401 protein-coding genes, 4 tRNA genes, 5 pseudogenes and 1 riboswitch (1 of these 411 running past the window's edge) are annotated in these 461,373 nt (G+C 69.8%); of the genes and pseudogenes, 247 read left to right on the forward strand and 163 right to left on the reverse strand.

Annotated elements, in window-relative coordinates:
- From LX14_RS09630 to LX14_RS09655, 6 genes and pseudogenes are all read right to left on the reverse strand, one after another.
- A pseudogene (locus LX14_RS09630) lies at window positions 1–347 on the reverse strand (hypothetical protein); the annotation flags it as partial.
- Window positions 348–686: 339 nt separating this feature from the next.
- Entirely contained in the window at window positions 687–1,937 is a 1,251-nt protein-coding gene (locus tag LX14_RS09635) for a pyridoxal phosphate-dependent aminotransferase (RefSeq protein WP_253646995.1), read from the reverse strand.
- A gap of 33 nt (window positions 1,938–1,970) precedes the next feature.
- Window positions 1,971–3,203, reverse strand: a complete 1,233-nt coding sequence (locus LX14_RS09640) for an EAL domain-containing protein (RefSeq protein WP_253646996.1) — start codon at window positions 3,201–3,203, stop codon at window positions 1,971–1,973.
- Between the two features lie 157 nt (window positions 3,204–3,360).
- Window positions 3,361–6,804 (reverse strand): heterodisulfide reductase-related iron-sulfur binding cluster, encoded by a 3,444-nt coding sequence (locus tag LX14_RS09645; protein WP_253646997.1) that lies wholly within the window; start codon window positions 6,802–6,804, stop codon window positions 3,361–3,363.
- A gap of 116 nt (window positions 6,805–6,920) precedes the next feature.
- Window positions 6,921–8,132: an acyltransferase gene (locus LX14_RS09650; RefSeq protein ID WP_253646998.1), complete on the reverse strand. Its 1,212-nt coding sequence runs from the start codon at window positions 8,130–8,132 to the stop codon at window positions 6,921–6,923.
- Between the two features lie 205 nt (window positions 8,133–8,337).
- Window positions 8,338–9,387 (reverse strand): alpha/beta hydrolase family protein, encoded by a 1,050-nt coding sequence (locus LX14_RS09655; protein ID WP_253646999.1) that lies wholly within the window; start codon window positions 9,385–9,387, stop codon window positions 8,338–8,340.
- A gap of 244 nt (window positions 9,388–9,631) precedes the next feature.
- Here LX14_RS09655 and dnaK point away from each other — a divergent pair, with 244 nt between their 5' ends.
- The 5 genes from dnaK to LX14_RS09680 all read left to right on the forward strand — a co-directional run bounded on the left by dnaK (window position 9,632) and on the right by LX14_RS09680 (window position 15,271).
- Entirely contained in the window at window positions 9,632–11,482 is a 1,851-nt protein-coding gene (dnaK, locus tag LX14_RS09660) for a molecular chaperone DnaK (protein ID WP_253647000.1), read from the forward strand.
- Window positions 11,479–12,132: a nucleotide exchange factor GrpE gene (gene grpE / locus LX14_RS09665; RefSeq protein ID WP_253647001.1), complete on the forward strand. Its 654-nt coding sequence runs from the start codon at window positions 11,479–11,481 to the stop codon at window positions 12,130–12,132. The genes dnaK and grpE overlap by 4 nt, the downstream gene beginning before the upstream one ends.
- A gap of 137 nt (window positions 12,133–12,269) precedes the next feature.
- Window positions 12,270–13,460, forward strand: coding sequence for a molecular chaperone DnaJ (gene dnaJ / locus LX14_RS09670; protein ID WP_253647002.1), 1,191 nt, complete (start codon window positions 12,270–12,272; stop codon window positions 13,458–13,460).
- An 86-nt stretch (window positions 13,461–13,546) separates the two neighbouring features.
- Window positions 13,547–13,942: a heat shock protein transcriptional repressor HspR gene (locus LX14_RS09675; RefSeq protein ID WP_253647958.1), complete on the forward strand. Its 396-nt coding sequence runs from the start codon at window positions 13,547–13,549 to the stop codon at window positions 13,940–13,942.
- A gap of 126 nt (window positions 13,943–14,068) precedes the next feature.
- The gene (locus LX14_RS09680) at window positions 14,069–15,271 is read left to right on the forward strand and encodes a hypothetical protein (RefSeq protein WP_253647003.1); all 1,203 of its coding nucleotides are present in this window, start codon (window positions 14,069–14,071) and stop codon (window positions 15,269–15,271) included.
- A 1-nt stretch (window position 15,272) separates the two neighbouring features.
- Here LX14_RS09680 and LX14_RS20950 read toward each other — a convergent pair whose 3' ends face one another.
- Both LX14_RS20950 and LX14_RS09690 read right to left on the reverse strand, forming a co-directional pair.
- Window positions 15,273–17,747, reverse strand: a complete 2,475-nt coding sequence (locus tag LX14_RS20950; RefSeq protein WP_253647004.1) for a LuxR C-terminal-related transcriptional regulator — start codon at window positions 17,745–17,747, stop codon at window positions 15,273–15,275.
- Between the two features lie 31 nt (window positions 17,748–17,778).
- Window positions 17,779–19,590, reverse strand: coding sequence for an Hsp70 family protein (locus LX14_RS09690; protein WP_253647005.1), 1,812 nt, complete (start codon window positions 19,588–19,590; stop codon window positions 17,779–17,781).
- Between the two features lie 270 nt (window positions 19,591–19,860).
- Here LX14_RS09690 and LX14_RS20705 point away from each other — a divergent pair, with 270 nt between their 5' ends.
- The 3 genes from LX14_RS20705 to LX14_RS09700 all read left to right on the forward strand — a co-directional run bounded on the left by LX14_RS20705 (window position 19,861) and on the right by LX14_RS09700 (window position 27,970).
- Window positions 19,861–24,402: an IniB N-terminal domain-containing protein gene (locus tag LX14_RS20705; protein WP_301283190.1), complete on the forward strand. Its 4,542-nt coding sequence runs from the start codon at window positions 19,861–19,863 to the stop codon at window positions 24,400–24,402.
- Window positions 24,403–24,608: 206 nt separating this feature from the next.
- Complete coding sequence (locus LX14_RS09695) at window positions 24,609–26,510, forward strand: dynamin family protein (RefSeq protein ID WP_253647006.1); 1,902 nt, start codon at window positions 24,609–24,611, stop codon at window positions 26,508–26,510.
- Window positions 26,507–27,970 carry a dynamin family protein gene (locus LX14_RS09700; protein ID WP_253647007.1) on the forward strand — a complete coding sequence of 488 codons (1,464 nt, stop codon included), beginning with the start codon at window positions 26,507–26,509 and terminating at the stop codon, window positions 27,968–27,970. The genes LX14_RS09695 and LX14_RS09700 overlap by 4 nt, the downstream gene beginning before the upstream one ends.
- A 418-nt stretch (window positions 27,971–28,388) precedes the next feature.
- Here the strand turns inward: LX14_RS09700 and LX14_RS09705 are convergent, their stop codons facing one another.
- Window positions 28,389–28,844, reverse strand: a complete 456-nt coding sequence (locus LX14_RS09705) for an ester cyclase (protein ID WP_253647008.1) — start codon at window positions 28,842–28,844, stop codon at window positions 28,389–28,391.
- Window positions 28,845–28,900: 56 nt separating this feature from the next.
- Window positions 28,901–29,263, reverse strand: a complete 363-nt coding sequence (locus tag LX14_RS09710; protein ID WP_253647009.1) for a DUF4267 domain-containing protein — start codon at window positions 29,261–29,263, stop codon at window positions 28,901–28,903.
- 102 nt (window positions 29,264–29,365) lie between these two features.
- Here LX14_RS09710 and LX14_RS09715 point away from each other — a divergent pair, with 102 nt between their 5' ends.
- Window positions 29,366–29,911, forward strand: coding sequence for a TetR/AcrR family transcriptional regulator (locus LX14_RS09715; protein ID WP_253647010.1), 546 nt, complete (start codon window positions 29,366–29,368; stop codon window positions 29,909–29,911).
- Window positions 29,912–29,961: 50 nt separating this feature from the next.
- Here the strand turns inward: LX14_RS09715 and LX14_RS09720 are convergent, their stop codons facing one another.
- Window positions 29,962–30,510 carry a hypothetical protein gene (locus tag LX14_RS09720; RefSeq protein ID WP_253647011.1) on the reverse strand — a complete coding sequence of 183 codons (549 nt, stop codon included), beginning with the start codon at window positions 30,508–30,510 and terminating at the stop codon, window positions 29,962–29,964.
- A gap of 189 nt (window positions 30,511–30,699) precedes the next feature.
- On the opposite strand from LX14_RS09720, the gene LX14_RS09725 reads away from it, so the two are divergent.
- The gene (locus tag LX14_RS09725; protein ID WP_253647012.1) at window positions 30,700–31,806 is read left to right on the forward strand and encodes a DUF7159 family protein; all 1,107 of its coding nucleotides are present in this window, start codon (window positions 30,700–30,702) and stop codon (window positions 31,804–31,806) included.
- Window positions 31,807–31,813: 7 nt separating this feature from the next.
- Here LX14_RS09725 and LX14_RS09730 read toward each other — a convergent pair whose 3' ends face one another.
- Window positions 31,814–32,974 carry an FAD-binding oxidoreductase gene (locus LX14_RS09730; protein ID WP_253647013.1) on the reverse strand — a complete coding sequence of 387 codons (1,161 nt, stop codon included), beginning with the start codon at window positions 32,972–32,974 and terminating at the stop codon, window positions 31,814–31,816.
- Between the two features lie 132 nt (window positions 32,975–33,106).
- Here LX14_RS09730 and LX14_RS09735 point away from each other — a divergent pair, with 132 nt between their 5' ends.
- From LX14_RS09735 to LX14_RS09750, 4 genes are all read left to right on the forward strand, one after another.
- Window positions 33,107–34,525: an LLM class flavin-dependent oxidoreductase gene (locus tag LX14_RS09735; protein WP_253647014.1), complete on the forward strand. Its 1,419-nt coding sequence runs from the start codon at window positions 33,107–33,109 to the stop codon at window positions 34,523–34,525.
- Between the two features lie 29 nt (window positions 34,526–34,554).
- Window positions 34,555–36,789, forward strand: coding sequence for a glycoside hydrolase family 3 C-terminal domain-containing protein (locus LX14_RS09740; protein WP_253647015.1), 2,235 nt, complete (start codon window positions 34,555–34,557; stop codon window positions 36,787–36,789).
- 84 nt (window positions 36,790–36,873) lie between these two features.
- Window positions 36,874–37,758 (forward strand): SDR family oxidoreductase, encoded by an 885-nt coding sequence (locus LX14_RS09745; RefSeq protein ID WP_253647959.1) that lies wholly within the window; start codon window positions 36,874–36,876, stop codon window positions 37,756–37,758.
- The gene (locus tag LX14_RS09750) at window positions 37,755–38,591 is read left to right on the forward strand and encodes a PaaI family thioesterase (RefSeq protein WP_253647016.1); all 837 of its coding nucleotides are present in this window, start codon (window positions 37,755–37,757) and stop codon (window positions 38,589–38,591) included. The genes LX14_RS09745 and LX14_RS09750 overlap by 4 nt, the downstream gene beginning before the upstream one ends.
- A gap of 4 nt (window positions 38,592–38,595) precedes the next feature.
- On the opposite strand, the gene LX14_RS09755 is transcribed toward LX14_RS09750, so the two are convergent.
- On the reverse strand, window positions 38,596–39,354 hold the full coding sequence (locus LX14_RS09755; RefSeq protein ID WP_253647017.1) for a MerR family transcriptional regulator: 759 nt from the start codon (window positions 39,352–39,354) through the stop codon (window positions 38,596–38,598).
- A gap of 81 nt (window positions 39,355–39,435) precedes the next feature.
- Complete coding sequence (locus tag LX14_RS09760) at window positions 39,436–39,858, reverse strand: DUF732 domain-containing protein (protein ID WP_253647018.1); 423 nt, start codon at window positions 39,856–39,858, stop codon at window positions 39,436–39,438.
- A 211-nt stretch (window positions 39,859–40,069) separates the two neighbouring features.
- Here LX14_RS09760 and LX14_RS09765 point away from each other — a divergent pair, with 211 nt between their 5' ends.
- Window positions 40,070–40,477: a YciI family protein gene (locus tag LX14_RS09765; protein WP_253647019.1), complete on the forward strand. Its 408-nt coding sequence runs from the start codon at window positions 40,070–40,072 to the stop codon at window positions 40,475–40,477.
- A 9-nt stretch (window positions 40,478–40,486) separates the two neighbouring features.
- Window positions 40,487–41,641, forward strand: coding sequence for an RNA polymerase sigma factor (locus tag LX14_RS09770; RefSeq protein ID WP_253647020.1), 1,155 nt, complete (start codon window positions 40,487–40,489; stop codon window positions 41,639–41,641).
- A gap of 12 nt (window positions 41,642–41,653) precedes the next feature.
- Here the strand turns inward: LX14_RS09770 and LX14_RS09775 are convergent, their stop codons facing one another.
- On the reverse strand, window positions 41,654–42,484 hold the full coding sequence (locus LX14_RS09775; RefSeq protein ID WP_253647021.1) for a helix-turn-helix domain-containing protein: 831 nt from the start codon (window positions 42,482–42,484) through the stop codon (window positions 41,654–41,656).
- A gap of 82 nt (window positions 42,485–42,566) precedes the next feature.
- Between LX14_RS09775 and LX14_RS09780 the strand changes: the two genes are divergently transcribed.
- Window positions 42,567–43,247, forward strand: coding sequence for an SDR family NAD(P)-dependent oxidoreductase (locus tag LX14_RS09780; RefSeq protein ID WP_253647022.1), 681 nt, complete (start codon window positions 42,567–42,569; stop codon window positions 43,245–43,247).
- Between the two features lie 10 nt (window positions 43,248–43,257).
- On the opposite strand, the gene LX14_RS09785 is transcribed toward LX14_RS09780, so the two are convergent.
- A complete protein-coding gene (locus tag LX14_RS09785) occupies window positions 43,258–43,965 on the reverse strand; it encodes a DUF1345 domain-containing protein (RefSeq protein ID WP_253647023.1) in 708 nt (235 codons plus the stop codon).
- A gap of 108 nt (window positions 43,966–44,073) precedes the next feature.
- On the opposite strand from LX14_RS09785, the gene LX14_RS09790 reads away from it, so the two are divergent.
- On the forward strand, window positions 44,074–44,652 hold the full coding sequence (locus LX14_RS09790) for a DinB family protein (RefSeq protein WP_253647024.1): 579 nt from the start codon (window positions 44,074–44,076) through the stop codon (window positions 44,650–44,652).
- Window positions 44,653–44,740: 88 nt separating this feature from the next.
- Window positions 44,741–46,213 (forward strand): MFS transporter, encoded by a 1,473-nt coding sequence (locus LX14_RS09795; protein WP_253647025.1) that lies wholly within the window; start codon window positions 44,741–44,743, stop codon window positions 46,211–46,213.
- Between the two features lie 3 nt (window positions 46,214–46,216).
- Here LX14_RS09795 and LX14_RS09800 read toward each other — a convergent pair whose 3' ends face one another.
- On the reverse strand, window positions 46,217–46,810 hold the full coding sequence (locus LX14_RS09800; RefSeq protein WP_253647026.1) for a hypothetical protein: 594 nt from the start codon (window positions 46,808–46,810) through the stop codon (window positions 46,217–46,219).
- 182 nt (window positions 46,811–46,992) lie between these two features.
- Between LX14_RS09800 and LX14_RS09805 the strand changes: the two genes are divergently transcribed.
- The 3 genes from LX14_RS09805 to clpB all read left to right on the forward strand — a co-directional run bounded on the left by LX14_RS09805 (window position 46,993) and on the right by clpB (window position 51,376).
- Window positions 46,993–47,436, forward strand: coding sequence for a YfbM family protein (locus tag LX14_RS09805; RefSeq protein WP_253647027.1), 444 nt, complete (start codon window positions 46,993–46,995; stop codon window positions 47,434–47,436).
- A 17-nt stretch (window positions 47,437–47,453) separates the two neighbouring features.
- Window positions 47,454–48,653: a TerD family protein gene (locus LX14_RS20955; protein ID WP_308214088.1), complete on the forward strand. Its 1,200-nt coding sequence runs from the start codon at window positions 47,454–47,456 to the stop codon at window positions 48,651–48,653.
- A gap of 158 nt (window positions 48,654–48,811) precedes the next feature.
- The gene (clpB, locus tag LX14_RS09820) at window positions 48,812–51,376 is read left to right on the forward strand and encodes an ATP-dependent chaperone ClpB (protein WP_253647028.1); all 2,565 of its coding nucleotides are present in this window, start codon (window positions 48,812–48,814) and stop codon (window positions 51,374–51,376) included.
- Window positions 51,377–51,472: 96 nt separating this feature from the next.
- On the opposite strand, the gene LX14_RS09825 is transcribed toward clpB, so the two are convergent.
- Complete coding sequence (locus LX14_RS09825; protein ID WP_253647029.1) at window positions 51,473–53,002, reverse strand: MFS transporter; 1,530 nt, start codon at window positions 53,000–53,002, stop codon at window positions 51,473–51,475.
- Window positions 53,003–53,147: 145 nt separating this feature from the next.
- On the opposite strand from LX14_RS09825, the gene LX14_RS09830 reads away from it, so the two are divergent.
- Together LX14_RS09830 and LX14_RS09835 are read left to right on the forward strand one after the other, a co-directional pair.
- On the forward strand, window positions 53,148–53,795 hold the full coding sequence (locus tag LX14_RS09830; protein WP_253647030.1) for a TetR/AcrR family transcriptional regulator: 648 nt from the start codon (window positions 53,148–53,150) through the stop codon (window positions 53,793–53,795).
- Window positions 53,796–53,833: 38 nt separating this feature from the next.
- On the forward strand, window positions 53,834–54,637 hold the full coding sequence (locus tag LX14_RS09835) for a M15 family metallopeptidase (protein WP_253647031.1): 804 nt from the start codon (window positions 53,834–53,836) through the stop codon (window positions 54,635–54,637).
- A 19-nt stretch (window positions 54,638–54,656) separates the two neighbouring features.
- Here LX14_RS09835 and LX14_RS09840 read toward each other — a convergent pair whose 3' ends face one another.
- Window positions 54,657–55,337 (reverse strand): SDR family NAD(P)-dependent oxidoreductase, encoded by a 681-nt coding sequence (locus LX14_RS09840; protein ID WP_253647032.1) that lies wholly within the window; start codon window positions 55,335–55,337, stop codon window positions 54,657–54,659.
- Between the two features lie 120 nt (window positions 55,338–55,457).
- Between LX14_RS09840 and budC the strand changes: the two genes are divergently transcribed.
- Window positions 55,458–56,240: a meso-2,3-butanediol dehydrogenase gene (gene budC / locus LX14_RS09845; RefSeq protein ID WP_253647033.1), complete on the forward strand. Its 783-nt coding sequence runs from the start codon at window positions 55,458–55,460 to the stop codon at window positions 56,238–56,240.
- Here the strand turns inward: budC and LX14_RS09850 are convergent.
- The 3 genes and pseudogenes from LX14_RS09850 to LX14_RS09860 form a co-directional block, all read right to left on the reverse strand.
- Entirely contained in the window at window positions 56,222–56,842 is a 621-nt protein-coding gene (locus LX14_RS09850) for a DUF998 domain-containing protein (RefSeq protein WP_253647034.1), read from the reverse strand. The genes budC and LX14_RS09850 overlap by 19 nt on opposite strands.
- A pseudogene (locus LX14_RS09855) lies at window positions 56,839–58,463 on the reverse strand (dihydroxyacetone kinase family protein). The gene LX14_RS09850 and the pseudogene LX14_RS09855 overlap by 4 nt, the downstream one beginning before the upstream one ends.
- A 25-nt stretch (window positions 58,464–58,488) precedes the next feature.
- Window positions 58,489–59,886, reverse strand: coding sequence for an amino acid permease (locus LX14_RS09860; protein ID WP_253647035.1), 1,398 nt, complete (start codon window positions 59,884–59,886; stop codon window positions 58,489–58,491).
- Between the two features lie 74 nt (window positions 59,887–59,960).
- Here LX14_RS09860 and LX14_RS09865 point away from each other — a divergent pair, with 74 nt between their 5' ends.
- Window positions 59,961–60,854 (forward strand): SCO6745 family protein, encoded by an 894-nt coding sequence (locus LX14_RS09865; RefSeq protein ID WP_253647036.1) that lies wholly within the window; start codon window positions 59,961–59,963, stop codon window positions 60,852–60,854.
- A gap of 123 nt (window positions 60,855–60,977) precedes the next feature.
- On the opposite strand, the gene LX14_RS09870 is transcribed toward LX14_RS09865, so the two are convergent.
- Both LX14_RS09870 and LX14_RS09875 read right to left on the reverse strand, forming a co-directional pair.
- Window positions 60,978–61,808 (reverse strand): MerR family transcriptional regulator, encoded by an 831-nt coding sequence (locus LX14_RS09870; RefSeq protein WP_253647037.1) that lies wholly within the window; start codon window positions 61,806–61,808, stop codon window positions 60,978–60,980.
- Window positions 61,809–61,860: 52 nt separating this feature from the next.
- Window positions 61,861–63,303: an amidase gene (locus LX14_RS09875; protein ID WP_253647038.1), complete on the reverse strand. Its 1,443-nt coding sequence runs from the start codon at window positions 63,301–63,303 to the stop codon at window positions 61,861–61,863.
- A 170-nt stretch (window positions 63,304–63,473) separates the two neighbouring features.
- On the opposite strand from LX14_RS09875, the gene LX14_RS09880 reads away from it, so the two are divergent.
- Window positions 63,474–64,187, forward strand: a complete 714-nt coding sequence (locus tag LX14_RS09880) for a GntR family transcriptional regulator (protein ID WP_253647039.1) — start codon at window positions 63,474–63,476, stop codon at window positions 64,185–64,187.
- 118 nt (window positions 64,188–64,305) lie between these two features.
- Entirely contained in the window at window positions 64,306–65,688 is a 1,383-nt protein-coding gene (locus tag LX14_RS09885; protein WP_253647040.1) for an MFS transporter, read from the forward strand.
- Window positions 65,689–66,076: 388 nt separating this feature from the next.
- Here LX14_RS09885 and LX14_RS09890 read toward each other — a convergent pair whose 3' ends face one another.
- From LX14_RS09890 to LX14_RS09920, 7 genes are all read right to left on the reverse strand, one after another.
- Window positions 66,077–66,676, reverse strand: coding sequence for a flavin reductase family protein (locus LX14_RS09890; RefSeq protein WP_253647041.1), 600 nt, complete (start codon window positions 66,674–66,676; stop codon window positions 66,077–66,079).
- A gap of 100 nt (window positions 66,677–66,776) precedes the next feature.
- On the reverse strand, window positions 66,777–67,997 hold the full coding sequence (locus LX14_RS09895) for a M20 family metallopeptidase (RefSeq protein WP_372505300.1): 1,221 nt from the start codon (window positions 67,995–67,997) through the stop codon (window positions 66,777–66,779).
- Window positions 67,994–69,220, reverse strand: a complete 1,227-nt coding sequence (locus LX14_RS09900; RefSeq protein ID WP_253647042.1) for an aminotransferase-like domain-containing protein — start codon at window positions 69,218–69,220, stop codon at window positions 67,994–67,996. The genes LX14_RS09895 and LX14_RS09900 overlap by 4 nt, the downstream gene beginning before the upstream one ends.
- Window positions 69,221–69,254: 34 nt before the next feature.
- Window positions 69,255–70,448: a M24 family metallopeptidase gene (locus tag LX14_RS09905; protein WP_253647043.1), complete on the reverse strand. Its 1,194-nt coding sequence runs from the start codon at window positions 70,446–70,448 to the stop codon at window positions 69,255–69,257.
- A gap of 10 nt (window positions 70,449–70,458) precedes the next feature.
- Complete coding sequence (locus LX14_RS09910) at window positions 70,459–71,931, reverse strand: NAD-dependent succinate-semialdehyde dehydrogenase (RefSeq protein WP_253647044.1); 1,473 nt, start codon at window positions 71,929–71,931, stop codon at window positions 70,459–70,461.
- Window positions 71,928–74,960 carry an FAD-binding and (Fe-S)-binding domain-containing protein gene (locus LX14_RS09915; RefSeq protein ID WP_253647045.1) on the reverse strand — a complete coding sequence of 1,011 codons (3,033 nt, stop codon included), beginning with the start codon at window positions 74,958–74,960 and terminating at the stop codon, window positions 71,928–71,930. Before LX14_RS09915 ends, LX14_RS09910 begins: the two co-directional genes overlap by 4 nt.
- A 19-nt stretch (window positions 74,961–74,979) precedes the next feature.
- Window positions 74,980–76,341, reverse strand: a complete 1,362-nt coding sequence (locus tag LX14_RS09920; protein ID WP_253647046.1) for an aspartate aminotransferase family protein — start codon at window positions 76,339–76,341, stop codon at window positions 74,980–74,982.
- A gap of 105 nt (window positions 76,342–76,446) precedes the next feature.
- Here LX14_RS09920 and LX14_RS09925 point away from each other — a divergent pair, with 105 nt between their 5' ends.
- The 5 genes from LX14_RS09925 (at window position 76,447) to LX14_RS09945 (ending at window position 80,262) form a co-directional block, all read left to right on the forward strand.
- On the forward strand, window positions 76,447–77,418 hold the full coding sequence (locus tag LX14_RS09925; protein WP_253647047.1) for a D-2-hydroxyacid dehydrogenase: 972 nt from the start codon (window positions 76,447–76,449) through the stop codon (window positions 77,416–77,418).
- A 121-nt stretch (window positions 77,419–77,539) separates the two neighbouring features.
- On the forward strand, window positions 77,540–78,010 hold the full coding sequence (locus LX14_RS09930; RefSeq protein WP_253647048.1) for a hypothetical protein: 471 nt from the start codon (window positions 77,540–77,542) through the stop codon (window positions 78,008–78,010).
- A 62-nt stretch (window positions 78,011–78,072) separates the two neighbouring features.
- The gene (locus LX14_RS09935) at window positions 78,073–79,032 is read left to right on the forward strand and encodes a TtfA family protein (protein ID WP_253647049.1); all 960 of its coding nucleotides are present in this window, start codon (window positions 78,073–78,075) and stop codon (window positions 79,030–79,032) included.
- A 25-nt stretch (window positions 79,033–79,057) separates the two neighbouring features.
- Window positions 79,058–79,588 carry an orotate phosphoribosyltransferase gene (gene pyrE / locus LX14_RS09940; RefSeq protein ID WP_253647050.1) on the forward strand — a complete coding sequence of 177 codons (531 nt, stop codon included), beginning with the start codon at window positions 79,058–79,060 and terminating at the stop codon, window positions 79,586–79,588.
- The gene (locus LX14_RS09945; protein WP_253647962.1) at window positions 79,585–80,262 is read left to right on the forward strand and encodes a TrmH family RNA methyltransferase; all 678 of its coding nucleotides are present in this window, start codon (window positions 79,585–79,587) and stop codon (window positions 80,260–80,262) included. The genes pyrE and LX14_RS09945 overlap by 4 nt, the downstream gene beginning before the upstream one ends.
- A 70-nt stretch (window positions 80,263–80,332) precedes the next feature.
- On the opposite strand, the gene LX14_RS09950 is transcribed toward LX14_RS09945, so the two are convergent.
- Window positions 80,333–81,070, reverse strand: coding sequence for a DedA family protein (locus LX14_RS09950; protein WP_253647051.1), 738 nt, complete (start codon window positions 81,068–81,070; stop codon window positions 80,333–80,335).
- A 75-nt stretch (window positions 81,071–81,145) separates the two neighbouring features.
- Here LX14_RS09950 and pepN point away from each other — a divergent pair, with 75 nt between their 5' ends.
- Both pepN and fbaA read left to right on the forward strand, forming a co-directional pair.
- Complete coding sequence (gene pepN / locus LX14_RS09955; RefSeq protein ID WP_253647052.1) at window positions 81,146–83,677, forward strand: aminopeptidase N; 2,532 nt, start codon at window positions 81,146–81,148, stop codon at window positions 83,675–83,677.
- A 122-nt stretch (window positions 83,678–83,799) separates the two neighbouring features.
- A complete protein-coding gene (gene fbaA, locus LX14_RS09960; RefSeq protein WP_253647053.1) occupies window positions 83,800–84,837 on the forward strand; it encodes a class II fructose-bisphosphate aldolase in 1,038 nt (345 codons plus the stop codon).
- Window positions 84,838–84,985: 148 nt separating this feature from the next.
- Here the strand turns inward: fbaA and LX14_RS09965 are convergent, their stop codons facing one another.
- The gene (locus LX14_RS09965) at window positions 84,986–86,353 is read right to left on the reverse strand and encodes an Rv0361 family membrane protein (protein ID WP_253647054.1); all 1,368 of its coding nucleotides are present in this window, start codon (window positions 86,351–86,353) and stop codon (window positions 84,986–84,988) included.
- Between the two features lie 114 nt (window positions 86,354–86,467).
- Between LX14_RS09965 and LX14_RS09970 the strand changes: the two genes are divergently transcribed.
- The 8 genes from LX14_RS09970 to LX14_RS10005 all read left to right on the forward strand — a co-directional run bounded on the left by LX14_RS09970 (window position 86,468) and on the right by LX14_RS10005 (window position 93,401).
- Window positions 86,468–86,884: a DUF3151 domain-containing protein gene (locus LX14_RS09970; protein ID WP_253647055.1), complete on the forward strand. Its 417-nt coding sequence runs from the start codon at window positions 86,468–86,470 to the stop codon at window positions 86,882–86,884.
- Between the two features lie 40 nt (window positions 86,885–86,924).
- Window positions 86,925–88,037: an FUSC family protein gene (locus LX14_RS09975; RefSeq protein WP_253647056.1), complete on the forward strand. Its 1,113-nt coding sequence runs from the start codon at window positions 86,925–86,927 to the stop codon at window positions 88,035–88,037.
- A 119-nt stretch (window positions 88,038–88,156) separates the two neighbouring features.
- Window positions 88,157–88,801 (forward strand): ABC transporter permease, encoded by a 645-nt coding sequence (locus LX14_RS09980; RefSeq protein ID WP_253647057.1) that lies wholly within the window; start codon window positions 88,157–88,159, stop codon window positions 88,799–88,801.
- Window positions 88,798–90,045, forward strand: a complete 1,248-nt coding sequence (locus LX14_RS09985; RefSeq protein ID WP_253647058.1) for an ATP-binding cassette domain-containing protein — start codon at window positions 88,798–88,800, stop codon at window positions 90,043–90,045. The genes LX14_RS09980 and LX14_RS09985 overlap by 4 nt, the downstream gene beginning before the upstream one ends.
- The gene (locus LX14_RS09990; RefSeq protein WP_253647059.1) at window positions 90,042–90,779 is read left to right on the forward strand and encodes an ABC transporter permease; all 738 of its coding nucleotides are present in this window, start codon (window positions 90,042–90,044) and stop codon (window positions 90,777–90,779) included. The genes LX14_RS09985 and LX14_RS09990 overlap by 4 nt, the downstream gene beginning before the upstream one ends.
- Window positions 90,776–91,759: a glycine betaine ABC transporter substrate-binding protein gene (locus LX14_RS09995; protein ID WP_253647060.1), complete on the forward strand. Its 984-nt coding sequence runs from the start codon at window positions 90,776–90,778 to the stop codon at window positions 91,757–91,759. The genes LX14_RS09990 and LX14_RS09995 overlap by 4 nt, the downstream gene beginning before the upstream one ends.
- A gap of 59 nt (window positions 91,760–91,818) precedes the next feature.
- Window positions 91,819–92,733, forward strand: a complete 915-nt coding sequence (locus tag LX14_RS10000; protein ID WP_253647061.1) for a cation diffusion facilitator family transporter — start codon at window positions 91,819–91,821, stop codon at window positions 92,731–92,733.
- Between the two features lie 41 nt (window positions 92,734–92,774).
- Window positions 92,775–93,401 (forward strand): pyridoxamine 5'-phosphate oxidase family protein, encoded by a 627-nt coding sequence (locus tag LX14_RS10005; RefSeq protein WP_253647062.1) that lies wholly within the window; start codon window positions 92,775–92,777, stop codon window positions 93,399–93,401.
- Between the two features lie 30 nt (window positions 93,402–93,431).
- Here LX14_RS10005 and LX14_RS10010 read toward each other — a convergent pair whose 3' ends face one another.
- The 7 genes from LX14_RS10010 to LX14_RS10040 all read right to left on the reverse strand — a co-directional run bounded on the left by LX14_RS10010 (window position 93,432) and on the right by LX14_RS10040 (window position 102,493).
- Complete coding sequence (locus tag LX14_RS10010; protein WP_253647063.1) at window positions 93,432–94,883, reverse strand: multicopper oxidase family protein; 1,452 nt, start codon at window positions 94,881–94,883, stop codon at window positions 93,432–93,434.
- Window positions 94,876–95,265 carry a hypothetical protein gene (locus LX14_RS10015; protein ID WP_253647064.1) on the reverse strand — a complete coding sequence of 130 codons (390 nt, stop codon included), beginning with the start codon at window positions 95,263–95,265 and terminating at the stop codon, window positions 94,876–94,878. Before LX14_RS10015 ends, LX14_RS10010 begins: the two co-directional genes overlap by 8 nt.
- A gap of 223 nt (window positions 95,266–95,488) precedes the next feature.
- Window positions 95,489–96,103 carry a hypothetical protein gene (locus LX14_RS10020; RefSeq protein WP_253647065.1) on the reverse strand — a complete coding sequence of 205 codons (615 nt, stop codon included), beginning with the start codon at window positions 96,101–96,103 and terminating at the stop codon, window positions 95,489–95,491.
- A gap of 283 nt (window positions 96,104–96,386) precedes the next feature.
- Complete coding sequence (locus LX14_RS10025) at window positions 96,387–99,809, reverse strand: ATP-binding protein (RefSeq protein WP_253647066.1); 3,423 nt, start codon at window positions 99,807–99,809, stop codon at window positions 96,387–96,389.
- Between the two features lie 130 nt (window positions 99,810–99,939).
- The gene (locus tag LX14_RS10030; protein WP_253647067.1) at window positions 99,940–100,665 is read right to left on the reverse strand and encodes a hypothetical protein; all 726 of its coding nucleotides are present in this window, start codon (window positions 100,663–100,665) and stop codon (window positions 99,940–99,942) included.
- A 446-nt stretch (window positions 100,666–101,111) separates the two neighbouring features.
- A complete protein-coding gene (locus tag LX14_RS10035; RefSeq protein WP_253647068.1) occupies window positions 101,112–101,894 on the reverse strand; it encodes a site-2 protease family protein in 783 nt (260 codons plus the stop codon).
- Window positions 101,891–102,493, reverse strand: coding sequence for a hypothetical protein (locus tag LX14_RS10040; RefSeq protein WP_253647069.1), 603 nt, complete (start codon window positions 102,491–102,493; stop codon window positions 101,891–101,893). The genes LX14_RS10035 and LX14_RS10040 overlap by 4 nt, the downstream gene beginning before the upstream one ends.
- Before the next feature lie 201 nt (window positions 102,494–102,694).
- Here LX14_RS10040 and LX14_RS10045 point away from each other — a divergent pair, with 201 nt between their 5' ends.
- The 5 genes from LX14_RS10045 to LX14_RS10065 all read left to right on the forward strand — a co-directional run bounded on the left by LX14_RS10045 (window position 102,695) and on the right by LX14_RS10065 (window position 111,047).
- Window positions 102,695–103,981: an adenylosuccinate synthase gene (locus LX14_RS10045; RefSeq protein ID WP_253647070.1), complete on the forward strand. Its 1,287-nt coding sequence runs from the start codon at window positions 102,695–102,697 to the stop codon at window positions 103,979–103,981.
- Between the two features lie 223 nt (window positions 103,982–104,204).
- Window positions 104,205–107,366, forward strand: coding sequence for a formate dehydrogenase subunit alpha (gene fdhF / locus LX14_RS10050; RefSeq protein WP_253647071.1), 3,162 nt, complete (start codon window positions 104,205–104,207; stop codon window positions 107,364–107,366).
- A gap of 34 nt (window positions 107,367–107,400) precedes the next feature.
- Window positions 107,401–107,814 (forward strand): helical membrane plugin domain-containing protein, encoded by a 414-nt coding sequence (locus LX14_RS10055; RefSeq protein WP_253647072.1) that lies wholly within the window; start codon window positions 107,401–107,403, stop codon window positions 107,812–107,814.
- A gap of 69 nt (window positions 107,815–107,883) precedes the next feature.
- Window positions 107,884–109,434, forward strand: a complete 1,551-nt coding sequence (locus LX14_RS10060; RefSeq protein WP_253647073.1) for an alkaline phosphatase D family protein — start codon at window positions 107,884–107,886, stop codon at window positions 109,432–109,434.
- A gap of 107 nt (window positions 109,435–109,541) precedes the next feature.
- The gene (locus LX14_RS10065; RefSeq protein ID WP_253647963.1) at window positions 109,542–111,047 is read left to right on the forward strand and encodes an adenylate/guanylate cyclase domain-containing protein; all 1,506 of its coding nucleotides are present in this window, start codon (window positions 109,542–109,544) and stop codon (window positions 111,045–111,047) included.
- 21 nt (window positions 111,048–111,068) lie between these two features.
- Here the strand turns inward: LX14_RS10065 and LX14_RS10070 are convergent, their stop codons facing one another.
- Window positions 111,069–112,676, reverse strand: coding sequence for a Na+/H+ antiporter (locus LX14_RS10070; protein WP_253647074.1), 1,608 nt, complete (start codon window positions 112,674–112,676; stop codon window positions 111,069–111,071).
- Between the two features lie 74 nt (window positions 112,677–112,750).
- Window positions 112,751–113,236 (reverse strand): MarR family winged helix-turn-helix transcriptional regulator, encoded by a 486-nt coding sequence (locus LX14_RS10075; protein WP_253647075.1) that lies wholly within the window; start codon window positions 113,234–113,236, stop codon window positions 112,751–112,753.
- Window positions 113,237–113,488: 252 nt separating this feature from the next.
- On the opposite strand from LX14_RS10075, the gene LX14_RS10080 reads away from it, so the two are divergent.
- The 3 genes from LX14_RS10080 (at window position 113,489) to LX14_RS10090 (ending at window position 116,167) form a co-directional block, all read left to right on the forward strand.
- Window positions 113,489–113,749, forward strand: a complete 261-nt coding sequence (locus LX14_RS10080) for a UBP-type zinc finger domain-containing protein (RefSeq protein WP_253647964.1) — start codon at window positions 113,489–113,491, stop codon at window positions 113,747–113,749.
- A 315-nt stretch (window positions 113,750–114,064) separates the two neighbouring features.
- Window positions 114,065–115,687: a formate-dependent phosphoribosylglycinamide formyltransferase gene (purT, locus tag LX14_RS10085; protein WP_372505302.1), complete on the forward strand. Its 1,623-nt coding sequence runs from the start codon at window positions 114,065–114,067 to the stop codon at window positions 115,685–115,687.
- A complete protein-coding gene (locus LX14_RS10090) occupies window positions 115,688–116,167 on the forward strand; it encodes a DUF456 family protein (protein ID WP_253647076.1) in 480 nt (159 codons plus the stop codon).
- A gap of 24 nt (window positions 116,168–116,191) precedes the next feature.
- On the opposite strand, the gene LX14_RS10095 is transcribed toward LX14_RS10090, so the two are convergent.
- The 3 genes from LX14_RS10095 to LX14_RS10105 are packed head-to-tail and all read right to left on the reverse strand — an operon-like array spanning window position 116,192 to window position 119,123.
- The gene (locus tag LX14_RS10095) at window positions 116,192–116,971 is read right to left on the reverse strand and encodes an ABC transporter ATP-binding protein (RefSeq protein WP_253647077.1); all 780 of its coding nucleotides are present in this window, start codon (window positions 116,969–116,971) and stop codon (window positions 116,192–116,194) included.
- Window positions 116,968–117,999, reverse strand: a complete 1,032-nt coding sequence (locus tag LX14_RS10100; RefSeq protein ID WP_253647966.1) for a FecCD family ABC transporter permease — start codon at window positions 117,997–117,999, stop codon at window positions 116,968–116,970. Before LX14_RS10100 ends, LX14_RS10095 begins: the two co-directional genes overlap by 4 nt.
- Window positions 118,000–118,058: 59 nt before the next feature.
- Window positions 118,059–119,123: a FecCD family ABC transporter permease gene (locus LX14_RS10105; protein ID WP_253647078.1), complete on the reverse strand. Its 1,065-nt coding sequence runs from the start codon at window positions 119,121–119,123 to the stop codon at window positions 118,059–118,061.
- Window positions 119,124–119,258: 135 nt separating this feature from the next.
- Between LX14_RS10105 and LX14_RS10110 the strand changes: the two genes are divergently transcribed.
- Entirely contained in the window at window positions 119,259–119,660 is a 402-nt protein-coding gene (locus LX14_RS10110; RefSeq protein ID WP_253647079.1) for a hypothetical protein, read from the forward strand.
- A gap of 122 nt (window positions 119,661–119,782) precedes the next feature.
- Here the strand turns inward: LX14_RS10110 and LX14_RS10115 are convergent, their stop codons facing one another.
- Complete coding sequence (locus LX14_RS10115; RefSeq protein ID WP_253647080.1) at window positions 119,783–121,168, reverse strand: FAD-dependent oxidoreductase; 1,386 nt, start codon at window positions 121,166–121,168, stop codon at window positions 119,783–119,785.
- A gap of 108 nt (window positions 121,169–121,276) precedes the next feature.
- Window positions 121,277–122,278, reverse strand: a complete 1,002-nt coding sequence (locus LX14_RS10120; RefSeq protein ID WP_253647081.1) for an ABC transporter substrate-binding protein — start codon at window positions 122,276–122,278, stop codon at window positions 121,277–121,279.
- 134 nt (window positions 122,279–122,412) lie between these two features.
- Between LX14_RS10120 and LX14_RS10125 the strand changes: the two genes are divergently transcribed.
- From LX14_RS10125 to LX14_RS10140, 4 genes are all read left to right on the forward strand, one after another.
- Complete coding sequence (locus LX14_RS10125) at window positions 122,413–122,901, forward strand: Rv0361 family membrane protein (protein WP_253647082.1); 489 nt, start codon at window positions 122,413–122,415, stop codon at window positions 122,899–122,901.
- Window positions 122,902–122,971: 70 nt separating this feature from the next.
- Entirely contained in the window at window positions 122,972–123,385 is a 414-nt protein-coding gene (locus LX14_RS10130; protein WP_253647083.1) for a rhodanese-like domain-containing protein, read from the forward strand.
- Window positions 123,382–124,587, forward strand: coding sequence for an O-succinylhomoserine sulfhydrylase (locus LX14_RS10135; protein WP_372505304.1), 1,206 nt, complete (start codon window positions 123,382–123,384; stop codon window positions 124,585–124,587). The genes LX14_RS10130 and LX14_RS10135 overlap by 4 nt, the downstream gene beginning before the upstream one ends.
- A gap of 71 nt (window positions 124,588–124,658) precedes the next feature.
- A complete protein-coding gene (locus tag LX14_RS10140; RefSeq protein ID WP_253647084.1) occupies window positions 124,659–125,282 on the forward strand; it encodes a DedA family protein in 624 nt (207 codons plus the stop codon).
- A gap of 12 nt (window positions 125,283–125,294) precedes the next feature.
- Here LX14_RS10140 and LX14_RS10145 read toward each other — a convergent pair whose 3' ends face one another.
- The gene (locus tag LX14_RS10145) at window positions 125,295–126,410 is read right to left on the reverse strand and encodes an isochorismate synthase (RefSeq protein WP_253647085.1); all 1,116 of its coding nucleotides are present in this window, start codon (window positions 126,408–126,410) and stop codon (window positions 125,295–125,297) included.
- A 95-nt stretch (window positions 126,411–126,505) separates the two neighbouring features.
- Window positions 126,506–126,624: riboswitch (SAM riboswitch) on the forward strand.
- A gap of 30 nt (window positions 126,625–126,654) precedes the next feature.
- On the opposite strand from LX14_RS10145, the gene LX14_RS10150 reads away from it, so the two are divergent.
- The 3 genes from LX14_RS10150 (at window position 126,655) to LX14_RS10160 (ending at window position 130,557) form a co-directional block, all read left to right on the forward strand.
- Window positions 126,655–127,869 (forward strand): aminotransferase class V-fold PLP-dependent enzyme, encoded by a 1,215-nt coding sequence (locus LX14_RS10150; RefSeq protein ID WP_253647086.1) that lies wholly within the window; start codon window positions 126,655–126,657, stop codon window positions 127,867–127,869.
- Between the two features lie 139 nt (window positions 127,870–128,008).
- Window positions 128,009–128,629 carry a MarR family winged helix-turn-helix transcriptional regulator gene (locus LX14_RS10155; RefSeq protein WP_308214089.1) on the forward strand — a complete coding sequence of 207 codons (621 nt, stop codon included), beginning with the start codon at window positions 128,009–128,011 and terminating at the stop codon, window positions 128,627–128,629.
- Window positions 128,626–130,557, forward strand: coding sequence for an MDR family MFS transporter (locus tag LX14_RS10160; RefSeq protein WP_253647087.1), 1,932 nt, complete (start codon window positions 128,626–128,628; stop codon window positions 130,555–130,557). The genes LX14_RS10155 and LX14_RS10160 overlap by 4 nt, the downstream gene beginning before the upstream one ends.
- A 71-nt stretch (window positions 130,558–130,628) precedes the next feature.
- Here the strand turns inward: LX14_RS10160 and LX14_RS10165 are convergent, their stop codons facing one another.
- Complete coding sequence (locus LX14_RS10165; RefSeq protein ID WP_253647088.1) at window positions 130,629–131,141, reverse strand: inorganic diphosphatase; 513 nt, start codon at window positions 131,139–131,141, stop codon at window positions 130,629–130,631.
- A gap of 117 nt (window positions 131,142–131,258) precedes the next feature.
- On the opposite strand from LX14_RS10165, the gene dacB reads away from it, so the two are divergent.
- The 3 genes from dacB to tilS are packed head-to-tail and all read left to right on the forward strand — an operon-like array spanning window position 131,259 to window position 134,641.
- On the forward strand, window positions 131,259–132,641 hold the full coding sequence (gene dacB / locus LX14_RS10170) for a D-alanyl-D-alanine carboxypeptidase/D-alanyl-D-alanine endopeptidase (protein WP_253647089.1): 1,383 nt from the start codon (window positions 131,259–131,261) through the stop codon (window positions 132,639–132,641).
- On the forward strand, window positions 132,632–133,678 hold the full coding sequence (locus LX14_RS10175; protein ID WP_372505306.1) for an Rv3626c family coenzyme F420 biosynthesis-associated protein: 1,047 nt from the start codon (window positions 132,632–132,634) through the stop codon (window positions 133,676–133,678). Before dacB ends, LX14_RS10175 begins: the two co-directional genes overlap by 10 nt.
- Before the next feature lie 36 nt (window positions 133,679–133,714).
- Complete coding sequence (gene tilS, locus LX14_RS10180; protein WP_253647968.1) at window positions 133,715–134,641, forward strand: tRNA lysidine(34) synthetase TilS; 927 nt, start codon at window positions 133,715–133,717, stop codon at window positions 134,639–134,641.
- A gap of 16 nt (window positions 134,642–134,657) precedes the next feature.
- Here tilS and LX14_RS10185 read toward each other — a convergent pair whose 3' ends face one another.
- Window positions 134,658–135,272: a DUF8020 domain-containing protein gene (locus LX14_RS10185; RefSeq protein WP_253647091.1), complete on the reverse strand. Its 615-nt coding sequence runs from the start codon at window positions 135,270–135,272 to the stop codon at window positions 134,658–134,660.
- A gap of 326 nt (window positions 135,273–135,598) precedes the next feature.
- On the opposite strand from LX14_RS10185, the gene hpt reads away from it, so the two are divergent.
- Genes hpt through bluB form a run of 3 tightly spaced genes read left to right on the forward strand, consistent with a single transcriptional unit; the run spans window position 135,599 to window position 138,176 of the window.
- On the forward strand, window positions 135,599–136,165 hold the full coding sequence (gene hpt / locus LX14_RS10190) for a hypoxanthine phosphoribosyltransferase (protein ID WP_253647092.1): 567 nt from the start codon (window positions 135,599–135,601) through the stop codon (window positions 136,163–136,165).
- Window positions 136,162–137,529 (forward strand): amidase, encoded by a 1,368-nt coding sequence (locus LX14_RS10195; protein WP_253647093.1) that lies wholly within the window; start codon window positions 136,162–136,164, stop codon window positions 137,527–137,529. Before hpt ends, LX14_RS10195 begins: the two co-directional genes overlap by 4 nt.
- Window positions 137,526–138,176 (forward strand): 5,6-dimethylbenzimidazole synthase, encoded by a 651-nt coding sequence (bluB, locus tag LX14_RS10200; protein ID WP_253647094.1) that lies wholly within the window; start codon window positions 137,526–137,528, stop codon window positions 138,174–138,176. Before LX14_RS10195 ends, bluB begins: the two co-directional genes overlap by 4 nt.
- 82 nt (window positions 138,177–138,258) lie before the next feature.
- Here the strand turns inward: bluB and LX14_RS10205 are convergent, their stop codons facing one another.
- Both LX14_RS10205 and LX14_RS10210 read right to left on the reverse strand, forming a co-directional pair.
- Complete coding sequence (locus LX14_RS10205) at window positions 138,259–139,074, reverse strand: MBL fold metallo-hydrolase (RefSeq protein ID WP_253647095.1); 816 nt, start codon at window positions 139,072–139,074, stop codon at window positions 138,259–138,261.
- A 107-nt stretch (window positions 139,075–139,181) separates the two neighbouring features.
- A complete protein-coding gene (locus LX14_RS10210) occupies window positions 139,182–139,667 on the reverse strand; it encodes a PPOX class F420-dependent oxidoreductase (RefSeq protein WP_253647096.1) in 486 nt (161 codons plus the stop codon).
- 137 nt (window positions 139,668–139,804) lie between these two features.
- Here LX14_RS10210 and ftsH point away from each other — a divergent pair, with 137 nt between their 5' ends.
- The 14 genes from ftsH to LX14_RS10280 all read left to right on the forward strand — a co-directional run bounded on the left by ftsH (window position 139,805) and on the right by LX14_RS10280 (window position 152,466).
- Window positions 139,805–142,249: an ATP-dependent zinc metalloprotease FtsH gene (ftsH, locus tag LX14_RS10215; protein ID WP_253647097.1), complete on the forward strand. Its 2,445-nt coding sequence runs from the start codon at window positions 139,805–139,807 to the stop codon at window positions 142,247–142,249.
- Between the two features lie 92 nt (window positions 142,250–142,341).
- A complete protein-coding gene (folE, locus tag LX14_RS10220; RefSeq protein ID WP_253647969.1) occupies window positions 142,342–142,968 on the forward strand; it encodes a GTP cyclohydrolase I FolE in 627 nt (208 codons plus the stop codon).
- 38 nt (window positions 142,969–143,006) lie between these two features.
- Window positions 143,007–143,894: a dihydropteroate synthase gene (gene folP / locus LX14_RS10225; protein WP_253647098.1), complete on the forward strand. Its 888-nt coding sequence runs from the start codon at window positions 143,007–143,009 to the stop codon at window positions 143,892–143,894.
- Window positions 143,887–144,267 (forward strand): dihydroneopterin aldolase, encoded by a 381-nt coding sequence (gene folB / locus LX14_RS10230; RefSeq protein ID WP_253647099.1) that lies wholly within the window; start codon window positions 143,887–143,889, stop codon window positions 144,265–144,267. The genes folP and folB overlap by 8 nt, the downstream gene beginning before the upstream one ends.
- Window positions 144,264–144,800: a 2-amino-4-hydroxy-6-hydroxymethyldihydropteridine diphosphokinase gene (gene folK / locus LX14_RS10235; RefSeq protein WP_253647100.1), complete on the forward strand. Its 537-nt coding sequence runs from the start codon at window positions 144,264–144,266 to the stop codon at window positions 144,798–144,800. Before folB ends, folK begins: the two co-directional genes overlap by 4 nt.
- On the forward strand, window positions 144,797–145,333 hold the full coding sequence (locus LX14_RS10240; RefSeq protein WP_253647101.1) for a DUF3180 domain-containing protein: 537 nt from the start codon (window positions 144,797–144,799) through the stop codon (window positions 145,331–145,333). Before folK ends, LX14_RS10240 begins: the two co-directional genes overlap by 4 nt.
- Before the next feature lie 88 nt (window positions 145,334–145,421).
- Complete coding sequence (locus LX14_RS10245) at window positions 145,422–146,513, forward strand: DUF6779 domain-containing protein (RefSeq protein WP_253647102.1); 1,092 nt, start codon at window positions 145,422–145,424, stop codon at window positions 146,511–146,513.
- Window positions 146,514–146,660: 147 nt separating this feature from the next.
- The gene (locus LX14_RS10250; RefSeq protein WP_253647103.1) at window positions 146,661–147,605 is read left to right on the forward strand and encodes a Rossmann-like and DUF2520 domain-containing protein; all 945 of its coding nucleotides are present in this window, start codon (window positions 146,661–146,663) and stop codon (window positions 147,603–147,605) included.
- Window positions 147,602–148,513: a pantoate--beta-alanine ligase gene (gene panC / locus LX14_RS10255; RefSeq protein WP_253647104.1), complete on the forward strand. Its 912-nt coding sequence runs from the start codon at window positions 147,602–147,604 to the stop codon at window positions 148,511–148,513. Before LX14_RS10250 ends, panC begins: the two co-directional genes overlap by 4 nt.
- 16 nt (window positions 148,514–148,529) lie before the next feature.
- Complete coding sequence (gene panD, locus LX14_RS10260; RefSeq protein WP_253647105.1) at window positions 148,530–148,997, forward strand: aspartate 1-decarboxylase; 468 nt, start codon at window positions 148,530–148,532, stop codon at window positions 148,995–148,997.
- An 18-nt stretch (window positions 148,998–149,015) separates the two neighbouring features.
- Window positions 149,016–149,873, forward strand: coding sequence for a type III pantothenate kinase (locus tag LX14_RS10265; protein WP_253647106.1), 858 nt, complete (start codon window positions 149,016–149,018; stop codon window positions 149,871–149,873).
- A gap of 88 nt (window positions 149,874–149,961) precedes the next feature.
- The gene (locus LX14_RS10270; RefSeq protein WP_253647107.1) at window positions 149,962–150,414 is read left to right on the forward strand and encodes a rhodanese-like domain-containing protein; all 453 of its coding nucleotides are present in this window, start codon (window positions 149,962–149,964) and stop codon (window positions 150,412–150,414) included.
- 43 nt (window positions 150,415–150,457) lie between these two features.
- Entirely contained in the window at window positions 150,458–151,975 is a 1,518-nt protein-coding gene (gene lysS / locus LX14_RS10275) for a lysine--tRNA ligase (RefSeq protein WP_253647108.1), read from the forward strand.
- Between the two features lie 161 nt (window positions 151,976–152,136).
- Window positions 152,137–152,466 carry a histone-like nucleoid-structuring protein Lsr2 gene (locus LX14_RS10280; protein ID WP_253647109.1) on the forward strand — a complete coding sequence of 110 codons (330 nt, stop codon included), beginning with the start codon at window positions 152,137–152,139 and terminating at the stop codon, window positions 152,464–152,466.
- Window positions 152,467–152,492: 26 nt separating this feature from the next.
- Here LX14_RS10280 and LX14_RS10285 read toward each other — a convergent pair whose 3' ends face one another.
- Complete coding sequence (locus tag LX14_RS10285) at window positions 152,493–154,097, reverse strand: FadD3 family acyl-CoA ligase (RefSeq protein WP_253647110.1); 1,605 nt, start codon at window positions 154,095–154,097, stop codon at window positions 152,493–152,495.
- A gap of 56 nt (window positions 154,098–154,153) precedes the next feature.
- Between LX14_RS10285 and LX14_RS10290 the strand changes: the two genes are divergently transcribed.
- The 3 genes from LX14_RS10290 to LX14_RS10300 are packed head-to-tail and all read left to right on the forward strand — an operon-like array spanning window position 154,154 to window position 157,391.
- The gene (locus tag LX14_RS10290) at window positions 154,154–155,407 is read left to right on the forward strand and encodes an acyl-CoA dehydrogenase family protein (RefSeq protein WP_253647111.1); all 1,254 of its coding nucleotides are present in this window, start codon (window positions 154,154–154,156) and stop codon (window positions 155,405–155,407) included.
- Window positions 155,404–156,204, forward strand: coding sequence for an SDR family oxidoreductase (locus LX14_RS10295; RefSeq protein WP_253647112.1), 801 nt, complete (start codon window positions 155,404–155,406; stop codon window positions 156,202–156,204). The genes LX14_RS10290 and LX14_RS10295 overlap by 4 nt, the downstream gene beginning before the upstream one ends.
- Window positions 156,205–156,233: 29 nt before the next feature.
- Entirely contained in the window at window positions 156,234–157,391 is a 1,158-nt protein-coding gene (locus LX14_RS10300; RefSeq protein WP_253647113.1) for an acetyl-CoA C-acetyltransferase, read from the forward strand.
- Window positions 157,392–157,608: 217 nt separating this feature from the next.
- On the opposite strand, the gene LX14_RS10305 is transcribed toward LX14_RS10300, so the two are convergent.
- A complete protein-coding gene (locus LX14_RS10305; protein ID WP_253647114.1) occupies window positions 157,609–157,995 on the reverse strand; it encodes a hypothetical protein in 387 nt (128 codons plus the stop codon).
- Between the two features lie 108 nt (window positions 157,996–158,103).
- Between LX14_RS10305 and LX14_RS10310 the strand changes: the two genes are divergently transcribed.
- Together LX14_RS10310 and LX14_RS10315 are read left to right on the forward strand one after the other, a co-directional pair.
- Window positions 158,104–159,651 carry an aldehyde dehydrogenase family protein gene (locus LX14_RS10310; RefSeq protein ID WP_253647115.1) on the forward strand — a complete coding sequence of 516 codons (1,548 nt, stop codon included), beginning with the start codon at window positions 158,104–158,106 and terminating at the stop codon, window positions 159,649–159,651.
- Window positions 159,652–159,704: 53 nt separating this feature from the next.
- A complete protein-coding gene (locus tag LX14_RS10315) occupies window positions 159,705–160,301 on the forward strand; it encodes a TetR/AcrR family transcriptional regulator (protein ID WP_308214090.1) in 597 nt (198 codons plus the stop codon).
- Between the two features lie 50 nt (window positions 160,302–160,351).
- Here the strand turns inward: LX14_RS10315 and LX14_RS10320 are convergent, their stop codons facing one another.
- Both LX14_RS10320 and LX14_RS10325 read right to left on the reverse strand, forming a co-directional pair.
- The gene (locus tag LX14_RS10320; RefSeq protein WP_253647116.1) at window positions 160,352–160,639 is read right to left on the reverse strand and encodes a putative quinol monooxygenase; all 288 of its coding nucleotides are present in this window, start codon (window positions 160,637–160,639) and stop codon (window positions 160,352–160,354) included.
- A 56-nt stretch (window positions 160,640–160,695) separates the two neighbouring features.
- Window positions 160,696–161,319 carry a TetR/AcrR family transcriptional regulator gene (locus LX14_RS10325; RefSeq protein WP_253647117.1) on the reverse strand — a complete coding sequence of 208 codons (624 nt, stop codon included), beginning with the start codon at window positions 161,317–161,319 and terminating at the stop codon, window positions 160,696–160,698.
- Window positions 161,320–161,497: 178 nt separating this feature from the next.
- Between LX14_RS10325 and LX14_RS10330 the strand changes: the two genes are divergently transcribed.
- The 5 genes and pseudogenes from LX14_RS10330 (at window position 161,498) to atzF (ending at window position 168,308) form a co-directional block, all read left to right on the forward strand.
- A complete protein-coding gene (locus tag LX14_RS10330) occupies window positions 161,498–163,063 on the forward strand; it encodes an amino acid permease (protein ID WP_253647118.1) in 1,566 nt (521 codons plus the stop codon).
- On the forward strand, window positions 163,060–163,911 hold the full coding sequence (locus LX14_RS10335; protein ID WP_253647119.1) for an urea amidolyase associated protein UAAP1: 852 nt from the start codon (window positions 163,060–163,062) through the stop codon (window positions 163,909–163,911). The genes LX14_RS10330 and LX14_RS10335 overlap by 4 nt, the downstream gene beginning before the upstream one ends.
- A 41-nt stretch (window positions 163,912–163,952) precedes the next feature.
- A complete protein-coding gene (locus tag LX14_RS10340; protein ID WP_253647120.1) occupies window positions 163,953–164,591 on the forward strand; it encodes an urea amidolyase associated protein UAAP2 in 639 nt (212 codons plus the stop codon).
- 2 nt (window positions 164,592–164,593) lie between these two features.
- A complete protein-coding gene (locus LX14_RS10345) occupies window positions 164,594–166,609 on the forward strand; it encodes a 5-oxoprolinase/urea amidolyase family protein (protein WP_253647971.1) in 2,016 nt (671 codons plus the stop codon).
- Window positions 166,610–166,617: 8 nt separating this feature from the next.
- Window positions 166,618–168,308 (forward strand): annotated as a pseudogene (atzF, locus tag LX14_RS10350) (allophanate hydrolase).
- Window positions 168,309–168,388: 80 nt separating this feature from the next.
- Here atzF and LX14_RS10355 read toward each other — a convergent pair.
- From LX14_RS10355 to LX14_RS10385, 7 genes are read right to left on the reverse strand one after another with little or no spacing between them, the layout of a single operon-like run.
- Window positions 168,389–169,132: a class I SAM-dependent methyltransferase gene (locus LX14_RS10355; protein ID WP_253647121.1), complete on the reverse strand. Its 744-nt coding sequence runs from the start codon at window positions 169,130–169,132 to the stop codon at window positions 168,389–168,391.
- A complete protein-coding gene (locus LX14_RS10360; protein WP_253647122.1) occupies window positions 169,129–169,875 on the reverse strand; it encodes a class I SAM-dependent methyltransferase in 747 nt (248 codons plus the stop codon). The genes LX14_RS10355 and LX14_RS10360 overlap by 4 nt, the downstream gene beginning before the upstream one ends.
- Complete coding sequence (locus LX14_RS10365) at window positions 169,872–170,906, reverse strand: TIGR03617 family F420-dependent LLM class oxidoreductase (protein ID WP_253647123.1); 1,035 nt, start codon at window positions 170,904–170,906, stop codon at window positions 169,872–169,874. The genes LX14_RS10360 and LX14_RS10365 overlap by 4 nt, the downstream gene beginning before the upstream one ends.
- Window positions 170,907–170,925: 19 nt before the next feature.
- Entirely contained in the window at window positions 170,926–171,999 is a 1,074-nt protein-coding gene (locus tag LX14_RS10370; protein WP_253647124.1) for an NAD(P)H-dependent flavin oxidoreductase, read from the reverse strand.
- The gene (gene ipdB / locus LX14_RS10375; RefSeq protein ID WP_253647125.1) at window positions 171,996–172,760 is read right to left on the reverse strand and encodes a cholesterol ring-cleaving hydrolase subunit IpdB; all 765 of its coding nucleotides are present in this window, start codon (window positions 172,758–172,760) and stop codon (window positions 171,996–171,998) included. The genes LX14_RS10370 and ipdB overlap by 4 nt, the downstream gene beginning before the upstream one ends.
- A complete protein-coding gene (locus LX14_RS10380; protein WP_253647126.1) occupies window positions 172,757–173,683 on the reverse strand; it encodes a CoA transferase subunit A in 927 nt (308 codons plus the stop codon). The genes ipdB and LX14_RS10380 overlap by 4 nt, the downstream gene beginning before the upstream one ends.
- Entirely contained in the window at window positions 173,680–174,438 is a 759-nt protein-coding gene (locus LX14_RS10385) for an enoyl-CoA hydratase family protein (protein WP_253647127.1), read from the reverse strand. The genes LX14_RS10380 and LX14_RS10385 overlap by 4 nt, the downstream gene beginning before the upstream one ends.
- 83 nt (window positions 174,439–174,521) lie before the next feature.
- Here LX14_RS10385 and LX14_RS10390 point away from each other — a divergent pair, with 83 nt between their 5' ends.
- The 3 genes from LX14_RS10390 to LX14_RS10400 are packed head-to-tail and all read left to right on the forward strand — an operon-like array spanning window position 174,522 to window position 176,611.
- Window positions 174,522–175,310 (forward strand): SDR family oxidoreductase, encoded by a 789-nt coding sequence (locus tag LX14_RS10390; protein WP_253647128.1) that lies wholly within the window; start codon window positions 174,522–174,524, stop codon window positions 175,308–175,310.
- On the forward strand, window positions 175,307–176,227 hold the full coding sequence (locus LX14_RS10395; RefSeq protein WP_253647129.1) for an SDR family oxidoreductase: 921 nt from the start codon (window positions 175,307–175,309) through the stop codon (window positions 176,225–176,227). The genes LX14_RS10390 and LX14_RS10395 overlap by 4 nt, the downstream gene beginning before the upstream one ends.
- 27 nt (window positions 176,228–176,254) lie before the next feature.
- Complete coding sequence (locus LX14_RS10400) at window positions 176,255–176,611, forward strand: DUF8021 domain-containing protein (RefSeq protein WP_253647130.1); 357 nt, start codon at window positions 176,255–176,257, stop codon at window positions 176,609–176,611.
- A gap of 4 nt (window positions 176,612–176,615) precedes the next feature.
- Here LX14_RS10400 and LX14_RS10405 read toward each other — a convergent pair whose 3' ends face one another.
- On the reverse strand, window positions 176,616–177,203 hold the full coding sequence (locus LX14_RS10405) for a TetR/AcrR family transcriptional regulator (protein WP_253647131.1): 588 nt from the start codon (window positions 177,201–177,203) through the stop codon (window positions 176,616–176,618).
- Between the two features lie 96 nt (window positions 177,204–177,299).
- Between LX14_RS10405 and LX14_RS10410 the strand changes: the two genes are divergently transcribed.
- Window positions 177,300–178,373 (forward strand): NAD(P)-dependent alcohol dehydrogenase, encoded by a 1,074-nt coding sequence (locus LX14_RS10410; protein WP_253647132.1) that lies wholly within the window; start codon window positions 177,300–177,302, stop codon window positions 178,371–178,373.
- A 159-nt stretch (window positions 178,374–178,532) separates the two neighbouring features.
- Window positions 178,533–180,803 carry a catalase/peroxidase HPI gene (gene katG, locus LX14_RS10415; RefSeq protein WP_253647133.1) on the forward strand — a complete coding sequence of 757 codons (2,271 nt, stop codon included), beginning with the start codon at window positions 178,533–178,535 and terminating at the stop codon, window positions 180,801–180,803.
- Window positions 180,804–180,810: 7 nt separating this feature from the next.
- Here the strand turns inward: katG and LX14_RS10420 are convergent.
- The 5 genes and pseudogenes from LX14_RS10420 to LX14_RS10440 all read right to left on the reverse strand — a co-directional run bounded on the left by LX14_RS10420 (window position 180,811) and on the right by LX14_RS10440 (window position 185,074).
- Window positions 180,811–181,166: pseudogene (locus LX14_RS10420) on the reverse strand (DUF1304 family protein).
- A gap of 7 nt (window positions 181,167–181,173) precedes the next feature.
- Complete coding sequence (locus LX14_RS10425) at window positions 181,174–181,848, reverse strand: GNAT family N-acetyltransferase (protein WP_253647134.1); 675 nt, start codon at window positions 181,846–181,848, stop codon at window positions 181,174–181,176.
- Between the two features lie 65 nt (window positions 181,849–181,913).
- A complete protein-coding gene (locus LX14_RS10430; RefSeq protein ID WP_253647972.1) occupies window positions 181,914–183,287 on the reverse strand; it encodes a WS/DGAT/MGAT family O-acyltransferase in 1,374 nt (457 codons plus the stop codon).
- 113 nt (window positions 183,288–183,400) lie between these two features.
- Complete coding sequence (locus LX14_RS10435; protein WP_253647135.1) at window positions 183,401–183,895, reverse strand: nitroreductase family deazaflavin-dependent oxidoreductase; 495 nt, start codon at window positions 183,893–183,895, stop codon at window positions 183,401–183,403.
- A 12-nt stretch (window positions 183,896–183,907) separates the two neighbouring features.
- A complete protein-coding gene (locus tag LX14_RS10440) occupies window positions 183,908–185,074 on the reverse strand; it encodes a steroid 3-ketoacyl-CoA thiolase (protein ID WP_253647136.1) in 1,167 nt (388 codons plus the stop codon).
- A gap of 122 nt (window positions 185,075–185,196) precedes the next feature.
- On the opposite strand from LX14_RS10440, the gene LX14_RS10445 reads away from it, so the two are divergent.
- Window positions 185,197–186,477, forward strand: coding sequence for a cytochrome P450 (locus tag LX14_RS10445; protein WP_253647137.1), 1,281 nt, complete (start codon window positions 185,197–185,199; stop codon window positions 186,475–186,477).
- A gap of 92 nt (window positions 186,478–186,569) precedes the next feature.
- On the forward strand, window positions 186,570–187,472 hold the full coding sequence (bla, locus tag LX14_RS10450) for a class A beta-lactamase (RefSeq protein WP_253647138.1): 903 nt from the start codon (window positions 186,570–186,572) through the stop codon (window positions 187,470–187,472).
- Between the two features lie 52 nt (window positions 187,473–187,524).
- Here bla and LX14_RS10455 read toward each other — a convergent pair whose 3' ends face one another.
- From LX14_RS10455 to LX14_RS10470, 4 genes are read right to left on the reverse strand one after another with little or no spacing between them, the layout of a single operon-like run.
- A complete protein-coding gene (locus tag LX14_RS10455; protein WP_253647139.1) occupies window positions 187,525–187,965 on the reverse strand; it encodes a nuclear transport factor 2 family protein in 441 nt (146 codons plus the stop codon).
- Window positions 187,962–189,131: a thiolase family protein gene (locus tag LX14_RS10460; RefSeq protein ID WP_253647140.1), complete on the reverse strand. Its 1,170-nt coding sequence runs from the start codon at window positions 189,129–189,131 to the stop codon at window positions 187,962–187,964. Before LX14_RS10460 ends, LX14_RS10455 begins: the two co-directional genes overlap by 4 nt.
- A 5-nt stretch (window positions 189,132–189,136) precedes the next feature.
- On the reverse strand, window positions 189,137–190,177 hold the full coding sequence (locus tag LX14_RS10465; protein ID WP_253647141.1) for a thiolase family protein: 1,041 nt from the start codon (window positions 190,175–190,177) through the stop codon (window positions 189,137–189,139).
- Window positions 190,174–191,187, reverse strand: a complete 1,014-nt coding sequence (locus tag LX14_RS10470; protein WP_372505375.1) for a Zn-ribbon domain-containing OB-fold protein — start codon at window positions 191,185–191,187, stop codon at window positions 190,174–190,176. The genes LX14_RS10465 and LX14_RS10470 overlap by 4 nt, the downstream gene beginning before the upstream one ends.
- Window positions 191,188–191,251: 64 nt before the next feature.
- Here LX14_RS10470 and LX14_RS10475 point away from each other — a divergent pair, with 64 nt between their 5' ends.
- On the forward strand, window positions 191,252–192,289 hold the full coding sequence (locus LX14_RS10475; protein ID WP_253647143.1) for an LLM class F420-dependent oxidoreductase: 1,038 nt from the start codon (window positions 191,252–191,254) through the stop codon (window positions 192,287–192,289).
- A gap of 64 nt (window positions 192,290–192,353) precedes the next feature.
- Window positions 192,354–193,916 carry an acyl-CoA synthetase gene (locus LX14_RS10480; RefSeq protein WP_253647144.1) on the forward strand — a complete coding sequence of 521 codons (1,563 nt, stop codon included), beginning with the start codon at window positions 192,354–192,356 and terminating at the stop codon, window positions 193,914–193,916.
- A 258-nt stretch (window positions 193,917–194,174) separates the two neighbouring features.
- Here the strand turns inward: LX14_RS10480 and LX14_RS10485 are convergent, their stop codons facing one another.
- The gene (locus LX14_RS10485) at window positions 194,175–195,590 is read right to left on the reverse strand and encodes a cytochrome P450 (protein ID WP_253647145.1); all 1,416 of its coding nucleotides are present in this window, start codon (window positions 195,588–195,590) and stop codon (window positions 194,175–194,177) included.
- Window positions 195,591–195,648: 58 nt separating this feature from the next.
- Between LX14_RS10485 and LX14_RS10490 the strand changes: the two genes are divergently transcribed.
- Window positions 195,649–196,290 (forward strand): TetR/AcrR family transcriptional regulator, encoded by a 642-nt coding sequence (locus tag LX14_RS10490; protein ID WP_253647146.1) that lies wholly within the window; start codon window positions 195,649–195,651, stop codon window positions 196,288–196,290.
- On the opposite strand, the gene LX14_RS10495 is transcribed toward LX14_RS10490, so the two are convergent.
- The gene (locus tag LX14_RS10495) at window positions 196,277–197,074 is read right to left on the reverse strand and encodes a crotonase/enoyl-CoA hydratase family protein (RefSeq protein WP_253647147.1); all 798 of its coding nucleotides are present in this window, start codon (window positions 197,072–197,074) and stop codon (window positions 196,277–196,279) included. The two genes, LX14_RS10490 and LX14_RS10495, sit on opposite strands and share 14 nt — an antisense overlap.
- Window positions 197,075–197,152: 78 nt before the next feature.
- Between LX14_RS10495 and LX14_RS10500 the strand changes: the two genes are divergently transcribed.
- A complete protein-coding gene (locus tag LX14_RS10500; RefSeq protein WP_253647148.1) occupies window positions 197,153–198,811 on the forward strand; it encodes an acyl-CoA synthetase in 1,659 nt (552 codons plus the stop codon).
- Window positions 198,812–198,837: 26 nt separating this feature from the next.
- The gene (locus tag LX14_RS10505) at window positions 198,838–199,983 is read left to right on the forward strand and encodes an NAD(P)H-dependent flavin oxidoreductase (protein ID WP_253647149.1); all 1,146 of its coding nucleotides are present in this window, start codon (window positions 198,838–198,840) and stop codon (window positions 199,981–199,983) included.
- A 170-nt stretch (window positions 199,984–200,153) separates the two neighbouring features.
- Here LX14_RS10505 and LX14_RS10510 read toward each other — a convergent pair whose 3' ends face one another.
- The 3 genes from LX14_RS10510 to LX14_RS10520 are packed head-to-tail and all read right to left on the reverse strand — an operon-like array spanning window position 200,154 to window position 204,033.
- Complete coding sequence (locus LX14_RS10510; RefSeq protein WP_253647150.1) at window positions 200,154–201,713, reverse strand: long-chain-fatty-acid--CoA ligase; 1,560 nt, start codon at window positions 201,711–201,713, stop codon at window positions 200,154–200,156.
- Window positions 201,710–202,819 (reverse strand): acyl-CoA dehydrogenase family protein, encoded by a 1,110-nt coding sequence (locus LX14_RS10515; RefSeq protein WP_253647151.1) that lies wholly within the window; start codon window positions 202,817–202,819, stop codon window positions 201,710–201,712. The genes LX14_RS10510 and LX14_RS10515 overlap by 4 nt, the downstream gene beginning before the upstream one ends.
- Before the next feature lie 11 nt (window positions 202,820–202,830).
- Entirely contained in the window at window positions 202,831–204,033 is a 1,203-nt protein-coding gene (locus LX14_RS10520) for an acyl-CoA dehydrogenase family protein (RefSeq protein WP_253647152.1), read from the reverse strand.
- Window positions 204,034–204,172: 139 nt separating this feature from the next.
- Here LX14_RS10520 and LX14_RS10525 point away from each other — a divergent pair, with 139 nt between their 5' ends.
- The 12 genes from LX14_RS10525 to LX14_RS10580 all read left to right on the forward strand — a co-directional run bounded on the left by LX14_RS10525 (window position 204,173) and on the right by LX14_RS10580 (window position 216,136).
- Window positions 204,173–204,361, forward strand: a complete 189-nt coding sequence (locus LX14_RS10525) for a ferredoxin (protein ID WP_253647153.1) — start codon at window positions 204,173–204,175, stop codon at window positions 204,359–204,361.
- A 79-nt stretch (window positions 204,362–204,440) separates the two neighbouring features.
- Window positions 204,441–205,331, forward strand: coding sequence for a 3-oxoacyl-ACP reductase (locus tag LX14_RS10530; protein WP_253647154.1), 891 nt, complete (start codon window positions 204,441–204,443; stop codon window positions 205,329–205,331).
- A gap of 221 nt (window positions 205,332–205,552) precedes the next feature.
- The gene (locus tag LX14_RS10535) at window positions 205,553–206,317 is read left to right on the forward strand and encodes an MlaE family ABC transporter permease (RefSeq protein ID WP_253647155.1); all 765 of its coding nucleotides are present in this window, start codon (window positions 205,553–205,555) and stop codon (window positions 206,315–206,317) included.
- A 4-nt stretch (window positions 206,318–206,321) separates the two neighbouring features.
- Complete coding sequence (locus tag LX14_RS10540) at window positions 206,322–207,170, forward strand: MlaE family ABC transporter permease (RefSeq protein ID WP_253647156.1); 849 nt, start codon at window positions 206,322–206,324, stop codon at window positions 207,168–207,170.
- 4 nt (window positions 207,171–207,174) lie between these two features.
- On the forward strand, window positions 207,175–208,347 hold the full coding sequence (locus LX14_RS10545; RefSeq protein ID WP_253647157.1) for an MCE family protein: 1,173 nt from the start codon (window positions 207,175–207,177) through the stop codon (window positions 208,345–208,347).
- Window positions 208,340–209,413 (forward strand): MCE family protein, encoded by a 1,074-nt coding sequence (locus LX14_RS10550; protein ID WP_253647158.1) that lies wholly within the window; start codon window positions 208,340–208,342, stop codon window positions 209,411–209,413. The genes LX14_RS10545 and LX14_RS10550 overlap by 8 nt, the downstream gene beginning before the upstream one ends.
- Entirely contained in the window at window positions 209,410–210,573 is a 1,164-nt protein-coding gene (locus LX14_RS10555; protein WP_253647159.1) for an MCE family protein, read from the forward strand. Before LX14_RS10550 ends, LX14_RS10555 begins: the two co-directional genes overlap by 4 nt.
- Window positions 210,570–211,862 (forward strand): MCE family protein, encoded by a 1,293-nt coding sequence (locus tag LX14_RS10560; RefSeq protein WP_253647160.1) that lies wholly within the window; start codon window positions 210,570–210,572, stop codon window positions 211,860–211,862. Before LX14_RS10555 ends, LX14_RS10560 begins: the two co-directional genes overlap by 4 nt.
- A complete protein-coding gene (locus LX14_RS10565; RefSeq protein ID WP_253647161.1) occupies window positions 211,859–213,148 on the forward strand; it encodes an MCE family protein in 1,290 nt (429 codons plus the stop codon). Before LX14_RS10560 ends, LX14_RS10565 begins: the two co-directional genes overlap by 4 nt.
- Window positions 213,145–214,581 carry an MCE family protein gene (locus LX14_RS10570; protein WP_253647162.1) on the forward strand — a complete coding sequence of 479 codons (1,437 nt, stop codon included), beginning with the start codon at window positions 213,145–213,147 and terminating at the stop codon, window positions 214,579–214,581. The genes LX14_RS10565 and LX14_RS10570 overlap by 4 nt, the downstream gene beginning before the upstream one ends.
- Complete coding sequence (locus tag LX14_RS10575) at window positions 214,578–215,447, forward strand: Rv1363c family protein (protein ID WP_253647163.1); 870 nt, start codon at window positions 214,578–214,580, stop codon at window positions 215,445–215,447. The genes LX14_RS10570 and LX14_RS10575 overlap by 4 nt, the downstream gene beginning before the upstream one ends.
- Window positions 215,444–216,136, forward strand: coding sequence for a hypothetical protein (locus LX14_RS10580; RefSeq protein WP_253647164.1), 693 nt, complete (start codon window positions 215,444–215,446; stop codon window positions 216,134–216,136). Before LX14_RS10575 ends, LX14_RS10580 begins: the two co-directional genes overlap by 4 nt.
- A 111-nt stretch (window positions 216,137–216,247) precedes the next feature.
- On the opposite strand, the gene LX14_RS10585 is transcribed toward LX14_RS10580, so the two are convergent.
- The 4 genes from LX14_RS10585 to LX14_RS10600 all read right to left on the reverse strand — a co-directional run bounded on the left by LX14_RS10585 (window position 216,248) and on the right by LX14_RS10600 (window position 219,482).
- A complete protein-coding gene (locus tag LX14_RS10585) occupies window positions 216,248–216,850 on the reverse strand; it encodes an FKBP-type peptidyl-prolyl cis-trans isomerase (RefSeq protein ID WP_253647165.1) in 603 nt (200 codons plus the stop codon).
- A 48-nt stretch (window positions 216,851–216,898) separates the two neighbouring features.
- Window positions 216,899–218,380: an aldehyde dehydrogenase gene (locus LX14_RS10590; protein ID WP_253647166.1), complete on the reverse strand. Its 1,482-nt coding sequence runs from the start codon at window positions 218,378–218,380 to the stop codon at window positions 216,899–216,901.
- A gap of 94 nt (window positions 218,381–218,474) precedes the next feature.
- Entirely contained in the window at window positions 218,475–219,128 is a 654-nt protein-coding gene (locus tag LX14_RS10595; RefSeq protein ID WP_253647167.1) for an LON peptidase substrate-binding domain-containing protein, read from the reverse strand.
- Between the two features lie 45 nt (window positions 219,129–219,173).
- A complete protein-coding gene (locus LX14_RS10600; RefSeq protein ID WP_253647168.1) occupies window positions 219,174–219,482 on the reverse strand; it encodes an antibiotic biosynthesis monooxygenase family protein in 309 nt (102 codons plus the stop codon).
- Between LX14_RS10600 and LX14_RS10605 the strand changes: the two genes are divergently transcribed.
- Window positions 219,481–220,308, forward strand: coding sequence for an alpha/beta fold hydrolase (locus LX14_RS10605; RefSeq protein WP_372505316.1), 828 nt, complete (start codon window positions 219,481–219,483; stop codon window positions 220,306–220,308). The genes LX14_RS10600 and LX14_RS10605 overlap by 2 nt on opposite strands.
- Here LX14_RS10605 and LX14_RS10610 read toward each other — a convergent pair.
- On the reverse strand, window positions 220,263–221,219 hold the full coding sequence (locus tag LX14_RS10610; RefSeq protein ID WP_253647169.1) for an iron-sulfur binding domain-containing protein: 957 nt from the start codon (window positions 221,217–221,219) through the stop codon (window positions 220,263–220,265). The genes LX14_RS10605 and LX14_RS10610 overlap by 46 nt on opposite strands.
- Between LX14_RS10610 and LX14_RS10615 the strand changes: the two genes are divergently transcribed.
- Window positions 221,218–221,871, forward strand: coding sequence for a carbonic anhydrase (locus LX14_RS10615; RefSeq protein ID WP_253647170.1), 654 nt, complete (start codon window positions 221,218–221,220; stop codon window positions 221,869–221,871). The two genes, LX14_RS10610 and LX14_RS10615, sit on opposite strands and share 2 nt — an antisense overlap.
- 104 nt (window positions 221,872–221,975) lie before the next feature.
- Window positions 221,976–222,725, forward strand: coding sequence for a hypothetical protein (locus tag LX14_RS10620; RefSeq protein ID WP_253647171.1), 750 nt, complete (start codon window positions 221,976–221,978; stop codon window positions 222,723–222,725).
- Between the two features lie 21 nt (window positions 222,726–222,746).
- Here LX14_RS10620 and disA read toward each other — a convergent pair whose 3' ends face one another.
- Window positions 222,747–223,829 (reverse strand): DNA integrity scanning diadenylate cyclase DisA, encoded by a 1,083-nt coding sequence (disA, locus tag LX14_RS10625; protein ID WP_253647172.1) that lies wholly within the window; start codon window positions 223,827–223,829, stop codon window positions 222,747–222,749.
- An 83-nt stretch (window positions 223,830–223,912) separates the two neighbouring features.
- Here disA and LX14_RS10630 point away from each other — a divergent pair, with 83 nt between their 5' ends.
- Window positions 223,913–224,425 carry a PaaI family thioesterase gene (locus LX14_RS10630; protein ID WP_253647173.1) on the forward strand — a complete coding sequence of 171 codons (513 nt, stop codon included), beginning with the start codon at window positions 223,913–223,915 and terminating at the stop codon, window positions 224,423–224,425.
- A 27-nt stretch (window positions 224,426–224,452) separates the two neighbouring features.
- Here the strand turns inward: LX14_RS10630 and radA are convergent, their stop codons facing one another.
- Together radA and LX14_RS10640 are read right to left on the reverse strand one after the other, a co-directional pair.
- The gene (gene radA / locus LX14_RS10635; RefSeq protein ID WP_253647174.1) at window positions 224,453–225,832 is read right to left on the reverse strand and encodes a DNA repair protein RadA; all 1,380 of its coding nucleotides are present in this window, start codon (window positions 225,830–225,832) and stop codon (window positions 224,453–224,455) included.
- A 41-nt stretch (window positions 225,833–225,873) separates the two neighbouring features.
- A complete protein-coding gene (locus LX14_RS10640) occupies window positions 225,874–226,695 on the reverse strand; it encodes a copper chaperone PCu(A)C domain-containing protein (protein WP_253647175.1) in 822 nt (273 codons plus the stop codon).
- 279 nt (window positions 226,696–226,974) lie between these two features.
- On the opposite strand from LX14_RS10640, the gene LX14_RS10645 reads away from it, so the two are divergent.
- The 6 genes from LX14_RS10645 to LX14_RS10670 all read left to right on the forward strand — a co-directional run bounded on the left by LX14_RS10645 (window position 226,975) and on the right by LX14_RS10670 (window position 233,104).
- Window positions 226,975–227,463, forward strand: a complete 489-nt coding sequence (locus LX14_RS10645) for a CarD family transcriptional regulator (RefSeq protein WP_253647176.1) — start codon at window positions 226,975–226,977, stop codon at window positions 227,461–227,463.
- A gap of 14 nt (window positions 227,464–227,477) precedes the next feature.
- Window positions 227,478–228,170 carry a 2-C-methyl-D-erythritol 4-phosphate cytidylyltransferase gene (ispD, locus tag LX14_RS10650; protein WP_253647177.1) on the forward strand — a complete coding sequence of 231 codons (693 nt, stop codon included), beginning with the start codon at window positions 227,478–227,480 and terminating at the stop codon, window positions 228,168–228,170.
- A gap of 5 nt (window positions 228,171–228,175) precedes the next feature.
- Window positions 228,176–228,646, forward strand: coding sequence for a 2-C-methyl-D-erythritol 2,4-cyclodiphosphate synthase (gene ispF, locus LX14_RS10655; protein ID WP_253647974.1), 471 nt, complete (start codon window positions 228,176–228,178; stop codon window positions 228,644–228,646).
- 46 nt (window positions 228,647–228,692) lie between these two features.
- On the forward strand, window positions 228,693–230,084 hold the full coding sequence (cysS, locus tag LX14_RS10660; RefSeq protein ID WP_253647178.1) for a cysteine--tRNA ligase: 1,392 nt from the start codon (window positions 228,693–228,695) through the stop codon (window positions 230,082–230,084).
- Complete coding sequence (rlmB, locus tag LX14_RS10665; protein WP_253647179.1) at window positions 230,085–231,056, forward strand: 23S rRNA (guanosine(2251)-2'-O)-methyltransferase RlmB; 972 nt, start codon at window positions 230,085–230,087, stop codon at window positions 231,054–231,056.
- Window positions 231,057–231,175: 119 nt separating this feature from the next.
- On the forward strand, window positions 231,176–233,104 hold the full coding sequence (locus tag LX14_RS10670) for an SNIPE associated domain-containing protein (RefSeq protein WP_253647180.1): 1,929 nt from the start codon (window positions 231,176–231,178) through the stop codon (window positions 233,102–233,104).
- A gap of 101 nt (window positions 233,105–233,205) precedes the next feature.
- Here LX14_RS10670 and LX14_RS10675 read toward each other — a convergent pair whose 3' ends face one another.
- Window positions 233,206–233,829, reverse strand: a complete 624-nt coding sequence (locus LX14_RS10675) for a TetR/AcrR family transcriptional regulator (protein WP_253647181.1) — start codon at window positions 233,827–233,829, stop codon at window positions 233,206–233,208.
- Between the two features lie 105 nt (window positions 233,830–233,934).
- Between LX14_RS10675 and LX14_RS10680 the strand changes: the two genes are divergently transcribed.
- Together LX14_RS10680 and LX14_RS10685 are read left to right on the forward strand one after the other, a co-directional pair.
- Complete coding sequence (locus LX14_RS10680) at window positions 233,935–234,951, forward strand: aromatic ring-hydroxylating dioxygenase subunit alpha (RefSeq protein WP_253647182.1); 1,017 nt, start codon at window positions 233,935–233,937, stop codon at window positions 234,949–234,951.
- Window positions 234,952–234,980: 29 nt separating this feature from the next.
- Entirely contained in the window at window positions 234,981–236,069 is a 1,089-nt protein-coding gene (locus tag LX14_RS10685) for an NAD(P)H-dependent amine dehydrogenase family protein (protein WP_253647183.1), read from the forward strand.
- A gap of 13 nt (window positions 236,070–236,082) precedes the next feature.
- On the opposite strand, the gene LX14_RS10690 is transcribed toward LX14_RS10685, so the two are convergent.
- Window positions 236,083–236,850, reverse strand: a complete 768-nt coding sequence (locus LX14_RS10690) for a LamB/YcsF family protein (RefSeq protein WP_253647184.1) — start codon at window positions 236,848–236,850, stop codon at window positions 236,083–236,085.
- Between the two features lie 22 nt (window positions 236,851–236,872).
- Here LX14_RS10690 and LX14_RS10695 point away from each other — a divergent pair, with 22 nt between their 5' ends.
- Complete coding sequence (locus LX14_RS10695; protein ID WP_253647185.1) at window positions 236,873–238,438, forward strand: carboxylesterase/lipase family protein; 1,566 nt, start codon at window positions 236,873–236,875, stop codon at window positions 238,436–238,438.
- 51 nt (window positions 238,439–238,489) lie between these two features.
- Here LX14_RS10695 and LX14_RS10700 read toward each other — a convergent pair whose 3' ends face one another.
- Window positions 238,490–239,365 carry an SDR family NAD(P)-dependent oxidoreductase gene (locus tag LX14_RS10700; RefSeq protein WP_253647186.1) on the reverse strand — a complete coding sequence of 292 codons (876 nt, stop codon included), beginning with the start codon at window positions 239,363–239,365 and terminating at the stop codon, window positions 238,490–238,492.
- A gap of 61 nt (window positions 239,366–239,426) precedes the next feature.
- Between LX14_RS10700 and LX14_RS10705 the strand changes: the two genes are divergently transcribed.
- Window positions 239,427–240,008, forward strand: a complete 582-nt coding sequence (locus tag LX14_RS10705; protein WP_253647187.1) for a TetR/AcrR family transcriptional regulator — start codon at window positions 239,427–239,429, stop codon at window positions 240,006–240,008.
- A 45-nt stretch (window positions 240,009–240,053) separates the two neighbouring features.
- Here LX14_RS10705 and LX14_RS10710 read toward each other — a convergent pair whose 3' ends face one another.
- Window positions 240,054–240,914 (reverse strand): alpha/beta fold hydrolase, encoded by an 861-nt coding sequence (locus tag LX14_RS10710; RefSeq protein ID WP_253647188.1) that lies wholly within the window; start codon window positions 240,912–240,914, stop codon window positions 240,054–240,056.
- Between the two features lie 78 nt (window positions 240,915–240,992).
- On the opposite strand from LX14_RS10710, the gene LX14_RS10715 reads away from it, so the two are divergent.
- The 3 genes from LX14_RS10715 to LX14_RS10725 are packed head-to-tail and all read left to right on the forward strand — an operon-like array spanning window position 240,993 to window position 242,912.
- Window positions 240,993–241,445, forward strand: coding sequence for a DUF2599 domain-containing protein (locus LX14_RS10715; protein ID WP_253647189.1), 453 nt, complete (start codon window positions 240,993–240,995; stop codon window positions 241,443–241,445).
- 49 nt (window positions 241,446–241,494) lie between these two features.
- Window positions 241,495–241,902 (forward strand): ArsR/SmtB family transcription factor, encoded by a 408-nt coding sequence (locus tag LX14_RS10720; RefSeq protein WP_253647190.1) that lies wholly within the window; start codon window positions 241,495–241,497, stop codon window positions 241,900–241,902.
- On the forward strand, window positions 241,899–242,912 hold the full coding sequence (locus tag LX14_RS10725; RefSeq protein ID WP_253647191.1) for a cation diffusion facilitator family transporter: 1,014 nt from the start codon (window positions 241,899–241,901) through the stop codon (window positions 242,910–242,912). Before LX14_RS10720 ends, LX14_RS10725 begins: the two co-directional genes overlap by 4 nt.
- A 300-nt stretch (window positions 242,913–243,212) precedes the next feature.
- On the opposite strand, the gene LX14_RS10730 is transcribed toward LX14_RS10725, so the two are convergent.
- The 4 genes from LX14_RS10730 to LX14_RS10745 all read right to left on the reverse strand — a co-directional run bounded on the left by LX14_RS10730 (window position 243,213) and on the right by LX14_RS10745 (window position 247,233).
- On the reverse strand, window positions 243,213–244,109 hold the full coding sequence (locus tag LX14_RS10730; protein WP_253647192.1) for a metal ABC transporter permease: 897 nt from the start codon (window positions 244,107–244,109) through the stop codon (window positions 243,213–243,215).
- Window positions 244,106–244,864 carry a metal ABC transporter ATP-binding protein gene (locus LX14_RS10735; RefSeq protein WP_253647975.1) on the reverse strand — a complete coding sequence of 253 codons (759 nt, stop codon included), beginning with the start codon at window positions 244,862–244,864 and terminating at the stop codon, window positions 244,106–244,108. The genes LX14_RS10730 and LX14_RS10735 overlap by 4 nt, the downstream gene beginning before the upstream one ends.
- Window positions 244,865–244,920: 56 nt before the next feature.
- Window positions 244,921–245,859, reverse strand: a complete 939-nt coding sequence (locus LX14_RS10740; protein ID WP_253647193.1) for a metal ABC transporter solute-binding protein, Zn/Mn family — start codon at window positions 245,857–245,859, stop codon at window positions 244,921–244,923.
- Window positions 245,860–246,258: 399 nt separating this feature from the next.
- Complete coding sequence (locus LX14_RS10745; protein WP_253647194.1) at window positions 246,259–247,233, reverse strand: pirin family protein; 975 nt, start codon at window positions 247,231–247,233, stop codon at window positions 246,259–246,261.
- 173 nt (window positions 247,234–247,406) lie between these two features.
- Here LX14_RS10745 and LX14_RS10750 point away from each other — a divergent pair, with 173 nt between their 5' ends.
- From LX14_RS10750 to LX14_RS10765, 4 genes are read left to right on the forward strand one after another with little or no spacing between them, the layout of a single operon-like run.
- Window positions 247,407–248,396, forward strand: coding sequence for an alpha/beta fold hydrolase (locus LX14_RS10750; protein WP_253647195.1), 990 nt, complete (start codon window positions 247,407–247,409; stop codon window positions 248,394–248,396).
- Window positions 248,393–249,748: a D-inositol-3-phosphate glycosyltransferase gene (gene mshA / locus LX14_RS10755; protein WP_253647196.1), complete on the forward strand. Its 1,356-nt coding sequence runs from the start codon at window positions 248,393–248,395 to the stop codon at window positions 249,746–249,748. The genes LX14_RS10750 and mshA overlap by 4 nt, the downstream gene beginning before the upstream one ends.
- 27 nt (window positions 249,749–249,775) lie before the next feature.
- The gene (locus tag LX14_RS10760; protein WP_253647197.1) at window positions 249,776–250,441 is read left to right on the forward strand and encodes a type III secretion system chaperone family protein; all 666 of its coding nucleotides are present in this window, start codon (window positions 249,776–249,778) and stop codon (window positions 250,439–250,441) included.
- Between the two features lie 53 nt (window positions 250,442–250,494).
- Window positions 250,495–252,108 (forward strand): 4-coumarate--CoA ligase family protein, encoded by a 1,614-nt coding sequence (locus LX14_RS10765; protein WP_253647198.1) that lies wholly within the window; start codon window positions 250,495–250,497, stop codon window positions 252,106–252,108.
- A 73-nt stretch (window positions 252,109–252,181) separates the two neighbouring features.
- Here the strand turns inward: LX14_RS10765 and LX14_RS10770 are convergent, their stop codons facing one another.
- Window positions 252,182–253,738 carry an MFS transporter gene (locus LX14_RS10770; RefSeq protein ID WP_253647199.1) on the reverse strand — a complete coding sequence of 519 codons (1,557 nt, stop codon included), beginning with the start codon at window positions 253,736–253,738 and terminating at the stop codon, window positions 252,182–252,184.
- A 72-nt stretch (window positions 253,739–253,810) separates the two neighbouring features.
- Here LX14_RS10770 and LX14_RS10775 point away from each other — a divergent pair, with 72 nt between their 5' ends.
- From LX14_RS10775 to LX14_RS10790, 4 genes are all read left to right on the forward strand, one after another.
- A complete protein-coding gene (locus tag LX14_RS10775) occupies window positions 253,811–254,554 on the forward strand; it encodes a phosphoglyceromutase (RefSeq protein ID WP_253647200.1) in 744 nt (247 codons plus the stop codon).
- Between the two features lie 47 nt (window positions 254,555–254,601).
- Window positions 254,602–254,901, forward strand: coding sequence for a GNAT family N-acetyltransferase (locus LX14_RS10780; protein ID WP_253647201.1), 300 nt, complete (start codon window positions 254,602–254,604; stop codon window positions 254,899–254,901).
- Window positions 254,902–255,047: 146 nt separating this feature from the next.
- Entirely contained in the window at window positions 255,048–256,523 is a 1,476-nt protein-coding gene (locus LX14_RS10785) for a sensor histidine kinase (RefSeq protein WP_253647202.1), read from the forward strand.
- Between the two features lie 4 nt (window positions 256,524–256,527).
- Window positions 256,528–257,217, forward strand: a complete 690-nt coding sequence (locus LX14_RS10790) for a winged helix-turn-helix domain-containing protein (RefSeq protein WP_253647203.1) — start codon at window positions 256,528–256,530, stop codon at window positions 257,215–257,217.
- A gap of 54 nt (window positions 257,218–257,271) precedes the next feature.
- Here the strand turns inward: LX14_RS10790 and LX14_RS10795 are convergent, their stop codons facing one another.
- The gene (locus LX14_RS10795) at window positions 257,272–258,117 is read right to left on the reverse strand and encodes a DUF3109 family protein (protein ID WP_253647204.1); all 846 of its coding nucleotides are present in this window, start codon (window positions 258,115–258,117) and stop codon (window positions 257,272–257,274) included.
- A gap of 79 nt (window positions 258,118–258,196) precedes the next feature.
- Between LX14_RS10795 and LX14_RS10800 the strand changes: the two genes are divergently transcribed.
- From LX14_RS10800 to LX14_RS10840, 9 genes are all read left to right on the forward strand, one after another.
- Window positions 258,197–259,171, forward strand: coding sequence for a Ppx/GppA family phosphatase (locus LX14_RS10800; protein ID WP_253647205.1), 975 nt, complete (start codon window positions 258,197–258,199; stop codon window positions 259,169–259,171).
- Between the two features lie 49 nt (window positions 259,172–259,220).
- Window positions 259,221–260,732 carry an Rv0497 family membrane protein gene (locus LX14_RS10805; protein ID WP_253647206.1) on the forward strand — a complete coding sequence of 504 codons (1,512 nt, stop codon included), beginning with the start codon at window positions 259,221–259,223 and terminating at the stop codon, window positions 260,730–260,732.
- A 3-nt stretch (window positions 260,733–260,735) separates the two neighbouring features.
- Window positions 260,736–261,632 (forward strand): sugar phosphate isomerase/epimerase family protein, encoded by an 897-nt coding sequence (locus LX14_RS10810; RefSeq protein WP_253647207.1) that lies wholly within the window; start codon window positions 260,736–260,738, stop codon window positions 261,630–261,632.
- Window positions 261,629–262,480 (forward strand): thioesterase family protein, encoded by an 852-nt coding sequence (locus LX14_RS10815; RefSeq protein WP_253647208.1) that lies wholly within the window; start codon window positions 261,629–261,631, stop codon window positions 262,478–262,480. The genes LX14_RS10810 and LX14_RS10815 overlap by 4 nt, the downstream gene beginning before the upstream one ends.
- Window positions 262,477–263,313 carry a pyrroline-5-carboxylate reductase gene (proC, locus tag LX14_RS10820; protein ID WP_253647209.1) on the forward strand — a complete coding sequence of 279 codons (837 nt, stop codon included), beginning with the start codon at window positions 262,477–262,479 and terminating at the stop codon, window positions 263,311–263,313. Before LX14_RS10815 ends, proC begins: the two co-directional genes overlap by 4 nt.
- 196 nt (window positions 263,314–263,509) lie before the next feature.
- Entirely contained in the window at window positions 263,510–263,755 is a 246-nt protein-coding gene (locus tag LX14_RS10825; protein ID WP_253647210.1) for a helix-turn-helix domain-containing protein, read from the forward strand.
- Between the two features lie 209 nt (window positions 263,756–263,964).
- Window positions 263,965–264,066 carry a 30S ribosomal protein bS22 gene (locus LX14_RS10830; RefSeq protein WP_003402602.1) on the forward strand — a complete coding sequence of 34 codons (102 nt, stop codon included), beginning with the start codon at window positions 263,965–263,967 and terminating at the stop codon, window positions 264,064–264,066.
- 99 nt (window positions 264,067–264,165) lie between these two features.
- On the forward strand, window positions 264,166–265,215 hold the full coding sequence (locus LX14_RS10835; RefSeq protein ID WP_253647211.1) for an NAD-dependent epimerase/dehydratase family protein: 1,050 nt from the start codon (window positions 264,166–264,168) through the stop codon (window positions 265,213–265,215).
- A gap of 122 nt (window positions 265,216–265,337) precedes the next feature.
- The gene (locus LX14_RS10840) at window positions 265,338–266,510 is read left to right on the forward strand and encodes a lysophospholipid acyltransferase family protein (RefSeq protein WP_253647212.1); all 1,173 of its coding nucleotides are present in this window, start codon (window positions 265,338–265,340) and stop codon (window positions 266,508–266,510) included.
- A gap of 58 nt (window positions 266,511–266,568) precedes the next feature.
- On the opposite strand, the gene LX14_RS10845 is transcribed toward LX14_RS10840, so the two are convergent.
- Both LX14_RS10845 and LX14_RS10850 read right to left on the reverse strand, forming a co-directional pair.
- Window positions 266,569–267,393, reverse strand: a complete 825-nt coding sequence (locus tag LX14_RS10845) for a putative endonuclease domain-containing protein (RefSeq protein ID WP_253647213.1) — start codon at window positions 267,391–267,393, stop codon at window positions 266,569–266,571.
- A gap of 146 nt (window positions 267,394–267,539) precedes the next feature.
- Complete coding sequence (locus tag LX14_RS10850) at window positions 267,540–268,751, reverse strand: HAD family hydrolase (RefSeq protein WP_372505376.1); 1,212 nt, start codon at window positions 268,749–268,751, stop codon at window positions 267,540–267,542.
- Here LX14_RS10850 and LX14_RS10855 point away from each other — a divergent pair.
- The 10 genes from LX14_RS10855 (at window position 268,698) to LX14_RS10900 (ending at window position 276,958) form a co-directional block, all read left to right on the forward strand.
- Complete coding sequence (locus LX14_RS10855) at window positions 268,698–268,943, forward strand: glutaredoxin family protein (protein WP_253647215.1); 246 nt, start codon at window positions 268,698–268,700, stop codon at window positions 268,941–268,943. The two genes, LX14_RS10850 and LX14_RS10855, sit on opposite strands and share 54 nt — an antisense overlap.
- A 106-nt stretch (window positions 268,944–269,049) precedes the next feature.
- Complete coding sequence (locus LX14_RS10860; RefSeq protein ID WP_253647216.1) at window positions 269,050–269,787, forward strand: redox-sensing transcriptional repressor Rex; 738 nt, start codon at window positions 269,050–269,052, stop codon at window positions 269,785–269,787.
- Window positions 269,784–271,160, forward strand: a complete 1,377-nt coding sequence (locus LX14_RS10865; RefSeq protein ID WP_253647217.1) for a glutamyl-tRNA reductase — start codon at window positions 269,784–269,786, stop codon at window positions 271,158–271,160. Before LX14_RS10860 ends, LX14_RS10865 begins: the two co-directional genes overlap by 4 nt.
- The gene (gene hemC / locus LX14_RS10870; protein ID WP_253647218.1) at window positions 271,157–272,092 is read left to right on the forward strand and encodes a hydroxymethylbilane synthase; all 936 of its coding nucleotides are present in this window, start codon (window positions 271,157–271,159) and stop codon (window positions 272,090–272,092) included. Before LX14_RS10865 ends, hemC begins: the two co-directional genes overlap by 4 nt.
- 42 nt (window positions 272,093–272,134) lie before the next feature.
- On the forward strand, window positions 272,135–273,742 hold the full coding sequence (locus LX14_RS10875) for a bifunctional uroporphyrinogen-III C-methyltransferase/uroporphyrinogen-III synthase (RefSeq protein ID WP_253647219.1): 1,608 nt from the start codon (window positions 272,135–272,137) through the stop codon (window positions 273,740–273,742).
- Window positions 273,743–273,746: 4 nt separating this feature from the next.
- A complete protein-coding gene (hemB, locus tag LX14_RS10880; RefSeq protein WP_308214091.1) occupies window positions 273,747–274,739 on the forward strand; it encodes a porphobilinogen synthase in 993 nt (330 codons plus the stop codon).
- A gap of 61 nt (window positions 274,740–274,800) precedes the next feature.
- On the forward strand, window positions 274,801–275,667 hold the full coding sequence (locus tag LX14_RS10885; protein WP_253647220.1) for a hypothetical protein: 867 nt from the start codon (window positions 274,801–274,803) through the stop codon (window positions 275,665–275,667).
- A 34-nt stretch (window positions 275,668–275,701) separates the two neighbouring features.
- Entirely contained in the window at window positions 275,702–276,085 is a 384-nt protein-coding gene (locus LX14_RS10890; protein WP_253647221.1) for a hypothetical protein, read from the forward strand.
- Window positions 276,078–276,704 (forward strand): transport-regulating membrane protein Mce1N, encoded by a 627-nt coding sequence (mce1N, locus tag LX14_RS10895; RefSeq protein ID WP_253647222.1) that lies wholly within the window; start codon window positions 276,078–276,080, stop codon window positions 276,702–276,704. The genes LX14_RS10890 and mce1N overlap by 8 nt, the downstream gene beginning before the upstream one ends.
- A complete protein-coding gene (locus LX14_RS10900; RefSeq protein ID WP_253647223.1) occupies window positions 276,701–276,958 on the forward strand; it encodes a hypothetical protein in 258 nt (85 codons plus the stop codon). Before mce1N ends, LX14_RS10900 begins: the two co-directional genes overlap by 4 nt.
- On the opposite strand, the gene LX14_RS10905 is transcribed toward LX14_RS10900, so the two are convergent.
- Window positions 276,936–278,951, reverse strand: coding sequence for an acyl-CoA dehydrogenase family protein (locus LX14_RS10905; protein ID WP_253647224.1), 2,016 nt, complete (start codon window positions 278,949–278,951; stop codon window positions 276,936–276,938). The two genes, LX14_RS10900 and LX14_RS10905, sit on opposite strands and share 23 nt — an antisense overlap.
- A 290-nt stretch (window positions 278,952–279,241) precedes the next feature.
- On the opposite strand from LX14_RS10905, the gene LX14_RS10910 reads away from it, so the two are divergent.
- The 7 genes from LX14_RS10910 to LX14_RS10940 all read left to right on the forward strand — a co-directional run bounded on the left by LX14_RS10910 (window position 279,242) and on the right by LX14_RS10940 (window position 286,915).
- Complete coding sequence (locus tag LX14_RS10910) at window positions 279,242–279,685, forward strand: Hsp20/alpha crystallin family protein (protein WP_253647977.1); 444 nt, start codon at window positions 279,242–279,244, stop codon at window positions 279,683–279,685.
- Between the two features lie 193 nt (window positions 279,686–279,878).
- Entirely contained in the window at window positions 279,879–280,853 is a 975-nt protein-coding gene (locus tag LX14_RS10915) for an ABC transporter permease (protein WP_253647225.1), read from the forward strand.
- Window positions 280,854–280,881: 28 nt separating this feature from the next.
- A complete protein-coding gene (locus LX14_RS10920; RefSeq protein ID WP_253647226.1) occupies window positions 280,882–281,832 on the forward strand; it encodes an ABC transporter permease in 951 nt (316 codons plus the stop codon).
- Window positions 281,825–283,711 (forward strand): ABC transporter ATP-binding protein, encoded by a 1,887-nt coding sequence (locus LX14_RS10925; RefSeq protein ID WP_253647227.1) that lies wholly within the window; start codon window positions 281,825–281,827, stop codon window positions 283,709–283,711. The genes LX14_RS10920 and LX14_RS10925 overlap by 8 nt, the downstream gene beginning before the upstream one ends.
- A 38-nt stretch (window positions 283,712–283,749) precedes the next feature.
- The gene (locus LX14_RS10930; protein WP_253647228.1) at window positions 283,750–285,441 is read left to right on the forward strand and encodes an ABC transporter family substrate-binding protein; all 1,692 of its coding nucleotides are present in this window, start codon (window positions 283,750–283,752) and stop codon (window positions 285,439–285,441) included.
- Window positions 285,442–285,479: 38 nt separating this feature from the next.
- Entirely contained in the window at window positions 285,480–286,091 is a 612-nt protein-coding gene (locus LX14_RS10935) for a hypothetical protein (protein WP_253647229.1), read from the forward strand.
- Between the two features lie 26 nt (window positions 286,092–286,117).
- Window positions 286,118–286,915, forward strand: coding sequence for an SDR family NAD(P)-dependent oxidoreductase (locus LX14_RS10940; protein ID WP_253647230.1), 798 nt, complete (start codon window positions 286,118–286,120; stop codon window positions 286,913–286,915).
- Here LX14_RS10940 and LX14_RS10945 read toward each other — a convergent pair.
- The gene (locus tag LX14_RS10945; protein ID WP_253647231.1) at window positions 286,841–288,190 is read right to left on the reverse strand and encodes an EAL domain-containing protein; all 1,350 of its coding nucleotides are present in this window, start codon (window positions 288,188–288,190) and stop codon (window positions 286,841–286,843) included. The genes LX14_RS10940 and LX14_RS10945 overlap by 75 nt on opposite strands.
- A gap of 187 nt (window positions 288,191–288,377) precedes the next feature.
- Here LX14_RS10945 and hemL point away from each other — a divergent pair, with 187 nt between their 5' ends.
- From hemL to ccsB, 6 genes are read left to right on the forward strand one after another with little or no spacing between them, the layout of a single operon-like run.
- Window positions 288,378–289,697 (forward strand): glutamate-1-semialdehyde 2,1-aminomutase, encoded by a 1,320-nt coding sequence (gene hemL, locus LX14_RS10950; protein WP_253647232.1) that lies wholly within the window; start codon window positions 288,378–288,380, stop codon window positions 289,695–289,697.
- A gap of 43 nt (window positions 289,698–289,740) precedes the next feature.
- Window positions 289,741–290,370, forward strand: coding sequence for a histidine phosphatase family protein (locus LX14_RS10955; RefSeq protein ID WP_253647233.1), 630 nt, complete (start codon window positions 289,741–289,743; stop codon window positions 290,368–290,370).
- 18 nt (window positions 290,371–290,388) lie between these two features.
- A complete protein-coding gene (locus tag LX14_RS10960) occupies window positions 290,389–291,030 on the forward strand; it encodes a TlpA disulfide reductase family protein (RefSeq protein WP_253647234.1) in 642 nt (213 codons plus the stop codon).
- An 11-nt stretch (window positions 291,031–291,041) separates the two neighbouring features.
- The gene (locus LX14_RS10965; protein ID WP_253647235.1) at window positions 291,042–291,821 is read left to right on the forward strand and encodes a cytochrome c biogenesis CcdA family protein; all 780 of its coding nucleotides are present in this window, start codon (window positions 291,042–291,044) and stop codon (window positions 291,819–291,821) included.
- On the forward strand, window positions 291,818–293,512 hold the full coding sequence (resB, locus tag LX14_RS10970) for a cytochrome c biogenesis protein ResB (RefSeq protein WP_253647236.1): 1,695 nt from the start codon (window positions 291,818–291,820) through the stop codon (window positions 293,510–293,512). Before LX14_RS10965 ends, resB begins: the two co-directional genes overlap by 4 nt.
- A 5-nt stretch (window positions 293,513–293,517) precedes the next feature.
- The gene (gene ccsB / locus LX14_RS10975; protein WP_372505377.1) at window positions 293,518–294,513 is read left to right on the forward strand and encodes a c-type cytochrome biogenesis protein CcsB; all 996 of its coding nucleotides are present in this window, start codon (window positions 293,518–293,520) and stop codon (window positions 294,511–294,513) included.
- Window positions 294,514–294,543: 30 nt separating this feature from the next.
- Here ccsB and LX14_RS10980 read toward each other — a convergent pair whose 3' ends face one another.
- From LX14_RS10980 to LX14_RS10990, 3 genes are all read right to left on the reverse strand, one after another.
- On the reverse strand, window positions 294,544–294,969 hold the full coding sequence (locus LX14_RS10980; protein ID WP_253647238.1) for a helix-turn-helix domain-containing protein: 426 nt from the start codon (window positions 294,967–294,969) through the stop codon (window positions 294,544–294,546).
- 257 nt (window positions 294,970–295,226) lie between these two features.
- Window positions 295,227–295,442, reverse strand: coding sequence for a hypothetical protein (locus LX14_RS10985; RefSeq protein WP_253647239.1), 216 nt, complete (start codon window positions 295,440–295,442; stop codon window positions 295,227–295,229).
- A 131-nt stretch (window positions 295,443–295,573) separates the two neighbouring features.
- Window positions 295,574–295,804 (reverse strand): BldC family transcriptional regulator, encoded by a 231-nt coding sequence (locus LX14_RS10990; RefSeq protein WP_301283193.1) that lies wholly within the window; start codon window positions 295,802–295,804, stop codon window positions 295,574–295,576.
- Window positions 295,805–295,958: 154 nt separating this feature from the next.
- On the opposite strand from LX14_RS10990, the gene LX14_RS10995 reads away from it, so the two are divergent.
- From LX14_RS10995 to LX14_RS11020, 6 genes are all read left to right on the forward strand, one after another.
- Window positions 295,959–296,312, forward strand: a complete 354-nt coding sequence (locus LX14_RS10995) for a DUF4229 domain-containing protein (protein ID WP_372505320.1) — start codon at window positions 295,959–295,961, stop codon at window positions 296,310–296,312.
- Entirely contained in the window at window positions 296,309–297,460 is a 1,152-nt protein-coding gene (gene cds1 / locus LX14_RS11000) for an L-cysteine desulfhydrase Cds1 (protein WP_253647240.1), read from the forward strand. Before LX14_RS10995 ends, cds1 begins: the two co-directional genes overlap by 4 nt.
- Window positions 297,461–297,513: 53 nt before the next feature.
- Window positions 297,514–298,146, forward strand: coding sequence for an ABC transporter ATP-binding protein (locus LX14_RS11005; RefSeq protein ID WP_253647980.1), 633 nt, complete (start codon window positions 297,514–297,516; stop codon window positions 298,144–298,146).
- The gene (locus LX14_RS11010) at window positions 298,143–300,719 is read left to right on the forward strand and encodes an FtsX-like permease family protein (RefSeq protein ID WP_253647241.1); all 2,577 of its coding nucleotides are present in this window, start codon (window positions 298,143–298,145) and stop codon (window positions 300,717–300,719) included. Before LX14_RS11005 ends, LX14_RS11010 begins: the two co-directional genes overlap by 4 nt.
- 233 nt (window positions 300,720–300,952) lie before the next feature.
- Window positions 300,953–301,174 (forward strand): helix-turn-helix domain-containing protein, encoded by a 222-nt coding sequence (locus tag LX14_RS11015; RefSeq protein ID WP_253647242.1) that lies wholly within the window; start codon window positions 300,953–300,955, stop codon window positions 301,172–301,174.
- Window position 301,175: 1 nt separating this feature from the next.
- Window positions 301,176–301,979: a Clp protease N-terminal domain-containing protein gene (locus LX14_RS11020; protein WP_253647243.1), complete on the forward strand. Its 804-nt coding sequence runs from the start codon at window positions 301,176–301,178 to the stop codon at window positions 301,977–301,979.
- Between the two features lie 46 nt (window positions 301,980–302,025).
- Here LX14_RS11020 and LX14_RS11025 read toward each other — a convergent pair whose 3' ends face one another.
- Window positions 302,026–302,901: a 1,4-dihydroxy-2-naphthoate polyprenyltransferase gene (locus LX14_RS11025; RefSeq protein ID WP_253647244.1), complete on the reverse strand. Its 876-nt coding sequence runs from the start codon at window positions 302,899–302,901 to the stop codon at window positions 302,026–302,028.
- A gap of 77 nt (window positions 302,902–302,978) precedes the next feature.
- On the opposite strand from LX14_RS11025, the gene LX14_RS11030 reads away from it, so the two are divergent.
- Window positions 302,979–306,266 carry an AfsR/SARP family transcriptional regulator gene (locus LX14_RS11030; RefSeq protein ID WP_253647245.1) on the forward strand — a complete coding sequence of 1,096 codons (3,288 nt, stop codon included), beginning with the start codon at window positions 302,979–302,981 and terminating at the stop codon, window positions 306,264–306,266.
- A gap of 37 nt (window positions 306,267–306,303) precedes the next feature.
- Here the strand turns inward: LX14_RS11030 and LX14_RS11035 are convergent, their stop codons facing one another.
- Both LX14_RS11035 and LX14_RS11040 read right to left on the reverse strand, forming a co-directional pair.
- Complete coding sequence (locus LX14_RS11035) at window positions 306,304–307,125, reverse strand: ABC transporter permease (protein ID WP_253647246.1); 822 nt, start codon at window positions 307,123–307,125, stop codon at window positions 306,304–306,306.
- Window positions 307,122–308,123 (reverse strand): ATP-binding cassette domain-containing protein, encoded by a 1,002-nt coding sequence (locus tag LX14_RS11040; protein WP_253647247.1) that lies wholly within the window; start codon window positions 308,121–308,123, stop codon window positions 307,122–307,124. The genes LX14_RS11035 and LX14_RS11040 overlap by 4 nt, the downstream gene beginning before the upstream one ends.
- A gap of 227 nt (window positions 308,124–308,350) precedes the next feature.
- On the opposite strand from LX14_RS11040, the gene LX14_RS11045 reads away from it, so the two are divergent.
- A complete protein-coding gene (locus LX14_RS11045) occupies window positions 308,351–309,808 on the forward strand; it encodes an LCP family protein (protein ID WP_253647248.1) in 1,458 nt (485 codons plus the stop codon).
- A 16-nt stretch (window positions 309,809–309,824) separates the two neighbouring features.
- On the opposite strand, the gene LX14_RS11050 is transcribed toward LX14_RS11045, so the two are convergent.
- The 4 genes from LX14_RS11050 to LX14_RS11065 all read right to left on the reverse strand — a co-directional run bounded on the left by LX14_RS11050 (window position 309,825) and on the right by LX14_RS11065 (window position 313,174).
- Window positions 309,825–310,088, reverse strand: a complete 264-nt coding sequence (locus tag LX14_RS11050; protein ID WP_253647249.1) for a helix-turn-helix domain-containing protein — start codon at window positions 310,086–310,088, stop codon at window positions 309,825–309,827.
- Window positions 310,089–310,232: 144 nt separating this feature from the next.
- Complete coding sequence (locus LX14_RS11055) at window positions 310,233–311,279, reverse strand: DUF8320 family protein (RefSeq protein ID WP_253647250.1); 1,047 nt, start codon at window positions 311,277–311,279, stop codon at window positions 310,233–310,235.
- A 4-nt stretch (window positions 311,280–311,283) separates the two neighbouring features.
- Complete coding sequence (locus LX14_RS11060) at window positions 311,284–312,507, reverse strand: sensor histidine kinase (protein ID WP_253647251.1); 1,224 nt, start codon at window positions 312,505–312,507, stop codon at window positions 311,284–311,286.
- A 1-nt stretch (window position 312,508) separates the two neighbouring features.
- A complete protein-coding gene (locus LX14_RS11065) occupies window positions 312,509–313,174 on the reverse strand; it encodes a response regulator transcription factor (protein WP_372505322.1) in 666 nt (221 codons plus the stop codon).
- 166 nt (window positions 313,175–313,340) lie between these two features.
- On the opposite strand from LX14_RS11065, the gene LX14_RS11070 reads away from it, so the two are divergent.
- A complete protein-coding gene (locus LX14_RS11070; protein ID WP_253647253.1) occupies window positions 313,341–313,991 on the forward strand; it encodes a nitroreductase family protein in 651 nt (216 codons plus the stop codon).
- Window positions 313,992–314,132: 141 nt separating this feature from the next.
- Here the strand turns inward: LX14_RS11070 and LX14_RS11075 are convergent, their stop codons facing one another.
- From LX14_RS11075 to LX14_RS11125, 11 genes are all read right to left on the reverse strand, one after another.
- Complete coding sequence (locus tag LX14_RS11075; RefSeq protein WP_253647254.1) at window positions 314,133–314,330, reverse strand: hypothetical protein; 198 nt, start codon at window positions 314,328–314,330, stop codon at window positions 314,133–314,135.
- A gap of 4 nt (window positions 314,331–314,334) precedes the next feature.
- A complete protein-coding gene (locus LX14_RS11080) occupies window positions 314,335–314,931 on the reverse strand; it encodes a DUF3618 domain-containing protein (protein ID WP_253647255.1) in 597 nt (198 codons plus the stop codon).
- On the reverse strand, window positions 314,928–315,395 hold the full coding sequence (locus LX14_RS11085) for a phage holin family protein (protein WP_253647256.1): 468 nt from the start codon (window positions 315,393–315,395) through the stop codon (window positions 314,928–314,930). The genes LX14_RS11080 and LX14_RS11085 overlap by 4 nt, the downstream gene beginning before the upstream one ends.
- Window positions 315,392–316,138 (reverse strand): hypothetical protein, encoded by a 747-nt coding sequence (locus tag LX14_RS11090; protein ID WP_253647257.1) that lies wholly within the window; start codon window positions 316,136–316,138, stop codon window positions 315,392–315,394. The genes LX14_RS11085 and LX14_RS11090 overlap by 4 nt, the downstream gene beginning before the upstream one ends.
- 170 nt (window positions 316,139–316,308) lie before the next feature.
- Complete coding sequence (menE, locus tag LX14_RS11095; RefSeq protein WP_253647981.1) at window positions 316,309–317,418, reverse strand: o-succinylbenzoate--CoA ligase; 1,110 nt, start codon at window positions 317,416–317,418, stop codon at window positions 316,309–316,311.
- Between the two features lie 38 nt (window positions 317,419–317,456).
- Complete coding sequence (locus LX14_RS11100) at window positions 317,457–317,786, reverse strand: DUF3349 domain-containing protein (protein ID WP_253647258.1); 330 nt, start codon at window positions 317,784–317,786, stop codon at window positions 317,457–317,459.
- A gap of 117 nt (window positions 317,787–317,903) precedes the next feature.
- Window positions 317,904–318,209, reverse strand: coding sequence for a DUF3349 domain-containing protein (locus tag LX14_RS11105; RefSeq protein WP_253647259.1), 306 nt, complete (start codon window positions 318,207–318,209; stop codon window positions 317,904–317,906).
- Complete coding sequence (locus tag LX14_RS11110; RefSeq protein ID WP_253647260.1) at window positions 318,209–318,493, reverse strand: hypothetical protein; 285 nt, start codon at window positions 318,491–318,493, stop codon at window positions 318,209–318,211. Before LX14_RS11110 ends, LX14_RS11105 begins: the two co-directional genes overlap by 1 nt.
- Window positions 318,494–318,532: 39 nt before the next feature.
- Window positions 318,533–319,765, reverse strand: a complete 1,233-nt coding sequence (locus tag LX14_RS11115) for an inorganic phosphate transporter (protein ID WP_253647261.1) — start codon at window positions 319,763–319,765, stop codon at window positions 318,533–318,535.
- 135 nt (window positions 319,766–319,900) lie between these two features.
- Window positions 319,901–320,290: a VOC family protein gene (locus tag LX14_RS11120; RefSeq protein ID WP_253647262.1), complete on the reverse strand. Its 390-nt coding sequence runs from the start codon at window positions 320,288–320,290 to the stop codon at window positions 319,901–319,903.
- Window positions 320,291–320,307: 17 nt separating this feature from the next.
- Entirely contained in the window at window positions 320,308–321,108 is an 801-nt protein-coding gene (locus LX14_RS11125) for an RsiV family protein (protein ID WP_253647263.1), read from the reverse strand.
- A 187-nt stretch (window positions 321,109–321,295) separates the two neighbouring features.
- Here LX14_RS11125 and LX14_RS11130 point away from each other — a divergent pair, with 187 nt between their 5' ends.
- Window positions 321,296–322,336 (forward strand): LLM class F420-dependent oxidoreductase, encoded by a 1,041-nt coding sequence (locus LX14_RS11130; RefSeq protein ID WP_253647982.1) that lies wholly within the window; start codon window positions 321,296–321,298, stop codon window positions 322,334–322,336.
- Between the two features lie 21 nt (window positions 322,337–322,357).
- Here LX14_RS11130 and LX14_RS11135 read toward each other — a convergent pair whose 3' ends face one another.
- Complete coding sequence (locus LX14_RS11135; protein ID WP_253647264.1) at window positions 322,358–322,732, reverse strand: histone-like nucleoid-structuring protein Lsr2; 375 nt, start codon at window positions 322,730–322,732, stop codon at window positions 322,358–322,360.
- Between the two features lie 183 nt (window positions 322,733–322,915).
- Here LX14_RS11135 and LX14_RS11140 point away from each other — a divergent pair, with 183 nt between their 5' ends.
- Both LX14_RS11140 and LX14_RS11145 read left to right on the forward strand, forming a co-directional pair.
- A complete protein-coding gene (locus LX14_RS11140) occupies window positions 322,916–324,013 on the forward strand; it encodes a GGDEF domain-containing protein (RefSeq protein ID WP_253647265.1) in 1,098 nt (365 codons plus the stop codon).
- Between the two features lie 101 nt (window positions 324,014–324,114).
- Window positions 324,115–325,020 (forward strand): sialate O-acetylesterase, encoded by a 906-nt coding sequence (locus LX14_RS11145; protein WP_253647266.1) that lies wholly within the window; start codon window positions 324,115–324,117, stop codon window positions 325,018–325,020.
- Here LX14_RS11145 and LX14_RS11150 read toward each other — a convergent pair.
- A complete protein-coding gene (locus LX14_RS11150; protein WP_253647267.1) occupies window positions 324,971–326,218 on the reverse strand; it encodes an HNH endonuclease signature motif containing protein in 1,248 nt (415 codons plus the stop codon). The two genes, LX14_RS11145 and LX14_RS11150, sit on opposite strands and share 50 nt — an antisense overlap.
- Before the next feature lie 421 nt (window positions 326,219–326,639).
- On the opposite strand from LX14_RS11150, the gene LX14_RS11155 reads away from it, so the two are divergent.
- Window positions 326,640–326,951 carry a hypothetical protein gene (locus LX14_RS11155; protein ID WP_253647268.1) on the forward strand — a complete coding sequence of 104 codons (312 nt, stop codon included), beginning with the start codon at window positions 326,640–326,642 and terminating at the stop codon, window positions 326,949–326,951.
- Here LX14_RS11155 and LX14_RS11160 read toward each other — a convergent pair.
- Window positions 326,939–329,443, reverse strand: a complete 2,505-nt coding sequence (locus tag LX14_RS11160) for an AMP-binding protein (RefSeq protein WP_253647269.1) — start codon at window positions 329,441–329,443, stop codon at window positions 326,939–326,941. The two genes, LX14_RS11155 and LX14_RS11160, sit on opposite strands and share 13 nt — an antisense overlap.
- A gap of 187 nt (window positions 329,444–329,630) precedes the next feature.
- Between LX14_RS11160 and LX14_RS11165 the strand changes: the two genes are divergently transcribed.
- Complete coding sequence (locus LX14_RS11165) at window positions 329,631–330,500, forward strand: cutinase family protein (protein ID WP_253647270.1); 870 nt, start codon at window positions 329,631–329,633, stop codon at window positions 330,498–330,500.
- A gap of 72 nt (window positions 330,501–330,572) precedes the next feature.
- Here LX14_RS11165 and LX14_RS11170 read toward each other — a convergent pair whose 3' ends face one another.
- Window positions 330,573–331,214 (reverse strand): hypothetical protein, encoded by a 642-nt coding sequence (locus LX14_RS11170; RefSeq protein ID WP_253647271.1) that lies wholly within the window; start codon window positions 331,212–331,214, stop codon window positions 330,573–330,575.
- 113 nt (window positions 331,215–331,327) lie between these two features.
- On the opposite strand from LX14_RS11170, the gene LX14_RS11175 reads away from it, so the two are divergent.
- Window positions 331,328–332,125 (forward strand): nitroreductase, encoded by a 798-nt coding sequence (locus LX14_RS11175; RefSeq protein ID WP_253647272.1) that lies wholly within the window; start codon window positions 331,328–331,330, stop codon window positions 332,123–332,125.
- A 68-nt stretch (window positions 332,126–332,193) separates the two neighbouring features.
- Entirely contained in the window at window positions 332,194–333,297 is a 1,104-nt protein-coding gene (locus LX14_RS11180) for a beta-mannosidase (protein ID WP_372505323.1), read from the forward strand.
- Here LX14_RS11180 and LX14_RS11185 read toward each other — a convergent pair.
- From LX14_RS11185 to LX14_RS20960, 7 genes are all read right to left on the reverse strand, one after another.
- Window positions 333,287–334,927 carry a glycosyltransferase family 39 protein gene (locus LX14_RS11185; protein ID WP_253647273.1) on the reverse strand — a complete coding sequence of 547 codons (1,641 nt, stop codon included), beginning with the start codon at window positions 334,925–334,927 and terminating at the stop codon, window positions 333,287–333,289. The two genes, LX14_RS11180 and LX14_RS11185, sit on opposite strands and share 11 nt — an antisense overlap.
- Window positions 334,928–334,968: 41 nt before the next feature.
- Window positions 334,969–336,447, reverse strand: coding sequence for a glycosyltransferase (locus LX14_RS11190; protein WP_253647984.1), 1,479 nt, complete (start codon window positions 336,445–336,447; stop codon window positions 334,969–334,971).
- Window positions 336,448–336,467: 20 nt separating this feature from the next.
- Window positions 336,468–338,018 carry a hypothetical protein gene (locus LX14_RS11195; RefSeq protein WP_253647274.1) on the reverse strand — a complete coding sequence of 517 codons (1,551 nt, stop codon included), beginning with the start codon at window positions 338,016–338,018 and terminating at the stop codon, window positions 336,468–336,470.
- The gene (locus LX14_RS11200) at window positions 338,015–339,928 is read right to left on the reverse strand and encodes a hypothetical protein (protein ID WP_253647275.1); all 1,914 of its coding nucleotides are present in this window, start codon (window positions 339,926–339,928) and stop codon (window positions 338,015–338,017) included. Before LX14_RS11200 ends, LX14_RS11195 begins: the two co-directional genes overlap by 4 nt.
- Window positions 339,929–340,472: 544 nt before the next feature.
- Window positions 340,473–341,216: an O-methyltransferase gene (locus LX14_RS11205; RefSeq protein ID WP_253647276.1), complete on the reverse strand. Its 744-nt coding sequence runs from the start codon at window positions 341,214–341,216 to the stop codon at window positions 340,473–340,475.
- A gap of 45 nt (window positions 341,217–341,261) precedes the next feature.
- A complete protein-coding gene (locus tag LX14_RS11210; protein WP_253647277.1) occupies window positions 341,262–342,101 on the reverse strand; it encodes a class I SAM-dependent methyltransferase in 840 nt (279 codons plus the stop codon).
- An 11-nt stretch (window positions 342,102–342,112) separates the two neighbouring features.
- A complete protein-coding gene (locus tag LX14_RS20960; RefSeq protein ID WP_308214093.1) occupies window positions 342,113–343,924 on the reverse strand; it encodes a DUF4012 domain-containing protein in 1,812 nt (603 codons plus the stop codon).
- A 567-nt stretch (window positions 343,925–344,491) separates the two neighbouring features.
- Between LX14_RS20960 and LX14_RS11220 the strand changes: the two genes are divergently transcribed.
- The 3 genes and pseudogenes from LX14_RS11220 to LX14_RS11230 all read left to right on the forward strand — a co-directional run.
- On the forward strand, window positions 344,492–345,154 hold the full coding sequence (locus LX14_RS11220) for a class F sortase (protein WP_253647279.1): 663 nt from the start codon (window positions 344,492–344,494) through the stop codon (window positions 345,152–345,154).
- A complete protein-coding gene (locus tag LX14_RS11225; RefSeq protein ID WP_253647280.1) occupies window positions 345,151–346,146 on the forward strand; it encodes a GDP-L-fucose synthase family protein in 996 nt (331 codons plus the stop codon). The genes LX14_RS11220 and LX14_RS11225 overlap by 4 nt, the downstream gene beginning before the upstream one ends.
- 43 nt (window positions 346,147–346,189) lie before the next feature.
- Window positions 346,190–346,783: pseudogene (locus LX14_RS11230) on the forward strand (GDP-mannose 4,6-dehydratase); the annotation flags it as partial.
- Here LX14_RS11230 and LX14_RS11235 read toward each other — a convergent pair.
- Window positions 346,773–347,132, reverse strand: coding sequence for an LbetaH domain-containing protein (locus LX14_RS11235; RefSeq protein ID WP_308214120.1), 360 nt, complete (start codon window positions 347,130–347,132; stop codon window positions 346,773–346,775). The pseudogene LX14_RS11230 and the gene LX14_RS11235 sit on opposite strands and share 11 nt — an antisense overlap.
- A gap of 123 nt (window positions 347,133–347,255) precedes the next feature.
- On the opposite strand from LX14_RS11235, the gene LX14_RS11240 reads away from it, so the two are divergent.
- The 5 genes from LX14_RS11240 to LX14_RS11260 all read left to right on the forward strand — a co-directional run bounded on the left by LX14_RS11240 (window position 347,256) and on the right by LX14_RS11260 (window position 353,535).
- Entirely contained in the window at window positions 347,256–347,807 is a 552-nt protein-coding gene (locus LX14_RS11240; RefSeq protein WP_253647281.1) for an acyltransferase, read from the forward strand.
- 1,346 nt (window positions 347,808–349,153) lie between these two features.
- Complete coding sequence (locus LX14_RS11245) at window positions 349,154–350,014, forward strand: glycosyltransferase family 2 protein (protein WP_253647282.1); 861 nt, start codon at window positions 349,154–349,156, stop codon at window positions 350,012–350,014.
- A gap of 31 nt (window positions 350,015–350,045) precedes the next feature.
- Window positions 350,046–350,810: a glycosyltransferase gene (locus LX14_RS11250; protein ID WP_253647283.1), complete on the forward strand. Its 765-nt coding sequence runs from the start codon at window positions 350,046–350,048 to the stop codon at window positions 350,808–350,810.
- A 197-nt stretch (window positions 350,811–351,007) separates the two neighbouring features.
- Window positions 351,008–352,303, forward strand: coding sequence for a lipopolysaccharide biosynthesis protein (locus LX14_RS11255; protein ID WP_253647985.1), 1,296 nt, complete (start codon window positions 351,008–351,010; stop codon window positions 352,301–352,303).
- Entirely contained in the window at window positions 352,300–353,535 is a 1,236-nt protein-coding gene (locus LX14_RS11260) for a glycosyltransferase (protein ID WP_253647284.1), read from the forward strand. The genes LX14_RS11255 and LX14_RS11260 overlap by 4 nt, the downstream gene beginning before the upstream one ends.
- On the opposite strand, the gene LX14_RS11265 is transcribed toward LX14_RS11260, so the two are convergent.
- Complete coding sequence (locus LX14_RS11265) at window positions 353,523–354,650, reverse strand: cellulase family glycosylhydrolase (protein WP_253647285.1); 1,128 nt, start codon at window positions 354,648–354,650, stop codon at window positions 353,523–353,525. The two genes, LX14_RS11260 and LX14_RS11265, sit on opposite strands and share 13 nt — an antisense overlap.
- A gap of 6 nt (window positions 354,651–354,656) precedes the next feature.
- On the opposite strand from LX14_RS11265, the gene LX14_RS11270 reads away from it, so the two are divergent.
- The 3 genes from LX14_RS11270 (at window position 354,657) to LX14_RS11280 (ending at window position 357,761) form a co-directional block, all read left to right on the forward strand.
- On the forward strand, window positions 354,657–355,277 hold the full coding sequence (locus tag LX14_RS11270; protein WP_253647286.1) for an LbetaH domain-containing protein: 621 nt from the start codon (window positions 354,657–354,659) through the stop codon (window positions 355,275–355,277).
- Between the two features lie 105 nt (window positions 355,278–355,382).
- On the forward strand, window positions 355,383–356,813 hold the full coding sequence (locus LX14_RS11275; protein ID WP_253647287.1) for a tyrosine-protein kinase domain-containing protein: 1,431 nt from the start codon (window positions 355,383–355,385) through the stop codon (window positions 356,811–356,813).
- Window positions 356,814–357,155: 342 nt separating this feature from the next.
- On the forward strand, window positions 357,156–357,761 hold the full coding sequence (locus LX14_RS11280) for a DUF3558 family protein (RefSeq protein WP_253647288.1): 606 nt from the start codon (window positions 357,156–357,158) through the stop codon (window positions 357,759–357,761).
- A 566-nt stretch (window positions 357,762–358,327) separates the two neighbouring features.
- On the opposite strand, the gene LX14_RS11285 is transcribed toward LX14_RS11280, so the two are convergent.
- Complete coding sequence (locus tag LX14_RS11285) at window positions 358,328–358,741, reverse strand: hypothetical protein (protein ID WP_253647289.1); 414 nt, start codon at window positions 358,739–358,741, stop codon at window positions 358,328–358,330.
- On the reverse strand, window positions 358,738–360,042 hold the full coding sequence (locus tag LX14_RS11290) for a hypothetical protein (protein ID WP_253647290.1): 1,305 nt from the start codon (window positions 360,040–360,042) through the stop codon (window positions 358,738–358,740). The genes LX14_RS11285 and LX14_RS11290 overlap by 4 nt, the downstream gene beginning before the upstream one ends.
- Window positions 360,043–360,493: 451 nt before the next feature.
- Here LX14_RS11290 and LX14_RS11295 point away from each other — a divergent pair, with 451 nt between their 5' ends.
- Window positions 360,494–361,138 carry an O-methyltransferase gene (locus LX14_RS11295; RefSeq protein WP_253647291.1) on the forward strand — a complete coding sequence of 215 codons (645 nt, stop codon included), beginning with the start codon at window positions 360,494–360,496 and terminating at the stop codon, window positions 361,136–361,138.
- Window positions 361,139–361,172: 34 nt separating this feature from the next.
- Here LX14_RS11295 and LX14_RS11300 read toward each other — a convergent pair whose 3' ends face one another.
- From LX14_RS11300 to LX14_RS11325, 6 genes are all read right to left on the reverse strand, one after another.
- Entirely contained in the window at window positions 361,173–362,441 is a 1,269-nt protein-coding gene (locus LX14_RS11300) for a hypothetical protein (protein ID WP_253647292.1), read from the reverse strand.
- On the reverse strand, window positions 362,438–363,355 hold the full coding sequence (locus tag LX14_RS11305; protein ID WP_253647293.1) for a glycosyltransferase family 2 protein: 918 nt from the start codon (window positions 363,353–363,355) through the stop codon (window positions 362,438–362,440). Before LX14_RS11305 ends, LX14_RS11300 begins: the two co-directional genes overlap by 4 nt.
- Before the next feature lie 127 nt (window positions 363,356–363,482).
- Complete coding sequence (locus LX14_RS11310) at window positions 363,483–364,178, reverse strand: glycosyltransferase (protein WP_253647294.1); 696 nt, start codon at window positions 364,176–364,178, stop codon at window positions 363,483–363,485.
- A 595-nt stretch (window positions 364,179–364,773) separates the two neighbouring features.
- On the reverse strand, window positions 364,774–365,880 hold the full coding sequence (locus tag LX14_RS11315; protein ID WP_253647295.1) for a glycosyltransferase: 1,107 nt from the start codon (window positions 365,878–365,880) through the stop codon (window positions 364,774–364,776).
- Between the two features lie 17 nt (window positions 365,881–365,897).
- A complete protein-coding gene (locus LX14_RS11320) occupies window positions 365,898–366,959 on the reverse strand; it encodes a glycosyltransferase (RefSeq protein ID WP_253647296.1) in 1,062 nt (353 codons plus the stop codon).
- Window positions 366,868–368,697, reverse strand: coding sequence for a glycosyltransferase (locus LX14_RS11325; RefSeq protein WP_253647297.1), 1,830 nt, complete (start codon window positions 368,695–368,697; stop codon window positions 366,868–366,870). The genes LX14_RS11320 and LX14_RS11325 overlap by 92 nt, the downstream gene beginning before the upstream one ends.
- Window positions 368,698–369,091: 394 nt before the next feature.
- Here LX14_RS11325 and LX14_RS11330 point away from each other — a divergent pair, with 394 nt between their 5' ends.
- The 4 genes from LX14_RS11330 (at window position 369,092) to LX14_RS11345 (ending at window position 391,362) form a co-directional block, all read left to right on the forward strand.
- Entirely contained in the window at window positions 369,092–370,240 is a 1,149-nt protein-coding gene (locus tag LX14_RS11330) for a glycosyltransferase (RefSeq protein ID WP_253647298.1), read from the forward strand.
- Window positions 370,241–370,352: 112 nt separating this feature from the next.
- Window positions 370,353–371,813 (forward strand): tyrosine-protein kinase domain-containing protein, encoded by a 1,461-nt coding sequence (locus tag LX14_RS11335; RefSeq protein WP_253647299.1) that lies wholly within the window; start codon window positions 370,353–370,355, stop codon window positions 371,811–371,813.
- A gap of 20 nt (window positions 371,814–371,833) precedes the next feature.
- Window positions 371,834–389,587 (forward strand): non-ribosomal peptide synthetase, encoded by a 17,754-nt coding sequence (locus LX14_RS11340; RefSeq protein ID WP_253647300.1) that lies wholly within the window; start codon window positions 371,834–371,836, stop codon window positions 389,585–389,587.
- On the forward strand, window positions 389,584–391,362 hold the full coding sequence (locus LX14_RS11345; RefSeq protein WP_253647301.1) for a DUF4012 domain-containing protein: 1,779 nt from the start codon (window positions 389,584–389,586) through the stop codon (window positions 391,360–391,362). Before LX14_RS11340 ends, LX14_RS11345 begins: the two co-directional genes overlap by 4 nt.
- Before the next feature lie 13 nt (window positions 391,363–391,375).
- Here LX14_RS11345 and LX14_RS11350 read toward each other — a convergent pair whose 3' ends face one another.
- Window positions 391,376–391,918: a YdcF family protein gene (locus LX14_RS11350; RefSeq protein WP_253647302.1), complete on the reverse strand. Its 543-nt coding sequence runs from the start codon at window positions 391,916–391,918 to the stop codon at window positions 391,376–391,378.
- A 65-nt stretch (window positions 391,919–391,983) separates the two neighbouring features.
- Between LX14_RS11350 and LX14_RS11355 the strand changes: the two genes are divergently transcribed.
- On the forward strand, window positions 391,984–392,916 hold the full coding sequence (locus tag LX14_RS11355) for an ABC transporter ATP-binding protein (RefSeq protein WP_253647303.1): 933 nt from the start codon (window positions 391,984–391,986) through the stop codon (window positions 392,914–392,916).
- Entirely contained in the window at window positions 392,913–393,740 is an 828-nt protein-coding gene (locus LX14_RS11360; protein WP_253647304.1) for an ABC transporter permease, read from the forward strand. Before LX14_RS11355 ends, LX14_RS11360 begins: the two co-directional genes overlap by 4 nt.
- 52 nt (window positions 393,741–393,792) lie before the next feature.
- On the opposite strand, the gene LX14_RS11365 is transcribed toward LX14_RS11360, so the two are convergent.
- Window positions 393,793–394,596: a hypothetical protein gene (locus tag LX14_RS11365; protein ID WP_253647305.1), complete on the reverse strand. Its 804-nt coding sequence runs from the start codon at window positions 394,594–394,596 to the stop codon at window positions 393,793–393,795.
- Between the two features lie 133 nt (window positions 394,597–394,729).
- The gene (locus LX14_RS11370; RefSeq protein ID WP_253647306.1) at window positions 394,730–395,668 is read right to left on the reverse strand and encodes a 1,4-dihydroxy-2-naphthoyl-CoA synthase; all 939 of its coding nucleotides are present in this window, start codon (window positions 395,666–395,668) and stop codon (window positions 394,730–394,732) included.
- Window positions 395,669–395,728: 60 nt separating this feature from the next.
- Between LX14_RS11370 and LX14_RS11375 the strand changes: the two genes are divergently transcribed.
- A complete protein-coding gene (locus tag LX14_RS11375; RefSeq protein WP_253647307.1) occupies window positions 395,729–396,367 on the forward strand; it encodes a PaaI family thioesterase in 639 nt (212 codons plus the stop codon).
- A 296-nt stretch (window positions 396,368–396,663) separates the two neighbouring features.
- Window positions 396,664–398,169, forward strand: coding sequence for a sugar transferase (locus LX14_RS11380; protein ID WP_253647308.1), 1,506 nt, complete (start codon window positions 396,664–396,666; stop codon window positions 398,167–398,169).
- A gap of 31 nt (window positions 398,170–398,200) precedes the next feature.
- Here LX14_RS11380 and LX14_RS11385 read toward each other — a convergent pair whose 3' ends face one another.
- The 3 genes from LX14_RS11385 to LX14_RS11395 form a co-directional block, all read right to left on the reverse strand.
- Window positions 398,201–398,719 carry an arsenate reductase/protein-tyrosine-phosphatase family protein gene (locus tag LX14_RS11385; protein ID WP_308214094.1) on the reverse strand — a complete coding sequence of 173 codons (519 nt, stop codon included), beginning with the start codon at window positions 398,717–398,719 and terminating at the stop codon, window positions 398,201–398,203.
- A gap of 5 nt (window positions 398,720–398,724) precedes the next feature.
- Complete coding sequence (locus tag LX14_RS11390) at window positions 398,725–399,993, reverse strand: saccharopine dehydrogenase family protein (protein ID WP_253647309.1); 1,269 nt, start codon at window positions 399,991–399,993, stop codon at window positions 398,725–398,727.
- A gap of 62 nt (window positions 399,994–400,055) precedes the next feature.
- Complete coding sequence (locus tag LX14_RS11395; RefSeq protein ID WP_253647310.1) at window positions 400,056–401,156, reverse strand: AbrB family transcriptional regulator; 1,101 nt, start codon at window positions 401,154–401,156, stop codon at window positions 400,056–400,058.
- A gap of 85 nt (window positions 401,157–401,241) precedes the next feature.
- On the opposite strand from LX14_RS11395, the gene LX14_RS11400 reads away from it, so the two are divergent.
- The 5 genes from LX14_RS11400 to LX14_RS11420 all read left to right on the forward strand — a co-directional run bounded on the left by LX14_RS11400 (window position 401,242) and on the right by LX14_RS11420 (window position 406,142).
- Window positions 401,242–401,742 carry a MarR family winged helix-turn-helix transcriptional regulator gene (locus LX14_RS11400; protein ID WP_253647311.1) on the forward strand — a complete coding sequence of 167 codons (501 nt, stop codon included), beginning with the start codon at window positions 401,242–401,244 and terminating at the stop codon, window positions 401,740–401,742.
- A complete protein-coding gene (gene menD / locus LX14_RS11405) occupies window positions 401,739–403,385 on the forward strand; it encodes a 2-succinyl-5-enolpyruvyl-6-hydroxy-3-cyclohexene-1-carboxylic-acid synthase (protein ID WP_253647312.1) in 1,647 nt (548 codons plus the stop codon). Before LX14_RS11400 ends, menD begins: the two co-directional genes overlap by 4 nt.
- A 199-nt stretch (window positions 403,386–403,584) precedes the next feature.
- A complete protein-coding gene (locus tag LX14_RS11410; RefSeq protein ID WP_253647313.1) occupies window positions 403,585–404,139 on the forward strand; it encodes a DUF3592 domain-containing protein in 555 nt (184 codons plus the stop codon).
- A gap of 4 nt (window positions 404,140–404,143) precedes the next feature.
- Window positions 404,144–405,292: a glycosyltransferase family 4 protein gene (locus LX14_RS11415; RefSeq protein ID WP_253647314.1), complete on the forward strand. Its 1,149-nt coding sequence runs from the start codon at window positions 404,144–404,146 to the stop codon at window positions 405,290–405,292.
- Window positions 405,293–405,446: 154 nt separating this feature from the next.
- On the forward strand, window positions 405,447–406,142 hold the full coding sequence (locus tag LX14_RS11420; RefSeq protein WP_253647315.1) for a demethylmenaquinone methyltransferase: 696 nt from the start codon (window positions 405,447–405,449) through the stop codon (window positions 406,140–406,142).
- A gap of 8 nt (window positions 406,143–406,150) precedes the next feature.
- On the opposite strand, the gene LX14_RS11425 is transcribed toward LX14_RS11420, so the two are convergent.
- Window positions 406,151–407,425 (reverse strand): geranylgeranyl reductase family protein, encoded by a 1,275-nt coding sequence (locus LX14_RS11425; RefSeq protein WP_253647316.1) that lies wholly within the window; start codon window positions 407,423–407,425, stop codon window positions 406,151–406,153.
- Between the two features lie 134 nt (window positions 407,426–407,559).
- On the opposite strand from LX14_RS11425, the gene LX14_RS11430 reads away from it, so the two are divergent.
- Window positions 407,560–408,576: a polyprenyl synthetase family protein gene (locus tag LX14_RS11430; RefSeq protein WP_308214095.1), complete on the forward strand. Its 1,017-nt coding sequence runs from the start codon at window positions 407,560–407,562 to the stop codon at window positions 408,574–408,576.
- Between the two features lie 88 nt (window positions 408,577–408,664).
- Window positions 408,665–409,531: a zinc metalloprotease HtpX gene (gene htpX / locus LX14_RS11435; RefSeq protein WP_253647317.1), complete on the forward strand. Its 867-nt coding sequence runs from the start codon at window positions 408,665–408,667 to the stop codon at window positions 409,529–409,531.
- 10 nt (window positions 409,532–409,541) lie between these two features.
- Here htpX and LX14_RS11440 read toward each other — a convergent pair whose 3' ends face one another.
- The gene (locus LX14_RS11440; protein WP_253647318.1) at window positions 409,542–410,033 is read right to left on the reverse strand and encodes a YajQ family cyclic di-GMP-binding protein; all 492 of its coding nucleotides are present in this window, start codon (window positions 410,031–410,033) and stop codon (window positions 409,542–409,544) included.
- A gap of 219 nt (window positions 410,034–410,252) precedes the next feature.
- Between LX14_RS11440 and LX14_RS11445 the strand changes: the two genes are divergently transcribed.
- The 13 genes from LX14_RS11445 (at window position 410,253) to LX14_RS11505 (ending at window position 421,164) form a co-directional block, all read left to right on the forward strand.
- The gene (locus LX14_RS11445) at window positions 410,253–411,200 is read left to right on the forward strand and encodes a putative endonuclease domain-containing protein (RefSeq protein ID WP_253647319.1); all 948 of its coding nucleotides are present in this window, start codon (window positions 410,253–410,255) and stop codon (window positions 411,198–411,200) included.
- 196 nt (window positions 411,201–411,396) lie between these two features.
- Window positions 411,397–411,480, forward strand: a tRNA-Tyr gene (locus LX14_RS11450).
- Window positions 411,481–411,565: 85 nt separating this feature from the next.
- Window positions 411,566–411,638: transfer RNA gene (locus LX14_RS11455), tRNA-Thr, on the forward strand.
- A gap of 34 nt (window positions 411,639–411,672) precedes the next feature.
- Window positions 411,673–411,746 (forward strand) — tRNA-Met (locus LX14_RS11460).
- 33 nt (window positions 411,747–411,779) lie between these two features.
- Window positions 411,780–411,947 carry a 50S ribosomal protein L33 gene (gene rpmG / locus LX14_RS11465; protein WP_045823858.1) on the forward strand — a complete coding sequence of 56 codons (168 nt, stop codon included), beginning with the start codon at window positions 411,780–411,782 and terminating at the stop codon, window positions 411,945–411,947.
- 132 nt (window positions 411,948–412,079) lie between these two features.
- Complete coding sequence (locus LX14_RS11470; protein WP_253647988.1) at window positions 412,080–413,120, forward strand: fused (3R)-hydroxyacyl-ACP dehydratase subunits HadA/HadB; 1,041 nt, start codon at window positions 412,080–412,082, stop codon at window positions 413,118–413,120.
- Between the two features lie 146 nt (window positions 413,121–413,266).
- Window positions 413,267–413,339: transfer RNA gene (locus tag LX14_RS11475), tRNA-Trp, on the forward strand.
- Window positions 413,340–413,436: 97 nt separating this feature from the next.
- Window positions 413,437–413,883, forward strand: coding sequence for a preprotein translocase subunit SecE (secE, locus tag LX14_RS20965; protein ID WP_253647320.1), 447 nt, complete (start codon window positions 413,437–413,439; stop codon window positions 413,881–413,883).
- 91 nt (window positions 413,884–413,974) lie between these two features.
- Window positions 413,975–414,835, forward strand: a complete 861-nt coding sequence (gene nusG / locus LX14_RS11485; protein ID WP_253647321.1) for a transcription termination/antitermination protein NusG — start codon at window positions 413,975–413,977, stop codon at window positions 414,833–414,835.
- Between the two features lie 114 nt (window positions 414,836–414,949).
- Window positions 414,950–415,384: a 50S ribosomal protein L11 gene (rplK, locus tag LX14_RS11490; RefSeq protein WP_253647322.1), complete on the forward strand. Its 435-nt coding sequence runs from the start codon at window positions 414,950–414,952 to the stop codon at window positions 415,382–415,384.
- A 134-nt stretch (window positions 415,385–415,518) separates the two neighbouring features.
- A complete protein-coding gene (gene rplA / locus LX14_RS11495) occupies window positions 415,519–416,235 on the forward strand; it encodes a 50S ribosomal protein L1 (protein ID WP_253647323.1) in 717 nt (238 codons plus the stop codon).
- Window positions 416,236–416,424: 189 nt separating this feature from the next.
- A complete protein-coding gene (locus tag LX14_RS11500) occupies window positions 416,425–417,246 on the forward strand; it encodes a DUF2786 domain-containing protein (protein WP_253647989.1) in 822 nt (273 codons plus the stop codon).
- A 57-nt stretch (window positions 417,247–417,303) separates the two neighbouring features.
- Window positions 417,304–421,164 (forward strand): WD40 repeat domain-containing protein, encoded by a 3,861-nt coding sequence (locus LX14_RS11505; protein ID WP_253647324.1) that lies wholly within the window; start codon window positions 417,304–417,306, stop codon window positions 421,162–421,164.
- On the opposite strand, the gene LX14_RS11510 is transcribed toward LX14_RS11505, so the two are convergent.
- The 6 genes from LX14_RS11510 to LX14_RS11535 form a co-directional block, all read right to left on the reverse strand.
- Window positions 421,143–421,670, reverse strand: coding sequence for a hypothetical protein (locus LX14_RS11510; protein WP_253647325.1), 528 nt, complete (start codon window positions 421,668–421,670; stop codon window positions 421,143–421,145). The two genes, LX14_RS11505 and LX14_RS11510, sit on opposite strands and share 22 nt — an antisense overlap.
- A gap of 22 nt (window positions 421,671–421,692) precedes the next feature.
- Window positions 421,693–421,872, reverse strand: a complete 180-nt coding sequence (locus LX14_RS11515; RefSeq protein WP_253647326.1) for a hypothetical protein — start codon at window positions 421,870–421,872, stop codon at window positions 421,693–421,695.
- Between the two features lie 75 nt (window positions 421,873–421,947).
- A complete protein-coding gene (locus LX14_RS11520) occupies window positions 421,948–422,511 on the reverse strand; it encodes a hypothetical protein (protein ID WP_253647327.1) in 564 nt (187 codons plus the stop codon).
- Window positions 422,508–423,476, reverse strand: coding sequence for an alpha/beta fold hydrolase (locus tag LX14_RS11525; protein ID WP_253647328.1), 969 nt, complete (start codon window positions 423,474–423,476; stop codon window positions 422,508–422,510). Before LX14_RS11525 ends, LX14_RS11520 begins: the two co-directional genes overlap by 4 nt.
- Window positions 423,473–424,348: an HTTM domain-containing protein gene (locus LX14_RS11530; protein ID WP_253647329.1), complete on the reverse strand. Its 876-nt coding sequence runs from the start codon at window positions 424,346–424,348 to the stop codon at window positions 423,473–423,475. Before LX14_RS11530 ends, LX14_RS11525 begins: the two co-directional genes overlap by 4 nt.
- Window positions 424,349–424,448: 100 nt before the next feature.
- Entirely contained in the window at window positions 424,449–424,655 is a 207-nt protein-coding gene (locus LX14_RS11535; RefSeq protein WP_253647330.1) for a hypothetical protein, read from the reverse strand.
- A 213-nt stretch (window positions 424,656–424,868) separates the two neighbouring features.
- Here LX14_RS11535 and LX14_RS11540 point away from each other — a divergent pair, with 213 nt between their 5' ends.
- Complete coding sequence (locus tag LX14_RS11540; RefSeq protein WP_253647331.1) at window positions 424,869–425,360, forward strand: TIGR04338 family metallohydrolase; 492 nt, start codon at window positions 424,869–424,871, stop codon at window positions 425,358–425,360.
- 64 nt (window positions 425,361–425,424) lie between these two features.
- Here LX14_RS11540 and LX14_RS11545 read toward each other — a convergent pair whose 3' ends face one another.
- Window positions 425,425–427,497 (reverse strand): CocE/NonD family hydrolase, encoded by a 2,073-nt coding sequence (locus tag LX14_RS11545; protein WP_253647332.1) that lies wholly within the window; start codon window positions 427,495–427,497, stop codon window positions 425,425–425,427.
- Between the two features lie 591 nt (window positions 427,498–428,088).
- On the opposite strand from LX14_RS11545, the gene rplJ reads away from it, so the two are divergent.
- The 15 genes from rplJ to LX14_RS11620 all read left to right on the forward strand — a co-directional run bounded on the left by rplJ (window position 428,089) and on the right by LX14_RS11620 (window position 449,371).
- Window positions 428,089–428,661, forward strand: a complete 573-nt coding sequence (gene rplJ, locus LX14_RS11550) for a 50S ribosomal protein L10 (protein WP_253647333.1) — start codon at window positions 428,089–428,091, stop codon at window positions 428,659–428,661.
- 69 nt (window positions 428,662–428,730) lie between these two features.
- Window positions 428,731–429,120 (forward strand): 50S ribosomal protein L7/L12, encoded by a 390-nt coding sequence (gene rplL, locus LX14_RS11555; protein WP_253647334.1) that lies wholly within the window; start codon window positions 428,731–428,733, stop codon window positions 429,118–429,120.
- Between the two features lie 253 nt (window positions 429,121–429,373).
- A complete protein-coding gene (locus tag LX14_RS11560; protein WP_253647335.1) occupies window positions 429,374–430,537 on the forward strand; it encodes an ABC transporter ATP-binding protein in 1,164 nt (387 codons plus the stop codon).
- 44 nt (window positions 430,538–430,581) lie between these two features.
- On the forward strand, window positions 430,582–431,388 hold the full coding sequence (locus LX14_RS11565) for an MlaE family ABC transporter permease (protein WP_253647336.1): 807 nt from the start codon (window positions 430,582–430,584) through the stop codon (window positions 431,386–431,388).
- A gap of 12 nt (window positions 431,389–431,400) precedes the next feature.
- Complete coding sequence (locus LX14_RS11570) at window positions 431,401–432,261, forward strand: MlaE family ABC transporter permease (protein ID WP_253647337.1); 861 nt, start codon at window positions 431,401–431,403, stop codon at window positions 432,259–432,261.
- A 1-nt stretch (window position 432,262) separates the two neighbouring features.
- The gene (locus tag LX14_RS11575; protein ID WP_253647338.1) at window positions 432,263–433,594 is read left to right on the forward strand and encodes an MCE family protein; all 1,332 of its coding nucleotides are present in this window, start codon (window positions 432,263–432,265) and stop codon (window positions 433,592–433,594) included.
- Complete coding sequence (locus tag LX14_RS11580; RefSeq protein ID WP_253647339.1) at window positions 433,591–434,664, forward strand: MCE family protein; 1,074 nt, start codon at window positions 433,591–433,593, stop codon at window positions 434,662–434,664. The genes LX14_RS11575 and LX14_RS11580 overlap by 4 nt, the downstream gene beginning before the upstream one ends.
- Before the next feature lie 14 nt (window positions 434,665–434,678).
- Complete coding sequence (locus LX14_RS11585) at window positions 434,679–435,731, forward strand: MCE family protein (protein WP_253647340.1); 1,053 nt, start codon at window positions 434,679–434,681, stop codon at window positions 435,729–435,731.
- Window positions 435,728–437,008 carry an MCE family protein gene (locus LX14_RS11590; protein ID WP_253647341.1) on the forward strand — a complete coding sequence of 427 codons (1,281 nt, stop codon included), beginning with the start codon at window positions 435,728–435,730 and terminating at the stop codon, window positions 437,006–437,008. The genes LX14_RS11585 and LX14_RS11590 overlap by 4 nt, the downstream gene beginning before the upstream one ends.
- Window positions 437,009–437,019: 11 nt before the next feature.
- Window positions 437,020–438,306: an MCE family protein gene (locus tag LX14_RS11595; RefSeq protein WP_253647342.1), complete on the forward strand. Its 1,287-nt coding sequence runs from the start codon at window positions 437,020–437,022 to the stop codon at window positions 438,304–438,306.
- A complete protein-coding gene (locus LX14_RS11600; RefSeq protein ID WP_253647343.1) occupies window positions 438,303–439,544 on the forward strand; it encodes an MCE family protein in 1,242 nt (413 codons plus the stop codon). Before LX14_RS11595 ends, LX14_RS11600 begins: the two co-directional genes overlap by 4 nt.
- Before the next feature lie 118 nt (window positions 439,545–439,662).
- A complete protein-coding gene (locus LX14_RS11605) occupies window positions 439,663–440,559 on the forward strand; it encodes a hypothetical protein (protein WP_253647344.1) in 897 nt (298 codons plus the stop codon).
- Window positions 440,559–441,491: a hypothetical protein gene (locus LX14_RS11610; RefSeq protein ID WP_253647345.1), complete on the forward strand. Its 933-nt coding sequence runs from the start codon at window positions 440,559–440,561 to the stop codon at window positions 441,489–441,491. Before LX14_RS11605 ends, LX14_RS11610 begins: the two co-directional genes overlap by 1 nt.
- 362 nt (window positions 441,492–441,853) lie before the next feature.
- Window positions 441,854–445,384 (forward strand): DNA-directed RNA polymerase subunit beta, encoded by a 3,531-nt coding sequence (gene rpoB / locus LX14_RS11615; protein WP_253647346.1) that lies wholly within the window; start codon window positions 441,854–441,856, stop codon window positions 445,382–445,384.
- Window positions 445,385–445,414: 30 nt separating this feature from the next.
- Window positions 445,415–449,371, forward strand: coding sequence for a DNA-directed RNA polymerase subunit beta' (locus tag LX14_RS11620; protein ID WP_253647347.1), 3,957 nt, complete (start codon window positions 445,415–445,417; stop codon window positions 449,369–449,371).
- A 152-nt stretch (window positions 449,372–449,523) separates the two neighbouring features.
- Here the strand turns inward: LX14_RS11620 and LX14_RS11625 are convergent, their stop codons facing one another.
- Window positions 449,524–450,405, reverse strand: coding sequence for a type IV toxin-antitoxin system AbiEi family antitoxin (locus tag LX14_RS11625; protein WP_253647348.1), 882 nt, complete (start codon window positions 450,403–450,405; stop codon window positions 449,524–449,526).
- Window positions 450,406–450,621: 216 nt separating this feature from the next.
- Here LX14_RS11625 and LX14_RS11630 point away from each other — a divergent pair, with 216 nt between their 5' ends.
- The gene (locus tag LX14_RS11630; RefSeq protein ID WP_253647349.1) at window positions 450,622–451,806 is read left to right on the forward strand and encodes an NAD(P)/FAD-dependent oxidoreductase; all 1,185 of its coding nucleotides are present in this window, start codon (window positions 450,622–450,624) and stop codon (window positions 451,804–451,806) included.
- A gap of 55 nt (window positions 451,807–451,861) precedes the next feature.
- Here LX14_RS11630 and LX14_RS11635 read toward each other — a convergent pair whose 3' ends face one another.
- From LX14_RS11635 to LX14_RS11650, 4 genes are all read right to left on the reverse strand, one after another.
- Window positions 451,862–452,977, reverse strand: a complete 1,116-nt coding sequence (locus tag LX14_RS11635; protein WP_253647350.1) for an amidohydrolase family protein — start codon at window positions 452,975–452,977, stop codon at window positions 451,862–451,864.
- Entirely contained in the window at window positions 452,974–454,320 is a 1,347-nt protein-coding gene (locus LX14_RS11640) for a type I glutamate--ammonia ligase (RefSeq protein WP_253647351.1), read from the reverse strand. Before LX14_RS11640 ends, LX14_RS11635 begins: the two co-directional genes overlap by 4 nt.
- Window positions 454,321–454,347: 27 nt before the next feature.
- Complete coding sequence (locus LX14_RS11645; RefSeq protein WP_253647352.1) at window positions 454,348–454,791, reverse strand: VOC family protein; 444 nt, start codon at window positions 454,789–454,791, stop codon at window positions 454,348–454,350.
- 79 nt (window positions 454,792–454,870) lie between these two features.
- A complete protein-coding gene (locus tag LX14_RS11650) occupies window positions 454,871–455,848 on the reverse strand; it encodes an alpha/beta hydrolase (RefSeq protein ID WP_253647353.1) in 978 nt (325 codons plus the stop codon).
- A gap of 152 nt (window positions 455,849–456,000) precedes the next feature.
- On the opposite strand from LX14_RS11650, the gene LX14_RS11655 reads away from it, so the two are divergent.
- Both LX14_RS11655 and LX14_RS11660 read left to right on the forward strand, forming a co-directional pair.
- On the forward strand, window positions 456,001–457,143 hold the full coding sequence (locus tag LX14_RS11655) for a DNA polymerase IV (RefSeq protein ID WP_253647354.1): 1,143 nt from the start codon (window positions 456,001–456,003) through the stop codon (window positions 457,141–457,143).
- A 22-nt stretch (window positions 457,144–457,165) separates the two neighbouring features.
- Entirely contained in the window at window positions 457,166–458,059 is an 894-nt protein-coding gene (locus LX14_RS11660; protein ID WP_253647355.1) for an undecaprenyl-diphosphate phosphatase, read from the forward strand.
- Window positions 458,060–458,087: 28 nt separating this feature from the next.
- On the opposite strand, the gene LX14_RS11665 is transcribed toward LX14_RS11660, so the two are convergent.
- A complete protein-coding gene (locus LX14_RS11665) occupies window positions 458,088–458,798 on the reverse strand; it encodes a type 1 glutamine amidotransferase (RefSeq protein ID WP_253647356.1) in 711 nt (236 codons plus the stop codon).
- A 77-nt stretch (window positions 458,799–458,875) separates the two neighbouring features.
- Here LX14_RS11665 and LX14_RS11670 point away from each other — a divergent pair, with 77 nt between their 5' ends.
- Both LX14_RS11670 and LX14_RS11675 read left to right on the forward strand, forming a co-directional pair.
- Entirely contained in the window at window positions 458,876–460,501 is a 1,626-nt protein-coding gene (locus tag LX14_RS11670) for an acyl-CoA dehydrogenase family protein (protein ID WP_253647357.1), read from the forward strand.
- 153 nt (window positions 460,502–460,654) lie between these two features.
- A protein-coding gene (locus tag LX14_RS11675; protein ID WP_253647358.1) for an NAD(P)/FAD-dependent oxidoreductase crosses the window boundary here: on the forward strand, window positions 460,655–461,373 show its 5' portion. The gene runs 196 nt beyond the window's last position; 719 of the gene's 915 nt are visible here — the first part of the coding sequence; it begins with the start codon at window positions 460,655–460,657; its stop codon lies off the right edge, out of view.

Consider the following 461,373-nt stretch of genomic DNA (forward strand, 5'->3'; position numbering starts at 1 on the left):
GACGCCGGCACGTTCAGGACGGCACCGACCTCAGCGGTCGCACGCTCCAACCCATCTGGCCCGTATTCGGCTCGGGGGTCGCGTCCGGCGAGATGATCCATCCCCGCAGCCAGCAGTTCGTCGAGCGACTTCCGTTGTCCGGACTCGTGTTCGGCGACCTCGACCAGATAGTCCTCGCACCGTTCGTCGTGGATCAGCGAGGCGGCGCACAACATCCGATAGTCGGCCGACGAGGTAATCGCCCGACAGTGCGACAGGATCTCCACCAGCTCGTGGGCGGGGAGCGCCGAGTCGGCAGCCAACGACGCCACCACACCCGAGGTGTCGAACATCCCCGTCCCGCTCATGTGTTCGATTGTACGGTCGCCCACCGACAAGTTTCTGGTGTCCCGGAATCGGTGGCAGCGGTCGCCTTCCGCGAGACGGTGCTCGACGCGGAACGTGCAGACCGCGCCGCGGAGCGCGTTCATCGGGCGCTGACGAAATCGGGAGGCGGAGACGACCACGGATGGGTTCTTCGACAGCCACCGCCCGCCAACCGGGACGGAGTCGTCACGACCACACCACCCAGAGCTGTCACCGACGCGCTGCCAGATAACCGGTACCGATGCCTCGACAGATGCCCACCGACAACACCGCCGGGCTGCGACGTGCCTGTGGACAGCCCGTTCAGGGAGCGGTGGCGGTCACTGGCGGTAGGCGGAGAGGAAGTTGCCCAGACGCTCGATGGCGTCGACGATGTCGCGCGTCCACGGCAGCGTCACGATGCGCAGGTGGTCCGGGGTCGGCCAGTTGAAGCCGGTGCCCTGGACGACCAAAATCTTCTCGCGCAGCAACAGGTCCTGGACGAACTGCTCGTCGTCGTGGATGTCGTGGTACTCCAGGTCGATCTTGGGGAACGCGTAGAGGGCGCCCATCGGCTTCACGCAGCTGACGCCGGGGATCTCGTTCAGCTTCTCCCACGCCGCGTTGCGCTGCTCGAGGAGCCGGCCACCGGGGAGGACGAGGTCGTCGATGCTCTGGTACCCGCCGAGCGCGACCTGGATCGCATGCTGGCCGGGGACGTTCGAGCAGAGGCGTGTCGACGCCAGCAGCGACATCCCCTCGATGAACCCGCGCGCGTGGTCCTTCGGTCCGGTGATGGCGACCCACCCGGCGCGGTAGCCGCACACCCGGTACGCCTTCGACAGGCCGTTGAACGTGAGACACAGCAGATCGGGGGCCAGCGACGCGATCGAGATGTGCTTGGCGTCGTCGTAGAGGATCTTGTCGTAGATCTCGTCGGCCATGATCAGCAGCGAGTGCTTCCGCGCGAGATCGGTGATCTGGGTCAGCACCTCCCGCGAGTAGACCGCCCCCGTGGGGTTGTTCGGGTTGATGACCACGATCGCCTTGGTGCGGGGCGTGATCTTCGATTCGATGTCGGCGATCGACGGGTTCCAGTCGTTGTCCTCGTCGCAGAGGTAGTGCACCGGCTTGCCGCCGGACAGCGCCGTCATCGCCGTCCACAGGGGATAGTCCGGCGCGGGGATCAGGACCTCGTCGCCGTCGTCGAGGAGGGCCTGCATCGTCATCGTGATGAGCTCGGAGACGCCGTTGCCGAGGATGACGTCGTCGACGTCGAAGAACGGGAAGTCGATCGTCTCGTACCGGGTGACGACCGCACGCCGCGCGGACAGCACCCCCGCCGACTCGGAGTAGCCCTGCGAATAGGGCAGCGCACGGATCATGTCGCGCATGATCACGTCGGGTGCCTCGAACCCGAACAGCGCCGGGTTACCGATGTTCAGCTTGAGGATGCGATGGCCCTCGGCCTCGAGTCGTGCAGCATGTGCGTGCACCGGCCCGCGGATCTCGTAGCACACGTCGCGCAGCTTGGCCGACTGCTCGAGGGGCTTGAGGGGGGTCGATGTATGAAACACGTGCGGTCTGCTCACCCGTTCATGATCGCACCGGCGCGCAACGCGATTTCAGCCGCCGGGCGGGGTCGTCTGCGACGCGGGTGCGGGACGTCCGAAGAGGTACCCCTGGGCGTGGGTGAAACCGATCTCGCGGAGCACCCCGACCTGCGCGTCGTTCTCGACCCCCTCGGCCACCGACCGGATCCCGAGCTCGTCCGCGAGGCGGCAGACGGTCTCCACGATGCTGCGTCTCGTCGCGCCCGTGTCGATGCCCTCGATGAGTGATCGGTCGATCTTGGCGACGCTCACCGGCTGGTCGACCATGTAGCGGAGCGCGGCGTACCCCGTCCCGAGGTCGTCGACGGCGATGACGCACCCGAGCTCTGCCAGCTCGCGGATCGTCTGTGCGGCAGGGGAGTCCGCGGTGATGAGGTCACGCTCGGTCACCTCGATCCACAGCGACGCCGCCGCGACACCCTCCCTGGCCAGGGCGTCGGCGACATGCGCGGTGAGCGCGTGGTCGACGAGTTGTTGGGACGAGAAGTTCACCGAGACGAACAGGTCGGCGCGACCGGAGCGGCGATGCCAGACAGCGAGTTGGCGGATCGCCTCGACGACACCCCACCTGCCGATCGGCACGATCAGCGACGTCTCCTCGGCCGCGTCGAGGAACTCGCCGGGGAGCCGGACGCGATCGTCGACGGTCCACCGCAGCAGCGACTCGTAGCCGACCACGTCGAGTGTGTCCATCGTCACGATGGGCTGGTAGTGCAGGGTGAACGCCTCGCCGACCGCGTTGGCGAGCTCTGCGGCCAGCTGGATCTCCTCGCGCAGGTCCGCGATCGAGATGTCCGCCGCGTAGGCGAGGTGCACCCCGGTGGTCGTGGCGTGGTGGACCGCTGCGATGGCGCCCTGCAACACCTCTCGCACGTCGGTGCCCGACACGTCACCGGGCAGCGCGACACCGATGTGCGTCTGGACGAAGTAGTCCACGCCGTCGAGGGTGACGGTCGACGAGAGACGCCGGGACACGTCCGCGAGGAGTCGGTCGGGGTCGGTCAGGTCGACGTCGAGGATGACGACGACGAGGTCGGCCGCACCCGCGAACACCACACCCTGATCGCCCACGAGATCGGAGACGGCGACCAGGGTGGCCTGGCGGATGTCGAGACCCGTGGTGCGACCGAACGCGGCCGCGATGCGGTCCGACGACTCCATCTTCACCGCGATCGCGGCGAGGCTGCCCGGACGGATGTCGGCCACCACCTCGGACATGTCCGAGTCGGAGAGTGCGGAGAGCATCGATCCCGGTGCGTCGGGCCGTCTGACCACCCCGCGCCTCCCGTCGCTGTCGGGTGCCGGAGTGACACCGTCGTGTTCGCGGAAAGGATAGCTGCCGGTTTCCCGGGTGTGGGGGCGACGTCCGCGCGGAGCGAATGTCCCCTGTTCGGACTACACGTCAGCGACCGCCGGGACGCTTCTTCCCGGCCGCGATCCCGAAGCCCGCCGACTTCGCCGGACCGGTCTCCTCGACGACACGATCCGAGGCGCCCGAACCGTTCTCGCCCGAACCGTTCTGGACCGAGCTGTTCTCGCTCGCGCTGTCCGATTCCGCCGATGCGGACTCGGTGGACGTGGACCCGGTGGACGTGGACCCCGCATCGGACTCGACCGGTGCGGTCGCCTCCGCCGCGCCGTTGGACTCCGCGGACCCATTCGACTCCGCAGACCCATTCGACTCGGCAGTGCCGTTCGAGCTCGCCCCGTTGGACGACGCACGCTGGCCCGGTCGCTTCCCGGCCGCCATGCCGAAGCCTGCCGACTTGGCTGCGGGAGCGGCCTTCTCGGGCTCGGAACTCGTGGGCTCGGACTTCTCGGGCTCGGACTTCGTGGGCTCGGCCGCCGGGGCCGATGCCTTTTCGCCTCCGCCGGCGGTGGCCTTCTGGCCGGGTCGCTTGCCGCCACTCATGCCGAAGCCCTTGGCCTTCGGCTCGGGAGCCGGTGTGGCCTCGGCGTTCTCGGACGTGGACGCCTGCGCGGTCGACGTCTCGGCCGCGGCGGGTGCAGCGGTCTCGGCCTTCTCTTCGCCGCCGGAGGTGGCCTTCTGACCCGGTCGCTTGCCGCCACTCATGCCGAAGCCCTTGGCCTTGGGCTCGGCAGCCGGTGCGGCCTCGGTGGTCGACGCCCCGGCCGCAGCGGTCTCGGCCTTCGGGCTGTCGCCGGACGTGGCCTGCTGACCGCCACCGGAGGTGGCCTTCTGGCCCGGCCGCTTGGCGCCACCCATGCCGAAGCCTGCGGCCTTGGGCTTCGCCGGTGCCGCCGCGCTCGCGGTGGTGTCGGCGGTGTCGCCGTGCTCCGTCTTCGCCGGCGTGCCACCGGTTCCGGCCGGCTGCTCGCTCGCGGGCTTGAGACCCTCGGCCTTCTGCCCGTCGCCGGAGGCGGCCTTCTGCCCGGGCCGCTTCATGCCCTTGCCCATACCGAGTCCGACGGTCGGCTTCGGGGCCGCGGGTGCGGTTCCCGTCGCCTCGGCGGCCGCCTGGGCCGGCTCGGCCTCGGTGGTCGTCGCGGTGACCGCGTGCGCGGCCTCGTCCTTCTGGCTCTCGTCGGCGATCTCGCCACCGGCGGTGATCACCGGACCGAGATAGCGCCCGCCACGGCGGATCTCGGGCGCGCCACGGGTGACGGACTCGAGCAACAGCTGCGACACGTCGACGACCTCGACGGTGTCCTCACGGTCGGTCCCGCTGGTCTGGGCGGTGGCACCGTCGCTGAGCATGACACGGCAGAACGGGCAGCCGGTCGCGATCTTCTGCTTGTTGTCCTTGTCGCCGCCCGCACCGAGGGTGGAGAGGGCTTCGTCGACGCGGTCGATGTTGATGCGCTTGCCGATGGACTCCTCCATCCACATGCGCGCACCGCCGGCGCCGCAGCACATCGAGCGCTCGCCGTGGCGCGGCATCTCGCGCACGGCCGAGCCCGACGCGGCCATGAGGGCACGCGGCTCGCTGTAGACCTTGTTGTGGCGGCCGAGGAAGCAGGGGTCGTGGTAGGTGACGTCCTGCGACACCGGCGCCACGGGGATGAGCCGCTTGTCGCGGACGAGGCGGTTCAGCAGCTGCGTGTGGTGGACGACCTCGTACTTCGCCCCGAGCTGCGGGTACTCGTTGCCGAGCGCGTTGAAGCAATGGGCACAGGTGACGACGATCTTGCGCTTCTGCTCGGGCGCGGTCGCGAAGACCTCGCCGAGGGTCTCGATGTTCTGCTGCGCCAGCATCTGGAACAGGAACTCGTTGCCCGCGCGGCGAGCCGAGTCACCGGTACAGGTCTCGCCCTGTCCGAGGACGAGGAAGTTCACGGCAGCGATGTCGAGCAGTTCGGCGACGGCCTTGGTGGTCTTCTTCGCACGGTCCTCGAACGCGCCGGCGCAGCCGACCCAGAAGAGGTACTCGAAGCCCTCGAAGGTGTCGACGGTCTCACCGAAGACCGGGATCTCGATGTCCATCTCGTCGATCCAGTTGTTGCGGGTCGACGCGTTCTGACCCCAGGGGTTGCCCTTGTTCTCGAGGTTCTTGAACAGGCCGGCGAGCTCGCTGGGGAAGTCCGACTCGATGAGCACCTGGTAGCGGCGCATGTCGATGATGTGGTCGACGTGTTCGATGTCGACGGGGCACTGTTCCACGCACGCACCGCAGTTGGTGCAGCTCCACAGCGTGTCCGGGTCGATGACACCGCCCGCGGAGATGCCCTCGCTCGGGCCGACCAGAGGCCGCTCCGCCTCGGCGCGGGCCTTCTCGGGGATCTTCGCGATCCGCGCCTCGTCGGGGTTGCCGTCGGCGTCGACGAGACCGATCTCGTCGCCACCCATGTCGGTCTTGCCGCCCGCGAGCAGGTACGGGGCCTTGGCGTTGGCGTGATCGCGCAGCGAGGTGATGAGCAGCTTCGGCGACAGCGGCTTGCCGGTGTTCCAGGCGGGGCACTGGCTCTGGCAGCGACCGCACTCGGTGCAGGTCGAGAAGTCGAGCCAGCCCTTCCAGGTGAAGTCCTCGATCTTGCCGGCACCGAACAGGTCGACGTCGGGGTCGGCCTCTTCCATGTCGAGCACCTTGCCGCGCGACGTCATCTGCTTGGCGGCGCCGAGAGCGACGGACCCGTCGGCCTCACGCTTGAAGTAGATGTTGAAGAAGGCCGAGAAACGGTGCCAGGCAACGCCCCAGGTGATGTTGCGACCGACGACGGCGAGCCACACCATGCCCGACATGAGCTTGATGACGGCGGCGATGCAGACCCAGAACGGGTCGATGCCCTCGAACGCCATCGCGAAGTAGTGCGTGAAGAACGACGTCCAGATCGGCGGGTCCTCGACACCGGAGGCGATCTTGAAGGTCTTGACGAAGATCATGCCGAGGCCCTCGAGCAGGACGACGGCCTCGACGAAGTACGCGGCGGCGAACCCGGAGCCGGAGAAGCGGGACAGACGCTCTGCGCGACGGGGGTGGTTGCGCTGGCGGATGACGATCAGCACGAGGATGCCGATGACGGTGCCCAGGCCGAGCACCTCGTCGGCGAAGATGTAGATGTCCCAGGCACCGACGACCGGCCAGTGGAATTCGGGGTCGAACGACTGCCCGTAGGCCTCGAACCACAGCACCGAGCCGAGCAGGAAGCCGACCATCACCAGCCAGTGCGCCCAGCCGACGGTGCGGAACTTGACCATCCGCGTGTGGCCGGCGAACTCCTTGACCATGGTGAGGAAGCGGGGGACCACCGGGGTGAACCGGTTCGGCGCCTTCTGTCCGATCAGGATCTGACGCACGGTGTGCGTCACGCCCTGTACGAAGAACGCCCAGCACACGATGCTGAGCGCGGCGGCGACGGTCCCGATGGTGATTGTCGTGGCGTTCACGGCGCGTGGGCCTCTCTGTCAGGGCTCGCTGTCCGGGGCCCTTCTCGAGAGAATGCCCGGGTTACCTGTCAGTAAACGGTACGACCCGGACGTGTCGCCACGCAGTGAAGGTCAACCTAAGTTGCCTGGGCAGAGCGCCGAAACGGCACTCTGGGGCGCCCTGTGAGATACAGCGCACCGGGCGCGCGACGCAGACATTCGGCCACCGCGAGGGTGACGGCGACCGTCAGCACGTAGACGACGGCCGTCGCCCAGGGCGAACCGAGATGCTGTTCGAACCAGCCGACCTGTGGTCCACCGGCGAATCGCGGCAGGATCAGCACCTGGAGGACGAGCACGTGCGACAGGAAGATCGCGAAGGAGCGATTGGACGCGTAGGCGACCACACCGTTGAACCGCGGGGTGCCCTCCCGCCGATCGGACCACCACACCGCGGCGGCATACAGCGCGGTGATGGCGCAGAGGATGAACGGCTGCAAGGTCGGCTGCAGGGCGAAGCTCGCGTCCGTCGGGATCTGTCCGTCGTCGAGACGCATGCGGTAGGTGAGCACCGCGAACACCGCGGACGCGACCAGCGCCCCGACGATCCACCATCCGCGACCGCGCAGGAACGCGTCGACCCGCTCGCGGTGGACCGCGCACACCGCGCCGAGGAACACGAAGAACTGGTACGGCAGGAACGTCGAGTAGGCGTGCCACCAGTTCTCCGCGATCCAGGTCCCCGGTGTGAGCACCGGCGGGAGATGCGCGAGCGCCAGCAGGAGCCCGATCTGCACCGCGCCGCTGACGGCCAGCAGTGCGAGGTGGTGACCCCGGGTGGCGCGCACCGCCCACAGGATCAGCGGGAACAGCAGATAGAACTGCATGATCACGAAGATGAAGTACAGGTGGAAACCTGAAGTGCCCCATGCGAGGCCGCTGCCCAGCGACGACAGCGAGAAGGGCAGCTGCGACCATCCCGACGTCTGCACCACCGCGAACGCCCAGTAGACGACCGACCAGATCAGGTAGGGGATGGCGACCAGCTTGAGTCGACGCGACCAGAACTGCCAGGTCGAGAAGTCCTGCTTGGCGTAGTTGCCGTACATGAGGACGAAGCCGGTGAGGAAGAAGAAGGAGTTGCGGGTGAAGTGACCCGCCATGCCGAGACCGTTGGTGACGACGCCCTGGTCGGCGTTGGTGTTCGTCAGCACGTGCACGAAGATCACCAGCAGGAACGTGCTGCCGCGGACGAGGTCGAGCTGATGCAGGTGGCTGCGCCGCACGCGCGTCGACGGGACCGGCGCGGTGGTCGCGGTCGGTGCGGTCGTGCGCAGGGACGTGGTCATCGTGCTGCTCGCGTCGTCGGGGGCGGTGTGCGGACGAAGCTACCAACGCTGGACGCATGGACCCATTCCCGTGACCCGGGCCACAGGCGTCCGCGACGGGGCACCGTCGGCAGGCGTTCGGCGGGAACGGACATGGCCCCACCCTGGTCGGCGGACCTGTGAGGACCCTGGCCGTCGGCTGGCAGACGCCGGGACGTCGTGGGCGTCAGGACACCGATCGCGCGGACTCCACGATGAGGTCGACGACAGTCGGGAACGCGGGCGACCCGCGCGTGACCAGTGCGGAATGGGTCTGGCCGGGGAGCAGTCGAAGCGTCGCCCGCCCGTCGGCGCGGTCCACCGCGGCGACATACGTCTGTGACTGGACGGGCGGGACCACGGTGTCCCGCGTGCCGTGGACCGCCAGCACCGGCACTGTCGGGTCGATGTTCTCGATCGGGTCGACGGTGCGGTAGCGGTCGGGAACGGTCGCGGGAGTGCCCCCGAGGATGCGCACCACGCGCGAGTCACCCCGCTCCGCCGCCAGTCGCATGTTGAGCGGGCCGGCCAGAGAGATGATCCGGGTGGGCTGCCAGAGCGGTTCCGATCCGACCTGGCGGGCCTGCAGGCGGCCGCGGGTGCCCACCCACACCGCGAGCTGGGCGCCGGCGGAGTGGCCGACGATGACCGACGACGACGCGTCGATCTCGGGGTTCTCCCGGTCGAGCGTGGGGACGAAGTCGGTGGCCGCGGCGACGTCGGTGAACGTCGTCGGCCAACCGCCGCCGGACCCCAGACGCCGGTACTCGATGTTGTAGACGGCGATCCCGTGGGACGCGACGGCGCGGGCGAGCGGATCGAAGGTGGCCGCCCCGAAGCGCGAGGCCCAGCCGCCGCCGTGCACCAGGACCACCAACGGCAGGGAGTCACGCGGGTGCTCACCCGGGGGGAGATAGAGGTCGCCGTAGTTCTGGCGGGGATCCGGGGGTGCCGGACGATCGGCCGGTGCCCGGTCGACGGCGGGACCGGCGCCGTCGGCGGGCTGCGAGAGATAGAAGTACCGGTGCACCGTCACCGCGGACGGTGACGCGACCGGTGCGCCGACGGTCGCCTGGGAGGGCTGCGCGGTGTCTGCGGTGTCGTGACGGGCGTCGTGACGCGAGACCACCGCGGCGACGCCGACGACCAGTGCCACACACACGATGACCAGGGCGAAACCGACTGTGGCGGACCTGCGCCGGGGCAGTGATCGGAGCGTGCGGAACGCGCGGGACATCGGCGGAGACGATACGCCGCGCGGGGGTGCCGCGCCGCCCGGCGTCATGCCGGGCGGCGGTCGGGAACATTTCGGCCACCGGTTCGTTGAACCTCTCGAAACCTGAGTGTGATCGACTCAATCCGGTTGACGCCGGTTCGGCTGACGGGTAGTACTTGAGTCGTCCACGCTGAGGTTCTCGAGACATCGTTCACGACGTCGCCGAGCTTGACCCGGCGACGCGCAACACAGGAGGCAACAAGACATGGCACGTGCTGTCGGAATCGACCTCGGCACCACGAACTCGGTGGTGGCCGTGCTCGAGGGCGGCGACCCCACGGTGATCGCCAACGCCGAGGGTTCGCGCACCACCCCGTCGGTGGTGGCGTTCGCCCGCAACGGCGAGGTTCTCGTCGGGCAGCCGGCGAAGAACCAGGCGGTCACGAACGTCGACCGCACCATCCGGTCCGTCAAGCGCCACATGGGCGAGGGCGACTGGACCACCTCGATCGACGACAAGAAGTACACCCCGCAGGAGATCAGTGCGCGCACGCTCATGAAGCTGAAGCGCGACGCGGAGGCGTACCTGGGTGACGAGGTGACCGAGGCGGTCATCACGGTCCCCGCGTACTTCAACGACTCGCAGCGTCAGGCCACCAAGGAGGCCGGCCAGATCGCGGGCCTCGAGGTGCTGCGCATCGTCAACGAGCCGACCGCGGCGGCGCTCGCCTACGGCCTCGACAAGGGCGAGAAGGAACAGACCATCCTCGTCTTCGACCTCGGTGGCGGCACGTTCGACGTCTCGCTGCTCGAGATCGGCGACGGTGTCGTGGAGGTCCGTGCGACCTCCGGCGACAACAACCTCGGCGGTGACGACTGGGACCAGCGCATCGTCGACTGGCTCGTCGAGAAGTTCAAGGCGCAGAACGGCATCGACCTGACCAAGGACAAGATGGCCCTGCAGCGTCTGCGTGAGGCGGCGGAGAAGGCGAAGATCGAGCTGTCCAGCGGACAGAGCACCTCGATCAACCTGCCCTACATCACCGTCGACGCCGAGAAGAACCCGCTCTTCCTGGACGAGCAGCTCTCGCGCAGCGAGTTCCAGAAGATCACCTCGGACCTGCTCGAGCGCACCCGTGCGCCGTTCCAGGCCGTCATCAAGGACGCCGGCATCGCCGTCGGCGACATCGATCACGTGGTGCTCGTGGGTGGTTCGACCCGTATGCCCGCCGTCACCGACCTGGTGAAGGAGCTCACGGGTGGCCGCGAGCCGAACAAGGGTGTCAACCCCGACGAGGTCGTCGCGGTCGGCGCCGCACTGCAGGCCGGTGTCCTGCGTGGCGAGGTCAAGGACGTGCTCCTGCTCGACGTGACCCCGCTGAGCCTGGGCATCGAGACCAAGGGCGGCGTGATGCACAAGCTCATCGAGCGCAACACGACGATCCCGACCAAGCGCAGCGAGACCTACACCACGGCCGAGGACAACCAGCCCTCGGTGCAGATCCAGGTGTATCAGGGTGAGCGCGAGATCGCCTCGCACAACAAGCTGCTCGGATCGTTCGAGCTGGCCGGTATCGCCCCTGCGCCGCAGGGTGTCCCGCAGATCGAGGTGACCTTCGACATCGACGCCAACGGCATCGTGCACGTCACCGCGAAGGACAAGGGGACCGGCAAGGAGAACACCATCCGCATCCAGGACGGTTCCGGCCTGAGCAAGGACGAGATCGACCGGATGGTCAAGGACGCCGAGGCCCACGCCGACGAGGACCGCAAGCGCCGCGAGGAGGCCGAGACCCGCAACCAGGCGGAGTCGCTGGTCAACCAGACGCAGAAGTTCCTCAAGGAGAACGAGGACAAGGTCCCCGCTGACGCCAAGGAGAAGGTGGAGTCGGCGATCACCGAGGCGAACGAGGCGCTCCAGGGCACCGATCTCGCCGCCATCAAGTCGGCGGTCGAGAAGCTGTCGACCGAGTCGCAGGCTCTCGGCCAGGCGATCTACGCGAACGCCGCGGCGGATGCCGGTACGGCCGAGGGTGGTCCGAGCGCCGGCGGTGCCGACGACGTCGTCGACGCGGAGGTCGTCGACGAGACCGACGACCGTGGTGAGACCAAGTGACCGCTCAGCAACCGGGCACGCCCGAGGAGCCGGTGACCGTGACCGATCGGCGCCGCATCGACCCCGAGACGGGGGAGGTGCGGGCCGAGTCGGCCGCCACCGACACCGCGTCGGACGTGGGCCCGGGACAGGCCGCGGACTCCGCGGACGGTGACGTGACCGTCGACCCCGACGAGTCGGTCGCCGACGAGTCGGGGGCCGGCACGGACGCTGGTGCGTCCGATCCTGGTGCGGCACAGTCGGAGAAGGAGGCCGAGTTGCTGGCCGACCTGCAGCGTCTGCAGGCCGAGTACGCCAACTACCGGCGTCGCGCCGATCGCGAGCGCTCCGGCGCGGTGGAGTCCGGCAAGGCGAATCTGATGAACGCCCTGCTCCCGGTCATCGACGACCTCGACCGGGCCCGCGCCCACGGGGATCTCGAGTCCGGTCCGCTGAAGGGCGTGGCCGACAAGATCGTCGACACGCTCACCGCGCAGGGACTCGTTGCGTTCGGTGCCCCGGGCGACGCGTTCGACCCGGCACTGCACGAGGCCGTCCAGCACGACGGCGACGGTGCGGAACCGGTGGTGGGCCAGGTGTACCGCCAGGGCTTCCGCCTCGGCGACCGGCTGCTCCGGACCGCGATGGTCACCGTCACCGACGGGTCCTGACACCGATGGAGCGACGACCCCGCAGTGGCGCCCTGCCTGCGACAATGGCGGACACCGCTGCGGGGTCGACCCCGTCGTCCCCACAGACACGCACACTCACACAGACACACGACACTCATGACAGGAGGTGACGCCTGATGGCTCCCCAACGGGAATGGTTGGAACAGGACTACTACAAGGACCTGGGCGTCGCTTCGGACGCCTCGGCCGACGAGATCAAGAAGGCCTACCGCAAACTCGCGCGTGAACTGCACCCCGACGCCAATCCGGGGGACGCGGACGCCGAAGCACGGTTCAAGCGCGTCTCCGAGGCGCACAGCGTCCTGGCCGACCCGGCCAAGCGCAAGGAGTACGACGAGACCCGTCGCATGTTCGCCGGCGGCGCGTTCCGCGGCAACGGGGGAGCGAGCGGCTTCCCCGGCGGGTACACGCGCACCAGCGATTTCGGTGGCGGCGGGTTCGACGTCAGCGACCTGTTCGGTGGCGGAGGCGCGTCCGCCGGTGGTGGCGACGCCGCGTTCGGCGACCTCTTCGGCGGGTTGTTCAACCGGACGCCCCGCACGTCGTCGCGGCCCAAGCGGGGGAACGACCTCGAGGCCGAGACGACCCTCGCCTTCCGGGACGCGGCACGGGGGACGACGGTGGCACTGTCGCTGACGTCCCCGTCGCCGTGCACCACCTGCCACGGCAGCGGCGCGAAGCCCGGAACCAGCCCACGGGTCTGCCCGACCTGCAACGGCGCGGGCGTCGTCAGCCGCAACCAGGGTCACTTCGGCTTCAGCGAACCGTGTTCGGACTGCCAGGGCACCGGGTCGAAGATCGACGAGGCCTGCCCCGACTGCGCCGGCAACGGCGTCACCGTGCGGACCCGCACGATCAACGTACGGATCCCCGTCGGCGTCGAGGACGGTCAGCGGATCCGGTTGGCGGGCCAGGGTGAGGCCGGTCTGCGCGGGGCGCCGTCCGGCGATCTCTACGTCACGGTGCACGTCGGCTCCGACCCCGTGTTCACGCGGTCGGGCAACGATCTCAAGGTCGAGCTGCCCGTCAGCTTCGGCGAGATCATGCTCGGCGCCACCGTCTCCGTCCCGACGCTCGACGGCACGGTGGGGCTGAAGATCCCGCCGAACACCGCCGACGGCCGCACACTGCGCGTCCGTGGACGGGGTGTCCCCAAGCGGTCCGGTGGAGCGGGCGACCTGCTCGTCACCGTGAAGGTCGCCGTGCCCGGGTCACTCGGCCCCGAGGCGCTGGCGAAGCTGCGCGAATACGCCGACGCCGAACGCGCAGACGGGTTCCGTCCGCGCGACGGATGGGGTGATCAGTGATGCCCGGCGGGCCGCGGGACGACCGCTCCGGTCCCCGCTCGCAGTCCGAGGGTGTCACCGGGGGGCGTTCCGACACGGCCACGTTCATGATCTCGGTCGCCGCCGAACTCGCCGGCATGCACGCACAGACGCTGCGCACCTATGACCGGCTCGGTCTGGTGCGTCCGCAGCGCGCGGCGGGCGGCGGGCGGCGCTACTCCCAGCGGGACGTCGACCTGCTCCGCGAGGTGCAGCGTCTGTCGCAGGACGAGGGCGTCAACCTCGAGGGCATCAAGCGCATCATCGACCTGACCAACCACGTGGACGCGCTGTCGCAGCGGGTCCGCGAGCTGGAGGCGGAACTCGCCGCCGCACGGTCGGACCCCCGGCGACGCACCCACGGCGGCGAGCTGGTCCCGGTACCGCGGACCAGTGCGCTGGTCGTGTGGCAGCCACGGCGGCGCCGTGGTGAGGGCGACTCCGCCCAACGCGACCGCAACTGACACCTCGACGCGATCTGCGATCGTGAATCGTGGACGCGCGCCGACGTTTTCCTGTTCGGCGCGCCGCACACCTGATAGGTTCGCGCCGCGCGGTCACGGGGGCCGCCGGCGGGGTCGGGGGAACACATGGCGGTCAGCGGGCGGGTTGTGGGCGGCACGGTTCTGGCCGCGGTGACATCGGCGGCACTCGCCACGGCGATCCCCGCGGTGCCCGCGACCGCGGGGTCGTTCACCGCCCTGGACACCTGCGCCGCCGGGAGCGGAACCGTCACAGCGTCCGTCGACTGTCGTGACGCCGACAAGCCCCTCGTCGCCGCAGCACTCGCTGCGGCCGCGCCGGAGATCGTCAACCTCCTCGGTGGGATCGGGGCGCCGCCGACCAGCACCGCCGCCGTCATCCTCGGCGACGGCACCGCCCGCATCCACGGCACCGGCCTCGCGGTCGGTGTGCAGACGAGTTCGATTGCCGCCCTGGGTGTCCCCGGCGGTTCGGCCGACGCTGACGCGGTGACGCCGCTGTCCGGTGCGATCGCCGGTGCCTTCGCCCGCGGATCCGCCCGTGCGACCGCCGTGTCGGGGGTGTCGGTGGCGCTGAGCGGATCGGGCACGGCACAGGCCCTTGCGGTGGGCGGATCGGCGACAGCACTGAACGCCCTCGGCGCACGCGCCGTGCGATGCGTCGCCCTCTACGCCACCGCCTCCGCGGACGGGGTCGGGTCGTGCACGTCGATCCTGGTCGTCTTCACCGCGGAGAACACCGCGGGATCACCGGTGTGGACCTACGCGGTGGTGGACCCGACGTCGTTCCGCGTCACCATGATCGGGCTCGTCCCGGTGCCGGAGTTCAGCCGCGACCTCGTGCGCGTCTCGGTCGGTGGGCCGACCGGCGTCACCGTGGCCTCCGACGTGTTCCCCGGCGTGGCGCCCACCTCCGCGGCGGTCTCCCCGCCGCCGGCGGTGACGCTCACCGCCCGATCCGCGCTCGGACGCAGCGCCGCCGCGCACACGACCCCTGTCACGACCGCGTCGGCGCCGACGGAACCGACGGAACCGACCGAGACCGTGACGCCGCACGCGTCGACGACAGCCTCGGTGACCGTGCCGACCCAGACCGAGACGACCCCGTCGACGACGGCCTCCGAGGACAGTGGCGGTGCCCACCGCAAGGACGACGACGACACCACACCGGGATTCACCGTGCGACCGACCACGTCGTCGACCCCGAGCGCGTCAACGACCCCGACCACCCCGTCGACGTCGAGCTCCTCGCCGTCCGCATCCACCACCTCGGGTGGATCGGCGACGCCGTCGGAGGCCGCCGCGGGGTGACCTATTCGGTCTGCCCGTGGCCGGCCGCCCGCAACATCGACAGCAGCTCCGACCGTGACTGCGCGCCCAGACGGCGGCGGATGCGGGCCACGTGGTGTTCGACCGTCTTCGCCGAGATGTACAGCGCCGCACCGATCTCGCGATAGGTCTCGCCGAGGACGAGACGGTCGGCGACCTCGGCCTCGCGGTCGGAGAGCGCGGTCGTGCCGGGCGCGCCGTCGGCGGACGGCGTGGCGGTGCCGATCGATCGTGCGGTCTGCAGCAGTGCTGTGGCCGCGCGGGTGTCGCCGATGCGCATCGCCCCCTCGGCCGCGAGCCGGGCGCCGTCGAAGGCATGTCCCCAGGTCTGCAGTTCGGTCGCGGCGGTGTGGATCTCACCCTCGGTCACCGGGCCCCCGTCGGCGGCAACACCCTGGAGCACCCGCAGCCACACCCGCCCGGCGCGGGCGAGGACCGCCGCGTACGGGGTGGAGTCGGCGGCGATGCCCAGCGCCCGGCCGTGCGGTGCGAGTGCTGCGGGTTGGTCGGCGAGAATGGCCGCCTGCACGCCGTACCACTGCCATGCGGCCGACCACACCGGCGGTTCACCGAGTGCGGCGAGCAGACGCCCGGCGTCGTCGGCGAGGTGACGGATCCTGCCGGCGTCACCGACACGCACGGCCGCGAGCCACAACTCACCCAGGGGCAGCAGGGAGAACAGGTCGACCTCGGCCTCGGCCACCGTCGTCTGCGCGGCGCGCCACGCGACACCGAGGGTGCCCGCGTCGCCCCGACGGCGGGCGAGTGCCGCGGTGAGTGCGTGGGCGGTCAGCCTGTCGCGGTGGTGCACCGGGGTGAGGGCCGCGAGGGCGTCGGCCGACTCGGAGAGTTCCCCCGAGAGCATCGAGATCCAGGCGTCGAGCAGTCGCAACCGCACCGACGGTGTCGACTGGTCGAGTTCGACGCGCTCGACGACGGCACGTGCTCCGGCGAGGTCGCCGCTGTGCAGGTGGAGCAGGACGGCGAGGTCCGCGGCGTCCTCGACCCCGATCCCGAGGTCGCCGCGCAGCGACAGCGAGCGCAGGAGCGCGCCGACGGCGGGTGCCGCGGACGGTCCGAGGGACTCGACGACGCCGTCGGCGAGCAGGGCTTCGGCGGCGTTGTCGGTGGTGGGCGGGGCGGCTCGCGCCACCGTGAGGAACTCGGCGGCGTTCGTGCGGTCACCCGCACCGAGCAGCGCCACCACCCCCGCGGCCGCGTGGGGTCCGGCGCGGTCGGCGCCGAGCCAGCGGAACAGCTGTGCCGCGCGCGAATACGTTCCGCGACGTGCGGCGACAGCGGCGCCGACGCGGACACCCAACGCGACGACGGCGGTATCGGCGGACGCCAGGGACTCGTCGGCGACCCGGGCTGCGACCGCGAGGTCATCGGCGTCGATCGCCGCGCGGGCCAGCTCGGCGTCGGTGACGGAATGGTCGGCGCCGGCGGCCCGCGCGGCCGACCACAGCGTCATCCGCCGATGTCCCGCGGCGGCACGTGCGGCGTCGACGAGCACGGCGGCCAACCCCGGGTCACTGATACCCGCCTGCGCCGCGGACACCGCACCGTCGACGGTGAGACTGTTGTGCGACAGGCGGATCCGCACCACCGCCTCGCGCACCGCGGTGATCTGATGTGCCCCGACGACCGCACCCAGCGGGGCGAGCGCCGCGGCGAGGAACCCGTCGGATCCGCCGAGGAAACCGGAGGACCGTGCCTCGTCGATCAGTGCCTGCGCGCGGGCGTCGTCGACGTCGCAGATCGCCCCGACGGTGTCGGGGTCGAGCGTGGAACCGGCGCCCGCGATCGCGAGGGTCCGCAGCACGAGTCGGTCGAGTCGACGCAGCGTCTGGTGGTGCCAGGCTCCGATGGCCGCGATGGCGAGGTCGGCGAGGACCTGCTGATCGGCCTCGTCCGGATGGGCCGACACCGCGGTGAGGCCCGCGTCCACCGCGGCGCGGTTGCCGCCCGAGGCGCGGACGACCGCGGCGGCCGCTCCGGTGAGGAGTCGTCGACGGGACCGTTCGACGACCCCTGCGACGGTCAGCGGCGCCAGGAACACCACCCGGCCGCGCGACGACACGGTGGTGAGCACGTCGTGCAGCGAACGACGGTGGTCGTGGTGTCGCCCGGCGAGGAACACCGAGATGTCCTCGCGTGCGAGCAACGTCGACAGGTGCGTGAGCGCGGCGTCGTCGAGGAGATGGATGTCGTCGGCGACGACGATCGCACCGGGATCGGGATCGACGGGCAGTCCTCGGACGACCCTGGCCGGGTTCTGTGCGCCCGCCGCCGCGGTGATCGCGGACAGCACCGCCGAGGTACCGGAGCCGGCGACGCCGACGACGCCGTACACCGACGGGTGGCCGGCCGAGGCGGTCGCGTCGACCACGAGCGACCGGGCGTCCGGCATGCCGGACAGGTCCGGACCGGAGAACCGGAGATCGGGGGCGGTCACGAGCGGCGGGAGGTCGTTCCGGCCACGGCGGTCACTGGCCGGTCAGGGTGTTGCCGAGGGAGCTCAGGCCGTCGCGGGTGCCGCCGAGGACTCCACCGAGGGTCGGTCCCTGGTACTTGGGCACTGTCGGGAATGTGGGGAAGTCCGGGCGACCGTCGTTCTCCGGCGGCGTGTATCCGCCCGACCCGGAGCCGGATCCACCCGACGAGGTGCCGCCACCGGACGAGGTGCCGCCGCCGGTGGAGCCGCCCGATCCGCCGGACGAGGTCCCGCCGCCCGAGGAGGTGCCGCCGCCGGTCGAGCCGCCGGAGGAGGTGCCACCCGACCCGGAGCCGCCCGAGGAGGTGCCCCCGCCGGTCGAGCCGCCGGAGGAGGTGCCGCCCGAACCACCGGACGACGTGCCGCCGCCGGACCCGGTGGAGCCCGAACGCTGTTGGGCGCCGGTGCCGCCGGTCTGGCCGCGGTTCGCCCCGGGGGTCGCAGCCGAGGTGGCGGCGGCCGAGGACGCGCCCGCCGACGACGGTGCAGCGGACGACGGCGCCGAGGTGGTGGGCGTCGTGGTGGAGCGGGCCGGCTCGTCGCTCAGGGCCGTGCCCAACGACAGGCCGCCCGCGGTGAGCAGGGCGATCGCGACCGCCGCGCCACCGATGATCGCGAGCCGCTTGTTGCGGCCCATCGTCGTCTTCTCCACGACCGTGGTCCGCGGCGCGGCGGACACCCGCGCGGTCCGGGCTGCGGCGAGGTCGGCCGTGGCGGCGGCGGCGCTGCCGGGCATGGCGTCGAGCGATGCCGACGCGGAGGCGATCTCGGACGCGAGTACCGCCGCGCCGAACGCCGAGGTGGTGACCGGGTCGGCGTCGGCGACGACAGGGATGCGCAGAGCGCCGGAGAGGACCTCGGTGACCAGCGGAATGGCTGCGCCGCCACCGGTGAGGATCACCGACGACAGGTCGCGGAGGCTGTGTCCGCCGGCGGCCACCGTCTCGCGCAGCAACGACAGTGACGTCAGGATGGGCTCGCGCAGCAGGTCCTCGACCTCGTCACGGACCAGACGCATGTCGGTGTGGACACCGGGCAGGTCGACGCTGACCACGGTGTCGGTGTCGGAGGACAGCGCCTCCTTTGCCCGGGAGCACCGGCCGCGGAGCTCGGCGAGCGCCGCGACGGTGGCCGGGTCGAAGGGGTCCATCGTGTCGGTCGCGTCGACGGTGTCGATGACGTGGGCGAGCAGCAGCTGGTCGAACGCGGCACCGCTGATGTCCTCGGTGTGCTGCGGCCGACCGAGGATCTGGGACGCCTCACCCGTGCGCACGAGGGTGATGTCGAGCGAGGACCCGCCGAGGTCGTAGACGGCCACCAGTCCGGTGTCGGCGCCGTCGGACCCGGTGCCGGTCACGGACCCGCCCTGCATGGCCTGTGCGGCGGCGACCGCGGCGATCGCCTCCGGGACGACGGTGATGTCGGAGAGACCGTGGGCGTCGGCCGCGGTGCGCAGCGCGTCGACTGTGTAGGCCTGCCAGCTGTTGGGGCAGGCGACGACGACCGCGTCGGGCTGCACACCCGTCTCCTCGACGATGCCGGCGAGGGCGATCGCGTAGAGGTCCTCGCCGCTGAACTGACGGCCGTCGTCGGCCACCAGGGCGACGGGGTCGCCGACGCGTGCGGTGAAGTCGGTGAGAGCTCCCGACGCGGCGTCCGCACCCCGGGTGGCGAGCGCGGGCTCGCGGCCGGGTTCCACCTCGAGGGCGGTGCGTCGGACGAGGGCGTCGTACGTGCCCGACGGAGTCGTGCTGACGGCGACCGACGTTGTGGTCCCGACGGTGATCCCCAGAGCTGTGGGCATGGGTGCAACTCCTCGTGCAGTGTGGCGTCGCTGGCGTTGTCGTCATCAAACACCCGTTCGTTACCCCACGTCAGCGATGTGGTGCGAATGGTGGGGCCTTCCCCCCGACCCCCTAGTGGCCCCCGTCGATCCCCTAATGGCCCCATCGGGAGGGAAGGGGGATCGTCCCCGTTCCCCGGGCGGGTCGGCGACACCTAGCGTCGGAACTCGACACACCACGAGCGCTTCCCCCGGCGTCCGGTGTCACCCGAAGACCACCGAGGAGTCCCGATGCCCACGAACGCAGTTCTCGATTTCATCCTGAACCTTCTGCGCGACGACAAGGCCGCCGCCGCATACATGTCGGATCCGCAGTGCGCGCTGGACAACGCCGGCCTGAGCAACCTGTGCCACGCGGACATCGCCGCCGCGGCACCGCTCGTCGCCGAGTCGGGTCTCTTCCCGGGTGGCTCGAGCCTCCCGTCCATCGTCAACGCCGGCGGGATCTCCGCGGCGGCCCCGATCGGTGTCGGTGGCGGCGCCGGCGGAGTCGGTGGCGTCGGTGTCGGTGGTCTCGGCGGCGTGAACGTCGGACTCGGTGGCGTCAGTGTCGGGGGCCTGAACCTCGGCGGCCTCGGGGGCATCAACGTCGGCGGTCTCGGGGGCGTCAATCTGGGTGGCCTCGGTGGCATCAACCTGGGTGGCATCGGTGGCCTCGGCGGCATCAACCTGTCAGGCATCGCGTTCCCGTCGCTGGCCCTGGGTGGCATCGGCCTGGGCATCGGCGGTCTGACGCTCGGCGGGATCGACCTGGGCAACCTGGTCGACCTCAACCTCTCCAACCTCATCGGCCTCGGCCTGGGCGACGTCGGCGTCGGCCTGGGCGACCTGGCCCTGGGTGCGCAGCTCTCCGCCGTCCTCGCAGCGGCCCTGGCCGGCGCGGTACAGCTCGGCGGCGACATCGCCCTCGGGCTCGGTGCCGCGTTCGGCGCCTTCGTCGACGCGGTCCTCGCCCTCGGTGGTGACATCGCCGCAGTGCTCGGCATCGACGGACTGCTCGACCTCGGCGCGACCGTCGCCGGCGTGTTCACCGGTGGACTCGGCCTCGCAGCGGGCCTCGGCGCACAGCTCGCCGGCACCATCAACGCGGCGGTCGACGCCGCCGGCGGCATCGGTGCGGTCATCGCCGCGAGCGGCGCGACCACGGTCGGTGCTGCACTCGGCGGCGCTCTCGGTCTCGGCGGCGCTCTCGCCGCCAACGCCGGTGCGGCCCTCGGCGTGGCGCTCGGTGGCGTGCTCGGTGCCGGTGGCGCACTCACCGCCGACCTCGCCGCAGCTCTCGCCGGCGGCGTCGGCATCGCCGGCTCGATCTCCTCGGTGCTCGGTGGCGCGCTCGGCCTCGGTGCCGATCTCGGCGCCGGCATCGTCGCCAACCTCTCGGGCGCCCTCGGCGCCGCACTCGGTGTCACCGGCGGTCTCGCCGGAACCCTCGGTGCACTGCTCGACGCCTCCGTCGTCGCCGGACTCGTCGGTGACCTCACCGCGACCCTGCAGGGCGCCCTCGGCGGCGTGCTCACGGCCGGCGGCGCACTCGCCGGTGACCTCGGACTCGCGCTCGGCGCGACGCTAGGTGCGGTCGCCGGACTCGGCGGCATCGTCGACCTGGCCGGGGCGCTCGGCGTCGGCGGCGCCCTCTCCACCGCTCTGACCGGGGCGCTCGGCCTCGGTGGCGGCGTCACCGCAGCCCTCGCCGGTGCCCTGGACGCCGCACTGTCCGCGGCCGGCGGTCTGGACCTCGCGGCGATCATCGCCGGCGGCGGCGACCTCGGGCTCGCCCTGGGCACCGCGCTCTCCGGTGTGCTGGCGGCCGGTGGTGGCGTCGCCGCGAACCTCGGTGTCGCCCTCGGCGGCGTGCTGGGTGTCGCGCTCGGTGGTGCCGCAGGTCTCGGCGGTGCGCTCGGTGCGCAGCTGTCGGGTCTGCTCGCCGGCGGTGTCGGCCTCGGTGCCGCGCTCACCTCCGTCCTCGGCGGCGCGTTGGACCTGGGCGCCGGCGCAGCCCTCCTCGGTGGTGTCACCGGTGACCTCTCGGCGCTGCTCGGCGGCTCCCTCGCCGCGGTCCTCTCCGCGGGCGGCGTCATCCCGGCGACCCTCTCGGCTGTCCTCGACTCGACCCTCTCCGCCCAGCTGGCGACCGCCCTCGGTGGCGTGCTCGCAGCCGGTGGCGTCATCGGTGCCGACCTCGGTGCCGCCCTCGGTGCGACCCTGACCGCCCTCGTCGGTGCGGGCGGGGCCCTGGGCGCGGGACTCGCGGGTGGCCTCGGCCTCGGCGGGACCCTCGCGACCGCCCTCGGTGGTGCCCTCGGGCTCGACGGTGCGCTCGTCGGGCAGCTCGGCGCCGCACTGCAGGCCGCCATCGGCGGCGGCCTCGACCTGGGAGCCGTCCTCGCCGGTTCGGCGAACCTCTCCACCATCCTGGCCGGTGCCCTCGGTGCCGGTGGCACCGTCGCCGCCGGTCTCGGGGCAACGCTCGGGACGGCATTGGGGGCCGCCCTGAACGGTGCACTCGGTGCCCAGCTCGCCGGCCTGCTGGCCGGTGGACTGGACCTGCAGGGCGCGCTCGCGACGGTGCTCGGCGGCGCGCTGGACCTCGGCGCGGCCACCGGCCTCGCCGCGGACCTGTCCGGTGCGCTGACCGCCGCGTTCGGCGCGGGCGGCGTGCTCGGTGCCGACCTGGGAGCCCTGCTGAACGGTGGCCTCGCCGGTCAGATCTCGACCGCCCTCGGCGCGGCCCTGGCAGGCGGCGGGACGCTCGCCGCCGGCCTCGGCGCCTCGCTGGCCCCGGTGCTCGCCGTCGCGGCGGGACTGGGCGGCGGACTGGTCATCGCCCCCTCCATCACCGCGAACCTCGGTGGCACCCTCGCCACCGGCCTCGGCGCCGTCCTCGGCGTCGACGGGACCGCGATCGGCGCCCTGGGCGCCTCCCTCAACTCGCTGCTCGCCGGCAGTCTGGACCCCACGACCCTGCTGTCGGCGAGCAGCGCACTCACCACCGCCCTCTCGGGGGCACTGGCCGCGGGTGGTCCGCTGGCCGCCGGTCTCGGCGCCTCCCTGGGCACCGTCCTCGGCACCGCGCTGTCCGGCTCGCTGGGCGCGCAGCTCGGCGGCCTGCTGGCCGGCGGCGCCGACCTGTCGGGTGCGCTCACCAGCGTCCTCGGCGCCGCTGCCGGTCTCGGCGGCGGACTCGGACTGGCCGGCGGTCTCGGACTGGGCGGGGGGCTGGGCGTCGACGCCGGCCTGGGTGCCGTCGCCGACCTGGGCACCTCCCTCACCACAGCTCTGGCGGCCGGTGGCCTCGGTGCCGCCGACTTCGGAGCGGCTCTGGGCGGCGCACTCGCCGGCGCGGCCGGCCTGCAGACCACCCTGGCCGCGGCCCTCGGATCGTCGCTGGCGGCCGGTGGCGACGTCGCCGGTCAGCTCGGTGCAGCCCTCGGTGGGCTCGCCACCGGCGGCCTGGACCTCGGCGGGGCCCTCGGCCTCGGCGGTGCGGTCGACCCGCTCGCCCTGGGCGGCGCGATCGCCGGCGGCCTCTCCGGTGCGCTCGGCATCGATCCCGCCCTCACCGCACAGCTCGGCGCTGCCCTCGGTGGTGCCCTGGCCCTCGACCCCGGCGCGATCGGCGGCGCCGCGGGCCTGTCCGGTGCCCTCTCCGCGGCGCTGGCGGGTGGCGGCTCCGTCGCCGGTGCCGTCGGTGCCGGCCTCGGCGCGGCGCTCGGTGGCGCCATCACCGCGAACGGTGCGACCGGCCTGATCACGCAGTTGGCCGGCGGTGCCGATCTCGGCACCGCGATCGCCGGATCGGTGACCGGTGCACTGGGTCTGAACGGTGCCCTCGGCGCTCAGATCGGGGGCGCGCTCACCGGTGCCCTCGCCGGGGCCCCGGTGCTGGGGCTGCCCGACCTGGGCGGTCTGCCGGGCGTGGGCCTGCCGAACGTGGGTCTGCCGGATCTCGGCGGGCTCCCGGGTCTGCCCGGCCTGGGTCTGCCCGACCTGCCGGCCCCGGGTCTCCCGACCGCACCCGACCTGGGTGGCGCGCTCGGCGGGCTCATCGGTGGCCTCACCCCGCCGGCGCTGCCCACGGGTCCCGACATCCTCGGCCCGATCGTCAACGGCCCGAACATCATCGGCCCGGTCCTGTCCGGCCCGGACATCATCGGCCCCGTGTTCTCGGGCCCCGACATCGTCGGCCCGGTGTTCACCGGCCCCGACATCGTCGGTCCCGTGTTCACCGGCCCCGACGTCATCGGTCCCGTGTTCACCGGTCCCGACGTCGTCGGCCCGGTCTTCAACGGCCCGAATGTGGTCGGTCCGATCTTCGACGGTCCCAACGTCGTCGGCCCGGCCGGCTCCGGCCCCGACTTCGTCGGTCCGTCCGGATCGGGCCCGCACCTGATCGGCCCGTCGGCGTCCGGCCCGCACCTGGTCGGCCCCTCCGGTTCGGGCCCCGACCTCGGTGGCTTCACCGGTTCGGGACCGCACCTCGTCGGCCCGTCGGCGACGTCGGCCGACCCGGGTGTCGCCGCGCAGAACAGCGCCCCGCTGTCCTCGCCCGACGCGACGGGCACCCACGCCGGCACGGGCTGGTCGGGGCTCAACCCCGACAGCACGTTCGGCGGCACCGGGACCGGCACCTCGGACCTGTCCGGCGGACTGCACAACGGGTTGAGCAGCGGCCTCACGGGCGGTCTGGGCGACGTCACGGGCGGGGTCTCCGGACTCGGCCACACCGACCCGACCGTGGAGACCCACCACAACACGGACATCGGCCACGGCTGATCTCCCGCGGACGCCACCGACGGCCCTCAACGGCCGCGGTCGGCGCCCGCCCCCACAAGCCGGTCACGACCGACAGGCGGTTGCCCCGAACTGCCGTCTCGAGGTCCTGTGACGGCATCGGCCCCGTACGCTCAGCGTGCGGGGCCGGTGTGGTCTCGGCCCCCGTCGGACGTCCCCGAACCGAGAAGGATCCCCCCCCGCCCACCATGCAGCCCACGCCAGTCACACCCGGTACCCCGGCCCAGCCGTCCGCGGAAGCGCAGCTCGAGGAGCTCCTCCGCCAGATGTCGCAGGTGGCGGCCGGGCTCGACCGTGAGGACCTCGTCGCCCGGCTCGAGGGCGCACGCACGCGCATCGTCGACCCCCGGCTGCGGATCGTCGTGGTGGGACAGCTGAAACAGGGCAAGAGCCAGTTCGTGAACTCCCTGCTCGACATGGAGGTGTGTTCCGTCGGCGACGACGAGACGACCGCCGTGCCCACGCTTGTGCAGAACGCCACGACCGCCGCGGCTCATCTGGTCCTCGACGAGCCGGGTGCGGAACCCACGACCGTGGAGATCCCCGTCGCCGACATCCGCGGGATCACCCCGGACACGCCGCACGCGCAGGGTCGCCCGGTGATCCGACTCGAGGTGTCGGCCCCCAATCCGCTCCTCGCCGACGGACTCGTCCTCGTCGACACCCCCGGCGTCGGGGGTCACGGCAACCCGCATGCCGCGTCGACGCTGGGACTCATCCCCTCGGCCGACGCGGTCCTCATGGTGTCCGACGCGAGCCAGGAGTTCACCGAGCCCGAGGTGGCGTTCCTCAAGCAGGTCACCGCGTTGTGCCCCACCGTGGCGTGCCTGGTGTCCAAGACCGACCTGTACCCGCACTGGCGACGGATCGTCGAGGCCGACGGTGCCCATCTCGCGCGCGAGGGCATCGACGTCCCCCTCCTGCCGATCAGCTCCCTCCTGCGCAGCCACGCACTTCGCCGCAACGACGCCGGGCTCATGGCCGAGTCGGGGTTCACGGAGCTGTACGCGTTTCTACGCGACAGGGTCGTCGCCCACGCCGAACAGACCACCCGCGCGTCCGTCGCCCTCGACCTCCGGTCTGTGTCGGAGCATCTCGCGCTGACCCTCGGCAGTGAGCTCGCGGCCCTGCGCGATCCCGAGACCGCGGCCGCCGCCCTCGACGGGCTGCGACGGGCGCAGACCGCCGCGGAGGAGATGCAGCAGCGGACGTCGCGGTGGCAGCAGACCCTCGCCGACGGCATCGCCGACCTCGCCGGCGACGTCGACCACGACCTGCGTGATCGTCTGCGCGCGGTCACCCGCGAGGCGGAGAAGGCCGTCGACGAGGGCGATCCCGGCAAGGACTGGCCGCAGCTCTCGGAATGGTTGGCCGACCAGATCGCCTCCGCCGTCGGCGACAACTTCGTGTGGGCGCACGAGCAGGCGGCCTGGCTCGCAGGACGCGTGGCGGACCATTTCGCCGAGACCGCCAAGACACAACTGCCCGATCTCGACATCGCCGACATCGACGGTGTCTTCGCGCCGGTCACCGAGTTGGCCGACCTCGAGTCCGGGCGCCTGGGGATCGGCCAGAAGGCGCTCATCGGGCTCCGCGGTTCCTACGGCGGCGTCCTCATGTTCGGTCTCATCACCACGCTGATGGGCCTCGCGCTCATCAACCCCATCTCCGTCGGCGCGGGCGTGCTCCTCGGATCGAAGGCCTATCGGGATGACAAGGGTGCCCGCGTCGACCAGCGACGCATGAAGGCCAAGCAGGCCATCCACGCCTTCACCGACGACGTCAGCTTCCAGGTCGGCAAGGAGTCGCGGGACCGCCTGCGACATGTCCAGCGCGAACTGCGTGACCACTTCGTCGACGTCGCCGATCAGGCCGCCCGGTCGGTGAGCGAGTCCCTGCGCGCGGCGCAGGAGGCGGCGCAGTCGCAGACGTCGCTGCGTGCGTCACGGACGGCCGAGCTCGAGCAGCAGTTGCGCGCCGTCGCCGCGTTGCGGACCGTGTCCGACCGCCTCGAGGTGGCCGCGGGACCCACCCGTCCCGCGGTCCAGTCGGGACGCCACTCCTCCGATCAGTCACGATTGCAGGCGTGAGGACGCTCGACCGCGCCCGCGCCCTGATCGACGCGGCACTGCAGGCGCACGCCCGTGACCCCGACACCTACGGTCGGCTGCACGAGTGCGCGCAACGCCTCGACGAGCCGCTGCGGATCGCGCTCGCCGGGTCGCTGAAGGCGGGCAAGTCGACGCTGCTGAACGCGCTCGTCGGCCAGGACATCGCCCCGACCGACGCGACCGAGTGCACGCGGGTGGTCACCTGGTACCGCCAGGGGCCGACGCCCACCGTCACCGCCACCTACGACGAGAACCGCACCACGTCCATCCCGGTGCTGCGACCCGGAGGCCGTCTGACCTTCGACTTCGGGACGCTCACGTCGGATCGCGTGTCCCGCCTCGACGTCACCTGGCCAGCGGCGGCACTGCGGTCCACGACGATCATCGACACCCCCGGCACCGCGTCGCTGTCCCGGGAGGTCTCGGCGCAGACCGTCGACATGCTCACCCCCGACGACGCCGAGTCCGGTGCCGACGCCGTCGTCTATCTGCTGCGCACGCTGTCCGCCACCGACACCGCGATGCTCGGACGCATCAACGAGTCGATCGGCCGGGACACCGGTCCGCTGGGCGTCGTCGGCGTGGTGTCCAGGGCCGACGAGATCGGGTCCGGTCGGATGGACGCGATGATGTCGGCGAGGGACGTCGCGGCCCGGTTCGCCGGCGAGCTCGAGCGCACCGGACTGTGTCAGGCCGTCGTCCCCGTCGCCGGTCTGGTCGCGCTGGCGGCGCGCACGATGCGGGAGGTCGAGTACCGCGCGCTGGTCGCCCTGGCGGGTGTCGCCCCCGACGACCTCGACCTGGCCCTGCTCTCCGCCGATCGGTTCGCCTCTGCGGCCACCGTTCTGCCGGTTCCGCCGGCCGATCGCGCGGCGCTGCTCGACCGGTTCGGGATGTTCGGGATCCGGTTGGCCGTCACGCTGATCCGCCTGGGCACCCCGGATTCTCCGACGTTGGCGGCGGAACTGATTGACCGCAGCGGTCTCGACGAGCTGCGCTCGGTGGTGGACGTGCAGTTCGGGCAACGTGCCGAGCAGCTCAAGTGCCACTCGGCGCTCGTCGCCGTCGGACGCATCCTCGCCGGGAGCCGTGCGGCCGGCGCCGACGATCTCCGCCACGACGCCGCCCGGATGCTCGCCGACGTGCACGGGTTCGCCGAACTCCGGCTGCTGGGGCGTCTTCGTTCGGGGAGGATCCGCCTGCCCGAGGAGCATCTCACCGACCTGACGCGCGTCGTCGGTGGGATGGGGACCGACCCGGCGATCCGACTGGGTCTCCCGGCGGACGCCGACACCGAGATGATCCGCGCGGCCGCGCTGGATGCCGTCCGCACGTGGCGCGCACGCGCGAAACACCCGCTGCTGGAACGCCCGACGGCGCTCGCGTGCGAGGCGGCGGCGCGCAGCGCGGAGGGTGTGCTCGCGAACCTGTCGCGTTAGCCGTTTCGCAACCGTGCGCGGGGTTCGCCCGCGGAATCCCGGGTGCGATGTCGGGTTCGGGTTGCGAGGTCGCGACCACGCGGGCGAGTCGGGTCGCCTTCGCATGATCTGCCGTCGTTCGCATGCTCCCGCGCCGTTCGCATGCCCACGGCGGCATGCGAACGGCGCGACGGCGTGCGAACACCGTGCCGGCATGCGATCGCGATGACGGGTGTCAGTCGAAGTCGCGCATGCTCGCTCCGAACGGGACGACCACGACGACGGCGAAGAACACGAAAACGGCTGCGCCTGTGCAGAACCCGATCGCGGCGATGAGCCATTTCGGACGGCGGTGGCGTGTTGCTGCTCGGCTGGACCTACTCCGTCCTGCGGTTCCTTAGGGTCCTCCGGCGGCTGCGCAACCCTTGTGGCTCCGTCATCATCCCCAGGCCGGACGGGTCGGGGCATCGGCCGGAGCCGTGAGCTGTCCCATCAGGCCGGCGAAATCCTCGAGATGCCAGGTGACGACGATCTGACCGTCGCGGACCTGGTGGACGTCCATCGTGCGCATCTCGATGCGCCTGCCGGTGGCCTCGATCCCCATGAAGGCTCCCTGGTGGGTGCCGCTGACGGTGTTGCGGACCGCGACCCGATCGCCCTGGGCGATGAGGTCCTCGTGCACGACGCTGTAGTCGGGCATCGCGCGACGGAACAGCCCGATCTGGGCGGCCATGCCGGAGGGGCCCTGCTCCTGGCCGGGCGCGAGCGGGATGTCCACCCAGTCCGCAGCGAGGACGTCGTCGTAGACCGAGGTGTCACCTGTTCGGAACGGCTCGTAGAAGGCGCGGACGACGGAGACGATGTCCGGCTCGGTGGCCGGGGAGGGGACGCTCATGGGGGTGGTCCTTTCGTGGGAGATCACGGGATCGCAGTGGGTCACAAGTGCGCGGGTCAGAGAAGTGCGAGGAGGAGGCCGGCGGCGAGGAGTGTGAGCGCGGTGGCGCCGTGGACGCTCAGTGCCTGTCGCGCCGAGCCGCCGTTGGTGCCGACGACGACGGCGTCACCGATCGGGGTGATCGCGGCGGCGACCAACGCCCAGCCGAAGACGTGCGTCCCGCCGACCGCGAGAACGACCAGCGGGACGATCCCCGACGAGATGTCGCGAACACCCTTGATGCTCGTCAGCGCCCGGGGGCGATCCCCGGACACCCCGAATCCCGCCAGCGCCACCCGGGGTGCGAGGAGGAACCGTGCGCCGATGGCCATGATGGCCACGCATCCTGCAAGTGCGACCACAAGTGCGGTAGGTGTCATCGGATCGACCTCTCGTTGTTGTCTAACGGCGTTCTGTAACGACGTTAGCACTATCTGTCTCGGTCGTCTATCGCTGTTAGGTAACTCTGTTAAAGTCGGTCCATGTCGCCGCGCCCCGCACCTGATCTCGATGTCCGACGCGGCAAGATCATGCGAGCCGCTCGCGCGATCGCAGCGTCGGAAGGGTGGCCGGCAGTCACCATGCGGCGGGTCGCCGCCGAGATCGGCGTGACACAGCCCGTGCTGTACTCCGCGTTCCCCGATGGGCGGCAAGCACTCGTCGACGCCGTCGCACTCGACGGGTTCGTCGCGATCGCGGAGGCTCTGGAGGCGGTGGAGCCGGAGCCCCTGACCCGGATGCAGGCCTATCTCGACTTCGCGACCGCGCACCCGCACATCTACGAGGCGATGTTCACGCTGCCCTCCGGGCTCGAGTTCGGGACGGGGAGCGGGCCCGAGCCGCTCCGTCGGGCGTTCCGGGCGATCGAGGCCGCATTCCCCGGCGCCGAGGCGGCGAGCGCAGAAGTGGCGTGGGCGACCGCCCACGGACTGGCGTCGCTGCAGATCAGCGGCCGACTACCCGCTGAGCGCATCCAGCAGCGACTACGGGTCGCCCGCGACGGCCTGTCGCGACATCGCCCGGTGTGACCGGGGTGCACCGCATGTCGTGACGCCCGTGCGGGCCACACGGTGCGAGGTCACCTCTTCGGCGCGGCCGCCAGCCACTGCGACACCGGGCGGAGGAACAACAGTCCTGTCGCGACGGCCGCGAGCGCGGCCACCACGAACGGCAGGACCACCATCACCGGTCCGAGGTCGTCGCGAGCGGGTGCGACAGCCACCCAGAACGCGATGGTGACCACCACGGTGAGGACGCCCGTCGTGGTCAGGGTGGCGCGGGATCCCGCGAGGCGCTCCCGGATCCGCACCGATCCGTAGATCACCAGCAGGAGGATCACCACCACCAGCGCGCCGGCACCGATGACCGTGATGTCGACCGCGGCGCGGATGTCACCGGGTGCGGTGGTCGGGCGGTCGTCGGAGACCGAGGTCCGCAGGGCGGCACGCACACGGTCCTGCCGCAACGCGACCAGGGCGGCGGAGATCACCAGGCCCACCAGGGTCAGCGCCCAGACACCCAGAGCGGCGTCGACGGCGCGGGGCCGCGTGGGGTCGACGGGGTCGCGCATCGGAGTCACGGACACCGGCGGACGGGACGGGCGGCCGGACGGCTGGTCGGGGGTCATCGGGATCCGAGCCTAGACGGCACCACCCCCACCGCCGGGGTGAACGCGAGCAGGCCGGTGGACCGATTCCGGCGAGCCGGACTCCTGCCGGGGCCGCGGCGCCCGATAGTGTCGGGTCCGGTCGGATCGGGCGACGACGGCAGGGCAGTGCGACCGCACGCTCACGACGGCGCGAGGAGGTGGGCGGTCATGGGTCAGGTGCTCGGTGTCTCGGTGACCGACCTGCAGGTCGCGTCGGTGATCATGGAGGCCGAGACCGGCAACGTCCTGGCCCGCAACACCGCCGATCTCGCCGACGCCACCCCGGAGTCCGTCCTCGACGCGATCACGCAGCTGGTGGAGACGGTCCCGTTCGAGGTCGAGTCGATCACGGTCGCGTGCGCCCAGCGCAGCACGCAGGTGGCGCTGCACAACACCATCACCGCGGGCGCGTCGGGTGACCCGGCCTGGTACCGGACCACCATCGTCACCGACACGCCGTTCGCGTTCGCGAACGTGGCCGCCGCACAGTCGGATCAGCGCGGTCAGGTCGTCGTCATCGACCTCGCCGACGACGCCGTGCCGTTCAACGAGCTGTCCATCGCCGCCGTCGACACCGAGACCGCCACCGTCGTCGGGGCGATCCAGCTGCCCGGCGGCGGACGACGCGAGCCCGTCACCGAGCCGTCCGGTGCCGTGACCGTCTCCGAGGCGTTCCGACTGTTGCCCGCCACCGAGGCGGGGCGCACCGGTGTCTTCGTCGTCGGCCCCGGGGCGTCGGTGCCCGGTGTCGCCGCCGCGCTCGAGTACGAGACGCAGCTGCCCGTGCAGATCGCCGAGGCGCCCATCTACTCGGCTGCGCACGGCGCGGCGCTGCACGGTCGCACCCGCCTGCGGTCCGGAGCCGCCCGCAACCGCTGGTTCATCCTCGTCGGCGCCGCGCTCGCGGCCCTGATCCTCGCCGTGGTCGTCGTCATCGTGGTGCTCGTCGCCGACGACGAGAAGTCGTCGCCGACGCCTGCGTCCCCGTCGTCGAGCACGACCACGACCACCACCCCGACGACGACCTCGTCGCGACCGGCGTCGACACCACGCTCGACGACCCCCACCACCCAGACGCAGGACGAGGCGCCCGAGACCACGCAGGACGCCCCGCCGGTTCCCCAGCAGACGGTCACGGTGACCCCGCCTCGGCAGACCGTCACGCGCACGGCGACACCGCCGCCCACCAGCTCGTCTGCCCCGGTCGACAGTGGTTCACAGGCACCCCCGCCGGACAATGGCTCGTCCGCCGCAGCAGCTCCGGCGAGTCCCTAGAGAGCCCTCAGACCGGGTCGTGGTCGATGTCGCGGTCCGGGACGCCGGCGACGACGAGAGCGCGTCGGGTCGCCTCGATCATCGACGACGACCCCGCCACCAGCACCTGACGTCCCGACCAGTCGCCGGAGTCGACGACGACGTCGGCCACCCGTCCGATCCGGTGGTCGACACCCGGCACCGACAGGTCCACGGTGCTCGTCAGCCACCACGGGTCGGTCTCGGTCTCCGACACCACCGTCACCGACAGCCACGGGTTCACCCCGGCCAGGCCGGTGAGGCTGAGCGCGTCGTACAACTCGCCCGGGTACCGGGTACCCCAGAACAGGTGGGTGGGGCAGGTGTCGGCCCGCTGGGCCATCTGCACCAGCAGCGCGCGCAGCGGCGCGATCCCCGTCCCGCCCGCGACCATCAGCGTCTCGCGGCCCGGCATGGGCGCGAGGGTCCCGTGGCCCTGCGCGAGTGTCCACACGTCACCGACCGCGGTCTCGCCGACGATCGACGCGCTGACGCTCCCGCCGGGCACGGATCGGACGTGGAACTCGAGGTGGCCGTTGGGGTTCGGGGGGAGCGCGGGGGACAGGTGTCGCCACACGCGCGGCCACTGCGGCACCGACACCTCGACGTACTGGCCCGCGGCGAAGGCGTCGAGGAAGTGCTCGCGATCGTCGGCGACGAGGCGGACGACGGCCAGATCCCGCGTGAGTCGGTGTTTCTTCACCACCCGCGCCTGCCACGTCGCCGGGCCGGGGGCGGTCTGCGCCGCACCCCGCATGACGCCGGTGACGAGCGACATCGACTGCGTCGTGACCGCGGCGATGTCGTCGTCGAGATCGGGGCCGGTGGTGGCGGCCAGATGGTCCACGAGGGTGCGGCAGAAGACGTCGTAGTGCGCGCCGGTGACACCGAACTTGCGGTGATCGCGCCCGAGCTGGGACAGCGTGTCGATGAGCTGGGTGTGGGTCGCGGTGTCCGGCAACGACGTCAGCACGTGGTCGAGGACGCCGACGAGCGCCTCGCGCTGGTGGGCCATCGAGAGGGGGAACAGGTCGCGCAGATCGGGGTCGGCCGCGAACAGTCGTGTGTAGAAGTCGTGGGCGAACCGGTCGGGGTCGGCGCGGACGGCGTCGCGGACCGTCAACAACCCATGGCGCGCATGACTACCCATCGATGACCAGACCTCCTCGGGGCACCACGGTAGGCGACCACGGTCACGGGCCCGCACACGCGGGCCGCACGGTTTGCCTCAGCGTGGGCGCAACCGTCGTCGCCGACGATGTCGTCGGGTTCGGTGGGCAGCATGGCCCGACCCATCCGCTTCAACGCCTTCGACATGAACTGTGTCGCCCACCAGTCGCCGGGGCTCTGGCGTCACCCCGACGACAGGTCGGCCGACTACACCACCATCGACTACTGGGTGGAGCTCGCCCGGCTGCTGGAGACGGGCGGGTTCGACGGCCTCTTCATCGCCGACGTGCTCGGCACCTATGACGTCTACGCCGGTGACGACACCGCGGCGATCCGCCAGGGCGCGCAGACGCCGGTGAACGATCCGCTGCTGCTGGTCTCGGCCATGGCGTACGCGACCGAGCATCTCGGTTTCGGCATCACCACCGGCACCGGGTTCGAGCATCCGGTCCCGTTCGCGCGACGGATGTCGACGCTCGACCACCTCACGAAGGGGCGGATCGGCTGGAACGTCGTCACCGGGTATCTGCCGTCGGCGGCGCGGAACCTGGGCGAGACCGACCAACTCGCGCACGACGCCCGCTACGACCACGCTGACGAGTACCTCGAGGTCCTCTACAAGCTGTGGGAGGGATCGTGGGAGGACGACGCGGTCCGTCGCGACCGTGAGGCGGGCGTCTACGCCGACCCGGCGAAGGTCCACCACATCGGCCACCGGGGTGAGCACTACTCGGTGCCCGGCATCCACGTGTCGGAGCCGTCGCCGCAGCGCTCGCCGGTCATCTACCAGGCCGGTGCCTCGCCGCGCGGAATGGCGTTCGCGGCGGGCAACGCCGAGGCGATCTTCGTCGCCGCACCGACCAAGGAGATCCTGCGATCGGTCGTCGGGAAGATCCGCGCCGAGCTCGTCGCGGCCGGCCGCGGTGCACACGACGCGCGGATCTACACGTTGCTGACGATCATCACCGACGCGACCGAGGAGGCCGCCCAGGCCAAGGCGGCGCAGTACCGCGAGTACGCCAGCGCCGAGGGGTCGCTGGTGTTCATGTCGGGGTGGATGGGCATCGACCTGTCCGCCTACGACCTCGACGAGCCGATCGGGAACGTGGAGTCCAACGCCATCCAGTCGGCGGTCGCGGCGTTCTCCCAGGCCGACCCGGACGGCAAGGAGTGGACCGTCCGCGACATCGCCGCCTGGGGCGGGATCGGTGGGATGGGCCCGGTCCTCGTCGGGTCGGGCGAGTCGATCGCGCGACAGCTCGAGGAATGGGTCGCCGAGACCGACGTCGACGGGTTCAACCTCGCCTACGCCGTCACGCCCGGCACGTTCGCCGACGTCGTCGAGCACGTGATCCCCGAGCTCGAGAAGCGCGGCAGCTACGAGCGCGAGTACACGCCGGGCACGCTGCGCCACAAGCTGTTCGGACGGGGTGATCGACTGCCCGACAACCATCGCGGCGCCGACTACCGGGTCGGTGGGGCGAAGTCGACGATCGACGACTCCATCCGCGAGGGCGTCACCACCGCCTGAGGCGTCGGCCGCGTCCGTAGCCTCGTGCCATGGCCGAGAAGGGGCGCGAACCGGAGGACGGACTGTCGATCGCGGAGAGGACGACGCTCACGCGCGGCGCCGACTTCTGGTCCACCGAGGCTGTCGGTGGCGTGCCGTCGCTGGTGCTCACCGACGGCCCGCACGGCGTCCGCAAGCAGACCGGTGCGAGCGATCATCTCGGGTTGGCCGACTCCGAACCCGCGACCTGCTTCCCGCCGGCCGTCGGGCTCGCACAGAGCTGGGACCGCGATCTCGTCGAGAGGGTCGGGGTCGCGCTGGGTCGGGAGGCACGCGCCCTCGGCGTCGACGTACTCCTGGGTCCCGGCATCAACATCAAGCGTGATCCCCGCGGCGGCCGATCGTTCGAGTACTACTCCGAGGACCCGCTGCTCAGCGGGGTCCTCGGTGCCGCCTGGGTGACCGGGGTGCAGTCGGTGGGCGTGGGCACGTCGCTGAAGCACTTCGCGCTGAACAACGCCGAGACCGACCGCATGCGGTCCAGCTCCGATGTCGACGCGCGACCGATGCGGGAGATCTATCTCCGCGCGTTCGACCACGTCGTGCGGGTCGCCCGACCGTGGACGGTCATGTGTTCCTACAACCGCATCAACGGCGTCCACGCCGCCGAGAACAGATGGCTGCTCACCGAACTGCTGCGCGACGAATGGGGTTTCGACGGCCTCGTCGTCAGCGACTGGGGTGCCGTCCGGGATCGCGTCGCCGCCGTGCGTGCGGGTCTGGACCTGACCATGCCGGGTGACGGCGGAACGGGAGACGCCGCGGTGATCGCGGCGCTCGAGTCCGGCGTTCTCGACGAGTCGTCTCTCGACCGGGCCGCATCGGCCATGGCGACACTCGCTGACCGCACGCGGGCCGGGCACGACGAGGCGATCACGGTCGACCACGACACCCACCACCGACTGGCCCGCGAGGTCGCCGGCCGCTGCGTCGTGCTGCTCAAGAACGACCGACACGTCGACGAGAAGCCGCTGCTGCCGTTGACACCTGGCACCCGGATCGCTGTCATCGGCGAGTTCGCGCAGGCCCCGCGGTACCAGGGCGGCGGGAGCTCGCACGTGAACGCCACCCGCGTCGACATCCCCATCGACGAGATCCGGGCCTTCGCCGGGGACGGGATCGTCACCAGCGCCAGGGGTTTCACCACCGACGGATCCGACGACGCCGCGGCACTGCGGGCGACCGCCGTCGCTGCGGCCGCCGACGCGGACGTCGCCGTCCTGTTCCTCGGACTGGGTGAGCGTCAGGAGTCCGAGGGCTTCGATCGCACCGACATCGAGCTCCCCGCCGACCAGCTCGAACTCGCCGCGGCCGTCGTCGACGCCCAACCGCGGACGGTCGTGGTGCTCTCGCACGGCGGCGTCGTGCGGTTGGCGCCGATCGTCGACGCGGTGCCCGCCATCGTCGACGGCGGCCTGCTGGGACAGGCGGGCGGCGGTGCGCTCGCCGATGTGCTGTTCGGTGTCGTGAACCCGTCCGGGCGTCTGGCGGAGACGGTGCCGGTGCGGCTCGCCGACTGCCCGTCGTTCCTCGACTTCCCCGGCGAGCACTCGCACGTCCGGTACGGGGAGGGCATCTTCGTCGGGTACCGCGGATTCGACGCCCGGGGTCTACCCGTGACGTTCCCGTTCGGACACGGGTTGTCCTACACCGATTTCGCGTACTCGGACCTGTCGGTGGACGTCGACGACGGCGGTCTGCGTGTCGCGGTGACCGTGACCAACACCGGTGCCGTGACCGGCCGCGAGGTCGTGCAGGTCTACACGGCGCGCACCGGCTCGGCCGTCGTCCGGCCCCCGCGGGAGCTCGCCGCGTTCGCCGTCACCGACGACCTGGTCCCGGACGCGACGCAGCGCGTGTCGGTGACCGTCCCGCGATCGCAGTTGGCCCACTGGGACGTCCGGATCGACGCGTGGGTGGTCGAGGGCGGACCCCGGGACGTCGAGGTCGGCGCCTCGAGTCGCGACATCCGCCTCGAGGCGTCGGTGGAGATCGCCGGCGACGAGGTCGACCTCCCGCTCACCTGGCAGTCCACGCTCGCCGAGGCGATCGCCGACCCCGCCGTCGCCGAGGCACTCGCGTCGTCGATGCCCGAGGGCGCGGGAGACATGGCCGGATCCGACCTGCTCACCCTCGTGGGGTCGATGCCGCTCGACCGGCTGCGGAACTTCGGGCTCGCATCCCCCGCTCTCGTCGACCTCCTGGGAGACCCCGACGACGTCTGAGGCCGCCGACGCCGCGGTACCGTGAGCCCGACCAAGCGCTCGGTCAACCGGTGGCCGCGCATGTCGAGCAGATCGGAGACCCGGATGGGGACGTTCGCGGTGACCGGCAGTGCGTCGGGCATGGGTGCGGCGGTCACGGCGCGACTGACCGCGGACGGCCATCGCGTGGTCGGTGTCGACCGGAAGGCGGCCGACGTGGTCGCGGATCTGTCGACGGCGGCGGGTCGGGCCGATGCGACACGGGAGGTGCTCGACCGTGTCGACGGTCACCTCGACGGCGCCGTCATGGCGGCGGGGCTGGGACCCACGCCGGGTGGGGAACGCCTGGTCGCGACGGTGAACGTCCTCGGTGTCATCGAGCTGTTGACGGGTTGGCGACCGGCGCTCGAGGCCGCGGGCGGCAAGGCCGTCGTCCTCGGCTCCAACTCGTCGACCACCACGCCACTCGTCCCGAGAGTCGCGGTGCGGCGACTCATCGCCGGTGACGTCGACGGCGCGGTGCGCGTGCTGCGCAGGTTCGGGCCGGCGTCCCCGGCGTTCACCTACGCGGCGTCGAAGATCGCCGTCACGCGCTGGGCCCGCCGGACCGCGGTCACCCCCTCCTGGGCGGGCGCCGGCGTCAACCTCAACATCCTGGCGCCGGGGGCCGTGATGACCCCACTCCTGCGATCGCAACTGGAGGGCCGCAACGCCGGCCAGGTACGGCAGTTCCCGATCCCGACCCGGCACTACGGCACCCCGGAGACCATGGCCGCCTGGATCGCGATGATGCTCGGCCCGGCCGCGGTCGACATGGCAGGGAGCATGGTCGTCGTCGACGGCGGGACCGACGCGCACTTCCGGTCCGAGCACTGGCCCGCGCCCGTCCCGCTGCGAGCGCTGGCGCGATACGGGGTGCGGTTCCTGCGTCACGATGCGCACGTGCGGCCGGAGGAGGACCCCCGCGAGGTCGATACCATCACGCGATGACGACCGTCCCCACCTGGGTGAGCATCGCCGAGCAGTTCCACGATCCTGCGGAGACCCGCTTCGAGCTGTCGCCGGCACCCGATGCCTCCTCGTCGGAGAAGCTGGTCATGCAGATGCCGATCGGTCGGTGGCGTAACCCGGCGACCGGCGCGGTCAGCGCCGGACTGTTGGCGATGCTCGTCGACTCGGCCGGCGGGACCGCCGACTTCCTGGCGTTCGGCGGCGATCGCGCGACCGTGACCAGCGAGCTGTCCGTCGACCTCGTCGCGCCGCTGCCGTCGACGGCCGATGTCGCCACGTCGAGCGGACGCACCGTGGCCGTGGACGCGGCGACGGCGATGGCCTCCAGCACGATCGCGGTCGACGGAGCCGTCGTCGGGTACGGGACGGTTCGGACCATGCCCGTCCCCGGTGCCGCGACGCCCCTGGGCGCGATGCCCGCCGACGGCCTGTCGGGAGGGGAGCGCGACGACCTCTCGCTGATGCTGGGGCTCGGTGCATCCATCGATGACGTGACCGATGGCGAGTCGGTCGTGGCGCTCCCGGATCCGTGCCTGCAGAACGGCATCGGGATCGTCCACGGCGGGATCATCGTCGCCGCAGCGGAGACCGTGGCGTCGGTGACCATGAACCGCGGTCGCACGGCACCGCTGTCGACCGGTGCGATCCGTGCGAACTATCTGCGGCCCATGGCCACCGGGGGCGACGCCCGCTATGAGGCTCGGATCGTGCGTGCCGGTCGGGGGACGGCCGTCGTCGACGTGACCGCCGTCAGCGCCGACGGCAAGACCGCCGCCGTCGTCCGCGTCACGGGGTACGCCGTCGGGGCCTGACCGGTCAGGACCGGTGCTCGTAGGCGGCGCCGATGAACTCCATCTGCTCCTTCGACGGGCCGGCGAACATCGGTTCGGCCGACGGGTCGGCCTGCAGTTCGGCGTTGTCGTGCGCCACCGTGTACAGCGACTCCCTGAGCCCTGGGTCGTTGCCGTGGAACTCCTCCAGCAGCCCCATCCACTCGACGGCGAGCGCCACCGCCCGGGGTGACGCCGGGTCGACACCCTCCGCGATCGCGGCATCGACCTCCGCGATCAGACCCGGCCACCGGCTCTCCACCTGCGCGATCCGCTCGTCGCCGACCGTCTCGCGTCGCCTGTGCAGCGCACCGAGCTGGTCGGCGTCGAAGTAGCGGCTCATCGTCTCGTCCATCGTCATCACCTCTCTGATCACGTCGAGGAGATCCGACGACGACCCGCGGGCGTCCCGCACCGACGCGAGACCGATCGCGATGCGTGACCGCACGGCCTGCAGCGCAGCGATCTGCTCTGCGACCGCGCGGTCGTGCTCGGCGAGCGTCGACGCCACCGACGACGCGTCGTCCAGGACGTCGGCGATCCGATCGAGCGGCAGCCCGAGCGACCGCAGTGCGATCACCCGGTAGAGCCGCTGCACGTCGGACTCGTCGTACAGCCGGTACCCGGCCGACGTCCGACCCGACGGACGCACCAGTCCGAGCTCGTCGTAGTGGTGCAGCGCCCGCACCGTGAGACCGGTCAGCTCGGCCAGGCAGCCCACCCGATATGTCTCACCCGCGGTCATCTCGGTATCTCCTCACCCGGCGCACCGTGCGCCGGTGACACCGATCGTGGAGTCGCACGCAGCGTGAGGGTCAAGCGGAGATCAGTAGATGAGTTTGCCGACCTCGGTGGGGCAGTAGGCGGTGACCGCGGCGCGGACGAAGCCCTTCGCCTTCGAGTCGTCGCCGTTGTACTTGTCCTTGACGTCGTTGCCGGCGTCGGCCGCACTCTTGCCGTCGCCGAGGCTCGAGCAGACGTCGCGAGCCTCGGACTTCATGTCGTCGTCGCTGCCGAACTTGAGGTTGCCGACACCGAGCGCACCGATGAAGGCGGCGTCCCGCGCGCCCGATGCGGCGCCACCCACGGCGTCCGCGGCGCTCGAGGCCGCGCTGCCGATCGAGTCCGCGCCGCGCGACGCGGACTCGGCACCGCCCCCGGAGGCGTTCGGGGTGTTCGAGTCGGAGTCGGAGCATCCGGCCAGGACCAGTGCCCCCGCTGCGATCGCCGCAAATACCAGCTTCTTCATGCCGCCCTCTTCCTGCACCGCCGACGCCGGTCGTCGAGCGTGTCCAGTATGGCCGGTGCGCAGGGGCTGCCGGACCGACATCGCACATCGCTCGTCGACGCGAAGGATCGTCGAGAAAGAATGTCGTCGACGATGTCGAGAACCGTGCGACGGTGACGTCCCAGGGGTGCGAGCGACGCATCGGCGTCGCGACGAACGCGAGGAGAGAACCGTGAAGTACCTGATACTGAAGCACTACCGCGGCGGCCCCACCCCGGCGACCGGCTGTGAGCCGATGGACCGGTGGACGCCCGACGAGGTCGACGCCCACATGCAGTACATGAACGATTTCGCCGACAAGCTGAAGGGCACCGGGGAGTTCGTCGACGCCCAGGCGCTCTCGCCCGAGGGGACGTTCGTCCGCTACGACGGGCCGGGCCGTCCGCCCGTCACCGACGGGCCGTTCGCCGAGACCAAGGACCTCATCGCGGGGTGGATGGCGATCGACGTCGACTCCCACGAGCGCGCGCTGGAGCTCGCGGCGGAGCTGTCCGCGGCCCCCGGCGCCGGGGGCGAACCGATCCACGAGTGGCTCGAACTCCGGCCGTTCCTGGAGAACCCGTCGCGCATCGAGGACTGACGCGATCCGATGTCCTGGGGTGACACCGTCGGGGACGACGAGCTGCGGGCGCTGGTCCCTGCGGTGATCGGCGTCCTCGTCCGACGCGGAGCAGATTTCGCGTCGGCCGAGGACGCCGTGCAGGAGGCGTTGGTGTCGGCGATCGCGACCTGGCCGCACGACCCGCCACGGGATCCGCGGGCATGGCTGACGACGGTCGCGTGGCGCGCCTTCCTCGACCTCGTCCGATCGGAGTCGGCCCGTCGTCGTCGCGAGGACGTGGTGGCCGCCGAACCGGAGCCGGGCCCCGCCGCCGACTCCGACGACTCGCTGCAGATGTTCCTGCTCTGCGCGCACCCCGACCTCGCGCCGGCGTCGGCGGTCGCGCTCACGCTGCGCGCCGTCGGCGGGCTCACCACCCGTCAGATCGCGGAGGCGTACATGGTGCCGGAATCGACCATGGCGCAACGCATCAGTCGGGCGAAGAAGACGATCGCCGGGATCCGTCTCGACGGCCGGTCGAACCTCGCGACCGTGCTGCGGGTGCTCTACCTCGTCTTCAACGAGGGGTACGGCGGTGACGTCGACCTGGCCGCGGAGTCCATCCGACTCACGCGGTCGCTGGCGACGATGTCCGACGACCCCGAGGTGGCGGGCCTGCTCGCCCTGATGCTCCTGCACCACGCACGTCGTGCCTCTCGGACGGGGCCATCGGGCCGATTGATCCCGTTGGCGCAGCAGGATCGGTCGCGGTGGGACACCGTGCTCATCGCCGAGGGTGTCACCGTCCTGCAGGCCGCGCTGGCACAGGATCGGTTGGGGGAGTACCAGGTCCAGGCCGCCATCGCCGCGTTGCACGCCGACGCCCCCAGCACCGACGAGACCGACTGGGTGCAGATCGTCGAGTGGTACGACGAACTCGTCGCACTCACCGACAGTCCGGTGGCCCGGCTGAACAGGGCGGTCGCCGTCGGTGAGGCCGACGGTCCCCGGGCGGGCCTCGCCGCCCTCGCCGGGCTCGACCCCGAGTTGCCCAGGTACACAGCCGCGCTCGCGCACCTCACCGAGCGGTCGGGTGATCTCGTCGGTGCCGGCGACCTGTACGCGGCCGCCGCGGAGAAGGCCACGTCGACGGCCGAACGCGACCACCTCGTCCGCGAGGCCGCCCGGGTGCGTTCTCGCTGACGGGCTCGGCGGTCAGGCGAGCGTCTGCAGGCCGACCACCCGCAGCAGGTCGACCTTGCGGGAGTCCTCGCTGTCCGGTGCCGTCGTGTACACCACGATGCGCAGGTCGGTGCCGGGTGCGGTGAGGACGTCGCAGTCGACGAGGATCGGTCCCGCCGGGGTGATGGCCGTCTTCCGGCTCGACTTGTGCTCGGCCACATGTACCTGCCCCCATCGCCGGTCGAAGTCGTCACTGGCCGAACGCAACCGGCGGATGAGGTCGTCGAGTCGGGCGTCGGCGGGGTAGCGCATGCGCGCGGTCCGCAGATCGGCCGCGAGGTCGTCGCTGAACTCCTCGCGGTGGTCGTCGTCGTACCGGATGGCCGCGTACTCACCGACGAAGTGTTGCCAGGCGACATTGCGTTCGAGGCTCTTGCGTGCCGACGGGTCCCCGGTCATCGCCGCCCACAGGGGATTCCACAGCAGGATGTCCCAGGCCGCGGTGAAGACGGCCAGCGGTACATCGCCCAGGCGGTCGACGATGCGCGCGACGCCCGGCGTGATGTGCGTCGAGATGGTCTGTGCTGTGGGAACGGCGAGACCCGCGGCGCGGTACAGCGCGTCGCGTTCGGTCTCCCTGAGGCGGAGGGCGCGGGCCAGGGCCGCAACCATCTGTCCGGACGGGTGCGTGGACCGACCCTGCTCGAGACGGACGATGTAGTCGACGCTGACATCGGCCAGGGCGGCCAGCTCCTCCCGCCGGAGGCCGGGTGCACGCCGGTTCAGTCCTGCGGGGAGACCCACGTGCTCGGGCCGGACACGATCCCGCCACGCCCTCAACATCACCGACAGTTCGTCCACCATCCCATGGTGCACCGCGGGCGACGCACGACGGTGGTAACGCCAGTACCTGGTCCGTCCGCGGATCCCGGTGCACCGTGGACCCATGACAACGACATTGATCACGGGGGCCGGCAAGGGACTCGGCCTCGAGACCGCCCGGCGCCTCATCGAGCTGGGCCACACCGTCGTCGCGGGTGTCCGTGACACATCCCGGGCGGACGCCGTCCGTTCCCTGGGCGCCCAGGTCGTCCGACTCGACGTCACCGACGACGCCTCGGTGCAGGCCGCGATGGGCGAACTCCCCCAGCTCGACGTCCTGATCAACAACGCGGGCATCATCGGTACCGCGTTCGGCGTCGACGATCTGGACGTCGCTGCTCTCGCGACGACCTTCGAGACGAACGTCCACGGCGTCGTCCGCATCACGCAGGCGGCCTTGCCCCTGCTGCGCGCGTCGGCCTCGCCGGTGATCGTCAACGTGGCGTCCGGGGTCGGGTGGCCGCGGTTCCTCCTCGACCCCGATCGCGTCGAGTTCCCGGTGCAGGCGGTGCCGTACGCGGCGTCGAAAGCCGCCGTCATCACCCTGACCGTGCAGTACGCGAAGGGTCTGCCGGACATGCGCGTCAACGCCGCCGATCCCGGCTACACCGCCACCGACCTGAACGGGAACTCGGGACACCAGACCGTCACCGAGGGCACCGACGCCATCGTCGCGCTCGCGACCATCGGTCCCGACGGCCCGACCGGGGAGTTCCACGACCGCACGGGTCGCATCGCCTACTGACGGGCCGCGCTCAACTGAGGATGTTGATCGCCCGCGCCAACACCATCGAGACGGTCGCCAACGCGATCACCGACTGCGCCATCATCGCGAGCTTCGCCCACCGGGTCATCGGCATCGTGTCGGTGGGGCTGAACGCGGTCGCGTTCGTGAAGGACACGTAGAGGTAGTCGGCGAAGCGCGGCTCCCAGTCGGGTGGCGACATGTCGGGCGCGGTCATCTGGGGGAACAGGAAATCGGGGTGCTCCCGGATCCCCGCGGCGCGGGCGGCGGGTCCGCCGCGGTCGAGGTCCCAGTACCAGAGGCCGAACACGATGATGTTCGTCAGATAGATCGCCGCCCCGGTGGCCAAGAGCTCCGGCGCCTTGGCGTGGTGCGACGACGAGACGATGTCCACGACCAGGCGCACCGCGGAGTACGCGTTGGCCAGGCTCGCCACGGCGATCAACGTCAGGCTTGCCGCCCGGATCGGTCGCGACCGTCGCTCGAATCTCAGTGGGTTGGAGATGACCAGCGTGACGAAAAGGGCGGCCTCGATCGCCGGGAGCAGCCACCGCGACGAGAGGTTCAACCGCTCCGGCAGGGCCAGCTGGAGGGCGATGACCGCGACGACCGCGACCGCGGCGGCCCATCGCGGTTCGCCCGCGGTGATCCGCCGCCACGCGGGCAGCGCGTCGTTCTCCAGTCGGTGGGGCAGCGAGGCGTCCTGATGGTCGTGCACGAGGCGATTGTGCCCGGGAATCCTCACCGGGCCCGGCGATCGCGGACCGATCCTGTCCGGAATGCCCGAGAGGATCGGTATGTCACCGACACCCACCCAGGAGGACACATGACCACCGCCAACGCCACCACCGCCACCGTCGACGACGAGCGTGGTGAGCTGCTCGCCGAGCTGGCCCTCGTCCGCGAGTTCCTCATCGGGACCACCGACGGTCTCACCGACGAACAGCTCGGGACGCGTCCCACCGCCAGCGCCCTGTGTCTGGGTGGGCTGATCAAGCACGTCGCGTCGACGGAGGCCGCGTGGGGACGCTTCATCACCGACGGGACGTCGGCGATGGCGACGGAGCTGCCCGAGGGGGTCACCTGGCAGGACATCTTCGCCGGCACGGCGCACACCTGGCCGCAGTGGGCGATCGACCGTCAGAACGAGTTCCAGATGCTGCCCGGGGACACGCGGGAGTCGATCGTCGAGCAGTACCGGACCGTGGCGTCGCGGACCGAGGAGATCATCCACGGGGTCACCGACCTCACCCGCACGACGCCGCTGCCCGAGGCCCCATGGAACACGCCGGGCGCCGCACACAGCGTGCGTCGCGTGCTGATCCACCTCGTCGCCGAGACGGCGCAGCACACCGGTCACGCCGAGATCATCCGCGAGAGCATCGACGGCCGCACCACCATGTGAGCGGGCGGTCGGCGGACGAGGCGGGGCCGACTGGACGACCCGGCCAGTTCCGGGAAGCCCGGACCGGACATCGGTGTTGCACCCCTCCGTGACCACTCACCCCGCCGCCCCCGCCACGGACGTGTTCGAACCCGACCCGAAGCGGTGGACGGCGTTGGCGGTGTGTCTCGTCGTCGGTTTCATGACCCTGCTCGACGTGTCCATCGTCAACGTCGCGCTGCCGTCCATCGAGAAGGGCATCGGCGCGTCGTCGGCCGACCTGTCGTGGGTGGTGTCGGGGTATGCGCTGGCGTTCGGACTGTTCCTCGTCCCGGCGGGGCGGATCGGCGACGCCCGCGGGCGCAAGGTGACGTTCATCGTCGGGCTCGTGCTGTTCGTCGTCGCATCCGCCGCGTGTGGTCTGGCGACCGGACCGCTGACGCTGGTCGTCGCCCGACTCATCCAGGGTGTGGCGGGCGGGATCCTCAGCCCGCAGGTGTCCGGGCTCATCCAGCAGCTGTTCCGCGGCGCCGAGCGCGCGAAGGCGTTCGGGCTGTTCGCCGCGACGATCGGCATCTCGACAGCGGTGGGTCCCCTCCTCGGGGGAGTGCTCATCGAACTCGGCGGCGAGCAGCACGGATGGCGCTACGTGTTCATGGTCAACGTGCCGATCGGCATCATCGCGTTCGTCGCGGCGATCAAGCTGCTGCCGTCCGAGCCGCGCGAGGCCCGACAGCCGTTGCAGTGGTCGTCGTTCGATCCGCTGGGCGTGGTGCTGCTCGGCTTCGGCGTCGTCGCGGTCATGCTGCCGCTGGTGCAGGAGCAGCAGTGGAAGGGCTCGGCGAAGTGGTTGCTGCTCATCGTCGCCGCGGTGTTCCTCGCCGCGTTCGTGCTGTGGGAGCGGCGCCTGGGTCAGCGGGACGAGCAGCAGCTGGTGGACCTGAGCCTCTTCCGGCTGCGGTCCTACTCGCTCGGCTGCGTCATCGGCATGGTCTACTTCGCCGGCTTCACGACGATCTTCTTCATCTACACGCTGTATGTGCAGCAGGGACTGGGGTATTCGGCCCTCGCCGCCGGTCTGGCGGTGACGCCGTTCGCGATCGGGTCGGCGGTGTCGGCACGGATCGGCGGTGCGCTCGTCGGTCGCTTCGGACGCGGGCTCGTCGCCGTCGGTCTTCTGATGGTCGTCGCCGGGATGGTCGGTGCGGTGATCGCGTCGATCGTCGTGCCCGGGAACGGTGTCGGCTGGGCCGCCGCCTTCCCGCTCCTGATCGCCGGTCTGGGTTCGGGTTTCGTCATCTCGCCGAACATCACCCTCACCCTCGACGAGGTCCCGGTGAAGCGCGCGGGGATCGCCGGTGGTGTACTGCAGACCGGTCAGCGCATCGGATCCGCGGCCGGGATCGCCCTCGTCGGCGCGGTGTTCTTCGCCCGTGTCGCCGACAACCCCCGCGACTGGGCGCCGGCGTTCCAGATCGGCATGACGGTCGCCGCGGTCCTCGTCGCCGTCGGACTGATCATCGCGATCGTCGACGCCTCCACCGCGCGCAGTCGCGAGGCGAAGGAGCCCGTCCCGGCGTGATGCTCAGGCGCCGCACTCGGGCGACGGCCCGCCGATGCCGCACCAGATCTGGTCACTGATCTGCGGGCCGATCGGTCCCGTCTGCAGTACCCGGTTCCCGGTCCCGCCCGTCGCATAGCGCGCCGAGAACGACTGTCCCGGCTCGAGTCCCGCTGCCAGTCCCGCGCCGCTCAGGTCCGTGCGTCGGACGAGCGTGACCGTGATCCCGGGCGACGCGGGATCCCACGACACCGCCCAGCGCTCGCCGTCGAGGGCATTCGCACCCATCAGGAGTGACCCGGTGCCGTCTGCGCTGAGGTCCAGCGTGGACTCGTGCCGCTGGAAGTGCCCGACGTACGTCGGCTGCGACGAACGTGTCGCCGTCGCCTGGGCGGTGGTGGTCTCGGTGGTCTGCTCGTCCGTCGTCGTGCCGGGGTCAGTGGTCGTGGTGTCGGCCGTAGGGGTGTCGGTCGTCGACGGGGTCGTCGTGATGGTGACGACGGTCGTGACGGGCGACTGACCACCGGCGGCCTCCGCGCCATCGTCGGAGGACCCGCAGGCGGTGAGTGACGCTGCCGCGACCACCGCGATCGCAGCGGCACTGAGACGGACTTTCATGACGGCTCGTCGGGACTCGGCGACATCCGTACGACTGTTCTGTCGGCGCGAGCGTGGAGCTCGTTACCTGATGTCACGAGTTCATCCACAGATTCGTGCGATCGCTCGACAGGAGGCGGGTTGTGCACAGGCGGCGTCGATCCGGGAGCGGTGATGACGGTCCTGCTCACGACGCTGCGTACATGGGAATCCGCTACTACGCCTATCCGGTGCCTGCCGAGCTCGTCGAGCAGGCCCACGACGACCCCCGCCTGTTCCTCTCGCACGATCCCCTGATGGATGCGTGGGGGCCCCGCGAGGAACGACCGCCGATGCTCTACCTCGACAAGGCGTGGGGGCCGTTGCAGCAGCTCTTCGCCGGACGCCGTGCCCTCGACCTCGTCGCGGGACATGTCCGGTGGATCGGCTACGAGTACGAGCCGTACATCGCCGTCCTCGATCCCGACGAGGTCGCCGCCGTCGCCGACGACCTGCTCCTGGTCGAGGACATCGACGACGACACCGCCGCGTCCCTCGGTCCCCTCGACTGGTCGGCCGACTCGATCAACCACCATCTGACGGAGGCGCGGGCGTTCACGCGCACCCTCGCCGACGCCGATCGTGGCCTCGTCTACCTCATCGGGTGAGGGATACGGTCGGGGCCATGAGCACCCTGCGCCGCGGCGAGAACGCCCCACTCACCGAGCGGCGCTTCACCGCGTCGGTCACCGGCCCGTCCGCGGGGAGTTGCGACCTCATGGTGTTCCAGGTGACCGAGGCGGGACGGGTCCGCTCCGACGACGACTTCGTGTTCTTCAACAACCCGGTCGCGCCGGGTGGTGCCGTCCGGCTCACCGGAGCGGACGGCGTCGACGTCGATCTCGGTTCCGTGCCGCCGGACGTCCACACCCTGCGGCTCGCCGTCGTCCTCGACGACGCGGCGCGGGGCACGCTGGCCGACGTGCGCGGGCTCGCGGTGACCATCGGTGACGTGGCGATGCCGGCGACGGGACTCACCACGGAGCGGGCAGCTGTCCTCGCCGAGATCTATCGGCGCGGCGACGCGTGGAAAGTCCGCAACGTGTCGGCGGGGTGGGACGCCGGCTTCACCGCGTTGGTGACCGAACACGGTGTCTCCGTCGACGACGCGCCCGCACCGACGACCGCTCCGCAGTCGCCATCGCCGCCCGCCGCACCGAACCCGCCGCCCGCCGCACCGACCGCGCCGCCCGCTGCCGCACCGACCCCGCCGGTGAACCTCGGCAAGATCACGCTGACGAAGTCGGCGCCCACCATCTCGCTGGCGAAGGTGCGGGACAAGCCGAGCGGCACCATGCGCGTGAACCTCAACTGGAGTCGCGGCGCAGGAGCCGGTGGCGGTGTGTTCCGCAAGCGGTCGTCGGGCATCGATCTCGACCTCGGGTGTCTCTACGAACTCTCCGACGGCAGCAAGGGCGTGGTGCAGGCGCTCGGCAACACCTTCGGCAGCCTGACCGCGCCGCCGTGGATCCTGCTCGACGGGGACGACCGGAGCGGGACCGTGTCGGACGGTGAGAACCTCCTCATCGACCTCGCCCACCTCGGCGACTTCCGCCGCATCCTGGTGTTCGCGTTCATCTACGAGGGCACACCGAACTGGTCGGCCGCCGACGGCGTGGTGACCCTGTTCCCGCCGGGTGGGACCGAGGTCGAGGTCCGCCTCGACAGCGCGGACACCAGCGCGATCACCTGTGCGATCGCGCTGCTGGAGGTCCGCGACGGCGAACTCAGCGTGACGCGCGAGGTCCGCTACATCAACGGGGGCCAACGCCTGCTCGACGAGGCATACGGGTGGGGCATGAAGTGGTCGCGCGGCTCGAAGTGAGCTGACCGTCTGCGGAGGGGCTGGTTGCGCGGTCGGTGGGAAATGCTCATACTTGAGCGGAACAGACTCAAGAGATGATGCGTTGAGTCTCGTGACGGGCCGATCTCGGCCCGACGGACCACAGACTTGCACTACCCTCACTCAAGAAAGGTGAGCCCATGTCCCACCCGAACGCCGGCGGGTTCAACCCGACCACCAAGACGCAGGCCGCGCTGTCTGCCGCGGTGCAGTCGGCGACCGCGGCCGGCAACCCGGACGTGCGCCCCGCGCACGTCCTCGTCGAACTCCTCCAACAGCCCGACGGCATCGCGTCGCCGCTGCTCAAGGCGGTCGGCGTCGACCCGCAGGCGGTGCTGACCCAGGCGCAGGCGATGGTGAAGCGGATGCCGTCGGCATCCGGTGGCACCGCGGCGCCGCAGTTGACGCGCGAGACGATCTCCGCCATCACCGCCGCCCAGCAACTGGCCGGTGAACTCGACGACGAGTACGTCTCGACCGAACATCTCGTCGTCGGCCTCGCCACCGGCGATTCCGAGGTCGCGAAACTCCTGCACGACGTCGGCGCGACACCGCAGGCCCTGCGGGAGGCGTTCGTCGCCGTCCGCGGCAGCGCCCGCGTCACCTCGCCCGACCCCGAGTCGACCTACCAGGCGCTGGAGAAGTACTCCACGGACCTCACCGCCCAGGCCCGCGACGGCAAGCTCGATCCCGTCATCGGACGTGACACCGAGATCCGCCGTGTGGTGCAGGTCCTGAGCCGTCGGACGAAGAACAACCCCGTCCTGATCGGTGAGCCCGGCGTCGGCAAGACCGCCATCGTCGAGGGCCTCGCCCAGCGGATCATCGCCGGCGACGTCCCGGAGTCGTTGCGCGGCAAGACGGTCGTCAGCCTCGACCTGTCGTCGATGGTGGCCGGCGCCAAGTACCGCGGCGAGTTCGAGGAGCGGCTGAAGGCCGTCCTCGAGGACATCAAGAACTCGGCGGGACAGGTCATCACCTTCATCGACGAGCTGCACACCATCGTCGGCGCCGGCGCCACCGGCGACTCGGCGATGGACGCCGGCAACATGATCAAGCCGATGCTCGCCCGCGGCGAGCTGCGGCTGGTCGGCGCGACGACGCTCGAGGAGTACCGGCAGTACATCGAGAAGGACGCCGCGCTCGAACGTCGGTTCCAACAGGTCTACGTGGGCGAGCCGTCGGTGGAGGACACCGTCGGGATCCTGCGTGGGCTCAAGGACCGGTACGAGGTGCACCACGGTGTGCGCATCACCGACTCCGCCCTCGTCGCCGCCGCGTCGCTGTCGGACCGGTACATCACCTCGCGCTTCCTGCCGGACAAGGCCATCGACCTCGTCGACGAGGCCGCGTCCCGGCTGCGCATGGAGATCGACTCGCGTCCCGTCGAGATCGACGAGGTGGAGCGCATCGTGCGCCGCCTCGAGATCGAGGAGGTCGCGCTCGAGTCCGAGACCGACGAGGCGTCCAAGCTCCGGCTCGACAAGCTGCGCGGTGAGCTCGCCGACCACAAGGAGAAGCTGGCCGAGCTGACCGCTCGGTGGCAGGGCGAGAAGCAGGCCATCGACTCGGTCCGTGATCTCAAGGAGCAGCTCGAGACGCTGCGCGGTGAGTCGGACCGCGCCGAGCGCGACGGTGACCTCGGCCGGGCGGCGGAACTGCGCTACGGCCAGATCCCCGCTCTGGAGAAGCAACTCGAGGCCGCCGCGGACAAGGGCGCCATCGTGAACGAGGACGTCATGCTCAAGGAGGAGGTCGGCCCCGACGACGTCGCCGAGGTCGTCTCCGCGTGGACCGGTGTCCCCGCCGGCCGGATGCTGGAGGGGGAGACCGCCAAGCTGCTGCGCATGGAGGACGAGCTGGGCCATCGCGTGATCGGCCAGAAGAAGGCCGTGGCCGCGGTGTCCGACGCGGTGCGCCGCGCCCGCGCGGGTGTCGCGGATCCGAACCGCCCGCTGGGTTCGTTCATGTTCCTCGGGCCGACGGGTGTCGGCAAGACCGAGCTGGCGAAGGCGTTGGCGGAGTTCCTCTTCGACGACGACCGCGCGATGGTCCGCATCGACATGAGTGAGTACGGCGAGAAGCACAGCGTCGCACGGCTCGTCGGTGCACCTCCCGGCTACGTCGGCTACGAGTCCGGCGGTCAGCTGACCGAGGCCGTCCGTCGTCGCCCGTACACGGTGGTCCTCTTCGACGAGATCGAGAAGGCCCACCCGGATGTGTTCGACGTGCTGCTGCAGGTGCTCGACGAGGGCCGTCTCACCGACGGTCAGGGACGGACGGTGGACTTCCGCAACACCATCCTCATCCTGACGTCGAATCTCGGTGCCGGCGGCACGGAGGAGCAGGTGATGACGGCGGTGCGCTCGGCGTTCAAGCCCGAGTTCATCAACCGCCTCGACGACGTCCTCATCTTCGACGGGCTCAACCCGGAGGAGCTGACACGGATCGTCGACATCCAGCTCGGGCAGCTCAAGACGCGGCTCGCGCAGCGCCGGCTCGACCTCGAGGTGAGCGACAACGCCAAGAGGTGGCTCGCCGCGCGGGGTTTCGACCCGCTCTACGGCGCCCGTCCGCTGCGTCGGCTCGTGCAGCAGGCCATCGGTGACCAGTTGGCCCGGCAGTTGCTCGCGGGCACCGTCACCGACGGTGACGTCGTGCCGGTGAACGTCAGCGCCGACGGCGAGAGTCTCGTCCTGGGCTGATCCGTCGCCGGCCTCGGCACCGCGAAGGGCCGCCTCGATGTCTCGAGGCGGCCCTTCGTCGTCACCGGACGTGGGGTTCGGCGACCGACCGGATGATCAGGCGACGAGCAGGGAATCCGGTGACTCGTCGGCGAGATCCTGCTTGCGCATCCGGATGAACACGAGCGCCACCACCAGCGCCGCAGCCATGAAGCCGGCCCCGGAGTAGAAGGCGACGTCGTAGCTGTAGATGTTCGCCGCCTTGAGCCCGTCCGGGGTGTTCAGGTTCGGACGGTCGGCGAAGACCTGCGCGACGATCGTGCTGAGCAGCGCCAGCCCGATCGAACCGCCGATCTGCTGCGTGGTGTTGACCAGTGCGCTGGCCACGCCGGAGTCGTCGGCGTCGACACGGTGCAGCGCGACGGTCTGCATCGAGACGAACACCAGTCCCATGCCCGCGGCGATCAGGATCATCGACGGCAGCACGTCGACCAACCAGGTCGAGTCCACGTCGAGCTGGGCGAGGTAGAGCAACCCGGCGGTCGCCGAGGTGGAACCGGCGACCAGCAGAGCCCGCGGACCGAACCTCGGCAGCAGCGAGCTGGCCAGGCCCGCACCGACCACGATGAAGATCGGGAAGGGCAGGAACAGCACACCGGTCCGCAGCGGGGTTTCGCCGAGGGTGTTCTGGAAGTAGTAACTCAGGAACAGGAACATCGCGAACATGGGGACCGGCACGATGAACGAGATGAGGAACGCGCCACCACGGTTGATCTCACCCGGGATGCGCAGCGGCAGCAGCGGGTTCGCCACACGCATCTCGATCGCCACGAACGCGGCGAGGAGCACGACGCCGGCGATCAGCAGCGACACCGTCGACGCTGCGCCCCAACCGGATTCGGCCGCCTTCGTGAAACCGTAGACCAAGCTGACCAGTGCGGTGGTCACGGTGATCGCGCCGGGCAGGTCGTACCCACCCGTGCGGGCGCTGGGCTTGTCCTTGATGACGAGGATCAGACCGCCGATGGCGGCGACCAACGCGATCGGCGTGTTGATGAGCAGGGTCCACCGCCACGAGAAGTACTCGGTCAGGGCGCCACCGGCGATGAGACCGATCGCGGCACCGCCGCCGGAGACACCGGCGTACACGGCGAGTGCGCGCGCTCGGTCCTTCTGCTCGGTGAACGTGACGGTGATCAGCGACAGGGCAGCGGGGGCGAGCATGGCGGCGAAGACGCCCTGCAGTGCGCGCCCGGCGAAGAACGATGCCCCGTTCCACGCGAGACCCGCTGCGGCGGAGGACAAGGCGAAACCGGCGAGGCCGATGAGGAACATCTTGCGTCGACCGAGGTAGTCGGCCATGCGACCGCCGAGGAGCAGCAGGCCACCGAACAGCAGGGTGTAGGCCGTCAGCGCCCACTGACGGTTGGCGTCGGTGATCTGGAGATCGGTCTGGGCGAAGGGGAGGGCGATGGTGATGATCGTCGCGTCGAGCACGACCATCAGCTGCGCGAGGGCGATGATGCCCAGGGCCCACCACTTGCGATTGCTCGCCCGCTCGGAGGGCGGGGTGTCCGCCGACCGGGTGTCGGCGAGCGCTGTGACGGTGAGTGTGTCGTCGAGTTCTGGGGGATTGGTGGTTGCCACGATTCCTCGAATCTGGGGAGGGAGTGCCAGGCGGCGCCCGGCAATAGTGGCAGCGTCAGACACTTGGCGTCAAGCGCCAGAAGTCGGCGAGTGACATATGGCAGTTTTCGGCGCTTGTCGGGCTACGACGAGTACGATGGCGCTCGTGACAGTGGCGGACACCGAGAATCCGCAGGCCAGAGCCGGTCTGCGCGAGCGCAAGAAGGTGCAGACGCGGGCTCGGTTGATCGACGTCGCGCTCGAGCTGTGCGACTCGCAGGGGTTCGACGCGACCACGGTCGAGCAGATCTCCGACGCCGCCGACATCTCGCCGCGCACGTTCAACCGCTATTTCGCGACCAAAGAGGACGTCATCCTCGCCCCCATCGACGACATGGTGGCCGCGGTCGCGGCCGCGATGGACGTCCAACCGCGCACCGGCAACGAGTTCCAGGCCCTGCTCGACGCGCATCTGTCGGTCCTGTGCGGCGGGTGTCCCGACATCTCGAGCCACGACCTCGACCGCTTCGAGGTGATGAACCGCATCGCGCAGTCGTCACCGTCGGTGAGCGGTCGCAGTGCCGAGCTGGGCGAGACCAAGTTCCGCCGCCTCAGCGAGAAGATCGCCGAGCGCACCGGCGCCGACAGCGAGGACATGCAGGTGCGCGTCATCGCCACCGTGTGGTTGTCGCTCATGCACCTGGCCATGGACAAGTTGTGTGGCCCGGGGTCACAGTTCGGCAGCCAGGCCGCGCGCGCCGATGCGCTGCGATCGACCTACGACGCGTTCCGCGTCGCGGTCAAGGATCTCTGACCCTCGACGTCGTCGGTGGGGTGCGATAATCCCCAGGCATGACCACCAGACTGTCCGGTATCTGCGCCGCAGTTCTCGTCGTGCTCGCGCTGGCGGTCCCGACCGCCTCGGCAGCGCCCGCCCGGCCTGCTCCGGACCCGAGAGCTCCCGGTGACTTCGTCGCGCTGAGCGACGTGGATCCGACGATCCTGCAGGACATCCGATACGTCACCCCGCACAACTTCACCGGCGATCCCGTCGACGGCTACCGCGCGCCCATGTGCATCCTCACCCGGCAGGCCGCCGACGGGCTGCACCGGGCGCAGCTGCAGTTCCTCCTGCAGGGCTACTCGCTCAAGGTCTACGACTGCTATCGCCCGCAGCGTGCGGTGAACGACTTCGTCGCGTGGGCGACGAGGCTCGACGACCAGCGGATGAAGGCCGAGTTCTACACCGGCGTGGACAAGGCGAACCTGTTCCGTGACGGGTACATCGCCGAGCAGTCCGGACACAGCCGCGGCAGCACGATGGACCTCACCCTCGTCCGTCTGCCGGCCAGGCAGACCCGGCCTTATGTCCGCGGACAACGACTCGTCGACTGCACCGCGCCGCAGGCGCAACGGTTCCCGGACAACTCGATCGACATGGGCACCGGTTTCGACTGCTTCAACACCCTGGCGTGGCCGCTCGATCCGCGCGTCCAGGGACAGCAGTTGCGCAACCGCGTGATGCTGCTGAACGGTCTGGTGCAGCAGGGGTTCGTGCCCTACTCCTTCGAGTGGTGGCACTTCACCTACAAGCCGGAACCGTTCCCGGACACCTACTTCGACTTCCCCGTCGCGCGGTCGTCGCTGCGCCGGTAGCGGCGGTAGCCGCCCGGAATCAGCTGAACTCGCTGCTCGCGAGGTCCTTGTCGTCGCCGAGGAGAGCGTCGACGATGCGGTTCGCGACGGCGTCGGGATCGGCGCCGGACGGCATCTTCGGCGGATCGCCGGCGATGGCACGGTCGACGAGACCGGTCTCGGTGTGGGGTGGGCGGATGTCGAGAACGCGCACCTTGCTCTTGCGCGCCTCTTTCGCGACCGCCGAGAACAGTGCCGCCGACGCGGCCTTCACCGCGGAGTAGGTGGCCATGAAGGCGACCGGCTGTTCGGCCAGCACCGCGCTGATGCCGGCGATCACGCCGCCCTGCTCGACGACGGGCAGTGCCGCGCGCGTGATGCGCAACGGGCCGAGGAAGTCGATGAGCACCAGGTCGTCGACGGTGTCGTCGTCGATGTCGGCGAGAGGACCGAACGCCGCGACACCCGCGGCGATGACGACCCCGTCGATGCGTCCGTGGTGGTCGCGCGCGGCGTCGATGATCTTCTGCCCGGCGTCGGGCTGACGGAGATCTGCGGCGACGGTGTGTGCGCCGTCGATGTCGAGTCTCCCCACCGACTCCTCCGACGACCCGGTCACCGTCAGGGCCGCGCCCTTCTCGGCGAGTCCCTTCGCGATCCGCGACCCGAGTTCGCCGGTCGCACCGACGACGACGAACACCTTGTCCTGTGCATCAGCCATGTCCCCATGGTGCCCGCTGAGGCCGGGTCCGAACCGCGCGGCGGAGATCGAACAACGATCGTGACCGCTCAGCCGGCGCCGTGACCACACTGTTACCCCGTTCGAGGGCACTCTGGGGGCATGAACACCGCGAACACCTATGCAGTCAAAGAGAAGATCGTCGTCGTCACCGGCGCGGGGTCCGGCATCGGGCGGGCGATCGCCCGGGCCTTCCTGGCCAACGGCGCGACGGTCGTCGTCACGGGCCGTCGCCGCGAGCCGTTGGAGGAGACCGTGGCCGGTGCCGACGAGCAGCGGACGCTGGTGGTGCCCGGCGACGTGTCCGTCCGCCAGGACGTCGAGGCACTCGTCGCCGCGACCCGCGAGAAGTTCGGCCGCATCGACATCGTCGTCTCCAACGCCGGAGTGCACGACGGTGGCGGCGACATCACCGACCTGTCGGACGACGACTGGGCGCTGATGCGCGGGGTCAACATCGACGGCTTCCTGCACATCGCGCAGGCGACGCTGCCCGAACTGGTCGCGACCGGCGGCAACCTCGTCGCGGTCTCGTCGGTGTCAGGGATCGCCGGGGACTGGGGGCAGGCGGCCTACAACGCCTCCAAGCACGCCATGACCGGCTTCGTCCGTTCCCTCGCACTGGATTACGGCGACCGAGGGGTCCGGGTCAACGCCGTCCTCCCGGCGTTCACCCTCACCGACATGACGTCGGGGATGGCCGACGACGAGAAGGCGTTGGCGCCGTTCGTCAATCGCATCGCGCTCGGGCGACCTGGTGAACCCGACGACATCGCGCCGGCGGTGCTCTTCCTCGCCTCCGACGACGCCCGCTACGTCACCGGTGCCCTCCTCGCCGTCGACGGAGGGACGAGTGCGTCCACGGGTCAGCCCCACACCGAGTGAGGTGACCGGCGCGCCCGGGTGACGAGCAGGAGGCCGACCGCCACATCCCACGCGATGATCGGGTAGACGGCCCCGCGTTCGACCGCGCCCTCGACTCCGGTGTCCGCGCCGGCGACGGCCAGCAGCGTGACGAAAGCGGCGACACCGATCGCGCCCGCGACCCGACTCACGATGCAGAACCAACGCGGGACGCCCAGGGTGCCGAGCATGCCGCCGGCCACGATCATCGCGGCGTTGCCGCCGACGATCGCGAGGAGCGCACCGAACCCGTGCAGCGGCGACGCGCCGGCGTGGAACAGCCCGACGAGCACGTTGCCGATGCCGTTGGCCAGTGCCAGCCCGGTGATCACGGTGCGGCGCCGACGCGAGACACCGGTCGTACGTGCGAGCGTCACGCCCGCTGTCGCGAAGAGGATCCCGTGCAGGACGAACGCGCCCGCGTTCATCAGCGCCGCCGACGGGGACGCACTCGGGACCCCGAGCGCGCTGATGTAGTCGCGTGCGTAGCTGTAGTCGGGATACTGCTGCGCTGCAACGGTTTCGCACAGGACGTAGGCCACACCGGCGAGCAACCACGCCCACCCGGCGGCGCGTGTCGTCACGCCGCGTGGTCGGCGGCCGCGGCGAAGAACCACGCCACCACCAGCGCACCGGGGTCGACGACTCCGCGGGCGCGGTCGCCGACGTAGCTGGCGCGGCCCCGCGACGCGACGAGCTCCCGGGTCGACTCGGCGCCGTCCGCCGCGGCCGTGGCCACATCGGTGAGTGACGCCTCTGCGCCGAGGGCGTCGACCGCAGGCGAGAGCGCGTCGACGAGGGTGTCGTCACCGACCCGGGCGCCGCCGAGATCCTGGATGCGTCGCAGGGCCTCCGCGGTCCCGGCGCGCAGTGCCGCCGCCCGGTCGTCGGTCTCGCCGAAGGCCCGGGCGAGTTCGGCGAAGAACACCCCGAAGAGCGCGCCGGAGGTACCTCCGGCCCGGACGAGGAACGACGTGCTGATCGCGGTCAGCACCTCGGCGTCCCGGCCGCGCAAGGGGAGCGGGAAATGACGCAGTGCCGCAGCCATGTTCGTGCCGAAGTCGCCGTCACCGGCCTGCCTGTCGAGGTCGGTCAGGTCGTCGACGGACTCCTGCACCCGTCCCACGAACGCGGTCAACCAGGGCGATTCGTCACCGGAGTCCGCGGCGTCGTCGGGGTCGGCGAAGTGCACGTCGACCGGTCGGGCACCGCCGGTGGAGGTCACCGAGGGCCACCCCGGTGCCCCGGTGGGGGCGTCGAACAGTTCGACGATCTCGTCGTCGCAGCGCACCACGGTGATGGAGAACCCGGCCATGTCGAGTGCGGTGACGAGCGAGGCGACGAGGATGCGGCGCACCGCGAACCCGCGGTCGGTGACCTGCCGGACCACCTGGTCGGCGACGACGTTCAGCTCCAGCGGATGTGCGGACCCGAGTCCGTTGACGAGGGCCAGCAGGTCCTCACCGTCGTCGGGCCGCGACGACGCCAGGATCCGCTCGAGCATCCCGTGGACGAGTTCGTCGGCGGGCTGCTGCGGGATCCGGTCGACGCCGGCCTCGCCGTGGATGCCCACGCCGAACTCCATCTCGCCGACCGGCAGGTCGAAGCTGGGCTGTCGGGCGCCGGGGACGGTGCACGGGGCGAACGCCACGGAGAAGCTGCGTGCCGCCGCAGCCACGCGGCGACCGATGTCGGCCACCGCGGCCAGGTCGTCACCCCGCGCCGCCGCTGCGCCGCAGACCTTCTCGACGATGACGGTCGCTCCGGTACCGCGCCGCCCGGGACGCCGTCGTCGTCGCCGGGATCGGTGGCCACGTCGTCGTCGACGAGGACATGCTCGGTCTCGACCTCGTCGCGCACCATCGTCCGCGCGACACGGAAGTTCATGACGTCGCCGGTGTAGTTCTTCACGATGTGCAGGACGCCGGCGCCGCGGTCGGCCCGACGGGTGGCCGCGGCGACCTGCAGTGCGTTGGGCGAGGTGAACACCAGACCCGGGCACGCGGCGTCGAGCATCCCGGCGCCGACGAGGCCGGAATGCATCGGCTCATGCCCCGACCCACCGCCGGACACCAGCGCGACGCCGTCGTCGGTGCGATCGGTGCGATACAGGAATCCCGGGTCGGGTTCCCAGGCGAGGTGGTCGTTGGTGGCGACCAGTCCGGCGATCGCGTCGGTGAGGAAGCGATCGGGATCGACGGCGATCCAGGTGTGCGGCGGACGGGTGCCGTCAGACACGCGAGTCCTTCCTCGCCTCGACGGGCGGATCCGTGGCGGTCCGCTGCCGCCAGACACCCAGGGCGACGATCACCACCGCAGAGATCACAGAGAAGCCGATCGCCTGCTGCTGGCTCGCGTCGAAGGCCATGAGGATGAGGACGGCGACGATGAACACGATGACCGTCGAGGTCAGGTAGGGGAACAGCCACATGCGCACCGGCGGCCGCTCGCCCGTCGCACGCAGCGTCCGCCCGAGGACCAGCTGGCTGCACGCGATGGCCAGGTAGACGAACAGGGCGATGGCACCGCTGGTCGCGAGGAGGTACGCGAAGATCTTGTCGGGCAGGACGTAGTTGCCGACCACGGCGAGGAACCCCACCACCATCGACAACAGGACCGCCACCCACGGCACGCCCCGACTCGTCAGCGACCGCACCGCGCGGGGTGCGTCGCCACGATCGCCGAGTGAGAACAGCATCCGCGAGGCGGTGTACAGCGCGGAGTTCAGGCACGACGCGACGGCGGTGAGGATGACGACGTCCATGATCCGGCCGGAGTGGGGGATCCCGATCGCCTCGAGCACCGACTGATACGACCCGTCCTCGAGACGGTTGTAGGGCAGCAGTGCGACGACCACGAAGATCGAGCCGATGTAGAAGATCGAGATCCGCCAGATCACCGAGTTCACCGCTCGGGTGATCCCGGCCTTCGGATCCGGCGACTCCGCGGCCGCGATGGTGACGATCTCGGTGCCCATGAACGAGAACATGGTGACCAGCAGACCGGTGATGACGGCGCCGAAACCGTTGGGCATGAACCCGTCCGGCTCCCACAGGCCCTTCACGCCGCTGACCTCCGAGCCGGGGAACACACCCAGGATCGCCAGGACGCCGATGACGATGAACGCGACGATCGACACCACCTTGACGAGCGCGAACCAGAACTCGAACTCGCCGTAGTTGCCGACACTGACCAGGTTCGTCACCGTCAGCAGGACGGTGACCGTCAACGCCCACACCCACTGGGGACCGCCGACGAGGTCGGCCAGGATCGACGCGGCCGCCGTCGCCTCGACGGGGATCACGAGGACCCAGAACCACCAGTAGAGCCAGCCGACGGAGAACCCGGCCCACCGTCCCAGCGCGCGCGTCGAGTACACCGAGAACGACCCGGTGTCGGGGTTGGCGGTGGCCATCTCGCCGAGCATCCGCATCACCAGGATGACCAGCGACCCGGCGAGCAGGTACGAGATGAGAACGGCGGGGCCGGCCTTCTCGATCGCGTTCGCGGATCCGACGAACAGGCCCGCGCCGATGACACCGGCGATCGAGATCATGGTGATGTGGCGGGGTTTGAGGCCGGCGCCGAGGGATGTGCCGGCGGTCTCCGTGTCCGGGGCGGTGCTCATCCGACCGATCCTCGCGCATCCGTGGCGAGTGCGGGGCGCGAGCGGGCAAGACGGTGCGAACTAGTGTCGTCCGCATGACGCCGACGAGGTACGACGACGCGCAGCGCGGACGTGCGCGGACCGCCTACGAGACACTCGAGCCGCTCAACGTGCTCGCGTACTTCCACCCCGGGATCGGCAAGGCACAGTCGGACACCGGACTCGACCCCTACGCCTGGTACGTCGGGGCGCGGGGTGCACCGCTCGGTGACTGCGTCGGCTCGGTCGTCTCGGCCGCGTTCTTCAACTTCAACCCGGCCATCGTCGAGCCAGGGTGGGCGGCCGCGAGGAAGGTCGGGCTCGACATCGTGCACGCGCGACGCGAGCAGATGCTCACCGAGGCGCTCGACGAGATCTGGGGCGACCGCGCGTCGTCGGAGGAGACCGCCCGTCTCGCCGACCGGCTCCTCGCCATCGGCGCGGCCGCGCCCATGGCCGGTCGGACGCTCGCCTCGGCGTGGGCGGAGTGCCCTGCACCCGAGCATCCCGGTCTCCGGCTCTGGCATGCGGTGTCGGTGCTGCGGGAATGGCGCGGCGACGGACATGTCGCTGCGCTGACGGCCGCCGGGTTCGACCGCGTCGAAGCCGTCGTGTTCCACGAGGCCAGTCATCCCGATCCCGCCGTCCGCAAGCGTGGGCTCGGCAAGAAGATCTCGCAGCTCACCCGCGGCTGGTCCGACGACGACTGGTCGCAGGCCCGCGCGGCGCTCATCGCACGCGGCCTCGTCGCCGACACCGATCCCGCCGAGCGCGACGCGTTGAGCGACGAGGGTGGGCGCGTCTACGACGAGCTGGAGCTCGTCACCGACGACGCAGCCGCAGCCGCCTGGGTGGGCGTCGACGATTTCGACGACCTGATGGGCCGGGTCCGCCCGTACATCAAGTCGATCATCGACGCCGGTGTGCTCCCGGGGACGAAGAAGAAGTAGCCCGTCTCCCGGCGACGACGTTCGAAACGTCCGCTCCACGCGAGCAGGGGGCAATGCTCCCTCTGCTCACGCCGAGCGGACGTTTCAGACGGTGGCACGACTGATCCCGTCGTGGCCTCGGCCTCAGCTGCGGGTGAACCCGACGAGGACCTCGGTGACCCAGTCCGCGGGGTCGTCGCCCATCTCGAGGTAGATCTCGCGGCCGCGGCCGTCGAGTGTCCATTCCTGCTCGGTCACCCACCGACGCAACAGCTGGTAGGTCTCGTCGACCGTGTCCATCCCACCGCGGTGGACGAGGGAGGCGAAGTCCCCGGCCGCGACGTCCACCACCTCGAGACCGGCGACGGCGTCGGGGTGTCCGACGAGCGCGTCGGTCGGGAAGCACGCGCACACACGCAATGCGTCCTCCGATGTGTCAGGCGCTGACTCGTAGTGCGCCACAGCGGGTCCGGCGGGCGGGTGGCCCGCAGCGATCAGGGCGTCGACGACCTGCGGGTAGAGGGTCTGGATCAGCGGCCCGATCTCGTCGGAGACCGCCGCGACGGCGACGGCCGTTCGTCCGAGGAGACGGACGGCGGGGAGGCTGACCGTGGTGGCGGTGACGGACATCGTGTTCTCCTGCTCGATGAGTCGGAGTCGCGCCTGCACCCGCGCGAGCCGGTGTTCGTCGGCCCGGATCGATTCGGCGAGCTCCGCCTGCCGCAGACGCAGCATGGCGCGGAGCTCGTCACCGGTGAGGTCGTCGTCGAGGACGCGGCGCACGGTGTCGAGCCCGAGACCGAGCTCCTTCAGCGCGACGATGCGGTTGAGACGACGGAGTTGGTCCAGGTCGTAGTGGCGGTAGCCGGTGTGCGGGTCGACGAACGCCGGGGCGAGCAGCCCGATGGCGTCGTAGTGCCGCAACATCCGCACCGACACCCGGCCGAGTGAGGCGAAATCTCCGATGGTGATCATGGCGCTCACGACGATCCGGTCTCACACCGTGTCAGGGTCAAGCCCCCGGGTGTCAGGCGTCCTGGATCCGGGTGAAGGGCCGATCGGCCTCGAGTTCATAGGCCAGGGCGAGAAGCGTCGCCTCGTCGCCGTGGTCGGCGGAGAGCTGGACGCCGAGCGGCATGCCGTCGGTCGACATCTCGACGGGCAGCGAGATCGCCGGACCGCCGGTCGCGTTGTTCAGCGGGGTGAACGCCACCCACGAGACGAGGCGGGGGAACAACACGTCGAAACCGTTCGCCGGCGAGAGGTGCCCGAGCGGGGGAGTGGTGTGCGCGACGGTGGGCGAGAGCATCACGTCGATGTCGCCGGCGAACGCGGCGCGGTACTTGCCCTCCGATGCCCGCAGCCGCCACAGCGCGGCGGGGGTGCGCAGGAAGTTGCGTTGGAATCGCTTCGACAGTCCCGTCGTGAGGGACTCGAGATCGGACGCCTCGAAGTCCGGGCTCATGACGCGCCGGCCGAACCTGGTCAGGGCGAAGCCCAACATCGACCAGTAGTGCACGAAGTCGTCCTTGAACGCGACGAGATCCTTCTCCGGCAGCGGGAGCCCGATGGGCACCAGGTCGTGACCGAGTGCGGCGAGGCGGTCGGCGGTCGCGGAGACCGCGGCCTGCGTCTCGCGGTCGACGGGGAGTTCGGCGATGGAGCGGTCGACGATCCCGATCCGCAGACGTCGCTGCGCCGGTCCCTCGACCAGACCGATGGGCGTCATCGAGCGCGCCGGACGGTAGCGCTCCACCTGGGCGGCGAACCGGGCCGTGTCGCGGACGGTGCGGGTCAGGGCGCCGTTGCTCACGAGGTTCACGGGCATCTGGGCGGCGTGGTCGTCGGGGAGTTCGCGACCGCGCGTGAACTTCAGGCCGACCAGCCCGCATGCCGCCGCGGGGATGCGGATCGATCCGCCGCCGTCGTTGGCGTGCGCGATGGGCACGACCCCCGACGCGACCAGCACCGCCGAGCCGCCCGACGACGCCCCGGCCGAGTACCCGGTGTTCCACGGGTTGGGTGTGGCGGGGCCGTCCTCGAACTCGGTGCTCGCGTTCAGCCCGAACTCCGGCATCCGTGACTTCCCCAGGCTGATCAGCCCGGTGGAGAGGAACTGGTCGGTGATGGGGGCGTTGCGTCGTGCGGGCCGTGCGTGCACAGCCCGCGACCCCTGGTTCGACGGGAGGCCCGCGACGTCGGTGTTGTCCTTCACGACGGTCGGCACGCCCGCGAAGACACCCTTGCCGGGACTGCGCGCGAACGACCGCGCCCGGTCGAAGTCGGCGAGTTCGATCCCGTGCAGGCGGTCGACGGCCGCGGCACGCGCGATGGCGGCCTCGACGACCTCGGTGGCCGAGACCTCCCCGGACGCGATCCGCGCCGCGACACCGGTCGCGTCGTCGTCGCCCAGGGCGTCGTCGGTGAAGGCGTGGACCCTGACGTCGGTGTCGGGGGAGGAGTCCGTCATCGGACGACCATATCCGGGGCGGACCGTGCCGATTCGGACATGTCTGGTTGGATTGTTGACAATCTACCGAGGGGGCCGCACCATCGGTGCACCCGAACGTTCTGCACATCATGGGGGTGCGCTCTGTCGTCCAACGAACATCGACCCGACGCGGGCCGTCGGTGACCGAGATGGCCGCCGGGTCGCGCCGACGCGTGTTGGCCCCGCTCGTCCAGGAGTCGACGCCGGCGATCATCGCGCGACAGCTCCGTGTCGCCATCGCCGACGGCGGCTTCCCGCCCGGGTCGCAGCTGACGGAGGCGGGTCTGGCCGCCGACCTCGGGGTGAGCCGCGGACCCCTGCGGGAGGCGATGCAGCGCCTCACCCAGGAGGGGTTGCTCGTCAGCCACCGCAACCGGGGCCTGTTCGTCATCTCCATGGACGACGACGACATCAACGACATGTACGTCGCGCGCACGGCGATCGAGCGCGCCGCACTCGCGCAGGTCGTCGCGCACCACGACGACGACGATCTCGCCGAGCTCCGGGCGGCGATCGACCACATGCAGTCGTTCGCGGACGACCCCAACGGACGCGAGATCGCCGACGCGGACATGGCTTTTCACGCCCAGCTCGTGGAATGCGCACGCAGTCCACGGTTGTCGCGGATCCACGAGACGATCCTCGTCGAGACACGGATGTGTCTAGGAGCCATGCGGGGGACATACGCCTCGGCACAGGCGCGCATCGATGAGCACACCGATCTGCTCAGGGCGGTCGAGGTCCGAGACGCCGAGGCCGCCGACCGCCTCATGATCGCCCACATGCGTGACGGGTTGATGCGCCTGCTGCCCGAGGAATCCACCGAGACCGCCCGGGCAGTACCCCCCGAACACCCCAGTTGACCTGCGGCCCTGTCGGAGAATGCCGCGCCGTACCGATGAAAGGGCTACGGTCGGACGGTCGGTCTGACGACCACGGGACACGACGCATGCGGTGCAACGACATGGCGGAGGAGCCACGATGACCACCAATCTGTCGAAGGGCGATGCGGTGCCGGCCCTGCCCGACCCGGAGTCCGTCGAGGGACGGAAGCTGTTGCGCAAGGCGATCGGCGCATCCGCGATGGGCAACGCGACCGAGTGGTACGACTACGGCGTCTACGCCGCGACGGCGACCTACCTGACGCAGGCGTTCTTCCCGGGCGACCTCGGCACGATCGGCACGATGCTCGGGTTCGCCGTCTCGTTCGCGCTGCGCCCGCTCGGCGGCATGGTCTGGGGCCCGATCGGCGACCGGATCGGCCGCAAAGCCGTTCTCGCCATGACCATCCTGCTCATCTCGATCGCGACCGCCCTCATCGGTGTCCTGCCGACCCACGCGGTCGCGGGCGTGTGGGCGCCGATCCTCCTCATCGTCCTGCGCGTCGTGCAGGGCTTCTCCACCGGTGGTGAATACGGCGGCGCCGCAACGTTCATGGCCGAGTACGCACCGGATGCCAAGCGCGGCAAGTACGGCTCGTTCCTGGAATTCGGCACGCTCGCCGGATTCGTCCTCGGTACCGCCTTCGTGCTCGTCCTGGAGCTTAACCTCACCGACGACCAGATGCAGACCTGGGGCTGGCGCATCCCGTTCTTCTTCGCCCTGCCCCTGGGTCTCGTGGGTCTGTACCTGCGCAGCCAGATGGAGGACACACCCGTCTTCCGTGAGCTGGCGCAGAAGGGCGAGATCGAGGGGACGGCGTGGAGCCGCTTCGTCGATCTGCTGCGTGACTACCGTCGTCCGATCATCATCATGTTCGGCATGGTGATCGCGCTCAATGTCGCGAACTACACCCTGCTCGCCTATCTCCCGACGTACCTCAAGAACACGATCGGACTCGAGGGCAACGACAGCACCGTCACGATGCTCATCGGCCAGCTCGTGATGATGGCGTTGATCCCGGTGGTGGGGCGTCTGTCGGACCGCACGGGCCGTAAACCCATGTGGTGGGGCTCGCTGGTCGGGCTCTTCGTCTTCGCGCTGCCCATGTTCTGGCTGATGGGTCAGGGATTCGTCTGGGCCATCATCGGGTTCGTCGTCCTGGGCATTCTCTACATCCCGCAGCTCGCGACCATCTCGGCGACGTTCCCCGCCATGTTCCCGACCCAGGTGCGGTACGCCGGGTTCGCCATCTCCTACAACGTGGCGACCGCCGCGTTCGGCGGTACGGCGCCCCTCGTCAACGACGCGGTGGTCGAGAACAACAGCGGGTGGGACCTGTTCCCGGCCGGCTACATGATGATCGCGTGTGCCATCGGCATGGTGTCGATGGTGTTCCTGCGCGAGACCGTCGGCTGCTCACTGCGCGGCACCGAGATCCCCGGCCAGGCGACCGAGGCAGAGAAGGCATTGGCCTCCAGCTGATCTGGGCGCGTCCGTCCGAGAACCGCATCGGGAGCGATCGTCGTGGACACACCCTCCGCGAAGGTCGCTCCCCGTGCGTTTCTGAGCCGCTCAGCGCACCAGACGCTGCATCTTCGCCACGCGGCGGAGCGTCGGGTGGTAGCGGTCGATCATCGCCGGATGATCGCTGCGACCTCCCCTGGTACCTGGTGCCGATCACCATGGCTGTCGAGGACGCCGAGCCCGTCCGCATCATGGACCAGACCGCCCTGCGAGTACCACCCGGGACCCGGCACAGGGCCGTCGGAGGCCAACCACCGCCAGAATCGGCGTGACAATGCACGAGGAGGTCGGTCCATGTCCGCCTCCGACCGCACGGGACGGATCACCTGCCGTGTCGTCATGGAACCTACCGTGGCCGGTCGAGATCGACTGTCGGGCTGGGCAGTCCCCATTCCATGCGTCCGAGGCGGCTGACGGCGGCGAGCTTCGCGTAGTCGGGCATGCCGTCGTCGGCGAGGATCGCGGGATCGATCGTGAGCGCGACGACCCGACCCATGACGACGACGCTGTTGCCGACCTCGATGCTGCGTTCCAGGCGGCACTCGATCGCGACGGGTGAGTCGCGCACCCGCAGACAGTCGACGGCGGTCGCGGGTGCCGAGGCGATGTCCGCCTCGACGAATTCGTCGATGTGCGAATCGAATCCGGCCGAACTCGCGTTCGCCTTCTCCATCAGGTCCTGTGTGGCGATGTTGATGACGAACTGTCCGGTCTCGATCGCGTTGCGTGCGCTGTCCTTCGCGCCACCCACCGACGTGAACTGCACGACCGGCGGCGCCGTCGACGACACCGAGAAGAAGCTGTACGGGGAGAGGTTGTCGACCCCGTCGGCGCTGCGGCTCGACACCCAGGCGATCGGGCGCGGGACGATGCTCGACGTCAGCAGTTGGTAGAAGCGGCCGGGGTCGACCCCGGCGGGATCGTGCACGATGCGGTCGGTGCTCATGCCACCAGTGTGCCGTCGTCCGGTTCCCGCGACCAGAACCGCCTCCCGCGACCGTCGCGACGGTCGCGGACGGGGGGAACGGTCGCGGGAGGGCGTCGGGTCAGCCGAGGAGGCGCAGTGCGAGGACCGCGTAGGCCTTCGCCGCGGTGACGAGGTCGGCGACGGCGACCGATTCGTCGGGTTGGTGTGCCTGACCGTTGATGTCGCCGGGACCGAGGACGATGCAGTCGACGCCGAGGTCACGGTTGACGAACCCACCGTCGCAGGCCGCCGTCCATCCGCCGATCGACGTCTCACCGCCGGCGGCGGTCACCGCGTCGACGGCTGCGCGCACGAACGGGTGGTCGGGGGAGGTACGGAACCCGGGCATCGACATCGTCACGGCGATGTCCACCTCGATGCCGTCGGTGTCGATCGCCCGCCGCTCCACCTCGGCCCGCAGCGACGCGGCGATGGCCTCGGCATCCTCGTCGGGCATGAGGCGCCGGTCGATGCCGATCGCGCAGTTCGGTGCGACGGCCGAGATGCCCTGGCCGCCGGTGATGGTGCCGACGTTCCACGTACCCGCCCCCAGCAGCGGGTCGAGGTAGGCCTGCATCCCGTCGTGGTCGGACCGGATGATGTCGATGACCTTCGCGGCGGCGTCGATGGCGTTGCGGCCGTCCGCCGGTCGGCCGGAATGCGCAGCGCGCCCGCGGATCTCGATCTCGATGTACGACGCACCGCGGCAGGCGATCACGGTCTCCATGTCGGTGGGCTCGGCCACCACGCACCCCACGTGGCCGCCGGGATGCAGGGGATAGGACGCAGGGTCGCCGACGAGGTCGCGGACGCCGACGCCGTGTTCCTCCTCGTCGACGGTGCACACCAGCTGGACCGGCCCCGAGAGCCGTTCGCCCTGCAGCGCGGACATCGCGGCGACGATCGCCGCCAATCCGCCCTTCATGTCGGTGCTGCCGCGACCGACGATCCGTTCCTCGTCCACCCGCGCGACGAACGGGTCGCCGGTCCACCCGGGACCGGGCGGGACGACGTCGGAGTGGCCCAGGAACATCAGGCCGGGGCCGTCCCCGCCGGGCAGGGTGGCGACGAGGTTCGGCCGCCCGGCCGCCACCTCGCGGATCTCGACGGTCGCACCGGCGCGGTCGGCTGCCGCCCGCAGGACAGCGACCGCGTCGGCCTCGGTCCCTCCGGGGTTGACGCTCGGGGCCTCGATCAACGCCGACGTCAGGGACACGATCGTCGCGGCGTCGACGCGATCGCACACCGACTGCTCGCGGGACGGGTCGGCGACGGGCGTGCTGGTCCGGGCGTGGGTCACGCGATCATCTTCTCAAGGCTCGTGGTGAGCCGCTTGATCCCTTCCTCGATGCGGTCGGGTGTGCTGGACGCGAAGCAGAGCCGCAGCGCGTTGCGGAAGCGTCCACCGGGCGACAGCGCCGGCCCGGGGATGAACGCGACGCCGTCGGCCAGCGCGACCTCGAACAGCTCGCGGGTGTCGATCTCGCCGAACTCCCCGGTCAACGTGAGCCAGAGGAAGAATCCGCCGTCGGGGTTCGTCGTGGTGACCCGGTCGCCGAGGTGGCGGGCGATCGAGTCGAGCATGGCGTCCTTGCGCTCGCGGTAGAGCCCGCGGATCCGCTCGAGGTGGTCCTCGAGCCCACCGCGCGCGATGTACTCGGCGACGATGTGCTGGTTGGGCACGTTGGTGCACGTGTCCATCGCCTGCTTGCCGTTGATGAGCAGCTGTCGCAGCGACGGGTCGGCGTCGACCCATCCCACGCGCCACCCGGGGGCGAGGATCTTGGAGAACGTGCGCACCGAGAACAGCAGCGGGTCGTCGGGGCTCAGCGTGCGGAAGGTCGGGATGTCGGTTCCGTTGAAGCGCAGCAGACCGTAGGGGTCGTCGTCGATGATGACCGATCCCCACCGGTGTGCCAGCTCCAGCAACGCCTTACGCCGTTCCAGCGAGAGCGTGACGCCGGACGGGTTCTGGAAGGTGGGGATGGTGTAGATCGCCTTCGGGGGCCGATGGTGATGCGCCACCAGGTCTTCCATCATGTCGACGCGCATACCGTCGTCGTCGACGGGGATCTCGAGCAGCTGCGCACCGTAGGAGAGGGCGGTGGCGCTGCCGTTGGTGTACGTCGGCGACTCGACCACCACCAGGTCGCCGGGGTCGACGAAGAGCTTGCATGCCAGGTCCAGTCCCTGCATGCCGCCGGTGGTGATGACCAAGCGGTCCTCGCTGGACGGATCAGGGGTCCCCGCCAGGTATTTGACCAACAGCTCCAGGAGCCGCGGCTCGCCCTCGGTGGCGCCGTAGGTGAACGACGAGCTGTCCAGGACGGACCCGGCGATCTCACGGAATTCCTCCGACGGCACGGCCTCGTCGGCCGGGGAGCCCATCGCGAACCGCACGATGTCGTGCTTCTGCGCCGCGAGCAGGGACGTCGACGAGTCGATCATCGACCCCACGAGGTCCTTCGCCCGGCCGGCGAGCGGGAGGGTCGGACTGCTGTGCGCCAGTTCGGTGGCGGTCATGGTCGCTCCTTCGTGGTCGCGTGCATCGGTGTGGTCACTTGCGGATCAGTTCGCGCGGCACGGAGGTGAACGTCTCGACGCCGGAGGCGGTGACGCGCACCGACTCCGACACCTCGAAGCCGTACCCGTCCATCCACATGCCGCCGATGACGTGGAAGCACATGTTCTCCTCGAGCACCGCCTCGTCCTCGGTGCGGATGCTGATGGTGCGCTCGCCCCAGTCCGGTGGGTACGCGATCCCGATGGAATAGCCCAGGCGCGAGGGCTTCTCGAGCCCGTACTTGGCCAGGGTCCAGTTCCAGGTCGACGCCAGCTCGCGGGTCGCGACGCCGGGTCGGATGGTGTCCAGGACGTTGTTGAGGCCTTCGATCGCCGCGCCGGCCACGTAGTCGACATCGGGGTTCGGCTTGCCGATCGCGACGGTGCGCGCCAACGGGCAGTGGTACCGGTTGTGGGCACCGGAGAGTTCCACGACGACCGCCTCGTCGTTCTCGAACGTGCCCTGGTTCCACGTGAGGTGTGGCGTGTCGGCGGCGGCGCCGGTCGGCATCATCGGGACGATGGCCGGATAGTCGCCGCCGAACTGCTCGGTGCCGGTGATCTGCGCCTGGGAGATCACCGCCGCCGCATCACACTGCCGCACACCGGCGTCGATGATGTCGATGGCGGCGCGCATGGCCTCCGAACACACCATCCCGGCCTGACGCATCAGCTGGATCTCGGCGTCGGACTTGACCGACCGCACCCAGTTGACGACCTCGAAGCAGTCGACGAGTTTCCACTCCGGGATGGCGTTGAACAGTGCGCGGTAGGCCTTCGGCGGGAAGAAGTGCGAGTCCATCTCCAGGCCGACGGACCCCTGCCTCGACGCCGGTGCGATCAGATGTCGCTGCCGCAGTGCCCATGCCACCCAGTCGAACGGGTGGACGTGTGGACGGTGCACGTAGCTCTCGGGGTACCCGACGATCTGGTCCTCGGGCAGCCAGGTGGTGCGATGGGCACCCTTGGCGTCCATGTCCCGCAGGAAGAACACCATCTCGCCCTCGATGGGGACGAACAGCATCTGCGGGGTGTAGAACGACCACGCGTTGTAGCCGATGAGATAGAAGATGTTCGCGGGGTCGGTGACGATGACCGCCGAGAGTCCCTGCTGCTCCATGAGAGCGCGGACGCGCGAGAGCCGCAGCGCGTACTCGTCGTCGGTGAAGAGCTGTGAGCCCAGGTACACAGGTCGCCTCTCAGGTCCGCGGGATGGCCAGGTACTTGACCTCGAGGAACTCCTCGATGCCGACGCGCCCGCCCTCACGGCCGAGGCCGGACTCCTTCACGCCGCCGAACGGCGCGGCGGGGTTCGAGACCAGCCCGGTGTTCAGGCCGACCATCCCCACCTCGAGCTTCGCCGACAGCCGCATGGCGCGGTCGATGTCCTGGGTGAAGATGTAGCCGACGAGCCCCCACGGCGTGCCGTTGGCCAGGCGCAGCATCGCGTCCTCGTCGTCGAACGGGACGAGAGCGGCGACCGGGCCGAAGATCTCGGTCGCCATCAGGTCCGAGTCGGCGCTGACATCGGTGAGGACGGTGGGCGGATAGAAGTATCCCGGTCCGTCCGGCACGGTGCCACCGCACATGACGGTCGCACCCCGCGCGACCGCGTCGTCGACCAGTTCGCGCACCTTCGTCTGCGCCTTCTGCTCGACCAGCGGGCCGACCTGCGTCCCGTCGGCGGCACCGTCACCGACGACGAGCGCGCTCATCCGTGACGTCAGCTTCGCCGCGAACTCGTCGACGACATCGCGGTGCACGAAGATCCGGTTCGCCGCGGTGCAGGCCTCGCCCATGTTGCGCATCTTGGCGACCATGGCGCCCTCGACCGCGCGGTCGACGTCGGCGTCGGCGCACACCACGAACGGCGCGTTGCCCCCGAGCTCCATCGACGTGCGCATCACGGTCCCGGACGCCTGCTGCAGCAGCAGTTTCCCGACCTGGGTGGACCCGGTGAAGCTGATCTTGCGGGCGAGCCCGCTCTCCATCCACTCCGTCACCACCGGCCCGGGGTCGTTGGTGGGGACGATGTTCAGCACACCGGCGGGGAGGCCGGCCTCGACGAGGATGTCGGCGAGAGCCAACGACGTGAGCGGGGTCAGCTCGGCCGGCTTGAACACCATGGTGCAGCCGGCGGCGATCGCGGGCCCGATCTTGCGGGTCCCCATCGCGAGGGGGAAGTTCCACGGTGTGATGAGCACGCACGGCCCCACCGGCTCCTTGGTCACGATGATGCGGTTCGCGCCGTCGCCGGTGGTGGTGTGGTCGCCGCCGATGCGGACGGCCTCCTCGGCGAACCAGCGGAAGAACTCGGCCCCGTAGGCGACCTCGCCCTTGGCCTCGGCGAAGGGCTTGCCCATCTCCGTGGTCATGATGAGGGCGAGTTCGTCCGTGCGCTCGAGGATGAGGCGGTGTGCGCGGTAGAGGATCTCGCTGCGCGAGCGGGGGGAGGTGGCGGCCCACGACTCCTGGGTGGCCGCGGCCGTCTCGATCGCGCGACGCGCATCGGCCGCGCCCCCGTCGGCGACGGTCGCGATCTGCTCACCGGTGGCGGGGTTGACGACGGGGAACGTCGCCCCGGATTCCGCCGGTGTCCATTTGCCGTCGATGAACAGTCCGGTCTCGAGCGCGCGGATGAGGTCGGCTGCGGATCGGCCGGTGTCGCTCACGGTGTCTCCCTGTCGGTGCGGGTGGGAACGGGTGCCGACACTGCGGTGTGTCGTGGTCGTGCGGGGTCGATCAGTTCGGCGAGGTGGGTGCCGGTGACGGCGTCGATGGCCGCGTCGACCCCGGCGAGATGGTCGACCGCCATGGCACAGCTGAAACCGTCGGTCAGGACGGGTTCGTCGGGACCGCGGTCACGGAGCGCGGGGGCGAGTGCCTGCTCACCGACGGCCATCCCGACCTCGTAGTGTCCGCGTTCGAAACCGAAGTTGCCTGCGACGCCGCAGCATCCGTCGGCGGACCGGACATCGGCCACGCCGAGTCGGCGCAGGACCGACGCCTGGGTTGACGGACCGAACACCGCGTACTCGTGGCAGTGGGTCTGCACGGTGACCGCGGACGGGACCGGCGGCGGCGTCCATCCGTCGTCGAGCATGGTGTCGACATGGGTCGCGAAGCTGCGTACGCGGTCGGCGACGCGGCGTGCGGCGTCGGTGTGGACGAGCTCGGGCAGGTCCTTGTGCAGCGCCGCGGCACAACTCGGCTCCGGCACGACGATGGGCCGGTCGGTGCCGTCGTCGAGTGCTGCGGCGGTGCGCGTCAGCACCTTCCGCGCGCGATCGAGCTGACCGGTCGAGATCCAGGTGAGGGCGCAGCAGTTGTCCTTCTCGCAGCTGACCGCCTCCGCGCCGCCCATCACCCGTGCAGCCGATTCCGCGACCTCCGGGCGGAACGCCCGGGTGAACGAGTCGACGAACAGCACGACGGGGGCGCTGTCGCGGCGGGTCAGCGTGGCGAGCGCCGCGCGGACACGCTTGCGGCGTGCGAACCGGGGCATCGACCGCCGGGCGTCGAGACCGGCGACGCGCGCCGCGGGTGCGGCGAGACGGGTCCCGAGCACCGCGTTGATCATCGGCGCCGCGGCGGTCGCCATGCCCAGCCACGCCGGCATCCACCCCAGTGAGTAGTGCGACATGGGGCGCTTGCGGCCCTTGTAGTGGTGGTGGAAGAACTCCGCCTTGTAGGTGGCCATGTCGACGCCCGTCGGGCAGTCGGTGGAACACGCCTTGCAGGACAGGCACAGCTCGAGTGACTCGCGGACGTCGTCGGAGCGCCAGCCGGTCTCGACGTCCGGGGCCGATCGCAGCATCTCCTGCAGCACGCGGGCGCGGGCACGGGTCGAGTCCTTCTCGTCGCGGGTCGCGCGGTAGCTGGGACACATCACCCCGCCGCTGTGCGAGCGGCACCGCCCGACACCGATGCACGCCTGCGTGGCGTGGACGAACGGGTCGAGGTCGCTGCCCGCGGGCACGTCGGTGTCCGGGCTGTGGGCGGGTCCCGGGACCCCGAGGTCGAACGCGGTGGTCCAGGTCCGCCGGGGGATGCCCGCCAGCGCGAGGTCGTCGCCGATCGGGGAGGGGTCGACGATGCTGCCGGGGTTGAGCAGACCGGTGGGGTCCCAGATGCGCTTGAACCGTTCGAACAGCCGGATCATCTCCGGCGAGTACATGATCGGCAGCAGCTCGGAGCGGGCCCGGCCGTCGCCGTGTTCGCCCGACAGTGACCCGCCGTGGTCGACGACGAGCTGCGCGGCGTCGCGGACGAACGCGAGCATGGTGGCGCGTCCGGACTCCGTCCGCTGGTCGAACGTCACGCGCACATGCATGCACCCGGCGCCGAAATGGCCGTACATGACGCCGGTGAGGCCGTGGTGGTCCAGCAGGGCGCGGAACCCCTCGAGGTATTCGGGCAGACGTTCCGGCGCGACGGCGGAATCCTCCCAGCCGGGCCAGGACTCGTACCCGGAACCGGCGTCCGGGTCGTCGAGGTCGACCAATCGCGACGACAGGCCGGCGCCGTCCTCCCGGACCCGCCACAGCATCGACCGCGCCGCGGGATCGGTGACGGTGCGGGTGTCGACGAGCCGACCGTTCGCGCGGAGTTTGTCGGCGAGATCGGCCACAGCACGGGGGATGTCGGCCACGTCGCCGCCGACGCTGTGCTCGTCGAGTTCGATGTACAACCACGCGTTGCCGTCGGGGAGTCCGTCGACCGAGGCGCGCCCGCGCCGGGCCCGCATGGTGGCGACGATGCGTTCGTCGATGCCCTCGATGGCCGACGGCGCGAAGTCGAGCATGGTGGGCACGTCGCGCGCGGCGTCGACGACGTCGCGATAGCCGACGCACAGCAGATGGGGATGCACCGACACCGGCACCAGCGAGACGGTCGCGGCGACGACGATCGCGCAGGTGCCCTCGCTGCCGACCAGCGCACGGGCGACATGGAATCCATGCTCGGGCAGCAGCTGGGCGAGGTGGTACCCGGAGACCTGGCGGGGGATGCGTTCGAGCTCGACGCGCAGCGGCGCGAGGTTCTCGCCGGCCAGTGCCCGCAGATCGCGGTCGATCTCCTCGGCGCGGCGGACCGCGGCGGCGTCGGAGGTGTCGACGGCGCGGATCCCGGATGCGGTGGCGAGCAGCAGGTGTCCGTCCGCGGTGGCGACGGTGACGTCGACGACGTGGTCGGTGGTACGTCCGTACCGGACCGAGTGGTTGCCACATGCGTCGTTGCCGATCGCGCCGCCGAGACAGGCGCGCGACTGGCTCGACGGATCGGGCGCGAACGTCAGGGTGCCGTCGCTGGCCGACCGGACCTGCGCCTGCAGCGACGTCAGGACGACTCCCGCCTCGGCGGTGGCCGTGGCCGTCGCGACGTCGACGGCGGTCACGCGCGTCATGTGCCGGGAGAGGTCGAGCACCACACCGGCGCCGATCGCGTTGCCGCCCATGCCGGTTCCGCCGCCGCGCGGGATGACGGGGACACCGGTGCGATGGCACCACGCCACCGCTGTCGCGACCTCGTGGGCGTCGCGTGGGAACACGACGCACAGCGGACGCAGCCGGTAGTTGGACGCGTCATACGAGTACTCGGCGCGGCGGCGCGTCGAGTCGTCGGCGAGCAGCCCGAGGTCACGCAGCGCGCGTCCGGCCGCTGCGGCGTCGACGGTCGACGCCGCGGAGGTGGTGGAGGTCATGGGTGTCGACGCCCCGGCGTCAGGCCAGGGCGTCGTCGACAGCGGCGGCGAACCGCTGCAGACCGGCGGTGATCTCGTCCTCGGTGACCACGAGGGCGGGGATGAGACGGACGACGTTGCCGAGCGGACCGCAGGTGAGGGTGAGCAGGTCGTGGCCGATGCACGCCTGCTGGACGGCAGCGGCGGCCGCCGCGTCCGGCACGGGCACCGCACCGGCGGCGGACGGGTCGACGAACTCGATCCCGGCCATCAACCCGCGTCCCCGGACGTCCCCGATGCGGGGGTTGCGGGCCTTGATCTCCTCGAGCCCCGCGAGCAGCTGATCCCCGCGGATGCGGGCGTTCTCGACGAGGTTCTCGTCGCGGATCACGGCGAGCGTCTCGACACCCGCGGCGGCGGCCACGGCGTTGCCACCGTAGGTGCCGCCCTGCGAACCGGGCCACGCCTTGCTCATCAGCTCGGTCGACGCCGCGATGGCCGAGATCGGGAAGCCCGAGGCGATGCCCTTGGCCGTGATGAGGATGTCGGGGACGACGCCCTCGGCGAACTGATGGCCCCAGAAGCGGCCCGTGCGGCCGACACCGGCCTGCACCTCGTCGACGATGAGCACGATCCCGAGGCGGTCCGCGCGCTCGCGCAGACCCTGGAGGAAGGCGGGCGGGGTGGGCAGGTAGCCGCCGTCGCCGAGCACCGGCTCGATGAGCATGGCGGCGGTGTCGTTCGGTGCGACCCGCGAGGCGAAGAGGTAGTCGAGCTCACGGAGTGCGAACTCGACCGCTGCGGTCTCGTCCATGCCGTAGCGGTAGGAGTAGGGGAACGGTGCCATGTGCACACCGCTCATGAGGGGGGAGAAGCCCGCCGAGAACTTCGTGCCGGCGGTGGTGAGGCTGGCCGCGGCGACGGTGCGGCCGTGGAACCCGCCCTGGAACACGACGATGTTCGGTTTCCCGGTGGCCATGCGCGCCAGTCGGATCGACGCCTCGACGGCCTCGGACCCGGAGTTCGCGTAGAACACGGAGTCGAGCCCGTCGGGGAGGACCTCGCCCAGCGCGTCGGTCAGTGCGAGGAGCGGCTGGTGCATCACCGTCGTGTACTGCGCGTGGATGATCTTCCCGCACTGTTCCTGCGCCGCGGCGACGACGCGGGGGTGGCAGTGGCCGGTGCTCGTGACGCCGATGCCGGTCGTGAAGTCGAGGTAGTCGCGTCCGTCGGTGCCGTGGATCCACGACCCCTGCGCGTGGTCGACGATGACCGGTGTGGCCTGTTTCAGCGCCGGGCTGAGCGTCGCGCGCGGTGCCCGGGCACCGGGGGCCGCAGCCGTCGTCTGTTGCGTGCCGGCGGCACTCGCCGCGGGGGAGCCTGAGGCCAGGGTGGACGTCATGCAGCACAGGGTGACCGCCGGATGGTCGGATTGTCAACAATTGGACCATCCGGCTCGAGCCGCGTCGGATCGTGCCGTCGCCGACCTCGCTCTACGGTGGGCTCCGTGACTGTCCAGCCGGTGCGCCTGACCGTTCTCACCCGCGACGACCTCGCCCCGCCACACAACCTCGACGCGATCCGTGAACTGGCCGACGTACGCCTCACCACCGCCGCGGATCTGTCCCGTGACCTGCAGGGGAGCGATGCCCTCCTGCTGTGGGACTACTTCTCGTCGGCCCTGCGGGACGCCTGGGACGGCGCGGACGCGCTGCGCTGGGTCCACGTCTGCGCCGCCGGGGTGGACGCCATGCTGTTCGACGGGCTGCGTGCCTCCGACGTCACCGTCACCAACGCCCGCGGCGTGTTCGACGGGCCGATCGCCGAGTTCGTCCTCGCCTCGATCCTTGCCCGCGACAAGCAGCTGCACCGCAGCCGCGCCCTCCAACGCGACCACGTCTGGGAGTGGCGTGAGACGCGACGGACCACCGGGTCGACCGCGCTGGTGGTCGGCACCGGCGGCATCGGGCGCGCCGTCGCCCGCCTCCTGCGGGCTGTGGGGATCGCGGTGACCGGCGCCGGACGCACCGCCCGGGACGAGGACCCCGACTTCGGCACGGTCGTGTCCACCGACGACCTCGTCGACCACGTCGCCGACGCCGACACCGTCGTGCTCATCGCGCCGCTCACCGAGCAGACCGCCGGCCTCGTCGACGCCCGCGTCCTGGCCGCGATGAAGCCGGACGCACACCTGATCAACGTCGGACGCGGTGCGCTCGTCGTCGAGAGCGATCTCGTCGACGCCCTGCGCGACGGGACCATCGGTGCGGCGTCACTCGATGTCGTCGACACCGAACCCCTCCCCGGCGACAGTCCGCTCTGGGACATGGACCAGGTGGCCATCTCGCCCCACATGAGCGGCGACGTGGTCGGCTGGCGTGACGAGCTGGCCGACCAGTTCCTCGTCCGGCTGCGCGCCTACGCCGCAGGCGACGAACTGCAGGGAGCGGTCGACAAGGACAGGGGATACGTCCACTGACATCGGGCCGGGCGACACGCCACCGGGTTCGTCGACGGGTTCACAGACGCATCTCAGGGTCGGCTCCTAGCCTCGGCGACGACATGTGGGAGACCGCACGGCAGGTGAGGAGGTCGATCGGATGCGCGCACGACTCCGCCTGAAGACGTCGACCCTGCTCTGCCTCGCCGGACTGGTGGTCGCCGGACTCGGCCTGGCCTACTGCGTCCACCTGGGCGCCCAGCGCGACGACTCCGAGGACAGCGACACGTCCGCCGCCGCACTCGAGTACCTGGCCTCGTCGAGCCCGACCGCCACCGTGACGCCCGCTCCCGGTGTCGCCGTCACCTCGGCGCCCATCGCCGTGTCGCGCTCGAAGATGCTGTTCGGGACCGTCGGTGCCGTCGACGGCTCGCGGATGACGCTGCAGATGAACGACGGCCGCGTGCACACCATCGGCCTCACCGCCGACACGCACTACGAGTCGCCGCATTCCCATTCGCCGGTCCCCGTGAGAGTGGGCGATCTCGTGGTGGTCCACGTGCAGGTCGCCGGCGAGACCATGACCGCCGACCTCGTCGTCGACGGCCGTGTCACCTCTCCCACGCCGTAGCTCCGTCGTGTCGACCGCGCTCACCGCTGTTCGTCGAGGCCCGCCGGATAGTCTGTAGCGCGATGACTGCCCTCTACTTCGTGATCGCCGCGCTGGCCGCGATCGGTGCCGCGGTACTGCTGTGGCTGGACCGTCGCCGCATCGCGGTGATCCGGCGTGAACGCGCCGTGTGGGGAGACTGCCACGGGTTCCGCTACGTGGCCTCCGAGGCCGACGCCGGTGACGACGTCCCGCACGTCCGGGAACTGGCGCACCGCGCGACGATGGACACCCCTGCCGACGTCGAGATCCGCGACATCACCCACGGTCGGTACTACGGCGAGGTCGCCGTCGTCTTCGACCTCGTCGACGTCGCCACCATCGTGATGGTCCGCAGGTCGTCGGAATCGCCCGTCGTGATCGACCTGCGCCAGGAGAAGGTGCTCGCGCCCGCCGAGGAGGACGTCGAGCTGCTCGGCGCCATGGGTCGACGGGTGATGTTCTCCACCCACCTCGACATCGCCCGCCGGGTCTGCGATCGCCGCATGGTCGCGCTCGCCACCAACGCCCCCGACTACATCGAGGTGATGTGGAACGAGGGCCACTGGTCGGTCGCGTCGATGCCGCTCACCAACGACCCCGAACGGCTCGACACCGCGCTGGAGACGGTGCGCCGTTTCACCGACCTGCTCCGGGTCCTCCCGCCGGCCTCCGAGCCCGGGCCGCGACCGGACCCGCGGGACCCGTCCGCGCCGAGCGGCCGCGGTCGCCGCGGCTTCGCCGAGCCCAAGACGGAATCCATCACCCGCGACGAGCTCGCCGCCTCCCGCGAGAACGCCCCGCGGCCCACCCCGCGACCGGCCGGCCCCGACAGCGGCCCCCGCCGGATGGACCAGGACGGCGCTCCGCGCCGCGCCGACCTTGATGGCGCTCCGCGCCGTGTCGACCCCGACGGCGCTCCGCGCCGGGGCGTGCAACCCATGCCCGTCCGCCGCCGCGTCGAACGCCTCCCCGACGACGTCGACCGCCCGCGCGGCGAGTGACCGCAGCAGAAGGAGACCGCGCACGATGAGTCGAGAACGACTGGCGCAGTTGATCACCGAGCTCGCCGTGGTGCACGGCAGGGTGACCCTGTCGTCCGGCAAGGAAGCCGACTACTACGTCGACCTGCGCCGCGCGACGCTGCACCACGAGGCATCCCGGCTCATCGGCCCCCTGCTCCGCGAGCTCACCGCGGACTGGGACTACGACGCGGTCGGCGGGCTCACGCTCGGCGCCGACCCCGTCGCGACCGCGATCATGCACGCCCCCGGCCGTGAGATCGACGCGTTCGTCGTCCGCAAGGCGGCCAAAGCCCATGGCATGCAACGGCAGATCGAGGGCCCCGACATCGTCGGCAGGCGCGTCCTCATCGTCGAGGACACCACCACGACCGGCAACTCCCCGCTCACCGCCGTCCGGGCCGCACGGGACATCGGCGCCGAGGTCGTCGGGGTCGCCACCATCGTCGACCGCGCCACCGGCGCCGACGAGGTGATCGCCGCCGAGGGCATCGAGTACCGGTCGCTGTTCGGTCTCGCCGACCTGGGTCTCGGCTGACCGGCCCCGACGACCCCGTCGGCCCGACCGAATGGGTCACCGGGACATCGGAACCCGTGGGCGTCGGACCCTGGTCGGACACACACGACGAGCCCCCGCCGGCCGACGACAGGCTCGACCCCGAACTCCTCGCGGAGGGTGACCGCCGCAACGTGGTCGACGCCTACCGGTACTGGCGTCGCGAGGCGATCGTCGCCGACCTCGACACCCGGCGCCACGGCTTCCACGTGGCCATCGAGAACTTCGCCCACGACGCCAACATCGGCACCGTGGTCCGCACGGCCAACGCGTTCGGGGCGGCGGCGGTGCACATCGTCGGACGTCGACGCTGGAACCGCCGGGGCGCCATGGTCACCGACCGCTACCAACACCTCGAGCACCACGCGGACATCGCGGCGTTGCTCGCCTGGGCGCGTGACCGGGATCTGAGGGTCGTCGCCGTGGACAACACCCCCGGCGCCGTGCGTCTGGAGACCGCCGACCTGCCACACGACTGCGTGCTGCTGTTCGGTCAGGAGGGTCCCGGGGTCAGCGACGAGGCGCACACCGCCGCGGACCTGACGGTGTCGATCGCGCAGTTCGGGTCCACGCGCAGCATCAACGCGGGCGTGGCCGCCGGGATCGCGATGCACGCCTGGATCCGGCAGCACGCCGACCTCGGCCGGTCGTGGTGAACCCGCGCCGACCCTGCGAACCCGCGCGGTGCTCGGCGCGGATCGGCGAGGACAGAGCGGCTACGGCGGATCAGTCGCGGGGGAGTTCGGGCTCGGCGGCCTCGGGGACGCCGGCCGCGGCAGCGCGGGCCTTCTCGGCGCGACGGCGCTTGTAGTACTCCCAGAAGATCGGGATGACCGACACCAGGACGATCACGATGAAGATCGGCTCGATCAACTTCTGGATGACCTCGAACTGGCCCAGCCAGTACCCGAGCAGCGTGATGCCGCAGCCCCAGATGATCGCGCCGATCACGTTGTAGGCGGTGAACAGCAGGAAGTTCATGCGCGCCGCGCCGGCGACGATCGGTGCGAGCGTCCGGACGATCGGGACGAACCGCGCCAGGAAGATGGTCACGGGCCCGCGGCGCTCGAAGAACTCGTGGGCCTCGGCGAGATAGCGCTCCTTGAGGAAGCGGTTGTCGGGCTTGAACATCGTCGTGCCCGCGTAGCGCCCGATCCAGTAACCGATCTGACCGCCGATGATCGCCGCGACCGGGATGAAGATCAACAGCTGCCACAGCGAGGCGAACTTGGCCACCTCGGCCGACTCGCCCGCGGCGACCAGGCCCGCGACGAACAGCAGCGAGTCGCCGGGGAGCACCGGGAACAGCACGCCGGACTCGATGAGGATGACCAGGAGCAGGCCGACGAGCGCCCACGTGCCGAAGTAACCGAGCAACGTGATCGGGTCGAGGAAGCCGGGCAGCAGGGCCTGGTTCACGGTGGTCGTCGTGTGGGCTGCGTCGGCCAGGGCGCTGGAAGTCACGGGTCCTCACCCTAGACGGTCCGACCTGAAGAAACCCTGTGCGCGCGACGGGTGCCGTCGTGCCAGCATGGGGCCATGCCCGGCACCAATCTGACCCGTGATGAAGCCCGCGAGCGCGCCGCCGTCGTCTCCGACCCCGTCTACCGCGTCGAGCTCGACCTCACCCTCGACGCCCCCGTATCCGGCCCGCACCGCTTCGGCTCGGTCACGACGCTGACCTTCCACGCCGAGCCCGGGGCGTCGACGTTCGTCGACCTCGTCGACGCCGAGATCGACAGCATCGTCCTCAACGGCACCGACATCCCCGCCGACGCCTACGCCGACAACCGCATCGCGCTGAGCGACCTCGACGCCGACAACGAGCTCGTCGTCGCCGCCCGGTGCGCCTACTCCCACTCCGGGGAGGGCCTGCACCGTTTCGTCGACCCCGCCGACGACCGCGTGTACCTCTACACCCAGTTCGAGGTGCCCGACGCCCGCCGCGTCTACGCGACGTTCGAACAGCCCGACCTGAAGTCGACGTTCACGTTCACCGTCACGGCGCCGTCGCACTGGCAGGTGGTGAGCAACTCGGCGTCCCCCGACCCCGACGTGGTCGGTGACGGTGCCGCGGTGTGGCGGTTCGACGAGACGAAACGCATGTCGACGTACATCACCGCGCTGATCGCCGGTGAGTACCACGTGGTCCGCGACGTCTACTCCGGCGAGTACGCGGACATCCCGCTCGGTGTGTTCTGCCGACAGTCGCTGGTGGAGCACCTCGACGCCGACGAGATCCTGACCGTCACCAAGCAGGGCTTCGCGTTCTTCGAGGACGCCTTCGCCATGGGGTACCCGTTCGGCAAGTACGACCAGCTGTTCGTCCCCGAGTACAACATGGGCGCGATGGAGAACGCCGGTGCGGTGACCTTCCGCGACGAGATGATCTACCGCAGCCGACAGACCCGCGCCGCCTACGAGCAGCGCGCGAACACGATCCTGCACGAGATGGCGCACATGTGGTTCGGCGACCTGGTCACCATGAAGTGGTGGGATGACCTGTGGCTCAACGAGTCCTTCGCCGAGTGGGCCGCGCACCACGCCTCGGTGGAGGCGACCGAGTTCACCGACGCGTGGACCGGGTTCACGAACAACCGCAAGAACTGGGCCTACCGCCAGGACCAGCTGCCCTCGACCCACCCCATCGCCGCGGACAACTTCGACCTGCACGCGGTGGAGGCCAACTTCGACGGCATCACCTACGCCAAGGGCGCGTCGTCGCTGAAGCAACTCGTCGCCTGGGTCGGTATCGAGGACTTCCTCACCGGGCTGCGCGCGTACTTCACCCGTCACGCCTACGGCAACACCGAACTGTCGGACCTGCTGCGGGAGTTGACGACTGCGTCGGGCCGCGAACTCGACGGCTGGGCCGCCGAATGGCTGCAGACCACCGGCGTCAACACGCTGCGCGCGCGCTTCGAGGTCGACGCCGACGGCGTGTTCACCGCGTTCGCCGTCGACCAGTCGGCGCATCCCGACCACCCGACGCTGCGCCGCCATCGCATCGCGATCGGCCTCTACGACATCGTCGACGGCGCCGTCGTCCGCACCGACCGCATCGAGACCGACGTCGAGGGGGAGAGCACCGACATCGCCGAGCTCGTCGGCCGGAGGCAACCGGATCTGGTGCTGCTCAACGACGACGACCTGACCTACGCCAAGATCCGTCTCGACGAGCGGTCGCTGTCCACGCTCCTCGATCACATCCACCACATCACCGAGTCGCTGCCGCGCGCTCTGTGCTGGGGCGCCGCGTGGGACATGACGCGCGACGCGCAGCTCCCCGCGGCGCGGTTCGTCGACCTGGTGCTGGCCGGTGTGGGCTCCGAGTCGGACCTGACCGCCGTCGCGTCCCTGCTGCGTCAGGCGCAGAGCGCCGTCAGCCTGTTCACCCCCGAGGGCGACATCGACGCGCTGCAGGCCCGGTGGGCACAGGGCGTCCACGACCTGCTCGTCGCGGCCGAGCCGGGCAGCGATCACCAGCTCGCGCTGGCGCGGGGATTCGCGGCGGCAGCGACCGAGGCGTCGGCGGTGCGGTCGCTGCTCGACGGTGCGCTCGACGGGCTCACCATCGATCCCGACCTGCGGTGGACGTTCGTCGGGGCGCTCGCGCGTCTCGGCGACCTGACCGACGAGGAGATCGACGCCGAGCGCGAGAAGGACCCGACCAACTCCGGCGCCGAGCGTGCCGCCGGTGTCCGGGCGATGCGGCCGACCGCGGCGGCGAAGGCCCAGGCGTGGGAGAAGGCGGCGCTCGACGCGTCGACGCCGAACGAGACACGCCGCGCGTACGCGAGCGGGTTCCAGGTGTCCGGGCAGGCCGACGTCCTCGAGCCGTACGTCGAGAAGTACCTGGAGCTGGCGTCGACCGTGGTGCCCACGATGGGGGTGTGGATCGGACGGATCGTGCTGATCAGCATGTTCCCGCTGGCCAACCCGAGCCAGGCGACGCTCGACCGTGTCGACGCGTGGTTGGCGGACTCCACCGCCGACGCCACCGCGCGGCGCTACGTCTCCGAGGGTCGCGACGACCTCGCCCGGGCACTCGCCGCCCGCGCGGCCGGATAGGGGCGCGCGGACTGCCGTGACCGCGGCCACCGTCAGTTGACATACTGACTGCGACGAGCCGGGGGAACGGCGACACCGATCCTCCGCTCGCGGACATCACCGACCGGTTGGAGGACCGTCACATGCCCATCGCCACCCCGGAGCAGTACGCGCAGATGCTCGACAGCGCCAAGAAGGGCGGCTACGCCTTCCCCGCGATCAACTGCACGTCGTCGGAGACGATCAACGCGGCGATCAAGGGCTTCGCGGACGCGGGCAGTGACGGCATCATCCAGTTCTCCACCGGTGGTGCGGAATTCGGTTCGGGCCTCGGCATCAAGGACATGGTCACCGGCGCCGTCGCGCTGGCGGAGTTCGCCCATGTCGTCGCCGAGAAGTACGACGTCCTCGTCGCGCTCCACACCGACCACTGCCCCAAGGACAAGCTCGACACCTACGTCCGCCCGCTGATCGCGATCAGCCAGGAGCGTGTCGACGCCGGCAAGAACCCGCTGTTCCAGTCGCACATGTGGGACGGCAGCGCCGTGCCGCTCGACGAGAACCTGGAGATCGCCAAGGACCTGCTGGCCAAGGCCGCCGCGGCGAACATCATCCTGGAGATCGAGATCGGCGTGGTCGGCGGTGAGGAGGACGGCGTCGAGAACGAGATCAACGAGAAGCTGTTCACCACCGCGGAGGACTTCGAGAAGACCGTCGACGCCCTCGGCGCCGGCGACGCGGGCAGCCGCTACCTGCTGGCCGCCACCTTCGGCAACGTCCACGGCGTCTACAAGCCGGGCAACGTCAAGCTCAAGCCCGAGGTGCTCAAGACCGGCCAGGAGGTCGCCGTCCGCAAGCTCGGCGACGGCGCCGGCGACAAGCCGTTCGACTTCGTCTTCCACGGTGGCTCGGGTTCGCTGAAGAGCGAGATCGACGAGGCGCTGGGCTACGGCGTCATCAAGATGAACGTCGACACCGACACCCAGTACGCCTTCACCCGGCCGATCGCGGGACACATGCTCGGCAACTACGACGGTGTGCTGAAGATCGACGGCGAGGTCGGCAACAAGAAGGTCTACGACCCGCGCAGCTACCTCAAGAAGGCCGAGGCGAACATGAGCGAGCGCGTCGTCGAGGCCTGCAACGACCTGAAGTCGGCCGGGAAGTCCATCACCCGCTGAGTCCACGCCGGGCCGGTCGGTGACCCGACGGGGCCCGGTGCGAGACGTCCGCTCCGCACGAGCAGAGGGCAATGCTCCCTCTGCGCGCGTGGAGCGGACGTTTCTGTCGGTGCGGACGGTGCCCGTCTCCGACGGTCTGGGCGACCCGTCAGCCCTGCGGCTGACCACCGGCGGTCGATGTGCAGACCTTCCAGTCGCCGTTGTCCTGGCGCAGACGCAGCACCACGTTCGACACCTTGTCCGGTGACGCGGTGAGGTAGGCGCTGACCTCGACGATCGCGTTCTGCGGATCGACGACGCGGGCGGCCTGGACGTCCTTCACGTCGACGAGTCGGCCCGCCTGCTTCTGCGCCGCGTACTGCGCCGCGAACGCGTCCGGAGTCACCGAGTCGAAGAACTGTTTGCGGTCGCCGCAGGTCACCGACCGCAACGTCGTCAGATCCCCCTTGGCCAGGGCCGTCGTGTACTGCTGTGCGACGTCCGCCGCACGGTCCGCCTCCGGCACCGCCGGCTCGCCCCGGCTGGCGAGCACCGCGATGACCACCACCACGATCGCGACGATGATCGCCCCCACCGAACTCGCCCACAGCACGAGTCGCTTCCGCCCGGGACCGCGATCGGTCGTCGGTGCACCGGCGGTGACGGGCGGGATGTACTGCGGCGTCGCCTTCTCGGGCTCGATCTTCTGCGGCTCGATTTTCTGCGGCTCGGCCTTCGGGGGCTCGACCTCCTGCGGCTCGGCCTTCGGGGGCTCGACCTCCTGGGGCTCGGCCTTCGGGGGCTCGACCTCCTGGGGCTCGGGCTCGGCGGCTTCAGGCTTCTCGGGCTCGGGCTCGGGCGGCGCGGGCTCGGTCTCCGGCACCTCGTCCGTCTCTGCCTCGTCGTTCACCGACTCTGGCGTGGCGGCCTCGTCCGTCTCTGCGTCGTCGTCGGACTCGGGCTCGGTGTGGGGCTCGGGCTCAGGCTCGGGGTCCGGCTCGACTGCCGTCGGCTCCGGGTCCCGGGTGTCCGGCTCGTCGGCCTCGGGCGACACCTCAGCGGTCGCGGGCTCGTCGCTGTCGGGCTCGTCGGACTCAGGTTCCGCGGGCTCGGCGGTCTCTGCGGGCTCGTCCTCGCCGGCCTCGTCCTCGACCGTTTCGTCGTCGTCGGCCACCTCGTCGTCGGCCACCTCGTCCTCGGGCGCCTCGGTCTCTGCCGGTTCGTCGTCGACCGTCTCGTCGGTCGCGGAGGCGTCCGATTCCACCGGCTGCTCCGCCTCCGGTGCCTCGTCGGCGTCGGTCTCGTCGACGTCGGGCGTCTCGACAGGCTCGGGCTGTTCGGTCTCGTCGGCGACGGGCTCGTCGGACGCGGTCGGCTCAGCGGGATCCGCAGGGGCCGTCGGTTCCGCGTCGGGCTCGGCCGGCGGCGTCGGCGCCGACGCACCCTCCCTGGGCGGGGTCGGTGTCGTCCGACGGCGGCGCAGCGACCGCGCGATGCGCCCGATCGCCGAATCGCCAGTGTCGTCGGGATGCGACATCGTGCCTCGCCTTCGTTCGGTGGTGACCCCCGGTGCGCCCGCCCCAGCGCCCCGCCAGACTAACGAACGGTGCGCCCGGTCCGACGCGACCACCGCCCCGTGCACAATGATGCGGTGACGTCTTTCGGAGATCTGCTCGGACCGCAACCGACCCTGCTCACCGGCGACGACGAGGCGGAATCGGCCCTGCTCGACGGCACCCCCGCCGAGCAGGTGGCCGCATCGCACCCGACCGCCTCCATCGCGTGGGCCCAGCTGGCCGAGGACGCGTTGTCGTCCGGGGCGACCATCACCGCCTACGCCTACGCCCGCACCGGCTACCACCGTGGCCTCGACCAGCTCCGCCGCCACGGGTGGAAGGGGTTCGGTCCGGTGCCGTGGAGCCACGAGCCCAACCGCGGTTTCCTGCGGTGCGTCGGGGCCCTGGCCCGTGCCGCGCAGACCATCGGGGAGCAGGACGAGTACGTGCGGTGCCTCGACCTCCTCAACGACAGTGACCCAGCCGCAGCCGGGGAGCTCGGACTCGCCTGAGCCCGCCGCGGCGCCGTCGGCGTCGCGGTCGGCTCGCCGCGTGGACTCCGCCCTCGACTCCGTCCGCCGCCGCCAGCATGCGCTGCCCGGTCCGATCCGCACCCGGACGCGACGGGTCTGGTACTCGCTGATCCCGGTCGCCCAGTGCTCGATCGCCGCGGGTGCGGCGTGGGCTGTCGCCACCCAGCTGTTCGGGCACCCTCAGCCCTTCTTCGCACCGATCGCCGCGGTCATCTCCCTCGGTCTGTCCCTCGGGCAACGATGGCGCCGCGCGGTGGAGATGGTCGTCGGCGTGACCGTCGGCATCGGCGTCGGCGACCTGATCGTCAGTCTCATCGGCTCGGGAGCCTGGCAGATCTCGGTGGTGGTGGCGCTGGCGATGACGGTGGCCGTCGCCGTGGACCGCGGGCCGCTCGTGCCGCTGCAGGCGGGCAGCTCGGCGGTGCTCGTCGCGACGCTCCTGCCCCCGGGCGGCGCTGCCGGGGTGAACCGAATGGTCGACGCGCTGATCGGTGGCGTCATCGGCGTCGTGATCGTCGCGCTCATCCCGACGCACCCCGTCCTGCGAGCCCGTCGCGACGCGGCGGCCGTGTTGCACACGATGGGCCGGGTGGTCGACGCGATCGTCGACGGGCTCGGCACGCGCGACGTCGAGATCGTCTCCGACGCCCTGCGCCGCGCCCGCTCGACGCAGGGCGCCATCGACACCATGCGGTCGGACATGAGCGGCGGGCGGGAGATCAGCCGGATCTCGCCGCTGTACTGGAACTCCCGACGTCGCCTGACGCGCCTGGCCGCCACCGCCGATCCCATCGACAACGCCGTGCGCAACCTCCGGGTGCTCGCACGGCGCGCCGTGTCGGCGATCCAGGCCGACGAGCCCGTCCGCGACGAGGTCGTCGACGTGGTGGCCGACCTCGTCGGAGCGCTCGACATCCTCCGGCAGGTGGTGCTGGCCGACCCCGGCGAGTCACCGGACGGTGCTGACGCCGCACGCGTGCTCCGCACCATCGCGCGAAAAGCCAAGCCGGAGTTGGTCATCGGCGGCGGACTGTCGGAGACGGTCATCCTCGCGCAGGTGCGGTCCATCATCGTCGACCTGCTGATGGTGGCCGGGCTGAAACGGGAGTCGGCGCTCGCCACACTGCGGTGAGCGCCGACGGGGCGGGTGACGAAAGCACGCCTCGCGCATGATGTCTCGCCATGCCCGATTTCCGATCACGGTGATTCTTTGTCTGGACCGGCTCTCCCGGTGCACGGCTACGGTGACGCGTGCACCTGTGGAGTTATCTGAACGGCCGGATCGGTGATCTGGCGTTCCTCACCTATCAGCACGCGTCGCTGGCCTTCCAGTCCGTGCTCGTCGGGACCCTCGTCGCGGTCGTCGTCGCCGTCGCCGTGTATCGACTCCCCGTCTTCGCCGCGCTGACCTCCACGACGAGCCGTGTCGCGCTGACCATCCCGTCACTGGCCCTGCTCGCCCTCCTCATCGTCCCGCTCGGTCTGGGTGTCGCGCCGTCGTTCGTCATGCTGGCGTTCTTCGCGACCATGCCGATCCTCGGCAACGCGATCGTCGGACTCCGATCGGTGCCGGAGACGGTGGTCGAGTCGGCCCGGGGCATCGGGTTGTCGCGCTGGCGTGTGTTGCTCACCGTCGAACTCCCGCTGGCCTGGCCCGTGATCCTCACCGGGATCCGCGTGTCGACCCAGATGGTCGTCGGCGTCGCCGCGATCGTCGCCTACGTCCTCGGACCCGGACTGGGGTCGCTGATCTTCAACGGGCTGTCGCGTCTCGGCGGCACCAACGCACTCGAGATGGCCTTCACCGGAACCGTTCTCATCGTCGCCATCGCCCTCGTCTTCGACGGCCTGCTCGTCGTCCTCGGACGCTTCACCACGACCAAGGGATTGTCATGACCACGCACCCCACCGACACCGCCGTGACGGCCGGCAGGACCGTCACCGGTGCCACCATCACCCTCGACGGCGTGGTGAAGCGGTACCGCGGCACGGAGACCCCGGCCGTGCAGAAGTTGGACCTCACCATCGACGCCGGCGACATCGTCGCGTTCGTCGGGCCCTCGGGCTGTGGCAAGACGACGACCCTGAAGATGATCAACCGTCTGATCGAGCCGACGGAGGGTCGCATCCTGATCGGTGACCGCGACGTCACCAAGGAGAACCCGGACTCGCTGCGCCAGTCGATCGGCTACGTGATCCAGTCGGGCGGGCTGTTCCCGCACTGGTCGGTCCGCAAGAACATCGGCGCCATCCCGCGGGTGCTGGGCTGGGACAAGGCGAAGATCGCCGAACGCACCGACTACCTGCTCGACCTCGTCGGCCTCGACGCCGCCACCTACGCCGACCGCCTGCCCAAGGACATGTCCGGTGGCCAGCAGCAGCGCGTCGGTGTCGCCCGTGCGCTCGCCGCGGACCCGCCCGTGTTGCTCATGGACGAGCCGTTCGGTGCCGTCGACCCGATCACCCGTGTCCGCCTGCAGGACAGCCTGATCCGCATCCAGCACGAGGTCGGCAAGACGATCGTGATCGTCACCCACGACTTCGAGGAGGCGACGAAGCTCGGCGACAAGGTCCTCATCCTCTCCGAGGGCGGCAAGATCGAGCAGTACGCGACGCCCGCGGAGATCCTGGCCAACCCGGCGAGCGCCTTCGTCGAGGAGTTCGTCGGATCAGGCGCCACCCTGGCGCAGTTGACGCTGTCGCGGGTCCGCGACGTCCAGCACGACCCGGTCACCACGGCCCGGGTCGGCGAGGACGCGCAGGCGGTGATCGGGCGGGCGCGCGAGGCCGGGCACACCTGGGTCGTCGTCGTCGACGAGTCCGGAGTGCCGAGGTCGTGGCCGTCTCTCGACGAGCTGGCGACCAAGCCGACCGTCACCGACTACGTCGACCGCCGTCTCCCCACCGTCGCCGTCTCGTCGACGCTGAACGACGCGCTCGACGCCATGCTCGCCGCGAGCCAGGGCGGCGTCCTGGTCACCAGTGGCCGTGGCGTCGTGCAGGGTTCGCTGTCCATCGGGTCCGTCATGGAGATCATCCAGGGGCAGCTCGCGGCCAGTCGCGACACCGCCGGCGACTCGTCTTACACGGCCCACCGGGACGGCACGGGCGACGCAGACCCGGCGGGCGGACAGTCGTGAGACGTTTCCGTTCCCTCCCCGTCGACGTCTGGTTCGAACCGTTGGTCGTCGTGATCGTCGCCGTCGGCTACGTGATCTGGTACACGACAACCGAGTTCACGCCGACCGAACAGGCCGCCCTGGAGTGGGCGACGCTGCGGTCGACCATCCTCGACCACATCGAGCTGACCGTGGTGGCCGCGGCGATCGTCGTGGTCATCGCGATCCCGCTGGGGATCCTCCTCACGCGCGAGTCCGCGAAGTGGTTGAGTCCCATCGCGGTGAACATCGCCAACATCGGACAGGCGGCGCCCGCTGCCGGTCTGCTGGTGCTGTTCACGTTCTGGCTCGGCACCGGCTTCAAGACCGCGGTGGTCGGGCTCGTCGTCTACGCCGTCCTGCCGATCCTGCAGAACACCATCGTCGGTCTGCGACAGGTCGACCGACGCGTCATCGAGGCGTCCCGCGGCATCGGGTACTCGGCCACCCGGACGCTGCTCCGCGTCGAGCTGCCCCTCGCCATCCCGGTCATCCTCAACGGCGTCCGCATCGCGCTCGTCATCCTGGTCGGCACCGCGACGCTGAGCACCTTCATCGGCGCGACGAGCCTGGGCACCCTCATCACCACCGGCGTCACGCTGTTCCTCCCCAAGCTGCTGGTGTCGGGGGCACTGCTGGTCGCACTTCTCGCGCTCGTCATCGACTGGCTCGGCCGGCTGGTCGAGTACTTCGCCACCCCGAGGGGTATCGCATGATCACCGTCAGCAGGACACTCCGCGCGATCGGTGTCCTCGTCGCCGTGATCGCGACGGTCGCAGGATGCGGGCTGGTCAGCTCGTCGGGGACCTTCCGCACGGCGAGCCTGCCCGACGGCAAGAAGCCGTTGACGGGAACCGATCTCGTCGTCACCTCGAAGAGCTTCACCGAGGGGGTGCTCCTGGGGAAGATCACCGCGACCTACCTGTCGTCGGCAGGCGCCAAGGTCACGGACCTCACGGGTGCGCCGGGATCGGCGTCGTCGCGCCAGGCCCAGCTCAACGGTGACGCCGACATCCTCTGGGAGTACACCGGGACCGGCTGGGTCACGTACCACGGTGAATCCGAGGTCATCGCGGACCCGCAGAGGCTGTGGGAGCGTGTGCGCGACGTCGAGAAGCGTGACCACGACCTCGACTGGCTGACGCCGGCCAACTTCAACGACACCTACGCGTTCGCGGCGTCGGCGGCGACGGCGAAGCGGCTCGGCGTGACCACGCTGTCGGAGGTGGCGAAGCTGCCGGTCGGCGACCGCACGTTCTGCGTCGACGACGAGTTCTTCAGCCGTTCCGACGGATTCCTGCCGATGCTGCAGAAGTACGGGATCCCCTATGGCACCCCGAACGGTGTGCCCGCCGGCAACGTGACCCGCATGGACGCCGGTGTCATCTACACCTCGACGAACCGCTCGTCGCCCTGCAACTTCGGTGAGGTGTACACGACCGACGGTCGCGTGAAGAACCTGAACCTGACGGTGCTGACCGACGACCGGAAGTTCTTCCTGCCCTACAGCGGGACCGCTGTGGTCCGCGGGTCGGTCCTGCAGGCCCACCCCGAGTTGCGGCCGCTGCTGGGCCAGGTCTCCAGCCGGTTGACCGACAGCATCATGCAGGACCTGAACGGACTGGTCGACATCAAGGGCGAGGACCCGTCGGTGGTCGCCTACAACTGGCTCAAGAGCGAGAAGCTCATCACCTGAGGTCGGTCCCTCCGACGGGGGTGTTGCCATACATGCGCGATCGCGCATATGTTGGCGGCATGGGACTCGGACACGACCACGGCCACGGGCCGTCGACGGCCGATGCCTCCACCCGTCGTCTGTGGCCGATGGCCGTGGGCATGGCGGTGATCGGCGTGTTCTTCGTCGTCGAGCTGACCGTCGGTGTGGTGGTGAACTCGCTGGCTCTGATCGCCGACGCCGGCCACATGCTCACCGACGTCGTCGCGATGGCCATGGGGTTGACGGCACTCCTGCTGGCCCGCCACGGCGGCACAGCGGGGGAGAAGACCTTCGGCTGGCATCGCGCCGAGGTGTTCACCGCGGTGGCCAACGCAGTCCTGCTGATCGGTGTCGCGGTGTTCGTCCTGTACGAGGCGGTCGAACGGATGGGAACCGACCCCCAGGTGCCGGGGCTGACGCTGATCGTCGTCGCCTTGATCGGTCTCGCGGCGAACGTCGCGGTGATGCTGCTGCTCCGCTCGGACGCCGAGGGCAGCATCGCTGTGCGCGGCGCCTACATGGAGGTGCTCGCCGACGCGGTCGGGAGCATCGGGGTGCTGATCGCCGGTGTCGTGGCGATGACCACCGGCTGGGGTTACGCCGACATCGTCGTCGCCGTCCTGATCGCACTGTGGGTGGCGCCGCGCGCCGTCAAGCTCGCCGCCGACGCCCTCCGCATCCTCAGCCAACGCGCACCGGCACACGTCGACGTCGATGCGGTCCGTGCGGATCTCGCCGCACTGCCCGGGGTCCACGATGTCCATGACCTCCACATCTGGACCCTGACCACCGGGATGGACGTCGTCACCGTCCACCTCGGCAGCGACGCCGACAACGCCGACGTGCTCCCCGCCGCCCGCGAGGTCCTGGCCCACCACGGACTCGACCACGCGACCGTGCAGGTCGACCCCGTGGAGATGCAGAAGCGCTGCCACCGCGACCTGACCTGGTGACCCGGGAAACCCGGTGGCATCGCCCACCGGGAGGCGTCAGGATGTCCGCTGTGACCGCCGAACTGGACCGCCTGCACCGCAAACCCGACCGTGCCGGGGACCGCGCGCTGCTCGACGAACTGCTCGACGAGGTGGCCGTGGGGACACTGAGCACGGTCGTCGACGGACTGCCGTGGTCGGTACCGATGCTGTTCGCCCGCGACGGCGACCGCATCCTGCTGCACGGCTCCACCGGGGCCGGCGCGCTCCGCCACGTGGCCGAGGGTGCGCCGGCCACCTTCACGGTGTTCGCGCTCGACGGCATCGTCGTGGCGGACACCCTGTTCGACCACTCTGCCAACTACCGGTCGGCGGTCGTCCGCGGGACGCTCGCGACGCTGCGTGAGGACGTATCGACCGTGTTGGACACCCTGAGCGACAAGCTGATCCCTGGTCGCGTCGCGGAGGTCCGCGACCACACCCGCAAGGAGATCGCCGCGACGAGCGTGGTGGCGCTGGAGATCGCCGACGGGCAGTGGATCGCCAAGGCGCGCAACGGGCCTCCCGGTGATCCGGACGACCCGTCGGCCTGGACCGGTGTGGTCCCGGTGCGGACCGTCTACGACCCGCCGATCACCACCACCGGCGACGAGCCGCCGGAATCGGTGCTCCGCCTCGCCGACCGCTGAGTGCCAGGAACCCGTGCATCCTGACCAGGGTCAGGTGGGTCTGTCGATGACCTCGAGCAGCTGCATCATCCCGTGGTCCTCGTGGAAGAGGATGTGGCAGTGCATGACGAATTTGCCGGTGAAGTCGGCGAATCGTGTTCGCATCGTCAGGTTTCCGAACGGGGGCAACATGACGGTGTCCCGGTAGTGGTGTTCGTCGACGGGCTTGTCGTTGATCGCGGTGACGAGAAAGTCGTTGACGTGGATGTGGATCGGGTGCGGCTCGTAGGTCTTGTTGACGAAGTGCCACTCCTCGGTGTCACCCAGGTACATCGTCTCGTTGACCACGTGATGGTCGAACTGCTTGCCGTTGATGTAGTAGTTGAACATGTGCAGGTCGCTGGTACCGCGGGGCTCGATCTCCTCGAACACGAACTGCCGACGGCGCGCGATCGGGGAGTTCCTGAGATCGTCGAGCGGCAGCAGTGTGGTGGGCATCGGCGTGGATGTCACCGCCGTGCCTGTCGATGTGAGATTCAGGAGGGGTTGCGGCGCCGGGATCATGCTCGAGTAGTACGGCCCGAACTCGGCCCAGCTCAACGAGCGCAGTTGATAGTCACCGTGGGTGGCGCCCTGGATGAGGACGTCGGCGCGTCCGCCGGGCACGACCTCCACGACGTCCTTGACCTCGGTCGCGGTGAGCGCGTCGCCGTCGACGGCGATCAGGTGCATGGGGTGACCGTCGAGCTGCAGCCGCAGGAACAGTGAGCTGGCGTTGAGGATCCGCCAGCGTTGTACCTCGCCGGGCGCGATCGTGGTGGTCGGCTGGTACACCCCGTTGACGAGGGTGACCTGCAGACTGTTCGAGCTCGCATCACCGGGAACCATCTTCCCGTCCTTGAGCTCGGTCTGGCTGATGATGACCATCCGCTCGGGACGTCCCTTGATCCCGGGGATCTCGTCGAGGGCGCCCCGCACGATCAGCGCTCCGAACAGTCCGGCGAACACCTGGGTGTCACTCAGGGTGTGTTGATGTGCGTGATACCAGTAGGTTCCGCCCGGATGATCCTCGGGAAGGTGGTAGCGGTAGCCGAACTCCTGACCCGGTTCGACCGCCATCAACACGTCGTCGCTGGGGGCCTTCGGCGACACATGCAAGCCGTGGGTGTGCAGATTGGTGGGTTCGTCGATGCGATTGTCGAAATCGACCGCGATGCGGTCACCGGGGCGGATCTCCCATGTCGGGCCCGGGTAGGTGCCCTCATAGGTCACCGTCTTCACCCGTGTCCCGCCCAGGCTCACGTCGCGGTCGACGACCTGCAGCCGGGTGTCGAGCCGGCCGCCGTCACTGCTGCGTACCGTCGGTTCGAACCACGTGTCGGTCGCGGGTGAGTCGTCGGTGCAGGCGGCGAACAGTGGGGCGCCGAGCAGGGAGACGCCGGCGAGACCGGCGGCGCCACCGAGGAATCGGCGTCGGGAGACGCCGCTGTTGTGCTCAACCATTGTCGGCCTCCCTCGTGATCGTGACCGTGCGGGTCGCGGGGTTCAGCGTGTCGGCGGTCCAGTCGATCGTGATGGTGTGTTGCGGTGGTCCGTCGCACGCGAACGCCACCGTTGCGCCGATGCCGGTCGGGCCGCCCGCGGGAACCTGGTAGGGCAACGGGTTGCTCAGTCCGGACGCCAGTCGCCGACCGTCGAGGGACACGGTGACGCCGGTCGCCGATGGCGCAGTCCACCCGACCGTGACGATCGCCCGCCGGGGCGATCCGTCGAGGCACGTGTAGGTCGGTTGCACAACGAAGTCGCGCACGCCGACCACTCCGCCGGGATCGACGACCGGCGTCTGAGACGGCGTGGACGTCGTCGTCCTCGTCGGAACCGGCACGAGATCACCTGGCGCGCTGGACGAGGCGCACCCCGACACCACGAAACCCGACACAGCCACGGTGGTTGCGGCCACTGCAACACGACAACTGATACGACGCATTTCCCGTCTCATCCTTCGGTCACGGCGCCGACAGGCCCCGCGATGTGTGGCCCCGTACACAGCAGGTGCCCAGAGCGCCGCCCGACCTCATCCGAGGCCGGGCGGCGTGATCGATCAGGGACTAGCTGCTGCCGAACAGGCCGGCGAACGGATTACCCGCGCCGCCGCCCACGGCGGACGTCTCGACCTGCACGTTGCCGGTCAGGTAGAAGTCCTGCCACGCATCACCGGTCAACCCGGGCCCCTCCGTCTCGACCCTCAGGCTGAGCTTGTTGCTGACCACCTTGCCGAATCCGCCCGGCACGTTGATCGACTCGATGGTGTAGTCGCCCGACCCGCGGCCCGGCACCGTACCCTTCACGAAGTACTTGTCGTCCCGTGACGCGAAGTACAGGTAGGTCCCGCCCTTGCCGTCAGGACCGTAGGAGATGCTGGCGAGCTGCCCGGCGAAACCGGCATCGGGCCCGGCATGCCCACCATCGAACACGCCCGCGGCCTTGATGTAGCACGAGCTGTCCGACCACGACCAGCGGTGAGACCGGTAGCAGTTGAGCGAACCGGGATATGCAGGGCCGGCATCGTGCAGGCGCAAGTGCATTCCGAAGTACTTGGTCTGCGCGGCCACGTGGTGAGCACCGGCCGGCGCCGCGGAGGCGGCGGGTGCCGCAGCGAGCCCCATCGAGGCGACCGCGGCGGCGGCCAACGCCAGGCCGGTGAGACGAGAACGAATGGACATACCTGGAGAACTCCTCTGTGGACGTGACTCGGCCGCAGCGCCCGATGCACGCGATGACCGATGAGCGGCCCCGTCTGGGAACCGTGATGCGACCATAAAAATGCAGTGCAATCAATCTGCAAATATTAGTTGCGGAATAGATTGCAGATCAGCGGCCGTTAATTACGCCTTAGCGCATCTTTCTTGCTGTCCGTCGTGCGTGGCAGAGGTGGACGGGCCGGTCCGACTGCGCGCCTGACGCCCCACAGCCACGGGAGGGAAGACCCGGGCCCGGCGCAGCCTCTCAGCTCCCGATCGCACCGATGCGCCGGAGGACGGCGGTGGCCCCGACCTCCTCCGCGGCGCGGCGGGCGCGCAGGAGGGACTCCGCGCTCGGCTGTCCGTCGCGACGGTGCTCGAGCAGCGCGACGAGGTATTGCGTCTCGGCGTACCAGCCGTCGAAGCCCTGGTCACGATGTGCGGCGAGCGCATCTTCGAGATGCGCTGTGGCGCGGGCATATTCGCCGACCGTGATCGACAGCTGGCCGAGGTGGTGGTGCACCGTGCCGTACACCGACGCCCACGTGATGGTGTTCTCGTCGCGGTAGGGCTCGATCCGCTCGTAGACGAGCGCACACACCTCGGCGTTGCCGACCTGCGCGGCGACGCGGCCGATGGCGGCGAGGGTGATGAGCCACAGTGTGTTGACGGGGATCTTGTCGATCCGGCTCCGGTCGTACCAGTCGACGTACCTTCTCGCGGCGTCGATCTCGCCGACGTCGACGAGCGCGGCCGCGAGGGATGCGCGATAGATGTCGACGACATCGAGGTGTTCGATGAGCGCCGCGCGTTCGTCCGCCACCTCGCGCATGTCGCCCCGGAGCGCCCGCAGCGCCATCACGTGACCGAGAACCCGGCCGAAGGAGAACGACTCGATCGGCGAGGAGGGGATGTCCTGCAGCCCCTCCAGCCGCTCCTCGGCACGGACGAGCCGTCCCGCGGCCAGGTCGATCGCGAACTCTATGCTGCGCGACAGCCAGGCCATCTCGGGATCGCGGTCCGCCTGTGCCGCAGTCAGATACGACGTCGTCCGCTGTGCGGCCCGGAGGTCTCCGTACTCGACCTGCTGGCGCGCGATCCACACGGCCATCAGGGGGTCGACACGACGCTCGGTGGACGTCGAGAGCAGCCCCGTCAACTCGTCGTAGGACGCCCGTCGCAGGTCCGCGCACTGGGGAACCCGCAGTGCGACCAGCAGAGCGGACAGGGCGGCGATCAATGCGCCGCGGTCTCCGACCCCCCTGGCCGCGTCGATCGCGCGGACGAGCAGATCACGCCGGGTGGAGTGATCGGACACCCAGATCAGTTCGATCGCCAACTGCGACAGCAGGTGTGCGGTCGTGGCACCGTCGTCGCGTCCGGCGGCCTCCAGAGCGTCGAGGGCGTCGTACAGATCGGCGATGCGGTCGGCGTCGGAGTGGAAGTGGACGTAGAGGATGCCCTGCAGATCGTTGGCGAGCGTGGCGCGCACCTGCAGGTCCACGTCACCGAGCCGTCGGGCCATGTCCGCCGCTCCGAGCAGCGTCGGCCGGAAGTCCGGATCACGCGCCTTGCGCAGTGCTCGACCGAGATCCACCTGGAGCCGGCAGCGGTCCGCGGAGTCACCGCGGGGGAGAAGGCGTTCCGCGGCACTCCGATAGAAGGCCACCCCGTCCTCGTATGCACCGAGTGAGGTCGCGCCGTCACCCGCACGCCACCAGAGGTCGGCGGCGCGTCGGCGGTCGCCGTCGAAGCCCCTGCTGAGGTGATACGCGAGGCGGGCGCAGTCGTCGGGTGCGCCCAGATCGTCGAGTTCCTCGAGGACCTGCGCGACGCGCGAGTGCAGGGCGGACCGCCGGCCGCCGGTGATCCCGGCGTAGACGGCCTCCTGCACGAGGGGATGTCGCAACTCCACCTCGGACCCGCTGTCGCTCTCCCGGACCAGTCGGTGGCGTTCGAGCTCGTCGAGCGCGTCGGCGAAAGCCGGATCGTCGAGACCGGGGGTCGCGGCGCGCAGCACGTCACGACGGGTGGACATACCGACGACCGCACAGATCTGCAGGAGGTCGACGGCGGCCGGACCGAGCAGCCGTTCACGCTGCGACACCGACTCGGCGATCGAGGTGGGCAGGGCCGCGCCCAGTCCGGACCGCTGCGACGCGATGAGGGAATCGACGAACAGGGGCAGCCCATGGGTCCTCTCGTGCAGGACCGAAGGGTCGAGACGGCTCCCCGACGCCTCGACGATCGCGCCGACCTCCGCCGGGGTCAGGCCGCCGAGCACGATCCGGTGGACGGAGTCACGGTGCCCGGACGAGCCGGTCATCGCGCGGATCCCCGGGCTGTCGAGGTACTCGTCCCGGATGGTCGCGAGGACACACAGTCGACGACGCTCGGACGCGCGGATGATCCACCGCAGCACCGCGAGTGTGGCGGGGGTCGCCCAGTGCAGATCGTCGATCACCAGCATCGTCGCACCGGACCGACCGGGCCCCACCAGCCAGTCGAACACCGCCGTCATCGCGACGGATCGGTCGTCGTCGGGTCGATCGCCGGGGAGGTCGAGACCGAGCCGGCGCACCGACAGTGGGATCAGGTGGGCGAGACCGGGGACCTCGGACACGCGGGCACGGGCGTCCGTCACGTCCATCCCGCCGAGTTCGTCCGAGATCGCCTCCACCAGCGGCTCGAACGGGACGACCGCCTCCTCGCTGCAGCGGCCGTGCAGGACGTGGATGCCCCGCTCGCGGGCGCGGTGCATCGCCTCCGCCGCGATGGTGCTCTTGCCCGACCCCGCCTCACCGGTGACGACGATGGTCTGACCGGTACCGCGCCCCGCCCGGTCGACGATGTCGGCGATCGTCGCGAGTTCCGGCGCCCGCCCGATCAGTTCGACGCGCTCGACCGGTCGGGTGACGGGTGCCTCCCCGTCGCCGGAGCGCAGGATGGTGAGGAACAGCTCCTCGGTCTCGACCGAGGGTGTGACACCGAGCTCGTCGGCGAGGACCGCGCGGCACCGGGCCGCGACCTCCAGCGCGCGTCCCCGCTCACCCATCGCGACGTGCGCGCTCATCGCGACCCGATACGCGTTCTCCCGCAGAGGATCTGCGGCGATGAGTCGTTCGGCGGCCGCGACCGCGTGCTCGTGGTCGGCGACCTGCAGCGACATCTCCGCGTCGATCTCGAGTGCTCTCTGCCGAAGTCCCGCGACGGTCGTCCGGACCTCGTCGGTCCACGCGCCGGTCACATCCGGCAACACGGGGCCGTCGAGGAGCCCCAGAACAGTGCGCACGTCGCGCACCACGTCGACCGGATCGGCCCCGACGGGGACGATGAGATCCGTTGCGAACTCGAGGTCGGTCACCATGCCGGGCGGCAGGGTCATGCGGACGAAGCCGCCCCGTGAGCGCACGTTCTCCGGCGCCACGCCCGCGATCTCGAGGCTGTCGCGCACACGGGAGAGCACCCCCCGGACGGCCGCGTTCCACGAGCGGGGCCGAACGCCCGGCCACAGCACGTCGGCGAGATCCTCGAGGGCGACGTCCCGGTCCCGGCGCACCGCGAGATAGGCGAGCACCTCGGCACAGCGGGGACCACCGACGACGCGAGGGTGCACCACGACGCCGCCGTGGACGATCCGCACGCCGCCGACGAGGCGGATCGCGACCGCTGCGGTGTCGGAAAGCACATCGTGAGGATAGTCATCGATGGTCCGACGCCTCGGTGTGTCGCCGTAGACGCGCACCGGCGGTGGGAACGGCAGGAGCCGACACCCCGTCGGGATGCCGGCTCCTGGTCGTGCTCGAGCGGTCGGGGTGTCAGTCGCCCTGCAGCGCGATACCCGTGGTGCCTGCCGCGTAGGGGCCGAACTGCTGCACCTTGCCCGGCTTGGATGCGGTGCCGCCGCACCCGAGGTTCGCGGTGAAGTCCGCGGTCGAGTACACCGATGCGGTGAACGCCGAAGTGGTCGAGGCGTTCGCGGTGTCGCGGGGCGCGGTGCTCAGGCGTGCCTTGACCGTCGTGTTGCCGCTGCTGAAGATCAGCGACGTCGGCTTGGCGAACTTCGCCTTGTCCTGCAGGTAGCAGCGGGCCGTACCGGACAGGACGTTGGCGGGCTTGTTCTGGATGGTGACGAGGTCTTCGGCGTTCGCGCTCGAGGTGCCGGACTTGTCCTCGCATCGGGTGACCACGTAGTAGGTGGCCGGCTTCAGGGTGACCGTCTTCGTCCCCGCGGAGATCGGCGTGTTGGGGACGGCCCGAAGCGGGATGGTCGTCTTCACGACCGGCTTCTCGTCGTTGCCGTTGGCGTAGACGGTGAGCGAGCAGGTCTGACGTGCCTCCGTGGGCGGGAGCGCGAATTCGATCTTCAGCTTGTTGCCGAACGGTGAGTCCAGTGACTGCGACGCGCCGGTCGGGTCGACGATGGACGCCTCGTAACCGAGGAAGCCGCTGCTGCTCGCCGAGGCGATCGCGGGGGTCAGTGCGACGGCCGCGCCGGCGATCGCGAGGCTCGCGGCGAACGAGCCGATGAGTGTCTTACGCATGGATGGTCCTTCTGTTGTTCTCAGCCCGATCGGGCTGAGTGGGGAAACGGTGGTCTGAGGCGACCAACAACGGTCCACGAAGGGACCGGTGACAGCGGAATGCACTGGGGTGACAAGGCCCCGGAGAATGCCGGCGGGTGGTGGCTTTCGGTCGTTCGAGTCGGTTTAACGCTCGTTATGAAGTAGAGCACACCGCTACATCACAAACAAGAAAAGTCAGCATTGCGAACAGATCAAGGGAACGCGGTGATGATCACAAAACGATATCTCCGAGCGGATCGATGCAGCTCAGAGACTTGCGTTCAGCCGAACGATCGACACTGTCGAACAGTTCGTCTGTACGAAAAGGTCATCTCGGACAGTTCGACAAGGTGCGGAGAATGCATTTACAAAACAATTGCACCCGTTTCCTAGAATGCGCGCGGAGACGGACTGCCCATTGTTCGTCATCGCCAGAACATGACGAGGTCGTATCCGATGGACGCGAGCGACGACGGCACGCCGGACCTCTCGAAGAGCCAGTAGATCGCGTCGAAGAAGGCGCGATTGACCGGCGGGAGCAGAAGCAGGACGAACACGATGAGGAACCCGTACTGGCCCACCTGGACCATCGACCGCCGCGTCTGGGGCGAGAGGTACGGCTCCACCGCGCCGTACCCGTCGAGACCGGGGACCGGCAGGAGGTTCAGCACCGCGGCGGTGATCTGCAGGAACGCGAGCATCGCGAGCGCCGACCACAGGTTGATGGTCGAGAAGTCGATGGAGTCGAGCCGTGCCCGAAGCGCGGCGAGCAGTGCGACGGCCAGGATGATGTTGGCCGCGGGTCCGGCGAGGGACACGATGGTGCGCTGTCCCCGGCTCATCGCCGCGATGTTCACGTACACGGCTCCGCCCGGGAAACCGATGCCGCCCAACAGGATGATGACCAGCGGCAGCGTGATCGACAGTCCGGGATGGGCGTACTTCCGCGGGTCGAGTGTGAGGTACCCGCGCAGCTCGGCGTTGGCGTCACCGAAGGCGAATGCGGTCACCGCGTGACCGAACTCGTGCAGGCACAGCGACACCACCCAGCCGCCCACGACGAGCATCAGCGCGCCGACGATCGACGTCGTGTTGCGACCGGGGTCGGAGTTCGCGAGCACGACGCCACCGGCGACGGTCACCGCGACCACGCCGAGGAACACCGGTCCCGGACGGACGGATCGGGCGATCTGCGTCGCTGTGCTCACGGACGCACCAGTTTCCAGTCGTCGGCGTGGCGGTAGACGGTCGAGCGGGGGACAGGGCGCGGCGCCCGGACGCCGTCCCGCTCGACGACGACGTCGATGCCGCCGGTCTGTACCGCCCTCCCGGGGACCCATCGCGTCCGGAACCGCCGTGCGACGGCCCCCTCGACGCCCGGCTCGTGGGCGGTGGGGCGGATGCGCACCTCACGGGTCTCCCCGGAGAACAGCAGGGTGCTGTCGACGTAGGTCTCGCCGGTGAACGTGCTCCCGACGCCGCGGTGGGACGCCTCGCCGACCACCACCACGGCCGCGTCGTCCCGGATCAGTGGGACCGACCGCGCCTCGCCGGCCACGGCCAGCGTTGCCGCCGCGTCACCGTGGGGGAGCCCGTAGACCGTGGTCGCCGGGGTCGCGAACGGGGCCACATAGGCCACCTCGAGGTCGAGTCGCTCGGCGACCAGCAGTCGCGACAGGACGCCGGCGAGCAGGGCGTCGTGGGCATCCGGTCCGCCGACGACGACGAGGCGGACCACGTCGAGGGGAGCCGCGGCCTTGGCCACCCCGGCCCGGAGGTCGTCGCGTGACAACGTCGTCCTGATCACCGGGTCATCGTCGAAAACCGCAGGCAGATGGGCGTCGGCCGCCGCGAGTACGGCGGGTCGGGCAGGCGTCGGCGCAGTCATCGCCCGATCTCCGGTCTCGTTCGTCTGCGCGATCGTCGCGAGTCAGTGTGACCCGTGACGCACAGAGCCAGTAGCGTTGTCCCACGGTTCGGGTGATCCCCGTGCCGGAAGGAGCACGATGTGCCTGCGATCGTACTGATCGGCGCGCAATGGGGTGACGAGGGCAAGGGCAAGGCCACCGACCTCCTCGGCGAGAAACTGCAGTGGGTGGTGCGCTACCAGGGTGGCAACAACGCCGGCCACACCGTGGTCCTGCCGAACGGTGAGCAGTTCGCGCTGCACCTGATCCCCTCCGGCATCCTCACGCCCGGAGTGAAGAACGTGATCGGCAACGGAGTCGTCGTCGACCCCGGGGTGCTGCTGACCGAACTCGGTGGTCTCGAGGACCGAGGCGTCGACACGACCGGTCTGCTGCTCTCCGCCGACGCCCACCTGCTGATGCCGTACCACGTCGCCATCGACAAGGTCACCGAGCGATTCCTGGGCAACAACAGGATCGGCACCACCGGTCGCGGCATCGGACCCTGCTACCAGGACAAGATCGCGCGGGTCGGTGTCCGCGTCGCGGACGTGCTCGACGAGAAGATCCTCAGCCAGAAGGTCGAGGCGGCCCTGGAGTTCAAGAACCAGATCCTCACGAAGATCTACAACCGTCGTGCCCTCGAGCCCGATCGCGTCGTCGAGGAGGTCCTCGGCCAGGCGGAGGGCTTCAAGCACCGCATCTCCGACACCCGCCTGCTGCTGAACCAGGCCCTCGAGCGCGGGGAGACCGTGCTCCTCGAGGGCTCGCAGGGCACTCTGCTCGACGTCGACCACGGCACGTATCCCTATGTGACGTCGTCCAACCCGACGTCCGGTGGTGCCGCCGTCGGGTCGGGTATCGGACCGACCCGGATCACCACCGTGCTCGGCATCCTCAAGGCCTACACCACGCGTGTCGGGTCGGGGCCGTTCCCGACGGAGCTCTTCGACGAGTGGGGCGCCTACCTGGCGAAGACCGGCGGCGAGGTCGGTGTGACCACCGGACGTGCCCGTCGCTGCGGGTGGTTCGACGCGGTCATCGCCCGCTACGCCACACGCGTCAACGGGATCACCGACTACTTCCTGACCAAGCTCGACGTGCTCTCCAGCCTCGACACGGTGCCGATCTGCGTGGCGTACGAGGTCGACGGCGAACGTGTCGACGACATGCCGATGACGCAGACCGGCTTCCACCACGCCACGCCGATCTACGAGGAGATGCCGGGGTGGTGGGAGGACATCTCCGGATGCCGCACCTTCGACGACCTCCCGCAGACCGCGCAGGACTACGTCCTGCGTCTCGAGGAGTTGTCGGGCGCGCACATCTCGTGCATCGGGGTCGGCCCGGGCCGCGACCAGACCATCGTCCGGCGCGACATCCTCTGACCGGCTGCGCACCGCACCCCGCCTGAGCGCGTCAGACGCCTGCGGTGGGACGCCCGCCGTGACACAGTGAGGTAGGTCGTCCTCGCCCCAGCCCGGCGTGGCCGCGACCCGACAGCACCGTGTGGCGAGCAGAGTCCGCGCGGATCCCCACCGCAGCAGGCGTTCTCGCGCGTGGCCCATCGTGTGTGATCGTCCGTCGGCGGTGCCAGCGCAGGGAGCCCCCGTGCCCGACTCCAGAGTGCCCGATGCCACCCCGTCCCGCGACGTCCCCGACGCGTCCGATCCGCCCGTCCGGGCCGAATCGCCCGTCCCGCGGCCCGATTTCCGACCGCTGTCCCAGGACGCCTCCGCCGATCCGCCGCGCGACGTCGAGATCGTCCTCGACGGGCGGGTGATACCGGCCGTCGCCGACCGGCCGGTCATCGAGGCGCTGATCGCCGACGCCGGACAGAAGTGGCCACGCGTCTGCTATCACCCGGCGCTGGGTGCCCTGCAGACCTGCGACACCTGCATCGTGGAGGTCGACGGTGAGATGGTCCGCGCGTGCGCGGTGCCCACCACCGCGGGCCTCGAGATCGGGACCGACGGCGAGTCCGCCGCCGCGCGCGAGGAGGCCGCGCAGCGGTTGATCCGCAAGCACGTCCTGTACTGCACCATCTGCGATCACAACGACGGCGCCTGCGAGCTGAAGAAGGGTGTCGAGGCGGCCGGACTGACACACGAGCGCAACCCGTTCCAGCCCAAGCCCTTCGAGATCGACGACAGTCACCCCTTCTACCGGTACGACCCCGACCAGTGCATCCTGTGCGGGCGGTGCGTCGAGGCGTGCCAGGACGTGCAGGTGACCGAGACGCTGTCGATCGACTGGGAGGCCGACAACCCCCGCGTCCTGTGGGACGGGGGTTCGCCCGCGGGTGAGTCGTCCTGTGTGTCCTGCGGACACTGCGTCACGGTCTGCCCGTGCAACGCCCTGATGGAGAAGTCGATGCTCGGGCGGCACGGCCTGTTCACCAGCTGGCCGGAGGAGACGCGCGCGCCGGCGATCGACATCGTCAAGGGTGTCGAACCGACCACGGGCTACCTGCCGCTGTACGCGCTGTCGGACGCGGAGGCGCTGGCACGACAGGCCGTCACGTCGGTGACCAAGACCGTGTGCACCTACTGCGGCGTCGGGTGCAGTTTCGACGTCGAGACCCGAGGGCGCGAGATCCTGCGCATCCAGCCGCAGCACGAAGGGCCGGCGAACTCGATCTCGACCTGCGTGAAGGGCAAGTTCGGGTGGGACCACATCAACGCCCCCGACCGTCTCACGCGGCCCCTGGTCCGGCGTGGATCGCGGTTCGTCGAGGTGTCCTGGGCGGAGGCGATGGACACGATCGCCGAGCGGATGAGCGCGATCATCGAGCGCGACGGATCGGACGCGGTGGCCGTCATCGGATCGTCGAAGGCGACGAACGAGGAGTCGTACCTGACGCAGAAACTGGCACGACAGGTGTTCGGGACGCACAACACCGACAACTGCTCCCGATACTGTCAGGCGCCCGCCACGCAGGGGCTCTGGCGCACAGTCGGTTACGGCGGTGACGCCGGATCGATCAGCGACATGGAGCGGGCGTCGCTGGTGCTCGTCGTCGGGTCGAACACCTCCGACTCCCATCCGGTCATCGCCGCCCGCCTGCGCCGCGCACACAAGCTGAACGCGCAGCAACACATCGTCGCCGATCTGCGGGAACACGGCCTGGCGAAGCGCGCGGACGTCTTCATCCGGCCCAACCCGGGTACCGACCTGATCTGGCTGTCGGCGGTGGCTCGCCACATCCTCGACGAGGGCTGGGCCGACGAGGACTTCCTCGACGACAAGGTCAACGGACTCGCCGAGTACCGGGAGTCGTTGGCGCCGTTCACCCTCGAGTACGCGCAGGAGCGCACGGGGATCTCCGTCGAGGAGTTGACGGACGTCGCCCGGCGGGTGGCGACCGCCGAGTCCGTCGTCGCGCTGTGGGCGATGGGGGTCACCCAACACCACATGGGGTCCGACACCTCCACGGCCATCTCCAACCTGCTGTTGGTGACGGGCAACTACGGCCGGCCCGGGACAGGCGGCTACCCCCTGCGCGGTCACAACAACGTGCAGGGCTGCAGCGACTTCGGGACCATCAACACGTTCTTCACCGGGTATCAGTCCATCGAGGACGACGAGGCGCGCGCCAAGTTCGAGCGTGCCTACGGGCGCGAGTTCTCCACCGAACCCGGTATGGACAACCACGAGATGGTCGACGCCGCCCACGAGGGTCGCCTCAAGGCGCTCATCGTGATCGGTGAGGAACTGGCCCTCGTCGACGCGAACATCCACTACGTGCAGGAGGCGATGGAGAACCTCGAGTTCTGTGTCGTGTCCGAGCTGTACTTCTCCCGCACCTGCGAGTTCGCCGACGTGGTCCTGCCGGCCGCCGCGTCGCTGGAGAAGGACGGCACGTTCACCAGCACCGAACGTCGGATCCAACGCCTCTACAAGGCGATGGAGCCGATCGGCGAGGCCAAGCCGGACTGGCAGATCCTGCAGGACATCGCCTCGCACATGGGCTACGAGTGGGGGTACACCCACCCGAGCGAGATCATGGACGAGATCGCCGATCTGACACCGTTGTTCGCCGGTGTCCGCTACGACCGGCTCGAGGGGTACGCCTCGCAGCAGTGGCCCGTCGCCGCGGACGGGACCGACACCCCGCTGCTCTACACCGACGGGTTCCACTTCGACGACGGCCGGGCGCGCCTGTACCCGCTCGGCTTCCGCGAGCCCGTGGAGAAGCCCGACGAGGAGTACCCGCTGCACGTCAACAACGGCCGCGTCCTGGAGCACTTCCACGAGGGCAACCTGACGCTGCGGTCGGCGGGACTGACCCACATCGTGGGCGACACCTACATCGAGATGACCCGGCGCACCGCCGAGGACCACGGGGGCCTCGCCACCGGCGACTGGGTCCGTCTGGTGTCGCGCCACGGCGAGTTGACGGCGCGGGTCCTGCTCTCGGAGGAGGTGGCCGACGGCCAGCTGTGGGTGCCCATGCAGGCGGCCGAGATCAACTCCCTGACGTCGAACGAGGTCGATCCCGACTCGCACACCCCGGCGTACAAGGAGATCGCGGTGTACCTCGAACGTGCGGACGGCCCGCAGGAGGTCCGCGGTGGCGGGCGACGCGGCGCCGACCGCGGCCGCAAGGGTGCCCGGGACGTCGAAGAACGTCCGTCGGGGCCTCCGTTGCCCCGCACCCATCACCGCTACGGGCATCCCACGCCCCAACACGGTGTCGAGACCCACCGCAAGTGGGATCGTCCCGACTACGTGCAGCCGCCGGAGCCCGAACCGGACGGGGCCCGCGCATGACCACCCCCGGTACGACGACGAGGAGGAACCGCTGATGGCCCGGTCGCTCGGCTACACGCCACCCACCCCACCGGACACCGGTGCGCGCGACGAACTCGACGACCTCGTCGAGGCGCTGCACGACACCGGTCTGCTGCGTGCCCTCGCCGGTGGTGCCCGTGCCTACCCGACCCTGTTGCGGACTCTTCTCGACGCGGTCGACGCCGACACCCTGCGGGCGGGCATCGCCCTGGCGGGGGGCTTGCGGGACCTCGACCCGACGGAGGCCGAACGTCTCGCCGGCGGGATCCGCCGCGCCCGCAGCGAGGCCACCGCCGCCGCGACGGGGAAGCCCGAGGGTCCGGTGGCGCTGCTGCGGCGCCTTCGTGATCCGGACACGCGACGGGGCTTGTCGGCGGCGCTGGCGGCACTGTCCGCGATCGGGGGAGCCCTGCGCGAGAAGGGGTGACCGGCGGGTCGCAGCCCGGGGTCACCGCGAGTTCACCCGCTGTTCGGTTCCGTGGGCGACGATCGCGCGATGTCCCTGTCCCGCCGCAGCTTCCTCACCGCCTCGGCCACCGCGGGCCTGCTCGTCCCCGCAGTGGGGCTCGCCGGTTCCCGTGCGTCCGCCTCACCGGGTCTGCTGCGCGCACGTCCGACGCTGACCCACGGCATCGCCTCCGGCGACCCGCGCACCGACGGCGCCCTGGTGTGGGCCCGCTCGGACACCCCGGCGCGGATGATCGTCGAGGCGTCACCGCTCGAGAACTTCGCCCTGGCGCGACGATTCGTCGGACCGGTGCTCACGCCGGCCACCGACGGCACCGGTCGCGTCCGGGTCACTGGCATGCCGCCGGGAGCCACCGTCCACTACCGGGTGACCCTCGAATCCGACCGCGGGACACGGTCGGCACCCCTGACGGGGACGTTCCGCACCGCACCGGTCCTCCCCGGCACGATCCGCATGACGTGGTCCGGGGACGTCGCGGGACAGGGATGGGGCATCGATCCGGCGCGGGGCGGCATGCGCGGGTTCGGGGCCGTCGCCGACCGCCACAGCGACCTGTTCCTGCACTCCGGCGACACGATCTACGCCGACAACCCCCTCACCGAGACCGTCGACCTCGGGGGCGGACAGGTCTGGCGCAACCGCATGAGCACTGCGAAATCAGCTGTCGCGCAGACGCTCGACGAATTCCGCGGCAATCATTCCTACAACCTCACCGACGCCAACTACCGGCGTCTGGCGGCATCGACGACGCAGCTGGTGCAGTGGGACGACCACGAGACGTTCAACAACTGGTTCCCCGGTGAGATCGTCGCGAACCCGGCCTACACGCAGGAGAAGCGCGCAGACGTGCTCGCCGCCCGGGCACTGCGCGCCTTCCACGAGTGGCAGCCGGTGTCCCCGGTCGACGCTGTCGACGGACGCGTCTACCGCAAGGTGTCCTACGGGCCCCTGCTCGACATCTTCGTGCTCGACATGCGGTCCTACAAGGACTCCAACTCTGACTCGCGGGCTTCGGCCGGGGGACACATCCTCGGGGACCGACAGGCCCGATGGCTCGTCGACGGGCTGAACTCGTCGCGCGCGGTGTGGAAGATCGTCGCGAACGACCTCCCGCTGGGCATCGTCGTCCCCGACAGCACCTATGGCGACCCCGGCGCCGACGAGGCGGTTGCCCAGGGCGACAACGGGTCCCCGCTCGGTCGCGAGGTCGAACTCGCAGGGATCCTGCGCCGCACCCGAGGCGTCCGCAACGTCGTGTGGCTCACGGCCGACGTGCACTACACAGCGGCGAACCACTACCACCCCGACCGCGGCGCCGTCGGCGACTTCCGCCCCTTCTGGGAGTTCGTGTCCGGCCCGCTGCACGCCGGTGCGTTCCCGGCCGGGAAGCTCGACCGCACCTTCGGTGTCGAGCAGGTGTTCGTCCACGCCCCCACCACCCCGAACGTCGGCCCGGCCGTCCCCGAGTTCCAGCACTTCGGCGAGGTCGAGATCGACGGACTCGGCGGACGCATGGCGGTCTCGCTCTTCGACGCCACCGGCGCGAGGCTGCACCGGACGGATATCACCCGGGAGTGAACCCCCCACCGGGTAGGTTCACTCCCATGCCCGGGACACGCCCGGGGCCCCGAGACCGGAGTGGGTGACGCGTGCGGCTGATCCGTCGCGACTACGACTACGGCTCGATGCTCCTGGGGTCGGTGAACGAGGGGCGCCGCCGGCAACGCGTCCGTATCCAGGTCCTGCTCACGCTGTCCATCGTGTTGTCGAACGCGATCGGGGCCATCATCGCGATCGTCCTGTCGAGCGTCGGCATCCCCGAGCCCAGCGTCTTCCACACGAAGTTCTGGTGGGTCAACTTCATCGCGCTGCCCGTGTACGTCGGGGGTGCGCTGGTGCTCGGCGCCCTGAGCGGGACGACGATCATCGTCCGCCAGTTGCGGTGGGCGATCCGCGACCAGGAGCCGACGCGCAAGGAGGCCCGCAGGGCCCGGTGGATCCCGTGGAAGCTGACCGCGCTGCAGGCCGCGTTCTGGATCGTCGCGGTCATCATGTTCACCATCTGCTACGGCGTTCTCGAGCCGATCCTCATCCCGAAGATCTTCTTCGTCGTCGGGCTCTCGGGCACGGTCGTCTGCGCCATCTCCTACCTCCTCAGCGAGTTCTCGCTGCGACCGATCGCGGCGCAGATCATCGCCGCCGACCCGCGCTCGGCCCGGCGCCGACGGGGAGCGCTGCGCACACGCGCGCTCATCTCCTGGTCCGTGGGGTCGGGCATACCGATCGTCGGCATGTTCCTCGTCGCCGGCTTCGGTCTGTTCCGGGACCAGACCAGCAAGACCGACGTGTTCGTCGGCATCACCGTCCTCGTCGGCATCGCGTTGTTCACCGGTCTTCTGCTCACCGTCCTGAACACCACGCACGTCATCGCGCCGGTGCGCAACGTCGCGTCGGGGATGACGAAGGTCAGCAAGGGCGACAACGACGTCTCCGTCGTCATCTTCGACGACACCGAACTGGGTGAGCTGCAGGCCGGGTTCAACTCGATGGTCGAGGGCCTGCGCGAGCGGGAACGACTGCAGGACCTGTTCGGTCGCCACGTCGGACGCGACGTGGCCGAGGCCGCCCTCTCCAGCGACCCCGAGCTCGGCGGCACCGAACGCACCGTCGCGGTGTTGTTCGTCGACGTGATCGGGTCGACCACGTTGGCGGCCGAGCGCGAACCGTCGGAGGTCGTCTCGATCCTCAACCGGTTCTTCGCCGTCATCGTGACCGAGGTGGAAGAGCGTCAGGGGCTCGTCAACAAGTTCGAGGGTGACGCGGTGCTCGCCGTGTTCGGTGCGCCGATCGATCTCGACGACGCGGCGGGGGCGGCGCTCGCCTCCGCGCGGGCGATCTCGACCCGGCTCGCCGAGGAGGTGCCCGAGCTGTCCGCGGGGATCGGCGTCGGATACGGCACCGTCGTCGCCGGCAACGTCGGTGCGATCCAGCGGTTCGAGTACACCGTCATCGGTGACGCGGTCAACGAGTCCGCGCGCCTGTCCGAGCTGGCCAAACGCGACCCCGCACACCCGCTGGCCAGCGGCGCGGCGGTGGAGGCGGCCCACGACGAGACCCATCACTGGGAACAGCTCGAGACGGTCACCCTGCGCGGGCGCACCAAGGAGACCGTGGTGCACGTCGCGCGCTGAGCGCCCCGGGACGCACCGAGCTCAGGACTGCGCGCGCCGCGCACCCCGATCGGACAGGCCCTCGGCCAGGTCGAGTTGGCGCAGGACGCGACGCAACACCTCGTCGTCGATGCGCCCGGCGTCGCGCTCGCCGATGAACACCTCCCGCTGGGTCTGCAGCAGCTCGGTGCGCAGACGGCTGAACACCATCGACGGGCTCTCGCCGATCTCCTCCTCGCCGCGACCGAGTTCCTCCCAGGCGAGGTTCTTGCGGGACTTCAGCCACCGCCGTAGGACGTGGACCTGGTCATCGATCGCCTCGGTCCTGGGGAGGTCGGCCGCGAGCTCGTCGAGACGGGCGCCCGCGGCGCGCCCCGCGCGATCCTGCGCGGCGGCCAGCGCGAGCAGGTCCGAGCGGCGCTCGTCGCCGGTGACGCCGAGCACCCGGATCAACCACGGCAACGACAGGCCCTGCAGCAACAGCGTGCCGACCACGACGACGAACGTGAGGAAGACGATCTCGTCACGGGCGGGGAACGGGTCCCCCGCGTCCGTGGTGAGCGGGATACCGAACGCCGCGGCGAGGCTCACCACGCCGCGCATCCCCGACCACGAGACGATGAACACCGCCGCCGGGGTCGGGGCCGATTCCTTCGCGCGTACCCGTCTCGACAGGATGCGTGGGAGGTACGTCGCCGGGTACATCCACAGGATGCGTACGACGATGACGGTGGTGAGGACGGCGACCGCGGTCCACACGATCGCGCCGAGCGAGTGGCCCCGCAGGCCCCGGATCACCTCCGGCAGCTGCAGACCGATGAGCAGGAACACGAACGACTCGAGCATCACGTCGATCGACTTCCACACCGCGTTGTCCTGCAGGCGCGTCGCGTACCCGTCCCGGGCCGAGCGCTGGCCGAGGTAGAGACCGACCACGACGACGGCGATCACACCGGAGGCGTGGACCTCCTCGGCGACGAAGTAGGCGGCGAACGGGATGACGATCCCGACCGCGGTCTCCATCGGGGGATCGGTGAGCCACAGGCGGATCCGGGAGACGACCACGCCGAAGACGAGTCCGACGACCACCCCGCCGATCGCGGCCACCAGGAACAGGACGATCCCGCCCCACGCGGTGGTGGTGGCACCGGCGGCGGCGCCGAGCGCCAGACGGTACGCGGTCAGGGCGGTCGCGTCGTTGAGGAGACTCTCCCCGCCGAGCAGCGTCGTGATCCGTCGCGGCAGGCCGAGACGACGGCCGATCGCCGTGGCGGACACGGCATCCGGCGGCGCGACGATCGCCCCGAGGACCAGGGCGGCGGCGAGCGGCAGCTGCGGCAGGGTCCAGTAGGCGACGAATCCCACCGCCGCGGCACTGGCGAGCGGCAGGGCGACGGCGAGCAGTCCGATGGCGCGGGCGTTGCGCCGCAACGCCACATACGAACTGTCCTGCGCGGCCGAGTACAGCAGCGGCGGGAGGATCACGAACAGGACGACGTCGGGGTCGAGCGCCAGCGTCGGGACCCGCGGGATGAAGCTGACGCCGAGCCCGATGACCACCAGGATCAGCGGCGAGGGCAACTGGTACCGACGTGCCAACGCCGCGACGCCGAGCGCGATGACGGCGACGACGATCAGGGAGGCATCCACGGTGACCTCTCGACACGGAGCGGGACGGCGGGACGAGAATACGTCGTCGCGCGTGCGGCGGGAGGTGTGAGTGTCTAGACCCCGGTGCCGTTGAGCGGAGCGGGCTCGGCGCCGGGGAGCGGCGAGTCGTCGTGCATGGCGTTCGTCAGCTGCTGGATGCTGCTGCGCAGCTCGGTGATCGCGTCCGTCGACAGGCGGGTGCGGCAGGCGACCGCGCCGGCGATGCGACTGCCGTCGAACTCCAGGTCGCGACCGGCCGCGGTGAGGCGCATGCGGTGCACCCGGCGGTCGGACGGGTCACGGTGACGCTCGACGAGTCCGGCCTTCACCAGACGGTCGAGGACGGGGGCCAGACCGTTCGCGGGGAGGTCGAGCCGTTCGGCCAGGGTGCCGACCGAGATGTCGTCGTCCTCCCAGAGCACGACCATGACCAGGAACTGCGGGTAGGTCAGCCCGATCTTCTCGAGCATGGGGCGGTACGCGCGGACTATGGTCGCGGACGCCGAGTAGAGCGCGAAGCACAGTTGATCGTCGAGCCGCAGGCTGGTGGTCTCACTCATGTCAATCTCCAGGTCTGCATCGGTGGCGGAGTCGTACGAGATCGCCTTGTTCTGGGATCGACCACGCCTGATATGTCTCACCCTACGGGCTTGTATGCAGAACGCACATGTGACCGGCCCCGCCCCGTGTCGTCCGGTGGGCCCGTGGCGTCGCGGATACGGGAGAATGACGACGTGCGTTCCATCAGGAGATCTGTGCGGCATCGACTCATCGGTGACCGCGACATCGAGCCACGACCCGACGACGACGGGCTGTGCACCCATCTGCGGGATGCCCCGGTGTCCTCCGGCGACGTCGACGCCGAACGGCTGTGCCAGGGGTGCGCCGAGGAGGGCGAGCAACACTGGGCCCATCTCCGGCAGTGCCTGAGCTGCGGCTACGTCGGTTGCTGTGATTCCAGCCCCCGTCGCCACGCCACCGCACATCACAAGTCGTCGCAGCATCCGGTGATGCGCTCCGCCGAACCCGGTGAGACGTGGCGCTGGTGCTACGTCGACGCCCAGATCGGTTGAGCGCCGATGACCCCTCCCGAGGAGCGCCCCGTGACCCCTGAGAGTTCCTCGAGCCCCGAGCGTCCCGGTCCCGCGCCGGTCGGCGAGCCGCGCCCCCAGCAGGGTGTCCCACCGCAGGGTGTCCCGCCGCGTCCCCGGCCGCCGGTGGGGCGTCCGATCCCGCCCGGACCGCCCGGAGCCCCCGGTCGTCCTGTGCCCCCGCCGCGCCCCGGCACCCCGGTTCCGCCCGGCCCGCCGGTCGGTGCCCGCCCCGGGCCGGGCCATCCCGTGCCACCCCGTCCGGGGCCCCGCCCACCCGCTCCGGCGCGACCGCCGGTGGGCCGCACCGTTGCGGGTCCGGCGCGGATCGGGACGCCGCTGTCGCCGTCGGCGACGCGCGTGATGCTCCTGGGCGCGGGTGAGCTCGGCAAGGAGGTGGTGATCGCGTTCCAGCGCCTCGGGGTCGAGGTCATCGCGGTCGACCGCTATCACAACGCACCGGGACACCAGGTCGCCCATCACGGCTTCGTCATGGACATGACCGACCCCGACGCGCTGCTCGCGCTCATCGTCGACCAGCGCCCGCATTACGTCGTCCCCGAGATCGAGGCCATCGCGACGAGCGCCCTCGAGGAGGCGGAGCGGCGGGGGATCACCGAGGTGATCCCGACCGCGCGGGCGACGGCGCTGACGATGAACCGTGAGGGCATCCGGCGTCTCGCCGACGAGCAGCTCGGACTGCCGACGTCGGCCTACGCCTTCGCCGACTCCGTCGAGCAACTCACCGAGGCGACCCGCCGCGTCGGGTTCCCCTGCCTGGTCAAGCCGGTGATGTCGTCGTCGGGGAAGGGGCAGTCCACGCTTCGCGGACCCGAGGACATCCAGACCGCCTGGGACACCGCCGTCTCCGGCGCCCGGGTGGCGGGCGGACGGGTCATCGTCGAGGGATTCGTCGACTTCGACTACGAGATCACCCTGCTCACCGTGCGTGCCGTCGATCCCTCGACCGGCCGGCTGACGACCCACTTCTGTGCGCCCATCGGGCACCGGCAGGAGCGCGGCGACTACGTCGAGAGCTGGCAGCCGCAGGCGATGAGCCCGGTCGCGCACGGAGCGGCGATGTCGATCGCCGCCCGCATCGCGACGGCCCTGGGCGACGGTGGTCTCGGTGGCCGCGGGGTGTTCGGCGTGGAGATGTTCGTCAAGGGTGAGGACGTCTATTTCAGCGAGGTCAGCCCTCGGCCCCACGACACCGGCCTGGTGACCCTGGGGACGCAACGACTCTCGGAGTTCGAGATGCACGCACGGGCGATCCTCGGGTTGCCCGTCGACGTCACGCTGGCGAGCCCGGGTGCGTCCGCGGTCATCTACGGCGGACTCGACGAGCCCGCCATCGCGTTCGAGAACGTCGCCGCGGCACTCGCGGTGCCGGAGACCGACATCCGCCTGTTCGGCAAGCCCGAGAGCTACACGCGTCGCCGGATGGGTGTGGTGGTGGCGACCGCCGACGACGTCGTCGAGGCGCGTCGGCGTGCACGTGACGCCGCGGCCGCGGTACGGCCGGTCAGCACAGCACCCGACCGCGGACCGCTGGGCGGTCCGATCCGACCGCAGGCCCCGGCGGCGAGCCCCGCCGAGCCCTCCGGGCCCACCACCGACCGCTTCCGGGAACGCAGCGTCCGCCCCGAACCCGCGGGCGACGACCGGTCTGCTGTCCCGGTCACCGGTGAGGAACCGGCCATCACCCCGGACGCGGACGCCGTGTCACCGTCGACGGCGATCTTCGACACCGCGGCGGCCGCCCGCGACGACGAGGCCGACACCGATCCCGTCGAGACCGACAGGGACGACGTCGGACGGGCCGGCACAGCCGAACCGACCGGCGCGGACGGCCCCGGCGGCGATCGGCCCGCCGGGGACCGCGCGGACACCGGGCGCGGCATCGGGCTGGAGAAGTAGATGCCGCTGTGGGGTGATCTCCTCGTCGCGCTGGTGATCGCCGTCGGTCTGGTCGGCACGGTGGTGCCGTTGCTGCCCGGTCCGTCGCTGGTGCTCGGTGCGATCGTCGTGTGGGCCGTCGTCGTCGGGGGATGGGCGTGGGCCGTCGTCGCGGTCGCGGCCGTGCTGATCGTCGGTGCGATGGGCCTGAAGTACGTCGTCGCCGGGTCGAGCTTGCGGCGATCCGGCATCGCCGACCGCACCATCGTCATCGGTGGTCTCGTCGGCATCGTGGGGTTCTTCGTCGTCCCGGTGATCGGGCTGCCGCTCGGGTTCCTGCTCGGTGCAGCTGCGTCGGAGTGGACCATCCGACGGGATCCGCGCGCGGCGGGTCGCGGGGCGATGGCGGCTGCGCGGGCCGCGCTCGTCGCGATCGGGATCGAACTCACCGCGTCGCTGTTCGCCTCGGGATCGTGGCTGATCGGGGCGGTCGCGCTCTGACCCGTCCCCGCCGACCGCAGTCGGTCAGCGGCCGAGGGGGACCACCAGGGGGCCGTCGGTGACGGGGTCGCGCACCACCATCGACCGCAGTCCGAACGCGCTCTCGAGCAGGTCCGGGGTGATGACGTCGTCGGGCGGTCCCTGGGCGAGCACGGCGCCGTCGCACATGACGACGATGTGATCGCTGTACCGCACAGCGAGATTCAGGTCGTGCAGGACCGTCACGACGGTCTTCCCGTGCTCGGAGCTCAGCGTCCGCACGAGGTCGAGGACGTCGATCGCATGGGCGAGGTCGAGGAAGGTGGTCGGCTCGTCGAGCAGGAGGACCTCGGTCTCCTGGGCGAGGACGAGCGCGATCCACACCCGCCGACGCTGCCCGCCCGACAGGGCGTCGACCGGACGATCTGCGAGGTCGGTGATGCCGGTGAGTTCCATCGCCCGGTCCACCGCGGCGTCGTCCTCGGGAGATGCCTGTCGGAACCACCGCTGGTGCGGGTGGCGCCCCCGTTCGATCAGCTCGACGACGGACAGCCCCGACGGGGCGACGGGGTCCTGCGGCAGCATCCCCATCACCTGGGCGAGGTCGCGGGGGCGACGGTCGGCGATGTCGGTCCCGTCGAGCCGCACCACCCCGGCGCGCGGCCGCAGCAGCCGCGACATCGAGCGGAGCAGCGTCGACTTGCCGCACCCGTTGGGTCCCACGATGGTGGTGACGACGTCGTCGGGGATGTCGAGCGACAGCCCGTCGAGGACGACGCGGTCGTCGTAGCCGACGGTGAGGTCGTGGACGGTCAGGCGGCTCATGCGGATGCCTTCCGGGACACGGCGATCATCAGGTAGATCAGGAACGGTCCACCGATGGCGGCGGTCACCACACCGACGGCCAGTCCGCCGGGCAGCACGCTGCGGCACAGCAGATCCGCGCCGGACACGAGCACCGCGCCGAACAGCCCGGACAGCACGGGCGGCGGGGACGGTGTGCCGCCGAGTCGCTGCGCGATCTGTGGGGCGAGCAGCGCGACGAAGGCGACCGGTCCCGCTGCGGCGACGGTGAGTGCCGAGACGACGACGGCGACGAGGAGCGCGATCACCCCGACAGCGTCGGCGCGGACCCCGAGCCCGCGGGCGAGATCGTCGCCGAGCGACAGCAACGACAGGCCGCGGGCGATCGAGGCGACCACCACCAGCCCGACGACGAGGGCGCCGGCGAGGCCGGCCACCGAGGTCCACGTGGCGGCGGAGACGGATCCGACGAGCCAGCGCTGGGCGCGCGCGACGTCGTTGATCTGGGCACGGGTCAGCCCGAAGGACACGATGGCCTGGAAGACCCAGGTGAGCGCGACGCCGACCAGCACGAGACGGAACGGGTCGATGCCGCCCCGCCATGCGAGCGCGTACATGAGGACCGCCCCGAGGAGACCGCCGAGCAGCGCGGCGACCGGGAGGCCGACGCCGGACAGCCATGCGCCCCAGGTGGATCCGAACGCGATGGTGACGACCGCGGCGGCACTCGCGCCGGCGGTGATGCCGAGGATGTCGGGGGTGGCCAGCGGGTTGCGGGCGACGGTCTGCGTGAGAGCGCCCGACAGTCCCAGGCCGAGCCCGACGAGGATCGCGAGGACCACCCGGGGAAGCCCGACGTCGAACACGACGACGTTCTCCACCCGGGTGCCCCCGCCCAGCAGGATGTGGATGACGTCGGCGGGTCCCAGCGGGAAGTCGCCGACACCGAGCCCCACCACGAGGACGGTCAGGGTGAGGACCACCGACGCGGCCGACGCGATGAGCAGACGCGGCCGGACGACGACGGCGACCGGCCCCACCCGCACCACGCGGCGGCGTCGGACCGGCGGGGTCGACGTGGGGCGGACGTCGGCGACCGCGGTGGCGGTCACACCGACGCCAGACGACGCGAGCGGACCAGGTGGATGAGCATTGGGGCGCCGACGACGGCCAGGACGATGCCGACCTGGATCTCGCCGGGGCGGGCGACGAGCCGACCGAGGACGTCGGACACGAGCAGCAGGATGGCGCCGACGAGGGCTGAGGCCGGGACGACCCACCGGTAGTCGGACCCGACGACCGCCCGCGCGAGATGCGGCGCCACGAGGCCCAGGAAGACGATCGGCCCGCACGCCGCCGTGGCCGCCCCGGACAGGACGGTGATCGCGAGGATGCCGACCACCCGCACCGTCGCGACGCGGGACCCGAGCGCGCGACTCATGTCCTCGCCGAGCGCCAGGACGTTGACGAAGAAGCCGCTGCCGACGGCCAGGACCAGGCCGACGACGATGAACGGCGCCGACGCTCCGATGACGTCGGCGCCGCGGCCGACGATCGATCCGACGTTCCAGAAACGCCAGGCGTCCAGTGATGCGGTGTCGACGAGGACGATGCCCGAGGTGATGGCGAGCAGCAGGGCCGACAGTCCGGTTCCCGCCAGCACCAACGTGATCGGGGAGGCGCCGCGTGTGGCGGCGGACGCCCCGAACACCGCGGTGGCCGCGAGCAGTGCGCCGACGAGCCCGAAGCCCATGTACTCGATCGGGGTCCCGATCCCCAGGGTGTAGACGCCGATCACGACCGCGCACGCGGCGCCGGCGTTCACCCCGAGCAGTCCCGGGTCGGCGAGGGGGTTGCGGGTGTGGGCCTGGGTCAGGGCGCCGGCGGCGCCCATCGCCAGGCCGACCATGATCCCGAGAACGGTCCGGGGCACCCGGAGATCGCGGACAATGCCGACGACGTCGCTCGAGCCCGTCCCCGACACCAGGGCGTCCCACACCTCACCGAGACCCAGCGCCCGCGACCCGAGAGCGACCGACGCCGCGGCGGCCACCAGGAGCAGTACGAGGCCCGCGGCCACCCACAGCAACGGACGGCGTCGTCGCGGCGGGACGGCCTCGGTTCGGCTCCGCGCTCGCGCGACCCCGGGCGAGGAGACGGTGGACGAGGACATCAGAGGGAAGGATACCCTTACTTCACGATTCGGTGACATTCGGTAACGAACCGCGGGCAAATGCGATGAAGTGGTCAGTGCGGTGTGACCCCCGACACCGCCCCCACCGATCGATCACGAGGAAGTGAGTTCGAGATGTCGAGTCGTGTACTCCGCCGCGCCGCCGCCGGAACCCTGGCCGCTGCCGCCATCGCCGCCACCGCTGGTGTCGCCGCCGCTCCCGCCAACGCCGCCACACCGCCGAACCTGCGCGTCACCGGCGTCGTGTTCTGCGACAAGACCAACTTCATCCCGACGTTGGTCCGGCAGATGACCGTGACGAACACCAGCGACACCTTCACGATGCGCAACGTCACGCTGCAGGAGATCCAGGGCCAGAAGCGCTTCGCCTCGACCCTCGGGCCCGGCAAGACGCTGCAGATCCGGACCACGCAGCCGGGATGCTTCCCGTCGTCCATCAGCGGCTACGCGATCTCCGACAACCGCGAGGACCTTCTGGACAACTACGGCTACTACTTCACCCTCGACAGGCTCTGACGGGTTCAGGCCTCCAGCCGCTCCACATACCGAAGGACGCTCCGGATACATCCGGAGCGTCCTTTCGTATGTGGAGCGAGAACCCTGCAGGTGGAGCGGAACCCTGGAGGTGGAGCGTCAGCTCAGCGCTGGACCTTGTCCGGCTCGGCGGCGGCCAGCATGTCCTCGCGCTCGACGACCTTCACGCGCTCGCGGCCCTCGGCCTCGCCCAGCTTCCGCTCGTGCTCGTCGAGGCGGTACCAGCCGTCCCACGTGGTGAACGGGACGCTGCGGCTCTCCAGCAGGGCGACGGCGTCGTCCTCACCGGGGGAGGTGGGCTCGTTGAGGAGCCCGTCCTTCATGTCGTTCAGGATGCACTCGACGGTCTCGTTCGCGTCGCCCTTGGTGTGGCCGATGAGACCGATCGGACCGCGCTTGACCCAGCCGGTCGTGTACAGACCGGTCAGGTGCCGGCCCTCGTCGAAGATGCGACCCGCCTCGTTGGGGATCACGCCGGCCTGCTCGTCGAACGGGATGGCGGGCAGGTTGTCCGACAGGTAGCCCACCGCGCGGTAGACCGCGCCGACCTCCCAGTCGGTGAACTTCCCGGTCGGCTTGACGTTGCCGGTGCCGTCGAGCTGGGTGCGCTCGGTGCGCAGTCCGACGACCTTGCCGTCCTCGCCGAGGATCTCCACCGGCGACTCGAAGAAGTGCAGGAACAGCTTATGCGGGCGGTCCCCCGCGTCGCGGATGGCGTAGTTCTCGATGATCGTCGCGACCTGGTCGGTGATCTTCGAACCGCGACGGGCCACGGCGGAGCCCTCGTCGTAGTCGATGTCCTCGGGGTCGACGACGACCTCGATGGTCGGCGAGTGGTCGAGCTCCTTGAGCTCCAGCGGCGTGAACTTCGCCTGCGCCGGTCCGCGACGACCGAACACGTGCACCTCGACGGCCTTGTTCGCCTTGAGGCCCTCGTAGACGTTCGGCGGGATCTCGGTGGGCAGCAGCTCGTCGCCGGTCTTGGCCAGGACGCGGGCCACGTCGAGGGCGACGTTGCCGACGCCGATGACCGCGACCTTCTCGGCCTCCAGCGGCCAGGTGCGGGAGAAGTCGGGGTGGCCGTCGTACCAGGCGACGAACTGCGCGGCGCCGTAGGAGCCGTCGAGGTCGACACCGGGGACGTCCATCAGACGGTCGTCGGTGGCGCCGGTGGAGAAGATGACCGCGTCGTAGAGCGACCGCAGGTCCTCGAGGGTGATGTCGGTGCCGTAGTCGACGTTGCCGAGCAGGCGGACCTGCGGCTTGTCGAGCACCTTGTGCAGCGCGGTGATGATGCCCTTGATGCGCGGGTGGTCCGGCGCGACGCCGTAGCGGATGAGGCCGAACGGTGCGGGCATCCGCTCGTACAGGTCGATGCTCACGCCACGCTCGGAGGCGGTGTCGGACTTCATCAGTGCATCGGCGGCGTAGATGCCGGCCGGTCCGGCGCCCACGATGGCGACCCGCAACGGGCGGTCCTGCGTACTCATGACTGGTACACCTTCTTCTCGGCCGGCAGAGGCGTCAACACGATCGACCCTCCACGGTAGGCGTCCCGCGTGGACAAGTGCCAATTCCGTGAGCGGGGTAACCCGAGGTCAGCGGGCGAGCTGCGGGACGAGCCTGTCCAGCACGTAGGGGATCGTCAGCACGGTCGGCACCGACATCGCGCTGCCGAGGCCCTGGTCGACGTAGACGACGTCCCCGCGCTTGACGATGTCGAGGGCGGCGAACGCCGGGTTGGCCTTCAGCTTGTCCGTGGCGCCCGCGTAGTCCACGACCACCAGCTTGTCGAGACCGTTGAGCAGGGTCAGGTTCTCGTCGGAGATGGAGCCGTAGAAGCCGTCGGTGATGGCCGACTGCAGCGACGCCGGGAACTCCATGCCCAGGTTGGTCAGCATCTGTCCGCGGCCGTCCCCGGGTCCGTAGATGTAGACCCCGCCCGCCTCGGACCCGATCACGACGGCACTTGTGCGGCCGACGATCTGCGGGTTCGCCGCCTTGGCGTCGGTGAAGCGCTTCTCGGTCTCGGCGACTATGCGCGCGGTCTCGGCGGGCTTGCCGACGGCTTTGCCGACCTCGGTGGTCGCCGCCTGCCACGGCACCTGCCAGTCGTCGTACTGCTTCTCGCGCACGATCGTCCCGGCGACCTTGGCGAGGTTGTCGTACACGGGGCGGGTCACGGCGTTGTTCACCGCGACGATCAGCTGCGGGTTCGACGCGAGCACCTTGGTCACCTCGCCCGCGAGGTCGGAGGTGGCGTTGGTGAGGACCGTCGGGTTCGCGCCCTCGAGCAGGTCGGAGTTCCACGGTGTGGTCACCGAGCGGTTCGTGGGGTCGTAGAACGGCGCCATCGTCGTCGGCACGATCCCGAGCTTCAACAGGATGTCGCTGTCACCCGGACCGAGCGTCGCGATCCGCGACGGCGTCGTGTCGATGGTGGTCGACCCGTAGTTGTGCTCGATGGTGACCGGCAGTGCGCCCTGTTCGGCGGCGGCCGAGCTCGACCCGGCGGGGGAGTCCTCGGCGGGCGCCGAGCAGGCCACGAGGCCCGTGACGAGAACGGCAGCGGCGGCTGCCGTGGCCAGGCGACGATGCATCGGGATCCTCCGTGGTCGGGTGGCGGTGCGAAGTGAGGTTAGGCTCCACTCACTTTCCAGGGTGGCATCGAGCAGCCCGGACGGGCAAATCCGGCATCGGGGACCGTGGTGGGCGTCGACCTACAATCGCGGCCATGACGACGACCGACGGCTCGAGGCCGGAGCCCGCCCCCGACAGCGACCCCGGATGGCGTGCGGCCTGGCCGTTCGTGATCGCTGTGGTGATCGTCGCGGTCGTCATCGGCGCGATCGTCGCGTCGCAGCTGCTCCGCCCGGCCGACGACCGCCTGCCCGACAACGCGGCCGTCCAGCACGCGATCAACGACTACTACACGGCCAAGAACGCGCTGAACTACACCGCGTTCCGCGATGCGACGTGCAGCCGCGTGGTCGACGGTGGGTCGTTCCCCACCGACGAGGCCTTCCGCTCGAGCGCGCAGACCTCGCGGGACCGCAACGGCAAGATCATGGTCACGACGATCGCCGACATCGCCGTCAGCGGGACCACCGCGACCGCGTCGATGACCTGGCGGTACGAGAAGACCCCGCAGCTGACGACGCAGTCGGTGCCGTTGGTCAAGGACGCCGACTCCTGGAAGGTGTGCGGGGTCGGCGCTCCCTGATGCCCGTCGCGGCGCCGGCGACCGGCGCCCGATCCGCCGGTCGTCCGCGCGGTGTGGGATTCTGGGAAACGTGACCTACGCAGGTGATCTGTCCGTCCAGCAGGCCTGGGATCTTCTCTCCGAGGACCCCGACGCGGTCCTCGTCGACGTGCGTACGCAGGCCGAGTGGAACTACGTCGGCATCCCCGACCTCTCCTCGCTCGGCAAGCGCACCGTCCTCGTCGAGTGGGTCGGCTTCCCCGGCGGCAGCCGCAACCCGCGGTTCGTCGAGCAGCTCCGGGAGGCCGGCGTCACCGACGACACCACCGTGCTGTTCCTCTGCCGGTCCGGCCAGCGCTCCATCGGTGCGGCCGAGTCGGCGACCTCCGACGGTGTGGGCCGCGCCTACAACATCGCCGAGGGGTTCGAGGGCGGCCTCGACGCCGACGGCCACCGCGGAGCGGCGGGCTGGAAGGCCCAGGGGCTGCCCTGGCGCCAGTCGTGATCCCGACCTGGCGCGAGCTCCCCGAGGGCGTCGCCCCCGACACCATCGGCGTCCGTGGAGGACTCATGCGGTCGGGGTTCGACGAGACCTCCGAGGCGATGTTCCTCAACTCGGGGTACGTCTACGACAGTGCCGCCGCCGCCGAACGCGCGTTCACCGGTGAGGACGAGCGGTTCGTCTACTCGCGGTACGGCAACCCGACGGTCGCGATGTTCCAGGAGCGGCTGCGGCTGCTCGAGGGCGCCGAAGCGTGCTTCGCCACCGCCAGTGGGATGGCGGCCGTGTTCGTCTCCCTCGGTGCGTTGCTCGGCGCGGGCGACCGACTCGTCGCATCGCGCAGCCTGTTCGGGTCGTGCTTCGTGGTGTGCAACGAGATCCTGCCGCGGTGGGGGGTCGAGACCGTCTTCGTCGACGGTGAGGACCTCGAGCAGTGGGAACAGGCGCTGTCGGTGCCGACCACGGCGGTGTTCTTCGAGACCCCGTCGAACCCGATGCAGTCCCTCGTCGACGTCCGCCGGGTTTCCGAACTCGCGCACGCCGCGGGTGCGAAGGTCGTGCTGGACAACGTCTTCGCGACGCCGCTGTTGCAACGCAGCCTGGACCTCGGTGCCGACGTCGTCGTCTACTCCGGCACCAAGCACATCGACGGCCAGGGCCGCGTGATGGGCGGTGCGGTGCTCGGGCCGAAGGAGTACATCGAGGAACCGGTGCAGAAGCTGATGCGGCACACCGGTCCCGCGATGAGCCCGTTCTCGGCCTGGACGCTGCTCAAGGGCCTGGAGACCCTGCGGTTGCGGGTGGAGGCGTCCGTGGCGTCGGCGCTGCGCGTAGCGCAGTTCCTGGAGGACGACCCCCGGGTGAAGTGGGTGAAGTACCCGTTCCTGCAGTCACATCCGCAGTACGAGCTGGCCACCTCACAGATGTCGGGAGGTGGCACCGTGGTCACCTTCGAACTGAACGACCGCGACGACGTGTCCGGCAAGCTGCGGGCCTTCGAGGTGCTCGACGCCCTGCGCGTCATCGACATCTCCAACAACCTCGGCGACGCGAAGTCGCTGATCACCCACCCCGCGACCACCACGCACCGCGCGATGGGACCCGACGGGCGTGCCGCGATCGGCCTGTCCGACAGCGTCGTCCGGTTGTCCGTCGGACTCGAGAGTGTCAACGACCTCCTCGGCGACCTCGACCAGGCGCTCTGAGTCGTCGTGCGTGACCCCGGCGCGCCCGAGTCCGGGAACGGTTCGTCCCGACCGCGCCCGCGGGTGCGCTGATGCAGTCGGTGATCGACTGGCTGGTCGACGTCATCGCGACCACCCCGCCGTGGGTGGTGTACCTCGTCGTGTGGGCGCTGGTCTACTGCGAGTCAGCGGCACTGCTCGGCCTCATCCTGCCCGGCGAGACGGCACTGCTGGCCGGGGGAGTGGCGGCGGCGGTCGGTGAGACCTCGGTCGGGTGGCTGATCGTCGGTGCGTGCGTGGCCGCGATCGCGGGGGACGCGACCGGCTTCTCCCTCGGCAGGTGGTCGGGTCCGCGGATGATGCGGTCCCGCCTCGGCCGGCGCATCGGAGAAGAGCGGTGGGACAAGGTGACCCATGCGATCCAGCACAACGGTGTCCCGACGGTGCTGGGGGCACGGTGGATCGGGTACGTCCGCACGCTGACGCCGTTCGTGGCCGGCATGTCCCGGATGCCCGTGCGGCTGTACCTGACCGCGAACGTCCTCGGCGGCGTCGTGTGGGTGACGGCGGTCGGGATGGTCGGGTATCTCGTGGGCGCGACCGTCGGTGCCCGACTGCTGCTCTACGGCGGCGTCGTCGTCGGTGTCGCGGCGGTGATCTTCTTCGCGGTCAGCTGGTGGCGATCACGCCACGACGCCCGGGATCCGGCCGCCTGATCGGTCCGGCCATCAGCTCTCCGCGAGCAGGAGGTCCGGACACCCCAACGCGCGCAACACGGTTCCGAACTTCGCGGTGGTCTCGGCCAGCTCGTCGGCCGGGTCGGAGTCGGCGACGATGCCGCCGCCGGACCAGGCCCGCAACGATCGACGGTCCGCCGACACCTGAACGCCGCGGATGCTGACCATCCACTCGCCGTCGCCGGCGGTGTCACACCACCCCAATGCTCCGGCGTAGAAGCCGCGGGGTTCCTCGACCGCGCCGATGACGGCCGCAGCCGCGTCCGTGGGGGTCCCGCAGATCGCGGGGGTGGGATGCAGGTGCACGGCGAGATGCAGTGCGCTGAGGTCGGTGTCGATCAGGGTGCCCTCGATGGGGGACGCCAGGTGCCACATCTCGCCGGTCCCGATCAGCACCGGTTCGTCGGGGACACGCAGGTCGCGGGTGAGCGGGCCGAGCGCCGTGGCGATGTGCTCCACCACGAACCGGTGCTCGCGGTGGTCCTTCCCCGATTCCAGCAGGGCGGCCGCGTTCCGGCGATCCGTCTCGGGGTCACTCGACCGGGGTGCGGATCCGGCGTACGGGTGGCAGGTCACCTGCCGACCGTGCTTGCGCACCAACGACTCCGGACTCGATCCGACGATCACGGTGTCGCGGTGGTCGACGCCTGCCGCGGAGAGGTCGACGGCGAAGGCGTTACGTTCCGGGCTCCCCGCGGCGAACGCCGCGACGGTGGCGTCGACGTCGACGGGGATGTCCGCCGTCAGCTGGATCGACCGCGCCAGCACCACCTTTCGTGCCTCGCCGGCCCGGATGCGGTCGACGACCGCGCCCACGCGCGCGCGGTGCTCCGACGGCGACGGCACCGAGCGCACCAGCACCATGCCGGGTGGTGCAGCGACGGGGCCCGGTGCCTCCGGCGGCGTCCGGTCCACGGTGAGGTCTGCCGGAACGTAGAGGGCGTCGGGGCTGTCCGCGGCGAAGGAGATGGCGCCGACCACCGGAACCGGGTCGCCGTCGGTGCGGCCGGAATCGACTGCGCCGAGCGCCTCCGACACCGACGAGAACGACCGCGTCGCGCGGGTCGCCCGCACCGTCGCCGACGGTCGGGAGAGGTGGAACAGCACGCCATCACGCTACCCGCGGCGCGGTTGCGATCACCGTGAGCGCAACCCGGCGGCGGTTTTGACAGCCGACGGCCGGGTCGGCGACCATCGCTGCAGGTCATGAGTGTCAGCGTCGTGAGCCCCGGCTCGCTGACCGGCAACCCTCCTCCTGCGGTGGGGTGCTTCCGGGTGACGACCCGGCCCGCGTCCGAACGGATGCGGGCAAGCGCGGGGCCCTCGGCGGTCCCCTGATCAGAGGAGACACATGTCTTTGCTCGCCCACAGCCGTCCCGAGGTCTGCGCACCGCGCGGCGACGAGTACCTCGCCGACGTCCTCGCCGGCCCCGCCCACGCTGGCTACGCCAACCTCGATCACGCGGCGAGTGCGCCTGCCCTCGACGCCGTGGTGGCCGAGCTCGCCGTCGCGCTGCCGGAGTACGCGAGCGTCCATCGCGGCGCCGGCCGACTGTCGCAGATCACGACCGCCCGGTACGAGGACGCGCGGGCCACCGTCGCCGACTTCGTCCGGGCACGGCACGACGACTCGGTGGTGTTCACGCGCAACACCACGGACTCGCTGAACCTGCTGGCCTCGGTCGTCCCCGGGGACACGGTGGTCCTCGACGTCGAGCACCACGCGAACCTGTTGCCCTGGACCCGCTCGGGCCGTCGCGTCGTCCGCTGCCGGGACACGCTCGCGGAGACTCTCGCGGCGCTCGAGGCGGAACTGCACCGCGCGCCCGCGGCCCTGCTCGCCGTGACGGGTGCCTCCAACGTCACCGGCGAGGTGCTGCCGGTGCGCGAACTGGCCGACATCGCCCATGCGGCGGGCGCGCGGATCCTCGTCGACGCCGCGCAACTCGCACCGCACCGCGCGATCTCGATGGCCGGTCTCGGCATCGACCACCTCGTGTTCTCCGGGCACAAGCTCTATGCCCCGTTCGGCTGCGGGGTCCTCGTCGGTCGCAGCGACTGGCTCGACGCCGCCGAGCCCTATCTCCTCGGCGGTGGCGCCAGCCTCGACGTCGCACCCGACGAGTCGGTCCGCTGGCAGACCGGACCGAGCCGCCACGAGGGTGGATCACCCAACGTGCTCGGTGCCGTCGCCATCGCCGCCGCGTGCCGGGCGATCACGGAGTTCGGGTTCGACCGCCTCGGCGTGCACGATCACGACCTGCGGACCCACCTCGACGCCGGACTCGACGCGATCCCCGGTGTGCGGCGACTGACCTTGTTCGCCGACGACGACCTCGACCGCGTGGGCATCGCCGCGTTCACCGTCGACGGGCACTCCCCGCGGGAGGTCGCCGAGCATCTCGCCGACCGCGGCATCGGGGTCCGCGACGGCCGGTTCTGCGCGCACCCGCTGATGCACCGTGTCGGCGCCCCCGACGGTGCGGTGCGGGCGTCCTTCGGCATCGGCACCCACATCGAGGAGATCGACCGACTGCTCGCGGCTCTCGTCGAGCTCACCGCCTGACCCCTCCGGTCGCCAGTCGGCGATCGCAGCAGCCCCGGTCGTCGTCGACGGCCGGGGCTGTTTGCGTGCCCATCCGGGCTTCGGCATACTTGCACTCGTCAATCAGTTGCACGATGAAACTCATTTGAGGTGAAAATCAGTGACGAGGCTGCATCACGTCGACGATCTCCTCTCGGTCCTGTCCCGCTACGGGCGCATCCGCGAGCGGCTCGCGGTGACGAAGTTCAAGACACCGGAGGGCATCGTCGAGACGGCTGCCTTCTCGTGCCTGTTCACGCTGGCCGAGAAGCCGATGCGGTCCGGGGAGCTCGCCGAGCACCTCTACGCCGATCCGTCCACCGTCAGCCGCCACATCGCGTCGCTGGTCCGCCTGGGCTACGTGCGGCGTGAGGCCGACCCGCGCGACGGGCGCGCCACGATCCTGGTGCTCACCGAGTCGGGGAGGACCCAGGTCGAGGCCGTTCGCCGGCACCGGATGAACGCCGTCGACGTGATGCTCGAGGACTTCACCACCGAGGAGATCGCCCAGCTCTCCGGCCTGATGGGCCGCGTGGTCGACGCCGCCGACAAGCTCGCGGCCAGTGCGTACTCGCCCGTGAAGACACTCGGCGGCCCGGACGACGCCGTCGCGGGAATCGACGGCGACGCCTCGGGGGTTGGTTCTCGAGACGACGACCTCGCCGACGCGACATCAGACGACCTCACCGCCGACACGTCGGCACACACCACAGCCCACACACGCGAGAAAGCATCACGATGACCGACACCGCAGTCCCCGGCGCAGCGTCCGCCGGATCGTCCGCGTCCGCCGACCCGGCGGCCGGGTCGATGACGCTCTCGCACCGCCAGATCCTGACGATCATGGGCGGACTCATGATCGGCATGTTCCTCGCCGCCCTCGACCAGACCATCGTGTCGACGTCGATCCGCACCATCGCCGACGACCTGAACGGCTACTCGCTGCAGGCGTGGGTGACGACGGCGTACCTCATCACCTCGACGCTGGCGACGCCGATCTACGGCAAGTTGTCCGACATGTACGGGCGCAAGCCCTTCTTCATGGCGGCGATCACGATCTTCGTCATCGGGTCGCTGCTGTGTTCCACGTCGACGTCGATGTACGAGCTCGCAGGGTTCCGTGCGCTGCAGGGCATCGGTGCCGGTGGTCTGTTCTCTCTGGCGCTGACGATCATCGGCGACATCGTCGCGCCGCGGGAACGCGCCAAGTACCAGGGCTACTTCCTCGCGGTGTTCGGCACGTCCAGCGTGCTCGGCCCCGTGCTCGGTGGTCTGTTCGCCGGCCAGGACTCGATCCTGTGGGTGTCGGGTTGGCGCTGGGTGTTCCTCGTCAACGTCCCCGTCGGGCTCGTCGCGCTCGTCGTGGTGTTCCGCGTCCTCAACTACGACCGGATCCCGGGTGTGAAGCGCAAGATCGACTGGTGGGGTGCGTTCGCCCTCGCCGTCGGCGTCGTGCCGATCCTCGTCGTCGCCGAACAGGGCCGCGAATGGGGTTGGGGCTCCACACGATCGATCATCTGTTACGTCATCGGTGTGGTCGGCGTCGCGGCGTTCGTCGCGGTGGAGAGGGCCATGGGCGAGGCCGCGATCATCCCGCTGCGCGTCTTCAGGAACAGGGTGTTCGCGCAGGGCATCGTGATCTCGATCGTCATCGGTTCGGTGATGTTCGGCGCGATCTCCGTGCTGCCGCAGTACTACCAGGTGCTCCGCGGGTCCAGCCCGACCATCGCCGGCCTGCAGTTGCTGCCGATGGTGCTGGGTCTGATGAGCGCGTCGATCATCTCCGGCCAGATGATCTCGCGGACCGGTCGCTACAAGATCTTCACGATGATCGGCGTCGTCCTGATCAGCGTGATGACCTTTCTCCTGCACTACGTCAGCCCGAGCACCCCGCTCTACGTCGTGATGCTGATGACCTTCGGGCTCGGCTTCGGACTGGGCAACCTGATGCAGCCGCTGACGCTGGCCATGCAGAACGTGTTGCCCGCCAAGGACATGGGCATCTCGACCAGCTCGGCCACGTTCTTCCGGCAGATCGGCGGAACCCTGGGTGTCGCCGTGTTCTTCTCGGTGCTGTTCTCGCTCATGGGTCCGAACATCGCCGACGAGTTCCGTCAGGCCGCGCCGACGCAGTCGTTCCAGGCTGGTGTCCGTGAGGCCGCGCAGAGCACCGACCCGACCGTCGCCGGGTTCGGCAAGAGCCTGATCGAGGCCGCCCAGGGCGGAGGCGGTGGAGCCACCGGTTCGGTCATGAACGACACGTCGGTCATCCCCAAGCTGCCCGACGCCGTCGCCGCGCCCGTCAAGCAGGGCTTCTCGGACGCGATGGACTCGGTCTTCCTGACGGTCTCGATCGTGTCGCTCATCGCCCTCGTCGCCGTCTTCACGTGGAAGGAGATGCCGCTGCGGAAGTCCTCGGGGACGCAGGCCGCCGCGGACGACGCGATGGGTGTCGGCCCCGATCCCGACGCACTGCCCGGCGGGGAGCGGTCACCGGAGCCCGTGTCCGTCGGCGGCGGTCACAACGACATCGTCGACCCCGCCGATGTGCACGGTCGCCACACCGCGGTCTCCGACGAGGGTGGCCCCGTGATCGCCGCGGACCCCGGTGGACGCCACGAGGCGTCGTCGGACACCGGTGACACCCACCCGGGTCGCCACGAGGCCTGACCCACACCGACGCAGGACGCAGAACGGCCCCGAGCACTCCGCTCGGGGCCGTTCTGTCGTGTGGGGGTGGGTCAGCCGCGGGAGGGGTCGTTGGCCTCGTGGGGCTGCTGGGCGAGCCGGTCGATCGCCTCCTGGGCGACCTTCTCGGCGGCCTCGCGGCCGACCCAGCCGCCGGGCTGGACCTCCTTGCCCGGCTCGAGGTCCTTGTAGTGCTCGAAGAAGTGCGAGATCGCGTCCAGCTCGAACTTGTCCACGTCGCCGACGTCCTGGATGTGGTCCCAGCGGACGTCGCCCGCGGGCACGGCGAGCAGCTTGTCGTCGCCGCCGGCCTCGTCGGTCATGGTGTACATCGCGACGATGCGCGCCTTGACGACGACGCCCGGGTAGACCGACTCGGGGAGCAGGACCATCGCGTCGAGCGGGTCGCCGTCCTCACCGAGGGTGTTGTCGATGTAGCCGTAGTCGGCCGGGTAGCCCATCGAGGTGTAGAGGTAACGGTCGAGGTGGACCCTGCCCGTCTCGTGGTCGACCTCGTACTTGTTGCGCTGTCCCTTGGGGATCTCGATGGTGACGTCGAACTCCACGACTCACATCCTCGCTCTCTGTGACGGTTCGTGCGGGCAGGCCGTTGCGTCGGCCGAGCCGCGATCGGGTCGAGGATACTGTTGGACGCCAGGACCACGGTGGGCGGAGGAGCATCAGTGAACGCACGGGCACGCCGGCGCGTCAGTGTGTGGTGGACCGTCATCCCGGTCCTCGTCCTCCTCGTCGTCGCGGCCGTGGTTGCGGTCGTCGCCGTCACCGTCGACTCCGGTGGCACCCAGCCGGCCGCGAACGCACCCGCCCGCCCGGCCGCGGCCTCCGCGGACCCGGCCGTCGTGCCGGTCGCCTCGGCCGCCCCCGAACCCACCTCGGCGGGGGTCTCCGCGCAGCTGGCGTCGGTCGCGCGCGACCCCCGGTTGGGCACGCTCACCGGCGAGATCTCCGACGCGCTCACCGGACAGGTCCTCTGGTCGCAGAACCCGACCAGGCCCATGACGCCTGCGTCGACGACGAAGATCCTCACCGCGGCCGCGGTGCTGCTGTCGGTCCCGCTCGACGCCACCCTCACCACGAGCGTCGTCGACGCGGGCAACGGTCGGATCGTCGTGGTCGGTGCCGGTGACCCGACGCTCTCGGTCCAGCCGGACGGGACCGACACGTTCTTCACCGACGCGCCCCGCATCGCCGACCTGGCCGCGCAGATCCGTCGGTCGGGGGTGCAGGTGTCGTCGGTGGCCGTCGACACCGGACGGTTCACCGGGCCGTCGTTCGCCTCCGGCTGGGAGACCGCCGACATCGCGGGCGGCAGCATCGCACCGATCGAGGCGCTCATGGCCGATTCCGCCCGGACCGATCCCACCGCGCTGTACTCACCGCGCACCGCCACCCCGGCCGTCACCGCCGCCACCGACCTCGCCCGCGATCTGGGGGTGTCGGCCGACGCCGTGTCGTCGGGGACCGCGCCCCAGGGCGCGCGCGTGATCGCGTCGGTCACCTCCGCGCCGATGCAGACGCGCCTGCGCGACATGCTCGTCGACTCCGACGACGTCCTCGCCGAGACCATGGCCATCGAGGTGGCCCGCGCACGTGGACTCCCGGCGAGCCTGTCGGGTGCCACCGACGCGGTGGCCGCGGTGCTGCGTGAGGCGGGCGTCGACATGTCACAGGTGACACTGCAGGACACGAACGGGCTCTCGACCGGCGACCGCATCCCGGCGGGTGTGCTCGACGCGATCCTGCGCGCCGCGTCGGGCACCCAGGACACCAAGCTCCGGCCTCTGCTCGACATGCTGCCGATCGCCGGGGCCACCGGGACCCTGTCCGACCGGTTCTCGTCGGTGTCCGGCGTCGCGAACGCCGCGGGCTGGGTGAAGGCGAAGACGGGGACCCTCACCGGCGTGAGCGGACTGGCGGGGATCGTCCAGACCCGGCAGAACCGGGTGCTCACCTTCGCGCTGCTGTCGAACGGGACCAACCCGGCAGACGCCCGTCCGGCCCTCGACGCGATCGCGGTGCGACTGCGGGGATGTGGATGCCGATGAGCACCGATCGCGATCTGCCCGGCGCCAGGATCGACTGGTCGCTGGCCGCCGGGGTCGGCCGTCGACTCACCCGACCCGGTCCCAGCACCACCGAGTACACGCGTTCGGCCGCCCGCGAGCAACTGTCGGTGCTGGCCGCGCGCGCCGAGGGACCGGTCCGGGAGACGACGGGTCTCGCGGACGGGCTGCCCGTCCCCGCGGCGTCCGTGCTGGACCGTCGCGGATGGGTCGACGCCGCCGCGCAGTCGATGTCGGCGATGCTCGGCGGCGGTTCCACGGCGGCACCGGGCATCTCCGGCCGCATCGGCGGCATGCAGGCGGGCGGGCTCCTCGCGCTGCTCTCGGGGGCGATCCTCGGCCAGTACGACCCGTTCTCGCCCGACCCGTCCACCGGCGCCGACGGCGTGCTGATGCTGGTGGCCCCCAACATCATCGCTGTCGAACGGTCGCTGAAGGTCGTCCCGGCCGACTTCCGCTACTGGGTCTGTCTGCACGAGGTGACCCACCGCGTGCAGTTCTCGGCCACCCCGTGGCTGCGCGACTACATGCTCGACAACATCGCGACCATCAGCACCGACAACGACGAGTCGGGCAGTGAGATGGCGGCGCGCGTCGTCGGCGCCCTCCGCTCGGACAAGCCCCGCGAGAAGGGCGTCCTCGGTGCGATGCAGCTGCTGCAGGCGCCGGAGCAGTACGAGGCGTTCACCCGGCTGATGATGCTGGGAACCCTGCTGGAGGGCCACGCCGATCACGTCATGGACGCGGTGGGACCGGCGCATGTGCCGACCGTGGAACGCATCCGCACCGCCTTCGACCACCGCCGCACGAGCAAGCAGAACCCGATGCAGCGCATCCTGCGCGCCCTCGTCGGGATGGACGCCAAACTGGCGCAGTACATCCGGGGCAAGGCGTTCGTCGACGAGGTCGTCGGCACCGTCGGGATGGCCCGGTTCAACGCGATCTGGTCCGCCCCGGACGCGCTGCCGCGACCCGAGGAGATCGACACCCCGCGACTCTGGGTCGACCGTGTGCTCTGAGATGCGGTGGCCGCGGGTGTGACCGCGCTCGACGAGATCGCCCGCGCGGTGGCCGATCTCGTCGACCGCCTCGACCTCGGGCGCGACGTGTGCGTCGGCCTGTCGGGTGGACCGGACTCCCTCGCACTCACCCTCGGCGCGCTCCGGGCGGGGCTGACGACGACGGCTCTCGTCGTCGACCACGGTCTGCAGCAGGGTTCGGCCGACGTCGCGCGGCGCGCTGCATCGGCTGCGGAGTCCGCCGGTGCGCGCGCGAGGGTCCTGACGGTGACGGTCGACGGACGCGGTGGCCCCGAGGCGGCGGCCCGCCGCGCCCGGCGTGCCGCACTCGACGACGCCCGTGACGGCCTCCCCGTGATGCTCGGCCACACCCTCGACGACCAGGCCGAGACGGTGCTGCTGGGACTCGCCCGCGGATCGGGGCCGCGGTCGGTGGCGGGGATGGTGGCCTGGGCCGACCCCTGGGCGCGACCCCTGCTGGGTGTGCGCCGGGCGACGACCGTCGCCGCGTGTGCGGAGTCGGGCCTGACGCCCTGGTCGGACCCCCACAACGACGACCCCCGGTTCGTCCGGTCGAGGCTGCGGGCCGAGGTGATGCCGACGATGGAGGACGTCCTGGGCGGCGGTGTCGCCGAGGCGCTGTCGCGCACCGCCGACCTGCTGCGCGACGACGTCGACCTGCTCGACGCGATGGCCGCCGACGCGATGGCGACGGTGGTCGAGGGGGATGCGCTGCGGCGGGTGGGGGTGGCCGCACTGCCGCGCCCGCTGCGTCGTCGGGTGATCCGCCTCTGGCTGCTCGCCGCAGGTGCCACCGAGCCCACCGCACGTCTCGTCGCCGCGGTGGACGCGCTGACAGACGACACCGCCCACGGCACGGTGGCCGTGGGCGGTGACGTCGGCGTCCGCGTGAACGCGGTGGCCGACGGGGAACTGCTGCGACTGCGCCGGGACCGTCGCTGACGATCCCGGCGTCAGATCACTTCTTCGGCGGGACGAAGGGTGAGTTGATCGTGTTGAAGTACTGGATCACGTTGCCGATCAGAGTCGGGCCGCCGGCGATGATGGTGCCGCCGAGGGCACCGATGCTGCCGCCCGTGACACACCCGGTGAGGATCGGCACCGGGGGCAGGGTCGAGAGCAGGATGCAACCGACAGCCGCGCCGATGATGGTGCCGACCAGGCCGCCGATGGCGGTCGCCGTGCTGATGTTGCTGCCCAGCTTGTTCAGCGCCTGCTGATCGCGTTCCTGCCGGGTCGCTGGCGCGTCGACGAGCACCTTGCCGGGCAGCTGCGGGGTCAGCGTGGCCGTGCGCCCGTTGGCTGAGGCCTTGATCGGCAGTGCGACGTTGTTGAACTTGTAGGTCAACGGGAAGGCGACGGCGACGCGGCCGGCCGAGTCGACGATCTGCAGTTGGTCGTTCGCGGTCCGCAGGGATCCGGCGGTCGTGGAGAACAGGATCGACTGCCCTTGGACCTGGGCGGAGTAGTTGATCTTCTCTGCCGGGGCGGCATTGGCCGGGGCGCCGGTGACGACGCCCGCCACGCAGGCGAGCGAGACGCCCGCCGAGACGAGTGCGGTTCTGAGCTTCATCGGTCGATCCATTTCCTGTGGTTGGTGCTGTCCCGGAGACCAGCGCCCGCCCCCCACTGTCGGCTGTTCAGCCGACCCTGAATCCCGTGGACTCGCCTGTCGGGCAGCCTCGTTCACGTCGATTCCGTGCATGCGTCCGGGTGAGGACAAGTCGATGTTAACGTCACCAAATCCGGAAAAGGAAACGAACGGTGAAAAGCGTCCGTGATCTGAACGAAATGGCCACGTGACCGACCCTCCACCCGCTATGGAGGTCCGTACGCGGCCGTGACAAGGTTGTGCCGAGCAGCGTTGGGCGACGCGGTGGTGGGCGAAAGGCGTGACAGGTGGCCGTTCCGGGCGATCCATATGGCGACGACATCGAGGCCGTCGTCATCTCCGAGGAGCAGATCAAGGCGCGGACGACCGAACTCGCCGAGGCGATCGCGGCGCGGTACACCGACATCCCCGACGACCTCGTCCTGATCGGCGTCCTCAAGGGCGCGATCATGTTCATGACCGACTTCGCGCGTGCTCTGCCGATCCCGTCGCAGATGGAGTTCATGGCCGTCAGCTCGTACGGGTCCTCGACGTCGTCGTCGGGTGTGGTGCGGATCCTCAAGGACCTCGACCGGGACATCGCCGGTCGTGACGTCCTGATCGTCGAGGACATCATCGACTCGGGTCTCACGCTCTCCTGGCTGCTGAAGAACCTCCGCTCGCGCCAGCCGCGGTCGCTGGCGGTCTGCACGCTGCTGCGCAAGCCCGACGCGGTGCGTCGCGACGTCGACATCGCCGAGGTCGGCTTCGACATCCCCAACGAGTTCGTCGTCGGCTACGGCCTCGACTACGCCGAGCGCTACCGCGACCTGCCCTACATCGGTCGGCTGCACCCGCAGGTCTACTCGCAGTGACCGAGACCGCCGTCGGCATCGCCGAAGCGGTCGCTTCGGGTCGTCGCAGCCCGCGCGAGGTGGTGGACGCGGCCCTCGCGCGCATCGCCGAGCGTGACGGCGCCCTCAACGCCTTCGTGTCCGTCGAGGCCGACGCGGCGCGGGCGGAGGCCGACGCGCTCGCCGGCCGCGACCTGGCCGGACTACCCCTGGCCGGGGTCCCCGTCGCGATCAAGGACAACGTGCCCGTCGCCGGGGTGCCGCAGCGCGTCGGCTCGGCGGCCACGTCGTCGCGACCGTCGGCGGAGGACCACCCGCTCGTGACCCGCCTGCGTGCGGCGGGCGCCGTCGTCGTCGGCGTGACCGCGGTGCCCGAGCTGTGTCTGTGGGGTGCCACCGACACTCCGGGTCGGATCACCCGGAACCCGTGGAACCCCGAGCTGACCCCCGGTGGGTCGTCGGGAGGTGCGGCGGCCGCGGTCGCGAGCGGGCAGGTGCCCATCGCGCACGGCAACGACGGCCTGGGCTCCATCCGCATCCCCTCGGCCGACTGTGGACTGTTCGGCATCAAGCCCGGACGGGGTGTCGTGCCGCCGCAGACCAGCGGGAACGGCTGGTACGGCATGTCGGAGAACGGGCCGCTGGCCACGACCGTCGCCGACGCCGCACTGATGCTCGGCGTCATGGCCGACGACCCGTCGCTCGGTGCCGCCGGCCGCGACACCGGGCGTGCGCCCGTCGGGGTCGTCGTCGCCGAGAACTTCCCCCTGGCCGTCGGGTCCACCGATCGCCACTGGGCCGGCGCGCTGTCGGACGCGGCCGCGGCGCTGACCGAGATCGGACACCGGGTGACATCGTCGCCGCTGCCGTACCCCACCAACCCGGCGCCACTCCTGCTGCGCTGGGTCGGTGGCGCAGCTGCGGACGCCGACGAGATCGGCTCGCACGGCGGCGATCTGAGCCGACTGCAACCGCGGACGCGTCGTCACACCGCACTCGGCCGACTGGTGAACCGCCGGGGCCTGGTCCGCGATGAACAGCGGACCGCGATCGTCACGAGCGTGGAGCAGTACCTCGAGCGAACCGGGTCGGACCTCGTCATGACACCGATGCTGGCCCGTCCGCCGTTGCCGGCGCGGCAGTGGAGTGGGCGCGGGTGGCTCGCGAACATGTACGCCAACATCGGGTACGCGCCGTTCGCCGGTCTGGTGAACGTCCTGCAGTGGCCGGGGATGTCGGTGCCGATGGGCGTGCACCCGGAGTCGCGGACACCGATGGCGGTGCACCTGTTCGGCAGGCCGGGGTCGGAGACCCTGCTGCTCGCCGTCGCCGCTCAGCTCGAGCAGGCGCGGCCCTGGCCGCTCGTCGCCCCCGGGTTCGCATGACCGGCCCGTGTGACCCGTTCCCCGACAGCGACCGCGCCGCGGTCTACCGCGTCATCGGGAGTCGCCGCGACACAAGGCATTTCGCCGGGGGAGAGGTGCCCGAGGACGTCCTGGCGCGGCTGCTCGGTGCTGCCCATCACGCACCCAGCGTCGGACTGATGCAGCCGTGGCGGTTCGTGCGCGTCGTCGATCCCGCTGTGCGCGAGTCGATCCGCGAGATCGTCGAGGCCGAACGCGTGCGGACCGCCGAGGCCCTCGGTGACCGTGGCGAGGAGTTCGCGCGTCTCAAGGTCGAGGGCATCTCCGAGTGCGCCGAGGTCATCGTGGTGGCGCTCGGCACGGGGCGTGACGCGCATGTGTTCGGCCGTCGCACCATGCCGCAGATGGACCTGGCGTCGGTCGCGTGCGCCATCCAGAACATGTGGCTCGCCGCGCGCGCCGAGGGCTACGGCATGGGGTGGGTGTCGATGTTCGACCCGGCGGAACTGGGTCGACTGCTGGGCATCCCCGACGGCGCCGAGCCGATCGCGGTGCTGTGCCTGGGGCCGGTGGACGCGTTCTACGAACGGCCGATGCTCGTCGAGACCGGTTGGGCGGTCGAGCGTCCGCTCGGCGAACTCTGCAGCGTCGACACCTGGCGCCTCTGACCCCGAGCGTGCAGTAGATTCCGCTGAGCGTGCGGAAAATGCCCGCCGAGTGTGCAGAAAATGCCCGCCGAGTGGGTAGTTCCTACTCCGGAACCGCCTGCAGCGCGGCGATGTAGCGATCGGCCGATCGTTGGACCGCGTTCCATGCGTCGTCGACCTGCTGGTCCCAGAACGCACTGTGCAGGACGTCGAACTCGAGGTCGGCGAGGACGTCGGCGATGCGCCGGACCTCCGCGGCGGGCAGCGGCACCATGTTCGGGTAGCTCCACATGAAGGACACCCACCGACGATCGGCCGCCGCGAGGGGGAGGTCGCCGCTGAGCAATGCGGCAGAACGGCCCCCGGTCGCCGCGACGTGGAGCGCCGACGCCCCGGGGAAATGACCGCCGAGACGGTGCACCGTCAGCCCGTCGCCGAGGTCCAGCTCGTCGCCGTCCCACAGCTCGATCGCTGCGTCCGGGCGCATGATCCACCGCTCGTCGACGCGGGGGAGGTGGATCGGGCAGTCGAAGCGATGCGCCCACTCGACCATCGTCGACCAGTAGTGCGGATGCGAGATCGCGATGCCCGACAGGCCGCCGCGGGACTCGATCTCCTCGGCGAGGGCGTCGTCGAGCAGGGCGACGCAGTCCCAGAGCAGATTGCTCTCGCCGTGGGGGACGAGGAGCGCACGCTGTCCGATGCCGACCTTGGGCTCCGCGCCGACGCCGAGGAAGTCGCCCTGCATCCTCGTCACGGATCGGTGGTCACGCCGGAGTTCGTCGAGCGAGGTCCACTGCTGACCGCCCTCGCCGACGTACTGGCGTGGGTCGGCACAGATCGGGCACACGTGCGGCGGGTCGTCGACGGGGACGTCGAACTGGACCGCGCACGTCGTGCAGATCGCGAGACCCGTCATCTGCCGCCCACTCGCCGTCTCCAACCGCCCACTCGACGTCTCCAACCGCCCACTGGACGTCTCCTGCCGCCCACTCGACGTCTCCAACCGCCCACTCGACGGGTGGGTCAGGAGTCCTGGGCGTCGAGACGGTCGGCGACGTCCTGGGGGAACCCGCCGGTGGCGATCGGACCCCAGCGGGTCGGGGTGATGCGGATGAGGGACTTGTTCTGCGTGGCCATCGCCGCGCGGTACTCGTCCCAGTCGGGGTGCTCGCCGGAGATCGAGCGGAAGTACTCGACGAGGCCCTCGGTCGACTCCGGCTGATGGAGCACCTCGGCGGTGCCGTCGACCTGCACCCACGCGCCGTTGAACTCGTCGGACAGCACGCACACCGACACCTCGGGCCGGGACTCGGCGTTGCGGGTCTTCGCCCGTGCGGGGTAGGTCGAGATGACGATGCGGCCCTCGTCGTCGACGCCGCCGGACACCGGTGAGACCTGCGGCGACCCGTCGGACCGCGTGGTCACCAGGATCAGGTTGTGCCGGTTTCGGACGAATTCGAGCAGCTCGTCGAGCTCGACGTGGTCGGTGGTCGCGATGTTCCTGGCCATGTCCCCAGCGTATGCGGTGTCACACGGTCAGCCGAGGCGCTCGGGAACGCCCGGCCGCCTGTGGGCGTTGACAGGTAGCCTGACCTCCTAGGTGTACCTCCAGCGAAGGGACGCGCCGGCGCCGACCGGGACGTGTGATGAATCGAAAGACTGTTTTCCGCAACCTCGCCATCGTGGCTGTCATCGTGCTCGCCATCTGGGGATGGTCCGTCCTGCGCGACGGCAACCGTGAGTACAAGAGTGTGGACACGTCCGTCGCGCTGACGCAGCTGAACACGAAGAACGTGAACAGCGTCCAGATCGACGACCGCGAGCAGCAGCTCCGCCTCGAACTGAAGGACGAGGTCGACGGGTCCACCAAGATCACGGCCAAGTACCCGGCGCGCGCCTCGGAGTTCGTGTTCACCTCGGTCCGCGACTCGGGGGCGAAGTACCAGACGAACGTCACCCAGGAGTCCGTCCTCTGGCAGATCCTCATCTTCGTCCTCCCGATGATCCTGCTGTTCGGCCTCTTCTTCTTCGTGATGAGCCGGATGCAGGGTGGCGGCAAGGGCGGCGTCATGGGCTTCGGCAAGTCCAAGGCCAAGCAGCTGTCGAAGGACCACCCGAAGACCACCTTCGCCGACGTCGCCGGTTCCGACGAGGCCGTCGAAGAGCTCTACGAGATCAAGGACTTCCTGCAGAACCCGGCGCGCTACCAGGCGCTCGGCGCCAAGATCCCCAGGGGCGTGCTGCTCTACGGCCCTCCCGGTACCGGCAAGACGTTGCTCGCCCGCGCGGTCGCCGGCGAGGCCGGCGTCCCGTTCTTCACCATCTCCGGGTCGGACTTCGTCGAGATGTTCGTCGGTGTCGGCGCGTCCCGCGTGCGCGACCTCTTCGAGCAGGCCAAGAACAACAGCCCCTGCATCATCTTCGTCGACGAGATCGACGCCGTCGGTCGTCAGCGCGGCGCCGGCCTCGGCGGCGGTCACGACGAGCGTGAGCAGACCCTCAACCAGCTGCTCGTCGAGATGGACGGGTTCGGTGAGCGTTCCGGCGTGATCCTGATCGCCGCGACCAACCGTCCCGACATCCTCGACCCCGCGCTGCTGCGCCCCGGTCGCTTCGACCGGCAGATCCCCGTCGGCAACCCCGACATCGCCGGCCGCAGGGCGATCCTCAAGGTGCACGCCGCGGGCAAGCCGATCGACTCCGACGCCGATCTCGACGGTCTCGCCAAGCGCACCCCGGGCATGTCCGGCGCCGACCTGGCCAACGTCATCAACGAGTCGGCCCTGCTCGCCGCCCGCGAGAACCGCACGACGATCACCGCCGAGCTGCTCGAGGAATCGGTGGACCGCGTCGTCGGTGGACCGCGCCGCAAGAGCCGCATCATCAGCGAGCAGGAGAAGAAGATCGTGGCCTACCACGAGGGCGGACACACCCTCGCCGCGTGGGCGATGCCCGATCTCGACCCGATCTACAAGGTCACCATCCTCGCCCGCGGTCGCACCGGCGGTCACGCGCTGGCCGTGCCCGAGCAGGACAAGGACCTGATGACGCGCTCGGAGATGATCGCGCGCCTCGTCATGGCCATGGGTGGTCGTGCCGCCGAGGAGCTCGTCTTCCACGAGCCCACGACCGGTGCGTCGTCCGACATCGACCAGGCGACGAAGATCGCCCGCGCGATGGTCACCGAGTACGGCATGAGCGCCAAGCTCGGCGCGGTCCGCTACGGCCAGGAACAGGGCGACCCGTTCCTCGGACGATCGATGGGTGCCCAGAGCGACTACTCCTCGGAGGTGGCCGCCGAGATCGACGACGAGGTCCGTCGTCTGATCGAGGCCGCGCACACCGAGGCGTGGGCCATCCTCTCGGAGTACCGCGACACCCTCGACGATCTCGCGACCCAGCTGCTCGAGCGCGAGACGCTGACCCGCAAGGACCTCGAGGTCATCTTCTCCAACGTGCAGAAGCGTCCGCGCATCACCACGTTCGACGAGTTCGGCGACCGCACCCCCAGCGACAAGCCGCCGGTGAAGACGCCGGGTGAGCTCGCGATCGAACGCGGCGAGCCGTGGCCTCCGGAGCCCGCACCGGATCTGCGCAAGGAGCCGGTCGGCGCGAACCCCGGTCACGGGCAGGGCGGATACGGCCCCGCCGGTCAGAACGGGTACGGCCCGAACGGCTACGGCCAGAACGGCCATGGCCAGAACGGCTACGGCCAGAACGGGTACGGCCCGAACGGCCATGGCGGCCAGAACCCCTACGGCCAGAACGGCCAGGGCCAGAACGGCTACGGCGGCCAGAACGGCTGGGGCCAGGGCGCCCCGGGATACGGACAGCCCGGGCCGACCGGCCGCGGGGACGACGTCCCCGGCTACCCGCAGGGCTATCCGGCTCCCGGATACGGCGGGCCCGGGTACGGCAATCCCGGCCACCAGCCGCACCCGCAACCGGTGCCCCGTGACCAGGATCCGCAGGCGAACCGTCCGGGCGGCACCCGGCCCGACTACGGCGCACCCGACGGATGGTCCGCCCCGGGGTGGCCTCCGCGTGACCCCGACCGTCGCGACGACGGCACACCGCCCACGCGCTTCTAGATCACCACCGCCGCCCCCGCCCGGGGGCGGCGTCCGTTCACCGCCGCTCTCGAGAAAATGGGTAGGCACCTGCGATGACCGATTCCCCTGCGATGACCGATCACACCGACGTGGCCACCTCGGACCTCGAACGCCCGGGGGTCGCCTCCGGTTTCGACCAGCCGCGGGCCGAGGCCGCCGTCCGCGAACTGCTGCTGGCCATGGGCGAGGACCCGGAACGGGATGGTCTGCAGGACACCCCCGCCCGGGTGGCGCGGGCGTACAAGGAGATGTTCGCCGGCCTGTGGGTGAACCCCGACGACGTGCTGGCCACGACCTTCGACGTCGGCCACGACGAGTTGGTGCTGGTCAAGGACATCCCGATGTACTCCACGTGCGAGCACCACCTGGTGTCGTTCCACGGCGTCGCCCACGTCGGGTACATCCCGGGGGCGACCGGTCAGGTGACGGGCCTGTCGAAGCTGGCGCGGGTCGTCGACCTGTACGCGAAGCGCCCCCAGGTGCAGGAGCGGCTGACGACGCAGATCGCCGACGCGCTGGTCCGCAAGCTCGATCCGCGCGGGGTGATCGTGGTCATCGAGGCCGAACACCTGTGCATGGCGATGCGGGGCATCCGCAAGCCCGGGGCGAGCACCACCACCTCCGCGGTCCGCGGCATCTTCAAGACCAACGCGATCAGCCGCGGTGAGGCGCTCGAGCTCATCGCGCGACGGACCTGACGTCCGTTCTCACGCCGCCCACGCCTACCGTGGACGGCGTGTCCCCCGTCGTCGACCTGACACCCGACACCCGCACGCGGGTCGTCGGTGTCCTCAACGTCACGGCCGACTCGTTCTCCGACGGCGGCCGCTATCTGGACCCGGACCGGGCTGTCGCCCACGGCCTGTCGTTGCGGGCCGACGGCGCGGACCTGGTGGACGTCGGCGGGGAGTCGACGCGACCCGGCGCGACCAGGGTCGACCCCGACACCGAGCGCGATCGTGTGGTCCCGGTGATCGCCACGCTCGCTGCCGAGGGTGTCGCGGTGTCCGTGGACACGATGCGGGCGACCGTGGCGGCCGCCGCTGTCGAGGCCGGAGCCGCCGTCATCAACGACGTCTCGGGGGGCCGCGCCGACCCGGACATGGCCCGCGTGGCCGCCGAGACCGGCGTGCCCTGGATCCTCATGCACTGGCGGCCCACCGTCGACGCATCGGGCGTGACCCGCTTCGCCCACCGTGTCGACGACGTCGGCGGCTATCGCGACGTCGTCGCGCAGGTCAGCTCCGAACTCCTCGCCCAGGTCGACGCGGCCGTGCGCGCCGGCGTCGACCCGGGACGCATCGTCCTCGACCCGGGACTCGGTTTCGCCAAGGCCCCCGAGCACAACTGGGCACTGCTGCACGCGCTGCCCACGTTGGTGGGGCTCGGCTACCCGGTGCTCGTCGGGGCATCGCGCAAACGCTTCCTCGGCGCCCTGCTCGGCGGACCCGACGACCCCCGACCGCCCGCGGGGCGCGAGGTCGCGACAGCCGCCGTCACCGCGCTGGCCGCCGCCCACGGCGCGTGGGGTGTCCGGGTGCACGACGTGGTCGCCGGACGCGATGCTGTGGCGGTCGCCGACGCGTGGTCGACCGGAGGACGACGGGGGCTGGTGGATGGCTGACCGCATCGAGCTGCGCGGGCTGGTGGTCCGCGGCAACCACGGGGTCTTCGACCACGAGAAGCGCGACGGACAGGACTTCGTCCTCGACATCGTCCTGTGGCTGGACCTGCGTCCGGCCGCCGAGAGCGACGACCTCGCCGACACCGTCGACTACGGCGGGCTCGCCCAGCGCGCCCACGACATCGTGGCCGGTCCCGCGCGCGATCTCATCGAGACCGTCGCCGCTGAGATCGCCGACGACATCATGACCGACGAGCGGGTCGCGGCCTGCGAGGTCACCGTCCACAAGCCGTCGGCACCCATCCCGCTGACCTTCGCCGACGTGGCCGTCGTGACCCGTCGGTCGCGCGCGCCGCGGGGTCGGACATCGTGAGCAGAGCGGTCCTCTCGATCGGTGCCAACATGGGCGACACCGTCGCCGCGCTCACGGGGGTGCGCGAGCATTTCGGCGACGTGGTCGTCGCGGCGTCGGCGATCCACGCGACCCCGCCGTGGGGACCCGTCGGCCAGGACGACTTCGACAACGCCGTGCTGATCGTCGACGACCCCGCCCGCGACGCCCACGACTGGCTCGAGGAGGGCTTCGCCTGCGAGCGCGCCGCGGACCGTCGTCGCGAGGTGCGCTGGGGACCTCGCACCCTCGACGTCGACGTGGTGTCCGTGACGGTCGAGGGGACCACGGTCGTCGACGACGACCCGCACCTCACGCTGCCGCACCCCCGCGCGAGCATCCGGGCGTTCGTGCTCGTGCCCTGGCTCGACGCCGACCCCGAGGCCCGCCTGTGGACCCCCGACGGTGAGCGCGCCGTCGTCGATCTCGTCGCGGACCTCCCGACCGACGACGTCACCGGCGTCCGTCGCCGTGACGTCCCCGGATGGGACCGCCTCCCGGTGGTGGCCCGATGACGACACGACCGGATCCCCGGCGGCGCGGCGGCCGCGACCCCGAGGACGGCGGGCTGGCACCCACCCGGGTCCGCGATCTCCTCGGCGTCGCGGCGGTGACGGGCGTCGTGGTGTGGCTGCTGGTCCGCGTCGACTACGGGCAGCTGCCGCCCCTGCCGTTGCTGGCCGGGATCGTCCTGTACGCCCTGGCGCTGCTCGAGGCGGTCATCGCCGTCATCGTGCGGACGCGGGTCGCGGGGAGGCAGGTCGGTCCCGCGAACGGCCAACTGCACCCGCTGACCGTGGCGCGCGTGCTCGCCCTCGCCAAGGCCTCCGCGCTGCTCGGTGCACTGGCCGTCGGTGTGTGGGCCGGACTGCTGGTGTACCTGCTCTCGCTGTCGGACTCGTCTGCGGCAGACCATGACCGGCCCGCCGCGATCGTCGGGCTCATCGGCGGGGTGGTGCTCGCCGCCGCGGCGGTGTGGCTCGAATACTGTTGTCGCACACCGGACGATCCGGAGGATGTTCCCGGGGCGTCGCCGTCGGGGTCGTGACCGTGCTCGCGACACCGCGGATCTCGCGTCGCCGACACCCTCGGCGGGCTGGCGCGTGCGGACCACGGACGCAAGTAGGGTGACGCGCATGACGGTGACGGGCGGACGATCCGCCGAGTCCCGCCGGTCGCGGCGTGGACCGGCTCAGTGGCTTCTCGGGTTGCTGCTGATCCTTGCCATCGGCGCGTCCGTCGCCATGATCTTCAGCCGCGACCGCAGCATCGTCGCGAGCCTCGCGGTCATCGCCGCCCTCTGGGCCGCCGTGATCGGCGCCATCCTGGTCACCAAGTTCCGGCGACAGGCCGATTCCGCGGAGGCCAAGACCCGCGACCTGCGCGTCGTCTACGAACTCCAGCTGGAACGCGAGATCACCGCGCGCAAGCAGTACGAACTGGGCGTCGAGGCGCAGATCCGCCGCGAGGTGCTCGCCGAGTCCTCGGAGGAGCTGCGCGCCCTGCAGGAGCAGGTCGCGTCGCTGCGTGCCAGCGTCGAGGCACTGGTGGGCGAACTGCCCGACCCCCGTGCCGCGATCGAGGCGGAGAGGCTGCGGGAACTGGCGCGCCCGACGGCGGTCGACGAGAGCGCACTGTCCGACGGCGCCGCCGCAGAACGCGACTTCGCCCGCACGGCACCGGAGCCGACCTCGGTGCCGGCATCGCCGCCGAACGCCCCGACCGAGGTGATCGCGGTCGTCGACGACTCCGCGAACCGGCCGCGCTTCGTCGACGAGACGCCCACCGACGAGTGGGCCACCACCGCCGCGCCGGCGCAGACCGCGGAGCCCGCTCCCGCGTCGCCCACCCCGCCACCTGCCGCAGCACCCGCCGCGGCCGCCCACCACCGTCAGCCCGACGAGGAGTCGACTGCGTCGGGTGGTCGCCACGGACGGTCGTCGGGCAGTCACGCCACACCGACGCCTGACGACCCCGGACCCGTCGACACGCCGTCCCCGGCCGATCCGTCACCGGCTGCCGCGCGCGACGACGAGCCGGCCCCGGACGAGGCGATCGCCGACGCGACACCGGCATGGACCACCTCTGCGGAACGCCCGTCCGGCCGTGACCGCCACCGCGCGCGCGAGGTCGACGCGGGGGCGCACAGCAACGGCCGGTCGGTGTCGGAGCTGATGGACTCCCTGCGGACCGCCGGTGGCGGTCGCCGCCGTCGTCGCGAGGACTGACCCCACTGACGTCGGCCGGGACACGCCTGCCGCGGTGAGCCCGGTCACTCCGCGTTCCGTGTCGTCGCGCGCTGCGCCTATCCTCGACGGCAGACCACGTCCGGTACCCGCCACGCGGGACCGGAACGCTGCATCAGGAGGACATCGGTGACCTCATCGGGCATCTCGAACTGGCCTGCGCCCGCCCGTCTCACGGTCGGGGTCATCTCGGCCGGTCGGGTCGGGACCGCGCTGGGATCGGCGCTCGAGGCCGCCGGACACGTCGTCGGCGGTGTCCTCGCCCGCTCGGAGCGCTCACAGGCCCGTGCGGCCCGCCTCCTGCCGGACTCCGAACTGCTCACCCTCGCCGCGGTCGTCGCGCGCAGTGAACTCCTGCTCGTCGCGGTCCCCGACGACGCGCTCGATGCGGTCGTGGCCGAGATCGCCGCCTGCGGTGCGCTGCGTGCCGGCACGATCGTCGCCCACACCGCCGGCGCCCGGGGCATCGCGGTCCTCGCGCCGCTGGCGGACCTCGGCGCCACCTGCCTCGCACTGCATCCCGCGATGACCTTCGTCGACTCCGACGAGGACGTGCGGCGGCTGCACACCGCCTGCTTCGGTGTCACCGCCGCCGACGAGATCGGCTACGCGGTGGGGTCGGCGCTCGTCCTCGAGATGGGTGGCGAGCCGGTGCGCGTCCGCGAGGAGGCCCGCCCGCTCTACCACGCGTCCCTCGCCCACGGCGCCAACCACCTCGTCGCACTGATCTCCGATGCCCTCGACGGCCTGCGTATCGCCCTGGCGGGACAGGAACTGCCCGGCCAGGACCCCGTCGACGACGGTCCCGGTGGACTCCCCGCCCGCGTGCTGGGCCCGCTGGTGACCGCCGCGTTGGAGAACACCCTCGAACTAGGTCCGCGCGCCCTGACCGGGCCGGTCGCCCGGGGTGACGCACACGCGATCGCCCGTCACCTCGCCGCGCTCGACGAGGCCGACCCCGACCTCGCCGGTGCCTATCGCGCGATGGCGTTGCGCGCCGCGCATCACGCCGGAGCGTCGGACGCCGTGCGCGGCGTGCTGCGCGGCACCGACCCCGAAGGCCTCGACCGATGACCGCCACGCGCCCGTATGTGCCCGGCGCGTTGACGGTGCACCGCGATCCGGCGGCGATCGCCCAGGTGTCCCGCGCGCTGCGGTCCACGGGCAAGCGCGTCGTGCTGGTCCCCACGATGGGCGCGCTGCACGCCGGTCACCGGGAACTGATCCGTGCGGCCCGTGCGCAGGGACCCGCCGTGGTCATCGTCTCGATCTTCGTCAACCCGCTGCAGTTCGGTGCGAACGAGGATCTCGACGCCTACCCACGGACCTTCGACGCCGACCGCGCGCTGTGCGAGGCCGCCGGGGTGGAGCTGCTCTTCGCCCCCACCGCGGCCGCGATGTACCCGGCCGGACCGCGCACCACGGTCCACCCGGGGCCGATCGGTGACGACCTCGAGGGTGCCTCGCGCCCAGGCCATTTCGCCGGGATGCTGACCGTCGTCGCCAAACTGCTCACCATCGCGGCACCGCACGCGGCGTTCTTCGGCGAGAAGGACTACCAGCAGCTCGTGCTGGTCCGCCAGATGGTCACCGACCTCAACCTCGACGTCTCCATCGTCGGTGTGCCGACGGTGCGCGAGTCCGACGGCCTCGCCCTGTCCAGCCGGAACACCTACCTGACCCCCGCGCAGCGGGAATCGGCGACCGCACTGTCGGCGGCGCTGGTGGCCGGCGCGCACGCCGCCGCCGGCGGCGTCGAGGCCATCGTCGACACGGCCAGCCAGGTGCTGCGCACCCACCCGGAGATCGAGGTCGACTACCTCGAGGTCCGTGGCACCGACCTCGGCCCCCCGCCGGAACAGGGCGACGGCCGACTGCTCGTCGCCGCCCGGGTCGGCAGCACCCGCCTCATCGACAACGTCGGCGTCGCGGTCGGCACCGGATTCCTCGCCCGCGGCACCACCCCCGATCCCGTCTCCTGACAGCAGAGGACCCCCGATGCTCCGCACCATGATGACCTCGAAGATCCACCGGGCCACGGTGACCCAGGCCGATCTGCACTACGTCGGGTCCGTCACCATCGACGCCGACCTCCTCGACGCGGCCGGACTGCTGGAGGGGGAGCAGGTGACCATCGTCGACATCGACAACGGTGCCCGGCTCGTGACCTACGCGATCGCCGGCGCGCGCGGTTCCGGTGTCATCGGGATCAACGGTGCGGCAGCGCATCTCGTGCATCCGGGTGACCTGGTCATCATCATCGCCTACGGGGTGCTCAGCCCGGAGGAACTCGAGTCCTACGCCCCCCGTGTGGTCTTCGTCGACGGCGAGAACCGCATCGTCGACCTCGGGGCGGACGCCGCGCACGTGCCGGACGGGTCGGGTCTGCTCGATCCCCGTGTGCCCGAGGACACCCGCGTCCCCGACGACACCGCCGAGCTCCTCGCCCCGACCGCCGCGCGCTGAGCCGGAGCGGGCGTCCCCATGCTGCTCGTCCTCGACATCGGCAACACCAACATCCATCTCGGGGTGTTCGCCGGACGCGGTGAGCACTCGACGCTGGTGCGCGACTGGCGGATCCGTACCGAGCCCCGCATGACCGCCGACGAGTTGGCGTTGACGCTCGACGGCCTCCTCGGTGAGGACACCGACCGCGTCGTGTCCGTGGCGGCGCTGTCCACCGTGCCGTCGTTGCTGCGTGAGCTGCGGGTGATGATCCCGAAGTACTTCGGCTCCGGCCCGCACGTCCTGTTCGAACCCGGCCTGCGCGCGGGTGTGCCGCTGCTCGTGGACAACCCGAAAGAGGTCGGCACCGACCGCGTCGCCAACGCCCTCGCGGCACGGGAGACGTACGGGACCGCCTGCATCGTGGTCGATCTCGGGACGACGACGCTCGTCGACGTGGTGTCGGCGAAAGGGGAGTTCCTCGGCGGCGCCATCGCACCCGGCATCGACATCGCCGTCGACGCCCTCGCCGAGCGCACCGTCACCCTGCGCACGGTCGAACTGCTCCCGCCCCGCAGCGTCGTGGGGAAGAACACCGTGGAGGCCCTGCAGTCCGGGATCCTCTACGGGTTCGCCGGTCAGGTCGACGGCCTGGTGTCCCGGGTGCGCCGCGAGGTCCCCGGCTTCGGTGACGACGACGCTGTGACCGTGGTCGCGACGGGGTATCTGGCGCCGCTCGTGTTCGACGAGTGCCGCACCCTCGACGTGGCGCACCCGTATCTCACCCTCGAGGGACTGCGACTGGTGTTCGAGCGGCAGCAGGACATCCGGCGCCGGCACGAGGCCCGGTCGCAGGCCGACCCCGATGGCGCCCGACGGTCCCCTGTGTCAGACTGACGCCGTGATGAAGCGCTGTCGCGAGTGTTGTCGGGCCTGACGGCCCCGCCTCACCCTGCCCGCTTCCACACCCTCCAGGACTTCTCTCATGCCCGTCGTGGCCTCGCTCTCGCGTTCTGTCCCCCTGTTCCCGGCGCATCCGGTGACCTCGGTCCGTCGTGCTCCGCTCGGTCTCCCGGTCGCCGACCTGCCCGCCGCCGTCGCCGCCGGCCACCGTCTGGTCGACGTGCGCTCCCAACTCGACCGCGACCTCGACGGGGTCGTCGGAGGCGCGATCGCGGTGTCCCCGGACGTCGTCGTCGAGCGTCTGACCCCCGGTGGTGCGGCGTCGCTGCGCAGCGCCCAGGAGTGGTCCCGGTGGGTGCTCGTCGCCACCGACGGCGACGACGCGGAATGGCTCACGTGGCATCTGCACGCGGCCGGTGTGACCGGCGCGCGGTTCCTGCTCGGCGGCGTGCGCGCCCTCCGCGCTGCGCGGACCGCGTCGTTGCCGGTCACGGAGTCGCAGCGTCGGGATCTGGCGGCCATCGCCGCCCACTGACGCACGACGGGCCGTCGTCGGTGGTGACGATAGGGTCGTCCGGGTGAGCGAGACCGAGCAGACCCCCGGATCCGAGACGGATCAACTCCCCGAGCAGCTGCGCATCCGCCGGGAGAAGCGTGCCCGCATCCTCGCCGAGGGCGGCCAGGCGTATCCGGTGGAGGTCGCACGGACACACACGCTCTCGGCGATCCGCGCGCAGTACGCGGATCTGGAGACCGACACCGCGACCGGGGACACGGCCGGCGTGGCGGGCCGCATCATCTTCCTGCGCAACAAGGGCAAGCTCTGTTTCGCGACGCTGCAGGAGGGCGACGGGACGCAGCTGCAGGTGATGGTGAGCCTCAACGGTGTCGGTGAGCAGCGGCTGGCCGCGTGGAAGGCGGACGTCGACCTCGGGGACTTCGTGTTCGTCCACGGCGAGGTGATCACCTCCCGCACCGGCGAGCTCAGCGTCATGGCCGACGACTGGGCGATGGCGTCGAAGTCGTTGCGCCCGCTGCCCGTCGCGCACAAGGACCTCAGCGAGGAGACCCGGGTCCGGCAGCGCTACGTCGACCTCGTGCTCAACCCGGCGGCGCGGGAGACGGCCCGCACACGCATCGCGGTGGTGCGTGCCGTGCGCGACATCCTCACCGAGCAAGACTTCGTCGAGGTGGAGACCCCGATGTTGCAGACGCAGCACGGTGGTGCCGCCGCGCGCCCGTTCGTCACCCACTCCAACGCGCTCGACATCGACCTGTACCTGCGCATCGCGCCGGAGCTGTTCCTCAAGCGCGCGGTCGTCGGCGGGATCGACCGGGTCTTCGAGATCAACCGCAACTTCCGCAACGAGGGCATCGACTCGACGCACTCCCCGGAGTTCGCGATGCTCGAGACCTACCAGGCCTACGGCACCTACGACGACTCCGCGCGCATGACGCGGGAACTGGTGCAGGAGGTCGCACTCCGCGCCCTGGGGACCCTCACGCCGACCCTCGCGGACGGCACCGTCTACGACCTGTCGGGGGAGTGGCGGACCATCTCGATGTACCCCTCGCTGGCGGAGGCGGCCGGCGAGGACGTCACCCCGGACAGCACCGTCGCCGACCTCACCCGGCTGGCCGAGCGTGTGGGCCTGCGCATCCCGGCGGACAAGGGGTACGGCCACGGGAAGCTGGTCGAGGAACTCTGGGAGCACCTCGTCGGGTCGGGGATCAAGGAACCCTTCTTCGTCCGTGATTTCCCCGTCGAGACGTCACCGTTGACCCGCGATCACCGATCCATTCCCGGTGTCGTCGAGAAATGGGACCTCTATGTCCGTGGATTCGAGCTGGCGACCGGTTATTCGGAATTGATCGACCCGATCATCCAAAGGGAGCGATTCGTCGATCAGGCGCGTCTCGCCCGCGCCGGTGACGACGAGGCCATGGTCCTCGACGAGGAATTCCTCACGGCCATGGAACACGGCATGCCGCCCACCACGGGCACCGGCATGGGCATCGACCGCCTGCTCATGGCACTGACCGGGCTGGGAATCCGCGACACGATCCTGTTTCCGTTCGTGAAACCCGCGGAATGACCATCGGCGCACGAATGAACGATCACGAATAGTCGGACATGAATTGTCGGCCGGGCTTTCGGCCGTTATCATCGGTTTCTGAATCGGGGGAAGTCGCGGGGGGATCCGCAATGGGAACACCCGATGTCGACGATGTGGTGAGACGACATGGGGAATCGAACATGGCAAAACGGGTGACGGTCACACTCGTCGACGATGTCGACGACAGCAGCTCCGCGGACGAGACGGTCGAGTTCGCGATCGACGGCGTCGCGTACGAGATCGACCTCTCGCGGTCCAACGCCGAGCGTCTGCGCTCCGAGCTGCACACCTGGGTGCGGCACGCCCGCCCGGTGAACGGGTCCGCGCGCCCGGCGGCGGCCACCGGGAACGGCGTCGGACAGGGCACCACCGCCGCGATCCGCGAGTGGGCCCGCCGCAACGGCATCGGGGTCTCCAGCCGCGGTCGTGTCGCGAGCGACGTCGTCGAGCTCTACAACGCAGCGCACTGACGCGGCCGCGCCTGCGCTGAGCGGGTTCAGCGCAGTTCGCGCTTGAGGATCTTCCCCGACGCGTTGCGCGGGAAGGCGTCGACCGCGACGACGGTCCGCGGCACCTTGAAGGCGGCCAGGCGGGTCCGGCAGAACGCGATCACGGCGTCGGCGTCGAGCTCGGTTCCCGGTCGCAGGGTGACGAAGGCGGCGCCCACCTCGCCGAGGCGGTCGTCGGGTACGCCGATCACCGCGGCCTCGGTCACCTCGGGAAGACGAGCGAGGGTCTGCTCCACCTCCGCGGGGTACACGTTGAATCCGCCGCTGATGTACATGTCCTTGAGGCGGTCGGTGATGCGCAGGTTGCCGGCGTCGTCGATGGTCCCGATGTCCCCGGTGTGCAGCCACCCGTCGGCGTCGACGGTCTCGGCGGTGGCGGCGGGGTCGTCGAGATAGCCCCGCATCACCATCGCCCCGCGCGCCAGCACCTCACCCGCCTCCGAGAGCGCGATCTCCATCCCCGCGAACGCCCGACCGCACGTCCCGGCCACGGTGACGTCGTCGTCGTCCGGGGTGCAGGTGGAGACGAACCCGCTGCACTCGGTGAGGCCGTAGGCGGTGATGACGGTGTCGACGCCGAGGTCGCGCTGGATGCGCTCGACGAGGACCACCGGCACGATCGCCGCGCCGGTCACGACCAGCCGCAGCGAGGTGAGGTCGCGACCGGTCCGCCCGGGATCGTCGAGGATCGTCTGGAAGATCGTCGGTGCCCCGGGGAACACCGTGAGGCGGTGGGTCTCGACGAGGTCCATCGCCGCGGTGGTGTCGTACACGGCGAGCGGGTACATGGCGGTGCCGAACAGGACGCAGGGCAGGATCCCGGCCTTGTAACCGAAGGTGTGGAAGTACGGGTTGACCATGAGGTAGCGGTCGTCGGTGCGCAGACGTCCGTTCGCGCCCCAGGCCCGCGCACCCGCGAGGGTCTGTCGGTGCTCGGCCATGACGCCCTTGCTGCGACCGGTGGTCCCCGACGTGAACAGGATGTCCGACAGGTCGTCGGGTGCGACGGCGTCCGCGCGGCGGTCGGCCTCGGCGCGGGCGTCGTCGGTGGCATCGGTGAGCAGGTCGTCCCAGTCGAGCGCACTCTGCTGTGACCGGTCGGTGCCCGCGCGGACGTCGGGGTCGAGGCGGACGCGGACGGGGGTCGGGGGAGCCGTCAGCGCGGCCCACTCGTCGAGCGCCAGGAGGTCGGCGAGGCGGTCGGTGCCGAGGAAGGTCCCGGACACCACGAGCACCCGCGCATCGATCCGCGCGAGGACGTCGACGACCTCGATCGCCGTGTAGCGGGTGTTGAGCGGCACCAGGACGGCCCCGGCCCAGTGGACGGCGAGTGCGGCGACGGGCCACTGCGCACAGTTCGGTGCCCACACGGCGACGCGATCACCGGCACCGACGCCGAGGGTGACGAGCACTCCGGCGGCCGTCCGGACGGCGTCGAGCAGTTGCGACCACGTCAGACGCGTCGGCTCACCCCACTGCTCGTCGACGACGGCGACCGCGTCGGGCCAGAGAGCAGCTGCCCGCCGGAGGGCCGCGGGCGTCGTCTCGATCGTGTCCACGTCGGCGCTTCCCACCTGTGCATCATCGGTCATGACGGGCTCCTCACCACGGAAACCTAGCAAACGCTTGGTAGGTTATCCTGGGCGCCATGACCGTGACCGACCTCGCCGATCGTGCCGTCGACCTGGGTCGACTGAGCGTCTCGGACGATGAGTTCGCGCAGCGCGTCCGGTCGTGGCTCGAGGAGAACCTCACCGGCGAGTTCGCGCACCTGCGTGGTCGCGGTGGCCCGGGCAGCGAGCACGAGTTCTTCACCGAGCGACTCGCCTGGGACCGCCACCTCGCCGCCGCGGGCTGGACCTGCCTGGGATGGCCCACGGAGTTCGGTGGGCGCAACGCCACCATCGCCCAACGCATCGTCTTCCACACCGAGTACGCCCGCGCGCAGGCGCCGGCGCGGGTGAACCACCTCGGTGAGGAGCTCCTCGGCCCGACGCTCATCGCGTTCGGCACCGACGCGCAGCGGGAGCGGTTCCTGCCGGGGATCGCCGACGTGACGCAGCTGTGGTCGCAGGGGTACTCCGAACCCGGTGCCGGCTCGGACCTGGCCAACGTCGCGACGACGGCCCGCCTCGAGGACGGCCGGTGGGTCATCAACGGCCAGAAGATCTGGACCTCGCTGGCGCATGTCGCGCAGTGGGTGTTCGTGCTGTGCCGCGTGGAGCGCGGATCGAGCCGACACAAGGGCCTCGGCTTCCTGCTCGTCCCGCTCGACCAGCCCGGCGTCACCGTCCGGCCGATCCAACAGCTCACCGGCACATCGGAGTTCAACGAGGTCTTCTTCGACGACGCCGTGACCGACGCCGACCTCATCGTCGGGGAGCCCGGTGACGGGTGGCGGGTGGCGATGGGGCTGCTCGAGTTCGAGCGGGGTGTGTCGACGCTCGGCCAGCAGGTCGGCTTCGCGCGGGAACTGGATCGGGTGGTGGCGATGGCCCGCGAGAACGGGACCGCCGACGATCCCCGCATCCGGGAACGGATCGTCCGCTCGAGGATCGGTCTGCGGGCGATGCGCGCGCACGCCCGCAGGACACTCGCCGAGGTCGACACCGGCGGCGCGGGTGGCCAGGCGTCGGTCTCGAAGCTGTTGTGGGCGAACTGGCATCGCGACCTCGGCGAGTTGGCCATGGCCGTGCAGGGCGCGCCGGGGCTGGTCGCACCCGACGCGACCACCGAGGGTGTCGCCAACGACATCACCACACCCGAGCGCGTCGAGTTGGGTGAGTGGCAACGCCTGTTCCTCTTCTCCCGCGCCGACACGATCTACGGAGGGTCGAACGAGGTGCAGCGCACCATCATCGCCGAGCGCGTGCTCGGCCTGCCGCGAGAGGCGCGCCCATGACCGAGTTCTCGTTGGCCACACCGCCCGCCGAGATCCCCGGGCACGGACTGCTGGCGGGCCGCAAGGTCGTCGTCACCGCGGCCGCCGGTACCGGCATCGGTTTCGCCACCGCGCGTCGGGCGTTGCTGGAGGGCGCCGACGTCGTCGTCAGCGACTTCCACGAACGCCGGCTCGGCGAGACCGTGGAGAAGCTGACCGGGGAGTTCCCGGATCAACAGGTCGCCTCGGTGGTGTGCGATGTGTCGAGCACCGCCGCCGTCGACGCATTGATCGCAGGCTCCGCGGACGCCCTCGGTCGCATCGACGTCGTCGTCAACAACGCGGGCCTCGGCGGGGAGACGCCCGTCGTCGACATGACCGACGAGCAGTGGGACCGCGTCCTCGACATCACCCTGACCAGCACCTTCCGCTCCACTCGCGCTGCGCTGCGGTATTTCTCGGGTGTCGAGCACGGCGGTGTCATCGTCAACAACGCGTCCGTCCTCGGCTGGCGCGCCCAGCACGGGCAGGCGCACTACGCGGCGGCCAAGGCGGGTGTCATGGCGCTGACACGCTGTTCGGCGATCGAGGCCGCCGAGCACGGTGTGCGGATCAACGCCGTAGCACCGTCGATCGCCAAGCACCCCTTCCTGGCCAAGGTCACCAGCGACGAACTCCTCGACGAACTCGCCTCGCGTGAGGCGTACGGCCGCGCCGCCGAGGTGTGGGAGATCGCCGCCACCATCGCGATGCTCGCCAGCGACTACACCACCTATCTCACCGGGGAGATCGTGTCGGTCTCCAGCCAACGGGCCTGAGCCCGACCGCGATCGCAGAGGAACACGCCATGAGCACACCCCAGGCCTACATCGTCGACGCGGTACGGACGCCCGTCGGCAGACGCAACGGGTCGTTGGCGAAGGTCAACCCCATCGACCTCGGTGCGCACGTCATCACCGCCGTCCTCGAACGCACGGGCATCGACCCGAACGCCATCGACGACGTGGTGTTCGGCTGCGTCGACACCATCGGCCCGCAGGCCGGCAACGTCGCACGATCGGCCTGGCTCGCCGCGGGCGGACCGCTCGCCGTCCCCGGCACCACCGTGGACCGTCAGTGCGGGTCGTCGCAGCAGGCGATCCACTTCGCCGCGCAGGCGGTGATGAGTGGGACGCAGGACGTGGTGCTCGCCGGCGGCCTGCAGAACATGAGCGCCATCCCGATCTCCGCGGCGATGATCGCCGGCGCGCAGTACGGCTTCGACAATCCCTTCCAGGGCTCCGTCGGATGGCAGGAACGCTTCGGCGACGCCGAGATCTCCCAGTTCCACGGCGCCGACATGATGGCGCGGAAGTGGGACATCAGCCGCGAGGACATGGAGCGATGGGCGCTGCAGAGCCACGAGCGTGCCCGCGCCGCGATCGCCGAGGGGCGCTTCGACCGCGAGAACGTCCCGCTGGGCGACTGCGTCGTCGACGAGTGCCCACGCGAGACGTCGCTGGAGAAGATGGCCGGACTACCCGTGCTCGCGGAAGGATCGTCGTTGACAGCGGCAGTCGCATCGCAGATCTGCGACGGGTCGTCGGCGGCGCTCGTCGTCTCCGAGGCCGCGCTGAAGGACCACGGCCTCACCCCGCGCGCCCGCATCCACCACATGACGGTGCGCGGCGACGACCCGATCATGATGCTGTCGGCGCCGATCCCCGCCACGAAGCACGCTCTGGCGAAGACGGGGCTCTCGATCGACGACATCGACGTCGTCGAGATCAACGAGGCGTTCGCGCCCGTCGTGCTGGCGTGGCTCAAGGAGATCGGGGCCGACCCGTCCCGGGTGAACCCGAACGGCGGCGGCATCGCGCTCGGCCACCCGCTCGGCGCGACCGGCGCGAAGCTCTTCGCCACACTGCTGAACGAACTCGAGCGCACCGGCGGCCGCTACGGGCTGCAGACAATGTGCGAAGGCGGCGGGACCGCCAACGTCACCATCATCGAACGCCTCGGCTGACCTCCCAGCCCGTCACCCCACCCGTCGAGTGGGCGTTTACACACGTCGAGTGGGCGTTTGACGACGTCGAGTGGGCAGTTGGAGACATCGAGTGGGCGGCCGAGCAGTCCGCGCGTCGTCAACCGCCCAGTCGACGTTCGTAACCGCCCAGTCGACGTCGTCAACCGCCCACTCGACGGGGTGGGGGTGGGGGTCGGGGTGGTGCCGGCGTGAGCGGTCAGTGGGCCGCGGTCTGGGCGACGGCGACGACCACCAACCCCAGCGACAACGCCACGAACGACAGGCCTGAGACTGCCTTGTAGAGCAGGTTCTGCTGGATCTCGGCACGGAACGCGAGTGGCGCGAACAGCACCGGGTTGATGATCCCGCCGATCGCCACGAGCACCAGCGACCAGGCGGGGGAGTCGTGCCCGACCGCCCCGACGGCGACCATGAGCACGCCCATGATCACCCAGTCGAGATGCAGCTGGAGCACCCGCCGCGGGTGCTGGACCCCGACCTTGGCCAGCGCATCGGGCTTCTCGACCATGAGCGTCACGGCGAATCCGGACACCGCACCGATCGCGGTCGACCACAGACCGATGAGCACCAGGATGTCCGCCACACGGCCGAGCGTAGAGGCCCCCTGGCGCGACGGGTGTGACGTGGCGCATACTGTCAAAGCGACACATCGCAGAATTTGTTTCATTGCACGGTCGAAGGAGATCGACACATGACCGAACCGGCCACCCGCCCGTACACCTCGCCGCGACAGGCAGGTGCCGACCGGTCCGCGACGGTCGCCCCGATCCGCCCCCGGTCCGCCGCCGGCATGTCGCTCCAGGAGATCCTCGACACGCAGCGTGCCGCTTTCCTGCGCGACGGCATCCCGGATGCGCGCACCCGCATCGACCGCATCAACCGGCTCGCGTCGCTCCTGCTCGACAACGCCGACGAGATCGCCGAGGCCCTGCGCGTCGACTTCGGGTCGCGTCCGCGGGAGCTCTCCATCTCCACCGACGTCGCCGGCTGCATGATCGACCTGGCCGATCAGCGGCGTCACGTGCGCAAGTGGATGGCGACCGAGAAGGTGGCCAAGGCCGCGTCGATCGCCGGGTTCGCCCAGCGCATCCGCCACGACCCGCTCGGGGTCGTCGGCATCATCGGCCCCTGGAACTTCCCGCTCCAGCTCACGATCGTCCCCGCGGGTGCGGCACTGGCCGCGGGCAACCGCGTCATGATGCGGCCGTCGTCGGTCACCGCCCGGACCACCGCGGTGCTCGCCGCCCATGCGCCCGACTACTTCTCGGTCGAGGAGCTCGCGGTGCTCACACCGGAGCACGGTGGTGGCGCCGACTTCGCCAAGCTCCAGCTCGACCACCTCTTCTTCACGGGCTCGCCCGAGGTCGGTCGCTCCGTCGCGGCGGACGCCGGCAAGAACCTGGTGCCCGTCACCCTCGAGCTCGGCGGCAAGAACCCCGTCGTGGTCGACGTCGACGCCGACATCCCCGCCGCCGCAGCACGTCTCGCCGACGCGAAGCTCGTCAACTCGGGTCAGGTGTGCCTCTGCCCCGACTACGCCTTCGTCCCCGCGCACCGTCTCGAGGAGTTCGTCGACGCGGTCGTCGCCCGGTGGCGCACCGCGAACCCGAGCATCGCCGACAACCCGCAGTACACGGCGACCATCAACGAGAAGAACTACACCCGGATCGTGGGTCTCATCGACGACGCCGTGGCGCGGGGCGCCGACCGGCGTCAGGTGATCCCGCCGGGCGAGTCCCTCCCCGACGCGACGACCCGCAAGATCCCGCCGACGGTGCTCACGAACGTCGCACCGGGCAGCGACATCGAGGACGACGAGGTCTTCGGCCCGGTCCTCACGGTCTACCCGTACCAGGACCTGTCCGAGGCGGTCGACCACATCACCGCCCACCCGCACCCGCTCACCATGTACTGGTACGGGCCGGACAACGCGCGCTACCAGCAGCTGCAGGACACGACACGGTCGGGATCGGTGAACGGCAACGACTTCGCGCTCAACCTGCTCAGCGGATCACTCCCGTTCGGCGGCGTCGGCAACAGCGGCATGGGCAGCTATCACGGGCATTTCGGGTTCGCCACGTTCTCCCACGCCCGCGCGGTGACCCACTCGCGGATGCCCATCAGCTTCGGCCGACTCATGTCCGCGCCGTTCACCGGCTCCGACCGGCGCTCGGCCGACGGGCAGCTCGCCATGTGGCGGGCGATCACCAAGCGGGCCACCAAGCGCAACAAGCGCTGAGGGCACCCGCACGACCCGGCCCGGCCCACCCAAGCGGTTGCTAGGGTGGGCCGGTGCCGTCCGACGCCCCGACCCGATCGACGCGGCGTGACGAGTTGCTGGCGCTGGCCGGGCGGATGTTCGCCGAGCAGGGCCTGAGGTCCACGACCGTCCGCGACATCGCCGACTCCGCCGGCATCCTCTCGGGCAGCCTGTACCACCACTTCGACTCCAAGGAGTCGATGGTCGACGAGATCCTGCGGGGGTTCCTGGACCCACTGTTCGCCCGGTACCACGAGATCGTCGACGCCGGTCGTCCCGCGGACGTCACCCTCACCGATCTCGTCGTCGCCTCGTTCGAGTGCATCGACCGCTACCACCACGCCGTCGCGATCTACCAGGACGAGGCCAAGCGCCTGTCGACGCAGGAGCGGTTCGGCTACATCGGCGACCGCAACCGGGAGTTCCGCGGTCTGTGGGAGACGGTGTTGCGCAACGGGGTCGAGGACGGGACGTTCCGGTCCGACCTGGACGTCGAGCTCGTCTACCGGTTCCTCCGCGACACCGTCTGGGTCGCCGTGCGCTGGTACCGGCCGGGCGGTGTGCTCGACGCCGACCGCGTCGCCGACGAGTACCTCGGCGTGGTCCTGCGCGGCCTCACGCCCCGCTGAACCACGCCGAGATCTCCTGCCCGCAACGGCGCGCGTCGAGAGGTGCTGCGTCAGTAGGACTTCAGCGGGTGGATCGCGACGTTCTCGAGTGCGTCTCCCAGGGTCGAGAACGCCTCGGCGACATGCGGTGCGGCCATGTGGGCGTCCAACGACTCCTGGCTCTCCCACTTCTCGACGGTGACGAACGTCCCCGGCGTGCTCGCGGATTCGTACGCCTCGTACGCGATGCAGCCGGCGTCACCGCGCGATGCCTCGGCGAGCGTCCTCAGTGCGGCGCCGACGCGATCCGCGGTGCCCTCCTTGGCCGAGATCGTCGCCACCACGTTCAGTTCCGCCATCGGATCCTCCATCGCATCCCGCGGTCGACGGGTCGTCGAGCGCTCTGGAAGCCAACCTACCGGCGAGTGTCGTCGACGAGGATGCGTTCGACGGCGGCGACGACGGACGCCGCGAGTGCATCGGCATCCGACGCCGTGATCTCGCCGTCCGAGCGCAGTCCGATGACCGACTCCACGAGGCGGAACGGCAACGCGGTGCGGGTGTCGGCGGTGTCGGTTCCGAGGACCTCGGCGGACAGCGCCCGATAGAGGTCGCGCAGCGCCAGACGCTCGGCGCGGAACGCGTCGAAGGTGGCCGTGCGGATCTCGGGGAGGAGATAGAGCACCCCGAGATTCCATCGCGAGGTGACGAGCTGGGTCACGTCGAACCGGACCACGTGGGCCAACTGGTCCCGGGCGGGGAGCGTCGCATCCAGTCCTCGCGCGAACTCGAGGGTCGGGACCACCGTGTCGCGCAGCAGCGCGACGAGGATGTCCTCCTTGGTGGAGAAGTGGTGATAGAGCGACGCCTGCCGCAGTCCGACGGCCTCGGCGATGGCCCGTGTCGACGTCCCCGCGTATCCGTTGTCGGTGAAGAGTTCGCCCGCGGCGTCGAGGATCTCGTCCTGCGGTGTCCCACCGACCCGGCGCCGGGGCACCAGACGTGGACGGCCCCGTGCGGGCGTCTGAGGGGAGCTCACGGGCGCCCACGCTACCGAGCACCGTCGGCCCGGCGCCGGGTGAGCACTCGTTGACACGACGTTCACAAAGGGGAAACCGCAGGACACGTCGGAGTCACTACCTTTTCGATCACTCGACAGAAAACCGCCTCGAGGCCGCGGCGGACATCCACATCCCGTGCTCGTCAGGAGTAGTCCCATGACCGCAGTCGATTCCCGGGGAGGGTCCCCGACCCCCGACGGTCCGCCGCCACCCATCTCGTCCAGCGCCGACTCCGACGCGCTCGCCGAACTCGGGTACACCCAGCAGCTGCACCGCGGGATCGGCTCCTACGCCGCCTTCGCGGCCGGGTTCTCGTTCGTCTCCATCCTGACGACGGTGTTCGCGCTGTTCGCCCTGGGCTTCGGGCTCGGTGGTCCGGCGTTCTTCTTCACCTGGCCGATCGTGTTCGTCTGCCAGTTCTGTGTCTGCCTGGTGTTCGCCGAGCTGTCGGGCAAGTTCCCGGTCGCCGGCGCGGTCTACCAGTGGTCGCGACGACTGGCCGGTGAGACGGTCGGATGGTTCGCCGGCTGGTTCATGCTCGTCGGGTACATCGTGTCCGTCGCCGCACTCGCGATCGCCATGCAGAGCGTCCTACCGTCCATCTGGTCCGGTTTCCAGCTGGTCGGCACCGACACCGGGCTCGCCACCGTCTCGGGCGCGACCAACGCGATCATCCTGGGCACCATCACCATCGCGCTGTGCACGCTGATCAGCGCCATCGGTGTCTCGTTCATGGGCAAGGTCACCGTCATCGGCGTCAGCATCGAGATCGTCGGCGTGATCGTGCTCGTCGGACTGATGTTCGCCCACGCCGAGCGCAGTCCCGTCGCCGCCATCACCGACACCGGCGGGCACGGGTCGGGTCTCGGCTACGTCCCGGCGTTCCTGGCGTCGATGCTGATGGCCGCCTACGTGATGTACGGATTCGACTCCGCCGCAGAGCTGTCCGAGGAGACGACCGATCCGCGCCGCACCGCTCCCAAGGCCATCATCGCCGCGCTGCTCGTCTCCGCGGTGGGTGGCGGACTGATGATCCTCGCGACTCTGATGGCGGCGCCGTCACTCGGTGCGCCGGAGTTGTCGGCCGACGGGATCGCCTACGTCATCACCAGCCAGCTCGACACCTGGATGGGTCGGACGCTGCTGACCATCGTCGCGATCGCGATCTTCTCGGCCACCCTCGCCATCCAGGCGTCGGCGTCGCGGGTGATGTTCTCGATGGCCCGTGACGGCCGACTCCCGTTCTCCGACTTCCTCGCCCGGGTCCACCCCCGCACCGGGACTCCCATCAACACCGGCATGGTGGTCAGCGCTCTCGCGATCGTGGTGCTCCTGGTCAACCTCGGTCAGGCCGGTGTCTTCGCCGCCATCACCAGCGTCTCGGTGGTCATCGTCTACATCGCCTATCTCATGGTGACGGTGCCCGCCCTGGTGCACCGGATCCGCGGTCGCCGTCTCGATTTCGGTCCGGGTGTCTTCTCGCTGGGTCGCTGGGGGATCGTCGTCAACGCGGTCGCCGTCGTGATGGGTGCCGCGCTCATGGTCAACATCGCCTGGCCCCGCCAGGAGGTCTACGACCCCGACGGCCAGTCGTGGTTCCTGCACTACTTCGCGATCATCTTCGTCGCGGCGACGCTGGTGGTCGGTGCGCTGGCCTACCTCCGCATCCGCGCGAAGTCCGCACCCGTCGCGACGGCACCCACCGCGGCGGTGGCCCGATGACCGTCACCCACGACGACCAGACGGCCTCCACGGCCGGTGCCCGGGCACACGCCCGCGCGCAGGCGGCAGCCGCAGACGGGCCGATGCCCGTGGTCCCGGCGTCGGCGTGGCCGCACCCACCCGAGGGTGTCGATGCCGGGCGGATGACCTGGGCGGAGACCGTGCCCGGGGGCCGGTACACCGTCAAGGTGCTCGGCCGGGGGACGCGACTGCGCCTCACCGACGTCGACGGGACGGCCTGCGCGCACACCCTCCTGTGGCGTGCCGACGCACCGTGGGAGCGTCTCAGCGTCGCCGACACCGTAAAGGTGCCCTGGCAGGCGTATCTCGGCGCAGGGCACCCGTTGCTGAGCGACCAGGGGCGCGTGCTCGCCACGATCGTCGAGGACACCTCCGGGCGGCACGACGCACTGTGCGGGACGACGACGCTGGTGACGAACACCGAGCGCTACGGGGACGGGACGCCGCAGTCGTCGTCGCCCGCGGGCCGGGAGTTGTTCGTGCTGGCCGCGGCCAAGCACGGGATGGGCCCCGCGGACGTCCCGCCGAGTCTGTCGTTCTTCCACGGCGTCCGTGTCGACGACGCCGGCGCCCTCGTCGACGAGGGCTCGGCGGGGCCGGGACGTCACGTCGACCTCGTGCTGCATCTGCCCTGCGTCGTGGCGATCGTCGACACGGCCCACCCGCTGGACCCGTCGCCGACGTTCGACGTCGGGCCGGTGGAGGTCCTCGCATGGTCCGCCCACGACGACCTCGCCGGGCTCGTCGCCGGCACCGGTGACACCGATCCCGAATACGCCCGCGCTGTGGCGAACTCGGAAGACGTCCACTCCGCTGCCCATCCCTGAGCCGCCGCGCACCCCGTGACCCGGACCTCCGAGGAGACACCATGACCACAGCTCTCGCACCCGACGTCCTGCTCGACACCGAGATCGGCCCACGCGCGGCGTGGTCCGGGACCGTGCCCGCCGGCGCGACGATCGAACTCATCGACCTGCACGGCAACCAGGCCGTCGACACACTGTTCTACGGTGCGCACGACCACTCGGTCCGCTACTCCGCCCAGGCGACGATCACCGCGCAGCGATCGATCTTCCTCACCACGGGCACGGTGATCCGTGACCAGGAGTCCCGGCCGCTGATGACGATCGTCGCCGACGAGGTGGGCAACCACGACACACTCGGCGGTGCCTGCTCGCAGGAGTCGAACACCCTGCGCTACGGCCACCACACCAAGCACCAGCACGCCTGCGTCGAGAACTTCCTCGCCGAGGGCGCGCGACACGGGTTGGGCAAGAACGACATCGTCGGCAACGTCAACTTCTTCATGAACGTCCCGGTCGACCCCGACGGGACGCTCGGCATCGTCGACGGCCTGTCGGCGCCGGGGAAGTCGGTGACACTGCGGGCCGATGTGGACACCCTGGTCCTCATCTCGAACTGCCCGCAGATCAACAACCCCTGCAACGGCTTCGACCCCACGGCGGTGCGCGTCGTCGTCCGCGCCCCGCAGGAGGCGGACGCGTGAGCATGGTCGAGGTGGTGCGGGCGGGCCCGATGACCACGATCCAGGACTGGCCGGGGCGTGTGGGGTACTGGAGTGTGGGTGTCCCGCCGTCGGGGCCGATGGACGACCTGTCGTTCCGGCTGGCGAACGTCGCGGTCGGCAACCCGGAGGGCGCAGCAGGGTTGGAGGCGACGCTCGTCGGCCCGCGCCTGCGGTTCTCCGCGCCGACCGTGGTGGCCGTGACCGGGGCGCCCGTCACCGTCACGGCGATCGGATCCGACGGGTCCACCCGGGCTGTCGCGCAGGGGGTCCCGCTGACCGTCGGTGACGGCGACGCCCTCGACGTCGGTCCCGTGGGGGCCGTCGGGATGCGGGTGTACATCGCCGTCGCGGGAGGCCTGGACGCGCAGGAGTACCTCGGGAGCGTCGCGACGTTCGGGCTCGGGCGGTTCGGCGGCCTCGACGGCCGATCGCTGACCGACGGCGACACCCTCGCGATCGGTGACGCCGTCGTCGGTACGCCCCGCCGGGTGCAGTTCGACGAGCACCCGGCCATCGGCAACGCCTGGGACCTCGCCGTCACCATGGGACCCCACGGGGCGCCGGAGTTCTTCACCGACGCCGACATCACGACTGTCCTCGACACGGCCTACGAGGTGCACTTCAACTCCGACCGCACCGGTGTGCGGCTCATCGGTCCGAAACCGACGTGGGCCCGACCCGACGGCGGCGAGGCGGGCCTGCACCCGTCGAACATCCACGACACGGCGTACTCCGTCGGCGCCCTGGACTTCACCGGGGACACCCCGATCCTCCTCGGCCCCGACGGGCCGAGCCTGGGGGGATTCGTCTGTCCGGTCACGGTCACCACCGCCGACCGCTGGAAGCTCGGACAGCTCAAGGCCGGTGACACCGTGCGCTTCGTCCCCGTCCGGACACAGGACGCCGCCAGCCCGGCGGCCCTCGGCGCCGAGCGTCGCGCGCGGTTCGCGACCGTGGTGTCCGCGGGACACGACGAGGACAACGGGGTGCTGGCGGTCGACGCCACCGCCGACGGCGAGAGCAGTGTCACCTACCGACGCAGCGGCGACGACAACATCCTCGTCGAGTACGGCGACATGTCCCTCGACCTCGAACTGCGGGCACGCGTCCATGCGCTCGCCGCCCACATCGAGGCGCACCGGCCGCCCGGCCTGACCGACCTGACCCCCGGGATCCGGTCGCTGCAGGTGAAGGTGGATGCGGCCGTGTGGTCGCAGCCGCGCCTGCTCGCCTGGCTCCGCGAGGTGGAGGCGGCGCTCCCCGCGGCCGACGACCTCGTCGTGGACAGCCGGTCGGTGGCGTTGCCGCTGTCCTGGGACGACCCGTCGACGCGGGAGGCCATCCAGCGCTACATGTTCGGCGTCCGGTCCGACGCGCCGTGGTGCCCGTGGAACATCGAGTTCATCCGCAGGATGAACGGGCTCGACTCCGTCGACGACGTGCACCGCATCGTCTTCGACGCGGAGTACCTGGTGCTCGGCCTGGGCGACGTCTACCTCGGTGCACCGGTCGCCACGCCGCTCGACCCCCGCCACCGACTGGTGACCACGAAGTACAACCCGGCCCGCACCTGGACGCCGGAGAACGCGGTCGGCATCGGCGGCGCCTACCTGTGCGTCTACGGGATGGAGGGCCCCGGCGGCTACCAGTTCGTCGGACGCACGACCCAGGTGTGGAACCATCGACATCCCCTGCGGGCAGCGGGTTTCGACCCCGAGCACCCCTGGTTGCTCCGACACTTCGACCGCATCCGGTGGTATCCGGTGGGTGCCGACGAACTGCTCGACCTCCGCGCCGACGTCGCGGCCGGCCGCGGTGACGTCACCATCGAACAGGGGTCGTTCTCGCTCGCCGAGCACCGGGCGTTCCTCGCCCGCGAGCACGACGACATCGTCGCCGTCCGGACCGGCATGGAGGAGTCACGGGCGCAGGAGAGGCGCCGGTGGTCCGACAGCGGGGAGTTCGCCTCCGCGCCGACCGCCGGGGTGCCGGCGTGACCGACCTCCTGCACAGCGAGACCGCGGCGCACGTCGTCGACGATCTCTTCGACCGCATCGACGCCCTCGACCGCCCCGAGATCTTCGTCGACCTGCGGCCCCGTGAGGACGTCCGTCGCGACCACGCGGCGTCCATCGCCGCCGGCGGGCCGCTCGCCGGGCGGATCCTGGTGGTCAAGAACAACGTCGACGTCGCCGGGCTGCCCACGACCGCCGCGTGTCCGGGATTCGGCCGCATCGCGGCGACCGACGCGCCGGCGGTCGCGGCCCTGACGTCGGCGGGCGCCGTTGTCCTCGGCACCACGAACCTCGACCAGTTCGCGACCGGCCTGGTCGGCACCCGCAGCCCGCACGGCGCGGTCCGCGACAGCCGCCGGCCGGAGTTCATCTCCGGTGGGTCGAGTTCGGGCTCCGCCGTCGCGGTCGCCCTCGGTGTCGCCGACATCGCCATCGGCACCGACACCGCCGGGTCGGGACGGATACCCGCGGCGCTGCAGGGGATCGTCGGGATCAAGCCGACCATCGGGGTCGTCTCCACCGAGGGTGTCGTGCCGGCATGTGCGAGCTACGACTGCGTGACGATCCTCGCCCGCGACGTCGCCACCGCCGACGCCGCGATGGCCGCCATGGCCGCGGCGGGAGGACCACGCCCGTTCCCCGCGGACCTCCCGCTCGCCGCACCCGCGGTGCCGGTGGTCGCCGTCCCGGCTGACCTGCCGGCGATGGACGGGGCGTGGCGGGACGCCTTCCAGGACGCGATCGCGCGGTGCCGCGACCTCGGCTGGACAGTGCGCGAGATCCCCATCGATCACTTCCTCGCCGCCGCGGCGCTTTTGTACGACGGTGCGCTCGTCGCCGAAAGGTACGACGCGGTGGGGGAGTACGTCGACGAGGCGCTGTCCGACCACCGCGTCGGGGCACTCGATTCCACGGTCGCGACGATCATCAGCGCGGCGGGCCGGTTCTCCGCGGTCGACCTCCTCGCCGACCGCCGCCGTGTCACCGAACTGCGGACCGCGGCGATGGCGCATGTCGAGGGATGCGACGCGATGGTCGTGCCGACCGCGCCCTTCCACCCGTCGATCGCCGAGGTGGCCGCCGATCCCGTCGCGACCAACGCGCGCATGGGGACGTACACGAACTTCTGCAACCTCTTCGACCTCGCGGCGATCGCCGTGCCGGCGGATCCGTCGACGACGGTGACCGTGGCACAGCGCAGTTCGGCATCACCCTGCTGGCCCCGGCACACCACGACGCGGTCGTCGTCGACCTCGCCCGGCGGTTCGTCGGCGACGACCCGGAGACCGCCGGCTGGCCCGAGGCGGTGGCCCCGACGGTCGATCTCGCCGTCTTCGGCGCACACCTGCGCGGCCAGCCGTTGGACCACCAGCTGACCTCACGGGGCGCACGATGGTCCGGGCATCTCACGACCGCGCCGCGCTACCGGCTGGTCGAGTTGGCGACGCAGCCACCGAAACCGGGGCTCGTCGCCGACGCCGTCGAGGGGAGGCGCATCCGCGGTGAGCGATGGTCGATGTCGACCGCTGCGCTGGGCGCGTTCCTCGCCGAACTGCCCGAGCCGATGGGGCTGGGTGCGATCACCCTCGACGACGGTTCATCGATCATCGGGTTCACCTGTGCCCACGACGCCGCCGAGGCGGGACACCCCCTCGACGTGGACCACTGGCTCGACCGCTGACCCGCCGAGTGGGCCAAAACCCGTCGCCGAACGTGCCGAAACCCCACACCGAGCGGGCCAAAACCCCGCCGAGCCTGCCGTCAGCGCGTACGGTGGGTGATCACCGCGCGCGGGGTGCCCTCGACGGTGACCGGGCCGGCACCGATGGCCTCGGCGAGGTCGCGGCGGAGCTCGACCTTCTGCTCGGGGGAGAGCACCAGGAAGCGGGAGTAGGTGAACATCGCGTCGAGCCACTCGTCGACGGGGACCACCGTGGTCGTCGGGAACTCCTCGACGCGGACGTCGAAGCCGGCGTCGGTGAACAGCGCGACGGTGCGCTCGTCGGTGGGCCGTCTCCGAGGCGTGTCGTCGGGGCGGACGTAGCGCTCGACGACCGACTTCACCGGTTCGTGCGCGAACAGTGACCAGCTCGCCTCGTGGGTCATCAGCGCGACATGACCACCGGGCACGACGATCCGGGTGAGTGTGTCGACGGCGGTCCGCGGGTCGACCCAGTGCCACGACCGCGCGAACGTGACGAGGTCGAAGACACGCCCGCGCGGGTCCCACTCCTCGAACGTGCCCTCCTCGACCACGACGTGTTTGCGTCGGGCGATGGTCGCCATGTGCACGTCGGGTTCGACCGCGAGGACCGAGCAACCGCGGTCGAGCAGGGCGCGCGCCGCTTTCCCCGTGCCGGATCCGACGTCGAGCACCCGATGGCCCAGGGCTGCGACGACATCCATCATCTCGGGTGGGAAATCGGGTCGGTGCTGCTCGTAGGACTCCGCCTCCGAGCCGAAGCTCAGCGCCAGCGTGCGGTCGGCGTGCAGTGGATCGCTCATGCCGGGTGTGCCTCGATCCAGTAGGTGAACGCGGTGACGGTGATCCCGTCGGGGCCGATGGCATCGGCGAGCCGGGACCGCAGCCGCTGTGCCGCACCGGCGTCGAGCACGATGTGGTTCGAGTACGTGAAGGCGGTGTCGAGCCAGTCGTCGGCCCGCTGCAGCGATTCGCCGGTGAACGTGTGGTCGGTGACCTCCCACCCCGCCGACGTCAGCTGGTCAGTGATCGACGGGGTCGCCGACGGACCGACAACACCCTGCATGCCGGAGTCCGCGTACGCGGCGTCGATGCGGTCCTTCGACGGACCGGTGGGAGCTGTTGCGTGCCAGAGCAGAACGAGGTGGCCGCCGTCGACGAGCACGTCGCGCAGGATCGGGAGGACCACGTCGACGTCCACCCAGTGCCAGGAGTTGGCGAACGTGACGAGCGAGAACCGTCGGCCCGCGGGTTCCCATGTCTCGGCCGTCGCCTCCTCCACGACGATCCCCTTGGCGCGCGCGATCTCCGCCATCTCCGGATCCGGTTCGACGGCGAGCACGTCGACGCCCCGTCGAAGGAGTGGCTCCGCGAGCAATCCGGTCCCCGCGCCGACGTCGAGGACAGGTCCGCCCGCGGCCAGTGCGGCGATCTCGTCGACGACGGCGTCGGGATAGCGCGGGCGATACCGGTCGTAGGCGGCCGCCACGGATCCGAAGGAGTCCGCGCGGTCACGCTGAGCATGCAGGGGGGCGTCTGCGGTCACCGGGCCGATGGTACGACCGGTTCCTGGAGGTGCCGGACGAGAGCGGACAGATCGGACGAGACCGGCTCGTAGTGCGGGAAATAGCAGCAGACGTCCGCGGCGAACTCCCCGAATCGGTCGAGGATCTCGGCTGCGCATTCGGCGGGTGAGCCGACGACGGCGAACGTGGCGACGTCGTCGTCGGTGACGAGGGCCCGCATCTCGGCGAAGCGTCCCTGCTTCGACAGCGCGTTGAGCTCTGGCTGCAGATCACCCCGCCCGCTCGCCTCCAGCACCGGTCGATACGCCGGTGTCGACCCGTAGAACGCGATGAGCATCGCCACACCGTCGACCGCCGCGCGCAGCGACGTCTCGTCGGACCCGACCGCCACCATCGCCTGACCCACGACCGCGAAGTCGCCCTTCCGGGAGCGGCTGCCGAGTCCCGCGTCGACCGCAGGCAGGGTGCGGTCGACGAGATGGCGACGACTGTGGAACGGCATCACGAGCAGCCCGTCCGCCACCTCCGCGGCGGTGCGGGTCATCACCGGCCCGAGAGCGCCCATGAGCACGGCGGGCCGGCCGAAGCCGGTCGGGGCTGGGACGAAGTTCGGCGGCATCAGGGTGTGGGTGGTGAACTCGCCCCGGAAGTCCAGGGGCACACCGTTCTCCCACGTGTCGAAGATCGCCCCGATCGCCCGGACCGTCTCGCCGAGCCGTGCCGCGGGCCGTCCCCAGGTGGCGCCGTACCGCTTCTCGATGTGCGGTCGGATCTGCGACCCCAGGCCCAACCGGAAACGACCGCCGCTGTAGGACTGCAGATCCCACGCCAGGTGCGCGAGGTGCAGGGGACTTCGGGGACCGGCGATGGCGACGTTGGTCATCAGGTCGAGCCCAGCAGCCTGCGGTACCGCGCTCGCCCGCACCAACGGTGCGAACACGTCGTGGGGACCCTCGAAGGTGAAGACGCCGTCCACGCCGAGACCGCTGAGCGCCACCACGTCGTCGTCGACAGCCCCGGGTGTCCCCGTCAGCTGCAGATGGACCCGCACCGTCGGGACCTGCTGTTCCTCAGCCGAGGTCGCCGAGGGCGCGGATCCGTGCCCGCGCGTCGCCGACGATGGTCTGGACGAGATCGGCGCAGCTGGGGAGGTCGTCGATCATCCCGACGACCTGGCCCGACGCCAGGACCCCGGCGTCGGTGTTGCCGTCGACGAGCCCCGCCTTGAGGAGCATCGGCGTGTTGCCGGCCATGATGATCTGCTGCCACGTCCGGTCACCCGAACGACGCATCGCCCGCCCGTCCCGCAGCATGGTGGTCCACTTCATGCCGGTCATCTGCTTGAAGTCGTTGGCGTTCTTCGCCGCCGCCGCGAGCGCGGTCGCGGGGTTCCCGCCCTCCAGCTTCTCGACGAGCGACGTCTTCAGCACCCGGTGCGGCATCCCGTCGACCTTGGTGGAGACCACGGTGTCGGCCAGTGTCCGGCCCAGGTACTCCTGCTTCACCGAGTCCGGGACGGTCGAGTCCGAGGTGAGCAGGAAGCGTGTCCCCATCGCGACGCCCGCTGCGCCGTAGGCGAGTGCCGCGGCCAGGCCCCGTCCGTCGAAGAAGCCGCCCGCCGCGACGACGGGGATCCCGTCGGTGCCGAGGGCGTCCAGCACGGACGGCAGGAGCAGCGTCGTCGCGACCGGTCCGGTGTGTCCGCCGCCCTCGCCGCCCTGGACGATGACCGCGTCCGCACCCCACGACGCCACCTTCACCGCGTGCTTCGCCGCCCCGATGGACGGGATGACGACGACACCGTGGTCCTTGAGCTTGGCGATGAGGTCCTTCTTCGGCGCCAGGGCGAACGACGCGACCTTGACGCCCTCACGGATCAGCAGGTCGATGCGTTCCTCGGCGTCGGTGGCGTCGGCGCGGATGTTCACGCCGAACGGCTTGTCGGTCAGCGACTTCGTCCGTGCGACGGCCTTCTCGAGTTCCTCGAAGGTCATGGTCGCCGACGCCAGGATGCCCAGCCCACCGGCGTTGGACGTGGCCGAGGTCAGGGAGGCGCCGGACACCCATCCCATCCCGGTCTGCACCACCGGGTAGTCGACACCGACGAGCTCGGTGAACGCGGTCCGCAGCGGCGCCTGCGTCATCGTGCCGCTCCTGCCGGGGCGACCTCTTTGTCCCGCAGTCCCTTCGGGTCGAGGGTGTCGCGGATCAGCGACAGTTCCTCGTCGGTGGGCGCCCGGGTCTCGCCGACGTCGTCGAGGCCCGCGACCTCGAAACCGGTGTTCTCGACGACCTCGTCGGCGGTCACGCCCGGGTGCAGCGACAGCGCGCGGAACGTGTGGTCCGGTCCGCGGAAGTCGAAGACGCCCAGGTTGGTGACGACGCGATGGATGTGGTGGAACCGGTAGGCGGGGTTGGCCGGATCGATCTGGTCGTATCCGACGCCGGAGATGATGTCGACGGTCTCGGTGAACACCCGCGAGGAGTGGCGGGCCACCCAGTAGCTCGTCGGGTGGTTGATCGTGTTGCCGGGCGCGCCGCGGACGCCGAACATCTGCCGCTTCGGGTGCTGCAGCGGCCCGAACGCCGACAGGTTCTGGTTGCCGTGGCGGTCGATCTGGTTGGCGCCCATGACCACATGTCGCCGGCCCGAGGCGACGACGTCGAAGACCTTGCGGAACGGCATCCACCCCTCGATGGGCGCCGACGTCCCCACGGCCGGGGTGTCGGCGAAGATCAGCGCCTCACCGTCGGTGATCAGCAGGTCGGGTTCGGTGGTGAGGCGGGCCAGGCGGGCGCCGATCAACGGGGTCGTCGCCATGGGGGAGGCCATGATCTCGCCCGCGCCGGAGAAGATCTCGGCGCAGGCGATCACACAGGTCTCGGCGCAGGTCACGTCGCTCATGCGGGTGCGCCCTCCTTCTGTTCGGTACGCTCCCGCGTCCACTCGACGACGCGCTCCTGGTAGGTCTCCTCGTCGACGTCGAGGAAGTGGTCGCGGAACGTCGCCCACGACTCGGGGTCGGCGGCGGACTGCGCGTAGTGACGCTGGAACGCCTCGTCGCGGCGGTAGTCACCCGCGAAGGTGAAGTGCGCGCCGTTGGGGGCGTGGATGACACGGTCGACGTTCATCCGGTTGAGCAGCATGCGTTGCGGTGACACGGATTCGACCAGCTCGGTGGTCTCGACGACGCGGTCGGCCTCGAGGAACCGCCGCTGTGCCGCGCCGCAGAACAGGTCGTCGAAGTACGGGTCGACGCCGGTGTAGGCGGCATTGCCGTGGACGTCGGCGATGTCGAGGTGGACCAGGGCGACGTCGAGCTCGAGGGCGGGCATCGCGACGAGGGTCTCGGTGCGGCCGTCGGCCGACGGGTACGGGGAGTCGACGGTGCGCAGCTCGTCCCCCCAGAAGTCGAGGACGGCCGAGCCGAGGCCGGCGCGGATGGGCAGGAACGGTAGGCGCGCCGCGGCCGCCTCCAGTCCGCACTTCACCATGCCCTCGTCCATCTCCCGGACCTCGATGGCCCCGGAGGTGCGGGCGTGGGCGAACCAGGGGTCGTAGAACGGTGGCGAGTCGAGGGAGACGAAGCCGTAGTACGCCTTGCGGACCTTGCCTGCCGCGCAGAGCAATCCGAGGTCGGGGCCCCCGTAGGTGACCACCGTCAGGTCGCGGACGTCGGACCGCGCGAGGGCGCGGACGAGTGCCAACGGCTTGCGGCGTGACCCCCAGCCACCGATGCCGATGGTCATCCCGTCGCGGATCTCCCCGATCGCCTCGTCGAGGGTCGAGGTCTTGTCGGTCTGTGTCCTGCGCGTCCCCGTGGTCATCGTCCGCCCGCCTTGCTGGTGCCTGCGAAGGCATCCCGGTGTTCGTCGGCGACGCCCGCGAGGTTCAGCTCGAAGGTGTAGCCCTGCTCGAGGCGGTAGCTCGTCTTGACGTCGACGGGGTCGATGCCGTTGATGGCCTCCTTCGCGGCACGGATCACCCGGGTGTCCTTGGCCGCGATCATGCGGGCGACCTCGAGGGCGGCCTCGAGCAGATCATCGCGCGCGACGACGCGGTACACCGAGCCGAAGTGGTGCAGCTGCTGGGCGGTCACGTTCTGCGCGGTGAAGTACAGGGTGCGCATCATGTGCTGGGGGACCAGGCGCGCGAGATGCGTTGCCGCACCGAGCGCGCCGCGGTCGACCTCGGGGAGCCCGAACACCGCGTCGTCGGAGGCGACGACGACGTCGGCGTTGCCGACCAGCCCGATGCCGCCGCCCACGCAGAACCCGTTGACGGCGACGATGACCGGCACCTTGCAGTCGTAGACCGCGGCGAATGCGTGCGCGCAGCCCCGGTTCGCGCCGATCAGTGCGCCGAACCCCTCGGTGTTCTGCATCTCCTTGATGTCGACGCCGGCGTTGAAGCCGCGGCCCTCCGCGCGCAGTACGACGACCGACGTCGTCGGATCCGCCCCGGCGGCCAGGATCGCGTCGCCGAGGTCGAACCATGCGGCCGACGGCAACGCGTTGACCGGCGGGAAGTCGACGGTGACCGCCACGATCCCCGGTTCGATCGTCGATGTGGTGATGGGCACGCGCGCCCCTCTCGCTATGGTTACCAACCAAACACTTGCTTGGTAGCGTAGCAGGCACGTCAGCGGTGGAAATGGGGCAACAGATGGCCAACCTGGGCTTGTCGGGGCACGTCGTGCTCGTCACCGGGGGAGCGCGGGGCGTGGGTGCCGGGATCTGCACGGTCCTCGCCGACCTCGGGGCGGTCCCGGTGGCGTGCGCACGTCGCCCACCCGAACCGGGTGGTGCCCTGCCGGACGCGCTCGACTTCGTCGCCTGCGATGTCCGCGACGCCGATGCCGTCGCGGCGATGGTCTCGCAGGTGACCGACCGTCACGGCCGCCTCGACGGGCTGGTGAACAACGCCGGGGGCGCACCCTTCTCCCTGGCGTCCGACGCCTCCGACCGGTTCCACCGCAAGATCGTCGAGCTCAACCTCCTGGCGCCGCTGCTGGTCGCGCAGGCGGCACGGGCGTCGCTGGCACGGTCCGGCGGTGGCTCGATCGTCAACGTCTCCAGCGTCAGCGGACACCGCCCGTCGCCCGGGACCGCCGGATACGGCGCCGCGAAGGCCGGGCTCGACAGCCTCACCGGGTCGCTCGCCGTCGAGTGGGCGCCGACGGTCCGGGTCAACAGCGTGGTGGCGGGGCCGGTCGAGACCGAGCTGTCCGCGATGCACTACGGCGACGCCGACGGTGTGGCCGCGGTGGGGCGGACGATCCCGATGGGACGGATGGCCCGCCCGACCGACGTCGGGCACGCCGTCGCGTTCCTGCTGTCGCCCCTGGCCTCCTACATCACCGGCTCCGTGCTCACCGTGCACGGAGGCGGCGAACGGCCGGCGTTCCTCGACGCCGGCACAACCGACAACCGATTGGAGCACCAGGCGCCGTGAGCGGGATCAACGAGGGACGGGTCGTCGTCGTCACCGGCGCCGCCCGGGGGATCGGCCGGGAGCACGCGCTCGCGTTCGCGGCGTCGGGGGCGAAGGTCGTCGTGAACGACATCGGCGCCGGACTGGACGGCAGCGCGACCGGCGAGTCCCCGGGTGAGCAGGTCGTCGCCGAGATCGTCGCGTCAGGCGGGGAGGCCGTGGTCAACGGGGCCGACGTCGCCGACTGGGAGGGTGCGAGGAGCCTCGTCACCACCGCCGTCGAAGAGTTCGGTGCGCTCGACGTCCTGGTCAACAACGCCGGGTTCCTCCGGGACAAGATGCTGGTGTCGATGAGCGAGTCGGACTGGGACGACGTCGTCCGCGTCCACCTCAAGGGTCACTTCGCGACGCTGCGGCACGCCGCCGAGTATTGGCGGGCGCAGTCGAAGGCGGGGTCACCCCGACAGGCACGCGTCGTCAACACCTCCTCCGGGGCCGGCCTGTACGGCTCGGTCGGGCAGGGCAACTACGCGGCGGCGAAGGCGGCGATCGCCGAGTTGACGATCCAGGCCGCCGCCGAGATGAAGGGATACGGCATCACGGTGAACGCGATCGCGCCGTCGGCCCGGACCCGGATGACGACCAGTGCCGGCGACGCGATGGCCGCGCAGATGGCGGCGCCCGACGACGGGTCCTTCGACACCATGGACCCGGCGAACGTGTCACCCCTCGTGGTGTGGCTCGGATCGCCGGGCTCGGGCGACGTGACCGGGCGGGTGTTCGAGGTCGAGGGCGGGAGGATCTCCGTCACCGACGGCTGGCAGCGCAGCGCGGCGCGGGACAAGGGGGCGCGGTGGGACCCTGCCGAACTCGGGCCGGTCGTCGCCGACATCCTCGGCGAGGCCCCGGCACCGTTCCCCGTCTACGGCGCACGCTGAGGCGCCCGCCGGTGCGATCATGACCCGGTGACCACACCGGACCCGATCGCCGACGCCCGCGCCTACATCGAGGCGCTGGCGAGTCATGACGTCTCGGCGGTGCGTCTCGCCGACGGGTGTCGCCGCGTGGAGAACGGCATCCGGACCGGATCGAGCGGGCCGGCGATCATCCACGACCTCGACGTCGGCCGGAAGTACCGCGTGATCCGTCGCGTCGAGATCATCGGCATCGAGCAGGTCGAGGGTGGGTCGGTGCAGGCCGAGTTCCTCGTCCACGTGGTGTTCGGCCTGTCGGCGCGGGTGCGCGAGCGCTTCGACGTCGACCTCGACGGGCGCATCGACCGCATCACCGCCCGGATCGGGTTCCCACCTCGACGACGCTGACGTGTCAGGGGGTGACCACCCGGATCACGCTCTCGCGCAGGAGTTCACGCCGGGCGTCGTGCGTCGGCGTCGGTTCGTCGGCGGTCGCGGCGTAGACGTTGCTGACCGGGGACCACGCCATGGACATGGCGATGACCATGGCCATGATGTCGAACGGGTCCCCCGCGCGGACGAGCCCGCGGCGCTGGGCGTCGGCGATGGCCGCCAGCTTGGGTGCGTCGACGCGGTCCTGCTCCGCGACCAGGGTCCCGGCCGGACGGCGTTCGAGACGCGCCCAGGTGGCCAGACGGATGAGATCGGGGCGGCGCAGGTACTCGTCGTAGAGGCGCACGGCCCAGTCGGCGAGGTCGTCGGCGTCGATCGCCACGACGGACATGATGCGCTCCATCGAACCGAAGAAGATCGCGTCGAACAGGCCGTCCTTGCTGCCGAAGTACTGGTACAGCTGCGCCTTGTTCGTGCGTGCCGTGGCGACGATCCGCTCGACCCGCGCCCCGGCGATGCCGTGGCGGGCGAACTCGTCGGTCGCCGCGTCGAGGATCCGCTGCCGGGTCGCGGCGCCTTTCGCGGTCAGTGTCTGCTCCTCGGTCACGCACCGCAGTCTAGAACAGACCGGTTGGTTTGCCGGAGGGCCGGGAGAGGGCTACGGTGTCCAAAGCAAACCGACCGTTCTGTTTTAGGAGAGATCATGCGGGAGACGACGGCATGGATGTTCGACGACACCGGGCGCGGGGGTCGACGCACCACCGTCGCCCGACGAGACCTCCGCGACGACGACGTCGCGGTGCGCATCGACTTCTGCGGGGTGTGCCACACCGACGTCCACAGCATCGACGGCCTCGCGGCCGGTGGATCGGTGGTACCGGGCCACGAGTTCACGGGGACCGTCGTCGCCGTGGGTGATGCCGTGTCGACGTTCCGGACCGGCGACACGGTGGCCGTGGGCAACATCGTCGACTCGTGCGGGATCTGCGCACACTGTCGCGCCGGGCAGGAGAACTGGTGTCACGAGTTCCCGACGCTCACCTACGGCGGCACGGATCGGCGGGACGGGTCGACCACGGCCGGCGCCTATGCGCGGGAGTACGTGGTGCGTGAGGGCTTCTGCCATCCGCTCCCCGACGGCCTCGACCCGGCGGCGGCAGCACCCCTGCTGTGCGCCGGGGTCACCGTCTGGGAACCGCTGCGTGCCGCCGGCGTCGACTCAACCTCGCGTGTGGCCGTCGCCGGGCTCGGCGGTCTCGGACATCTCGCCGTGAAGTTCGCGGTCGCGCTCGGCGCGCGGACCACCGTCATCAGCCGCTCGGCGGACAAGGCCGAGGACGCCCGCGCCCTCGGCGCCGACGACCTCCTCGTGTCGACGGACGAGGAGCGGATGGCAGCCGCCCGGGACACCTTCGACGTCGTGATCGACACCATCTCGGCCGAGCACCAGATCGAGCCGTACCTGCGGGTCACCGCGGTCGACGGTGTGCTGGTCCAGCTCGGCCACCTCGGTCCGATGAGCGTGGACACCCTGGCGCTGCTCGTCGGCCGGAAGCGGTTGAGCAGCAGTGGCAGCGGGGGTCTGCGGTCGACGCGGGAGATGCTCGCGTTCTGCGGCGAGCACGGCGTGCTCGCCGACGTCGACGTCGTGCCCTCCGCGGAGGTGGACGCGGCACTGTCGCGCGTCCGACACAACGACGTCCGGTACCGCATGGTGCTCGACATGTCCGATCTCGACATGCCCGGTGTCCACGGCGAGGTGGAAGCCGCCCGCTGAGGTCGGTCGCCCGGATCGTGTCCGGATCGAGATGTGGGGCACAGGGTCACAACTTTCGTCGCCCGACGCCGAACGCGTGCGTATGAATGACAGCAGTGGCCCAGAACCGGTCGGTGTGGGCTCGTCCGCGTCACCCACGCCCCGATGAGAGGCCCCGTCATGACGACGTATTCCGAGTACTCCGAGGTCCTCGAGGGGAAGTGTCCCTTCGGTGGCAACACGATCGGCGGGGCGGAGACGTCGAAGCCCACTCTGTCCGACTGGTACCCCGATCGGCTGCGCGTCGAGCAGCTGCACACCGATGGTCCCGCCGCGAACCCGTTGCGCGACTTCGACTACGAGGCCGCGTTCTCGGCCATCGACCTCGATGCCCTGAAGAACGAGATCAAGGAGTTCCTCACCACCTCGGTCGACTGGTGGCCGTCGGACTACGGCAACTACGGCCCGCAGATGATCCGCATGGCCTGGCACTCCGCGGGCACCTACCGCATCGCCGACGGTCGCGGCGGAGCAGGTCAGGCCCTGCAGCGCTTCGCACCGATCAGCAGTTGGTGGGACAACGGCAACACCGACAAGTCACGTCGCCTGCTGTGGCCGATCAAGAAGAAGTACGGCAACGCGCTCTCGTGGGCAGACCTGATGATCCTCGCGGGCAACTGCTCGCTGGAGATCATGGGCTTCCCGACGTACGGGTTCGGCGGCGGTCGCCGCGACGCGTGGGAGGCCGACGACGCCACCTACTGGGGCGCGGAGTGGATCGACAACACGAGCCCGGAGTCCTACGACGCGATGGTCGACCGCAGCAAGCGCTGGACCGGTCAGCCCGGTGACGCCGACTACGAACTCGAGCAGCCGCTGGCCGCGTCGCATCAGTCGCTGATCTACGTCAACCCGGAGGGCCCCAACCAGGAGGGTGACCCGGCGGCATCCGCGGTCGACATCCGGATCACGTTCGGCCGCATGGCGATGAACGACGAGGAGACCGTCGCGCTGATCGCCGGCGGCCACGCGTTCGGCAAGAGTCACGGCAAGGTGCCGTCGGAGGAGATCGGTGCGCCGCCGGAGATCGCGCCGATGGAGGCGATGGGCCTCGGCTGGCACAACCCTCGGGGCGACGGCAACGCCGAGAACACGATGACCAACGGCATCGAGGGCTCGTGGACCCAGAACCCCACGCAGTGGGACAACTCGTACTTGGAGAACCTCTTCGGCCACGAGTGGGAGAAGACCCAGAGCCCGGCCGGCGCGCTGCAGTGGACCCCGACCGACCCCGACGCGCCGCGCACCCCCGACGCGCACATCGCCGGCAGGGACGAGCCGCTGATGATGATGACGAGCGACATCGCGCTGAAGGTCGACCCGGTCTACCGTGAGATCTGCGAGCGGTTCCTCGCCGACTTCGACCACTTCACCGAGCAGTTCTCCAAGGCGTGGTTCAAGCTGACCCACCGCGACATGGGACCCAAGTCGCGCTACCTCGGTCCTGAGGTCCCGGCCGAGGACTTCTCCTGGCAGGACCCGCTGCCGGCCGCCGACGGCCCGGTGATCGGTGACGCCGACATCACCGCGCTCAAGCAGGCGATCGCGGACTCGGGGATCTCGGTCTCGGACCTCGCCTACACGGCGTTCTCGTCGGCCGTGACGTTCCGCATCTCCGACAAGCGCGGCGGCGCGAACGGAGCACGCCTGGCGCTGGCGCCGCAGAAGGACTGGTCGGTCAACGCCCGCACCGTCGACGTGGTCGCGAAGCTGCGGGACATCAAGGAGGCGAGCGGAACCTCGGTGAGCCTCGCCGACGTCCTCGTCCTCGGCGGCGTCGTCGCCGTCGAGAAGGCCGCCGCCGACGCCGGCGTCACCGTCACGGTCCCCTTCACGCCGGGGCGCGTCGACGCATCCCAGGACCAGACCGACCCCGAGCAGTTCGCCTGGCTCGCACCGGTCGTCGACGGTTTCCGCAACTACGTCCTGCCCGAGTACCACTCGGTGTCGTCGGTGGCGCCCGAGCGGATGTTCCTCGATCGCGCCGCGCTCCTGGGGCTGTCGGCGCCGCAGTGGGTCGCGCTCACCGGTGGCCTGCGTGTGTTGGGCTGCAACCACGACGGTTCCGACACGGGCGTGTTCACCGACCGTGTCGGTGTGCTCACGACGGACTTCTTCGACACCGTGACGAGCATGGACTACGTGTGGACCCCGGCCGACGGCTCCGAGGGGGCCGCGGGGCCGACGGCGTTCACCGTCGACGACAGGACGACCGGCGAGACCCGGTTCCACGCATCGCGCAACGACCTGCTGTTCGGCTCGAACGACCAGCTGCGCGCGGTCGCCGAGGTGTACGCGGGCAGCGACGGTCACGAGCGGTTCGTCCGCGACTTCGTCGACGTCTGGGACACGGTGATGATGGCCGACCGCTACGACGTCGTGAAGGGCTGAGCCCGGTCTAGAGGACCGCGAACAGCACCAGCGCGATCACGGCGAACAGTGCCTGCGTCGTCGCTGCCCGCAGATACGACAGTCCTGTGGTGAGCAGGACCGCTGCGGCGGCGACGATGCAGGCACAGCAGAACACGACGAGCGTCGTACCTGCGGTGCCGCCGATCGCGATCCCGACGATGATCCCGACGGCCAGGAAGAGGTTGTAGAACCCATCGACCGGGTCGCGACCGCCTCGTCGGCCGAGGCGAGACCGAACCGTCGATGGACGGCGGGCCGCGTCCACAGGACCGACTCCATCACGAAGATCGCGACGTGCAGCACGGCCGCGAGGGCCGCGAACACCGCTGCGAGAACGGGCATCGACCGGTCAGGCCGAGGCGCCGGGGGCGCGGACGACCATCGGCACGCCGGGGAACGCCGACGCCATCTCCGATCGCGACTTGCGCAGTGCGGCTGTGCCGTAGCCCTTCTTGCGGTGATCGGGGTGGATCCAGATGCGGACGTTGACCTCGCCGCCGACGAGTTCACCGAACACCAGGCCGACCTTGGTGGCGCCGTCGGAGGTGAGCTCCTCGGCGACATACCAGGCGGCCTCCTCGACGCGGACGCGCTCGGTGGCCAGCGCGATCTCCTCGTCGAGACCGCCCGCCGGGTTGCCCGAACCGTCTCCCGCGGAACCGATCTCCTCGGTGCGGGCGCCGAAGATGTCGCTGTCGACGGTGCCCTGGAACGCGCGCAGGCTCAGCGTGTCGCCGGAGCTGCCCGGGCGCTCGGTGAGGGTGAAGGTCAGCTGACGGTCGAGGTCCTCGAGTTCGGCCTGGTTCGCACGACGCTCGTCGACGGTCAGCTGCTGCAGGGACATCCCCATGACGGCCTCGGCGCCGAGGGTGGAGGAGTCGAGCAGTTGCGTCAGCGATCGCACGGCGCTGTCGCGGTCGGGGGCGTCGACGATGGCGTCGAGCACTTCGTGGCGCTTGTCGAACGCCGTCGAGAGGGCGTTCGTGATCTCCCTGCGCGCTGCTGCACGGTCATGATCGGTCATGGCGTCATCGTAGGACAGCCGCGCGCGCTGCGATCGGGGTTGGGCGCGACGGGGTGTCGCGGGTGTCAGGCGACGGCGGCCTTCTCCAGTTCGGCCAGCGCGTCCTCGAGGTGGTGGATCATCCGCTGCAGGCTCGGCAGGGTCTGCCGGCACCCGACGATGCCGAAGTCGAGGGCGTCGTCGTTGCTGGTGAACGTGATGTTCATGGCCTGGCCGTCCAGCGCGATGGACGCGGGATAGATGCCGTCGAGACGAGATCCGTTCCAGTACAACGGCTTGTCGGGGCCGGGCACGTTGGAGATGATGATGTTGAACGGCGGACGCGCGAGGGAGACGTAGCCGGGCAGCGGCGAGAGTGCCAGCGCCGACATGTTCACCGCGCTGAGCAGCAGGATCTGCAGCGGCGTCAGTTCCTTCATCAACTGCTTCGACGCCTGTGCGGACTCGCGGATGGTCTGCAGACGTGCCAGCGGGTCCTCGATGTCGGTCGCGAGGGAACAGATGACGGCACCCACCGAGTTCCCGCCGGCGCTGTCGGAGTCGGATCGGAGCGAGACGGGGACCATCGCCGTGAGCGACTTGTCGGGCAGGGCGTTGTTCTCCTGCAGGTAGCGGCGCAACGCACCACTGCACATCGCGAGCACCACGTCGTTCAGGGTCGCGCCGACGGAATCGCCGACGGCACGCACCCTCTCGATCTCCCAGGACTGCGCGACGAATCGACGAGCGCCGCCGATCGGGCCGTTGAGCATGGTGCGCGGGGCCTCGAACGGCGTGGTGAAGTTGTGGTCGCGGACGGCCTGGGTGAGCACCTTGAGCGACGCGGGCACCAGGCCGGCGGCCGTGGTCCCCAGGGAGACACCCTTGCCGATCACCGACAGCGGCAGGGCGAGCGGCCCGCCACCCGAGGACTGGACCTCCTTGGACCGGGGCGGCTGCGGATCCCAGGGGACACGGATCGTGGTGTCGTTCGGGTCGTCGGTCAGCGCACGCTGGGTGACCCGCAGGGCGGAGACGCCGTCGAGCAGGGAGTGGTGCACCTTGCTGTAGACCGCGATCCGACCGCCCTCGATGCCCTCGACGAGGTGCGTCTCCCACAGGGGGCGGTGACGGTCGAGCAGGGTGCCGTGCCACCGCGAGGTGAGCTGGAAGAGCTCACGGATGCGTCCCGGCCGGGGGACCGCCGAGTGCCGGATGTGGTAGTCGAGGTCGACGTGCGGTTCCTCTGTCCACCAGGTGTTCCCGACCGAACTGACGGGGTCGGCGGGACGCCGACGGAAGCGGCTGCTGACGTCGGTGTGCGAGCGGAGTTCGTCGACCATGTCGCGGGCGTAGTCGGGACCGGCGTCCTCGGGCGGGGTGAAGAGTTGCAGGCCGCCGACGTGCATCGGATGCTCGCGCGATTCGGCGAGCAGGAACATCGCGTCGGTCGGAGGCATGTATGTCACCGGACCAGTGTTGTCCCCTCGCCCCTGATCGGAGAGGGTTTTCACCCGACCGGACCGTAGACCGTGACCCGGGTCACGGAAAGGTCACCGCATGGGGGTTGTACTCAGTCCGACGGCACGCAGACGACGAGCGGGATCGTCCGGTCGGCCCACTCCTGGTACTGGTCCACGTCGGCGTACAGATCGGCCATCAGAGGCCACAGACGAGTCCGTTCGGCGTCGTCGGCGGGATGTGCCCGATACGCACGGGTGCGCTTGCCGATCTGGATGCGGACGTCCGGGTCGGCGACGAGGTTGAGGTACCAGAGCGGATGGTTCTTGCGACCACCCTGTGAGGCGACGAGCACGACGTTCTCGCCGTCGCGGAGGCAGAGCAGCGGGACGGTGCGCGGCTCGCCGGTCTTGCGCCCGGTGGTGGTGAGCAGGCAGACGGGTACGGGCTTCTTGAAGCCCGCTCCGATCCGCCAGTTGCCGCCGATGCGTCCGCCGGTGGCCTTGTACAGCGCGGTGTTGGCCTTCGACCCCCACTTGAGGATGGCTCCGACCGCGGGCGAGTCGAGTGCGCCCGGCTTCTCGCGGGTCTTCCTGTCCGATGTCATTGGAACATCTTCTCAGATTCGTTCCAAGATGGATGCCGTCGAGAGCGCGCCTCCCGCGCACATCGTGATCAACGCCGTCGACGAGTCGCTGCGCTCCAGTTCGTGCAAGGCCGTGGTGATGAGGCGGGCGCCCGTGCTGCCCACCGGGTGGCCGAGGGCGATGGCGCCGCCGTTGACGTTGACCCGGTCCATGTCGGGCTGATGGACCGACGCCCAGCTGAGCAGCACCGACGCGAACGCCTCGTTGACCTCGAAGCGGTCGATGTCGGACATCGACATCCCCGCCTTCGAGAGCGCCCGCTCGGTCGCCTGCACCGGACCGTCGAGGTGGTAGTACGGCTCGGCGCCGACGAGGGCCTGGGCGCGGAACCGGGCGCGCGGTGTCAGGCCGAGGGACCGCGCCTTGTCCTCGTCCATCAGCAGCACGGCGGCGGCGCCGTCGGACACCTGCGACGACGTGCCGGCCGTGTGGATCCCGCCCTCGATCACGGGCTTGAGGTTCCCGAGCGACTCGAGGGTCGTGTCCCGCAGCCCCTGGTCGCGGGTGACGTCGAGGATGTCCCCGGTCAGTTCGCCGTCCTTCGTGCGCTCGGGCGCCTTCATCGACAGCACCTCGCGGTCGAAACGGCCCTCGTCCCACGCCTGCCGGGCGAGACGCTGGCTGCGCTCGCCGAGGGCGTCGGTGTCGGCGCGGGTGATGCCCCGTCGCTGCGCGATCCGCTCGGCGGCCTCGAACTGATTGGGCATGTCGATGTCCCACGACTCGGGTCGACGCGGACCCGCTCCTTCGAGCATCACGTTGGCCCCGAGCGGCACCATGCTCATCGCCTCGACCCCGCAGGCGATGCCGACGTCGATGGTGCCGGTCGCGATGAGTCCGGCGATGAGGTGGTTGGCCTGCTGGGCTGAACCGCACTGGCAGTCGACCGTGGTGGCGCCGGTCTGCCACGGCAGCCCCTCGTTCAGCCACGCCGTCCGGGTGACGTTGTTGCCCTGCGCACCCACCTGCATGACGCACCCGCCGACGACCTGCTCGACGAGGAGGGGGTCGATGCCGGCGCGCTCGATGACGCCGCGCTGCACCGCTCCCAGGATCTCGGCGGGATGCAGACCGGACAACCACCCGGCCCGCTTCCCGATCGGCGAACGCACTGCTTCCACGATGACCGGCTTGCCCATACCTGCAAACTAGAACACGTTCTCACTTCAGTCCACATCGGGCGCCGGAAATGCTTCCCGATCGGCGCCGTCGGGTGTTCACTGAGAACTGGAACAGGTTCACCACGTGAGGAAGCTCGATCATGACCGGAGCCGACGCCCTGCCCACGCCCACCTCGGGATGTCCGGTCTTCACCGACCCCGTGTTGCGGGACGGTGTGGATCTGACCAGCCCGTCGTTGTTGCAGGGCGGGATCCCGCACGCGACGTTCGCCGAGTTGCGGCAGACCGCGCCCGTTCACTGGGTCGACCAACCCGCCGGCAGCGGCGGCGGTTTCCGGGACGGCGGCTACTGGGCGGTGACGCGGCACGAGGACATCCGGGCGATCTCGAAGAACAACGACCTGTGGTCGGCGAACGCGAACGGTGTCATCGTGCGCTTCGACGACGCTATGGAGCCCGAGGCACTCGAGGTGACCAAGGCGCTCGTCATCAACCACGACCCACCGGACCACACGCGCCTGCGCAAGTTGGTGTCGAAGACGTTCACGCCGCGGTCGGTGCATGCCCTGGAGGAGGGGCTGGCCGAGCGGGCGCGGCAGATCGTCGAGAAGGCCGCGGCGAACGACGGGACGGGGGACTTCGTCCACGACGTCGCCGTCGAGTTGCCGCTGCAGGCCATCGCCGACCTCCTCGGTGTGCCGCAGGAGGATCGGCAGAAGTTGTTCGCGTGGTCGAACGCGATGATGAACTACGACGACCCCGACTTCACCGACGACCCGCAGATGGCGTCGGCGCAGATGCTCGGTTACGCCTACGAGATGGCCGAGGACCGCAAGAAGTGCCCTGTCGGTGACATCGTCACCGAACTCGTCCACGCCGACATCGACGGGCACGCGCTCGACGAACTCGAGTTCGGCTACTTCTTCATCATGTTGAGCGTCGCCGGCAACGAGACGACGCGCAACGCGATCAGCCGCGGCATGAACGCGTTCCTCGACAACCCCGAGCAGTGGGAGCTCTTCCGGCGCGAGCGCCCGGCGACCGCGGCCGACGAGATCGTGCGATGGGCGACGCCGGTGAACTGTTTCCAGAGGACGGCGAAGGCCGACGTGCAGCTCGGTGGGGCGCAGATCCGCGAGGGTCAGCGCGTCGGCATGTTCTACGGGTCGGCGAACTACGACACCGACGTCTTCACCGACCCGTTCACCTTCGACATCACACGAGACCCCAACCCGCACGTCGGTTTCGGCGGGCACGGCGCCCACTACTGCGTGGGCGCGAATCTCGCGCGCATGGAGATCGACCTGATCTTCGGGGCCATCGCCGACCACATGCCCGACATCACCAAGGTCGCCGAACCCCGGTATCTCCGCCACGGGTGGATCAACGGGATCAAGGAGTTGTCGGTCCGCTACCGCTGAGGTTCTCCTCGCCGTCCACAACCGACACCCATGTCGACCACCGCGTGCACGATGCACTCGGCGACGCGCATCGGTGTCAGTGGTGTACCCGCATGCCCGAGCCGGGCACACTGTTCGCCATGCGTACCTTCCGGCCGTTCGCGGCGCTGCTCCCGGTTCTCGTCGCCGTCGGTCTGACGACGGCTCCGGCGCAGGCGGCACCGTCCGTCGACATGCAGATCCGGTCGCTCGCGGCCGCAGCCCACGTCGACGTCGGGGTGTGGGCACGGGATCTGACGACCGGACGGGTGATCGCGTCGGTCGACGCCGACCGGCGGTTCCCGGTGCTGTCGATGTCGAAGGTGTACCTCGCGGCAGCAGTGCTCGATGCCGCCCGCCACGGTCGGCTGCGTCTGGACACCCCGGTGCCGGTCCGCGCGCGGGACATCGTCGCCAACTCGCCGGTCACGCAGACGTTCGTCGGACGCACCATGACCTACCCCGAGATCGCGACCGCGGCGCTGCAGCGCAGCGACAACACCGCGGCGAACCTCATGTTCGCCGCGATCGGTGGCCCCGCCGCGGTGACGGCGTTCGCCCGATCTGTCCGCGACCCGGCGACGGTGATGGTGCGACAGGAGACGGCGCTGAACACCGCGATCCCCGGGGACCTGCGCGACACGACCGTCCCCCAGGCGTGGGCGGCGGGGCTGCGCGCGGTGATGGTCGGCGACCGGCTCGATCCCCGCGACCGGGCGACGCTCGTCGGGTGGATGCGCGGGACGAGGACGTCGGACAAGCGTTTCCGCGCGAACCTGCGCGCCGGATGGACGTCGGCGGACAAGACCGGCTCCGGCGACTTCGGCACGGCGAACGACGGCGGCCTGCTCATCGGGCCGCGGGGACAACGGATCCTGCTGGTCGTGCAGACCCGCAACAGCCGTGTCGACCCCGACGCCACGCCTAACCAGGACATCATCGGGCGGGTGGCTGCGCTGGTGGCGCGCGCGGTCTGACGGGTCAGGCCTTTGTCCGCCTGACGGGTCAGGCCTTTGTCCGCCTGACGGGTCAGGCCTTTGTCATCGACTCCATCGTCTTCTGGACCTCCCAGAAGGCGCGGAGGGCGACGAGCTTGCCGGCGTCGTCGGCGCGGTAGGTGAACACGCCTCGCGAGGTGGTGACGTGTCCGCCGATGTGGGTCACGATGCGGCCGATGTAGGCGACCTCGTTCCCGCAGATGATCTCTTCGTCGAACTCGAAGTCGAGGCGCTCGGTGGTCGCGATCGTCATGTCCCAGAACGCCGAGATGGCGTCCCGCCCGCGGTGACCGGTCCCGTGTTCGTCGAACATCGACGGTCCGACGGGGTCCTCGACGACGGCGTCGTCGGCGAAGTTGTCGAGCCATCCCTGCTTGTCGCGGGCGGCCACCATCTCGCGGGAGACGCGTCCGGCGACGACGGCGGGGTTGTTCTCCCGGTCGATGTAGAGGTAGGCGGGCTTGGCGCTCATGGCTTGTCCGCGCCGAGCAACCACATCGAGAAGTACTGCGACCCACCGCCGTAGGCGTGTCCCAGCGCGGTGCGGGCGCCGTCGACCTGGTGGTCACCGGCCTTGCCCTGGACCTGGCGGGCGGCCTCGGCGCACCGGATCATGCCCGACGCACCGATCGGGTTCGACGAGAGGACGCCGCCCGAGGGGTTGACCGGCATCCGTCCGCCGAAATCGGTCTCGCCGGCCTCGGTGAGCTTCCAGCCCTCGTTGATCGCGGCGAACCCGAGGTTCTCGAGCCACATCGGTTCGAACCACGAGAAGGGGACGTAGATCTCGGCGACGTCCACCTCGTCGAGCGGGTCGGTGACCCCGGCGTCGCGCCACAGGGCGGCGGACGCGTCCCGGCCGGCCTGCGGGCTCACCACGTTGCGGTGGGCGTAGGCGAGGGGCTCGGTCCGCATGGCGGTCGCGCGGATCCACGCGACCGGGGTCCCGTCGGCGACGGCGTCGTCGGCGGACTTCTCGTCACCGATGACCACGGCACACGCGCCGTCCGACGACGGACAGGTCTCGTCGTACCGGATGGGGTCCCAGAGCATCTGGGATGCCATGACGCTCTCGACGGTGATGTCGGGCTGGTGCAGGTGGGCCAGCGGGTTCTTCGCGCCGTTGCGGCGGTCCTTGGCGGCGACGATGGCGCCGATGTGCTCGGGGGCACCGGCCTGCCGGATGTAGGCGCGGACGTGGGGGGCGAAGAACCCACCCGCACCGGCACCGACCGGCATGGTGAACGGGACGGGGATCGACAACGCCCACATGGCGTTCGACTCCGACTGTTTCTCCCACGCGACGGCCAGCACCCGTTTGTGGATGCCGGACTTGACCAGCGACGACGCCACCACCGCGGTCGACGCCCCGACCGACCCCGCGGTGTGCACGCGGATCAGTCGCTTCCCGACGGCGCCGAGCGACGCTGCCATCGACAGCTCCGGCATCATCGACCCCTCGAACAGGTCGGGGGCCTTGCCGATCACGACGGCGTCGATGTCGTCCATCGTGTAGCCGGAGTCGGCCAGTGCGGCGTCGATGGCCTCACGGCACATCCCGGCCATCGTCACGTCGTGCCGCTTGGCGACGTACTTGGTCTGCCCGGTCCCGATGACCGCGGCGCGGTTGCCACCCATCTGTGTCACTCCCCGCTTCCGGCGGCGCCGGACAGGGCGACCACCATGTTCTGTTGCAGCAACGGTCCGCTCGTGGCGTGCGCGAGCGCCGTGCCCGCCTCCCCGGCGAGGATGGCGGTGGCGGCGAAGCCGATGCGCTCGAGACCCGCCGCGAACATCGGGTTGGCCGCCAGCGCTCCTCCGGAGGGGTTGATCCGCACCGAGCCGGGCAGTCGCAGTTCGTTTCTCAGGATGAGTTCCTGATGGGTGAACGGCGCGTACAGCTCGGCGATGTCGAACGCGCGGTCGTCGCCCAGCGCGCTGTCGCCGGCGAGGCGGGTCGACGGTGACGTGGTGAGGTCGCGGGCACCGAAGTTCGGGGTGTCGATGCGGTGGTCCCAGCCGGTGACCCATGCAGGGTTCGCGACGAGCTCCTTCGCGCGGTCCTCGCTCGCCAGGATGAGTGCCGCGGCACCGTCGGTGTAGCGCGATGCGTCGTGGGCCCGCAGCGGAGCGGCGGTGAGCGGCTCGGCGAGCAGGTCGTCGACGTCGCGGCCGAGGGTGCGCGCCGCGACCTCGGCCATCTGCCGTTCGGTCCATGCCCCCGACTCGAGACCCAGGCGCGCCTGCAGGCCGGCCAGCGACGACGCGTCCGGCCACAGCGGTGACACCGTGTACGGATCGGTCTGCAGGGCGAGCGTGAGATCCATGGTCCCGGCGGACGGTTTGCCGAACCCGTAGGCCAGGGCGAGGTCGACCTCCCCGGTCGAGATCTTCACGTACGCCTCGTAGGCCGCCCACGCTGCGTCCATCTCCACGTGGGACTCGTTGATCGGCGGTACGGCGCCGATGGAGTCGATCGCGGAGATGAACGAGAACGCCCGCCCCGCCAGGTAATCCGACGAGCCGCTGCACCAGAAGTCGATGTCGGTGCGGCTGATGCCCAGCTCGGCGTAGAGCTTGGCGAAGCAGGGCATGAGCATCTCGACACCGTTGGTGGTGCCGAAGGTGCGGTCGACATGCGGGCTGTGGGCGAACCCGACGACCGCCACGCGTGGTGCGTTCACAGGTGACTCCGGTAGGTCTCGTAGTCGGCGTCGGGCTCACCCGACGGCTTGAAATGGCTGATGTTGCGCAACGTGTGGTCCCACTCGGACTCGTCGCGCCACACCGCCTTGACCCGCATCCCCATCCGGACCTCGTGGGCCTCGCACTCCAGGATGAGGTGCAGGAAGCCGATGTCCGACCCGTCGAGGACGACGTACGCCGCGACGTAGGGCGGCTTGATCTGCTGTCCGAGGAACGGGACGTTGACGATGCAGAAGGTCGTCACGATGCCGGTGTCGGGCAGTTCCACCTTCTCGGTGGTGGGGTCGCCGTTGGCGGGGCTGGACACGCGGGGCGGGAAGTAGACACCGTCGCTGGTGCGGCCGCCGATCAACTTCCCCTGTTTGAGGCCTTCGAGGTACCAGGTCTCGACCACCGTTGCGGCGTGGTCGATCTCGAGCCCGATGGGGTAGCTGACGACGCCGGGGATCTCCTGCTCCGTCGTCGACGGCACCGCGTCCGTGGCGGTGTCGCCCGGGACGAAGTGGGTGATGTCGGTGATGCGACCGGTGCGTTCCTCGGCCCACACGGGGACCACGCGGGCGCCGGTGCTCAGCGCGTCGGGGGAGTCGACGGCGACGGCGTGCAACAGGTCGGTGTCGGCTCCGTCGAGCCGGATGAGCGCCCACGCGAACGGGGTCTCCGACGGCTGACCCGGCAACGGGGTCGGCTGCCACGACCAGCTCGTGACCGTGCCGACCGGGCCGACGTCGACGAACTCCGTGGTGGGTGCCCCCGTCTCGGGGTCGAACTCGCTCGGCGGCACCATCACCGTGCCCGCGGCCGTGCGTCCGCCCACGATCCGGCCCGCCCGGATGCCGTCGGCGAAGCGGCCCAGCACCGGTCCGAGGGAGCGGGTGTAGTCGAAGCTGTTGCGCAGTGGCGCGGTGAGCACCGCCGTCTCGGGTTCGGGGACGTCGGCGACCGCGGACGCCAGCGCAGAGGCCGGCCCGGGTCCTGTCTCGCTGATGGTCACCCAGCGAGTAGAACAGGTTCTAGTATTGGTGCGCAAGAACCGTCTCCGGGAGGCTCACGTGAAGCTGGGACTGCAGTTGGGCTACTGGGGCGCGGGCCCCATCGAGAACGCCCCGGAGCTGATCGCCGCGGCCGAGGAATCCGGGTTCGACGCCGTGTTCACCGCCGAGTCGTGGGGCTCGGACGCCTTCACCCCGTTGGCGTGGTGGGGGAGTGCGACCTCAAGGGTCCGCCTGGGCACCGCGGTCGCGCAGATCTCCGCGCGGCCACCCACCTCGCTGGCGATGCATGCGCTGACGGTCGACCACCTCTCCGGCGGCCGCCACATCCTCGGGATCGGTGTGTCCGGGCCGCAGGTCGTCGAGGGGTGGTACGGGCAGCCGTTCGCCAAGCCGTTGGCGCGCACACGTGAATACGTGCAGGTCATCCGCGACGTCCTCGACCGGCAGGGCCCCGTGATCAACGCCGGTCCGCACTACCCCCTGCCCTATCCCTCCGACGCGCCGGGGGCGACCGGACTCGGCAAGTCGCTCAAACCGATCACCCACCCGCTGCGGTCCGATCTGCCGATCTGGCTGGGCGCAGAGGGACCGAAGAACATCGCGCTGGCCGGCGAGATCGCCGACGGGTGGCTCGCGATCTACTACACGCCGCGACTGGCCGACCGGTACGAGGAGTGGCTGGCCGAGGGGATGAGTCGCCCCGGTGCGCGTCGGACGCGCGAGGAGTTCGAGGTGGCTGCGACCGTGCAGGTGGAGATCACCGACGACGTCGCCGCCACCGTCGACTCCTACAAGCCCATCACCGCCTTCTACCTGGGCGGGATGGGTGCCAAGGACCTCAACTTCCACGCCGAGGTCTATCGCCGGATGGGGTACGCCGAGGCGGTCGACGAGATCAGCGCGTTGTTCGCCGAGGGCCGTCGCGACGAGGCCATCGCTGCCGTCCCCGACGAGCTGGTCCGCGAGACCATGATCGTCGGCGACACGGAGACCGTCCGGACGGAGATCAAGCGGTGGGAGGCGGCCGGTGTGTCGATGCTGATGGTGACCGCGCGCTCGGCCGACCTTGTCCGCCGGTTGGGGGAGCTGGTCTAATGGCCGCGCAGGACTAGAACACGTTCTAGAAATCGCGGCCCACCCGCCGCTCGAGGAGGCAACAGTGTCCAGCCCCGACGCGCCGATCGGATTGTGGAACATCGCCCGGGAGACCCCCGAGCGCATCGCTCTCGTCGACCCCGACGGGGTCGAGCACTCCTACGGTGAGATCGCCTCGCGTGCCAACCGGGTGTCGAACGGTCTGCGCCGCCACGGGTTCGTCACCGGCGACACCCTCGTCATCGCGACGCCCAACTGCGTCGAGACGGTGGTGTTGCAGTTCGCCGCGCTGCAGATCGGGCTGTACCTCGCGCCCGTCAACTGGCACCTCACCGGACCCGAGATCGCCTACATCCTCGGCGACAGCGAGGCCAAGATCTTCGTCGCCCACGAATGGTTCGCCGAGACCGCCCAGATCGCGGCCCGGGAGGCGGGGTTCTCCGCCGACAACTTGTTCGCGGTGGGGTCGGTCGACGGGTTCCGTCCCCTCGACGACCTCGTCGCCGGCGTGGACGACGGTCTCCCGGACGACCGCACCACCGGCGCTCCGATGCTCTACACGTCGGGCACCACCGGCAAGCCGAAGGGTGTGCGACGCCCGCTCACCGGCGCGGCTCCTGAGCAGGCCGCCCTCGGCGGCATCGGGTTCTTCGGCGTGATGGGCCTCGTCCCGCACGACGACCACGTCCACATCTGCGGGTCGCCGCTCTACCACACGGCCGTCGTCAACTTCGTGATGATCTCGATGCAGCTGGGCCACAAGGTCGTCCTGATGGACAAGTGGGATCCCGAACAGATGCTCGCGCTCATCGAGAAGCACAGGGTGACCCAGAGTCACATGGTGCCGACGCAGTTCCACCGCCTGCTCGCGTTGCCGGAGGAGGTCCGCGCGAAGTACGACGTCTCGTCGCTGCGGAACATGATCCACGGCGCCGCACCGTGTCCGCGGGAGATCAAGCAGCAGATGCTCGAGTGGTGGGGGCCGGTCGTGACCGAGTACTACGCCGCCACCGAGGGCGGCGGCACCACGATCTTCGGCGACGAGTGGTTGACCCACCCCGGATCGGTGGGCAAGGCGTGGTCGTACTCCGTCGTGAAGATCCTCGACGACAACGGCGACGAGGTGCCCCGCGGTGAGAGCGGCCAGGTCTACATGGAGATGAAGGGCTCCTCCTTCGAGTACTACAAGGACAAGGAGAAGACCCAGAAGGCCCGCGTCGGGAACATGTTCACCACCGGCGACATCGGGTACATGGACGACGACGGCTACCTGTATCTCCTCGACCGCAAGAACGACATGATCATCTCCGGTGGCGTCAACATCTATCCCGCCGAGATCGAGGGTGAGCTGGCGGTGCATCCGAAGGTCGCCGATGTCGCGGTCTTCGGTGTGCCGCACGCCGATTGGGGCGAGGAGATCAAGGCCGTCGTGCAGCCCGCGCCGGGTGTCGTCGGCGACGACGCGCTCACCGACGAGCTCATGTCGTACGCGCGGGAGCGGCTGGCGAAGTTCAAGCTGCCGCGGTCCATCGACTACATCGACGAGATGCCCCGCGCCGACAACGGCAAGCTCTACAAGCGTCGACTCCGGGATCCGTACTGGGAGAACGCCGAACGCGCGATCTGACCTCGAGCCCGTCTGTCGGCCCCCACCCCGTCTGTTGGGCGGCAGGAACCGTCCGTTGGGCGGCAGGAACCATCTGGTGGGCGCTCGGAGCCCGTCTCGCCGTCCCGTTGGACGCGGTCACGCCGTCGCTGCGGCGGCATCCCCGCACCTGAGCAGCGATCTGATCGCGAATGCCGCCCAACGAACGGCTCCTACCGCCCAATCGACGGTTCCTGCCGCCCAACGAACGGTCCCTACCGCCCGACAGACGGGTGTGCGTCAGGCGTTGGGGACCGCCGCGCGGGTCCGGGGACGCAGGGTGAGCTCGAAACCCTCGGGCAACATCGTCAACCGCTCGGTGACGCGGAGGTCGTAGTCGGGATCGGCCTCGAGGTCGAAGCGGTGCAGCATGGTCGCCAGCACCAGCACCGCCTCGTGGATCGCGAACTGGCGCCCGATGCACGACCGCAGCCCCGCCCCGAACGGCCTGTAGCTGTGCGGCGGGCGCTTCTTGACGTTCTCGGGGAGGAAGCGGTCCGGGTCGAAGCGGTCCGGCTCGTCCCAGACCGCCGGATCCTTGTGCACCGCACCGAGGCTCACGACGGCGTAGTCGTCTGTGTCCATGGCGTACTCGCCGCCGAGTGTCGTCGACCCCCGCGGGCCGCGACCGAACCCGGGCACCGTCGGCCAGATCCGCAGCGACTCGTCGAGCACCCGACGGATGTAGCGGAACTTGGCCACCTGCTCGAACTCCGGCATCGCGGTGGGGTCGTCGCCGAGCATCTCGTCGGCCTCGGCACGGGCGCGGGCGAGGCATTCCGGGTTGCGGGCGAGGTAGTGCAGTGCGAACGACAGTGCCCCGGAGGTCGTCTCGTGGCCGGCGACCAGGAACGTCAGGATCTGATACCGGATGTTGATCGGTGACAGCTTCTCGCCGGTCTCCGGGTGTGCGACGTTGAGCATGATGCCGAGCAGGTCGTGCTGGTCGTCGGTTCCCGTCCGTGCGGTGATGAGCTCGTCGAGCATGGTGTCGACGTAGTCCTGGTGACGCGCGAAGCGGCGGTCCAGCAGCCACGCCAGGGCGCTGCCGCCGGGGATGGTCCGCACCGTCCCCTTCCGGCGACCGGTCTCGAGCGCCGTGACCATCGCGGCGACGAAGGGGTGCGGCTCGGCGGACCGGAACGACCCGAAGTCCTGGCTGAAGGCCGTGCGCGTCAGCGTCTCCATGGTCAGCTTGGTCATGTCGCGGGAGACGTCGACGGGGCCGTCGGCCAGTCGCTGCTGCCAGTAGTCGAACAGCTCGGTCGCCGTCTCGATCATCAGCGGGTGATAGGAGCGCATCGCCGACTTGGTGAACGCCGGCGCGAGGAGCTCGTGGGCCAGTTGCCAGTTCGGCTCCTCGTTGTACGCGGTGAACAGACCGTCGCCGGCGTAGTCGCGCAAGGCGTCCACCGCGGGCGGCAACGCCTTGCAGAAGCGCGTTTCGTCGCACAGTTCGGCGGTGAGTGCGGCGGTGCCGACGAACACCAGTCGCTGGCGCAGCACCTTGAGTTCCCAGATCGGGCCCAGCTCCCTCGAGGCCTCCAGCATGCTCTGGATCGGTCGGTGTCGGTCGATGGTCGCCAGATCGCCGACGACCGGGCGGCGGCCGTCGGGGTGGGGGAACTGTCGGCCGTTCCAGTCGTTGCGTGCCACGACTCGACTGTCCCGCGCTGTTGAACCGGTGTCAAGTAGCGGCGGCTATCCTGTCCGGGTGACGACCACGCGGACGCGGATGAGCCCGGCGAGGAGGCGGGACCAACTCCTCGACCTCGGCGTCGAACTCTTCGCGACCCATCCCTACGACGAGGTGCACATCGAGCGCGTCGCCGAGCTCGCCGGCGTCTCGCGGGGACTGCTCTACCACTACTTCCCGGGCAAGCGGGAGTTCTTCGTCGCGATGCTGGGTCGCGAGAACGAGCGACTGATGCACGAGACCGCGCCGGACCCGACGCAGCCGCCGATCACGCAGCTGGAGAACGGGATCCGCGCCTTCGTCGACCACTGCCTGCACCACGAGTACGGGGTGCGCGCGGTCTTCCGAGGGGGTGTCAGCTCGGACCCGGACATCGTCGCGCTGGTGTCGGGGTCCATCGACATCCAGGTCGAACGGATCCTCGCGGCGGCCGGAGCGACCGAGGACCCCGCGCCGATCCTCGTCCTCACGCTGCGCAGCTGGATCGGCATGTTGCGGGCTGCCGCCTACGAGATGCTCACCGACAAGCGCGTCGCACCCGACGACGTCGTGGCGATGTGCCGTGCGGCGTTCTTCGGCGCGCTGTCGGGGTTGCCGCCGACCGTGCTCACCCCGGTGATGACCCAGCTCCTCGACGGGGAGGCCGTCACCTCCCGGTGAAGACCGGCTTCTCCTTGCTCGCGAACGCCTTCGGGCCGATCTTGGCGTCGTCGCTCGCGAACACCTTCTTGCCCAGTGCCGTCTCGACCGGGAACGCGTCCATCTCGTGAAGGCCCTCGGTGTCGCGGATCGTGCGCAGGATGTTCTGCACGGCAACGGGTCCGTTCGCAGCGATACGGTCGGCGATCTCGAGCGCCTTCTCCAGCGCGGTGCCGTCGGGGACGACGTAGCCGATCAGTCCGTAGGACAGCGCCTCCGGTGCAGTGACCTGCCGGCCGGTCAGCAGCATGTCCGCGGCGATCGTGTACGGGATCTGCCGGACGAGGCGAACGGCGCTGCCGCCCATCGGGAACAGCCCCCAGCGGGCCTCGGCGACGCCGAAGCGCGCACTCTCACCGGCGACGCGGATGTCGGTGCCCTGCAGGATCTCGGTCCCGCCGGCGATGGCGGGCCCCTCGACCGCGGCGATCAGCGGCTTGGTGAGCCGTCGTCCCTTCAGCAGGGCCGGCAGATGGGTCGGGTCGAACGCGCCGGAGTCGAAACTGTCACCCGGGGCCTGCTTGCTCATGGCCTTGAGGTCGGCACCCGCGCAGAAGTACCCACCCGCGCCGGTGAGGACGGCGACGCGGATGTCGTCGTCGGAGTCGACCCGATCCCACGCCTCGACCATGATCCGCATCATCTCGGTCGACAGTGCGTTGCGGGCGTGCGGCCGGTTGAGGGTGATGATCAGCGTGTGTCCGCGCTTCTCGACGAGGCATTCGGGCTCAGGGGTGTCCGGCACGGTGCGACTCCCTCTCGATCAGGCAGGTGTTCTGCGGATTCCTTGCCCAAAACGGTAACACGTTCTAGTTTTGTCACCATGGCCTTCACCATCGCCGACCTCGTCGAACACGCCGTCGACCTCATGCCCGAGCGCGTGGCCCTGGAGACCGACGGCGCCTCACGCACCTACGCCGAACTCGAGGCACGCAGCAACGCTCTCGCACACCAGTTGCGGGCACTCGGCGTGCAGCCCGGCGACACCGTCGGGCTCTACAGCCGCAACACGCTGGAGAGCGTGGAGGCCATGGTGGCGATCTTCAAGGCGCGCGCGGTGATGGTCAACGTCAACTTCCGCTACGTCGAGGCCGAGCTCGAGCACATCTTCACCGACTCGCAGATGACGGTGCTGATCTACGAGCGGCAGTACACCCAGAAGGTCGCGAAGGTGCTGCCGAAGGCCCCCGATCTGAAGCACCTCGTCGTCATCGAGGACGGCACCGGCAAGGACATCGCGGACGCCCTGAACCACGGGCACCTCACCGCCGACGCGATCGAGTTCGACGACGCCGTCGCGAACAACCCGAGCGAGCGTGACTTCGAGGACCGCTCCGACGACGACCTCTACATCCTCTACACCGGCGGGACCACGGGGAAGCCGAAGGGCGTCGTGTGGCGTCAGTACGACGTCTTCCGCGTGCTCGGTGGCGGCACCGACTGGTACACCGGCGAAGCGGTCACCGACGAGTGGAAGCTCGCGAACGACGGTGCCGCGGGCGGTCAGCTCGTCCGCTTCCCCATCCCGCCGTTCATCCACGGCGGATCGCAGTGGGCGGTGTTCCAGGCCCTGTTCGGCGGCCAGAAGGCCATCATCTACCCCGAGTTCGGCGCTCATCAGACGTGGCAGATCGTCGAGCGTCACAAGGCGAACGTCGTCTTCATCACCGGGGATGCCATGGGGCGCCCCATGATCGAGGCGCTGTTGGAGAAGGACTACGACACCTCGTCGGTGCTGTCGATCGCGTCGTCGGCGGCGATCTTCTCCCAGAGCGTCAAGGACCAGTACGTGGACCGCTTCCCGAACGCGGTGATCGTCGACGCCATCGGCTCGTCGGAGACCGGATTCGGCGGCATGACCGCGGTCGAGAAGGGGCAGGCCCACGCGGGCGGCCCACGGGTGAAGGCAGACCCGAACACCGTGCTGCTGCGCGAGGACGGCACCGTCATCCCGGTCGGCTCGGACGAGGTCGGACTGATGGCGCGCACCGGCAACATCCCGCTGCGCTACCACAACGATCCGGAGAAGTCGGAGAAGACGTTCAAGACCTATGACGGTGTGCGGTATTCGATCCCGGGTGACTTCGCCCGGTACGAGAGCGACGGCACCATCACGATGCTCGGCCGTGGGTCGGTGTCCATCAACTCCGGTGGCGAGAAGATCTTCCCCGAGGAGGTCGAACAGGCACTCAAGGCCCATCCCGACGTCTTCGACACCGTCGTCGTCGGCGTCCCCGACGAGCGGTACGGCAACAGGGTCGCCGCGGTGATCGCCGCCCGCGACGGTCATCGTCCCGCCCTCGCCGACATCAACACCGTCGCGCGCGAACAGATCGCCGGCTACAAGTGCCCGCGCAGCGTGTGGTTCGTCGACGAGATCAAACGGTCGCCCGCGGGGAAGCCGAACTACCGATGGGGACAGGAGATCACGGGGTCTCGTCCCGCCGACGAGACCCTCGAGGTCACCTCCACCCGGGCCTGACGGCCACCCACACAGACAGGCACAGCATGCGCACCGCACTGACCGAGAGCTTCGGCATCGAGTACCCGATCTTCGGCTTCACCCCCTCCGAGCACGTCGCCGCGGCCATCAGCCGCGCGGGCGGTCTCGGGGTGCTCGGGTGTGTCCGGTTCAACGAGGCCGACGAACTCGACCGGGTGCTCACGTGGATGCACGAGAACACCGACGGCAAGCCGTTCGGCGTCGACATCGTCATGCCGGCCACGGTCCCCACCGAGGGGTCGAAGATCGACCTCGACTCGATGATCCCGGCCGAACACCGCGCCTTCGTCGAACGCACCCTCGACGAGCTCGGCGTGCCCGCGATCGAGGGGGAGGAGCGCGTCAACGCAGGCGTTCTCGGCTGGTTGCACTCGGTCGCGCGGTCCCACGTCGACGTCGCGATGGAACACGCGGACCGCCACGGCCAGATCAAGCTCATCGCCAACGCGCTGGGGTCGCCGCCGGAGGACGTCATCTCCACGTCGCATGCCCACGGGGTGCAGGTGGCGGCGTTGGCCGGAGCCCGGTCGCATGCGCTGCACCACCTGGAGGCCGGTGTCGACATCGTGATCGCCCAGGGCTACGAGGCGGGCGGCCACACCGGTGAGATCGCGTCGGTGGTGCTGTGGCCGGAGGTCGTCGACGCGGTCGCCGGCCAGGCGTCGGTCCTGGCCGCGGGCGGGGTGGGCAGCGGCCGACAGATCGCCGCCGCGCTGGCCTCGGGGGCGGACGGCGTGTGGATGGGCTCGTACTGGCTGACCGCTGCGGAGTATCGCCTCGGTGCGACCGGCGACGGTCCGACGACGATCCAGCAGGCGCTGCTGGCCGCGACATCCCACGACACCGTGCGTCGTCGCATCTACTCCGGCAAGCCTGCCCGGTTGCTCAAGACGAAGTGGACCGATGCGTGGGACGCGCCGGATGCGCCTGCCCCGCTGCCGATGCCGTTGCAGAACCTGCTCGTCGCCGATGCCCACTCCCGCATCTCGGCCGCCGCCGATCCGCAGGTCGTCGCCATGCCCGCGGGGCAGATCGTCGGCCGGATGAACGCGATCACTCCGGTGGCGGATCTCATCGAGGATCTCGTCGAGGAGTACACGCGCACCGTCGAGCGTCTCGCCGCGACGCTGCCGCACACCGCGCCTGCCTGACCCGCTCGGGCGCTCCACTTCCAGGGTGGCCGCCTGCAGACGCTCCACATCCAGGGCGCCTCGCCGTAGACGCTCCGCCTGTTCGAGGACGCTCCGCCTGCAGGCGGAGCGTCCTTCGAAAAGTGGAGCGCGAACGCTGGAACTGGAGCGCGAGACCTGGGTGTGGGACGTCAGCGGTAGGTGCGGGTGGCCGGATCCAGGGTCCACGTGGGTGTCGGGGTCGACGCGGCGAGGTCGCGCCGCAGGACCTTGAACGTGGCGGTGGTCGGCAGCTCGTCGACGACACAGATGTGGCGCGGCCACTGTTTGGGGCCCAGGTCCGACTGTGCGGCGAGGAACTCCGACAGGCCGGCCGCGGTCAGGTCGCCCACGACGATCGACGCGACGATCTCGTCCCCGATGTCGGTCCCGATCCCGTACACGCTCGCGAGTCGGATGGCGCCGTGTCGCAGGAGGATGCGCTCGATCGGCCCGGTCCCGACGTTCTCGCCGTCGACGCGGACCCAGTCGCCGATCCGGCCGGCGAAGTGGACGTACCCGTCGCGGTCGACGTACGCGAGATCCCCCGAGTGGTAAACGCCGCCGCGCATCCGCTCGGCGTCGGCGTCCGCGTCACCGTAGTACCCCGTGAACGCACCGGCGCCGGCGGTGTTGACGATCTCACCCACCGCGACGTCGGCGTTGAGCAGGCGACCGTGGGAGTCGAACTCGGCTGCGGGGCAGCGCAGTCCGGTCTTGATGTCAACCACTTCGACGGGAGGCGTGAGCGGTCCGAGAGCCTCGGCGGGGGTGTCGGGGGTGCGGCCGATCGCCACCCCGCCCTCCGTGGAGCCGAAGCCGTCGACGACACGCACCCCGAACCGCTCGGAGAAGGCGACGATGTCCGACGGTGAGGCCTCGTTGCCGTAGACGACCCGCAGGGGGTTGTCCGCGTCGTCGGGGCGCGCCGGTGTCGCCAGGACGTAGCTCAGCGGCTTACCGACGTAGTTGGCGTAGGTGACGCCGAAGCGACGGACGTCGGGCAGGAACCCCGACGCCGAGAAGCGTTCGCGCAGTGCGATCGACGCCCCGGCCGCCACCGCGACGCCCCAGCCGGCGATGACGGCGTTGGAGTGGAACATCGGCATCGCGAGGTAGACGACGTCGTCGTGTCCGAGGCGGAACCGGCCGGCGAGCATCCTCCCGGCACCGGAGACCTTCGCGTGGTCGCAGCGCACGGCCTTCGGGTGCCCGCTGGTGCCCGAGGTGAAGATGAGCATGAACAGATCGCGCGGACACGGGCGGTGGACGGGGTCGAGAGGCCCGTCGGACTGCGCCTGCACCCGCGCCGCCCACGCGTCGGTGCTCACGTCGACGTGCCGCGCGTCGCCGAGGGGCACGCCGTCGAGGAGAGGCTCAGTCGTCGGCGTGGTGAGCACCAGTTGACAGTCGGACAGGGCGATGTCGCGGGCGAGTGCTGCTCCGCGGCGGGTGGTGTTCAGGCCGACGACGACGAGACCGTCGAGGGCCGCGGCGGACAGCACGACGGCGAAATCCGGGGTGTTGTCGAGGAGGACGGCGACATGCGGGGGCCGGGCGGGGTCGAGGTCCGCCCGCAGTGCGCGCGCCCACCGTCGCGCGGTCGCGACGTGGTCACGCCAGGACGTCTCACCGCCGGCACATCGGACCCCGCGGTCGTCGACGTCGTCGAGCCGTTCGAGCAGATCCGCGAGCGAGAACTCCTCGGTCACACCGGTTCGGCGGCGAGGGCAGCGCCGATCCGCCGCAGCGCGGTGGTCGCCGATCCCGATGCGAACTCGTTCTGCTTGGCCCGCAGGAAATAACGGTGCAGCGGGTGGTCGGTGTCGATGCCGACACCGCCGTGTACGTGCACCGCGGTGTGGGCGACGCGGTGGCCGGCGTCGGCCGCCCAGAACTTGGCGGTGGCGAGCTCGGTGTCGGCGGGTTCGCCGGCGCCGACGAGATACGCCGCCTGCAGCGTGGTCAGGGTCGCGGCCCGCACGTCGATGTAGCCGTCGGCGAGTCGCTGGGCGACGGCCTGGAACGACCCGATCGGACGGGAGAACTGCTCGCGCTCCCGGGCGTAGTCCGCGGTGCGGTCGAGTGCGCCGGTCACGACACCGACCTGCTCGGCGCACTGCGCCAACGTCACCCGCGCGACCACCGCGGCGACCACGTCGGAACGTCCGAGCACGGCGGTCGCGTCGACCCGGACGCCTGCGAGGTCGAGGTGCGCCGCCGGGACGAGGCCGGTGGTGAGGGCGTCCTCGATGGTCAGGCCGTCGGCGGTCGTCTCGACGAGGACCGCGATCACGCCGTCGGGTGCGGTCGCGGTGACGATGACGGCGGCCGCGGATCGCCCGAACGGCACCGACAGGACCGTGCCGTCGAGGACGACGCCGTCGCCGTCGGGTCGCGCGGTGACCGTCGGTGCCAGCGGGTCCTCGGACAGTTCGCCGTCGATCCCGACCGAGATGATCGACGAACCGTCGGTGATGCGCGGGAGCCAGGTCGCCCGCAGTGTCGCCGCGGCATGCGTGGCGATAACGGGCACGGCGACCATGGCGTGCGGACCGAAGGGGACCCGCGCCAGGGTCGCGCCGAGTTCCTGGGCGACCGCAGCGCTCTCGACGACGCCGAGTCCGGCCCCGCCGTCGGCCTCGTCGGCCTCCAGGGCGAGCAGGCCCGCGTCGGCGAGCGCCGACCACAGTCGGGCGTCGATCGGGTCCCCGGCGGCCTCGGCCGCGGCGATCGCCTCCGGCGTCGAGATCTTCGTCGCGATGTCGCGGGCGAGACCGGCGACGTCCGTGGTCTCGTCGGTGGGGCGGAAGTCCATGTCCTGGCCTCTCAGCGCTTCTGGGCGGGCTGTCGCAGGGCGAGCATCGCGATGATGTCGCGCTGGATCTCGTTGGTGCCGCCGCCGAATGTGAGGATCAGCGACGAGCGGTGGAAGCGCTCGATGCGTCCGGCCAGCTGGGCACCCGGCGACGTGCGCCGCAGCGTCGCGGCCGGCCCGAGCACCTCCATGAGCAGCCGGTAGGCCTCGGTCGCGAACTCCGTGCCGAACACCTTGGTGGCCGACGCGTCCGCCGGCGACGGTGAACCGCCCTGGGTGGCCGTCGACGCGATGTTCCAGTTGATCAGCTTGAGGAACTCCACCTTGGCGTGCACGCGCGCCAGGTTCAGCTGCACCCACTCGGCGTCGATGACGCGGTTGCCGTCGGCCCGCTTCGTGTTCTGCGCCCACTCGACGGTCTCGCGCAGGGCCTGCTGGATCGGGGCCGCCGAGCAGAGGGCGACGCGTTCGTGGTTCAGCTGGTTGGTCACCAGCGGCCACCCGCCACCGAGCTCGCCCACCAGTGCCGACCGGGGGACACGGACGTCGGAGTAGTAGGTCGCACTGGTGTCGACGCCCGCCATCGTGTGGACCGGGGTGTAGCTGAACCCCTCCGCGGTCGTCGGCACGATGATCATCGAGATGCCCTTGTGCTTCTTGCCCCCGGGCTCCATCGACGCCGGGTCGGTGCGGCAGGCCAGCCAGATGTAGTCGGCGTACTGGATGAGGCTGGTCCACATCTTCTGCCCGTTGATGACGAAGTCGTCGCCGTCGAGCCGTGCTGTGGTGCGCAGGGCTGCGAGGTCGGTGCCCGCGCCGGGTTCGGAGTAGCCGATGGAGAAGTGCAGTTCGCCCGCGGCGATCTTCGGGAGGAAGAACGCCTTCTGCTCGTCGGTGCCGTAGTGCATGATCGTCGGCGCCACCGAGTTGATCGTCAGGAACGGCACCGGGACGCCGGCGATGGCGGCCTCGTCGGTGAAGATCAGCTGGTCCATCATCGGACGGTTCTGGCCGCCGTACTCGGTGGGCCACCCGAGGGCGAGCCACCCGTCGGCACCCATCTGCGCGACGACCTCGCGGTAGACGTTGCCCGCCCCGACCTCGCCGGAGTCCGACGCCAACGCCGCCCGTCGCTCGGGGGTCATCAACCGCCCGAAGTAGCCGCGGAGCTCCCGACGGAGCTGCTCCTGGGACTCGGTGTAGGCGATACGCATTCGGGGCTCCATGAGACGATCGTTGTCAGAACTGTCCACCACCCCCATGCGCAGGTCGCATGGTCGAGTTCTGTAACACGTTCTAACGTGGATCGGTGGAGTGCGTCAACCGACGCGCCCCGGCTAGGAAGGCAGCGACATGCGTATCAAGGCTGATTTCGACCTCTGCGAGTCCAACGCCGTGTGCGTCGGGATGGCTCCGGACGTGTTCGACCTCGACGACAACGACTACCTGGTGATCCTGCAGGAGGAGGTCCCCGACGACCGCCTCGAGGAGATGCGTCAGGTGGTCGCGAACTGCCCGAAGGCCGCGCTGTCCATCGAGTGATCCCGCGCCCGGCGACCAGGGCACCCGTGAGGGGTTCGAGCCCCTTGACATCGACGCGGAATTAGAACAGGTTCTACCCGTGCAATCTCTCGAGGGACGCGTTGCTGTCGTCACCGGTGCCGCCGCCGGTCTGGGCCGCGCCGAGGCCGTCGGACTGGCGGCGCTCGGTGCCACCGTCGTCGTGAACGATCTCGCCGGCGCGCTCGACGACAGCGACGTCGTCGACGCGATCACCGCCGCCGGCGGGAAAGCCGTCGTCGTCGCGGGTGACATCGGCGAGTCCTCCACCGCGACCGAGATCGTGCGGACCGCGGTCGAGGACCACGGCTCGCTCGACGTCCTCCTGTGCAACGCGGGCGTCGTGCGGGACCGGATGCTGTTCAACATGAGCGACGACGAGTGGGACCTCGTCGTCCGCGTGCACCTGCGCGGCCACTTCCTCCTCAACCGCAACGCCGCCGCGAACTGGCGGGCGGCGTCGAAGGCGTCCGGCGGTCCCGTCTACGGGCGGATCATCAACACCTCGTCGGAGGCGGGTCTGCTGGGCCCCGAGGGTCAGGCGAACTACGGCGCCGCCAAGGCCGGGATCACGGCCCTGACGTTGTCGGCCTCGCGCGTCCTCAGCCGCCACGGGGTCACCGCGAACGCCATCTGTCCGCGGGCACGCACGGCGATGACCGCAGCGGTCTTCGGCGAGGCCCCCGCCGACGGCGTCGACCCGCTCTCGACCGACCACGTCGTCAGCCTGGTGCAGTACCTCGCCGGGCCCGACTCCGCGTCGGTGTCCGGACAGGTGTTCGTCGTCTACGGACCCAAGGTGATGCTCATGGCGGCGCCGACGGTCGAGGAGACCTTCGCCGCCGACGGCGACGCATGGGATCCGGCGGCTCTGTCCGACCGTCTGACCGGCTATTTCGCCGATCGTGACCCCGCGCAGACCTTCTCCGCCGCACGCGCGCTGGCGCAGTGAGGCGGGCGGCCCTGTGTATTCCACCAACATCCACGGCAACCAATTGGACGCATGCTAAGTTCCCTTCGACCGAGCGCCTCGGGCGGCCCGAAAGCCGTTGTCGCAGCACGTCAGCGTGGGCGGCAGGCATCGGACAGCAGGATCGGACGTCGTGGGTTCGCCTCCCGGAACGGGGCCGAACGGGTCGGGCCCCACGACGCGGCAGTGTGTGAGGAGAGTCGGTGAGAACACGACTGGCGGCCCCGTTCAACGGCGTCGGCGACTTCGTCGGCATGGCCGTCGCCGCCGCGCGCGAACTCCCACGCCGCCCGTTCCAGGCCCGTGAGACGGTCGAGCAGTCGTGGGCCATCGCGCGTGTGTCGATGGTGCCCACCCTGCTGGTCGCGATCCCGTTCACGGTCCTCGTGAGCTTCACCCTGAACATCCTGCTGCGCGAGATCGGTGCGCAGGACCTCTCGGGAGCCGGTGCGGCCCTGGGCACGATCACCCAGATCGGCCCCATCGTGACCGTGCTCATCGTCGCGGGTGCCGGCGCCACGGCCATCTGCGCCGACCTCGGCGCGCGCACCATCCGCGAGGAGATCGACGCGCTGCGCGTCCTGGGCATCGACCCCATCCACCGACTCGTCGTCCCCCGCGTCATCGCGTCGACGATCGTGGCGCTGCTGCTGAACAGCCTGGTGTGCACCATCGGCCTCGGTGGCGGCTTCGTGTTCTCGGTGTACCTGCAGGACGTGAACCCGGGGGCGTTCATCGCCAACCTCACCCTGCTGACGGGGCTGGGGGAGCTGATCATCTCGATGGTCAAGGCCGCGCTGTTCGGACTGTTCGCCGGCCTCGTCGGCTGCTACCGCGGGCTCACGGTGAAGGGCGGCGCCAAGGGCGTCGGCGACGCGGTCAACGAGACCGTCGTCTACTCCTTCATGGCGCTGTTCGTCGTGAACGTCGTCGTCACCGCGGTCGGTCTCAAGGCGACGGGGGGCTGATCACATGGTCCTTCCGCACAGCATCAGCTTCCGCGGGTCCCGCATCGCGCAGCGGTCGACCGGTGAGTGGGACGCCCTCGGCGACCAGGCGATGTTCTACATCGACAGCATCGTGGCGATCCCGCGTGCGCTGCGTCAGTACAAGAAGGAGACCCTGCGACTGATCGCCGAGATCAGCATGGGCTCGGGCGCGCTCGCGCTCATCGGCGGCACCGTCGTCGTGGTCGGGTTCCTCACCCTGTTCACCGGCGGCACCATCGCCGTCCAGGGCTACAGCTCGCTGTCGAACATCGGTGTCGAGGTCCTCACCGGCTTCTTCTCGGCGTTCATCAACGTGCGCATCGCGGTCCCGGTGATCGCCGGTATCGCGCTCGCCGCGACGATCGGGGCCGGTGCGACAGCGCAGCTCGGGGCCATGCGCGTCAGCGAGGAGATCGACGCCCTGGAGTCGATGGCCATCTCGTCGATCCCGTACCTGGTGAGCACCCGCATCATCGCCGGCCTCATCGCGATCATCCCGCTCTACGCGCTCGCCTCGGTCGCGTCGTTCCTCGCCGCCCGGTTCGCGACCGTCCTGTTCTACGGCCAGTCCTCGGGTGTGTACGACCACTACTTCTCGACGTTCCTCATACCGTCGAACATCCTGTGGTCGTTCGTGCAGGCCATCGCGATGGCGGTGGCGGTCATGATGATCCACACCTACTACGGCTACAACGCCTCCGGTGGGCCCGTCGGCGTCGGCATCGCGGTCGGCAATGCGGTGCGCGCGTCGCTCATCGTCGTCGTCGTCATCACCCTGCTCCTGTCGCTCGCCATCTACGGCGCCGACGGCGACTTCAACCTGGCCGGCTGACGCGATGGCGACCGAACACTCCCTGACGGCACGCCGCCTGGCCGCGGTGGTGCTCGTCGCCGCGATCGTCGCGGCGGTGACGCTGTCGGTGATGCAGTTCTTCGACGCCTTCCGCTCGACGGTCCCGGTCACCCTCACCGCCGACCGTGCGGGGCTGGTGATGAACCCCAACGCGAAGGTGCGACTGCGCGGGGTGACGATCGGGAAGGTCGCGACGATCAGCTCGGACGGCGACCACGTCGTGCTCCACCTCGACGTCGACAGCGACCAACTGTCGCGTGTCCCGGCCGACGTGACCGCGCAGATCCGGTCCAACACCATCTTCGGGGCGAAGTCGGTGGACTTCTCGGTGCCCGCGAACTCCTCCGGGCCGAACCTGCGGTCCGGCTCCACCATCAGCGCCGACCGGGTGCAGGTCGAGCTGAACAGCGTGTTCGGCCGGCTCGTCGGCGTGCTGGCCGCCCTGCAACCGGAGAAGTTGAACGCGACGCTCGGTGCGGTCGACACCGCACTGCACGGTCGGGGACAGCAGATCGGGCAGGGACTCGCCGACCTGTCGACGACGGTCGGCGCGCTGAACCCGGCGCTGGACTCGCTGAATGCGGACTTCCGGGACACCGCCACGGTGGCCGACGTCTACGCCGACACCTTCGGTGACATCGCCCGAGCGCTCGACAACACGACGACCGTGGGGAACACGCTGCTGGACAACGCGTCCGGCCTCGACGCCCTCCTGGTGAACACCACCGGACTGGCGAACACCGTGAACTCCATCGTCGCGCCGAAGAAGCAGACGCTCATCGGTGCGTTGACGAACCTCGACCCGGTCTCGCAGCTGCTGGGGTACCAGTCGCCGGGGCTCGCGTGCTTCCTCAAGACCGCCGCCGGCGTCCTCCCCAAGGCGCTGCCCATCTTCGGCGACAAGACGGGCTACATCTCGCTCAACGCGGGACTGCTGCCGGGCAAGGAGCCGTACCGGTACCCCGAGGACCTGCCGCGGGTGAACGCGAACGGCGCGCCGACATGCGGGTACGGGCTGTCGGACTTCAACGACCCCCGGCACCCGCCGTTCTACGTCACCGACAACGCGCCGCAGCCCTACCAGCCCCGCTTCACCGCCAAGTACAACCCGGAGAAGCTGTTCCAGCTCATGTTCGGACCGGCCGCCCGTGGCTGACGTCCTCAAGCAGCGGCACATCGAGTTCCGCCGCACCGCCATCAAGCTCGGCGCGTTCGGGGTGTCGATGGTGCTCGTCTTCGTCGGCCTCGTCGTCGTCTTCAGCCAGTTCCGCAGCGGGTCGACGAGCGACTACTCGGCGACGTTCACCAACGCCTCGCAGCTCAAGTCCGGCACCAAGGTGCGCATCGCCGGCGTCGAGGTGGGCAAGGTGAGCGGGGTGTCACTCGACCGGGACAACACCGCGACCGTCGACTTCTCCGTCGACGAGCAGTACCGGCTCCCGCGGTCGGTGCACGCCAACGTCCGGTACGAGAACCTCACCGGTGACCGCTATCTCGAGCTCACCGAGGGATCGGGTGACCCCTCGGCGCTGCTCTCGTCCGGCGGCCACATCCCCGTCGGCCAGACCTCGCCCGCCCTCGACCTCGACAAGCTCCTCGGCGGGTTCAAGCCGCTCTTCAACACCCTCGCGCCGGACGAGGTGAACAAGCTCTCGAACTCGCTCATCCAGGTGTTCCAGGGCCAGGGCGCCGGACTGACCCAGCTGCTGCGCACCACCGCGTCGTTCACCGACTCCATCGCCGACCGGGATCGCCTGATCGGCAGTGTGATCACCAACCTGAACCAGGCGCTCGGTACGCTCGACGCCGACAAGTCGGGTCTCGACACGTCCCTGGATCGCCTGCAACAGTTGGTGTCCGGTCTGGCCTCGGACAGGTCCACCATCGGGCAGGCGGTCACCGACATCTCGCAGGCGACGAACGGCCTCGCGGACCTGCTCGACACCAACCGTCCGAACCTGAAGCAGGTGGTGAGCAGCACCGGGGCGGTCGCAGGAGCGATCGACGCCGACGCGCCGTACCTGCGGGGGCTGCTCGGGCGTCTGCCCGAGGACTTCAAGAAGCTGACCAACCTCGGCAGCTACGGTGCGTGGCTGCAGATCTGGCTGTGCCGCGTCGACCTCTTCGTCACCGGACCCAACCACGAGGAGATCGTGTACCGGTCGATCAACAACTCGGGCTCGACCACCAATCCCGGGGGACGATGCGCGGTGCCGAAATGACCTTCTCCACGCCCACACGCGGGACCAGCCGCGCACGCATCGGGATCATCGGCGTCGTCGTCACGGCCCTCGTCGTGATCACCGCCCTGCAGATGGACAAGCTGCCGTTCCTGTCGACGGGCAGCGTCTACACGGCCTACTTCTCCGACGCCGGCGGACTCCGCCCGGGGGACGTCGTCGTCGTGTCGGGAGTGCAGGTCGGCACCGTCAACGGGATCGCGCTGGCGCACACCGACGACGGCTCCGCGCGCGGCCGCACCGCGGCGAAGGTGTCGTTCACGATGGCCGACGGGACGATCGTCGGCACCGACAGCCAGGCGTCGATCAAGACCGAGACGGTGCTCGGTCGGCGCAACCTGACCGTCGAACCGCACGGCAGCGGTCGGCTGCGACCGGGACAGGAGATCCCGTTCCGCAACACGCTGTCGCCGTACTCGCTGACCGACGCGCTCGACGACACCACGTCGACGCTCGAGCAGACGGACACCGGGACCCTCAACCGGGCGCTGAACACCCTGTCCGACACCTTCAGCGACACCCCGCCGCAGGTCCGGGGCGCCGTCGACGGTGTCGCGCGACTGTCGAAGTCGATCGCCGACCGCGACGACGCGCTGCGGTCCCTGCTCGGGCGGGCGAAGTCGGTGACCGACGTCGTCGCGCAACGCGGCAAGCAGATCAACACGCTCCTCGTCGACGCCAACTCCCTGCTGGGGGAGCTGCAGGCGCGGCGGATGGCGCTGGGGCAGCTCATCGTCGGCGTCAAGGACGTCGCCGCGCAGGTCAGCGGTTTCATCGCCGACAACAACGCGCAGCTGAACCCCGTGCTCACCAACCTGAACAAGGCGTTGACGGTGTTCGAGGACAACCGGGCGAACCTGAACGCCACCCTCGACCGCCTCGGGCCGTACGCGAACGTGGTCGGTGAGGCCGTGTCCAGCGGACCGTACTTCTCGTCCTACGTGGGCATCCCGACGTTCGGCGACTACACCAACACCTTCCTGTTGCTCCTGCGGCAGAAGTACCCGGAGGCGTACAAGGCGTTCACCTACAGCGGCAACCCGCTGTTCCTGTCGAACTTCTTCCCCCGCCTGGACCAGGAGAGCGACCCCGACCGGTCCGTCCCCGTGCCCGACACCCCGCGTGACAGGGGGCAGCGATGACCTTCAGCGTGCAGAACCTCAGCCCCGCGAACCTCGGTCGGCGTTTCTGGATCGGACTGGTCGCGACGCTCGTGATCATCGTCGTGGTGATCGCGGCCTACATGGCCTACCAGCGGGTCACCTACAAGACCTTCACCGCGTACTTCACCGAGGTGAACGGCCTCTACGCCGGTGACCCGGTCAAGGTCATCGGGGTCGACGTCGGGTCGGTCGCGTCGATCACGCCGCGGTCGGACGACGTCAAGGTCACGTTCCACGTCGACCGGGACGTGCGGGTACCGGCGAACGCGTCGGCCGTGATCGTCGCGCAGAGCCTGGTGTCCGGACGGTTCATCCAGCTCAACCCCGTCTTCGACAGCGGCCCCGAGATGGCGGCCGGTGCGACGATCCCGATGGCCCGCACGGCGGTGCCCGTCGAGTGGGATCAGATCAAGGCGCAGTTGACGAAGCTGTCGGAGGCCGTCGGACCGGACGGCGCGGACCCGGGGTCGGTCGCGCGTCTCGTCGACACCGCCGACAAGAACCTCGACGGCAACGGCGCCGCGATCGGACGCTCGGTGCGCGAACTCTCGGCGCTGACCAAGACCCTGTCGGACAACCGAGGTGACCTGTTCTCCACCATCCGGAACCTGCAGTCGCTCACCGACGCCCTCTCGCAGAGCCACGAGGAGATCGTCCAGTTCAACGGCCGCATCGCCTCGGTCAGTCAGGTTCTCGCCGACAACACCCGCAATCTCGACGGCGCCCTGACCAACCTCGACGGCGCACTGGGTGACCTCAAGACCTTCATCGACACCAACGGACGTCGTCTCACCGAATCGGTTGCGCGACTGGCGGACACCACCGACATCCTCGCCCGCAAGGACGAGCAGATCCGGGGACTGCTGCACTCGGCGCCGACGCAGCTGTCGAACTTCTACAACATCTACAACCCGATGACGGCGTCGCTGAGCGGAATCTTCGGCCTCGGGCAGTTCGGCAACCTGATCAACCTGCTGTGCGGCACCATCGCCGGCACCGATCGGCCCGGCAGTTCGCCCCAGGACGCCGAGAAGTGCGTCGACGTCCTCGGACCACTGTTGTCGACGATCTCGGTCAACTACCCACCGGCACTGGTCAACCCGGTCACCGGCCGCAACGCACTCCCCGGCCAGGTCACCTACCAGAACGACTCGGTGGAGGCGCGGGCCAAGCAAGGCATCGTGCAGCAGGACGCCCAGACCCGACGGGCCTACGGCGGCAACGTCGGACTGGCCAACCTGCTGGTGCCGTTCGGGGGTCAGGGATGAGCGCCCGCGGGTTCCGCGCCGCAGCGATCGGCGCGACGTGCGCCGCGGTGCTCGCGACCTCGGCCTGCTCGTTCCAGGGACTGAACTCGCTGCCGGTCCCGGGTGCGCAGGGCACCGGCGACGGGTCCTACGAGCTGTCCGCCGTGCTGCCCAACGCGGCCAACCTCGTCGAGAACGCGCCGGTCCTCATGAACGACGCGACCGTCGGCAGCGTGGGGCGCACCACGGTGGAGAACTGGAAGGCCCGGATCACGCTGCGCCTGAACAAGGGCACCCGCGTCCCCGCCGGTTCCTATGCGATCGTCGGCCTCACCAGTGTCCTGGGATCGTTGAACCTGCAGATCGTGCAGCCGCAGAACCCGAGCGGCGGGGTGCTCCCGCCGGGTGGTCGGTTGTCGTCGACCAACTGCCCCGATCAGGCCGAGGTGCCGACACCGGAGAACCGGCCCGCGGTGGCCGACCTCACCGAGGCGCAACAGGTCTCGCAGTGCACCTACCCGACCGTCGAACAGGTGCTCAGTTCGCTGTCGGTGGTGCTCAACGGTGGCGGCCTGGCGCAGGTCGGTGACGTGGTGCACGAGTTGTCGAGCGCGCTCGGCGGTCGCGAGGACACCATCCGCGCCCTGATCCCGCGGCTCACGACGCTCGTCGGCGACCTGAACGAGCAGCGCGACAGCATCATCGACGCCATCTCCGGCATCGACCGGCTCGCGGCGAGCATCAACGACCAGAAGCCCGCCGTCGACCGCGCACTGACCCAGCTCCCGGCGTCGCTGAAACTCCTCGTCGACCAGCGGACGAACCTCACGGACACGCTCGGCTCGACGGGTCGCCTCAGCCGGACCGTCGACGACATCCTCGACGCGAACAGCCAGGACATCACGACGATCGTCAGCAACCTGCGGCCCGTGCTGGCGCAGCTGCAGGAGAGCGGACAGTCGCTCACGCGGTCGCTCGGCGTGCTGGTCACGTTCCCGTTCGCCGAGTCGGTGATCCCGAAGATCGTCAAGGGCGACTTCGTCAACGGCGCCATCCAGCTGGACCTGACCGACGGACGACTGACCCGCGGTGCGTTCGCCAGTCTCGGTGCAACGACGCCCGCCCTCGTCTACGGCCCGGAGGCGACGCTCGGGGCGCCGGCGGGCGCGGCCAAGCGCAACGTCAACCCGTTCGTCGCCCCGCTGCAGGACGACCCGCTGCAGAAGACCGCACCGTCCACCCCGGCGTCCCCGACCCGCCCGGCGGCCCCGACCGGCCCGGCGGCCCCGTCGGGAGGCCGCCCGTGACCATCTCCCGGTTCGTCCGCATCCAGCTGGCGATCTTCTCGCTCGTGGCGGTCGTGTCGCTCGTCGTCGTCGGCGTGTTCTACATCCAGGTGCCGTCGATGCTCGGGATAGGCCGGTACACGGTGCATCTCGACCTGCCCAGTACCGGCGGCATCTACCCGAACGCCAACGTGACCTACCGCGGTGTCACGGTCGGTCGCGTCGACGCGGTCCGGCTCACCTCCACGGGCGTCCAGGCGGACCTGTCCATCCAGAGCGACCGCAAGATCCCCGCGTCGTCGGCCGCATCGGTGCAGAGCGTCTCGGCGGTGGGTGAGCAGTTCGTCCAGTTCACCCCCGGAGAGGACGCCGGCGGCGCCACGCTCCGCGACGGATCGGTGATCCGCAACGGTGCCGTGCCCACGGAGATCTCCGACCTCGTCGACCGCACCGACGCGCTGCTGAAGTCGGTGCAGAGCACCAAGCTGCGTCGGGTCCTCGACGAGACCTTCGACGCGTTCGACGGCAACGCCGAGCAGTTGCAGCGACTCCTCGACTCGCTGACGCTGTTCGCCGGTGAGGCGAACCGCAACTCCGCGGTGACCCGCACCTTGATCGAGCAGGCCGAACCGCTGCTCGCCACACAGACCGCGACCGTCGGGGACATCCGGCAGTGGACGGCCAACGTCGCCGCGGTCACCGATCAGCTCCGTGCCAACGACCCCGAGCTACGAGGCATCCTGGCGAAGGGGCCCGGGACGGTGTCGCAGGCGCGAGATCTGTTCGCCTCGTTCAACCAGACGCTCCCGCTGCTCATCGACAACATTGCCACCGCGGGCAAGACGCTCGCGGTCTACCTCCCCAACCTCCAGCAGGTGCTCGTGCTCTACCCGCGTGTCCTGCAGGCCCTGGTCTCGGCGGTCAACAACGAGGACCCACGCAAGGGTGCCAACGTCGACTTCGCGCTCGGCTTCCAGGACCCGGGCACGTGCACGGTCGGATTCCTGCCCGCCTCGGCCCGACGATCACCGGCAGTCCAGACGCCCCAGGAGATCCCACCCGGACTCCTCTGCCGGGTGCCGCAGGACTCGAACGTCGCGGTTCGCGGCACGCGCAACTTCCCGTGCGTCGAGTTCCCCGGCCGGCGCGCCTCGACCCCGGAGGAGTGCCGCACGGGATACAAGCCACTGGCCGAGAACGTGCCCTTCCCGCAGGGCATCCCGGGCATCAGCGGCCTGCCCGACGGCAAGCTGACACCGGCCACACCGTCGTCCTATGACGGGAAGCCGTCGGTCTACGCCGGCGCGTACGATCCGGGGTCGGGCACCGCGATCGGACCCGACGGCAAGACCTATGCCGTCGCCGCGGGGGACCCGACCACCGCCGGGCAGGGCGGTGCCCGAGGAGGAAGCACCACATGGCAGGGCCTGATCACCGGGACGGTGGCGGGATGAGCGCGGTCGGGACGAGCGCAGGGGCCGACGACCGCCTCGATCGCGACGGCCGGCGTTCCCGTCGGCGGGTCCGACGACCCGCGGGACCGCCCGGGGCCGACACGACCCCCTCGACGCCTGCATCGGGGAGCACGTCCCCGAGTGCCCCGTCCGCGCCCGCGCGGCCCGTCCGGCGCTCGGCACCCATCAGTGGCCTGCGTCGGACATCGACACCCACCCCCGCCGAGACCGCCCCTGCCGAGACCGCTCCCGACGACGCGGTATCCGAGGCCGTCGACGCCGCCGAGACGTCGGCCGAGGCCTCACCCAGCCGCTCCGGGGCGACGCTGAGCTACCGCGAACGACGTCGCGGCGCAACGGCCGTCGCGCGGCGCGCCCCGCTGCGACGATCGCGCCTCGGGCTGTACCTCGCAGGGACGGTCGCCGTCCTCCTCGTCGCCGCGCTCGCCGCGGTGTCGGTCTTCTTCGCCGTCGGGACCGCGCGCGTCGACGACCGCGCCGCGCAGAGGGCGGAGTACGTCGCCTTCGCGCGTCAGATGGTCGTCAACCTGACGTCGCTGAGCCCAGCGACCGTCGACGCCACCCTCGACGAGTTCCGACGTGACGCGAGCGGCAAGGCCCTGGAGGACACCCAGCAGACGCTGCAGCAGACCGTCGACCTCATCAAGTCGCAGAACGTCACCACCAAGGGCACGATCCTGGCCGACGCCGTCGTCTCCAGCGACGCCGAGCAGGCCACCGTGTTGATCGTCTCGGGATGGACGATGAACAACCCGCAGCCGGTGGTGCAGACGTTCCGCTGGAAGGTGACCGTCAGCAGGATCGACGGCGCGATGAAGCTGACCGGATACGAGTGGGTGACATGACGACCGACACCCCGGTACGCGAGGCCGACGCCGCGCCCCCGGTCCCACCGAGCCCGTGGAGATCGACGCGGGTCCGAGTGATCGCGGCGGTCGTCGTGGTGCTCGTCATCGCCGGTGCCGTCGCGGCGACCGTGCTCGGCCTCCGGTGGTCGTCGGCGAACGACCGCGAGGACGCGCGCGGGGCCGCCCTCGACGCCGGGAAGCGCTACGCCTCCGTCATGTTCGGCTTCGACCCGAAGACCGTGGACGGCAACGTGACCCAGGCCAAGGCGGCCCTCGTGGGCAAGGCGAAGACCACCTACGACGACATCATGCGGTCCAGCAACCTGTCCGCACAGGTCAAGGAACAGAAGGTCACCTCGACGGTGACCATCCAGGAGGCCGGCGTCTCGTCGGCGAGCGCCGATCGTGCGACGGTGCTCATCTTCATGAACCAGTCGGTGTCCAAGGGTGACAACCAGCTGGTGCGCGTCGAACCCAGTCGCGTCGAGTACTCGATGGTGCGCTCGGGGAGCCGCTGGCTGATCGACGACATCACCGTCATCACCGACGACTCACTGCGACAGAAGCTGAACCTGGCACCGTCGGATGCTCCGTCGGCCAGTGGCGCTGTCGCGCCGCCGGGATCGTCGACACCTGCGCCGCCCGCAGCGTCGTCCCCGGTCCCCGCCCCCGCCCCCGCGGGCTGACGCTCCACCTCCAGGGCAGACGCTCCACTTGTTCGAGGACGCTCCGCCTACCGGCGGAGCGTCCTCGAACAAGTGGAGCGGGAACCCTGGAACCGGAGCGACCGCGTGGGGTCAGCTGATCCCGACGAGGTCGACGACGAAGACGAGCGTGGACCCGGCGGGCAGACCCGGCTGCGACTGGTCGCCGTACCCCAGTGCGGGCGGGATCACGATCTCGCGGCGTCCACCGACCTTCATGCCCTCGATGCCCTGGGCGAAGCCGGGCACGACACCCGACAGCGGGAAGTCGACGGGGGTGTCGCCCTGCTTCCAGCTCGCGTCGAAGACGGAACCGTCGGAGTACAGCGCGCCGACATAGCGGACGGAGACGGTGTCCGCGGCGGTCGCGACACGGCCGTCACCGGTCTTCAGGTCGGCGATGCGCAGATCGGTCGGCGGGGTGCCTGTGCCGGCGGCGATCGTCGGCTCCTTGCCGGTGTCGGTCGCGTTCGCCGTGATCGTCGGGATGCCGTCGGATCCGGGCGTCCCCGACTGCACCGGAGCCGCGCTGGTGGGGGCTGCGGTGTCGGCGGCGGTCGCAGCCGTCGTCTCGGTCGCGGTGGTGCTCGACGCCGACGAACTCCCGGAGTCGGAGTCACCGCATGCCGCACCCACCAGGGCGACGGCGACGGCGAGCGAGACGGCAGCGGTGGCGTTTCTCAGTTCACGGCGCATCCGTCGACCGTAGCGTGCAGTGCGTCGGCCGCTGTCCGCGTCGCGGGGTCAGACCGCCGGCTCGTACCCCATCGGCAGGATGATCGACTTGGTCTCGAGGTAGCTCTCGACACCCTCGCGGCCGTTCTCGCGGCCGACGCCGGAGTTCTTGTAACCGCCGAACGGGGAGCCGGGATCGATGGCGTACCAGTTGATCCCGAGCGTGCCGGTACGGATGCGACCGGCGATCGCGATGGCCCGCTCGACGTCGGCGGAGTAGATCGCACCGGCCAGTCCGTACTCGGAGTCGTTGGCGATGTCGACGGCCTCGTCGACCGAGTCGTAGTCGATGATCGCCAGCACTGGCCCGAAGATCTCCTCCTGGGCGATCCGCATGTCGTTGGTGACGTCGGCGAAGACCGTCGGCGCGAGGTAGTAGCCGGCGTCGAGGCCCTCCGGCCGGCCGCCGTCGACCACAGCCGTCGCCCCGGCCTCCTTGCCGAGCCGGATGTAGTCCTCGACCTTGTCGCGCTGCTTCTCGGTGATGATCGGTCCGAGCACGGGGCCCGGCGCCATGGCCTCGGCCGCGGCGGCGACCGCGGAGACGATCTCGTCGTGGCGGCTGCGGGGGATCAGGATGCGGGTCTGGGCGACGCACGCCTGACCGGTGTTGAACAGGCCGTAGAAGGCCAGCATCCCGGCGATCTCGTCGATGTTCGCGTCCTCGAGCACGATCGCCGCGGACTTGCCGCCGAGCTCCAGCTGGCAGCTCTTGAGCTGCTCGCCGCACGCCGCACCGATCTGCTTGCCGGCGCGGGTGGACCCGGTGAAGGTGATCTTGTCGACGTCAGGGTGGTCGACGAGGGCCTTGCCGGTCTCGACGCCCCCGCTCACCACCGACAGCACGCCCTCCGGCAGTCCGGCCTCGGCGAAGATCTCCGCGACGATGTAGGCACTGAGCGGCGTCTCCGGGGCCGGCTTGAGGACCACCGAACAGCCCGCCGCCAGCGACGGGCCGAGCTTGTTGCAGGCGAGGTAGAGCGGCACGTTCCACGCCGTGATCGCGCCGACCACGCCGATCGGCTCACGCTCGACACGGGTCGTGCCGAAGAGTCCGGTGCGGTGCTCGACCCAGGCGATCTCGTTCTCGATCGCGTCGGCGTAGGCCCGCAGCACGCCGGTGCCCGGGAGCTGTTGCAGCGTCGCGATGTCGCCCTCGCCCGCGCCCATCTCGCCGGACACGACGGCGGCGATCGACGAGATGCGCTCCTCGATGATGTCGGCGACACGACGCAACACACCTGCCCGCTCTGCCGGGGTCGTACGGCTCCACACCCCGGACTCGTAGGCGGCGCGCGCCGCACGGACCGCGGCGTCGATGTCCTCGGCGTCACCGTCGGGCGCGCTGCCGATCCGTTCGCCGGTGGCGGGGGAGTGGACCTCGAGCCGGGCGGTGGAATGCGGTACCACCCAGCGACCACCGATGTAGAGCTCGTCGCGATCGTTCGACGCCGTGCTCGCCGTCGTCGGGGTGTCGATGGTGTCGGTCATGGGGATGCGCGCTCCAGTCCGGATGGGGTGTGATGCTCGACACCCGATACTAGAACACGTTCCAGTTCTGCGGAAACGCGGTGATGGTGGCCGGTCAGTCCATCAGCTGGAAACGGATGGCCGCGGTCACCGAATCGACGGCCTCCCCGAGGGCCTCGATGCGCTCCAGCGGTGACGGAGCCGCGAGGATCGCGAACCGGTCCGCCTGGCCGATCGGGAGCTGACCGGCCCACCGGAACGCGCGGTCGATGTCGTCGAGGTCGTCGGTGTCCGAGGAGTCGTCGAATCGGGCCTCCGTCCGACCCGCGGACCGCACGAGCTCGAACAGCTCGCGGATGCTCTCGGCCACCGCCGAGTACTGCTGGTCCAGCGACTCGGACCCGAACGAGACGATCGGCTCGTCCGGGTACTCCTCGACCAGGGCCCGGGGATACGGGTCGTCGGGCAGCCAGTCGACCACGCGGATCCGCTCGGTGCCGACGCAGCGCACGAGCGCCCGCCCGTCGTCGGCGACATGGTGTTCGACGATGCGCGCGACGGTGGCGATCATGTGGCGCTCGTCGAGGCCACCGACCTCGGCGCCGCGCGCTATGAGGACGACGCCGAACTGCGGTTCGTCGCTCTCGAGGCAGTGCGCCAGCATCTCCCGATACCGGGGCTCGAAGATCTGCAACGGCAACAGTTCTCCCGGGAGCAGGGCCATCCCCAGCGGGAACATCGCCATCTGCTGCACCGGGGGTTCGGCCATGCCCCCACGGTAACCGTGCCGCGCGACACGCCGGACGAAACGCGACTACGAGGAGGGGCGTGCGTCCAGGACGACCTCGAACTCGAGCAACTCGGCGCCACTCGAGACGGGGTTGGCCCGCTCGCCGGCGTGCGCCTCGCGTGCCGGTCCACCCGACCAGGCAGCGAACGCCTCGTCGGACTCCCACTGCGTGACGACGAAGTAGCGGTCCTCGCCCTTGGTCGGACGGAGCAACTGGAACCCGAGAAAACCCGGCGTCCCGTCGACCGAGTGGGCGCGGTTCGCGAACCGCTTCTCGAGTTCGGGGCCTGCACCCTCGGGGACCGAGATCGCGTTGATCTTGACGACTGCCATGCCCGCTATCGTATCGACCGTGACAGCCGAGATCGGGCTGAGAGACCACGGGAGCGCCGTTCTCGGCCCCGACGGCTCCGACAGCGACGACGCCCGGCCCATCCTCCTGCTGCACGGCCTCATGGGTCGCGGGCGCACCTGGCGGCGACAGGTCCCGTGGTTGCGTCGCTACGGCCAGGTGTTCACCGTCGACGCCGCGTTCCACACCGGCGCGGGAGACGTCGACATCGACGAGCTCGCGGCCGAGGAGATCACCACCGAACGCTTCGTCGCCGACATCGCCGAGACGCTGACCTGGATCGACCGGGGGCCCGCGGTGCTCGTCGGCCACTCGATGGGCGGTCTGCACGCCTTCTGCACCGCCGCCGCACACCCCGAGCTGGTGTCGGCGCTCGTCGTCGAGGACATGGCGCCGGACTTCCGGGGCCGTACCACCGCGGAGTGGTCGGAGGTGTTCGCGCACTGGCCCCGGACCCTGGACTCGCCGGCGCACGCGGAGGAGGTGTTCGGTCCGGTCGCGGGTCGGTACTTCTACGACGCGTTCGACGACGGGCGGATGCACGGCAGCCTCGACGTGTGGCAGGCGATCGCGGACGAGTGGGGGCGACGGTCGTTCTGGGACGAGTGGTCGTCGGTCTCGGTCCCGTCGTTGCTCGTCGAGGCGGGCGCCGGGGTCACCCCGCCCGGTCAGATGGCGCGCATGGCCGAGATGAACCGACTGGCAACGCATCTCGTGATCGAGGGTGCTGGCCATCTGGTCCACGACGACCGCCCGGAGACCTACCGAGGCGCTGTCGAGGCGTTCCTGTCGGCGATGCTGCCCTGAGCCTCGCCACCCTCCCCGGCCAACCAGAACAGCGTGCCGTCGGTGGTCTCGACGAGACCGTCGGCCAGCAGCGAGTCCAGCGCGCGTTCCCGTTGCCCGGGATCGGTGGTCCACACCGTGTCGATCCGACCGCGTTCGACGGGCCCTGTCGCGGAACGGAACTCGTCGAGGATGAGTCCGCGCACCTGCCGATCGGTGCCCGCGAAGCGCTGCACCTTCTTCGGGGTGGTCACCGCCGGTCGCCCGGCCTCGACCCAGGCGCACGACGGCAGCGGACACGCGTCGCACGACGGGCTGCGCGCCGTGCACACCAGGGCGCCGAGCTCCATCAGCGCGGCGGAGAACCGCGGCGCGCGGTCCACGCGCGTCGGCAGCAGTGCGGAGGCGTCCGCGAGATCCGTGCGGGCGGGTGATCCGGCGTCACCGCGACCGTGGATCGCGCGGGCGATCACGCGTCGCACGTTGATGTCGACGACGGGAACCGGTGCGTCGTAGGCAAAGCACGCGACGGCGCGGGCGGTGTAGTCGCCGACGCCCGGCAGTGTCAGGAGGGTCTCGACGTCACGGGGCACCTCGTCGTCGAACTGTCGCGCGAGCACGCAGGCGCACTCGTGCAGACGCATGGCGCGACGCGGGTAGCCGAGCTTCCCCCAGGCCCGGACGACCTCGCCGACACCGTCGGCGGCCATCGCCGACGGGACGGGCCAGCGCTCGATCCACTCCAGCCACTTCGGGATCACGCGTGCGACAGGGGTCTGTTGCAACATGATCTCGCTGATCAGGATCTGCCATGCCGTGACGTCGTCGGCACGCCAGGGGAGGTCGCGTTCGTGGTCGTCGAACCACGACAGCAGGCTGTCGGAAAAAGTCACACCTGCGGTGTGTCCGTTTGTCGGCACAATGTCAGTCATGGCAAACATCTCTCCCGCACAGGCGTGGCGTGAGCTGCGCGACGGCAACGACCGATTCGTCTCGGGGACACCCGCACATCCGAGTCAGGGTATCGACGACAGGACGCGGCTCACCGAGGGCCAGCATCCCAAGGCGATCCTCTTCGGGTGCTCGGACTCGCGCGTGGCCGCCGAGATCATCTTCGACCAGGGTCTCGGGGACCTGTTCGTGGTCCGCACCGCGGGCCAGGCGATCGACTCCGCGGTCCTCGGATCCATCGACTTCGCGGTCGCGGTGCTGAACGTGCCCCTGATCGTCGTGCTCGGCCACGACAGCTGCGGCGCGGTCGGCGCCACGATCAAGGCGCTCGACACCAACGAGCTGCCCGGCGGGCACATCCGCGACGTCGTCGAGAAGGTGACCCCGAGCATCCTGCTCGGACGCAGCCAGGGGCTGAGCAGCACGGCCGACTTCGAGGCCAAGCACGTCTCGGAGACCGCCGCCCGCCTCCTCGAGCGCAGCTCGATCGTCAGCGACAGGGTCGAGTCGGGCGAGCTCGGGATCGTGGGCCTCACCTACAGCCTCGCCGAGGGCAAGACCTACCTGCGACAGGCGATCGGAGCCGTCGACGACGCGCCGGACGCCGCGCACGCGATGACCGCGTCCTCGTAGGGACGTCGATGCGGGCGTAGCCAGGAAGTAGTGACCGTCACTTTGTGACGACACGCCGCCGGAGGTCGGGCCGCACATGCGGCCCGACCTCTAGCGTTCACTCTGTGTTGGAACCGCAGGGCCCGTTGCCGCCCGAGATCTACTGGCGCCGTCGTGCGCTGGCGATCGGCGTGGTGGCCGTCGTGGTCGCGGTCGTCGTGGGGATCGTGGTGTGGGCGTCCGGCGGTTCCGGTGACACCCCGCGCAACACCAGCGCATCGGTGTCGTCGTCGCAGCCGTACCCGTCCTCCTCGGCCTACGCCTCCGACAGCGCCGTCCCCGGCAGCGGGTCGTCCGGGGGTTCCGGCGGCGCACCGGGTCAGGTCCCGGCGTCGACGAACGCCTCGGGCGTCGTGGTCCCCGGGTCGACGACCGCGTCGGAGTCCCCGACCGCCGTCCCCGCCTCCGGACTCTGCCCCGACCAGAACATCTCCGTGGTGCTCTACACCGACAAGCCGACGTACACCGTCGGCGACAAGCCGGTGTTCACCATCGTCGTGACCAACGCCGGCCTGTCGGACTGCACCCGCGACGTCGGCAAGGACATGCAGAACGTCACCGTCCGCAGCCTCGACGGCACCCGCTACATCTGGTCCGCGACCGATTGCTCGCCGATCGCGTCGATCAACAACCAGACGCTCAAGCCGGCGCAGCAGTTCAAGGACACCATCGTCTGGTCGGGCACCTCCAGCACCCCGGGCTGCAAGACGCCCCGCCAGGTCGCGGCCGCCGGCTCTTACCAGGCCGTCGGGAACCTGGGCACCAAGTTCAGCGCTCCGATCACCTTCAACTTCACCGATCCCGCCAGCCGCTGACGGCGCCCGTCGTGGCGTAGGTCAGTCGAAGCGTTCGATCGTCGTCTCGGCCAGGCGGGACAGTCCCTCGCGGATGTGGCGGGCCCAGATCTCGCCGATCCCGTCGACCGCCTGCAGATCCGCGGCGCTCGTCGCCAACAGCGCCTGCAACGTGCCGTAGTTGCGCACCAACCGGTCGATGTGGGCGAACTGCAGACCCGGGATCCGCGCCAGCAGCCGGTAGCCGCGCGGGTTCATCGTCGTGTCCTGCGCGTCGAGCGTCGTCGGGTACCCGAACGCGCCGGCCAGCAGGGTCGAGTCCAGCAGGTCGGTGTCGTCGAGGGCCTCGATCGCCTCGAGGGCCAGCCTGACCTCCTCGGTCGTCGCCGGCTCCGGGCTGGAGTAGTAGTCGCGGACCACGAGTTCGCGGATGGTGTCGTTGTCGCCGACGAGTTCCTCGAGCTGCAGGCTGAGCTGGCGTCCGTTGCTGCCGAGCTCGAGGACGTACTGCTGGATCTCGACGGAGACGCGGCGCACCATCTCCATCCGCTGGACCGCGGTCATCGCCTCCCGGAGCGAGACGTAGTCCTCGATCTCCGCGCGCGACAGCCCGGCGCTGACCTCGTCGAGACGGGTCTTGTAGCGCTGCAGGGTGGCGACGGCGAGGTTCGCGCGCGACAGGATCGGGTCGGAGCCCTCGACGACGTGACGCACACCGTCGACGTAGGCGGACACGATCGACATCGACGCGCTCACCGAGATGACCGGGTGACCGGTCTGGATCGCGGTGCGCTCGGCGGCGCGGTGGCGGGTGCCGGACTCCTCGGTGGGGATCGACGGATCGGGGACGAGCTGCACGTTGGCGCGCAGGATCTTGCTGCCGTCGGTGGAGAGGACGACCGCGCCGTCCATCTTCGACAGCTCGCGGAGCCGGGTGGGTGCGAACTCGACGTCGAGGCGGAAGCCGCCGTCGCAGATGCGCTCGACGGCCTCGTCGTACCCGAGGACGATCAGGCCACCGGTGCGCCCGCGGAGGATGCGCTCGAGCCCGTCGCGCAGTCCGGTCCCCGGCGCGACACGGGCGATCGTCGCCCGCAGCAGCTCACCGTGCGCCGCATCCACCATCGTCCGTCGAGTCCTTTGCTCCTCCGGCGGCGGGAGGGGCCCGCGACCGGTGACAAGAGTAACGACGACTAGATTCGCCCTGCGTGAAGACCACCTTCGTCGTCCCCGACGACCTCGAACCGGCCCGTCGGGCCGATGACGCCACCGCCGTGGGTGACGTGATCCCCCCGCACAACAAGCGATGCTTCGGGTGTGGTCCGGACGCTATGCAGGGGCTGCACCTGCAGGCGATCGCGGGCGAGGGACTCACCGCGACAGCGGTTCTCGAGGTGGAGCGCCGATTCGCCGGCGGGCCCGGCGTGATCCACGGCGGCATCCTGGCCAGTGCCTTCGACGAGATGATGGGTCTGACCAACATGCTCATGGGGACGATCGCGGTGACCGCGGTCCTCGACGTCGACTACGCGGCACCCATTCAGGTCGGCACCTCGCTGCGCATGGACGCCCGTGTCCTCGGACTGCGCGGACGCAAGGTCTACAGCGAGGTCGTCGCCTACGACGCGGCCACTCCGGGCGACCCCCTCGCCGGCGGGCACGGGCTGTTCGTCGTCGTCGACCCGGTGGACCACTTCACCCGCGCCAACGCCCGTCCCTGACCTCCCGGCGCGTTCCGCGGAACGCTGTCAGAACGAGTACGGGTCGACCGAGGTGACCAGCGCGGCCCGCACGGCCTCGTGCAGGTCGGCGACCTGGGTGACCTTGATCCCGGCCGGCAGGTCGTCGGAACCGGCGGGGACGATGGCGTGCCGGAAGCCGAGCCGCTTGGCCTCGGCGACACGACGGCCGACGGCGGCCACGCGACGCACCTCGCCCGCGAGCCCGACCTCGCCGATGGCGACGGTGGACCGCGGCAACGCCTTCATCCGCACGATGGAGCCGACGGCCAGCGCGATGCCGAGATCGGCGGCGGGCTCGGTGATGCGCATACCACCCACGGTGGCCACGTAGACCTCCACCGACGACACCTTCACCGAGATCCTGCCCTCGAGCACGGCCAGGATCATCGCGACCCGGGACGAGTCCAGGCCGCTCACTGCGCGCCGCGGCGAGGCCATGTGCGTATCGGTGACCAGGGCCTGCACCTCGGCGACCATGGGTCGTCGGCCGTCCATCGCGACCGTGATCGCGGTGCCGGGGACGTCGTCGTCGCGGTGGTGCAGGAACAGGCCCGTGGGGTCGGGCACCTCGTGGATGCCGTCGCCCCGTTGTTCGAAGCAGCCGACCTCGTCGGCCGCGCCGAAACGGTTCTTGATGCCACGCACCATCCGGAGCGCGGAGTGCTTGTCACCCTCGAACGTGAGCACGACGTCGACCATGTGCTCGAGCGTCCGCGGCCCGGCCACGGCGCCCTCCTTGGTGACGTGCCCGACGAGGACCACCGCGATGCCGGTGTTCTTCGCGAGCGAGGTGAGTGCCGTGGTGACCGTGCGGATCTGCGTCACACCGCCGTTCACACCGTCCGCGCCGCCGGCGACCATCGTCTGCACCGAGTCGACGATCATCATCGTCGGGGCCACCTGTTCGGCGTGGGCGAGGACGGTGTCGAGATCGGTCTCGGCGGCGAGGAACACCTCGGGATGGACCGCGCCGGTGCGCTCTGCCCGCAGACGGACCTGGGCGGCCGACTCCTCACCGGTCACGTACAGCGCGCGACGGCCCTGCTCGGCCCACCGTTTCACCGTCTCCAGCAGCAGCGTCGACTTGCCGACACCGGGTTCCCCTGCCAGCAGGACCACTGATCCGGGGACGAGCCCGGAGCCGAGCACGCGGTCGAGTTCACCGATCCCCGTCGACAGCGCACCGGCGGCGGTCGCGTCGATCTCGGTGATGCGGCGGGCGGGGGTGACCGGGACAGCCGCGACGGCGCCGGAACGACCGCTGACGGCGACGGCAGGGGCCTCGTCGACCGTGCCCCATTCACCGCACTCGGGGCACCGACCGACCCACTTGGCTGCGCGTGCGCCGCACGCGGTGCAGCGATAGCTCGTACGGGGTTTGGCCACGGCGTGAGGCTAGCGATGCCCGCCGACACCGTGGACGGGCATCAGCCCGCGGAGCCGCCGGAACCGGTGTTGGGCTTGTCCGAGCCGTAGTTGCCCTCACCGGAGCGGTTCTCGCTGCCCTCGTTGCGGGACTCGTTCTGCTCGCCGGCCTCGAGGGCGTCGCGGTTGAGGAGCTGGTCCTGACGGCGCTCCATGACCGATCCCGCGTCGACCGGGACGTTGACCGTCACCGAGCCGGCGGTGGCGAACCGGAACTGCAGGGGCACGGTCAGCCCGGGACGGACCTTGGTACCCATCCCGGTCAGCGTGACGGTGATGCGCTTCTCGCTGGGATCGGCGGAGTTGCCCGCAGAACCCTCGGCGGACTCCGCCGCGGCGACCTCGGACTGCGGGACCGTCGCCGAGGCCGACGAGGACGCGTCGGTGCCGCTGGTCAGCAGCTGCGAGGGCTCACCGGCGCGCAGCGACTTGGTCGCCGGCAGCGACGTGCTGCCCGTGATGGTCGCGCTCCCGCCACCGGGGACCGTGATGCCCTGCAACGTGTCGTTGCGGAACGGGCTGTTGTTCGAGATCAGGAACCCGAGCTCGAACGGCCCGCCGTTGACGAACGCGTCGCTCGCGTTGACGCGCGGGTAGATGACGTGGACGTCGCGCAGGGCCAGTTCGCCGACGGTGGCGGCGCCACCGTTGACGGCGGCCTCCTGGTTGGCGGTCTGCGAGATCTGACCGGCGCCACAGGCGCCGAGACCGAGGACGACGGCCGAGCCGACTGCTGCCGCGGCCACGGCGCGCACGACGCGGGAGACCGGACGGGCGGGGACGGCCCGTGTGCGGGCGACCTGGGCGGGGGACTGCACTGCCACCGGGATTCCTCTTCAGCCTCGGGACCCGTGCGGGTCGCGCCGATGTTGCACTACGGAGCGTAGTGGCAACCGGTCCTCCCGGGTGCCTCGGGTACGCAATCGGGTGCGCGGTGCGCTCGTGGGGGGTCTGTTCCCGACCGGCGGCGGAGCTCCGGGGTCACCCCTCGCACAGGCGATTTCGCACCGGATCGCCCCTGGTAGGCCCCTGACCTGCACAGTTGTGTGATGCACGGAACATCCCCGTGCTAGACTGGCCCCATCGAAAGGGGCTAGTGAACTGTGAATTTCAAAGTCGGTGACACCGTCGTATACCCCCACCACGGAGCTGCGAAGGTCGTAGACATCGTGGTCCGCACCATCAAGGGTGAGCAGGTGGAGTACCTCGTCCTGAAGATCGCCGATGGTGACATGACCGTCCAGATCCCGTCGACCAAGCTCGAGTACGTCGGTGTCCGCGACGTCGTGGGCGCGGAGGGTCTCGGCAAGGTGTTCGACGTGCTCCGTGCCCCGCACACCGAGGAGCCCACCAACTGGGCGCGCCGCTTCAAGGCGAACCAGGAGAAGCTCATCTCCGGCGACATCATCAAGGTGTCGGAGATCGTCCGCGACCTGTGGCGTCGTGAGCAGGACCGCGGTCTGTCCGCCGGTGAGAAGCGGATGCTGACCCGCGCCCGTCGCGTTCTCGTCGACGAGCTGTCGCTCGCGCAGGGCACCGACGAGGCCAAGGCGTCGGTCATCCTCGACGAGGTCCTCGCCACCGCGTCCTGACGGACGGGCGTCCCATGCCCACCACCGCCTCGACGGTGGCGTTGATACCCGCGGCCGGGTCGGGCACCCGACTCGGCGCCGGGATCCCCAAGGCGTTCGTGGACCTGTGTGGTCGCACGATCCTGCAGCGATCTGTCGACGGCGTCCTCGCTGCCGGGGTCGACCGCGTCGTCGTGGCGGTGCCGGCGAATCTCGTCGCCGAGACACGTGCTCAGGTCCCTGACGCGCAGGTCGTCGTGGGCGGAGCCGCACGAAGTGACTCGGTGCGGGCATGTCTGGCCGCGACCGGTGATCACGCGGAGCCGCCGGACGTGGTCCTCATCCACGACGCGGCCCGTGCACTCACACCTCCCGACGTGTTCTCCCGCGTCGTGGGCGCGGTGCTGTCCGGACATGACGTGGTCATCCCGGCTGTCGCCGTCACCGACACCCTCAAGCGGGTCGGGGACGACGGAGCCGTGCTCGCGACCGTCGACCGGACGCCGCTGCGGGCCGTGCAGACACCGCAGGGCTTCCGCCCGGACGCACTGCGGCGGGCACACGCGTCGAACGGTGACGCCACCGACGACGCCGGCCTCGCCGAGGCCGACGGGATGCGCGTCCATGTCGTCGACGGCGACCTGATGGCCTTCAAGATCACGACCGACTGGGACCTGAGGATGGCTCGCATGTTGATCGAACACGGCGCGACCGCGAACCCGTCGTGACCGACATGCGCGTGGGGATCGGCACCGACGTCCACCCGATCCAGCCGGGCAAGCCCTGTTGGATGGTCGGTCTGCATTTCCCCGACGATGCCGGGTGCGAAGGCCACTCCGACGGCGACGTCGGCGTCCACGCACTCTGCGACGCTCTGCTCTCCGCCGCGGGTCTCGGTGATCTCGGTGCCGTGTTCGGCACCGGACGTCCCGAGTGGGACGGGGTCGACGGGGCCACCATGCTCACCCACGTCCGCGGGTTGATCGGCGACGCCGGCTACCGGGTCGGCAACGCTGCCGTGCAGGTCATCGGCAACCGTCCCAAGATCGGTCCCCGCCGCGACGCCGCACAGGCGCTGCTGTCGGACCTGGTGGGCGCGCCGGTGTCGGTGTCGGCGACGACCACCGACGGCCTGGGCCTCACCGGTCGCGGCGAAGGTGTCGCAGCCGTCGCCACCGCACTGCTCGTGGCGCGCGACGACTGAGCGACGACAGACGCCGATGACCCGCTCTGCCGTAGGATCGCCGGACGTGACCCTGCGCCTGTACGACTCCGCCGCGCGCGAACTGCGCGATTTCTCCCCGCTCCGTGCGGGTGAGGCGTCGGTGTACCTGTGCGGCGCCACCGTGCAGGGCGTGCCCCACATCGGCCACATCCGCAGCGGCATCGCCTTCGACCTGCTGCGCCGCTGGCTTTCGCACTCCGGGCTCGACGTGCGGTTCGTCCGCAACGTCACCGACATCGACGACAAGATCCTCACCAAGGCGGCCGACGCGGGCCGGCCGTGGTGGGAATGGGCGGCCACCCACGAGCGGGAGTTCTCCGCCGCGTACGACGCGCTGGGTGTGCTGCCACCGTCGGCCGAACCCCGCGCGACCGGGTTCATCACCCAGATGGTCACCTACATCGAGCGCCTGATGGAGCGTGGGCACGCCTACGCCGCGGACGGCAACGTCTACTTCGACGTGCGCAGCCTCCCTGACTACGGCGCGCTGTCGGGACATCGCCTCGACGACGTCCACCAGGGCGAGAGCGTGGGCACCGGAAAGCGCGACGACCGTGACTTCACCCTGTGGAAGGCCGCGAAACCCGGCGAACCGTCCTGGCCCACCCCCTGGGGTGACGGGCGGCCCGGCTGGCACCTGGAGTGCTCGGCGATGGCGACGTCGCTACTGGGTGCCGAGTTCGACATCCACTGCGGCGGGATGGATCTGATCTTCCCGCACCACGAGAACGAGATCGCCCAATCCCACGGCGCCGGAGACGGTTTCGCGCAGTACTGGCTGCACAACGGCTGGGTCACCATGGGTGGCGAGAAGATGAGCAAGTCGCTGGGCAACGTCGTGTCGATCCCGGCGATGCTGCAGCGGGTCCGTCCGGTGGAGCTGCGCTACTACCTGGGCAGCGCGCACTACCGGTCGATGCTCGAGTACTCCGACGGCGCGCTCACCGAGGCCGCCGCCGGCTATCGACGCATCGAGTCGTTCGTGCACCGCGTCGCCGAACGCTTCGGCGAGGTCGAGATCGGCACCGTCCCGGACGGTTTCGCGGCTGCGCTCGACGACGATCTCGGTGTCCCGGCGGCGCTGGCCGAGCTCCACACCGCTGTGCGCCAGGGCAATTCGGCGGCGGAGTCCGGCTCGGTCCACGAGGCTCTCGCGGCGGCGTCGTCGGTGCGCGCGATGACCGCGATCCTGGGCGTGGACCCGCTCGATCCCCGGTGGGCGGGTGCCGGCGACGACGCGCAGGCGATGTCGGCGCTCGACGTGCTCATCCGGGCTGAGCTCGACCGGCGGGCCACCGCCCGTGCGGAGAAGGACTACGCCACCGCCGACGCGGTGCGCGACCGCCTCGCGGCGGCGGGGGTCGAGGTCACCGACACCCCCGACGGCCCGCGGTGGGAACTGAAGGGACACGAGTAGATGGCGGGCAACTCCCGACGCAAGGGTGCGGTCCGCAAGGACGGCACGAAGAAGGGCCAGGTCGCCGGCTCCGGCGGCAACCGACGCCGCGGACTCGAGGGCCGCGGCGCCACGCCCAAGGCCGAGGACCGGCCGTACCACGCAGCGCACAAGCGTGCCCGCGCCGCGAGCGCGTCGGCGTCCGGTGCGGGCCGTGGCCGGTCGAGTGCTGCGAAGCGCCGCGACGAGGACGGCCCCGAGTACGTCTTGGGACGCAACCCCGTCGTGGAGTGCCTGCGTGCCGGTGTCCCGGCGACGGCGCTGTACGTGATGATCGGTGGCACGCCGGACGAGCGCGTCTCGGAGGCCGTGAAGATGGCCGGGGACAAGGGGATCGCGATCCTCGAGGCCTCGCGCGCCGAACTCGACCGGTTCAGCTCCAACGGTCTGCACCAGGGTGTCGCGCTGCAGGTCCCGCCGTACGAGTACGCCCACCCCGACGACCTGATGGCGGCTGCGCGTGACAGCGGCACGCCGCCGCTGCTCGTCGCGCTCGACAACATCACCGACCCCCGCAACCTCGGTGCGGTGATCCGGTCGACCGCGGCGTTCGGCGGGCACGGCGTCGTCATCCCCGCCCGCCGCAGCGCCAGCGTCTCCGCGGTCGCCTGGCGGACGAGCGCGGGTGCGGCGGCCCGACTTCCCGTCGCGCAGGCGCCGAATCTCACTCGCACGCTGAAGGACTGGGCCGCCGACGGTACGCAGCTCGTCGGTCTCGACGCCGACGGTGACACCACCCTGGACGAGTACGACGGCAGTGGACCGACCGTCGTCGTCGTCGGATCCGAGGGCAAGGGACTGTCGCGGCTGGTGCGGGAATCGTGCGACTCGATCCTGTCGATCCCCATGGCCGGCCCTGTCGAGAGCCTCAACGCCTCCGTCGCCGCGGGCGTCGTGCTCGCCGAGTTCGCCCGGCAGCGCCGCACCCGCTGAACCCCGCGGTCGGTTCGCACGCCACCGACCCGGGGAAGCCGCGCTGACGGCACCGTGGGAGTTGCACACTCCGCCCATTCGCATTCGTAATTGCGTCCGGATCGGGCAGCATGCGAGGTATGACACCCCGCGTCCTGATCCCGGGTGAAGCGCTCCCGCTGCGTTCGCTCGAACCGTCCTTGCTCGATGTCTTCCATCTGCGGTTGTCATCGGACGGAGCACCACCCGACCTGGTCGCATTCGTCGTCGACGAGGTCGGCAAGGTCCGCACCGACGATGACTTCGTGTTCTACAACAATCCGCAGTGCTCCGACGGCAGCGTGGCCTGGCTGCCGGAGTCGTCGGCCGTGCAGTGGATCCGCGTACACCCGGGACGCCTCGACGCGGGAGTGCACCGCGTGATCGTCGGGGCGTCCGACGGCGTCCTCACCCAGCAGGATCCTGGCGCCGTCGACCTCGTGGTCACAGATGCCGCCGGAACCCCGGTGGCATCGGCGAGCCTGCGCGCCGACGGAGTTCTCGCCGCCATGATCCTGGTCGAGATCTATCGCCGGTCCGATGAATGGAGACTGCGTCTGCTCGCGCAGGGGTACTCGGATGGCCTCGCCGCGCTCGCCGGCCACCACGGCGTCGAGATCGACGACGGTCCTCCCCCGGAGGCCCCGTCCAGCGCGAGCCCCGAGCCGTTCCGGATGGCGGCAGATCGTCGGCCGTTCCCGGTCACCCACGACCAGCCAACCGTCGCTCCGCAGCCGCAGCCGCAGCCCGACCGTGCACACCGTCGGTCTCTCTTCACCTCCCGCAAGCGTGCTCAGCTGGAGAGCGAGAACGCGCGGCTGCAGCGACTCTTCGCCGAGAGCGGGGCGATGGACAACGTGTCCATCGACGCGACTCGGCAGCGACTGCTTTCGGAGACTGCCGAGCTCACCGCGAAGGCAGAGCGGACTCGGGTGGAGATCGCGGGCCTCGAGCAGAGGCTGAGCGGTCTCCGCGGGGCCATTCGGGACGCGGAGGGTGAACAAGAGCTCGCTGAGATCGGGCTCTACCACTACCGACACAGACTGGATGATTCCATCGCATACAAGGCACGACTCGACGAGATCCGTGACCGGATGAAAGCCATGGCGAAGGCGGGTCGTGCCGTGAGCGGGGCGAGCAACTGGACGGTGAACGGTTCGAGTGCGCAGGGCCGCAAGATGGTCGCCGAGGTGTCGAAGCTGATGTTGCGGGCCTACAACGCGGACGCAGACCACGCGGTGCGGACTCTGCGGCCGTTCAAGGTCGACTCCGCTCTGGTCCGGCTGGATTCGACGCGGACGACCATCGCGCGTCTCGGTCGGACGATGTCGATTGCGGTGACCGATCAGTATCACCGGCTGCGTCGCCAGGAACTCGAACTCACCTCCGACTACATCAACAAGCTGGCGGAGGAGAAGGAGCGTCAGCGCGAACTCAAGGAGCAGCAGCGTGAGCAGGCGCGCGCCGACGCAGAGTACGCGCGGGAACAGGTCCGGCTGGAACGGGACCGCGACAAGTATGCGGACGCACTGGCGCGTCTCGAGAGCGGATCCGGTAGTGCGCAACAGATCGCGCAGGTGCGATCGCAACTGACGTCGGTGAGAGCGGCCCTCGATCAGGTTGCTCACCGTCGAGCCAACATGCGCCTGGGCTACGTCTACGTCATCTCGAACCTGGGCGCCTTCGGGGAGAGGATGGTCAAGATCGGCATGACGAGGCGCGTCACTCCCGAGGAACGAGTGCGTGAGCTCGGCGATGCGTCTGTCCCATTCCGATTCGACACGCACGCACTGATCTTCAGCGAGGACGCCGTCGCCCTCGAAACCGCTCTGCACCAGCGATTCGCGGACAGGGCGGTCAACCAGGTGAACCGGCACCGTGAGTTCTTCTACGCGAGCCCGTCGGAGGTTCGAGACGTGCTGGAGGAGATGGGGATCGCGGACAACATCGTCGTCCAATACGACGAGGAGACCCCTGCCGACGAATGGCGGAGGTCGGGTGGTCCGGATCGCGCGCTGCTCCCGACCTGACGGACTACAGACGGTCCACAGGTGTCACCGGTCAGCGACGGCGTGCGCGCTGTGCACACGTCTCGTGACATCGGTGCCAGTTGTGGACGCCCGCCCCGGCGTCAGATCTGAGGCTCGAGGTACGCGACGATCGCCTCGGTGAGGCCGTGGCGGGCCAGGTCGAGGTCGCTGTAGGAGCCCAGCTGCTTTTCGGAGACGATGCCCCGCATGGCGCCCGGGATGAACGCCGCGACCGCGGCGAGGCGGTCGGGATCGACGCCGAGACCGGCGAAGGCGCGGGTGCAGGTGTCGAGCCACGCCTGACGCCACGACGCGAACTCCGCCGCGGTGCGGGGGAACAGCCGCTCGAACTCGTCGCGATCACGGGGCATGGCCGCGCGGAGGGTCTCGATGGCGCGGGAGTCCGTTCCCGACAGGCCGTCGTAGAGGTTGTCGACGATGGTCGCGACCCGCTCACGCAATGACGATCCCGGTGATGCGCCGGCGGGCAGGTCCCCGCGCCGTTCCGCGGTGTACCGGAGCACCGCGGCCCACAGCCCGTCGATGTCGCCGAACTGGTACTTGATCGCCCCCCACGTGGCACCGGCCTCCTTCGCGATTCGATTTCCCGAGACGGATCCGGGATCGCCGGTGGCGAGCGCGTGCAACGCCGCGTCGAGCATGGATTCACGGGTGGCCTGACCGCGCCTGTTGGCGCGCCGTTCCGCGACCTCGATCTCGACCATGACGTCGATGGTAAAGGTCGCGTGCAGTTCACAGAACCCTCTGTCTTTTTATTACAGAGGGTTCTATGGTGAGCGCATCACTGCTCGACGGCGAGAGGACACCGGATGGCGAAGACGCCTCTGCCGATGCGGCCGACCGGCTGGTTCCAGGTCGCCTGGTCGGCCGAGATCGCGATCGGCGCCGTGCACCGGATGCACTACTTCGACACCGAGATGGTCGCCTGGCGGTCCGCATCGGGGCAGGTCACCGTGATGGACGCCTACTGCGAGCACCTCGGCGCGCACCTGGGCCACGGCGGCACGGTGGACGGCGAGATCATCCGATGCCCGTTCCACGGCTGGGAATGGGACTCCGACGGCCGCAACGTCTGCGTCCCCTACGAGAAGCGGCCGAACAAGGGCCGGCGGATCCGGACATATCCCGTCGACGAGCACAGCGAATCCGTCTTCATCTGGTTCGACGAGCGCCGGCGGGAGCCGTACTTCCGGGTGACACCGGCGCTCAGCGGGTTCGACGACGACAAGAGTGAGGCCGACTACTACCCCGCCTACGGCCACAGCACGCTGTTCGAGCCCGGGGTGGAGATCCACCCGCAGTACGTGATGGAGAACGGCGTCGACTTCGCCCACTTCAAGTACGTGCACGACACCCCGCTGGTCCCGGAGTTCACCCGCCACGACTTCGACGCCCCGGTGTCCTACGTCGACTTCACCGTCGCCTTCGACGACGTCCCCGCCGAGGAGATCAACAGCGGTGTGCAGGCGATCAACAACGGGATCGGCGTGGCGTGCACGAAGAGCTGGGGGATGATCGACAACCGGACGCTGACCGCGGTGACACCGGTCGACGCCACCACCTCCGACGTCCGCTTCACCACCTGGATCGGCCGCAAGCCCGGCGACGACGGACCCCAGCCCACCAGCAGGTCACTCAGGCACGCCGCGGGCGTCATCGAACAGTTCAGCAACGACGTCCACATCTGGAAGCACCAGCGCTACTCCGACCCGCCGGCCCTGTCGCCGAAGGAGTTCGCGGGCTTCACCGCCATCCGCAGGTGGGCCACGCAGTTCTACCCCGACGACTTCGACCCGGCCGCCGCACGTGCGCACGCCGGCCGCTGACCTGACCCGCTCCGGACGAAAGGCTCACCATGACAACCGCTTCGACGCCGATCCGCGTCTTCCAGGTCGCGACCGGCAACGTCGGGACCGAGATGATCAAGCGGATCGGTACCCACCGTGACCTCGAGTTGATCGGCGTGCACTGCTACTCGCCGGACAAGATCGGCCGGGACGCGGGCGTCCTCGCGGGTCTCGACCCCATCGGGGTCGTCGCGACCGGTTCCGTCGACGAGATCATCGCCGCGAGGCCCGATGTCGTGACCTTCCACGGTGTCTTCCCCGACGAGGACCTGTACGTCCCGATCCTCGAGGCCGGCATCGACATCGTGACCACCGCCGACTTCATCACCGGCCACCACCGCGACGCACACCACGCCCACGCGTCGGGCACGCCCATCACCGAGGTCCTCGAAGCCGCCTGCCAGAAGGGCGGATCCACCTTCTACGGCACCGGCATGAACCCCGGCCTCGCGCAGATCCTCGGCATCGTCCACACCGCCGACGTCGCCGAGATCGAGAACATCACCGTCACCGAGTCGGTGGACGTGTCGTGTCACCACTCGGTCGAGACGTGGAAAGAGGTCGGGTACGGCAGGCCCGTCGACGACCCGAGCATCCCCGACTCGCTGCACAAGTACACGGCGGTGTTCGAGGACAGCGTGCGTCTCATGGCCGACGCGTTCGACCTCGAGCTCGACGAGGTGGCGTTCTCCTACGAACTGGGCGCGTGCACCAAGGACGTCGACCTGGGCTGGTACGTCATGCCGAAGGGTTCGCTGGGTGCCAACTACATCAAGTACCAGGGGATGGTCGACGGGGTGCCGCGCGTCGAGACCCACCTCGAATGGCAGATGACCCCGCACACCGATCCGTCCTGGGACATCAAGGGCTGCTACATCACCCACATCAAGGGCGACCCGAACATCTACAGCAAGCACATGATCTTCCCCAAGCCCGGAGTCCGACTGGACGATCCGAGCGACTTCGCCTCGATCGGCATGACGGTCACGGGGCTGCCCGCCCTCAACGCGATCCGGTCCGTCCACGAGGCCCGCCCGGGGATCATCACCAGCGCAGACCTGCCGCTGCGTGCCTTCGCGGGACGCTTCGTGCGGTAGTCGACGGGCCCGGTCAGGCGAGGAACGACCTGAGCTCGACCCCCGCATCGCGCAGGGCCGAGGCGACCGCGCGGGCGTGGTCGACGGCGCCCGGTGTGTCGCCGTGCAGGCAGACGGAGTCGATGTCGACGGTGACGACCGTCCCGTCGACGGCACTCACCCGACCGGTGGTGACCATCTCGACGACGCGCTCGGCGATCTCGGCGGTGTCGCCGAGGACGGCCCCGCGCTCGGACCGGGGGACGAGCGACCCGTCGGCGCGATACCCGCGGTCGGCGAATCCCTCGGCGATCACACGGACACCGGCGTCACGGGCCGTCGCGGCGGCGACGGAGCCGGGCAGGGTCACCAGCGGCAGTGTCCTGTCAAGGGCGGCCACCGCGTCGACGACAGCCTGTGCCTGGCCCTCATGCGTCACGATCGTGTTGTACAGCGCTCCATGGGGTTTCACGTACTCGACGCGGCCCCCCACTGATCGGGCGATGCCGTCGAGCGCGCCGATCTGGTAGACGACGTCGGCGACGAGATCGTCGTGGCCGACGTCGACGAAGCGACGGCCGAACCCGACGCGGTCGGGATAGGACACCTGCGCACCGATCCGCACCCCCGCGGCGACGGCCGCGGCGCACACACGGCGCAGCCCGGCCGGGTCCCCGGCGTGGAAGCCGCACGCGATGTTCGCGGAGGTGACCACCGACAGCATCGCGGGGTCGTCGCCGAGCGTCCAGACCCCGAATCCCTCGCCGAGATCGGCGTTCAGATCGACCTGATCAGCTGCCATGGTCACAGGCTAGTGTCGACCCATGGGACAAGCTGATACCACCGTGACCACGGCGGACGGTGTCGTCGACGGTGTCGCGTACGACGGCCTGCACTCGTGGCGGGGGATCCCCTACGCCGCGCCGCCGATGGGCGACCGGCGCTTCCGTGCGCCGCAACCGCCGGTCGGGTGGCGCGGCGTGCGCCACTGCGTCAGCTTCCGCAACGCCGCACCGCAGGCCCGCCGGTACACGACCACCGGGATCAACAAACACCAGCCGGTCAGCGAGGACTGCCTGACGTTGAACGTCATCGCGCCGGCGCGGCGGTCCGGACCGCTGCCGGTGATGGTGTTCATCCACGGGGGTGCCTACATCCTCGGGTCCTCACAGACCTACCGCGGCGACTCGCTGGTCCGTGCGACGGGCGTCGTCTACGTCTCGATCAACTACCGGCTCGGTGCGCTCGGCTACCTCGACCTGACCGGGTTCTCCTCCGAGGCACGGACGTTCGACGGCAACCTCGGCCTGCGCGATCAGGTGGCGGCGTTGCAGTGGGTGCAGCGCAACATCGCCGGGTTCGGCGGCGACCCCGACAACGTGACCGTCTTCGGTGAGAGCGCCGGCGGCAACGCGGTCACCACCCTGCTCGCCACCCCGTCGGCGGAGGGCCTGTTCCACCGCGCGATCGCCCAGAGCTCGGCGCCCGCGCTGACGCTTCCCCAGAAATGGGCGACGAAGTTCGCGGAGACCTTCGTCGACATCCTCGGGGAAACCCACCCGGATCCCGTCGCCGCGCTGCACACGGCGACCCCCGCGCAGCTCGGTCACGCCGGCGACCGTCTCGCACGGGAGGCGGGGAAGCTGGTGCCGGGCGCGCAACCGTTCGGTCCGACCATCGACGGCGAGATCCTGCCGCAGGACCCCATCGAGGCCGCGGGCGACGGGCGCACCCATCCGGTGCCCCTGATCATCGGGACCAACCGGGTCGAGGCCAACCTGTTCGCCAAGGTCTTCCCTGTGCTCCCGACCAGCCCGGGCGCCGTCCGACGGTCGCTGGAGGGTGCGACACCCGAGGTCCGTGAGGCGATCCTCACCGCCTACCCCGGGTTCCCCGAGCCCGCCGTCTGCCGGAAGATCATGGGCGACATGATCTTCTGGGCGCCGTCGGTGGCGATCGCCGACGGTCACAGCGCGACGGCCCCGACGTACGTCTACCGCTACGACTACTCCACCCGCATCCTCGACTGGATCGGCTTCGGGCCGACCCACGCGATGGAGCTCATGGCGGTGTTCGGGCTGCTCACCTCCCGTGTCGGCTCGGTGCTGACCGCCGCGGGCGACAAGCGCGCCGCGCGCCGCGTGACCGAGGCGGTCCAGAACGACTGGGGCTCGTTCGCCGCGACCGGGGCCCCGCGGTCGGCGTGGCCCCGCTACGACACCGAGACCCGCGCGGTCCGCATCATCGACGACCCCCTGCGCACCGAGTTCGACCCGAAGGGCGAACGGCGGGCCGCGTGGTCGGGATACCGCTCGTACGCGGAGGTCCCGCTGGGCGGCGGGATCGCCGGCGAGGAACGCGAGCATCAGAAGGTCGACGACGTCGGGTGAGGTGACGGCTGGGTTTCGCTCGAGGTCCGGCGACGGTGGGTGCGACGCGGGTCAGAGCGGGAAGGTGACGCCGGTGATCCGTTCGCTCACATCCCACAGTGCGGCAGCGAATTCGGGATCCGCGGCGCGCGACGAACGCGTGATGACCTGTGAGCCGCCCCGCATGTGGAACAGGTGCTCCGGTCCGGTGAACGTGTCGCCCGGGAGGTCGCCCAGCGTGGCGTGGAGAACCGGCAGAGCTCCCTGCGCAGGGCCCTGTGCGACGAACCGAAGAGCCAGGCGTGCCAGCGGATTCGTGGTCTCGTCGTAGATGTTCGTGGCGACGAACCCCGGGTGGGCGGCGAGTGCCGTCACCGCCGACCCGGCGGCGTCGAGGCGGCGCTGCAGTTCGGCGGTGAACAGCAGGTTGGCCTGCTTGGAGTCCGCGTACGCCCGGAACCCCTTGTACGGTCTCCGCTCCCAGTCGATGTCGTCGAGGTCGAGGCGGGCCTGACGCTCGGCCATCGAGGACACGGTGACGATGCGCCGCGTGATCACCGGGAGCAGCAGGTTGGTCAGGGCGAACGGTCCGAGATGGTTGGTCGCGAACTGCAGTTCCCGCCCGGTCGCCGTGCGACGGAGGTCGGTGGTGCTGATGCCGGCGTTGTTGACGAGCCAGTCGACCGGTCGGGAACCCCACCGACGAACGAACTCGCGGAGGGACTCCGGAGCCGTGAGGTCGAGGGGGAGGACCTCCGTCGACCCGCTCAGGTGGGATGCGGCGTCCTCTCCGCGGCTGACGTCGCGGACGGCCAGCACGGTGTGGGCTCCGCGCGAGGCCAGTGCCTCTGCGGTGCGCAGACCGATGCCGGAGTTGGCGCCCGTGACGATGACGGTGGTGCCGTCCAGGTCGCGAGGAGGACGGGGTGACGACGGGGGAGGGGCCATGCGTCCAAAGTAGGCGGTGTCTACAAAGTAGTCAATGACTACATCGGGGTATCGTCATCGGATGGGCACCGACATGGGCAGACCGTTCCACCACGGGAACCTGCGGTCGGAGTTGTTGGAGCGGGCGCACGAGGTCCTGCGATCCGGCGGCGTCGACGCGTTGTCGCTGCGGGAGTTGGCGCGCGACGCCGGCGTCAGCCACGGAGCTCCCCGACGGCACTTCCGTGATCGTCAGGCGCTCGTGAACGCGCTCGCCGAGCGGGGTTTCGAGCAACTGACGGCGAGGATGAGCGACGCGGTTGCCGCGCACCCCGATCACGTTGCGCGGTTCCGCGCTCTCGCAACGGTGTTCGTCGACTTCGCCTCGACCGATCCGGCCCTGCTCGACCTCATGTTCACCAGGACGGCGGATCCGCCGCCGTCGATGACGGAGGTGGTGCAGCGCTTCTACGAGATCTCCGGGCAGGTCGTCCGGGACGGCCACCGAGCCGGCATCCGGCCACTCGAGGATCCGGAGCGTACGCAGATGCTGCTCATCGCGACCCTGCAGGGCATCGCCACGCTGGTCGGCACGGGCCGGATCTCCGCCGAGGCCGCCGCCGTCCTGATCGACGACACGACAACGCTGTTCACCGGTGGGTGACGTCTGCGTCGTCCACCGGACGACCGCCACCGGGTCGTGACGCTGTCAGAGGTCCCACCGGGCAGGGGGATCGCCGGCGAGGAACGCGAGCATCAACGGGTTGAAGACGTCGGGGGACTCCAGTGGCAACAGGTGCGTCCCCGGCAGCACCGCCGGGCGGGCGTCACCCAGTGCCGCGACCACGTCGAGGGTGTGGGCGACGGTCACCTCGTCGCGGTCGCCCTGGACGACCAGCGTCGGCGTGGTGACCGAACCCAGCGTCGCCAGGTCGATCTCCGGTTCGCTCGCGATCATCGCCATGGTCTTGCGGTGGATCTCGGCGAAATGGGCGGGGCCGTCAGGACTGACCGCGTCGTACTCGGCGGACAGGAACCGCATGGTCTCCGACCCCTCCAGCAAGTTGTCGGTGATGCTGTCGGCGACCTTTCCGTCGCTGTTGTAGTACTGCCCGACGAGCACCATGCGGTCGACGAGATCGGGTCGGCGCTGGGCGACGAGCAGTGCGACGACAGCGCCGTCGCTCCACCCGACGAGCCGCGACGCCGTCCCCAGGACCGCGTCGAGGTAGGCGATCGTGTCGTCGGCCATCCGCGAGTAGCCGAACGGCCGGCCGTCGTCGGGGGAGTGGGCGTGGCCGGCCCGCTCCGGCGCGAGGACACGCCAGCCGGACTTCAGGAGCTCGGGGATCTGGGCGCCGAACGACGAGGCGCCCGCGAACGCCCCGTGCAGCAGCACCACCGGGCGGCCGTCGCCGCTGTCGAAGTGCCAGATGGGGTGACCGGCGACGTCGACGTAGACACCGCCGTCGACGCAGTCGCCGGGCCGCAGGCCGGTCGCGTCGCCCGCGGACGGTCCCGGGACGGGTGCGGCGGGCTGCGTATGGTCGACGGCAGGCCGAGTGGGCATGGCGAACATGCTGGCAGACGCGAGGGGGGAGGAGCCGAGATCGACATCCGATCGACACGTTCGGGCTCGCGGCGTCTGATGGTGACCACGGGTGTGGTCGCGGCCGTGGCCGTGCTGGCCGGGTGTGGTGCGGACACCTCCGACACCCCGGCCGCCCTGTCGTCTGCACCGTCCGCTCCGGCGTCGACCCCTGCGGTGATCACGTCGTCGGTTCCGCCTGCGGTGCCTCCGTTCATCGATCGCGTGATGTGGGTGCAGACCTCGTCGGGGCCGAGCCTGCAGGTGTATCCGACCCCGTCGGGGCGCCGCGCGAACGGCGACACCGACGCCGCCGAGGCCTGGCGGGAGGTCCTCGCCGACGACCCGGGGGCGAACACCCCCGGCATGCAGGCCCAATTCGACTGCCACTGGACCTTTGCCCGCCTCGTCGCCCCCGACAAGCCCAGCTGGAACCTCGAACCGTGGCGGCCCGTCGTCGACCAGCAGCAGATGGTCGCGGCCCGCTGCAACCCCGGCGGTCCGGAGATCTGAGGCCCGGTCGCGTCCGGGCCGGTCGGTTCCCATTCGCTACTGTCTGCATATGAATGCAGATAAGCGGGTCTGCCGACGAACGCTCGCCGACGACCAGGTCGCCCTCGTCGTCGAGGTGTTCCGGATGCTCTCCGACGCCACCCGTGTGCAGGTGCTGTGGGCACTCGTGGACCGCGAGTGCTCGGTCAACGAGCTCGCCGAGAAGGTCGGCAAACCGGCGGCGTCGGTGAGCCAACACCTGGCGAAACTGCGGATGGCACGCCTGGTGCGCACGCGCAAGGAGGGGACCACGGTCTTCTACCGTCTCGAGAACGACCATGTGCAGCAGATGGTCGTCGACGCCGTCTTCAACGCCGAGCACGCGGGACCGGGCACGCCGGGCCACCACCGGACCGACGCCCACGCCGGCGAGGCCGCCATCTCCGTCGTCCGCGATGCGTCGACGGGGTCCGCATGACCGCCCCCGGTCGTCACCAGCACGGGGCGCACGGCGATCACGATCATCACCACGATCACGACCACCCGGCCACCGGATGGCGGCGATGGGTCCCGCACGCGCTGACACCGCACAGCCATGACGCCGCCGATCGCATCGACGACGCGATCGAGGGCAGCGCCCGCGGTATCCGGGCGGTCGGCGTCAGTTTCGCGGTCCTGCTGGCGACCGCCGTGGTGCAGCTCGTCATCACGCTGCTGTCGGGATCGGTCGCGCTGATGGCCGACACGATCCACAACTTCTCGGACGCCTTCACCGCCGTCCCGCTGGCGCTCGCGTTCCTCGTCGGCCGGCGACGACCCACGCGCCGGTACACCTACGGCTTCGGTCGGGCGGAGGATCTGGCCGGGCTGTTCGTGATCCTGATGATCGCGGCCAGCGCCGTCGTCGCCGGCTACGAGTCGGTCCGGCGGCTCGTCGACCCCGTCGCACCGACTCACCTTGCGTGGGTGGCCGGCGCCGGGGCTGTCGGGTTCGTCGGCAACGAGCTGGTGGCGCAGTACCGGATCCGGGTGGGTCGCTCGATCGGCTCGGCGGCACTGGTCGCCGACGGACAGCACGCCCGCACGGACGGGTTCACGTCACTGGCCGTGCTGATCGGCGCGGGCGGGACCGCGCTGGGTGCCCCCGTCGTCGACCCGATCGTGGGGATCGTGATCACCGTGGCGATCGTCGGGGTGTTGTGGACCGCCGGACGGGATGTCCTGCGGCGCCTCATGGACGCCGTCGACCCGGCCGTCGTCGGCGAGGCCGAGCGCGTGGTGGGCGACGTCCCCGGGGTGCTGGGTGTGACGGGTGTGCGCATGCGGTGGATCGGTCACCGGATGCACGCGGAGATCGAGGTCGACGTCGACGAGACCGCGCCCCTCCGCGAGGCACACGCCACCGCGCATCGAGCGGAACGCGAACTCGTCGACCATGTCCCGGGTGTCGCGTCAGCGCTCGTGCATGCCTATCCCGGGCATCGGTGACGCGGTTCGCCGTCGCGATGCGCTCCATCTACCGGGCGGACGCTCCACTTGCAGGGCCGACGCTCCACCTGCAGGCCCGACGCTCCACATGTCGAAGGACGCTCCGCCTGCAGGCGGAGCGTCCTCGAACATGTGGAGCGGGAACCCTGGAACCGGAGCGGGAACCCTGGAACCGGAGCGGGAACCCTGGAACCGGAGCGGGAACCCTGGAACCGGAGCGGGAACCCTGGAACCGGAGCGGGAACCCTGGAACCGGAGCGGGAACCCTGGAACCGGAGCGGGAACCCTGGAACCGGAGCGTCAACGGGCGGTGGCGACGGTCTCCTCGACGCGTCGGCGGGCAGTGACGGCGGTGCGCGACAGGCGGCGTCGACCGATGACCCGGCAGACGACGTAGATCGCGAACGAGATCGACGTGACGAGCACGGACGCGGGCAGGTTCGGGGCCAGTGACAGCACGAGTCCACCCAGGGCGGCGACCTCGGCGAACACGACCGACAGCAGCACCACCATCGCCGGGCGCGAGGTGACGCGCGACGCCGCGGCCGCCGGGGTGATCAGCAACGACATCACCAGCAGAGCACCGATGATCTGCACCGCCTGCGCCACCGCCGCCCCGAGGATCACCGCGAAGACCACCGACAGCAGACGGGTGCGGACGCCGAGGGCCTCGGCGACGTCGGGATCGGTGCTGGCGAACTGCAGTGGGCGGTAGATCACCGCGAGCACGGCGAGCACGACGACCGTGGTGATCAGGACGTCGCGCAGACCGTCGGGTCCGACGGCGACCACCTGTCCGGCCAGCAACGCGAAACCCGTGCCGACGCGACCGTGGAGGAAGACGAACAACAACCCCAGACCGAGTCCGAAGGCGAGGACGACGCCGATGACCGAGTCCCGTTCGCGCGCACGGTTTCCCAGGAGTCCGAACACGAGTGCGGCGACGACGGCACCCGCGAGTGCGCCGGTGTTCACCCCGACGCCCACCAGCAGCGCGGCGGCGGCACCGGTGAACGTGAGCTCGGAGGTCCCGTGCACGGCGAAGGACATCTGCCGGCTGACCACGGTGGGTCCGAGCAGTCCGCCCAACAGGCCGATCAACGCCAACGCACCGACGCCGTAGAGGACGAAGTCGCGCTGCAGGAGAAGCCAGGTGACGTCGACGTCGAAGAACGAGGACCAGCTCGCGGTGTTCACGGTTCCACCTCGACGGTGTCGTCGAGATGCTCGCCGTGGCAGGCGGAGTCGTCGGCGCCGACCACGACGATCCGGTCCCGCAGCCGGATCACGTCGACCCTGCTGCGGTACAGCTCCGACAGCGTCCGCGACGTCATCACCTCGTCGACGGTCCCGATGCGGAAGCGGCCGTCGACGAGGTGCACCACACGGTCGACGAAGGGGAGGATCGGGGTGATCTCGTGGGTCACGAACACGACCGCCGTCGCCGAGGCGCGCCGGCGCCGATCGATGAGCTGCGCGACGCGGGCCTGGTTGGCGGGGTCGAGCGAGAGCAACGGCTCGTCGCAGAGCAGGACCGTCGGATCGGCGGCGAGGGCCTGCGCCACGCGCAGTCGCTGCTGCTCACCACCGGACAGCATCCCCAGCGAACCGTCGGCGAACGAGCGTGCGTCCACCTGGTCGATCGCGGCGTCGACGGCGGCCTCCCGGGCCGCGCGGCGACGCAGACCGAGGCCCCACCGGTGGCCGTCGACGCCGAGTCCGACGAGATCCCGCCCCCGCAGGGGGACGCCCTCGGGGATGGGCCGTTGCTGCGGGATGTACCCCACCCGACCGTCGACGCGGACGGTGCCCGCGTCGAGGCGGTACTGGCCGAGCAACACCCGCAACAGCGAGGTCTTGCCGGACCCGTTGGGCCCCAACACCGCGACGAACTCGCCGGGCGCGACGTCGAGGTCGAACCCGCTCCACAACGTGCGCGCGCCGAATGCCATCCGGGCGCCACGGATCGAGACCACCGCACGCGTGTCCACGGGGGTCAGTGTGCTGGTCAGCGGGAGACCGCGGAGCTGATCGCGCTGATCTGGCGCGTCTGCCACGTGACGTAGTCGTCGACACCCTGCGGGAGGGTCTCGGTCAGCTCGACGACGGGCAGGCCCGCCTTCTTGCTGCGCTCGAGCAGTCGCTCGGTGGTGGGGTCGACGGCCTGGGTGTTGTAGAGCAGGGCCGCGACCTCGCGCTTGCTGATCAGGTCCTCGGTGGTGGCGATCGCCGCGGCCGGAGGATCGTTGCCCGCCTCGACCGCGTCGGTGAAGGCCGACGGTGTCGCGTCCTGGAGTCCGGCCTCGGAGAGCAGGTAGGCGGCGAGCGGCTCGGTCTGGGCGACCTTCTCGCCCTGGTGGGCGGCCTTGATCCGGCCCAGCTCGGCCTCGAGCGTCTCGACCTTCTGTCCGAACGCGGCGGCGTTGTCGCGGTAGGCCTCGCGGTTGGGCGGGTCCTTGCGCGCCATGGCGTCGGCGAGGTCGGATGCGACGTCGCGCACGACGCGCAGGTTGTAGAAGAAGTGCTCGTTGACCTCGCCGTCGCCGGTCGCGGCGTCCGGGTTGTCCTTCTTGTAGACGTCGAAGGCGCTGATGACCGGCGAGTCCGGGTTCTTCTGCGCCTTCTCCATGTACGCGTCGTAGTCGGCGCCGTTGAGCACGATGACGTCGGCGCCGCTGATGGTCGCGGTGTCGCGGGCGGTGGGCTCGAACTCGTGCGGATCCCCGTCGGGCGAGGTGTAGATCGACCGCACCCCGGCCTTGTCGCCGGCGACGGCGGACGCGACGGCGCCCCACACGTCGGTGGAGGCGATGACGCTCAGCTTGCCGGGCACCGCGGGGCCCGTGTTGGCGCCGCATGCCGTCGCCGTGACGACGACCGCGGTCGCCATCGCGACCGCCGCGCCGACAGCCCTCGCGCGGCCCGTCGTGTCCCGCACCCTGATCATCCGGATCTCCTTCACCCTCGTCGGTCGGAAATGGTAACCGTTGTCAAGAAGCGACGTCGGTCGGGGCCGTCCGGGGATCCCGACACGCCCCTCGTCGCGTCGGGAGCCCCGGCGTCGTCACACCTCGATCACCGCCGGTGTGGGGTAGAGCGGTCGCGAAACCGGGTGAACGGTGAAGTGCGACAGGGATGACGGCTCGCGACGCGTGAACGCCATGACGCAGGACGTCATGGCCGCAACGTACCGACGGATTGTTGAAGGGATCTTAAATCCGTCACAGGGTGACGGAGAGGACGACGAACTCTGGGCCGGGTCCGACGCGGCCGCCGTCTCGCATGTGGGACGTCACAGGGCCGGGGGGTGACCCCGGCCCTGTGAACCTCGAAGTGGAGACGGTCGTCACCGCACCGATCGATGCGGCATCAGCGCGTCCGGCGGGATCTGGCCGAAGCGGCCCGCGTTGAAGTCCTCGATCGCGTCGACGACCTCCTGCTTGGTGGTCATCACGAACGGACCGTAGGCGAACACCGGCTCGCGGATCGGACGGCCGCCCAGCAGCAGGACCTCCATCGCCGGACGGTTCGAGTCCTGCGACGCCGCGGCAGAGACGGTGATCCGGTCGCCCGGGCCGAGCACCGCGAGCTGGCCGCCGGCGATCGGGTGTCCCAGCGGACCGACGGTGCCCTCGCCCGACAGGACGTACACGAGCGCGTTGTGGTCACGCTGCCACGGCACGTTCAGCTGGGCGCCGGGCTCGATCGTCGCGTGCGCCAGCGTGATCGGCGTCCGCGTGGCACCCGGCCCCTGGTGATCGCCGATCGCGCCGGCGATGATGCGCACCAGCGAGCCGCCGTCGGTGGAGGAGACGAGACGCGTCTGCCCGCCCTCGATGGACTGGTACGCGGGAGTCGAGAACTTCTCGGACTTCGGCAGGTTCACCCACAGCTGGATCCCGTGGAACACGCCCCCGCTCTCGACGAGTTCGGCGGGCGGGGTCTCGATGTGGAGGATGCCCGCGCCCGCGGTCATCCACTGGGTGGCGCCGTCGGCGATGAGGCCGCCGCCGCCGTGGGAGTCCTGGTGCGCGAACTTGCCGTCGATGATGTAGGTGACGGTCTCGAACCCGCGGTGGGGGTGCCAGCTGGTGCCCTTGGGCTCGCCGGGCTCGTAGTCGACCTCACCCATCTGGTCCATGTGGATGAACGGGTCGAGGTCTGCCTTGCTCACCCCGGCGAACGCGCGGACCACCGGGAAACCCTCGCCCTCGTACCCGCGGGGGCCGGTGGTGACGGAACGGACGGGGCGTTCGGTGTCGGTGGGTGCGGGCGCCGCCACGCGGTCCAGCGTCAACGTGTCTGCGGTCACTGCGGCCATGAGGTCCTCCTCGCGGTGCGCGCCTGCGTGGGCGCGTCTCGAGTCGATCGTCGCCGATCGCGTCCCGATGGGCGGGACGACCGGTATAGCCGGACCCCGGTCCGTTTCATTCCGTGTCCGGTCTCACGTGGTGGAGAGCAGACAGCGGCCGTCGGGTGCCTACTGTGGAGGTCATGTCCAGGGTGCAGCCCGCGACCGCAGGGGGTCCGGTGACGTTCGAGGTCCGCTCTGTTGCCGGCCCCGACGGCGTCGCGATCGCCTACCGCGTCTCCGCCCCCGTGGGCGCCACGTCCGGCTCCGCGCCGACGCTGTTCCTCGTCCACGGCTGGGCGCAGAACTCCGGCAGCTGGAATGCCGGGCTCCTGGACGACCTCGCGCAGCGTCACCGCATCGTCGCCGTCGACCTGCGCGGCCACGGTGCCTCCGGCTTGCCCCCTGTGGACCCGGACGCCGCGGGTGCCGGGTATACCGCGGACCTGCTCGCCGGGGATGTCGAGGCCGTGCTCGCGGCGGAGTCGTCGTCGGCCACCAGCGCGTTCGACGCGCCTGCCGTCGGTGACGCCGGTGTGGTCGCGGTCGGGTGGAGCTACGGCGGACTCGTCATCTGCGACGTGCTGTCGCGACGGGCCACCGCGGGCGTCACCGGGCCCGCGATCGTCGGAGTCGGGCTCGTCGGCGCGATCACCTCGCTCGGTCGCGGGGAGCGGGGTGGGCGTGTGGGCGATGCGATGCGCGCAGCTCTGCCCGACGCCTACGCCGACGACCCCCGCACCGCGATCCGCGCGCTCTCGTCGTTCGGGGCCGCCCTGGTCCCCGCCGACCGCAGCGATCTCGGCGCACAGTCGCAGTACTTCTTCGGTGCGTCCCTGATGACCGCGCCGTCCGCCCGGGCGGGGTTGTTCGCCCGCGCCGTCTCCCACGACGACCTGCTGCGGTCGCTCCGGATGCCGGTGTTGGTGCTGCACGGCACCGACGACACCGTCGTCGACGTGAGTGCGGCGCACCACGCCGCGTCGATGCTGTCCGACGGCGATGTCCACCTCGATCTGTGGGACGGCGCCGGGCACGCGCCGTTCGTCGAGGACCCGACCCGCTTCGCGGCCGCGCTCGACGGGCTCGTGTCGCGGTCGGCGGCCGCCTCTGTGAGCGAGGCCGTGCGATGACGCTGCGTCGCGTCGCCGTCCTGTCGGTGCACACCTCGCCTCTGGCCCAGCCCGGCACCGGCGACGCCGGGGGCATGAACGTCTACGTCTGGCAGACCGCGCGGGAACTCGCGCGACGCGGCGTCGAAGTGGAGATCTTCACCCGGGCGACGTCGTCCGCGGACGAGCCGGTGGTGCACGCGGCCGACGGGATCACCGTCCGCCACGTGATCGCGGGCCCGTTCGAGGGCCTGGACAAGCGGGACCTGCCGACGCAGCTGTGCGCGTTCGCGGCCGGGGTGCTGCGGGCCGAGGCCGTGCACCCGCCCGGCCACTACGACCTCGTGCACTCCCACTACTGGCTGTCGGGTCAGGTCGGATGGCTGGCGCGCGACCGCTGGCGGGTGCCGCTGGTGCACACCGCGCACACCCTGGCCGCCGTGAAGAACGCCTCCCTGGCCGCCGGCGACGAGCCCGAGCCGATGCTGCGTCAGGTCGGGGAACAACAGGTCGTCGACGAGGCGGACCGGTTGGTGGCCAACACCGTCGCCGAGGCGCGCCAACTGATCTCGATCCACCACGCCGATCCGGCTCGCGTGGACGTCGCGACGCCCGGCGTCGACCTGGACGTCTACCGGCCGGGCTCCCGGGCACAGGCCCGTCGCGACCTGCGGGCACTGGGCGTCGACATCGCCGACGACGAGACCGTCGTCACCTTCGTCGGACGGATCCAGCCGCTCAAGGCCCCCGACGTGCTGCTCCGGGCCATCGCACCGCTGATCGCCGCACCGGGCTCGCGGATGCGTCTGCTCGTCGTCGGCGGGCCCTCGGGCAGCGGCCTGGCCCGGCCCACCGCCCTCATCGACCTCGCCCGCGAACTCGGTGTCGCCGACTCCGTGACCTTCCTGCCCCCGCAGCCGCCGCAGCGACTCGCGCAGATCTACCGGGCGACGGACCTCGTGGGGGTGCCGAGCCATTCCGAGAGCTTCGGCCTGGTCGCCATCGAGGCGCAGGCCAGCGGTGTCCCGGTCGTCGCCGCCGACGTGGGCGGACTCGGTGTGGCCGTCGACGACGGCGTCACCGGCACGCTGGTCGCCGGGCACGACATCGATCGCTGGACCGCCGCGCTGGCGGGCACACTCGCCTCGCCCGCGGAGCTCGCGCGGATGGGGCAGGCGGCGGCACTCCACGCCCGCCGGTTCTCCTGGGCGTCCACGGCCGACCAACTCCTCGACAGCTACCACCGCGCCGTCGCCGACTACTCCGCGCTCGGGCGTCCGGCCGATCCTGCCGACGCCGTCCGGGCGACCCGGCCACCGGCCACCGGTCGTGCCCGACGGTGGGCACGCCGTCGCGCCGGCATCCGCGCCTGACCCGTTCCCGACACGAAGGAGTCCCCCATGACGCAGTCGGTCGATCCGCACCTCAGTGGACGGCGCCGTCCGCCCCGCATCGTCGAACAGTCCGACGCCATCCAGAAGGCGTTGCACGAGCGCGGGATCGAGTTCTCGCTGAAGAACTCCGGCGGCGCGGACACCGAGCACATCGTCATCGAGCTGCCCGGTGAGCGGAAGCTCAAGACGACGGTGCTGCTGACCGTCGGCAAGCCGGGTGTGCGGATCGAGGCCTTCGTCTGCCGTCGGCCCGACGAGAACCACGAGGGCGTCTACCGCTTCCTGCTCAAGCGCAACCGTCGCCTGTACGGCGTCGCGTACACCATCGACAACATCGGCGACATCTACCTCGTGGGGCGGATGTCGGCGGAGTCGGTGAGCCCCGGCGAGCTCGACCGCGTCCTGGGCCAGGTGCTCGAGGCCGCCGACGGCGACTTCAACACGCTGCTGGAGATCGGCTTCTTCACCTCGATCCGCCGCGAGTGGGCGTGGCGGGTGTCGCGTGGTGAGTCGTTGCGCAACCTGCTCGCGTTCGAGCACCTCATCGACAAGGAGAACCTCCCCACGATCCGTCCCGAGGAGGGGGCGCCGGAGAAGTCGGTGACGGCACTCGCGCAGGACGGACCGGCTCCGACCGGCCGTGCTGCGGACTCGGGCGAAACGGACAGCTGAGAGTCGCCGGAGAACTCCCCGTCGCGCCACCGGGCGTTGTTAGGGTTCGTGCCATGACCTTCGCGAGTCCGCATCCCGACGTGACGATCCCCGAGACCAGCGTCTACGACTATCTTTTCGGTGGTGTCGACGACGCCGACCTCGACCGGCCGGCCCTGATCGACACCAAGCCGCAGACGGCGACCACCACCTACCGCGAGCTCATCGGTCGCGTCGACGCGTTCGCCGGGGCCCTGGCCGCGCGCGGGATCGCCGTCGGTGACGTCGTCGGTCTGCTGTCGCCGAACTCGTCGGCGTTCGCGATCGCCTTCCACGGGATCCTGCGTGCCGGTGCCACCGCGACGACGATCAACGCGCTGTTCACCCCGAACGACATCGCCAAGCAGCTGACCGACGCCAAGGCCACCATGCTGGTGACCGTGAGCGTGCTGGCCGACGGCGCGAAGGCCGCGGCGGAGCAGTTGGGCCTGGCCGCCGATCACCTGATCATCCTCGACGGCGAGGGTGAGGCGGCGAGCGGACATCCCAACGCCGCGGACCTGTTGGGCGCCAACGCCTCCGCCCCCGACGTGACGTTCGATCCGTCGACCCACATCGCGGTGCTGCCCTACAGCTCGGGCACCACGGCGAACCCCAAGGGCGTCATGCTGACCCACCGCAACCTGGTGGCCAACGTCTGTCAGATCCGCCCGCTGCAGGGGATGCAGGCCGACGACGCGATCCTCGCCGTGCTGCCGTTCTTCCACATCTACGGCATGACCGTGCTGCTCAACGCGGCGCTGCACGCGCGGGCGAGCCTGGTGATCATGCCGCGGTTCGACCTTCCGGAGTTCCTCGACAACATCGCGACCCACAAGTGCACGTACGGCTTCATCGCGCCGCCCGTCGCCGTCGCGCTGGCCAAGCACCCGCTCGTCGACAAGTACGACCTGTCGTCGCTGCACACGGTCATGTCGGGGGCGGCGCCGCTCGACGCCGAACTCGGCCACGCCGTGGAGAAGCGCATCGGGTGCCGGATGGTGCAGGGCTACGGCATGAGCGAGCTCAGCCCCGTCAGCCACGTCATCCCGTTCGACGGCGGCAAGGCCATCGCCGGCCACGACGCCGAACTCAGCTCGTCGGGCTGGACCGTCCCGAACGCGGTGAGCAAGCTCGTCGACCCCGCGACCGGCGACGAGATCGAGCTCCCCACCGAGGGACTCAGCGATACCGGCGAGCTGTGGTTCAAGGGTCCGAACGTGATGGCCGGCTACCTCAACAACGACGCCGCCACCGCCGAGACGATCGATGCCGACGGGTTCCTGCACACCGGTGACCTCGCCCAGGTCGACCCGACGGGCTGCGTGTTCATCGTCGACCGGCTCAAGGAGCTCATCAAGTACAAGGGCTACCAGGTGCCGCCGGCCGAGCTCGAGGCCCTGCTGCTGAGCAACCCCGACATCGCCGACGCCGCCGTCATCGGCGTCACCGACACCGAGTCGGGCGAGGAGGTGCCCAAGGCGTTCGTGGTGAAGCAGGGCGACGCCGCGATCACCGCCGAGGAGGTCATGGCCTTCGTCGCCGAGAAGGTGGCGCCGTACAAGAAGGTGCGCCAGGTCGAGTTCATCGACGCGATCCCGAAGTCCACGGCGGGCAAGATCCTCCGCAAGGACCTGCGCAGCAGGTAGTCCCGACAGGGTCCCGACACACGACACCGCCGCCCGGAGATCTCCGTGCGGCGGTGTCGTCGTTCGGGTGCCTCTAGCAGCCGGCCGGCGCCGCGTGACGTCCGGGCGCGGGGGTGCCGTCGGCGAGGAGTTCGCCGTCGACGATCTCCTCGGCGATCGACTCGTCGGGGCGGTCCTTGTTCTCCGGCAGGTCGACGGGTTGGCGGCCCGGCAGGTTCGCCTTCGCGTCGCCCGGGATGAGCAGGATCAGCAGCGCGGCGACCAGCGTGGCGACGGCGCCGATGACGAACACCATCTGGAACGCCGAGCGGTCGGGCACGGTCGCCGGGCCGATGTCGACGGTGGAGCTCGCGAGGATCGTCGCCAGCAGCGCCGAGGCGATCGCCGTACCGATGGAGCGCATCAGCGAGTTCAGGCCGTTCGCGGACGCCGTCTCGCTGAGCGGGACCGCGGACATGATCAGTGACGGCATCGCCGAGTACGCGATCCCGACGCCCGAGCTGGTGACGATGACGGCCAACGCGACCTCCCACGGGGCGGCGGCGAACACGATCGCCAGCGCGTACCCGAGGCCGATCACGATGGTCCCGATGAACAGCGTGAACTTCGGCCCGATGGTGACGTTGAGACGCGCGGAGACCGGCGACAAAAACATCATCATCAGTCCACCGGGTGCCATCCACAGGCCGGCCTCGATGATGCTGCGGCCCATGCCGTAGTCGAGGACGCCGGGGATGTGGGGGAGCTGCAGCAGCTGCGGCGCCGCCAGGCTGATGCCCATCAGGGCGAAGCCGATGACGATCGACACCGCGTTCGTCAGCGCGACGCGAGGGATGATCGACGTGCGGATGTTGACCATCGGCGAGCTGGTGCGCAGCTCGTAGACGACCCACACGGCGAGGACGACGAGGCCGGCGACGACGAGGCCGAGCGTCAGCCCGCTGGTCCAGCCCCACGAGCGGCCCTTGCTCAGCGCGAGCAGCAGGCAGATCAGGCCGACGGTCAGCCCGACCGCGCCGATCCCGTCGAACGTGCCGCCCGAGCGCGCCGGCGATTCCCGGACCATCGTCAGCACCAGCAGGAACACGACGGTGCCCAACGCGGCCGACGTCCAGAACAGGACGTGCCAGCTGAAGTTCTGCGAGATCCACGCCGCGACGGGCAGGCCGATCGCACCGCCGACGCCGAGCGTCGCGCTCATGGTCGCGATCGCGCCGGCGATCCGGTTCGGGGGCAGCTCGTCGCGCAGGAGGCTGATGCCGACGGGGATGACGCCCATCGCCATGCCCTGCAGCCCGCGGCCGACGATGACCGGGATGAGGGAGTCGAACGTCGCACTGACGATCGAGCCGATCACCATCAGCGCGATGCTGGCGAGGATCACCGACCGCTTGCCGAACATGTCGGCGATGCGGCCCGCGATCGGCATGACGACGGCCGCGGCCAGCAGCGTCGCGGTGATGACCCAGGACGCGTTGTCGGCCGAGGTGTGCAGGTAGGTCGGCAGCAGTCCGACGATCGGGACCACCAGCGTCTGCATGTAGGAGGCGAGGAGTCCGCCGAAGCACAGCACCGCGATGAGAACAGTCGGTGACGGCGATCGGGAGGGCTGGAGCCGGAAGGTACTCATTACTTGCATGATGCACGTAATGGCGCAATGCAAGCAATTCGGACGAGGGTGACGTATGAAACACTGTCGCGCATGGCAACCGGCACGCTGATCCTGATGCGCCACGGCGAGAGCGAGTGGAACGAGTCCAACCAGTTCACCGGCTGGGTGGACGTCGCGTTGACCGAGAAGGGCAAGGCGGAGGCGAAGCGGGCCGGCGAACTGCTCGTCGAGCACGACCTCCTGCCCGACGTCCTCTACACGTCGCTGCTGCGTCGGGCGATCGCCACCGCACAGATCGCGCTCGACGTCGCCGACCGCCACTGGATCCCCGTCGTCCGCGACTGGCGGATCAACGAGCGGCACTACGGCGCGCTGCAGGGCCTCGACAAGGCGGCCACGAAGGAGAAATACGGCGACGAGCAGTTCATGCTGTGGCGCCGCAGCTACGACACGCCGCCGCCGGCCATCGAGCCCAATGCCGAGTACAGCCAGGTCGGCGACCCGCGCTATGCCGATCTCGACGAGGTCCCGCTGACCGAGTGCCTCAAGGACGTCGTCGCGCGGATGATCCCGTACTTCACCGACGTGATCGCCGCCGATCTCCGCGCGGGCAAGACCGTGCTGATCGCCGCGCACGGGAACTCGCTGCGGGCGCTCGTGAAGCACCTCGAGCAGATCTCCGACGACGACATCGCCGGGCTGAACATCCCCACCGGCAACCCGTTGCGCTACGACCTCGACGAGAACCTGACCCCCCGGGGCAAGGGCGAGTACCTCGATCCGGAGGCCGCTGCCGCCGGTGCCGCGGCCGTCGCGGCGCAGGGCTCGACGTAGGGGCTCATCTCCCTGTCGCAGGTGCGTCCGCGGCGCTATCCTCGTGTATGGCCGACGTCACAGCTATTGCACGCGTTGTTCATTCGCTGTCACAAGAGCGATATGAAGCATTCGTCGATGACGAGTTGGTCGGATACCTCGACTACCAACCCCGCGACGACCAGGTGGTCATCACCCACACGGTCGTCTTCGACCGGCACGCGCACCACGGCATCGGCGGCAACCTCGTCCGCCACGTCCTCGACGACATCGCGCAGAGCGGGCGCAAGGTGGTCCCGGTCTGCTCGTTCGTCCAGCGGTACATCGCCGAGCACCCCGCGTACGCGCCGATGGTCGCGCGGCGCTGACCGGCCGCAAGGGTGCGTCGGACGAAATCCGGGTGAACAGCGTCCCAACTGGGCACACCCGGCTTGTTACGCGTGACGTACCTCGTCCATCCTGTCGTGGTGTCACGTCGTCCCACCCGCTGCACCGCTGACGTCGGGTGGACCGCGTGACCGTCGTGCTCGTGGTCGTCGTGGTCCTCGCCGTCGTGCTCGTCGCGGTCGCCGCGATGGTCGGCTGGACGCTGGGGCGTCGTCGATCGGTCGCCGAGGGACACCGGGCCGCCCTGCTGCGCGCGGCCTCCAATCTCGGACCGGCCGCACCCCGTCCCGATCTCGCCGACGACGTCGCCGGGCCGGCGGCCGACGAGCCCGTCCCGGCGCCGGTCGGCACCCGGCCGGAGGTCCTGCTCGAGCGGGGGACCGAGACCGTCGACGGACGGATGTCGAAGGCGGCACTGCTCGCGATGATCGTGCAGAGCACCGACACCGGCGTCGCCGTCGTCGACGAACACCGTGACGTCGTGCTGTTCAACGGGCGGGCGTCGTCGCTCGGTCTGGTGTCGGGCGGACTCCTCGACGACGAGGTCTGGCGCGCGGCGTCGACCGTCCTGCAGTCCGGCGACGACTGTGACGTCGAGCTGGTCCCGACGACCCCGGTCAACGGGTTCGTCTCGACCGCCCGCGCGGTGGTGCCGCCCGTCGCCGTGCGGTGCCTCATCCGCCTGGTCACCGACGGCACCGAGCGCTACGCCGTCGTCTACGGCACCGACGACTCCGACAACATGCGGCTCGAGGCCACGCGCCGCGACTTCGTCGCCAACGTCTCCCATGAGCTCAAGACACCGGTCGGTGCGATCGGCCTGCTCACCGAGGCGCTGCTGGAGGCGCAGGACGATCCCGAGGCCGTCCGGCACTTCGGCGAGCGGGTCATGACCGAGTCGGTCCGGATGGGCAACATGGTCAACGAGCTCATCGCGCTGTCGCGGTTGCAGGGCGCGGAGAAGCTGCACGAGATCGACGACGTCTCCGTCGACGAGCTGATCGACGAGGCCGTGCACCGCGCGCAGGTCGGCGCGGAGGCCGCGGGCATCATCCTCGACACCGACCGTCCCAGCGGGTTGTTCGTCCGCGGGGACCGCACACTGCTGCTCACCGCGCTGAACAACCTCATCGCCAACGCGGTCGCCTACTCTCCCGCCAACACGAGGGTGTCGGTGAGTCGGCGCGTCATCACCGATCGCACACCCGTCGGGACGGTCCCGGGCATCACGCCGACGACGCCCGCGCGTCCGATGGTCGCGATCGCCGTGACCGACCGCGGCATCGGCATCGCCCCCCGCGATCAGCAGCGCGTGTTCGAGCGGTTCTTCCGCGTCGACAAGGCGCGCTCGCGGGCGACGGGCGGCACCGGGCTGGGTCTCGCCATCGTCAAACACGTCGCCGCCAACCACGACGGCACGATCACGCTGTGGAGCCGACCGGGCACCGGTTCGACCTTCACCCTGGCCATCCCGCAGGCGCAGGTGACGTCGTCCCCCGACGACGCATCGCCCGCGGCACGCACCACCGGCCGACCGGCCGGCTCACGCACCCACCCGCCCCGGATGAACCCCGACAACCGGGTTCTCGAGACGAAGGAATGAACCGGTGACGCACGTCCTGATCGTCGAAGACGAGGAGTCCCTCGCCGACCCCCTGGCGTTCCTGCTGCGCAAGGAGGGGTTCGACACCACCGTCGTCAACGACGGCACCCGCGCGCTCAGCGAGTTCGACCGGGTCGCCCCCGACATCGTCCTGCTCGACCTCATGCTGCCCGGCGCGTCGGGCACGGAGGTGTGCAAGGCGTTGCGGACGAAGTCCAGCGTGCCGGTCATCATGGTCACCGCCCGCGACAGCGAGATCGACAAGGTCGTCGGGCTCGAGCTCGGTGCCGACGACTACGTGACCAAGCCGTACTCCGCGCGCGAGTTGATCGCCCGGATCCGCGCGGTGCTCCGCCGCGGCGCCGACACCGCCGACGACGTCATCGACGACGGCGGGACGCTCGAGGCCGGACCGGTCTCCATGGACGTCGACCGCCACACCGTCTCGGTGCGCGGGTCGTCGGTGACGCTGCCGCTCAAGGAGTTCGACCTGCTGGAGTACCTGCTCCGCAACGCCGGTCGCGTCCTCACGCGAGGGCAGTTGATCGACCGCGTCTGGGGTGCCGACTATGTGGGTGACACCAAGACCCTCGACGTCCACGTCAAGCGGTTGCGGTCGAAGATCGAGGAGGACCCGGGCAACCCGAAGCACCTCGTCACCGTCCGGGGCCTGGGCTACAAGCTCGAGTTCTGACCACAGGCGACGCAGTTCCTCCCGCTCGGCGGGAAGAACTGCGTCGGATGGCGACTACTCGGGTGCGAGTTCTTCGTACTTGATGTCGGTCTCGCGGCGGCTCGTGGCGGCTGCGGTGGCGGGGTGCACGGCGACGATGCCCAGACCGGCGCGGCGACGGCAGATGCGCGCGAGTTCCTCGTAGGCGGATGCACCGATCAGCTCGGTCAGCTCCGGTCCGTAGGACTTCCACACCTGATCGGCACCGACATGCGCCTCGGGGGAGCCGCTGCAGTACCACTGCAGGTCGTGACCGCCCTCGCCCCAGCCGCGACGGTCGTACTCGGTGATCGTCGTCTTGAGGATCTGTGTGCCGTCCGGGCGCTCCACCCAGTCCTGCTCACGACGGACCGGCAACTGCCAGCAGACGTCGGGCTTCACGGTGAGCGGCTCGAGGCCCTTCTTCAGGGCCATCGCGTGCAGCGCGCACCCGACGCCCCCGGCGAAACCGGGACGGTTGAGGAAGATGCACGCGCCCTTGTGGACCCGGGTCTTCAGCGCAGGCTCGTCCTCGAGCTCGCCCTCCTCGAGATATCCGCGCTTGCCCAAGGGGTCGCGCCCGGACCCCTTCGAGTGGAACTGCCAGTCGTCGGCGGTGAGCATCGCCATGCCGGCGGCGAGGCGTTTCCGATCATCCTTGTCCGACAGGTATGCGCCGTGGCTGCAACAGCCGTCGTCGGGTCGTCCCTCGATGATCCCGTGGCAGGCGGGTGTGCCGAACACGCAGGTCCAGTGCGACAACAGCCACGTCAGATCAGCACTGATGAGGTGTTCGGGATCGGCCGGGTCGAAGAACTCGATCCACTCGCGCGCGAAGTCGAGGGATACCTCGGGAACCGGCGCGCTGTCACTTGCCTGCACGAGCGTCAACGGTAGTCGGCCGGGGCGGGGGTGCGTCGCCCTCCCCACGGCCACGAAACCGACACAGTAGGTTGTCCCCGTGCGATTGGGAGTTCTCGACGTGGGCAGCAACACCGTCCACCTGTTGGTGGTCGATGCGCATCGCGGTGGGCACCCCACGCCGATGAGTTCGACGAAGTCGACGCTGCGCCTCGCCGAGCAGATCGGGACCTCGGGCGAACTCTCCGCCGACGGCGCCCGCGCGCTGACCGAGGCCGTCGACGAGTTCACCACCATCGCCCGCAGTTCCGGATGCGAACAGGTGATGGCGTTCGCGACGTCGGCGGTCCGCGACGCCACCAACTGCGACGACGTCCTCGACGCCGTGGCCGATCAGACCGGCGTCCGCGTCGAGGTGCTCTCCGGCACCGACGAGGCGCGACTGACCTCGCTGGCCGTGCGCCGCTGGTACGGCTGGAGCGCGGGCCGGATCCTCGCCCTGGACATCGGCGGCGGCTCCCTTGAGCTGAGCAACGGGGTCGACGAGGAGCCCGACGTGGCGGTGTCGCTGCCGCTGGGCGCCGGACGGTTGACCCGCGAATGGCTGTCGGAGGACCCGCCGGGCAAACGCCGGGTCGCCGTGCTGCGCGACTGGCTCGACGCGGAGCTCGCCGGCACCGCGAAGGCCATGGCTGACCTCGGTGCGCCCGACCTCGCCGTCGGCACGTCGAAGACCTTCCGATCGCTCGCGCGACTGACCGGCGCGGCACCGTCGAGTGCGGGTCCGCGGGTGAAGCGCACCCTGACGAGCAGCGGCCTGCGGCAGCTCATCGCGTTCATCTCCCGGATGTCGACGGCCGACCGCGCCGAGCTCGAGGGCGTCAGCGAGGACCGCGCGGGTCAACTCGTCGCCGGCGCGCTGGTGGCGGAGGCGTCGATGCGGGCGATGGGTGTCGATACCCTCGAGATCTGTCCGTGGGCGTTGCGGGAGGGTGTGATCCTGCGTCGACTCGACGCCGAGGCGACCGCGACCGACGCGCCGGCGGCTCACCGCCCGTCGGTCCGCGCGACCTAGGGGACCCGGCGGCACGACCGCCCAGAACCGACGAGAGCAGAGGACGACGATGGCGAGAGAACCCGACCCGGACTCACGACCGATCTCGGTCGCCGAGATCCTGGCGCGCAGGGCCGCGGAGGACGCCTCCGACGCAGCCCCGTCGGGTGGTCGGCGTCGTCGAGGGTCCGAGGGGTCGGTGTCGTTCGCCGAGCTGACCGGCGAGATCCCCCGCATCCGCGGTGGCGCGCACTCGGGACAGTTCCGTGCGATCGACCGCTCCGAGGTCGAGGCCGCCGGTGGCGTGGCCGACGAGATCACCGAGGACGCCCCGTCCACGGACACCCTCGCGGCGCGCTCGGGCTTCGTCCCCGACGAGCCGCAGGTCACCGAGGACCAGGACGCCGACCGGTTCCCGCGGTCGGAGCGACCTGTCGCACCCGAGCAGGACGCTGCGTTCCCGCGGTCCGAGTCGCCGCAGCCCGGCGCCGGCCGCCGCGCCGCGTGGTCGGCCCCGACCGATCAGCCGCCCGCCACCCGCGACCTGAACAGCGCCGACGTCCGCGAGCGGTTCTCGCGCCCGGGTCCTCCCGCCGCGCCCGAGCGCGATGACGAGGTCACCGGCATCATCCCGCGGTTCGCTGCGCCCGACGCCGGCGCGGCCCCCGTCGAGGATGACTTCTCGGGGATGTCCCCGGAGGAGCGCGACCGCGCGTTCGAGAGCTACCGCAACTTCGACGACGTCGACGTCGAGGAGCCCGCGCCGCGTCGACGCCGTGGACTGTTCGCCGCGCTGCGGCGCTCCGGCCGCGACGACGACACCACCGACCGTCCCGACGCCGCCCCGGCCGCCGACAGCGCGGACGACGCCGGGTCCACCGCTCACCTCGACCTGCTGTCGGGGACCCGCGTCGACGACCGCAGCACCGACGACGGCCAGCTGCACGTCGTCGACGACACCCCCACCGAGCTGACCGACGTCTCGGAGCCGTCGTGGGGAGCGCGCGCGTGGTCCGGCCGTCCCGACGTCGACGCCGAGACACCCGCCGCGGCCGTCGGGGAGACCACCGGCGCCACGACCGAGGACGTCCCGGAGGAGGACTTCGCGGCCGACGATGTCGCGCCGGCCGCCGCCGCGACCACCCGATTCACGCCCCGCCCGGACGCCGGCGACGATCCCGTGGTCGACCTCGACAAGTCGCAGCGGTCGTCGTACGAGGCCCGCAGCTGGCGCGGCCAGGCCGATGCCCCCGCCGTCGACGGGGAGACCACCGACCGGGAGACCACCGACCGCGATCAGCCCGCCGCCGACGGGCCGTCGCCCGCGAAGCAGTGGGCGATCCTCGGACTGCAGGTGATCATCGGGCTCGCCGTCGGCGTGGGCCTGTTCCTCGGGTTCACCGAGCTGTGGCGCTGGAACGTCTACTTCGCGTTGGTGCTGGCCATCGTCGTCATCTTCGGGCTCGTCACCTTCGTCCACGTGGTGCGGCGCAGCTCGGACCTCGTCTCCACGCTCATCGCTCTGGCGGTCGGACTGATCGTCACCATCGGCCCCCTGGCGCTGCTCGCGTCGGGGAGCTGAGACATGAGCACACCGGGGACGAGACCGGTGAGGGGGGACATCCCGATCGGCCTGTCGACGGCGTCGGTCTACCCGCAGAACACCGAGGCCGCCTTCCAGTACGCCAACGAACTCGGGTTCGACGGTGTGGAACTGATGGTGTGGGGGGAGGCCGTCAGCCAGGACATCGACCACGTCGCCTTCCTGTCCGACCGCTACGCCATGCCGGTCCTCAGCGTGCACGCGCCGTGCCTGCTGATCTCCCAGCGCGTGTGGGGTCGTGACCCGATCGCCAAACTCGGCCGCTCCGTCGACGCCGCCGCGCAGCTCGGCGCGGGAACGGTCGTCGTGCACCCGCCGTTTCGGTGGCAGCGGCGCTACGTGAAGCAGTTCGCCGAGACCGTCGCCGAACTCGAGGACCGCACCGACGTGGCCGTCGCGGTGGAGAACATGTTCCCCGTCCGAGCCGACCGTGTGTTCGGCAAGTACACCGAGGCCGCCGAGCGGATGGCCCGTCGCGGCGGGCCCGGCGCGTCGGTGTCGGCGTTCGGCACCTCCATCGACCCCACCGACGACGGGTTCGCGCACTACACGCTGGACCTGTCGCACACCGCGACCGCCGGGCACGACGCGATCGCCATGTTCGACCGCATGGGCCGCGGCCTGAACCACCTGCACCTCACCGACGGTGTCGGCGCCGCCGTGGACGAGCACCTCGTTCCGGGCGACGGCAATCAGCCGTGCGTCGAGGTCTGCCGCCGTCTCGCCGAGAGCGACTTCGACGGCGCCGTCGTGCTCGAGGTCTCGACCGGGTCCGCCCGAAACAAACCCGAGCGCAGCGAGATCCTCGCGCGGTCGCTGGCCTTCGCCCGCGAACACCTCGCCCGCGACACCACGACGGTGAGAGGGGACCGCCCGTGACCGTCTCGGTCACCGATCTCGGTGCGCTGATGCGCGCCCCCGGCGGTGGACCCGCCGACCCGGTCGCGTTCACGACCGTCGTCGACCCCGTCTTCACCATCGGTCCGAAGGTGCACGGTGGCGCGCTGCAGGTCGTGACCGCGCACGCGGCCGTCGCCGCCGTCGAACGACCCGAGATGGTCCCCGTCGCGATCTCCAGCGACTACCTGCGTGCACCCGAGCCGCGCGAGGTCGCCGTCGTCGCCACCGTGGTGAAACGCGGACGCCGCGTCTGCCTCGTCGACGTCGTCGTCACGCAGGACGGGCGCGACGCCGTGCGCTCGGTGGTCACGCTCGCCGAACCCGACCACGGTGCCCCCCGCCACTCGGGCGTGCCCGCCGCCCTCGCGGCGATGCCGCCGGAACCCACCTCCGACGCGGTGCCCGTCCGCGACTCGCCCATCGCGGACATCGTCCACCTCGCCGCCGCGGTCGACATGTCCTACGACCGTTCCTCGGTCCCCGTGCTCACCGGGGAGCGCGGAGCCCCGGAGACGCGGTTCTGGGCGCGGCCCGTCGACGGTGACCCCGACGGCTTCTTCGCGATACTCGGCTGCGACCTGTCGATGCCGGTCGTGATGAACCTCGGGCTCCTCGGGTGGGCGCCCACGCTGCAGATGACCACCTACCTGCGGCGGCACCCGGCGCCGGGCTGGTTGCGCGCGCGGACCACCTCGAGCGAGATCGGGCAGGGGTGGTTCGAGGAGGACCACCTCATCATCGACAGCACCGGTGCGGTGGTGGCGCAGTCGCGCCAACTCGCGCTGATACCCGACACGGCCGAGCGGCCACAGGAGGAGCAGGGATGACCACACGGGTCGCGATCATCGGTGGCGGCAAGATCGGGGAGGCCCTGCTGTCGGGTCTCGTCCGGTCGGGGCACGCCACGCGGGATCTCGTCGTCGCGGAGAAGCACGAGGGCCGCGCGAAGGAGCTCGTCGACGAGTACGGCGTCCGCGTCACCGACATCGCCGACGCTGTCGAGGGCGCCGCCATCGTGGTGCTGGCCGTGAAGCCGGCCGACGTCGACGCGGTGCTCGCGATCATCTCCGACGTCGAGGACACCGGCGAGGTGGAGCGGCTGACCGTCACCCTCGTCGCCGGGTTGCCCACCCGCCGCTACGAGGACGCGCTGCCCGCCGGTGCGCCCGTCGTCCGCGTCATGCCGAACACACCGATGCTGGTGGGGGAGGCCATGTCGGCGGTGACCGGTGGGCGTTACGCCACCGACGAGCACGTCGCGACCGTCGCATCGCTGCTGGAGTCCGTCGGCAAGGTGCTCGTGGTCGCGGAGAAGCAGATGGACGCCGTCACCGCGGTCTCCGGGTCAGGACCGGCCTACGCGTTCCTCATGGCCGAGGCGATGATCGACGCCGGCGTCGGGCTCGGGCTCACCCGCGCGACGGCCACGCTGCTCGCCGCCCAGAGCATCCGCGGTGCGGGAGTGCTGCTCACCGACTCGGGGCTGTCGCCGGTGGACCTGCGTGCCGCCGTCACCTCCCCGGCCGGGACGACCGCCGAGGCGATCCGCGAGCTCGAGGCCAACGGCTTCCGCCACGGCTTCTACGAGGCACTTCGCGCCAACGCCGCCGCCAGCGCCGCTCTCGGTGCGGCGTCGTCGGCATCCGATTCCGAGAGCTGAACCGGCCCCCGACGACCCTCGTCGACGCCGATCGCGCAGATATCGGCCAGGTGACCGAGAAATATCGGAAAGGTCACCCACTCACGTCGCATCTTTCCCATGCGCCACGCTAAGGTGCACTGAGCACGTGCGTGTCTGGTGTCCGCGGGAGGGGAAGCCCGCGGCCGCGACGCGTGCACCGGAGGTCGAAAATTTCATGGCGCCTGCAAACACGCCTGGCGACCGACCCAGCGCCGCCGGCGCAGGGCCTGTCGGTCCGGGTTCGGGCACACAGTTCCTCACCGTCGCGGAGGTCGCGGCGCTGATGCGCGTGTCGAAGATGACCGTCTACCGACTGGTCCACAACGGGGAACTCCCCGCGGTCCGCGTCGGACGGTCCTTCCGCGTGCACGCGAAGGCTGTGCACGACTACCTGGAGACCTCCTACTTCGACGTGGGCTGATCCGCGTCTGTCGACGCGGTGATCCCAGGTCTCCGGCCCGGGGCGGATTTCGCCTCGTCTCCATCGCCCGGTAACCTGGCTCCTTGTTGCGCTCGTCGGTCCGGCGTGCGCCCGCAGGCCTCGTGCCTGCCGGGCCGCCCGCTTCCACGACATGCGACCGACGAGCCCGTAGTCCGCGAATCGCTTGGTGCGAGAACGAGAGGTGCCCGATGGGGTCAGTGATCAAGAAGCGCCGCAAGCGCATGTCGAAGAAGAAGCACCGTAAGCTTCTCCGCCGCACGCGCGTGCAGCGTCGCAAACTCGGTAAATGATCCACAGGCCGGACGGTTCGTCCTCCGGCCCTGTGGTCTCCGCCCTCGACCCGTCGCTCTCGCGGCGGGTCGTCGTGCGTCTGGGGTTAGTCTGGCGCCATGACTGACGCCCCTGACCCGCCCAAGGTGGTCCTGGTCACCGGTGCGTCGACCTTTCTCGGCGGATATCTGACCACCCGCCTGGCCCGCAACCCCGACATCGACCGCGTCATCACCGTCGACTCGCGGGTGCCCAGCAAGGACATGATGCGACGGATGGGTCGCGCGGAGTTCGTCCGCGCCGACATCCGTCGACCCACCATCTCGCGGATCATCGACTCCGCCTCGGTCGACACCGTCGTCCATGCCGCCACCTCCGTGATGGACACCGTCGGCCACTCGCCCGCCATCAAAGAGCTCACCGTCATCGGTGCCATGCAGGTGTGCGCGGCCTGCCAGCGCGCGCCGTCGGTGAAGCGCGTGATCGTGCGGTCGTCGGGGATGGTCTACGGGGCCAGCTCGTCGGACCCCGCACACTTCTCGGAGGAGACCCGCGCCCACGACGAGCCGACCTCGGGGTACGCGCGAGACCTGCTCGACGTCGAGTCCTACGCACGCGGCCTGTCGCGGCGGCGACAGGACATCGCGGTCACCATCCTGCGGCCCACCGCGATCCTGGGTCCACAGATCTCGACCCGGATGAGCAACTACTTCTCGTCGCCGATCATCCCGGTGGTGATCGGCTACCAGCCCCGGCTGCAGTTCCTGCACGAGGAGGACGCGCTGGCGGCGATCGAGCATGCCACCCTCCTCGGCCGACCCGGCACCTTCAACCTCGCCGCGGACGGCGTCGTGACCCTCGCGCAGGCGATCCGCCGCGCCGGCCGCATCGAACTGCCGGTGCCCGCCGGCCTCCTCGGCACCGTCGCCGGTGTGTTCCGCAACATGGGCATCAACACCCTCCACAGCGACCAGGCCGGGTACCTCACGTACGGACGCGTGCTCGACACGACCCGCATGCGCGCCGACCTGGGGTTCGCCCCACGGCGCACGAGTCTGGAGACCCTGGACGACTTCATCGCCCGCAAACCGCTGGAGCCCGTGATCTCCGCCGGCGCGTGGCACCGGCTCGAGCGGCGCGTCGTCGAGTCCGCCCGCGCGCTCGCCTGATCGGCGAGTTGCCCCGGCGAGTTGCCGGCGCGGTCGGGCGAGTCGCCGCGTCACCTCCTACACTGGTCGGCGCAGGTACTCGGGGGAGCGAAGCAGTGGGGGACGATGGTGTCGGCAGGGGTGTGACGGTAGTGGCAAAGGGCAACAACGCTCCCGATTCCCGCACCGCGAAGGTGATCCAGCTGTACGCGTCCCCGCCGTCGTCGGCCTCGCCGTCGGATGCGGGTCGTCGTCGGCATCCCTCCCAGCAGCGATCCGAGCCGGTACAACCCCGGCGGATGGCGCCTCGTCCTGTCCCGCGTGTCAGCGATCTCGGTCACCCCAACACCGACGGCTTCGACGAGACGGCGGACATCACCCCCATCAACGCCGACGTGGCGCCCCGGATCGACGAGTCCGGGCTCCCCGTCCAGCGCACCGGCAGCCCGCTGTTCAGCCTCGGCGGCATCCGGTCGGCCGTCGCGGACACGGTGGTGACGAGTGCGGGATACCTGCGTGAGCGACTGACCGGCGACTACGAGATCGACGACTTCGGCTTCGACCGCCACTTCACCGAGAACGTCTTCCTCCCCGCGATGCGGGTCCTCTTCGACAAGTGGTTCCGCGTCGAGGTCACCGGTGTCGAGAACCTCCCCACCGAGGGCGGTGCGCTCCTCGTCTCCAACCATGCGGGCAGCATCCCCGTCGACGCGCTGATGCTGTCGGTGGCCGTCCACGACCACCACCCGCGGCAGCGCTTCCTGCGGATGCTCGCCGCCGACCTCGCGCTCGAGTCGCCGTTCATCGGTGCGCTCTCGCGGCGTACCGGGTCGACGCTGGCGTGCACCGCGGACGCCGAGCGGCTGCTGCGGTCGGGCGAGCTGACCGCGGTCTGGCCGGAGGGCTTCAAGGGCGTCGGCAAGCTCTACCGAGACCGGTACAAGCTGCAGCGGTTCGGCCGCGGCGGCTTCGTGACCACCGCGTTGCGCACTGCCGTGCCGATCATCCCGGTGTCGATCGTCGGGTCGGAGGAGATCTACCCGATGCTCAGCGACCTCAAGCCGCTCGCGCGGGTGCTGGGGCTGCCGTACATCCCGGTGACCCCGACGTTCCCGCTGCTCGGCCCGCTGGGTCTGGTCCCGCTGCCCGCCAAGTGGCACATCCACTTCGGCAAGCCCATCGAGACCAACCGCTACGACGAGCAGGCGGCCGAGGACCCCATGGTCGTCTTCGATCTCACCGACCATGTGCGCGAGGAGATCCAGCAGACCCTCTACCGCATGCTCAGCCGCCGCGGATCCGTCTACTTCGGCTGATCCGCTCCACAGACCACACCGCTGCGCACCGGCGTGTGCACTGTGCCCGCGCCGCGGCTCATCCGTGTCGGTTGTGGCGCGGTCTGCGATGACGTCGCTGCCGGACCATCTCGAGGATGAGCTGTTCGGTCGGCCCCCACAGATCGACGACGTCCGCGTACGTGAGTCGCAGGGTGATGTAGCCGAGGCGAGCGGCCTCCCGGTCGCGTCGGCGGTCCTCGGTGTACCTCTCGATCCCCGAGTGGTAGCGCTCGCCGTCGGTCTCGATGATCAGCCTCTCGCCGACGACGAGATCCACGCGACCGACACCGGGGATGGTCACCTGTGTCCGGACCGGGATGTTCCGAGCGCGCAGCCGCAGACGCACCATGCTCTCGGTCCCCGACTGCGCCTCGCCGTCACACCGGTCGAGCAGCGCACGTACGGACACAGGGGTGTCCCGGAGGATCGCGGCGAGGTCGTCGAGGGTGAAGTGGCCGCCGTTCAGGATCGAGTCGCACACCACGACGAGCCCCTCGGCGTCGAGGCATCGCGCCGCGTGTCGCAGCGCGATGGGGATCTCGTCGACCGGGCCGGTCACCGACTCGGGCCTGCCGTGTTGCGAACAGAACCGTCCGGTGCGGTCGCGGCTCGCGTTCGCCCGGGCATGGACGTCGTCCGAGCACCCGGGCACCCAGATCCCTCGGAACCGCAGCGCCGACACGCAACTCAGCACCCCGCCGCGCGTCACGGCGTCGACGACGCGGCTGTCCGCGTCGGACCTGGCGTACCAACCGCGGCGGAGCCGTAGGAGTGTCTCGTCGGCCAGTGCCTGTCGCACACTGGCCTGGGTCTCGCCCCGCGCGCGCAGTTCGTCCCAGGTCAGCACCCCCGTGTCTCGCATGGCGACAGCATCCGGTCACGGCGCGACATCTCTGCGGTCGCGGGCGGGGTTGTCCCCAGGCAGCACCGATGGGCACCGACCTGTGCACAGTGCACGCGCCGAGGCCTGTCGGTGACGGTTGTGGAGCTACGCGGGGTGCACGGCGATCAGTCGCGGAAACGACGGGCCGCGGCGACGGCACCGCCGCCGGCGGCGCCGAGCAGCACCGCGGTCGGGAGGCCGATCTTGGCCGCCTTGCGGGCGGTGCGGTAGTCGCGGATCTCCCAGCCGCGGACGCGGGCCACGTCACGCAGGTCGGCGTCGGGGTTGATCGCGACGGCGGTGCCGCACAGCGACAGCATCGGGACGTCGTTGTGGGAGTCGGAGTACGCGGTGCAGCGCTTGAGGTTCAGGCCCTCCCGGATGGCGAGGCTGCGCACCGCGTGCGCCTTGCCCAGGCCGTGCAGGATGTCGCCGACGAGCCGCCCGGTGAACTTCCCGTCGACGCTCTCGGCGACGGTCCCGAGTGCACCGGTGAGACCGAGGCGGTCGGCGATGGTCTGCGCGAGTTCGACGGGCGTGGCGGTCACCAGCCACACCTGCTGGCCCGCGTCGAGGTGCATCTGCGCCAGCGTGCGGGTGCCCGGCCAGATCTTGTCCGCGATGACCTCGTCGAAGATCTCCTCGCCGAGACGCACCAGTTCCTCGGTCGACCGGCCGGCGATGAAGCTCAACGCCTTCTCCCGACCGGACGCGACGTCGTCGGCGTTCTCGCGGCCACTGATCCGGAATTTCGCCTGGGCCCAGGCGAACTCGGCCATGTCGCGGTAGGAGAAGTAGTCCCGGGCGGCGAGCCCACGGGCGAAGTGGACGATCGACGCGCCCTGGACCAGCGTGTTGTCGACGTCGAAGAAGGCGGCGGCGGTGAGGTCCGGCGGGACGTCGGTCGGGACGCCGGGCTCGTCGTCGAGGTGATCACCGTCGGCGCGGCCGCGCTCCTGCAGCGTGGCGTAGGCGGCCTGTGCACTCGCCTCACCGGCGAGGGAATGACGCAGTTCCGCGGCGGACTGCCGGAAGCGTCCGACGCGGCCGGACTGCGCCGACTTCACGGCGCGCGAAGAGATCCAGTTGCTGACGGTGCCGCCGACGTCGCGGTCGTCGTCGGGCCGACCGGGATCGGCCGCCGAGGACCGGTCCGGATCGGTGTCGCCGGGCGTGTCGCTCACCGGGTTCGCCTCCTGCTGTGCGGGGTTCCCACAGTAGTCGTCGGCCGCGACAGCGCCCGGGCCGCCGTGCGGTCTCGGGCCGGTGGGATGATCGAAGCCATGGTCGTCACGCTGCTCACCCGCGCCGGCTGTTCGGCCTGCGCGCGCGCCCAGGCCGAGCTCACGCCGATCTGCGACGAGTTCGGCGTCGCGGTCGAGGTGGTCGACGTCGACGCCGCCGCAGCACACGACCCCGAACTGCGGATGGAGTTCGGCGACCGTCTGCCCGTCGTCCTGCTCGACGGTGAGGAGCACGGGTACGGCGAGGTCGACGAGGCGCGACTGCGCGCCGACCTGGCCCGGTGAGGCCCCCGTCGACCGCTTTTGTGAACGTGTTCACAAGCGGTATACCGTGGACCCCCGTATGTCCCGACCGGCCCCGCACCGCGTCGGCAGCGACAGGGAGGTGGCGATGACGCGAGGCCCGGATCCGTCCGCCGCGCACATCCCGTCGGCGTCCGTCGCCCGACTGGCCGTGTACCTGCACGTCCTGCGCGCACTGAGCGAGAACGGCGTCGTCGTGACTTCCAGCGGACAGCTCGCGACAGCCGCGGGCGTGAACCCCGCGATCCTGCGCAAGGACCTCTCCCACGTCGGCGCGAACGGTGTGCGCGGTGTCGGATACGACGTCGCTCGGCTCATCGCCCGCATCTCCCGCGCCCTGCGCACCTCCGACACCCACAACGTCGCCCTGGCCGGGGCCGGTCTCCTCGGTCGCGCGCTCGTCGCCCACACCGGTTTCGGACGGGGCTTCCGCGTCGTTGCGATGTTCGACACTGACCCGGCCGTGGTGGGTACCGGATTCCGGTCGGACACCGTTGACATCACCGTGGCACCGATGACGGAACTGGCGCACCAGTGCGCCGAGCGCGAGGTGGACGTGGCGGTCATCGCCACCCCGGACACCATCGCCCAGACGACCTGCGACGCGTTCGTGCGCGCCGGGGTCCGACAGATCCTCAACGTCAGCACCGTGACCCTGCGGACGCCGCCGAGCGTGCACGTCCGCCCGGTGGACCTGGCGTTGGAACTCCAGGTGCTCTCGTTCAACGCCTCGCAGGACGTGGACCCGGCGGAGATGCCCGCCCCGGACGCGACCGCGAGCCGGATCGACTCCCGCGATGACTGCGGGGAGAAGGTGACAGTGTGAGCGTCTTCTTGTTCGGGGTGTCGCATCGCAGCGCGCCCGTGCCGGTGCTGGAGCGGTTGGCCGTCGCAGACGGTGACCGACCCAAGCTGGTCGATGCCCTGCTGCGGGTCCCGCAGATCTCCGAGGCCATGGTCGTCTCGACCTGCAACCGCGTCGAGGTGTACGCGGTCGTCGACGCCTTCCACCCCGCCCTCGAGGCGGTCGGTGACGTCCTCGGGGAGCACGCGGGGATGTCGGTGACGGAGATGACCCGCCACGCATACGTCCGGTACTCCGAGGCCGCCGTCGAGCACCTTTTCACCGTCGCCGCCGGGCTCGACTCGATGGTCGTCGGCGAGCAGCAGATCCTCGGTCAGATCCGCGCCGCCTACGCCAGCGCCGACGAGCACTCGTCGGCCGGTCGGGTATTGCACGAGCTCGCCCAACAGGCCCTGCGCGTGGGCAAGCGTGTCCACAGTGAGACCGGCATCGACCGCGCCGGTGCGTCCGTCGTGTCGGTCGCCGTCGACCGTGCCCGCGAGCTCCTCGCCCGCGACGGCGGCGCATCGCTGGACTCCGCGGTCGTCTTCGGCGCCGGTGCCATGGGTGGTCTCGCCGCCGCGCATCTTGCCCGTGACGGCGTCACCGACCTCACGCTGGTCAACCGCACCGCCGAGAAGGCCCAGCACCTGGCCGAGACCGTGCGCACCCACCACGGTGTGGCCGCCCGCGCGGTGGACCTCGCCGATCTGGCTGACGCTGTCGCCGACGCCGACCTCCTCGTCAGCTGCACCGGCACCGTCGGCTCCGTGGTGAGCGTCGGCGAGATCCACTCCGCGCTCGCCCGTCGTACCCGCAGGTCGCCCCTGGTGATCTGCGATCTCGGACTGCCGCGCAACGTCGACCCCGCCGCCGCGCGTCTGCCCGGCGTCCACATCGTCGACATCGAGAGCCTGCGCGGCACCCCGGCGACGCAGGCCGCGACCGCCGACGCCACCGCGGCCAAGGACATCGTCGCCGGCGAGCTGGCCGACTACCTCGCCCACCAGCGACAGGCCGAGGTGACACCCACGGTCACGGCGCTGCGTCAGCGCGCGGCGGAGATGGTCGAGGCGGAGATCCTGCGCCTCGAGACGCGCCTGCCGGGCCTCGACGAGCCGCAGCGCGACGAGGTCGCCAAGGCGGTCCGCCGCGTCGTCGACAAGCTGCTGCACGCCCCGACGGTGCGCGTGAAGCAGCTGGCCTCCACCCCCAACGGCGACCACTACGCCGAGGCGCTGCGCGAGCTGTTCGAGCTGACGCCGGGTGCGGCCGAGTCGGTCTCGGCGCCCGAGACGGGCCTCGCCGTCGACGAGGCGGCCCCCGCGGGTGACGTCGTGCGGGGAGCCCGGTGACCGCCGGACCCATCCGGATCGGCACGCGCGGCTCGTTGTTGGCGCGCACCCAGTCCGGTGACGTGCGCGAGGCCCTCGTCGCCGCCGGCCACGACGCCGAGCTGGTCATCATCACGACCGCCGGCGACCTGTCGGCCGAGCCCGTCGAGAAGATCGGCGTGGGTGTGTTCACCACCGCCATCCGGACCGCACTGCACGCCGGTGAGATCGACGTGGCCGTGCACTCCTACAAGGACCTGCCCACCGCGCCCGAGGACGGACTGACGATCGCGGCGGTGCCGCCCCGCGCCGACACCCGTGACGCCCTCGTCGCCGCCGGTGGGCGCGTGCTCGGCGAACTGCCGCCCGGGTCCACCGTGGGCACGTCGGCCCCGCGGAGGGTCGCGCAGCTTAACGCACTGGGTCTGGGTTTGGAAATCCGCCCCCTACGAGGCAACCTGGACACTCGGTTGGGCAAAGTCTCCGGCGGTGAACTCGACGCCGTGGTGGTGGCCCGAGCCGGGTTGGTCCGCATCGGTCGCGAAGACGAGGTGACCGAGGCGTTCGACCCGGTCGTGCTGCTTCCCGCGCCTGCTCAGGGCGCGCTCGCGGTCGAGTGCCGCTCCGACGATGCCGAACTGGTGAGTATCCTCGCCGAACTCGACGACGCCCCATCACGGGCGACGGTCGACGCGGAGCGGTCGGTGCTGGCGGCCCTGGAGGCCGGATGCACCGCGCCGGTCGGCGCGATCGCCGAGGTGGTGGAGTCGCTCGACGACGACGGGCGCGTCGTCCTCGAGCTGTCGCTGCGGGCGGGCGTGGCCGCGCTGGACGGATCCGACGAGATCCGCGCCTCCGTGGTCGGGCCGGTCGCACGCGCAGCCGAACTCGGCCGGGAACTCGCCGCAGAACTACTGGATCGTGGGGCCGCAGAGGTCATGCGCGACCGGTAGCCACCTCGGACGACCCTCACGGGTCAGGAGAGTGCTAAACGCATGAGCCGTACGAAGAAGGCAAGCCCCGGTCGCATCCTGTTCGTCGGGTCGGGTCCGGGGAACCCTGCGCTGCTGACCGTCCGGGCGCGCGACGCCATCGCCGGCGCCACCACCGTCTTTGTCGACCCCGACGTGCCGGCCGGTGTCCTCGACATCGTGGGTGCCGACGCTCTCGCCGACGAGACCCCTGCCGAGGCCGAGGCGACCGCCGAGGCCACCGAGGGCGACGAGTCCACCCGGGTGCGTCCCGCGCTGGGCGACCCGAGTGAGGTCGCCAAGACCCTCCTCGCCGCGGCCAAGGCCGGCGAGGACGTCGTCCGCCTCGTCGCAGGCGACCCGCTGACCACCGACTCCGTGCTCACCGAGGTGTCCGCCGTCGCACGCACCTCGGTCCCGTTCGAGGTCATCCCGGGCCTGCCCGCCGCCGCGGCCGTCCCGAGCTACGCCGGCATGCCGCTCGGGTCGGGCCACACCGAGGCCGACGTCCGCGGCGAGGTCGACTGGGCGGCGCTCGCCGCCGCCCCCGGCCCGCTGGTGCTGCACGCCGGTGCCGCGCACCTGGCCGAGGCGGCCAGCGCCCTCACCGAGCACGGACTCGCCCCGCAGACCCCCGTCGCGGTCACCGTCAACGGCACGACCTGCCAGCAGCGGACCATCGAGGCGACGCTGGCCACCCTCAACGACTCCGCCGCCGGCCTGCAGGGCCCGCTGGTGGTGACCGTCGGCAAGGTGGTCTCCCAGCGAGGCAAGCTCAACTGGTGGGAGTCGCGGGCGCTCTACGGCTGGACCGTCCTGGTGCCACGCACCAAGGACCAGGCCGGTGAGATGAGCGACCGTCTCGTCACCCACGGCGCCATCCCCATGGAGGTGCCGACCATCGCCGTCGAGCCGCCGCGCAGCCCCGCGCAGATGGAACGTGCGGTGAAGGGTCTCGTCGACGGCCGCTACCAGTGGGTCGTCTTCACCTCCACCAACGCGGTCCGCGCGGTGTGGGACAAGTTCGCCGAGTTCGGTCTCGACGCCCGTGCGTTCAGCGGCGTGAAGATCGCCTGCGTCGGTGAGGCGACCGCCGCGAAGGTCCGTGCCTTCGGCATCAACCCCGAGCTCATCCCGTCCGGCGAGCAGTCGTCGCTCGGTCTGCTCGAGGACTTCCCGCCCTACGACGACGTGTTCGACCCGGTGAACCGGATCCTGCTGCCGCGCGCCGACATCGCCACCGAGACCCTCTCGGAGGGCCTGCGCGACCGCGGCTGGGAGATCGACGACGTCACCGCCTACCGCACGGTCCGCGCAGCACCGCCGCCGGCGACGACCCGCGAGATGATCAAGACCGGCGGGTTCGACGCGGTCTGCTTCACCTCGAGCTCGACCGTCCGCAACCTGGTCGGCATCGCGGGCAAGCCGCATGCCCGCACCATCGTGGCGTGCATCGGGCCCAAGACCGCCGAGACGGCGACGGAGTTCGGCCTCCGGGTCGACGTGCAGCCGGAGACGGCGTCTGTGCCCGACCTCGTCGACGCCCTCGCCGAGCACGCCGCCCGTCTGCGCGCCGAGGGTGCTCTGCCCCCGCCGCGGAAGAAGGCCCGCCGCACCTCGCGGTCGTCCTGACACGGTGAGCGAGACCGGTCGCGGCAGCGACATCCGGCCGCGCCGGCTACGTACCTCGCCGGCGATGCGGCGGCTGGTCGCGCAGACGTCGGTGGAACCGCGGCACCTGGTGCTGCCGGTGTTCGTCGCCGACGGCATCGATGCTCCCCGACCGATCTCGTCGATGCCGGGCGTCGTCCAGCACACGCTGGACTCGCTGCGCGCCGCGGCCGACGAGGCTGTCGCTGCGGGCGTCGGCGGACTGATGCTGTTCGGTGTGCCGCGCCCCGAGGACAAGGACGCCACGGGATCCGGCGCCGACGACCCCGACGGCATCCTCAACCGCGCGCTGCGTGCGCTGCGGGACGACCTCGGCGACTCGACGGTCGTCATGGCCGACACGTGCCTCGACGAGTTCACCGACCACGGCCACTGCGGCGTCCTCGACGACCACGGTCGCGTGGACAACGACGCGTCCGTCGAGCGCTACGTCTCGATGGCCGTCGCGCAGGCGCAGGCCGGGGCCCACCTGCTCGGCCCCAGCGGGATGATGGACGGCCAGGTCGGGGCCATCCGCGCCGGTCTCGACGACGCCGGCCTCCACGACACCGGCATCCTCGCCTACACGGCGAAGTACGCGTCGGCGTTCTACGGGCCGTTCCGCGAGGCGGTCGGGAGCACTCTCCAGGGCGACCGTCGGACCTATCAGCAGGACACCGCGAACCGGGGCGAGGCGATGCGGGAACTGGAACTCGATCTCGCCGAGGGCGCCGACATCGTCATGGTCAAGCCGGCGATGAGCTACCTCGACATCGTCCGCGACGTCGCGAACGTCGTCGACGTGCCGGTCGCGGCGTATCAGATCTCAGGGGAGTACGCGATGATCACTGCCGCTGCCGAGCGGGGATGGATCGACCGTGACGCCGCGATCGTCGAGTCGGTGACGTCGATCCGCCGGGCGGGTGCGTCGATCGTCCTGACCTACTGGGCGACCGAGCTCGCCACCCGTCTGCTCTAGCTCGACGGCCCCGCCTGCAGGTCGACGGGACCCACCCGTACCGACGACTACCCTGGCGGCCATGTCAGACCGTTCGCCCACCCCGTCGGGGCCCGCGCCGCAGGAGCCCGGCGGCAAGCCGGCCCTCCCGAACCCGTTGGCGATCGCGACCGAACTGTGGCTGGTCGTGGTGGCCGGGCAGGCGATCGCTTACGCCGGGCAGTACCCGACGGCGTCGGACTCGGTACGCGAGGCCGCGAGGTCCGCCTCGACGGGTGCGAGTGCCGACGAGGTCCGGATGCTCACCTCCACCGGCACCATCGTCGGTGTCTACGTCGCGGTGGGCGTCGTGCTGACGCTGCTGTCGTTGCTCGTCGTGTGGATGGCGCGCTCCGGACGCAACTGGGCCCGGCTCGCGCTCATGTTCTTCAGTGCGTTCATCGTCGCGCAGACCGCCGTCGGGTTGTTCGGGGACGCGGCGTCGTCGTGGACGACGATCCCGGCCGTGCTCAGCGGCGTCGCCGCGCTCGGTGCGGCCTACCTGCTGGTGCAACGGGACACCGAGAAGTACTGCCGGGCGATGGCGGCCCATCGTCGCGGCGGGGGCCCGACGACCTGGGGCACAACGCCGCCCGCCGGGCCGACGCCGCCGCAGCAGCCCCCGTACCCGCCGCAGAACCCGTACCCGCAGAACCAGTACACCCAGCAACACCCGCCGCAGAATCAGTACTCCCAGCAGAACCAGTACCCGCCGCAGCAGCAGTACCAGTACCCGCCGACGCAGGGTCCCGATCAGCGGTCGTACCCCCAGCAGTCGCCGCGGTACGACCCGCATGCGCGGTGGGAGCCCGCGCGCGGGGAGAACGTCCGTGAGCGTGGGCTCGGTGACCGAGACGATGCGCCGAGGGCCGACCCGACCCCGGACGAGCGATCCGACCGGGGAGAATGACGCGCATGCACGCTCTTGCACCCCGGGATCGGTCATGACGGCGCCCGCGTCCACGCCACGACAGGCCCTGTGGGCCGGCCGGCTCTGGCTCGCCTCCGGCGTGGTGCTGGTGGTCACGGCCATCTGGGCGCTCGTGGTCGGGATCCTCAACACGAGTGCCTTCTTCGTCGGGATCGCCGTCGTGTCGGTGGCGGCCGGCGCGGCGACGGTGGTCCTCGGGCGACGCGCCGGACTGGGTGATCCCCGGTGGCGCTCGACGGTGGCAGTCCTGACCCTGGTGGTGACCATCCTCGGCATGCTGCTCGCGGTGTTGCTCGGCATCCCGTTCGTCCTGATCGGTGGTCTGCTCGGCCTCGTCGGATCGATGCTCGCCTACCGCCCGGCCGCCGAGCCGTGGTTCACGGAGAAGCGTGCCTGAGACGCCGGGATCCGATCTCCCCGACGATCCTGACCGGGACGATCCCGACCGGGACGACGACGAGCCCGCCGTCACCCCCGCGAAGTCCGAGGACTCGCTGCCCTCACCGTCGGAGCGCGGTGACGTGCTGTTCCGGGAGTCCGGCGGCAGCTGGTCGGTGGTGCTGATCGGACCGATCCTCATCGGTGCCGTGGTCGCGGTCGAGGCGAGCGGGCCGGGCCAGATCCACTGGCCGGTGCTGTCGATCTTCTTCGTCGTGCTCACCGCGTTCTCGGCGATCCAGGTCTACGCCGCGCGCCAACACGTCAGCGTCGAACTGACCGAGACGACCTTGCGGCAGGGTGTCCGCACCATCGCGCTGTCGGAGATCGAGACCATCCACCCCGAGAACCAGGGCGGTGACGCCCAGAAGTGGGAGAGCGCGCCGGCGCTGGGCGAGTTGTCCGGTGTACCGCGACGCCGCAAGGGCGTCGGTCTGACCCTCACCTCGGGTGCGCTGGTGCAGGCGTGGGCGCGTGATCACCAGCGGTTCCGGCAGGAGTTGACCGAGGCGGTCCTGGCCGTGCAGATGGGACTGGCGCCGAGGGGTCGCCGCGACGACCGCGGGTCCGGTCGATGACCCGACGAGCGGCCGCGCTCGGGGTGGTGGTCCTTGCCGTGGTGCTGATGGCTGTCACGGTGTGGCTCGGCGTCACCGCCGTCCACACCGCGACCTACCCGCCGCTCGAACTCGGCGGTCGCACCGTCGCCGGGCCGTACACGCTCACCGAGTATCGCGGTGACCGCATCGGCGCGGCGACGGTGTGTGCGATCGCCGCGGTGGTCGCGGCGGCCTGGGCACTGCCGTCGCTCAGGGCTGCATCTCGACCTTGAGCAGCGCCGGCGGCACGCCGAACGCGTCGACCAGCGTCTGCGCGTGCGGTCGGAGCTGGGCGCAGAGCTCGTTGATCCCGCGACGGATCGCCTTCGCCCGCTCCACCGAGACATGGCGGTGCATGAGGAACCAGCCGATGTCGGACTCGATCGTCGTGTAGACGTACAGGTCGCAGACCTTCCAGAGCAGGTCCTTGGCCGACTGCGAGTCGCAGGAGTCGATGGCCGAGATGAACGACTCGAGCACGACGCGGTCGATGTGCGCCTGACCGACCTTGAGGATGTGGTCCTGCGCGTCGTTGAAGACCTCGAACTCGTCGGCGTCGTCGGACAGTGCGCGACGCATGCGGTTGGCCGCCGTGCGCAGCAGGTGGTCCTCGCGGTTGCGGAACAGGCGGATCTGCGTGCCGCGGTTGGTGAGGTCGGACTTCTCGGGGTCCTCGTCGGAGGAGTCGAGGAGGGTCTGCACGACCTGCCGGGCGGCGGACTTCTCCAGGAACACGTCGCGGGCCATGCCGGCGATGAACCGTGCCCAGCCACGGGTGTCGTAGCCCTGGACCTCCTCGGCGTAGGCCGAGAGCAGTTCTTTCGCGACGAGCTGGGTCAGGACGGTGTTGTCGCCCTCGAACGTGGTGAACACGTCGATGTCGCCGCGCATGATCGGCAGCTGGTTCTCCGAGAGGTACCCGGCGCCGCCGCATGCCTCGCGGCACACGTTGATCGTGTGCGACGCATGCCATGTGGTCGCGGCCTTCAGGCCGGCGGCGGTGCCCTCGAGCTCACGCTGGCGTCCCGCCATGGAGTCGTCGCCCTCGGTGCCCTCGGGGTTGGCCGACTGCACCTCGTGCAGTTCCTCGATCATCTCGTTGATCGCGAACTGCAGCGCGTAGGACTTCGCCACGAGCGGCAGCAGCTTGCGCTGGTGCGCCCGGTAGTCGAGCACGGGGATCTCGTCGTCCCCGGACGGCGCGTCGAACTGGCGGCGCTGGCTGCCGTAGTTCACCGCGATGGCCAGGGCCTTGCGACCGGCGGCGCCGGCGGTGGCGCCGACGCTGGCCCGGCCGCGGATCAGCGTGCCGAGCATGGTGAAGAAGCGACGGTTGTCGCTCTCGATGGGCGAGGTGTACGTGCCGTCGGGTTCGACGTCGGCGTACTTGTTGAGCAGGTTCTCCCGCGGGATGCGGATGTGATCGAAGGCGAGGTTGCCGTTGTCGACGCCGGCGAGACCACCCTTGGGGCCGTCGTCGCCGATGGTGACGCCGGGCAGGGCGTTGCCGTCCTCGTCGCGGATCGGCACCACGAAGCAGTGCACACCGCGGCTCACCGGCTCCTCGCCGGGGGCGCCGGTCACCAACTGTGCGAACACCGTTGCGATGCGTGCGTGCTTCGCCGCGCCACCGATGTAGTCCTTGGTCGCCGACGGCGTGGAGGAGTGGACGACGAACTCGTCGGCGTCACGGTCGTAGGTGGCGATGGTCTCGAGCGCCTGGACGTTCGAGCCGTGGCCCTTCTCGGTCATCGCGAAACAGCCGAGCAGCTCGAGGTCGATGAGCGGCTTGACGTACTTGTCGTGGTGACGCTTGGTGCCCAGGTTCTCGATCGCGCCGCCGAAGAGGCCCCACTGCACACCGGCTTTGACCATCAGCGACAGATCCGCGTAACCGAGCATCTCGATCGCGGTGACCGACGCACCGACGTCCCCGGTGCCGCCGTGCTCCTCGCGGAAGCCGTAGGCGGCGAAGTCGAGCTGGGCGAGCTCCTTCATCTTCGCGAAGGTGGCGTCGCGCGCCTCGTCGATGGTCAGCGTGGGATCGGGGAGGAGGTCAGCACGGTCCATGTGCTGACGCGCGTACTCCCGCAGACCGCGCCAGCGGCCGTCGAGCACGTACTTCAGGTTGTCGACGAGGAGGCGACGATCGGACTCACCATCCCCCGACGGTGCGACTCCCGCGGTGCCCGCGGACGGATTCTCGGGTGCTTCTGCGACGGTCATGACACCACGGTAGGCGGGGATCATCGGCGGGGTCTGCAATATCGGTCACAGTTGCCGACCGATTCGCCCAGCTCGGATGCGCCGGGTAACGGAACGGTCTCGGTGTAGAGCACGCCGGTGGGTCCCTCGGCCCGAAGATGCTGTCGCGGTGACGAACTGGGCCAAAAATTCTTCGACGACGACTCTGGCACTCGACGTCATCGAGTGCTAAATTCGGTGGCGCACCAGCGAACGGCGGCCGCGACTGCGGGGCCGGATGTCACGAACGGAACACAGGAGGTGTGGTGACGATGCTGCGATTCGATCCCTTCACGGAACTGGACACCCTGACCCGCGGTCTGCTCAACGGAGGCCAGGCGGGCTCGGCCCGGGTGCCGCGTTTCATGCCGATGGACCTGTGCAAGGTCGACGACCACTACCTGCTCACCGCCGACCTGCCCGGCGTCGACCCAGGTTCGATCGACGTCGACGTCGACAACGGGACGCTCACCCTGTCGGCGCAACGCACGGCCCGGTCCGACGACTCCGTGCAGTGGCTGACCGGTGAACGCTTCTTCGGCACCTACCGGCGGCAGCTGAGCCTCGGGGACAACATCGACGCCGCCGGCATCACCGCGTCGTACGAGAACGGCGTGCTGACCGTGACGATCCCCGTCGCCGAGCGCGCGAAGCCGCGCAAGATCCAGATCGCGCACAGCGACACCCCGCGATCGATCGAGACCGAATCAGCCTGAGGCGCAGCGTGTGAGGGCGAGGTGACGCGGTGACGACGCCCGCGGGTCCGTAGGGGACCCGCGGGCGTCGTCGTGTCCGGCATGGACGACCCGGACCCGACACGCGTGAGGTTTCCGCGCGAAACGAAACCCACGCGAAACACTTCGTGTGCACAATGACCGAGGTTTGTTCGGTCGGCGAAGGGTGCACTGCGTGGCGGGATATCTCGCGCGGAGGTTTCTCAACTACCTCGTGCTCCTCTTCGTCGCGACGTTCCTGACCTATCTGCTCGCCTCGCTGACCTTCGATCCCCTGGCGAACCTGCTGGGGCGCAACCCGCCCCCGGCGCCGGAGGTCATCGCGGCCAAGCGCGCGGCGCTGCATCTCGGCGACAACCCCGTCGTCCGGTACTTCGCCTGGCTGCGTGACGTTCTGACCGGCAACTTCGGCGAGACCGTCGCCGCCGGGTCGGTCAACGACGAGTTGTGGCGACGAATCCTGGTGTCGCTGCGCCTCGTGGTGCTCGGCACGGTCCTCGGCGCTGTCATCGGGACACTGATCGGCGCCTACAGTGCTGTACGCCAGTACAAATTGTTCGACCACATCGCGACCATCGTGACGTTCGTCCTGCTGAGCGTTCCGGTCCTCGTCCTCGCGCCGGTGCTCAAATACGTGGCGGTACAGGTCAACCAGTCGACCGGTTCCACGATCTTCCAGTACACCGGCGAGACGTCGACCACCGTCGGACCGGGCCTGTGGACCGAAGTCGTCGACCGCGCACAGCATCTCGTGGTGCCGACGCTCGTCCTGATCCTGTTCACACTCGGCAGCTACAGCCGGTACATGCGGGGGTCGATGCTCGACGAACTCGGGTCGGACTACATCCGGACGGCGCGCGGCAAGGGACTGACCCGCGGGCGGGCGGTCTTCCGACACGGGTTCCGCACCGCGCTGATCCCGATGGCGACACTGTTCGCGTTCGGCATGGGTGCGGTCATCACCGGTGCGACGTTCACCGAGCGCGTCTTCGGGTGGTACGGGATGGGCGACTGGCTGGTGTACGGGATCACGAGTCAGGACATCAACATCACGCTCGCGGTGTCGCTCTTCACCGCCTTGTCGGTGCTGATCTCGGGGATGCTGACCGACATCCTCACCGCCGCACTCGATCCGAGGGTGCGGGTGTGACCGGCGTGCGATCGGGAGGATCCCCGCGATGACCGTGCCCATCCGTCCGGCCGGTGATGCCGCCGACCCGGACCGTGATGTCCCCGCCGACACCGCGGCTGATGTCGAGGTCACCGCTCCGATCAGCCGTCGGCGGCTCGTGCTGCGTCGATTCCTGCGGAACCGCTTGGCGCTCCTGGGAATCGTCGTGCTGGTGCTGCTCGTGCTCGCCGCATTCGTGCTGCCGTCGGTCATCCCGTACGGCTACGAGGAGATCGACCCGTTCGCCCTGAACTCCCCACCCACCACCAACCACTGGTTCGGCACCAATCAGATCGGCCAGGACGTGCTCGCGCAGACGCTGCGTGGTCTGCAGAAGTCGTTGATCATCGGCGTGCTCGTGGCGCTCATCTCGACGATCGTCGCCGGAGTGGTCGGTGCGGCAGCCGGCTACTTCGGCAACTGGCCCGACCGTGTGCTCATGTGGATCGCCGACGCGCTGCTCGTGGTGCCCAGCTTCCTGATCATCGCGATCGCCAGCCCGTTCTTCCGCGGCAAGAGCTTCCTCATCCTCGTTCTCCTGCTGGCCGCGTTCTCGTGGATGATCACGTCGCGGATCGTGCGGGCGCTCACCCGGTCGCTGCGTGAGCGGGAGTACATCCGTGCGGCGCGCTACATGGGAGCGACACCCGCGAGCATCATCGGCAAGCACATCCTGCCCGCGATGGCCTCCATCCTCATCGTCGACGTCACCCTCAACGTCGGTATCGCGATCATCGGCGAGGCGACGCTGAGCTACTTCGGGTTCGGGGTGCAACGGCCCGACGTCTCGCTCGGAACCCTCATCGCCGACGGGACGTCGTCGGCGCTCACCTACCCGTGGCTGTTCGCGTTCTGTTGTGGCGCACTGGTAATGATCGTGTTGGCCGCGAACTTCATCGGCGACGGACTCCGCGACGCGTTCGACCCGACGTCCGGACGGGGGCAGGCCCGTGACTGACGCGACACCGGTCCTCGCCGTGTCCGACCTGCGGGTCACGTTCCCCAGCGAGGAGGGGACGATCACCGCCGTCCGTGGGCTCGACTACGAGGTCGCACCCGGCGAGGTGCTGGCGATCGTGGGGGAGTCGGGCTCGGGGAAGTCCGTGTCGTCGTTGGCGGTGATGGGTCTGTTGCCCGACAGTGCCCGCGTGTCGGGGTCGATCGAGCTGAACGGCCGTCAACTGCTGGGACTCTCGGACAGGGAGATGTCGGGCGAGCGCGGACGGACGGTCGCGATGATCTCCCAGGACCCGCTCACCGCACTGACGCCGATCTACCGCGTCGGCGACCAGATCGCCGAGGCCCTGCGCATCCACCAGCCGTCGCTGAGCACGGCGGCGGCGACCGACCGAGCGATCGAACTCCTCGAGACGGTCGGGATCGCCGATGCGCGAACACGATCGCGGTCCTATCCGCACGAGTTCTCCGGCGGAATGCGACAACGCGTCATGATCGCCATGGCGATCGCGAACGACCCCGACCTCATCATCGCCGACGAGCCGACGACCGCGCTCGACGTGACCGTCCAGGCGCAGATCCTCGACCTGCTCCGGACCGCGCGTGACGTCACCGGTGCGGCCGTCGTGTTCATCACCCACGATCTCGGGGTGGTCGCCGGTGTGGCCGACCGCGTGATGGTGATGTACGCCGGACGGGCGGTCGAGACCGCGCCCGTGGCCGACCTCTTCGCCTCGCCGTCGATGCCCTACACCGTGGGTCTGCTCGGTTCGATCCCCCGGCCGGACAGGCCCGCCCAGAAGCGTCTCGTTCCGATCGAGGGCACACCTCCCGCCCTCGCCGACGTGCCGACGGGGTGCCCGTTCGCACCGCGGTGTCCTCTGCACGTCGACGCGTGTGACGAGCAGGAGCCGGCCCTCGTCGAGGTGACGCCGGGACACCGCGTGGCCTGCATCCGGGTCGATGACGCCGCCGATGGACCGGCCGCCGAGGTGTTCGGTGTCGACGCCACGACGCCGGCCGCGGCGGACACGACGGCCGAGGTGGTCCTCGCCGTCCGTGATCTGCACAAGAGCTACCCGCTCTATCGGGGATCCGTGCTGCGTCGCCGGTCCGGCTCCTTCGCGGCCGTGCGGGGTATCAGCTTCGACGTCCGCGCGGGCGAGACCCTCGCGATCGTCGGCGAATCCGGATGCGGGAAGTCGACGACCCTTCTGCAGATCATGGACTTCGTGCGACCCGAACAGGGGTCCGTCGAGATCCGCGGGCAGCGTCCGTACGAGCTGTCGCGCGCCGACCAGCGCGCCCTGCGCGCACACATCCAGATCGTGTTCCAGGATCCGATGGCTTCGCTCGATCCCCGGATGCCGGTGGGGGAGATCATCGCCGAGCCGTTGCGGATCGCCGGTGTCGACGCAGGTGGTCGAGCCCGGCGCGTGCGCGAGCTGATGGACACCGTCGGGCTCCGACCCGCGCTGGCAGACCGGTTCCCGGCGCAGTTCTCGGGTGGCCAACGCCAGCGGGTGGGGATCGCGCGGGCACTGGCCACCAAGCCGTCGATCCTCGTCCTCGACGAGCCGGTGTCCGCGCTGGACGTCTCGATCCAGGCCGGTGTGCTGAACCTGCTACAGGACCTCCAGGCGGAACTGGGACTGGCGTACCTGTTCGTGTCCCATGATCTCGGCGTCGTCCGCCACCTCGCGAACGAGGTCGCGGTGATGCGCGACGGCGTGTTCGTCGAGAAGGGACCGACCGAGAACGTCTTCACGTCACCCAGGGACACTTACACCCGAGCGCTGCTCGCCGCCATCCCGATCCCCGACCCCGCGTTGCAGCGGGAGCGCATCACGACCGCCGCCGAACTGGCACAACAGATCTGACACCGCCGACACGGTGGTGCGTCGAGAGAGGACACACGATGACACGTCGACTACTCCGAGCGGCGATCCCGCTCGCGGTCGCCGTCACGGCCGCCGGGCTGCTCGCAGGCTGCTCGTCCGGCGAGTCGGGGAACCCCAACGCACCGGCGTCGTTCGCGGCGACGGCCGCCATGAACCCACACCCGCTGACTGATCTCAAGCAGGGCGGGAACATGAACTTCCCGCTGTCGCAGGTTCCACAGAACTTCAACTACGACCAGATCGACGGCACGCAGGTCGACACCAACCGCTTCTATCTGGCGCTCATGCCGCGGGCGTTCACCGCGGCGGCCGACGCGTCGTTGTCTGTCGACACCGACTACTTCTCGTCGATCACCGAGGGCACGGTGAACGGCAAGCAGACCATCACCTACGACATCAACCCGAAGGCGACCTGGAGCACCGGTCGCCCGATCGACTACACCGACCTCGTCACCAACTGGACGGCGCAGAACGGCAAGAACACCGAGTACCAGGCATCCTCGACGGCCGGTTACGACCGCGTCGAGTCCCTCGTACGTGGTTCGTCGGACAAGCAGGCGATCCTGACCTTTGCCGCCGGCAAGAACTTCGGCGACTGGCGCAGCCTGTTCAATCCGCTTCTCCCGCGTGAGGCGATGTCCTCCCCGCAGGCGTTCAACACCGGCTCGATCAACACCTTCCCCGCCACTGCCGGGCCTTTCCGCATCCGTTCCATCGAGCCGGGCAAGAAGCGATTCGTGGCCGAGCGCAACCCGAACTGGTGGGGCGCGAACAAGGCCGTCCTCGACACGATCACCTTCATCCCGCTGGACTCGACCGCATCCATCGGCGCCCTGCAGAGCGGTGAGATCGACTACTACGAGCTCGGCAGTTCGGCGGACGCCTTCAAGACAGCGCGCGGGATCCCCGATGTCGATCTGCGGCAGAGCCTCGGATTCCAGTACCGGCACTTCGACTTCAACGGCGCGCAAGGCCGGGTCACGTCGGACAAGGCGGTGCGACTCGCGCTGATGAAGGCGATCAACCGGAGCATCATCGCCCAGTCGCAGCTGGGTCAGATCACCTCCAAGCCGACGATCCTCGACAACCACCTCTTCGTGAACGGCCAGAAGGGATACCAGGCCAACAACGGCGACATCACCTTCAACCCCGACCAGGCGAAGAAGGAGCTCGCCGCGGCCGGCTGGGTGATGGACGGCCAGTTCCGCAAGAAGAACGGCAAGCAGCTCGACCTGCAGGACGTGATCCCGGCGGACACGCCGAACGCGACGCAGGAGGCGCAGATCATGCAGCAGAACCTCAAGGACGTGGGCGTGAACCTCGTCATCGACGCCGTCCCGTCCGACGACTTCTTCACCAAGTACATCCTGCGCGGTGACTTCGACGTCACCCACTTCACCTGGGAGGGAACACCGTTCACGTCGAGCAGCGACGGCATCTACCGGCTGACCCCGGGCATCACGCTGCAGAACTACGGGCAGATCGGCAGCCCCGAGATCAACGCCCTTGCCGACCAGGCGCTGGCGGAGACCGACGACACCAAGCGCATCGCGCTGTACAACCAGCTCGATCAGAAGGTCTGGCAGGAGGGGCACAGCCTCACCCTGTTCCAGCGTCCGTCGACGTACGCGACCAAGAAGAACCTCGCGAACTTCGGCGCTCCGGCGTTCGGTGACACCGACTTCTCGAAGGTCGGGTTCCTGAAATAGGCGCACTGCGATACCCGCTCGGCGCCGCGGCGATCTGCGTGATCGTCGCGGCGTCGGCCGTCGGGGTGCTGGGAGCGCTGTCGGTGATCGTCATGGTGATCGTCGTCGGCGTGACCGGCTGGCGGTGCCTCGTCGTCTCTCGTACCGTCCGAATGCTCCGAGACGGTCGGGGTGACGCGGTGACGGTGCGACGGGTCCGCGTGCACCACCGGATGTCGTCCCGCGGTTTCCTCGAAGTCGCCGATCCCGGCGAGATCACCTGGTGGCCGATCTATTTCGACCCGAGTGTTCTCTCTCTGATCCCGGGGGAGTGTGCTCGCCGGGGACAGTGGGCGGGTGCTGCGTCCTTCTCGACCGAGAGGGGCGTCGTCGCGGTCCCCGCCGGTCGTGCGCGGCACACCGCGCCGCGCGGCACCATCGTCGACGCCCCACGCCTGAACGACGACGACCTCCGTCTCCGCTCCGCGCGGTTCGGTTCCCTCCGACGACGAGTTCTGCTCGATTTCCCTCGCGCTGTCGGGGCGCCCATCGTCGCCGTCCTGTGGGTGTCCGTCGGAGGCGGCGGGTTCGACGCATTCGTCGCCGCGACGGTGCTCGCCGCGGCGGTCGCGGTGTGGTCGAGCGCGATCGGCGGTAGCGATCCGAGCTGATCACGCCTGCGGTGGATGATGGCCCCATGGATCTGCAGTTGACGGGCAAGCGCGCGATCGTGACCGGGGGGAGTCGGGGGATCGGGCGCGCGATCGCCCGGGCGCTGGCCGGCGAGGGTGTCGACGTGGTGATCGCGGCACGCGGGCAGGAGGCGCTCGAGGCCGCGGCGGACGAGATCGCCCGCGAGACCGGGGCACGGGTGGTCGCGGTGACCGTGGACACCGGGGACCAGGCTTCGGTCGACGACCTCGTCGCACGGACGGTCGAGGAGTTCGGTGGTGTCGACATCCTGGTGAACTCCGCCGCGACACCGTGGAGCGCAGGCCGCCCCACCGACTTCGCGGGCACCACCGACGACGTGGTGCGTGAGGAAGTCGAGATCAAGGTCCTCGGGTACCTGCGCACGGCGCGGGCCGTCGCTCCCCACCTCACCGAGCAGGGTTGGGGTCGCATCATCAACATCAGTGGACTCGGTGCGCGGCAGGCGAAGTCGATCGCGCAGACCATCCGCAACGTCAGTGTGTCCGCCCTGACGAAGAACCTCGCCGACGAACTCGGCCCGCACGGCGTCACGGTCACCGTGGTGCATCCGGGCATGACGCGCACCGAGCGTCTCGTGGAGCGACTCGAGAAGCGATCCGCCGACGAGGGGGTCCCGGTCGCGGAGCTGGAACGGGAACTGGCGACGAACTCCATCCGCCGCATCGTCGACGCGTCCGAGGTCGCCGACGTGGTCACCTTCCTGGCGTCACCGCGGGGCGGTGCCATCACCGGGGACGCGGTCGCCGTCGGCGGCGGGATCCCGGGCCCCGTCTACTACTGAGCCCGCGATAGTGATCGGTCCTGCTCGCACCATCGCGACGGGCACCTCGCGGGGCGCGAGTCGACGGACGATGCACTGTCCGACATCGCGCACCGCGGCGCGGTCGTGGGTGAGACACCAGGCGTAGCGACGGTTCTCCAGCGGGCCGCGGTCGCCGAGGTCGCGGGCGACGACGGCCTGCGTGTACATCGGCGTCATGATGACCATCGCGAACTCGCCCGGGAAGGCGTCGTCGGTGTCGGCCGGGCCCCGGACACCCGGGATGTCGAGACGGCCGGCGCCGATGACCCCGACGAGGGTGTGCTTACGCGCGAACGCCGCGTACCGGCTGCCGAACCGACGGACGAAGGCCTCGGCGTTCTGTGCGGACACGAGCAGGCATCCCGCGCCCGGCCGCGCGTCGCCCAGGACGCTCAGCTCGTCGAAGACGCGGGCGATCGTCCCGTACTCCGCGACCCGGCTCGGCAGGCGGTCGAGGATCTCCGACGGCCTGCCGATCGGGTCGCGGAGGGGGTCGAACAGCCGGAGCGGGCGCACCGGATCGGGCGCCACGGGACCCAGGGGTGCGGGCGCGCCGAAGAGATACCCCTGACCGAGGGTCGCGCCGGCGACGGTCGCGAGTTGCGCGTCGCGTTCGGTCTCGATGCCCTCGGCGACGATGCGTGCGCCGGTGTTGACGGCGTAGTCGATGACGAAGTCCACGACGGCGGCGTTGCGCGGATGCGTGGGGTCGACGACGACACCGCGATCGAGTTTGACCACGTCGGGCAGTACGAGCGGGAGCAGTGTCAGCGAGTCGGGGTTGACGCCGACATCGTCGAGGGCGATGCCACAGCCGAACTCGCGGGCCCAGTCGATCGCCGCCATCACCGCCGCGGGATCGGCGAGGAGCTCCCGCTCGGTGAACTCGACGACGATCTGCAGCTCGGAGGCCGCGATCTCCCGGAACCGCTCCTCGGGGAGGCGCCAGCGCGGCATCGGCCCCAGGGCGCGTGGCTCGACGTTGACGAACAGCGTGAGCGGCCTGCGCAGCCCGCCGTCGAGCGCGCCCTCGACGGCCGCGCGACGGCAGATCCAGTCCAGGTCGAGCAGGGTTCCCGCGGCGGCGGCAGCGTCGAACACGGCGTCGGGGGTGGCGCCCGGGACGTCCGGCCAGCGGGCCAACGCCTCGTAGCCGAGGACCTCCCGGGTGGCGAGGTCCACGATGGGTTGGAACTGCGGGACCACACGGGCACCCAGGGCGCGCACGGCCGGGGATCCCGGCGTCGGCTGCATGAGGGCACCTTCCGTAGCTGCGGGACCACGTTGTCTCGAGTCCCGAGTGACGATTGTCACTGGCTGATTAGCGGTCTGCAACTATTCGCGCGGCCAGGCGCGCCGCACAACGTCGGTCTCCTGGTCATCGGTGCAGGTCGACGAGGTGCACACCGGGTTCTCGCGTCGCGTTTGGAACACTGGTGAGGTGACCGCGCAGACGACTCGATCGGCAGAACTGTTCCACCGGGCGACCGAGGCGATCCCGGGTGGTGTCAACTCTCCGGTGCGGGCGTTCTCCGCCGTCGGCGGCACACCGCGCTTCATCACCTCCGCCACCGGCTGCCGGATGACCGACGCCGACGGGAACACCTACGTCGACCTGATCAGCTCGTGGGGCCCGATGATCCTGGGGCACGCCCATCCGCAGGTCGTGGAGGCGGTGAGTCGGGCCGCTGCGACGGGCCTGTCGTTCGGTGCCCCGACCGAGGCGGAGATCGCCCTCGCCGAGGAGATCATCGGCCGCGTGGCGCCCGTCGAGCGCGTGCGGCTGGTCAACTCCGGCACCGAGGCCACCATGTCCGCGGTCCGTCTGGCGCGCGGGTTCACCGGTCGCACCAAGATCGTGAAGTTCTCCGGCTGTTACCACGGCCACGTCGACGCACTCCTCGCCGACGCCGGGTCCGGCGTCGCGACGCTGGGTCTGCCCACGACGCCCGGTGTGACCGGTGCGCAGGCGGCCGACACCATCGTCCTGCCCTACAACGACCTCGCGGCCGTCGAGGCGGTGTTCGCCGAGCACCCCGGTGAGATCGCGTGCGTCATCACCGAGGCCGCCGCAGGCAACATGGGCGCGATCGCCCCGGCCGCAGGCTTCAACGAGGGTCTGCGGTCGGTCACCGCCCGCGACGGCGCGCTGCTGATCATGGACGAGGTGATGACCGGGTTCCGGGTGAGCGCGGCGGGCTGGTTCGGCATCGACGGTGTCGCCGGCGACCTCTACACCTTCGGGAAGGTCATGAGCGGTGGTCTCCCGGCCGCCGCGTTCGGTGGCCGGGCCGACATCATGGGCCACCTCGCGCCCACCGGGCCCGTCTACCAGGCGGGCACCCTCTCGGGGAACCCCGTCGCGGTGGCGTCCGGCCTGACGACGCTGCGTCTGGCCGACGCGGAGGTCTACCGGAAGCTCGACGCCAACGCGGAGCGTCTCGGCGGGCTCATCACCGACGCGTTGACCGCCGAAGGGGTGGCGCACCGGGTGCAGTTCGCCGGGTCGATGCTCAGTGTGTTCTTCACAACCGCGACCGAGACGCCCGTCGTCGACTACGCGGGGGTCAAGGCGACCGAGACCTGGCGTTTCGCGCCGTTCTTCCACGCCCTGCTCGAGCGGGGGGTCTACCCGCCCCCGAGCGCGTTCGAGGCGTGGTTTGTGTCGGCGGCGCTCGACGAGGATGCTTTCGGTGTCCTGGCCGACGCCCTTCCCGCGGCCGCTCGGGCCGCGGGAGCAGCCGCGGAGCCGCAGGCGTGAGCGGCACCGAGATCCAGGGCGCAACACCCGAGGAGCTCCACTGATGCAGCGCACCATCGTGCACATGATGCGGCACGGCGAGGTCCACAATCCCGACGGCATCCTCTACGGCCGCCTGCCGAACTTCCGTCTCTCCGAGACCGGCGCGGCCCAGGCGCAGCGCGTCGCCGACGAGCTCGCCGACCACGACATCACCGCCGTGTTCGCCTCACCGCTGCAGCGCGCGCAGGAGACCGCGACACCGATCGCCGCGTCGCACGGACTGCAGATCATCACCGACGAGGGCCTCATCGAGGCCGAGAACGTCTTCGAGGGACTGCGGGTGTCCGTCGGTGACGGTGCCCTCCGACGTCCGCGCCACTGGGCGAAGCTGCGGGACCCGTTCACGCCGTCGTGGGGTGAGCCGTACATCCAGCTCGCCCACCGCATGCTCGCCGTGGCCGGCAAGGCCCGCGACACCGCCCGCGGCCACGAGGCCGTCTGCGTCAGCCACCAGCTCCCCGTCTACATCCTGCGTCGCTTCCTCGAGGGGCAGCGCCTGTGGCACGACCCGCGTCGTCGCCAGTGCTCGCTCGCGTCGCTGACCAGCCTTCTCTACGACGGTGACGCCCTCGTCGACATCGTCTACTCCGAGCCTGCCGGCGCCTCCGACCCGCTCGCCACGGGGGCGTGAGCGACGATCGTGAGGACGGTGTGCAGAGCGTTCGGGATCGTGCTGACGGCGGTGGCGCTCGTCGCTGCCCTCGCCGCCTGCGGCACCGGCAAGGACGCCGTCGCCCAGGGTGACACCTTCGAGTTCGTCTCACCGGGCGGCAAGACCGAGATCACCTACGACCCGCCGTCGAGCCGCAAGCGCGTCCGCGACCTGTCCGGGGAGAACGTCGTCACCGGCGCCCGGCTGGGCCTGTCCGACTTCGACGGCAAGGTCGTCGTGATCAACGTGTGGGGCCAGTGGTGCGCCCCGTGCCGCGCGGAGGTCGGCGATCTCGAGCAGGTCTACACCGACACCGCGCCGCTGGGCGTCGAGTTCCTGGGCATCAACTTCCGCGACAACCGTCAGGAAGCCCAGGACTACATCCGCAACAACGACGTCACCTACCCGTCGATCTTCGACTACCCCGGCCGCACCCTGGTCCGGCTGACGACGCCGACGTCGGTGGTCCCGACGACGGTCGTGCTGGACCGCTACCACCGGGCGGCCGCGGTCTTCCTGCGGACCATCTCCGCCGCCGAGCTCGACCCGCTCGTGCGCCGCCTGGCCGCCGAGCCGTACACACCGCCCGCGTCCCCGTCGGGCACCGGTACGTCGGTGGTCCGCGGGGAACCGTCGTGATCCTCGCGTCGGTGGGCAGCTCGTTCGCCTCGACCGCCGCGTCCGGCCCGATCGTCCTCGCGCTCGTCGCGTGCGCCGCCGCCGGTCTGATCTCGTTCGCGTCCCCGTGCGTGGTGCCGTTGGTGCCCGGCTACCTGTCGTACCTGGCCGGCCTGGTCGGTGCCGAGGCGCCGCCGGTGCGTGCCGGCGACAAGCCGTCGACCGGACGCGGACGCGTCGCCGGGGCGGCCCTGCTGTTCGTCCTCGGGTTCACCGTCGTCTTCGTCCTCGCCACGGCCACAGTCTTCGGACTCACATCGTCGGTGCTGGTCAACCGGGAGCTGCTGCAGCGCATCGGCGGTGTGGTCACCATCCTCATGGGCCTGGTGTTCATCGGGCTCGTCCCAATGCTGCAGCGCGACGCGCGGTTCCACCCGCGGCTGGTGTCCAACCTCGTCGGCGCACCACTGCTCGGCGCCGTCTTCGCGCTCGGCTGGACGCCCTGCCTCGGGCCGACGCTGGCGGCCGTCGTCGCCACCGCCTCGGGCACCGAGGGGTCGACCGCGGCCCGCGGTGTCGCGCTCATCGTCGCCTACTGCCTCGGGCTGGGCCTGCCGTTCGTCCTGCTGGCCTTCGGGTCGGCCACGGCCCTGCGCGCCGTCGGGTGGATGCGGACCCACGCCCGCGCCATCCAGGTCGTCGGGGGCGTCCTGCTCATCCTGGTGGGGATCGCCCTGGTGACCGGACTCTGGGACGGCTTCGTCACCTGGGTCCGCGACGCCTTCATCACGAACACGGAACTGCCGATATGACCGACACCCAGACCCGTCCCGCGGCCGCGACGCCGCCGCAGCAGCCGACACCGTCGGTGCTGCGACGCCGACTGCTCTGGCCGGTCCGCAACCTGTGGCGCTCGCTGACGTCGATGCGGACGGCGCTCGCGCTGCTGTTCCTCCTCGCGCTGGCCGCGGTCCCCGGCGCGCTGCTCCCGCAGCGGGAGCTCAACTCGCAGAAGACCCAGGCCTACATCGACTCCCACGGTCTCGCCGGCCGCATCCTCGACCGCCTGCAGTTCTTCGAGGTCTTCTCCTCGGCCTGGTTCACCGCGATCTACGTCCTGCTGTTCATCTCGCTGGTCGGGTGCCTCACGCCGCGGATGATCGAGCACGCGAAGTCGCTGCGTGCCCAGCCCGTCGCGACACCCCGCAACCTGACCCGCATGCCCCGCCACGAGACGCGCGAGGTCGCCGGCGACCCCGAGCAGGTGGCCGACCGCATCAGCGGCAACCTGCGCGGCTGGCGTCGGAAGACCACTGTCCGTGACGACGGCGTCGTCGAGATCTCCGCGGAGAAGGGGTACCTGCGCGAGTTCGGCAACCTCGTCTTCCACTTCGCGCTGCTGGCGCTGCTCGTGTCCATCGCGGTGGGCAAGCTGTGGGGCTACGAGGGCACCCGCATCCTCGTCGCCGACGGTCAGCAGGGCCTGTGCAACACCTCGACCGCGGTCTACGACTCGTTCCGCGGCGGCAACCTCGTCGACGGCACCGACCTCACACCGTTCTGCATCAAGATCGACAGCTTCTCCGCGAAGTACCTGCAGACCGGCCAGCCCGACATGTACTCGGCCAAGCTGGACTACCAGACCGGCGCCGACATCGACTCCGACCGCACCCGGTCGGCGACGGTGAAGGTCAACGACCCGCTGCGCGTCGCCGGTGACCGCGTCTACCTCCTCGGCCACGGGTACGCGCCCACGTTCACGGTGCGGTTCGCCAACGGGGAGACCCGCACGCAGACCGTGCCGTTCACACCGAACGAGACGGTCACCCTGCTCTCGTCGGGTGCGGCCCGCTTCGACACACCCGCCGGGCTCTACCCCGACCCCGACACCCGTCGCAAGAACCAGATCGCGCTCGAGGGGATCTTCGCCCCGACCGCGGCGTTCAGCGGGACCAACAACACCCTGCTGTCGTCGTCGTTCCCCGACGCGCGTGACCCGGCCGTCGCCATCCGGATCTACGAGGGCGACACCGGTCTCGACACCGGCCGGGCGCAGAACGTCTACTCGCTCGACCAGAACCTCATCAACCAGGGCCGCCTGCGCCAACAGGTGACCACGGGCGGGTCGAAGCTCGGCACCAACCTGAAGGTGGGCCAGTCGACGCGTCTGCCCGACGGCACCACGGTCAGCTTCGACGGTTACCAGCAGTGGGCGTCGTTGCAGGTCAGCCACGACCCGGCGCAGCAGTACGTCCTCATCTCCGCGATCGCGATGCTCGCGGGGCTGCTCGTGTCGCTGCTGGTCAAGCGACGTCGCGTGTGGGCCCGGGTGTCACCGGTCACCGGTGGGGACGGCGCGGGCGACAAACGACTTACAGTAGTAGAGATGGCCGGTCTGGCCCGGACCGATCAGGCCGGGTGGGGCGAGGGGTTCGCGACCCTCGTCGACAAGGTCACTGCAGACAAGGTCGGCACCGATGCGGCGCCGACGACCGAGAGGTGAACCAGGTGCAGATCGACGAGAACCTGTCGCGCTACTCCGACCTCCTGTTCGGCACCACGCTGACGGTGTACGTGCTGGCGATGATCCTGTTCCTCGCCGCGCTGGCGTCGTCGACGGGTCGTGCGAGCGCACCGGCCGCCGCCGAGAACCAGTTGGTCAAGGCCGGTGTGGGGGGCGGATCCGTCCCGGCCGGTCGGGACACGACGGTGCGGGTGCCCGGTCGCGTTGCCGACAAGGAACGACTCCCGTGGGGTGACCGCCTCGCGCGCATGGCGTTCCCGGTGGTCATCGTCGGCGCGTTGGCCCACATCGGGTCGGTGGTCCTGCGCGGTCTCGCGACCGACCGCATGCCCTGGGGCAACATGTACGAGTTCATCAGCCTGTCGTGCGTGGCGGGCGTGGTGGCCGGCATCGTCGTGCTGCGGCGCCCCGAGCACCGCCCGCTGCTGACGTTCGTGCTGGTGCCCGTCACCCTGCTGATGTTCATCGCCGGTAAGTGGCTGTACACGCAGGCCGCGCCCGTGGTCCCCGCGCTGAAGTCGTACTGGCTGGCGATCCACGTGTCGATCGTGTCGGTCGGATCGGGCGTCTTCCTGGTGTCCGGTGTCGCGAGCGCCCTGTACCTGATCAAGCTGCGCTGGCCCGACGCCGGATCGTCGCTCGGCGGTCGCATCCTCGACCGGCTCCCGAGCCCGGAGGCGCTCGACCGGCTGGCCTACAAGACCGTCGTCTTCGCGTTCCCGCTGTTCGGCCTGGGCGTCATCTGCGGCGCCATCTGGGCCGAGTCGGCCTGGGGTCGTTTCTGGGGCTGGGATCCCAAGGAGACGGTGTCGTTCATCGCGTGGATCATCTACGCGGCCTACCTGCACGCACGCGCGACCGCCGGGTGGCGCAACACGAACGCGGCGTGGATCAACATCGCCGGGTTCGTGGCGATGCTGTTCAACCTCTTCATCATCAACCTGGTCGTCTCGGGGCTGCACTCCTACGCCGGTCTGTGACCGCGGCGGGGTGCGCCCAGAGACGAGCGGTCAGGACGCGCCGGCCTGCTTCTTGACGACCTTCAGCAGCTCGATGACGGTGTCGATCGTGGACTCCGACAGGGCGCCGTGGCGGAACGCGGCGATGTGCGCACCGGTCTCCGCGGCCATGGCCACGTACTCACGCTGCTGCTCGACCCGCTTGAGGTCTTCCTCGGGGTCGGACAGGAAGTAGGTCACGCTGATCTCGAAGGCCCGTGAGATGGCCTCGACGGTCCGGAACGACGGCGTCTTCGCCTTTCCCGTGCGCAGCTGCGAGATGTAGGCGTCCGACAACGTATAGCCCAGGTGGTTGGCCTTGAGGGCGATCTTCTTGCCGGTGTAGGGGATGCCGTTCTCGTCGCGGACCGTGTCGAACAGCTCGTTGAGGCTGTCGGCGAACGGCTTCGCGACGCGGACGTCGTCTGAGATGGTCATGAATGCTCTCCCGAATCCATCGGAGCGCCGACGTCCGTGGAATCGCGCCGACATCTCGCCCGGTTTGTTGTGATCACGCGAGACGGAGCACGCCTCGCATGTTTGACGAACTCTACCGCCCGTCGAGCTGTTTGCGGCGTGTCGCGCACCACCGGGAACACATGCCCGGTGTGTCGGAAAAGTTCTGAAGCACAACGAATCAGGCTGGTCGAGCCATGGGACCCGGGAAATCCGCCACCGCGGTGGCGGTCATCGGGTCAGGAGACGGTCGGCGCCTGCGGGTCGTCGTCCTGGTCGGCGTCGTGGCGACCGGTGCGGCGGCGTTCCTTGCCGAGGTCCCACAGGAAGTCGACGTCGTCGTCGGGACCGATCGGACCTCGACGCGGCGGCGTCACATCCTGCTCGGGCTTGAACGCCCGCCAGACCAGATAGGCCACCCCGACAGCCACCACGAACGCGATCACATAGACCACCGCACACCTCCACTACCCGTTGTTCCAGGGTACGCGAGCCGGACGGGCCGGAGGCGTGGGCGAGAGACCGCAGGGCAGACGCAGAACGGGCCCGTGATCGACGATCACGGACCCGTCACCGCAGGGGTGTGTCAGTCGGTGCGACGGTTGAGCAGCGCCACCACGTCGGCCTCGCGGAACCGGCGGTGGCCACCCGGGGTGCGGATGGCGCCCAGCAGACCGGAGCTGGCCCAGCGGGCGACGGTCTTGGGGTTGACGTTGAACATCGCGGCGACCTGACCGGGCGTGAGCGTGTGCTGACTCGCCAGTCGCGGGGTGATCATCGCGGAGCCGGAGATCCCGGTGGGGTGAGCGGCGGTCATGGTGCCTCCTGAGAAAGGGTCGAACGTGGTTTCCGTAGCGACGTCGTCATGGTTACACCGGAAATGCCAGGTGTTCGAACCGTCAGGCGCTGGTAAACCATCAGTAAAAATCGGACATCGCGGGCGTGGGACCCGTCCGTCGTAGGCTGGCGGGGTGAGCGAAACCCCTGATCCCGCCCTGTCCGCAGGCGCGCCGCAGGCCGCGCCCCAGCCCGGGGCGGGCCGTCGGCTCGCCGTCGCGCTCGCCCTGTACACCGGCGTGCGCCTCCTCCTGGTGGTGGTGATCGCCGCGATCATCTACGGCGTCGGTCGCGCCGCCGGCATCGACGTCCCGATCCTCGTCGCCGCCATCTTCGCCGTGCTCATCGCGCTGCCGCTGGGCATGATCGCGTTCAAGTCGCTGCGCCTGCGGGTCAACGCCGCCATCGCCGAGGTGGACGAGGACCGGCGGATCAAGCGGGAGTCGCTGCAGGCGCGCCTGCGGGGTGAGCCGGGCTCGCCGTCGTGACCACCGCACTCGGCGGCGGCGTCTGGACCGACCACCGCGCCGACCGCAGCTGGACGCAGAACGCGATCCGCCTCATCGAGGCCGACGCGACCCGCAGCGCGGACACGCATCTGCTGCGGTTCCCGTTGCCGACGTGGAGCACCTCCTCGGGGGGCATCGACCTGTATCTCAAGGACGAGAGCACCCACATCACCGGATCCCTCAAGCACCGCTTGGCGCGGTCGCTGTTCCTCTACGCGCTGTGCAACGGGTGGATCCGCCAGGGGGCGCCGGTGATCGAGGCGTCGTCCGGGTCGACGGCGGTGTCCGAGGCGTACTTCGCGGCGCTCATCGGGGTGCCGTTCGTGGCGGTGATGCCGCGGACCACCTCGGCCAGCAAGGTCGCGCTCATCGAGCGGCAGGGCGGTCGGTGCCACTTCGTCGACGCCGCCGGCGAGGTGTACACCGCCGCAGCCGATCTGGCCCGCCAGACCGGCGGTCACTTCATCGACCAGTTCACGATGGCCGAGCGCGCCACCGACTGGCGCGGCAACAACAACATCGCCGAGTCGATCTTCACCCAACTCGCCGACGAGCGGCACCCGGTGCCGACGTGGGTGGTGGTCGGCGCGGGCACCGGCGGGACGTCGGCGACCATCGGTCGCTACATCCGGTACCGCCGTCACCCGACGTGGCTCGCCGTCGTCGACCCCGAGAACTCCGTGTTCGCACCGGCGTACGCGACCGGCGACCCGACGGTGTCGTCGTCGACCGGCTCCCGGATCGAGGGGATCGGCCGTCCCCGCGTCGAGCCGTCGTTCGTCTCCCAGGTCATCGACGCGATGGTGACCGTCCCGGACGCGGCGTCGATCGCGACCGCCCGGCTCGTCAGCGACGTCCTCGGGCGGCGGGTGGGCGGATCCACCGGCACCAACATGTGGGGTGCCTTCGCGCTCGTGGCGCAGATGGCCGCGGCCGGGCGGCCGGGCAGCGTCGTGACCCTGCTCTGCGACGCCGGTGACCGCTACGGCGACACCTACTTCGACGACGCGTGGGTCGCCGCCCAGGGGATCTCCCTCGACGCCCCGCGCGCCGTCCTCGACGAGTTCTGGGCCGACGGCTCCTGGCCGACAGGTTCTGGGCCGACCGGTTCCGGACCCACGGCGTGACGGGGGCGGGGGGCCCGGCGATCGACGCGGTCGACCTGGTGCGCGAGTACCGCATGGGCGACGCGACCGTGCGCGCTCTGGACGGCCTGACGCTGCGGTTGGACGCCGGGCAGTTCGTGTCGGTCGTCGGACCGTCCGGGGCGGGCAAGTCGACGCTGCTGCACGTGATGGGGGCGCTCGACGTCCCGGACTCGGGTCGCATCCTCGTCGACGGCAGCGACATCTCCGCCATGGACGACGACGAGCTGTCGACGTTCCGGCGTCGCCGCGTCGGGTTCGTGTTCCAGTTCTTCAACCTCGTGCCGACGTTGTCGGCGTGGGAGAACGTCGCGCTGCCCCGACTGCTCGACGGGACACCGTTGCGGCGCAGCCGGACCGACGCGCAGGAACTCCTCGACCGTGTCGGGCTGGGCAACCGGGCCGACCACCGACCCGGTGAGCTGTCCGGCGGCCAGATGCAGCGCGTGGCCATCGCCCGCTCGCTCATCATGGGTCCGCGGATCCTCCTCGCCGACGAGCCGACGGGGAACCTGGACTCGCAGACCGGTGCGGCCATCCTCGACCTGCTGGGCGACGTCGCCCGCGACGGGGAGGGCCGCCTGGTGGTGATGGTGACCCACGACGTGAACGCCGCGGAGGTCGCAGACCGCACCGTCACCGTGCGCGACGGCCGCATCGCGTCGTGAGCTCCCCGGCACCCCAGACCCCGGCACCCCTGGCCCGCGGCCTCGCCGCGGTCGGGCGCCTGCGTGTGCTCAACCTGCGCGAGACACGGACGCACCAGCTGCGTCTGATCACGTCACTGCTGGTGATCGCGGTGTCGTCGCTGCTGCTGGTCGCGGTGCTCAGCACGTACGGGTCCATCACCGACTCGGTCTCGCGGTTGTCCGCCACGATTGCCGGTGACGCCGACCTCGACGTCGGTGCGATCGGCGACGCCGGCGTCGACGCGTCACTGGTCGGCGAGATCCGCCGGGGGGTGCCGCAGGCGTCGACCGTGGCGCCGCTGGTGCGCTCGTCGGCGACGCTCGGGACCGGGTCCGATCGCGTCGCCGTGCTCGGCGCCGACACCTCCGTCCTCGGCCTCGGCGGCGCGCTGCGGTCTGTCCTGGCGTCCGGCTCCGGTGGTTCCACGACTCGCTTCGACCCGGCCACCTCGGTCGCGGTGGGGCCGGGGCTGGGACTGTCGGTGGGGGACCGCATCCGTGTCGGCGGCGTACCGGTGACCGTCGCCGAGGTGGTCCGCTCCGACGCCGCGCGCCCGATCGCGTCGGGTCGGTTCATCGCCGCGTTCCTGCCACTCGCACAACGCATCACGGGGGAGTCCGGTCGGGTCGACTCCGTCCTCGTCGCCGCCGCGCCCGGTGTCTCGACCGACGATCTGCGCGCCCGCGTCGAGGCTGTCGTGGAGGGACGCGCCGTCGTCAACGACCCCGACTACCGCGCGGCACAGGTCGCGACGGCCAGTGCGGTGACCCGTGATTCGACGCTGCTCGTCGCCCTGATCTCCGTCGTGATCGCGGCGTTCCTCGTCTTCAACACCATGACGATGGCGGTCGCGTCACGCCGCCCCGTGCTCGCGATGGTGCGGGCGATCGGTGGGCGACGGGGACCGCTGGTCCGCGACCTCATCGGCGAGGCCGCGGTCATCGGGGCGCTCGGCGGCCTCATCGGCGTGCCGCTGGGGATGCTCGCCGGACGCTGGATCATCGGACGGCTGCCGTCGGCGAACATCGACAGCGTCTCGGCGACGGTCACGTACTCGGTCGCCTGGTACGCGCCCGTGGTGGCGCTCGTCGCGTGCGTCGCGGCCTGTGCGGCGGCCAGTCTCCTGGCGGCGCGGTCGGTGCTGCGCCTCTCGCCGGTCGAGGCGATGTCGCCGGTGCAGTCCGACGAGCAGTCGCGCGGCTCCACCCGACTCGAGATCGCCGCCGGCGCCGCCGGTCTGGGCGCGATCGCCGTCGGCTGGGTGATCGCCTACACCGTCACCGGGCGTGCGGTGTTCTCCGCCGCGGTCCTCTCCAGCATCGGTGGGCTGCTGGTCTTCTTCGCCCTGACACGGCCGATCGTGGCGGCGATCGTGGGTCTCGCCCGCCGCATCGGTGGGCCCGGCCAACTCGCTGCTGTGACCGCCGAACGCACGCCGCGGCGGGTGTGGACGACGGCGATGACGGTGGCCGTCGCGGTGTCGGTGGGCATCGGGACGTCCGGGGCGATGAACGACCTGATCGGGTCGGTGTCCGGCGCGCTCGACGGCGTCGGCGATCCCGACCTCTACGTCTCCACCCAGCCCGTCAGCGACATCCCCGCCGGACCCGTCCTCGATCCGGCTGTGCGCGAGGCGGTCTCGACCGTCCCAGGTGTGTCGCGGGTCGTCGGCGGGCAGTGGGCCTATCTCAACCTCGGTGCGGCGCGCGTCGTCGTGCAGGGGCTGACGCCCGGCGTGCAGTCGCCGTTTGTCAAGCGCGCGTCGCCGCAGGTGGTGCGACAGGCCATCGCCGGCGACGGCATCGTGTTGTCGAAGGTGCTGTCGGCGACGGTCGGCAAGGGTGTCGGCGACGAGGTCCGACTCGCTACGCCCGTCGGATACCGGACGCTGCGGGTGCTGCAGGTCGTCGACTACCCGGCGATCGAGTCGGGGACGGCGGCGATGTCGTTCGACCTGCTGCAGCAGTGGTTCCAGCGGTCGGGGGACACGTTCCTGCAGGTGACGATCGCGCCGGGCGCCGACCCGGCACAGGTGCGCACCGCGGTGACGCGGGCCGCGCAGGGTGCTGTCGTCGGGCAGGCCGGTGCGGTGCGGCCGTACGTCTACACCGGCCCGGAGACGCTCGACGCGACGCGCGCGTCGGTGGAGCAGTCGGGATCGTTCACCATCGCCATCCAGTGGATCGTCGCGCTGGTCGCGGCCGTCGCGCTGCTCAACACGCTGCTGCTGTCGGTGATCGAACGGCGACGCGAGATCGGTGTGTTGCGGGCGATGGGTGCGTCGCGGCGGTTCGCCTCGCGCATGGTGGTGGCCGAGGCGGCCGCCATCGCCGGGGTCGGTGCCGTGCTGGGTGTCGCGAGCGGGGAACTGCTGCACGCCGTCAGCGACCAGGTTCTCGGCGTCACCACCGCGGTCTCCATCGACTACCGGCCGCAGCTGTTCACGGTGGTCTACGTCGTCGCGGCGTTCGTGCTGTGCGTCGTCGGGGCGGTGGTCCCCGCCCTGCGCGCCGGCCGCCTCACCATCGTCGACGCCATCGCGGACGAGTAGCCGCCGCAACACCACCCCTCCGGCGTCGAGTGGGCGGTTGGAGACGTTCGTTGGGCGGTTAGAGACGTTCGTTGGGCGGTAGGAGCCGTCGAGTGGGCAGTTAGCCGATCAGCCGCCCACTCGACGTCCATAGCCGCCCACTCGACGTGTAAACCGCCCAGTCGACGGGGTGGTAACGACCGCGCGTCAAGAAAGGTTGACAACCCTCGCCGTGTCAACATAACCTGACGCCCATGCACGACGAGAACGACGACATCACCACCGCGGCCGCGAGTACCGACCCCGCTCAGGGGCTCGCTGCGGTCCGGGCTCTGCGAACGCTCGCCGACCGCCTCGAGGAGGTCCAGGTCGGCAATGCGCGGGAGCAGGGATGGAGTTGGCAGGCGATCGCCGAGGTCCTCGGGATCAGCCGTCAGGCCGTGCATCAGAAGCACTCGACCCCGAAGGGACACTGACATGTTCGACCACATGACCCGCGAGAACAGGCACATCCTGTCCTTCGCCATGGAAGAGGCCGCCGACCTCGGGCACGCCCAACTCGGCACCGATCACCTGATCCTGGGCATGCTCTGCAACGCCCGCAGCGACGTGTTCGCACTGCTCACCGAGCAGGGCTTCACGCTCGCCACCGCCCGCGACACCGTCCGCGAGATCCACGGCGACGACGACGGCACCGACAGCGCCGGCGCGGAAGCCGACGCCGAGCAGGTCGCCGACGACCGCGAAGCCCTCAAGTCCGTCGGCATCGACCTCGACAAGGTCGCCGACGCCATCAAGCGCGCGTTCGGCACCGACATCACCGACGGGTGGTCGAAGCGCGGCCCGGAACGTCGTGGCCGCGGCGGACCGCACCGCCACCACCATCACGACCACGGCGGTCGCGACCGCGATCACCGTCGCGGACGCGGCGGTCCGTGGGATGGCCCCGATGTCGGACCGGGGGCGCGTCGCGGCCCCGGTGGACCCGGCGGATGGGACGACGACGAGGCCGGGCCGTGGCAGCACGGCCGGGGCCGACGCGGCCCGCGCGGTCGTGGCGGCCCGTGGGGTCGCCCGCGGTTCTCGGCCTCGGCACGCGCGGCTCTCGGCGAGGCGGTCCGCATCGCCCGCGAGTCCGACGATGACGAGCGCGGTGGCCGGCTACGCGCCGAGCACGTGCTGCTCGGGATCCTGGCCGTCGGCGACGAGCGTTCGCGCCGGCTGATCGAGTCGGTCACCACCGTGGATCAGCTGCGCGCCGCGCTCACCGCGGCGGTCTGATCCGATCGTGCAGGGTTCCCGCGGCCGTCACGGGCGGTCGCGGGGACTACACGCTCCCGGCGATGAGCCCGGCGGTGGTCGCCACCGACCAGACCACCATCGCCATGCCTGTCTGCGCGAGCGCGGGGATGAGCGCCATCCCCTGTGCGCCCGATCGGACCGGCGCGTTGGCGCGCACGGCCAGTGGGATGACCAGCAGGCCGAGCAGGGCCCACGGCGTCGCGGCGACGAGAACCAGCGTCGCGATCGTGGGTACCGCGATCAACGCCAGATGCGTTGTCCGCGTCCGGGAGTCGCCCAGTCGCACGGCCAGCGTCGTCTTCCCGGTGACGGAGTCGCTGGGGATGTCGCGCAGGTTGTTCGCGACGAGCACCGCACTGGAGTAGCTGCCGACGGCGATCGCCGAGACGACACCCACCCAGTCGATCCGTCCGGCCTGCACGAACTGGGTGCCGAGCACCGCGACGAGACCGAAGAACACGAACACCGCGACCTCACCGAAACCGGCGTACCCGTACGGCTTCGACCCACCGGTGTAGAACCAGGCGCCGGCGATGCAGACCGCGCCGACGATGATCAGCCACCACGCCGACGTCAGCGCGAGCACCACGCCGGCGACGGCGGCCAGCGCGAACGCCGCGAACGCCGCCTTCTTCACCGCGGCGGCCGGGGCGGCACCGGACCCGACGAGCCGCATCGGGCCGACGCGGTCGTCGTCGGTGCCGCGGATGCCGTCGGAGTAGTCGTTCGCGTAGTTCACCCCGACGATCAACGCCACGGACACGACGAGGGCCAGCAGCGCCTTCCACCACACGGCGTCCCCCAGCCACGCCGCGGCGCCCGTGCCGGCGACCACCGGGGCGATCGCGTTCGGGAACGTCCGCGGTCGTGCACCCTCGACCCAGTCCTTCGCACCTGCCATGGCGCGATTCTCCCACCCCGCGGCCTACGCTGATCGCACGCCCGCCGTTCCCCACCAGCCAGCTCGCGAGGTCCACCATGTCGATCGTGACCGTCGGGCTGCTCGGCCCGATCGCCGTCGACACCGGCGCCGGGATGACCGTCGTCCCCGGGGCCCGGGCGCGTCGACTGCTCGCGGCCCTCGCACTCGACCCGGGTGCGTTGCGGTCGTCGCGGGCGTTGATCGACGCGGTCTGGGGCGACGACCCGCCGCGCTCGCCGCAGGCCGCCCTGCACACCCAGGTGTCGCGCCTGCGCCAGAACCTGCCCGACGGTGTGCTGATCGCAGAACCCTCCGGCTACCGACTGCAGGGGACCGCCGTCACCACCGACGTCCTGCGCGCCCGCGACCTCCTCGACGTCGCGACGCCCAAGGCACTCGACGAGGCCGTCTCCCTGTGGCGCGGCACCCCCGGCGACGACCTCGACGGTGACCTCGCCGACAGCGTGCGGTCCCTCGCCGACGATCTCCGCCGTCGCCTCGACGCCCGTCGGGCCCAGGTCGCCCTCGACGACGGTGACGCGGAGACCGCCCGACGGATCGCCGCCGCGCTCTGTGCCGCCGACCCCCTCGACGAACCCGCCCACCTGCTGCACATGCGGGCCCTCGCCGCCGCGGGACGCACCGGCGACGCGCTGAGCGTCTTCGCCCGCATCCGGCGTGCACTGTCGGAGGAGCTCGGCGCGGATCCCGGTGCCGAGCTCGCCGCTCTGCACCAGTCGCTGCTGCAGGGGCCGACGGCCTCGGCATCCGACGAGCCGTCCGGGCAGCCGCGTCGTCCGGTCCCCGCCGCCCGCTCGATCGGGCTGCGCGCTGAGCCGAACCCCCTTCTCGGACGCGACGACGAGATCGACACGCTGCGAACGGCTCTCGACGTCCATCGGGTGGTCACCGTCCTGGGCCCCGGCGGCGCCGGCAAGACCCGCATCGCGCAGGCGGTCGCCCGCAGCGTCCACGCCGACGGGCGCGAGGTGGATGTCATCGAGCTCGCATCGGTCCGCTCCGACGACGACGTGCTCGCGGCGATCGCGTCGACCCTCGGCGTCGGCGAGAACGACGTCGTCGCGACGAACCGCGGCCGGATACCGGTCGGTGATCTCGCGGCGCGACTGGCCGACGAGCTGGCCGGACGTGGCGCGCTGCTCGTCCTGGACAACTGTGAACAGATCGTGGACGGGGCGGCGCGCGTCGTCGCGGATCTCATCGCGGCCGTCGCCGATCTGACCGTCCTCACCACCTCGCGATCGCCGCTCATGATCGCCGGCGAGTCCACACATCGACTGCGGCCGTTGACCATCGAGGAGACCGCGGTTGCGTCCTCGCCCGCGGTGGACCTGTTCGTCGCGCGGGCGAGCGCCGTGCGGCCCGACATCGTCATCGACCGTGCGCAGGTCGCCGAGCTCTGCGCCGGCCTCGACGGACTGCCGCTCGCCATCGAACTCGCCGCCGCCCGCGCCCGGACGCTGTCGGTGGCCGACATCGCCGACCTGCTCAGCCGCAGACTGGCCTCGGGACGACTGTCGTTGTTGCGCAGCGGCGATCGGACGGCGCCCCAGCGACACCGGACTCTGCAGGCCGTCATCGAGTGGAGTTGGGATCTCCTCGACGACGACGCCCGAGCGCTGATGCGAGCGGTCTGCCGCTTCCCGTCGGGCTTCTCCGGCGACGCGGCACGATCGGTCACGAGCGACGTCACCGGCGGCGCGGTCGCCGTCGACGACGCGCTGGAGACGGTGGTCAACCAGTCGCTGCTCGGGGTCGACGAGGTCGACGGCCACATCCGCTACCGCATGCTGGAGATGGTGCGGGAGTTCGGTGAGGAGCAGCTCGTCGCTGTCGGTGACGGTGCCGCCGTCGACGCGGCAATGGTGCGCTGGGCCATCCGCGGTGCAGACGAGATCTACGTCCGCTACGACGGGGGTGACGACCGGGGATCGCTCGAGGAGATCGCCCGGGAGGGCGGCAACCTGGTGTGGATCCTGCGTCGCTGCCTCGATCCCGACGCCGCGTCCCGACCCGTCGGTGCGCTCGACGCCGTCGTGGCGGTGTTCCCGGTCGTCGCCGCGAGCTGGGTGGCGCGGGGACTGCACGCGGAGGTCCGCGCCTTCGCCCCGCGGGTGGTGTCCGTGCTGCGGACACCACCGACGACGGGGCCGTTCGACGAGTCCGTGCGGGAACGGTGGCTCGCGGCCCTGCTGATGGCGACCGGCCACCTCCTGATGATCCGGCCCGACCTGCGAGCCACCGCGCGGGGTATGGCGGCCGTCCGTGCGGCACACCGGCCGTCGGAGACCATGCGACGCCGCGCGGATTTCGCCGCCGCGATCATGCTCGGTCGAAGTCGACTGGGTGCGCTGCGGACCATCGTCCGGGGGAGCACGGCGCAGGACCAGCAGGTGCGGGCCATCGCGCTCTCGCTGCGGTCGAACGTCGCCGAGAACTTCGGCGACCTCGATGCCGCACTGCGGGATTCGCTCGCCGCACAGGAGATCGCAGCCACGCGCGGCGACAGCTGGATCCTGACGATGGGTGCCACCGAGATCGCCGGCATCCATGGGCAGTCGGGGCGATACGGACAGGCCGTCGACTGCTACCGGAACGCCCTGGACGGGCTCGCGAGCATGGGGGCCGTCGAGGAGTCCCTGCAGGTCCGGTGCTACCTCGCCGCGGCGCTCGCCGGACTGGGTCGGCTCGACGAGGCGACCGCCGAGTACGACCAGACCTCCGGCGGCTGGAAGCCGGGTGATCCGCTGCCGACGGGTGCGCCGGAGAGCGTGGCGCTGATGCTCATCGTCGCAGCCGAGCTGGCCTGGCAGCGGGGCGATCTGTCCGTCGCGGCCGAGATCGCCCTGATGACACTGCGGTTCGTGGTGGGCGAACACACGGAGACGACCGCCGACCCGTCGTTCCTGCTCACGATCAGCGCCGGCATGGCTGTCGCGGCGAGCTGTGGCCGGGCGCCGGAGGCGCTGGCCTTCGTCTCCGCGCTCGCGACGATGATCGGTGCCCATCACCCGGGTGGGTTCGAGGATCTGCCCCAGTGCGGCGCCGCGGCGACCGCCGTCGGGGCCGCGCTGTGCGCGGTACGCCCGGGCGACCCGGTGGGGGCGCACCTGCTCGCGGCCGGGATCCGGGTCCGCGGACGGCGCGATCACCCGGCGCTGCTGCGCGTCGTCGACGACGCGCGCGGGGTGTCGGGCCTCGGCGAGGAGGAATGGGCGGACGTCACACGAGCGGTCGGGCGCACGCCCCGGCGACGGGCCGCACTGGACATCATCGCGACGCTGACGGCGATCACCCCGGCGTCGGTGGGGACGCCGGGGTGACCGGGACTCGCAGCGGAGCTGTTCTGGGCGGGGGCCGTCAGGCGTTGCGCATGTAGGCACGCACGGTCAGTGGCGCGAAGATCGCGGTGATCACCGCCGCACCCACCAGCGACCACAGGACGTGGATCCCGACGTGGCCGTTGTTCGTCAGCTCGCGCACCGCCGAGACGAGGTGCGAGACGGGGTTGACCTTGACGAAGGCCTGCAGCCATCCGGGCATGGTCTCGACGTCGACGAACGCGTTCGAGAGGAACGTCAGCGGGAACAGCAGCATGAGCGAGAAGCCCTGCACCGCAGAGGCGCTCTTCACGAGCATGCCCATCAGGGCCCAGATCCACGACACCGCGAAGCTGCACACCAGCACGAGCAGGGCGGCACCGATCAGGCCGAGGACCTCGGGGCGCCAGCCGATCGCGACACCGACGACGAACGTGATGACCGTCGCGATGAGGTAGCGCAGGACGTCGGCGAGCAGAGCGCCCGCCAGGGGGCTGACCCGGGCGATGGGCAGGGCCCGGAAGCGGTCGAACACACCCTTGTTCATGTCCTCCCGCAGCTGCGTGCCCGTGACGACAGACGTGGTGATGACCGTCTGGACGAGGATGCCGGGGATGATCACCGGCAGATACGCCGAGACGCTGCCGGCGAGCGCGCCGCCGAAGATGTAGGTGAACATCAGCGTGAAGATGACGGGCTGCAGCACCACGTCGAACAGCTGCTCGGGGTTGTGGCGGATCTTCAGCATGCCGCGGTAGCCCATCGTGAAGGACTGCGCGACGGTGGCGGCGAGGCCGACGGAACGGATGGGATCGATGGTTCGCCCGGCGGGTGCGGGTCGGTCGAGGGTGGCGGTGCTCATGCTGCGTCCTCCTGGGTGGTCGTGCTGTCGGTCTCGGTGTCGGGGGCGGGTTTGCCGGTGATGGTCATGAAGACCTCGTCGAGGCTGGGCTTGGCGACGGTCAGTTCGGTGACCGCGATGTCCGCCGTCACCAGCGCGGCCATCACCGCGCCCATCTGGTCGGGGCGGGAGAGCGGGATGGTGACCCGGCCGGCCTCGGGGGACAGGGTCGCCTTCTCGCCGAGCGCGCGTTCGACGACGGCCATCGCGGCGGTGGCGTCGTCGCGGTCGGCGGGGCGGACGACGAGTGTGTTCGCGCCGACGGAGTCCTTCAGTTCGTCGGCGGTGCCGTCGGCGATCTTGCGGCCGCGGTCGATGACGGCGATGCGGTCGGCGAGCTGATCGGCCTCGTCGAGGTACTGCGTCGTCAGCAGGACCGTCGACCCGCCCGCGACCAGCCGACGGATGGTCTCCCACATCTGGACGCGGGTGCGGGGGTCCAGACCCGTCGTCGGCTCGTCGAGGAAGAGCAGCGGCGGGGTGGAGATGAGGCTGGACGCCAGGTCGAGGCGGCGGCGCATGCCACCGGAGAACTCGTTGAGGGGACGGTTGGCCGCCTCCTCGAGGCCGAACTCCTCGAGGAGTTCGGTGGCGACGCTGCGCGCCCGGCTGCGGCTCAGCCCGAGCAGGCGGGCGAACACGATGAGGTTCTCGCGGGCGGTCAGTGTCTCGTCGACCGAGGCGTACTGCCCGGTGACACCGATCAGCGACCGGACCGCGACCGGTTCGGCGACGACGTCGTGGCCGAAGACCTCGGCGGTGCCGCCGTCGGGGCGCAGGAGGGTGGCGAGCATGCGGACGGTGGTGGTCTTGCCGGCGCCGTTGGGGCCGAGGACGCCGTAGACCGAGCCGGTGGGGACGACGAGGTCGACACCGTCGACCGCACGGGTGGATCCGAACTTCTTGACCAGGCCGCGGGCGACGATCGCCGGGGGCGTGGCGGATGAGGTGGTGGTCATGGCGAGGACGATGCGCCCCGCCCCTGTCGTCACGCTGTCGTCGTCTGTCGTGTGCGCTGCCAGGCCCTGTCGCGGGCCCCGTCCGGTGGGCACCAGGAACCATCTGATGGGCGGTCGGGACCGTCGGTTGGGCGGCAAAAGACCTGTTCGGGGCGTTTCGTCGCTTCGTCGGATCGCGTGTCGGCTCTCAGTCGCCTCTCAGTGCGACGTGCCTATCGTGTCCGACGATGACGCCCGACCCCCCGCCCCGCCGCCGGCCCACCGCCGGTGAACTGCTGCGCGCGCAGGCCGAGCGGGACGGAGCCGTCTCCGACCTCGCCGCGGCGTTCGGGACGGCACCCGAACCGCCCGAGCGGGAGACGCCACCACGACGACCCCGCGCCGAGCGGCGGTCGCGCGAACCGCGTGCCCAGCGTGGACCGCGTCGGGCCGGTGCGCCCCGACCACCGCGAGCGGCACGACGTCGCTCACCGCTGGCGGTCCCACGGGTGACCGCGGCGGTGCTGTCGTGTGCGGTGCTCGTGGCGTGCGGCATCGGGTGGGCCGGCGCACGGCAGGTCACCTCCGGCTTCCACACGTCCAACGTGCTCGCGAACGGCCCGAAGTCCCGTGACGGGGCCGAGAACATCCTGTTGATGGGACTCGACACCCGCAACGACCGGGACGGCAACCCGCTCCCGCCCGACGTCCTCGCGCAGTTGCACGCCGGCGACGGCTCCGAGGGTGGCTACAACACCAACACCCTGATCCTGCTGCACGTCCCGGCCGACGGGAAACAGATCGTCGCGTTCTCGATCCCCCGCGACGACTACGTGTCGATGGTCAACCCCGACGGCAGCATCGGCATCGACGGCACCGACAAGGCCAAGATCAAGGAGGCCTACGGGCGTCGGAAGGCGCAGGCGGAGAACGAACTCGCCGCGCAGGGCGTCACCGACCCCACCCAGCTCGAGACGCAGGGTCGCGACGCGGGTCGCGCGGAGACCGTGGCGACGGTCCGTGCGCTCACGGGGGTGCCCATCGACCGGTTCGCCGAGGTGAGTCTCGTCGGGTTCTACGACATCGCGAAGGCACTCGGTGGCGTCACCGTGTGCCTGAACCACCCTGTGTCCGACAGCTATTCGGGCGCACGGTTCCCGGCCGGCGTCCACAAGCTGAACGCGGCGCAGGCGCTCGCCTTCGTCCGACAGCGCCACGGCCTCGACAACGGCGACCTCGACCGCACCCACCGACAGCAGGCGTTCCTGCTGTCGGTGGAGCACGAGCTGCAGTCGTCCGGGGTCTTCTCCGACCTCGGCAAGCTGAGCGCGCTCGTCGGTGTCGCCCAGCGCGACGTGGTGCTCTCGTCCGGGTGGAATCTGGTCGACGACGCCCAGCAGTTGGGCAGCATCGCCGGACAGTCGGTGACGTTCACGACCCTGCCCGTCGTCCGCTACGACACGGTCGACGGGCAGGACGTCAACGTCATCGACCCCGACGCCATCCGACGTCAGGTGCAGACGGCGTTCGGCATCGCGCCGCCACCGTCGTCGACCAGCGCCGATCCCTCGTCGACCGCGTCCGAGGCCGTGGCGGCGTCATCGAGCGCGGTGTCGAGCGACACCGGCGACGGCGACACCGACTCGACCCCGGATCAGGGGCGTCCGGTGACGACGACCGCCTCCGGCATCCCCTGCGTGAACTGACGCGCGGCGCGACCCGTCAGAGCTCGTCGAGACCGACGATGCCGTCCTGCAGAGCCCGCGCCAACAGCGCGGCCTTGGTGCTCGCGCCGCGGCCGACGGCCTCGTACTTGGTCCGGATACGGGACACGTGGGTGTTCACCGTCGACTCGGCGATGAAGAGGCGCTGCCCGACCTCGTCCTTGGAATCCGACAGGACCCACGCGCGCAGCACCTCCACCTCCCGTCGGCTCAGACCCGGATCGGGCAGTTCGGTACTTGGCGGATCGAGCACGGCGGTCATGGATCTCCTTCAGGACTGCCGGAGCTGGGCTCGCCCGGCGTTGAAGAGACAGTAACCATCGGGTCGGACACTCTTCCAGACACCGAAATGGGGGACACCCGGATGCGGATCACCCATAGCCGCAACAACTATGAGGCGCGCGAATCAGTTGCGCGTCGCACACACCCGGCCGTCGGAGTCGAGGTCGAGGCGGCGGACACCGCCGTGGTCGTGAACGATCACCGATGCGGCCGCGGCCCGTCCCGGGGGCAGGAGGCGGACACGGACGTCCCCGTCGACGGCGTCGACGAGTGCATCGACGACGGCGTCGGTCACGTGCGCCCGGGCGTCGGGGGTGAACGCGTCGGGCATGCCGGAGTCGTCGAGGAGGATCACCTCCACCCCGCGCGCCCGGGCCGCGCGGGCGGCGTCGGCGATCGCGGGGGTGTCCAGACCCGGGGCGCGCAGCCTGTCGCGCAGGTGCGCCTCGAGCAGCCGACAGGTGGTGCGATCGACGTCGTCGAGGTGGTCGCCGGCGGCGATCCGGTTCAGCATCGGGCGCACCAGCCGGTCGAGCTCGCGCAGTTGGGCGTCTCGCTCGGCGCCGGCGGCCTGCGCTGCGGCCAGTTCCGCGCTGCGCCGGCGTCCCGCGTCGCGGAGGTCGAAGACGAGCTTGGCGCCCGGTCGCAGCGTCAGGCTGAAGACGGTGGCCATGACCAGCGGGCCGAGATCGATGAGCACGTTGTCGATCCGGTGCAGCGGACCGTCGCCGACCAGGGTCGAGTGGACCATGTACACCGCGACCATCGCGGCCATCCCCACCCAGGCCCGCCCCGTGCGGCCGCGGACGCACATGAACGCCAGGACCATGGTGCCGATCCCGTGCGACCACCCCGAGACGGGTGCGGGCACATCGCGGCCACACGCACCGAGGATGAGCGCGCACGCGGTGGCTGGTGCCGCGGCCATCGCCGACGCGGTCCATCCCGGCAGCGGGTCGTCACGGACGGCGAGCAGTGCGATGGTCGCGCTCGCGGCGATCGTCAGGGCGGCGACCATCGCGATGACGGTGATCGGGTGCTTCGGGACGACGTAGAGCAGCGCGACGATGATGCAGACCAGATAGATGCCGACGACGAGTCGCGCTGCGGGCGTGTGCATCCCGATGAGCGCGCGGGCGTCGCGAGGCGTGGTCTCGTCGATCAGCAGCATCGGGTCATCGCTTCCAGGTGATCTCGACGCGGGTGCCGCGCCCCGGCCGCGACACCACCGCGGCGTCGCCGCCGTCGACCTGTCGCATCCGGCCGACGATGCTGACGGTGATGCCGAGTCGGTGCGGTTGCACCGCCTGCGGGTCGAATCCCCGGCCGTCGTCGGCGACGGTCACCGTGATGGCGTCGCTGTCGAGCGTGGCGACGACGTCGGTCACCGTCGCCTGCGAGTGGCGGGCGCTGTTGCGCACCGCCTCCGCTGTCGCGGCGGCGACGGTCTCGACGACGGTCGTCGGGTAGGCGACCGCGTCCGGGGTGTCCGGGAGGATCACGGTGGGTCGTGTGCTGTCGTCGACGTCCGCGACGGCGGCCCGGATCACGCGCGCGGCCGATGTCGAACCGACGTCGATCACCGTCGTTGTGGGCGAGGCGATCTGGGCGAGATCGGCGAGTGTGCGCTGCGCCAGTGCGCGGACGTCGTCGGTGGTCCCCATCCGCGCGGCACCGAGCAGCGCGGCCATCACGCCGTCGTGGGTGAGCGCGTCGAAGCGAGCGCGTTCGGTGCTGCGTGCCTGCGCCGCGGCGGTGTCGGCGGCGATGCGATAGGTCTCCTCACGCGTGCGATCGAGCACCCGGGCCGTGCGGACCCCGATCAGCGTGGCGCACACGAAGGGCATGGAGAACGCGAACGCGAAGGCGATGTCAGGTAGGCGCGCGACGGCGTTCTCGGGGGTCTTCAGCGGTGTGTTGCACAGCACCACCGCCACCGTGACCACGCCGAGGTAGACCAGAGGACGGATGCCGGGTTGCATCCCGACCGCGACGGCGACCAACCCGAGGAACGAGGCGTACCAGAGCCCGAGATCGTTGGAGGTCAGCTCTCCCGTCCAGGCGATCGGCGTGGTGAGGACGGCGGCGAGGTACAGGACGGCGGCCGCGAGGGTCGTCCGCCGGATCCATCGCTGCGCCCCGAGGGCCCCGGCCAGGCCGATCGCGAGGCCGCTCCCGTACACCGCCACCGGTGCGCCGAGCGCCCACCACGAGTCCATGAACGCGAACGACCCGACGATGTTGCCGACGTTGATCAGCAGATAGGCGAGGTACCCGGCGCCGACGAACACCGCGAACTGCCGCGTGATGCGCCGTTCGGCGTCACCGGTCTCGGCGACGGGGCCCGGGGCGACGTCGTCGTCGACGGCTGTCGGGACGACACCGGTCGAGGCGGCCACGTCAGCTGATCGGGTCGCGCCGCGGCATCGGCAGGAAGCCGTCCTCGACGGCCCGCTTGTACAGGTCGGTCTTCGTCTTCGCGGGCCGGCCGGCGGCGGCGTACTTCACGCGTATCCGGTCGAGATACATGTTGACGGTCTCGCCCGCGAGGTGTGTCAGCTCGGCGACCCGGGCCGCGGACTCCCCGGAGGCGTACAGCTCCAACACCTCTCGCTGGCGGGGGGAGAGGTTCACGACGAACGCGTCGTCGGAGTCGATCGCGGCGGCCCAGTCCATCGTGGGGACGGGTTCGCCGTGGGCGGCACTGCGGATGGCCTCGAGGACGGAGGCGGCCGGACTGGACTTGCGCACCACCCCGAGGACATCGGCCGACGCCGCGGACCGCACGAGGAACGGGTCCTCGGCCGAGGTGTAGACCAGCGTGCTGATGCCGTGCTCGTGGAGCAGCTCCACGTTGGCGCGCGGCGAGCTGCCGTCGGGGAGACGGAGGTCGAGGATCGCGAGCGTGACGCCGTCGGTGGTGGCGAGCAGCTCGTCGACCGTCGGTGCGCCCCCGGCGAACTCGAGGTCGTCGACCCCGCTCAACATGTGCGCCACACCGAGGATCGAGACTTCGTGGTCATCGACGACTCCGATGCGATGGGGGCGATGCGACGACTCTCCCACTGACCCGTGTCCCCCTTCGTCCGCTGTTCTGACGACAGCTGTCGTCATCTTGACCGACAGTCCTGCGTTCGGCGGAGCGAAGATGGCCAAATCGTCCATCATGTGGTCTGAACAGAGGATCGGCCATCGCACGCACGTGCGGGCGTTGCCGGGTCACCATGGACACATGACGACACTCGACCTGACCCCCGACGACCTGCTCACGACCACCCGGACGGTGCGCAAGCGCCTCGACCTCGACCGGCCCGTCGAGATGGCGGTGATCCGCGAGTGCGTGGAGATCGCGCTGCAGGCGCCGTCGGGATCGAACCGGCAGGGCTGGCAGTGGATCGTCGTCACCGACTCCGAGCAGCGGCGCCGCGTCGGTGACATCTACCGCGAGGAGACGCAGCGCTACCTCGAGTCGGCGTACGCCGCGGACAAGCTCTTCGCGGACGACGCCGACCGGTCGCAGGTGCAGCAGCGGGTGGGCTCCAGCGTCCGCCACCTCGGCGACACCATGGGGCAGGTGCCGGTCCTGCTTATCCCGTGCATCAAGGCGGGCAAGCAACTGCCCGCGGGCAATCAGGCCGGGCTGTGGGGGTCACTGCTGCCCGCGGTGTGGAGCTACGCGCTGGCGGCGCGGGCGCGGGGGTTGGGAACCGCGTGGACGACTCTGCACCTCGATCGCCGCGAGGCCGACGTCGCCGAGATCCTCGGGATCCCGGAGGGCTACCACCAAGGGGCGTTGATCCCCACGGCGTACTACACCGGTGAGACGTTCAAGCCCGCGCCGCGCGCACCGCTCGACGAGGTGCTGCACGTCGATCGCTGGTGACCGGCGCTCCACTCCCAGGGTTTCCGCTCCGGCTCCAGGGTTCCCGCTCCACATGTGCGAGAACGCTCCGCCTGCAGGCGGAGCGTCCTCGAACAAGTGGAGCGCCGGTGCCCCCCGGTGACGTCGATCAGCGGGTGGTGATCACTCCGCCGCGTCGGGGATGTCGCCGACCTGGTCCGGCTCCGCGCCGTGCACCAGTTGCTCCTCGTGGCGTGCACGCTCGTCGAGCTCGTCCTGGTCGAGGTGGGCACCCTCCTTCGCGTGTGCGCGATGGTCGGGGTGGACCTCCTCGGTGGGGACGATGACGTCGTCGAGGTTCGGTTCGTCGGGTGAGGACATCGCGTCACCGGGCCTCGTCGGCGACGGTGTCGGCCGCGTGCTTGGCCTGGGTGCTCGTCTCCTGCGCGGCCGAGGTGCCCTCCTCCTTGACCGTCTGCGCGGCGTCGGTGGCGGTCTCCTTCACCGAGTCGACGGCCTGTGACGCCGACTCCTGCAGGGATCCCGCGACATCCTGTGCCGCCGAGGACACCTGATCCGCGAGCGGTTGGGCCTTCTCCTGCAGCGTCGCGGCCGCCTGCTGCTCGGCCTGGGTCGGCGGGAACATCGCCGACACCAGCAGGCCGGCACCGAACGCGATGAGCCCGGCCGCCAGGGGGCTGCCCTGGGTCCGCTGCTGGACGGCGTCGGGTGCCGAGCGCACCGCGTCGGTGATCGACGACGCCGCCGAATCGGCGGACTCCGAGGCGCTCTGGGCGGTGTCCTGGGCGCTGCCCATGACGCGGTCGCGGACGCTGCCGAGCGTGCCGGTCACGCCGCGGACCTTGCGCCGGGCGATGGTCGACGGGTTCGCCTCGTGGGCGAGGGTGTCGACGCGGGTGCTGAGACGCTCACGGGTGCGGTCGATGTCGCGCCGGAGCTGGTCGGGATCTGCGGATGTCATCGGTTCTCCTGGGGGTGTGGGGTGACTGCCTGGGGGATCTCGGAGACGGTCTGCTGGGTGCGCGGCAGACCGCGGGCGCGCCGGATGGACGACCGGCCGAGGACGCCGAGGATCGCGCCGATGACGGCCCAGATGAGGGTGACGATCAGCGCCGACCAGCCGTGGCCGGTCGAGTTGCCGATGGCCCACCACGCCGCGATCGACAGGAACATCAACACGAAGAACCCGGCGAGGGCCGCACCGACCAGCAGGCCGGAGCCCTTGCCGACGCGGGTGGCGGTCTGCGTCGCCTCGGCCTTGGCCAGCTCGAGCTCCTGGCGTACCAGTGTCGACAGGTCGCGGGACACGTCGGAGAGCAGCTCACCGATCGACGGCGGATCGTCGTGACCGGCCGGGGCGCCGGCGCCGAGCGGGTCGTGCCCGACGGGGTCGTGACCGACCGGGGCGCTGTGTGCGCCGGTCACAGCAGGCCACCCGGGTTGGGGGCGTTCTGCGGCGGAGCCGCGTACCCGAGGGCGTTCTCGTCCTCGGACGCCGGACGCGCGGGATCCGATGCCGTGGCGTCGGGGATGTTCGGGGTCGTGGTGACCGTGCTGCTCGCCGGGTCGGCGGTGACCGTCGACCCGTCGGCGGCCGCGTAGCCGGTGGCGGACGGCGGCACCGTCGCGCCGTGGCCCGACGTCGCGGGCGATGAGCTGCCGGTGGACGCACTGCTCGTCGAGCTCGAGCTCGAGCCCGAGCCCGCAGCCGCACCGCGGCCGAGTCGTCCGGCGGCGATGCCCGCGCCGGCGGCGAGGGCGAGGAACAGTCCGGGCTTGCGGCGGGCGAAGTCGCTGACCTCGCCGAGCACCTGACCCGGTTCACGCTGGTCCAGCCACGACGCGAACGACTGCACGCGATCAGCGGCCTGGCGGGTCAGGTCGGCGGCGGGACCCTGCTGGTCCGCTGACGATGCCATCGACGCGAACTCGTCGCCGAGTGCGCGCAGGCTCTTCGCCGCGCGCTGCTGCTGGGTCGAGGCCTGGTCGGTGAGCTCGGTGCGGGCCTGCCCGAGGAGGTCGGACGCCTGTCCCTTGACCTCCTGGGCGACCTGCTGTGCCTGGTCGCCGGCCACCGAGGCGACGTGCTTGCCCTGCTCGGCGGCGGTGTCCGCGGTCTGCGCGGCCTTCTCCTTGGCGACGTCGGTGGTGCTCGACGGTGTGCTCATCGGCGATCGCCGGCCGACGCTGCTGTGCCCATCGGGCGGGGGGTGTGGGCAGTGATCATCACTGTGCCTCCTCGTGGTGCGGGAACTTCGATCCACCCCGAGATACCCGGCACGGAGGGGCCAAAACCCGGACAGGAGTACGTCGGAACGCGACGAGCGGTTCCCGGGCCTCAGGAGAGGCGGGCGCGCAGGGCCGCCCGGTCGACCTTGCCGGGCCCGCGCAGCGGGAGCGCATCGACGACGACGACGTCGCGAGGGACGGCGAAGCGGTCGAGACGCTCACGCACGACAGATCGCACCGAATCGGCTCGCACGACAGCGTCTTTGGCGGGTACCACGACGGCGACCACCTTCTCCCCGAGGCGGGGGTCGGGCAGTCCGACGACGGCGCACTCGGCCACGGTGGGGTCGGCGAGGACCGCCGCTTCCACCACCTGCGGGACGACGGTGAGGCCGCCGGTGGTGATCGCCTCGTCGGCGCGACCGACGATGCCGAGCACGCCGTCGTCGAGGCGGCCGAGGTCGTCGGTGAGGAACTCCCCGTCGCGCGCGAACGCGGGATGATCAGAAAGGTTGCGGTAGCCGGCGGCCACCATCGGTCCCGACAGCGCCACCCGCCCGACACCGTCGACGGGGGAGTCGAGCCGGATGTGCACCCCGGGCAACGGGATCCCGTCGTACACGCAGCCGCCACCGGTCTCGCTCATCCCGTAGGTGCCCACGATGGGCAGTCCGGCGTCGACGGCACGGGCCTGCAGCGGGGCCGGGGTGGCGGCACCGCCGACGAGGATCGCCTCGACCCCGCGGAGTGCGGCGACGGCGTCGGGATCGTCGAGGACTTTCACGAGCTGGGTGGGGACCAGCGACGTGTAGCGACGAGGCCCCTCCACCCGGTCGAGGGCGGCGACGAGGTCCGACGGTGTGAACCCGGCGGTCACGTCGATCACCGTGGGCGTGAATCCCGCACGGAGACACCGCAACAGCACCTGCAGTCCCGCGATGTGATGGGCGGGCAGCGCGAGCAGCCAGCCGCCGGGGCCGCCGAGACGTTCGAGTGTCGCCGACGCTGACGCGGCGAGGGTGGCCGCGGAATGCATGGCGCCCTTGGGTGTTCCCGTGCTGCCCGAGGTGGCGACGACCAGCGCGACGTCGTCGTCGACGGGTTCACCGGCGGCGAGAGCTGTGGTGAGCCGCTCGGTCTCGCGGGCGTCGTCGGCCGGGACGGGCAACACCGCGACGGTGCCGTCGATGACGGCGCGCAGATCGTCGGCCGAGTCCAGGACCGCGGGCCCCGATCGCAGCGGGAGTGGCTCGAGGATCAGCTCGGGTCCGCCTTCGGCGTCTCGATGTCGCAGGTCCAGCCCGCGCCCTCCAGCACCGATCGCACCCGGTCGATGTCGGCCTCGGTGGGCATCTCGTCGGTCACCTTGGTGATCAGCACGGCCACGTCGACGCGGGTGATGGGCTCGAACTCGGGGTTCGACGCCGCCTCGGTGGCGAGGTGGTCGGCGATCTCCTGCGCCTCGTCGTCGGTGAGTTGGCGACGCAGTAGCGCGACGAGCGGGATGTAGTCACCGGCGGGGACGCCGTGTGGGTAGCCGGCGCGCAGCCAGCCGATGATCGAGCGCATCAGGTGGGAACGGTCCACGGCGCCCTCCTCGGTCAGGGTGCGGTGCGCTGTCTGGTCAGCGCCCGGAAACGGGAATGCCAGGGGTGGGACTGCCAGGGTAGTCCCGTATTCGCTGGTGGCGGCGGGTGAGCGCCGCTACTCGGCGGGTTGGGCGAGCGGCCAGCCGACGGAGGCCAGCCGCGACGCGACCTGGTTGATCTCCTCCGGGTTGGGCTCGGTCTCGATGACCGCGTGGATCGCCGTCCGGATCTGGTCCTCGGTCACCGGGTTGTCGGTGCCGTGTTCCTTGAACACGGTGAGGATCGCGCGGGTGACCTGTTCCTCGTCGAGCGTGCGCTTCAGCAGGGCCAGCAGCGGGAAATAGTCCTTCGGGGGGACACCCTCGGGGTAGCCCTTGCGCAGCCAGTCCAGGACGGAGTCGAACGTCGTGGAGTCGGCCATCACTTCACCGGGGCGAACGGGAACAGGTTGACGCCGAAGTGGTAGTTGATGGTCGTGCGGGTGATCCACAGGATGCCCACCAGGATCACGGCGGCGATCACGACGAACAGGGCGATGCCCGCCGCCCGCAGCGCCGGGTTCGGTGCGGTGGTGGCGCCGTCGGCGCCGGTGTCACCCGAGCCGGCCGCGAACAGTCGCAGGCCCACGGCGAACAGGGCGGGCAGGCCGGCGCCGAGCACCAGGCCCACGACCAGCACCTTGAAGATGGCCTCGAATTCCTGCATGTCTCCTCGTTCGGTTCGTGTGCCGTAGGGGGTCGGGGGTCAGCGCGATCCGGCGGTGGCCGGCTCGGCGACCACCTCGGCCGGGATGACGCTGTTCGACGTGTCGTCCCACTCCGCGTTGACGTTGGAGCTGTCGACCTTCTGCTGCTGTGCGCGCCAGTACATGACACCGCTGAGCACCACGAGGATCGCGAAGATGACGATCGCACCGGCGGCGCCACCGATCAGGCTGGCGATCCCGTAGGTCGCGGCGCCGACGAGACCGGCGAGCGGGAGGGTGGTCACCCAGGCGACGACCATGCGGCCGGCGACGCTCCAGCGCACCGCGGCACCGGGCTTGCCGACACCGGATCCGAGGATGGAGCCGGTCGCCACGTGGGTGGTCGACAGCGCCATGCCCGCGGCGCTCGAGGTGAGGATGATCGCGGCCGACGACGCCTCGGCGGCCATGCCCTGCGGGGCCTTGATCTCGACCAGGCCCTTGCCCAGGGTCCGGATGATGCGCCAGCCGCCGAGGTAGGTGCCCAGGGCGATGGCCAGGGCGCAGGACACGATGATCCAGACCGGGAGGCCCTCGCTGACGGAGCCGGCCGACAGGTGGCCGGTGGCGATCAGCGCCAGGGCGATGACGCCCATCGTCTTCTGCGCGTCACCCGTGCCGTGGGCGAGGGAGACCAGCGAGGCGGTCGCGATCTGGCCGGCGCGGAAGCCGCTCTCCTTGCGCTTGTTCGCGACCGACGCGGTGATCGCGTAGACGAGCCAGGTGCCGGCGGCCGCGACGACGAGCGCGATGACCGGGGCCAGCAGCGCCGGGATGACGATCTTGTCGACGATGCCCTCCCAGTTGACGCCGGAGGTCCCGATGGCGGCGATGCCGGAGCCGATCAGCCCGCCGAAGAGGGCGTGCGACGAGCTCGACGGCAGGCCGAACAGCCAGGTGAAGAGGTTCCACAGGATGCCGCCGATGAGGCCGGCGAAGATGATCACCAGTGCCTTCTGCGCGTCCAGGCCGCCGATCAGGTCGCCCGCGTTCGCGCCCTTGGTCTGCTGGATCTTCAGCACGTCCTTGGTGATGGTCGCAGCGACCTGCACCGAGAGGAACGCGCCGACCAGGTTCAGGATCGCGGCGAGGGTGACGGCGACCTTCGGCTTGAGAGCGCCGGTGGCGATGGAGGTCGCCATGGCGTTGCCGGTGTCGTGGAAGCCGTTCGTGAAGTCGAATCCGAGGGCTGTGATCACCAGCAAGACCAGGATCAGCATCTCTGCGCTCATGCGAGAAGTTTCCGTCCCGCATGCACGAATGTCCAAACCCTGCTGCGACGGCTTCGCTTGCTGACCTGCACGTTTGAGCGTTCACCCATCCGTGTTTGCCCAATGTTCATCTTCACCTGGCAGGCGTGCCCCGTCTCACGTCCCGTCGGAGCGTGTATCGCGCCGTAACGGGTGGTCCGACGGCACCTCGACGAGGATGATCCGCCGCCCGTCGGGGTCGTCGACGTGCATCTCGCGCAGCCCCCACGGCTCGGTGCGGGCCTCCCGGGCGATCGTCACGCCGGCGGCGGTGAGTGCGTCCTGGCTCGCCGCGATGTCGCGTACCTGCAGCCACAGCGAGGTGGCGTCGGCGGGGCCGTTGCCGGTGAGGTGGGCGGCCACCTCGATCAGGGTCGAACCCGCGAAGAACACCGTGCCGCCGGGGTATTCGCGGGCGATGGCCAGGCCGAGAGTGTCCCGGTAGAACGCCGTGGTGGCCGCGGCGTCGCGCGGTCGCAGCAGGACCCGGGCGCTGAGGATCTCCATCGGTCATTCCTACCGGGTCAGCTGCTCAGCACGGCCTGCATCCCCGGGGCCAGGACGTCGGACAGGTCGGACCACGGGATGGTGATCGTGATGAGGCCGTCGGCGTAGGCGCCGACCTGGTAGTCGCTGAAGTGGATCGCCATCCCGTCGGGCGACGCGGTCCAGTTGGCGAAGTTCTTCTCCGTCGGCGTGATGCCGCTGCGCTCGTACCGTGACCCGACGTTCGTCGTCGGCAGGAGACGCGCGGCCTCCTGCGACAGGCGCTGCAGACCTGTGTCGAGGTCACCGAAGGCATCACTCAGCGTGATGGGTTTGGCGGTGTCCGCGTCGATGGTCACGGTGGCGATCAGGGAGTCGCCGTGCGCCCCGGGCGGATTCGCCATCCAGTAGGTGATCTGCTCGGCGCTGATCACCCGCGACCCGATGTGGAACGGCCCGTCGCGTCGGCCGTCCTCGAGGGTGAACGCCCTGCCCGAGCCGTAGTCGTCGTCGATCTGGTCCTGCAGGGCCGCCCGCATCGACTGGTTGAACTCGGCCGTGACGGCCGCCTTCCCGCCGGTCAGCTGGGGGATGGTGACGTCGTAGGTGGCGCGCGCGGTCCGGCCGGTCACGCGGGTGCTGCTCTGCTGGTACGACGCTGTCGCCGCCGACGACGGCGCCGTCGAACTCGGGGCGGGGGCGGGCGACGACCGCGTGATCGTGACCACTGTCGTGACGGTCCCGGCGCCGGTGTCGCCGCCGGAGGAACACCCGGCGGTGGCAGACATCGCCACCGCGATCCCCAGTGCCGCCGCTGCCGCCGATCGCGCTCGTGTCATGCGTCAGGGATAGCCGCCCCACCCCGATTCGACAAGCGGCACACGGGGCGGACTGGACCCGCCTGCCGTAACTGTGGTTATGGTGATGCCCGGTTCACCGGGACGGTCGTGTCGGGCATGATCCCTGGCAGAGGCGTCGCCCGGACGGGCGTCGACGACGAGAGGCGGTTCGGTCGTGAAGATCGGCATGGGCATCAACTACGCGGGCGACTTCACGGAGACGATCGACCACCTGCTGGAGTTCGAGGCCGCAGGCCTGGATCGCGTGGCCGTCCCCGAGGCCTACAGCTTCGACGCCGTGAGCCAGCTCGGGTTCATCGCCGCGAAGACCACGACCCTCGAGCTCGCGAGCGGCATCCTGCCGATGTTCTCCCGCACCCCGACGAACATCGCGATGACCGCCGCCGGGCTCGACTACATCTCCGGCGGTCGCGCCGTCCTGGGCATCGGTGCCTCCGGCCCCCAGGTCATCGAGGGGTTCCACGGCGTGAAGTACGACGCGCCGCTCGGTCGCGCCCGCGAGTATGCCGACATCTGCCGCATGGTGTGGCGGCGTGACCGCGTCGAGTACAAGGGCAAGTACTACACGCTGCCGCTGACCGAGGAGGACGGCGGAACCGGTCTCGGCAAGGCGCTCAAACTGATCAATCACCCGGTGCGCGAACGCATCCCGATGGCGTTGGCCGCGATCGGGCCGAAGAACGTGGCGCTCGCGGCGGAGAAGTTCGAGGAGTGGCAGCCGATCTTCTTCCACCCCGAGCACGTCGACGTCGCCTTCGGCGAGCCGCTCGCGAAGGGCAAGGCCAAGCGGGACCCCGAACTCGGTGACCTGAACATCTCGGTGACCACCGCGCTGCTCATCACCGATGACGCCGAGAAGGCCGCGGCCGCGCGGGAACTGGTCTCCCACCAGGTCGCGCTGTACGTCGGCGGCATGGGTGCGCGCGGCAAGAACTTCTACAACGATCTGGCCGTGCGCTACGGCTACGTCGACGAGGCCAAGACCATCCAGGACCTGTACCTCGACGGGAAGAAGAACGAGGCCGCGCAGGCTGTTCCCGACGACCTCGTGCGGCAGATCTCGCTGATCGGATCACGTGACGAGGTGGTCGACCGGGTGGCGGCGTTCCGCGACGGCGGCGTGACGATGGCGCTCGCGACACCGATGGCGGGCAATCACGCCGACGACGTCGAGCAGATCCGCACCCTCAAGGAGATCGTCAGCTGACGGTGTGGCCCACCGGAGAGATCAGTGCGCCTCGTTGTAGGCGTCGACGATCACCTTGGGGACGCGTCCGCGTTCGTTGATGTCCCAGCCGTTCTCGATCGCCCAGGCGCGGATCTCTGCGACCGAGACCGCGGCACGGGCGGCGTCGGATCGTCGGCCTGTTCGCTTTCGGGAGACCTCGACGTATTTCTGCAGGAGATCGCGCAGTTCTTGAGCGTTTTCTCGCGACGTCTCGAGCTCGTATTCGGTCCCGTCGATACCGAAACGAACGCTTTCGGGGTCGGAGAGAACTCGTCCGCTCAAATCGTCGACTACTTCAACGACCGTGATCCGTGCCATGTGCAGATAGTAACGCTGATATACGTTCAGCGACAGCAAATTCTTGTGACAGAACACAATCCACCGGGTAGTTGTCACGCCTAATGAGGAACTCTGCACAGAACATTTGTGTGATTGCCTTTACTTTTTGCCGCAGTAATGACGTATGTCTCGCTGTTTTCGCCCGGTCGGCCCGACGCTTCTCGTGTGTCTGTACAGTCGCAACACACGTTGTGCAGACCGATCGCGGGGGTGGGGGCGATGCCGAGCTCTCTTGGCCGCATCCTGCGCAGCTGGTGGACCGAGGACTTCGACCGCGACTGGGCAGCGGAGCATCTGCGATCCAGCGGTCTGCTGCGGTCGCAGCGGATCGTGATGGGCCTCGGCTGTCTCGCGTTCGGGTTGTCGGCGTTGTTCTCGCTCCCCTTCATGAACCCGTGGATGCGCTCGGGGATGCTCACGTACACCGTCCTCGTCGCTGTCGCCGGGAGTTCGGTTGTCCTGGCGGCATTCTGGTGGTCACGTCCCTGGCCGGGGGTGGCGGCGTCGTTGGGCTTCATCGCCTACGCCGACCTGTGCGTCGTCCTGGTGATGGCGGCGTACCGCAGCGTGTTCGACTCGATGCCGGGGCTCACCCTGCTCGCCGCGGTGAGTGTCTACACGGTGATCCACCACGGCCCGCGCGCGGTGATCGTCCAGACCGCCGCCGTGCTGGGCATCCTCGTGGCGTTCGCGGTGTGGGCGGGTGTGCAACACATCGTCCCGCCGGCGCTCGTGGCCGTCCGCTCGTTGGTGGTCGTCCCCGTGACCATCTGTATCCCGGTCCTGCTCGTGCCGCTGGTCGCGGTGCTGCGTCGGGACGCGACCGGATCCTTCCGGGACGACATGACCGATCTGCACAACCGGCGTGGGATGCAGGTCCGGGCGAGCGAGTTGATCGCGCGAGGTGCGGACTTCTCGTTGTTGCTGATCGACATCGACAGGTTCAAGTCCATCAACGACGAGTACGGCCACGCCGCCGGTGACGCGGCGCTGGTGTTCGTGGCGTCGGTGATGCGGAGGTTGGCTCCGTCGTCCGCCGTCGTCTCCCGGATCGGTGGGGACGAGTTCGCCATCGTCATGCGCGCCGAGGACGCTGCCGACGAGGTGCTCGCGCAGCGGTTGCACGACGCGGTCGGAGTCGGCTGCGCCGTCGAAGGGGCGGCCGCGCCGCTGACCGTGAGCATCGGGGTCGCGACGACGAGCGCGGGTAGGCACGCCGAGTCGGGGTTGACCGACATCGACGACGTGCTGCTGCGCGCCGACCGCGCGATGTACCGCGCGAAGAACGACGGCGGGGCGCGCACGGTCCTGGCCTGACCAGGCGAGGGCGGCGTCCCGCGATGATCAGCGGTTCTCCTCCGGGCGCGGGATGATGGAACGGATCGTGGGGGACGGGCCCTCACATGTCTGGAGGTGGCATGCCCTCACCGTTCGACCCGGAGTTGCGTTCGTACGACGAGGACCGTGCCATCCACGGCAGCTTCCCGTGGAAGCTGCAGGCGTTGATGCGCGCGAAGACCGTCGTGAAGAAGGCGATCGCGACGGGGACGCCGGCGCCGCCCATCGACAAGCCGTATCGCGTCGTCGCCGTGCTCGGGCAGTCGAACGCCAGCGGCGCGGGCAACGAGGAGCCGGGCGTCACCCCGCCACCCGTGCACCCGATGGTCCACCAGTGGCCGGGATGCGGGCGATATCGCGGACGGAAGATCCTGCTCGCCGAGGACCCACTGCTGCACGAGGTGCCCGGCGCCGGAGTCGGTTTCGCGACGACGTTCGGTTCGCTGCTGGCCGAGGCCACCGGCGATCCCGTCCTCCTCGTCCCCTGCGCCCGCGGCGACACGTCGTTCTATCCGAAGAACGGGTACTCCTGGGATCCCGACAACCACGACGTGCGGGTCAACCTCTACGACTACTCGATCAAGCAGATCGACTCCGCACTGAAGAAGACGGGGCAGAAACTCGACTGCATCCTGTGGCACCAGGGTGAGTCGGACGGCCCGCTGTCGGAGCATGACGTCTTCCAGCGTCAGTTCGACCGGTTGATCGGCGGTCTGCGCGATCGCTACGGCCCGGTGCCGTTCATCCTCGGGCAGCTGAGTCCGGAGTACATGAACTTCGGTCCGCCCAAGCTCGCCGGCATCGACGCCGTCCACCAGGACACCCCGAACCGGTGGGGTCACGCGCGGTTCGTCCCGTCGCCGACCGGCATGCTCAACGGCGCGCCCGGCAGTGGCCTCCCCGAGGATCCCCACTTCACCGCCGAGGCCGGTCGTCTCATCGGCCGCCGGATGTTCCAGGCGTACCAGGACTTCCCGAAGTCCTGACCGGGTTCGGCGGCCCACACTGTGGAGTTGTCAAACAACTGCTGCGGTCCTGCCGCGTGGGCAGGTGCAGATGGTGCTGGTCTGCGGGCCGGTCAGGCGGCGACGGGGTCGAGTCGGAGCGTGCGGCGGTTGTAGGCAGGCTGTAGCTCGCGTTTCGGGTCGACCGATGCGGGTGGTCGTATCCAGGGATGCCGGTCGGGCCCCATCTCGATCTCCCAGCCGTGCTGGTGCACGGCGATGTGGCAGGTCCGGCACAGCACCCGTTGTCACACGTCGTCGGTCCGCCATCGGAGTGGAACACGATGTGGTGCACGTCGGTCCACGAACCGGGGTTGCCGCACTTGACACAGCACTGGTCGCGGGCGATGACGGCTTTGCGCACCCGGCCGGTGAACAACCGTGTCGTCGTGGTGATGTCGACCGGGGCGTCGTCGATGTCCATGCCGACCCGGGTCACCGCGGCGTCGCAAGACAGCAACGACACGGTGTCCTGCGAGACGGTGCCCAGCCACTGCAGACTCGGCGCCCGCCACGGGACCAGCTCGCCGCCTGGTCCTGTGGCTGCGGTGGTGGGCACGGTCAGGATCACCTCGGTTGTCGACGGCCCGATCAGGGCGTCGGATCGCACTGCCCGCGAGGCGGTCTCGAGCAGCTGAGCGAACGCATCCGCTCGTCGGCGAGCCGCTGGTCGTGGATCCGGGGACCCGTCGGGGAGTGGGCGTGGCCGGGAGGCGGCGTCGATGCAGGAGATGAGCCGCTCACCGGTGACGACGTCGAGGTCGAACGACCCCGACAGTCTGCCGTCGTCGCCCTGATTCCAGGTGAGGTCGTTCAGGGTGACGTCTTCGGCCACCGGCGTGGCTGAGTCGTCCGGATCATCCTCGGTGGCAGGCTCGTTGGCGACGGCGATCGCGCGGGCGTGGTCGGCGATCTCCGTGGGTGTTCGTCCGGCCAGAGCGTGCCCGATCAGCGTCGCCTCGGTGTCGTCGGTCAGTTCGGACCCGAGCGGTGTCCGCGTCCGCTCCGCGACGTGGCGGACCCCGCGGGCGACGGCGTCGGCGTACTCCGCCGACAGCGACCCGTCCCGCACATGCCGCGCCAGCGACGGCAGGTGCACGATCGCCCGACCCAGTCGAATCGCCCGCGACGCCACCACCGGAACGCATCCGTTCCGCCGCAGCAGTTCCCGCACCGACATCCCGATCCGCTTCGCTGTCCCCTGGCATTCGACCTCCCGGTCAGTCGGGCCAGCAGGCCGTCCGCGGCCGAACGGGCGGCGAGGGCCGCACGCACTCCCGATATCAACGCATCATCATCCGTGGGTGCCTCGCACTCGCGGATGGCATCGGCGAGAACATCCGCCGCAGAGACAACGTGATCGAACATGTGGGCGACAGTACTGCCTCCTGTTCGTCTGTCAAGGACGAGTTCTCGTCGCCTGTGGACAACCGCGAATCCTGTCGGAGGTGCCCGTTACGTTGTCGGCATTCCGGACACGCGGTCGGCGCGTCCCCCATGGTCAGGAGACCACCATGATTGCTGTGTTTCGTTGCGTCTGTATCCTTGCGGCCTGTGCCCCAGCGCTTCTCGTGGGCGGCACGGGGGTCGCGCAGGCCGCTGTGACGGACTCGTATTCCGCGGTGCGGCAGGTGGTGTGTTCGGAGACGGGCGCACGGCTCGACATCTCGTACACGAATGCGTACGGCAACACGACGTCCCGCTCCGGCGTCTCGTTGCGCGGCAACCCGATCGGGGACGGCCGGACGTGCATCACCCTGGACTCCCGCAGCGGGGAGTACGGCGACGTCGTCGGGACCACCGTCTCGGCGGACGCCGGCGGTTATGTCTACTGCGCGATCTTCGTCGACGGCCGCAAGGTCGCGGAGTCCGTCGACGACAGCTCGTACTACAGCAGCGCCTACTGCGGCTGATCGATCCTGGGCAGTGTCACCGTCCCGGTCTGCGTCGACCCCTCGGCGACCGCCCGGGCGAGCGCGCTGACATGCGGTTCGTGCAGGAGGTCCACGTGCCCTCCCGGCACGGCGACCAACGCGACAGGTGCGGATGAGACTGCAGCCCACAACGATCGGCGATGGGTGCTCCCCTCGGCGCACAAGGCGACGACTGGCGCATCGATGCGACGGAGGCGGTGTCTGCGGACCATCCGTGCCCCGCGGTGGTAGAAAACGATCCACTGGGTCACCGGGTCGAACACCTCGCGACCCACCAGCGGCAGGCGCAGGAAGAGGCCGGCCAGTTGACGATTCGTCATCGACATGACGGGCAGCTGCGGTCCACCCATCCCGAAGTGGACCTCGTCGTCCGCGTCGACGTCGCCGACGGCCAGTTCCCCGAGGAGCGATGGGGTGAGGGCGGAGTCGATCAGCTGGACGCCGGACACCGCCTCCCCGCGGTCCGCGAACTGTGCGGCCATCTCGGCGGCGACCACCCCGCCCATCGAGTGGCCGACCAGCTCGTACGGTCCCTGCGGCTGCACCGACATGACGAGGTCGACGTTGCGGCGGGCCATCGCCGTGATCGTCCGGTCCGGACGTCCGGGGCGTTCGAGACCGCGGGCCTGCAGGCCGTACACCGGTCGGGTGGGCGGCAGTGCGCGGACCAGCGGTATGAACGCGGACGCCGGTGCGCCGGCCCCCGCGATGAGGAACAGGGGTGCGCCGTCGCCGTCGGTCCTCAGCGGTACCAGCACACCGTCGCCGCTGTCGGCGGTGGCGTTCTCGTTGGCTCGGCGCAGTCCGTCGGCGAGTGTGGCGATCGTGGGGGACGCGGCGAAGGCCGCGAGGTCGACCTCGACGTTCATCACCTGTCGGAGCGTCACCGCGATCCGGGCGAGCGAGAGGGAGTCGACGCCCATGGCGACGAGATCCTGGTCTGCGTCGACGTCGTCGTGTCCGAGCGCGGCCGTGACCGCCAATCGCACGGCCGATTCGACGACATCGGTGGTCCGTCGGCGTCGTCGACGGTCGGTCGTCGGCGGCGGTGGCGGCAGCGCCGCCCGGTCGACCTTGCCGCGATCGGTTCTCGGCAACGCGGCGAGGACCACGACGAACCTGGGCACCATCCACGGGGGGAGCGTGTCCGCAGCATGGGAGCGCACCCGGACCTCGAGCCCGCCCGTCGATCCGCCGACATACGCGATCAGTTCGTTCTGACCGTCGACGTCGTGGCCGCGGACGAACACCTCCTCGACGCCCGGGATCGCGGTGATCGCGACCTCCACCTCGGCCGGTTCGACGAGGTAGCCGCGAACTTTGACCGCGTCGTCGGCGCGACCGATGACGTGGAGTCGTTGCGTGGCATCCAGCAGGCCACGGTCCCCGGTGCGATAGCCGCGGCCGAGCTCAGGGTCGTCGAGGAACCGGTCCGATGTCCCACCGACGTATCCCTGCGCGATGGTCCCGCCGTAGACGACGACCTCGCCGGTCGTCCCGTCCGGCACGGAGTGCCCGTCGTCGTCGCAGATCATCACCACGCGGTCCCCGAGCGCCCGACCTGCGACCACCCTCCCGGGCGCGACGTCGTCGTCGGGGGCGATGACCGTGGACCCGACCACTCCGGCCTCGGTGGCCCCGTACCAGTTCACGACGCTCGGTGCGGGGGCCGCGAGGTGTCGCGCGAGCACCACGTCGGCGCCGTTGGAGGGTTCGCCGTAGAACGTGATCTGGCGCAGCGTGGTCAGCGGGGGATGCGTGCCGTCCCGAACTGCGGTCGCGAGTCGCCGGACGAGGCTGACCGAGGAGTTGAGCGTGGTCGCACGCTCCGCCTCCAGCCACGCGAGCACCGGTTCGACACCCATCCGCCGCGGGTCCGCGAGAAGCACGGTCGCGCAGGCGGCGACGCCCGCGAGGAGGGTCGTCGACCCCGCGCTGAACCCCAGTGGCAGCACGTCGGCGATGCGGTCACCCGGGCCGAGGTCCTGGCCCACGACTGCGTCCACGGCCTTGCCGACGGCGTTCTCGTGATCGAACACAACGCCTTTCGGCTCACCCGTCGAGCCGGAGGTGAAGATGATCGTCGCCGCGTCCTCCAGTCGCGCGGAGGTGTCGGGGCCGTCGGCGCGTGCGTGGATCGCGAGGGCGTCGACGACCTCCGCACCCGCGCGGGCGACGATCGCGGCGATGCGCTCCGGGGGGAGGTGGCTGTCCAACGGCACCACTGCGCGACCCGCCAGCAAGGCCCCGAACATCACCACCACGGGGCTGAGCGTGTCGTCGGTGACGACGGCCACGGGGCGACGGTCGGCGTCGCCGAGTGCTCGCGCGGTTGCGGACGCGCGGGCCAGCAGCTCACTGTAGGTGACCCGTCCGTCGGCGGCGACTATCGCCTCCGCGTCCGGGAATCTGGTGGCCGCGTCGACGAGAATGTCGGTGACGGTCTGTTTCTGCGATCGACTGTGACCCAACGGTCTCTCCCCCTGGCACAACTGCGCGCATGAACAGTCGGTGAACCGCGCGCATCGAACTCCCCCTGTGTCGGGTAAACATACGACGCGGGTGGGGAATGTGCCGGTGTATAGGGCAAATCGGGCCTATGGCGCAGCATCGGGCATCATCGACGGGGTGACGTGGAGGCGCCGGGGGTGTGCAGCGATGTTCGCGGCGGCGTCTGCCGTCGCGACCTTGCTGGTGCCCGCACCCGCCGGGGCGGCGACCGCGTCAGACTGTGCGCCGGCCGTCGTCATCCCGATCCGGGGGAGCGGCGACGGCAGCGTCGGCCCGCGGACCTATGGCGATATGCGGACCGACGGGTGGGAGGGCGCGACCCTCAGCCGACTGCTCACTGCGACCTATCGCGACCAGCCGGCCCTTCGTGCGGTGCCGATCGTGTCGGTGGGCAGTGGCTACCCGGCGGTCAGGACCGAGGACGGTATTCGTGACCACAGCTTCGGCAAGTCCGTGCGCGCCGGGGTGTCGACCGCCGTCGACGCCTACGACAGCGCGCGTTCCGAGGGCAGCCCCGGGTGCGCCCCGATGGCCGTGGTCGTCGGGTTCTCGCAGGGGGCCGCGGTCGCCCGGGGCGTGGCGATCGAGCTGGCTAAGCGCTCGGTCCTCGCCGCGACCGTCCTCATGGGTGACCCATTCCAGAAGCCCGGAGCCGACGGCGTGATGGGCACAGGGAGTCGTGGCGAGGGTGTGTGGCGGAATCCGCTCGGCGCGTTCGTCAGTGGCGTCGACGCGCGCGGGTCCGATGCCTTCTACTCGTTGCGCAACGTCCGTCGGATCTCCGTCTGCCATGTCGGGGACCCCGTCTGCGACTTCCGGGTCGGCACCGACCTGCGCGGCCGACCGCACACCACCTACCTCGCCGACACCACCCGGTTCCAGACCGGCGCCGGCGCAGTACCTCTCGGCCCGAGCGAACTCGACGTGCTCGCCGCCACCCTTCGTGGCGACATCCTCTGGGCCAAGGAGCAGTGGACGCCGGCGGGACGCGGCAGCACGGGGTCCGCGTTCACCTGAGTCCGCAATAGCGTGTCGGCGCCGCGGCCCCGTCTCCGAGGCCGCGTGGCGCGAGGGCGGCGGTGGGGGCGATCAACTGTTGTCGAGCCGCTCAGCGACGAGGGTGGTCAACCGGCAGAAGTCGTCGGGGATCGGTGACGTCGGTTGCAGGAGCGCACTGCTGAGTTCGCCGACCGCGGTGCGCCCCTGCACATAGGCGGTCAGTGCCGTCGAGTCCGACTGCGACGACGGTCCGGAATAGCGGGTGCGGGAACGGATCACCAGCGCATCACTGGGGCACCCCTGCGGGGCGGGCAGGATCGACGAGGTCGACTCGAACGACTCGTCGCCCGATCGCTGGCGGTACGACGGACACCGGCGGACGACGTCCGTCGTCTGGGTGACCGTTTCGCCGCCGGTGACGATCGACTGGGCGTAGGTGGGTCTGGTCGCGTCGGCCGGTTCGGCGAGGATGCCGACGATCGAGGACCGCAGCGACCGGCCTGCCTGCTGCGCGATGACGGGTCCGCATGCTGCGGGAACCGTCTGGCCACCGATCCCCGGCGGGGCCGTGTTCGACAAGCGCGCGACCACGTAGCCGGACGGGAAGTCCTCGGCGGTGAGGAACGGACTGTCCGATTTCTGCGCCGGCGGATTGCTCACCCGATAGACGACCAACCCCAGCGCGAGGATCGCCACCGCCACGACGGCGATCATCACCCGACGCCGCGTCACGTCTGCCTCCACTGATCGGTGAGTCAACTGCCTCATCGTTCCACGGCCGGTCGTCGACCTGCCGACCGCGCGGCCGTGGGTGAGCGCTTCGCTACGGTCGAGGGAGCCGGTGCGTGAAGGACGCTCCGCACCGGGCGTCGTGGGGTCTGTGGGTGGGGGATGAGATGAGCACACGGGTGTCCGACCGTGCGGAGGATGAGGTGTCGTCGGCGGCGCGGACGGTCGAGGCGGCCGTGCGCACCCGGAGGAGCGTTCGCGCGTTCCTGCCGACGCCGGTGCCGCGCGCGGACGTCGAGCGGTTGCTGGCGTTGGCCGCTCGAGCAGCCAGCAACTCGAACTCCCAGCCGTGGCACGTCTACGTGCTGACCGGCGATGCGAAGCGGCAGGTGACCGCGGCGCTCTGGGACGCGTTGGACTTCGGGCGCACCGGGACGGACCCGCGCTACCCGTACCAACCCCCTCGGGGTGAGTGGGAGGAGCCGTTCCGTAGTCGCCGGTCTGCGTTCGGTGCCGCGCTCTACCAGGACACTCTCGGCGTCGACCGCGGCGACACCGAGGGCCGCGACGCCCACCATCGTCGCAACTACGACTTCTTCGGCGCCCCCGTGGGCCTCATCCTGACGGTGAGCGCCCACATGCGGTCGGGCGCGCTGGTGGATGCGGGCCTCTTCCTCCAGAGTCTGATGCTGCTGGCACGGGAGGCGGGTCTCGACACCTGCGCGCAGGCGTCGTTCATCGACTACGACGCAGTCCTGCGCGAGCACCTCCCGATCTCCGACGACGAAATCGTGGTGTGTGGGGTGTCGCTGGGCCACGCCGATCCGGACGCGGCAGTCAACGAGCACCGCACGGGCCGGGAGGCGCTGAAGTCCTTCGCGACGTTCGTCGGCGAGGCCCCGCACGCGTCGTGAGTCGGAGGCCACCGACGAGCGTCACTGATCCCTCCAACCGGTGATCGCCGGACGCGTACGGTCAGCGGATGAGAGCTTCGATCCGGTGGTCCCTCGTGTGGACGGTGGTTGCCGTGATGCTCACCGGCACAGCGTGCGCCGTCCATGCCGAGCCCGCCCCGGGTGGGCCGAGGACGATCGCCGTCTCGGCTGCCGGATTCACCCTCGACGGTGACCGATGGTGGCCGTCAGGGATGGACGCCTACCAACTCGCCACGAACTGGTCGATCAACCGCGGTTGCGGTGCCCAGGTCGATCTCGACGCCTACTTCGGCAGCCTGCCCCCGAACGCCCTGACCCGCTTCGACCTCTTCGCGGCGCTTGCCGTGAACAAGTTCACCGGTGCGGTCGACTTCCGTCCCGCCGACGCGGTGTTCGCGGCGGCGGCCCGCCACGGCCAGCTGGTGCTGCCCGTTCTCACGGGTGGCGACGGGGCTTGCGAGAGCGGTGATTTCAAGCAGCGCGACTGGTACGTCGACGGGTGGAAGACCGAGGTGGCCTTCGGTGGGATGACGTTCCAGCAATGGCTCACCACGGCGGTCTCGCGGTGGCGAACCTCTCCGGCCCTGGCCGGATGGGAGCCGGTCGGCGAACCGGAACCGGGTGTGTGTGGGCGCACGTGCAGCTTCCCCGACCGCACCTGTCCGCCGGACGCGAGCACGGTGCTCCGGGCGTTCTTCGACGCCGCCGGCGGGGCTGTGAAGGGCCTCGATCCCGGACGGCCGGTGTTCTCCGGCCTCGCGGGCGGCGGCCAATGCGGCAGTGCTGGTGATGACTACGAGTCGGTCGGACGGTCGCCCGGCATCGACGTCCTCGACTACCACGACTACGGAGCTGACGGCGTCGCGCTACCCGGTGACCAGTGGAACGGTCTCGCGCGCCGGATCACCCAGGCGCACGCAGCAGGGAAACCCATCGTGGTGAACGAGATCGGACAGAACGCGGGGTCGTGCGCCACCGTCGACGACCGCGCGGCCGACGTGCGCCGCAAGGTGACCGGACAGCGGACTGCGGGAACCGCGGGCGCCCTGTTCTGGGCGTTCGTGCCCGACCCGCGGAACAACCAGTGCACGTTCGACATCGGACCCGGTGACCCGCTGTTCGGGTTGGTCGCGGACATGGTCAGTTCCTGACCACGCGATACACCCTCCAGGTGGGGAGATCGCCCGCGACGTTCGGGAACTCCAGGTCGAGCCGACCGATCTGCGCACCGTCGTCATACAGCGTGGGGTAGCGCTGGTTCACCGCGTCGGCGACCCCACGCCCGCTCCGCGGTACCGCGAGGATGTAGACGATCCCGAACCGCGACGGGTCGTTGAGGATCTCGGTGAAATCCTGGTCGGACGGGATGACGTAGCGGCGGGGATCGGTGGTGCGCGCGACCACGGCGAAGCCGTAGAGGGTGTCGACCAGCACGCTCCCGTCGGGAAGGTGTTGTGCATCGACCCACGACGCGATCTGACGTTCGGTCGAGAACGACGCCGCGACGCGACGGTCCTTCGCGACGCGCACACCGGCTGCGGTCGGGTCGTCCAGGACGGTCGTGCGCAGCGCCGCCTCCTGCGGTGCATACCGCTGCGACGCCATCAGGCCCCAGGCGGTGGGGATGCTGACGGCGGTGGCGGCGACGACGATCGTGGCCACGATGACCTGGAATCGCGCTGTCGGCGTGCGGATGACACCGGGGCGCTTCCGTCGGCCCGGTCGTCGGCTCGGTACCGGCGCTCGCGCCGACAGCGCGAGCATCGCGACGATCACACCGAGCGGCACCGCGGTGATGTAGAAGCGCAGGAAGCCGAACGTGGTTCCGGTGACGTAGCTCGCGCCCTGGAACGCGAGCACGGCACCGAACACCGCGACGGGTGCGCCGATGGGAGCCACGCGTCCGAGCGTGACCCGTCGCGCGCCGATCACGACGACTCCGAGCAGGAGCGCGGGGAACAACAGGAACGAGTCGACGACGACGAAGGCGATCCGGCCCAGCAGGTCTCCCGGGGTCCCGCCGGCCTGCGCGACGATCGCCGAGTTGCCGTACTCGGAGGTGAACTGCGCCAGCGCATTACCGGTGATGAGCCAGCTCGTCGCGGCCCACGCGACGAACGCGACGAGCGGTGGTGCCACCACGAGCGCCACATCGACGACGACCCGCGAGATACACCACCGCAACGGGCGCAGTGGGCTGCGGCGCTGCATCGAGACCACCGCGACGACGGCTGCCGCGGCCGCGGTCGCCGCGACGGCGTCGTAGCGTGTCAGGTACGCGAGCCCGAGGCAGATGCCGGTCGTCACGAGATCGTGGACGTCGTCGGAGTCGACCCAGCGGACGAGGCGACGTACCGCCCAGCACAGGAAGAACAGGAACGGCGCCTCGCTCATCCCGTTGCCGCCGTAGAACACGATCATCGGGTGCAGCGCGAAGAGGACCGTCAGCAGCACCGTGCAGACGGTGGGCAGTCGGCGGTCCCGCCCGATGCCCCACACGTGGTACACCGCACCCGCCATGAACACCGACGACATCACGACGCCGGACACCGCGTCCGCCGTGATCCACGGGAACCACTGCGCGACTGCGACGACGGGCAGCTGCACAAGAGCGGTGAGCGGGGTGAAGACGAAGCCGATGGCGGCGACATGAGGATCGCGGCTGGAGACCACCGACTGCGCCGACTGGACCCGGGACAGGGCGTCGCCCATGAGGAACTGACGGTCGACGGTGAGGAACCACCCGGCGACGAGGAACAGTGCGAGCGAGGCACCGAACACCGCGACACCGGGGCGCCGATGCCGAGGGGTGGCCTGCGAGGTCACGTGCCCGGGCCGGGGGCCGGAACCGGGGGAGGCGTGGGTTGGGCAGTGCTGCTGCCGATCCCGTGGGCGGTCTTCTCCCAGTACGACGGGTTCCGCAACAGCTGCCAGGTCCCCTTGACCGCTGCGATGCCCATGAGCACCCAGTAGAAGGGCACGATCAGCGCCGGCCAGAACAACTCGGGTCGATCGTCTTCGCGGATCGCTATCAGCGTCATGTACACCGTGGCCGAGTTGCCGAGGATCATCGACACCAGCGACGGGTAGTAGATGGCCGGCGGCAGGATGCGTGTGATCTCGGTCGGCTGGCCGAGCACCCAAACGGCCAGCATGAACCAGAAGGCGACGTTCAGGCAGGCGATGAGGGGTGTCCCGGCGAAGAGCGTGGCCAGGCGGAAGGTCCCGACCGGGCCGAGGGTGCGTGCCACGGTGACCGGTGAGCGCATGTGGACCAGGAACGTCTGCAGATAGCCCTTGTACCAGCGCGATCTCTGCCGGATCCAGTTGATCGCATCGATGTTCGCCTCCTCCCAGGTGGTGGAGTCGAGCACCGCGGTCCGCATCCCGTGCACCGCGATGCGGATGCCGAGATCGGCGTCCTCGGTGACGTTGAACGGATCCCATGCGCCGATCTCGTCGAACACACGGCGTCGCAGGTGATTTGACGTGCCGCCCAACGGGATCGGTGATCGGCTCGCCATGAGACCCGGGAGGAGGAAACCGAACCACAGCCCGTAGTCGGCGGTGAACCACGCGGTGAGTACGTTGTCGCCGGAGTTGTGGAAGTCCAGGCGCGCCTGGATGCAGGCGACGTCGTCGTCGAGGCTGTCGAAGGCGACCGCGACCCGACGGAGCTGCAGTGGGTCGGGGACGTCCTCGGCGTCGTAGATGGTGACGATGTCGCCGGTGGCGAAATGCAGACCGAAGTTGCAGGCCTTCGGCTTCGTACGCGGCTTCGCGGCAGGCACGAGGAGCAGCGTGACGGCACCGCTGCTGATGACGTCCGCGGCGGCGGTGATCGTCACGTCGTCGTCTTCCTCGAGCAACAGCAGGACCTGCAGCTTCTCGCGGGGGTAGTCCAACGACTCCATCGCCGCCACCAGCCCGCCGACCACCTCGGGTTCGTCGTAGGCAGGTACCAGCACCGTGTAGTTCGGCAGGGCGTCGTCGGCCACCGCGCGTGCGGCGCCGTCGGATACGCGGATCGGGCCTGTCGCCAGCCCTCGTCGGAAGAGGACGACGCGATCGATGATGGTGGCCACGTAGGCCGTGGTCGCTATGGCGGCGAGCACGGTGAGGGTGCCGGTCGTCGCGAGCACCAGGCCGACGACGACGACGACCAGCAGTGCCACCAAGGACCACTTCTGCCAAGGGACGAACGCCACCGACGCGGACAGGTGGGGCCGGTTCAGGCGGATGCCGTCGACGGCGTCGGCGAGGGCCTCGGCGACGGTGGTGCCGTCCGCGGTGGCCGGCATGGGCACGTCACCGGGTCGCGTCACCGCTCCACCGCCCGCTGTGCGGCTCCCACCTGGGTGTCCACCATCGACTGCGCTGCCGCGACGAGCATGTCTCGGTCTTTGTAGACCGGCCGCTCGTCCTGGACGATCGTGTTGCCGCGCAACAGGATCGCGAGGACGTCCGTGGCGGTGGACACCGGCGTGAGTTCGGGGGTGGGGAAGGGCGCGCCGTCACGGTGGTCGTCGACGGCGAGCAACTGGATGCTCTGCGCGGTGTGCCCGTCACTCCATCGCCAGGTCAGCCGGGTGTAGGTGAGGTAGCGCTTGTCGTCGACCAGTGTGCCCAGTTCGCCGCGCACGCCGTGTCCCAGCGGTACGGGCACCATCGTGCTGAGCCGCACCCCGGACAGGTCGTAGACCATGTAGACGGGATACACCGACAGCAGGATCGGGCGTCTCGTGGTGATGGTGTCGACGACGATGACGCGACGACGTCCCTCGTTGTCCCAGGCCGGATCTGCGACGCGCGCCGTCAGTCGCTGCCGGGTCATCGTGCCCTTCTTCCCGTACAGGCGGCCCGCGAAGTCGTATCGGGTCAGTTCGGTCTGGTCCCAGAGGGCGGGGACTGCGGTCGGTCCGTTGGTGGGGAGCCCCGGCACCACCGGGCGCGGGGGACGGATGTCGCCGCTGGGGACGGTGACCAGGGCGAGTGCCGCGGTGGCGACGGCGATGGTGGCGACGATCCGCCAGGAGCCCGGTGCGACGACCGGCCGGGTGGGCATGCGGACGAGGTTGTTGGTGACGCCGAAACGTCGGATGTCGTCGCCGTAGAGCACCACGCCCGCCGCCACCCCGGCCGCGAAGGCGGGGAGCGAGATGACCAGAGGCGGTGACGGATTCGCGGCGAGGAGCTCGAGGAGCACGAGTGTGGTCGCGCCCACCACACCCGCGGTGACAGCGCCGAGGACCACCCGCGACAGGTTCGGTCCGGCGGCCAACGCGGCGGACGACACGGCGGTGAGGATCACGACGACCGACGCCGACACCGCCGTCCCTCCCAGCAACAGTGTGAGCAGCCGGATGGGGAAGGGAAAGGTGGCGAGGAGGATCAGCCAGGATCCCCGATGGCGGAGGGTCGGCCGCGTACCGAACATCAGCACGCAGGACGCGAAGACGAACATCCACAGCGCCAACAGGTCGAGGTGCAGTGTGAGGTAGACGTCGGAGAACCGTGGGACCAGCTTGTACTGGACGACCCACGCCAGCGCCAACAGGATGACGCCGACGATGCCGTCACTCTGGCGGTCGTGGATGGGGAGCTGCGCGTGGTCGCGGGCGAGCACGCCCATCGCGACCATGACGGCACCCAGGATCACGATGGGTTGGTAGACCATCAGGTTGCCGGTGGCCATCTCCCGGACCAGCGCGACCAGGGTCGAGTGGAAGGCGAGTCCCGTCGCGACGATGATCACCGACCACCGGACGAGCATCGTCACAACCGCCCGGCGCCCGTCGAACCCGTCCGTCGGTGCGGGCGGGAGGTCGTCGTCGGGTGAAGCGACGGGGACAGCAGGATGGGCGCTGGTCATCGTTCGGCCCGACGCCGTCGCCGCCACACGAACCAGCCGACGCCGCTGATGATCAGGACGGCGGCCACCGCGGCCGCGGACGCGACGATGACGCCGGAGTGGCTGCCGTCGTCGGCGACAGTCGCCGTCTGCTCCGACGGGCTGTCTGTTCCGGGGATGACCACCGGTGTCCGACCGTCGATGGTGACGAGGGCGGCTCCGTCGAGTGACGACCACCGCCGCGGATCGGAGGTCAGCCAGCCCAACACGGAGTCGAGCTGTCCCGGGTTCCCGTTCGACGACGCCACCAGGACGCTGCGACCGTTGCTTCGCGCGACCTGCAGGGCCCCGATCTTGACGGTCGAGGTCAGGGTGAGCGACCGTCGGCGGTTCGGCTGCGATTCCGACCCCAGGGGGTCCACGGTGACGAGGTCTCCGCGCGCGGTGATGGGCAGGGTCGGGATGTCCTGAGCCGATCCGTCGGCGTCGATGATGACCGCGGGCGTCGACGAGGTCTTCGCCTGGGCGAGGGGTACGACGTCGATGCCCAGCGGCGTGGCCGTCAGGCTCTGCAGCCCGGCCGCGATGGTGACGGCCCGTGCCACGTCGGGCAGATCGCCGTGCGTCCAGGCGAACTGGGCCCTCGGCTGGAGCGCCTGGGGGAGTGATCCGAGGCCGGCGGGGACCGGCGGGTCGGCTCGTCGGAACTCGACGGCCCCGGTCGGATCGAGAGACAGGGAGATCCGTTGCGCCTGGTTGCAGCCACCCTGGTCGTCTCCGCGTTCGAGCGAGACGGAGAGATCGACGTATCGGCTGAGGATGCGGTCCGGCACGTCCACCCACTGGTCGACCGCGCCGGAGCCGTCAGCAGGCCAGGAGGCGAGCGTCGTCATCCCGGACCGCACCACGATGCGGCCGCCGCTGTTGGACGGCAGCGGTGTGTAGGTCGCGCGGACCTCGAACCGCACGGACTGGGCGGGTCCGGCGAGCCGGGTCTGGTCGAGTCCGAACGCGACGACCGCCCGTCCGGTACCGCCGGACTCGCTGTCGCCGACACCGAGATCTGCGAGGGTGCGGATGGTTGGGGTGACCTGTGGGGCCGGGGCCGACTGACCGGCGACGGCCGCGGACGCGACCGCGACGGTCGCCAGACGAGAGGTGATGAGATCCGATTGGGTGACCAGGTCGGTGCCACGTCCGCCGATCTGCAGGTACGGGCCGAAACGACCTGTGCGCAGCGCGGTTCCGCGAGGCGCGCTCTCCGCGAGGACGACCTGACGGACCGTGGGGCTCTGCGCGACATCCGGTTCGCCGGTGGCGGGGAGTGCTCGGGTGCGGATCGCGATGGGCGTCGGCTTGTAGCGGCCGACGATCGCCGACGCCGTGGCGATCGCCGCGGATGCCTCGGACGGCGACGGGTTCGCGGGCAGGAACAGATCGACCGCGGTGAGGACCGGCGGAAGGAAGTCGGCGACTGTGGCGGGAACGGTCGGGTTCCCGCTGTAGGCGACGGACATCCGCACCACCCGGAAGGGCGTCTCCGGGTCGAACCGGCAGGCCCCGTCGCCGGTGAGGGACGTCCGCAGCGTGATGTCGGCGGCGTTGTCGGTGACGTCGGCCCCGGTGAGGTTCCACCGCACGGGGGTGGACGGGGCGCTGCCGAGTATGACCCGCGACAGGAACGTGTCACCGCTGTAGGCGTCGACGGTCCCGCCCGTCACACCGGGCGGCAGGTCCGCCGTGCCGCGCAACTCGGTGGGCGACGTCCCTGGATCGACCGGGACTGTGAGGCTGTACTGCGCCTGCGGTGAGTCGAACTCTGCCGTCGCGGCCGTACCGAGCGCTGACAGCGGCTGTGGTGCCACCGGGTCCCCGGGTGCCGCTGCAGCCGGCGCGCCGATCAGGAGAGCGACCCCGATGGCCGACACCACACACAGGAACCGTACGCAGACCACCAGGTCCCCATTTCTCGACCGCACATCACCACTTCGGCAAAGCGCACATTAGTGCAATTGATACATTTTTGCGCGCGCTAGAGAAAATCCGCGAACGTGTGACGCCGGGCCGATTTCTTTGTCGCACTGGCGGTCTCGCCCGACGAACGAACCCCATTAAGCACCTCAAATGTGGTGGAGGGGGTGTTGCGCCGTCCGAAACGGTGGTGCCGATCGCTGAACGCGCGCGAACTCCGCAGTGAAATGCAGATCTTTGTAGGCCGAACAGACGAACCTTCCCGGACACGGGCCGCCTGGGCTCCAGCAATCACCCAGACGTGGGGGTCAGTCTCTGGTCCAGCAGCAGGCGGCGCATGTGCACTCGACGTGGTCGTTCGTGTGACGGCCACGCAGCCAGGCGACGACAGCCGCCCCGATGGCTGCCAGACCGATTCGTTTCACGCGTTCAGACTACGCCTGCGATGTAGTACGACTAGGCGCAATGTTGCTATCTGCAATTTGCATGCGTCGAGGGGGTGCCTCAGCTGCTCCGACGCGAAACCGCGACCTGGCCCGCGGCTGTCAGGGTCTTCCAGTCCGGCGTGGCGATCGCGGGCGAGGTGAGGAGACAGCATCCGCGTCGCGCCCCTGTCTCTGCATGCGATGGCAGCGACGGGTAGAACAGCGACCAGTCGTCTACCGAGGCGGGAAGGTTCGCGGCGGTCAGGACCTTGTCGCCGCCGTAGTCGTCGAAGGCGTAGCCGGGATCACCCGGGACCTCGAAGTCATCGATGAGAACGACGGCTCGTGTCCATTCGCTGTCGATGATGGCGAGTTCTTCGGCGAGCGGCAGGTCGTCCAGCCAGTGCGCATCAAGGTAGACGAAGACGGTGTCGTCCGGCGCGCTGGTCCGCGCGACGGTGCGGAGGAACTGGCGCGAGTCGCCGAGGGTGACGGTGATACTCGGGGTCACCGCAAGCCGCCGTCGGCTGTAGTGGAAGTACCTGGGATTCACCTCGACCGTGTCCACCGGGACCCCGAACACGTTCGAGAAGAACTCGGTGCTCGTCCCTCGGAACGTCCCCGTCTCGAGCACCCGGTCGCAGTGCACCGTCCGCGCGATCTCGCGGACGATTTCCCGACGATGGTGCTGACCGTTCAGAGGGCCGCCCCAGGCTGCCCCGAGGTGAGGTCGCCGCTCGTCGATCGCGGCGGCCCACGACGGCGAGATCCGGGTCGCCAGCGCTTCGTACACGCGGTCGACCCTTTGCTGCGTGCGGCTCATCCTGTGATCGTAGGTCTGGCTCCCCGCGCTGCGACGGACTTCAGATCAGTGCCCGAGCTCTCCCCATGACGTCAGGCCGGTCACACTCCTGAGCTCGTCGTCTGTCAGAGCAGGGCGCGGCGTCCATCCGACGGGTTTGCGCGCGACCATCGACCACGTGTCCCTCGTCGAGGGGAACACGCGACTGAACAACAGGTAGGCCTTCCGCAGGCGGGCGGGGACCTTCTCCAGCATGTGGTGCACGCCCGCGATCTCCAGGACTTCGAGCCCGAGTGCGACCGCCAGCCGGGAGCAGTCGTCGGCGGTGTACTCCCGGACATGTCCTCGCCAAGTGCCCGGATACCAGTAGTAGGTGTCGAACTGGGGGTGGATCGAATGTCCTCGGACTGCGGCGATCCGCTTGCGCAGGTTCAGGTGGTTGGGGACGGTGACGAACAGCAGGCCTCCGTCCCGGACCCGCGAGAGCAGCTCGATCAACAGATCCCGCGGCGAGTCGTGCAGGTGCTCCAGCACGTCGTGGAGCATCACCACGTCGAACTCCCCGGTCGGGGGTACTCCCGTGCCGTCCACAACGATGTATTCGATGTCCTCGTGCTCGGCGAAGCGGAGTATCGCCTCCCGGGAATCGCCGCGGACGTGCCACTCGTCGGCGAGGTCATCCATCGCGGTGCATCGATAACCCAACTCCGCGAACACCGCCGTCTTGTCCAGCGGGCCTGCACCGAAGTCGAGGATCGCAGCCCCGGGTTGGACGAACCTGGTCAGTGTCGCCGCAACCGAGACATGTCCTTTCTCGGCGGGGTCGAAGTAGTTCGGGAAAGGAAACTTGGCGACCACACGTTCTGCGGCGGCGCGAATCTCGGTGAGATCGACGTTGTCAGGCATCGCTGTCCTTGTCATGAGGTGCACGGACGCCCGTCCACCCGGACGGAGGCGGGCCGAGTGAGTGGTTGCGTCGGGATCAGGGCAGGGGAATCACGGCGGGGCATGTCGACCGAGAACGCCAGGCGTGCAGGCTCGCCCGGCGCAAGGTCCACCACTGCGAACGAGACCGGCCGGCGGTTCTCGACACCTGTGCCGAAGGGAGTGGGTCGGCCGTCGAGGGACACCGAGGTGGTGCGGGACGCCCACGTGCCAAAGAGGTACACCGACAAGCGGTTGCTTCGCGGGGGCAGCCTGCCGCCGTCAGGTACATAGGGGAGGAATGTCCCGAGCACCTCGGGAGCGTAGCGACCCTGCGGTGTCGAATTCGTCAGGATCACCGTGACCGTGACCTGCTGCCGCGTCGCGGAACAAACGCCATAGGCCACTCTGATGGCGCGATCGAGGAAATAGTCGAGTTTGCTGCCGTATGAGTTGTTCACGAACACCCCGACATACGGATCTGGAGTGAACGGCAGTTCGCCGGCGACAGGTGTCACGGTCAGCTGTGCCTGCTCGGCCGACGAACTGCTCCACACGGTGATCCGTGACGAGTTTGCCGCACCGGCGATTGCGGTCACCAGTTCGTGCGCGTCGAACCTCCCCTGCATGATCTTCACCAGGGTCAGCCGTGCGACTTGTCCCATGACCGTTTTCCGCCCGGCCCTGTCGTCGCCGAACTGTTGGTAGCTGTCGAGTCCGATGAAGGGGATCACCGAGTCGGCGGTCACGGTGCGGTCATCGTCCAGGGTGACGCCGCCGACGACGCGCAACACATCCGACAGTGCGTGGGAATCGATTCCGACCACGATGTCCGGTTCTATCCCCGTCTGCTGTCTCGTGAGACTGCGCCAGATTCGGGCCGCGTACGGGAAGGAGGGACTCAGGTTGGACGTCTGCCAGAGCTGGGTGGGTTGTGCGAATCCGTACAGTCCGCGGTAATCCGCGCCGAGGTCTGTCGGCGCCTTGGCTGGGCCGGCGAGGTCTTCGACGATCCTGAGTATGCGCATACGGCCGCGGTCGAAGCGGACGACGACAAGACCCCCGGGAAGGCCGCCGGTGGCCCGGGCCTCGCTGTCGTTCTCCACGACGATGGCCATCGTCCGCGGGGCGTCGGCCCCCAACATCGACGGGACCAGGTCCGCGGCTGTCGACGCCGCCGACAGGGATCGGTCGAGTGCGGACAGCTCATCGATGACCCGGGATCGGATCCTGTTCACCTGTGCGGCCCATGTCTGCCCTGACGAGCGGCGTGCATCTCGTAATGCGCTGCCGATGGCGGCATCTGCGGACGACAGTGAGGGCGCCGCGTCTCGGATCGCGGTGACGTCGACCGCGCCACCGACGACGACAGGTCGTCCGAGCGCGTGTCGAGCTCCGTCCACGGCGGACGGTAGGGCGTCGGAGGCGACAGAATCGAGGACGTCGGTCAGTTCGGCTGTGACCCGGAACGGTTCGCCGACCCACGGGATCGCGGCGAGTATGCGCAGGGGAGGACCGTCCGCGGCAACCCGCAACCGATCCGCCACTCGCTGGGTCTCTGCAACCTGCGTTCCGACGTCCGGTGCACCTGCCATGGCGGCTGCTTCCGTGGCGGACAGATGCCGTTCCAGCGCGCGGGCCTCGTCGCGGGCCGACACGATGTACACGGATGCCCACGCGGCGAAGGCCAGGAGCGCGAGCGACGCCGCCAACCCGCACCGCGCCACCGTGCGTCCGCCCGGACGGCGTCGGCGGCGTCGTCTGCCGGGCCTCGTTCCGGCTGCCGGCACCCGTGAGGTGTTCATGTGTCCCACCTCCGCCGTTCGGGACGACCTTGGATCCGCCGGTCACCGGTGTGTCGAAACGGCGCCTGACCTGCACAACCGGGGATACAGTCGTACTGTACTGGTTCACGAGTAACCGATCTCGAACTTTGTGCGACATCAGTAAGTGAGGAATCAGCATTCAGCAACCGATCCCGAACAGTCACTGATCCCTGAAGGGCGACCTATGACCAGACAGCGCGCGACGTGCGCATCTCGTGGCTGGGCGGTCCTCGGTGCACTGGTCTTCACCGTCGCTGTTTTCTTGCCTGTCGACGCGTCCGCTGCTCCCTACCCGCCGGTCCCGCCGACTGTCGCGGTGTCCTCTGCTGTCGTACCGGGCGCGGCATCGCTGGTTCCGGCGACGCCCGCATCCGACAAGGTCTACGTGGCACCTGGAGAGTGGCCGGTTCAGGCGCCGACCGGAGCAGGCAGCCCAGACGTTCGCCGCGACCTGCCGGGGTGGGGCCTCACGGCAGGCCTGATCGCTGGTCTCGGTGCAGTGCTGCTCGTTCGACTCGTCCGCCGGTCATGACCCAGATGACTCGCGTGGCGCCGACGCTCCGTGGGTTGTCGATGGTGTTGTCGTGCGTGGCGTTCGCCGCGGGCTGCGCCGACCAGTCCGAGCCGACGACGCGGCCTTATCCGGTCGGCGACCCACCAGCGCAATCCCGGGCGCTGACGAGTGAAGTCCCCGCATTCGACGTTCGCACGGCGACCATGACACCCGGCCACGTCTTCATCCCGGCAATCGGGGTCAACACGACGGTGATGCGGCTCGGCACCCACACCGCGGCCGACCCGTTCGTCGACGGTGCTCGTGTATCGACCTTCGACGTACCGCCTGACCTCTCACGCGTCGGATGGTGGGCGGACGGCGCAGCCCCCGGCCGATCGGGGATGGCAGTTCTGTTGGGGCACAGCCAGGCGGGCGGCGGGTACGCCGTGTTCAACAGATTGGCCGATCTCGTTCCCGGTGACGGGATCCTGCTCGATGACGCTCGGGGGCGCGGGCGCCTGCAGTACAAGGTCACCGAGGTCGTCACGGGGATAGCGAAAACGGATCCGGCGGCTCTCCGTCGGCAGCTCTCGGTGCACTCCGCCACCGATCAGCTCGCGCTCATCACCTGCAGCGGCGACTTCGACTCCTCGGTTCGCGAGAGCGAGGACAACACGGTGGCCTTCGCCGAACTCGCCGGGGGTGCCCGATGACCGCGCCGCGGGATCGGGACCGGGGCGTTGCCCGCGACGGCCAGTGGCTGCCGGCGCGCGACTCTCCGACATATGTGGCGGGCCATCGCGGTCTCGTGGGCTCTGCGATCGTCCGGCGTCTCGAGGCCGACGGTTTCACGCGAATCCTCAAGCGCTCACGATCCGAAATGGATCTGCGCGACCGAGACGCCGTAATGCGGTTCTTCGCTGACGAACAGCCGCGGGCCGTGATCGTCGCCGCCGCCAAAGTGGGCGGCATACAAGCGAACAACACCTATCCTGCCGATTTCCTGTCCGAGAACCTGCAGATCCAGGTCAACGTTCTCGATGCCGCGCTGACAAGCCGGGTCCCGCGACTGTTGTTCCTCGGTTCGTCGTGCATCTACCCGCGGCTGGCCCCGCAGCCGATCACCGAGTCGGCGCTTCTGACAGGGCCTCTGGAACCCACGAACGAGGCGTACGCGATCGCCAAGATCGCGGGCATCATCCAGGTTCAATCGGTCCGTCGTCAGCACGGGCTCGCGTGGATATCGGCGATGCCGACGAACCTGTACGGGCCGGGTGACAACTTCTCGCCGGAGACGTCGCACGTCCTGCCGGCCATGATCCGCCGGTACGACGACGCGCGACGAGCATCGGACGAGTTCGTCACGAATTGGGGGAGTGGGCGACCCCGTCGAGAAATGCTCCACGTCGACGACATGGCATCGGCATGTCTCCACCTGCTCGCTAACTACGACGGCCCTCAACAGGTCAATGTCGGAACCGGGCAGGACGTGACCATTGCCGAGATCGCCGATGTCGTGGCAGCGGCGGTCGACTACACGGGCCGAACCGATTGGGACACATCGAAACCCGACGGGACCCCACGCAAGCTCCTGGACGTCAGCACCCTGATGTCCACGGGGTGGAGACCCGCGATATCGCTGGAAGACGGAGTGGCGGCCACCGTCGACTGGTATCAACGCAACGCCGCCGGCGTCCGAACCTGACGCCACCGCAGCCCACACACCGGATCGAAAAAAGGATCACAGCATGGCGCGGAAGGCGTTCATCACCGGGATCACCGGACAGGATGGCTCGTATCTGGCCGAACTGTTGTTGCAGAAGGGTTATGAGGTGCACGGCGTCGTCCGACGGTCCTCGAACCTCACGACCGCGAGGATCGACCACATCTATCGCGACCCGCACGACGACGCGAGCGGGCAACTCACGCTGCACTACGGCGATGTGACCGACGGCGGCCGTCTGGCAACACTTCTCGCCGACATCAAACCGGACGAGGTGTACAACCTTGCCGCGCAGTCGCACGTCCGAGTCAGCTTCGACGAGCCGGCGTACACGGGCGACGCGACAGGACTGGGTGCCACGAGGCTTCTCGAGGCAATCCGTCTGGTCGGTGTCGACTGCCGGTTCTATCAGGCATCGAGTTCGGAGATGTTCGGGGCCAGCCCGCCTCCGCAGTCCGAGACCACGGTCTTCTCCCCCAAGTCGCCTTACGCTGCCGCAAAGCTCTACTCGTACTGGATGACCCGGAACCACCGGGAGGCGTACGGCTCGTTCGCCGTGAACGGGATCCTCTTCAACCACGAGTCGCCTCGCCGCGGGAAGACGTTCGTCACACGCAAGACCCGGTACAGAGCAGGACGTCCTGCGAGATGCACACGTCGTCGCCGATATGGACTCGTTCCAAGTTCAATATCCAGGCGCCCTCGCCGATCCAGGAGTTGTCGCCGATCGTCAGCCGCCACGGCCAGTGAACGCGCACGTTGTGGCGGAAGACGACCCCATGCCCGATGGAGGCGCCGAACGCGCGCAGGATCCACACGCGGACCGATCCCGGACACCACCACCGCGATGCGAATGACCAGCAGATCAACCAGGCGACCTGCGTCCACACCGGACGCCCTCGCGAGTAGCCGTCTCCGCGGAACTCGCGCAATAGCCGCCGCGGCGGCGGTTCACCCACCTCAGGCATGGATGCGACGATAATCTAGTTCGCGTTCGCGATAGTGCATTGAAGCTGGACTCATCGGCAGACACGTCGAGCAGTGACGGCGGGTTCCCCCAGGGAGGTCGGACGGTGTTACTGGCCAGGGCCGTGCACGTGGCGCGCGGGGAGATCGACCTGTGGTTGCGCGACATCGTCCTGAACTCCGTGCTGGCAAGCCGGTGGATCCCGCGCATGGTCCGGCCCGCACTTCTGCGTCTGGTCGGCCACAAGGGCGTGCACCCGAGGGCGTTGATCAGCGGGGGCTGCTTTATCGGTGCGTGGAGTGGGCTGACCGCCGAGCGTGGCGTATTGATCAACCACGGGTGTTTCTTCGATCTCGGTGCGCCCGTGGTGTTACGGAAGAATGTGGCGCTCGCCTACGAGGTCATGGTCATCACGTACACCCATGACATCGGTCCGGCCACACTTCGCTCCGGTGAGCACAGAACCGCGCCGGTAACGATCGGCGAAGGGAGCTGGGTGGGGTCCCGGTCGGTGATCATGCCGGGGGTGTCGATCGGATCGGGCTGCGTCATCGGCGCGGGCAGTGTGGTCACCTCCGATTGCGTCGACAACGGTGTCTATGCCGGCGCACCGGCCCGTCTACGGCGAATCCTCGAGGCCGACGGCCGGCCCCGTTCGACGGTGCCAGTTGACTGACGTCGCGGCCCGGCCGGTGCACGCACCGTCGCGCCCACCGGTAGCCCACGCGAGCACACGGACCAGGAACATCCTGCTCGTCGCGGCCGGCGCCACCTCCGTCATCCCGGTGATGACCTATGCGGCCACAGGCTTCTCTTTCGTGTGTCTCGTTGCGGTGGTGCTGTACTTCCAGCGACTCGGGGACCGGCGGCTGTGGCTCCCCCTGGGGGCGGCGTCCCTGGGGAGCATCGCTTATGTGACGTCAGCACTGGTGAACGGCACGTCGCTCCTCGCTCCAGGGGTCCCGTCCTTTCCCGCCTGTGGGCTGTACTTCTGCGGCATCGTGCTCCTCGCTCGCAGCATCCGAGAGACTGTCTCAATCCTGGCCGGTGCCGCGTTGGGCACTATCGCCTTCTATCTCGTGTTCGGTACCGCACTGACCGAGAGTGAGTTGTTCGCGAACCTGTGGAAGTACGGATGGGCGCCCTCGGTGACCGTCCTCATTCTGGTCTGCCTGACCCGCGGCGACAAGGCTCGTCCCTGGTGGGGATGCGCGGCGCTGCTCGCCATGACCGTGGTCAGTGTGGGTCTGAACTTTCGCTCACACTCTCTGTTGTGCCTCGTCGCCGCGGTGTTCGTGGCGACGGACAGAATCCGCGTGCGAGCGACGCCGGTGACCGCCAAGATCATCACCGGTCTGGTGCTGGCGGTGGCAGGATCGGTGGCGTTGCGGCTCGCGGCCGGCGCCGGATGGCTCGGTGCATCGCTCACCGAGAAGATCGAGTCCCAGGCCGGCGATCACGTGCCGACGATTCTCGCGGGTCGGAGTGAATCGCCGTTGTCGCTCACCGCGATCGCAGCCAAGCCCGTTCTGGGTTGGGGCAGCGCGGACAACATCTCGCCGGAGGTGTTCGAGAGGGCCTACCAACTCGCCCTGAAGATCGGCTTCGACTCGTCGTACCCGTTCGAGTACGCCTGGCGCTTGCCGGGCGGCGCTGTGTCGCTGCATTCCATCCTTCTGGGGTCCACGGCAGAGGCTGGGTTCCTCGGGGCCCTGCTGCCGCTCTACCTGATCGGCGTGTGCGTCGTCCTGATCCGGCTCGCACCCGCCAATCCTGTGTGGGCGACGCTGTTGACCTACCTGGGTGTACAGGGAATCTGGGACTTGCTGTTCTCGCCGTGGAGCTACAACCTCCCCGTCGTATATGCCGCCGAGACGGCGTTGGCTGTGGCCATACTTGTTGCCAGGAACCACGGTCGTGCGGCCTCGGCCGCCAGGGTGATCCGAGGAGGTCCGGGTGAAGACGGACGCGACGGTCAGCGTCATCATCCCGACGATCGGGCGATCGTCCCTGCGTTCGGCGGTGCACTCGGCTCTGGATCAGACGGCGGCAGTCCTCGAGATCCTGGTGGTGGCCGACACCATCGATCCGGTCCAGACGGGAACGGACGATCCGCGGGTGACCGTCATCCACACCGGTTCTGGGCACGGACCGGCCCGGGCGCGCCAGCTCGGGGTGGAGAGAGCGTCGGGCGACATCGTGGCGCTTCTTGACGACGACGACCTCTGGCATCCGTTCAAGATCGAACGGCAGTTGATCGAGGTCGACCGCATGCCCTCCGGCTCGGCCTGGGTGATGTCGACGCGCGCGGCCATGCGACGCACGGGGAAGAGGGATCGCGTCATCCCGCGTGCCCTGATGCCGCATGGCACGGGTGTTCTCCAATATCTGTTCACGCGGCGATCGATCCGGAGCGGCGACGCGATGATCCAGAGCTCGACGATGTGTTTCCCGCGCGAACTCGCGCTGAGGACGCCGTTGGACGGCGCGGGGTGCTCCCCGCACGACGAACCAGGGTGGCTCGCCGCGGTGGAACGCGACAACCCGGGGCTGGTGATCCGGCACGCCCCCGAGTGTCTGACGATCATGCGGGTCGATCACCCGTCGGTGTCGCGAACGGTCCACGACGACAGTCATGACTACATCGCCTGGGGCCTGGAACATCTGGGTTCGACGACCGCCCGGGCGCGAGGCGACTACTTCTTGACCAACCCGGTGGTCGCGGCGGTGGCCGGTGGCTCCCCCCACGGCGTCTGGAGGTCGATCACAACGGGCGTCCGAGCGGGGCGGCCGGGTGCGTCGGCGATCCTGTTCGCGTGTCTGCAACTCGTCCGGAGCCTCGTCGGCGCGGCCATGCCGGGCGGGAGGCGGTCGGATGGTTGACGGCGGTACCGATGCGCCGACGGTCTCGGTGGTGACGATCAGTTACCGGGATCTGGACGGGTTGCGCGCAACTCTGGAGAGCACTCGTACACAACGATATCCGCGTGTCGAACACATCGTCATCGACGGTGGTTCCGGTGCGTCGGTCGTCGAATTCCTCGCAGAGGCCGGAATCGCGTACTGGCAGTCGGAGAGCGACGGCGGACGCTACGACGCGATGAATCAGGGCATCGGGCATGCGTCGGGCGATCTCATCTGGTTCCTTCATTCGTCCGATCGCTTCGCTGACGAGGATGTCGTCGGACGCGCCGTGGCAGCGCTCGCCCATAACGACACCGACGTACGCCGGACGTGGGGGTTCGGCGGCGCCACGCTTGTGACAGACGGCGGTAGGACCGGCCGGTACTGGGGATACCGGCGTTTTCACCGCCGGCGGTTCGAGTTCGGTGTTGCCCCCATTCCGCACCAGGCCGCAGTCTTCGGAGCCGAGATCGTCTCGGCCGTCGGTGGATACTCGACGACGTTCGGACTCGCGGCGGACCATCTCTTCATGCTCCAGGCGGCCCGCCGGGCCGAACCGGTCGTCATCGCCGGAAGCCTGTGCCTGTTCGACACCTCCGGGGCGGGCAGCGTGCGTCCTCAGCGCGAACACTTTCGTGACATCCGCGCAGCGTGGTCCGTGGCCGAGTCCCGCTCCGCCGCATCTCGTCGGCTGTTCACGGCGATGTCCTACATCGTCGAGGCCGAAGCAGCTGCGAAGCGGCACCTGCGTGGTGTGCTCGGCAGAGCGAGGTGAGGCCTGTGCCCGGGAGACGGCGATCCGCGCAGCCGCAGGGTTGGTACCGACCCGCGCCTGCCCTGGGTGCCGATCCCGCGTGGGCGCCCGCGCTTCCCGCAGGGCGGCACCGGGTCACCTCTCCCACGCGGATCTCGGAAGACACTGCGGGGCGCGCGTTCACGACCTCAGAGCGTCGCTCGCTCCTGTTGAGCACGGTGTTCCGAATACTCGGGACGCCGATCGTCGCGCTGTGCGGCGTCGTCGCGGCCGGCATCGTGATCCGCGCGACCGGAGCGCAGACCTACGGCCTCGTGACCCTGGTGTCCACTATCGGTCTGCTCCTGCCGTTCGCAGACCTCGGCATCGCTGCGGTTGCGATGAACGCGGTCTCGACCACCCGGACACCCTCCACCGACCTCCACGTCGTGGACACGGTGCGCGCTGCTTTCCGGTCCCTGGTGGTGGTTGCAGTCGTCATCACGATTGCAGCGCTGGCGGTGATGGCCGCTGACGGCTGGGATGTGCTCATCGGACTCCGGTCTGGAGATCAGGACAGATGGGCCATCACCGCCGGGGTCATCGTGTTCGCCTGGACGATCCCCGCGGGCATAGGTCTCCGGCTCCTCATCGGAGCGGACAAGAACGAACTCGCAGTGTTGGCGACCATGTCCAATTCCGTTTTGGGCCTGATGATCACCGTGCTCCTCTACGCCGTCGGAGTGCGAGGGATCTGGTTCGTGCTGCCCGCTCTTCTCGGGATTCTCCTGGGCAACCTCGCGTCGACCGTGGTGGCGTTGCGAATCACGGGGATCGGCCGACTCATGTTCGGCCCTGTGCCGAGTGGGGTGTCCATACGCACGATGCTCGCGGGATCACTCTGGCTGTTCTTCGTGTCCGTGGGGATCCCGTTCGGCATCCAGGTGCAACGCATGTTCTTGTCCCACCTGTCGACCCCGCAGCAGTTGTCGCAGTACGCGCTGATGGCCCAGGTGTTCGGGATCGGTTGGGGGGTGCTCTCCACCGCAGCGTTGAGCCTCTGGCCCGTGTTCATCAAGAGGCGCGCCGACCACACCTCGGTCATCGCTCTGTGGGTGAGGACGACCGGGGCGTTCTGCGGGATCGCGGTAGTGGGCGCAGCAGTGCTCGCCGTGCTCGGTCCGTGGGTCTGCTCATTGATCTCCGGCGGATCCATCAGGGTGACCACGGGTCTGGCGCTGGCGTTCGGTGCACTGTTGATCGTCCAGGCCACGCATCTGCCGTCTGGTGTTCTCCTCACGAACCCTTCGGGAGCACGGTGGCAGACGTGGTGTCTGGGGGCCATGGTCGTCGTCACCGTCGTCGGTTGCATCGCCGTCGCGCCTCGCTTCGGGGCGGTGGGCGTGGTGACGGTGACCGCATGTGCGGTCGCTCTCTGCCAGGTGGTCCCGGATCTGACCTCGGTGCCCCGGCTCGTTCGACGGCGCTCTGCGGCCGAGGCCGAATCCGGAGCCGAAGCGGTGCACGCGGGATGAGGATCACGGTCATCGGTGCCAACTATTCGCCGGAGCCGACAGGGATCGCCCCCTACACGGCCGCTGCTGTCGAGTACCTCCACGCCCGTGGTCACCTCGTGCGCGTGATCACCGGGTATCCCCACTATCCGCAGTGGCGTGTCGACGAGCGGTATGGGGGGCAGGCAATCGACGAACGGATCAACGGCGTCGAGGTTCACCGCGTCCGCCACAGCGTGCCGTCGACGATGTCGGCGGCCCGGCGGGCCAGGTTCGAGTTGTCCTTCGGTCGCGCAGTGGTGACCTCCGCCGCCTTCCGGGCTGCGCGCACCAGTGATGTCGTCGTCGTCGTGTCCCCAGCGCTCTTGGCGAACGCGGTCATCGTTCCGGCATTGCGCCTGGGTGCACGCCGACCGGCGATCGGCGTCTGGGTCCAGGATCTCTACACCCAGGGGGTACAGGAGACGGGAATCGCAGGGCAACGAATCGTGGCCCGGGTGGAGTCGACGGTGATACGTCAGGCCGACGGCGTGGCCGTTCTGCACCCGCGATTCGCCTCGGCGCTCGAGGCCATCGGTGTAGATGGCTCACGTATCTCTCTGCTGCCCAATTGGACTCACATACCCGTCGACCGACGCAGGGGCGACCGCGGGGCTGCCCGCCGAGCGCTGGGGTGGCGGGACGGGGAAGTGGTCGTTCTGCACGCCGGCAACATGGGTGTGAAACAGCACCTGGACAATGTGGTGGAGGCCGGCCGCCTCGCGCAGACAACAGGCGTTGACGTCCGCTTCGTACTCATGGGCGACGGAAATCAGCGGGCGCGGTTGGAACAGGGGGCATCCGGGGTGGGGACCGTCCAGTTCGTCGATCCACTCCCCGAGCGCGAGTACGTGGCTGCGTTGGGGGCAGCCGACATCCTGCTCGTCAACGAGGCCGCGGACATCTCCGACATGGCGGTTCCCAGCAAGTTGACGTCCTACTTCATCAGCGGAACTCCGGTTGTCGCCGCCACCCGCGAGTACAGCCTCACTCACGACGAATTGGTGAGGTCGGGTGCCGGACTGCGAGTCGATCCCGGCGACCCGGCAGCTCTGCTCGAAGCCGTCACCGAATTGGCCGCGGATCCGATTCGGGCCGCCGAGATGACCCGCCGTGGTTCCGCCTACGCGCGATCGACGTTGGCGGCGGACACGGCGCTCGCGCGTGTGGAGGACTGGGCGACGTCGCTCGTAGGCCGCGATCAACGCCGGTAGGCGGCCAGGACGGCGCGCAGCGACGGTTTGACGGAGAAGTTTGAGCGCACCAGGCCGTAGTTGTAATCCGGCACCGCACTCCCGGTGTCGATGTCACGGAGGGTGAAGACGAAGGTCGGTCCCGCGAAATCCAGCTGCCGCAACAGTGAGACCCCCGTGTAGAGGACTTGTGCCTGTTGTTCGTCGGATACCCCTGTGGGGGGTGTGCCCGTGTTGGAACCGAACTCAGTGAACCAGACCTTCCGACGGGTGTCGCCGCGGTACTTCATCACCTCGTTGACTTGCGCGATCTGACCGGTCGACGTGTTGGGTCCGGTCTGCCGACCCAGCAGGGTGTTGCCAGGGTAGGGATGCATCGCGACAGCGTCGAACGAGTTCGGAGCACAGGTGTAGAGCGCGTTCACGAAGTTCGCCGGGGACACCGAGCTGCTCGTGTCGGCGGCGGGGGAGGTACCCCCGGTGATCACGAGGGCAGAGGGCGCGGCGGCTTTGATCGCCGTGTGACTCCGCCGCAGGATGTCGCAGTACCGGTTGACGTCCGGGACGGGGCCGAAGTTGACCGCGATGTTGGGTTCGTTCCAGACCTCCCACGCCGACACGAGCCCGCGGTAGCGGGCGGCGGCCTGACCCGCAAAACGGGCGAACTCGGCGGCCGACTGTGGCGCGGGATGGGAGTAGCTGCGTTGATACGGATCGACCGCCCACGCGGGGGCCCAGGTCACCACCGCAAGGATCTGCAGCTGCCGGGCAGCGGCAGAACGGATGGTCTTGTCCAGCGGGCCCCAGTCGAACTGTCCTTGTTCCCGCTCGATCTCCGACCACCTGACGGGGACGCGAATGGCAGTGAAGCCCTGCGCGGCCGCGAAATCGAGCTGTTCGTCGGTCCGTGCTCCGAGCTCCTCGAGGCCCGGAAGACTCAACGACATGGTGTCGCGGGACCATACGGCCGGCCGGGGGCTCGGCGACTCGTCCGGGGCCGGTGGTCGACCTGCTGAGCATGCGGGGACGAGCAGCAGGATTGCCACCAGCAAGAGGAGCGCGGACCGCACAAGAGACAGCGTAGACGGCCCGCTGCACGTCAATGCTGGTTCTGCATCGCAGGCGCGGCATACCATTACGGCATGCCGCGCTCGGGTCTGCCCAGGTCGACCGTGTATGCCGCGAGGGCCTATGCCGCAGTGCTGTGGTGGATCGCGCGTCGATCGCAGGGGAGCGATCTGCTGCGGGCAGACATCGCGCGGTGGGTGCAGTGCACGGGCCGCGACGATCTGGCGTGTCTCCCGGATCGAGACGTCTTCGCCTATTTCACCGCATCCCTTCCCGAGTTCCGGACGGTGGTCCACGTTCGGCTCCGTGACAAGAACGCCGTCGTCCGCCGTGTCCTCGCCCGGATGTACCCGGTCCATCCGGGGACCTTCTTCGAGGCCGGGAGCGTGGGTCCCGGCCTCTTCATCCATCACGGGGTGGGGACACTTGTCTCGTGTGAATCCATCGGCGCGAATTTCTGGATCAACCAACACGTGAGTCTCGGGTTCTCGAGCAAGGGACGGCCTGTGGTCGGCGACGACGTGACCATCGCGGCCGGTGCGGTGGTGGCAGGGCCGATCACCATCGCCTCCGGTACGACGGTCGGTGCGAACGCTGTCGTACGACGGTCCACCGAGGAAGGGTCCGTCCTCGTGGCACCGGAGGCGCACGTGCTCACCAGGCGCGCGGCCGACGCGACACCGGCGGCAGATTGAGGAACCTCAGCTGCTTTCTGGTCGATAATGCGTCTCGGCATTTATCATCACGAATAACCCAGGAATTCAGCCGCGGATTCGGCCCGTACAGGACGGATGTGGTTCATGACCTTGCCGCGCGCGGTCGAGAACGATGCCGGCGGACGCGCGTGGGCGGAGCCTGACAGGGACGGGATCCGGCAGGTCCTGGCGGCTCTACGACGCGGGTGGTTGGCGATAGTCGCCACGGCTGTTGTCTTCGGCCTGCTCGCCCTGGGGTACAGCTTGGCCCAGAAGCCCCAGTACGCAGCCGTGGCCACCATGTACGTGACGTCCGGGACGGACGACAACACCACCAGCGCGTACCAGGGTTCGCTGGCGTCACAGCAACGCGTGACGTCCTATCAGCGACTCGTGACCTCGCGAGCTGTGGTCCAACAGGCCATCCAGGAGGCGGGTCTCCGGCTCAGCCTGGACGACGCGAAGAAGGCGTTGTCGTCCGCGTCGGCAGCGAACTCGGTGCTGCTCACGATCACAGCGGTCGAGCCGGATCGGGACACCGCCGAGAATCTCGCCAACGCGGTGGCGCGGTCGATGACGTCGTACGTGGCACGGCTCGAGACGCCGAGCGGCGGCGGACAACCGCTGGCGAAACTGACCCTCGTCGACCCTGCGCAAGCCGGGTCAAGTCCTGTCACGCCGAAGACGACCCGCAACGTCGCCCTCGGCGTTCCGGCCGGTCTGCTCATCGGACTCGTCGGTGTGGTCGCCCGCGCTCGGCTGAGCAACCGAATCCGACGTGAGGAGGATCTGGGCCTCGTCAGCGAGCTGCCGGTCCTGGGCGCGATCCCGTCGGACGGCGCACTGAAGCGCCGGCATCTCATCGACTTCAGCACGGGTGGGGGCGCGGCTGCCGAGTCGTTCCGCAAGGTCCGCACCAACCTCACGTACGCAGCCGTCGACAACCCTCCTCGAGTGATTCTCGTGACCAGCCCGGCAGCCGCCGAGGGCAAGACGACCACCGCCATGAACCTGGCCGCATCCCTGGTGGAAGCCGGTCATCGTGTCCTGCTCCTGGACGCCGATCTCCGGCGGCCGCAGGTGAACGAGCGCCTGGGGTTGCTGGGCGAGGTGGGCTTGACCAATCACCTTCGGGGAGAGGGCACGCTGGCCGACCTCGTGCAGCCGACGTCCACCGACGGCCTGTGGGTACTCGCGTCGGGGCCGCGACCTCCGAACCCGGCGGAACTCGTGGGGACCCAGCGCGCAGGGCAGGCGCTCGAGGAGGTGCGCAGGTCGTTCGAATACGTCATCGTCGACGCACCACCTGTTCTGCCGGTGACCGACGCCGTGGTGCTCTCTCGCTGGGTGGACGGCGTGCTGGTGGTGGTCCGCTCCGGCGCGACCCGCCGACGTGACCTCACCGCAGCACTAGCGCAGCTCGACGCCGGCGGCGCGCTGCCGCTGGGGTTGGTACTGATGGAGGCACCGCAGGACCGTCGAGGGTATGGCTACTACACCGTCAACAAGCGACCGAGGTTGTTTGGCCGCGGGTGAAGTCGGCCTGCGGGTCCGTGACTCCCGTATGAATCCAACTCGACCGTGAACTCCGTGCATGGGGCGAACTGGCTGCGTGAGGCCGGGCCAGCAGTTCGGGATCACCGCCTGACCACGGTCTCCTCGGGCGCCAATGAGCACTGCCGACGTGAGGTGGGCGACCATCCGTTTGCGCGCGGCCGGGTTGGCTGACCCGGTCCGCAGCGCCACAACCCCACAACGATTTAGTCGTCCGTGCCCCTGTGCGGTCCACAGTCGCGCCACGCGTAGGCGATGGCTGGGCAGCTCAGTTGCCCTCCAATATGCGGGCGGATTCCATTGCCGGTGTTACGAGCAGCATCGATGAGGGCATCTCGAGAGGACGGTTGCAATGACGAGGTTCCGTGCCACCACGATCTGCGCCGGCGTGGTCGCGTCCTCGTCGGTGGTAGCGGCCTGCGCGAGAGCGACGCCCCTCGGTCTCGGCCCGCCTCGTCATCCACGCCCGTCACTGCACCCGCGACGCCAGTGCGCCCCGCCGAACCGACGGGCTCGCAGTTGTGTGGGCTGTTCAACAGCAACGACCTCGCACCATTGGTCTACGGTGACACCACAAGAGGGCCGACTGCAGAGTCCTCGGGTGGTCTCGCAGGCTGCCGTTGGCCCGTATCCGGCAGTCGTAAGGATTTCGCGATGTTCCTCGACAAGGAGTCCGGCGGGAACAAGCGCGAGAACTACGGCGAGTTCGCGCAGGTGACGATGAAGGTGGGCGGCCAACAGTTGGTCCGCACGACCACGGGCGCGACAACTTGCGACGCCGTGGTCTACGGACCGCAGGTCCCCGCCTTTTACTACCTGCGCGTGAAGTACGAGGCGGACAAGTCCGTGTTGAAGGGCCAAGACCCCTGTAAGCCAACGCTTTCGGCCGTCGGTGTGGTTCTGACCAAGCTCGGGTGGTCTGCAACATAGGCCTTCATTCGCGCTGCCCCCACCGCGCAACCCTGAAGTGCGTCGTTGTTCGTCTGGGCCGGTCGAGCTACTGGTAGTCCGCAACTCATCGTTCGGCGGTCTAGAACGTGGCGTGTTGCCCGCTGTGGCGGGCGGGGTTGTCGCCCGTCGCGGCACCAAACTCTCGCGTCGGCATGCGGGTCTTAGACACGAGAATGAAGGTCGAAACTCCGACGCTCGGCCACAACAGATCGGCGTACTACATCGGCTACGTCTAGAACTCGGGCGTCCAACCCTCGACGGTCTGCGGACTAGTCCCGAGGTGTGGCCCAACGCTAGGACGTCGACGCGCGACATCACCGGATTCGGCAGCACCGGGGTCGCGATCGTCCCGACGCCGCTGCTGGGCGATCGGTGTCGGGCTGTTTCGATCACGGCGAGGCAGGATCAGATCTCGCGTTGGCATCCGCGACCGTCACGATCAAGTGGCATCAACGTGATGGTGCCGCGCCTGTACTCCCCTGCGCCACAGGACGCGTCGTCGAACGGCTATGAGGCGGACCTCCCCGGCGCTTTTGTCGGAGTTTCTAGGTGCTGTCGCCGAGGAGGAACACCCCGCCGATGGAGAGACCGTCGCGGAGCACAACCCGCCGGTCCTGGCCGTCGTATCGCACTACGGCACTTCGCCCCGCAAACGGACCGGCGACCGCAAACTTGTAGATGCAAAAGCCGTCACTAACCACGCCCTGCCCGAGCCTTACTGTCCTGACGGCGGACGCAGTGATGCGGACTTCGTGGTGTTCTCGCGCGACCGATCCGCACGACTGGCCGGGCCCCACCTCGTAGGAAATCTGTCCCCGGAACTCGAGCGGCAGCCCGTCGGGATTCGACACGTTGCCGTCCGGCCCTGTTGCGAGAATCATCCAGCCTGTGAAGAACACGAACAGGACACCAAGGACTATCAGTAGTCGGCGCGGCGGCGATCGGCGCGCCGAGGTCACGCCGGCTGTTTGACCAAGTCGACGGGTTCGCTATCGAGAATCTGCGTCTGATGCCGGCGATGAGCCTGCTCCGCAGCGACCAGTCCGACGAGCAGCCAGATCGCGGCGCAGTACTGGGTGATTAGCGCGACGGTGAGCAGGGTGATCACCTGCCCGAACAGTGCGACGTCGGCGACCGTTCCCTTGCCGCTAATCACCCGGTAGATGATGGCCAGCACCCCTGCCACGAGCAGCATCGTCACGACCCATCCGAAGTCGAGACCAGTCAGCAGCGGCGTCGAGTCGATCGACCCGAACTCGCGGTACAGCGAACGGCCGGCGCTGTCGACACCGACGTTGCGGGCCTGCCCGATGATCGACATGTCACCCGGCACTAAGCGCCAGAGGTTCTCCCGGTAGTTGGTGCTCGGGTCCAGCTCGCGCGCGTCAAGGGTAGAGAACTTCGTGAGGATGAACGGGACTAGGCCGACGCCGACTGCCAGGCTCAGCACGACACCCCAGAACCGGGTGCCTGCGTCGACAACGCGCCCGGATAGAAAGACTAGTGCCAGCACGACGGCGAGTAACGCGGAACTGATCGGACCGCGGCTGAACGTAGCGAGCACCCCGGCAATCACGACCACCGTGAACGGCAGGCGAAGGCGGCGCTGCCGCATCGTCATCACGTACGGCACTGTCAGTGACAAGAACCCGCCCAGCGCCAGGGCGTGACCGAATGCGCCTTCGGAGCGGTCCAGGCCGCCCCGGGTTTGGATGTTCGCCCAGAAGCCGAGCTTCTGGCTGATCGTGTTCGTGTGCTCAAAGACGTGCCACGAGAACGCCAGCTCGACGCACGCCCACAAGCCGACGATCGCGCCTGCCCATGCGAGGACGTCGCCGACGAACTCGAGTCCGCACACCAACGCCAGGCGCCGTCCGACGATGTAGGCGGTCGCCCACTGGAAGATGACGGTCGTGATCGCGTACTTCGGTGTGTCCAGAAACAGATAGGCCGCCAAACCGATCCCGAACACGGCCCACAGCACGCGGTCTGACCCCATGAATCCGACCTGTTCGGTCGGGCGGTTAATCAGGATGCAGGGCGCGATGACCGCGAACGCAACTGTGGCCGGCGGAAGCGGGAACGCATCGAATACGAACCAAAATGGCACCGCCACGAGCACGACCATCCAGAAAACGAACGCTGCCCGCGGGCTGTGGGCGAACAGCAGTGCCACAAACGCACCTGCGCCAACGATGACGCTGAGTTCTAGGTAGCTGGGGAATGACAGCACAAGCAGGATGTCGACGATCTGCGTCATTCACGGATCATCCCGTACTACCGCCCGATCCGCCCGCCGTACCGACCACCAGCCCCATCACGCTAGATGCGTCGCCCGGCGCGTGAGTATCCCCACTTGCCCGTCGGCGATCTCGACGAACTGGGTGGTGCAGTCTTAGGCAATGCCCTCGGTGCTCGCGAGGTCTGCGGTTTGGCTAAACGGTAGGTTGCGCACGCCGTTGGTGGGGTGTGTATGGCGAGCTCACCGCGAACACCGAGGCCGTCGTTGCTACCAACGCTGATCGTTGCTACCCAAAAATGATCGTTGCCGGCCGACGTCGGTCAATGATGCGCTGAGCGACAAGGACGGACGCAACGACCGCCACCGCATCCGCATAGGATCCGATATCAGAAGTAGTTTGCCACAGCGGCTAGAGTCGGAACACACGTTGACCATGCGGGCTCGCCCGTTCCGAGGGAGAATTTCGACCATGAGTGCCCTCCCGCAACGCGTGAAGTCCGTCTCAAACCTAGCGGCGTTCTACGTTAAAAATCCAAGCAGGCTCGGCGAGGTCGGCAAATGGGCGTCGCATCGTGGACGCACGACGTTAGAGCTGCGACTCCCTTGGTGGAACTACCAGGCAATCGAAGCTGTCGAAAGGTTGCTTTCGAGTTCTTCGAAGGTTTACGAGTACGGCGGTGGCGGATCGACGTTGTGGCTTTGCGACCGCGGCGCTCAAGTGATCACCGTAGAACACGACGCGGACTGGGCTAAAGTTCTACGAGACGTGATACCAGACGGGGCGACTGTCAAATTCATACCACCAGCCGCAAGCGGAGCTGTGAGCTCGAAGTCGACCCCAGGAGTGTTCTACGACGACTACGTCCAGTCGATTAGAGATCACGCCGACAGATCATTCGATTTGGTGATTGTCGACGGACGCGCCCGCGTGAGCTGCGTTCAAGAGGCAGCTTGCAAAGTCCGTAAGGGTGGTGCATTGCTCCTCGACGATTCTGATCGCCCGCAGTACGCGATCGCCGGAGAGATCCTGAATGACTGGTACCGAAGCGATTACCGCGGAGCGAAGCCCGGCGGAGGGGGAACTGTAGTGACTTCTGTATGGCAAAGGCCCTAGCGCCGGGCCTGATGAACTCGCCGCTTCTTGTGAGCTAGATTCCGTATTGGAAAAGTACGCTTGACACCCAGATTGCGGCTAGTGCGATTGTCGCCAGACCGAGAACAATTGTCATGATCCTGTCCCGCATCGCAATGAGCAGCAGCAGACCGGACAACGCATCGACGGTCGCGTACGCAGCCAACAACGCAATCAGCCCAAATCCTGGTAGGGGAGCAGAAAGAGCAACTGCGAGTACAACTACTGGTACTACCACCATCGTGATTCGAGACGCGCTCGGTGGCAGAAACCTAAACGCGAGACGCTGCGCCACGGACGAGCACGCTGAGGCAACAAGCCATAGTGCGACAACGATTCCGATCAGGCTGTAGTTCGGGAAAGCAAGCACCAGAGCTATGTTTACCGTGATTCCGGCAGGCACGAGCCATACGACAAGGATCCGCAAGAACGCGCGTCCTTCGGCGGGCGATTCGGCGGTCTGATGAACCATGCGCGGCAGGATTGCGTTCACAAAGGTCGCGGCTACAGATGCCACGATCTTCATGGGCACTGTAAGCAGGGTAAGCGTAGACGGAGGAAGCACCAGAGACAGCGACTGGATGATCATGAGGCCGCCGTAGCTGACCCCGGACTTCGCAAGGAACCAAGCAGAGCCCGCCCTCACGCCACCCGACTTCTCGGGAAGTAGTTCAACCACCTCGGAGCCAACCTTCATTCTGAACGCAACAGCAGCAAAGGCGGCGTTTGCTGTTGTGAGAGCGGCCATCATCGCAATCACTGTCGCTGTCGAAGATGGCCACGGAAAGATCATCACCAGAGTTGCCGCGATGTTGGCGGGGAGGGCGATTGCTGACACCCAATGAGGCGAACCGCTCGCTTCAGCACAAACGGCGCGGAACCAGAGGAAAACCTGAAACAAGGAATTCAACCCACAGAGGACCGCGACAGGGACAAGCGATTCGACCATTCTGCCGTTGGCAGCCAACCAGAGGGTGCCCAGCAACACCGCGAGGAGGGCAGAAGCCGGTACTCCGACTGCGAACAGTCTGGCACCACGCCGCGTCAGTCGACTGTCGTTCAGGAGCAGCGGATACATGACGCCAACAATTAAAATTTGTACTGGCAGATTGCCAAGGTTGAAGAGGTAGAAATAAGTATCAGTTGCGTTCGAGGGCCCGTGGCGCCACAGCAACGCGAAGAGTTGCAGAACACCTGCAACCTGCGACGCCAGAGATAACGCCGGCGCTCGGAAAATCGTGGGGCTATCTGAGATCTTTGTCTTGCGCAGATTGGTGATGATCACGCCACGAACCCGCCGCGCGCGCGGCCCCAGCCGTGCCGCTTCAACCCGGACCACGTTCCGCTGAGCAGGGCGGCAGTCTTTTCGAGCTTCGATGATTCAAAAATAATCACCACCGCAACCTTTTTAGCAATGACCAGCAACGTGCCACCGGTGGAACGGCGAGCCACCCGTAGATCTTGAGGCGAATTCCGATGTTTCGCCGCGTAGTACAGCATATCGCGCGCCATATGTCGCAACCTGAACGCAGAATGGTTGTAAGCCACAACTCCGCCATGACGAGATTGTTGTCCGATGGTATGGCTCAAGACAACCGAATCGTCTTTGACGATTCGATAACCTGCTAACCGCAATCTAAGGCAGAAGTCAAAGTCCACGAAATCGATGAACATTCCTTCGTCGTAGCCGCTGACCGTTTGCCAGGCATCAATCAGGAGAAGTGATCCCGAATTTATACAATAGTTCACGTCGCTGACACCAGCATTGTATGTCTGCGTTATATTGTCGTTGTTCCGGTCGGAAATTCGAGGTGCGCACAACGCAACACCGTTCATGCAGTGGCTGCGAAGGCGCTCAACCGTGCTCGGCATAACTACCGAATCCTGATCGAGCAGCAGTGCGGATACAGCGCCGGCGTCGAGGGCTCGGGACAACCCGACGTTGAGCGCCGAAGCAATACCGTTGTTTTGCTCTAGGCCAATGAACTCAACTGGCCAAGCGTTGAGCTGTAACAACTCATGCAGCGCCTCGCGATTTGTCGACCCGTTGTCGACAAGTGCGATCCGGTCGACCTCGCCCGAAACGGCTTGGAGGCACCGTGACAGATCTTCCAAGTTTGGGTTGAAAGTGACCACCACGGCGAATACCGGCCGATGATTGACGACCGCTGAGCGGTTGTCATGTTCTTCAGGCCTCACAAAAGCCTCCGGGTGCCACCGCCACGAGGATGAATCTACCGTGCGGTGCGCCCCGCCGCTGGGAGAGTCCGTGCGCGGGCGGGACGCCTCAGGACCGGAAAGGAGGATGTTCGGGCGCTCCCTGCCTCTACGTGTGTCGGAGCCACTGATCCACTTCGAGTCGGGCGTCACGTTGGGGGAGGGAGTGCACGATCGCGTCGGGGTCCTCGGCGGCGGACAGAACTTCGACGGTGCGTCGTGCTAGTTTGTAAACGTCGAAATCTTGTTGCACTATTTCGTGGCCGTGCTCTTTTAACCAATCGGCGAAACCGATTTGGTCGGTCGAGATAATTCGACACCCGTGGGACGGGCCTTCGCCCACCGGGAGTCCAGTCTGTTCCCTCCAGCGTGCGTTCGACTGGGACAACAATATCAGCGCCTTTGATCGCCTGAGGTGTGCGTGAATAAGGGATCGAGGCGGGTCGACCACGAGCCTGACCCGTGCACGTCCGGAACACCAAGCGCGCACCGTGGGCTCGAGTTCCCCCTTGCCGATCAGAACCAGCTGCAAATTATCTGCGTCTCGGGATTCCGCGAGAATGGCCTCAATCGCGTCCCAAAGTGCCATCAGTTGGAAGGTGCCTTTGCGCGCTGCAAATTCGCCTACGAAAAGCAGACTTGGCGTCTTGAACAAGGGGCCGCACTTGCATGGGCCGGGAAGCTCCAAGACCTGCTTGACCTCGATGTTCGTGGGCAGGCGTCTTACGAACCGGCTGTAATTCGCAGCGGCTGCCGGACTGCCGAACGCGAGCCTGGAGTTCTCGCTCAGTAGGAACGTCACCATGTAACTGACGATGAGCGATGACAGTTTTCGTCCTAGCCGCGTATAACTGCGGATGCGCGGATAGTGTCATTGTTCTCGATAGCATAGGATACTACTCGAATTTTTGAAGGCCGAACTCGGTTCATAATTTTAATTGCTGACACATAAAAAAATAGCGATGGCCACCCGTTCAGCATCGCTGCCTCGTTCAGCTCAACGACGTTCGGGGGAGACCTCAGAAGAAGCGCCAAGACCCGCATTCGTCCCATCTGTCGGGCGCCGACCGAGCGCGCTAGATCGCTGTCGAAGTCGTAGCTGGTTTTGCGATACAGAAGGAGCTTCTCGCGGCCGGATTGCTTGATGTGATCCAGATGAGTAGTCCGCGCGGTTTCGTAGATTTGGACATATTCGATTCTCGTCGAACCATGTCGTGCATCTTGTGTTCGACTTTGCTGCCATCTTGTTCCTGCAAGATCCCCCCGGGTCATCTCGAGAGTATGGGGGAGGACGCGAGAAGTGGCAAGCGTGCCATATTAAGTGCACGTGGGAACAGTTTTGCAATGAATCAACTGAGGCTGCCCTGTGATCTGGAAACGCGGTGCCGAAGCTTGGCGGTCTATCGATGCAGCCAGCGGTCCGCGGCATCTCGGGCGTCGACGGCCGGGAGCGCGGTCAGCGAAGTGTGCTGTGCACTTTGTCGTGTCACCTTCTTACTGATTTCTGCGATGGTATCGGGTGTCAGCGGTCCCGGTGGAAGTAGCACATGGCCGTTGGACCCGAGCCAGCCGGCGAGTCCGGTTTCGGTCGTTGTGATGACAAGACACCCATGGCTGAGTGCCTCCTTGATCGGCAGTCCGACCTGCTCGCGCCACACAGGATCGGGTTGGCTCAGCAAGAAGAACACGCTCGCCTCTCGATAGTGCGCATGGATTACGTCACGAGGGGGGTCTATCAACAACAGAGATGTCGACGGACGCGCGGTGGCCCACTCCCGCACCGCACCCTCGAGGGGTCCTTTCCCGATGAGGACGAACCGGGTTGTGGGAGCGATGACCTCGAGGCGAGTCCACGCGTCTAACAGCTCTGGGACCCCTTTCCGCGCGGAGAATTCCCCCACGAATAAGAGGGTGTGCCGCTTCTTCTCCAAGTTTCCGCATTTACAGACAGCGGGCAACTCCAAGAACTCGGCGATACAACGCGTCGGCGCGTCAGATGTATCGACGCCTAGGTTCTCGTACGTGCGACGCGCTCCCGGTGAGCCAAAAGCTATTCGAAACGTATTTTCGATGACAAACTTGAATCCGATCCGCGCGATGATCGCAGCGGGTCTGCCCATAAGGCGGAATGGCATCGGTCGGCGGCCGACCCTGTGGTCGAGGGTCGCGAATGGGTCTAAATTCTCGATTGCATAGAAGACGATCTTCCATGACTCGGACTCACCCTTGCGCAGGATTTTCGCAACTCGACTCATCGCGACCGTAAACATCGCCAATGCCAGCGCCTGCACATAGAGCGGTTCGTTGATCTCTATTGATCGAGGCCGATCTCTCACAATGGCGACCGCTAGTCCTGGGTAGGACACTCTTTGTGCTCCGACTGCCTCCGCGAGATCCTCGTCCCAGTCGTAACTGTGGTGGCGGTAGTAGAGCTTCCGCGGTTCGTTCGCGGCCAATGACGCCTGCACCCTGTACAGATGCACGCTTCTGGCGGTGTGGAACACCATGACTCGCTCGCGTCGAGTCACAGGTCTCCGGAAGCAACAGCGGCGAGGTGAAGATCGATCTGGCTGACGAACGCTCCGAGACTGTACTCGTTCTGCCAGTAGTTCCGGGTTCCCGCCGACGAGGCAGCGTCGCGACGTGCGGTAGAGCGGGCCTGCGAGAGAATTGGTCGTTCGCGGTCGATTGCAATCACATGGTGGCCGTCGATGTAGCCGTGCATCCCGGGGGCGTCCGTCGCCAATACGCGGACGCCGCACTCCAACGCCCCAACTGTGACCATGTGGCCGGCGGCCCTTCCGGAATCGCGGATCGGCAGTACCACCAAGTCTGAGTGGGACATCAGCTCACCGAAGGCGGAGCTGCTTACTCGGGGGCACCACGTGATAGACGATTTGTCGTTCTGCCAGGTCTGTGTCGTGCTTCCATCGATAATAGTGAGATTGACGGCGGTTTCGCTTGCCTGTACTTCGTCGACAAGTGTGGAGATCAGACCAGGGTCGCGATCCGACGTTCCGCCTACGAACAAGCGCAAAGGCTCGTCCCGCTCTACCTTCTGTGGCGGGTACCCGAACGTGTTGCCATAACGCAAAACGTGTGCGACGCCGCCGCTTTGGTTCCACTGGTCTGCTTCGATGTCGACAAGTGTGAAGACGGGATTGCGACGAACGGCGAGCCGCAGAAGCTTCCAGCTTCGGGTGCCTGGAAGCGCGTAGATGCCGATTACGGCGAAGCTTTTAATCCCAAGGCACCGGAGGGCGACGGCCGTCCACGGATTCCCGCACAGGTAGAACGTCTGTCGCCCATGGGCGCGAACCGCTTTGATGGCCAAGCGGGCGCTGTCCAGCCCGAGGCCCAGGACTCGAGAACCAAAACGCCTACCGCTTGGTGCGGCCGACTCCAGGGTGCAGTAGTCGACGATGTTCCTGCTCGAGCGCCAAGTCTCTTTTGTGGTTCGGCTGTTGCGTCCCATGGCCAGCATCACTGCCCGTTCACGACTCATCGATGAATGCCCTCCACGCTCGATCGGCCTCGCGTCGGTAGCGATCGGCGCGCTCGTCTGCGCCAATTCGTCCTTGCGCATGGGCGAATCGAACGGCGCGGAGCCAGTCGGCGCGTGAGCCGGCCAAGAGTTGCGAGTCGCTGCCAGTCAGGTCCATCAGGCTTGTTTCGTCGGGCCCCACGAAGGGGACGCCCAGCTCAAGGCACCTGACGGCCACTCCGCTCTGGAAGAACTTCCGGTACGGGATTAGCACAACCGAAGCTGACAGCAGCAGGTCGTCAACCTCGGACTCAGACACGAAGGTGTCCTCGACCTCCCATCCAGTGACGGGTGGCCAGCGTCGACCCCTGACAACGAAGCGGTGGGTCGAGGCAAGATCGCTCGAGGCGAGAAATTTCATCAGGTCAAGATCGCGATCTTGCTTGTACTGGCCGAAGACAAGCAGCGTATTCCGTGCGCTGGCTTGGTCCGCGGACTTCGGTTTCGTGATGGGATGCGGAAGCAGAATGGAAGCTATCCCGATCTTGGCCAGGACTTCCTGCGCTTGCCGACTATGACAGATCACGGTCGTGCCCTTAGCGCGCCGAGCGAGAAACGCCGACAAACGCCCGTGGCCAACCGCCCGAACGAGTGGCTCAGGGTCGTGAACGATGACGGCACTGCCTCGGCCACACAGAAGTCTCGTGAGCGCGACGTCGAAGAGGCCGAGAGGCGGCCAACAGACGATGACAAGACCGCCCTGGGACAATCTCGTGCGGAGGAGTTTCACGTAGTACCGCAAGAGCCAGGCAACCCGTCCGTAACTGGCCTGGGACGGTTCGTTCAAATCGAGTCGCCTCGTCGGTATGCCTGCTCTCTCGATCGTCGCCTGTAGTTCTTCCGAAAAGTGAGCAAGCGTGGCAGCGACGGGGTTGGCAACCGTCACGGACTTTCCTGGGAAACGATGTCGTCCGAGTACCGCGTCCAGAAGTCCCTTGGATGCCGTCAGGGATCGCCGTGGCGGCCGCCCCAGCTTCATGTCAACGGTGGCCAAGCGCGCAATCTCATGTGGTGTCGCGAGCGCGCGCGAAAGCGCAGATCCGTGCCGGCGTTGAAGCTTTTGCATGTTGCGCCCCAGGAAGTACGGGGGAATCCCACTCGAACTCTGGTCGGCGACAGCGGATGGGACGCACATCACCTCAAACCCTAGGCGGCGTAGCTGCAGGTGGTGGTCTACCTCTTCCATGTACAGGAAGTAGTCCTCGGGTATCGGATGACCTTCGACAACCTCCTTGCGGTACAGAAGGAGCGCGCCATCGAGCCATTCCACGCTCCGCGCGTCCAGCGGTCGGTCGAGGGCCATCGGATTCCTGTGGCCGACGTGACGCGGAAGCTTCAGGAACGGAGTGAGAACGCCACCGGCCGACCACACCGTAGACGACTCATCGATGGTGAGCAGGGGCCCGCAGACTGCTGCCTCTGGATGAGTACTCATGTGCTGGTGCAACTCGGCGACGCACTCTGCGTCGACCAAGGTCTCGTGAGTGGACACGAGAAGATACCTGTGATGAGTGGCGTGTTTGAAGTAATCGACTCCGCGGTTCACGGCCGCCGCGTACCCAAGATTGGGGGTCAGGACAATATTTACTTCGGCACCCACTAGCGAATGCAAAATTTCAGGATCGGATCCGCAATTGTCGACCACGACGATCGATGACGCTGCGATCCCCGATGCCCGCAGGGATTCGACGGTCGCGCCGAGAGTCCTCGGGCTGCGGTGGTGAACGACCACTGCGCACACGTCGGCCGCGACGCCGGCTGAAGGTGCGTTCACGTGCACTGATGGCCCTCCAGGTCATGTCAATTCTCGCAGTTCAAGCGAAGTGGGTCCGGGCAATACAGCGTTCGGATGACAATATCCGGCGAGAAGGGCGGCCGCTGACTAGCCTGTCTCCAGGCGGATCCTAGCTGTCTATGCAGCCGTCAGGGGCCCCAAAGAAACATTCGACGATCGCTGTGTTTCCAGAATGTGAACAGGATCCGATGCACGAGTTGCGGAGTTCGGTTACGTGCGGTGTACTCACCCGAGTCGCACTTGTGAAGGGGTTGAGGGTGTACACCGTGGCACAGCGCCAGCACGAGTGTCTTTTTCGAAGTTGCGTCTCGCGGGGCGAAAATTCCTGTGGTCCGTCGCAGGGGAAAGAATGTCTCGCACCTTTTGTTAGGTCGGCGAAATGAGTCGCCGTACGAGCAACCGCCGTATTGCAATTATCGGCAGCCGCGGTTACCCCAGTTACTACGGTGGTTTCGAAACCCTGGTTCGTCGACTCGCTCCCCACCTGGCCGATCGTGGGCACTCCGTTACTGTGTACGGCCGGCCGGGCTCGGTGAGGGATGACGACCCGTCGCGGGACCCACGCGTTCGGTCGAAGAACACGGCTGGGCTGAACACCAAGTCTCTGAGCACGATTTCGTTTGGACTCACCGCGACGCTGGCAGCGATCAGAAGCCGCGCCGACGTTGCACTCGTCATGAATGTCGCCAACGGATACTGGCTCCCGCTTCTTCGACTCTGCGGCGTCAAAACGGTGGTCAACGTCGACGGCATCGAGTGGGAGCGCGCGAAGTGGGGTCGCCTGGCTCGATACATCTTCCGGATAGGTGCGCGCATGACCGCCCGCTGGGCGGACGAATTGATATTCGATGCGCAGGCCATTGGCGATTACTGGAAAAAGAATTTCCACCGAGATGGCACGTTCATCCCTTACGGCGGAGAGGCGACCTTTACCGAAGCGGACGGCCTTCCCTTCGAGGACGAAACCTATGCTCTCCTGGTAGCCCGTTTTGTTCCGGAAAACACGATCAACGAATTCTTCGACGCCGTGGATCGTATGGACCGAACAAGGTTTGTAGTCGTGGGGACGTCGGGTTTCGGCGGGCCGCTCGACCGCCGGATCGAAGATCTCGCGGCGGGTCGGGACAATGTTCAATGGCTGGGCCACGTCAGCGACGATTCACAGCTTTTCTCCTTGTGGAAAAAGTGCGGAGCCTACTTTCATGGGCACAGTGTCGGCGGAACGAACCCGGCCTTGGTTCAGGCAATGGCATGCGGTGCGCCGATAGTCGCACGCGACACGGTCTACAACCGCGAGGTGCTGGGCGCAGCAGGGGTTTTCGTGCCGCCGACGCCAGACGGCATCGTCGAGGGGCTTGAGGCGGTTCTGGGTGACCCTGTTTTGAGGAGCCGAATCAGCAAGGAATCGAGAGAGCGCGCAAGACGCCAGTATTCCTGGGAGTTGGTTTTGGATGGCTACACGCGAGCCCTTGCGCCGACTCGCAGCGGATCGGTGAGCAAGCCGGCTGCCGTCAAGTCGGCCGAGTGAGGTCACATCCATTTTGTTCGACACGACAATCTGACGTGCTGGGACTCGCCCAATACGCGGCCGACGGCGGCTGCCGCAGCGTGGCACGACAACCAGAGGACGGATGCGCCCAATGACAGCAGACAATGAGGGCCGCGAAGGGCAGAACCCCGTCGTTGACGCTCTGAACGAATTGCGCAAGCGGTGGCTGGTCGTCATCGGTGGTGCTGTTGTTTTGGCAGCCGTGGCTCTGGGTTACAGCCTCGCGCAGACACCCGAGTACGAGGCTGCGGCGACGCTCTACGTCACTTCAGGTACCGACGACAACTCGTCGAGCGCATACCAAGGATCCCTCGCTTCACAGCAGCGCGTGACCTCCTACGCCAAGCTCGTCGACTCCGATGCGATCGTCACGCAGGCGCTGCAATCCGGTGGGCTGTCGCTGTCACTGGACGATGCCAAGGCCGCGCTGAAGGCAACATCGACGAACGAGACGGTTCTCTTGTCGATAACTGCGACGCTGACAAATCGAGGCGAAGCTGTCTCGCTGGTCAACGCGGTATCGCGTTCGATGACCTCTTACGTCACCCAGCTCGAGACACCATCTGGCGGAGGGCGGCCGCTCGCCAAGCTCACGCTGGTGTCGCCTGCTCGAGCCAGCTCGACGCCAGTCTCTCCGAAGACCACACGCAACGTTCTCCTCGGCGCTGTCGCAGGACTCATCCTGAGTGCGCTCGTTGTGCTCGCCCTCTCGCGATTCAACACCCGCACAAGGTCTGAGGCCGATCTTGCCCGGGTGAGTTCGACTCCCGTTCTCGCAAGCGTTCCAGCGGACGAGTTGCTCAAGCGTCGTGGCCTGATCGACTTCCGAGAAGGAGCCACCGCCGCCGCCGAGGCGTTCAGAAAACTCCGCACGAACCTGACGTTCACCAGTGTCGACAACCCACCGAAAACAATCGTTGTCACGAGTGCAGTTGCCGTGGAGGGCAAAACCACCACCGCCATGAACCTCGCAGCCGCCCTGGTAGAGGCCGGCAAACGAGTCGTCTTGGTCGATGCCGACCTGCGGCGGCCGCAGGTCGACACTCGGACAGGCTTGCTCGGCGAGGTCGGGTTCACCAATTTCCTGCGCGGTGACGGAGTGTTGAATGACCTCGTGCAGCCCACACAGGTAGACGGGTTGTGGATCCTCGCGTCAGGACCGAAGCCTCCGAACCCCGCCGAACTCCTAGGTGCGCGACGCGCGTCCGACGCACTCACAGAGCTCGCCGCGTCATTCGACTACGTCATCGTCGATTCGCCTCCCGTATTGCCGGTCACGGATGCAGTCGTTCTGGCGCAGTGGGCGGACGGCGTCGTGCTCGTCGCCAGAGCCGGCAGTACCAAGATCCCGGATTTGAAAGATGCGTACGAACAGATTGTCAACGGTCAGACGCCCGTCATCGGGTTCGTGCTCACAGAGGCGCCGACCGACAAGAGCCGGTATGGCTACTACGCAGTGAAGCCGAAGCGGAGTAGGTCGTTGTTCGGGCGCAGCCGCGAGCCGAAGGCCATCGAGAACGTTCTCGAGCCGAAGCGTTCGCCGAAGCACTGAGGTCCACTAGCGTGCCGGGGATGCGGCGACTGGCGCTGACCCAGGCTCAACGAGCTCTGTGGGATCTGCACCTTGCGTCGGCTCAGGCGTCGGTCGCCGTCGCGTACTACCTGTCCCTGACCGGTCCGCTCGACACTGATCTCCTTGGTCAGGTCGGACGCGAGTACGTGGCTCGGCGGGCGACGCTGTTCCTGCGTTTCGAGGCCGGCGCCGAAGGCGTCGCGACGGTGCACGATCCGTCACTGGACGATTCGAACGTTGCGGTCGACTTCCGTGACGAGGCCGATCCGCTGGCCGCGGCGCGGGAGTGGATGGTTGCCGACGCGTCGGCACCGCTCGACCCCACGCGTGACCGGACTGCTTTGTTCGGGTTGCTGCGGGTCGCGGATGACCAGCACCTCATCTACATGCGAGGTCACCACTTGGTGGCCGACGGCGTTGCGGCCATGCAACTGCTCGATGAGTGGGGGCGCCTTTACACGGAGGCGGTCGAGGGGCGGGAACCGTCGTATCCGGCTCCCGAGGATTTCGGGCCGGCACTCGAGGCGGATGCGGCGTACCTGACGTCGACCCGTCGAGAGCGCGATCGCGACTACTGGCGGGAACAGCTGTCGGGTGTCCCGCCGCCTTCATCCCTGAGCCGACGGTCCGGCGACCTGTCGTCGCGGACGCATCAGATCAGCGGACTGATCCCGGCATCGACCGCCGAGCTGGTGCGTCAGGTCGAAGCCGAATACACGACCACGCTGCCGGCTGTCATCGGTACCGTGCTCACCATCTATCTCTCCCGGATGACCGGTCAACGCGACGTGCAGATCGCGCTGCCCGTCGCCGCGCGGACCGTTGCCGCCCTGCGGAAGACGCCACTGCCGGTGTCGAATGTCGTTCCCATCCGCACACAGCTCTCCGGCGACACCACTGTCGCTGACGCCCTGCGGGCAACGCAGTCCTCGATGCTCGGCGCCCTGCGCCACCAGCGCTACCGCTATGAGGACATCCGCGCCGACCTGGCCGCGGCCGGCACACCCGTCCCCGCGACGCCCGGTGTCACCGGCGCGATCCTCAACCTCATGCTCATCGAGCCGACCGTCCGCTTCGGCGACGCCACCGGCACCGTCCAGATCATCAGCACCGGCCCCATCGACGACCTCTCGGTCACCATCTACCCCCGCGTCACCGCCGACGGCACCCTCGCCACCCAGGTCGACCTCGACACCAACCCCCACCGCTACACCGCGGACGAGACGCGCACCCATCACGCCCGCCTCCTGCACCTCCTCGACGAGATGTGCCGGTCACTTCTGACCGACCCGGACAGCCACGTGGTCGACCTGGCGCTGCTCGACGATGACGAGCGAGCAGCCATACAGACGGTCACCGGACCGGCAGCGCCGGAACCCACGTCGCTGGCGACGCTGCTCGCCGAGAACGCACTGGAGTCGCCGTCGACGCCGGCGATCGAGGTCGGCGGGGCCATCGTGACCTACGGCGATCTGACGTCGACGAGTTCCCAGCCCGATGCGGTGATCGGGGGAGTGGCGACGGTCGAGCGGGGGCGGGGGATCGAGCAGAGCGTCGGCATCTGGGCGACCGCGCGCCGTCCGGAACCATTGCTGGTCCTCGACCCGGACCTGCCGCCGCAGCGCCGCGACCGGATCGTCGAGCTCGTCGGCACCGCGAACCTGCCTGTCGCGCAGGGGGCCGAGCATCCCGACGGCGCTGAGTACCTGGTCTTCACCTCGGGCACGACCGGCGAGCCGAAGGGTGTCGTCGTGCCGCATCGGGGGATCGCCGCGCTCGCGGCCGAATTCCGATCGAGGTTCGCCACCGACGAACCCGTTCGCGTCGCGCAGCTCGCCTCGCCGGCGTTCGACGCGACGATCCTCGAGCACATCCTGGCCGCGGCGCTAGGTGGCACCGTGATCCCGGCCCCCACAGGCGCGCTGTCCGGAGAGGCTCTCGCGCAGTACCTGAACGACAACCGGATCACGCACGCGCTCGTCACCCCGAGCGTCTTGGCCACCATCACCCCCGACGCCCTCGAGCCCGGCGTCCTCACCACCCTGATGACCGGTGGCGAGGCGCTGCCCGCCGGCCTCGCCGCGACGTGGGCGACCGGCCGCTCGATGCACAACCTCTACGGCCCCGCCGAGACCACCATCGTCGCGACCGCTGCACACATCACCGCCGACGAGAACGGTGAGGTGACGCCCACCATCGGCCGACCCATCACCGGCACGAGCGTCCACGTGCTCGACGCGCGGCTGCAGCCCGTACCCTTCGGCGCCCCCGGTGAGCTGTACGTCTCCGGACCGTCCCTCGCCCTCGGCTACCTCGGCGACACCACACAGACCGCGACACGCTTCGTCGCCGACCCTTACCTCCCCGGACAGCGGATGTACCGCACCGGTGACCTCGTCGCCTGGGACCACGACCTCACCGAACTGCTGTACCTCGGCCGCGCCGACGACCAGGTCCAGATCCGCGGCGTGCGAGTGGAACTCGAAGAAGTCGAGTCGACCGCCTCCCGGCACCCCGACGTCGATGCCGCCGCCGCGACCGTCGCCGACGACGCGCTGGCGCTCTACGTCGTCACGCAGTCACCCACGACGGTCCGCCCCGGGTTGCGTCGCCTGTTCGCCGAACGCCTGTCGCCCGCGATGTGGCCGTCGCGGATCGTCGCTGTCAACCACCTGCCGATCACCCCGACCGGCAAGGTCGATCGAGACGCGCTCGCATCGCTGACGACGCTGGATTCCGAGGCGCCGTACGCCGCGCCGTCGACCGCGGCCGAGCGGGCTGTCGCTGCGGTGGTGGCGGAGGTGTTGGGTGTCGACGAGCCTTCCCTCGCGGCGGACATCGTCGACCTCGGTGCGACGTCGTTGAACTCCACCGAGATCGCGACCGCTCTGGCCCGGCGGACCGGGTCCCCGGTGACGGTGCGGGACGTGCTCACGTCGGTGTCGTTGCAGGAGTTGGCTGCCCGGGTCGAGGCGGCGACGCCGGTGGTGGTCCCACCACGTACTGCGCGCCCGCCGGCGTCGCCGCAGCAGGCCGCCATGGTGGTCGCCGCGCGGATGGCGCCGGAGTCGACGGCGGAGGTACTGGTCGGATCGGTCACGCTGCGCGGGGCGGCCGGTGACGTCGTCGCCGCGCGGGAGGCGGTGGGCCACGTGGTGGCGCGTCACGAGATCCTGCGGACCGTCGTCCGCGTCGATCGAGACGGATCTCTATGGCAGGACGTCCGGCCCACCGACGAGGCTGTCGCCGCCATGCTCGTCGACGACGTGCTGCCCGACCCACACTCGGTGATCGACCCGACCTCGTCGATCCCCGCACGGCTGTCGGTGCGTGTGCACGGCGAGAACCTCGTCGTGGCGGTCGCGGTCCATCACGCCCTGGTCGACGACGCGTCCATCGAAGTGCTGGCTGCCGACCTGGCGGTTGCGTGGGCTGCTCGTCGCGACGGAGAGGCGCCGGAGTGGACCGACACCCCCGTGCAGTACGCGGACGCCGCGGCGATCATCGATGCGGCACTGGGGGAACCGGGCGATCCCGCTTCCCTGCGAGCGCAGCAACTCTCGTACTGGACGGAGACGCTGCGGGATCTCCCCGCCCGCCCGCGATGGCCCGGCACCACCGGGCAGCGGGATCTCGCCCATTCCGCGCAGCAGGTCTCGACCAGCGTGGCGCAAACAGAGATCACCCGGACGTACGCCGCTGCACATGCGGTGATCGCCGCGGTGACCGCGCGATTCACCGGCAGCCTCGACCTCACCCTCGCCACCGTCCACACCGGCCGCGACCTGCTGCCCGCCCGACCCGCGGTCGGGATGTTCGTGAACCCCGTCGCGATCCGCACCCAGCTGCAGCCGGGGATCACGTTCGACGACATGGTCACGCTGGTGGACGGTGCTGTGCGCGAGGCGCGTCTGCACGGCGACGTCCCCATCGCGGACGTCGCCCGGGCCGTCGAACCGACACGTGCGCCCACCACCGCGCCGCTGTCCGACGTGCTCATCAGCTACCGCGGCGTCGACCGCGCATCGGTCGTCGCCGCGCAGATGGGGCTCGCCGTCGACGTCCACCAGGAGCCGGCACGCGATCCCCGGGTCCCGCTGCAGTGGAACCTCGACCACCGGGCCGACGGACTTCGCATCTCACTCACCTATGACACCGCCGTTCTCGCTCCCGCGGCCGCGCAGGCGATGATCGACGCCGCCGCCCACGCGTTCGCGTCGGCGACCCCTGAATCGCTGCTGCATGAGTTGGTGCCGGGGCCAGCGGGTGCGCTGCCGCCGAGGGCCGCGGCCGGTGGGCGCACCGTCGTCGACGTGGTTCTGAAGACCGCGCGGTCGCGCGCGACGACGGCACTGGTCGACGGGGAGGTGCGGTACTCCTACACCGCCGTGGTGGACGCGGCCCGGGCCATCGGATCCGGGCTGGCCGCGTTCGGCGTCGGGGCGGGACATCGCGTCGCGGTCGCGCTGCCTCGCGGCGGGCGAGCGGTCATCGCGCAGCTCGGTGTCCAGATGACCGGCGCCGCCTACGTTCCCGTCGACATCACGCTGCCGCCGGCGCGCATCGCGGCCATCCTCGAGGACGCCGCGCCCGCGGTGGTGTTGGGAGCGCTCGATGGTCACCGGTCGGTGGGTCTCGACGATCTCGATGCCGATCCCGAGTGGCAACCCGTCCCGATACCCGCCGACGCCGAGGCGTACGTCATCTTCACGTCCGGGTCGACCGGACGTCCCAAGGGTGTGTCGGTCAGTCACCGGGCCGTCGTCGCGATGCTCGACGGGGTCGCCGAGAACTATTCGCCGACCGACGTGTTCAGCTGTGTCCACTCCCTCGCGTTCGACTTCTCGGTGTTCGAGGTCCTCGCCCCCTGGCGCGTGGGCGCGTCGGTGGTCCTCGCCGACGCCGACACCATCCGCGACCCGGCGGCCCTCTGGCGGTTCGTCCAGGACAACCGGATCACCGTGCTCTCCCAAACACCCCCGGCGTTCGAGGCGTTGGCGGCCGAGGCGATCCGCGTCGGCGAGGGCGTCACGGCGCTCGATCAGGTGGTGTTCGGTGGATCCGCGCTGCACTTCGACCGGTTGTGGCAGTTCGCCGCCACCGTGGGGAAGACAGTCGGGTTCACCAACATGTGGGGCATCACCGAAGGCGCGGTGCACGTCACCACGACGCCGGTGGCGGTGGTCTCGGAGCGACGGTCGCTGATCGGTGAGCCGTTGCCCGCCATGGCTATCGCCGTTCTCGACGTGACACTGCAGCCGGTACCCACCGGGGTGTGGGGTGAGCTGTACATCGCCGGAGCCCAACTCGCCGACGGCTACGTCGGGCCCACCGCACGCACGGCCGAGCGGTTCGTGGCCGCTGCGGGCGGCACCCGCATGTACCGCACCGGCGACATCGTGCGACGCACCCACGACGGTCAGCTCGAATACCTCGGGCGCGCAGACAGCCAGGTTCAGCTCCGCGGGTTCCGCGTCGAGCTCGCCGAGGTGGAGGCGGCCGTGCGCTCCGCGCCGGGGGTCGTCGACGCCGTGGTCTCTGTGCGCGACGGCTCTAGGGTCGACGGGGGAGTGCTGATCGCGTACGTCGTCGGAGATGTCGATCCGTCCGAGGTCCGTTCCGCCGCTGCGACAGTGATGCCGGCGTATGCGGTGCCGTCGCAGGTGACCGTGCTCGACGCAATCCCTCTGACGTCGTCGGGGAAAATCGACCGGACGGCGCTGCCTGCGCCCGGTGCTACTTCCGCGTCGGTGCTCAGCGGTGACGCGTCGGAGTTCCTGTCGACGGTCCGCACCGTGGTCGGCGGGGTGCTGGGGCGCGAGCCCGAGGCGGTCGACCCGTCCGGGTCGCTGCTCGATCTGGGCGCACATTCGTTGTCGTACATGCACATCGCCGTCGGGCTCGCGTCTGCGACGGGCCGCCAACCGGCGGTGCGGGACATCGTCGCCGCGCCGACGGTCGCCGCGCTCGCCGAGGTTCTCGCTGCGGCGCCGCCGATCGCAGCCGCGGCGCCTGCAGGCCCGGTGGAGTACACGCCGTCGGCACAGCAGCGCGGTCTGTGGTTCCTCCACCAGCTGGATCCGAACTCGACCGTCTACCACCTGCCGCTCCGCGTCGACCTCGATCCGGCTGTCGGGCTGTACGCGGTCCGCGCGGCCGCCGTCGACGTCATCGGCCGGCACGAGATCCTGCGAACCGTCCTCGTCGAGCAGTACGGGGCGCCGGTCGCGCGGGTGCTGCCGATCGCCGATGCGGCCGAACACGTCGACGCGGCCATCGTCGGGCGGCGAGTGGTCACCGCTGCCGAGCTCGACGCGGCTGTCGACGAGGCTGCCCGTGGACCTTTCGACCTCGCCGCCCCCGGCTGGCGGATGCACCTGTTCGACCTCGACTCCGGCGCAGCGCGGGTGCTGGTTCTCGTCGCGCATCACGCGGTCGCCGACGGGTGGTCGGTACAGATCCTCGGGGGTGACGTGCTCGCCGCGATCACCGCGCGGACCGCGGGCCGCGAGCCCGACTGGGCGGAGTCGGCCGAGGCCTACAGTGCGGTTGCCGCACGGGCGACCGCTGCTGGTGGGGTGTCGGCGGAGTCTGTCGCGTACTGGCGACAAGCGCTGGACGGTGCGCCGACGCAGCTGTCGCTGCCGCGTCCGGCGGCGAGCGCACCGCCGGGGCCGGAGCCGGCGAAACACCTCGAGGCGCCGCTCGCGCCGGGCGTGCGCGATCGGCTGGTCGCTGTCGCCGACGCGTGTGGCGTCACCCCGTTCCACGTCGTGCATGTCGCGCTGACGCAGGTGCTCGCGACCGTCACCGGCGACGAGGATGTCGTGGTCGGTGTGCCGACCGTCGGGCGTGACACCGCCACCGACTTCACCGCCGTCGGCATGTTCGTGCGGATGGCGGTGCTGCGGACACGCGTCGGCGTCGATGTGTCCCTGCGGGATGCGGTGGCCGCCAGCGCCGGCGGCCTGACCGACGCCACCGGGGAACATGCGATCGACTACGAGGACCTGGTGGCTGCGGTGGCGCCGGGCGCGGGTTCCGCCCGTCAGCCGTACCTGGATGTGATCGTCTCCTACGCCGAGGACCCCGGTTCGATGGTCGGCGTCGATGCGCTCGACGCGGAGTTGGTGCGGTCGGTGACGCCGATCCGCGTGCCGCATGCGCGGGTGCCGCTGGAGTTCACGGTCACCGACCGTGGCGCCGACGGCGTGGATGTGGTGCTCACCGTCGGCGTCGGGTCGGTGGATGTGTCTGCTGCCCAGCGCATCCTGGCCGACGTCGTCGCGGTACTGGGCTCGCTCGCCGACGGTGGCGCCGACGTGATCGTCGACGACGTGGTGCCGCGGGAGTCGTCGCCGGTGCTCGTGGGGCCGCCTGGGGCGGGCCGCATCGATCCGGTGATCGCGTTCCGGGACAGAGCGGCATCGACGCCGGGGGCTGTCGCGGTGGTGGACGGGGATCGGGCGGTCGATTACGCCGCGCTGCTGGCCACGGTGGATCAGTTCGTCGAATCGCTGGCCGCGTCCGGCGTCGGTGCCGGGACCCGGGTGATGCTGACCGGAGGGCGCTCTGCCGCGACCCTCGCGGTGTCGGTGGCCATCCACGAGCTGGGAGCGACGCTGGTCCCCGTCGACCCGTCCTATCCGGCGCGGCGCGTCGCGGAGATCCAGGACGCGGTGTGGCCGGCGGTCCCGGTGGTCGTCGAGGAGGACCACCCCGACGGGACGGTGTTCGGGGCGCGGGTGCTGACGTATGCGGCGATCGGGGTGGCGCAGGCCGAACCGCGGCCGATCTCCGACGATCTCCCGGCCTACATCATCCACACGTCGGGCTCGACCGGTGCGCCCAAAGGTGTTGTGGTCACACGGGGCAACCTGGCGTCGATGCTGTCGGCGACCCTGCCGCTCATCGACACAGGCCCCACTGATGTGTGGACGTGGAGCCACTCGCCGGCCTTCGACTTCTCCGTGTGGGAGACGTGGGGCGCGCTGACCACGGGCGGGACCGTCGTGGTGGTCGACGGGGACACGGCCCGCGACCCGTCGGTGCTGTCGGAGCTGATCGACCGCCGCGGCGTGACGGTGCTCAGTCAGACGCCGACTGCGTTCGCGCCGATCGCCGAGCGCGGCGAGGAACATCCGTCGCTGCGGTGGGTGGTGTTCGGTGGCGAGGCGCTGGCCCCGTCGACCCTGGCGCCATGGGCGGCCCGTCATCGGACCGCTCAGCTGCTGAACCTGTACGGGATCACCGAGACGACAGTGCATCTCACGCAGCAGGTCGTCGATGTCGACGACGTGCGCAGCGTGATCGGCGTACCGCTCGCCGGGATGACCGTGCGGGTGCTGGACGCGCGGTTGCGGCCCGTGCCCGTCGGTGCGCGCGGCGAGCTGTACGTCGTCGGGCCGCAGGTGTCGGCGGGATATCTCGGGCAGCCGGGTCTGACGTCCGAGCGGTTCGTCGCCGGGCCGGGCGGGCAGCGGATGTACCGGACGGGTGATCACGTGCGGCGCATCGACGACGAACGTCTCGAATACCTCGGCCGCACCGACGACCAGGTGCAGATCCGCGGGTTCCGCGTCGAACTCGGTGAAGTGGTCGCGGCGCTGCGTGCAGCGCCCGGGGTCGTCGACGCTCGTGTGGTGGTGCGACCCGGGCCTGTCGCCGGTGACGAGACGCTGATCGGGTTCGTCGTCGGCCCGGCCGTCGACGACGCTGCGGTGCGCGAATCCTGTGCGCGGGTGCTGCCGGCGCAGTCGGTGCCGGCCGTGGTCGTCGCGGTGGACGGGTGGCCGCTGACGCCGACCGGGAAGGTCGACACCGCGGCGTTGCTGCGGCTGGCCGAACGATCCGCCGCGCCCGGACGTTCGCTGACGCCGCAGGAACAGGTCGTCGCGGCCGTCGTCGCCGATCTCACCGGTACCGACCCCGCCGGGTTGGGCCCGGACTCCAGTTTCTTCGCGCTCGGCGGATCGTCGCTCACCGCAGCGCGTCTCGCCGCCGGCCTGTCGGACGTGGCGGGTGCGACGGTCACCGTGCGGGCGGTGTTCGAGAACCCGACCATCGCGATGCTGGCCGCGATCGTCGACGCCGGTCACGACGTCGGCGTGGTGCGCGTGCCCGGGCCGTCGCCGATGGCCCGGCCAGAGCGGCTGTCGTTGACACCGCAGCAGGAAGAGGTCTGGCTGCAGTGGAGTCTGCACCCCGACGACACGGGCTACCACCTCGTCGCGGCGGTTCCGTTGGACGACTCGATGGTGGAGGAATTGCGCGACAGCGAATCCCGCGCGGCGGTCGAGTCGCGGGTGCGCGACGTCATCGCCCGCCACGACGCACTGCGCACCCGCTATCCCGTCGACGTGCTGGGCCCGCGGCAGGAACTCGTCGACGTCGACGACATCGCGATCGACCTGACACCGCGGGCGACCGACGACGCTGTTGCGGTGGTGGCCGAGGTGCTTGCTCCGTTCGATCTGGCGGTCGCCCCGCCGTGGCGTATCCGCGTCGCCGACACCGGCAGCGGCGTGATCGTCGGTGCGGCGATCCACCACATCGCCGCGGACGGCCGATCGGTGGCGGTGCTGGAACGGGAGCTCGCGGCGCTGGCGTCGCGCGAAGGTGTCGAGGCATCACCGGTCGCAGTCGATTTCGCGTCGTACACGCAGTGGTACCGCTCGATGCTGGCCGCGCGGTCGGACGATCTGCACCGCTTCTGGCGGGGCGTGTTCGCCGAGCCGATCCGCCCGATCCGGTTGCCCGGGGTCGCGTCGACCGTCGGCGAACGCTCCGGTGAGCCGAGCGCGATCGCCGTTGCGGTGCTGGACGATCTGGACCATTTGCGGGACTGGGTGGTCCACCACCGCACGACCGTCTTCATCGCCGTGCACGCTGCACTCGCGTCGGTGATCGCGCGGCGGGGTGCGTCCGGCGATGTGGTCGTCGGGACCGCGACGTCCGGGCGCGTCGACGCGGCTGTCGCCGACACCGTCGGGATGTTCGCGCGGACCGTGCCGCTGCGTACGGAGATCGACGTCGACCGGCCGTTCGACGAGGTTGTCGCCGACGTCACCGCCGCGGACCTCGACGCGTTCGCCCACGCCGACCTCCCCGCCGCCGAGATCGCGGCCATCGCCGACCCCGATCGCAGCACCGCCGGTCGCGCATTGACCGCGATCGTCCTGTCGGATCTGATGACCGACCGGGAGGGGAGCACCGCGCTGGCGACCGACGTCGAGGCGCTCGCGCGGACCGGCCTCCTGCGGACGGTGTTCGGACTCGACTTCTCCGTCGCCGTCACCGACGGGACCCTGCGGATCGCTCTGGTCTACCGCCCGTCCACCGTCGACGAGGCTGTCGCGCAGGGGATGGTCGACGACGTCGTCCGGGTGCTGACCGCCGCTCTCTCGCACCCCGATGTGGTTGTCGGGGACGTGTTGGTCGCGTCAACCGCCCAGTCGACGTCTGTAACCGCCCACTCGACGTCTGTAAGCGCCCAGTCGACGTCTGTAAGCGCCCAGTCGACGGGGGTGGGGTCCGGGGGTGGCGCGGGGTCGGGGGTGGTGACGTTCGGGGGAGTGCTGGCGGCGACGGCGGCCGCATATCCCGATCGCGTCGCGCTGGTGGACGGGGACGAGTCGTTCACATACGCCGACCTCGACGCGCGGGCGCGGGCCATCGCGGCGGCACTGCGGGCACGAGGGGTGGGGCGCGGCGACATCGTCGCGACCCACGCGCCGCGGTCGACGTGGTCGGTGCTCGCCACCTGGGGGATCAGCTACGCGGGTGCCGCGTTCCTCGCGGTCAACCCCACCGACCCGCCTGCCCGTCGCGCCCGCGTCCTCGGAACCGCCGCGCCCGCGGTGGTGCTCACCGCGCCCGGGCATCCCGTCGACGACGTCGCCGAGGCGCTCGGATCCACCGTCGTCGTGCCGCTCGAGGACACCCCGGAGAGGGCGCCGACGGCCCGGGGGCCGATGGACCTGACCGCCGACGACCTCGCCTACGTCGTGTTCACCTCCGGCTCGACGGGCACTCCGAAGGGTGTGGCCGTCTCGCACCGGGGGATCGGGCCGCTGCTGGCGACGATGCGGGACGGCCTGCCGCTCAGCCCGGAGACGGTGCTGCTGCACAACTACGCGCCGTCCTTCGACGCGCACATCATCGAACTGCTGTTGGGCTTCTCGTCGGGTGGCACCGTGGTGATCTGCCCACCCGATGTCATCGGCGGCGACGCCATGCACGAGGTCATCGCCGCCCACGGGGTGAACACCGTCCTCTCGACGCCGGCGGTGCTGAGCACACTCGACCCCGATCGGATGCGGGACGTGTCGCTGATGACCGTCGGCGGCGAGGCGGTGCCGCAGCGCGCCGCCGCCCAGTGGTCGGCGGGGCGGCAACTCGTCAACTTCTACGGCCCCACCGAGACGACGATCGTCGTCACCACCGACCTCCACATGGACGACGGACCCGTCGACATCGGCGAGGCGGTCGCCGGGTCGCAGGCTGTGGTCCTCGACGGGCGACTGCGCGCCGTCCCCGACAACACCGTCGGCGAGCTCTACATCCGCGGTGCATCGCTGGCCCGCGGCTATCTCGGTCGCCCGGACCTCACCGCCGAGCGATTCGTCGCCGACCCCGCGCATCCCGGCGCGCGGATGTACCGCACCGGCGACCTGGTGCACCGCCGCGCCGACGGCACGCTGGTCACCCACGGCCGCACCGACACTCAGCTCGCTGTGCGCGGACTGCGCGTCGAACCGGCGGAGATCGACGCCGCGCTGGTCACCATCCCCGGTGTCCGGGACGCGGTCAGCGATCTGCAGGCAACACCGTCGGGCGCCGACGTCCTCGCCGCGTGGGTGGTGCCCGACGACACCGACCATCCGATCCACCCCGACGAGATCCGCCGCGCCGCCCGGGACCTGCTGCCCCGCGGGATGGTCCCGACACTCATCACCGTCCTCGACGACCTGCCCCGCACCGCCAACGGCAAACTCGACCGTCGCGCGCTGCCGGCACCGGACATGCCGCCCGGCCGCCCCGCACAGACACCGACGGAGCTGGCGATCGTCGCCGTGTGGTCCGAGATCATCGGTGTGGACGCCGAGACCATCGACACCGCATCGGATTTCTTCTCCCTCGGCGGGTCGTCGTTCACGGCGACGCGGGTCGTGGGGCGCCTGCGCGAGACCACCGGACGGGACGTGACCGTCCGGCAGGTCTTCGACGCGCGCACCGTCGCCGAGTTGGCCGCCGACCTCGACGCGATGGAACCGTCCGACGCGCGCGGTGTCCGGCCGGTGCACCTGCCGACCCCGGCGAGCGTGCCGCTCGCGTTCCCGCAACGGCGTATGTGGTTCCTGAACCGCCTCGACCCGGAGTCCACCGCCTACACGGTGCCCGTCGTCGCGCGCATCGTCGGACCCGCCGACCCGGACCGCATCCGACGCGCGCTGCGCCGTCTCGCCGTGCGCCACGAGAGCCTGCGCACGGTCTACCCCGACACCCCTGACGGGCCGCGTCAGGTGGTGCTCGCACCCGACGACGTCGCGATGCCCGAGGTGGCGCGTGTCGACGTTGCTGAGGCCGATCAGGTTGTGCGGCAGATCATCACCGCGCCGATCGACCTGACGACGTCGACGGCGTTCCGCGCTGTTCTCGTCGAGGTCGCCGGTTCCGGCGACGCGGACTGGTTGCTGGTGGCGGTGATGCACCACGTCGCGGTCGACGGGTTCTCGCTGCGGACGCTCCTGGCCGACCTCGCCACCGCCTACACCGACGACGCCGACCTCCCCGCGCCGGAGCTCACCTACATCGACGTGACGCGGTGGCAGCTCGGTCGCCTCGGTGACCCCGACGACCCCGATTCCACCTATGCGCGGCAACTCCGCTTCTGGCGGCAGACACTCGCCGGCCTCGGTGAGCCCCAGCGTCTTCCGGGACACGACGAGTCGGCCGTCGGCGAGGGCGGTCGGGTGGCCGTCGTGCTGCCCGACGACGTGACGCGGGCCGTCGACGCCCTCGCCCAGCGTGTGGGCGCGACCACCTTCCACGCCGTCCACGCGGCGGTCGCGACCGTGCTCGCGCGGTGGACCGGGACGTCGGACGTGGTCGTTGCCGCACCGGTCCTCGGACGACCCGACCCGGCGATGGAGCCCGTGGTCGGGATGTTCGTCAACACCGTCGCCCTGCGCACCGCGATCGATCCCGCGGCGAGCGCCGAGGACGTCCTGGCCGCGGTCCGCGACGCCGACCTGACCGCGATGGCGAACGACGGCGTCCCCTACGACGCTGTCGCCCGCGCTGTCCGGCCCGACCACTGCGGCCGCCACGACCCGTTGGTGTCGGTGCTGGTGGTGCAGCAGGAGGCCCGCGCGGTGCTCGACCCCTCGCTGCTCGTCGGGGGCATCCCGCTGGGCGACAGCCGGATCGAGCCGATCGCCGAGGTCGACGAACTGGTGGCCGCGAAGTTCGACGTCGAGGTGGTCGTCGGACCCGACCCGACCGGTGCCCTGCAGCTGATCGTCCTGCACGCACCGGCCGTGCCCGTGACCACCGCGCGGGCACTCGCCGAGCAGGTCGTCGCCCTGCTGACCGCCGCCGCGACCGATCCGTCCTCGCCGTTCCCGGTGATCGAGGACGGGCTGACGGCTGTGCCCGTGCACCCCGCCTCCGCAGTGGAGTCCGTGACCGAACCGGCGTTGCCCGGCATCGACATCCCCGTCGTACGAGCGGTGTTCGCCGAGGTCCTGGGCACCGGCGTCGACGAGATCGGCCCCGACGACGACTTGTTCGCACTCGGTGGCACGTCGCTGTCGACGACGCAGGTGGTCTCGGCCCTGGCGCGCCGGACCGGCCGGCGTCTCGCGGTGGCCGAGGTGTTCGCGCACCCCACCGCCGCGGCCCTCGCGGCCAGCGTGGCCGGTGCACCCGACACCGAGGGTGGTTCCCTGGCCTCGGCGCTCGCGACCGTGATCGCCCGCGGACCGGTGCACGGCCGGGTCCCGCTGAGCACCGCGCAGCGACGGATCTGGTTCGCCGACCGGATGGCGCGCGGACGGTCCGACGTCGCGATGTACGCGGTGCCGGTGTTAATTCCGCTCGCCGACGACATCTCCGATGCGCGCGTGCAGGCCGCGGTGCACGCCGTCGTCGACCGGCATGCGCCTCTGCGGACGACGTACCCGATCGTCGACGGCGACCCCTATCAGGTTGTGCTCCGGTCGTTCCGGCCCGATGTGCGCGTCGTCGACCTGGGCGATGTGACCTGGGCGCAGGCGCTGGCCTCCCCGCCGCCGGAACTCGTCGCGCACCTGACCGCACCGTTCGACTTGTCCGCCGATCCGCCGGTGCGAGCGGTCTCGATCCGCGCCGCCGACGGCCGCGTCCTGCTGATGGTGGTGCACCACATCGCCCTCGACGGTCAGTCGGTCGGCATCCTGTCGTCCGATCTCGCCGAGGCTCTGTCCGGGCGGTGGCTCGCTCCGCTCGACGTGACGTACGCGCAGTGGTCGATGGCGGAAGCCGCTGTGCCGGCGGCGATACGCGCCACGGACCGGGCCCGGGTGCTGTCCGCACTCGAGGGATACCCGGGTGTGCTGGACCTGCCCACCGATCGCCCGCGGACCGCGTCCCGGTCGTTGGCCACCGCGTCGACGCGGCTGTCCCCCGATGCCGCTGTGGTCGACGCGATTCCGGCTCGCGCCCGCGCCGCGGGGGTGACGCCGTTCCACCTGTGGCACGGGGCATTGGTCCTGGCGCTCGCCGGTGCGGCCGACACCGACGATGTCGCCGTCGGGACGCCCGTGTCGGTGCGATCGGTGCCGGAGATCGCCCCGGTCGCCGGGATGTTCGTCTCCACCGCCGTGCTGCGGACCCGCGTCACCCCGACCGACGTCGACACCTTCCTGTCCCGCATCCGTGACGTCGACACCGAGGCGATCGGATCGACGCTGGTCGGCTTCGACGAGATCGTCGCCGCGGTCCGGCCACCCCGGGACCCGGGTCGGCATCCGCTGGTCCAGGTACTGCTCTCGCAGACCCCTGATGTGCTGCCGGCGCTGCCGATCGGGCTGCCCGACGGCGATGACATCAGCGCCCCCTCGGAGTTCGACCTGCAGTTCACCGTCGCGCCCGACGGGTCGGTGATCGTCACCCGCGCGACCGACCTGTTCGACGAGCAGACCGCGGTCGCCCTGGGCGAGCGGTGGTTGCGGGCGCTGACCGCGATGGTCACCGCACCCGCGGCGATGCCAGTCGACGCGATCGACCTGCGCAGCCCGGCGGAGGTGGCGCGCGACGCCGTCGACCGGTCGGTCCTCGCGATGCGCCCGCCGACGACCCTGCAGGACGTGTTCGCCCACGCGACAACGTCGTTCGTGGAGGAGGTCGCCGTGGATGACGGTGCTGTCGCGCTGACCTACGCCGACCTGGACCGACGGTCGGCGGCGATGGCGTCCCGGTTGCTCGACGCCGGGGTGCACGCCGGGGACCGCGTCGCGATGATGCTGCCCCGATCGGTCGAGTCGGTGATCGCGACGTGGGCGGTGGTGCGGACCGGCGCGGTGCTGGTGCCCGTCGACCCGTACTACCCGGCCGAGCGCGTCGCACGGATGCTGACCATCGCCGACGCACGGGTCGCCGTCGTGGGTGCGTTTGCCGGCGATGTGCCTGTCGCCGGGGGGATCCGGACCGTCGAGGTGGATCCGGTGGGCGAGGACCTCGGTGAGGTGGAGGCCGTCGACTGGGCCAGGCCGCTCGTCGACGCCCCCGCCTACGTCATCTTCACCTCGGGTAGCACCGGGCTCCCGAACGCGGTCACCGTGACCCACCGCGGCCTGTCGTTGTTCGCCGATCCGATCGAGTCCGGTCTGACCTCGGAGGATCGCGTGGCCCACCACTCGTCGCCGAGCTTCGACGCGGCGGTGTTCGAGCTCGTGCGGGCGGCCGGTTCCGGTGCGCGGCTGTCGGTGATCGCGCCGGACCGGGTCGGCGGCGAGGCCGGCACCGCCGAACTCGCCCGACTCGGCGCGACCACCCTGTTCACCTCGCCGACGGTGCTCGCGACGCTGGACCCCGCCCGCCTGCCCGCGCTGCGACTGGTGGAGGTGGGTGGCGAGGCCGTGCCCCGGGATATTGTGCAGCGCTGGGCCATCGGGCGTGACATCGCGACCGTGTACGGGCCGACCGAGTCCACCATCATGGTGCTCTGGGATCGAACTGATGCGGATCTCGCCCCTGGCCCCATGCTCGGGCGCCAGGCCGACAGCGTCGGCATCGCCGTCCTCGACCGACGTCTGCGCCCGGTACCCGACGGCTGTGTCGGCGAGCTCTACCTGCTGGGTCCCGCTCTCGCGCAGGGCTACATCGACGCCGCGCTCACCGCGTCGCGGTTCGTCGCCGCCGACGACGGCGCCCGGATGTACCGCACCGGCGACCTGGTGCGTCGCACACCGGTGGGGTTGGCGTTCGCAGGGCGCGCAGACCAGCAGGTCCAGATCCGGGGTGTGCGCGTCGAACCCGCCGAGGTCGACGCCGCAGCCATCGCCGCCGGGGCCCGACGGGCGACGACCCTCGCCGTCGCCGGACCGTCCGGCGACACGCTGGTGACCTACGCCGTCAGCGACCTCTCGGGGGACGTTCTACGGTCCGCGATGGGCCTGTCGTTGCCGGCGCACCTGGTGCCCGCCCAGGTGATCGTCGTCGACGAGCTGCCGGTCACGCCCGTCGGCAAGCTCGACGTCGCCGCGCTGCCCGCGCCGCAGTGGGGTGGCGGGGGAGCGGTGCCGCGGACGCCGACCGAAGAGACGGTGCTGTCGGTGTTCCGCAGCGTGATCGGCGACGACTCGATCGGTGTCGACGACGAGTTCTTCGCCGTGGGTGGCACGTCGCTGCAGTTGATCCCGCTGGTCGGGGCGTTGCGCGAGGCTGTCGGTGCCGAGGTGGCCCTGGAGTCGGTGGTGGCCCATCCGACCCCGGCGGCGTTGGCCGCGGAGATCGACGCGGGGGCTGCGGGATCCCGGCCCGAGTTCGCCCCTGAGATCGCCGACCTGCTGCAGCACGTCATCCCCCTCGCCGAGGGGGCGGATCCGCTGTGGCTGGTCCACCCGGCGAGTGGTCTGGCGTCGATGTACCGGCCGTTGGCCGAGGCTGTCGGTGGTGGTGTGCTCGGGATGCAACTGCCCGATCTCCTCGACCCGACGCCGACGTCGCCCTCGACCGTCGACGACCTCGCCGCCCGCCACCTCGACGCCGTCCGCGAGCGACAACCTCACGGCCCGTACCGGTTCGGTGGATGGTCGGTGGGCGGGCAGATCGCGCACCGCATGGCGCAGCTCGCGGTCACCGCCGGTGAGACCGTCGCGCTGCTGGTCCTGCTCGACGCGCTGGTCGGCGTCGACGTCGCCGCAGCGGGCGACGACGTCGTCGGGATCGACCCCGCGACCGCCGAGGCCCTGCGTGCCGCCGACGCGGCCCGGTTCGCCGCCTACACCGCGCGGATCGACGCGATCGCGCGATCGGCGGCGGCCTTCGACCCGCAACCGATCGCCGTCGACCACACGGTGCTCGTGGTCGCGTCCGACACCACCGACGAGGCGGCCGATCACTGGCGGTCCGGTGTCGTCGGGCGCGTCACCGCCGTCCGTGTCGACGCGGACCACGCCGATCTCGGTGAGCCCGCGACGATGCGGGCGATCGGTGAGATGCTCGCAGTCCAGACAGCGCCCCCCGGCGCCGACGAGGGAGACCGATGACCACGCAGACCGTGACCACGCGACCACGTCGCCGTCGTCGCACCGTCCTCATCGTCGTCGCCGTGGTGCTGCTCATCGTCGTGATCGCACTGGCCTGGATCGCCTACCGCGCCGTGTCGGCCAAGAGTGACCTGGAGACCGCCCGCACGCAGGCGTCCGCGGCCCGCAGCGCCGTGCTGAACGGCGACGTGGGTCGCGCGCAGCAGGCGGCGTCGGCGGCGGAGTCCGCGGCGTCGAGCGCGCACTCCGCCACCCACGACCCCGTGTGGTCGGTGGCGGCCGCGATCCCGTTCCTCGGGTCGCCGCTGAAGTCGGTCGCCGACATCTCCGACGTCGTCTCCGATCTGTCCGGCGAGGTGCTCAAGCCGATCGCGTCGCTGGCCACCACCCTCGACCCCAGCCGACTGCGCACCGGGGACAAGGGGATCGACACCACACTGCTGCAGCAGAACCAGCAGCAGCTCGGTCGGATCGCCGACGCCGCCGAGCGCATCGACGCCCGCGCCGCGTCGATCGACGGGTCCTGGCTGGGCCAGGTGTCCGACGCACGAACGCAACTCGCGTCGCAGACCCAGAAGACGAGCCGCTTCATCCGCGGCACCGACACCGCTGCGCAGCTGCTGCCGCCGATGCTCGGCCAGGACCAGACCCGCCGCTACTTCTTCGCGTTCCAGACCCCCGCCGAATCCCGGTCCACCGGCGGACTTCTCGGCGCCTATGGCGTGATCAGCGCCCGCGACGGTCGGGTCAACGTCGACAATCTCGGAGCGAACACGACGCTGCGCGCGCCGAGTCGGCCGATCGACCTGGGTGACGACTACACGCTGAACTACGGGATCAACCGCCCCTACACCGATTCCCGGAACAGCAACGTCAGCCCGCATTTTCCCTACGCGGCGCAGATCTGGATGTCGATGTGGCAGCAGCAGTCCGGGGAACGTCTCGACGGTGCTCTGGCCACCGACCCGATCGCGTTGAGCTACCTCCTCAAGGCCACCGGGCCGATCAGGCTCGACGACGGGGAACAGATCACCGGTGACACCGTCGTCCCGATCACGCTGTCCACGTCGTATCAGCGGTTCGGCGGCGACAACCCCGCCCGCAAGGCGTACCTGCAGGAGATCGCGGCGAAGGCCATCTCGACGGTCACCACCGCCCGCGGCAACACCGGCGGCGTCCTCGAGGCGCTCGGGCGCGCGGTGCACGAGCGGCGCCTGATGATCTACAGCACCCGCCCGGACGAGCAGGCGCTGCTCGAGAAGTCGGGTCTCGCGCACGAGGTGGTGCAGACGTCGGCGCCGTACGCCGAGGTGTCCATCGGGAACCTGGCGGGCAACAAGATCGACTACTACCTCAAGCGGTCCATCACCTACAGCGCGCCCGCGTGCACCGGTTCCACCCGTGAGACCACGGTGACCGTGAAGATGACGAACACGGTGAAGGACCTGTCGTTGCCTGCGTACGTGATCGGTGGACTGGGCAACCCGGACAAGCGGATCGTCCCGGGCACGAACTACGCGAACGTCACGCTGAACGGCACGAACGGGTCGGTGTTGAAGAGCGTCACCGTCGACGGCCAGCCGACGATCTACAGCAGTGGAACCGAACTCGGCCACCTGCACGCCACCGCGCAGGTGCGGGTGAAGCCGGGTGCCACCGGGACGGTGGTGTTCACCCTCGTCGAACCCACCTCCGCCGCAGGCGATCCCGTCGTCCCCGTCCAACCCCTCATCGACACGCCCGACGTCCGCGTCGATGTCCCGCGGTGCAAGTGATCGGGTGAACCGCTCAGCAGCCCGACTGGAACGCCGCCCGGACGAACCCGGCGGTCTGGTAGGCGTACATCCACGCCCAGTAGGACAGTGGCAGCCTGTCGTGGTAGTCGACCATCGTCAGATCGCCGGTGAAGCAGCGGCCGATGATGAAGTCGGCGCGGCTGACGTGCGGGCTGAACGTGACCACCAGCGCCGACCGCCACCCGTTGCGTCGCGACTCGTCCCGCAGGAACCGGGCCTCGCCGCGGGTGGTGCGCGGCTGCGGGTCGAAGCAGACGACGCGGACCCCGTGCGGGCGATCGCAGATCGACTCCATGTAGTCGTCGGGGCGGGTGTAGGGATCGGAGACGAGAACCGTCTTCGCCAGGCCGCGTTCGGCGAGTCCGATCGCGAACTCCTCGCGGCCGTCCTGCCGTCCGCCGAGCACCATGATCACGTCGGCCGGGCGCGGGTCGTCGGCGACGACGGGGAACACGAAGACCGGCAGACCCGCCGCCGCGACGGAGATCACCAGCCCGATCACCACGACGATCACCCGTCGAGTGATCCGCCACATGGATCGAGGATAGCCAGCGGAGCACCCACCGGGTCCGGTGCGAGACCGTCCTCACAGGAGGCGGTGTGAGCGGGCTGGAGGTCGACGATCTGACCGTCGCGTTCGGGGACGCCGTCGCCGTCGACGCGGTGTCGATGACCGTGGCGGAGGGGTCGGTGATGGCGCTGCTGGGGCCCAACGGTGCCGGCAAGACCACCACCGTCCGGGCCATCGCGACGCTCGTCGCGCCCACGTCGGGGACGGTGCGGGTCGCCGGGATCGACGTCGTCGAGCACCCCCATCGGGTCCGGGGCCTGATCGGCCTGTCGGGACAGTTCGCGACCGTCGACGACTCGCTGACCGGCCGGGAGAACCTGGCGATGATCGCGCGACTGTCGGGCTACGGGCGGCGCGCGGCGGGTCGTCGGGCCGACGAGCTGCTGGAACGGTTCGGTGTCGCCGAGGCGGCCGGTCGGCGTGCGGCGACCTGGTCCGGCGGGATGCGGCGCAAGCTCGACCTCGCCGGCGCGCTCGTCGCCGACCCGCCCGTCGTCGTGCTGGACGAGCCGACCGCGGGGCTCGACCCACCGAGCCGCGAGACGCTGTGGGAGTCGGTGCGCGACCTCGCGGCCGCGGGGAGCACGGTGCTGTTGACGACGCAGTACCTCGAGGAGGCCGACCGTCTGGCCGACGACGTCACCGTCATCCACCGGGGCGCCGTCGTCGCGCGTGGTGGGCCGGAGGAGCTCAAGCGGCGGTTCGGGACGTCGACGGTGACCGTGCGCCTGGCGTCCGCCGTGGACCCGTCGCGCGTCCGAGAGGCTGTCGGGGACGGGTACGTCTCCGTCGAGGTGGTCGAGGACGTGGTGACCGTCGAGGCCCTCGACGGCGCCGAGGCTGTCGCTGCCGTGGTGTCGTCGCTGGCGGTGGCGGGGATCGCCGTCGCCGAGGCGTCGGTGCGTGCGCCGTCGCTCGACGACGCGTTCCGGTCGCTCACCGTCGACGAGGTGGCGACGTGACCGCGGTGGTGCGGAGCCGGGGCGTGATCCCGTTCGTCGTCGACTGCGAGGTCGTCGCGGTGCGCAACCTGCGGACCATCGTGCGCAACTCGCAGATGCTGCTCGGCGTGGTGCTGCAACCGCTGATGTTCGTGCTGCTGTTCTCGTACGTGTTCGGCGATGCGCTCGGCGGAGATCGCTACCGGGAGTTCCTCATCGGCGGGATCATGGCGCAGACGGTCACGTTCAACTCCGGGTACACGGCGCTGGGGCTGTCGTCGGATCTGGACTCCGGGATGGTCGACCGGATGCGGTCGCTGCCGATGTCGCGGTCGGGGATCATCGTGGGGCGCACCGTCTCCGACCTCACCATCAACGTGGTCGGCCTCGGTGTGATGACGGCCGCCGGGTTCGTGATCGGGTGGCGGGTGTCGGGCGGTTTCTGGTTCGCCGTCGGATCGTTCGCGACCGCGCTGGTGTTCGGCTTCGCGCTGTCGTGGGTGGGCGCGATCATCGGGTTGGTGAGCGCGTCGGCCCAGGCCGCGCAGAGCCTGCTGATGACGTTCGTCTTCCCGATCAGCTTCATCTCCAGCGCGTTCATCCCGTCGCGGCTGCTGCCCGAACCGCTGCGCTTCCTGGCGACCTGGAACCCGGTGACCGCTGTCGCCCGCAGCTTCCGACAGGGCTTCGGCAACCCCATCTCCGCCGATCCCGCTGTGCGCGAACCGGTCACATGGGCGTCCCAGCACGCCCAGAGCTACACCCTGATCTGCTCGGCCGTCATCCTCGCCGTCGCCGTGCCTGTCGCCACCCGGATCCTGAACCGGCGGACGTCCGCTCGCTGACGTCACAACCGTCCGCTCCGCGCGAGCAGAGGGAGTATTGCCCTCTGCTCGCCTATACCGGACGGTTCCGACGGCGATCCCGGTGTCTGTCCGCCCCGATCAGGCCGAACAGGTCCGACCCCGCGCGTCCCCAGTCGTAGAACACGTCGCCGTAGGTGACCCGGAACGTCACCTCGCCCCGGAGAATTGCCGCGCGGTCCCGGTTGCGGTCCTTCTGGTACGTCTCGGCCCCTGTGTGGTGTTCGACGCTGTCGCACTCGATGAGGATCCGGCCGACGCGGAGGTCGACCCGACCGACGGTGTCCACCTCGGGCTGCACCTCGACGACGACGCGACGGGACTGCAGCCGGAACCGCACGGCGGACTCCGTCCCCGACTCGGACCGCGCGTCGCAGCGCTGCATGAGTCGCCGCATCCGGGCGGACACCACGCCCATCTGCTCCTGCAGACGCGGGATCGTCAGCGCGTTCTTGTTCAGCGCCGAGTCCACGACGATCACCCAGTCCTCGTCGGTCATGCACGACGACGCGCAGGCAAGAGCGTCACCGAGGTTGTCGAGCGCCGCGGTGACGGGCTGCGATCCTCCCGGGAGCCGGCAGCTGCGACGGTTCGCCAGATGCTTCGACGCTCGCAGGTGGAGCCGGTCGGAGTAGCCCGGCGGGATCCACAGACCGTGCACCGCCAGGGCCGAGACGCAGCTGAGGGCACCGCCTGCCGTCACCGCCTCGACCACGTCGGGCGTGGCGTTGGGTGCGGCGTACCACCCGCGTCGGAGAAGGGTCAGAGAACCGGACGCGACGAGACGTCGCAGCTCGGCGACATCCCGCTTCTCGAGCAGTTGTCGTCGCGAGTACACGCCGGTGTCCACATCGATTGGACGCGAGGATTCTCGACGCGGTTCCGATTCCCGTCACAAACGTCCGCTCCACGCGAGCAGGGGGCGATATGCCCTCGAGTCGCGTATGCCGGACGATTCAGACGACAGTCACTCAGTAGTAGTACGGGAAATCGTCCCAGTCCGGGGCGCGCTTCTCGAGGAAGGCGTCGCGGCCCTCGACGGCCTCGTCGGTCATGTAGGCCAGGCGGGTGGCCTCGCCGGCGAAGACCTGCTGGCCCATGAGGCCGTCGTCGGTGAGGTTGAAAGCGAACTTCAGCATCCGCTGGGCGGTGGGCGACTTCCCGTTGATCGCCCGCGCCCACTCGACGGCGGTGTTCTCCAGCTCGGCGTGGTCGACGACCTCGTTGACCGCACCCATCCGCTGCATCGCCTCGGCGTCGTAGCTGCGGCCGAGGAAGAAGATCTCCCGGGCGAACTTCTGCCCGACCTGCTTGGCCAGGTACGCGCTGCCGTAGCCGGCGTCGAAGGAGCCGACGTCGGCGTCGGTCTGCTTGAACCGTGCGTGCTGACGGGAGGCGATGGTGAGGTCACAGACGACGTGCAGCGAATGCCCGCCGCCGGCCGCCCAGCCCCCGACCACCGCGATGACCACCTTGGGCATGGTGCGGATGAGTCGCTGCACCTCCAGGATGTGCAGTCGCCCGCCCTCGGCCTTCACGCGCGCGGTGTCCACGGTCTCGGTGGTCTCGCCCCCGGCGTACTGATATCCCGATCGGCCGCGGATCCGCTGGTCACCACCGCTGCAGAACGCCCACCCGCCGTCGCGCGGGCTCGGGCCGTTGCCGGTGAGCAGGACGGTGCCGACGTCGGGGGTGCGGCGGGCGTGGTCGAGGACGGAGTACAGCTCGTCGACGGTGTGCGGCCGGAAGGCGTTGCGCACCTCCGGGCGGTCGAAGGCGACCCGGACGATCCCGTTCTCCCGACCGGACCCGGTGTGGCGGTGGTAGGTGATGTCGGTCAGTCCCTCGAAACCGGCGATCGGGGCCCACTGCTCGGGCACGAACGGGGAAGGGCTGCTGCTGTCGCTCATCCTGGGAAGCCTAATGACGCGGCGTGGGGCACCCCGACGCGCTACCGATAGCGTGAGCGGATGAGTGAGAGCGGCACCGGCCCGGACGGCGACGGACACGGGGGCGGGTTCCGCACCGACATGGCCATCAGCACCGACCGGGGTGGCCCACGGTTCGGCGAGATGATCGAGGTGGTCCGCCACTTCATGGACAGGGTCCGTGCCGCCGAGCCGAGCGAGGCCCTCGTCGAGAGGGTGATCGAGCAGCTGACGGAGCTGAACACCGAGCTCGAGGCGGTGGCGATCGACGAGTGGCAGGCGCCGTCGGGCACAAGAATCGACCTGCCGGCCCGCGGCAACATCACGCTCCCGCCGTACGTGGTGCACTCCGCCGACGCGACCGGCGTCGCCGCGACCGTGCGATTCACGCGATTCCATCTCGGCGGGAACAACGCGGCGCACGGCGGATACATCGCCATGGCATTCGACGATCTCCTGGGCATGACCGGCGCATTGGCGACGGGAAAAGTGACCAGGACGGCATATTTGACGGTGAATTATCGATCGATAACACCGCTTTATCGCGAACTCACGGTGCGCACCGCCGTCGATCGCATCGACGGACGTAAAATCTTCGTCACCGCGACGATCCACGACGGGGACCGCTTGTGTGCTGAAGCGGATGGCCTGTTCGTGGCTCTGAAGCCGGGACAGCCCTGACCTCGCATTATCTGCGGTAGAGCCGGCGATCGGACGAGTTCTGTTCACGACGGCGTCGCGCAATCGTCATCTTTCCGCGATGTAGGTGATTCGATCGGTTGCGGCACTGCTGGTGAGAATATAAGTTCAGCGGGTCGGATCACGAACGGCCACGATGAGCCGGAATTCGAGGGCGCCGAGCCATATTTCGAATGCTTGACTGCTGCAAAATATTGCGAGCCGCAAGTATTTCGGGTGTGTCTCGCCGGCGGGTGGTGAGGCCGACAGGCCGCGCTCGGTGATGCGAGAGGAACGGTATGACGGCGGAGACGAGTCCACGCCAACGTGCGCCCGGACGACCGATCTCGCGCCGGATCTCGAGGCCTCGCACGCGCGATCGGATCGTCACCTGGGCCGACCGCTACCGCCAGCGACTCATCGTCACCGACGCCATCGTCGTGGTCGTCGCGGTGGTGGCCGCCGAGGTCGCCCGCTTCGGCACCGAACTCACCATCCCGGTCGCACGACTCGAGATCCCGGCGGTCTTCGTGGCCGCGCTCATCGCCGGCTTCTGGGTGGTGCTTCTCCACGTCACGCGGGTGAGCGACGTCCGCATCATCGGTACCGGCCCGACCGAGTTCAGCCGTCTCGTCAGCGCCAGCCTCACCCTCTTCGGCCTGCTGGCCATCGTCGACCTGCTGCTCAAGCTGAACATCGCCCGCGGGTTCATCGCGCTCGCGCTGCCCCTCGGCACGCTCGGTCTGCTGTTGTCGCACCTGCTGTGGCGCCTGCACCTCAAGGCCATGCGCCGCCGTCGTCGGTGCCTCAACCACGTGCTCGTCATCGGTGGCGAGCGCTCGGCGCGCCCGCTCATCGCGCACCTCACCCGCAGCCCGGAGCTCGGCTACGAGGTGGTCGGGGTGTGCCTGCCATCGACGGGCGGCCGCACGGAACTCACCATCGGCAGCCGGTCGGTGCCCATCCTCGGTGACTTCTCCGACGCCGGCGACGCAGTGGTGTCGTCGCGCGCGACGACCGTCGCCGTCACCTCCGCCGAGGTCCTCGGCCACTCGGCGATGCGCGAGTTGTCGTGGGAGCTCGAGGGTCTCCACGTCGACATGGTGGTCGACCCGGGGGTCATCGACGTCGCCGGGCCGCGGATGCTGGTGCGGCCCGTCGCCGGCCTCCCGCTGCTCCACGTCGACAAGCCCGCCTACCGGGGCGCCAACCGCATCATGAAGGCCGTGGTCGACCGTCTCGGTGCGCTGGCCGCGCTGACGCTCGCCGCACCGGTGCTGCTGGCCTGCGCGATCGCGATCAAGCTCGACTCACCCGGTCCCGTCTTCTACCGCGCTCCGCGGATCGGGCTGAACAACGAGCCGTTCCTCATGTGGAAGTTCCGCTCGATGGTCGTCGACGCGGACAAGCGTCTGGCCGACCTCAAGGCGGCGAACGAGGGCGCGGGTCTGCTGTTCAAGATGCGCGACGATCCGCGCGTCACCCGCATCGGGAAGAAGTTGCGGCGCTACAGCCTCGACGAATTGCCGCAGCTCTTCAACGTGCTCGGGGGCTCGATGAGTCTCGTCGGACCGCGGCCGCCGCTGCCGTCGGAGGTGCTGCAGTACACCGGCCCGGTCACCCGCCGAATGCTCGTGCGACCGGGGATCACCGGGCTGTGGCAGGTGTCGGGACGGTCGGACCTGAACTGGGAGGAATCGGTCCGCCTCGACCTCAGCTACGTGGAGAACTGGTCCATCGCCCAGGACATCGCCATCCTGTGGCGCACCGTCCGCACGGTCGTCTCCAGCCGCGGGGCCTACTGACGCGCCGTCGCGAAGTGGCGACGCCAACCTCTCAGTCGCGCAGCGACAGCACCCAGGTGGCGAGACGGTCGATCAGGGGATCGAGTTCCGTTGCCACACGCTCGAACTCCTCACGCGGACGGCCCATCGGGTCCTCGATGTCGAGGGCGGGACGGTTGCGGTCCCCGGTGAAACGGGGTGCGGACACATCAGCTCCACCGTCGGCGATCGCCTCGTCGAACTCGCGCAGCACAGCGATACGACGCCACCGCATCGGCGCCTTCGAGGTCGCCGCGTCACGGTGTTCCCGCGCCATCGTCAGCACCAGGTCGGCCTCGGTGAGATGCGCCGGGGTGAGGTAGCGGGCGCGGAAGTCACCGGACTCGACGCCGTGCTCGCCGAGGACGTCCGCGGCCAACGGATGGATCGGGTGGTCGACCATGGCGGCGACGCCGGCGCTGCTCACCGACACGGCGTCGGGGTGGTCCCGAAGCCGATGGCGCAGGAGCAGTTCCGCCATCGGGGACCGGCAGATGTTGCCGGTGCAGACGAACAGGATCCGCGGCGCCACCGGCGTCAGGCCGAGGTGGTCGCGCCGACGGGCCCTGCGGTGAGCGTCAGGCCCGCACCGCGCAGGCGGGCGATGAGCGCATCACCCATCGCCGCGGCCGGGGTGAGCACGCCGGTCAGGTCCGGGAGGGCGTCACGGTCGAGTGCGAGGGTCAGTGCGCTCTCGCCGAGCATCACCGCGGTCGCCTTGTAGCCCGGGTCGCCTTTGGCCTTGACCCGCGACGAGAACCGCTTTCCGGTGGTCGTCGTCGTGAACACGTCGCACGTGAAATGGCCGTTCTCACGGGTCTTCTCGCTGGGACCGTCGCCGGCGGCGGGGAGGATCCGGTCGAGCAGTTTGCGGGTGGGCGGGAACGCCATCGCCGCCAGGAACGCGCCCAGACCACCCGCGACGGCGCCGGCCGCGACGGTCGACACGACGGGCAGCGAGCCCACCGACATCGCCTCGGAGTACCGGAACCTGTCGCCGTAGGCGTTGTGCAGCAACGCATTGCTGCGTCGGACGATGCGGGTGTTGTGCGACGCCATGACGAACGGCGCGAGGGTGCCCTTGAGCGACGGGTCGACCGAGGACGCCGCGACCAGGCGGGTGTCGCTGGGCTCACCCGACCGCTTCAGCGGTGCCTCGCCCGGCCCGGTCGACAGCGCGTGCTTGTCGAGCAGGGTGCGACGCGTCGCCGGGTCCTTGGCCTCCTGCGCGATCACGCGCATCGAGTCGATGGTGCCGCCGGACACGCCGCCCTTGAACGAGCGCACCACCAGCGTCGTGTCGGTCATCTCGCCCGCTCCGGCGTCGGCCACAGCGCGGTGCAGGAGGTAGACGCCGATGTCGGAGGGGATGGAGTCGAAGCCGCAGGAGTGCACGATCCGCGCACCGTTGGACGCGGCCTGCTCACCGAACTTGTCGATGGACAGTCGGACGAACGGGACCTCGCCGGTGAGGTCGACGTAGTCGGAGCCGGCGTTGACCGTCGCGGCCAGCACCAACTCGCCGTACTTCAGGTACGGGCCGACGGTGGTGCAGACGACGCGGGTGCGCGCGGCCATCGCGTCGAGCGAGGCGGCCGAGTCGGCGTCGGCGACGATCAGGGGCCAGTCGTGGGCTGTCGCCGGGAGGGAGGCGCGGACCTTCTCCAGCTTCGCCTCGCTGCGTCCGGCGAGCGCGATGCGGGTGCCGGCGGGGGCCGATCGGGCCAGGTAGTCGGCGGTGAGGGCGCCGACGAAGCCGGTGGCGCCGAACACTACGACGTCGAATTCTCGGGTCGAATCGGTCATGAGGTGACCCTACTCGGGCACCCGGTCGGACCGGACGGCGTGCGACGCCTCCCGCCGTCCGCTCAGGTGTGCGCCGGCTCGGGGGTGCGGGCGTCGTGCTCGTCGCCTCGTCGGGTTCGCCACCGGTGATAGAGACGGGCCGCGAACGGCGCGACGAAGAGCATGAGGAGCACGCGCACGATCTGCGAGGCGAGGACGAAGGTGATGTTGGAGCCGGACGCGGCCGCCGCGGCCAGCACGGCGTAGATGCCGCCGGGGGTCGTCGCGAGGTAGCTGTCGAACATGCTCTCGCCGGTCCACGCGCTCAACGCCGCACCGAGACCCGCGCTGCCCACACCGATGAGCACGATGAGCAGCACCGCGAACGGCAGGATCCGGCCGATCGCCCGCATGCTGCTCATGGTGAAGCCGAGCCCGGCCTGCCAGCCGATGAGGGCGTAGGCGATGGTGACCAGCACCGACGGGACGGCGGCCGGACCGGCGAGGCCCGTCAGCTCGGCGGCGACGGTGACGACGAGCGGTCCCAGCAGACCGACGGCGGGCAGATGGATCAGCCGCCCGACGGTGAGACCGACGCCGATCCCGACGGCGAGGAGCAGCAGCCCCCAGGCCTGGTCGACGAGACCCGCGGACTCCTGCGGGCTCGAGCCGCCGCTGGTGTGGGCGCCGAACACGACGGTCGCGACGATCGGCATGGTGACCGTGACGAGGCCGACGCGCACGTACTGCACGACCGCGACCACGCGCTCGTCGCCGCCGAGCTCACGGGTGAGGGCGACGAGTCCCGACGCACCACCGGCGACCAGGGCGAGGGAACCGGTGAGGGAGTCGACGCGACTGTGCAGACCCAGCAGCGCGCCGCCGGCCACCGACAACACCAGGGTCCCCAGTGCGATGACCACGACGGGCAACCACGAACCGGCGAGACCGGTGAGCACGTCGGGCTGGACCATGGTTCCGATGTAGACGCCGAGGATCCCCTGCGCGCCGATGCCCCAGGCGCGGGGCATCGGCGGGTTCCCTGTCGGTGCCAGGCCGGAGAGGGCGAGACCGGCCGCGACGACGAGCCCGGCGAACAGGGCCGCGGACGGGACGGAGAGGAGATCGAGTCCGACGGTGGCTGCCGCGGTGACCGCGGCGAGGACAACCCATCGGAGAAGCATGAAAGCAAGACTACTCTTGCCATCTTCTCGTCGCATACTGGCCATCAACGCAGAGATCGTGGTGATCGTCGTATATCGTCTTGGTATGTCCGACATCGATGCGACGCGCCTGCGGGAGGCGGTGATGGGTGTCGCGCGGGCTGCGCGCCTGCACCGACCCGACCACGGTCTGACGCTCACGCAGGTCACGGTGCTCGGATATCTCGACCGATCCGGGACGACCACCGTCGCCGATCTCGCCGAGCGCATGCACGTGCGGGTCCAGTCGCTGACCGTGAGCATGAACAAGCTGTCCGACGCCGGGCTGATCGAGCGCGTCACCGACCCCGATGACCGTCGCCGACAGTTGATCTCGCTCACACCGGCCGGTGTGAACCTCCTCACCGAGGACCGCGCCCTGCGCGACGAGTGGCTGGCGCGCGCCGTCGCCGAGCACCTCGACGACACCGAGCGTGGCCTGCTGATGTTGTGCGTCCCCCTGCTCGAGCGGCTCGTCGCGACCGAGCCCGCGGACGCCGTCGGTCCGGGCGCGGGGTCGCGAGGGCGGCCCGAGCAGGCCCCCGGGGTATCTACCCTGGACCGATGAACCCGTCCACCCTGCAGGCCCGCGTCATCGTCGACGAGATGGTCCGTGGCGGCGTGCGGGAGGCGGTGCTCTGTCCGGGCTCCCGGAACGCGCCTCTCGCCTTCGCGCTGCACGCGGCCGATCGGGCGGGTCGACTGCGACTGCACGTCCGCATCGACGAGCGCACCGCGGGCTTCCTCGCGTTGGGACTCGCGGCGGCCTCAGGGCAGCCGGTGCCGATGGTGATGACCAGCGGCACCGCTGTCGCCAACGTCAGTCCCGCGGTGTTCGAGGCGAACTACGCGCGGGTGCCGCTCGTCGTCATCAGCGCCAACCGTCCCTACGAGCTGTTGGGCTCGGGGGCGAACCAGACCATCGAACAGTTCGGCATCTTCGGCACACAGGTCCGCGCGGCCATCAGCCTCGGACTCGCCGAGCAGGATCTCGACACGAACAGCCAGTGGCGCTCGGGGGTGTGTCGCGTGCTCGCCGCGGCGCGCGGTGCCCGCACCGGCAACGCGGGACCCGTGCAGTTCGACATCCCGCTGCGCGAGCCCCTGGTGCCCGAGGCCGGTGTCGGACCCACCGACGATCTGGGTGAGTTCGCCGGTCGTGAGGGCGAGATGCCCTGGACCACAGCCGCTGTCGGGCGGTTGGACGTCCCCCTCGACATCGACGTCAGCTGCGACACCGTCGTCGTCTCCGGGCACGGCGCCGGTGTCCGCCCTGAGCTCGCGGGCATCCCCACCGTCGCCGAGCCGACCGCTCCCGCCCCGGCGACACCGCTGCACCCGCTGGCGCTGTCGGTGCTGCGACCGACCCAGGCGATCATCTGTGGGCGGCCGACGCTGCACCGCCAGGTCTCGCGACTCCTCGCCGACCCGCAGGTGCGGGTGTACGCGCTGACCACCGGCCCGCGCTGGCCCGACGTGTCCGGCAACGTGCTGGCCACGGGCACCCGCGCCGTCGTCGGGGGAGCGCCGTCGGAGGAATGGCTGAAGGCCTGTCACGACGCGCAGCAGCGCGCGGTCGCGTCGGTGGACGCCGAACTCGACCGCGACGGTGCTGCGACCGGACTGCACGTCGCGCGCACCGTCAGCGCCGCGATGCGACCGGGTGAACAGCTCCTGGTGGGCGCGTCGAACCCCATCCGTGACGTCGCGCTGGCCGGGCGGGTGTCGTCGGAGGTGCGGGTGATGTCGAACCGGGGTGTCGCCGGCATCGACGGCACCGTCTCGACCGCGATCGGAGCCGCGCTCGCCGCCGACGACCGACGCACCGTCGCGTTCATGGGCGACCTGACGTTCCTGCACGACGCGTCCGGCCTGCTCATCGGGCCCGGGGAACCGCGTCCGCGGGATCTGACGATCGTCGTCGCCAACGACGACGGGGGCGGCATCTTCGCCCTGCTCGAACAGGGCGAACGCCGGTTCACCGGTCCGGAGTACGACGGCGCGTTCGAGCGGATCTTCGGCACACCGCACCACGCGGACATCGGCAAGGTGTGTGGTGGGTTCGGCATCGAGCACCGTCGGGTGTCCCTGGCGGAGCTGCCCGTCGCGCTCGCCGACGGTGGGGGAGGCCTGCGCGTCATCGAGGTCCCGACCGACCGCGACCGCCTGCGCGACGTCCACGCGGCCATCGCCGCCGGGATCCGCGAGTAGCTCTGCCCACTCGGCGTGGGTTGTGTGCCCACTCGGGGTGCATTTTGTGCCCACTCGGCGAGACCTGCTGACCCCGCCGAGCGTGCGGAAACCCCCCCGAGTGTGCGGAAACTCGCCGCCGAGCGTGCGGAAACTCGCCGCCGCGCGTGCGGAAAGTGCGTGCCGAGCGTGCACAGGGTGCGGCGGTATCGTGACGCCCATGCCGACAGCCCTGCGACGCGTGCAGATCACGCTGCTCATCGTGGGTGCGATCGTGACCGTGATGATGGGTGTCGTGGTGGCGGGGTGTTACCGCGACGACGCCGCCATCGACAACCACCGGGGCACGGCGATCGCCGACGTGGTCACGGCGGGCTCCACCAAGTCCACCGTGCGGTTCTACACACCCGACGGTGAACTCCGCAGCCCGCGGCTGGGCATCTTCTACCCGACGGAACTCACTGCCGGACAACGCATCAGCGTCGAGTACGACACACGCAACCCCGACACCGTCCGGGTGGCGGGACGGGACGCCAGTCTGGCCGTCGTGCCGGCGCTGTCGGTGGCGGGGTGGACCTGGGTCGTCGTCGGCGCGGTGATGATCGGAATCGCCGAGTACGCGCGACGCCGCCGGGCGGCCGGCTCCGACACCACGGAGAACGGGGACGACACCGCAGGGCAGACGTCGGGTGAACCGGGTACGGACAGTTCACCCGCCATTGGCGACGGGGTCACGTCGGGGAGCGATCCGGGACAGGTGCGCTCACCAGACTGACCGTGTGCGTACAGCAATCGTCGCGGAGAGCTTCCTACCGAACACCAACGGTGTCGTGAACTCGGTGCTCCGGGTCCTCGAGCACCTCGACCGCACCGGGCACGACGCGATCGTCATCGCACCCGACACGCCACGCGGGACGCAGAGCGCGCCGCGTGAGATCAACGGCGTGCCTGTGCATCTCGTGCCGTCGGTGAACGTGCCGAAGATCTCGTCGCTGCCGGTCGGGATGCCGCATCCCACCCTCTACCGAGCCCTGGCGGACTTCGCGCCCGACGTGGTGCACCTCGCGTCGCCGTTCGTCGTCGGAGCGGCGGGCGCGTACGCCGCCAACCGCCTCGACATCCCGACGGTCGCCGTCTTCCAGACCGACGTCGCCGGGTTCGCGTCGAGCTACGGCGTCGGTCTGACCACGCGCGCCGCGTGGGCCTGGACGCGCCGGCTGCACGCCTCGTGCGACCGCACCCTGGCGCCGTCGTCGGTGTCGGTGCGATCGCTGCAGGAGCATGGGGTGCCGCGCGTGTTCCGGTGGGGGCGTGGCGTCGACGCCGAGCGGTTCGCGCCCACCCGCCGCGACGACGCCCTGCGCGCCCGCTGGAGCCCGAGCGGTGCGCCCATCGTCGGGTTCGTCGGCCGGTTGGCGCCGGAGAAGCACGTCGAGCGACTGGCGGTCCTGTCCGGCCGGCGGGATCTGCAGATCGTCATCGTCGGCGACGGACCCGAGCGCGCCCGGCTGCAGCGACTCATGCCCGACGCGGTGTTCACCGGCGAACTCTCCGGCCTCGACCTGGCGCACGCCTACGCGAGCTTCGACGTCTTCGTCCACGCCGGCGAGCACGAGACGTTCTGCCAGGCGGTCCAGGAGGCGCTGGCCAGCGGCGTGCCCGTCATCGGCCCCGACGCGGGCGGCCCCAAGGACCTCATCGCGCCGATGCGGACGGGCTACCTCCTCGACGTGCCGTCGTTCGAACAGCGACTGCCCGGCGCCGTCGACGCTCTGCTCGACCCGACCGTCGGACCGGCGTTCGGTGCCGCGGCGCGTCGCAGTGTGGCAGGCCGCACATGGCCGTCGATCTGCGATCAGCTGCTCGGCCACTACGAGGCCGTCCTGGAACGCGCCGGCAGCCTCGGGGTCGCTCGCCGCACCGCCTGATCTGCACGCTCGGCGGGATCTGCTGCACGGTGGGCGGGCATTTTGTGCACGCTCGGCGGGTGATGTCGGCACGGTGGGCGGGCATTCTGTGCACGCTCGGCGGTGAGTTTCGGCACGCTCGGCGAGGGGCGGGGTGGGCAGTACCGTGGTGGGCATGAGTGCCTCCACGTATCGCGCCGGGTTGGACAAGCAGCCGTCCGAGGTCGCGGCCATGTTCGACGGCGTCGCGCGTCGCTACGACATCACCAACACCGTGCTGTCGTTCGGGCAGGACCGGCTCTGGCGCAAGGCCACTCGCGAGGCACTGGCGCTCACCCCCGACGACGTCGTCCTCGACCTCGCCGCCGGGACCGCCGTCTCCACCGAGGAGCTCGCGACCTCGGGCGCCCGCTGCGTCGCGGCCGACTTCTCCCTGGGGATGCTGCACGCAGGGTCACGCCGCCCGGTGCCGAAGGTGGCGGCCGACGCCCTGTCGCTGCCGTTCGCCGACGACTCCTTCGACGCCGCGACCATCTCGTTCGGGCTGCGCAACGTCAACGACGTCGACGTCGCCCTGGGCGAGCTGCGACGGGTGCTGCGGCCCGGTGGGCGGCTGGTGATCTGCGAGTTCTCGACGCCGGTGTTCTCACCGTTCCGCACGGTCTACATGGAGTACCTGATGAAGGCGCTCCCGTCGGTGGCCACCCGCGTCTCCAGCAACCCCGACGCGTATGTGTATCTGGCGGAGTCGATTCGGGCATGGCCCGATCAGGCCGCGCTGGCGCAGCGTCTCGTCGACGCCGGTTTTGCCCACGTGCGCTGGCGCAACCTCACAGGCGGGATCGCCGCGCTGCACAGCGGCATCGCCTGACCCGACGTTCAGCTGAACGGCGGCCGGTGATCGACCACCGTCGACACCCGACCGGCCGCGTGCCAGGCCCGCGCGACCACGTCGCGGTCCTCGGCGGTGATCAGGTTGCCCATCACCCGCACCACCATCGACATCAGCGCCTGTGACCGGATGCCCGGTCGACCCAGGATCGGGACGGCCTTCGGCACGGTCAGCACCCCCGCCAGTCGCCGGGCGGCGGAGAACGCCGTCGCATAGTGCTCGGTCAGCAGGGCGGGCCAGTCCGCGGTGTGGTCCGGTTCGCCCAGGCGCGCGGCCGCGAACCGGCCGGTCTCCAGCGCGTAGTCGATGCCTTCGCCGTTGAGCGGGTTGACGCATGCGGCGGCGTCGCCGACGAGCATCCAGTTCCGACCTGCGACGTGACTCACAGCACCGCCCATCGGGAGCAGGGCCGACGTGATCCGCGCGGGTTCCCCGTCGAGCTGCCATCGCTGCCGCTGGGACGTCGCGTACTGCGTCAGCACCGATCGCAACGCGATGTGCGCCGGCCGTCTCGCCGTCGCGAGCGCGCCGACGCCGAGGTTGACCGTGCCGCCGCCGAGCGGGAACACCCACCCGTAGCCGGGGAGCAGTTCGCCGTCGGCGCCGTGCAGTTCGAGGTCGGAACCCATCCACTCGTCGCGCGATCGCCCCGACGTGACGTAGGAGCGCGCCGCGACGCCGTAGGCGGTGTCGCGGTGCCATTCCCGGCCGAGGGCCTTGCCCAGCGCCGACTTCACGCCGTCGGCGACGACGACCTGTCCGACACGGATCCGCGACGGCCCGTCGGGACCGACCACCTCGACGGAATGCACAGCCCCGTCGCGGATCTCGGCGTCGACGGCACGGACACCGGAGACCATGGTCGCACCGCGGTCGAGGGCGACCCGGCGGATACGGTCGTCGAGTTCGGTCCGTGCGACGGCGCTCCCGTACGCGGGGAAACGCCCCGACGGCCACGAAACCTGTTGCGCCGCACCCCAGCCGCGCATGGCGAGGCCGACGATGCGGGGACGGTCGGCGAGGTAGTCGCCGAGACCGAGCGAGTCCATCTCCGCGATGGCGCGGGGCGTGAGCCCGTCGCCGCAGGTCTTGTCCCGGGGGAAGGTCGCGGCGTCGAGCAGCACCACCTGGTGTCCCGCGGCGGCGGCATGCGCAGCGGTCGCCGACCCGCCCGGGCCGGCTCCGACCACCAGCACGTCCGCCGAGGCAGGTACGGCGTCGGCCGGTGCACGGTCGGGTCCGCCGGATGCGACATCACTCACCTGATCCAGTATCACCGACCCCCCGTGTGCTCCATTACCCTCGGGTGCAGGAGCCCGGCGGGTCCGCACCGCACGACCGAACAGCGCCGGGTCGAGAAGATGGAGCCGTCCGTGAGCACGCGCAAGGCGCGACAGTGAAGACGACCTTCGCCGGCATCGAGATGGGGTCGCAGGAGTTCGCCGACGAGATCGGCGGATCGCTGCGTCGCGTCGAGGACCTGCTGATCGCCGAACTCTCGTCGGGCGAGGACTTCCTCACCGAGGCCGCCACCCACCTCGCCAAGGCCGGCGGCAAGCGCTTCCGTCCGCTGTTCGCGCTGCTCTCGGCCCATTTCGGGACGCGCCCGCAGGCCGACGAGGTCGTCACCGCGGCGACCGTCATCGAGCTCATCCACCTCGCGACGCTCTACCACGACGACGTCATGGACGAGGCGACCATGCGCCGCGGTGCGGTCAGCGCCAACGCGCGCTGGGGCAACAGCGTCGCCATCCTCGCCGGTGACTTCCTGTTCGCGCGGGCCTCGCGACTGGTGTCGACGCTCGGGCCGCAGTCTGTGCTGATCATCGCCGACACGTTCGCCGAACTGGTGACCGGTCAGATGCGCGAGACCATCGGCAGCACGTCGGGCAAGACCCCGGTGGACCACTACCTGACCGTCGTCTGGGAGAAGACCGCCGTGCTCATCTCGGCGGCCGGTCGCTTCGGGGCCATGACCTCCGGCGCCGACGACATCACCGTCGACCGACTGGCGCGGCTCGGCGGGATCGTCGGGACGGCGTTCCAGGTCTCCGACGACATCATCGACATCCGCTCGGAGTCGGGGGAGTCGGGCAAGACACCCGGCACCGACCTGCGCGAGGGCGTCCACACCCTGCCGGTGCTGTACGCGCTCGACGAGCCCGGCGCGGAGGGCACCCGCCTGCGGGAGTTGCTGCTGACGCCGTCGGGGGAGCGTCGGGCGCTCACCGACGACGACGAGGTCGCCGAGGCGTTGGCGCTGCTGACGGCGTCGTCGGGGATGGCGAAGGCGCGCGAGACCCTCGCCGACTACGCCGACCGCGCCTACGCAGAGCTCGACGCCCTGCCCGACAACGACGCGAAGGGCGCCTTCACGTCGCTGGTCGGGTACACCGTCGACCGGGTCGGCTGACGCACCTGCGGGAACCGGGCGTCACGGCCGTCCGTTGTCGAGACGACCGGGTACCCCGGCACTCACGATCCTCCGAGGAGTTCACGCGATGCACGGCCACGCCAACGGACTGAAGACCGTCCTCCTGCTCGGCGTCATGTCGGCGATCATCGTCGCGATCGGTGCGGCGTTCCGCAGCCCCGCCATCCTGCTGATCGCGGTGCTGTTCGCCGTCGGCATGAACGCCTACGTCTACTTCAACAGCGCGAAGATGGCGCTCAAGGCGATGCACGCCCAGCCGGTCACCGAGGTGCAGGCGCCGGTGATGTACCGGATCGTGCGTGAGCTCGCCACGACCGCACGGCAGCCGATGCCCGCGCTGTACATCAGCCCCACCGACGCGCCGAACGCGTTCGCGACGGGCCGCAACCCGCAGAACGCCGCGGTCTGCTGCACGCAGGGGATCATGGGCCTGCTCGACGAGCGGGAGCTGCGCGCGGTCCTCGGCCACGAGCTGAGCCACGTCTACAACCGCGACATCCTCATCTCGTCGATCGCCGGCGCGCTCGCGGCCGTCGTCAGCGGTCTGGCCAACTTCGCGATGTTCGCCGGGATGTTCGGCGGCAACCGCGAGAACGGGCCCAACCCGTTCGCGCTGATCCTCATCTCGCTGCTGGGCCCGATCGCGGCGACCGTCGTGAAGCTCGCGGTGTCGCGGTCGCGGGAGTACCAGGCGGACGCGTCCGGTGCCGAGCTGACGGGCGACCCGCTGGCGCTCGCGTCGGCCCTGCGGAAGATCTCCGGCGGGGTGCAGGCCGCGCCGCTGCCGCCCCAGCCCGACCTCGCCGCGCAGAGCCACATGATGATCGCCAACCCGTTCCGCAACGGCGAGCGCATCGGTCAGCTGTTCTCGACGCACCCGCCGATGGAGCAGCGCATCGCGCGCCTGGAGGAGATGGCGCGCGGGCCTCGCTGAGCGGGGCCGATCAGCGGTAGTTCACGAACTGCAGGGCGATCTCGAAGTCCTTGCTCTTCAGGAGCGCGATGACCTCCTGCAGGTCGTCGCGCTTCTTGCTCGACACCCGCAGCTCCTCACCCTGGACCTGCGCCTTCACGCCCTTCGGGCCCTCGTCGCGGATGGCCTTGGTGATTTTCTTGGCCTTCTCGGTGTCGATGCCCTGCTTGATGGTGCCAGTGATCTTGAAGCCTTTGCCCGACGACATCGGCTCGCCGGCCTCGAACGCCTTGAGGGAGATGTCGCGGCGGATGAGCTTCTCGCGGAACACCTCGAGACCCGCCTGCGCGCGCTCCTCGGACCCGGAGGAGATGACGATGTTCTCCTCGCCGGACCACTCGATGCCGGTGTCGGTGCCCCGGAAGTCGTAGCGCTGCGAGAGCTCCTTCGCCGCCTGGTTCAGGGCGTTGTCGACCTCCTGCCGGTCGACCTTGCTCACCACGTCGAACGATGAATCAGCCATTGCGCCACCCTATCGACGTCGCCCCGCGCACTTCGACACAGTTCGCGCGGTCTGATGTCGCTCGCGCGTTCCCGTGTCGTTCGCACGCCGCCGGCGCCATGCGAACAGCGCGATGGCGTGCGAACAGCGCAGCGGGGATGCGGTCCGACCTGTGGACAACTCGCGTCCTGGTGCGCCGACGAGCCCGGCATCGTCATGCACCGTCGGCAGGCTCCGTTCATGACCCACGCACCCGAGTTCCGTCACGCAGCCACACGCGCTGAGCTCGAGGTCATGGGGTGCACCCGGGCCCGCCTGGGCGCCGTCCTCCGGGAGGGCGTGCTCGTCAGCGTCGGCCCCGGCTACTACATGCACGCCGACGCCGTCGGGCCGTTCCCGGAGAACACCCACCTCGCACTGGCGAAGGCGGTCGTCGCCGGCATGGCGTCGTCGACGGCACTCGCCGGCGTGACGGCGGCGATCAACCACGGGCTCCCCGTGGTGGGCGCTGATCTCTCGCGCGTGCAACTGGCTCGTCCGGGCGGAACTGCCTCGGGAACGCAGCGCTCCTCGGTCAGCGTCCTGCGCCGCAACGTCGCCGAGGAGGAACTGGTCTACCGCGCAGGAACGCTGACCACCTCGGTGGCACGTACCGTCGTCGACCTCGCCTGCGGTGCAGCGGAGCGGACAGCGGTGATCGTCGGCGACGCGGCACTCCGGCGGCAGCTGTGCACGCGGGAGGACCTCGCCGCCACCCTCGCCGCCCTGGGGCCGGTCCACGGCCGCCGACGAGCGCGTGTCGTGCTCGACGTGCTGGACCGACGGGCGGAGAGCCCGCTCGAGTCGTGGAGCCGACTGGTCCTCGACCGCTCCGGACTGCCTCGCCCAGACCTGCAACGGGTCATCCTCGCCCCCGGTGGCCGGCGTGTGGCCCGGGTCGACTTCTTCTGGGAGGAGTTCGGGCTGGTGGGGGAGTGCGATGGGATGGGGAAGTACTTCGGCGAGTACTCGGAGAAGAGTGCTCGTGAGGTCCTCGACGAGGAGAAATTTCGGGCCCAGGATCTCGTCGACCTCGGTTTCGTCGTCGTTCGGTGGAACTGGGGTGAGCTGGTCCACCGCCCCGACGTGGTGATCGCTCGCATCGAACGCGCGATCAACCGCATGCAACGGCTCCGCCGCGGTGCCTGAGTGCGTTCGCCTGCTTGCGCGCCGTTCGCATGCCGCCGGGGGCGTGCGAACGACTCGTGGACGTGCGAACGGCAGGCCACCGTGCGAACGACAGCCCCGGATGCGAAACCTGGGCGCGAGGTGCGGTTTTCGCGACGTCGGGGGTGACGTTGTACTGTTTCGAGTCGTCGCGCGAGCAGTTGTTCGCGCGGTGCACGGCACGTTGCCCGAGCGGCCAAAGGGAGCGGACTGTAAATCCGTCGCGCAAGCTACGAAGGTTCGAATCCTTCACGTGCCACCACCGAGGTCACAGCGATTTGGTCACCCATCAGACCGGTGTGTAACCTCGGTACGGCTCTTCGGGCGGCTTGCTGCCCGCGGAACCGGCCCCCTTAGCTCAGTCGGTAGAGCGTTTCCATGGTAAGGAAAAGGTCAACGGTTCGATTCCGTTAGGGGGCTCGCTGGACTCCCGGGACCGTCCCCGGGAAGCCATGGCGGTGTAGCTCAGTTGGTTAGAGCGAACGACTCATAATCGTTAGGTCGCCGGTTCGAGTCCGGCCATCGCTACCCACAGACATTCACCGGAAAGGCGAGAGAACCATGGCTTCCTCGACCGATGTACGCCCGAAGATCACCCTGGCGTGCGAGGTGTGCAAGCACCGCAACTACATCACCAAGAAGAACCGTCGCAACGATCCCGACCGCCTCGAGATCAAGAAGTTCTGCCCGAACTGCGGCAAGCACCAGGGGCACAAGGAATCGCGCTGACGATCCCCACCACGTGACCATCGCCGTTCTCGGCGGTGGTCACTTCGGTAAGGGAGCAGCGACAGACAGGGGTTTCGGGTGACCAACGCGAGTGACACGTCCATCAACTCGGTCGAGGACCGTCTGGCCATCATGGCCAGCCAGAACAGCCTCTCGCCGGAGGAGATCGCCGAGCGGACCGCCGCCCAGGTGGGCTTCCACTACACGGTGGAGGACTACTACGAGGTCGGTCGCGAGAAGGTCCGCGAGTACGCCCGCGCAGTCCAGGACGGTCACCCCGTCCACTGGAACGAGGCCGCCGCGAACGCGAACGGCCATCCCACGCTGATCGCGCCGCTGTCGTTCGCCGCGATCCCCGGCATGATCGCCCAGCGCCGTCTCTTCGAGGAGATGGTGGAGGGCTGGGACCTGTGGAAGATGATGCAGACCGATCAGCGTCTGGTCTTCCACAAGCCCGTCGAGGTGGGTGACCGCCTCATCTGCGTCGTCTCCCTGGACTCGTACCGCCAGATGGGCGGCGCGGACATCATGGTGACCAAGAACCAGATCCACAACCAGCACGACGTGCCGGTGATGACCACCTGGACGACGCTCGTCGCGCGCGCCGGTGAGGCCCCCGACCCGTCGTTCATGACGACGGTCGCGCACACGATGCTGGTCGAGGGCGCCTTCTACGACCACGGCCGCACCGTCGCCGACCACAGCGGTTTCTTCACCGAGCCCGACCCCGTCGTCGACCCCAAGCCGTACGGCGCGATCAGCTTCGACGACGTGCACGTCGGCCAGGAACTCGAGCCGCGCACCGTCAAGCTCACCCGCGGCAACCTGATCAACTACGCCGGCGTCGCCGGTGACCCGAACCCGATCCACTTCAGCGACGAGATCGCGAAGATCGCCGGACTGGACACAGCCGTCGCGCACGGTATGCAGACGATGGGCATCGGTGGCGGCTACATCTCCGCGTTCGTCGGCGACCCCGGTGCCGTCTACGAGTACAACGTGCGCTTCACCAGCCCGGTGTACGTCCCGGCCGACGGCTACGGGCAGATCGACCTCACCGCCAAGGTGAAGTCGCTGGATCCCGAGACGCGTCGCGGACAGATCGCGATGACCGCCAAGTCCAACGGCAAGAAGATCTTCGGGCGCGCGTTCGCCAACGTCCAGTTCGCCTGACCCGCAGCCTCCTCCCGTCCTGGCCGCAGGGCCGCTGACGTGGGCGGATTGGAGTTGGCCGGTTCGGGTGTCGTACACTGCAGTGTCTGCGGTCGCCGCGCTTCGCGCTGCCTTCATGGTGGTGTGTGCAGGGTCGGCCGCGATATAGGGGCGTAGCTCAACTGGCAGAGCAGCGGTCTCCAAAACCGCAGGTTGCAGGTTCAAGTCCTGTCGCCCCTGCCCTCACCGGGGTCGCTGTCGTCAGGCGACGGTCACGGTGGATCGCACGACGACGGTCGGCCACCCGGCCGTCACCGGATCGACGGAGAGGAACACGGTGAGCAAGCGCGATAGGGCCGCCCGCGCCAAGGGGCCAGCCGATGCCGACGCCACCGACGTGGACGCTCCGGACACCGGTACCGACACCACCGAGGCATCCGACGAGCTGAAGCCCTCGGGCAAGCGGTCGTCGACGCCGCGCGGCAAGCGTGGCGCTGCCACGGCAGCCGGTGACACCGCAGGCGACGACACCGCCGCCGGCGGCGTCGCACTGAAGGACCGGCCGAAGGCCGCACCGGCCAAGGAACGCCGCGGCAACCCGTTCACGCGGTTGTGGGTGTTCCTGACGCAGGTCGTCTCCGAGATGCGCAAGGTCATCTGGCCGTCGCGTCAGGAGATGATCCAGTACACGATCATCGTGCTGATCTTCGTGATCATCATGACCGCGTTCATCTCGGGGATCGACCTCGGGTTCGCACGGCTCGTCCTGTGGTTGTTCGGCTGACCGGTCACGGCGCCGACACCGGTACGACACGCGAGCACGACAGCCGCGAGCGAGCGAGCACGAACAGCAACGAAAGGGAGCGTGGGCTGCAGTGAGCACCCCCGAGAACGACCAGGCGACCGTCGGTGACGACGTCGTCGAGACCGAGTCGATCCAGGACGCGGACCGCGAGATCGTCGAGTCCGACACCGATCCGACCGACGCACCCGTCGACCCCGACGCCACCGCCGAGCTGACCGAGGCCGTCGCCGGCTCGATCACCGAGCCCGCCGACGCCGACACCAACGCAGACACGGACGGCTCCGCCGACGAGCCCGCCGAAGAGGTCGACCCCGTCGAGGAGCTCAAGAAGGAACTGCGGCGCGCACCGGGCGACTGGTACGTCATCCACTCCTACGCCGGATACGAGAACAAGGTGAAGGCCAACCTCGAGACCCGCGTGCAGAACCTCGACGTCGGCGACTACATCTTCCAGGTCGAGGTGCCGACCGAAGAGGTCACCGAGATCAAGAACGGCCAGCAGAAGAAGGTCAACCGCAAGGTGCTGCCGGGCTACATCCTGGTGCGCATGGAACTCAACGACGAGTCGTGGGGCGCCGTGCGCAACACCCCCGGCGTCACCGGGTTCGTCAGCCAGGTCGGCAACAAGCCGTCCCCGCTGACGCTCAAGGAGGTCCTGAAGTTCCTCCTGCCGCGCGTCGAGACCAAGAAGGCGACGGGTGCGAAGGCAGGCGCCGGCGCCGACGGTGTCGAGGCTGCAGCCGCCGCGTCGGTCATCGAGGTCGACTTCCAGGTCGGCGAGAGCGTCACCGTCATGGACGGCCCGTTCGCCACGCTCCCGGCGTCGATCAGCGAGGTCAACGCCGAGCAGCGCAAGGTGAAGGTGCTGGTCTCCATCTTCGGCCGTGAGACACCGGTCGAACTGGGCTTCGGTCAGGTCGAGAAGATCTGATCGGGTCCACCGAACACTTCGCGTCTCCAGCGGACGCGGGACGCCACGTGCTCATCCGGTGCGATCGGATGACGGGCACGGGCACACACGAGGACAACCGAAGGTAATAGAGAGATGCCCCCCAAGAAGAAGAAGCTCGCCGGGATCATCAAGCTCCAGATCCAGGCCGGTGCGGCGAACCCCGCCCCGCCGGTGGGTCCGGCGCTCGGTCAGCACGGCGTGAACATCATGGAGTTCTGCAAGGCCTACAACGCGGCGACCGAGTCGCAGCGTGGCTCGGTCATCCCGGTCGAGATCTCGGTCTACGAGGACCGCTCGTTCGACTTCAAGCTGAAGACGCCTCCCGCGTCGAAGCTCCTGCTGAAGGCCGCCGGCCTGCAGAAGGGTTCGGGCGAGCCGCACACGAACAAGGTCGGCAAGGTCTCCATGGACCAGATCCGTGAGATCGCCAAGACCAAGCAGGAAGACCTCAACGCCAACGACGTCGAGCAGGCCGCGAAGATCATCGCCGGCACCGCCCGGTCGATGGGCATCACGGTCGACGGCTGAGCTAAGCCGTCCAGCAGGACACCGTCGGCGATCCGTCGACGCCGTCGGCATCGCGCCGACACCCAACTCGTGGGAGGGCCGGCTCGGCCCGTACACCACCGATCCGCGTGAGTTGCGGAGAAGGAACTGAGCACATGAGCAAGAAGAGCAAGGCATATCAGGCCGCGGCCGAGAAGGTCGATCGCGACAAGCTGTACAGCCCGCTGGAGGCTGCAGCGCTGGCGAAGGAGACGGGCTCGTCGAAGTACGACGCCACCGTCGAGGTCGCGATCCGTCTCGGCGTCGACCCCCGCAAGGCCGACCAGATGGTCCGCGGCACCGTCAACCTGCCGCACGGCACCGGCAAGACCGCGCGCGTGATCGTGTTCGCCGTCGGTGACAAGGCCGCCGAGGCGACCGCCGCCGGCGCCGACGAGGTGGGCGCCGAGGACCTGATCGAGAAGATCCAGGGCGGCTGGCTCGACTTCGACGCGGCCATCGCCACGCCGGACCAGATGGCGAAGGTCGGACGCATCGCACGCGTCCTCGGCCCGCGTGGCCTGATGCCGAACCCGAAGACCGGCACCGTGACGCCGGACGTGACGAAGGCTGTCAACGACATCAAGGGCGGCAAGATCAACTTCCGCGTCGACAAGGCCGCGAACCTGCACTTCGTCATCGGCAAGGCGTCGTTCGACCAGACCAAGCTGGCCGAGAACTACGGCGCCGCGCTCGACGAGATTCTGCGCGCCAAGCCGTCCGCCGCGAAGGGCCGGTACCTCAAGAAGGTCACCGTCTCGACCACGTCGGGCCCGGGCATCCCGGTCGACCCGGCGGTCAACCGCAACTACGCGGTGGCCCCGGAGGCCTGATCTCCGCTCGGCGGAGGCGGCCTGATCTCCGCTCGGCGGAGGCGGCCTGATCTCCGCTCGGCGGAGGCGGCCTGATCTCCGCTCCAGCACCACAGCGCGACAGCCGCGTCGGATCCCACGATCCGACGCGGCTGTCGCCGTCTGCGCCGTCGGACGGAACCGACGGGAGTCCGGGAGAGTCGAATGAACATGCGAGACGACAAACACCTCACACGCATCGCGAACCTGCTGCGGCAGGCGGAGGGCACCGACAACGAACACGAGGCCGCGACGTTCCTGCAGGCGGCGCAGCGCCTGGCGACCGCCGCCTCCATCGACATCGCGGTGGCACGCGCCCATGACCCGTCCGCCGCACGATCGGCGCCGACGGTCCGCCAGATCGCGATCGGCACGGCGGGTAAACGCGGACTGCGGACCTACGTCGCGCTGTTCGTGGCGATCGGTCACGCCAACGACCTGAAGGTCGACGTGGCCCACAACTCGACCTTCGTGATGGCCTACGGCTTCCCGGGCGACATCGACGCCACCGAGACCCTCTACAGCTCGCTGGTGGTGCAGATGGTCACCGCGAGCGACGCCTACCTGAAGTCCGGTGCGTACAAGGAGGAGGTGGCCGCGAAGGTCGTCACCGACCGTGGTGCGTGGCGGACCCGGCGCCGGGTCGAGTACACGCCGCTGTCGCCGATCACGGCGCGCCTGAACTTCCAGTCGGCGTTCGCCGAGCGCATCGGCACCCGGCTGCGTGAGGCGCGCGACGAGGCCCGGGCCGAGGCGGAATCCGCTGACACCGGCCGGTCGCGGTCCACCCAGATCGCGCTGCGGGACAAGGAGATCGAGGTGGTCGACTACCACCGCGCCGAGTCCACCGCCCGCGGCACGTGGCGGGGGTCGAGCGCGTCGGCGGGCTACTCCGAGGGTGCGCGCCGGGCCGGCGACCGTGCGGGCCGTCGCGCCCGGATCGGGGAGCAGGAGCGGCTCGGGGCGCCCCGCGGAGCGCTCGAGGAGGGCTGACCCGCAGCGTCGGGCTCGCCGCGCGAGATTTCGTGAGGCGCACTATCGTCACTGCGTATGGGTGCAGGTGCGTGTGACCCGTTCGCCGAGCGCCTCACCCGGCTCATCGTGCTCGCCGGTTCCCCGACGCTGGCTCGGGTCAGCGCAGCCGCGAACCGTGTCCCCACCGCGGGCCGGCGGCGGGCGATGACACCGCAACGCATCAGCGACTGGCGTCGGGGAAGGCACCTCCCCGCCGATTTTCCCACCCTCGAGCCGGTGTTGATCGCGTTGATCGCCGCCGTCGACCGAACCCGGTCCGACGTCGAACCCGCGATCGTGAGCGTCGACGCCTGGCGCGAGTTCTTCGCACACGTCACGGCGCGCGACACCACGGTTGGCGAGGACGACCTGCACCCGTCGATCCCCGCGGGGAGACCGCCGTACCGGGGTCTGTCCGAGTACACGACCGACGACCACCAGGTGTTCCACGGCCGCAGTCGCGCGGTCGAGGAGCTGGTCGGGCGCATCCGGGCGGTCGCTGCCGACAGGTCGTCGCCGGCCGTGCTCGCCCTGACAGCCCCGAGCGCGGCGGGGAAGTCGTCGCTGCTCAGCGCCGGACTCATCGGAGGCCGTGCTCTCGACGACGACCCGTCGCCGGCGGGATCGAGATGGAAGTACCTCCGCGTGGAGCTCGGCGTCGACCCTCGTGCGCAGGTGGAGGACGCGGTGCGCGAGGTCGACCACGAGCGGACCGTCCTCGTCGTGGACCGGCTCGAACTCGTCCTGGGCGCGGGTGACGCGTCCCGCCGACGCGCATTCGCCGACGCGGTGACAGCCGCGGCAACCGGCGGTGACAGGCCGCGGGTCGTCGTGGTGCTGACGGTCCGCGCCGACCTGTTCGGTGCCTGCCTCCGCCTGCCGGGGCTCGGAGCACTCCTGGCCCGGCGATCGATGATCCTGCCGCCGATGAACGACGCCGAGCTCCGGGAGGTCATCACCGGCCCCGCCCGCGACGCCGGGCTCCGGGTGGAGGCCGGGCTCGCCGACCTCGTCATCACCGACGTCCACCGCGCGACGGCCCACGACGACCGTGCCGGCCGTCTGCCGCTGCTGTCGCATGTCCTCGCGGCGACATGGACACGGCGGACGCACGCGACGCTCACGGTGGCCGGCTATCGCGCGGTCGGGGGTGTCGCCGGGTCGGTGTCGCAGGCCGCAGAAGACGCGTGGGCGCGGCTCGACAAGCCAGGGCGCGCCACCGCCACATCGGTCCTCATGTCCCTGATCCACCTCTACCCGGGCGGGGCGACCTGCGTCGACGTCGACCGAGACGCCCTCATCGCCGCGTTCGACGACACCGACCGCGTGCGCGCGGTCGTCGACCACCTGACAGCCGCCCGGTTGGTGACGGTGAGCGCGGAGCGGGTCGGGCTGGTCCACGAGTCGCTCCTGGTGGCCTGGCCGCGTCTGGCCGAATGGATCGAGCGCGACGCGGAGATCGGACCTCTCCGGCAACGAGTTCTCGCCGACGCCCGTGCGTGGGACGCCCACGACCGCCAGCGGCACTTCCTCTACGTCGGTGCCCGGCTCGCCCAGGCCGCACCGCTCCTGGACCACCGCGACCGGACCGCCGGGCCGCGCAACCGGCTGCTCGACGGGTTCCTCGCCGCCTCGCAGCGGCGGGAGCGCCGGATCCGACGGGGCCGGCGCGCGGTGACGGCGTCGATCGCCGTCCTGCTGGTCGTGGTGTCGGCGGTGGCCGCCTACGCGGTGATGGTCGGACGGCAGGCGGTCCACGCCCGTGAGCGTGCCGAGGCGATCGGGCTCATGGCGACCGCCGACAGCCTGCGTGCCGACGACCCGTCGACGTCGGCCTATCTCACGGCGGCGGCGTATCTCGACCGCCCCGACGACGACGCCCTCGCCCGCCTGTACGCCAGCGAGACCATGCCGATCGCGGGGGCGACAGACGCGCATCGCGGAACCGTCTACGACGTGGCGGTCGGTCCCCACGGCGACGTCGTCGCCAGCATCGGCTACGACCGGGCGGTCCGGGTGTGGCGGGTCGATGACCGGTCGGGCGCGCTGCGGCCCGCGGCGACCGTCCGGGACGCCCACGGCGCCTTCGGCACGTCGGTCGCGATCGACCGGACCGGGACACTGCTCGCCACCGCCGGCGGGGACGGGGTGGTGCGGCTGTTCGACATCTCCGATCCGTCCGCACCTCGCGAGCGGGGTCGCGTGCGGAGCGCAGGCCCGGCCGCGTACCTGGCGCGGTTCAGTCCCTCGGGCCCAGTGCTCGCGGTCGCGACGGACGCGGGCACCGCCGAGGTGTGGGACGTACACGACCCCGCCTCCCCGCGGCGGGTGTCCGAGCTCGTGACGGGGGACGGCGCAGCCGTGCGCGCGGTCGCGTGGGCTCCGGACTCCCGGACGCTGGCGACCGGCGGCGACGACCGGATCACGCGACTGTGGGACGTCTCGTCACCCGCGGCCCCGCGCCTACGCACGGTCGTCGCGGCAGACGTCCGACGCACCGTCCACGCACTGGCCTTCAGCCCCGACGGCACCAGGCTCGCAGTCGGCGACGACGACCCTGCGGTCCTGGTGTACCGGCTCGACGACGGCCCCACACCCCGCGCTCTGGGTGCGCCGATCGACGTGAACACCGACGCGGTGTGGTCGGTGATGTTCGCGCCGGACTCACGGACCCTGGCCGTCGGGAGTTTCGACGGCACCATCCGCCGGTGGGACACCGGGGGCCCGCCGAGGGAGATCGGGCAGCCCATGTCGATCACATCCGGCGCGGTGGCTGCCATCGCCTACACCCCCGACGGTTCGCGGATCGTCGCCGGTGGATCGGACGGTCGGATCCGGATGTGGCGACCCCCGTCGACGCCCGTTCTGATCCACGACGGCGCCATCACCGGACTCGCCCTCGCTCGGTCTGCCGGTGTCGCCGCGACAGTGGGTTCCGACGGTCGGTTCAGCATCTCGCGTATCGGATCCGCAGGGACCGGGGGACGGTCGCTCGCTCAGCTCTCCTCGATCGGGATCGGCACCTCCGACGCCCAGCCGGATGTCGCAATCCGCGACGACGGCTCACTCACCGCGGTGGCCGGTGGTGGTTCCAGCAGACTGTCCCTGTATGACACGACCGACCCCACGCAACTGCGGGCGGTGGGGCCGTCGTTGCCGTTGTCGACGCGATATCTGCAGAGGGTCAGCGCCATGGGTAGAGACCGTCTCGTCGTCGCCGACTCCGATTACAGCGTGCGTCTGGTCGACGTCCGCGACCCTCACCGGACGTCCTGGGGCGGTCCGTCATTGATGGGCCCGGGATCGTTCGTCGAGTCGATCGCGGCGAGTTCTGATGGGAGGGCGGTCTGGGTCGGATTCGCGGACGGTTCGATCCGCGGGTGGGACGTGAGTGATGCGTCCCGGCCGCGTCCCGGACCCGTGCTGCTCGGGCATCGAGGGCGGGTTCGGTCCGTCGCGCTGTCGCGTGACGACCACGTCCTGGTCTCGGGGGGCGACGATCAGACTCTGCGGGTGTGGGACCTGTCGTCGGGTACCGCTGCGACGCGGTCGGTCCCGGCTGCGGTGGGGGCACTGGCGGTCTCACCGGACGGGTCGACGATAGCGGTGACGACCGCCGACGCCGGTGTCCGGCTCTTCCGCGCCGCCGGGGTCGACGCCCCCCGGCCGCTGTCGGGCAGCTCGATCGCCGCGCGGTCGGCCGGGGAGACGGTCGAGACGGCGTTCGACGCCCACGGTGGCCTGATCGCGACGAGCGGCCCGGCCGTCCAGCTGTGGACGCTGGACGGCCGGGCCGACCTGGCACGCATCTGTGCGGGGACCACCGGCACGGTCACGCCACAGGGGTGGTCGGCGCTTGCTCTGGGGTCGATCCGTCAGCCCACGTCCTGCGGATGACGATCGGTGGTCCGGACTGCCGGCGCCGCCCGCAGCCACGACCGCGTGCGCGGCAGGGCGACGCTCGCGAGGATCACGACACCGCAGGCGACTTGTAGGGCGCGGGGCGTGGTGAGCCACCAGGGTCCGCCGTCGACGACCCAGTAGCCGTATCCGATGACGGTGATCAGTCCGTAGGCGACGACGACGGTCAGGGCATGCGATGACCTCTCGACGACGTATTCGACGAGTCGCGTGAAGGAGAACACCCAGAAGAGGGCGAACACACAGCGGACCCCGATGCCGATGTAGATGCCGAGCACCTCGCCGGGTGGCGCATCGGCGCGGGTCGCCCACCCGTGGTCGGCGAGGAACCAGTCGACGTAGGCGGGCGCGAGCGCCACCGACACGGCCAGTTGGACGAGCGACAACGCGAACAGCGCACACACCGAGGCGAGGATCAGTCTGACCCCGACGGCGTCGGCAGCGCGCCATCCTGACCGCAGGGCTGTCACGAGTTTGCGCATCACGACCTCCAGGACGGGGTGCCTAGGACTTGTGCACCGTCTCGGCACGCCACCAGATGCCGATGGCCACGAGACCGAGGATCACGGGCAGCGCGATGTAGATCGGGGACGGCGCCCCACCGACCACGATGGCGATGAGCGCGATGACCGCGAACACGCCCAGGAGACCGGCTTTGGCGTACTCGACTCCGAGTCGGGACATTCTTCGAACTCCTCTCCTCCGTGCGGCCGTGAGGCCGCGACGATGTCGTTAGTCTGACAAACTTCGTCGGCTGCGTCAGGTCGGGACGGGCTCCGCCGACGACGCCCTCGGGCAGTCCAAGAACCGTGACACCAGGACGGGCTGGAGCAGCGAGGTCGTGGGCCCGGGCCGGGACGTCAGCAACAGGAACTGCACCTGCGCCGGGTCGCCGAACCGCGACGCCGCGTGGATCACGTGATCGGCGAGGAGGCGGTACGGCGGCGACGAGGCGATCGCGTCGAAGTCGCCGTCGTGGGAGACGGCGAGCATCTTGAGCTGTTGCGTCGCGTCGAACAGGGCCTTCGGTCCCCGCGTGCCCGGGTTCCACAGTGGCGCCCACCACGGTCGGTCGACGCTCAGCTCGACCTCCTCCCATTCCGCTGTGGGCGACCCCTCGACCGCCGGCCGGGTGAACAGGTGGATGTCGTCCACACCCGGGTTGGGGCCGAAGAACCGCCATGTGGGGGTCTCGCCGGCCCAGGGCGCGACACGTCGCGCCGTCGCGTGCTGGTCGGGCAGGTTGTCGACGGCGGTGAGCACGAGGTGGCCGGCCACGGTGCCGACGGCCGCACCCGCGATCACGTCGCGCAGCCGGGTCATGAGGCCACCTCCTCGACCGATCGGACGCAGGTGCCGGTGTACCACCGCTCGAGTTGGTCGGCGACGGTCTCGGCGTGCCGCCGGAACCCGAGGATCGACCGGTGGCCGGCGCCGTGCACCACCTGGTGGGTCGCACCGAGTCCGTCGGCGAGCGAACGCTGTGCGCGCATGTGCGCCGTCGAGCCCTCGTGGCTGTTCGACGCACTCAGCACGAGGGTCGGGGGCAGCGGGCTGCGGGACAGCGCCGACGCCGCCTCCGAGAACCGTCGGTACTCGCGCGTCGCGGTGCGCACGGTGCGGGTGTCGACGACGAACCTGGCGAACCGCTGCTGCACCGACGAGCGGTGGTCGACCTCGTCGAGGACCGGGTTGGCCACGGTCGTGGTGCCCAGCACCGCCCCGACCATCTCGAGGTGCATCGACTGCATGATGCGTCCGCGCCGCTCCGGGTCCGACCACACCGCGTCGAGAAGGGACGGATCGGTGCTGTCGACGAGGCAGACGCCGACGACGCGTCGCGCCAGGTCCGGGGTGTGGGCGAGCGCCGCACGCACCGCCATCCCACCGATGGAGTGCGCGAGGAGCACCACCGGCCGCGAACCGTCGAACTCGCGCCGCAGGATGCCCTGGATCAGGGCGCCCGGGTCGCTTGTCGCCGTCGTCGCGCCGTACCCAGCGCGGTGGTAGGCGACCACGCTCGTCGACGACGACAGCGCCTCGGCGACCCAGTCCCAGCACTCGAGGGGGGCGCCGAGACCGTTCTCGCACACGACGATCGGGCCGTCGCGGTGGTCCGCCCCCCACGTGCGGTACTCGACGCGCCCGTCGCCGAGATCGAACACCGTGTTGCCGGACCGTGCCTGCTCCCGCAGCTCGCGTTCCGAGCGGCGGTGCGACGCGGCGCGGGTCGCCCACAATCCGAGGACTCCGGCGAGTCCACCGCCCAGCAGCGTCTCGACGCTCATGCCGCGACCTCCGTCACCGTCTCCGCGCCACCCCGCAGCAGACGCAGCGCGGGCGTCGTCGGCGTGGCGCCACGCGCTGCCAGCACGTACTCGGTCGCCGGATGCGTCGCCGAGAACGCCCAGATGAAGCGGGGCAGACCCATGAAGTGCCCGATCGCCAGGTGGAACACCTTCGCGAAGGCGAGGACCGGACGACTGAGGCGCTCAGGCAGCAGATAGACGACCGGGAACGCCGTCTCCCACAGGATGGTCTGCCAGCAGATCACCGTCCCCAGGAACGGCATCCGTTCCAGAAGTCGGCTCACGCGCGGGTCGCCGTACATGGACGTACGCATGACGCCCGCGAACGCCCGACCCGATCGCCAGTCCGAGGACACCAGCTTGATGAGTCCCGAGGCGGCGTACGAGATCGCCAGCTGCGCGTTGACCGCGCGCAGGAAGAGGTCGTCGGCGCGGTCGGGGTCGGCGACGACGCCGCTGATCGCGTCGTAGCCCTGGATGACGCGCTGCATCTGGTCGGACCCGTCCCGACCGTAGGGGTTTCGTTGCGCCGAGAGGTTCGCCACCAGCGTCGAGGTGGCAGCCGACGCGATGCGGACCGGACGCCGGTCGGCGAACGCGAGCGTCGCGAGGCCACAGACGAGGTCGGCGGCAGACAGCACGGTGGCGGTGCGCGGGTGATCCAGGATCTTGGCGAGTCGACGACTGCGACGGGCCAGTGGTGCGTTGGTGGCGACGGCCTGACCCCGGAGGATCCCGTCGTCGGCGTACAGATGTGTGCGGGCGAGCGACTCGGCGGCGTTCACCGTCTGACCCACGGCGGCGACACGGCGGACCCGTGCCGCGGCGTGGGCGGCGCTGCGAACGGACATCCTCACTCCTGAGGTCGATGGGAGATGCGTCGGGTCGGCGCGACTCCCGGCCGCGCACGCCGACCACGAGGGTCGGCCGCGGCCGGGAGCGCGGTCCGGGTCAGCTGTTCGCGGCGTTGGCCGCGTTGACGACCGCGGTGGTGGCGTTCAGGGTGGCGGTCACGAGCGCGATGTCCTCGGGCGTGGTGACGACGGTCGCCGGCGTGGTCATGACGGGCGCCGAGGCGTCGGCTCCGGTCAGGCCCGGCTGGACGTCGGCGAAGGCGCCGTTGACGGTCGCGGCGAGTGCACCGTTGGTGAACTGCATGGACTTCTCCTCCACGTGTGTTTTCCGGTCGCCCCCGGCATTCCGACCGGCGGCGGCCACCGAGCTCCGGCGGCACCTCGAGGATCCCCCGCACAGGTGGACGGTTCCAGCCTCATCGGGAATCGCCGCAGGTCAGGCGGCATGACCGGAAATCCGGACCGGCGACGCCGGTGGTCCGGCGAGGCTGTCCGGGCCCCCGAGTACGGTGCGCGCATGGGGACCGACCGGGGGCGGGAAGCGCTCTACGCCGCGGAACGGATGGCGCACCTGGTGTTCGAGGCGCCCGGGACCGGGGCACAGATCGGCGGCGTCCCGGTGACCGTCCCGCCGGAGGCTCGGTTCGGTTCGGTCGAGTCGGTGGCCGCGCACGTCGAGCGGGTGCTGGCCCGCCCGTCGGTGCGCGAGCGGTTCCCCCGTGCCGTCGAGCCTGTCGTCGTCCGCGCCCGCCGTGGACCGAGGAGTGCCCATTACGAGGCGGGTCCACCGGCGGTGATCGCGGTGCCGGAGGACCGCGAGGGACGGTGGGCGCTACGGGAGCTGGTGGTGCTGCACGAACTGGCACACCACCTCGACGACAGTGGGGGAGCGGCACACGGTCCGGCGTTCGCGACCACGCTCATCGACCTCGTCGCCGACGTCGTCGGGCCGGAGGCCGGGTGGATCTACCGCGTGCTGTTCACCGAGAGCGACGTCCCGATCGGCTGAGTGCCCGCTCGGCGTGCGTTGTCGGCCCACTCGGTGCGCATCGTGTGCCCACTCGGCGAGCTGATCACCAGCCGGGTGCGCCGACCGCCAGGAACGACAGGTAGCTCGGGTGCGCGGGGTCGAGGACCAGCGACTGGCGACGGCCGCGGGCACGGATCAGGTCGGGGACGACCGTCATGTACCGCGGGAAGCTGGCGGCGTAGACGTCGACGCGCAGTCGGTGACCGATCTCGAGGACCGCGTCGGTCGGGACCAGGTCGATGTCGATGGGGATCGGCACGTCCGCGGGCACCGGCAGCTTCCGTCGCCGGCTGAGGTGGTGGTACGGCGAGAGCAGCGTGCCGTCGGCGGCGTACTCCGACTTCGACCTGTCGTAGGCCCGGTTCGACATCGTCAGCGCGCCGTTGGTGAGCACCGTCGAGGTCCCGTCGGCGGCGACGTCGTTGACGGTCACCGCCCACGTCCCCTCGTTGCCGGACGTCGACACGTACAGATGCAGGTTCATCGACCCGGAGATCTGGGTGCGCTCCCGGGTGGCGGCCGTGGTGAAGGTCAGGCCGCCGGCCTCCTGGCCGCGGGCGTCGACGGTGAACTCGCGACCCAGCATCGCGGTGATCCCGGCGGTCACCTGGGACATGTCGCGCGACTTCAGGCCGCGGGTGTCGGGCCGGACGCCGAGCGCGCGGCGGCCCCGCGGACGATCGGTGCCGAGCACACCGTCGAAGACCGCGTGGTCGGCGGTGGCGGAACAGGAGTCGGTGAGGTCGAGTCGGCGGACCGACACCCCGGGGCGGGGGAAGCTCTCACCCGACGTCCACGAGCCGCCCTGCTGCTCGAGGGTCACAGGTCCGTACTGCTCGACACCGTTGTCGATGTCCTTGAGCCACCGGTCGAACCAGGCGCGTTCGAGCACGTCGACCCGAGGAGGGTTGCCCGTCGACCCGAAGCCGGATCCCGCATCGATGTGATAGCCGTCGGCGACGACGAGCTGCTTGCGTCCCGGTTCCATCTGGAGGTGGTCGTAGACCGAGGTCGCGCTGCGGCCGAACAGGTCGTGCCAGGCACCGAACAGGAAGGTGGGCACCTCGATGCGGGCGACGTCGGGATCGCGCTCGTCGAAGTACGGGTCGTCGTAGATGCGGTCGTCGCGGCCGGTGAGGAAACCCCACGCGAGCGAACCGACCTCGGTCGCCGGCGACGCCACGCGGTGGCGCAACCAGGTCAGCCCGTTGCCGTCGACGAGGTCCTTCGCCGCGGTGGCCGGGTTGGGCATCCACTTGAGGACGTTGACCACCGAGAGCCAGATGGGGATGAACAGCGACGGCATCCCGCCCGTGATGTAGATGTCGCGGACGATGTCCTCGCACCCCTCGACGGCGAAGACGGCCTTGAGGCCGGCGGGGCGCTTGTCGGCCGCCTGCAGTGAGTTGATCGCCGAGTACGACCATCCGGCCAGACCGAACGTCCCGTCGCACCACGGCTGCTCGGCGACCCAGTCGCAGATCTCGACCGAGTCCTGCTGCTCCCGCGCGCCGAGGATCTGCCACTTGCCGTGGGACGACCCGGTGCCGCGCACGTCGACGATGACCTGGGTGTAGCCGCTGCGTACGAGGCTGCGGTTGATGCCGAACACCTCGAGGGCGCCGCCGGCGATCGTCCGGGTGATGTCGGTGATGCCGGACAGCGGGGTCCCGGCGAGGTCGACGGTGTCGGCGAGGCCGCGCAGTGCGCGACCGAACAGCGGGTTGTGCAGGGCGGTGTCGATCCCGTCGAGCACAGCCCGGTTGTAGGGGTTCACGCTGACGATCGCGGGGAACGCGGTGTCGACGGCGGTGCGGGAGGCGTCGGCCGGTCGGATGACGGTGGCGCGCAACACGACACCGTCGGACATGCGGATCTCGACGGAGCGGTCGATGGCGACGTCGGCGTAGCGCTGAGGACCGTCGACGAGCTGCTTCCACCGCAGGGCGTCCGCGCCGCCGGTCGGGTCGCCGAGGGGGAGCGTGGGCAGCGGGGTCGGCGTGGTCCGACGGGGTGTGGTGACCGGGAGAGGAACGGGGACCGGACGGGCGGCGTTCCGCACAGAGGACACCGGCCCGATGGCCGGCACGTCGCCGGGTTCTGCAGACACTGTCATCGCACGCACCTTCGCTGTGGCGGGGCGAGCACGTGTCTGCGTCCCCAGCTGCACGGATGCTGTGCTGGTCGCAGCGGACGCGTCCTCGAGTCCACTCCGTCGTCGGTCGATCCCGTACCCCAGCAACTGTGGCGCAGGTCACGACCCGTTCCGACCGAATGTAACCCAACCTATTGCGATCGAACGAGGGGGCCGGACGCATCGTGACAACAGTGGGACCGCGGTCCGCCTCCGTTACCGGATCGATACTTCGCGCACGCCGTGCCGGTGCCTCCCACGGGCCGGTGGCCGGCGATTTGGACGGTGCGCCACCGGCCCGTACGCTGGGACTCCAGTGCGTACGTCGCCTCGGCGGCCCGCTCTGATCGTTCAACCAGAGACCGTCGGTCGATCTCCCGCCTCGCGGGGGTTCCGAAGGCCCGGTGCATGCCGGCGACCCACGCAGGGGAACGAGGTGTGATCGCGTCGGGCCCAGCGCCCGCCCCCTCCGCGCCCCGGACCAGCTGCGTCCGGGGCGTTCGTCGTCTCCGGCCCCGTGGATCCCTCCGACAAGGGACCGTCCGACACGACACGTAGGAGAGGAGGCGAGACATGGCCAAGTCCGAGAAGGTAGCCGCAGTCGCGGAGATCGCAGAGCAGTTCCGGGGTTCCACGGCGACCGTGATCACGGAGTACCGCGGTCTGTCGGTCAAGCAGATCACCGATCTGCGTCGTTCCCTCGGCGAGGGCGCGACCTACTCCGTCGCGAAGAACACGCTGGTCAAGCGCGCCGCCACCGAAGCGGGCGTGGAGGGCCTCGACGACCTGTTCGTCGGTCCCACCGCGATCGCGTTCATCGAGGGCGAGCCCGTCAACGCGGCCAAGGCGATCAAGAACTTCGCCAAGGACAACAAGGCGCTGATCGTCAAGGGCGGCTACATGGACGGCCGCGCGCTGTCCGTCGCCGAGATCGACCAGATCGCCGATCTCGAGACCCGTGAGGTCCTGCTGGCCAAGATGGCCGGCGCCATGAAGGGCAACCTCGCCAAGGCTGCCGGGCTGTTCAGTCAGCCCGCATCGCAGGTCGCGCGTCTCGCCGCGGCCCTGCAGGAGAAGAAGTCCGCCGAGGGCGGCGCATCGGAAGCAGAGCCTGCTGCCGACGCACCGGCCGACGCTGCCGAGTGAGCGCACCCGCGCCCACATCACCACCCCAGAAACATTCCCCGATCCGGGGACAACAGGAAGGACGCCATCATGGCGAAGCTCAGCGCTGACGAGCTCATCGATCAGTTCAAGGAACTGACCCTGCTGGAGCTCAGCGATTTCGTGAAGAAGTTCGAAGAGGTCTTCGAGGTCACCGCAGCGGCTCCCGTCGCTGTCGCGGCCGCGGGTGCCCCGGCCGGCGGTGCCGCCGAGGCTGCTGTCGAGCAGGACGAGTTCGACGTCGTCCTCGAGGGCGCCGGCGACAAGAAGATCCAGGTCATCAAGGTGGTCCGTGAGGTCGTCTCCGGCCTGGGCCTCAAGGAGGCCAAGGACCTCGTCGAGAGCGCCCCCAAGGCGATCCTCGAGAAGGTGGACAAGGACGCCGCCGAGGCTGCCAAGGCCAAGCTCGAAGAGGCCGGCGCCAAGGTCTCCGTCAAGTGATCTGATCGCTTCCACGGAAGTGACGTCAGCTCGCTGACACCGGCCCGACCCCGGTCGAGCCACCCGACGAGGCCACCCCGTTCATGGGGTGGCCTCGTTGTCGTCTCACGACCCGAGCAGGACATCTGCCCAGCTCAGCGGCCTATTCCCGGCAGTCTGCATGAAATGGGGCGTTGATGTTCGAGGATCACGAACCGTGGGTTACAGTGACTCGAACCACAAGCGGGGCGGGAACAGAAGAGGGAGTCCGATAGTGGGTGTCGAGGTCAGTGTCGAGGGGCTCACGAAGTCCTTCGGTTCTCAGAACATCTGGCGCGACGTCACCCTGACCCTCCCCGAGGGCGAGGTCAGCGCGCTGCTGGGGCCCTCGGGTACCGGCAAGTCGGTGTTCCTCAAGGCCCTCATCGGTCTCCTCCACCCCGAGCAGGGGTCGGTCATCGTCGACGGCACGGACATCACCAAGTGCTCCTCGAAGGAGCTCTACGAGATCCGCAAGCTGTTCGGTGTCCTGTTCCAGGACGGCGCGCTGTTCGGCTCGATGAGCCTGTTCGACAACACCGCCTTCCCGCTGCGCGAGCACACCAAGAAGTCCGAGAGCGACATCCGCGACATCGTCATGGAGAAGCTGGACCTGGTCGGTCTGGCCGACGCGGGGGACAAGCTCCCCGGCGAGATCTCCGGCGGTATGCGCAAGCGCGCCGGCCTGGCCCGCGCCCTGGTGCTCGACCCGCAGATCATCCTGTGCGACGAGCCCGACTCGGGTCTGGACCCCGTCCGCACCGCCTACATCTCGCAGCTGCTGATCGACATCAACGCCGAGATCGACGCGACGATCCTCATCGTCACGCACAACATCAACATCGCCCGGACCATCCCGGACAACATCGGCATGCTGTTCCGCAAGGAACTCGTCATGTTCGGTCCGCGTGAGGTGCTGTTGACCTCCGAGGAACCCGCGGTCAAGCAGTTCCTCTCCGGTGACCGCTTCGGTCCGATCGGCATGTCCGAGGAGAAGGACGACGCGACCGCCGCCCAGGAGAAGGAACTCGCCGACGCCGGTATCGGTGGCGGCGGCACCAAGGACGACTTCTCCGAGATCATCCCGCAGGTGCAGCCGAATCCCGGTATGCCCGAACGCAAGGCGGCCGCCCGTCACCGCGAGCGCGTCGAAGAGATGATGCACGAGCTGCCCGAGAGCGCCCAGAAGGCGATCCGCGAATCACAGCAGGCCGAGGACGACATCCGCGAGGAGCGTCAGAAGGTCGCCGACGAGAACGGCAACGGCGACAACCGTGGCCGCGACGGAGGCGACCGTGGCCGCGACGGCGACAACGGTGGTCGCTCGGACGAGGCGTACGCCGGATCCGACGCGAACACCGAGCAGTTCCCGGCCTACCGGGCCGGCAACAACGCGTGACCGCATCACCTTTCCCATACCGCACGACGATCGAGGGCATCTAGATGAGCGGAGCCACCACGCGTGGCGTCGAACGGGTGAGCCAGGCCGGTAGTGCCGCGCTGACACAGACGGGCAACATCGTCCAGCTGTTCGCCGACGTCATCCGGAACATCTTCGTCCGCCCGTTCCAGCTGCGTGAATTCGTCCAACAGGCCTGGTTCATCGCCAGCGTCACCATCCTCCCGACCGCGCTGATCGCCATCCCGTTCGGCGCCGTCGTCTCGCTGCAGACCAGTTCGCTGATCCGGCAGCTCGGCGCCGAGTCGTTCACCGGCGCCACCAGCGTCCTGGTCGTGGTGCAGCAGGCCGCGCCCGTCATCACCACGCTGCTGGTGGCCGGTGCCGCCGGCTCGGCGGTCGCCGCCGACCTCGGCTCGCGCACCATCCGCGAGGAGATCGACGCGATGCGCGTGCTGGGCATCAACCCGGTGCAGCGGCTCGTCGTCCCGCGTGTGCTCGGCATGGTGCTCGTCGCGGTCCTGCTCAACGGCCTCGTCTGCGTCGTCGGCATCGCCGGCGGCTACTTCTTCAACGTGATCGTGCAGGGCGGTACCCCGGGTGCCTACCTCGCGTCGTTCTCGACACTGGCGCAGCTGCCCGACCTCTACATCGCCGAGCTCAAGGCCGCCATCTTCGGTCTGCTCGCCGGCGTGGTCGCCGCATACAAGGGACTCAACCCCTCGTCGGGTCCGAAGGGTGTCGGCGAGGCGGTCAACCAGAGCGTCGTCATCACCTTCCTGCTCCTGTTCTTCGCGAACCTGATCCTGACCGCCGTGTACCTGCAGATCGTCCCTCCTCGGGGCTCGTAGAGGGAATCGACGATGACCATCGCCAAGAGCAGGGCAGACCTGCTCAACTACCGCATCCGCCAGGGCGTCAACGCCCCGCTGAAGGTGCTCGACGGCGCCGGCGAGCAGATGTCGTTCTACGGCCGCGCCGTGGGATGGGCTCCCCGCACCATCACGCACTACCCCAAGGAACTCCTCCGACTGCTCGCCGAGGTCGCCTTCGGTGCGGGCGGCCTCGCCGTCATCGGCGGCACGATCGGCGTCATGGTGCTGCTCACCGGCTTCACCGGTGTCGTCGTCGGCCTGCAGGGCTACGCCGCGCTCGACCAGCTCGGTTCGCAGGCCCTCACCGGCTTCCTCTCGGCGTACGTCAACACCCGTGAGGTGGCGCCGCTGGTCGCCGGCCTCGCGCTGTCGGCGACGGTCGGCTGCGGCTTCACCGCGCAGCTCGGCGCCATGCGCATCTCCGAGGAGATCGACGCGCTCGAGGTCATGGCGGTCCCGTCGGTCCCGTTCCTGGTGACGACGCGCGTGCTCGCCGGCTTCATCGCGGTCATCCCGCTCTACGTGCTCGGACTGTTGGCGTCCTATCTGGCGACGCGCACGGTGACGACGGTGTTCAACGGCCAGTCACCGGGTTCCTACGACCACTACTTCAACCTGTTCCTGCCACCGGTCGACGTGTTGTGGTCGTTCGGCAAGGTGCTGATCTTCGCGTTCGTGATCATCCTCGTGCACTGCTACTACGGCTACTACGCCAGCGGCGGCCCCGCCGGCGTCGGCGTGGCCGTCGGACGTGCCGTCCGTGCGGCCCTGGTGCTGCTGGCTGTGCTCGACTTCTTCCTGGGCCTCGCGATCTGGGGCACCAGCACTTCGGTCAGGGTGGCGGGCTGACATGGGCAAGACACGAATCCGGCTGCTGGGTCTGGTGTTCTTCGTGGTCGTCGCGCTGTTCGTCGGCGGCACGATCCTGAAGTTCAACGAGACCTTCACCAGCTTCACCGACGTCGACCTCGCGACCGACTCGGCGGGCAACAACCTCCCGCCGAACGCCGACGTGAAGGTGCGCGGCCTCATCGTCGGCCAGGTGCGCAACGTCTCCGCCGCGGACGACGGCCGCGTCACCGTCACGCTCGGTCTCTCGCCGGACAAGGCGAAGATGATCCCCGCGAACACGACGGCACGGATCCTGCCCAAGACGCTGTTCGGCGAGCGCTACGTCTCCCTGCAGCTCCCGCAGAACCCCGACGGCTCGATGTTGTCCAACGGCGACACCATCCGGACGGACTCGAGCGGCAACGCCATCGAGCTGCAGACCCTGTTCGACAAGCTCCTTCCCGTCCTCGACGCGATCCCCCCGCAGGATCTGTCGGTGACCCTGGGGTCGCTGTCGAAGGCGTTGCAGGGCAACGGCGATCGGATCGGCACCTCGTTCGAGGAGCTGAACAACATCTTCACCCAGGTCAACGCGAACATGCCGGAGCTGCAGGGGACCCTGCGCGGTCTGGCTACGTTCTCGCAGACCTACTCCCAGGCCCTGCCCGACGTCGTCGACGCCCTCGACACGTTGCGCACGACCTCCAACACCCTGGTCGAGAAGCAGGGCGACCTGCGGTCGTTCATCTCGACGGTCCAGAAGGCGACGGTGGAGACCACCGACTTCCTGACGACCAACCGCCGGGACCTGTTGGACCTGTCCATCCAGTCCGAGGAGCTGCTGACCGCATTGGCCACACAGTCCCCGGCCTTCGGCTGCACGTTCAAGAACTTCGCGGGTCTGATCCCCGAGGTGAACAACATCGTCGGCAAGGGCACCAAGAACCCCGGTGTCCGCGTGACGTTGACGTTCTCGAACCCGAAGGGCCGTTACCTGCCGAACCAGGACGAGCCGCGTCTGCTGGAGACCCGCGGACCCCGCTGCTACCCCAAGCACTACGAGCAGGGTCGCCCGTTCCCGCAGTACCCCGGCGGATCGCTCAACGACGGTTCCTACCAGGTCCCGTCGCGCAACCCCGGTCCGCAGCAGGTCGCCCAGCTGCCCATCCCGGACTTCTCCGGGAAGCCCGCGGGCACCATCACGCCGAGCGTCTACGACGATCCGCAGAACAAGGTGGCGCTCAAGGCGGTCATGGCGGCCGAGGCCGGCACCGATCCCGCTGACGTCCCCGGATGGATCGCGCAGATCGTCGCCCCCGGTCTCCAGGGAGCGCAGGTGACGGTCAAGTGAAGAACGGTTTCCTCGGGCCACTGATCCGCCTGGTGGTCTTCGCGGTCGTGACCGTGCTCGCCACCGGCGCCCTCGGCCTCGTCATCGCGAACTCGGGCACCTCCGGCGACAACAAGTTCACGGCGATCTTCACCGACGCCTCCCTGCTCAACCCGGGTGACGATGTCCGCATCGCCGGCGTCCGCGTGGGCAGCGTGCAGTCGGTGGCCGTGCACGACCACAACCTGGCCAAGGTCGAGTTCAACATCAACCGCAGCCGTCTCCCCGAGGGCGTGCAGGCCTACATCCGGTTCCGCACGCTCACCGGTATCCGTTACCTGGCCCTGGAGAAGGGCCCGGGCGACCAGGCCGCGACCATCGGCAAGGACAGCGTCATCGGGCAGGCCAACACCCACCCGGCGGTCAACCTGACCGACCTGTTCAACGGCTTCCGGCCGCTGTTCCAGGAACTCTCGGCCGACGACGTCAACAAGCTGTCGGAGGAGATCATCAAGATCTTCCAGGGCGAGGGCGGCACCATCAGCGACCTCGTCGCCGACACCGCGGACCTGACGAACACCATCGCCGACAAGGACCAGGTCATCGGTGAGCTGATCACCAACCTGACCAAGGTGCTCGACACCGTCAACCGCAACGACGACCAGCTGACCGACCTGCTGACGACCACCGAGAAGTTCGTGAGCGGCCTGGCCGCACAGCGCGACTCGGTGGGCTCGGCGATCACCTCGGTGTCGAACCTGACCACGGTGACCAGCTCGATCCTCACCCCGGTCCGGCCGTCGCTGCAGGGCAGCATCGCCTCGATCAACGACCTGTCGAAGGTCATCACCGACCGTCGCGCAGAGGTGGAGAAGACGCTGACCACGCTGCCGATCAAGGCGCAGAAGATCGGCCGGGCCGCCACCTTCGGCTCCTGGTTCCAGTTCTATCTGTGCGGCATCGACATCGTCGCCGGCAACGGCAAGAGCACGCTGCTGAGCCAGCCGCTCATCCCGCTGCCCGACATCAACCACGTCCTGTACACCAACGTCGCCACGCGATGCTGGACCGACGACAAGCCGCCGAGCTGAGAGGGGAGGCAGACATGGCACAGAACAAGAACAAGAACGAGAACCGTCGCCCCGACGCCCCTCGTCGCAGCCCGATCACCGTCGGTGGTCTCGGACTGCTCCTGCTCATCATGGTGACGCTGTCGGCGTTCTTCCTCGGGAGCCTGCCGTTGGTCGGTGCGGGCACCGTCTACACGGCCGACTTCACCGAGGGTGCGGGCATCAAGTCCAACGCCGAGGTCCGTGTGGCCGGTGTGAAGGTCGGCAAGATCCAGAAGGTCGAGATCCACGGCGACCGGGTTCGGATCTCGTTCCAGGTCAACGACACCTGGGTCGGCGATCAGACCACGGCGTCGATCCAGATCAAGACGATCCTGGGTCAGAAGTACCTGCAGATCGACCCGCGCGGCGACAAGCTCGCCGACCCGAAGAAGGTCATCACCGCCACCACGTCGCCGTATGACGTGATCGAGGCGTTCCAGGACGCGTCACGGCAGATCACCGACGTGAACACCGACCAGTTGGCCACGAGTTTCCGGACGCTGTCGTCGGCGTTCGCGGGGACGCCGAACGAGATCGGGAACTCCCTGGACGGGTTGAGCCGGTTGTCGCAGACGATCGCCTCGCGTGATCAGGAGGTGCGTCGTCTGCTCGACGCGACGAAGGGCACGTCGCAGATCCTGGCCGATCGCAACCGCGAGTTCACCCGGCTCATCGCCGGTGCGGGTGATCTGCTCGACGAGCTGAACAATCGTCAGCGCGACATCAGTCGGCTGTTGCAGTCGACGACGACGTTGTCGGTGACGTTGACCGGGATCATCCGGGACAACGAGGGCCAGATCGGGCCGGCGTTGGAGTCGCTGAAGGGTGTCACCGACATCCTGCAGCGCCAGGACAAGAACCTGCGTGACTCGATCACCTACCTCGCGCCGTTCTACCGGCTCTACGCCAACGTGCTCGGCAACGGCCGCTGGTTCGACTCGGTGATCAAGAACATCCTGCCGCCGGGCCTCCCTGCGCAGAACACGACACGGCCGCCCAACAAGTACAAGCTGCTCAACAACGGTGGAACGGAGGCGACCGGATGATGTCCGACAGGTCGGCCGGGCACGATCTCCGGGACACCTCCGGACCCGGCCGGTGGTTCACCCCCCGGCACATCGCGTTCCTCGTGGTGACGGTCATCGTGGCGCTCATCGCCGCGGGCGTGCTGTGGTGGGTCTTCACCTCCCTCTCGAAGACGACGGTCACCGCGTACTTCAAGAGCAGCGTGGGCATCTACGAGGGCACCGACGTCCGCATCATGGGCGTCAAGGCCGGCTCGGTCGACGAGGTGACGCCGCAGGGCGACAAGGTGCGCGTGAAGTTCAGCGTCGACGGCGGGTACGACCTGCCGGCCGACGTACGCGCGGTGCAGATCACGCCGTCGGTCGTCGCGGACCGCTACGTCCAGCTCACACCGGTCTTCCACAAGGGCGACCGCAAGGCGGGCAAGGACATCACGCTCAGCCTGCAGCAGACGATGGTGCCGGTCGAGGTCGACGCCCTGTACTCGAGCGTCGAGAAGCTGTCGAAGTCGCTCGGCCCCCAGGGCGCCAACCGCAACGGTGCGCTGAGCCAGGTCATCACGACCGGTGCCGACAACCTCCGCGGCAACGGCGAGAAGCTCGGACAGACCATCGAGAAGCTGTCGCAGGCGACGCAGACGCTGTCGGATTCACGGGGCAACCTCGTCGACACCATCAAGAACCTCGACGTGTTCGTGGGCGCACTCGCCGAGAACGACACCCAGGTGCGGCAGTTCAACACCCAGCTCGCCTCGTTCTCGGAGTTCCTGGCGGGGGAGCGTCAGCAGCTCGGGCAGGCACTGAACAAGCTGTCGCTGGCACTCGGTGACGTGGCGACGTTCGTGCAGGACAACCGGATCGCCCTCGGCGACCGGGTGCGTGAGCTCCTGCCGACGACCCGCACGCTCGCCGACACCACGAACTTCCAGAAGGAGATCCTCACGGTTCTCCCGGTCACGCTGAGCAACCTCGCCAACGCCTACAACGCCGAGTCGGGCACGCTCGACCTCCGCGTGGTCCTGCCCGAGTTGCAGAACCTCGCAGGCGCGGGCTGCAAGTTGCTCGACCTGGGTCAGCTCAAGCCCGGTGATCCGGCGTTCACGCAGTTCAGTTCGACGTTGCGTCCGATCCTGAACCAGTGCTCGAACATCACCGACCAGATCAACAAGGGCATCACGACCCCGACGTTGAACCTGCCGTTCGGCATCATGAGCACCGACAACCAGCAGCGTCGTGGACCTGTCCCGGGCACCGTCCCGGGCACCCCGTCGCCGCGACTGTCGAACGGTCCGTCATGAAGGGGCTCTCGATGAGACGACCGTTCGGTCCGGCCGGCGTCCGCGCCGTCGCGGGCGGCGCCGTGACCCTGGCGGGCGCGATGCTGATGACCGCGTGCTCGGCCGGGATCTACTCGGTGCCGCTGCCCGGTGGCGCCGACACCGGTGATCAGCCGCGCACGTACAAGGTGCAGTTCGCCGACGTCCTCGACCTGGTCCCGCAGTCGGCCGTCAAGGTCGACGGCGTCACCGTCGGCAAGGTCAAGAAGATCGAGATCGCGCCGGACCAGTGGTCGGCGCAGGTCGAGATCCAGGTGAAGAAGAAGATCGACCTGTCGCAGAAGGCCACGGCGAACGTCGCGCAGACCAACCTGCTCGGCGAGAAGTTCATCTCCCTGGTCGACCCGCCGGAGAACGCGAATGCTCCCCGCCAGGCGGAGAACACGCCGATCGGGACCGACCGCACACGGACCGCCACCGACATCGAGCAGGTCCTCGGCGCGCTGTCGATGCTGCTGAACGGCGGCGGGATCGCGCAGATCACGCCGATCGTCAACGAGCTGAACAAGGCGCTCGGCGGTCGCGAGGGCACGGTCAAGTCGCTGCTGAACCAGACCCAGCGCTTGATCCGCTCGCTCGACGAGCAGAAGAACGACATCACCCGGGCGATCGACGGTCTCGGCACGCTCTCGGCCCGGACCGCACAGCAGACGCAGCAGATCGACCGCATCCTGAACCAGCTGCCCGCCGGTGTGAAGGTGCTCGAGGACCAGCGTCCCCAGTTCGTCACCCTGCTGCAGAAGTTGGACGGGCTCGGTCAGGTCGGCGTCGACATCCTCGGGCGTGCCCGCGAGGAGATCATCACCGACCTGCGTGCCCTGCGTCCGACGCTCTCGGCGTTGGCCGCCTCGGCGCCGGACTTCATCACCGCGGCACCGCTGCTGTTCACCTACCCGTTCCCCGACGACCTGCTCCCCGGTGTCCGCGGTGACTCGACCAACCTGTTCCTCTCGGTCGACCTGCGGCTGCTGAACAGCCTCGAGGCGCTCGGTGTGGGTCAGCCGCAGCCGCGCTACGTGCCGGTCGGCAGTGGTCCGCAGCCGAAGGTCGATCCGCGCAACCCGTACTACAACGGCAACGGGCCGCGGCTCGGGTACCCGACCATCACGCTGCTGCCGCTGTTGAACGCCCGGCCGGGTCCGAACACACCGCCGTCGGGTGGCCAGTACAGCCTGCTCCCGGCACCCAAGCAGGGACAGACGGCGCTCACCGCGCCCGCGGCGATGCTCGGTGCGCCGGCGAAGGAGGCGGGCAAGTGATCCCCAAGCTCGCGAAGTGGCAGCTCATCGTGTTCGCGGTGATCGCCATCATCGCCATCGCGTACGTGGGCGCCACCTACGCCCGGTTGGACAAGCTGTTCGGCATCGGGACCTACGAGGTCAACGCCGACTTCCCGGACTCCGGCGGCATCTTCACCAACGCCGAGGTCACGTATCTCGGGACCCCGGTGGGGCGGGTCGGCTCGCTGCAGCTGCGCCCCGACGGGGTGCGCGTCGTCCTGACCTTGAACTCGGGCGACGCCAAGATCCCGGCGACCGCGCAGGCCGTGGTGGCCAACCGGTCCGCGATCGGTGAGCAGTACGTCGACCTGCGTCCGTCGTCGGTGGGTGGGCCTTACCTCAAGGAGGGGTCGGTCATCACCAACACCTCCATCCCGGTGCCGGTCCAGGACGTCATCTCCTCCGCGGTCGACTTCACCTCGTCGGTCCCGCTGAACGATCTGCAGACCGTGGTCACCGAGCTCGGCAAGGCCTTCAACAACAACGGTGAGAACCTGCGGGTCCTCGTCGACTCGTTGGCGAACCTGTCGAAGTCGGGCAACGACAACCTTCCGCAGACGATCTCGCTGATCCGCAACTCCGACACCGTGTTGACCACGCAGGCCGAGCAGTCCGACGCCATCCTGGACTGGTCGCGCAACCTCGGTGTCATCACGGCGCAGCTCGCGTCGAGCGACCCCGACATCCGGCGACTGCTGACCACCGGACAGACGTCGGCCACGCAGCTGTCGGCGCTGCTCGAGCGCAGTGGCGGCGACATCACCACGGCGGTGCGTGACCTCGCGAAGGACGTCCGCAACGTCAGTGGGACGTTCCAGGGTGTGTCGCCGGCGTTGGCGCTGCTGTCGGCGGTGTCGTCGGCGAGCTACACGCCCGCCCCGGGTGACGGCACCATCCACTTCGGCGCGACGCTGGAGACCAACAACCCGCCGTCGTGCACGCTCGGATACGAGAAGACGCAGCAGATCATCGCCGAGGAGAAGCGGAAGAACCCGAACTTCGACGTGAACTACGACGACTTCCCGTTCAACACCGACGCGAAGTGCTCCCTCGCGCAGGGCAACCCGACCGGTGTGCGTGGAGCGCAGAACGCGATCTACGCCGATCCCGACATCCCGCAGCCGTGGGACAACAAGCCGAAGAAGGACCCGGACAAGCTGGACCTGAACCCTCTGGTCACGCAGCTGTCCTACCTGCTGGGCGTCTTCCCGCGCTGACCTCGACGACCGCGCACCGGCCCCTCGGGTCGGTGCGCGGTCTCGTCGTGTGGTCGGTGCCCCGGGCCCCCCGGGGTGTGGGGAAGCTCTCAGGGTCCATGACTACAGTGACGAGGCGATGAACACTCCCGACCCCACGGATCCCGCGCGGGAGCCCGAGACCCCGGACGATCGGACGACGGATCAGCCCTCCCCGGAGGACTCCGTGACGACACCCGACGACCCCGCCGCCCCGACCCAGGAGTCCGCTGCCCAGGAGTCCGCGACCCAGCCGGATGCGGCCCGGTCGGACGCGACCCGGCCGGATGCGACCGGGACTGATCCGGCCGAGCCGTCGGATCCTGCCGGGACGTCGTCGGAGCCCGGCGAGCCGTCCGCGGCGCGTCGACTCCTCTCCTCGGCCGCACTGCCCGTCGCGGGCGTGATCGTCGTCGCCGGTCTCATCGCAGCGATCGTGTTCGCCGGGATCTACGGCTACCGCTGGTACGACGACGCGATGAACAAGGAGCCGGTCCAGACGGCCCGCGACGACGCCCTGGGCGGTGCCGAGCAGGCCATGCTGAACATCCTCAACATCGACCTGAAGGACAGCGACGCCTACCAGAAGCGACTGCAGGGCTCGGTGACCGGCAACGCCGCGTCCCAGCTCCTGGGCAGCACGGGTCTCGGGCAGCTGCAGAAGCAGGCCGGCGATCCGGCGAACGCCGCGACGCTGACGGCCAAGCTGCAGCGCAGCGCCGTGGTCGAGCTCGACACCGACGAGAAGTCCGCCAAGACGCTGGTCTTCCTCAACGTGACCTCGGCGCGACCCAACCAGGCCAGCTCGTCGCAGACCATGGGCTTCCAGGTCGGTGTGACCAAGGACGGCGGCGTCTGGAAGGCGAACCTCATCCAGCCGCTCGACTCCGTCGCCATCGACTCATCCGATCCCGCGCAGTCCGGCGGCGCCGCGGCCTCGACCGCCCCGAGCGCGGCCGCGCCGAGCTCGGCCGCACCGGCACCCGGAGGCAACTGATGACCACCCCACGCGGACCCCGCGGCAACCGTCGCCCGCGCGTCGCCGGTCGCCCGTCCACCCGCCCCACCGGTCCCGACAGGCCGTCGCAGGGGACACCCGACGCCGAGACCCCGACGACGCAGACGCCCGAGGCCACCCCGCCGCCGCGTCCGTCGACGACCAAACGGCCGAAGAAGCAGCCGACACCACCGGCCGCGGAGCCGGCGGCCACAGCCGCTGCCGAGGCCTCGAATCCCGCGCCCACCGGCCCCGACACCCCGTCGACCGACCCCGACACCGCGAAGACCGACCTGACGAAGGCGCCGGCCGCGCCACGCGGCAAGTCCCGTCCGGCGGTCAAGGTGTCGACCATCAAGCCGCAGTCGACGCGACCCGCCCCCCGGCCGGCGCAGGACGGCGCATCCGCCGCGACGCGTGCACGTCGTCGCATCCCCGGGTGGCGCACCGTCGGTGTCGTCGCGGTGATCGCCGCGATCGTCGGTGCGGTGGCCGGCGTCGCCGCCGCGGAGCCCGGCGTCACCCTCTCGGACAACGAGGCGTTCGTCGACCCGTCGGTGACCAGCCAGGTCACCGCGCAGGCCAAGTCACGCATCTGCACGGTGTTCGGCGTGAACTACGCGAAGCTCGACGACTGGGAGCGCACCGCGAAGCAGAACGTCACCGGTGAGGCGGCGAACCGTTTCACCCAGTACGCGGGGGCCGTCCGGGATGCGCTCGGGCAGACGGGTCTGACCGAGGGCGGCGTCGACTGCCGCGTGGACACCGTCGGCGTCCGGGACATCTCCGGCGACCAGGCGACGCTGGTGACCAACCTCATCCTGAGTCAGACCCAGGGTCAGCAGGCCACGGGCAGCGGCACCAAGCGCTACCAGGTGTCCATGCGGCACGTGAGCGGTCAGTGGTTGATCAGCAACTTCGCCGACTTCTGAGGGTCCTGCACACAATTTCCACGCACCCACCTGCGCGTTCCTCTTGACTCGCACGCCGCGTGCCTGCACGCTTGTCATCAGCGACGGACACCGGCAGCCACTGGTGGTCGCACCAGCGCGGAGGTCATCTGACGGCCTCTGGCCGATGTTGGCATCGGCACGATTTTTTCTGATACAGTTGGACGTTGCGCTGGCTGCCTTCTGTCCACATCACGATCTCCCACCATCGGTCACACCTGTGCCCGACGACGGCGATCGCCGCGGACGTCCTCGAGGGAAGTCCCAGCGCCGCCGACAACAACGCCCACGAAGTCACCCGTCTTCCGACGACGTGACGTCCCTCGTGAGGCGTACAGAGATCCGTGTTGGAAGGACGCATCTTGGCAGTCACCCGCCAGTCCACCTCAACAATCGACGGCGCACCGCGCCGGACCATCCCGGGAGCGCCGTATCGTGCCTCCTTCGCGAAGCTCGCCGAACCCCTCGAGGTCCCCGGACTGCTCGACGTGCAGCTGGAGTCCTTCGAATGGCTGATCGGCTCGTCCGAGTGGCGTGAGCGCGCGATCGCCCGCGGCGAGGAGCACCCGAGCGGTGGTCTCGACGACATCCTCGCCGAGCTGTCGCCGATCGAGGACTTCTCCGGGTCGATGTCCCTCTCCTTCTCCGATCCTCGCTTCGACGAGGTGAAGGCCTCCGTCGAGGAGTGCAAGGACAAGGACATGACCTACGCGGCGCCGTTGTTCGTCACCGCGGAGTTCATCAACAACAACACCGGTGAGATCAAGTCGCAGACCGTCTTCATGGGCGACTTCCCGATCATGACCGACAAGGGCAGCTTCATCATCAACGGCACCGAGCGTGTCGTCGTGAGCCAGCTGGTCCGCAGCCCCGGCGTGTACTTCGACGCCAACATCGACAAGGCCACCGAGAAGACGCTGCACAGCGTCAAGGTGATCCCGGGTCGTGGTGCGTGGCTCGAGTTCGACATCGACAAGCGCGACACGGTCGGCGTCCGCATCGACCGCAAGCGTCGCCAGTCGGTCACCGTGCTGCTCAAGGCGCTCGGGTGGACCACCGAGCAGATCACGGAGCGGTTCGGCTTCTCCGAGATCATGATGTCGACGCTGGAGAAGGACAACACCGCCAACACCGACGAGGCGCTGCTCGAGGTCTACCGCAAGCTGCGCCCGGGCGAGCCCCCGACGCGTGAGTCGGCGCAGACGCTGCTCGAGAACCTCTTCTTCAAGGAGAAGCGTTACGACCTGGCCCGCGTCGGTCGCTACAAGTTCAACAAGAAGCTCGGTCTCACCGACAACCCGATGACCGGTGCCTCGGTCCTCACCGAAGAGGACATCGTCGCCACCGTCGAGTACCTGGTGCGTCTGCACGAGGCCGAGACGAACGTGGCCTCGTTCATGACCGTCCCCGGCGGCGTCGAGGTCCCCGTCGAGGTCGACGACATCGACCACTTCGGCAACCGTCGTCTGCGCACCGTGGGCGAGCTGATCCAGAACCAGATCCGCGTGGGCCTGTCCCGCATGGAGCGTGTGGTCCGCGAGCGGATGACCACCCAGGACGTCGAGGCCATCACGCCGCAGACCCTGATCAACATCCGCCCCGTCGTGGCCGCGATCAAGGAGTTCTTCGGGACCTCCCAGCTGTCGCAGTTCATGGACCAGAACAACCCGCTGTCGGGCCTGACCCACAAGCGTCGCCTGTCGGCGCTGGGCCCCGGCGGTCTGTCTCGTGAGCGCGCCGGCCTCGAGGTCCGTGACGTCCACCCGTCGCACTACGGCCGCATGTGCCCGATCGAGACCCCCGAGGGTCCGAACATCGGTCTCATCGGGTCGCTGTCGGTGTACGCGCGGGTCAACCCGTTCGGCTTCATCGAGACGCCCTACCGCAAGGTCGTCGACGGCGTCGTCACCGATCAGATCGACTACCTGACCGCCGACGAGGAGGAGCGCTTCGTCAAGGCCCAGGCCAACGCCGAGCTCGACTCCGACCTGCGCTTCACCGAGGACCGTGTCCTCGCGCGACGCAAGGGTGGCGAGGTGGAGTTCGTGCCGCCGAGCACGATCGACTACATGGACGTCTCGCCGCGACAGATGGTGTCCGTCGCGACCGCGATGATCCCGTTCCTCGAGCACGACGACGCCAACCGCGCCCTGATGGGTGCGAACATGCAGCGTCAGGCGGTGCCGCTGGTCCGCAGTGAGGCGCCGCTGGTCGGCACCGGCATGGAGCTGCGTGCCGCGGTCGACGCCGGCGACGTCATCACGTCCGCGAAGGCGGGCGCGGTGGAGGAGGTCTCGGCCGACTACGTCACCGTCATGGCCGACGACGGCACGCGCGACACGTACCGCATGCGCAAGTTCGCGCGGTCCAACCACGGCACATGCGCCAACCAGCGTCCGATCGTGGACGAGGGGCAGCGTGTCGAGGTCGGACAGGTCCTGGCCGACGGCCCCTGCACCGACTCCGGTGAGATGGCGCTCGGCAAGAACCTGCTCGTGGCGATCATGCCGTGGGAGGGCCACAACTACGAGGACGCGATCATCCTGTCGCAGCGCCTCGTGGAGGAGGACGTCCTCACCTCGATCCACATCGAGGAGCACGAGATCGACGCCCGCGACACCAAGCTCGGTGCCGAGGAGATCACCCGGGACATCCCGAACGTCTCCGACGAGGTCCTCGCCGACCTCGACGAGCGCGGCATCATCCGCATCGGTGCCGAGGTCCGTGACGGCGACATCCTCGTCGGCAAGGTGACGCCGAAGGGCGAGACCGAGCTGACCCCCGAGGAGCGCCTGCTGCGCGCGATCTTCGGTGAGAAGGCGCGGGAGGTCCGCGACACCTCGCTGAAGGTGCCGCACGGTGAGACCGGCAAGGTGATCGGCATCCGCGTGTTCAGCCGCGAGGACGACGACGACCTGCCCCCCGGTGTCAACGAGCTCGTGCGTGTCTACGTCGCGCAGAAGCGCAAGATCCAGGACGGCGACAAGCTGGCCGGCCGCCACGGCAACAAGGGCGTCATCGGCAAGATCCTCCCCGCGGAGGACATGCCGTTCATGCCCGACGGCACGCCTGTCGACATCATCCTGAACACCCACGGTGTGCCCCGTCGTATGAACATCGGCCAGATCCTGGAGACCCACCTCGGGTGGATCGCCAAGACCGGCTGGAACATCGACGTCGCGCAGGGGACCCCGGAATGGGCGTCGCGCCTCGACGAGAGCATGCTCTCGTCCGGCCCGGACACCCGCACCGCGACCCCCGTGTTCGACGGTGCTCGCGAGGAGGAGCTGACGGGACTGCTGTCCTCGACGCTGCCCAACCGCGACGGCGAGGTGATGGTCAACGGCGACGGCAAGGCGACGCTGTACGACGGTCGCTCCGGTGAGCCGTTCCCGTTCCCCGTGTCGGTCGGCTACATGTACATCATCAAGCTGCACCACCTCGTGGACGACAAGATCCACGCGCGGTCGACGGGTCCGTACTCGATGATCACGCAGCAGCCGCTGGGCGGTAAGGCGCAGTTCGGTGGCCAGCGCTTCGGTGAGATGGAGTGCTGGGCGATGCAGGCCTACGGCGCGGCGTACACGCTGCAGGAGCTGCTCACCATCAAGTCCGACGACGTGGTCGGTCGCGTGAAGGTCTACGAGGCCATCGTCAAGGGCGAGAACATCCCCGAGCCGGGTATCCCCGAGTCGTTCAAGGTGCTCCTGAAAGAGCTGCAGTCGCTGTGCCTGAACGTCGAGGTGCTCTCCTCGGACGGTGCCGCGATCGAGATGCGTGACGGCGACGACGAGGACCTGGAGCGTGCCGCGGCGAACCTCGGCATCAACCTGTCCCGCAACGAGTCCGCCACCGTCGACGACCTGGCCAACTGAGCGCCTGATAAGAGCTAGGAAGGTATCAACTTGCTCGACGTCAACTTTTTCGACGAACTGAAGATCGGTCTGGCCACGGCCGACGACATCCACCGGTGGAGCTACGGCGAGGTCAAGAAGCCGGAGACCATCAACTACCGCACGCTCAAGCCCGAGAAGGACGGACTCTTCTGCGAGAAGATCTTCGGTCCGACCCGCGACTGGGAGTGCTACTGCGGCAAGTACAAGCGTGTCCGCTTCAAGGGCATCATCTGCGAGCGCTGCGGCGTCGAGGTCACCCGCGCCAAGGTGCGTCGTGAGCGGATGGGCCACATCGAGCTGGCCGCGCCGGTCACCCACATCTGGTACTTCAAGGGTGTCCCGTCGCGTCTGGGCTACCTGCTGGACCTGGCGCCGAAGGATCTCGAGAAGATCATCTACTTCGCCGCCTACGTCATCACCGCTGTCGACGACGAACTCCGTCACAACGAGCTGTCGACGCTGCAGGCCGAGATGGAGGTCGAGAAGAAGGGTGTCGCCGACACCCGTGACTCCGACCTCGAGGAGCGCGCCAAGAAGCTCGAAGAGGACCTGGCGGAGCTGGAGCGCGAAGGCGCGAAGGCCGATGCCCGCCGCAAGGTGAAGGACGGCGGCGAGCGCGAGATGCGCAAGATCCGCGACACCGCGCAGCGCGCACTCGACGAGCTCGACGAGATCTGGGACAAGTTCACCAAGCTGTCGGTGAAGGACATGATCATCGACGAGCGGCTCTACCGTGAGCTGCAGGACCGCTACGGCGAGTACTTCACCGGCGCGATGGGTGCCGAGGCGATCAAGAAGCTCCTCGAGACCTTCGACATCGACGCCGAGGCCGACATCCTGCGGGACACCATCCGCAACGGCAAGGGCCAGAAGAAGCTGCGTGCGCTCAAGCGACTGAAGGTCGTCGCGGCGTTCCAGATGTCGGGCAACTCGCCGCTGGGCATGGTGCTCGACGCCGTGCCGGTGATCCCGCCGGAGCTGCGTCCGATGGTCCAGCTCGACGGTGGCCGCTTCGCCACCTCGGACCTGAACGACCTGTACCGCCGCGTCATCAACCGCAACAACCGCCTCAAGCGACTGATCGATCTGGGTGCGCCCGAGATCATCGTCAACAACGAGAAGCGGATGCTGCAGGAGTCGGTCGACGCCCTGTTCGACAACGGTCGTCGTGGCCGGCCCGTCACCGGGCCGGGCAACCGTCCGCTGAAGTCCCTGAGCGATCTGCTCAAGGGCAAGCAGGGTCGTTTCCGTCAGAACCTGCTCGGCAAGCGCGTCGACTACTCGGGCCGTTCGGTCATCGTCGTCGGCCCGCAGCTCAAGCTGCACCAGTGCGGTCTGCCGAAGCTGATGGCGCTCGAGCTGTTCAAGCCGTTCGTGATGAAGCGACTGGTCGATCTCAACCAGGCGCAGAACATCAAGTCCGCCAAGCGCATGGTCGAGCGTCAGCGCCCGGCCGTGTGGGACGTCCTCGAAGAGGTCATCGCCGAGCACCCGGTCCTGCTGAACCGTGCGCCGACGCTGCACCGTCTGGGCATCCAGGCGTTCGAGCCGCAGCTCGTGGAGGGCAAGGCCATCCAGCTGCACCCGCTCGTCTGTGAGGCGTTCAACGCCGACTTCGACGGTGACCAGATGGCAGTCCACCTGCCGCTGTCCGCCGAGGCGCAGGCCGAGGCACGCATCCTGATGCTGTCGAGCAACAACATCCTGTCGCCGGCGTCGGGTCGTCCGCTCGCCATGCCGCGTCTGGACATGGTCACGGGTCTGTACTTCCTGACCACCCAGAAGGACGGGGCGATGGGCGAGTACTCGGCGTCGTCCAAGGACGACGTCGAGCGTGGCGTCTACTCGACCCCGGCCGAGGCCATCATGGCGTTGGACCGCGGTGTCCTGACCGTCCAGGCGAAGATCAAGGTGCGGCTGACCGATCAGCGTCCGCCGGCCGACATCGAGGCCGAGCACTTCCCGGACGGCTGGACCGTCGGGCAGGCGTGGACGATCGAGACCACCCTGGGTCGCGTGCTCTTCAACGAGCTGCTGCCGCGGGAGTACCCGTTCGTCAACGAGCAGATGCCGAAGAAGCGTCAGGCCGTGATCATCAACGACCTCGCCGAGCGGTACCCGATGATCGTGGTCGCGCAGACCGTCGACAAGCTCAAGGACGTCGGCTTCTACTGGGCCACCCGCTCGGGTGTCACCGTGTCGATGGCCGACGTGCTCGTGCCGCCGACCAAGGGCGCGATCCTCGACAAGTACGAGGAGCGGGCCGACGGCCTGGAGCGCAAGTTCCAGCGTGGTGCCCTCACCCCGGAGGAGCGTCGTGACGCCCTCGTCGAGATCTGGAAGCAGGCCACCGAGGAGGTCGGCGCCGCGATGGAGGCGTACTACCCCGAGGACAACCCGATCGCGATGATCCCGAAGTCGGGTGCGACCGGCAACATGACGCAGGTCCGCAACCTGTCGGGCATGAAGGGTCTGGTCACCAACCCGAAGGGTGAGTTCATCCCTCGTCCCATCAAGTCCTCGTTCCGTGAGGGCCTGACGGTCGCGGAGTACTTCATCAACACGCACGGTGCCCGTAAGGGTCTGGCCGACACGGCTCTGCGTACCGCCGACTCGGGGTACCTGACCCGTCGTCTGGTGGACGTCAGCCAGGACGTCATCGTGCGTGAGACCGACTGTGGCACCGAGCGCGGCATCGTTGTCACGCTGGCCGAGAAGCAGGCGGACGGGTCGCTCATCCGTGACCCGCACGTCGAGACCTCGGCCTACGCCCGGACGCTCGCGTCCGACGCGGTCGACGCCGACGGCACCGTCGTCGTCGAGCGTGGCCACGATCTGGGTGACCCGGCCATCGAGGCACTCCTCGCGGCCGACATCACCGAGGTCAAGGTCCGGTCGGTGCTGACCTGCACGACGGGCACCGGCGTGTGCGCGATGTGCTACGGCCGCTCGATGGCGACCGGCAAGCTCGTCGACATCGGCGAGGCGGTCGGCATCATCGCCGCCCAGTCGATCGGTGAGCCCGGTACCCAGCTGACCATGCGTACGTTCCACCAGGGTGGCGTCGGCGACGACATCACCGGTGGTCTGCCGCGTGTCCAGGAGCTGTTCGAGGCCCGTGTCCCCAAGGGCAAGGCCCCGATCGCCGAGGTCGCCGGCCGTATCCGCCTCGAGGACGACGATCGTTTCTACAAGATCACCATCGTCCCCGACGACGGTTCCGAAGAGGTCGTCTACGACAAGATCTCGAAGCGTCAGCGTCTGCGTGTGTTCAAGCACGATGACGGCTCCGAGCGTCTCCTGGCCGACGGCGACCACGTCGAGGTCGGGCAGCAGCTCATGGAGGGCGCCGCGGATCCGCACGAGGTGCTGCGCATCATGGGCCCGCGTCAGGTGCAGGTGCACCTCGTCAACGAGGTGCAGGAGGTGTACCGGAGCCAGGGTGTGTCGATCCACGACAAGCACATCGAGACGATCGTCCGTCAGATGCTGCGTCGCGTGACGATCATCGACTCCGGTGCCACCGAGTTCCTGCCCGGATCGCTCACCGAGCGCGCCGAGTTCGAGGCGGCCAACCGTCGCGTCGTCGGCGAGGGCAACGAGCCGGCTGCCGGCCGTCCGGTGCTCATGGGCATCACGAAGGCCTCGCTGGCCACCGAGTCGTGGCTGTCGGCGGCGTCGTTCCAGGAGACCACGCGTGTCCTGACCGACGCGGCGATCAACAGCCGCAGCGACAAGCTGGTGGGTCTGAAGGAGAACGTGATCATCGGCAAGCTGATCCCGGCCGGAACCGGCATCAACCGGTACCGGAACATCACGGTGCAGCCGACCGAGGAGGCGCGTGCCGCCGCGTACGCGGTGCCGTCCTACGACGACACCTACTACAGCCCGGACGGCACCTTCGGTGCCCCGTCGGGTGCTGCGGTGCCGCTGGACGACTACGGGTTCTCCTCGGATTACCGGTAGTCCCTGAGTCACAGAACGGCCCCCACCTCCGGGTGGGGGCCGTTCTGCGTCTGCACCCCGCCCCCCGCCCCAACTCGCCGAGCGTGCACCACATCCCGTCCACCGTGCGGTAAATGGCGCCGAGCGTGCACCAGATCCCGTCGAGCGTGCACTCATCGTCCTCGGCGACGCCCGGGTGCGTCGAGCAGACCGCGGAGGTGGGCGAGAAACCCGAGCGGGTCGTCGGACAGCTGCACACTGTTGCGTCGCTCGGTGTGCCACCCGAGACGGGCGGTCTGTCGATCGCGTGCGGCGTCGGACCGCCGTTGCTCGTCGCTGGAGTGGTACTCGAAGCCGTCGAACTCCACGCCGATCTTCTCTCGGCGGTATGCGAGGTCGAACTTCGCGACGATGGTTCCGTGGTCGTCGTAGACCTTCACCTGCGTCTCGGGCCTGGGTAGGCCATCAGCAAGGATGAGGTGCCGCGTCCAGCTCTCTCCTGACGATTCCGCGCCGGCGTCGATCCAGGGCACGAGCCCACGGAGCTGCCGGATGTTCCGCACCGCGGGATGCGCGACGACGAACCGCCACAACTCCATGTGGTCGAGGTCGGTCGCTCGTGTGAGGTCATCGAGATGGGCCAGCGCGAGCCAGGCAGGAGCGCGGCGTCCGAGGTCGAACGCAGTCCTGATCGGCGAGGTCACAGGCATGCCGTCGACGACGACCACATCGGCCGGGTTCACGTCGGTTCGGTGGATGCGGACGTCGTTGAACCGTCGCGCCTGACCCGTCGGCGGGCGTATGAGCTCGACAGTCGCACCATGGTCGAAGAACGTCGCGCCGTGGAGGACAGCGGCGCTGACCCCCGCGACGACGGATTCGGGTCCCGCCCTCAGCCATGCTGCCCGGATGGTCTCCGTGGGTGAGAGGGGTGACCCCGCCTCGGCGTAGACCCCACGATGGACCATGCGGAAGTCGCGGCGGATGTCTCGCGGACTGATGCCGGCGGGGAGCCCGGAATCGCGCAGGGAGAACGCGTGGTTGTCGATGCTCATGCTCGTTGGACGCAAGCGACGGCCGATCGGTTCTCGCCGATCTCGAGGTGCACGGTCGAGGGGATCCACCGCACGGTCGACGGGATCTGATGCACGGTCGAGGGGATCTACCGCACGGTCGGCGGAATCTGGTGCACGGTCGGCGGAATCTGGTGCACGGTCGGGGGGGTGGGATGGGGCTGCGTGAGTCGGGGGTGGAACGGGTACCCCGCCTGCATGGAGACTGCACTGCTCGTCGTCGGATCGGGACCCGCGGGTGTCGCCGCTGCTCAGGCCTACCGGGAGAACGGTGGCCGCGGTCGCGTCGTCGTGGTCACCCCGGAGGCACACAGGCCGTACTGGCGACCACCGCTGAGCAAGGACTTCCTGCGTGGTGAGGTCGGCATCGACGACATCGCGCTGCAGCCGGACGAGTTCTACACCGAGAACGACATCGAGGTCCTCACCGGCACCACCGTCTCCGGCCTGGACCCCGACAGGCACGAGGTGCGGACCGGTGACGGCGAGACGATCGTCTACGACAGCCTCGTCCTGGCGACAGGAGCTGCTCCGGTCCCGCTGCCGGCACCCGGCGGCGAACGGGTACCCACCCTGCGCTCGATGGCGGACGCCGAGGCTCTGCAGGGGTGGGCTGCCGGGGCGTCGTCGGCGCTCGTGATGGGCGGAGGGTTCATCGGCTGCGAGGCTGCCGCTTCGCTGGCGGCTCGCGGTGTGGCGACGACCGTGGTGGCACCCGACGCGGTACCGCAGGACCGCCGACTCGGGCCCGACGCCGGCCGACGGTTGGCCGGCATCCTCGAGCAGGCCGGTGTGCGCTACGTCGGGGGCGCACACGTCGAGTCGGTCAGCGGCGCACCGGGTGAGGGGATGGCGGCCGTCCTCGACGCGGGCGTGACCGTCGACGTCGACCTCGTGCTGGCGGCCACCGGTGTCACACCACGCACAGATCTCGCAGCCGACGCGGGGCTCGCGATGCGGTCCGAGCGCATCGCGGTGGATGCGTCGATGAGGACGTCGGCGCCGGACGTGTACGCGGCGGGTGACGTCGCGTCCGCGGTCAACGCGACCGCCGGCAGGCCGATCTCCACCGAGCACTGGCAGGACGCCGAGGACCAGGGGCGCGTGGCGGGCGCCGTGGCAGCGGGAGCGGACGCGCAGTGGGATGCCGTCCCCGGTTTCTGGACCGAGATCGCCGGTGCCACGGTCAAGTACAGCGCCTGGGGCGACGGCCACGCCGACGCGATCGCCGTGCACCACGACGACGGGGGCCTCACCGTCTGGTACGTCGACGGGTCGGGCGTGGTCGTCGGCGTGCTCACCCACAACTGCGACGACGACTACGAACGCGGCGGCGAACTCATCGCGCAGGGATCGGCGGCACCGGTGTCGGCCAGATCCTGACCGGCCGATCGGCCCACTCGGCAGGGAGTTTCGGCACGCTCGACGAGTTGAGGGGTCAGAGGTCGTAGACGCGACGGGCGTTGCCATGGGCGACGAGGTCGGCGACTGCGATCGCGTCGTCGAGCGACCACTCGCCGTCGTCGACGAATCCCGACAGCACCGACGCCATGCCGTCGCGCCACAGCGCCGCGCCGAGGAAGTGGAACTCGGCGGGTCCGCAGCCATCGGACGAGTAGAGAAGCTTCGTGAACGGGGCCATCTCGAGCAGTCGCCCGACGAACGCCGCCGACCGCGCGCCGAGGTGGTGGATCGACAACCCGCCGTCGAGATGCACCGACGGGAACGCCTGCGCCAGATAACCGGCCCGGCGCTCGAAGGGGTAGCAGTGCAGCAGCATGATCGGTACGTCGCCGGCACCGCGGATGAACTCGTCGAGCAGCAGCGGGTCGGTCTGCGACAACCGCGCGTCGCGATCACCGAACCCGACGTGGAACTGCAGCGGCAGGCCGAGTTCCAGGGCGCGGTGCACCCCGAACCGCAGCAGGAGTCGATCGGTCAGCCGGGTGCCGCGCTCGGACCGCCAGCGGTCGGCGGCGAGTTCGACGAGTCGCGCCGGCGGGTCCGACAGGTCGCCGGCGAACCCACCGCGGTAGGCGATCACCGTTTTCGTCGCCACCGCCTCCGTCGTCCGGCGACGCAGGATGTCGACGAACTCCTCGACGTAGGGTCCCGGCGCCGCGGCGGCGGCCTCGGCGACCTCCTCGAGGCGGACGATCTCCCGCGCCACACCACCGCCGAGGGCGGCGAGGTCGTCGGGTGCGGCCAACCCGGCGTCGACGCCGGTGTCCACCAACCACGTCGACACCCCGGCCGCGGAGAGGAACCGTCGCGCCACCTCGTCCTCCCCGAGTTCGGCACGCCGGGTGCAGTACTCGGCGGCCGCATGTCGTGGGAGATCGAGCAGGGGAGCGCAGCGTGTGCGCACCGCGAACCCGAGCTGGGTGTCCCAGCCGTGCCGCGCCGCCGTCACCGGATCGGTGTCGGCCTCGTTCAGGGCCGCCGCCAGCCGCGCGGCGTCACCGTCGGCAGCCCACCGACCGTGCACGTGATGGTCGATCAGCTCGATGCGCGCCAGGTGCTCGCGCAGTGCGTCGACCGACGCGCGGGTCACACGCTCCACGCCATCCGGAACAGCTGCGCCAGCTCGGCGGGGGAGCGGTCGCCGTAGGTCGACGCCTCGTACCGGCGGACGGCGAGGGTCGCCTCGATCACCTCGTCCCCGAGCGCCGATCGCGCGACGGTCGACGCCTCGAGCGCGTCCAGCATCGCGGTCTGGTCGCCGGTGAGCAGGACGGTCCCGGCCGCGTCGCGCTCGGCGTCGGACTGCGACGCCGGGTCGACGGTGGTCTCCGGCGGGAGCGTCGCGCCCCGCTCGACACCGTCGGCGGCGAGACCCAGGATCGCGGCGGTCGCGAGGTAGGGATTGGCCGACGGGTCGACGATCTTCACCTCGACGTTCGCGCCGAGCGGGTTGGTCGGCCCGGCCTCGATGAAGCGCACCGCCGCCTCGCGGTTCTCGGTGCCCCAACACGCATGCGCGCCGGCCCAGAAGCCCGGCAGCACACGCAGTCCCGAGACGATCGACCCGCACAGGACCGCCTGCACATCCGGCAGCCCGGCGACGACGCCACCGATCGCGGCCCCGCCCCGCGCGGTGAGACCGTGCGGACCGTCTCCACCGGAGAGGAGGGGACCGTCGGCGTCGGTGAGCGAGAAGTGCTGGTGCGCGCCGTTGCCGACCCCGTCGTGGAACGGCTTCGGGGAGAAGCAGGCACGCAGGCCGTGGCGTCGTGCGGCGCGCCCGATCACCATCCGCGCGGCGACGAGCTGGTCGGCGGCGGCGACCGGCGCCAGGGGTGCCAGCGACACCTCGAACTGGTTCGCGCCGTACTCCGGATGAATCTGTGCGAGTTCGACACCTGCTCGCCGCGCGGAGGCGACCACGTCGCGGACGAAGTCCTCGAACTCCAGCACCCCGGCGAGTCCGTACTGGGCCCACATCGTCGACCCGATCGCCTCACCGTCGGGGCCGACGAGCGAGAACTCCAGCTCGTGACCCACCATCGCGGTCAGACCCGCCGCGGCCAGTCGGTCGGTCACCCGGCGCAGGGTCCCGCGTGCGCACGCCTGCACCGGCTCACCGGATTGCTCGACGAAATCGGCGGGCGCCCACGCGACGTGGTCGCCGATGACACGGACGGCCTCGAGGTCGACGCGGATGCGCTGATCACCGACCGCGCCGAACCGATCCGTGTACGCGATGCCCGAGCGGTCGATGGTGAAGACGTGCCACACCGGACTGACACCGAGCCCGGACTCGGCGAAAGCGGGCACGCGGGCGACGTCGACGACCTTCGCGTGCGTCAGGCCGGCGGGGTTGACGACGGTGCCCACGAGCATCTCGACGCCGGCGCTCTGCAGGTGCCCGAGGACGTCGGTGCGGATGGTGGCCATGGGGCAAGTCTGCCCCAGCGGACATCGTCAGGCGTGTCGATACGGGAGGTACTGCACGCTCCACGCGTTGCCGTCGGGGTCGGAGAAGTACACGAACTGACCCCACGGCTCCATCGCGACCTCGCCCACCTCCACCCCGGCGGCGAGCAGATGGGCGCGGGCGGCGTGGATGTCGGTCACGCAGATCATCAGGCCCTTGACCGAGCCGGGCTCACCCTCGACGAGGCCGTCGCCGAACGCGATGGAGCAGTTCGACCCGACGGGGGTCATCTGCACGAAGCGGATCGGGGTGTCGCCGGGGTTGCCGGGTCCGCCGGGCGGGACGACGTGATCGTGGTCGGGGGTCAAGCCGACGCGCGTGTAGAAGTCCTTGGCCCGGTCGGCATCGCTCACGGGGAGCATGACGACCTCGAGGGTCCAGGGACCGCCGGGGATCTCGGCGGGGGCGGCTGCGGGTTCGGTGCTGGTCATGACTTCGTTCCTCTCATCGACGGCGCGATGGGAGGAACGATGTCACGCGATGCGGACACCCACGGTCCGCGATCGGCGGTCAGCCGTTACGGAACCAGCCGGCGCGATCCATGCGCCCGATCTCGGTCTGCCAGAACTGCCAGGCGTGGATGCCGACCGGCCAGAAGCTGGTGCGGACGTTCGCACCCGCCGCGCGGGCGGCGAGGGAGAAGGTCTGCGACTGCTCCTGCGAGACGACCTCGAGAGCCGATCCCGACAGGCCGGTGCCGAACGTGGCGATGTTGGTGGGCGGGCCGTTCCAGATCCCGGCTGCGGCGTAGATCCACAGGTGACGGCCACGCATGGCGCCGATGTTGAGCAGCGGGTCGTTCTGGAAGGCGCGCAGGTTGGGGAAGATGCCCCACATGTTGTTGAGGTCGAACCGGCCCGAGTCGAAGGCGGCCGCGCGCAGCATCGTCTGCATGCCCGGTGCGGTGAGGTGCGGGAACCCGGAGATGGACGCCGCGCGGGTGTAGAGGTCGGGGCGAGTGGTGGTGAGCATGATCGCCGGCGCCGCCGCCATCGACAGCCCGACGAGGGTGCGGTTGTGCGAGAAGCCCAGCGAGTCCATGTACGCGGGCAGGCTGCGGGTCAGCACGCTGTTCCACCGGTAGGGCCGGGTCTGGCCGGCGGTGGGGCTCGCGTTGTCCCAGTCGGCGTAGAAGCTCGACTGCCCGCCGACGGGCATGACGACGTTGTAGCCGCGCTGCGAGAGGAAGGCGACGTTGGTCTCCTTCTCCCACCCGTTGACGTCGTTGGTGGCGCGCAGACCGTCGAGGAAGATGATCGTCGGTGCGACGGCCGGGTTCGTGGTGGTCGACGCCCAGGTGCGGATGACCGGGTTCGGCATCCCGTAACCGTTGATCGTCGCCGACCTGAAGGTCGGGGCAGGGCGCGGACCCCAGGCGTTCGCGGAACCGGTGCCCACGGTGACCAGGCCGAACGCCGCGATCAGGGCGACGACGACGGTGGACAGGGCGGCGCGCACGGACAGGGTGCGGCGACTCGCGAAGGTCATATGGGATACCACTTCATCTCGGGCCCGGTGGGGGCTGCTCGTCGTGTGGGTGTCTGACGGGCACGGCTCGCCCGCCGCGAACACACGCGGACGTCCCTCGACGTCGTGTGCCATGGCTCCCGACACCCTCCCATACGCGCGACAATGGCTCAATGCACGCAGGAGGTGACGAGGTCCACGTCACAACCGCTGATCCGGACGTGTCGGGCGATCCGCCCGCGCCCGTCACCGGCGATCCGCCCGCGCATCGCCACCGGTGGATCCTGCACGTCGACCTCGACCAGTTCCAGGTGTCGGTGGAACGGCAGCGCGCGCCCGAACTCGTCGGGGTGCCCGTCATCGTCGGCGGCACCGGCGACCCGCAGGCCCCGCGCACGGTGGTGACCTGCGCGTCGTACGAGGCCAGGGATGTCGGTGTGCGGGCGGGGATGCCGCTGCGTGCCGCGCACCGCAAGCTGCCCGACGCCGTCTACCTCCCCACCGATCACGCCGCGTACGACGTCGCGTCGGAGCAGGTCATGTCGGTGCTGCGGGGCCTCGGGCACCCCGTGGAGGTGTGGGGGTGGGACGAGGCCTACCTCGGGGCCGACGTCGACGACCCGCATGCGCTGGCCGCGACGGTCATCAAGCGCATCCGCGACGAGACGGGCCTGACCTGCGCTGTCGGGATCAGCGACAACAAGCAACGCGCCAAGATGGCCACCAACTTCGCCAAGGCACAGGCGCCCGGGACCGACCGCGTCGACATCCTCACCGCCCAGACGTGGATGGACCGCATGGGGCATCGGCCGTGTCGGGAACTGTGGAGTGTCGGGCCGAAGACCGCGCAGAAGCTGACGGCGCTGGGCATCGACACCGTCGCCGACCTCGCCGCCACCCCGCGCGACGACCTGATCGCGACGTTCGGTCCCCACCAGGGGACGTGGTTGAACGTCCTCGCGCGCGGCGGTGGCGACCCGACGATCACCGCCGAACCCTATGTCGCGCGGTCGCATTCGAAGGTGCAGACGTTCCCGGTCGACGTCACCGACGTCGACGAACTGCACCGCCGTGCCGAAGAGCTGACCTCCGATGTGCTCGCCCTCGTGCTGGCCGAGGGTCGCGTGGTGACGCGGGTGGCTGTCACGGTCCGCACGGCGACCTTCTTCACACGCACCAAATCACGCAAACTGCCCACCACGACAACCCATCTCGCCGACATCGAGCCGTCGGTGCACACTCTCCTGGACCGTTTCGAGCTCGACCGGCCCGTCCGACTCCTCGGCGTCCGGCTCGAGCTGGTGGTCGACGACTGACCGGCACGAGAAGGGGACATCCGTGAGCTCACTGACCTACACCCAGGCGGTGGTGATGGGCCTGCTGCAGGGGGTCACCGAGCTGTTCCCGGTCTCGAGTCTGGGGCACTCTCTGCTGGTCCCGGCGTGGATCGGTGGCAGCTGGGAGACGCTGGTGACGCAGTCGAACAGTGAGGGTCACACCCCGTTCCTGGCGTTCCTCGTCGCGCTGCACGTGGCGACGGCCCTGGCGCTGGTCGTCTGGTACCGCCGCGACTGGGTCGCGATCGTCCGCGGGTTCGTCGGCAGCGTGGTCCGGCGCCGCATCGACACCCCCGAGGCACGTCTGGCGTGGTTGCTCATCGCGGGCACGGTGCTCGTCGGGATCGTCGGGCTGGTCGCCGAGAAGCCGCTGCGTCAGGTGTTCGCGACGCCCCTCGCGTCCGCGGTGTTCCTCGTCGTCAACGGTGGGGTGCTGTTGGCCGCGGAGACCCTGCGTCGGCGCGCGTCGTCGGGGGCGCACGCGGTGGCCCCGTCCCAGGGCGATCCCGACACCGAGATCGAGGGTCTGCGCTACCGCGACGCCACGCTGATCGGCGCCGCGCAGATCCTGGCGTTGCTGCCGGGCATCTCCCGGTCGGGCGCGACGATCTCGGCCGGCATCCTGCGGGGTCTCGGCCACGAGTCCGCGGCGAAGTTCGCGTTCCTGCTGGCCACACCGGTGATCCTCGCCGCGGGCGTGCTGAAGGTCCCCGAGCTGTTCGGACCGGCCGGCGACGGCATCGGTGGTCAGGTGATCGTGGGCGCGCTGTGCGCGTTCGTGGCCGCACTGGTCGCGGTCGCGTTCCTCGAGCGGTTCTTCCGCACGCGGACGATGTACCCGTTCGTCGTGTACTGCCTGGTGGCGGGCGTCATCAGCATCGCCGCCTTCGCCTGACCGGGCCACCCTCTCGTCCGGAGGGGGGTCAGCTCTTGAGGAGCCTGCCGTCGAGGACGCCGTCGAGCAGGCGGGCACAGCGGGCGGCCAGAGGAGCGTGGTCCCCCTCGATACGGGCGGCGAGCTCGTCCACGTCGATCCCGAAGTCGCGCCGTACCTCGCGCTCGGACTCGCGGGTCCAGCCCATCCGCCACGCCGCGAACGAGTCGGCGGTGATCTCGGGGTGGAACTGCGTCCCGACGACGCGCCCCCGCACGAACGCCTGCAGGCCCGCGTCGTTGTGCGCCAGCCGGCGGGCACCCGGTGGCAGCGAGAAGTGGTCGAAGTGCCACTGCATCCACGGGCCGTCGTCGATCCACGACGCGGCCGCGCCCTCGGGGGTGACGTCGACGAAACCGACCTCGGGGTGCGGTGAGCGCTCGACGACCCCGCCGAGCACGCGGGACAGGATCTGCCCGCCGAAGCACACCCCGAGGGTGGGTGTCCCGGCGTCGACGACGCGGGCGAGGTAGGCGCGCTCGGGACCGAGCCACGACAGGGAGTCGTCGTAGGCGGAATCGACCGACCCCAGCACCACCACGGCCTCCACCGTCGCGGGATCGGGCAGGTCGTCGGAGGGGTGCACGACGAGGGGCGTGAGTCCCCGGGCCCGCAGCGCGTCGGCGAGCGACCCTGCCTCGATCCGACCGCGACCCCGGTCGTCCTCATGTGCCAGCACGAGCGCGGTGTTCGACGTCATCGGAGCCGAGCGTAGGGCCCGCCGGCGGGCGATGCCGGTGCTGGTGGGCGGGGCTGTGATGGGGGACACTGGCGCCCATGGCAGACACCCACACCGTGTTCAACCAGGTCCCGCCGTTCGTCGGGCACAACCCCGCCGATCACCCGGCGCTGTCCGAGGCACTGGTGCGCGAGGGCGGCGAGTGGGGGCTCGGTGAGGTGCAGGCGCTCGGTGCGCTCGCGGGTACCGAGGAGGCGATGCGGTGGGGCGAACTCGCCGACCGCAACCGTCCCGTGCTGCACACCCACGACAAGTTCGGCAACCGCGTCGACGAGGTCGAGTACGACCCCGCCTATCACCGGCTGATGGCGACGGCGACCGAGCACGGTCTGCACTCCGGCCCCTGGACCGATCACCGGCCCGGCGCGCACGCGGTGCGTGCGGCGAAGCTCGCGGTGTGGAACGTCGAGGCCGGCCACCTGTGCCCCATCTCGATGACCTACGCGGTGGTCCCGGCGCTGCGCCATGCGCCCGATCTCGCCGCCGTCTACGAGCCGCTGCTCACCACCCGTGACTACGACCCCGTCCTGGGCGTGCCGTCGGGCAAGCGGGCGTTGACCGCGGGCATGTCGATGACGGAGAAGCAGGGCGGATCCGACGTCCGCGCGAACCAGACCACCGCGACCCCGAACGGCGACGGCACCTACACGCTGGTCGGACACAAGTGGTTCACGTCGGCGCCGATGAGCGACTTCTTCCTCGCACTCGCCCAGGCGCCCGGCGGCCTGTCGTGTTTCTTCGTCCCGCGCGTCCTGCCCGACGGCACCCGCAACCGGATGCGGTTGCAGCGCCTCAAGGACAAGCTCGGCAACCATGGCAACGCGTCGTCGGAGATCGAATACGACGACGCCACAGGCTGGTTGGTCGGTGAGGAGGGTCGCGGTGTGCGCACCATCATCGAGATGGTCAGCCTGACGCGTCTCGACTGCGCCGTCGCGAGCGCGTCGGTGATGATGACCGGGCTGTCGCGTGCCATGCACCACGCACAGCACCGCAGCGCGTTCGGTGACTACCTCATCGACCAGCCGTTGATGCGAAACGTGTTGGCAGATTTGGCGATCGAGGCCGAGGCGGCGATCGCGGTGTCGATGCGGATGGCCGGTGCCACCGACGCCGCCGAGCGGGGCGACGAACGGGAGGGGCTGATCCGTCGGATCGGTCTGCCCGCCACCAAGTACTGGACGTGCAAGCGCGCGCCGGCGTTCGCGGCCGAGGCGATGGAGTGTCTCGGCGGCAACGGCTACATCGAGGACTTCGGCATGGCGCGGGTCTACCGCGAGGCGCCGCTCGCCGGGATCTGGGAGGGCAGTGGCAACGTCAGCGCCCTGGACATGCTGCGCGCCATGGCGACCGCGCCGAAGTCGGTGGAGGCCATCACCGACGAACTCGACTCCGCGCTCGGACTCGACGAGCGCTACGACGCGCACGTCGCGTCGATCAAGAAGCAGATCGGCGACATGGACAACATCGTCGTCGGGGCGCGCCGGCTCGCCGAGTCGCTGTGCGTCGGCCTGCAGGGGTCGTTGTTGCTGCGCCACGGGCATCCGGCGGTCGCCGAGGCGTTCGCGGCGACGCGCCTCGCCCGCGACTGGGGCAGCGCGTTCGGCACCCTGCCCGCCGGCCTCGACCTCTCGCCCATCCTGGAGCGCGCGCTGGTCAAGTGACCCCAGGCCGTCCACCCCGCGGCAATCCCACCCGTCGAGTGGGCGGTTGAAGACGTCCACTGGGCGCTTAAGAACGTCGACTGGGCGGTTGGAGACGTCGAGTGGGCGATCGAGATCCCTCGGCGACCCGGTGACCGTGGTTACGGTGGAGCCATGAGCAGCACGCGGGTGACCGTCGTCGGGGCGGGGATGTCGGGAGCGGCGTGTGCCGCGGAACTGGTGCGCGCCGGGGTCGACGTGCGTGTCGTCGACCGAGGCCGCGCCCCCGGCGGTCGGATGGCTTCACCGACACTGCACGATCGCCGTGTCGACACCGGAGCCGGGTACTTCACCGTGCGCGACAACGGCTTTGACGCGGTCGTCGACGGTTGGCGTGACCGGGGGCTCGCCCGTCCGTGGACCGACACGTTCGGGGTGCTCGCACCCGACGCGGCCCCGTCGACGAAGTCCGGACCCACACGCTGGGCCACCGACGGCGGTCTGCGGTCCCTGGTCCGCGACGTCATCGGGGACATCCCGGTCGAGACCGCATCGCTCGAGGAGCTCCCCGACGGCCACGTCGTCGTCGCCATGCCCGATCCGCAGGCCGCGCGGCTGGTCGAGGTGCCCGACGGCGTCGACTACGAGCCGGTCATCGCGGTGGTCGTCGGGTTCGACGGTTCGCTCGAGCTGCCGTTCGAGCACGCAGCGTTCGTCAACGACCACCCTGACATCGCCTTCGTCGCCGACGACGGCAGCCGCCGCGGTGACGCTGCGCCGGTGCTCGTCGCGCACACCACGCCGGACCGGGCTGGTCGGCACCTCGACGATCCCGACGCCGTCGTCCCGGTGGTGGTCGACGCGCTGCGCGGGCTGCTGGGCGTCGGTGAGCC

Origin of the sequence: Williamsia deligens (assembly GCF_024171765.1) — a bacterium.
In the GTDB taxonomy this organism is placed as follows: Bacteria; Actinomycetota; Actinomycetes; order Mycobacteriales; family Mycobacteriaceae; genus Williamsia_A; species Williamsia_A deligens.

Excerpts from the sequence above, each read along its gene's own strand:
- LX14_RS09640 (WP_253646996.1), bottom strand. The coding sequence starts at position 3,203 with ATGCTCTCCGCACTCTCCGACTCGGACATGTCCGAGGTGGTGGCCGAC.
- LX14_RS09650 (WP_253646998.1), bottom strand. The coding sequence starts at position 8,132 with ATGACCACGTCCCTGCGCACGACCGCACCGACCGCGACCACCGCGCCG.
- LX14_RS09655 (WP_253646999.1), bottom strand. The coding sequence starts at position 9,387 with ATGTCCCGCGCGTTCCGCACGCTCCGATCACTGCCCCGGCGCAGGTCC.
- dnaK (WP_253647000.1), top strand. The coding sequence starts at position 9,632 with ATGGCACGTGCTGTCGGAATCGACCTCGGCACCACGAACTCGGTGGTG.
- dnaJ (WP_253647002.1), top strand. The coding sequence starts at position 12,270 with ATGGCTCCCCAACGGGAATGGTTGGAACAGGACTACTACAAGGACCTG.
- LX14_RS09675 (WP_253647958.1), top strand. The coding sequence starts at position 13,547 with ATGATCTCGGTCGCCGCCGAACTCGCCGGCATGCACGCACAGACGCTG.
- LX14_RS09680 (WP_253647003.1), top strand. The coding sequence starts at position 14,069 with ATGGCGGTCAGCGGGCGGGTTGTGGGCGGCACGGTTCTGGCCGCGGTG.
- LX14_RS09690 (WP_253647005.1), bottom strand. The coding sequence starts at position 19,590 with ATGCCCACAGCTCTGGGGATCACCGTCGGGACCACAACGTCGGTCGCC.
- LX14_RS20705 (WP_301283190.1), top strand. The coding sequence starts at position 19,861 with ATGCCCACGAACGCAGTTCTCGATTTCATCCTGAACCTTCTGCGCGAC.
- LX14_RS09695 (WP_253647006.1), top strand. The coding sequence starts at position 24,609 with ATGCAGCCCACGCCAGTCACACCCGGTACCCCGGCCCAGCCGTCCGCG.
- LX14_RS09705 (WP_253647008.1), bottom strand. The coding sequence starts at position 28,844 with ATGAGCGTCCCCTCCCCGGCCACCGAGCCGGACATCGTCTCCGTCGTC.
- LX14_RS09710 (WP_253647009.1), bottom strand. The coding sequence starts at position 29,263 with ATGACACCTACCGCACTTGTGGTCGCACTTGCAGGATGCGTGGCCATC.
- LX14_RS09715 (WP_253647010.1), top strand. The coding sequence starts at position 29,366 with ATGTCGCCGCGCCCCGCACCTGATCTCGATGTCCGACGCGGCAAGATC.
- LX14_RS09720 (WP_253647011.1), bottom strand. The coding sequence starts at position 30,510 with ATGACCCCCGACCAGCCGTCCGGCCGCCCGTCCCGTCCGCCGGTGTCC.
- LX14_RS09725 (WP_253647012.1), top strand. The coding sequence starts at position 30,700 with ATGGGTCAGGTGCTCGGTGTCTCGGTGACCGACCTGCAGGTCGCGTCG.
- LX14_RS09730 (WP_253647013.1), bottom strand. The coding sequence starts at position 32,974 with ATGGGTAGTCATGCGCGCCATGGGTTGTTGACGGTCCGCGACGCCGTC.
- LX14_RS09735 (WP_253647014.1), top strand. The coding sequence starts at position 33,107 with ATGGCCCGACCCATCCGCTTCAACGCCTTCGACATGAACTGTGTCGCC.
- LX14_RS09740 (WP_253647015.1), top strand. The coding sequence starts at position 34,555 with ATGGCCGAGAAGGGGCGCGAACCGGAGGACGGACTGTCGATCGCGGAG.
- LX14_RS09745 (WP_253647959.1), top strand. The coding sequence starts at position 36,874 with ATGGGGACGTTCGCGGTGACCGGCAGTGCGTCGGGCATGGGTGCGGCG.
- LX14_RS09750 (WP_253647016.1), top strand. The coding sequence starts at position 37,755 with ATGACGACCGTCCCCACCTGGGTGAGCATCGCCGAGCAGTTCCACGAT.
- LX14_RS09755 (WP_253647017.1), bottom strand. The coding sequence starts at position 39,354 with ATGACCGCGGGTGAGACATATCGGGTGGGCTGCCTGGCCGAGCTGACC.
- LX14_RS09760 (WP_253647018.1), bottom strand. The coding sequence starts at position 39,858 with ATGAAGAAGCTGGTATTTGCGGCGATCGCAGCGGGGGCACTGGTCCTG.
- LX14_RS09770 (WP_253647020.1), top strand. The coding sequence starts at position 40,487 with ATGTCCTGGGGTGACACCGTCGGGGACGACGAGCTGCGGGCGCTGGTC.
- LX14_RS09775 (WP_253647021.1), bottom strand. The coding sequence starts at position 42,484 with ATGGTGGACGAACTGTCGGTGATGTTGAGGGCGTGGCGGGATCGTGTC.
- LX14_RS09780 (WP_253647022.1), top strand. The coding sequence starts at position 42,567 with ATGACAACGACATTGATCACGGGGGCCGGCAAGGGACTCGGCCTCGAG.
- LX14_RS09790 (WP_253647024.1), top strand. The coding sequence starts at position 44,074 with ATGACCACCGCCAACGCCACCACCGCCACCGTCGACGACGAGCGTGGT.
- LX14_RS09800 (WP_253647026.1), bottom strand. The coding sequence starts at position 46,810 with ATGAAAGTCCGTCTCAGTGCCGCTGCGATCGCGGTGGTCGCGGCAGCG.
- LX14_RS09805 (WP_253647027.1), top strand. The coding sequence starts at position 46,993 with ATGGGAATCCGCTACTACGCCTATCCGGTGCCTGCCGAGCTCGTCGAG.
- LX14_RS20955 (WP_308214088.1), top strand. The coding sequence starts at position 47,454 with ATGAGCACCCTGCGCCGCGGCGAGAACGCCCCACTCACCGAGCGGCGC.
- clpB (WP_253647028.1), top strand. The coding sequence starts at position 48,812 with ATGTCCCACCCGAACGCCGGCGGGTTCAACCCGACCACCAAGACGCAG.
- LX14_RS09835 (WP_253647031.1), top strand. The coding sequence starts at position 53,834 with ATGACCACCAGACTGTCCGGTATCTGCGCCGCAGTTCTCGTCGTGCTC.
- LX14_RS09840 (WP_253647032.1), bottom strand. The coding sequence starts at position 55,337 with ATGGCTGATGCACAGGACAAGGTGTTCGTCGTCGTCGGTGCGACCGGC.
- budC (WP_253647033.1), top strand. The coding sequence starts at position 55,458 with ATGAACACCGCGAACACCTATGCAGTCAAAGAGAAGATCGTCGTCGTC.
- LX14_RS09860 (WP_253647035.1), bottom strand. The coding sequence starts at position 59,886 with ATGAGCACCGCCCCGGACACGGAGACCGCCGGCACATCCCTCGGCGCC.
- LX14_RS09865 (WP_253647036.1), top strand. The coding sequence starts at position 59,961 with ATGACGCCGACGAGGTACGACGACGCGCAGCGCGGACGTGCGCGGACC.
- LX14_RS09870 (WP_253647037.1), bottom strand. The coding sequence starts at position 61,808 with ATGATCACCATCGGAGATTTCGCCTCACTCGGCCGGGTGTCGGTGCGG.
- LX14_RS09875 (WP_253647038.1), bottom strand. The coding sequence starts at position 63,303 with ATGACGGACTCCTCCCCCGACACCGACGTCAGGGTCCACGCCTTCACC.
- LX14_RS09880 (WP_253647039.1), top strand. The coding sequence starts at position 63,474 with ATGGCCGCCGGGTCGCGCCGACGCGTGTTGGCCCCGCTCGTCCAGGAG.
- LX14_RS09885 (WP_253647040.1), top strand. The coding sequence starts at position 64,306 with ATGACCACCAATCTGTCGAAGGGCGATGCGGTGCCGGCCCTGCCCGAC.
- LX14_RS09890 (WP_253647041.1), bottom strand. The coding sequence starts at position 66,676 with ATGAGCACCGACCGCATCGTGCACGATCCCGCCGGGGTCGACCCCGGC.
- LX14_RS09900 (WP_253647042.1), bottom strand. The coding sequence starts at position 69,220 with ATGACCGCCACCGAACTGGCGCACAGCAGTCCGACCCTCCCGCTCGCC.
- LX14_RS09915 (WP_253647045.1), bottom strand. The coding sequence starts at position 74,960 with ATGACCTCCACCACCTCCGCGGCGTCGACCGTCGACGCCGCAGCGGCC.
- LX14_RS09920 (WP_253647046.1), bottom strand. The coding sequence starts at position 76,341 with ATGACGTCCACCCTGGCCTCAGGCTCCCCCGCGGCGAGTGCCGCCGGC.
- LX14_RS09930 (WP_253647048.1), top strand. The coding sequence starts at position 77,540 with ATGCGCGCACGACTCCGCCTGAAGACGTCGACCCTGCTCTGCCTCGCC.
- LX14_RS09935 (WP_253647049.1), top strand. The coding sequence starts at position 78,073 with ATGACTGCCCTCTACTTCGTGATCGCCGCGCTGGCCGCGATCGGTGCC.
- pyrE (WP_253647050.1), top strand. The coding sequence starts at position 79,058 with ATGAGTCGAGAACGACTGGCGCAGTTGATCACCGAGCTCGCCGTGGTG.
- pepN (WP_253647052.1), top strand. The coding sequence starts at position 81,146 with ATGCCCGGCACCAATCTGACCCGTGATGAAGCCCGCGAGCGCGCCGCC.
- fbaA (WP_253647053.1), top strand. The coding sequence starts at position 83,800 with ATGCCCATCGCCACCCCGGAGCAGTACGCGCAGATGCTCGACAGCGCC.
- LX14_RS09965 (WP_253647054.1), bottom strand. The coding sequence starts at position 86,353 with ATGTCGCATCCCGACGACACTGGCGATTCGGCGATCGGGCGCATCGCG.
- LX14_RS09985 (WP_253647058.1), top strand. The coding sequence starts at position 88,798 with ATGACCACGCACCCCACCGACACCGCCGTGACGGCCGGCAGGACCGTC.
- LX14_RS09995 (WP_253647060.1), top strand. The coding sequence starts at position 90,776 with ATGATCACCGTCAGCAGGACACTCCGCGCGATCGGTGTCCTCGTCGCC.
- LX14_RS10000 (WP_253647061.1), top strand. The coding sequence starts at position 91,819 with ATGGGACTCGGACACGACCACGGCCACGGGCCGTCGACGGCCGATGCC.
- LX14_RS10005 (WP_253647062.1), top strand. The coding sequence starts at position 92,775 with ATGTCCGCTGTGACCGCCGAACTGGACCGCCTGCACCGCAAACCCGAC.
- LX14_RS10010 (WP_253647063.1), bottom strand. The coding sequence starts at position 94,883 with ATGGTTGAGCACAACAGCGGCGTCTCCCGACGCCGATTCCTCGGTGGC.
- LX14_RS10020 (WP_253647065.1), bottom strand. The coding sequence starts at position 96,103 with ATGTCCATTCGTTCTCGTCTCACCGGCCTGGCGTTGGCCGCCGCCGCG.
- LX14_RS10030 (WP_253647067.1), bottom strand. The coding sequence starts at position 100,665 with ATGCGTAAGACACTCATCGGCTCGTTCGCCGCGAGCCTCGCGATCGCC.
- LX14_RS10055 (WP_253647072.1), top strand. The coding sequence starts at position 107,401 with ATGGCCCGGTCGCTCGGCTACACGCCACCCACCCCACCGGACACCGGT.
- LX14_RS10060 (WP_253647073.1), top strand. The coding sequence starts at position 107,884 with ATGTCCCTGTCCCGCCGCAGCTTCCTCACCGCCTCGGCCACCGCGGGC.
- LX14_RS10065 (WP_253647963.1), top strand. The coding sequence starts at position 109,542 with ATGCTCCTGGGGTCGGTGAACGAGGGGCGCCGCCGGCAACGCGTCCGT.
- LX14_RS10075 (WP_253647075.1), bottom strand. The coding sequence starts at position 113,236 with ATGAGTGAGACCACCAGCCTGCGGCTCGACGATCAACTGTGCTTCGCG.
- LX14_RS10090 (WP_253647076.1), top strand. The coding sequence starts at position 115,688 with ATGCCGCTGTGGGGTGATCTCCTCGTCGCGCTGGTGATCGCCGTCGGT.
- LX14_RS10095 (WP_253647077.1), bottom strand. The coding sequence starts at position 116,971 with ATGAGCCGCCTGACCGTCCACGACCTCACCGTCGGCTACGACGACCGC.
- LX14_RS10105 (WP_253647078.1), bottom strand. The coding sequence starts at position 119,123 with ATGTCCTCGTCCACCGTCTCCTCGCCCGGGGTCGCGCGAGCGCGGAGC.
- LX14_RS10110 (WP_253647079.1), top strand. The coding sequence starts at position 119,259 with ATGTCGAGTCGTGTACTCCGCCGCGCCGCCGCCGGAACCCTGGCCGCT.
- LX14_RS10115 (WP_253647080.1), bottom strand. The coding sequence starts at position 121,168 with ATGAGTACGCAGGACCGCCCGTTGCGGGTCGCCATCGTGGGCGCCGGA.
- LX14_RS10120 (WP_253647081.1), bottom strand. The coding sequence starts at position 122,278 with ATGCATCGTCGCCTGGCCACGGCAGCCGCCGCTGCCGTTCTCGTCACG.
- LX14_RS10125 (WP_253647082.1), top strand. The coding sequence starts at position 122,413 with ATGACGACGACCGACGGCTCGAGGCCGGAGCCCGCCCCCGACAGCGAC.
- LX14_RS10140 (WP_253647084.1), top strand. The coding sequence starts at position 124,659 with ATGCAGTCGGTGATCGACTGGCTGGTCGACGTCATCGCGACCACCCCG.
- LX14_RS10150 (WP_253647086.1), top strand. The coding sequence starts at position 126,655 with ATGTCTTTGCTCGCCCACAGCCGTCCCGAGGTCTGCGCACCGCGCGGC.
- LX14_RS10160 (WP_253647087.1), top strand. The coding sequence starts at position 128,626 with ATGACCGACACCGCAGTCCCCGGCGCAGCGTCCGCCGGATCGTCCGCG.
- LX14_RS10175 (WP_372505306.1), top strand. The coding sequence starts at position 132,632 with ATGCCGATGAGCACCGATCGCGATCTGCCCGGCGCCAGGATCGACTGG.
- LX14_RS10185 (WP_253647091.1), bottom strand. The coding sequence starts at position 135,272 with ATGAAGCTCAGAACCGCACTCGTCTCGGCGGGCGTCTCGCTCGCCTGC.
- bluB (WP_253647094.1), top strand. The coding sequence starts at position 137,526 with ATGACCGGCCCGTGTGACCCGTTCCCCGACAGCGACCGCGCCGCGGTC.
- LX14_RS10205 (WP_253647095.1), bottom strand. The coding sequence starts at position 139,074 with ATGACGGGTCTCGCGATCTGCACGACGTGCGCGGTCCAGTTCGACGTC.
- LX14_RS10210 (WP_253647096.1), bottom strand. The coding sequence starts at position 139,667 with ATGGCCAGGAACATCGCGACCACCGACCACGTCGAGCTCGACGAGCTG.
- ftsH (WP_253647097.1), top strand. The coding sequence starts at position 139,805 with ATGAATCGAAAGACTGTTTTCCGCAACCTCGCCATCGTGGCTGTCATC.
- folE (WP_253647969.1), top strand. The coding sequence starts at position 142,342 with ATGACCGATCACACCGACGTGGCCACCTCGGACCTCGAACGCCCGGGG.
- folB (WP_253647099.1), top strand. The coding sequence starts at position 143,887 with ATGGCTGACCGCATCGAGCTGCGCGGGCTGGTGGTCCGCGGCAACCAC.
- LX14_RS10240 (WP_253647101.1), top strand. The coding sequence starts at position 144,797 with ATGACGACACGACCGGATCCCCGGCGGCGCGGCGGCCGCGACCCCGAG.
- LX14_RS10245 (WP_253647102.1), top strand. The coding sequence starts at position 145,422 with ATGACGGTGACGGGCGGACGATCCGCCGAGTCCCGCCGGTCGCGGCGT.
- panC (WP_253647104.1), top strand. The coding sequence starts at position 147,602 with ATGACCGCCACGCGCCCGTATGTGCCCGGCGCGTTGACGGTGCACCGC.
- panD (WP_253647105.1), top strand. The coding sequence starts at position 148,530 with ATGCTCCGCACCATGATGACCTCGAAGATCCACCGGGCCACGGTGACC.
- LX14_RS10265 (WP_253647106.1), top strand. The coding sequence starts at position 149,016 with ATGCTGCTCGTCCTCGACATCGGCAACACCAACATCCATCTCGGGGTG.
- LX14_RS10270 (WP_253647107.1), top strand. The coding sequence starts at position 149,962 with ATGCCCGTCGTGGCCTCGCTCTCGCGTTCTGTCCCCCTGTTCCCGGCG.
- LX14_RS10280 (WP_253647109.1), top strand. The coding sequence starts at position 152,137 with ATGGCAAAACGGGTGACGGTCACACTCGTCGACGATGTCGACGACAGC.
- LX14_RS10285 (WP_253647110.1), bottom strand. The coding sequence starts at position 154,097 with ATGACCGATGATGCACAGGTGGGAAGCGCCGACGTGGACACGATCGAG.
- LX14_RS10290 (WP_253647111.1), top strand. The coding sequence starts at position 154,154 with ATGACCGTGACCGACCTCGCCGATCGTGCCGTCGACCTGGGTCGACTG.
- LX14_RS10295 (WP_253647112.1), top strand. The coding sequence starts at position 155,404 with ATGACCGAGTTCTCGTTGGCCACACCGCCCGCCGAGATCCCCGGGCAC.
- LX14_RS10300 (WP_253647113.1), top strand. The coding sequence starts at position 156,234 with ATGAGCACACCCCAGGCCTACATCGTCGACGCGGTACGGACGCCCGTC.
- LX14_RS10310 (WP_253647115.1), top strand. The coding sequence starts at position 158,104 with ATGACCGAACCGGCCACCCGCCCGTACACCTCGCCGCGACAGGCAGGT.
- LX14_RS10320 (WP_253647116.1), bottom strand. The coding sequence starts at position 160,639 with ATGGCGGAACTGAACGTGGTGGCGACGATCTCGGCCAAGGAGGGCACC.
- LX14_RS10330 (WP_253647118.1), top strand. The coding sequence starts at position 161,498 with ATGACCGCAGTCGATTCCCGGGGAGGGTCCCCGACCCCCGACGGTCCG.
- LX14_RS10335 (WP_253647119.1), top strand. The coding sequence starts at position 163,060 with ATGACCGTCACCCACGACGACCAGACGGCCTCCACGGCCGGTGCCCGG.
- LX14_RS10340 (WP_253647120.1), top strand. The coding sequence starts at position 163,953 with ATGACCACAGCTCTCGCACCCGACGTCCTGCTCGACACCGAGATCGGC.
- LX14_RS10345 (WP_253647971.1), top strand. The coding sequence starts at position 164,594 with ATGGTCGAGGTGGTGCGGGCGGGCCCGATGACCACGATCCAGGACTGG.
- LX14_RS10355 (WP_253647121.1), bottom strand. The coding sequence starts at position 169,132 with ATGAGCGATCCACTGCACGCCGACCGCACGCTGGCGCTGAGCTTCGGC.
- LX14_RS10370 (WP_253647124.1), bottom strand. The coding sequence starts at position 171,999 with ATGACGCAGGCGCCGCTGCGGACCGCGTTCACCGAGCTCGTCGGTGTC.
- ipdB (WP_253647125.1), bottom strand. The coding sequence starts at position 172,760 with ATGAGCGACGTGACCTGCGCCGAGACCTGTGTGATCGCCTGCGCCGAG.
- LX14_RS10380 (WP_253647126.1), bottom strand. The coding sequence starts at position 173,683 with ATGACCACGGGGACGCGCAGGACACAGACCGACAAGACCTCGACCCTC.
- LX14_RS10390 (WP_253647128.1), top strand. The coding sequence starts at position 174,522 with ATGGCCAACCTGGGCTTGTCGGGGCACGTCGTGCTCGTCACCGGGGGA.
- LX14_RS10410 (WP_253647132.1), top strand. The coding sequence starts at position 177,300 with ATGCGGGAGACGACGGCATGGATGTTCGACGACACCGGGCGCGGGGGT.
- katG (WP_253647133.1), top strand. The coding sequence starts at position 178,533 with ATGACGACGTATTCCGAGTACTCCGAGGTCCTCGAGGGGAAGTGTCCC.
- LX14_RS10425 (WP_253647134.1), bottom strand. The coding sequence starts at position 181,848 with ATGACCGATCATGACCGTGCAGCAGCGCGCAGGGAGATCACGAACGCC.
- LX14_RS10430 (WP_253647972.1), bottom strand. The coding sequence starts at position 183,287 with ATGCCTCCGACCGACGCGATGTTCCTGCTCGCCGAATCGCGCGAGCAT.
- LX14_RS10435 (WP_253647135.1), bottom strand. The coding sequence starts at position 183,895 with ATGACATCGGACAGGAAGACCCGCGAGAAGCCGGGCGCACTCGACTCG.
- LX14_RS10440 (WP_253647136.1), bottom strand. The coding sequence starts at position 185,074 with ATGGGCAAGCCGGTCATCGTGGAAGCAGTGCGTTCGCCGATCGGGAAG.
- LX14_RS10445 (WP_253647137.1), top strand. The coding sequence starts at position 185,197 with ATGACCGGAGCCGACGCCCTGCCCACGCCCACCTCGGGATGTCCGGTC.
- bla (WP_253647138.1), top strand. The coding sequence starts at position 186,570 with ATGCCCGAGCCGGGCACACTGTTCGCCATGCGTACCTTCCGGCCGTTC.
- LX14_RS10455 (WP_253647139.1), bottom strand. The coding sequence starts at position 187,965 with ATGAGCGCCAAGCCCGCCTACCTCTACATCGACCGGGAGAACAACCCC.
- LX14_RS10460 (WP_253647140.1), bottom strand. The coding sequence starts at position 189,131 with ATGGGTGGCAACCGCGCCGCGGTCATCGGGACCGGGCAGACCAAGTAC.
- LX14_RS10500 (WP_253647148.1), top strand. The coding sequence starts at position 197,153 with ATGGCCTTCACCATCGCCGACCTCGTCGAACACGCCGTCGACCTCATG.
- LX14_RS10505 (WP_253647149.1), top strand. The coding sequence starts at position 198,838 with ATGCGCACCGCACTGACCGAGAGCTTCGGCATCGAGTACCCGATCTTC.
- LX14_RS10515 (WP_253647151.1), bottom strand. The coding sequence starts at position 202,819 with ATGGACTTCCGCCCCACCGACGAGACCACGGACGTCGCCGGTCTCGCC.
- LX14_RS10520 (WP_253647152.1), bottom strand. The coding sequence starts at position 204,033 with ATGCGTATCGCCTACACCGAGTCCCAGGAGCAGCTCCGTCGGGAGCTC.
- LX14_RS10525 (WP_253647153.1), top strand. The coding sequence starts at position 204,173 with ATGCGTATCAAGGCTGATTTCGACCTCTGCGAGTCCAACGCCGTGTGC.
- LX14_RS10540 (WP_253647156.1), top strand. The coding sequence starts at position 206,322 with ATGGTCCTTCCGCACAGCATCAGCTTCCGCGGGTCCCGCATCGCGCAG.
- LX14_RS10545 (WP_253647157.1), top strand. The coding sequence starts at position 207,175 with ATGGCGACCGAACACTCCCTGACGGCACGCCGCCTGGCCGCGGTGGTG.
- LX14_RS10555 (WP_253647159.1), top strand. The coding sequence starts at position 209,410 with ATGACCTTCTCCACGCCCACACGCGGGACCAGCCGCGCACGCATCGGG.
- LX14_RS10560 (WP_253647160.1), top strand. The coding sequence starts at position 210,570 with ATGACCTTCAGCGTGCAGAACCTCAGCCCCGCGAACCTCGGTCGGCGT.
- LX14_RS10565 (WP_253647161.1), top strand. The coding sequence starts at position 211,859 with ATGAGCGCCCGCGGGTTCCGCGCCGCAGCGATCGGCGCGACGTGCGCC.
- LX14_RS10575 (WP_253647163.1), top strand. The coding sequence starts at position 214,578 with ATGAGCGCGGTCGGGACGAGCGCAGGGGCCGACGACCGCCTCGATCGC.
- LX14_RS10580 (WP_253647164.1), top strand. The coding sequence starts at position 215,444 with ATGACGACCGACACCCCGGTACGCGAGGCCGACGCCGCGCCCCCGGTC.
- LX14_RS10585 (WP_253647165.1), bottom strand. The coding sequence starts at position 216,850 with ATGCGCCGTGAACTGAGAAACGCCACCGCTGCCGTCTCGCTCGCCGTC.
- LX14_RS10590 (WP_253647166.1), bottom strand. The coding sequence starts at position 218,380 with ATGACCGACACCATCGACACCCCGACGACGGCGAGCACGGCGTCGAAC.
- LX14_RS10595 (WP_253647167.1), bottom strand. The coding sequence starts at position 219,128 with ATGGCCGAACCCCCGGTGCAGCAGATGGCGATGTTCCCGCTGGGGATG.
- LX14_RS10605 (WP_372505316.1), top strand. The coding sequence starts at position 219,481 with ATGCCCGCTATCGTATCGACCGTGACAGCCGAGATCGGGCTGAGAGAC.
- LX14_RS10600 (WP_253647168.1), bottom strand. The coding sequence starts at position 219,482 with ATGGCAGTCGTCAAGATCAACGCGATCTCGGTCCCCGAGGGTGCAGGC.
- LX14_RS10615 (WP_253647170.1), top strand. The coding sequence starts at position 221,218 with ATGGCAAACATCTCTCCCGCACAGGCGTGGCGTGAGCTGCGCGACGGC.
- LX14_RS10610 (WP_253647169.1), bottom strand. The coding sequence starts at position 221,219 with ATGACTGACATTGTGCCGACAAACGGACACACCGCAGGTGTGACTTTT.
- disA (WP_253647172.1), bottom strand. The coding sequence starts at position 223,829 with ATGGTGGATGCGGCGCACGGTGAGCTGCTGCGGGCGACGATCGCCCGT.
- ispD (WP_253647177.1), top strand. The coding sequence starts at position 227,478 with ATGCCCACCACCGCCTCGACGGTGGCGTTGATACCCGCGGCCGGGTCG.
- ispF (WP_253647974.1), top strand. The coding sequence starts at position 228,176 with ATGCGCGTGGGGATCGGCACCGACGTCCACCCGATCCAGCCGGGCAAG.
- rlmB (WP_253647179.1), top strand. The coding sequence starts at position 230,085 with ATGGCGGGCAACTCCCGACGCAAGGGTGCGGTCCGCAAGGACGGCACG.
- LX14_RS10670 (WP_253647180.1), top strand. The coding sequence starts at position 231,176 with ATGACACCCCGCGTCCTGATCCCGGGTGAAGCGCTCCCGCTGCGTTCG.
- LX14_RS10675 (WP_253647181.1), bottom strand. The coding sequence starts at position 233,829 with ATGGTCGAGATCGAGGTCGCGGAACGGCGCGCCAACAGGCGCGGTCAG.
- LX14_RS10680 (WP_253647182.1), top strand. The coding sequence starts at position 233,935 with ATGGCGAAGACGCCTCTGCCGATGCGGCCGACCGGCTGGTTCCAGGTC.
- LX14_RS10685 (WP_253647183.1), top strand. The coding sequence starts at position 234,981 with ATGACAACCGCTTCGACGCCGATCCGCGTCTTCCAGGTCGCGACCGGC.
- LX14_RS10690 (WP_253647184.1), bottom strand. The coding sequence starts at position 236,850 with ATGGCAGCTGATCAGGTCGATCTGAACGCCGATCTCGGCGAGGGATTC.
- LX14_RS10695 (WP_253647185.1), top strand. The coding sequence starts at position 236,873 with ATGGGACAAGCTGATACCACCGTGACCACGGCGGACGGTGTCGTCGAC.
- LX14_RS10700 (WP_253647186.1), bottom strand. The coding sequence starts at position 239,365 with ATGGCCCCTCCCCCGTCGTCACCCCGTCCTCCTCGCGACCTGGACGGC.
- LX14_RS10705 (WP_253647187.1), top strand. The coding sequence starts at position 239,427 with ATGGGCACCGACATGGGCAGACCGTTCCACCACGGGAACCTGCGGTCG.
- LX14_RS10710 (WP_253647188.1), bottom strand. The coding sequence starts at position 240,914 with ATGCCCACTCGGCCTGCCGTCGACCATACGCAGCCCGCCGCACCCGTC.
- LX14_RS10715 (WP_253647189.1), top strand. The coding sequence starts at position 240,993 with ATGGTGACCACGGGTGTGGTCGCGGCCGTGGCCGTGCTGGCCGGGTGT.
- LX14_RS10720 (WP_253647190.1), top strand. The coding sequence starts at position 241,495 with ATGAATGCAGATAAGCGGGTCTGCCGACGAACGCTCGCCGACGACCAG.
- LX14_RS10725 (WP_253647191.1), top strand. The coding sequence starts at position 241,899 with ATGACCGCCCCCGGTCGTCACCAGCACGGGGCGCACGGCGATCACGAT.
- LX14_RS10735 (WP_253647975.1), bottom strand. The coding sequence starts at position 244,864 with ATGGCATTCGGCGCGCGCACGTTGTGGAGCGGGTTCGACCTCGACGTC.
- LX14_RS10740 (WP_253647193.1), bottom strand. The coding sequence starts at position 245,859 with ATGATCAGGGTGCGGGACACGACGGGCCGCGCGAGGGCTGTCGGCGCG.
- LX14_RS10745 (WP_253647194.1), bottom strand. The coding sequence starts at position 247,233 with ATGGCCGCAGTGACCGCAGACACGTTGACGCTGGACCGCGTGGCGGCG.
- LX14_RS10750 (WP_253647195.1), top strand. The coding sequence starts at position 247,407 with ATGTCCAGGGTGCAGCCCGCGACCGCAGGGGGTCCGGTGACGTTCGAG.
- mshA (WP_253647196.1), top strand. The coding sequence starts at position 248,393 with ATGACGCTGCGTCGCGTCGCCGTCCTGTCGGTGCACACCTCGCCTCTG.
- LX14_RS10760 (WP_253647197.1), top strand. The coding sequence starts at position 249,776 with ATGACGCAGTCGGTCGATCCGCACCTCAGTGGACGGCGCCGTCCGCCC.
- LX14_RS10765 (WP_253647198.1), top strand. The coding sequence starts at position 250,495 with ATGACCTTCGCGAGTCCGCATCCCGACGTGACGATCCCCGAGACCAGC.
- LX14_RS10770 (WP_253647199.1), bottom strand. The coding sequence starts at position 253,738 with ATGAGTACCTTCCGGCTCCAGCCCTCCCGATCGCCGTCACCGACTGTT.
- LX14_RS10775 (WP_253647200.1), top strand. The coding sequence starts at position 253,811 with ATGGCAACCGGCACGCTGATCCTGATGCGCCACGGCGAGAGCGAGTGG.
- LX14_RS10780 (WP_253647201.1), top strand. The coding sequence starts at position 254,602 with ATGGCCGACGTCACAGCTATTGCACGCGTTGTTCATTCGCTGTCACAA.
- LX14_RS10805 (WP_253647206.1), top strand. The coding sequence starts at position 259,221 with ATGGCGAGAGAACCCGACCCGGACTCACGACCGATCTCGGTCGCCGAG.
- LX14_RS10810 (WP_253647207.1), top strand. The coding sequence starts at position 260,736 with ATGAGCACACCGGGGACGAGACCGGTGAGGGGGGACATCCCGATCGGC.
- proC (WP_253647209.1), top strand. The coding sequence starts at position 262,477 with ATGACCACACGGGTCGCGATCATCGGTGGCGGCAAGATCGGGGAGGCC.
- LX14_RS10825 (WP_253647210.1), top strand. The coding sequence starts at position 263,510 with ATGGCGCCTGCAAACACGCCTGGCGACCGACCCAGCGCCGCCGGCGCA.
- LX14_RS10830 (WP_003402602.1), top strand. The coding sequence starts at position 263,965 with ATGGGGTCAGTGATCAAGAAGCGCCGCAAGCGCATGTCGAAGAAGAAG.
- LX14_RS10835 (WP_253647211.1), top strand. The coding sequence starts at position 264,166 with ATGACTGACGCCCCTGACCCGCCCAAGGTGGTCCTGGTCACCGGTGCG.
- LX14_RS10845 (WP_253647213.1), bottom strand. The coding sequence starts at position 267,393 with ATGCGAGACACGGGGGTGCTGACCTGGGACGAACTGCGCGCGCGGGGC.
- LX14_RS10855 (WP_253647215.1), top strand. The coding sequence starts at position 268,698 with ATGGTCGTCACGCTGCTCACCCGCGCCGGCTGTTCGGCCTGCGCGCGC.
- LX14_RS10860 (WP_253647216.1), top strand. The coding sequence starts at position 269,050 with ATGACGCGAGGCCCGGATCCGTCCGCCGCGCACATCCCGTCGGCGTCC.
- LX14_RS10875 (WP_253647219.1), top strand. The coding sequence starts at position 272,135 with ATGAGCCGTACGAAGAAGGCAAGCCCCGGTCGCATCCTGTTCGTCGGG.
- LX14_RS10885 (WP_253647220.1), top strand. The coding sequence starts at position 274,801 with ATGTCAGACCGTTCGCCCACCCCGTCGGGGCCCGCGCCGCAGGAGCCC.
- LX14_RS10890 (WP_253647221.1), top strand. The coding sequence starts at position 275,702 with ATGACGGCGCCCGCGTCCACGCCACGACAGGCCCTGTGGGCCGGCCGG.
- LX14_RS10900 (WP_253647223.1), top strand. The coding sequence starts at position 276,701 with ATGACCCGACGAGCGGCCGCGCTCGGGGTGGTGGTCCTTGCCGTGGTG.
- LX14_RS10905 (WP_253647224.1), bottom strand. The coding sequence starts at position 278,951 with ATGACCGTCGCAGAAGCACCCGAGAATCCGTCCGCGGGCACCGCGGGA.
- LX14_RS10910 (WP_253647977.1), top strand. The coding sequence starts at position 279,242 with ATGCTGCGATTCGATCCCTTCACGGAACTGGACACCCTGACCCGCGGT.
- LX14_RS10920 (WP_253647226.1), top strand. The coding sequence starts at position 280,882 with ATGACCGTGCCCATCCGTCCGGCCGGTGATGCCGCCGACCCGGACCGT.
- LX14_RS10930 (WP_253647228.1), top strand. The coding sequence starts at position 283,750 with ATGACACGTCGACTACTCCGAGCGGCGATCCCGCTCGCGGTCGCCGTC.
- LX14_RS10940 (WP_253647230.1), top strand. The coding sequence starts at position 286,118 with ATGGATCTGCAGTTGACGGGCAAGCGCGCGATCGTGACCGGGGGGAGT.
- LX14_RS10945 (WP_253647231.1), bottom strand. The coding sequence starts at position 288,190 with ATGCAGCCGACGCCGGGATCCCCGGCCGTGCGCGCCCTGGGTGCCCGT.
- LX14_RS10955 (WP_253647233.1), top strand. The coding sequence starts at position 289,741 with ATGCAGCGCACCATCGTGCACATGATGCGGCACGGCGAGGTCCACAAT.
- resB (WP_253647236.1), top strand. The coding sequence starts at position 291,818 with ATGACCGACACCCAGACCCGTCCCGCGGCCGCGACGCCGCCGCAGCAG.
- LX14_RS10980 (WP_253647238.1), bottom strand. The coding sequence starts at position 294,969 with ATGACCATCTCAGACGACGTCCGCGTCGCGAAGCCGTTCGCCGACAGC.
- LX14_RS10990 (WP_301283193.1), bottom strand. The coding sequence starts at position 295,804 with ATGACCGCCGCTCACCCCACCGGGATCTCCGGCTCCGCGATGATCACC.
- LX14_RS11005 (WP_253647980.1), top strand. The coding sequence starts at position 297,514 with ATGGGCGACGCGACCGTGCGCGCTCTGGACGGCCTGACGCTGCGGTTG.
- LX14_RS11015 (WP_253647242.1), top strand. The coding sequence starts at position 300,953 with ATGCACGACGAGAACGACGACATCACCACCGCGGCCGCGAGTACCGAC.
- LX14_RS11020 (WP_253647243.1), top strand. The coding sequence starts at position 301,176 with ATGTTCGACCACATGACCCGCGAGAACAGGCACATCCTGTCCTTCGCC.
- LX14_RS11025 (WP_253647244.1), bottom strand. The coding sequence starts at position 302,901 with ATGGCAGGTGCGAAGGACTGGGTCGAGGGTGCACGACCGCGGACGTTC.
- LX14_RS11030 (WP_253647245.1), top strand. The coding sequence starts at position 302,979 with ATGTCGATCGTGACCGTCGGGCTGCTCGGCCCGATCGCCGTCGACACC.
- LX14_RS11035 (WP_253647246.1), bottom strand. The coding sequence starts at position 307,125 with ATGAGCACCGCCACCCTCGACCGACCCGCACCCGCCGGGCGAACCATC.
- LX14_RS11040 (WP_253647247.1), bottom strand. The coding sequence starts at position 308,123 with ATGACCACCACCTCATCCGCCACGCCCCCGGCGATCGTCGCCCGCGGC.
- LX14_RS11045 (WP_253647248.1), top strand. The coding sequence starts at position 308,351 with ATGACGCCCGACCCCCCGCCCCGCCGCCGGCCCACCGCCGGTGAACTG.
- LX14_RS11050 (WP_253647249.1), bottom strand. The coding sequence starts at position 310,088 with ATGACCGCCGTGCTCGATCCGCCAAGTACCGAACTGCCCGATCCGGGT.
- LX14_RS11055 (WP_253647250.1), bottom strand. The coding sequence starts at position 311,279 with ATGCTGCTGATCGACGAGACCACGCCTCGCGACGCCCGCGCGCTCATC.
- LX14_RS11070 (WP_253647253.1), top strand. The coding sequence starts at position 313,341 with ATGACGACACTCGACCTGACCCCCGACGACCTGCTCACGACCACCCGG.
- LX14_RS11075 (WP_253647254.1), bottom strand. The coding sequence starts at position 314,330 with ATGTCCTCACCCGACGAACCGAACCTCGACGACGTCATCGTCCCCACC.
- LX14_RS11080 (WP_253647255.1), bottom strand. The coding sequence starts at position 314,931 with ATGACATCCGCAGATCCCGACCAGCTCCGGCGCGACATCGACCGCACC.
- LX14_RS11090 (WP_253647257.1), bottom strand. The coding sequence starts at position 316,138 with ATGAGCACACCGTCGAGCACCACCGACGTCGCCAAGGAGAAGGCCGCG.
- LX14_RS11105 (WP_253647259.1), bottom strand. The coding sequence starts at position 318,209 with ATGGCCGACTCCACGACGTTCGACTCCGTCCTGGACTGGCTGCGCAAG.
- LX14_RS11110 (WP_253647260.1), bottom strand. The coding sequence starts at position 318,493 with ATGCAGGAATTCGAGGCCATCTTCAAGGTGCTGGTCGTGGGCCTGGTG.
- LX14_RS11115 (WP_253647261.1), bottom strand. The coding sequence starts at position 319,765 with ATGAGCGCAGAGATGCTGATCCTGGTCTTGCTGGTGATCACAGCCCTC.
- LX14_RS11120 (WP_253647262.1), bottom strand. The coding sequence starts at position 320,290 with ATGGAGATCCTCAGCGCCCGGGTCCTGCTGCGACCGCGCGACGCCGCG.
- LX14_RS11125 (WP_253647263.1), bottom strand. The coding sequence starts at position 321,108 with ATGACACGAGCGCGATCGGCGGCAGCGGCGGCACTGGGGATCGCGGTG.
- LX14_RS11130 (WP_253647982.1), top strand. The coding sequence starts at position 321,296 with ATGGGCATCAACTACGCGGGCGACTTCACGGAGACGATCGACCACCTG.
- LX14_RS11140 (WP_253647265.1), top strand. The coding sequence starts at position 322,916 with ATGCCGAGCTCTCTTGGCCGCATCCTGCGCAGCTGGTGGACCGAGGAC.
- LX14_RS11145 (WP_253647266.1), top strand. The coding sequence starts at position 324,115 with ATGCCCTCACCGTTCGACCCGGAGTTGCGTTCGTACGACGAGGACCGT.
- LX14_RS11150 (WP_253647267.1), bottom strand. The coding sequence starts at position 326,218 with ATGTCGGTGCGGGAACTGCTGCGGCGGAACGGATGCGTTCCGGTGGTG.
- LX14_RS11165 (WP_253647270.1), top strand. The coding sequence starts at position 329,631 with ATGTTCGCGGCGGCGTCTGCCGTCGCGACCTTGCTGGTGCCCGCACCC.
- LX14_RS11180 (WP_372505323.1), top strand. The coding sequence starts at position 332,194 with ATGAGAGCTTCGATCCGGTGGTCCCTCGTGTGGACGGTGGTTGCCGTG.
- LX14_RS11190 (WP_253647984.1), bottom strand. The coding sequence starts at position 336,447 with ATGCCGGCCACCGCGGACGGCACCACCGTCGCCGAGGCCCTCGCCGAC.
- LX14_RS11195 (WP_253647274.1), bottom strand. The coding sequence starts at position 338,018 with ATGACCAGCGCCCATCCTGCTGTCCCCGTCGCTTCACCCGACGACGAC.
- LX14_RS11205 (WP_253647276.1), bottom strand. The coding sequence starts at position 341,216 with ATGAGCCGCACGCAGCAAAGGGTCGACCGCGTGTACGAAGCGCTGGCG.
- LX14_RS11210 (WP_253647277.1), bottom strand. The coding sequence starts at position 342,101 with ATGCCTGACAACGTCGATCTCACCGAGATTCGCGCCGCCGCAGAACGT.
- LX14_RS20960 (WP_308214093.1), bottom strand. The coding sequence starts at position 343,924 with ATGAACACCTCACGGGTGCCGGCAGCCGGAACGAGGCCCGGCAGACGA.
- LX14_RS11225 (WP_253647280.1), top strand. The coding sequence starts at position 345,151 with ATGACCGCGCCGCGGGATCGGGACCGGGGCGTTGCCCGCGACGGCCAG.
- LX14_RS11235 (WP_308214120.1), bottom strand. The coding sequence starts at position 347,132 with ATGCCTGAGGTGGGTGAACCGCCGCCGCGGCGGCTATTGCGCGAGTTC.
- LX14_RS11260 (WP_253647284.1), top strand. The coding sequence starts at position 352,300 with ATGAGGATCACGGTCATCGGTGCCAACTATTCGCCGGAGCCGACAGGG.
- LX14_RS11265 (WP_253647285.1), bottom strand. The coding sequence starts at position 354,650 with ATGGTATGCCGCGCCTGCGATGCAGAACCAGCATTGACGTGCAGCGGG.
- LX14_RS11270 (WP_253647286.1), top strand. The coding sequence starts at position 354,657 with ATGCCGCGCTCGGGTCTGCCCAGGTCGACCGTGTATGCCGCGAGGGCC.
- LX14_RS11275 (WP_253647287.1), top strand. The coding sequence starts at position 355,383 with ATGACCTTGCCGCGCGCGGTCGAGAACGATGCCGGCGGACGCGCGTGG.
- LX14_RS11280 (WP_253647288.1), top strand. The coding sequence starts at position 357,156 with ATGAGGGCATCTCGAGAGGACGGTTGCAATGACGAGGTTCCGTGCCAC.
- LX14_RS11290 (WP_253647290.1), bottom strand. The coding sequence starts at position 360,042 with ATGACGCAGATCGTCGACATCCTGCTTGTGCTGTCATTCCCCAGCTAC.
- LX14_RS11295 (WP_253647291.1), top strand. The coding sequence starts at position 360,494 with ATGAGTGCCCTCCCGCAACGCGTGAAGTCCGTCTCAAACCTAGCGGCG.
- LX14_RS11310 (WP_253647294.1), bottom strand. The coding sequence starts at position 364,178 with ATGGTGACGTTCCTACTGAGCGAGAACTCCAGGCTCGCGTTCGGCAGT.
- LX14_RS11315 (WP_253647295.1), bottom strand. The coding sequence starts at position 365,880 with ATGGTGTTCCACACCGCCAGAAGCGTGCATCTGTACAGGGTGCAGGCG.
- LX14_RS11320 (WP_253647296.1), bottom strand. The coding sequence starts at position 366,959 with ATGCGCAAGGACGAATTGGCGCAGACGAGCGCGCCGATCGCTACCGAC.
- LX14_RS11330 (WP_253647298.1), top strand. The coding sequence starts at position 369,092 with ATGAGTCGCCGTACGAGCAACCGCCGTATTGCAATTATCGGCAGCCGC.
- LX14_RS11335 (WP_253647299.1), top strand. The coding sequence starts at position 370,353 with ATGACAGCAGACAATGAGGGCCGCGAAGGGCAGAACCCCGTCGTTGAC.
- LX14_RS11340 (WP_253647300.1), top strand. The coding sequence starts at position 371,834 with ATGCGGCGACTGGCGCTGACCCAGGCTCAACGAGCTCTGTGGGATCTG.
- LX14_RS11345 (WP_253647301.1), top strand. The coding sequence starts at position 389,584 with ATGACCACGCAGACCGTGACCACGCGACCACGTCGCCGTCGTCGCACC.
- LX14_RS11350 (WP_253647302.1), bottom strand. The coding sequence starts at position 391,918 with ATGTGGCGGATCACTCGACGGGTGATCGTCGTGGTGATCGGGCTGGTG.
- LX14_RS11370 (WP_253647306.1), bottom strand. The coding sequence starts at position 395,668 with ATGAGCGACAGCAGCAGCCCTTCCCCGTTCGTGCCCGAGCAGTGGGCC.
- LX14_RS11375 (WP_253647307.1), top strand. The coding sequence starts at position 395,729 with ATGAGTGAGAGCGGCACCGGCCCGGACGGCGACGGACACGGGGGCGGG.
- LX14_RS11380 (WP_253647308.1), top strand. The coding sequence starts at position 396,664 with ATGACGGCGGAGACGAGTCCACGCCAACGTGCGCCCGGACGACCGATC.
- LX14_RS11390 (WP_253647309.1), bottom strand. The coding sequence starts at position 399,993 with ATGACCGATTCGACCCGAGAATTCGACGTCGTAGTGTTCGGCGCCACC.
- LX14_RS11395 (WP_253647310.1), bottom strand. The coding sequence starts at position 401,156 with ATGCTTCTCCGATGGGTTGTCCTCGCCGCGGTCACCGCGGCAGCCACC.
- LX14_RS11400 (WP_253647311.1), top strand. The coding sequence starts at position 401,242 with ATGTCCGACATCGATGCGACGCGCCTGCGGGAGGCGGTGATGGGTGTC.
- menD (WP_253647312.1), top strand. The coding sequence starts at position 401,739 with ATGAACCCGTCCACCCTGCAGGCCCGCGTCATCGTCGACGAGATGGTC.
- LX14_RS11410 (WP_253647313.1), top strand. The coding sequence starts at position 403,585 with ATGCCGACAGCCCTGCGACGCGTGCAGATCACGCTGCTCATCGTGGGT.
- LX14_RS11420 (WP_253647315.1), top strand. The coding sequence starts at position 405,447 with ATGAGTGCCTCCACGTATCGCGCCGGGTTGGACAAGCAGCCGTCCGAG.
- htpX (WP_253647317.1), top strand. The coding sequence starts at position 408,665 with ATGCACGGCCACGCCAACGGACTGAAGACCGTCCTCCTGCTCGGCGTC.
- LX14_RS11440 (WP_253647318.1), bottom strand. The coding sequence starts at position 410,033 with ATGGCTGATTCATCGTTCGACGTGGTGAGCAAGGTCGACCGGCAGGAG.
- LX14_RS11445 (WP_253647319.1), top strand. The coding sequence starts at position 410,253 with ATGACCCACGCACCCGAGTTCCGTCACGCAGCCACACGCGCTGAGCTC.
- rpmG (WP_045823858.1), top strand. The coding sequence starts at position 411,780 with ATGGCTTCCTCGACCGATGTACGCCCGAAGATCACCCTGGCGTGCGAG.
- LX14_RS11470 (WP_253647988.1), top strand. The coding sequence starts at position 412,080 with ATGGCCAGCCAGAACAGCCTCTCGCCGGAGGAGATCGCCGAGCGGACC.
- rplK (WP_253647322.1), top strand. The coding sequence starts at position 414,950 with ATGCCCCCCAAGAAGAAGAAGCTCGCCGGGATCATCAAGCTCCAGATC.
- rplA (WP_253647323.1), top strand. The coding sequence starts at position 415,519 with ATGAGCAAGAAGAGCAAGGCATATCAGGCCGCGGCCGAGAAGGTCGAT.
- LX14_RS11500 (WP_253647989.1), top strand. The coding sequence starts at position 416,425 with ATGCGAGACGACAAACACCTCACACGCATCGCGAACCTGCTGCGGCAG.
- LX14_RS11505 (WP_253647324.1), top strand. The coding sequence starts at position 417,304 with ATGGGTGCAGGTGCGTGTGACCCGTTCGCCGAGCGCCTCACCCGGCTC.
- LX14_RS11510 (WP_253647325.1), bottom strand. The coding sequence starts at position 421,670 with ATGCGCAAACTCGTGACAGCCCTGCGGTCAGGATGGCGCGCTGCCGAC.
- LX14_RS11515 (WP_253647326.1), bottom strand. The coding sequence starts at position 421,872 with ATGTCCCGACTCGGAGTCGAGTACGCCAAAGCCGGTCTCCTGGGCGTG.
- LX14_RS11520 (WP_253647327.1), bottom strand. The coding sequence starts at position 422,511 with ATGACCCGGCTGCGCGACGTGATCGCGGGTGCGGCCGTCGGCACCGTG.
- LX14_RS11525 (WP_253647328.1), bottom strand. The coding sequence starts at position 423,476 with ATGAGCGTCGAGACGCTGCTGGGCGGTGGACTCGCCGGAGTCCTCGGA.
- LX14_RS11530 (WP_253647329.1), bottom strand. The coding sequence starts at position 424,348 with ATGTCCGTTCGCAGCGCCGCCCACGCCGCGGCACGGGTCCGCCGTGTC.
- LX14_RS11535 (WP_253647330.1), bottom strand. The coding sequence starts at position 424,655 with ATGCAGTTCACCAACGGTGCACTCGCCGCGACCGTCAACGGCGCCTTC.
- LX14_RS11540 (WP_253647331.1), top strand. The coding sequence starts at position 424,869 with ATGGGGACCGACCGGGGGCGGGAAGCGCTCTACGCCGCGGAACGGATG.
- LX14_RS11545 (WP_253647332.1), bottom strand. The coding sequence starts at position 427,497 with ATGACAGTGTCTGCAGAACCCGGCGACGTGCCGGCCATCGGGCCGGTG.
- rplJ (WP_253647333.1), top strand. The coding sequence starts at position 428,089 with ATGGCCAAGTCCGAGAAGGTAGCCGCAGTCGCGGAGATCGCAGAGCAG.
- rplL (WP_253647334.1), top strand. The coding sequence starts at position 428,731 with ATGGCGAAGCTCAGCGCTGACGAGCTCATCGATCAGTTCAAGGAACTG.
- LX14_RS11565 (WP_253647336.1), top strand. The coding sequence starts at position 430,582 with ATGAGCGGAGCCACCACGCGTGGCGTCGAACGGGTGAGCCAGGCCGGT.
- LX14_RS11570 (WP_253647337.1), top strand. The coding sequence starts at position 431,401 with ATGACCATCGCCAAGAGCAGGGCAGACCTGCTCAACTACCGCATCCGC.
- LX14_RS11575 (WP_253647338.1), top strand. The coding sequence starts at position 432,263 with ATGGGCAAGACACGAATCCGGCTGCTGGGTCTGGTGTTCTTCGTGGTC.
- LX14_RS11585 (WP_253647340.1), top strand. The coding sequence starts at position 434,679 with ATGGCACAGAACAAGAACAAGAACGAGAACCGTCGCCCCGACGCCCCT.
- LX14_RS11590 (WP_253647341.1), top strand. The coding sequence starts at position 435,728 with ATGATGTCCGACAGGTCGGCCGGGCACGATCTCCGGGACACCTCCGGA.
- LX14_RS11595 (WP_253647342.1), top strand. The coding sequence starts at position 437,020 with ATGAGACGACCGTTCGGTCCGGCCGGCGTCCGCGCCGTCGCGGGCGGC.
- LX14_RS11605 (WP_253647344.1), top strand. The coding sequence starts at position 439,663 with ATGAACACTCCCGACCCCACGGATCCCGCGCGGGAGCCCGAGACCCCG.
- LX14_RS11610 (WP_253647345.1), top strand. The coding sequence starts at position 440,559 with ATGACCACCCCACGCGGACCCCGCGGCAACCGTCGCCCGCGCGTCGCC.
- LX14_RS11625 (WP_253647348.1), bottom strand. The coding sequence starts at position 450,405 with ATGAGCATCGACAACCACGCGTTCTCCCTGCGCGATTCCGGGCTCCCC.
- LX14_RS11630 (WP_253647349.1), top strand. The coding sequence starts at position 450,622 with ATGGAGACTGCACTGCTCGTCGTCGGATCGGGACCCGCGGGTGTCGCC.
- LX14_RS11640 (WP_253647351.1), bottom strand. The coding sequence starts at position 454,320 with ATGGCCACCATCCGCACCGACGTCCTCGGGCACCTGCAGAGCGCCGGC.
- LX14_RS11645 (WP_253647352.1), bottom strand. The coding sequence starts at position 454,791 with ATGACCAGCACCGAACCCGCAGCCGCCCCCGCCGAGATCCCCGGCGGT.
- LX14_RS11650 (WP_253647353.1), bottom strand. The coding sequence starts at position 455,848 with ATGACCTTCGCGAGTCGCCGCACCCTGTCCGTGCGCGCCGCCCTGTCC.
- LX14_RS11655 (WP_253647354.1), top strand. The coding sequence starts at position 456,001 with ATGCACGCAGGAGGTGACGAGGTCCACGTCACAACCGCTGATCCGGAC.
- LX14_RS11665 (WP_253647356.1), bottom strand. The coding sequence starts at position 458,798 with ATGACGTCGAACACCGCGCTCGTGCTGGCACATGAGGACGACCGGGGT.
- LX14_RS11670 (WP_253647357.1), top strand. The coding sequence starts at position 458,876 with ATGGCAGACACCCACACCGTGTTCAACCAGGTCCCGCCGTTCGTCGGG.